This window comes from Streptomyces sp. WMMC1477 (assembly GCF_027460245.1).
Lineage (GTDB): Bacteria > Actinomycetota > Actinomycetes > Streptomycetales > Streptomycetaceae > Streptomyces.
Window position 1 is genome coordinate 4,610,001 of sequence record NZ_JAPZBD010000003.1, and the last position, 461,373, is coordinate 5,071,373.

Here is a 461,373-nt window from a genome sequence, read left to right on the forward strand (position 1 = left end):
TAGCGAGTTTCATGGCGGCCCGTACCCTAAACCGACTCAGGTGGTCTGGTAGAGAATACCGAGGCGTTCGGGTGAACTATGGTTAAGGAACTCGGCAAAATGCCCCCGTAACTTCGGGAGAAGGGGGGCCTCTTCTGGTGATCCCACGTGCTGGGTGAGCTGGGGGTGGCCGCAGAGACCAGCGAGAAGCGACTGTTTACTAAAAACACAGGTCCGTGCGAAGCCGTAAGGCGATGTATACGGACTGACGCCTGCCCGGTGCTGGAACGTTAAGGGGACCGGTTAGCTGCGTTTCGGCGTGGCGAAGCTGAGAACTTAAGCGCCAGTAAACGGCGGTGGTAACTATAACCATCCTAAGGTAGCGAAATTCCTTGTCGGGTAAGTTCCGACCTGCACGAATGGCGTAACGACTTCTTGACTGTCTCAACCATAGGCCCGGTGAAATTGCAGTACGAGTAAAGATGCTCGTTTCGCGCAGCAGGACGGAAAGACCCCGGGACCTTTACTATAGCTTGATATTGGTGTTCGGTTCGGCTTGTGTAGGATAGGTGGGAGACTGTGAAGTCATCACGCTAGTGGTGGTGGAGTCGTTGTTGAAATACCACTCTGGTCGTGCTGGATGTCTAACCTGGGTCCGTGATCCGGATCAGGGACAGTGTCTGGTGGGTAGTTTAACTGGGGCGGTTGCCTCCTAAAGAGTAACGGAGGCGCCCAAAGGTTCCCTCAGCCTGGTTGGTCATCAGGTGGTGAGTGTAAGTGCACAAGGGAGCTTGACTGTGAGACTGACGGGTCGAGCAGGGACGAAAGTCGGGACTAGTGATCCGGCGGTGGCTTGTGGAAGCGCCGTCGCTCAACGGATAAAAGGTACCCCGGGGATAACAGGCTGATCTTCCCCAAGAGTCCATATCGACGGGATGGTTTGGCACCTCGATGTCGGCTCGTCGCATCCTGGGGCTGGAGTCGGTCCCAAGGGTTGGGCTGTTCGCCCATTAAAGCGGTACGCGAGCTGGGTTTAGAACGTCGTGAGACAGTTCGGTCCCTATCCGCTGTGCGCGTAGGAGTCTTGAGAAGGGCTGTCCCTAGTACGAGAGGACCGGGACGGACGGACCTCTGGTGTGCCAGTTGTTCTGCCAAGGGCATGGCTGGTTGGCTACGTTCGGAAAGGATAACCGCTGAAAGCATCTAAGCGGGAAGCCTGCTTCGAGATGAGGGCTCCCTCCTCCTTTGAGAGGGTAAGGCTCCCGGTAGACGACCGGGTTGATAGGCCGGATATGGAAGCCCAGTGATGGGTGGAGTTGACCGGTACTAATAGGCCGAGGGCTTGTCCATAGTTGCTTGCGTCCACTGTGTAGGTTCTGAGACAACAACCGTGTGTTGGCCGGTTTGTTTGTTTCATGGTGTTTCGGTGGTTATAGCGTTAGGGGAACGCCCGGTCACATTCCGAACCCGGAAGCTAAGCCTTTCAGCGCCGATGGTACTGCATGCGGGAGCGTGTGGGAGAGTAGGACGCCGCCGAACAAATCGTGAGAGCCCGGGGTTCTGGATTTATCGTCCAGGACCCCGGGCTTTTTGTTGTCCGTCACCGGCCGTTCATGTCTCGTGGTGACCATCAGCACATGGGTACCTCAGTGGTGGCTGCGGCCGGAGTCAGAGCGGGCGACGAGGTGGTGCTGCCCTCCTACGGTGGGGAGTGGGCAGCCGCACTGGTGCGTTCGCAGGGCGCGGTCCCGGTCTTCGCGGATATCGACGCCGCCAGCTTCTGCCTCGATCCCGCGGCCGTCGCGGACGTGCTCTCCGAACGGACGACGGCGATACTGCCGGTCGCCCTGTTCGGGCAGACGCCCGATCTGGAAGGGCTGGAAGAGCTGGCGCGGCGTCATGACATCGCCGTCATCGACCCGCGCGAACTGCGGGACGAGGCTGGTCTCTCGGCCGGCGCCTCCCGGCGTCGTCAGCTCGCCGAGTATCTGAACGCGCGGCTCACCGGGGTGGTGACGCCGACGGCGTCCCCCGGGCGCGAGCATCTGTTCACCCGGTACGTGGTGCGGGTACAGGGCAACGGGCGTCCGGACCGCGACGCCTTCCGGCTCGCGCTGCGGTCACGGGGCATCCTGGGCGAGGTGCCGATACTGACCCCGGCGCACCGTATCGCGGGCTCCCGGAGTGAGGCGCGGCTTCCGGAGACGGAACGGGCCGCCGCGGAGTCGCTGGCGCTGCCCGTGCACGAGGGCCTCACACGACGGCAATTGCACAAGATGGTGTCGGCCTGCAACGCCCTCGGCGGCCTGCTGCCGGAGCCGGTGTGCTGAATACCGTCGGCCTGATCCGGCTGGTGTCCTCGCGGTGAGGCTCTTGCCCTCGTGTCGGGGAGTCACGGGGGCGGTCCGGAGCAGGCTTCACCGTCGGGTATGATCTAACCCGTCGACAGGCCCCAATAGCTCAGTCGGCAGAGCGTCTCCATGGTAAGGAGAAGGTCAACGGTTCGATTCCGTTTTGGGGCTCCACGAAGGAAAGGCCCCCGTCCTTGAGGCGGGGGCCTTTCGCCGTTGTGGCACAGGGCGGTCCGGGACCGGCTATTCGGGAACGCGCATCGCCAGAATGGCCATGTCGTCTGACGGGGCGTCGGAGGCGAAGCGCTCGACGGCCCGCATGACGCGTGCGGCGACGGCTCCGGCGGTCAGGCCCGTGCAGGTGGTGAGGCATTCGGCCAGCCCCTCGTCACCCAGCATGCGCGTGCCCTCGCGGCGTTCCGTGACGCCGTCGGTGACGCAGACGAGGACGTCGCCCGGGTCGAGCGTCAGTGTCTGCTCGTACAGCTCGAGGTCGTCCATGACGCCGAGCAGCGGCTGCGGTTCGGCGGCGGGCTCGACGCTGCCGTCCTGGCGCAGCCGCAGCGGAAGGGGGTGCCCGGCGCAGACGACCTTCAGGAGGGCGCCGCCCTCCTCCTGCGGCCACACCTCGCCGTAGAGCAGGGTGAGGAAGCGGCTGCGGGAACCCTCGTCGAGGATCGCGGCGTTGAGGCGCTCCAGGACGGCCGGACCGGTGAAGCCCTCGCGGGCGAGCAGCCGCAGGGCGTGCCGGGCCAGCCCGGTGACGGCGGCGGCCTGTGGACCGGTGCCGCACACGTCGCCGATGGCGAAGCCGTAGGCGCCGTCGCGGATGGGGAAGAGGTCGTAGAAGTCGCCCCCGACCTCGTTGCCCTCGCCGGCCGCGCGGTAGATGACCTCCACCTCGACGCCGGGGACCTGCGGCAGCTCCGGCGGGAGGAGGCTGCGCTGCAACGACTGGCTGATGGCGGTGCGCTCGGAGTAGAGCCGGGCGTTGTCGAGCGCCAGGGCCGCCCGGCGGGAGAGGTCCTCGGCCAGTTCGAGGATCTCCTGGCGGAACCGCTCGTCGGTGGGCTTGCCGAGGGTGAGCATGCCGATGACCCGGTTGCGGGCGACGAGCGGCATCACCACGGTCTCGCCGCCGACGGCCGAGGCGGTGGCGAGACCGGCACCGGGCGCCGGCATCTGCTCGTCGCCGAGGAGCAGGCTGCGCAGAGAGGTGCGCAGCGCGGTGGAGTGGGCCGCCTCGCCGGGGGCGCTCCAGCCGCGGGCGCCGGGGGAGAGGACGGGTTCGGGCGGTTCGACCTTGGACAGCAGGGCCTTGAGCCCGTCGATGAGGTCCTCGTCCTCGTGGAGGACGTAGGCGAGCTCGGGGTCGGAGGCGGGCTCCGCGATGGTGTAGACGGCGCACCAGGCGGCGAGGGTGGGCACGGTCATCTGCGCCATGAGCGCCAGCGTCTGGTCGCGGTCGAGGGTGCCGGCCAGCAGGTCGGAGGCCTCGACCAGGAAGGAGAGGGAGCCGCGGCGCAGGCGCTCCAGCTCGGTGAGCCGGGCGGACTCGACGGCGAGTGCGATGCGGTCGGCGGCGAACTGGAGACGCAGGGCCTCCTCGTTGGTGTAGCGGCCGGGGGTCTCGGCGGCGACGCCGAGCGAGCCGGTCAGCCGCCCCTCGACCTTCAGCGGGACGGTGACGACGGAGCGCATGCCGGTGCCGGTGAGCAGCGGTACCGCCCCGGGGACGGAGGTGAGGTCCTCGTGGACGGAGGGCATGCGGGCGCTGCCGTAGCGCCCGCTGCCGGCCTCGACGGGGACCCGGGCGAAGCGGTGCCGGGCCGAGGCGAGACCCGTGGAGGCGCGGACCTCCAGCTCGGTCTCGTCGTCGGTGGCGAGCAGCAGGTAGGCGGCGTCGCCGTCGAGCATGTCGCGGGCGCGCTCGACGGTGCGCTGGAGGAGGCCGTCGAGATCTTCGGGAGCGGGCGAGCCGATGAAGACCTCGAACGGGTCCGTGGCGCGCTCCCGGCTCTCGCCGCCGCCGCCGGCGTCGGAGGAGGACGCGGAGCGCGCCGGGCTCTGGAGGACGGCGCGCTCGTGGTCGCGTACGAGGAGGCAGACGGTGGACGGCTCGCCCTCGGCGTCCCGGATGCGCAGGTGCGAGGCGTAGACGGGTACGGTGCGGCCGTCCGCGCAGCGTAGCCCGTAGGTGCCCTCCCAGCGGGAGAGCAACAGGGCCTCGGCGATGCCGGTGCCGGTGCCGGGGGTGTGCGGCCAGGCGGCGTAGTCGGTCAGGTGCTTGCCGACGACCTGCTCGGCGGGGTAGCCGGACAGTTCCTCCGCGTCCTCGTTCCACACGGTGACGAGCCCCGCGCGGTCGATCTGGACGACGGCCACGCGGACCCGGGTGTCGGTGACGGGCAGTGCCTCGTCGGGAATCGCGGGGCCCGCGGTGCGGGTGCCCACGGGGCGTTCGGGGAGGGCGAGGCGGAACCAGACGCGCTTGTCGGAGGCGGTGTAGTCGACGCCCCAGCGGGTGGCGAGGGCGGCGCACAGCAGGAGGCCGCGGCCGCCTTCGCGGTCGGGCCCGGGCAGGGCCTGGGTGGCGTCGCGGATGGGCACCTCGCGCTCCGGGTAGCGGTCCACGACCTCGATCCGGACGCCGTCGTCCTCCCGGAGGCAGACGACCTCGGCGGAGGTGCCGGCGTGGACGACGGCGTTGGTGACCAGCTCGCTGGTGAGGACCACGGCGTCGTCCACGATGTCGGCCAGGCCCCAGCCCTGGAGGGTGTCGCGCACGAAGCCGCGGGCGGCCGCGACGGAGCGGCCCACCGGTTCGAAGGTGGCTGCGGCCCGTGCGGTGATCACTGCGCTCCCCATGGGTTTCTCGGTCCGGCTCGTCGGCTCTGCGCGCTTCTCGGGAGTCCGCTGGGCGCCCACGCGACCGGTTCGCCCCAGACCGGCGCTCTGCTTGTCCACCCCGGCGCCCTCTCCTTGCCCTTTTGCTGCCCGTCTCGCTGCGGCGGCGGGCCGTCCCGTCGCCTGAGCCAGGGTACTGACGTCGACCGGGCCCGCGGGCGCCGGTCGCAGGTGTTTCCCCCCTGCCGGTCATGTCACCGGCGTGTGCGATGCTGCCGAACTGTTATCGCCTCCTTCTGCCGAGGTGAAACACTGGGACGATTGGTTGAGTCAGCCAGGCGGAATGGTCGACCCTGCAGGAGGGACGCGGTGGACTCCAGCGGAGCGGCGCACAGCGGCGCCAGCACGCGACCGAAGGGCGGACGGGCCCGCAGGAGCGGAACCGTCGAAGTCGACAGGGCTTCGCTGGACCGGCTGCGCACGGCGCTCGTGGCGATGCGGGACGGCAACTTCCGCAAGCGCCTCACCGTCGCGGGTGACGGGCCGATGGCGGAGATCTCGGCCATCTTCAACGAGGTCGCGGACCGGAACCTGCACCTGGCGAACGAGATCTCACGGGTGCGCCGCGTCGTCGGACGGGAGGGGCGTCTCACCGAGCGGCTGGAGGCGGGGGCCTGCGAAGGGTCCTGGCTGACGGCCGTGGACGCCTCGAACGCGCTCGTGGAGGACCTGGTGCGACCGGTCTCCGAGGTCGGGCGGGTGCTCACCGCCGTCGCGGAGGGCGATCTCGGCCAGCGCATGGACCTGCGGGTGCAGGGGCCCGACGGTTCGCCGCCGCGGGCGCTGCGCGGGGAGTTCCTGAAGGTCGCCCGCACGGTGAACGGGCTGGTGGACCAGCTCTCGGTGTTCACCGACGAGGTGACGCGGGTGGCCAGCGAGGTGGGCACCGAGGGCAAGCTCGGCGGTCAGGCCAAGGTGCGGGGCATGTCCGGGTCCTGGAAGGACCTGACGGACTCCGTCAACACGATGGCCTCGCGGCTGACGGCGCAGGTGCGCGACATCGCGCTGGTGACGACGGCGGTCGCGAAGGGTGACCTGTCCCGCAAGGTGACGGTGCACGTCGCGGGCGAGATGCTGGAGCTGAAGAACACCGTCAACACGATGGTGGACCAGCTCTCCTCGTTCCAGTCCGAGGTGACGCGGGTGGCCCGCGAGGTGGGCACCGAGGGCGAGCTGGGCGGCCAGGCCCGGGTCGAGGGCGTCGGCGGCGTCTGGCAGGACCTGACGGACTCCGTGAACCTCATGGCGGGCAATCTGACCTCGCAGGTGCGGGAGATCGCCCGGGTGACGACGGCGGTGGCCAACGGCGACCTCTCGCAGAAGGTCACCGTGAACGCGCGGGGTGAGGTCGCGCAGCTCGCCGACACGATCAACACGATGACGGAGACGCTGCGGACGTTCGCCGACGAGGTGACGCGGGCCGCCGTCGAGGTGGGCACCGAGGGCATCCTGGGTGGTCAGGGCCAGGTGCCGGGTGCGGCGGGGACGTGGAAGGATCTGACGGACTCGGTCAACACCGCGTTCCGCAACCTCACCGCGCAGGTGCGGGACATCGCGCAGGTGACGACGGCGGTGGCGAACGGTGACCTGTCGCAGAAGGTCACCGTGGACGTGTCCGGCGAGATGCTGGAGCTGAAGAACACCGTCAACACGATGGTCGACCAGCTCTCCTCCTTCGGCGCCGAGGTGACCCGCGTGGCGCGGGAGATCGGCGTGGAGGGCTCCCTGGGTGGTCAGGCGCAGGTGCCGGGTGCGGCGGGGACGTGGAAGGATCTGACGGACTCGGTCAACACCGCGTTCCGCAACCTCACCGGCCAGGTGCGCAACATCGCGCAGGTGACGACGGCGGTGGCGAACGGTGACCTGTCGCAGAAGGTCACCGTGGACGTGTCCGGCGAGATGCTGGAGCTGAAGAACACCGTCAACACGATGGTCGACCAGCTCTCCTCCTTCGCCGACCAGGTCACCCGCATGTCCCGGGACGTGGGCACCGAGGGCCGGCTCGGCGGCCAGGCCCGGGTGGACGGCGTCTCGGGCACCTGGAAGGACCTGACGGACTCCGTCAACTCGATGGCCGGGAACCTGACCGACCAGGTGCGCCAGATCGCGCAGGTCACGACCGCCGTAGCGCGGGGTGACCTCTCGCAGAAGATCCAGGTGGACGCCCGCGGGGAGATCCTGGAGCTGAAGAACACCATCAACACCATGGTGGACCAGCTCTCGGCCTTCGCCGACCAGGTGACCCGGGTCGCCCTGGAGGTGGGCACCGAGGGCCGGCTGGGCGGTCAGGCGCAGGTGCCCGGCGTCGCGGGCGTGTGGCGGGACCTGACCGACTCGGTGAACGGCATGGCCGGGAACCTCACCTCGCAGGTGCGCAACATCTCGCAGGTCGCCACAGCCGTCGCGCGCGGTGATCTCTCGCAGAAGATCACCGTCGACGCCCGGGGCGAGATCCTGGAGCTGAAGACCACGATCAACACGATGGTGGACCAGCTGTCCTCGTTCGCCGAGCAGGTGACGCGCGTCGCGCGCGAGGTGGGTACCGAGGGCATCCTCGGCGGCCAGGCCGAGGTCAAGGGGCTCTCCGGCACCTGGAAGGACCTCACTCAGTCGGTGAACGGGATGGCGAACAACCTCACCTCCCAGGTCCGCAACATCGCCGAGGTGTCCACGGCAGTGGCCCAGGGCGACCTCTCGAAGAAGATCACCGTCGACGCGAAGGGCGAGATCCTGGAGCTGGTCACCACCGTGAACACGATGGTGGACCAGCTGTCCTCGTTCGCCGAGCAGGTGACGCGGGTGGCCCGCGAGGTGGGCACCGAGGGCAAGCTCGGCGGCCAGGCGCAGGTGCGGGGGGTCTCCGGGATCTGGAAGAACCTCACCGACAACGTGAACCTGATGGCGAACAACCTCACCGGCCAGGTGCGGAACATCTCCGAGGTGGCCACCTCCGTCGCCAACGGCGATCTGACGAAGAAGGTCACGGTGGAGGCGAGCGGCGAGGTCGCGCGGCTCGCCGACACGGTCAACACGATGGTGACGACGCTGTCCTCGTTCGCAGCCGAGGTGACGCGCGTGGCCCGTGAGGTGGGCACCGACGGCATCCTGGGTGGCCAGGCCCGGGTGCCCGGCGTCTCGGGCACCTGGAAGGACCTCACCGAGTCCGTGAACTCGATGGCGAACAACCTCACCGGCCAGGTGCGCAACATCGCCCAGGTCACGACGGCCATCGCCAAGGGCGACCTCACCAAGAAGATCGACATCGAGGCGCGGGGCGAGATCCTCGCCCTCAAGACGACGATCAACACGATGGTCGACCAGCTCTCGCTGTTCGCGGAGCAGGTGACGCGGGTGGCCCGCGAGGTGGGCACCGAGGGCATCCTCGGTGGTCAGGCCCGGGTCCGGGACGTCGCCGGCACGTGGAAGGACCTCACGGAGTCCGTGAACGAGATGGCCGGGAACCTGACGCGTCAGATCCGCGCCATCGCCGAGGTCGCCACCGCCGTGACCCGGGGCGACCACGGGGTGCGGATCGACGTGGACGCCGCCGGCGAGATCATGGAGCTCCAGGGCTACCTGAACGAGATGATCCGCAACCTGCGCGAGACCACGCTGGCCAACCGCGAGCAGGACTGGCTGAAGGGGAACCTGGCCCGGATCTCCGGGCTCATGCAGGGCCGCCGCGATCTGGACGACGTCGCGCAGCTGATCATGAGCGAGCTGGCCCCGGCCGTCTCGGCCCAGCACGGGGCGTTCTTCCTCGCGGTGCCCACGGGTCCGGCGACGGAGAAGGCGGGTGTCGGCGAGGGCGACGGCGAGTACGAACTGCGGCTCCTCGGTGCCTACGGCTACGCGCCCGGCTCGATGCCGATGTCCTTCGCGCCGGGGGAGTCGCTGGTGGGGACGGCGGCCGCCGAGAAGCGCACGATCATCATGGAGAACGTGCCGCCCGGCTATCTGAAGATCACCTCGGGGCTGGGCGAGGCGCCGGCCGCGGACGTGATCATCATGCCGGTGGTCTTCGAGGGACAGGTCCTCGGCGTGGTGGAGCTGGCGGCGTTCCAGCCCTTCACCCAGATCCAGAAGGACTTCCTCAGCCAGATCGTCGAGATGATCGCCACGAGCGTCAACACGATCAGCGTCAACACCAAGACGGAGGTCCTGCTCAAGCAGTCCCAGGAGCTCGCGGAGCAGCTCCAGGAGCGTTCCGGTGAGCTGGAGAGCCGCCAGAAGGCGCTGGAGAAGTCCAACGCCCAGCTGGAGGAGAAGGCCGAGCAGCTCGCGCAGACCAACCGGGCCGTGGAGATCAAGAACTCCGAGATCGAGCAGGCGCGGCAGGTGCTGGAAGAGCGGGCCGAGCAGCTCGCCGTCTCGATGCGCTACAAGTCGGAGTTCCTGGCGAACATGTCGCACGAACTGCGCACGCCGCTGAACTCGCTGCTGATCCTCGCCAAGCTGCTCGCGGACAACGGGGAGGGCAACCTCAACCCGAAGCAGGTCGAGTTCGCCGAGACGATCCACAGCGCCGGTTCGGACCTGCTGCAGCTGATCAACGACATCCTCGACCTGTCGAAGGTCGAGGCCGGCAAGATGGACGTCAGCCCGACGCGCATCGCGCTGGTGCAGCTCGTCGACTACGTCGAGGCGCACTTCCGGCCGCTGACCGCCGAGAAGAGCCTCGACTTCTCCGTGCGCGTCTCGCCGGAGCTGCCGCCCACCCTGCACACCGACGAGCAGCGGCTGCTGCAGGTGCTGCGGAACCTGCTGTCGAACGCGGTGAAGTTCACCGACACGGGCGCGGTGCAGCTGATGATCCGCCCCGCGCGCCACGACGTGCCCGTCGCCATCCGCCAGCAGATGCTGGAGCAGGGCGCGCTGCGGGACGCCGACGCCGAGCTGATCGCCTTCTCGGTCACCGACACCGGCATCGGGATCGCCCAGAGCAAGATGCGGGTGATCTTCGAGGCCTTCAAGCAGGCGGACGGCACGACGAGCCGCAAGTACGGCGGCACCGGGCTCGGGCTGTCGATCAGCCGGGAGATCGCACGGCTGCTCGGCGGCGAGATCGACGCCGTCAGTGAGCCGGGCCGCGGTTCGACGTTCACGTTGTACCTGCCGCTGCACCCCACCGAGCTGCCGCCGCCGCGGTTCGAGCAGCCCGACGGCGCGCCGCTGGCCCTGCCCGGGCTGCCGGAGCCCGGGCCCGTGGAGGCCGCGCCCGCGCCCGAGCCCGTCTCGCCGCGGCTGGTGCCCCCGGCCCTGCCCGGGCCGGCGAACGGCTGGGCGGACGGCCGGGCGGACGAGCTGCTGGGCGGGCGCTTCGCCGACGAGGCGGAGTCGGCCGGGGAGAGGGCCGCTCCGGAGGCGCCCGTGCGGGCCGCCGGTCCGGCGCCCGCCGAGCCGGTGGGCGAGGGCCTGGCCGAGCCGGAGCCGCCGCGCTACGGCATGCGCCGCGGCGCGAGCCCCCAGCCGGTGGACCCGAGCCGCTTCGAGGGGCGCAAGGTGCTCATCGTCGACGACGACGTGCGGAACGTGTTCGCCCTCACCAGCGTGCTGGAGCAGAACGGGCTGCAGGTGCTGTACGCGGAGAACGGCCGCGAGGGCATCGAGGTGCTGGAGCAGCACGACGACGTCGCACTGGTCCTGATGGACATCATGATGCCGGAGATGGACGGCTACGCCACGACGCAGGCGATCCGCCGGATGCCGCAGTTCGCCGGGCTGCCGATCATCGCGCTCACCGCGAAGGCGATGAAGGGCGACCGGGAGAAGAGCATCGGGGCGGGCGCGTCCGACCACGTGACCAAGCCGGTCGACCCGGACCACCTGCTCTCCGTCATGGACGAGTGGATGCGGGCAGGCTGATATGCGGCTCTTCGGAGCGGCCGTGTATGTTGACTGGCTGTGGCCGGTTCCGGAGGGAACTGCGGCATTCGGGAACCTCCTGGTCTCCTGGGGCGTTCCCGCTGTGTGCACAGTGACATCTCGGTGACAGGGTGTGGCGGACCGCGGGGTTTGGCTACCATGACCGGCACAAGGACGGGCGGCGCAAAGGAGTCGTCCCCAGGAGTGGCGCCCTCGGCGCTACCGGGGCGAGGAGGACGGGCCATGGTGCAGAAGGCCAAGATCCTCCTGGTCGATGACCGGCCGGAGAATCTGCTGGCGTTGGAGGCGATCCTCTCCGCGCTCGATCAGACGCTGGTCCGGGCATCGTCAGGGGAGGAAGCGCTCAAGGCATTGCTCACGGACGATTTCGCCGTGATCCTGCTGGATGTCCAGATGCCGGGCATGGACGGCTTCGAGACGGCAGCCCACATCAAGCGGCGAGAGCGCACGCGCGACATCCCGATCATCTTCCTCACGGCCATCAACCACGGCCCGCACCACACCTTCCGCGGCTACGCCGCCGGCGCCGTCGACTACATCTCCAAGCCCTTCGACCCGTGGGTGCTGCGGGCCAAGGTCTCGGTGTTCGTCGAGCTGTACATGAAGAACGTGCAGCTGCGGGAGCAGGCCGCGCTGCTGCGGCTCCAGTTGGAGAACGGCCAGGGGCCGGAGAACGCCAAGGAGACGGCGGCGGGCGTCCTCGCCGAGCTCTCGGCGCGGCTGGCCGCCGTCGAGGAGCAGGCGGAGGCGCTCTCCAAGCAGCTGGGTGACCACGCGGACGCCGGAGCCGTCGCCACGGCGGCCCACCTGGAGCGCAAACTGTCCGGGCTGCGCAGGGCACTTGACGCGCTGGAGCCGGGCTCGGAGGGCCATCCCGCCTCCGTGCCCACCCAGCAGTGAGCACAGCGTTCTCCTTCCGGCGCCGTTGATCCCGGCCCGGTCGCGTTCGGCGCGACGGGGCCGCGCGCGTCCCGGCCGGTGCGCGGACACCGGCCGCGTCGGCGCGCCGCGTCCGGCGCCGGGCGGGCGCCGTCGGGGACGAGGGAGGGGACGTGGGCGGGCTCGCCACGGACGCTGACCGCGCGTCAGCCGGGAGGCGCGGGCGGCGGACGGAGCCGAGGCACCCCCGCTCCCGCGCGAACCCCTGGTCCATCCGTGCCTCACCCGGCGTGCGGCGGTAACCTCGCCATCATGGCCTCACGTACGTCCGGCAGCCGGGCAGCAGCCGGCAAGGCGCCCGCGAAGAAGTCAGCGGCGAAGCCGCCGGCCAGACCGTCGGCGAACATGGCCACGGGGAAGAAGGCGCCGGCGAAGAAGGCCGCGGCCAAGAAGCCGCCGCCGAAGCCCGCGCCGTCCCCCACCGGCGGTATCTTCCGCCTGGTGCGCGCGGTCTGGCTGGGCGTCGCCCACGCCGTCGGCGCGCTCCTGCGGGGCATAGGGCGCGGGGCGAAGGGACTCGATCCGGCGCACCGCAAGGACGGGCTGGCGCTGCTGCTGCTGGGGCTGGCCATCGTCGTCGCCGCGGGGACGTGGTCGAACCTGCGGGGGCCCGTGGGGGATCTCATCACCATGCTGGTCACCGGCGCGTTCGGTCGGCTCGACCTGCTGCTGCCCGTCCTGCTCGGTGCCATGGCGGTCCGGCTCATCCGGCATCCCGAGGAGCAGGACGCCAACGGTCGCGTCGTCATCGGGCTCTCCGCGCTCGTCGCCGCCGTCCTGGGACTGGTGCACATCGCCTGTGGCGCCCCAGGCCGGGATGCGGGCGAGGAGGCGTTGCGGGACGCCGGAGGGCTGATCGGCTGGGCGGCGGCGCAGCCGCTGATCCTCAGCGTCACCGAGGTGCTGGCCGTTCCGCTGCTCGTGCTGCTGCTGGTGTTCGGTCTGCTCGTGGTCACCGCCACCCCGGTCAACGCCGTTCCGCAGCGGCTGCGTCAGGCGGGCGTGCGGCTGGGCATCGTGGCCGCCCCGGAGGAGGCCGAGGACGGCTTCGACGCGGCGGAGGACGAGGACGCGGGGGTGGCACCGCGCCGGCGCCGCGCGGACCTGCGCAAGGACGCCGGTCCGCTGGAGGCCGAGAAGGAGGCTCTGGACCGCCGCCGTGCCGCGCGCCGGCCGCGTCGCGGCGTCGGCGCGCTGGACGGGGGCGCGGCGGACGGCGGCGGCGCGGGTACGGGCTCGGGTTCGGTGGACCGGCCTCCGGCGATGCCCACCCGTCGCGACGGGCGGTCGCTGGACGCGGTCGATCTCGCCGCGGCGGCCGCTGCGGACCTGGACGGCGCGCTGCTGCACGGGGTTCAGCCGTCGCGGCTGCTGGCCGACATCAGCAGCACGGTGGCCGCCGAGCGGGACGAGGCGCGGGCGGCCGCCGCCGAGGACGCCCCGGGGGCGGGCGCTCCCGGGCGGGGGAGGGCGGCCGGGCAGACCCGGCCGGAGCCGCCCGGCGGCGTGCCGGACCTGACGAAGCCGGCCCCCGAGCGCACCGGCGACCTGCCGCCGCGGGCCGAGCAGCTGCAGCTCGCCGGGGACATCACTTATGCCCTGCCCTCGCTGGACCTGCTGGAGCGCGGGGGCCCCGGCCGCACGCGCAGCGCGGCCAACGACGCCGTCGTCGAGTCGCTGACGAAGGTGTTCTCCGAGTTCAAGGTCGACGCCGCCGTCACGGGCTTCACGCGCGGGCCCACCGTCACCCGCTACGAGGTCGAGCTCGGCCCGGCGGTGAAGGTGGAGAAGATCACCGCACTGACGAAGAACATCGCCTACGCGGTGGCCAGTCCGGACGTGCGGATCATCTCCCCGATCCCCGGCAAGTCCGCCGTGGGCATCGAGATCCCCAACAGCGACCGGGAGATGGTGAACTGCGGCGACGTGCTGCGCTCGGCCGAGGCCCAGGGTGATGACCACCCCATGGTCGTGGCGCTCGGCAAGGACGTGGAGGGCGGATACGTCAACGCGAACCTCGCGAAGATGCCGCACATCCTGATCGCGGGCGCCACCGGTTCCGGCAAGTCGTCGTGCATCAACTGCCTGATCACCTCGGTCATGGCGCGGGCGACGCCGGAGGACGTGAGGATGGTCCTGGTGGACCCCAAGCGCGTGGAGCTGACGGCCTATGAGGGCATCCCCCACCTGATCACCCCCATCATCACCAACCCCAAGAAGGCCGCGGAGGCCCTGCAGTGGGTGGTGCGCGAGATGGACCTGCGCTACGACGACCTGGCCGCCTACGGGTTCCGCCACATCGACGACTTCAACACGGCCGTGCGCGCCGGTTCGGTGACGGCGCCCGAGGGCAGCGAACGGGAACTGGCGGCCTACCCCTACCTGCTGGTCATCGTCGACGAGCTGGCCGACCTGATGATGGTGGCGCCGCGGGACGTCGAGGACGCCATCGTGCGGATCACCCAGCTGGCCCGGGCGGCGGGCATCCACCTCGTGCTGGCGACCCAGCGCCCGTCCGTCGACGTCGTCACCGGGCTCATCAAGGCCAACGTGCCCTCCCGGCTCGCGTTCGCCACCTCCTCGCTGGCCGACAGCCGGGTCATCCTCGACCAGGCGGGTGCGGAGAAGCTCATCGGCAAGGGCGACGCGCTGTACCTCCCCATGGGGCAGGGCAAACCCACCCGAATGCAGGGGGCCTTCGTCACGGAGGACGAGGTCCGCGCGGTCGTCGCGCACTGCAAGGAGCAGATGAGGCCGGTCTTCCGGGACGACGTGCTCGTCGGCCAGGGGAAGAAGAAGGAGATCGACGAGGAGATCGGCGACGACCTGGACCTGCTGTGCCAGGCCGCGGAGCTGGTGGTCTCCACGCAGTTCGGCTCCACCTCGATGCTCCAGCGCAAGCTGCGGGTCGGCTTCGCGAAGGCGGGCCGGCTGATGGACCTGATGGAGAGCCGCGACATCGTCGGCCCGAGCGAGGGCTCCAAGGCACGGGACGTGCTCGTCAAACCGGATGAACTCGATGGAGTGCTGGCACTCATTCGCGGGGACACTGATAGGTAACTCATTAAGACTAGGTCTCGTAACGAACACGCGGACAACCGTTTCCTCTGGGCATACGTCCAGTTAGGCGGGTAAGCGGAACATCACCCGTACCGCTGCGGCGCTGCGCGTCTCCGCCCCCGGGATGTTCGGCCATCCTGGGGGCGGAAGACGTCCGTCCGCCCCGTTGTCCGAACCTGTCACGACCCCCTTAGACTGAATCTCCAGCAGGTGGCTACACGCTCGAAAGGCGCCCCCGTGTCCATCGGCAACTCCCCCGAAGAGGACCGGCCTTCGGCCGCTCCGCACGAGGACCGGCCGCCCGTCGGCCGGGTCCTCCAGCAAGCCCGAGTCGAAGCGGGACTGACCGTCGAGGAGGTCAGTGCCGCCACCCGCGTGCGCGTTCCCATCGTGCAGGCGATCGAACAGGACGACTTCACCCGCTGTGGCGGCGACGTGTACGCGCGCGGGCACATCCGCTCGCTCGCCAGGGCCGTGGGTCTCGATCCACGGCCCGTCGTCGAGCAGTACGACGCAGAGCACGGCGGACGTCCCGCGGCCACACCCGCCGCACCGCTGTTCGAAGCCGAACGCATCCGGCCTGAGCGCCGCCGTCCGAACTGGACGGCGGCGATGGTCGCGGCGATCGTCGTGGTCATCGGGTTCGTCGGCTTCACTCTCGTCGGGGGTGAGGACAAGGGCACCCCCGTCGCCGAATCCAGTGATCAGCAGTCCGCCGAAGCGGAACCCAGTCCCTCCGCGACGGCCGAACCGGAACCGAAACCGTCCGACAGCGCCATCGCCGCGGCCCCGGCCGACAAGGTCACCGTGCGGCTCGTCGCCAAGGACGGCGACAGCTGGATCTCCGCGGAGGACCACACCGGGCGCCTCCTGCACGAGGGCGTGCTCACGGACGGCGACAGCAAGACCTTCACCGACGACGAGCAGATCGACCTCGTCCTCGGCAACGCCGGAGCCGTCGAGCTGTACGTCAACGGCAAGAAGGTCGAGCAGGTGGGCGAGGTCGGCCAGGTGCAGCGCGTCAGCTACACCAAGGGCGACCCGGCGCAGGGCTGAGCCGCACCGGCCTCCCGGCGCCCGGGGCGGCCCGACCCCGCCGCGGCCCCGGTCGTGTCCCGCGCTCGCGCAGGGCACGACCGGGACCACGGCCGGGACGAAGTAGGCTTGAGCCCATGCCCGAACGCCGTACCGTCGCCCTGGTCACACTTGGCTGCGCCCGTAACGAGGTGGACTCGGAGGAGCTCGCAGGCCGTCTGGCGGCCGACGGCTGGGACCTCGTCCACGACGCGGAGCAGGCCGATGTCGCCGTCGTCAACACCTGTGGGTTCGTCGAGGCCGCCAAGAAGGACTCCGTCGACGCCCTGCTCGAAGCCGGCGACCTGAAGGGCCGGGGACGCACCCAGGCCGTCGTCGCCGTGGGCTGCATGGCCGAGCGCTACGGCGCCGAACTCGCCGACGCGCTGCCCGAGGCCGACGGTGTGCTCGGCTTCGACGACTACGCCGACATCTCAGACCGCCTGCAGACCATCCTCTCCGGAGGCGTCCACGCCCCGCACACGCCCCGGGACCGGCGCAAGCTGCTGCCCGTCACGCCCGCCGAGCGGCAGGACAGCCGGGTCGCGCTGCCCGGTCACGGGGACGCTCTCGCGTCCGCGCCCGCCGATCTCCCGGACGGGCTCGCCCCGGCCTCCGGTCCGCGCGCGCCGCTGCGCCGTCGGCTCGACACCAGCCCCGTCGCCTCGGTGAAGCTCGCCTCCGGCTGCGACCGCCGCTGCTCGTTCTGCGCGATCCCCTCCTTCCGAGGCTCCTTCGTCTCCCGGCGCCCCGCCGACGTCCTCGGCGAGACCCGCTGGCTGGCGGAGCAGGGGGTCAGGGAGATCATGCTCGTCTCCGAGAACAACACCTCCTACGGCAAGGACCTCGGGGACATCCGCCTCCTGGAGACCCTGCTGCCCGAGCTGGCCGCCGTCGACGGCATCGAGCGCGTCCGCGTCAGCTATCTGCAGCCCGCCGAGCTGCGCCCCGGTCTCATCGACGTGCTCGCCGGCACCGACAAGGTGGCGCCGTACTTCGACCTCTCGTTCCAGCACGCTTCGCCCTCGGTGCTGCGTGCGATGCGCCGCTTCGGCGACACCGAGCGCTTCTGGGAGCTGCTGGAGACGATCCGGGCCAAGGCGCCCGAGGCCGGGGTGCGGTCGAACTTCATCGTCGGCTTCCCCGGCGAGAGCGAGGCCGACTTCGCCGAGCTGGAACGCTTCCTCTCCGGCGCCCGGCTGGACGCGATCGGCGTCTTCGGCTACTCGGACGAGGACGGCACCGAGGCCGCCGGCTACGCGGACAAGCTCGACCCCGACGTCGTCGCGGAGCGGCTCGCGCACCTGACGCCGCTGGCGGAGGAGCTGACCGCGCAGCGCGCCGAGGAGCGGCTCGGGCAGAGGCTGCACGTGCTCGTGGAGAGCGTCGACGGGGAGGACGGCGTCCTCGGCCGAGCCGCCCACCAAGCCCCCGAGACCGACGGCCAGGTGCGGCTCGTCGGGCCCGGCTGCGCCGGTCTCACCCCCGGACGTATGGTCGAAGCGAAGGCTGTGGCGGCCGAGGGTGTGGACCTGGTCGCCGAGCCGGAGACGGTCGAGGAGGCCCCATGACAGGCGTCCCGGCCTCCGCGGCCGACGGCGGACGGCTGGCGCAGCCCCGTCCGGCGTCGGCGCGGCAGGCGGGCGTGTGGAACATCGCCAACGTCCTGACCATGATCCGCCTGGCCCTCGTGCCCGGCTTCGTGGTGCTGATGCTGGTGGACGGCGGTCATGACCCGGGTTGGCGCTCGCTGGCCTGGGCGGCCTTCACCGTCGCCATGATCACGGATCTGTTCGACGGCGAGCTGGCCCGCCGGTACGACCTCGTCACCGACTTCGGCAAGATCGCCGACCCCATCGCCGACAAGGCGATCATGGGCGCCGCGCTGGTCTGCCTCTCGGCGCTCGGCGACCTGCCCTGGTGGGTCACCCTCGTGATCATCGGCAGGGAGCTGGGCATCACGCTCCTGCGCTTCTGGGTGATCCGCTACGGCGTCATCCCCGCCAGCCGGGGCGGCAAGCTCAAGACGCTCGCCCAGGGCGTCGCGGTCGGCATGTACATCCTCGTCCTGACCGGTCCGCTGGCCAGCCTGCGCTGGTGGATCATGGCTGCCGCCGTCGTCCTGACCGTCGGCAGCGCCGTGGAGTACGTGCTGCAGGCCGCCCGGCTGCGTCGGGCGGGGCTCGCGGAGGAGCGGGCCCGATGAGCCCCGCGGCGAGTGGCGCGGACAGCGGCTTTCTCGCCGCCGAGGCACTGAGGCTGCTCCGCGGCCGCGGGGAGACGGTCGGGGTCGCCGAGTCGCTGACCGGTGGGCTGGTGGCCGCCGCGCTCACCGCCGTCCCCGGTGCCTCCCGGAGTGTCCGCGGCTCGCTCACGGCGTATGCGACGGACGTCAAGCAGCGGCTGCTGGGCGTCGACGGCGAACTGCTCTCCGCCCGGGGAGCCGTCCACCCGGAGGTCGCCCGGCAGATGGCAGGTGGGGTTCGGGCGTTGCTGGGTACCCGCTGGGGCGTGGCCACCACTGGCGTCGCCGGACCGGAGCCGCAGGACGGACAACCGGTCGGGACGGTGTACGTCGCCGTCGCCGGACCCACGGGCCCGGTCACCGCCCGTCGCCTGGCTCTCACCGGAGACCGGACGCGTATCCGGGAGGAGAGCGTCCGAGCCGTTCTCCATCTGCTCTGCGGAGAACTACTGGAGAATGGCGGGGGACAGGATACGGAACAGAGCGGGGGTCAGGGATGTTTGCAGCCCTGAGTGAACACGACATCGCTCCCCGCACGCCCGCGGTTGTAGGCGGTACGGTGGGGCATGAAGGATTCAGGTCCACGGTCCGAGGAGGGAGCCACCGATGATTCTGCTCCGTCGCCTGCTGGGTGACGTGCTGCGTCGGCAGCGCCAGCGTCAGGGCCGTACCCTGCGCGAAGTCTCCGCATCCGCGCGCGTCTCACTCGGCTACCTGTCCGAGGTGGAGCGAGGGCAGAAGGAGGCTTCCTCCGAGCTGCTGTCGTCCATCTGCGATGCACTGGACGTACCGATGTCCGAACTGATGCGTGAGGTCAGCGACGAGCTGGCTCTGGCCGAGCTGGCCCAGTCGGCCGCCGGCGATGCGGTGCCGGCGCCGATGCGGCCCGTGCTCAACCCGGTGTCGGTCACCTCCGTCACCGGTCGCCCCGACGAACGGGTGACGATCAAGCGGCCCCAGGAGGCCGTGGACGTCGTCGCCGCGTAGCGCTCGACCCGTGCGGTAGGCAGACCTCCTGCCGCACGGCACTGACGCCAAAGACCCCGGGTGGGCTGCCTCGGCAGCCCACCCGGGGTCTTCGTGTGCGGCGGGACGGTTCTCAGTGCTGCTCGGCGAGCCACTCGTCGAACGTGGTGGGCGCGATGCGGGCGCCCTTCCCGGGCAGCAGCGCGTTGCCGGCGTTGGCGGTGTCGAAAACGCCTTCCCACGTCGGCACGAGGCGCACGTCGCGGCCCCGGGCCCGCAGGGTGCGCCGGGCCATGTCCACCAGGTCCTGCGCCTCCGGCCCCGCGACATCGGGGTAGCGGCCCTGCGGCGGTCCCACGGCGACCTCGATCAGCACCTCGGCGACGTCGCCGGGCGCGATCGGCTGCACGAGCAGGGGCGGGATGGTGGCGACGCCGTCCTGCTCCGTCCAGCCCGCCACCATCTCGGCGAAGTCGTGGAACTGCGTGACGGGGACGATCGTCCACGGCACCGGGCCCTCGGACAGGAGGCGCTCCTGCTCGCGCTTGCCCGCGTAGTGCGCGTTCTCGCTCTCGTTCCGCTGGATGCCGACGATGGACAGCAGTACGTGGTGCCGCACGCCCGCCCGTTCGGCGGCGGCCAGCAGGTTGCGGGTGGTGGTGCCGAAGTAGTCGACGGTCTCCTTCCGCTCACCGGCCGGTGCGTTGGTGACGTCGAGGACCACCTCGACCCCGGCCAGCGCCTCGTCCAGACCCTCGCCGCTCGTCAGGTCGACGCCGATCGAGCGGCTGACGCGCACGACCTCGTGGCCGCGCTGTTGCAGCAGAGCGACCGTGCGCGCCCCGATGTTGCCCGTGGCACCGGCGACTGCGATCCGCATGATGATCTCCCTTTCTCTGGCGTCGGCGAGAAACTATCACGGACAACGCGGGTCTGTAATATCTACGATTAGACTCGAAGGTGTGAAGCTGCCTGTGAGCACCGAATGGGTTCTGCACTGCGCCACCTCCCTGGCGCAGCTCGATCCGGGCGCCAGCGCGTCGACCACCCAGCTCGCGCAGTACTACGACCTGCCTGCGCCCTCGTTGGCCAAACAGCTCAAGGCGCTGGTCAAGGCCGGTGTGCTCAGCGCGACCACCGGCCCGCGCGGAGGCTTCCGGCTCGCCCGGCCCGCCGCCCAGATCACCCTGCTGGAGATCGTCGAAGCCGTGGACGGGGCGTCATCCCCGTTCGAGTGCCGTGAGATCCGCCGACGAGGCCGCGGGGGCCTGCCACCGGAGGAGTGCGGCCACGCCTGCCTCCTCGCCGCGAGGATGGCCGACGCCCACCGGGCCTGGCGCAGCAGCCTCGCCGGCGTCACCCTCGCCGACGTCCTCGCGGACCTGCCTCCGGCCGCGCCCGCCCGCACCCGCTCCCTGCTCACCGGCCCGGACGCTCTCTGACCCGCGGCCCGGCCCTCCCGGCTCAGGCCCACAAAGGCGCGTCCCCGTGGCCGGGCTGGCACCGAGGACACCAGTAGACGGGGCGGCTCGCGCCGTCCCGCCCGGCGGACTCCACGCGCCGCACCGGCGTCCCGCAGCGCAGACACGGGCGATGCCGCCGCCCGTACACCCACAGCTGCCGGCCCCGCCGTGCGTCCCCCGTCGTCACCCGCTCCGGCCGTGCCTTGTTCAGCTCCAGCAGCCGCCGGGCCAGCGCGACCAACCGCTCCAGCGAGGGCACCTCGCCCACCGGCGCCCACGGCGGCACCCGGGCCAGGAAGCACAGCTCCGAGCGGTACACGTTGCCGATACCGGCCAGATTGCGCTGATCCAGCAGTGCCTCCCCGATCTCCCGCCCCGGCTCGGCGCGCAGCCGGCGCAGCGCCTCCGCGCCGTCCCAGCCCGGCCCCAGCAGATCCGGCCCGAGATGCCCGACGACCTCACCCTCGGCCCGCGTCGGCAGCAGCGCCAGCACCGGCAGCCGGTAGCCGACCGCCACGGCCTCCGGAACGCCCAGCACCGCCCGGATCTGGTGGCCCGGGCCGCCGCTCCAGCGTTCCCCCGCACCGAACACCCGCCAGGAGCCGTCCATCCGCATATGCGAGTGCAGCGTCAGACCCCCGCCGAACCGCGTCAGCAGATGCTTGCCGCACGCCACCGTCTCCAGCACCTCACGGCCCGCCAGGTCAGCCGTCGCGAACGCCGGGACCCGCAGCTCGCCCCGGCTCAGCCGGGAGCCGGAGAGCGCCTCGTGCAGCCTCCGCGCCGTGCGCCAGACCGTGTCTCCTTCCGGCATGCCCTGCCCCTTCCGGTGACGCCCTACGGCCGCAGCCGCAGCCCGCGCGGGGTCGCGTGGAAACCCGCGGCCTCCAGGACGCGGCCCAGCGGAGACGTCAGCACCGCGGCACCGTTGGCCCGTTCGACGGTCAGCGAACCCAGCATCCCCGAACGGGCCGCCTCCGCCAGGGCCGACGTGGCCTCCTCCAGCGCCTGCCCCTCGCCCCAGGCCAGCATCGACCGCCCGCCGCGCTCCAGGTACAGCACGAGTTCCCCGTCCACCAGGACGACCAGCGCGCCCGCCTTGCGGCCCGGCTTGTGGCCCGCGCCCTCCGGCGACTCGGGCCACGGCAACGCCGCCCCGTAGGCGTTCGCCGGATCGGCCGCCGCCAGCACCACGGCTCGTCCCTCCCGCTCCCGCTCCCGCGCGGTGTGCACCGCCCGCAGCCGGTCCACCGCGCCGTCCATCGCGAACTGCGCGGCCCCGAGATGCTCGACGACATAGCCGCGCCGCGCCTGCCCGCTCTCCTCGAACGCGGACAGCACCCGGTAGGCCGCCGCGAAGCCGCCCGGCACGCCCTCCGCGGCGACCGCGCCCCGGGTGACGACCCCGTGCCGGTCCAGCAGGGTGCCCGCCATGGCGTGGGCGCGCAGCGTGGCCTCCTCCTCCCGGGGCGGCAGCAGCGACCATCGCCCGGCCACCGTGGGCGGCCCGTTCCTGGAGGCCGTCCGCACCCCCACTGAGCCGTACCGGCCGCGCGGCACCGGCCGCCGCGCCCGGTGCGCCGTGGAGCCGGCCGTGCGCCCCGAACCCAGCAGCGCGCGAAGCGGGGCCAGGCCGTCGTTCGTGAGCCGACCCGACCAGGCCAGCTCCCACACCGTCTCGGCCAGCAGCAGATCCGTCACCTCCGGGTCGACGGCCCGCACCTGCTCGGCGATCTGCCGGAAGAACAGGCCGTACCCGCCCGACAGAGCCTCCAGCACCGCCCGGTGGTGCGGCGTCAGCTCCAGCGGATGCGGCTCCGGCAGGAGCAGCGGCGCCGCGTCCGCCGGGTACAGCGCGACCCAGCCGTCCTTGCCGGGCAGCGCCCCCGCCCCGGCCCACAGCACCTCGCCCGTCGTCGTCAACTCGTCCAGCATCGCCGGGGTGTAGCCGGCCACCCTGCTCGGCAGCACCAGCCGCTCCAGCGCCGAGGCCGGCACGGCGGCGCCCTGCAACTGCTCCACCGCCCGCGCCAGCCCGTCGACACCGCGCAGCCCTCCGGCCCCGACGTGCTGCCACCGGGGCAGGAACGCCGCCAGAGCCGGGCCCGGGACCGGCTCCAGCTCCTGCCGAAGCGCCGCCAGCGAACGCCGCCGCAGCCGCCGCAGCACCGTGGGATCACACCACTCCTGACCGGCTCCCGCCGGATGGAACTCGCCCTGCAGCAGCCGGCCCTCGGCGGCCATCCGGTGCAGCGCGCCGTCGGCCACCGCCTGACCGAGGCCGAAGCGCGTGGCAGCCCGCGCCGTCGTGAACGGGCCGTGGGTGCGGGCGAACCGGGCCAGCAGATCGCCCAGGGGGTCGGGCACCGGCTCGGTGAACGCCTCCGGCACCCCCACCGGCAGGGCCACGCCCAGGGCGTCCCGCAGCCGGCCCGCGTCCTCGATCGCGGCCCAGCGCTCGCGGCCCGCGATCCGCACCGGGATCGCCCGCCGCGCCGCCGCCAGCTCCGCCGCCCAGCCGGGCTCGGCGCCGCGCTCGGCCAGCTCCGCCTCCGCGAGCGGCCCCAGCAGCCGCAGCGCGTCGGCCACCGCCTCGACGTCCTTGATCCTCCGGTCCTCGGTGCGCCACTGGAGTTCGGACTCCAGCTCGGCCACCACCTCCGCGTCCAGCAGCTCCCGCAGCTCGGCCCGCCCGAGCAGCTCCGCGAGCAGCCGGGAGTCCAGCGAGAGGGCCGCGGCCCGCCGCTCGGCCAGCGGGGTGTCACCCTCGTAGAGGAACTGCGCCACGTAGCCGAACAGCAGCGACCGCGCGAACGGCGAGGGCTCCGGCGTCGTGACCTCCACCAGCCGCACGCGGCGGGCCGCCACGTCCCCCATGAGTTCCGCCAGACCCGGCACGTCGAACACGTCCTGCAGGCACTCCCGGACGGCCTCCAGCACGATCGGGAACGAACCGAACTCGCTCGCCACCTGCAGGAGCTGCGAGGCCCGGCGCCGCTGCTGCCACAGCGGGGTGCGCCGGCCCGGATCGCGGCGCGGCAGGAGCAGCGCCCGCGCCGCGCACTCGCGGAACCGGGCGGCGAACAGCGCCGAACCGCCCACCTCGGCCGTGACGGTCTCCTCGACCTCACCCTGCCCGAACAGCACGTCCTGCGCACCGACGGGCGCCTGCTCGGCGTCGAACGCGCGATCCGGCTCCAGCGGGCCGTCCAGCGCGTCCAGCCCCAGCAGGTCGGCGTCCGGGAGCCGCAGCACGATCCCGTCGTCCGCGTGCATCACCTGGGCGTCCAGCCCGTACCGCTCGGTCAGCCGGGATCCCAGCGCCAGGGCCCAGGGCGCGTGCACCTGCGCCCCGAACGGAGAGTGCACGACGACCCGCCAGTCCCCCAGCTCGTCCCGGAAGCGCTCCACCACGATCGTGCGGTCGTCCGGAACATGGCCGCAGGCGGCCCGCTGCTCCGCCAGATAGGCCAGGAGGTTGCCCACCGCCAGTTCGTCCAGCCCCGCCGACGCCAGCCGCTCGCGTGCCGCGTCCTCCTCCAGCGCCCCGATCTCCCGGAGGAACGCCCCGAGCGCCCGCCCCAGCTCCAGCGGGCGGCCGAGCTGGTCGCCCTTCCAGAACGGCAGCCGCCCCGGCACCCCCGGGGCGGGGGAGACCAGCACCCGGTCCCGCGTGATGTCCTCGATGCGCCAGGACGTCGTGCCCAGCGTGAAGACGTCCCCCACCCGGGACTCGTACACCATCTCCTCGTCCAGCTCGCCGACCCGGCCACCGCCGCGCTTCGGATCGGCCCCGGCCAGGAAGACGCCGAACAGCCCGCGGTCCGGAATGGTGCCGCCCGAGGTGACGGCGAGCCGCTGCGCGCCGGGCCGGGCGGCGACCGTCTGCGCGACCCGGTCCCACACGAAGCGGGGGCGCAGCTCCGCGAAGGCGTCCGAGGGGTAGCGGCCCGCCAGCATGTCCAGCACGCCGTCGAACGCCGACTCCGGCAGCGCCGAGAAGGGCGCGGCCCGGCGCACGAGCGCCAGCAGCTCGCCCACGTCCCAGGTGTCCATCGCGGTGACGGACACGAGCTGCTGGGCCAGGACGTCCAGCGGGTTCGCCGGGACGCGCAGCGCCTCGATGGCCCCCTGCCGCATCCGCTCCGTCACCACCGCCGACTGCACGAGATCGCCGCGGTACTTGGGGAAGAAGACGCCCGCCGAGACCGCGCCCACCTGGTGCCCGGCCCGGCCCACCCGTTGCAGCCCGGAGGCCACCGAGGGCGGCGACTCGACCTGGACGACCAGATCCACCGCCCCCATATCGATCCCCAGCTCCAGACTGGAGGTGGCCACGACGGCCTGCAGCCGCCCGGCCTTCAGATCCTCCTCGACCTGCGCCCGCTGCTCCTTGGACACCGAACCGTGGTGGGCCCGCGCCAGCACCGGCGGCGCGCCCTCGGCGGCACCGGAACCGCCCATCAGCTCCGCCGGCGCGTGGTGCTCGGGTAGCGGCTCGCCCGTCACCCGCTCGTACGCGATCTCGTTCAGCCGGTTGCACAGCCGCTCGGCGAGCCTGCGGGAGTTGACGAACACGATCGTGGAGCGGTGCTCCTGCACCAGATCGCAGATCCGCTCCTCCACCGAGGGCCAGATGGAGGGCTTGGTGCCGGGGGCGTCCGGCTCGGAGACCGGCGAGCCGCCCAGCTCGCCCATGTCCTCCACCGGGACGACGACGCGCAGGGCGAACTCCTTCTCCGCCGGCGGCTGGACGATCTTCACCGGGCGCTGCGGGGAGAGGAACCGGGCGACCTCCTCCACGGGGCGTACCGTCGCGGACAGCCCGATGCGGCGGGCGGGCCGCTCCAGCAGGGCGTCCAGCCGCTCCAGCGAGAGTGCGAGATGGGCGCCGCGCTTGGTGCCCGCCACCGCGTGCACCTCGTCCAGGATCACCGTCTCCACGCCGCTCAGCGCCTCGCGCGTCTGCGAGGTGAGCATGAGGAACAGCGACTCCGGCGTCGTGATGAGGATGTCCGGCGGCCTCCGGGCGAGGGCGCGCCGCTCGGCCGCGGGGGTGTCCCCGGAACGGATCGCCACCCGCACCTCCGGCTCGGGCAGCCCGAGCCGCAGCGCCTCCTGCCGGATGCCCGTCAGTGGGCTGCGCAGGTTCCGCTCGACGTCGACCGCCAGCGCCTTGAGCGGCGACACGTACAGCACGCGGCAGCGCTTCAGCGGCTCGGCGGGCGGGGGCTGGGCCGCCAGCCGGTCCAGCGAGGCGAGGAAGGCGGCCAGCGTCTTCCCCGAGCCCGTCGGGGCGACGACCAGGGCGTCCGAGCCCTCTGCCAGGGCCTGCCACGCGCCCTCCTGAACGGCCGTGGGCGCGCGGAACGCCCCCGCGAACCACGCGCGCGTCGCGGGGGAGAAGCCGTCCAGGGCATCGGGGCCGGGCACGGCCGGGGAGTCACCCATGACCCCATCGTGCACCCGGGCACCGACAGCGGCCCCGCACGGCCGGGGTGCGGGCGCTCGGCTGACGCCGGGCGCCGCGGCCGGGACGCGGGGGCGCCGCCCGCGCGCACGCCGGCGTTCCGGGTGCGGCGAGCGCTGCGCGATAATGGGGGCATGCGGCTGACGGACTTCTGGGAGCGGATGGCGGCGCACTTCGGGTCGGCCTACGCGGACTCCTTCGCGCGGGACCACGTGATGTCGGAGCTGGGCGGACGCACGGTCCGCGAGGCGCTGGACGCGGGGTGGGCCGCGAAGGACGTCTGGCGCGGGGTGTGCGCGGCCATGGACGTCCCGGCCGAGCTGCGCTGAGGGCGGCGCGCCCCGCTTCCCGGGCCGCTCCGGGGCCGCTCCGGGGCTGGACGAATGCGGTCACAGCAGACTTCATGCCTGCCCTGGCCTGCGGGTTTGTCGTTATCCACAGCCATGACGGGGTCACTTGACACAAAAATCGAACATCGATTCCCATGGTGGTGGCAGAGGCGGTTCAGGCACGGCTCCGGCCCGGTCCGGGCCGGTTGTCAGTGGCAGCCGCTAGCGTCGTCGGATGTGAAGCGATCGAACCAGAAACCGGTGGCACCCATGGCAGGAACCGACCGCGAGAAGGCGCTCGACGCCGCGCTCGCGCAGATTGAACGGCAATTCGGCAAGGGCGCCGTGATGCGGCTCGGTGAGCGGCCGGACGAGCCCGTGGAGGTCATCCCCACCGGATCGACGGCGCTGGACGTCGCGCTCGGGGTCGGCGGTCTGCCGCGAGGCCGCGTCGTGGAGGTCTACGGCCCGGAGTCCAGCGGTAAGACGACGCTCACGCTGCACGCGGTGGCCAACGCGCAGAAGGCGGGCGGTACCGTCGCCTTCGTCGACGCCGAGCACGCGCTCGACCCGGAGTACGCCAAGAAGCTCGGGGTGGACGTGGATCAGCTGATCCTCTCCCAGCCGGACAACGGTGAGCAGGCGCTGGAGATCACCGACATGCTCATCAGGTCCGGCGCGCTGGACCTGATCGTGGTGGACTCCGTGGCCGCGCTCGTGCCCCGCGCCGAGATCGAGGGCGAGATGGGCGACTCCCACGTCGGCCTCCAGGCCCGGCTCATGAGCCAGGCGCTCCGCAAGATCACCGGTGCGCTGAGCCAGTCCAAGACGACGGCCATCTTCATCAACCAGCTCCGGGAGAAGGTCGGCGTCATGTTCGGCTCGCCCGAGACGACGACCGGTGGCCGGGCGCTGAAGTTCTACTCGTCGGTGCGGCTCGACATCCGGCGGATCGAGACCCTGAAGGACGGCACCGACGCCGTCGGCAACCGCACCCGGGTCAAGGTCGTGAAGAACAAGGTCGCACCGCCCTTCAAGCAGGCCGAGTTCGACATCCTCTACGGCGTGGGCATCAGCCGTGAGGGCGGCCTGATCGACATGGGCGTGGAGCACGGCTTCATCCGCAAGTCCGGTGCCTGGTACACCTACGAGGGCGACCAGCTCGGCCAGGGCAAGGAGAACGCCCGCAACTTCCTGCGGGACAACCCGGACCTGGCCAACGAGATCGAGAAGAAGATCAAGGAGAAGCTGGGCATCGGCCCGCGCACGCAGGAGGCCACGGGCGAACCCGGCGAGGACGCCGCGGCCGGCGGCGCCGCCGCGGCCGAGCCTGCCGCCAAGGCCGCCCCGGTGACGGCGGCCAAGGGGAAGGCCGCGAAGGCGGCCGGCAGCGCGGCCAAGAGCTAGCCCGGCCGCGCGATGACACGGCGGACGGAATGGCCGGAGCAAGCTCCGGCACCCCAGAACGGCGGTGCTGCCTCCTCGTCGAGGGCCGAGGGGGCAGCACCGTCCGAGCCCCGTGATCCGGTGGAGCGGGCGAGGGCGATCTGCCTGCGCCTGCTCACCGGTGCGCCCCGCACCCGCAGCCAGCTCGCGGACGCCCTGCACCGGCGGGGCATCCCCGAGGAGGCTGCCGAGGAGGCGCTCGCCCGCTTCGAGGAGGTGGGCCTCATCGACGACGCGAGTTTCGCCGACGCCTGGGTGGAGTCCCGCCACCACAGCCGCGGCCTCGCGCGCCGGGCCCTCGCCCGCGAGCTGCGCACCCGCGGTGTGGACTCCTCGGTCATCGACGGCGCGCTGGGCCGGCTCGACGCCGATCAGGAGGCGGAGACGGCACGTGCCCTCGTGGAGCGCAAGCTCCGCACGACGCGCGGCCTCGCCCTGGAGAAGCGGATACGCCGGCTCGCGGGCATGCTCGCCCGCAAGGGGTACGCCGAGGGGCTGGCGCTCCGCGTGGTGCGGCAGGCCCTGGCCGAGGAGGGCGAGGAGAGCGAGGCCGCCTGGGAGGAACACCTTCCCGACGTCTGACCCACCGCGACGGTACGCGCGGTCACGGCGCCGTCCGCGGCAGCGTCACGGTCACCCGCAGGCCCGTGGGGTCGCCCGGGGAGTACGCGATCGACGCGTCGCCCGCCGCCAGCAGGGCCCGCGCGATCGAGAGCCCCAGCCCGGAGCCGGAGACGTTCTGGTGGCGGCCGCTGCGCCAGAACCGGTCCCCGATGCGGGCGAGCTCGTCCTCCGTGAGCCCGGGCCCCTCGTCGGCCACCTCCACGGTGACGCGTTCCCCCGAGGCGGCCACCGTGACGGTGACCGCCTTCCCCTCCGGCGTGAACTTCACCGCGTTGTCCACCACGGCGTCCAGGGCGCTGGAAAGGGTGAGCGGATCGGCCCACGCCGTCACCGCGCCTGCCCCGGCCGTCCGCAGGGCCACCCCCGCCCGCTCCGCGACGGGACGCCAGGCGGCCACGCGTTCGGCGGTGAGCGCGGCGACGTCCGTCAGCCGCAGATCGGCCCGGCTGTGCTCCGCCGTGGCCAGCCCCAGCAGATCGTCCAGCACCCGCGCCAGCCGCTTCCCCTCCGTCTGCACCGAGGCGAAGTCCGCGCTGCCCTCCGGCAGCTCCAGCCCCAGGACCTCGATCCTCAGCAGCAGGGCCGACAGCGGGTTGCGCAGCTGGTGCGAGGCGTCGGCCACGAACGCCCGCTGCTGCTCCAGCACGTCCTCGACGTGGTCGGCCATCTCGTTGAACGCGTGCGCCAGCCGCCGCAGCTCCGGCGGCCCGCCCGCGGCGGCGACCCGGGAGGTGAGCCGCCCGGTGGCGATGTCGTGCGTCGCCTTGTCCAGGTCCCGCACGGGCCGCAGCACCCACCCGGCCAGCCGCACGGCAGCCCCGAGCGCCAGCAGCATCGCCGCCGCCTCCCCGGCGGCGAGCGGGATCCAGTCGCGCAGGATGCGTGAACGCAGCGGGCCGGTGGGGGAGTCGGTGAGGACGACGGCGACCACGTCACCGTCCCGGACGACGGGCGAGGCGACGGCGATCCGGTTCCGCTGCCAGGGCCACACCTGCGGGGGGTCGTGACTGCGGCGCCCCGCGAGCGCCTCGGCGAAGGCGTCGGCGCCCTCGCCGTGCTCCGGTACCCGCCAGCCCGCGGGGGAGGCCGCCATCGCCTGCCCGTCCCGGTAGAAGACGCCGGCGTCGATGCCGTACAGCTCGTGGTAGCGGGTGAGTTCGCTGGTGAGGGTGGACAGCCGTTCGTCGCGGAGGCCGTCGGCGATGCGGGCCTCGGCCGTCGGCTGCGACACCCGCTCGGGGCGAGCGGTGACGAACTGGGCCAGGGAGGCGAAGCGCGCGGTGTCGTCGATGCGGTCGACGACCAGCCGCTGCTGTTCGGCGGCGGCCATGCTGGCGGCCAGGGGGAACCCCAGGGCCAGGAGCACACCGGCCATCAGGACGATGAGCAGGGGCAGCAGTCGGGCGCGCACCGGCGGAAGGCTCCCCGCGTCAGCCGACCGGTGCGGACAGCCGGTAGCCGACGCCGCGAACCGTCTCGATCAGGGTCGACAGCCCCAGCTTCGAGCGCAGCGAGGCGACGTGGACCTCCAGCGTGCGCCCGGTGCCCTCCCAGCTCGTGCGCCACACCTCGCTGATGATCTGCTCCCGCCGGTAGACGACGCCGGGCCGCTGGGCCAGCAGCGCCAGCAGATCGAACTCCTTGCGGGTGAGGGCCACGACCTCGCCGTCGACGGTGACGCGGCGGCCGGCGGGTTCGATCAGCACCGGCCCGAACCGCAGCTGCGGAGGCGCGTCCGGTTCCCCGCCCCCGCCTCCGGCCCCGGAGGCGGGGGCGCCGGCCGCGCTCTCGCCCCCCGCCGTGCGGCGGCTGACGGCGTGGATGCGGGCGAGCAGCTCCCCGGTGTCGTACGGCTTGACGACGTAGTCGTCGGCTCCGAGGTTCAGCCCGTGGATACGGGAGCGCACGTCGGCCCGCGCCGTCACCATGATCACGGGGATGTCGGCCCGGTGCCGGATGCGCCCGCACACCTCGAAGCCGTCCTGGTCCGGCAGGCCGAGGTCCAGCAGGACGACGTCGAAGGGGGCGGAGTCCTCGCCGGGGAGGAGCCGTTCCAGCGCCTCGGCTCCGCAGCGCGCGTGGGCGGTGTGGATGCCGTGCCGGGCGAGGACGGCGGACAGCGCGGCGGCGACGTGTTCGTCGTCCTCCACCAGCAGCACCCGCATGGCGCCTCCCGTCCGTTCCGTCGTTCGTCCCGCGTCCGTCGTTCCTTCGCCCGCCGTCCCCGTGCGGGACGTCTTTCCGGGAGAGGGGTCCGGCGACGAGGGCCCTGCGCAGCATCCATGCCGACGCCGGTGGGGGACGTCAAGGCGGTTCCCCGCCGTCCCGGCCTTCCGTTATCCAGCCGGTACGCCACGACCTCGTGATCTTCACCCAGCGTGGCCGGAGGTGGCCGTATCGTTATGCTCAATTTCCGCTCAGATGTGATGACGGCGCTTCGTGATGGTCATTAAGGTCCCAGCAACCGATGAGGACGGAGCGAGTGACGCCGATGAGCGCAGTATCGGTGACGCAGGACGCCGGAGGCACGGCGGAGCCGGCGGAACCTCTGGTCGTACTGGACAACGTCAACAAGTATTTCGGTGCGCTGCATGTGCTCCAGGACATCGATCTGACCATCGCCCGGGGCGAAGTGGTCGTCGTGATCGGTCCCTCGGGATCCGGCAAGTCCACCCTGTGCCGCACCGTCAACCGGCTGGAGACGATCGACTCCGGGTCGATCACCATCGACGGCAGGCCGCTGCCGGACGAGGGCAGGGAGCTGGCGAGGCTGCGCTCGGACGTGGGCATGGTCTTCCAGTCCTTCAACCTCTTCGCGCACATGACGGTCCTGCAGAACGTCACGCTGGGCCAGCTCAAGGTGCGGCGTACGCCGAAGGCCGAGGCCGAGAAGCGGGCCCGCGCCCTGCTGGACCGCGTGGGGGTGGGCAACCAGGCGGACAAGTTCCCCGCGCAGCTCTCCGGCGGACAGCAGCAGCGGGTGGCCATCGCCCGGGCGCTGGCGATGGAGCCGAAGGTCATGCTCTTCGACGAGCCGACCTCCGCGCTGGACCCCGAGATGATCAACGAGGTGCTCGAGGTCATGCAGCAACTGGCCCGGGATGGGATGACGATGGTCGTCGTCACCCACGAGATGGGCTTCGCCCGGTCCGCGGCGAACCGGGTGGTCTTCATGGCCGACGGGCGGATCGTCGAGGAGGCGACGCCCGACCAGTTCTTCAGCAACCCGCGCAGTGACCGCGCCAAGGACTTCCTCTCGAAGATCCTGGCGCACTGACCGGGAGCCGCGAGGGACCGGGCGCGGCCACGGGGGCGGCCCCGCACCCCGCCTCCCCGCCTCCCCGCGTCCTCGCACCCGCCCGCCGCCGTACCGAGCCCCCGTACCGAGCCCCGGCACCGAGCCGCCGTATCGAGCTGTTGTATCGAGCTGTTGTACCGAGTCAACCAGCCAAGACCCCTCAAGGACGCATCATGAGACTTCGCAGGACCGCAGCCGCCACCGCCGTCGTCTTCGCCCTCACCGCCGCCGCCACGGCCTGCGGCAAGGAAGGCGACCCGAGCGACGACAACGGTGCGGACGCGCCCGAGCTGCCCACCTACACCGTCGCCGAGAACGTCGATGTCGACTCCGCGGTGCTCAAGGCCGCCCAGGACCGCGGCAAGCTGATCATCGGCTCCAAGGCCGACCAGCCCTTCCTCGGCTTCCAGGACCCGGCCACCAAGGAGTACGAGGGCTTCGACGTCGAGATCGCCAAGATGATCGCGGCGGACCTGGGCTTCGACCCCGAGAAGGAAGTCGAGTTCAAGACGATCGACTCCTCGATCCGGGAGACGGCCGTCTCCAAGGGCCAGGTAGACCTGATGATCGGCACCTACACGATCAACGACGAGCGCAAGAAGCAGATCGACTTCGCGGGCCCCTACTACCTGGCCGGCCAGGACCTCCTCGTGCGCAAGGACGAGGAGGAGATCAAGGGCCCGGACAGCATCAAGGGCAAGACGGTCTGCTCCATCAAGGGCTCGACCCCGCTGCGGAACATCACCGAGAACAAGGACGAGTACGGGGCCGACACGGTCGAGCTCGGCAAGTACACGGACTGCGTCAAGCAGCTGATCGACGGCCAGGTCGACGCCATCACGACCGACGACGCCATCCTCAAGGGCTACGCCGCCCAGCGGCCCGACGACCTGAAGGTCGTGGGCGAGACCTTCAGCGACGAGCCCTACGGCGTGGGCCTGAAGAAGGGCGAGGACGAGCTGCGCGCGGCCGTCAACGACGCCATCCAGGCGCACATCGACAACGGGGACTACAAGAAGGCGTACGAGGCGACGCTCGGCCAGTCCGGCTCCGCCTACGTGGAGCCGCCGGCGCTGGACCGGTACTGACACACCGGACCGCACCCCGCGGCGGTCGCTGAGCGCCGCGGGGTGCGGTCCGGACGCACCCGTCACCCGTACCGCCCGACTGCCTGCGCGGACACACGCGGAGAATTCATGAATGTACTGCTCGACCACTTCGCCTTGTTCCGCGAAGGGTTCCTCGGAACGGTGTCGCTGACCGTCACCAGCGCGCTGATAGCGCTGGTCCTGGGCATCGTCATCGCGGGTTGCCGGGTGTCCCCCGTGCCACCGCTGCGGGCGTTCGGCGCCGCCTGGGTGACGGTGCTGCGCAACACGCCGCTGCTGCTGCTGTTCCTCGTCGCCTTCTTCATCCTCCCGGAGGTCCTCTTCCCCGGGATGAGCCCGTACGTCCTCGCCATCCTGGCCCTGGGCTTCTACACCTCGTCCTTCGTGTGCGAGGCGGTCCGCTCCGGCATCAACACGGTGGCGGTCGGTCAGGCGGAGGCCGCGCGCAGTCTCGGACTGACGTTCCTGCAGACGCTGAGCCTCGTCGTACTCCCGCAGGCCACGCGGACCGTGCTGCCGCCCATGAGCAGCATCCTCATCGCGCTCACCAAGAACTCCGCCATCGCCGGCGCCTTCAGCAACACCGAACTGTTCGGTGTCCAGAAGGACCTGAGCGACATGGGATACAACATCATGACCGTGTTCTTCTGGGTCGCCGCCGCCTATCTGATCATCACGTTCTCGATCAGCGGCGTCTTCCGCGCTCTGGAGAGCAGGATGGGGGTCGCCCGATGAGTTCGGTCCTGTACGACACCCCGGGGCCACGGGCGAGGCGCCGCAACGCGATCCTGTCCGTCGTCGGCGGCGGAGCCATCCTCGGCCTGCTCGTCTTCAGCCTGGTGCGCATCGCCGACTCCGGCCAGCTGGCCCCCGAGATGTGGGAGATCTTCCAGTACTCGGGCATCATCGACGGCCTCGTCGACGGCCTGGTGAGCACGCTGCAGGCGTTCGTCCTGGCCGGGGTGCTCTCCCTCGTCCTCGCCGCCGTCCTGGCCGTCGCCCGGCTCTCGGACCACCTCCCGGTGCGGTGGTTCGCCATCGGTTTCATCGAGCTGTTCCGCGCCGTGCCGCTCCTGATCACCATCTTCGTGATCTGGGCGGGCTTCCTGACGGACCAGCCCATGTGGGCCCTCGTCCTCGGCCTCACGCTGTACAACGGGGCGGTGCAGGCCGAGGTGCTGCGCGCCGGCATCCTGGCCGTGCCCAAGGGCCAGGTCGAGGCCGCGTACGCGCTCGGCATGCGCAAGACGCAGGTCATGCTGACGGTGCAGATCCCCCAGGCCGTGCGGGCCATGCTCCCGGCGGTGATCAGCCAGCTCGTGGTGACCCTCAAGGACACCTCGCTCGGCTACATCATCGTCTACGAGGAGCTGCTCTACGCCGGCCGGCTCATCGCCAGCAACACGCTCATCAACGGCGACAACCCGTACGTCACCGTGATCATCGTCATGGGTTCCCTGTACATCGGCCTGTGCATGGCGCTGTCCGCCCTGGCCACCTGGATCGAGAAGCGCGGCCGACGGGCGCCGACCGGGGTGAAGATGGCGCACGCCGAAGCGGTCGAGACCGGCGAGCCCCTCAAGGACGGGAGCTGACCACCGGCCCGGACGGCGCCGCCGCCCGGGCCGGTCGGCCCCCGCACCGCGCGGGACGTCCGCACCGCACAGGACGCCGGTGCCTCGCGGGCCCGCGAGGCACCTCCCGTACGCCCGGCCGCCGTGCGGCCGTCACTTGACGGCTGCACGGGCAGTCGGTTGCATACCGTTGTGATCACGCACGACCTCCGGCTCCCTACGCCAACTTCCCTGTCCCCCAAGGGTTCTCACCGTCCGTCGGGGCGACGAAGCGAGGTGCGGTGGAGCCGGTGATCGTGGTCGGCGCCGGGCCCGTGGGGCTCGCGCTGGCCCTGGCACTCGCGCGGCACGACGTGCCGTCGGTGTTGCTGGAGTCGGGGGACGGCGAGATCGTCGCCCGGCCCGCCCGCACCTGCGTCCTGCGTCCGGACACCGCCGCGCTGGCCCAGCGGCTGGCCGGTGCCGCGGAACTGCCCGGCACGCACTGGCGGGTGTGGCGGACGATACGCCGCCGCCAGTGCGTCCACCAGGAGGACTTCGCGCCCGGCAGTGCGCCCTTCCACCTCCATCAGCACACGCTCACCGGGGCGCTGGTGGCCGCCGTGCGGCGCAGCGAGCTGGTGGACTTCGCGCCCGGGCGGCGGCTCACCGAACTCGAACAGCACGCCCACGGGGTCCGGGCCCGCACCGCGGGCGGCCTCGGCGTCACCTGGTCGGGCAGCTATCTGGTCGGCTGCGACGGCGCCCGGTCCACGGTCCGCAAGCTCCTCGGCGTCCGTTTCCCCGGCCGGACGTCCGTCGAGCGGCGGGCCGTCGCGGCCCTGCGCACCCCCCTGCCCTGGCCGGACGAGGCGCTGGTCCACCGCGAGCAGCCGGGGGGCGAGGAGGTGTGCGCGCGTTCCCTGCCCGGCGGCCTGTGGCGGCTGGACTGGCAGCTCCCGCCGCGGGGCGACCTGATCACCCCGCAGGACCTGCTGGGGCGCGTCGACGCGACGCTGGCCGGCTGGTCGGACGGGGCCGAGCCGGCCTACGAGCTGCTGGACACCGGCGTCCACACGGCCCATCAGCGGCTGGCGCGCCACTGGCGCTCCGGCCGCGTCTTCCTGGCGGGGGACGCGGCGCGGCTCCTGGGGGCGCTCGGCACCCAGAGCGTGGACGAGGGCCTGCGCGACGCCGACAACCTCGCCTGGAAGCTGGCCGTGGCCTGGCACGGAACGGGCGCCGGTGCCGGGGGCGCGTCCGGTGAGGGCTCTGCGGACACGGCGCTGGAGCTGCTGTTGGACAGCTATGAGGGGGAGCGGCGCCGTGCTTCCGTCGCCCGGCTCCGGGCGCTGGACCAGGCGGTGCCCCTGGTGCACGGCGTGAGCGGCCTGCGCGCGCTGCTGCCGGGCGGCCGGGGCCCGCTGGCACTCCTCACGGACGGGCATGTGGGCCGGGGCGCGCTGGGCGCCCCGGCCGACTACGCCGGCTCGCCGCTGACCTCCGCCCCGCTGCCCGGCCTCGGCGCGGGGGAGGCCGTGGGTGAGGTGGCGGCCGACGTCCCCGTCACCCCGCCGGGCGGAGAGCGCCAGCCCCTGCGGCAACGGCTCGGCCGCGGCCTGCTCGTGGTGCTCGTCGCGCCCGGCTCCGCCGTGTGGGAGAGCCGGCACTGGATGAACGCCGGCGTCATGCCCGCTCTCGCGGCGGCGGTGCGGGGACTCCCGCTGCGCGCGGAGCTGCTGGTGGCCGAGGCCTATCCGGGCGCCGACCCCCACACCGTCCTGCTCGTCCGTCCCGACGGCCATCTGGCCGCCGCGCTGCCGGGCGTCGACCCCGGAGCGCTCCACACCTGCACCGCCGCGCTGAGCGGTGCCGTTCCGTAGGGCTCAGGGTTCAGGGCCCGGGCGGTGCCGGTCAGGGCTTGACGGCGCGGTAGTAGCGCTCGGCGCCCTCGTGCAGCGGCAGCGGGTCCGTGTAGATGGCCGTGCGCAGATCGACCCGCTGTGCGGCGTGCACCTGGCTGCCGATGCGGTCGCGGCTGTTGATGAGCACACGCGTCACTCCGGCGGCGACCGCGGGATCCACCCGCCGGGCCGTCACCAGCAGGTTGGCCACGGCCACCGTCTCCACGCCCTGCCCGCGCTGCACGGCCGGGTAGGCGTCGGCGGGCATGACGGCCGCGCGGTAGTGCCGGGCGAGCGGGTCCTGCTCGTGCAGCGCGGGCACCAGCTCGCCGAGCGGGACGAGCCGGATGTCGGCGCGGGCCGCGAGGTCCTGGACGGCCGCGGTGGGCAGCCCGCCGCTCCAGAAGAACGCGTCCAGCCGGCGCTCCTCCAGCAGCCGAGGCATGGTGTCGATGCCCTCGTGGACGGGCGTGACGTCGTGGTCCGGGTCGAGCCCCGCGGCGCGCAGCATCCGGCGGGCGATGGGCCGTACCCCGGACTCCAGCTCCCCGACGCCGACCCTGAGCCCGGCGAGGTCGTCCGCCCCGCGCACGGGTGAGTCGGCGCGGACGACGAGCTGCACGTAGTCGTCGTACAGCCGGGCGCAGGCCCGCAGCCCGTCCGCGCCCTCGCCGTCGGCGGCCAGGTGGGCGGCCACCGCGTCGGCCTGCGCGATGGTGAAGTCGGCCTCGCCCGCGACCACGCGCCGGATGTTCTCCACCGACCCCTGGCTGGGGCGCAGCTCCATCTCCAGCTCCGGCAGCTCCGTGCGCACGCGCTGCCGGAGCAGCGAGCCGTAGCGCTCGTAGACGCCGGTGGGCACGCCGGTGGCGAAGGTGACCCGGCCCGCGGGCTCCGCGCCGCCGCCCGGCAGCAGCCACCAGGCGAGCAGGCTCAGGGCGACCAGGGCCGCCGCGGCGGCTCCCAGCGTCCTGCGGCGGCCGGAGCCGCCCCCGCGCACGGTGACCATGGGGGCGATCCTGCCATCCGTCCCGCACCTCCGGGAGGGGCCGGGCACCGGGGGAGCGCGGGCCGGGCCGGAACGCGTACCCTGGTCGACTGAGATGACTGCGAAGACTTATGAGCTGCGCACCTTCGGCTGCCAGATGAACGTCCACGACTCCGAGCGGATGGCCGGTCTGCTGGAGGACGCCGGATACGAACGGGCCCCCGAGGGCGGGGACGGCGCCGATGTCGTCGTCTTCAACACCTGTGCGGTGCGGGAGAACGCCGACAACCGGCTGTACGGGAACCTCGGCCAGCTCGCGCCGAAGAAGGCGGCCCGGCCCGGCATGCAGATCGCCGTGGGCGGCTGCCTGGCCCAGAAGGACCGGGACACCATCGTGAAGAAGGCGCCCTGGGTGGACGTCGTCTTCGGCACCCACAACGTCGGCAAGCTGCCCGTGCTGCTGGAGCGCGCCCGCGTCCAGCGGGAGGCGCAGATCGAGATCGCCGAGTCGCTGGAGGCGTTCCCCTCCACACTCCCCACGCGCCGCGAGTCCGCCTACGCGGCCTGGGTCTCGGTCTCCGTCGGCTGCAACAACACCTGCACCTTCTGCATTGTCCCGCAGCTGCGGGGCAAGGAGAAGGACCGCAGGACGGGCGACATCCTGGCCGAGATCGAGGCGCTGGTCGCCGAGGGGGTCATCGAGATCACCCTGCTCGGCCAGAACGTCAACGCCTACGGCAGCGACATCGGCGACCGGGAGGCGTTCTCCAAGCTGCTGCGCGTCTGCGGCGGCATCGAGGGGCTGGAGCGGGTCCGGTTCACCTCCCCGCACCCGAGGGACTTCACGGACGACGTCATCGCCGCCATGGCCGAGACGCCCAACGTCATGCCGCAGCTCCACATGCCGCTGCAGTCCGGCTCGTCCAAGGTGCTGAAGGACATGCGCCGCTCCTACCGGCAGGAGCGCTTCCTGAAGATCATCGAGAACGTGCGCGCCGCCATGCCGGACGCGGCCCTGTCCACCGACATCATCGTGGGCTTCCCCGGTGAGACGGAGGAGGACTTCCAGGAGACCCTGCACGTCGTGCGCGAGGCCCGCTTCGCCCAGGCCTTCACCTTCCAGTACTCCAAGCGCCCGGGAACCCCCGCCGCCGAGATGGACGGCCAGATTCCCAAGGAGGTCGTCCAGGAGCGCTACGAGCGGCTCGTGGCCCTTCAGGAGGAGATCTCCTGGGCCGAGAACAAGGCCCAGGTCGGTCGCAGGCTGGAGGTGCTCGTCGCCGAGGGAGAGGGTCGCAAGGACGACGTGACGCGGCGGCTGTCCGGCCGGGCGCCCGACAACCGGCTCGTGCACTTCACCCGCCCCGAGGAGCCGGTGCGCCCCGGCGACATGGTGAGCGTCGAGGTCACCTACGCCGCCCCGCACCACCTGCTGGCCGAGGGCCCCGCCCTCGCCGTGCGCCGCACCCGGGCCGGGAACGCCTGGGAGGCCCGCACCGGTGCCGCCGCGCCCACGGGCGGCGTCATGCTCGGCCTGCCGAAGGTGGGCGCCCCCGCTCCGCTGCCCGCGCAGGGCGACGGCTGCGGCGTCTGCTGAACGCCTGCTCGACGTCCGCCGAACGCACGCCGGTCCGCTCCGGGTTCCGCACGGTTCGCCACGACGAGCCGCTCCGTGTCGGGCAGCGGGGTGAACCGGGCGGTCGGCGCTAGGCTGCCGCCCATGCTTGCCGCTGCCGCCGTCTGCCCCTGTCCGCCGCTGCTCGTGCCCGAGGTCGCCGGGGGCGCGGCCCCCGAGATGGACGACGCGAGGGCCGCCTGCGCCGAGGCCGTGGAGGCCCTCGCCGCCGCCCGGCCCGAACGCCTCGTCGTCGTCGGCCCCGCCCAGCCCGCGGCCCGGGGCGAGTACCCCGCGGGCAGCCGTGGCTCCTTCCGCGGCTTCGGGGTGGATCTCGACGTCACCCTCGGTCGGGGCCCGGGCGGCGAACGCGCCCTGCCGCCCTCCCTCGCCGTCGCCGCCTGGCTGCTGGACCGCTACGGCTGGCGGGCCGCGCCGGTGACCGGCCGAGGGGTGGCCGAGACCCTCACGCCCGAGCGCTGCGCCGAGGCCGGCCGCACGCTGGCACCGGAGGGGGTGCGCGTGGCCCTGCTCGTGATGGGCGACGGAAGCGCCTGCCGCACGGTGAAGGCGCCCGGCTACTTCGACGAGCGGGCCGCCGCGTTCGACGCCGAGGCCGCCCGTGCCCTGGGTACCGGGGACGTCGACGCGCTGGCGGGCCTGGACGCCGAACTCGGCTACGAGCTCCAGGTGTCGGGCCGGGCCGGCTGGCAGGTCCTGGCCGCTGCCGCGGGCCGGAACCGGCTCTCGGGGAAGCTGCTGTACGACCGTGCGCCCTACGGCGTCGGCTACCTCGTCGCCCGCTGGTCCTGACCCGCCCGCCCCGGGCCGTCGGGCTCGGTCCGCCCGCCCCGGGCCCACACCCCGGACTCACGCCCCGGAGCCGCGGCCCGTGCCGCGTCGGCCCGGGCCGAGCCGGGGCGTGCCGAGGGTCCGGGGCGGACGGACGGCGGCCCTCAGGTGCCGGAGCCGGGTCGTCCTCCCGGCCCGCCCTGGCCGCGCCGCCGCTCCTCCTCGGCCAGCCGGTCCACGGCCTGCCTGGCCTTCTGGCTGCCCGTCCTCAGCTGGGTGCTGTACTTGCCCTTGGTCTTCTTGTCGGCCATCTGGGCAGCTCTGTCGACGGCCTGCCCCACCTTGCTCTCGTGCTTGACGAGCATTCCCTTGAGCTTGTTCAGCATGCTCACGCAATCCACCTTCCACGTGCGGTCACTCCTTGCGGACGGTAACGAACCGCCGCGCGCTCGTGTTCCGGGCACGGCCCGGGGAGCCGCCGGGCGGGGCGCCGCGGAGCGCCCACCGCCCGCGCGCACCGTCCGGTTTGCGAGACTGACGGGTGTGAACAGCCCCGCGAACCCCCCATCGTCACCCCGGGTCATCGCCGTCGTCGGTCCCACCGCGGCGGGCAAGTCCGATCTGGGCGTGGCACTCGCCCGTGAGTTGGGCGGCGAGGTCGTCAACGCCGACTCCATGCAGCTCTACCGCGGCATGGACATCGGTACGGCCAAGCTGACGACCGAGGAACGGCGCGGCGTTCCCCACCACCTCCTCGACATCTGGGACGTCACCGTCACCGCCAGCGTCGCCGAGTACCAGCGGCTCGCGCGCGCCGAGATCGAGCGGCTGCTCGCCCGCGGCCGCGTCCCGGTCCTCGTCGGCGGCTCCGGACTGTACGTGCGCGGGGCGCTGGACGCGCTGGAGTTCCCCGGCACCGACCCGGGGGTGCGCGCCCGGCTGGAGGCGGAGCTGGCCGAGCGGGGGCCGGGGGAACTGCACCGCCGGCTCGCCGCCGCCGACCCGCCCGCGGCCGCGGCCATCCTGCCCGGCAACGGCCGCCGGATCGTGCGGGCCCTGGAGGTCATCGAGATCACCGGCCGGCCCTTCACCGCACAGTTGCCGGAGCCCGGCGCCCGGCTGGACGTCTACGACACGTTCTACGTCGGCGTCGACGTCCCGCGGCCCGAGCTCGACGAACGGATCGCACGCCGGGTGGACGTCATGTGGGACCGGGGACTGGCCGAGGAGGTCCGCGCTCTGGAGGCCGCGGGGCTGCGCGAGGGGCGCACGGCCTCCCGGGCTCTCGGCTACCAGCAGCTCCTGGCGGCCTTCGCCGGCGAGTGCACGGAGGAGGAGGCCCGGGAGCAGACCGTCCGGGCCACGAAACGCTTCGCCAGGCGGCAGGACTCCTGGTTCCGGCGGGACGCGCGGGTGCACTGGCTGAGCGGGGCGGCCGGGCACCGCGACCGGCTGACCGGACACGCGCTGTCGCTGGTCGAACGAGCGGTCACAGCCTGATCACGTCCTGGCATCGGGACGTTCCAAGCGTCCGGAGCGGCGGTTCCGACGTGCCATCATCGACGCTCAGGCCGCTACGCCGTTGTCGTTGGGAGGGCACGTGGCGATGGATGCGGGCCCTCGCGGCGGTGACGACCCGGCCCGGGAGTCCGGTCGTACGACGCAGGTCCACGACGGGTTCCCAGAGGCGGACGAGCCCGCCTTCGCGGGCGTCGAGCCCTCGCTCGGCGCCGCGTCCCCCGAGTACCCGGCCGACCCCGCGAGCACCGTGGACCCCGTCGACGGGGAGACGGCCGAGGACGGCACGGCCCCGGAGGAGTCGTACGGCGAGCTCCGTCCGCCGCCTCGGCTGCGCCTGTGGCAGCTTGCCCCGATCGTGGGCCTCGCGGTCCTCGGCTCGCTGATGTTCTCCTTCCCCCTGGCCTTCGAGTTCGGTGACGGCGGCGCCGTCGTGGCCATGCTGGGGCTGCTGATCACCGGGTGCGCCGCGGGCTGGGGCCTGATGGCCGCCCGCCGCGTCGGCGCCACCCTGCCGGGCATGCCGCCGCGCGGCTCGGGCGAGCGCCCGGACTGGCGGGTGGTCGCCCTGTACGCGCTCGTCTGCCTCACCCTGACCGGCCTGGCCGTGTGGCGGGTGGCCCGGCTGCGCGGCTGACCGCACAGCACGGCACGGGACCGCCGCGGGACCCGGGACATCGTCGGCGCCGCGGGGAGCGGCCGCGAAACACGGCGGCACCTCCCGTACGATCGCCCCGTGAGCACCACAGCGCAGCCCGCCACCCCGCTGGTCTTCCTCAAGGGGCACGGCACCGAGAACGACTTCGTGATCATCCCCGACCCCGAGGGGCTCGTCGAGCTCTCCTCCGGCACCGTCGCCCGGCTGTGCGACCGGCGGGCCGGGATCGGCGGGGACGGCGTCCTCCACGTGGTCCGTTCCGCCGCGCACCCCGAGGCCGCGGAGCTGGCGGCCGAGGCCGAGTGGTTCATGGACTACCGCAACAGCGACGGCAGCATCGCGGAGATGTGCGGCAACGGCGTGCGGGTCTTCGCGGCCTACCTCCGCCGTGCCGGACTGGTCGGGGAGGATGCCTTCGCCGTGGCCACGCGGGCGGGCCTGCGGAGGGTCCGGGTGGCCGGGGACGGCCGGGTCACGGTCGGCATGGGCCGGGCCGCGCTGCCCGCCGACGAGGGCGGGCCCGTCACCGTGACGGTGGGGGCGCGGAGCTGGCCCGCGCGCAACGTCAACTTGGGCAACCCGCACGCCGTCGTCTTCGTCGACGCGCTCGCGGAGGCCGGGAACCTCCTCGACGCCCCGCTCGTCGCCCCGGCCGCCGCCTACCCGCAGGGCACCAACGTCGAGTTCGTCGTCGACCGCGGGCCGCGGCACGTGGCGATGCGGGTGCACGAGCGCGGCTCCGGGGAGACCCGCTCGTGCGGCACCGGCGCCTGCGCCGTCATGGTCGCGGCGGCCCGGCGGGACGGCGCGGACCCGGCCGTGGACGGCCGTCCGGTCACCTACACCGTGGATGTGCCCGGCGGGCGGCTGGAGATCACCGAGGAGGCGGACGGCGCGATCGAGATGACGGGGCCCGCCGCCATCGTCGCCGAGGGCATCGTCGAGCCCGGCTGGCTCGCCACGGGCTGAGCTCCGGGCTCGGAGCTCCGGCGGCCGAAGGCCGGACCGCGGGCTCGGGCTGTCCGAAGCCGGACGCCCGGGCGCGGGCTACCGGTGGTCGGCGCCCGGGCCGCAACTCCCCACGGAGCCAGCGCAGATCGCCCGATGGGGTGATCAGGCACCGGGTGGGCACCACCCGGACGGCGCGCCGTGATGGGGTCGGTAGCATCGAGCAACTGACGGTGCGACACCTTGCAGGGAGCTGTGGTGAGTGCGGTACGGGGCCTCAGAAAGCTCAGCCGGGCCGCGATGAGCGGTTCGGCCCCGCGAGGCCGCCTGCCGGACGCGCTGGAGCACGTCGCCCAGACGCACCGCTCCCACCACCCCGGGGCCGAGCTGGACGCGCTGCGCCGCGCGTACCTGCTGGCCGAGTCCTCGCACCGGGGCCAGATGCGCAAGAGCGGCGAGCCGTACATCACGCACCCGCTCGCCGTGACGCTCATCCTCGCCCAGCTCGGCGCCGGGACGACGACGCTGACGGCCTCCCTCCTGCACGACACCGTCGAGGACACCGACGTCACCCTCGACCAGGTGCGTGCCGAGTTCGGGTCCGAGGTGGCCTACCTCGTGGACGGCGTCACCAAGCTGGAGAAGGTCGACTACGGCGCCGCGGCCGAGCCGGAGACGTTCCGGAAGATGCTCGTGGCCACCGGCGACGACGTGCGGGTCATGGCCGTCAAACTCGCGGACCGGCTGCACAACATGCGCACGCTCGCCGTCATGCGGCCGGAGAAGCAGGCACGCATCGCCAGGGTCACGCGGGACGTGTTGATCCCGCTGGCCGAGCGGCTGGGCGTGCAGGCGCTCAAGACCGAGCTGGAGGACCTCGTCTTCCAGATCCTGCACCCCGGGGAGTACGTGCGGACCCAGGAGGTCATCCGGGCGCACGGCGCGGGGCCCGATCCGCTGGCCGCCGTCGCCGAGTCCGTGCGGGCCGTGCTCCGCGAGGCGCAGGTCTCGGCCGAGGTGCGGATCCGGCCGCGGCACGCGCTGTCCGTCCACCGGGCGGGGAAGAAGCGCGGGCCGCTGGGCCCGTGTGACTTCGGCCGGCTGCTGATCCTCGTCGCGGACGAGGCCGACTGCTATGCCGTCCTCGGTGAGCTGCACACCTGCTTCACCCCGGTGATCTCGGAGTTCAAGGACTTCATCGCGGTACCCAAGTTCAACCTCTACCAGTCGCTGCACACGGCGTTCGCGGACGCGGAGGGGCGGGTCGCCGAAGTCCTCATCCGCACCCACCGGATGCACCGGGTCGCCGAGGCCGGCGTCATCGCGCTCGGTGACCCGCATCCGCGGTCGGTGCCCCCCGGGCCGGAGAGCGGCACGCAGCCGGCCGGCGCGGCGGCCCCGGGCCCGGGCGACGGCGAGCGGGCGGACCCGACGCGCCCGGGCTGGCTCTCGCGGCTGCTGGAGTGGCAGAGCAACGCGCCGGACCCCGACACCTTCTGGGCCCACCTGCGCCAGGACCTCGCCCAGGACCGCGAGATCACCGTGTTCTGCAGTGGGGGAACGTTGCACCTCCCCGCGGGGGCCACCTGTCTCGACGCCGCCTACGCGCGCCACGGCGAGCGCGCCCACCACTGCGTGGGGGCCCGGGTGGACGGGCGGCTCACCACGCTCGGCACCGTGCTGCGCGACGGCGACGCCCTCCAGCTCCTGCTGGCTCCGGAGGGTACCTCCGGCCCCTCCTCCGACTGGCTCGACCACGTCAGGACGCCCGCCGCGCGGATCGCCGTCCGCCGCTGGCTCGACGCCCAGCCGGAGCCCTCGTCCGTTCCGGCGGAGGCCTCTCCCGCCGCGACGGACGACGGCGCTGACGACGCCGCGGGGGCTCCCGGCACGGCCGTACGCCCGGCCCCGGCATCCGGGGGAGCGCGCGCGGCCGTTGCCGTGGACCTGCCCGACCGGCCGGTGCGGCTGGCCCGATGCTGCACCCCGGTCCCGCCGGACCGCGTCACCGGCTTCACCGTCCGCGGCGGCGCGGTGACGGTCCATCGCGACACCTGCTCCGCGGTGGGGCGCATGACGGCCGCCGGCCGCGACCCCGTGGACGTCCGGTGGCAGAGCGGCAGCGGGGGCTACCGGGTCACGCTCCAGGCGGAGGCCTTCGGGCGGCCCCGGCTGCTGGCCGACCTCACGGAGGCCATCGCCGTGCAGGGCGCCGCCGTCGTCTCCGCCAGCGTCGAGCCGCCCAGGGAGCAGCGGGTGCGGCACCGGTACACCCTGCGGCTCGCGGACGCGAGCACGCTGCCCGCCCTCATGCGGGCGATGCGCGGGGTGCCGGGGGTGTACGACGTCGCCCGGGCCACTCGCCCGATGCTGTGAACGGCGGCGGGCGCATGCGGGCAGGCCCGTCCGTCGCGGTATGACCATCCCATCGGGTGGGTCGCCGATGCGCCCTCGCGGACGTCTCCCGCCCCGCTGGTACCTGGTGGACCATGACCACCGCCCGCGCCCGTTCCGCCCCCCGCCCGGCCCTGGCCGTCGCCGGCGCCGCCGTCTCCCTCGCCCTCCTCGCCGCCGCTCCGGCCCCCGAACCGCTCGGCATCGGCGACCGCCTGTTCCCCGCCCTCGGCAACCCCGGCTACGACGTCCTCCGCTACGACATCACCCTGCGCTACACCGGGGACAACACCCGGCCCCTGGAGGCCCGGACGCGCATCGCCGCACGCGTCACCGGCGAGCCGCTCGAGCGGCTGAACCTCGACTTCGCCAACGGCACCGTCCGCGAGGCCCGCGTCGACGGCGCCGAGGTCCCCTGGCTGGCGGCCGCCGAGGACATCGTCCTCAGCCCCGAGCGTCCGCTGCCCGAGGGGAAGGTCGTCGACATCGACATCCGCCACACCAGTCCCACGCGCGGCGCCAGGCCCAGCGGCTGGATCAGGACCGAGCGCGACGGCCTGGTCATGGCCAACCAGGCGGACGCGGCGCACCGCGTCTTCCCGTCCAACGACCACCCCTCGGACAAGGCCGGGTTCACCTTCCGCGTCACCACGCCCGCCGGGTTCACCGCCGTCGCCAGCGGGCGCCGCACCGCGCGGCGGGCGGACGAGGCCACCGTCACCCGCACCTTCCGCACCGCCCGGCCCATGGCCACGGAGCTCGCCCAGGTCGCCATCGGGCGCTCCCTCGTCCTGCGGCGCGAGGGGCCGGACGGGCTACCCCTGCGCGACGTGATCCCCGTCGGGCACCGCGCGGAGCTCGAACCCTGGCTGCGCAAGACCTCCGGCCATCTGCGCTGGATGCGCGAGCGCGTCGGCGACTACCCCTTCGCGACCTACGGGCTCCTCGTCGCCGAGGCCGATCTCGGCTTCGCGCTGGAGACGCAGACCCTGTCGCTGTTCTCCGTGGACTTCTTCACCGACCCCCGCCGCCCCGACTGGCACCGCGAGGCCGTCATGATCCACGAACTGGCCCACCACTGGTTCGGGAACAGCGTCAGCCCACGCCGGTGGAGCGACCTGTGGCTCAACGAGGGCCACGCGACCTGGTACGAGTGGCTCTACGCAGCCGAGCACGGCGGCCCCTCCCTGGAAGCGCTGGCGAAGCGGGCCTACCAGGCCTCCGACGCCTGGCGCCGGGACTACGGACCGCCCGCCCGGATCGACGTACCGGAGGACGACGACAAGCTGGGCATCTTCCGTCCCGTCGTCTACGAGGGCGGGGCCGTGGCGCTGTACGCGCTGCGGCAGGAGATCGGAGCGGAGAAGTTCGGCGAACTCCAGCGCGCCTGGGTGAGCCGCCACGCCCACGGCGTCGCCTCCACCGAGGACTTCGTGCGGCTCGCGAGCGAGGTCGCGGGCGAGGACCTGAGCGCGTTCCTGCGGGACTGGCTGTACGGGGAGCGCACACCGGCCATGCCCGGCCACCCGGACTGGCGCACCAAGCCGCGTCAGGGCTGACGCGGGCCGGGCCCCGGCCGGGCCCCGGCCGGGGCCCGGCCCGCGCCACGTCCGGGCCGGGCCCCGGCGCCCGGCCCGCCCCTCCGGCCCCGGGACCGGATATGCGCGTGACGCCGGGGGCCGGGCGTGTCACCATCGTCACCGAGCCCCGGCCAGGCGCCGGGAGCCGGACCGCGGGGAATGAACGCCACCCGGTGCGCGTTGTGCCTGGCGAGTCCGTTCCATCGACGTGAGGACACCCTTGACCTTCTCTTCTTCTCTTCCGCACCTCGGCCAGCGCAACGACTCGAACACGCGCCGTGCTGACGCCCTGATGGAGGAGGACGTCGCATGGAGCCACGAGAACGACGAGGAGCGTGACGGGCATCAGCTCGACCGCTCCGAGCGCGCGGCCCTGCGCCGCGTGGCCGGTCTGTCGACCGAGCTCCAGGACGTCACGGAGGTCGAGTACCGGCAGCTCCGCCTGGAGCGGGTCGTACTCGTCGGCGTGTGGACCTCCGGCACCGCCCAGGACGCGGAGAACTCCCTCGCTGAGCTGGCCGCGCTCGCCGAGACGGCCGGAGCCCAGGTGCTCGACGGTGTCGTCCAGCGCCGCGACAAGCCGGACCCGGCCACCTACATCGGCTCCGGCAAGGCCGAGGAGCTGCGCGACATCGTGCTGGAGTCGGGCGCGGACACCGTCGTGTGCGACGGTGAGCTCAGCCCCGGCCAGCTCATCCACCTGGAGGACGTCGTCAAGGTCAAGGTGGTCGACCGCACCGCCCTGATCCTCGACATCTTCGCCCAGCACGCCAAGTCCCGTGAGGGCAAGGCGCAGGTCTCGCTCGCGCAGATGCAGTACATGCTGCCGCGGCTGCGCGGCTGGGGTCAGTCGCTGTCCCGGCAGATGGGTGGTGGCGGCTCCGGCTCGTCCGGCGGCGGCATGGCCACCCGTGGTCCGGGTGAGACGAAGATCGAGACGGACCGCCGCCGCATCCGCGAGAAGATGGCCAAGCTGCGCCGCGAGATCGCCGAGATGAAGACCGGCCGCGACGTCAAGCGCCAGGAGCGCCGTCGCAACCAGGTGCCCTCGGTGGCGATCGCCGGGTACACCAACGCGGGCAAGTCCTCCCTGCTCAACCGCCTCACCGGGGCGGGTGTGCTGGTGGAGAACGCCCTGTTCGCGACCCTGGACCCGACGGTCCGGCGGGCGGAGACGCCCAGCGGCCGGCAGTACACCCTCTCGGACACCGTCGGCTTCGTCCGGCACCTCCCGCACCATCTCGTCGAGGCCTTCCGCTCCACGATGGAGGAGGTCGGCGACTCCGACCTGATCCTCCACGTGGTCGACGGCGCGCATCCCACCCCCGAGGAGCAGCTCGCGGCGGTGCGCGAGGTCTTCCGCGACGTCGGGGCTGTCGACGTCCCCGAGATCGTGGTGATCAACAAGGCGGACGTGGCCGACCCGCTCGTCGTCCAGCGGCTCCTGCGCGCCGAGCAGCACGCCATCGTCGTCTCCGCGCACTCCGGCGAGGGCGTGGCCGAGCTGCTCGAGCTGATCGACGAGGAGCTGCCCCGCCCGTCGGTCGAGCTGGAGGCCCTGGTGCCCTACACCGAGGGCGCGCTCGTCTCCCGGATCCACACCGAGGGCGAGCTGCTGTCGGAAGAGCACACGGAGTCCGGCACGCTGGTGACCGCGCGCGTCTACGAGGAGCTTGCCGCCGCCCTGCGCCCCTTCGTGCCCACCGGCCGCTGACCCCACGCCACGCAGCGCGCCCGCCGCGGAGCCCCGCGGCGGGTGCCGCGTGCCGCCCGGGCGGCGTCCGACGGACAGACGGTCACCAAGCTCGTTACCCGTGACATGCGTTTCGAGATGGCGGCCGGACCACCACCGTGCGGCTCCCGCTCCTGCGCGCCCCGCGCCACCCCGACCCCGAGACCGACCACGGCACCCACCGGCTGCGCTGCGCGCTCGTCCCGGGGCGGGCATCGGCGACGCCGTCCGGGAGGGCCATGCGATCATCACTCCCCGAGCGCACGGTCACCGGCTCCGGCGAACCCGTCGAGCCGCCGGTGTCGGTGAGCGACGAGGGCGTCGTCGAGACCGTCAAGCTCGCCGAGGACGGCAGTGGTGGCGTCGTCGCCCGGCTCTACGAGCCCCTCGGGATCCGGGCGTCCGTTTCGGCTGCGGCCCGGCTCACACCGTTCGGCCGCCCGCATCCGTCACGGACCCCGGGCCGGCAGCGCCGCGGCCGCGGCACCGACCAGACCGGCGTCCGTCCCCAGCCGTGCCGGCACCACCGCGATGCCGCGCTGGAACGACAGGGTGGCGTACCGGTCCAGCGAAGCCCGCAGCGGCCCGAACAGCAGCTCTCCGGAGCGCGCCACCCCGCCGCCGACCACGACGACGTTCAGCTCCACCAGCGCCGCGGTCGCCGCGACGGCGGCGGCGAGCGCCTGCCCCGCTCGCTCGAACACCGCGAGCGCGACCGGGTCCCCCGCCCGCGCCGCGGTCGCCACCGCGGCCGTCGACGCCGCACCCCCGGCGGGGCTCCAGCCCGCCCGTAGGGCGCGCCGGGTGATCGCCGTCCCGCTGGCGAGTGACTCCACGCAGCCGCGGCCGCCGCAGGCACAGGGCTCGCCGTCGAGTTCCACGCTGAGATGGCCGACGTGCCCGGCGTTGCCCGTCGGCCCCGCGTACGGGGCACCGTCCAGCACCAGCCCGCCGCCGACGCCCGTGGAGACCACCATGCACAGCGCGTTGGCATGGCCTCGGGCGGCGCCGTGCCGGTGCTCGGCGGCGGCGATGGCCACGCCGTCCCCGACGAGCGTCACCGGCAGCCCGGCCACCGCGGGATGACGCCGGACCCGGTCGACGAGCGGGAAGTCCCGCCAGCCGGGCATGTTGACGGGGCTGACGGTCCCGGCGGCGGCGTCCACCGGCCCCGCGCTGCCGATCCCTACCCGCCGCACCGCGCCCCAGTCGGGCGCCGCCGCCAGCTCGTCCAGCACCCCCGCGACCGTGGCCAGCACCGCGTCCGCGGGCGCCGTCGCGGGAGTGGGCCGCTGGGTGCGGAGGAGGAGCGCCCCGTCCCCGTCCACCAGCGCCCCGGCGATCTTCGTGCCGCCGATGTCCACGGCGGCGCACAGCCCGCCGGCCGCGCTCCTCTCGGGTGGCTCAGCCATGGCCGCTCCGCCACCTCCGGTGCCCGGTCCGCCTCTGACGACCGACAACGTTGTCAACTCGCGCGGTAGCCCGTCAACGGCGGCGCGTGCCCGATCCCGGCGGCCCGGGACGCCGGGGCCGTCCGGACCGCCCCGGGGGAGCGTCAGCCGGGCTCCGCCAGCTGCCGGCCGGCCCGGGCCCGCGCGTGGGCGACGGCGGGGGAGTGGACGAACTCCCAGGCCACGTCGGCGAGCCAGGCGGCCTCGGCGTCGACGCGGTCGCGCCGCGCCGGTATCGCCGGGGCGGTGGTGTCCCCCACCCGCTCGGCGGTGCGGTGCCTCCGCCGTCCCGTTCCCGCGCACGCCAGGGCGACGGCGAGGGCCGCCGCCTCGGTGGCGGCGGCCCGGCGCTCCTCGGGCACCGGATGCCGGCGGAGGGCCTCCGCGGTCCACTCGGCGGTGTCGGGGTGGACGTAGGGGCGCAGCGCCAGATAGCCGTCCCGGATCTCGATCACCCGGCGGTACCGGGCGAACTCCACGCCCCGCCGCCGGGGTACCAGCACCGCGCTCTCCGGCAGCACGGTCCACAGGGCCGACCACAGCGGCCGAAGGGCCCGGTGGTCGCGGTAGGCGCGCAGCCAGCGTGCCGGACGTTCGGTCAGCGGCCCCCAGCGCGCGGCCGTCGCGCCCAACCCGGCGAGTAGGAGGCAACACCCGCTGAGCAGCACCGAAACGGTGCTGTGCCCGACCGGCTGGGACCCCGTGCCCAGCATGTCGACGATCGCGGTCACCCCCCAGACGGCCCACAGCAGCCCGACCACCCCGCTGGCGACGAGCAACCGCAGCCCCGTGCGCAACGGACCGGACGACAGGCCGCGCGCGTGCTGCACGACGACGAGGACGAAGACGCACACGCACCACAGGCTGTACAGGGTGAACACGGTGTTGGCGGCCGCCACTGCGTACCGTCCGGAGCCGTGCGCGTACACGTGGCCGTCCGCCGCCCGCGGGCGGGCGGCCAGGAAGCACACCGCACACACCACCAGCGCGGTGACGGTGAACCGGCCGTGCCCGCGTCCCGTCCACCGCTCCTCCCGGGTGACCGTCGGCCCGGACAGCCGCAGCTTGAAGACGGTCAGAACCAGGAAGTACAGCGCCACCATCTTGAGCTCGCGGCCCAGCAGATGGGCCGGGGCGGTCAGCGAGGGGAAGGGGTCGGCGAGCCGGGCCAGGGCCTCGCCGGTGGGCGGGGCGAGGATCACCACGGCCGCTCCCATGGCGAACCCGAAGCAGCAGAGCAGCCGCGCGGCCGGCCCCGTCCTGCCCCTGCGGATCTGCCGGAGCTCGTAGCCGCTCACCCCGACGGCGAGGAGTGCCGGCAGGTAGGGCAGCGCCTCGCCCGGCCCCACGAGGGTCAGTTCCCGTCCGGCCGGCGGACGGGTTCTCCGATCAGGGCCGCCGCCCGGGAGCGCCCCTGGCCGGGCGGCGGGGACACGGCGTCGTTGCGCAGCGCCCGGTAGCGCAGCAGCGAGGCGAGGACCTCGGCCTCCTGCTCGTGCGGCTCGCCGTAGCAGGTGCGTCCGAGCACCTGCCGCACGAGCGTCGGCGGCAGGTGCGGGATCAGGACGCCGAGGGTCCCGGCGTCGGCGTCGGTCTGGCGGTCGTGGCCGAAGAGCAGGTGTGCCGCCTCGTGGAGCAGGATGTGTTCGCGGTGCAGCGCGGTGGTGTCCCGCGTGCAGAGGATGTAGTCGGTGCCGCTGGTGGTCGCCAGCAGCCCGCAGGGACCGGTGTGCGGGAGCGGGACGGGCAGGATCTCGATGGGCCGTCCGCGCCGCTCGGCCACGGACGCGATGAACGCGGTGGCGTCGAAGGGGCTGGGCAGAGGCAGGCTGTCCGCGATCCGGCCGGCCCGTCGCCATAAGCGCCTGTGCTGCCGAACGACGCGCACTCGATGCTCCTCTCAGCGCGGAGTTCCTCTCCGCGGCGGTGCGAGGATGAACGCGGAACGATAGGGAGAAGCTGTGACCACGCGGTGATCAGACCGTGTCGAGAAGTGAAAGTATACCGTCAGCCCGCACGGGTGACGAGTGATCACCACGGGCCGTTCACCCGCCCGCCCGGGGCGAGTTGGCCCCGATGCGGCCGGGCAGGCCGTCCTCCTGGCACCGGCGTCTCCACCCGCGTCGCGTCTCCGCCCGGCCCTCGCGCTACGGCCTCTCCGCGGCCCGCGCTCGTCCCCGCGCCGGCTTCGCGGCGCGGCCGGTCCCCTCCTCGTCCTCCCCGGCCCGGCCCGTGGCCCGCGCCTTCTCCTCCACCGTCTCGGCGGCCCGCAGGCGCCGCGCCGCCCGCAGCGCGGGGGGTACGGCGAGCGCGCTGACGGTCAGCTGGCCCAGGCCCAGGAGGAGCAGGGCCTCCCGCACCCCCGCCCACTGGCCCAGCATTCCGCCGGCCAGCGCTCCCAGGGCGTTGGCGCCCGCGACGAACACCTGGATCGCCGTCATCACCCGCCCCAGCTCGTCCTCGGCGGCGTCGAGCGTGAGGGCCGTGCCCATGCCCACGTTGGCGATGGCACCGAAGAAGACCGGCAACGAGACACCCAGTGCGGCGATGGCGGCGGCCAGCGGCAACGGGCCGAAGGCCAGCGGGAGCAGCAGGGTGGAGCCCGCCGCGAGGCTGAAGGTGACCACGGTGATCCGGCGTGCGTCGCTGCCGGGGCCCAGGAGGCGGCCCGCGAGAACCGAGCCCCCCAGCCCGGTGAGCCCGGACAGGGCGAAGACCAGCCCGTAGGCCGACGTGGGAAGCCCGACCTCCCGCAGGAGGAAGAGACCGGTGAGCGCCGTGAAGCCCGAGCTGCACAAAGCGGTGGAGACCAGGAAGACCGCCAGCGACCGTTGGTAGGCGTCGCCGAGGAAGAACCTCACCCCCGCCGCTCTCCGCTCCCGGCCCCGCTCCCGGGCCGCGGGCCTGGCCCGGGCGGCGTCCGGCGCCCGCATCGACACCAGGGCCAGGGCGCTGAGCAGATAGCTGACGGTGTCCACGGCCAGGGCCGCCTCGCCGCCGAACACGGCCACCGCCGGGCCCGCCAGCGACCGGCCGACCAGGGAGGCGCCGAACTTGCCGGACTGCAACCGGGCCCGGGCCGGACCGATCTGGTCCCGGTCGACCAGCTCGCGCAGGTGCACGAAGAACAGGGCACCCGACACCGTGCCGAGGAGCGCGCGCACCGCGCTCAGCGCGGCGAGCCACAGGAGGGAGACGGCGTCCACCACCAGGCCCAGGGCGACGACGCCCACCGCCGCCGCGGAGAGCAGGTCCATGATGACCAGCGCGCGGCGGGGGCGGGCGATCCGGTCCGCGAACGTGCCCAGGGGCAGGCCGAAGAGCAGCACGGGCAGGATTCCGGCGGCGGTGAGCAGGCCTGCCTCGGCCGCCGACACGTTCAACTGGACGACGGCGATGAGGGGGAAGGCGACCGCGGTGAAGTAGGAACCGAAGGCGGAGGTCGTCTGGCCCCACCAGTACAAGCTGACATCACGCCGCACGGCGGTCACTCCAGGACGTGTCGTACCGGTCATGCCGGTGTGGGCGCGGGCCGGGCGGCGAGCGCGTCCACGGTGAACAGGGCGTCGGGCTCGGGGTCGAGCAGATCGGACAGGAACAGCAGCACCCCGGCCGAGCCGCTGAACAGCTCCGCGCTGTAGCGCAGCGACTGGTCACCCAGCACCCGGACACCGGTGGGATGCGGGATCACGTACTTGAACAGGGCGCGCCCGACGCGTACGGCGGCGCGACGGCTCTCCTGGTCCCCGGTCAGCGCAGCGTGCTCGGCCAGCGCGAAGCCCCTGCCCGCCAGCCCCTGGTACAGGCCCGGCATGACGGTGAACGTGAGCCGCAGCGGGGCGAGCAGCCTGGGCAGTGCCTCGGCGAGCCGGTCGTCGTCCAGCACGCCCAGGTATCGGGTGACGGTGTGCACCATGCCGGCCGAGCCGCAGGAGAGGTAGGCCATCCTGCGGCTGTCGGACGCCGAGACGGGGAAGGTCAACGTCGGCGCGTCGGGGTCGCAGGCACGGTCGAGTTCGGCGTGCAGCAGCCGCACCCCGCGCGCGAGATGGCTCGTGTCCCCCGTGACGGCGGCCAGCTGCTGGAGCATCAGCGCGATGCCGCAGCGGCCGTGCAGGAGGCCCGTGGCGTCGTCTGGTCCGAGGTGCGGGCGCAGGAGGTCGTCCGGCGGCAGGCCGGCGGCGATCCCGAGCGCCCGGTCGAGATGGCGGGGGTCACCGGTGTGGCCGTGGACGGCCAGGTGGGCCATGGCCACACCGGCGGCGCCGCCGAACAGCGTGGCGCACTCGCGGGTGAGGGGGTGGCGGTCGGCACGGCCGAGTAGGTCGACGGCCTCGGTGAGCAGGCCGTGGTCGGCGAGTACGCGGGCGATGCCGGCGGTCCCGGCGTACAGGCCGGGGGGCAGGTCCTCGGCGGCCAGGGCGTCCTTGCGCAACCGTTCCAGCACGCCGTCGGGCGCGGGCCGGCCGGCGCGGCGCAGCGCGTGGAGCACGCCGGCCGCGCCGTAGGCGACGCACAGGGTGTTGAGCGCGTAACCCTCCATGATGGTGGGGAACATACGGGTCACGTGGTCGGCGTCGGCCATGGCGACGAGTGCGTCCGCGACGCCGTCCCGCAGGCCGGCGAGGTGCCGCTCGGGTTCGGTCGCTACCTCCTCGGGGCCGGGCAGCTCGGCGGTGCCCCGCGGCCGGTCGTAGCGGGTGGCGCGGTCCCACAGCGGCTTCGGCACCGGGGCGTAGCGGGACAGTTCGTGGTGCTGGTGGGCGAGGATGTGCGGGTTGCGCCGGGCCTCGTGCCGCAGGGGCCCGAGCAGGAGGTGGGCCAGGGCGGAGACGCCGTAGTCGTCCTTGACCGCGGGGTCGTCCACGGCCATGCCGGGCGGTGGTGTGTATCCGGGGGTGCCCACCGAGGACGGCGGCTCGTCGACGGAACGGGCGGCCCCGAAGTCGACGAGGCGGGCCTGGTCGTCCTCGTCCACGAGAACGTTCCCGGGGCTGACGTCACCGAAGAGGTAACCGACCGCGTGCAGACGCTCGATCGCCCGCTCGACCGCCGAGATGATCCGCAGGCACCGCTGGTAGTAGCGGCGCAGTTCCTCCCGGCGGACGGGGGGTGACAGCATCGGGTGGGCGGTGTTGAGCCAGCGCGACAGAGGGACACCCGGAACCAGCTCGGTCACCATGAAGTGGTGCTCCCAGACCTGGAAGTGGCCCCGGGGCTCGGGGGCCAGCCCCGGGGCGAGCGCGTGGAGGCGGCGCAGGGTCTCCCACTCGCGCCGCAGGTTCTCCGGCGCGGTACTGCCGTCGTCCAGGACTCCGCAGTGGGCCCGGGCCTCCTTGACGAACACCGTCCGTCCCGTGGACGTCTCCCGGCCCCGGTAGGTGCCCCCGGCGTTACTGAAGCGGATCGCCCCCTCGAAGGCGAAGCCGTTGAAGACCGGAGGCCCGTCGGCGCCCGCGTCGTCGGGGGCTGCCGTCCGCGCGCTTCCCGCATCGGCCGCCGCGGCCTGCCGGCCTGAACCGTTGCCTCGGTGCGTCACGAACGGGTCGGTGATGCCTTCGGGAAGGTGGAACTCCACTCCGCGGCGGTCTTCGACCAGTCGGCCGTGCCCGTCCCGGACCAGGGAGAAGGACGTGCCGTCCCCCCGCGTCCGGGGGCGGTGGACGAAGGCCCCGTACCGGTAGTGCACGGTGCGGGACGTTCCGAAGCGCCGGTCGGTGAGGATGAAGGGGCCTTCCTCACCGTCCAGCTCTTCGCTCAGTCGCTCCATCAGCCCGCGGGCCGTCGGCACGTCGGGCGGGTAGGCGGCGATGAACTTCCCGTTCTGGGCGCGGGAACCGTGAGGGTAGTGGGTACACAGGTGGAACAGCCGGCTGGCGAGGTGCTTGAAGGGGACCCCCTGGGCGAAGCACACCCGGGCCGTCGCGTCGAGCACCTCGGCGAGGCGGTCGGGCCGGGCCGACACGTGCACCTTCCAGCCGTCCTCGACGCCCCCGAGCCCGTCGCGGTGCCAGACGGTCCACAGCCCGGACGATCGGCTGCGCCACCCGTCGGGTATCCGGGCGGGCCGGAACGGCTCGCCCTGGTCCGTGCAGGTTTCCAGCGGCGCGTAGAACTCCGGGTCCGCGACGATGTACCCGGAGGGGTTCTTCCTCATCCTCGATCCACCCGTCCTGAAGAGAGATCACCGGCCGGCGCGGCCGGCCGGAGGTGCGCGCGTGTTCTCGGGGCCGGTGTGGCCGCCGCGGCGGCCACACCGGCATCCTGAGCGCTTCAGCAGAGGAGCAGGCTGACGTTGCTGTCGGCCGCGGGGTCCTCGATCTTCTCGCCCTCCATGCCCTGGAGGTTGCGGACCGAGTGGGCCTCCACCTCGGCCTCTTCCTCCTGCGGCGCGGCGGCCTGCGGCTCCTCGGGCTTCGGCTCGTTGACGTCCGGCATACCGGATCTCCCTTCCATCGGGGGTGACGGAGGCCGTGCCCGGCTTCCGTCCGTGCTCCGAAGCTAGGGCGGGGGGATTCGACAGCGGCTTGGCGACGGTATGGCCCCGGTATCCACGCCAGGCCAGGAGCGTGCGGAGGGCCCTTGACGGGCCGCGCTGCTGATATCGCGTCAAGTCCGTTGAGGCGACTGCTGGTTGATGACTGGCGCGGAGCCAGTCAATGTCCTAGGCTCACTGTGGGTATATGAGCTGAGATGAATGATCTTGTGAGGGTCATACGCTTCAGCAGGGAGACCAGCCCGCGCAAGGGGGAGGCCCTGATGGAAGGTCCGCACACCCAGCACCCCGCCGGACTGTGGTTCAGCATCCTCGGACCACTGACCGCCGACCACGACGGGAGGGCACTTCCGCTCGGACCGCTCAAGCAGCGCCAGGTCCTGGCGATGCTGCTCTGCCGAGCCAACCACCCCGTGTCCGTCGGCACGCTGACCGAGGCCCTCTGGGACGCCGCCCCGCCCCGCACCGCCCGCAAGAACCTCCAGGTCTACGTCTCGACCCTGCGGAGCATCCTGGCCGAGGCCGGGGCGGACGACCGGCTGAGCCACCGGAACGGCGGCTACCACCTCCGCGTCGGAGCCGACGAGCTGGACACGCTGCGTTTCACGGAGCTGGCCCGGGCCGGCCGGGAGGCCGCGGGCCAGGGCTCCTTCGCCACCGCCGCCCGCCTCCTGCGCGGCGCTCTCGACCTCTGGCAGAGCCCGCCGCTGGCGGAGCTCTCCTGCTCCCCGGTCCTCGCCGCGGAAGCCGAGCGGCTGGGCGCCCGTCACCTGCAGACGTACGAGGACTGGGCCGAGGCGGAGCTGCGGCTCGGCAACGCCGCCGAGGTGGCCGGCTCCGTCACCGAGCTGGCCGAGCGCCACCCGCTGCGGGAGCGCCTGATCGCCGCGCAGATGAACGCCCTGTACGCGAGCGGCCGGCAGAGTGAGGCGCTGGCGGTCTACGACGCGCTGCGGCAGCGTCTCGCCGCCGAACTCGGCCTGGAACCCAGCCCCCCGCTGGCCGCTCTCTACCGCTCCATCCTGGCCGGCGACCGGCCCGGTCCGGCCACGGACACCGTCGTACGCGGCAGGGCCCGCTGTCTGCTCCCGGGAGACCTGCCCGACTTCACCGGCCGCGAACGGCAGGCGGCCGAGCTGAGCGTGCTGCTGGCCGGAGGCCGGAACCGGCTGGTCGCGCTGACCGGGCCGGTCGGCATCGGCAAGACCACGCTGGCCGTCCGCGCCGCCCACCGCCTCGCCGCGCACTTCCCCGACGGCCGGCTGCTCGTGCGCCTGCGCGACGAGGAAGGGTGCCCGCGCCCGGCCGAGGACGTGCTCGCCGAGCTGACCCGGCTCGCCGGACTGCCCGCGCCCGCGCCGGACCGAGCGCAGGAGGCCGCGGCGGCGTGGCGTGAGTGGCTCACCCACCGCCGCGTCCTGCTGGTGCTCGACGACGCGCCCCGGGAAGCCGCCGTCCGGCCCCTGGTGCCGGACGGCGGGGCCGCCGCCGTGCTGGTGACGGCGCGCTCCCGGCTCGCCGGCCTGGCCGGAGCGCACCGCGTCGACGTGCCGCCGTTCAGCCGCGACGAGGCGCTGGAACTGCTCGGCCGCCTCATCGGCCCGGGCAGGGTCGCGGCGGACCCGGCGTCCGCCGAACACATCCTGGCCACGGCCGGCCGGGTGCCGCTGGCGGTCCGTGCCGCCGGCCTGAAGCTCGCCGTCCTGCGGCACCTGCCGCTGCGCGAGTTCGCCGGCCGGCTGACCGACCCCGGCTCGCTGCTCGACGAACTGACCGCCGGCGACGTGGGCGTCCGCAGCAGGGTGGCCCAGAGCTGGCGCGATCTGTCCGACGCCGACGGCGCGGTGCTGCGTCGCCTCGGCAGCCTGCCCGAGCCCGTGTTCACCCTCCACCAGGCCACCACGGCGCTGGAGTGCGACGGCGCGACGGCCCGCCGGAGGCTGGAGTCCCTGATCGACGCCGGGGTGCTCAGCGCGCCCGACCACGAGGTCACCTCGCACGCGGCCCTGTACGAACTGCCGCGTCTGACCCATGTGTACGCGGCCACGAGCTGCGCACATACCACTTCCGAACCGTCGGCCGCCCCCGGCTGAACCCGCGCGGGCCACGATCGGCGGGAGGGCACCGAGGGAGGGACCACCGTGGAACTCGCCGAGCTCATGGACCTGCGCCCGCAGCCCGCGGCCGGGCTGCTGATGATGCTCACGCGGCGCTGCCCCCTGCGGTGCGCCCACTGTTCGTCCGGCTCGACCATGACCGCCGCCGAGCCGGACGCGGCGAACCTGCTGCGGTTCACCGGCTCCTTCACCGCCGCCGACCACCCCGAGACGTTACTGCTGACCGGCGGTGAACCCCTGCTCCTGCCGGAACTGGCCACCGAGCTGGCCGGACTGGCCCGCGCGGCCGGCACCCGCACCGCACTGCTGACCGGGGCCTTCTTCGCCCGCGACGTCGGACGGACGTCCGGGGAGCCCGGGGCGCGGGGTGTGCTGCCGGACCGCATCCGGCGGGCGGTCGACGCGGTCGACCACTTCTCCGTGAGTCTGGACGCCTTCCACGAACGGGAGGTGCCCAGAGCGGGTGTCTTCCGGGTGGTGCGGGAGGTGCTCGACGCCGGGACCGCCGCCAGCTTCCACCTCCTCGGCACCGGTCCCGAGGACCCCTACCTCGCGGACGTGACCACCGCCGTGCGAGAGGAGTTCGGCGACCGCGTCCCCATGCTCGTCAACACCGTCCGCGCGGTGGGCCGCGCGGCCGCCGACGCCCGTCCGGCCGTCGGCGTGGCGCACGACCCCCTGCGCGCGCTGCCCTGCTCGATGGCCGCCTGGCCCGTGGTCGCCGACGACGGCGCCGTGGTCGCCTGCTGCAACCAGGACACCGTGGACCGCCGGCCGGTCCCCGCACACCTGCTGCTCGGCCACGCGGGGGAGGACGACTGGCCCACCGTGCGGCGGCGCACGACGAGCTCCCCCGTCCTGCGTGCGGTGCGGACCGTGGGGCCGACCCGGCTCCTCGCCCGTCACGGCGGCCCCGCGGCGCAGGCCACCCGGCACGCGGGCTACTGCGCCGGCTGCCGGGCCCTCGGCGAGCACCCCGAGGCCGTCGCGGGTGCCGAGCGCCTCGCCTCAGGGCCCGCCGGGGCCCTGCTCGACCAGCGGGCCGCGCGGCGGCAACGGGAGGCGGGGCCGGTGGCCTACGTGCGCCGCCACGGCTGCGCGCCCTACGCGGACCTGGTGGCGCTGCCCGGGACGGGCTCGTGACGGCCCCGGCGGCCCGGCCGCCGGCCGTCGGCCGGACGCTGCGCTCCCGGCTGCGGCTCACCGAACCGGCGCTGCACGCGGCGACCGGCAGGCTGTGGCACGGCCCCGGGCTGGCCCGCCGCTACCCCGAGTACCTGCGGCTGATGCACGGGGTCGTCCGGGCGTCGCTGCCGCTGATGAGCCGTGCCGCCGAACGCTGCTCGGCCCTCGGCCCGGACCCCGTCGCCGCCCCTCTCGCCCGCTACCTCGCCGCCCACATCGAGGAGGAGCGCGGCCACGACGACTGGCTGCTCGGCGATCTGGCGGCGCTGGGCGTCGATCCGGCGACGGCCGCGGCCCGGCCACCGCACCCGGCGGTGGCCGCACTCGCCGGGGCCCAGTACTACTGGATCGAACACCACCATCCGGTGACCCTGCTCGGCTACATCGCCGTCCTGGAGGGCAACGCACCGAGCCCCCTGCTCGCCGACCACGTGATCGAGGCCACCGGAGCACCCACCGCCGCACTGCGCACCGTCCGCGCCCACGCCGAGCTGGACGGCGGCCACACGGAGGCCCTGTACGCCCTGCTCGACCGCCTGGACCTGACCGGCGACCAGTCGGACGCCGTCGTCATGAGCGGCCTGTACACGGCCGAGGCGCTGGTCCGGCTCTTCGACACGCTCACCGGGACGCCCGGCCCCGGCGCCCTACGTCCCCGCTCCGCAGAACGTCCCGGGTTCGAAGGACTCTCAGGAGGTACACCATGACAGCGCACAGCGACCAGCCCGCTCCCGACGTGCTCACCGAGCTCCGGGCCCGGGGCTTCGACGCCGCCGGCCTCACCGCCGAGCAGCGGCAACTGCTCCGCGACCTCAGCCTCGACGAGCTCGCCGTGCTGCTGGACGCCAAGGCCAGCCTGGAGGGCGCCGACGACGAGGTCCAGGCGCACTGCGAGGTCGCGGGCGGGGCCCTCTTCTGACGGAACGGGGAACAGCAGTCATGCGATGTGGCTCGTGCGAGCAAACCCTTCCGGACGGCGCGCGGTTCTGTCCGCACTGCGGGAGCTCCTGCGCCCCTTCCGCGCCGCTGGAGGAGCGCAAGACGGTCACGGTCGTCTTCTGCGACCTGGTCGGCTCGACCGCCCTGTCCGGAGCCCTCGACCCGGAGACCCTGCGCACGGTCGTCCTGGACTACTTCGAGGCGATGCGCCGCTGCGTCGAGGAACGCGGCGGCACGGTCGAGAAGTTCGTCGGCGACGCCGTCATGGCCGTGTTCGGCGTGCCGGTGATCCACGAGGACGACGCGCGCCGCGCGCTGGCCGCGACCCTCGCCATGCTGGCCGCCGTCGAGGAGCTGAACACCCGGCTCCGGGCCACCCTCGGCGTGTGCCTGGTGGTCCGCATCGGCGTGAACACGGGCCCGGTGGTGGCCACCTCGGAGATCTCCACGCGGCAGAAGCTCGTCTCGGGCGAGACCGTCAACGTCGCGGCACGGCTGGAGCAGCACGCGCCCGAGGGGCAGATCCTCATCGGCGAGCTGACCCGGCTGGCCGCGGGCCCCGCGACCCGCGTCGAGCCCGTGGGCCCGCTGCGGGTCAAGGGCAAGGACGAGCCGGTCACGGCCTACCGGTTGCTGTCGGTCGAGGAGGACGATCCCGAGCTGGTGCGCCGCTTCGACGTGCCCTACGTCGGCCGCACCCGCGAGTTCGCCGAGCTCCGTCTCGCGCTGGACGGCGTGGCCGCGGACGAGGGCGCCCAACTGGTCACCGTCTACGGGGAGGCGGGGGTCGGCAAGACCCGGCTGGTGCACGAGTGGCGCACCCGGCTGGCGACCCCCGTCGCGTTCGGCGCCGGCCGCTGCCGCCCCTACGGCGACCACGGCAGTCTCGCCCCGCTGGCCGAGGCGGTCCGCCAGCTCCTGGACGGCCCCCTGCCGCCCCCGGGCAGCCCCGCCCGGGCCGAACTCGACGCCGCGACCGCCGTGCTCGCCCCCGGCCTGCTCCGCGACGGCACGCCGAGCCCGTCGGTGGAGGAGACCTGCGCCGCCCTCGTCGGCCTGCTGGAGGCGCTGGCCCGTGACCGCCCCGTCGTCCTGGCGGTGGACGACTGCCACTGGGCCGGTGAGCTGCTGCTCGACGTGCTGGACCGGCTGGTGGAGGAACTGGACCTGTCCGCCGTGCTGTTCCTGTGCGTCGCCCGCCTGGACCTGCTGGACCAGCGCCCCGGCTGGGGCAGTGGCCGGCCCCGGTCCCGCGCGGTCATGCTCACCGGGCTCTCGCCCACGGAGTCCGCGACGCTGGCCACCGCGCTGACCGAGGTCAGCGCCCACCGCTCGGGCGTGCTGGCCCGGATCCTCGATGCCGCCGGCGGCAACCCCTTCTTCCTGGAGCAGCTGCTCGCGGGCATCGACCTGCCCGCCCTGCGCACGGACGACGGGGCGTCGCTGCCGCCCTCCCTCCAAGCCCTGCTCGGCGCCCGCATCGACACCCTGGAGCCCGGCGAGCGGTCGACACTCGACCTCGCCGCGGTACTCGGCCGGGAGTTCACCGCCGAGGAACTCGACGGCCTGGCCACGGCCCTCCAGCCGGAGGGCGGCCGGCCGGCCCCCGCGAGCGCCCTGCCCGCACTCAGCCGGCGGCGGCTGGTCCGCCCCGTCCGGTCCGCGGGCCCGGCGGGGAGGCCGTTCCGCTTCAGCAGCGAACTCGTCCAGGAAGTCACCTACCGGTCGATGGCCAAGCGGGCCCGGGCCGAACGTCATGAGCGAGCCGCCGAGTTGCTGGCCGCCCACCGGGCCGGCGACGCCCGCGTGGCCGACCACCTGCGACGCGCCTACCTGTACCACGCCGAACTGGGCACCCGTGGCCCGCACACCGAGGCCCTGCGCCGACGCGCGGCCGAACTGCTTGTCCAGGCCGGGGGCAGGGCCCGGGCCCGGGCCGACCTCGCCCGCGCCGAGGTGCTGCTGAAGCGCGGGCTCGACCTCCTCACCCGGGGCGAGGCGGGCTGGGCCGGGGCGGCGCTGCGGCTCGCCGAGGTACGGCTGGCCACCGGTCGCTCCGGGGAGGGCATCGACCTGCTGCGCGCGGTGCTCGACGACCCCGACGACCCGGTCGACGCCGCCCACGCCCGCCTCGGGCTGGCCGTGGCCACCGCCGCACGGCCCGCCGAGGTCGTCACGGCGGCCCGGGAGACGCTGCCCGTCTTCGAGGCCGAAGGGAACGCACTGGGCCAGGCGAGGTCGCTCATCCGCGTCGCGCAGGACCTCCAGTTCCAGGGCCGGCACGCGCGGGCCACCGAGCAGCTCACCCGCGCGCTGGCGCACGCCGTGGACGCGAGGGCGGAGCCCGAACGGGCCCTCGCGCTGGGCGCGGTGGGGGTCTCGCTGTGGCGCGGCCCGCAGCCGGTGCCCGCGGCCGTGACCCACTGCCGCAACCTGCTCGACGAGCACGGCGGTCAACGCCCCGCCGCCCGGCTGACCCTGGGCTGCCCGCTGGCGGTCCTGCTCGCGCTGGGCGAGGAGTGGGCGGCGGCCCGCGCGCAGCTCGCGGAGATCCGGCAGCTCGCGGACGGCCTGGGGTACGCGGAGAGCGCCGTCGTCGTGCCGCTGTTCGCCGCCACCGTCGAGTCCCTGGACGGACGGTCCCAGGAGGCCCACGCCCTGCTCACGGAGGCGGCCGGGGCCGCCCGGCGGCTGGGGGCCGGCGCGCTGCTGGACGCGGCGACCCGTGCGACGGCGCGTCTGCTGCTGGACGAGGGCGACCCCACCGGGGCCGCGGGGCTCCTCGCGTGCTCCGAGCCGTCCGGTCCGCAGGGGCAGGCCGAGGCCGCCGATCTCGACGGACTGCGCGCCCGGCTCGCCGCCGCCGAGGGCCGGACCGGGGACGCCGCACGGATCGCCGACCGGGCCCGCGCCGCCGCCCGTCGGACCGACTCCCCGGTCGTGCGGGCGGTCGCCGCCACGGACCAGGCCCACGTCCACGCAGCCCGGGGGCGGGAGCACGACGCCGCCCGGGCGGCGGAGCTGGCCCGGCGGTACTTCCACGCCAAGGGGCACCTGCCGGGCGCCCGGCGCGCCGCCGGGATCCGCTCCCGTCACATCGAGAGGAAGGAGTGAGCCGCACAATGAACACGGCACATGCGAAGCCGGCGAGCCGGCTCACGTGGAACCTGCGGGGCAAGGGTCCCGACGAGGTTGCGGTGGCGGCCGACGGGGAACCGGTGACGCCTGCCTGGGCCTTCGGTGGTGCCGGCGGCCAGGGGGTGCGGGTGTGCGTGGTGGACTCGGGCGTCGAGGCCGGGCACCCGCTGGTCGGGCCGGTGGCCGGCTCCTGGGAGGTCGTGGACGCCGAGGACGGGCTCACGGTGCGGGAGAGCGCCGCCGGGGACGCCTGCGGTCACGGCACCGCGTGCGCCGGGATCATCCGCCGGGCCGCGCCCGGCTGCGAGCTGTACAGCGTCCGGGTCCTGGGCGAACGTTTCAACGGCACCGGGGACATGCTGCTGGCCGGCCTGCGCTGGGCGATCCGCCAGGGCTTCGACGTGATCAACCTGAGCCTGTCCACCACCCGTACGCGGTTCGCCGGTGAGCTGCACGCTCTCGCGGACGAGGCGTACTTCCGCCGGACGGTGATCGTCGCCTCCGCGCACAACACGCCCGTGGAGAGCTTCCCCTGGCGGTTCGCCGCGGTGATCTCCGTCGGCAGCCACCAGGAGAACGACCCGGAGCTGTTCCTCTACAACCCCACACCGCCGGTCGAGTTCTTCGCCCCCGGGCAGAACATCACGGTCGCCTGGCTGAACAGCACCACGATCCGCACCACCGGCAACAGCTTCGCCACCCCGTTCGTCACCGGCCTGTGTGCCAGGGTCCTCTCCAAACACCCCAGAATGACGACGTTCCAGCTCAAGAACGCCCTGTACCTGTCCGCCGCCAACGTGCGCATCGGCACCGGAGGTACGCCGTGACCGCAGCAACGCCGCCCGAGGCCACCGCCGACCCGCTGTCCCGTGAACTCCTCCAGTCGGTGGTGGAGGTGGCACGGGCCATCTTCGGAGCCCAGGCCAGCTCCCTCCTCCTGCACGACGAACAGGACGACGCACTGGTGTTCCAGGCCGTGTCCGGGGAGGGCGAGAACCACCTGGTGGGCCGCCGCTTCCCGACCGGCCGGGGCATCGCCGGCTGGGTGCTCTCCTCCGGCGAGGCCATGGTCGTCGACGACCTGGCCCGCAACGCGACGTTCGACCGGGAGCTCGCCGAGTCCACCGAGTTCGTCCCCGACACCATCATGGCCGCGCCACTGTGCCACGGGGACCGGGTGCTCGGCGTGCTGGAAGTGCTCGACCCGGTGCCCCAGTCGCGCTCCAGCCTGGGCGAGCTCGATCTGCTCGCCCTCTTCGCCCACCAGGCAGCCACCGCCCTGCGCGTCGTGCAGGAGCGCCGAGTCGGGGTCACTCACCCGGGTTGGGACCGCGCCGCCGCCCTCGACCTGGTGCACAGCCTCAAGGACTGCCTGGAGAGCGGCGCTCCGGCGTCGTGACGCCCGACCGTCCCGGCCCACCCTCCGGACGTATGCCGAGGGGTCAACTACTATGAACGTCAGGAGTGATGTCCAGTCACGTGAGTTGATCCGCCCTTCGCGGACGGGACGAGGGAGGCAGGCCGTGGCGGCTGGGGAAACCGAAGCTACGAGCCTGGCGGAGAAGATCGACGCGCTCTTCCGCGTCGTCTGCAGGCCCAACCGCGAGCAGTACAGCCACGAGGAGGTCGCCCGCGCCTGCCGGGAGGCCACCGGGGAGAGCTTCTCCGCCACCTATCTGTGGCAGCTGCGCACCGGGCGGCGCGACAACCCGACGAAGCGGCACCTGGAGGCCCTGGCGCAGTTCTTCCAGGTGCCGGTCGGATACTTCTTCGACGACGCCCAGGGCGCCGAGATCGCCCGGGAGCTGGAGTTCCTCGGAGCGCTGCGCGACGCGGGGGTGCGCAGTGTGGCCCTGCGCGTCGTCGGTCTCTCGCCCGAGGGCGTCGACACCATCAGCGACATGATCAACGTGATCGCCCGCCGCGAGCGCGGAGACACCCCGTCCGGCTGACGCGCGACCTGAGGCGATCAAGAACGGGGAACGTGGCGGAGCCCGCACCGACCTGTGCGCACTGCGGGCGCCGCGCCGCTGGTGCTGGTGGCGGCGCGGCTGACCTGGGTTCGGGCCCCGGCCGGAGTGACGGTGATCACGGTCTCCGCGGGGGAGGGTGTTGCGTAGGCTGGTGCCGTCAGCAAGTGGTCAGCGCGAGTCCTGGACGACCTGGGAATGCTGCCCGAACTCGGGACTCGTCGTAGGGCAGTGAAACCGCACTTGACCTGCTCAAACGCAGGCAGGGAGCCTAGATCCAGGAGTGCCTCGATGATGCGTACCATGTTCAAGTCCAAGATCCACCGTGCGACGGTCACGGAGGCGGATCTGCACTACGTGGGCTCCGTCACGGTCGACGCCGACCTGCTCGACGCCGCCGACCTCCTGCCCGGTGAGCTGGTTCACATCGTCGACATCACCAACGGCGCCCGCCTGGAGACGTACATCATCGAGGGGCAGCGTGGTTCCGGTGTGATCGGCATCAACGGAGCGGCGGCGCACCTCGTCCACCCCGGCGACCTCGTCATCCTGATCAGCTACGCGCAGCTGGACGACGCCGAGGCCCGCGCCTACCAGCCCCGCGTGGTGCACGTCGACGCCGACAACCGCATCGTCGAGCTGGGGGACGACCCCTCGGCTCCGGTGCCCGGCAGCGACACGGTGCGCAGCCCCTTCGCCCACGTCTGACGGACGCACCAGCCGGACGGGCCGGGCCCGGCACTCCGCGGAGGGTGCCGGGCCCGGCCCGTCTCGACGCGGGAGCCGCTCAGCTCTCGTCCGCGAACTTCCCACTGATGGCGTCGAACACGCCCTTGCCGGAGGCGCCGAGGTACGGCCCGGCGAGCCAGGTGGCCGGACGCGGCCCGATGGAGTTGACGGAGACCAGCTCCGCCGTGCCGTCGGCGCCGGCGATGTACATGCCGCCCCCGGAGGTGCCGCCGGTCATGGTGCAGCCGATCCGGTACATCGACGGCTGGCCCGGATCCACCTGGAGGCGTCCGGGACGGTCGGTGCAGGTGTACATGAGCGCACCGTCGTAGGGCGGCGCGGCCGGGTAGCCGTAGGAGCTGAGGCCGGCCAGCTCGTCGGGCGCGGGCGCGTCGAAGTTGATGCGCAGCGCGTTGCCGACGGTCTCTTCCAGGGACTTGCCCGAACCGTCCTCGGGCTCGACGTGCAGGACCGCGAAGTCCTGGGAGGCGCCCGCGTCGCCGCGCAGCGCGTCACCGCGCTGGATCCAGTAGTTCGTGGTCTGCGCCCAGTCGGCCCACCAGATCGTGTAGGGCGCCACCTCGTGCCGGGGCGCGCTCTTCAGCTGCGAGGGGGAGCGGCCCCGGTCGTTGTAGGACGGCACGAACATGATGTTGCGGAACCAGCCCGCGTTCCCGCCGCCGTGGACGCAGTGGCCGGCGGTGGCGACGAGGTTGGACTCGCCCGGGTTCTCCGGGTCCTTGACCACGGTGCCGGAGCAGACCATCGGCCCGTTCGGGGTGTCCATGAACACCTTGCCGACGGGGGCCGCGTGCCGGTGGTAGGGAAGGTCCACCTTCCGGGCCTCGACGGCGCGCGGCGCCGGGTCCGTGCCGCTGGTGGCGGAGGACGAGGCGAGGTCCTCCTCGGTGACCTCCTTGTGGTTGTCCTCGGCCTCGCGCATGCGGTCCGCGTCCCACAGCCCCTCGATGTAGGGGTTGACGAAGTCCTCGGCGTCGCGGAGCCAGTTCTCCTTGTCCCAGTCCTCCCAGCCGCCCTTCGTCCAGCCCTCCAGGTCCTTGAGGGAGTCGGGGAGCCCGTCCGGAAGCTCGTCGGGGAGGCCGAGGCCGAGGTCCTTGTTGCCGCCCTCGGCCGGTGCGGACGCGCTCGGCTTGGCGTCGGCGTTCTCCTCCGGTCCGCAGGCGGTGGCGGTCAGCGCGAGCGCGGCCAGCGCCGCCGCGGCGGGCAGGAAGGAGCGGCGGCGGGCCGTTCGTGCAGCTGACATGCGGAGTTCTCCTCGGAACTCGGAAGGTGCGCGGCGTGTGGACAGCACGGGGGCGGGCACGCGGGGTTCCGCGCACCCGCCCGTACGTGCTGAGGACCTGGCCTGCGGGAGGGCCGTCGGCACGGCCCTCCCGCCGCCGGTCACTTGCTCAGGGAGTCGAAGACGGCCTTGGCCTCGGCGCCGAGGCGCGGGCCGGCGAGCCAGGTCGCCGTGATCGGGCCGATCGAGGTCACCGAGTACAGCTCGTCCTCGCCGTCGGGGCCCGGCGCGAGCCAGCCGCCGCCGGAGGAGCCGCCGGTCATGGTGCAGCCGGCCCGGTACATCGTCGGCTGCGCAGTGTCGATCGTGAGCCGGCCGGGCGCACCCGTGCAGCCGTACATCGTGCTGCCGTCGTACGGCGGCGCGGCCGGGTAGCCGCGGACGGTCATCTCCGGCAGCGTGCTCACCTTGGGAAGGCTGAAGTTGACCTTCACCGCGTCACCGACGGTCTCCTCCAGGGAGGCCGTCGTCGACTCCTCCTCCGGGCTCACCTTCAGCACGGCGAAGTCCTGCTGGGCACCCGCGCCACCGCGCTCGGCGCCGGTGTTGCGCCAGTGGTCGGTCGTGGCGGCCTCCGCGGCCCACCAGATGCCGTGCGGCAGGACGTCCTCCCGTGGGGCGGACTCCAGTTCCTCGGCGGCCAGCCCGTTGTGGTTGAAGCCGGGCACGAAGATGACGTTGCGGAACCAGCCCTTGTCCTTGCCGCCGTGGACGCAGTGGCCGGCGGTGGCGACCAGGTTGGACGTGCCGGGGTTGGCCGGGTCCTGCACCACCGTCGCGGAGCAGACCATCTGGCCCTTCGGGGTGTCCATGAAGACCTTGCCGTGGGCCGGCGCCTGCTCGGTGTACGGCGTCTCCACCTCGACGGCCTGGACGACCGGCGGCGTCGGGTCGGTGACGCCCTCGTCCTCGCTCGAGCCCTCGCCGTCGCCGTCCGGCGTGCCGTCGATCTCGTCCTCGTCGACCTCGCGCTCCGGCTCCTCGGCGTCGTTCATCCGGTCCCGGTCCCAGAGGTCCTCGATGATCGGGTTGATGAAGTCCTTGGCGTCACCGAGCCAGCCGTCGGGCTCCCAGTTGTCCCACTCGCCTTCCTTCCAGCGCTTGAGGTCGTCGACGGTGAAGGGGAGATCCTTGGGGAGTCCGAGGTCGCGGGAGCCGCTGTCGGCGGAGGCCGAAGAGCTCGGCTTCGGGTCGTTCTCCGGGTTCTCTTCGGGACCACAGGCTGTGGCGGTCACCGACAGCGCGGCTACCGCGGCGACCGCGGCCAGCGCCGAGCGGCGCGGCGCGAACGTTCGCTTGGACGACATGGACGAACTCCCCCTGAACTGGATGGATCTGCGTGTTGCTTGTCATGAACCGCGCTGAAGCGAGGCGTCCCCCACTATGCCGGTGCCGCCTACGACGGCACGCGTCGGGTCCGCGGTTCCGCCCGCTCCCGCGGATATCCCGGACGGGGCCGTGATCGAAGGCCCCTCGCGTCGTTGGTCCTTGCGGACTGCGCAGCGGTTCCCCAGGCACAGGGAGGTTTTGTGAAGGCACGTGCCGGTTCCGAGGAGCTCCCGAACGGGGACGGCGGCCCGCCCCGCAGCGCGTCCCCACGACAGCTCGACGATCCCCCGGTGCCGCGTCAGACGCGACGCGCGCCGGCCGGGACCGCGACCTCGGCCGGCGCCTGCGCCGGGGGCCACGCCGTCCCTCGGGACCCCCCCGACGCCGACCCCCTGGACCACCCCGAGCCCCACCGGGCGGCCGACGCGGCCGGAGTGGAGAACCTGCTGCGCTGCTGGGTACGGGAGACGGGGCAGACCGCGCCGCCCGTCGGCCGCACGCTACGCGTTCCGCTCCGTGCGAGCGGTACCGCCCTGTGCGTACCGGTGCGCTACTGGTCGCCCTCCGGATGGCACCGTTTCGGGCCACCCGTCCTCGAACACGCACCAGCCGACGCCGCGCCGCTGGACGCGGTGACCCTGGCCGCCCTCCTCGCCCGCGAGGCCGCCCGCCAGACCGGAGCGGAGGCGGAGGGCACCGAACTCGTCGGACGCGTCGCCGACTCCGTCCGGCACACCGCGCGCTTCCTCGCCGCCCGCCGCGCGCACCCCGGTCCGGCGCCCGGCACGGGGCCGTTCCTCGCCGCCGAGCAGGACCTCGTTCTCGGCCACGCGGCACATCCGGCCCCCAAGAGCCGGGCGGGCCTCGCCGAGGACGAGACGGAACGGTATTCGCCGGAGCTGCGCGGCGCGTTCCCGCTGCACTGGTTCGCCGTCCACCACTCCGTGCTCGCCGCCGACTCGGCGTGGACCGAGCGCGGGCGGGTGGTTCCCGCCGCCGCCCTGGCCGCCCGCCTCGCGCCCGACCTGCGGCGCCCCGCCGGTACCGTCGTCCTGCCGCTGCACCCCTGGCAGGCCCGCGCTCTGCGGCACCGGCCCGCCGTGGCCGCCCTGCTCGACGCCGGCCTGCTGACGGACCTGGGCCCCGCCGGAGAACCCTGGTACCCGACATCGTCGGTGCGCACCGTGGCCCGGCCCGGCTCCGCGACGATGCTGAAGCTCTCCCTGGCCCTGCGCATCACCAACTCCCGCCGCGAAAACCTCCGGAAGGAGCTGCACCGCGGAGTCGAGGTCCACCGGCTGCTGCGCAGCGGGCTGGGCGAGCGCTGGCGGGCCGCCCACCCCGGATTCGACATCGTCCGCGACCCCGCCTGGCTCGCCGTCGACGGCCCGGACGGCGCGCCCGTGCCCGGACTGGACACGGTCTTCCGCCACAACCCGTTCGGCCCTGAGGACGACGCCGTGTGCGTGGCCTCCCTCACCTCCCCACGGCCCTGGCCCGGTATCGAGGGCCATCCCGTGCGCTCCCGGCTCGCCGACACGGTCCGGCGGCTGGCCGCGCGCACCGGGCGGCCCGTGTACGCCGTCGCCGTCGAGTGGTTCCTGCGCTACCTGGACACCGTCGTCGCCCCGGTGCTGTGGCTCGACGCCCACGCCGGGATCGCCCTCGAAGCCCACCAGCAGAACACCGTGGTCCTGCTCGACGGCGAGGGCTGGCCCTGCGGCGGCCGGTACCGCGACAACCAGGGCTACTACTTCCGCGCCTCCCACCGGGATGCCCTCGACGAACGGCTGCCCGACGTGGGGGAGGCCAGCGACTCCTTCGTCCCCGACGCCGTCACCGACGAACGCTTCGCCTACTACCTCGGCATCAACCACGTCCTCGGGCTGATCGGCGCGTTCGGCTCCCAGGCGGGCGTCGACGAGGAACTGCTGCTCACCGCCTTCCGCCGCTTCCTGGCCGCCCACGCCGAGTCCGGCGACGCCGGCACCCCCCGCTCGCCGCTCCCGCGACTCCTGCTCGACGCCCCCGCGCTGCGGTGCAAGGCCAACCTGCTCACCCGGCTGCACGGCCTGGACGAGCTCGTCGGCCCGGTGGACACCCAGTCCGTGTACGTCACCGTGCCGAACCCCCTGGCCCACGCCCTCGCCGGCCGCCCGCTCACCGCCCGGCCGCCGTCCTGACCCACCTGCCGGAAGGAACGACGCCGTGCCGTCCCCCGAACCCACCGTCACCGAGTCCGGCGACCGCGGTGACGACGACACCCTCGACCTCGAACTGCCGCCCGAGCTCCTCGCCACGGCACCCGGGACCGGCACGGCGCCCGCCGCGGGCTCCCGGTCCGCGTCGGAGCCCGCGTCGGAGCCCGCCTCGGGGCCCGTCACCGCGCCCGGCGAACTGATCGGTGCCGTCGACCGGTGGCCGCCGGTCGACGGGCCCTTCGGTACCTTCCAGCTCGTCCCCGTCCGCCCGGAGCGCGACCTGCCGCTCCTCGGTGCCTGGATGAACGATCCGGACGTCGCCGCCTACTGGGGCCTCGCGGGAGATCCGGACGCCACCGCCCGGCACCTGCGGGCGCAGCTGGAGGGCGACGGGCGCAGCGTCCCCTGCCTGGGCGTGCTCGACGGCACGCCCATGAGCTACTGGGAGCTCTACCGAGCCGATCTCGACCCGCTCGCCCGGCACTTCCCCACCCGCCCCCACGACACGGGCATCCGCCTGCTCATCGGCCCGGCGGAATACCGGGGGCGAGGGCTCGGCGCCGCGCTCCTGCGGGCGGTCGCCGAGCTCGTCCTCGGCCGCCGCCCGGCCTGCCGCCGGGTGCTCGCCGAGCCCGACGTCCGCAACGCCGCCTCCGTCGCCGCCTTCCTGCGGGCGGGCTTCCGGCTCGCCGCCGAGGTGGACCTGCCGGACAAGCGCGCGGCCCTCGTCGTCCGGGAGCGGCCCGGGCACCGGGCGCCCTGACCGCGCCCGGTTCGGGGGTGTCAGCGGCACGACGTAGGGTTACTGCCCTATGAGCGAAGCATCCGGCGGCCCCGCCCTCACCGAGCTCCTGCACGCCGCCGTCACCGCGGTCGGCGGCACCGAGCGGCCTGGCCAGGTGGCCATGGCCGAGGCGGTGGCGGACGCCGTCGGCGAGGGCACGCACCTGCTGATCCAGGCGGGTACGGGTACCGGCAAGTCCCTGGGCTACCTCGTGCCCGCCCTGGCGCAGGGCGAGGGGGTCCCCCCGGCCGGAGGCAGGGGGAGGGTGGTCGTCGCGACGGCGACGCTGGCCCTGCAGCGCCAGCTCGTCGAGCGCGACCTGCCGCGCACGGTCGAGGCGCTCCACCCCCTCCTGCGGCGGCGCCCCGAGTACGCCATGCTCAAGGGCCGGTCGAACTACGTGTGCCTGCACCGGCTGCACGAGGGCGTCCCCGCCGAGGAGGAGGACGGCCTCTTCGACCCGTTCGAGGCCGCGGCGCAGGCCTCACCGGGCGCGTCCGGCGCCACCAGCAAACTCGGCAAGGACCTGCTCCGCCTGCGGGACTGGGCGGACGAGACCGAGTCGGGGGACCGGGACGACCTCCGTCCCGGCGTCTCCGACCGGGCCTGGGCCCAGGTCTCCGTGTCCTCACGGGAGTGCCTCGGAGCCGCCAAGTGCGCCTACGGCGCCGAGTGCTTCGCCGAGGCGGCCCGTGAGCGCGCCAAGCTGGCCGACGTCATCGTCACGAACCACGCGCTGCTCGCCATCGACGCCATCGAGGGCGCCCCGGTGCTGCCCGGGCACGAGGTCCTCATCGTCGACGAGGCGCACGAGCTCGTCTCCCGCGTCACCGGCGTGGCCTCCGGGGAGCTGACGCCCGGCGGAGTCGCCCGCGCCGTGCGCCGGGCGGCGAAGCTCGTGGACGAGAAGGCGGCGGACCAGCTGCTGACGGCCTCCGAGGGGTTCGAGCGGCTCATGGAGCTGGCCCTGCCCGGACGGCTGGAGGAGATCCCCGAGGACCTCGGCTTCGCCCTCGCCGCCCTGCGGGACGCCGCGCGGAACTGCCTCACCGCGCTCGGCAACACCCGCGACCGCTCCGTGCAGGACGAGGACGCGGTGCGCAAGCAGGCCGTCGCCTCCCTGGAGAACGTGCACGCCGTCGCGGAGCGGGTGGCGCAGGGCTCCGAGTACGACGTCGTCTGGTACGAGCGGCACGAGCGCTACGGCGCCTCGCTGCGGGTGGCTCCGCTGTCCGTCTCGGGGCTGCTGCGGGAGAAGCTGTTCGAGGACCGCTCGGTGGTTCTCACCTCCGCGACGCTCAAGCTCGGCGGGGACTTCGACGGTGTGGGCGCCTCGCTGGGGCTGGCCCCCGAGGGACGGCACGAGCAGGACGCGGAGGCCCCCGCGTGGCGGGGCCTGGACGTGGGTTCTCCGTTCGACTACCGCAAGCAGGGCATCCTCTACGTCGCCCAGCACCTCTCCCCACCCGGCCGGGAGGGAAGCCGGAGCGACATGCTGGACGAGCTCGCCGAGTTGGTGGAGGCGGCGGGCGGGCGCACGCTCGGGCTGTTCTCCTCGATGCGGGGCGCGCAGGCGGCGGCCGAGGACCTGCGCGGCAGGCTCGACGTCCCGATCCTCCTCCAGGGGGAGGAGACGCTCGGGGAGCTGATCCGACGGTTCGCCGAGGACGCCCGCACCTGTCTGTTCGGCACGCTGTCGCTCTGGCAGGGCGTGGACGTGCCGGGCCCGAACTGCCAGCTCGTCGTGATGGACCGCATCCCTTTCCCGCGGCCCGACGACCCGCTCATGAGCGCCCGGCAGCGGGCGGTCGAGCAGGGCGGCGGCAACGGCTTCATGGCGGTCGCCGCCACCCACGCGGCACTGCTCATGGCCCAGGGCGCCGGCCGCCTGGTGCGCGCCACCGGGGACCGGGGCGTGGTCGCGGTGCTGGACCCGAGGCTGGCGAAGGCGCGGTACGGCGGCTTCCTGCGCGCCTCCATGCCGGACTTCTGGTACACCGCCGACCCCGGGCAGGTCCGGCGCTCGCTCTCCGCGATCGATGCGGCGGCCGGGGACCCCGGCTGACGGTCGCCTGCGCCGAGAGGCCGCGAGGAGGCCGGCGAGGGTCGACGGGGGCCGACGGGAGGTGCCGACGAGGGCCGACGGAAGGCTCGCGCAGTGCCTTCCCACGCTGTGGCCTATACACCGCAGAGCGTGATCACGGCAGGCAATCGGCGATATTTCACTCGAACGTGTGTTTGGCGCAACCTTTCGAAACCAACTACCGTTGTGCAGCAGGGAGAACAGTTCGAAAGGGGTGCCGACCACCGTGACCACCACCGCAGACAGCGCCATGATCACCGCTCGCGACGTCACCGACGGCGTCGACCAGCCCCGCCCGGGCGGCGACGCGGAGGGGCCCGCAGGGGCCACCGCGGCCGCCGGACGCGCGGCCTCCACGGCGGCGCGGGCGCTGCCGGGACGGCCACCCGGCATCCGGGCGGACAGCACGGGCCTCACCGACCGTCAGCGCCGCGTGATCGAGGTCATCAGGGACTCGGTCCAGCGCCGCGGCTACCCACCCTCCATGCGCGAGATCGGCCAGGCGGTGGGGCTCTCCAGCACCTCCTCCGTCGCCCACCAGCTCATGGCCCTGGAGCGCAAGGGGTTCCTGCGGCGTGACCCGCACCGGCCGCGCGCGTACGAGGTCCGCGGTTCCGACACACCGAGCACCCAGACCACGGACACCACCGGCAAGCCGGCCGCGTCCTACGTCCCCCTCGTGGGCCGCATCGCCGCCGGCGGCCCCATCCTCGCGGAGGAGTCCGTCGAGGACGTGTTCCCCCTGCCTCGCCAGCTCGTCGGCGACGGCGAGTTGTTCGTCCTCAAGGTCGTGGGAGACTCGATGATCGAGGCGGCGATCTGCGACGGCGACTGGGTCACGGTGCGCCGTCAGCCCGTGGCCGAGAACGGCGACATCGTGGCCGCCATGCTCGACGGCGAGGCCACCGTCAAGCGCTTCAAGCGGGAGGACGGCCACGTGTGGCTGCTCCCGCACAACGCCGCCTACCAGCCCATCGCCGGCGACGAGGCGACGATCCTCGGTAAGGTCGTCGCCGTCATGCGCCGCATCTGACGGCCCCGCGGTGGGCCGGTGCGCCCGGGGGCCCGCGTCGGCCCCCCGGCCCTCGCAGCCTGTCTCGGACGTCCGTCCTGGCCGCCTGTGCCGGCGCGTCGGCCCCTTCGTGTCTCCCGGCCGGCGCGCCGCGGGCGCCCGGGCCGCTTCGGTCCCTCTCCGGCGGATCTCGCCCGTCACTCTGCGTGTGCGGTGGACCGGCGCGGCTCGTCGGTCCCGGCTGAGGTAATCTCTCGCCGGTGCCTCTCGTGGCGGTGCCCCGGTATCCGGGTTCGCGCGAGCCCGGAGGCGTTCCCGAGTCGTCGGCAGGTGAGCCCGACGGCTTCCGCGCGGAGGCGAGACGCCCTTCCGCGTCCGTCTCCGTGCCACTGTGCGGTCCGCAACCCCCGCCCCGTGGCGGGCGGATACCCGTGTCCGGCCGGTGCGGCCTCTTCGGTCACCTCTCTCTTTGGGCACCACATCTAGTGGTTGTGTGAGACGCACCCCCAACAGGTTGTGTCCCGATGCGTCTTCGGCGAGCGGCATCGCCTATGCTGGTGTCCGTTCCGAGGGGGCCGATCCGATCCCCTCGGGGCGATATCGTCATGTCGCGTATCGAGGGTGAGGAAGGTGGTTCGCCATGCACTGCCCCTTCTGCAGGCACCCCGACAGCCGGGTCGTCGACAGCAGGACGGCGGACGACGGCACCGCGATCCGCCGTCGCCGTCAGTGCCCGCACTGCTCTCGTCGTTTCACGACGTTGGAGAACGCGTCACTGATGGTGATCAAACGGAGCGGCGTCACCGAGCCCTTCAGCCGGGACAAGGTGATCGCCGGGGTGCGCAAGGCCTGCCAGGGCAGGCCGGTCGGTGAGGACGCGCTCGCCCAGCTCGGCCAGCGGGTCGAGGAAGCGGCGCGCGCCACCGGGAGCGCCGAACTGTCCACCCATGACGTCGGCCTCGCCATACTCGGGCCCCTGCGGGAACTCGACGTGGTCGCCTACCTCCGCTTCGCGTCCGTCTACCGGGCGTTCGACACGCTGGAGGACTTCGAGGCCGCCATCGCCGAGCTCCGGCACTCCGTGCCGGAACAGGGCGCCGAGGGTGCGGCACCAGGTGCCGGAGCCCGGCCGGACGGACCGGCGCCGGTGGTCGCCGCCGACTGAGCGGCACTCACAGCCAGGACCTCACCGGATCCGCGCCGGTCGATGCGGGTCCGGCGGCAGACAGACATCGTGACCCGGAAGAAAACGGGCACATCGGGCGTTATGCCCTTACCAGGGAGGCGGGAATGACAGAGACGACGAGCGGCCCGGCACGAGGCTCACGAGCCAAGGCCGGTAAGCCGGAGAAGGCTGTGAAGTCCGGTCGCACGGCCGGGGGCCTGCGGGTCGAGCGCATCCACACCACCCCGGGGATCCACCCCTACGACGAGGTGGTCTGGGAGCGCCGTGACGTCGTCATGACCAACTGGCGGGACGGCTCCGTCAACTTCGAACAGCGGGGCGTGGAGTTCCCCGAGTTCTGGTCGGTCAACGCCGCCAACATCGTGACCAGCAAGTACTTCCGCGGCGCCGTGGGCACCCCGCAGCGCGAGACGAGCCTCAAGCAGCTCATCGACCGCGTCGTGAAGACCTACCGCGCGGCCGGCGAGGAGCACGGCTACTTCGCCTCGCCCGCCGACGCCGAGATCTTCGAGCACGAGCTGGCCTACGCCGTCCTGCACCAGATCTTCGCGTTCAACTCCCCGGTCTGGTTCAACGTCGGCACCAAGCAGCCGCAGCAGGTCTCGGCCTGCTTCATCCTCTCCGTCGACGACTCCATGGAGTCGATCCTCGACTGGTACAAGGAAGAGGGGATGATCTTCAAGGGCGGCTCCGGGGCCGGGCTGAACCTCTCCCGCATCCGCTCCTCCAAGGAACTGCTCTCCTCCGGTGGCAACGCCTCGGGCCCGGTGTCCTTCATGCGGGGCGCCGACGCCTCCGCCGGCACCATCAAGTCGGGCGGCGCCACCCGCCGGGCCGCCAAGATGGTCGTCCTGGACGTGGACCACCCGGACATCGAGGCCTTCATCGAGACCAAGGTGAAGGAGGAGGAGAAGATCCGCGCCCTGCGCGACGCGGGCTTCGACATGGACCTGGGCGGGGACGACATCACCTCCGTCCAGTACCAGAACGCCAACAACTCCGTCCGGGTCAACGACGCGTTCATGAAGGCCGTCGAGTCGGGCTCGAAGTTCGGCCTCCGTGCCCGGATGACCGGGGACGTCATCGAGGAGGTCGACGCCCGCGAGCTGTTCCGCAAGATGGCGGAGGCCGCCCACGTCTGCGCCGACCCGGGCATCCAGTACGACGACACCATCAACCACTGGCACACCTCCCCGGAGTCGGGCCGCATCAGCGCCTCGAACCCGTGCAGCGAGTACATGCACCTGGACAACTCCTCGTGCAACCTCGCTTCGCTGAACCTGATGAAGTTTCTGCGGGACGACGACGAGGGCAACCAGGCCTTCGACGCCGAGCGCTTCGCCAAGGTCGTCGAGCTGGTCATCACCGCGATGGACATCTCCATCTGCTTCGCCGACTTCCCGACCGAGAAGATCGGCGAGACCACCCGCGCCTTCCGCCAGCTGGGCATCGGCTACGCCAACCTCGGCGCCCTGCTGATGGCCACCGGTCACGCCTACGACTCGGACGGCGGTCGCGCACTCGCCGGTGCCATCACCTCCCTGATGACCGGCACCTCCTACCGGCGCTCCGCCGAACTGGCCGGCATCGTCGGCTCGTATGAGGGGTACGCCCGCAACTCCGCCGCGCACAACCGCGTCATGCAGCAGCACGCGGACGCCAACGACGTGGCCAAGCGCATGGACGACCTGGACACCCCCGTCTGGGCCGCCGCGACCGAGGCCTGGCAGGACGTCCTGCGCCTGGGCAAGAAGAACGGATTCCGCAACGCCCAGGCCAGCGTGCTCGCCCCGACGGGCACCATCGGCCTGATGATGGACTGCGACACGACCGGCGTCGAGCCGGACCTGGCGCTGGTGAAGTTCAAGAAGCTCGTCGGCGGCGGCTCCATGCAGATCGTCAACAACACCGTGCCGAAGGCCCTCAAGCGGCTCGGCTACCAGGACGAGCAGGTCGAGGCGATCGTCACCCACATCGCCGACCACGGCAACGTGATCGACGCCCCGGGCCTCAAGCCCGAGCACTACGAGGTCTTCGACTGCGCCATGGGCGAGCGGGCCATCTCGCCGATGGGCCACGTGCGGATGATGGCGGCAGCGCAGCCGTTCCTGTCCGGTGCCATCAGCAAGACGGTCAACATGCCGAGCAGCAGCACCGTCGAGGACGTGGAGGAGATCTACCTCCAGGGCTGGAAGCTGGGGACCAAGGCCCTGGCCGTCTACGTCGAGAACAGCAAGGTCGGTCAGCCCCTGTCGGCCAAGACGAAGGACGCCGACAAGGCGGAGGGCGGCCAGGACGCGGCGCCGGAGAAGATCGTCGAGTACCGGCCCGTGCGCCGTCGGCTTCCCAAGGGCCGTCCGGGCATCACGACCTCGTTCACCGTGGGCGGTGCCGAGGGCTACATGACGGCGAACTCCTACCCGGACGACGGCCTGGGCGAGGTCTTCCTCAAGATGTCCAAGCAGGGCTCGACCCTCGCGGGCATGATGGACGCCTTCTCCATCGCCGTGTCGGTCGGCCTCCAGTACGGCGTTCCCCTGGAGACCTACGTCTCGAAGTTCACCAACATGCGCTTCGAGCCGGCCGGGATGACCGACGACCCGGACGTGCGGATGGCCCAGTCCATCGTCGACTACATCTTCCGCCGCCTGGCGCTGGACTTCCTGCCCTTCGAGACGCGGTCCGCGCTGGGCATCCACTCGGCGGCGGAGCGTGAGCGGCACCTGGAGACGGGATCCTACGAGCCCGAGGAGGAGCTGGACGTCGAGAGCCTGGCGCAGTCCGCTCCCCGCCGCGTCGAGCAGCCGCAGCAGACACCGGAGCCGGAGGTCCAGGTGACCGGCCAGCCCCAGGCGCACAACTCCACGGAGCTGGCGGAGATGCGGCTCGGCCTGAACGCCGACGCACCCCTGTGCTTCTCCTGCGGCACCAAGATGCGCCGCGCGGGCAGCTGCTACCTCTGCGAGGGCTGCGGCTCCACCAGCGGCTGCAGCTGACGCGACGCACTCCGGCCCCGCGGTCGGGGAGAGGAGGCGGGGCCCCGGGCATCGGTCCGGGGCCCCGCCTCACGCGTGTCGCGGCCGAGGGCGTGACCGCGCGGTCGAGCGTGCCGGGCCAAGGGCGGGGCGCCCGGGGAATGAGGGTGCCCCGGCGCGCGTTGAAACGACCATGTGGCAAGCAGAGAAGCTCGACCTGGACGCGTACCTCTCCCGGATCAACCTTCCCGGCGCCACGCCGCGGCCCGACGCCGACACCCTGGGGGAACTGCATCGCGCCCACGCGGCATGGATTCCGTTCGAGAACCTGGAGATCATGCTCGGCCGTCCGGTGCCGCTGGACATGACGGCTCTCCAGGACAAGATGGTCGCCCGACGCCGCGGGGGTTACTGCTACGAGCAGAACTCCCTGTTCGCCGCCGTGCTCGAGCGAGTCGGTTTCTCGTTCACCGCGCACGCGGCCCGGGTGCGCATGGGCGATCGGGACAAGCTCCTGCCCGCCACCCACATGCTGCTCACCGTCGAGGCCGAGGGGGAACGCTGGGTGGCCGACGTCGGCTTCGGGGGCGACGGGCCCCACGCCCCCGTCCGGCTGCGGGAGGGCGTGGAGACGCGCCAGGGAGGCTGGACGTTCTCCGTGGCCCGGGAGGATGGTGGCGTCCGGGTGCTGCGCACCCTGCGTCCCGAGGGCTGGTTCGACCTGTACGCGTTCACCGAGGAGCCGGCGTATCCGCCGGACCAGTTCGTCGCCAACTACTACGTGTCCACGCATCCCGACAGCGTGTTCACCCAGCGGCCCATCGTGCAGCGACCCGACGCCCACCAGCGGATCACCTTCGTGGGGGACCGCCTCCGGGTGGCCGGTCCGGACGGCTCTTCCGAGGACCGTGAGGTGAGCCCGGACGAGCTGGGTCCCCTGTTGGAGCGTGAGTTCGGAATCGACCTCTCCGAGGAGGAGTTGGGGACGCTGCGTCAGCGGTATCGGACGATCAGCGGCTGAGATGCCCGTACGATGGCGCGGTGCTGGTCAAGTGGATGCGGTGCACCGTGGTCGATCGTCGTGGGTTCGAGCGCGGGCAGCGGAAGTGGGCAGGCCTCCTCGGGGAACCGGGGTTCCGGGGGCAGGGCGGAGGATGGAGCCGTACGCAGGACGCGGTCGTGCACCTCTTCGGCTTCTGGGAGAGCCGCGCCTTCTACGACTCCTTCATGGCCCGATCCCATGACCGGCTGCACGCGGCGCAGGTCGGCACCTACCGGGACCTGCGCACGCTGCTGTTCGAGTACCGCTTCGACGTGAAGACGGGCTTCAGTCCCGAGTTCACCGACACGGACCTCCTGCGGGTGGCGCACTGCACCGTGCGGGCCGAGCGCGTGGACCACTACGTGCTGATGCAGGAGAAGGTGTGGAACCCGGCCATGGCCGGGTCTCCGGGCATGGTCCGCGGCGTCTTCGCCCAGGCGCCGGACACCGAGGAGTTCCTGGTGCTGTCCATGTGGGACTCCGCCGCCGAGCACGGCAAGTACCGGGAAGAACGCATCGAGCGGCTGTCACTCCGGGCTCAGACCGGGGCCGACATCGCCGCCGTCGACGGGGACGTGATCGACCTCCAGCCCTCCTGGACGGTCTGAGCCTCGCCCCCGAACGCTCCACCCGCCGCTCACCCGTGCGGCCGACGCCGCCGCCCGGGGCCGTGCTCCGCGCGGCGGGGCGCTGCCCGGCGGGGAACGCGAGCTTAGGCTGTCCCTATGGCACGACCTCGGCGGATCGTTCTCCTCCGGCATGGCGAATCCGAGGGCAACGTCGACGACTCGGTGTACTCCCGTGTCCCCGACCATGCCCTGCGGCTGACGGACGAGGGATGGCGGCAGGCCGCGCAGGCCGGCGGGGAGCTGCTCGCGCTGTTCGGCGACGAACGGGTCTCGGCCTATGTCTCGCCCTACCGCCGCACGCACGAGACCTTCCGCGCCCTGCGCCTCGATCCCGCGAGGGTGCGGGTGCGCGAGGAGCCACGCCTGCGGGAACAGGACTGGGGAAACTGGCAGGACTGGGCGGACGTGCGTGCCCAGAAGGCGGCCAGGGACGCCTACGGCCACTTCTTCTACCGCTTCTCGCAGGGCGAGTCGGGCGCCGACGTCTACGACCGGGTGGGCGCCTTCCTGGAGAGCCTGTGGCGCAGCTTTGAGGCAGCGGACCATCCGCCGAACGTGCTCCTGGTGACCCACGGGCTGACGATGCGGCTGTTCTGCATGCGCTGGATGCACTGGAGCGTCGCCGAGTTCGAGTCCCTGTCGAATCCCGCCAACGGGGAGACTCGGGCCCTGATCCTCGGCCGGGACGACCGCTACCACCTCGACCGGCCCTTCGAGCGGTGGTGTGTACCCGACTCCTCCGAGCTGCTGTGACACCGCGCCCGGCAGCAGCGCGAACCCGGGGAGGCCGCGAGCCGGACGGCTAGAGTGCTCGCCATCATGACCGCTGACTCCGCCCGTCTCAGCCGTGCCCGGGCGAGCCTGCGCGGCCTGTCCGTCGGGGACGCCCTGGGCTCGCAGTTCTTCGTACCCGACAATTATCCGCTGCTCGCTCGCCGGGAGCCGCCCCCGGGCCCGTGGCAGTGGACGGACGACACGGAGATGGCCGCCTCCGTCGTGGCCGTCCTGCACGATCACGGGACCGTCGACCAGGATTCGCTGGCCTCCGCGTTCGCCGTCCACCACGACTTCGACCGCGGCTACGGGCCCGCGGTGAACCGGATGCTGCGGCTGATCCGGCAGGAGGGGGCGGGCTGGCGTGAGCTGGCCGCCGCCCTCTTCGACGGCCGGGGCTCGTGGGGGAACGGGGCGGCCATGCGTGTGGCCCCCATCGGAGCCTGGTTCGCCGAGGACCCTGCCCGGGCGGCGGCGGAAGCCGAGCGGAGCGCCTTCGTCACCCACCAGCACCGGGAGGCCGTGTGCGGGGCGATGGCCGTGGCTGCGGCCGCGGCTCTGCGCGCGCGGGCGGACCCCTGGGAGCGGGGGAGCGGGGCCGAGCTGCTGAGCGCCGTCGTCGACCTGGTGCCGCGCAGCGCGGTCGGCGCCGGGCTGCGGCGCGCCGTCGACCTGTTGGACTACGTGGACGTCAGCACCGTGGCGGCCGTCCTGGGCTGCGGACGGCGGACGAGCGCCCACGACACCGTGCCCTTCGCGCTGTGGGCCGTGGCCCGGCACGGCGGAAGTTTCACCGACGCGATCTGGACCACCGCCCAGGCCGGCGGCGACGTCGACACGACGTGTGCGATCGTGGGCGGGATCCTGGCCGCGTCCGCGCAGGTGCCTCCGCCCGCCGACTGGGCCGCGGCGACCGAGGACCTGCCCGAATGGACCCCGGGGGTGGCCGAGTAGGCTGGAGACGTGCCGTACGACCCACCTACCCATCGCGTCGAACGCTCGATCCGGGCGACGACGTCCGCCCGGATCATCGCCGGTGTCGACGAGGTGGGACGGGGTGCCTGGGCCGGTCCGGTCACCGTGTGCGCCGCCGTGACGGGGCTGCGCCGCCCGCCCGAGGGCCTCACCGACTCCAAGCTGATCACCCGGGATCGCCGGACCGAGCTGGCGGGGGTACTGAGCGGCTGGGTCACGGCACACGGCCTGGGCCACGCCTGGCCGGAGGAGATCGACGCCCTGGGGATGACGGCCGCCCTGCGGCTCGCCGCCGAGCGCGCACTGGGAGGGCTCCCGGAGCGCCCGGACGCGGTGATCCTCGACGGGGCGCACGACTACCTCGGGGCACCGTGGCAGGTCCGTACCGTGGTCAAGGGCGACCGCTCCTGTGTCCCGGTGGCCGCGGCCTCGGTGCTGGCCAAGGTCCAGCGGGACACGCTGATGGCCGAACTCGGCGAGGCGCATGCCGCGTTCGATTTCGGGGGCAACGCCGGCTACCCGGCTCCCGTGCACCGCGCGGCGCTCGAGGAGCTGGGGCCGACCCCGCACCACCGGCTCACCTGGGCGTACCTGGACGCGCTGCCCCGCTGGAAGCACCTCAGGAAACCCCATCCGCTCGCCTCCGTCCCCGGGCCGTCCACCGAGGACACCGAGATGGAACAGGCCGGACTGTTCTGACGCTTGCCACAGGGGCGCAGCGCCCCGCCCACACACCACCGCCCCACGTTTGATAGACAACATCCATGCCGCACAGCTCCGAGGAGCCTCAGATCCGCCCCAGCGTTCCCGGCCCCCGCACCTCTGCGGGCGCCGCCCGTGTACCCCAGCCGCCTCGCCCCGCCGTACCGGGGCCGCGCCCCGGACCCCGTCCCGGCCCGCCACGCGGTGCCGGCAGCCGCCCCGGCCCCGGCCCGTCGCGGGCCGCGCGCAGCGCGTCGCCGTCCTCCGGCACGGCGACGGCGACGCCAACCACCGTCCGCACCGCGCGGATCCGGCTGGAGGCCGCCACCCCCGACACCGCTGTCGCCATCGCGGACGACACCGTTGACGCCCTCCTCGACGACGGTCGCGCTCCCGCCGAGGTCCTGGTGCTGACGACGGGCGAACCCCATCCGTGGGCCGAACACGAGCTCTCGTTCGGCGAGGAGTCCTACTGGCGGCAGCAGACGGAGGGCGAGGACGTCTTCTACGCGCTCGCCTCCGCGGTCACCCGGACGACCTCCCGCCCCGTGGTCGTGGTCGCCGTCAACGGGGGCACGGACGCGGACGTCGCCGAGACGCTGCCCGCGGCCCTCGCCAAGGCCGGTACGGACCTCATCGTCTGCGGTGACCCGGAGCGGCTGCGCAGCCTGCTCTGAGCCTCACGCGGGGCACGGGTCAGGGGCTCCCACCCAGGCCCACGGCCGCCGGACGGCGCCCCTGACGGTCGTCCCCGTGGACGCGCCATCCGTGTGGGGTGAGGGTGATGTAGGCCCCGCAGCGCAGCCCGTGCAGGGTGCACGCGTCTCGCAGTCCCCACATCCACGCCCCGTCCTCCTCCGTCCAGCGGCCGTCCCCCGCGCGGCAGTAGAGCAACACCGCCGTGCGTATGGGGCGGCGCAGCCGCAGGTCGTGCGGTATGACGCGACGCAGCTGGTCCAGCAGGGCGTTGCGGAACTCCCAGCCGTCCGGCAGGCCGGTGCCTCTGCCGAACGAGGCGCTGGCCGCCACCCGCTCCCCAGGTCCCAGGACGGCGACGACCGCGGTGGGAGGCGTGGGCCGGTGCCGCGCGTGGAGCCCGGTGACGATCTCTCGCGGATTGCGCAGCAGAGGTATGCCGGACGCTGTCCACTCGGCCGGCTCCACGGTACGGGCCAAGCGGGAGGTGGGGTCGGTGGTCGGTGCCGATGCGGCGGCGACAGTCACGGCTCTCCCTTCTGTGCGCCCGGCGGAACGGTGCCGGCGGGCAGGGGCGCATGCCACGACGAGCACGGGGAACCTCGCGGTCCGTTATGGGAGTGAGGGTCAATTGTCGCTGGCGGGTTGACGTCCGGCAACGCACAAATCCGTCCAGTGACGGAATCTGATCGGTCAGCCTTGGACCGCCAGAACCAGTGGCATCACCCCCGGGGCACCCGCCTGCCGCAGCAGGCGGGCCACGACGGCGAGTGTCCAGCCGGTCTCGGTGTAGTCGTCCACGAGCAGCACCGGGCCGGGCGCCGCGGCCACCGAGCGCGCCAGTTCCTCGGGAACGTGCACGGTGTCGTGCAGAGCCCGGACGCGCTGCGCGCTGTTGGCGTGGGACGAAGGGCGCGTCGCGGCCCCCTCGGCCAGTCCGACCTCACCGAGCAGCGGTATGCGCCCGACGGAGGCGATCTGTTCACCGAGGGAGCGCACGAGCCGCGGCCTGGTGTGGGATGCCACCGTGACGACCGCGGCGGGCCGGATCGGGGCGCTCGGATCGCCCGAAGCCCAGCCGCCGGGGCCCCTGGCCCACTCGGCCAGCACCGTGACGACGGCGCGTGTCACCTCCTCGGGTACCGGGCCGTCCGGCGTCTGTGGCTCCAGTAGGCGCCGGAGCCGACTGCCCCAGCCCAGGTCCGTCAGCCGGGCCAGGGCACGGCCGGGGGAGGCCTGTTCACCGACCGGGATACGCCCCCGCAGGCCCACGCCCACGGCCGCGAGCCCCGTCGGCCACATGCGCCGCGGTTCGATCTCCACTCCTGGGCGATCGAGTTGTCCCCGGGCGGCGGCGAGGGACTCCGGGGCGGTCTCTTCGCTGAAGCGCGGCCCGGCGCAGTTGTCGCACCTGCCGCAGGGCTCGGCCTGCGGGTCGTCGAGCTGGCGCCGCAGGAACTCCAGCCGACACCCGTAGGTGGTGGCGTACTCGCGCATCGCCTGCTGTTCGGCCGCGCGCTGCCGGGCCACCCATGCGTAGCGCTCGGTCTCGTAGGCCCACGGCTGCCCCGTCGCCGTCCAGCCACCGCGAACCCGCCGTACCGCCCCGTCCACGTCGAGCACCTTGAGCATCATCTCCAGCCGGGACCGACGCAGTTCCACCCGGGGTTCCAGAGCGGGGAGCGAGAGGGGGCCGTCCGCGGCGGCCAGCACCTCCAGGGTGCGGCGGACCTGGTCCTCCGGCGGGAAGCTCAGCGAGGCGAAGTACTTCCAGATCGCCTCGTCCTCGGAGCCGGGGAGCAGAAGCACTTCCGCATGCTCCACACCGCGCCCCGCCCTGCCGACCTGCTGGTAGTAGGCGATCGGCGAGGACGGTGACCCGAGGTGCACCACGAACCCGAGATCCGGCTTGTCGAACCCCATACCCAGGGCAGAGGTCGCCACGAGCGCCTTGACGCGGTTGGCGAGCAGGTCGGCCTCGGCGGCCTCGCGGTCGGCGTTCTCCGTCCGCCCGGTGTACGAGACCACGCTGTGCCCCCGCTGCCTGAGGTAGGCGGCCACCTCCTCGGCCGCGGCGACGGTCAGCGTGTAGATGATGCCCGAGCCCGGCAGCTCGGCCAGATGACCGTCGAGCCAGGCCAGCCGCTGCGCCGGCTCCCGGAGCTGCAGCACCGACAGGCTGAGGGAGGCGCGGTCCAGCGAACCGCGCAGGACCAGTGCGCCCGCCTCCCCCGAGCCCGTCCCGAGCTGGTCGGCGACGTCGGCGGTGACCCGTGCGTTCGCCGTCGCCGTGGTGGCCAGCACGGGCACTCCGGGCCGCAGTTCGGCGAGCATGCTGCGCAGCCGCCGGTAGTCGGGACGGAAGTCGTGCCCCCAGTCCGAGATGCAGTGCGCCTCATCGACGACGAGCAGCCCCGTCGTGGCCGCGAGGTGGGGGAGTACCTGATCGCGGAAGTCCGGATTGTTGAGACGCTCGGGGCTGACGAGGAGCACGTCGACCTCCCCGGCCGACACGGCCTCACGGACCGTGTCCCACTCCTCGACGTTGGCCGAGTTGATGGTGTGCGCCCGGATGCCCGCCCGTTCGGCGGCCTCGACCTGGTTCCGCATGAGGGCCAGCAGGGGAGAGACGATCACCGTTGGCCCGTCGCCGCGTCGGCGCTGGAGCGCCGTTGCGACGAAGTAGACGGCGGACTTGCCCCACCCCGTGCGCTGGACGACGAGCACCCGCCGGTGGTCGGCGACGAGCGCCTCGACGGCCTTCCACTGGTCTTCGCGCAGGCGTGCCGCGCCGGTGGCGTCACCCACCAGGCGGGCTAGGACGGCGTCGGCGGCACTGCGCAGGTCGTTGGCGGTCATGGCGCCATGCAACCTGACACTGCCCCGCCGCGGCGAATCCGTGCTGTGGAAAAGGTGTCGTTCAGCATATGAGTCTGATGGTCGGCCCCTGGCTGTGGACGGCGTGCGTGGCCGATCCGCCACAGTCGAGACATGACACACAGTGATCGGAACATCACTCACCAGTCGTCCCCCAGTTCGCGGCCCGAACAGCAGATCACCCTCCGTGGCCCGGCCGAGCTGGCCGACGCCCTGCCCTACCTGCTCGGCTACCACCCCGACGACTCGATCGTCGTCGTGGCCGTGCACGGTGACCGCGGCCGGTTCGGCGGTCGAATCCGGCTGGGAATCCCCTCGGTTCCCGAGGAGTGGCCGGGCACGGCCCGTCAGGTGGCCGACTGCCTGCTCGCCGGTAGTGAGGCCCGCGGCCCACGGCCGAGCGGTGCCGTCCTCTACGTCTGCCAGGATCCGTCCGAGGAGGAGGAGCCGGCGGCCGTGATGGCCCGGCTCCGGCCGCTCGTACAGGAGTTGCGCACCGCGTGCGGCGCGTTGGACATGCCCGTCTACGAAGCGCTGTGCATCTCCGGTGGGCGCTTCTGGAGCTACTGCTGCCCGGACGCGCGCTGCTGTCCGCCCGAGGGTGTGGTTCTCGCACCGTCGGGCTCCTCCGCCATGGCCGCGGCCGCGGCCTACGCGGGCATCCAGGTTCGGGGCTCGCTCAAGGAACTGGCCGCGCGGTTCACGCCGCCGGACGCGGAGCCGGCCGGTGTTCAGGAGCGAGCGCTGGACGCCGCCGCCGCGGCCCTGCTTCCCCGCATGCTGGACGGCTCCGCCCAGGAGGGGGTTCGGGTGGAGACCCTGGAGCTCGCCGCCTGCGTTCTCGACCGATTCTCCATCTCCGCGGGTCCTGCCCGGCTCACGGCGGCCGAGGCGGACACCAGGGACGACGGGCGGATCTGTCCGCAGGAGGCGGCCTCGCTCGTCGTCGGTCTGCAGGACCGGGTCACCCGGGACCGGGCGGCGGAATGGATGGAGGGAGCGGACGCCGAAGCGGCGCTGCGGTTGTGGCGGGTGCTGAGCCGCCGCTGCGTCGGGGCGTACGCCGAATACGCGGCGGCGCCGCTCACCCTCGCCGGCTGGGTCGCCTGGTCTCTCGGAGACGAGACGAACGCCAGGGTGGCGCTCGGCGCGGCCCTGGAAGCGGATCCGGAGTGCGTCTTCGCTCGTCTGCTGCACTCGGCGTGCAACAACGGTCTGGATCCCGAACCGCTGCGGGCCACTCTCCGGGGCCAGCGGTCCGCCCGCGGGGGAGTCCGAGAGGGTGGTGGGTGACCGTGTGCGGTGGTGCGGAAGAGCCGTGCCGCGAGCCTCTGTTTATCGTCAGGCAGACGACTATGATCATGGCATGCCCTACGACCCGTCGGCCTATCCGCCGTTCGCCGTCACCGTCGATCTGGTCGTCCTCACCGTGCGGAAGCACGCGCTGTGTGCCCTCGCGGTCCGCCGAGGCGAGACCCCGTTCCAGGGGCAGTGGGCGCTGCCCGGCGGGTTCGTGCTGCCTGACGAGGACCTGGGAGCCGCCGCCGCGCGAGAGCTGGCGGAGGAGACCGGGCTCCGCGTGGAGGAGCCGGACGGGCACAGTGCGCACCTGGAGCAGCTCGCCACGTACGGCGATCCCGACCGCGATCCGCGCATGCGCGTGGTCAGTGTGGCTCATCTGGTCCTGGCTCCTGACCTGCCGGCGCCCGTGTCGGGCGGAGACGCGAACACGGCTCGCTGGACGCCGGTCGACAGACTGCTGGGCCCCCACGCGGGCCCCGGTGTGGCTTCCGGCGGTGGGCTGGCCTTCGACCACGGCCGGATTCTGGCCGATGGCGTGGAGCGTGCGCGCTCGAAGATCGAGTACTCCTCGCTCGCCACCGCCTTCTGCCCACCGGAGTTCACGGTGGGGGAGCTGCGGCGTGTCTACGAAGCGGTCTGGGGAGTCGCCCTCGACCCACGGAACTTCCATCGCAAGGTCACCGGCACGCCCGGATTCCTCGTGCCGACGGGAGGAACGACGACACGTCAGGGCGGCCGTCCCGCCCAGCTCTTCCGTGCCGGAGGCGCCACTCTGCTGAACCCGCCGATGCTGCGCCCGGAGGTCTGAGCGGCCCCGACACCCCGGTAGCCCGCCATGCTGACCGGAAAGTCGGATATGTCGCGTTATCGTGTTGAGCGTTGCTCGTGCGCTCAGCGGAGAAGCGATGATTCAGGCGATCGGACTCACCAGCGACCCCTGCCGCGGACGGCCGGCCGTCGTCGACGACCTGACCTTCGAGGCCAGGCCGGGGCGGATCACCACGCTGCTCGGACCCACGGGTGCGGGCAAGTCGACAGCCCTGCGGCTCATGCTTCAGCTGCAAGGGGGGCGCGGGGTGGCGCTCTTCCGCGGGCGTCCGTTGCACCAGGTGCGGCAGCCGGCCCACGAGGTCGGAGTTCTGCTCGGTGACGTCCCCGGTCACCCGGGGCGGACCGCGCGCGGACACCTCAGGATGCTCGCGGCGGTGGCGGGCGTTCCCGCGGACCGGGCGGACGAGCTGCTCGACGTCGTCGGGCTCAGCGGCCTCGCCGATCAGCGGCTCGCCGCCTTCTCCCTCGGGATGGACCGCCGGCTGGGGCTCGCGGCGGCACTCCTGGGCGACCCCCACACGCTGGTGCTGGACGATCCCGCGCAGGGGCTGACGGCCCGGGAGGTCGCCTGGCTCCACAACCTCCTGAGGGGCTATGCCGAGCAGGGCGGTCTGGTCCTGACCACGACACGAGACCCCAAGGAGGCCGCCCGGATCGCCGACCGCGTCGTCACCATCGAGGGTGGCCGGCTCCTGGCCGACCAGGAGGCGGACGACTTCGCCCGTACCCGGTTGCGACCGCGGGTGGTCGTCACCTCGCCGCACGCCCGGCGGCTGGCCGCCGTCCTCGTCCAGGAGGCACGGAGCGCGGCATGGGCGGGCGGCCTCACCGCTCAGCGCTCCGGCACCGCGCACCCGCGGCCCGCACCAGCGGCCCGGCCGCGTCCGGTCGCCTCCGCCGGGGACACCGGGACGGTGCAGCCGGTGGAGGTCGTCGAGGAGAGCGGCGGCAGGATCTCCGTCTACGGCAGCACCTGCGCCATGGTGGGAGAGATCGCCTACCGCCACGGCATCCTCGTCCACCAGCTCGCGGACGAGGTGGGCGACACCGGCAGCCGGGCCGCACCGCCCCTCGAACGCGCCGACGGCCGGAGGGGCGATCACCGCCCCGGTCACGGGGGTCACGCCGCGCCCCGAGGCACCGGTGCCGTCTGGGGCCGTGCGGCCACGGGTACGCAGGGAGCGGGCGCCTCGCCGCGGGTACCCACCGTGGCCCCGCCCGGCCCCTGCCGGCCGCTGCGCTACGAGTTGCGGCGGCTCAGCGGCATCCGCAGTACGTGGCTTCTCCTGGGCGGCACACTGCTGGCGGGCCTCATGGCGGCCCTGGTGCTCGGTCACCAGGCCGACGCGAGTGGCGGTCGGGTGCTCACCGGGTGGCCGGACATCCTGCCCCTGCCACCGCTGGCAGCCGCGGCGGGTCTGTTGGGGGCCCTGTCCTTCGGCCAGGAGTTCCGGTTTCCCGCGCTGGCCCCTGCCCAGGCCCCGGTGCCGCGCCGGCTGGGACTGCTCGGCGCCAAGCTCGCCGTGTCCTCGGCCGTCGCCCTGCTGTTCACCCTCGCCGCCGTCCTGGTCAACGCCACGGCGCTGACGGCGTGCTACGGCACCGGTTTCCTCGCCCTGCCCCCGCACTGGGCCCTGGACGTCGGGGCCACGGCCTGCCTCGCGGTCGGCTGCGCCTGGGCCGGGGTACTGGCCGCCGCCGTCTTCCGCTCGACGATCCTCGGGACCGCCGCCGTGGTCGCGGTGCCGCTGGCCCTCGCCCCCGCGGTGCGCCGTCTCCTCGCCGACGGGAACCTCGACACCGTCACCGCCCTCTCCCAGCGCCTGGAGCCGCTGATCCTCCTGCGCTGGCCGGGCGGCGCCGAGTCCTGGGCGCCCACTGCGGCCCGGCTGCTCTCCCAGCCGGTGAGCGGGGCGCTGGCCGTCTCGCTGGCCGCACTGTTCTTCGCCTACGCCTGCACCACCCTCTACGGAAGGGCCCGCTGAGAACCTCCCGGCGACGTGTCTGACCTGCACGGACCGCCTCCTGCGTCGGAGTGGCCCCGCGGCGTCAATCGCACAGGAGGCGACGATCACCCTTTCGTGTGCTTTTCACCAAAGCCCTCAAGCCCGTTGGATCGGCCGCCGACAAAGGATGCGTGACTACCCTTGCGCACTCCACGATGACGTCCTCCCGTCCCGCCGACCCGGCCCGCGGCGAGCTGGGGCGCTACTCCTACGCCGAATCCACCGGCGTACCGCGGGCGACCACCAGTGTTCCGGCCTGGGACGGCGGCGACGCCGACCTCGCCCGGGCCGGGCGGAGAGCGTCCGGCAGCCGCGGACGCGGCCTGCACGGCCAACTGGTCCAGCAGCTCGGCCAAATGATCGTCTCCGGGGACCTCGGTGCGGACCGCCCGCTCGTGCCCGAGGAGATCGGGCAGCGGTTCGAGGTCTCCCGCACCGTGGTCCGGGAGTCGCTGCGGGTGCTGGAGGCCAAGGGCCTCGTGAGCGCCAGGCCCAACGTCGGTACGCGGGTCCGTCCGGTGAGCGACTGGAACCTGCTCGATCCCGACATCATCGAGTGGCGGGCCTTCGGGCCCCAGCGGGACGACCAGCGGCGTGAGCTGCGTGAGCTGCGCTGGGCGATCGAACCGCTGGCCGCCAGGCTCGCGGTGGGGCACGGCCACGACGAGCTGCAGCAGCGTCTCGCGGACATGGTGGAGATCATGGGCCGGGCGCTCACCCAGGGCGACGCGCTGACGTTCTCCCGTGCCGACACCGAGTTCCACACCCTGCTGCTGCAGGCCGCGGGCAACCGGATGCTGGAACACCTCTCCGGCATCGTCTGCGCAGCCCTGCACGTCTCCGGCGGGCCCGCGACCGGCTGTGAGCGCCCGACGGAGGCCGCGGTCACCGAGCACCAGCGGATCGTGGACGCGCTCGACGCTGGGGAGCCCGTCGCGGCCGAGGCCGCGATGCGCCAGCTGCTGTCCGTCCACCCCGAGACGGCGGGTGCGGCTGCCGGGGACGGGCACATCGTCCCTCCGCCGCGCGAGCACTGAGGCCCCCGCGACGCCCATCGCGTCCCCTCGTCGCCGGATTCCCGCTGCGTGGAATCCGGCGACGCCTTTCTGTGCCGCCGGCACCCGTACGGGACCCGAGCCGTCGCTGACCGCGACCGCGTCCCGCTCCCGACGACTTGGGATATATGAGTCATACACTCTGGTACGTACACTTATGTCCTGTGACTCGCGACACGCGGATTGGGCGTAACGCTTCACGCGGACAGCGCGATGGTTCAAGAGGTAGTAGCCACAGCGGGAATACCGTGCGCTCGAATCGGCGTTGTGTTCCCACCCTGCACTGCTCGCCCGGGCAGCCGGTTCATCCCCGCCGGTGCCCCTCGGCTCGGCCCCCTGTGGGCGGGGTCGTAGCCGTTCCCATCGTTCCGAGAGGTTGTTCGTGTCGGCCAGCACATCCCGTACGCTCCCCGCGGAGATCGCCGAGTCCGAGTCTGTGATGGCGCTCATCGAGCGGGGAAAGACTGAGGGGCAGATCGCCGGCGACGACGTGCGTCGGGCCTTCGAGGCTGACCAGATTCCGCCAACCCAGTGGAAGAACGTTCTGCGCAGCCTCAACCAGATCCTCGACGAGGAGGGTGTGACGCTGATGGTGAGTGCCGCCGAGGCGCCCAAGCGCACCCGTAAGAGTGCCGCGGCGAAGGCACCGGCCCGGCGTGCCGCCGCCAAGCCGGCCGCTGCCAAGACCGCGGCCAAGAAGGCCGCCCCTGCCGCCGACCCCGTTCCGGCGGAGGCCGCGACCGCCGCGGTGGCGGATGCGGCCGAGGCTCCGGCCGCCGAGGCCAAGCCCGCCAAGAAGGCTGTGGCCAAGAAGACCGCTGCCAAGAAGACGACGGCGAAGAAGACGACGGCCAAGAAGGCCGCCGCCAAGAAGACGACCGCGAAGAAGTCCGTGGTCGACGAGCTGCTCGAGGGCGACGACGAGGTCGTCGAGGAGCCGGCGGCCAAGCGAGGCAAGGGCGACGAGGCGGCCCCCGAGGGCAAGGCCGAGGGCGAGACCGGAGAGGGCTTCGTCCTGTCCGACGAGGACGAGGACGACGCCCCGGCTCAGCAGGTCGCCGCGGCCGGTGCCACGGCCGACCCGGTGAAGGACTACCTCAAGCAGATCGGCAAGGTCCCGCTGCTCAACGCGGAGCAGGAGGTCGAGCTCGCCAAGCGCATCGAGGCGGGCCTCTTCGCCGAGGACAAGCTGGCGAACTCGGACAAGCTGGCGCCCAAGCTCAAGCGCGAGCTGGAGATCATCGCGGAGGACGGGCGCCGGGCCAAGAACCACCTGCTGGAGGCGAACCTCCGTCTCGTGGTCTCCCTGGCCAAGCGCTACACGGGTCGCGGCATGCTCTTCCTGGACCTGATCCAGGAGGGGAACCTCGGTCTGATCCGCGCGGTCGAGAAGTTCGACTACACCAAGGGCTACAAGTTCTCCACGTACGCGACGTGGTGGATCAGGCAGGCCATCACCCGTGCCATGGCCGACCAGGCTCGCACGATCCGTATCCCGGTCCACATGGTGGAGGTCATCAACAAGCTGGCCCGTGTCCAGCGCCAGATGCTCCAGGACCTGGGCCGCGAGCCCACTCCGGAGGAGCTGGCCAAGGAACTGGACATGACGCCGGAGAAGGTCGTCGAGGTCCAGAAGTACGGGCGGGAGCCGATCTCCCTGCACACGCCGCTGGGTGAGGACGGCGACAGCGAGTTCGGTGACCTGATCGAGGACTCCGAGGCGGTCGTCCCGGCCGACGCGGTGAGCTTCACGCTCCTCCAGGAGCAGCTGCACTCGGTCCTCGACACGCTCAGCGAACGTGAGGCGGGCGTCGTCTCCATGCGCTTCGGCCTCACCGACGGGCAGCCGAAGACCCTGGACGAGATCGGCAAGGTCTACGGCGTGACGCGTGAGCGCATCCGCCAGATCGAGTCGAAGACCATGTCCAAGCTCCGGCACCCGTCCCGCTCGCAGGTCCTGCGCGACTACCTGGACTGAGCCTGAACTCCCCGCAGCGCCCCCCGGACCGCTTCTTCGCGGCCCGGGGGGCGCTGTGCATGGCCAGCCGCCCCCGTGGGCCGCGGGGCGTCGTCCGCTGACCGTGTGTGCGAGGGGTTCCCGATCGGGCGAAACCGGAGGCTGGAAGGCCCTGTGTGACTTCCTGGCTGCGTAGAGTCAGGAAGCCGTATGAGGAATTTCCCGCGCCTGCTGCTCGGCGCCTTCACGCTCGCCCTGCCCCTCGGCCATGTCCTCGCGTCGGGGCCACCCTCGGCTTCGGCGGCTCCACGGGTCATCGGCGGCGACGCCGTCACCTCGGAGGACCATCCGTGGGTGGTCGCGGTGGCGAGCCGTCAGCAGTTCGGCCACGGGCGCTCAGGACAGTTCTGCGGGGGTGCGGTGGTCGACCCGGACACGGTCGTGACGGCCGCGCACTGCTTCAGCGAGGAGGTGCTGGGGGAGCGGCTCCCGCAGGTCGGGGACCTGCGGGTAGTCGCCGGGCGTACCGATCTGCGGACCGGTGCGGGCCGTGAGGTGGGCGTCACCGAGGTGTGGGTCAATCCCGAGTGGGACAGCCGGACGAACTCCGGTGACCTGGCCGTGCTCACCCTGGCCCGGCCGCTGCCCGCCGAGGCGGCGCTGCCGCTCGCCGAGAAGGGGGACGAGGCCTACGAGCCGGGAACGGCGGCCACGGTCTTCGGCTGGGGGGACGTGCGCGGGAACGGGATGTACGCCAGTCGGCTGCGGGCGGCATCCGTGCGCGTCCTTGCGGACACGCAGTGCGAGGAGGCGTATGCGAAGGGTGCGTCGGGCTCGTACCAGGCCGGGACGATGGTCTGTGCCGGGGTGCCCGAAGGCGGCCGGGACGCCTGTCAGGGGGACAGCGGAGGGCCGCTGGTGGCCGGCGGGCGCGTTGTGGGGCTGGTGTCGTGGGGGGTCGGCTGCGGCCGCGCAGGGCTGCCCGGTGTCTACACGCGGGTGGGTGCCCTGCGCGAGCTGATCGAGGAGCACCGCTGACGGGTGCGCGAGCCGGGGTACGGCCGAGGGGGAAGGCCTGGGCGCGCGACGGCGGGCGGCCGCCCCCTTTCGGGGGGACCGCCCGCCGTTTCCCGGCTCATCGGCCGGTGAAGCGCTCTCGTCCGCGGGGCCGGCCCCGAAAGGGCGGGGCCGACTCCGGCAGACCCGCAGGTCAGCGTTCGTCGTCGGACGCGTTCGCGGGAGTGGCGGTGAGCCGCTCCGTCTCGTCCTGTATCTCGGCGGCGATCTTCTTGAGTTCCGGCTCGAACTTGCGGCCGTGGTGCGCGCAGAACAGCAGCTCGCCACCGCTCACGAGCACGACGCGCAGGTATGCCTGGGCGCCGCAACGGTCGCAGCGGTCCGCCGCCGTCAGCGGGCTCGCGGGGGTCAGAACAGTAGTCACGTCGCCTCTTCTCTAGCTCGACGAGCTGTCGTACCAGGGTCAACATCCAACCAGTCCGAGAATGTTCCCGCCGGGAGCATCTCCTCGAAATTTCTCCTGCCGAGGGGTTGGCTGTCACCGGTTGGCGGCGAAAGAGCCGTATTGCGAAGGGTTACTGGTTGCTTGCGGGTCTCATGCCGTTCGTCCTGACGTCGGTTCCGGGAAACACCCGGCTCGTATCGGAGGACGTGCCCGGAGCCTAGATGGTTCATGCCTCAAAGGGAACGTGATGTACACGTCACCCGCTTGGGTTATCGAACGTGCATACGACTCTCCTCTAGCATAGGTTTATCCGTGGGTGGCTGCTCACCAGGGCTCCTATGCCTCGGTACCCTCTGTCCGGCAAGCAAGCCACCCCCAGTTGGATTCAGCGAGGAGCGAACCGCGTGACCGCCGAGACGTCTGTGCCGTCGTCCACAGCGCTGCTGACCGGAGCGGACCGGGACGGGTCCAACTACACCGCGCGGCACCTCCTCGTTCTCGAGGGCCTTGAGGCGGTGCGGAAACGACCCGGTATGTATATCGGCTCCACGGACAGCCGGGGGCTCATGCACTGTCTGTGGGAGATCATCGACAACTCGGTCGACGAGGCGCTCGGCGGCCACTGCGACCGGATCGACGTGGTCCTGCACGAGGACGGCTCCGTGGAGGTCCGGGACAACGGCCGCGGGATCCCGGTCGACGTGGAGCCGAAGACGGGTCTGTCCGGCGTCGAGGTCGTCATGACGAAGCTGCACGCCGGAGGCAAGTTCGGAGGCGGCTCGTACGCAGCCTCCGGCGGCCTGCACGGCGTCGGCGCCTCGGTGGTGAACGCGCTCTCGGCCCGTCTGGACGTCGAGGTCGACCGCGGCGGCAAAACGCACTCCATCAGCTTCCGCCGCGGCGTCCCCGGTATCTTCACCGAGTCCGGCCCCGAGGCCCCGTTCGACCCGTCCGGCGGGCTGCTCAAGGGCAAGAAGATCCCGAAGACCCGCACCGGTACCCGGGTGCGGTACTGGGCGGACCGCCAGATCTTCCTCAAGGACGCCCAGCTCTCGCTGGATACGCTGCACGCCCGCGCCCGCCAGACGGCCTTCCTCGTGCCCGGGCTGACGATCACCGTCCGGGACGAGCGGGGCACGGAGGACGGCTCGGCCGCCGCCGAGGAGGTCTTCCGCTACGACGGCGGCATCAGCGAGTTCTGCGAGTTCCTGGCGCAGGACAGGCCCCTCAACGACGTCATCCGCCTGGAGGGCCAGGGCACCTTCAAGGAGACGGTCCCGGTGCTCGACGACCGCGGGCACATGATGCCCAAGGAGGTCACCCGGGAGCTCGGCGTGGACGTCGCGCTGCGCTGGGGCACCGGCTACGACAGCACGGTCCGCTCGTTCGTCAACATCATCGCGACGCCCAAGGGCGGGACACACGTCGCCGGGTTCGAGCGCGCGGTCACCCGCACGGTCAACGAGGTGCTGCGTGCGACGAAGCTGCTGCGCGTGGCCGAGGACGACATCGTCAAGGACGACGCCCTGGAGGGGCTCACCGCGGTCGTCACCGTCCGCTTGGCCGAGCCGCAGTTCGAGGGCCAGACGAAGGAGGTGCTCGGCACCTCGGCGGCGTCCCGGATCGTGGGGCAGGTCGTCGCCAAGGAGCTGAAGGCGTTCCTGACCTCCACCAAGCGCGACGCCAAGCAGCAGGCCCGGACGGTGCTGGAGAAGGCCGTGGCCGCCGCCCGCACGCGCATCGCCGCACGGCAGCACAAGGAGGCGCAGCGCCGCAAGACGGCCCTGGAGTCCTCGGCCCTGCCCGCCAAGCTCGCGGACTGCCGCAGCGACGACGTGGACCGCAGCGAGCTGTTCATCGTCGAGGGCGACTCCGCGCTCGGTACGGCCAAGCTCGCCCGGAACTCGGAGTTCCAGGCCCTGCTGCCCATCCGGGGCAAGATCCTCAACGTCCAGAAGTCCTCCGTCTCCGACATGCTCAAGAACGCGGAGTGCGGGTCGATCATCCAGGTCATAGGGGCCGGGTCGGGACGGACGTTCGACATCGACCAGGCGCGCTACGGCAAGGTGATCTTCCTGGCCGACGCCGACGTCGACGGGGCGCACATCCGGTGTCTGCTGCTGACGCTCTTCCAGCGCTACATGCGGCCCATGGTCGAGCAGGGCCGGGTCTTCTCGGCGGTGCCGCCGCTCCACCGCATCGAGCTGATCAACCCGAGGAAGGGCCAGGAGAAGTACCGCTACACGTACTCGGACAACGAGCTGCGCCAGACGCTGCTGGAGCTTCAGAGCAAGAACATCCGGTTCAAGGATTCCATCCAGCGCTACAAGGGCCTGGGCGAGATGGACGCCGACCAGCTCGCGGAGACCACGATGGACCCGCGGCACCGGACGCTGCGCCGTATCAACATCGGCGATCTGGAGGCGGCGGAGAAGGCCTTCGACCTGCTCATGGGAAACGAGGTCGCGCCGCGCAAGGAGTTCATCACCACCTCGGCGGCCACCCTGGACCGCTCCCGGATCGACGTCTGAGCCGGACGCCGTCCCGCACCGGTCCGCCGGGGCGGGACGGCTCCGCGCCGAACGGTCGCGTCCCCGAGGCCCCGTGCCACGACCGTTCGAACATCACCTGAAAAGGTGAAGGTGACCGCAAGCCCCGCTTTTCTCGCCGTCCGTCTCGCCATCCTGGGTGCCCCGGGAAGCCCCCCGGGGGATCTGAGGAGACGTGCGGTGACACAGCAGGACGGTCCGGACGACGACGGCGGCGCGCTGCGGTACGAGGACGACCCGTGGTACGACGCGGTGGCCTCCGGCCTTCCCGGCTCGGCGGCCGAGCGGTCCGGGGCCGGGGGCGGGGCCGGGCGCAGGAACGCTCCGCCGGGTGGGGCCGTGCCGTGGAACGCCCAGCCGCTGCCGCCCAGCAGGCCGCACCCGTCGGCCGAGCGCGGCCTCCCGGCCGACCTGGGTCCACAGGACGCCGGCCCGGAAGGCCCGCAGGGCTCCCCAGGCGCCCGCGACGCCAGAGACGACCGAGGCGTCGTCCGAGGTGCCCGCGACGAGCGGCCACGCGACGACGAACTGGCGGCCGTGTACTTCGCCGTGCACCGCAGCGCGAAGTTCCAGGAGGTGCGGCGCCGGCACCGCCGGTTCGTCTTCCCCGCCGCCGTCGCGTTCCTTCTCTGGTATCTCGCGTACATCGTCACCGCCACCACCGCGCCCGGTCTCATGGCCACGCCCGTGGGCGGCGGCCCGGTCAACGTGGGCCTGCTCGCCGGGCTCGGGCAGTTCCTGAGCACCGCCCTGCTGGTGGGCGCGTACGCCTGGCACGCCCACTTCCGGCGGGACCGTACGGCGCTCGACCTGCGGTGGGAGACCCAGCAGCGCACCCGGGAGGCGGTGCGATGAGCTGGCACGACGACCGGCTCCCCGCGCTGGTCCTCTTCAGCGTCTTCGTCGCCGTCACGATCGCCATCACGACGTGGGCCGGACGTCGGCGCCAGGGGTCGCCGGAGGAGTTCTACGCGGGCGGACGGCTCTTCTCCCCTCTGGAGAACGGGTTCGCCATCGCCGGGGACTACATGTCGGCCGCCTCGTTCCTGGGCATCTCCGGGCTCATCGCCCTGTACGGGTACGACGGCATGGTCTACTCGGTGGGCTTCCTGGTGGCCTGGCTGGTCGTGCTGTTCTTCGTCGCCGAGCTGGTCCGCAACTGCGGCCGCTTCACGCTCGCCGACGTCCTCGTCTCCCGGCTGCGCGAACGCCCCGTCCGGGTGGCGTCCGGCACGGCCTCGGTGACCGTGTCGCTGCTGTATCTGGTGGCCCAGATGGTCGGGGCCGGCACGCTGGTCGCGCTGCTGCTGGGCGACACCGGCTCCCAGGTGCGCACCTGGACGGTCGTCGGCGTCGGGGCGCTCATGGTGGTCTACGTGGCGTTCGGCGGGATGCGCGGGACGACGTGGATCCAGATCGTGAAGGCCGTTCTCCTCATGGGCGGTGCCGTCACCCTGACCGCCCTCGTCCTGCTGCGCTTCGGCGGCGATCCGGCTTCCCTCCTTTCCGGAGCCGCCGAGCGCAGCGGGCACGGCGACGCGTTCCTCGCGCCCGGGCTGCTCTTCGGCGACAGCTGGACCTCGCGCGCGGACTTCGTGAGTCTCGCCTTCGCGCTCGTCCTCGGCACGGCCGGCCTGCCGCACATCCTCGCGCGCTTCTACACGGTTCCCACGGCCCGCGCGGCGCGCCGTTCGGTGCTGTGGGCCGTCGGCCTGATCGGCAGCTTCTACCTGATGACGATCGTCCTGGGGTTCGGCGCCGCCGCGCTGCTCGGCTCGGACGCGGTGCGGGCGGACAACGCCGCGGGCAACACGGCGGTGCCGCTCCTGGCCCGCTTCCTCGGGGGCGGGGCCGGGACGACGGGTGGCACGGTGCTGTTCGCCGTCGTCGCGGCGATCGCGTTCGCCACGATCCTCGCCGTCGTCGCCGGGATCACCCTCGCCTCGTCGGCGGCCATCGCCCATGACCTGTACGGTTCGCTGGCCCGTCGTCGGCGGCGCCGGACGAGCGAGGTGACGGTCGCGCGGCTGGCGGCCATCGGCATCGGCGCGCTCGCCATCGCGCTCGGACTGCTGGCCCGGAACCTCAATGTGGCGTTCCTGGTGGGCCTGGCGTTCGCCGTGGCCGCCTCGGCCAACCTCCCGGTGCTGCTCTACACGCTGTTCTGGCGGCGCTTCACCACGCGCGGTGCGCTGTGGGCGGTGTACGGCGGGCTGATTCCGGCGATCGCCCTGGTCGTGGTCTCGCCGGTGGTGTCGGGCAGCCCGGACGCGCTGTTCCCCGCGCGGGACTTCGCCTGGTTCCCGCTGCAGAATCCCGGACTCGTGTCCATCCCGCTGGGTTTCCTCGCGGGCTGGCTGGGCACGTTGGGCGGGCGGGAGCGTCCCGACCCCTTCCAGCACGCCGAGACCGAGGTCCGCGCGCTGACGGGTGCGGGTGCCGTCTGAGGACCGGGCTCAGCCCGCGGCGGTGACGGCGACGACCTGTGCGCGGGGCTGGGGCCCGGGGGCGGCCCCGCAGCTCGCGGGCACCGCGGGGCCCGGCTCCGTCACGCCGTCGACGCGCCAGGACCGGCCGTCGCGGTGGCGTACCACCAGTGACCACCGCGGCGCGTCGGCGGGCGGCTCGTCCAGGGTCAGTGCGTCGGGGTCCTCCTCGCCCGTCAGATCCCTGACGGCCAGCTCCGCGGCCTGTCCGGCGCGGCCCCAGGCCGAGCGGCCCCGGCACCGCTCGGTGACCACCCGGCCGTGTCGCACGGCGTCCAGGACGCCCTTGAGCGTGGTGGCGTCCGCCCGGCCGTAGGCGTAGCCGTACGGCAGCACCAGCAGGGTGGGGGAGAAGCGGTGGCCGCCGATGTGGGTGATCTCCCAGGTGTTCGCGTCCCCGGAGGCGGCCAGTTCCTCGGCCAGCGGGCGGCCGAGGAGCGCGCAGCAGCGGTCGCGCCGGCCGTTGGTGCACACCAGGGCCAGCGGGTCGCCGCGGTACGGTTCGCCGACGCCCCCGTGCTCCCCGCGGCCGAGCGCCGCGAAGTCGAGGGTGCTGAGGGACTCCGGTGTGTCGGTGACCCAGGTGCGGACCCAGGACGCGCCCGGCAGGGTGTGGGCCAGGTAGACGCGGCGCGGCGGCCGGGGAGACCGGTCCGCGTGCCGGCCGGGGCGGCGGATCAGCGCCACGCGCACGTCGGTGTCTTCGACGGCGGCGGTCAGGGCGCGGGCGGTGTCGCGGTCCAGGTGGCTGGCGTGGAGGGCGTCCGTGCCCCACGGGCCCGGCTGTTCGAGCAGCAGCCAGGTGCGGGCGGTCGCGGCGGTGGCCGCGAGGGGCTCGGCCCGGTTCCGGGAGGCGCTCGCGCATGTGGTCACGGAGGTGAGCCTAACCTCCGTTACGATCGACTGCCGTTTCACCCGAGGGCCGCCGCCGGCGGTGCCGCACGTCTGCGTGAGAAGGAGAAGGGGCACTGGTGGTCACACACCGTATTCCGGTCATCGTCCTCGCGGGTTTCCTCGGCTCCGGCAAGACGACGCTGCTGAACCATCTCCTGCGCAACCGCAGGGGCGTGCGCATCGGGGCGGTCGTCAACGACTTCGGGGCCATCGAGATCGACGCCATGACGGTCTCCGGGCAGGTGGACTCGATGGTCTCGCTCGGCGACGGCTGCCTGTGCTGTGCCGTCGACACCGAGGACCTGGACGAGGTGCTGGACGCCCTCGCCCGTCCCGCCGCCGGGATCGATCTCATCATCATCGAGGCGAGCGGACTGGCCGAGCCGCAGACCCTCATCCGCATGCTGCTGGCCAGCACCGACCAGCGCATCGTCTACGGCGGCCTGATCGAGGTCGTGGACGCCGCAGAGTTCGACGTGGTGCGCCGGCGCCATCCGGAGCTGGAGCGGCACGTCCGCGTGGCCGACCTGGTCGTCCTCAACAAGACGGACCGCGTGCCCGCCGGGGAACGTGACGCGCTGCTGCGGCGGCTGACCTCGCTGGCCGAGGGCACCCCCGTCGTCGCCGCGGCCCACGGCCGGATCGACCCCGGGCTGCTCTTCGACCGGGACGCCGCCCGGGACGGGGAGCCCGCCGTCCGCCAGCTCTCGTTCGAGGACCTCTACGAGGAGGAGGGGCCCGACGGGTGTGGGGACGGCCATGACGGGCACGAGCACCTGCACGACGCCTACGAGGCGCTGTCGTTCACCTGCGACGAACCGCTGAGCCCCCGCCGCCTGCTGGAGTTCCTGGACGAGCGCCCAGCCGGGCTGTACCGGATGAAAGGCCACGTCCTGCTCGGCGGGGACGAGCGGCAGCGGTGCTGGACGGTCCACGTGGTGGGCGGCTTCCTGCGCTTCGCCCCGCGGCCGTGGCCGCAGGGCGAGCCCCGGTCGACGCGGCTGGTGCTGATCGGCGCCGGGCTCGACGTCGACGCGCTGCGGAGCCGGCTGGAGGGATGTGCGGGGCCGGGACCGGACGAGAGGGGGCCGAGTGCCCTGTGGGGCGTCCTGCGGTACGTGGACGCACCGTCCGCGGAGGACGCGGCCACCCACGGCGAGCCGTACGCCTACGAGGACCCCGACATCGAGGACCCCGGTGTCGACGGTGTCGGGGACCCCGGCGCCCCGGAGCCGTACGGGGCGCGGGTCTGAGCGAGCCCGGCGGCGTCCGCCGGAGTGCGGGGCGGCCGGGCCCGGAGACGCCCCGGGCCCGGCCGCGCACCGGTCACACGGGGCCGCCGATGACGGCGACGGCGTCGGAGAGCGGCACGCCCGAGCCGTCCCGCCGCGGGTCGGTCTCGGGAAGCCGCGCGGGTGCCCCCGACCTCGTCGCCGCCCTGGCCGGGGAGGGGCCCGCCCAGGCCAGAGCCAGGCGCTCCTCGCCCTTGAGGAACCGCTGGCAGCGGACGCCGCCGGTGGCACGGCCCTTGCGCGGGTACTGGTCGAAGGGCGTGAGCTTGGCGGTGGCGAGGGTGTCGTCCAGCGTCCCCTGCGCGGCCGCGGCGGTGAAGACGACGGCCTCGGCTGCCGGGTCCACCGCGGTGAAGGAGATGACCTGCGCTCCCGCGCTCAGCTTGATGCCGGTCATGCCGCCCGCGGCCCGCCCCTGGGGCCGGACCTGGCTCGCCGGATACCGCAGCAACTGTGCCTCGTCGCTGACGAAGACGAGGTCCTCCTCGCCGGTGCGCAGTTCGACGGCGCCGACGATCCGGTCGCCCTCCCGGAGGGAGATGACCTCCAACTCCTCCTTGTTGGCCGGGTAGTCGGGCACGACGCGCTTGACCACGCCCTGCCGGGTGCCGAGCGCGATCCCGGGGGAGGACTCGTCCAGCGTGGTGAGGCACAGCAGCGACTCGCCGTCCTCCAGGGACAGGAACTCGGAGATCTCGGCCCCACCCGCCAGGCTGGGTGTGGCGGACGGCTCCGGGAGCTGCGGCAGGTCGACGACGGACAGCCGCAGCAGCCGGCCGGAGGAGGTCACGGCGCCGATCTCCCCGCGCGTCGTGGCCGGGACGGCGGAGACGATCACGTCGTGCTTGACGCGCTTCGCGCCCTGGCCGAAGACGGCGTCCACGGCGGCGGTACGGGCGAGCAGCCCGGTGGAGGAGAGCAGCACGCGGCACGGGTCGTCGGCGATCTCCAGCGGCACGGTGGCCACGGGCGTCCCGGTGGACTCCATCAGCACGGTGCGGCGCGGGGTGCCGTACTTCTTCGCGACGGCGCCGAGCTCGCTGGAGACGAGCTTGCGCAGCTCCGCGTCGGACTCCAGGATGCGGGTCAGCTCCTCGATCTCCCGGCCCAGGCGGTCCCGTTCGTCCTCCAGCTCCAGCCGGTCGAAGCGCGTCAGGCGGCGCAGCGGGGTGTCGAGGATGTACTGCGTCTGGACGTCGGAGAGGCCGAAGCGCGCCATGAGCGACTCCTTCGCCGCCGCCGCGTTGTCGCTGGACCGGATGATGCCGATGACCTCGTCGATGTCGACGAGCGCGACGAGCAGTCCTTCCACGAGGTGCAGCCGGTCCTGCCGCTTGCGGCGCCGGTAGGAGCTGCGGCGCCGCACGACCTCGAAGCGGTGGTCGACGTAGACCTCCAGCAGCTCCCTCAGGCCCAGGGTGAGCGGCTGGCCGTCGACGAGGGCCACGTTGTTGATGCCGAAGGACTCCTCCATCGGCGTCAGCTTGTAGAGCTGCTCGAGCACGGCCTCCGGGTGGAAGCCGTTCTTCACCTCGATGACGAGCCGCAGCCCGTGCTCGCGGTCGGTGAGGTCCTTGACGTCGGCGATGCCCTGGAGCTTCTTGGAGTTGACCAGGTCCTTGATCTTGGAGATGACCTTCTCCGGGCCGACGGTGAAGGGCAGTTCGGTGACGACGAGGCCTTTTCGCCGCGCCGTGACCTGCTCGATCTCGGCCGTGGCCCGGATCTTGAAGGTCCCGCGCCCCTTGGCGTAGGCGTCCTTGACGCCGCCCAGCCCCACGATCCGCCCTCCGGTGGGCAGATCCGGGCCGGGGACCAGCTTCATCAGGGTCTCGAGATCCGCACCGGGGTGCTTGATCAGGTGCCGGGCGGCGGCGATGATCTCGCCGAGGTTGTGCGGCGGCATGTTCGTGGCCATGCCGACGGCGATACCGGAGGCCCCGTTGACGAGCAGGTTCGGGTAGGCAGCCGGGAGGGCCACGGGCTCCTGCTCGCTGCCGTCGTAGTTCGGCGCGAAGTCGACCGTCTCCTCGTCGATCGACTCGACCATCAGCCCGGCCGCCGAGGCGCTGCGGCACTCCGTGTACCGCATGGCCGCGGGCGGGTCGTCGTTGCCGAGCGAGCCGAAGTTCCCGTGGCCGTCCACCAGGGGCAGCCGCATCGAGAACGGCTGAGCCATGCGGACGAGCGCGTCGTAGATGGCGCTGTCGCCGTGCGGGTGGAGTTTGCCCATCACCTCGCCGACGACGCGGGCGCACTTGACGTAGGACCGCTCGGGGCGCAGTCCCATTTCGTGCATCTGGTAGAGGATGCGCCGGTGGACGGGCTTGAGCCCGTCCCGAGCGTCGGGCAGGGCCCGCGAGTAGATGACCGAGTAGGCGTACTCCAGGAAGGAGCCCTGCATCTCGTCGACGACATCGATGTCGAGGATGCGCTCTTCGAAATCCTCCGGCGGCGGGGTCTTCGTGCTGCGGCGGGCCATCGCGGCGGCTGCTCCTTCGGATACGCGCGGTCGCGCCACCGGGTACGGGCTGGGTACGGCCGGGGCGCCGAAGCGGATGTGCTGGCACTGACGCGGACCATTGTGGACCCAGCCGCGGACAACCCGCCGTCCACCCCGCCCGGCCGGGAACTTCGCGCGGCCCCGCCGCGCTTGCATAGAGTGACAGGGCAGCCCGGGCCGGCCCCTCCGGCCGGCCCGGAAACGACAGCCGAACCGCCCCGTCCACCCGCCGCCCCGCAGACGAAGGGACACATCGCGCATGGCGTACACGGCCACGCCCCCGCCTCCCCAGGGAGTGCTCACAGCAACCGAACACCGGTTGGCCAACGGCCTGCGGGTGGTGCTCTCGGAGGACCACCTGACCCCCGTCGCCGCCGTCTGCCTCTGGTACGACGTCGGTTCCCGGCACGAGGTCACGGGCCGCACCGGGCTGGCCCACCTCTTCGAGCACCTGATGTTCCAGGGCTCCGCCCAGGTGCCGGGCAACGGGCACTTCGAACTGGTCCAGGGTGTCGGCGGCTCGCTGAACGGCACGACGAGCTTCGAGCGCACCAACTACTTCGAGACGATGCCCGCCCACCAACTGGAGCTGGCGCTGTGGCTGGAGGCGGACCGCATGGGTTCGCTGCTCGCCGCCCTGGACGACGAGTCCATGGAGAACCAGCGGGACGTCGTCAAGAACGAGCGCCGCCAGCGGTACGACAACGTGCCCTACGGCACGGCCTTCGAGACGCTGGTGGCCATGGCCTACCCCGAGGGCCACCCGTACCACCACACCCCGATCGGCTCCATGGCGGACCTGGACGCGGCCTCACTGGAGGACGCCCGCCGGTTCTTCCGCACGTACTACGCGCCCAACAACGCGGTGCTGTCCGTCGTCGGGGACATCGACCCGGAGCAGACGCTCGCCTGGGTCGAGAAGTACTTCGGCTCCATTCCCGGGCACGACGGCAAGCAGCCGCCCCGGGACGGCCGACTGCCCGACGTCATGGGGGAGGAGCCGCGGCGCACGCTCTACGAGGACGTCCCCTCCCGGGCGCTGCTGCACGCCTACCGGCTTCCGCACGACGGCACCCGCGAGGCGGACGCGATCGACCTGGCGTTGACGGCGCTGGGCGGCGGCGAGTCGTCCCGCCTCTACAACCGGCTGGTGCGCAGGGACCGGACGGCGGTGACGGCGGGCTTCGGCATGCTGCGGCTGGCCGGCGCCCCCTCGCTCGGCTGGCTGGACGTCAAGGCGTCGGGCGAGTCCACCGTCGCGGAGATCGAGGCGGCGGTCGACGAGGAACTGGTCCGGTTCGCCTCGGAGGGGCCGAGCCCCGAGGAGATGGAGCGAGCCCAGGCCCAGCTGGAGCGGGAGTGGCTGGACCGCCTGGCGACGGTGAGCGGCCGGGCGGACGAACTGTGCCGCTACGCCGTCCTCTTCGGTGATCCGCAGCTCGCCCTGACGGCGGTGCGGCGGGTCCTGGAGGTCACGCCGGAGGAGGTGCGGGAGGTGGCCGCCGCGCGGCTGGTGCCGGACAACCGGGCCGTGCTGGTCTACGAACCGACGTCGGGCCCGCAGCCGGAGGAGGCGGAGGAGGCCACCGAGGTCATCGCCGACGACGTGGCCGACGTGCACCACAACGCGCAGGAAGGGGCCGAGCAGTGAGCGACGCCACCCCCACCATGGAGTTCCACCCGCAGCCGCGCGGCGGCGAGGCCAAGCCCTGGGCCTTCCCGGCGCCCGAGCGTGCCACGCTGTCCAACGGGCTGACCGTGCTGCACTGCCACCGGCCCGGCCAGCAGGTCGTGGCGGTGGACGTGAACCTCGTCGCTCCGCTGGACGCCGAGCCCGAGGGGCTGGACGGCGTCGCGACGATCATGGCGCGTGCCCTGAGCGAGGGGACGGACAAGTACACGGCGGAGGAGTTCGCCGCCGAGCTGGAGCGCTGTGGCGCCACGCTCGACGCCTTCGCCGACCACCCCGGCATCCGGGTGTCCCTGGAGGTGCCCGCCTCCCGGCTGCCCAAGGCGCTGGGGCTGCTGGCCGACGCGCTGCGGGCCCCCGCCTTCCCGGACGGCGAGGTGGCCCGGCTCGTCGCCAACCGCCTGGACGAGATCCCGCACGAGCTGGCGAACCCGGCCCGTCGCGCCGCGATCGCCATGGCCGGGGAGCTGTTCCCGGCCGACGCGCGGATGTCCCGCCCGCGGCAGGGCACGGAGGAGACCGTCCGGCACATCGACGCCGCCGCCGTGCGCGCCTTCTACGAGGCACACGTGCGCCCGGCCGCCGCCACGGCCGTCGTCGTCGGCGACTTCACCGGGGTCGACCTCGCGGGGTCGCTGGCCGAGACGCTCGGCGCCTGGACGGGCTCCACCGCCGCGCCCGCCCCGATGGTGCCGGTGACCTCGGACGACACCGGCCGGGTGGTCATCGTCGACCGGCCGGGGGCCGTGCAGACGCAGCTGCTCATCGGCCGCACCGGGGCCGACCGGCACGACGCCGTCTGGCCCGCGCAGGTGCTGGGCGTGTACTGCCTGGGCGGTACGCTCACCTCGCGGCTGGACCGCGTGCTGCGCGAGGAGAAGGGCTACACCTACGGGGTCCGCGCCTACAGCCAGGTGCTCCGTTCCACGCCCGACGGCCGCGGCGCGGCCATGCTCGCGATCAGCGGTTCCGTGGCCACCGACGTGACCGGCCCCGCGCTGGCCGATCTGTGGACCGTGCTGCGGACGGTGGCGGCCGAGGGGCTGACGGACGAGGAGCGCGACACCGCCGTGCAGAACCTGGTCGGCGTGGCTCCGCTGCGGTACGAGACGGCGGCCGCCGTCGCCGGGACCCTGGCGGACCAGGTGGAGCAGTTCCTCCCGGACGACTTCCAGGCGCGGCTGTACGAGCGGCTGGCCGAGACGGGCACGGTGGAGGCCACCGCCGCGGCCGTGGCCGCGTTCCCGGTCGACCGCCTGGTCACCGTCCTGGTCGGGGACGCGGAGCAGATCGAGGCCCCGGTGCGTGAGCTGGGGATCGGGGAGGTCACCGTCGTGCGCGGCGAATAGCCCCGCGCGGAGCGGGTCCGGCCGGTCGGCACGGTCCCGTGGACGCCTCCCGCAGCCCCGGAGGGCCCGGCCCTCCGGGGCTGCGGGCTGTCCGGAGCCCCTTTCACGTGGCCCGGATCACCCCGATGACCTGGGCAATGTGGCATGTACGACAAAGTGCCGGATTTTCTTGGCCCGCCCGGGATGTCCGGTTTAACGTCGTCCCCGTTGCCCGTCAGAAGCGACCGCGGCCTGCGGCCGACGTGCAGCGCATCATCGCCGAGTCCCCGACGAGGGGGAGCCGGGGACCCACATGTCCTTGGGGTGAATCGGGCCTGTGTGCCCGTAGGAGACCTTCCTGCTCCGAACCCGTCAGCTAACCCGGTAGGCGAGAAGGAAGGAAAGGACCCACACTCTTGGCGTTCAACCGTGCCTCCGGCAAGCTGAACCGTTCCACCCGTTCCATCCGTCTCGGTACCGCCGCCGCGGCCGTCGCCGTCGGTGTGGCCGGCGTCGTCGCCGGGCCCGCCGCCGCGGCCGAGCACAAGAACACCTTCAGCGAGGCGCTCGCCATCGCTCCCTCGCTCGCCGGCCACGTGGCCGACCAGGCCGCCGCGCAGAAGAGCGCCGCGGCGGAGAAGGCCGAGGCCGAGAAGAAGGCCGCCGCGAAGAAGGCGGCGGAGAAGAAGGCCGCGGCCGAGCGCGAGGACGCCGAGCGCGCCAACCGCTCCAAGCCCCGCCCGAGCGTCGTGGCCCCCGTCACGGGCGGCGACGTGACGACGCCCTACAAGAGCGGCGGCCAGATGTGGTCGTCCGGCAAGCACAGCGGCATCGACTTCGCCGCCCGTACCGGCACCCCCGTCAAGTCGGTCGCCGCGGGTACGGTCGTCACCGCCGGCTGGGGCGGCGCCTACGGCAACAACATCGTCGTCAAGCACAACGACGGCACCTACACCCAGTACGGCCACCTGTCGGCCATCGGGGTCTCGGTCGGCCAGCAGGTCGGTGTCGGCCAGGAGATAGGCAAGGTCGGCTCGACCGGCAACTCCACCGGCCCACACCTGCACTTCGAGGCCCGTACCGCCCCGGGCTACGGTTCCGACATGGACCCGGTCGACTACCTGCGCGGCAAGGGTGTGCCGCTGTCCTGACGCGGCTCCTTCCCCACACTCCCGGACCCCCGGCCTCACGGCCGGGGGTCCGGCGTTTTTCCGTCGCATCTCAGCCGGGCATCGGAATTCTCGGAAGAGTGGAATACAGTTCGGTTCAGCGACGCTCATAACGTGGGGATAACGGCGGAGGTTGGGGTATGCGCATTTCCGCGCACATGGTGTGCACAGCGGTTCGCGACGACATCGTCAGCGGTGCGCTGCCGCCGGGTTCCCGGCTCACCGAGGAGCTGCTCGCCCGCCGCTACGGCGTTTCCCGGGTGCCGGTGCGCGAGGCCTTGCGCACGCTGGAATCGGAGGGCTTCGTCACCACCCGGCGGCACGCGGGGGCCTGTGTCGCCCAGCCGACCGAGCAGGAGGCGGCCGATCTGCTGGACATGCGGGCCCTGCTGGAACCGCTCGGCGCCGCACGGGCGGCGCACCGGCGGACCGGAGCGCACCTGAAGGTCCTGCGCGGCCTGGTGCGTCTCGGACGCCAGCGCACCGAGCGCGGGCAGCTCTCCGACCTGCGCGCTCTGGGGGACTGGTTCCACGAGACGCTGGCGCAGGCCAGCGGCAGCCCCGCGTTGGAGACGCTCCTGGTGCAGCTCCGCCGCAAGATCACCTGGATGTACGCCGTCGAGCAGGAGAACGCCCCCGGCGCGGTGGAGCGGGCCTCGGCCGTCTGGCGCGAGCACGGCGCGATCGTGGACGCTCTCGCCCGCCGGGACGCCGAGCGGGCCCGCGCGCTCGCCGCGGCGCACGTCGAGCGGGCCGGGGCGATACGCCGGGCCCAGCGCCCGGTGATGGTGAGGACAACGAAACCTGCCGTCAACACGGCGCGCGGCCCCGTTTAACAATTCCCGTATACAAAGGAATCGGGAATTGCTTCCCGTGGTGTGTGCTGCCGGAATTCCGGAGTCGCCCGCAGGGGTGTCCACTTTTCGGTGGTGCGACTCCGGCGCCAAAATGGGGCGGGCGGTTCCACGGCGTGCGGACAGGTTTTCCGCCTGCCCGTTCAGACCGTCTCGGGCAGCTCCTCCAGCCCCTCGGAGACGAGCTTCGCCAGCCGCTCCAGCACGGCGTCGGCGTCCTCGGCCGCGGAGGCGAGCACGACCTCCTCGCCGCCCTCGGCACCCAGACCGAGCACGGAGAGCAGGGAGGCGGCGTTCACCGGTGAGCTCTCGGCCTTGGCGATGGTGACGGGGACGCCGGCGGCCGTCGCCGCCCGGACGAAGATGGCGGCGGGTCGGGCGTGCAGGCCCTCAGCCCAGCCGATGGTGACGCGGCGCTCAGCCATGGTGTTGCCTTCCGGTCGTTGCCTGTCAGGACCACTTCTCACCCGCGGGATGCGTGTACCCCGCGGGTGAACATCGTGCACGGTGTGTTACGCATGCCGCACGCACCTCCCCGAACGGGGGTGGCCGCGCCGTAGGGTGGGGCGCATGCAGACGCCCACGGAGCGCGCGTACCCCACGCACTGGGAAGCCGATGTGGTGCTGCGCGACGGCGGCACGGCCCGCGTTCGCCCGATCACCGAGGAAGACGCCGAACGGCTGGTCAGCTTCTACGAGCAGGTCTCGGACCAGTCGAAGTACTACCGCTTCTTCGCCCCTTACCCCCGGCTGTCGGCGCGGGACGTCCGCCGCTTCACCCAGCACGACTACGTGGACCGGGTGGGCCTCGCGGCCATCGTGGGCGGTGAGTTCATCGCCACCGTGCGCTACGACCGCATCGACGAGTCGGGCCTGCCGGCTCCCGCCCCCGCCGACCGCGCCGAGGTCGCCTTCCTGGTGCAGGACGCCCATCAGGGCCGGGGCGTCGCCTCCGCTCTCCTGGAGCACATCGCCGCCTGCGCGCGGGAACGCGGCGTGCGGCGCTTCACCGCCGAGGTCCTGCCGGCCAACACCAAGATGGCCAAGGTCTTCACCGACGCCGGCTACTCGCAGCAGCGCACCTTCGAGGACGGCTCCGTCCGCCTCACCCTCGACCTGGAGCCCACCGAACGGTCGCTGGCCGTCATGCGCGCCCGGGAGCACCGGGCCGAGGCGCGTTCCGTGCAGCGGCTGCTGGCCCCCTCCTCCGTGGCCGTCATCGGGGTGCGCCGACGGGCCGGGGGCGCCGGGCGCGCCGTGCTGGACTCCCTGCGCAGCGCCGGGTTCCCCGGTGCGGTGTACGCCGTCAACGAGCGGTTGCCCGGGACCGCCGACGGCTCCGGGCGCCCGGCCGCGCTCGACGGGCTGCCCGCCGTCCCGGCCCACCGCTCCGTGCGGGACGTCCCCGGGCCGGTGGACCTGGCGGTCGTCGCCGTGCCCGCCGCCGAGGTGGACGCCGTCGTCACCGCCTGCGGCGAGCACGGGGTCCAGGGCATGGTGGTCCTCTCCGCCGACTTCACCCGGGCCGAGCAGCGCGAACTCGTCCGCAAGGCCCGCTCCTACGGCATGCGCATCATCGGGCCGAACGCCCTCGGGCTGATCAACACCGCGCCCGACGTCCTGCTCAACGCCACGCTCGCGGGGCGCACTCCGGAACGCGGCCGGATCGGGCTGTTCACCCAGTCCGGCGCCATCGGTATCGCCCTGCTCGAGGGACTGCACCGGCGCTGCACCGGGCTGTCGTCCTTCGTCTCGGCCGGCAACCGCGCCGACGTCTCCGGCAACGACGTCCTCCAGTACTGGGAGGACGACCCGGACACCGACGTCGTCCTCATGTACCTGGAGTCCTTCGGCAACCCCCGCAAGTTCACCCGGCTGGTGCGCCGCGTGGCCCCGCACAAGCCCGTCGTCGTCGTCCGCGGCGCGCGGCACAGCGGCAGCGCGCCCCCGGCCGGGCACGCCGTCCCGGAGATCCGCGCCTCCGACCGCACCGTGTCCACGCTGCTGCGCCAGTCGGGCGTGCTGCTCGTGGACACCGTCACCGAGCTCGTGGACACCGGCCTCCAGCTGGCCTTCCAGCCGCTTCCCGCGGGGCCGCGGATCGCCGTGCTGGGTAACGCCGAGTCGTTGTGCCTGCTCACCTACGACGCCTGCCTCGCCCGGGGCCTGCGCCCCGTCGACCCCGTCGACCTCACCGCCTCCGCCACCCCCGAGGACTTCCACCGCGCCCTCGGCGAGGCCCTGGCCGACCCGGGCACCGACGCCGTCGTCGTCACCGCCATCCCCTGGGTGGAGGGCCGCCGCGCCGAGGAACTGGCCGACGCGCTGCACCGGGCCGCCGCCGGGACCGGCAAACCCATCGCCGTCGTCCACCTGGCCATCGAGGGGCTGGACGCGGCGCTCGGCGCCCGCCGCATCCCCGCCTACCCCGCCCCGGAACGGGCCGTGCGGGCCCTCGCCGAGGCGGTCCACCACGCCCAGTGGCGGCGCGACGCCGAGCGGCCGGGCCGGGTCCCCGAGGAGGATCTGGACGAGGCCGGCGCCGCGGCGGTCGTGTCCCGCGCGCTGTACGGCACCCGGCCGCCCGAGCCATGCCAGGGAACAGGCCAGGAGCCGGGCCAGGAGGCCGGCCCCCGCAGCGTCGCCCTCGACGTCCCCGGCACCGCCGAGCTGCTGGCCTGCTACGGCATCACCGTCCTGCCCGCCCATCCGGCCCCCGACGCCGACGCGGCCGTGGCCGCCGCCGCCCGGACCGGCTTCCCCGTGGCCCTCAAGACGACCGCTCCCCACCTGCGCCACCGGGCCGACCTCGGCGGAGTCCGGCTCGACATCGTCTCCGAGTCCCAGTTGCGCCGCGTCTACGCCGAGTTCACCGAGGGCCTCGGAACCCCCGCCGAGCTGCGGCCCGTCGTCCAGGCGATGGTGCCGCGCGGTGTGGACACCGTCGTGCGGGCCGCCGTCGACTCCGCCATCGGCACCGTCCTCTCCTTCGGCCTCGCCGGACCGCCCTCCGAGCTGCTGGGCGACATGGCCCACCGCCTGGTGCCCGTCACCGACCGCGAGGCCGCCCACCTCGTCCGTTCCCTGCGTACCGCCCCCATGCTCTTCGGCTGGCGCGGAGCGGCCCCGGTGGACACCGCGGCTCTGGAGGACCTGCTGCTGCGCGTCTCCCGGCTCGTCGACGACCACCCGGAGATCGTCTCCGTGGAGCTGGAGCCCGTGGTCGTCGCGCCGCGCGGACTGGCGGTGCTCGGTGCCGCCGTCCGTCTCGCCCCGCCCCCCGTCACCACCGACCTCGGCCCCCGGCGGCTGTCGGCCTGGTGAGACACCGGCGATCACCGTCCGCCGCTCGGGGGCAGGGCCCCGCGGGCCTTAGGATGGGCGGCATGGCGAAGACCGGAACGACGACGCAGGGACTGCGGACGGCCATCGAGCGCAGCGGCTACTACCCGGCCCTGGTGGCCGAGGCAGTGGAGGCCGCCGTCGGCGGCGAGCCGGTCACCTCCTTCCTCGTCCACCAGGAGACGACGTTCGACGCCAACGAGGTGCGGCGCCACGTCACGGTCCTCGTCCTCACCGGCACCCGCTTCATCGTCAGCCACACCGACGAACAGGCCGCGGACGGCAACTCACCCGTGCCCTACGCCACCACCTCCACCGAGTCGGTGCACCTGGAGCGGATCTCCTCCGTCGTGCTGAGCCGCGTCGTGGCGAACCCGGAGTCCTACCGGCCCGGGACGCTGCCGCGCGAGGTCGTGCTGACCATCGGCTGGGGCGCGGTCAGCCGCATCGACCTGGAACCCGCCGCCTGCGCCGACCCCAACTGCGAGGCCGACCACGGCTACACCGGCTCCACCACCGCGGACGACCTCTCGCTGCGCGTCAGCGAGGCGGGGGACGGCCCCGACACCGTCCGCCAGGCACTCGCGTTCGCCCAGAGCCTGTCCGAGGCCACGGTGGCCGCGCGCTGATGGCCCAGCCCACCACCACGGACCCGGCCTCCGCCGAGCCCGCGCCGCTCGACCCGCGCACCGCGCCCGTCCCCCGCTACGGCACCGCCTCGCTTGCCGACGTCCTGCCCGCCGCCGCCTCGGGGCTCGGCGTCCCCGGGCTGCGCACCCGGCTCGCCCTCGAACCCGCCGACCGCGTCTGCGTGTTCCTCGTCGACGGCATGGGCTGGGACATCCTGCGCGCCCACCCCGCGTACGCCCCCTTCCTCACCTCGCTGCTGCCCAGCTCGGTGAACGGCACCGGAGCACCCATCACCTCCGGTTTCCCCTCCACCACCGCCACCTCCCTGGCCTCCGTGGGCACCGGACGGGTGCCGGGCGCGCACGGCCTGCCCGGCTACACGGTGCTCGACCCGGAGGCCGGCCAGCTCATGAACCAGCTGCGCTGGCAGCCGTGGACGGACCCCTTCCGGTGGCAGCCCTACCCGACGGTCTTCCAGCTCGCCGACGCCGCGGGCATCGAGACCAGCCAGGTCTCCGCGCCGCACTTCGAGCACACGCCGCTCACCAAGATCGCGCTGTCCGGCGGCACCTTCCTCGGGAAGCTCTCCGGAGAGGACCGCATGGACCTCGCCGCCCAGCGGCTCGCCGCGGCCGACCGCGCCCTCGTCTACACCTACTACGCCGACCTGGACGGCAACGGCCATCGGTACGGCGTCGACTCCGACGCGTGGCGCGGGCAACTGGCCTACGTGGACCGCCTCGCCCAGCGGCTGGCCGAGCAGCTCCCGCCGCGCAGCGTCCTCTACGTCACCGCCGACCACGGCATGGTGGACGTCCCGCCCGGCGACGCGTCGCGCTTCGACTTCGACGAGGACTGGGAGCTGGGCGCGGGCGTCGCCCTGCTCGGCGGCGAGGGCCGCGCCCGGCACCTGTACGCCGTACCCGGCGCCGCCGCCGACGTCCACACCGTCTGGCGCGAGGTGCTGGCGGACCAGGCGTGGGTGGCCACCCGGGACGAGGCCATCGAGCTGGGCTGGTTCGGCCCGCCGGGCCGGGGCGTGGACGAGCGCGTGTACGGCCGGATCGGGGACGTGGTCGTCGCGATGAGCGGTACCGCCGCCGTCGTCGCCACGCGCACGGAGCCGAAGGAGTCGGCGCTCATCGGCATGCACGGCTCGGTCACCTCCGCCGAGCAGCTCGTACCGCTGCTGGAGGTCCGTACCTGACCTCGGCCGCCGCCCCCACCCGGCCCTCGGCCCTCATCTTCGACCGTCTCCCCCACCACCCGACCCGAACGACGAAGGGGTACCGCACCCGCCATGCCCGAGCTGGTCTTCTTCAGCGGCACGATGGACTGCGGCAAGAGCACCCTCGCTTTGCAGATCCAGCACAACAGGTCCGCCCGAGGGCTCCAGGGCCTGATCTTCACCCGCAACGACCGCGCCGGTGCCGGGCAGCTCTCCTCACGGCTGGGGCTGGTCACCGACGCCGTCGAGGCGCACGCGGACCTCGACTTCCACGCCTGCCTCGTCCGGCACCTCACCGAGGGCGGGCGCGCCGACTACGTCATCGCCGACGAGGCCCAGTTCCTGACGCCCGGCCAGATCGACCAGCTGGCCCGGGTCGTGGACGACCTGGGCATCGACGTCTTCGCCTTCGGGATCACCACCGACTTCCGCACCCGCCTCTTCCCCGGCTCCCAGCGGCTGATCGAGCTGGCCGACCGGGTGGAGGTACTGCAGGTGGAGGCGCTGTGCTGGTGCGGCGCGCGGGCCACGCACAACGCCCGCACCGTCGGCGGTCGCATGGTCGTCGAGGGGGCGCAGGTCGTCGTCGGTGACGTCGCGGGGGGCGCCCCGCAGGCGCAGCCCGTCGACGTCGGCTACGAGGTGCTGTGCCGACGGCACCACCGCCGCCGCCTCACCGCGGCGGCGGCCCGCGCCGGTGCGCTCTCGCCCGACGTGCTCCCGGTCGACGAGGGCGCCCTGCCCGCACCGCGCCGCTGACCGCCCGCTCTGTGGCGTCCTGTCCGGGCGGTCACGGCGGGCGGCGGGCGGTGGAGGGCCCCGGAGCGGGTCAGTCCCGGATGTGGCGGGTGACGGCGTCCCGCGGGTCGAGCATTCTCACCACCGCGAAGCGCGCGCCCTCCGGGTCGGCCACGTGGGCCAGCCGTCCGTAGGGGGAGTCGCGGGGCTCGCGGACGATGTGGCCGCCCAGCTCCGTCACGCGCTGCGTGGCCTCGTCGGCGTCGGCCACCGCGAAGTACGTCGTCCAGTGCGGGCCCCGGTCGCGTGGGAGCGACCCGCCCACGCCGCGGATGCCGCCGATGGCCCGCCCGCCCAGATGGAGGGTCAGGTAGTCGATGTCCGTGGAGACCACCGGTTCGGTGTCGTAGCCGAAGACCCTCGAGTAGAAGGGGCTCACGACGAAGCTGCCGCGCGTGACCAGCTCGTTCCACACGGGCGTGCCGACCCGGCCGTCGGCCGGGACGCCGGTGTGCTCGCCTGCCTGCCAGACGCCGAAGGCGGCGCCGCACGGATCGGCGGCGATGGCCATGCGCCCCGCGTCACCGGAGTCCAGCGGGCCCACGCCGATCGTCCCACCGCAGTCCCGTACGAGGGCGCAGGTCGCGTCGGCGTCGTCGGTGGCCAGATACGGCAGCCAGGCCACCGGCAGGGAGCGCCGGTCGTGCATCTCGCCCAGCCCCGCGACCTGGCGGTCGCCGAAGTTGGCGTGGACACAGGGGCCGAGCTGGGCCGGGCCCTCCTGGAACTCCCAGCCGAACAGCTCGTGGTAGAACTTCTCGCTCGCGGTCAGGTCGTGCACCATCAGGCTCACCCAGCAGGGCGTGCCCGGGGTGAACCGAGCGGCTCCCTCGGTCATCGGCGTCGTCTCCTCCGGGCCGTCGTCGTTGCGGCCGTAGTCGTCCAGGGGTCGGTGTGCGTGTGCGGCGGGCGCGTCGCGTACGGCGCGGTGTCGTGCGTGCGGTGCGTAGTCATGCTCGCACTCTCCGGTGGGTCGTGTCCCGGTCCGCGCGGTGATTCCCCGGGACGAACCGCGTCACACGCGTCTCCCGGTGCCCCGCGGGACCGGCGCGTGCCCGCCCGCCCCTCGGGCGTGCGCGACAATGCGCCCATGACAGCCATCATCTCCGCAGCCGAACTCGCGAGCGCGTTGGCCGATGCCGGTCCGGACGACGCCCCCGTGCTGCTCGACGTCCGGTACGCGATGGGCGGGCCGACCGGCCGCCCGGTGTACGAGGCCGGCCATCTGCCCGGTGCCGTCTACGTCGATCTGGACACCGAGCTCGCCGGGCCGCCCGGCGCGGGCGGCCGCCATCCTCTGCCGGACCCCGCCGTGTTCGGCGCGGCGATGCGCAGGGCCGGGGTCGGTGCCACCCGGCCGGTGGTGGTCTACGACGGCGGCCAGGGCTGGGCGTCGGCGCGCGCCTGGTGGCTGCTGCGCTACACCGGGCACCCCGACGTCCGGGTGCTCGACGGCGGCCTCGCGGCCTGGGAGGGGCCGTTGACTTCGGAGGTTCCCGAGCCGAGCCCGGGTGACTTCGTTCCGCGGCCGGGAGGGATGCCACTCCTGGACGCCGACGAGGCCGCGGCGGTGGCCCGCCGCGGGCTGCTGCTGGACGCCCGCTCCGGCGAGCGCTATCGCGGGGAGACGGAGCCGATCGACCCGGTGGCCGGGCACATCCCCGGCGCGGTGTCGGCGCCCACCGCCGAGAACGTCACGGCCGCGGGCGGGTTCCGGCCCGTGGAGGAGCTCAAGGAGCGGTTCGCCGCGCTCGGGGCGCACGGGGACGCCGAGGTGGGTGTCTACTGCGGCTCCGGGGTCTCGGCCGCCCAGCAGGTGCTGGCACTGGACGCGGTCGGTGTCGTCGCCGGGCTGTACGCCGGCTCCTGGTCGCACTGGTGCGCCGATCCCGCGCGCCCGGTGGCCACCGGCCCGCAGCCCGGCTGACGGAATCCGCCGGGCTGAGCGGGAGCCCGCCCGGCGGCGCCGCCGGGCGGGCTACTCCTGCTTCTTGCGCCGGGTGCCGAAGACGATCTCGTCCCAGCTCGGGACCGCCGCCCGGCGGCCCGGCCGCACGCCGTCCGCCTCGGCCTGCCGGTCGGTGGTTCCGGTGAGCCGGTCCCGGTGGCTGGCCACCGAGCGTGGCATGAGCACGTCGGCGTAGGCCGCCCCCGCGCTCGCGGCGGGCGGCTCCACCGGCTCCTCAAGCTCGGCGGCGGGCTCGGCCGCCTCGTCTCCTGCGTCCTCGGTGGGCTGCTCGGGCACCACCATGTCGCCCCGGAAGCTGGGTACGGCCTCCAGCAGGCTGGTCAGCGAGTCCCGGTCCTCCCGCTCCCCGCGGGTCGCGGGCTCCGGGCGGGCGGCGTCCCTGCCGTCGTCCGAGCGGTCCCGGGGGAGCCGGGCGATGCGCGGCACGAACGGGAAGCTCGGCTCCGGCGGTTCGTCGCTCTCGCCCACGAGCGTCCGCGCCTCGTCGTCCATGCACTGCACCAGCCGGCGGGGCGGGTCGTAGCTCCAGCTCGCCGAGTGCAGTTCACCCGCGACCCGGTAGACGAGCAGCACCTCCCAGGTGCCGTCGTCCCGCCGCCAGGAGTCCCACCGCACGGTGTCCTTGTCCGCGCCGCGCACGAGCAGCCTCTCGGCGACGGCGTCACCGAGCTGGGGGCCGGTGTTCTCGCCGGGGCGGCGCACTGGCGTCTTGCGGGCCCGCTCGGCCATGAAGGCGCGCTCCGCCAGCACCGGGCCCTCGAACCGGCGCACCCGCTCCACGGGGATGCCGGCCAGCTGGGCCACTTCTTCGGCCGTGGCACCGGCCCGTATGCGGGCCTGGATGTCGCGGGGACGCAGATGGTTCTCGACCTCGATCTCGATCTGGCCGAGCCGGGCGCGGTCGTTGCGGACGGCGGCCCGCAGCCGCTCGTCGATCGGAAGGGTGTATTCCGTGTTGTCGGCAGCCTTGAGCACCAGCCGTGTGCCGTCGTTGCTGACGGCCACGACACGCAGTTCGGGCATGGGAACCTCCCGGATGGTGCCTGCCGACGTCACGTGCGTCGCTGCTCCCGCTAGACGAGTGTGGCCTGCCCGGGGTGCAGGCTGCCACAACCTTTGCCGACTTGCCCGGCGTGTCGGGCCCACGCTTCGATCGAACGGTGTGGCACGGTGACCGGTTGGCCACTCTGAGTGACCTGTTCGCTCACTCTCCGCCACATCGACCGGGCAGGGCCGAGGCCAGGGCCACGACACTACTCCATTAGGGCCATGTCGGGAGGACCGGCGCGCCGCCGAAGTTCCGGCGGGGTAAGGGAGTTGACCGGATCGTGTGGAATGGGTCCGGGATACGCCTCGCGCCCCGTTCTGTTCGGTTCCTTCCCGGTCTGTGGGATTTCACTGAAACGACGTCAGTTGTTCCGTGTGGCACCGTCACTCACCCGCGGGAGGAGCCGGGACGGCGAAGGGGGTGCCGGGGACCGCAGCCGACGGTCCGTCATCCGCCCAGGACACGCCGCAGGTAGGCGTTGTCGAAGAGCCGGTCCGGGTCCAGCCGGTCCCGCAGGGCGAGGAACTCGCCGAACCGGGGGTAGACGTCGGCGAGGTAAGCGGCGTCCCGGGTGTGCAGCTTGCCCCAGTGCGGTCGGCCACCGTGTGCCGTCATGATCCGCTCGGCGGCGGCGAAGTACGCGGAGTGCGGCATGCCGCGGTACATGTGCACCGCCAGGTACACCGATGCGCGGCCCTCGCTCGTGGAGAGGGTGATGTCGTCGGACGGCGCGGTGCGCACCTCGACCGGGAAGCTGATCCGCAGATCCGAACCGTCCACCAACGCGCGCAGTTCCCGCAGCGCCTCGACCGCCGCCGACCGGGGGAGCGCGTACTCCATCTCCACGAAGCGCACCCGGCGGGGGCTGGTGAAGACCTGGTACGGGATGTCGGTGTAACTGCGGGCGGACAACGCCCGGCTGGCCGTGCGGGCGATGAACGGCACCGTGGCGGGCACGGCCCTGCCGAGCGAACAGGCGGCCTGGAAGACACCGTTGGACAGCAGCTCGTCGTCCACCCAGCCCCGCACCCGCGGCAGCGGGCGGGCCGGGCCGCCCGAGCGGTTGTTGCGCTTGGTGCTGCAGTTCCCCGTGTGCGGGAACCAGTAGAACTCGAAGTGCTCGTTCTCCGCGACGAGCTGGTCGAACTCCTCCACCACCCGTTCGAAGGACATGGGTTCCTCGCGGGCGTGCAGCAGGAACAGCGGCTCGACCCGGAACGTCAGTTCCGTGATGACGCCGAGCGCCCCGAGTCCCAGCCGCGCGGCGGCGAAGACGTCGGCGTTCTCCTCCGCGGAGCAGCGCATGATCGAGCCGTCGGCCAGGACCATCTCCAGCCCGGCCAGTTGCGCCGCCAGGGACGCCGAGTCCCGCCCGGTGCCGTGGGTGCCGGTGCTCACCGCACCCGCGACCGTCTGCGCCATGATGTCGCCCATGTTGGCCAGCGTCAGGCCCTCACCGGCCAGCACCTCGTTGAGCTGCCGTATCGACGTGCCGGCGGCCACGCGCACCGTGCCGGCCGCGCGGTCGATGGCCCGGACGCCGCTGAGCCGCTCCGGGCGGATGAGCAGGCCGGTGGTCGCGGCCACGGCGGTGAACGAGTGACCGGAGCCCACCGCCTTCACCGGCAGCCCCTCCTCGGCGGCCCGGCGGACGGCGTCGGCGAGCGCTTCGGCGGTCGAGGGCGTGACGGTCCGCTGCGGCCGCGCGGAGGCGCAGCCCGCCCAGTTCCGCCAGGTGCCCCTCGGGCCTGCCGTGCTGTACAAGGTGCTCACTGTGCTCCCCTCCTGCCGCGGCGGTGGAGGGATCATACTCACGCCCGCCGGGTACCGCGCCGCCCGGTGCGGCGGGGGATGACGGGACGCCCGGCGGACCGTCACCGGGGCGAGCGCTCCACCGCGGGCGGCGTGCCCGGCCCCGCCCCCGTGGCGTCCTCGGCGGCCGGCCGCGCTCCGTCCCGCCGGGCGGGGGGCGGGACGAGCCGCCGGTGACCCAGCAGTGCGGTCAGTGCCGCCAGGACGCCCGCCACCGCGGGGACGGTGTAGGCCTGTCCGGCGCCGTAGGTGTCCACCGTACGCCCCGCGACGGCGGCGCCGAGCGCCATGCCGACGGCGATGCTGCTGCTCACCCAGGTCATGCCCTCGGTCAACTGGGCGCGCGGGACGAGCCGGTCGACGAGGGCCACGGAGGTCACCAGCGTCGGGGCGATGGCCAGCCCGGCCGCGAACAGCGTGACGGCGAGCATCGGCAGGCCGGTGACGAACTGGAGCGGCACCATGCTGAGCGCGACCGCACACACCCCCAGCAGCCACCGGCGGGCGGCCGCACCCGTCGGCCGCAGCATGCCGAACAGCGCTCCGGCGAGGCAGGAGCCCGCGGCGTACCCGGCCAGCAGCAGGCTGGCCGCCCCCCTGTGGCCCCGTTCCTCGGCGAAGGCGATGGTGACGACGTCGATGGCGCCGAAGATCGCGCCCACGCCCAGTAGCGTCGCGACGAGGACCCGCAGCCCGGGGGCGCGCAGCGCCGAGCCCCCGGCGGCGCCCGCGGCGGCCGGGACCACGGGCGGCTCGGTGGCCCGCTGGGAGGTCAGCCAGAACACGCCCGCGAGCAGGAAGCACGCGGCGGCGAGCGGGCCGGCCTGCGGGAACCACGCGGTGGACAGGCCGATGGACAGGATGGGGCCGAAGACGAAGCAGAGCTCGTCGACGATCGACTCCCAGGCGTAGGCCGCGTGCAGCTCGCGCGGACGCTCGCGGTACAGGGCGACCCAGCGCGAGCGCACCATCGAGCCCAGGCTCGGCACGCAGCCGGCGAAGGCCGCGCAGCAGAACAGGGTCCACGTCGGCCACTCCCAGACCGTGCCGGCCGTCAGCCCGGCCACGGCCGTGACGGTCATCAGCGCGGCGGGCCGCAGGACACGGCGCTGACCGCGCCGGTCCACCAGCCGGGACACCTGGGGTCCGATCGCCGCGGCCGAGAGCGCGACCGTCGCGGCCAGCGCGCCGGCCAGGCCGTAGGCGCCGGTCAGCACGGAGACCATGGTCACGATGCCGATGCCGAGCATCGCCACGGGCAGGCGGCCGAGCAGGCCGGCGGCGGAGAAGGTCCGAGTGCCGGGGGCGGTGAAGATCGCACGGTACGGACTCGGCACGGCGGCTCCACCTGAGAACGCGTAAGGGACGTTGACGCCAACACAGCTTACGGGGCGGGCCGTGATCCGTTCGCCCCGTCCCTGATGGCAGGATCGGTCCATGCCCGACGAACGACCCCAGCCCTACGACGCCCTGCTGCTCCTCTCCTTCGGCGGCCCGGAGGGAACCGAGGACGTGGTCCCGTTCCTGGAGAACGTCACCCGGGGGCGGGGCATCCCGAAAGAGCGTCTCGAGGAGGTCGGTCAGCACTACTTCCTCTTCGACGGCGTCTCGCCGATCAACGCCCAGAACCGCGAGTTGCTCGCCGCCCTGCGCGCGGACTTCGCCCGGCACGGGCTCGACCTCCCGGTGTACTGGGGCAACCGCAACTGGACGCCCTACCCGACGGACGCCCTGCGCGAGCTCGTCCGCGACGGGCACCGCCGGGTGCTCACCCTGACCACCAGCGCCTACGCCTCCTACTCCGGCTGCCGCCAGTACCGGGAGAACCTGGCCGACGCCCTCGCGGCCCTGGAGGCCGAGGGCCTGCCGCTGCCGCGCGTGGACAAGCTGCGCCACTACTTCAACCACCCCGGCTTCGTGCGGCCCATGACCGACGGCGTGCTGACGGCGCTCGCCGAACTGCCGGACGCTGTGCGGGACGGCGCCCACCTCGCGTTCACCACGCACTCCATCCCCACCGCCGCGGCCGACACCTCCGGGCCCGCCCCGGTCCACGGCGACGGCGGGGCCTACGTCGCCGAGCACCTGGACGTCGCACGGCAGATCGCGGACGCCGTCCGGGAGCACACCGGCGTGGAACGGCCCTGGGAGCTCGTCTACCAGTCCCGCAGCGGCGCCCCGCACATCCCGTGGCTGGAGCCGGACATCTGCGACCACCTGGAGGCCCGGCACGCCGCCGGCGCCCCGGCGGTGGTCATGGTGCCCATCGGCTTCGTCTCGGACCACATGGAGGTCCTCTACGACCTGGACACCGAGGCCAAGGCCGCGGCGCGCGAGCTGGGCCTGCCGGTCGTGCGCTCGGCCACCGTCGGGGCCGACCCGCGGTTCGTGGCCGGCGTGCGCGAGCTGGTGCTGGAACGCGCCGCGACCGAGCGGGGTGAGCACCCCGAGCGCTGCGCCCTCGGTGCGCTGGGCCCCTCCCACGACGTGTGCCCCGTCGGCTGCTGCCCGGCCCGCGCCCCCCGGCCCGCCGCGGCCGGGGCCGACAGCCCCTACGCGTGAGCCCGGCACCCCGCAGGCCCGACGAGCCGCACGAGCACCACGGACCCCACGAGGGAGACACGATGACCGAGCCGACCGGCCACGCGCTGTACGCGGAACTGCTGGACGTCGCACGCGAGGCCGCCCGCCGAGCCGGGGACCTCCTGCGCGACGGCCGCCCCGCCGACCTCGGCGTGGCCGCGACCAAGACCAGCCCCGTCGACGTCGTCACCGAGATGGACCTCGCCGCCGAGAAGCTGATCACCGGCTTCCTGGCCGAGCGGCGCCCCGACGACGGCCTCCTGGGCGAGGAGGGCACCAGCACGACGGGCAGCAGCGGGGTGCGGTGGATCATCGACCCCATCGACGGCACCGTCAACTACCTCTACGGCCGGGCCGACTGGGCTGTGTCGGTGGCCGCCGAACGGGAAGGGGAGACCCTCGTCGGCGTCGTCCACGCCCCGCAGCGCGGCGAGACCCACCACGCGGTGCTGGGGCAGGGAGCCCGCCGCGACGGGCGGCCCGTGCGCTGCCGTCCGGGCACCGCGCTGGACCAGGCGCTGATCGCCACGGGCTTCAACTACGTCCAGACCACCCGCGACGCCCAGGCGGCCGTCGTGCGCGCGCTGCTGCCGCGGGTACGCGACATCCGCCGCTCCGGTTCGGCCGCACTGGACCTGTGCGACGTGGCGAGCGGCCGGCTGGACGGGTACTACGAGCGCGGCACGAACCACTGGGACTACGCCGCCGGCGAACTGATCGCCCGCGAGGCGGGGGCGCTGACCGGCGGGCTGCCGGGCCGGGCCCCGGGCAGCGAGCTGCTGGTGGCGGCGACCCCGGAGGTCTTCCCCGTGCTCCAGCCGCTGCTGGCCGAGCTCGGGGCCGGACGGGGCTGACCTCGGGCCGGACACCCCGGCGCACACACCGGTGGCCCCGACCGGCTGTTCTCGGACGCCGGGCGGGGCCACGGGGATGATGCCGGGCGGGGTCAGCGGCGGGTCATACCGAGACCTCGACGCCGTGCTCGCTGGCCAGCCGGCGCAGGTCCTCCAGCTCCGACTGCTCGACCTCCGCCAGGTAGTCGTCGCCGGCCTCGCGAGCGCGGTGCAGGTCGTGTTCCGTGCTCCTTATGCGCTGCAGCAGCCCTGCGGTGAACGCGTCCATGGTGCGCCCCCTCGTCGTGGGTCGGCGGCACGGGGGTGTGCCGGGGGTGGACTTGATCACGGGATGGTCCCTGGGCGAGCGGAGCCGGGAACCGTCCGGCCGGGCCGGTACGGACCTCCGCAATGGCATGCCGCCTACGGGGCGTGATCGGGGATGTGCATCCTTCCTCCCCGTGTCGTTCCTCAGGGAAACCTCAGATCCCGTGATTCCCGGGAAAATCCTCCGCCATCCGCTGGAGGCGCCCCCTTACACCCGGTTTACCGGCGTTCGGGGCACGATGGACAGCGGGCCGCCCGTCCGGCGCCCACCACCCGTCGAGGAAAGGACCGCACCGTGCGCGTACTCGTCGTCGAGGACGAGCAACTGCTGGCCGATGCCGTGGCCACCGGGCTGCGACGAGAGGCCATGGCGGTGGACGTCGTCTACGACGGAGCCGCCGCGCTGGAGCGGATCGACCTCAACGACTACGACGTCGTCGTCCTCGACCGGGACCTGCCGCTCGTCCACGGGGACGACGTGTGCCGCAAGGTCGTCGAGCTGGGCCTGCCGACCCGCGTGCTCATGCTCACCGCCTCCGGGGACGTGAGCGACCGCGTCGAGGGCCTGGAGCTCGGCGCCGACGACTACCTGCCCAAGCCCTTCGCCTTCAGTGAGCTCACCGCCCGCGTCCGCGCCCTGGGGCGCCGCACCACCGCCGCGCTCCCGCCCGTCCTGGAACGCGCCGGCATCCGGCTCGATCCGAACCGCCGAGAGGTCTCCCGCGACGGCCGGCAGGTCCAGCTCGCCCCCAAGGAGTTCGCCGTGCTGGAAGTGCTGATGCGCGGCGAGGGGGCCGTCGTATCCGCCGAACAGCTCCTGGAGAAGGCCTGGGACGAGAACACCGATCCGTTCACCAACGTCGTCCGGGTCACCGTGATGACGCTGCGCCGCAAGCTCGGCGAACCGCCCGTCATCGTCACCGTGCCCGGCGCCGGCTACCGCATCTGAAGCCACCATGACCACACCGACCCAGCCCCCCGCACAGCCGCCCGCGACCCCGCCCCGGCCCACCTGGGACCCGCCGGCCGCGCCCGCCCCCTACCCGTGGCTACGCCCCACCATCCGCATCCGGCTCACCCTGCTGTACGGCGGGATGTTCCTGATCGCTGGCGTGACCCTGCTGCTGATCATCTACCTGCTGGCCGCCCAGGCCCTGCAGGACGGCGCGGCCATGCCCATCCGCATCATCCGCGGCGAGTTCGAGGCCACCACGGCCGGTTGCGACCTGCCCAGCCAGAGCCTCGGCAGCGAACTCAACGACGCCGTGGAGGCCTGCCTGGAGGAGCAGCGCAGACTGGCCCTGGACTCCCTGCTCAAGAACTCGCTGCTGGCCCTGCTGGGGCTCGCCGTCGCGGCCTTCGCCCTCGGCTACGTCATGGCCGGGCGCGTGCTGTCGCCGCTCGGCCGCATCACCCGCACCGCACGCCGGGTCGCGGGCTCCGACCTGCACCGGCGGATCGAGCTGGACGGACCGGACGACGAGCTGAAGGAGCTGGCCGACACCTTCGACGACATGCTCGACCGGCTCGACCGCGCCTTCACCGCACAGCAGCGCTTCGTCGCCAACGCCTCGCACGAGCTGCGCACCCCGCTGGCCATCAACCGGACGCTGCTGGAGGTCCAGCTCTCCGACCCGGGGGCTTCGGTCGAGGTGCAGCAGCTCGGCCGCACCCTGCTGGCCACCAACGAGCGCAGCGAGCAGCTGGTGGAGGGGCTGCTCCTGCTCGCGCGCAGCGAGAACGAGATCGTCGACCGCAAGCCGGTGGACCTGGCGGAGGTCGCCTCGCAGGCCGTGGAGCAGGTGCGCGCGGAGGCGGCGGCCCAGGGTGTCGAGCTGCGCGGTGTGCGGCAGCCCGCCTACCTGCAGGGGAACGGAGTGCTGCTGGAGCGCATCGCGCTGAACCTGGTGCAGAACGCCGTCCGCTACAACCTTCCCGAGGACGGGTGGGTCGCCGTGAGCACCGAGGCGCGCACCGGGCAGGCCGTGCTGACGGTGGAGAACACCGGACCGCAGGTTCCGGCCTACGAGGTCGACAACCTCTTCGAGCCTTTCCGCAGACTGCGCACCGAGCGCACCGGCAGCGACCGGGGGGTCGGGCTCGGGCTGTCGATCGTCCGCTCGGTCACCCGGGCGCACGGCGGCACGATCACCGCCACACCCCGCGAGGACGGGGGTCTGCTGATGCGCGTCGTGCTGCCCGTGTGACGTCGTGCCGCCGCGAGCTGTCCCCGGGGCGAAGGCCGGGTTGCGAAGTCGAGAGGAAGGGTGTTCGCTGTGAGCGCAATATCGCCCGCTTCATGATGTTCCGGGCGGTCGCGGAGCGCTTTGTGGCCGATTACACACGTCGGATTTCGGCCCAACGCGCTGCGTGTTCGACGAGCGGGTGGAAAACACCGCAAAATGAAGGTTTCCGCAGGGCTTGACTGCGGGAAGTACCCGGAACGGCCCGCGTGACGGGGCCCGTGGCCGCCGCTGTACCCTTCTCCGGCGCACGCCCTGGTCACCTCTTAGGGGGCCGGTTGGGTGTCGATCGAGTAACAGACCTTGATGTGAGGCAAAATCTCCGCCTCGGGTCGGGCACAAGACCGGCCCCTCACGCGTTACGTGCGCTGAGACGTCACAGAACCCAGAGGGGGAGAGAGCGACATGGCAACGGACTACGACACTCCACGTAAGACCGATGACGACCTCAACGAGGACAGCATCGAAGAACTGAAGGCCCGGCGGAACGACAAGTCGGCGTCCAACGTCGACGTCGACGAGTTCGAGCAGGCCGAGGGCCTGGAACTGCCCGGAGCCGACCTCTCCAACGAGGAGCTGGCGGTCCGGGTCATGCCCAAGCAGCAGGACGAGTTCACCTGCATGAGCTGCTTCCTGGTGCACCACCGTTCCCAGCTCGCGGCCGAGAAGAACGGACAGCCGATCTGCCGCGACTGCGCGGCCTGAGCCGGAGCACCCCTCCGTGCCCGGTGACGACGCACGTGATGCCGAGCGAGGCGGCCCAGAAGGCGAAGCCTCGCTCGCACCCCGCGGTGCCCGGCTCCAGCCGGTGCGCCGCCGTCTGGCGCGCCTGAAGCCGGAACGCTCCGCGGGCACCCGGCGCGCCACGTCCACCCCCGACGGTGAGGCCGACCCCGGCGCCGAGCACAGCCCCGGCGCCGAACCGGCCCTGCCGCACGAACGCGGCAGGATGCGCGCCTTCGCCGGAGCCGTCGCCGACAAGCTGATCGAGACCGCACCCCGTATCCCGGTCCGCAGCCTGGCGACGCTCCGTGCCCAGTTCCCCGGCAAGGGCCCCGAGGAGCTGGCCGACGCGCTGATCTCCGGGGCCACCAAGAGCTCGGCCACGGTCGGCGCCGGAGTCGGCGCGGCGGCCATGCTGCCGGTGCCCCCGGCCATGCCCACCGAGCTGGCCACCGAGATCGTCGGAGTCGCCTCGGTGGAGATCAAGCTGATCGCCGAGCTCCACGAGGTCTACGGGCAGCGGCCTCCCGGCGGGGCCGGCCGCCGTGCCGCGGCCTACCTCACGGCGTGGACGCACGAGCGGGGCATCGACCCCCTCAAGCCCGCCACCCTCAACGCGGCGCTCGGTCTCCAGCTCCGCCGCGAGCTGCGCCAGCGGCTGCTGAAGCGCACCCTGCGCAACCTCCCCACCCTCACCCCGTTCATGATCGGAGCGGCCGTGGGGGCCGCGATGAACCACCGCGAGACGCGGAAGCTCGCCGAGCGGATCCGGGAGGACCTGCGCGGCGGGCAGGTCTCGTGGGGCCGGATCCCGCCCGAGGCTCAGGCCGCCCCGGAAGACGTTCCGGAGGGCGCCCCGGAGCCGCCCAGCGCCGACACCAGCCGCTGAGGGCGGCGCGTCGAGACGTACACGTACGGCGTCGGGTCCTGCGGGTCGACGACCTCGACGCGTACCGCCGTCGGGATGTAGGCGCGCAGCACCATGAACGCCCGTGGGTCGGCCCGGTGGGTCCGCCAGGCGCGGGCCTCCTCCGGGCCCAGCGCGCTCGCGCGGCCGAGCGCGCTCAGCGGGATCCGCGCGCTCCCCGCCACCAGCGAGTCGGCCACGACCCGCACCCGCACCGAGCCGTAGGTGCTCAGCCCGACCGCCGCCAGCGCGGCCCCGCTCACCAGTGCCGCCAGCATGGGCACCGTGCCCAGCGGCAGCAGCACCAGCCCGAGCGTGAGCCCGGTCAGCGCCGGAACGGTCAGCCACCAGGAGCGGGGCGCGGTCAGTCGTTCGTCGTACGCCTGCATGCCCTCAGCTTGGCACGGCCACCGAGGACACCGGAGAGCGGCTGCACCGGCCCGTGCCGGGCGGCGGTAGGGTCTGCTGACGTGACTGCTCAGAGAACCTCGCTGACGCCGCCGGAGGACGCCCGCGCCCCCGTACGGCACCCGGACGCGCCCGCGCCCGGCGAACCGCTCGGCTCGCACTACGACCAGTGCTTCGGCTGCGGCGGCGGTCAGCCGCACGGACTGCACCTGGACGCCCGCGCCGGCGAGGGTGTGAACGTCACCGCCGAGTTCACCGTCAAGCCCGAGCACCAGGGCGCCCCCGGCCTCGCCCACGGCGGCGTGCTGGCCAGCGCGCTCGACGAGACGCTGGGCTCGCTCAACTGGCTCATGCACACCATCTCCGTCACCGGCCGGCTGGAGACCGACTTCCGGCTCCCCGTGCCCGTCGGCTCCGTCCTGCACCTGGACGCCGCGGTCACGGCCGTCCACGGGCGCAAGATCTTCTGCACGGCCACCGGGCGGATCGGCGGCCCCGAGGGGCCCGTGGCCGTCCGCGCCGACGGGTTGTTCATCGAGGTCAAGGTCGAGCACTTCGTCGACAACGGCCGCGAGGAGGAGATCCAGGCCGCGATGAGCGACCCGGACCAGGTCCGCCGGGCCCGCGCCTTCGAGGTCAACCCGTGAGCGCGGTCCGGCCCCCGGTGGACGTCCTCATCCGCCGCCTCGACCCCGAGGTCCCGCTGCCGGCCTACGCCCACCCCGGCGACGCGGGCACCGACCTGACCACCACCGAGGCGTGCGCGCTCGCCCCGGGAGAGCGCGCGGTACTGCCCACGGGCCTCGCCGTGGCCCTGCCCGACGGGTACGCCGCCTTCGTGCACCCGCGTTCCGGACTCGCCGCCCGGCTCGGCGTCTCCCTGGTGAACGCTCCCGGAACCGTCGACGCCGGGTACCGTGGAGAGATCAAGGTGATCGTGGTCAACCTGGATCCGCGCGAGACCGTGCGCTTCGAGCGGTTCGACCGCATCGCCCAACTCGTCGTCCAGCAGGTCGAGAAGGTGCGCTTCCACGAAGTGGAGGAGCTGCCGGGGTCGGTGCGGTCCGCCGCGGGCTTCGGCTCCACGGGCGGATTCAACACCAACGTTGCGGTCGACGGTACCGAGACCGCCGACCTGAAGGGACAGTGACGTGTTCGGTCGTCGCAAGCGCGCCGAGAAGCAGGAGAAGCTCCCGGCCGACATCGAAGCCGCCGCCGACGAGGCGGCAACCGATGACGCCGAGGACGCGGGGAACGACGACGCGGGCGGTGCCGCCCGCGTGAAGCTGCCCCCGGCCCCCCGGCCCGACGGCCCCTGGGACCTCTCCGAGGTCGGCAAGCCCGGCGAGGGCCGGGTGGACCTCGGAGGGCTGTTCGTCCCGGGCGTCGAGGGCATGGAACTGCGCGTCGAGGTCGCTGGTGACGCCATCGTCGCCGCGACGGTCGTGCTGCGGGACAGCGCCGTCCAGCTCCAGGCGTTCGCCGCGCCCAAGCGGGAGGGCATCTGGGACGAGATCCGCGAGGAGATCGCCGGCGGCATCACCAAGCAGGGCGGGGTCATCGACGAGGTCGAGGGCCCGCTCGGCTGGGAGCTGCGCGCCCAGGTGCCGGTCAAGCTGCCGGACGGCAAGGGCGGGGTGCAGGTCGTGCGCTTCATCGGCGTCGACGGCCCCCGCTGGTTCCTGCGCGGCGTGATCTCCGGCCAGGGCGCCGTGCAGCCGCAGGCGGCCGGGCTGCTGGAGCAGATCTTCCGGGACACCGTCGTCGTCCGCGGTGAGGCCCCCATGGCCCCCCGCGACCCGATCGTCCTCAAGCTGCCCCAGGACGCCGAGATGGTGCCCGACGGCATCCAGCAGGAGAACACCGACCAGGGCTCCCGCTTCGCCGGCGGCATCGACAAGCTGTCCCGCGGTCCGGAGATCACCGAGATCCGCTGAGCCGGCGGGTACGCCTTCCGGGCCCCGCCGCCACGGCGGGGCCCGGCGTCCGCCCACCCCCTCGGTGACGCTCCTCACCGGGCCTTCGGGACCGCCGGGGGCCGCGGGTAGGCTGGCCGCATGAGCGGCGTCAACGACTCCGAGAAGCGCGGAAACGGTCGGATACGGCGGTTCCTCGACCGCTTCGGCTCCGTCACCGAGGAGGTCCGGCGGTCCGAGGAGCGGGTCGTCTCCGCGGCGGAGCAGGCGGCACTGCGCGACTGCACGAGGATCTGCGACTGCGGCGACCGGCAGATCGTCAAGGTGACCGGAACGCTGCGTACCGTTACACTCCGGCCCCGGGCCGGGGTGCCCGCCCTGGAGGCCGAGCTGTTCGACGGCTCCGACTCGCTGGACGTCGTCTGGCTGGGTCGCCAGGCCATCGCGGGCATCGAACCGGGCCGTACGTTGATCGCCTCTGGACGCATCGCGATGAACCGCGGACGCCGGGTGCTGTTCAACCCGAAGTACGAGCTCCGACCCTGGGACAGGAGTAGCGGGTGACCCCACTGGACAAGCCGGCGGCGCACGAGGCGGCGGAACGGCACACGGCAGGTGCGACGGCACCTGATCCGGACATCACCAAGGCCGCCATGCTCGACGCCTTCGGCGGCGTCCGGGGCATGGTCGAGACGACCGTGCCCGGCCTGGTCTTCGTGCTCAGCTACACGATCAACCGGGACATCCACGTCTCGGCCATCGCCGCCCTGAGCCTGTCGGCCCTCATGGCCGTCCTGCGGCTGCTCGGCAAGAGCACGCTCAAGCACGCGTTCGGCGGGGTCTTCGGCGTCGCGTTCGGCGCCGTCTTCGCGATGATGTCGGGAGACGCGAAGAACTTCTACCTGCCCGGCATGCTCTACACGCTGGGCCTCGCGGTGGCCTACCTCGTCACCGCCGCGGCCGGGGTGCCGCTCCTGGGCATGATCCTCGGCCCCCTCTTCCGCGAGAACATGTCCTGGCGCACCCGGAACCCGGGCCGGAAGAAGGCCTACACCAAGGCCAGTTACGCCTGGGGCCTGGTGCTGCTGGGCAAGTCGGCGATCACCTTCCCCATTTACCTCTGGGGGGACGCCACCCAGCTCGGCTGGCTGCGCGTCGCCCTCGGTATCCCGCCGTTCCTGCTCTGCGTGTACCTGACCTGGATCTTCCTCGCCAAGGCCCCCGCGCCGATCGACGTCTTCGCCGAGATGGAGGCGGAGGAGGAGCGCGAGCGCGCGGCGGCCGCGGCGGCGGACGGCGAGACGCCCCGCTGAACCACCCGTGGCCCGTGCCCGGGCGCAAGCAGCCCCCTGTACCGGTGCCCGGGCGCTGCGCTCAGGCCTCTTCGCCCGCCGGGTCCCGGTGGACGGACAGCAGCTCTTCCAGCTCCCGCTCCCGCGCGGGCGCGGCCACGAACAGCAGCTCGTCCCCGGCCTCCAGGGCGTCCTCGGGCCGGGGCGTGAGCACCCGCGTCCCCCGGATGATCGTCACCAGAGTCGTGTCCTGCGGCCAGGCCACGTCCCCCACCCGGGTACCGGCCAGCGCTGCCTCGGGAGCGAGCGTCAACTCGACGAGGTTGGCGTCACCCTGGCTGAAGCGCAGCAGCCGCACCAGGTCGCCGACGCTGACGGCCTCCTCGACCAGCGCCGACATCAGCCGAGGGGTGGAGACGGCGACGTCCACGCCCCACGCCTCGTTGAACAGCCATTCGTTCTTCGGGTTGTTCACCCGCGCCACCACGCGCGGCACGCCGTACTCCGTCTTGCTGAGAAGCGACACCACCAGGTTGACCTTGTCGTCACCCGTCGCGGCGATCACGACGTTGCAGCGCTGGAGCGCCGCCTCATCCAGCGCGGAGATCTCGCAGGCGTCCGCCAGTAGCCACTCCGCGAGCGGAACCCGCTCCACGGCGATCGCACTGGGCGCCTTGTCGATGAGGAGCACCTCGTGCCCGTTCTCCAGCAGCTCGCCGGCGATGGACCGGCCCACCGCGCCCGCTCCCGCAATGGCGACTCTCACCGCTGCTCCCCTGACTCACCGGGACCGCGGTCGAAGACCGCCTCCACCTCACCGACCTGGTCGCTGCGCATCATCACGTGCACGAGGTCACCCTCCTGGAGCACCGCCTGCGGGTCGGGCAGCATGGCCTCGCCCAGCCGGGTGACGAAGGCGATCCGCACCCCCGACTCGGCCTCCAGCCGCGCCGCCGGATGGCCGAACCAGCTGGAGGAGACGTGCACCTCGGCGAGCTGCACTCCGCCCGTCGGGTCGATCCACAGCGGTTCGGCACCGGAGGGCAGCAGTCGCCGAAGCATCTGGTCGGCCGTCCACCGCACCGTGGCCACCGTCGGAATGCCGAGCCGCTGGTAGACCTCGGCGCGCCGCGGGTCGTAGATGCGGGCCGCCACGTTCTGCACGCCGAACATCTCGCGGGCCACCCGGGCGGCGATGATGTTGGAGTTGTCCCCGCTGCTGACGGCGGCGAACGCGCCCGCGTCCTCGATGCCCGCCTCGCGCAGGGTGTCCTGGTCGAAACCGACACCCGTGACCCGTCGGCCGCCGAAACCGGAGCCGAGCCTGCGGAACGCCGTGGGATCGCGGTCGATGACGGCGACCGTGTGACCCTGGTCCTCCAGGGTCCTGGAGAGCGCGGCACCCACTCGGCCGCACCCCATGATGACGATGTGCATGAGGCCGCTACCCCGCACCTTCCCCTACTGCGATCACCTGGGTGACCACCGTAACGCTACCCGCCGGGCACCCGGGCTCCGCCACCCAGGTCGGCTTCGGCGCCCGGCGCCCCCTTCCCGCCTTCCGCGGCCCGCGCGATGTTGCGCGCCATCCCGCCGAACACCAGCGCGTGGAACGGGCTCACCGCCCACCAGTAGAGCTGCCCCGCCAGACCGTGCGGGTGGAACACCGCCCGCTGCCGGTACCGCGTGCTACCGTCCTCGCCCCGCCCGACCTCCAGCTCCAGCCACGCCAGCCCCGGCAGCTTCATCTCGGCGCGCAGCCGCAGCAGTCGGCCCCGCGCCACCTCCTCCACCCGCCAGAAGTCCAGCGCGTCGCCCGCCCGCAGCCGTCCGGCGTCACGCCGGCCGCGGCGCAGACCCACGCCGCCGACCATCCGGTCCAGCAGACCCCGCGCCCCCCAGGCCAGCGGGAGGGAGTACCAGCCGTGCTCCCCGCCGATGCCCTCGATCACCCGCCACAGCGCCTCCGGGGAGGCGTGCACCGTCCGTTCACGCCGGTCGCTGTAGAGGCTGCCGCCCGCCCAGTCCGGGTCGGTGGGCAGCGGATCGCTCGGCGCCCCCGGCACCGAGGCCGAGGACCAGCGGGTGGCCACCTGGGCCTCCCGGATGCGCCGCAGCGCGAGTTTGAGCGACTCCTCGACGCCGATCAGCCCCTCGGCGGGCGGCGGCACGTAGCGCTGGATGTCCGCCTCCCGGCACACCACCTCGTGCCGCAGCGACTCCGTCAGCGGTTTCGCGATCGAGGCCGGGACCGGCGTCACCAGACCGATCCAGTGGCTGGACAGCCGCGGGGTGAGCACGGGCACCGGGACGATCACCCGGCGCGGCAGCCCGGCCACGGCCGCGTAGCGCTGCATCATCTCCCGGTACGTCAGGACGTCCGGGCCGCCGATGTCGAACGTCCGGCTCACCGTGGAGGGCAGCTCCGCGCAGCCGACCAGATACCGCAGCACGTCCCGCACGGCGATCGGCTGCAGCCTGGTACCCACCCAGCGCGGCGTCACCATCGCCGGCAGCCGCTCGGTCAGGTACCGCAGCATCTCGAACGACGCCGAGCCCGACCCCAGGATCACCGCGGCCCGCAGCACCGCCGTCGGCACCCCCGACTCGAGCAGGATGCGGCCCACCTCGGCCCGCGAGCGCAGATGCGGGGACAGCTGCTCCACCGGCACACCGGAGGGCGTCAGCCCGCCCAGGTACACCAGCCGGCGCACCCCGGCCTCCCGGCATGCCCGCCCGAAGATCCGGGCCGCCCGCGCGTCGGTCCGCTCGAAGTCCCGGCCACCGCCGAGAGCGTGGACCAGGTAGTACGCCACGTCCACGCCGTCCATGGCCGCCCGCACCGACTCCTCGTCGGTCACGTCCCCGCGGACCACCTCGACGTCCCCGGCCCACGGGTGGTCGCGCAGCTTCTCCGGGCTGCGGGCGAGGCAGCGCACGCGGTACCCCGCGGCCAGCAGCTCCGGCACGAGCCGGCCCCCCACGTAGCCGCTCGCCCCGGTCACCAGCACGCTCAGGCGATCATCGTCCATCCCCTCATGCTGGGCGGCCCCCGGGGACGTCGCAACAGGGCCTTCCGACTGGCACTAGACTGGACGGCTGGCCCTCTTTCGCCCTCTCGTTCCCCTGGAGCCTCCACCATCATGCCCACCGAAGCCTCCCAGGGGACCAGCCCCGCACCGCTGACCGGCCAGGAGTACGAGGTCGAGGTCGGCCCGGCCGCCCACGGCGGCCACTGCGTGGCCCGCACCGAGGAGGGCCGCGTGCTGTTCGTGCGCCACACGCTCCCCGGCGAGCGCGTGATCGCCCGCGTCACCGAGGGCCACGAGGAGTCCCGCTTCCTGCGCGCCGACGCCGTCCGCGTCATCAAGGCGTCCAAGGACCGCGTCGAGGCCCCCTGCCCGTTCTCCGGCCCCGGGCGCTGCGGCGGCTGCGACTGGCAGCACGTCAAGCCCGGCGCCCAGCGCCGCCTCAAGGCCGACGTCCTCGCCGAGCAGCTCTCCCGGCTCGCCGGGCTCACGCCCGAGGACGTCTCGTGGGACGGCACCGTCGAGCCCGTCCCCGGCGACAAGCTCCCCGCGGGCGAGGTCCCGGCCTGGCGCACCCGCGTCCAGTACGCCGTCGACGCCGAGGGGCACGCCGGGTTCCGCCGCCACCGCTCCCACGAGGTCGAGCCCGTCGACCGCTGCCTCATCGCGGCCGAGGGCGTGAGCGAGCTCGGCATCGAGCGCCGCACCTGGCCGCAGATCGCCTCGATCGACGCCGTCGCCGCCGCGGGCTCCACCGACCGCCAGGTCATCCTCACCCCCGAGCCCGGCGGCCGGCTGCCCCTCGTCGAGCTCGACCGCCCCGTCTCCGTCCTGCGCGCCGAGGAGCCCCACGGCCGCGGCGGCAACCGCGCCATCCACCGCGTCCACGGCCGCCCCTTCGTCCGGGAACGGGCCGACGGCCGCACCTGGCGGGTCGGTGCCGGCGGCTTCTGGCAGGTCCACCACGCCGCCGCCGACCTCCTCGTCGACGCCGTCATGCGCGGCCTCACCCCGCGCAAGGGCGAGACCGCCCTCGACCTCTACTGCGGCGCCGGCCTCTTCGCGGGCGCCCTGGCCGACCGCATCGGCCCCGAGGGCGCCGTGCTCGGCATCGAGTCCGGCAAGCGCGCCGTCGAGGACGCCCGCCACAACCTCGCCGACTTCGAGCGCGTCCGCGTCGAGCACGGCCGCGTCGACCGCGTCCTGCCCCGCACCGGCATCACCGAGGCCGACCTCGTCGTCCTCGACCCGCCCCGCTCCGGCGCCGGCCGCGAGACGGTCAAGCTCCTCACCGCGCTCGGCCCCCGCCGCATGGCCTACGTCGCCTGCGACCCCGCCGCCCTCGCCCGCGACCTCAAGTACTTCGCCGAGTCCGGCTACCGCGTCCGCTTCCTCCGCGCCTTCGACCTCTTCCCGATGACCCAGCACTTCGAGTGCGTGGCGATCCTGGAGCCGGTGAAGCAGGGCTCCTGACGGTCTGCCCGGATGCCTCGGCAGGAGCCCGGTGCAACGCCGGGTTGCGGGGTTTCCGGGCCCGGTCGCGCCCTGTGATCCGAAGGAGCCACAACAGAGCGTGCTGGTCGCGTGCGTCTCGGAGTAGCGAACTTCCTTCCGTCCTTCCGCGTGGCGACGGTGAACGGCCCGTTGAAGCCCGCGTTGCCCTCGCAGCCGAGCGGCGTGATCTGGATCTCGACGTTGCGCTGCCGACCGATCAGCAGGAGGTGCTCGAGCTGTCCCCGTACCACTGCGAATCCGCCGTAGCGGTGCCGCAAGACGGCCTCGTCCATCACGAAGCTCAGGAGCGGCCCCGGGCGGCGGCCGAAGATGTCCTGCCGGGCCAGGCGGGCCACGACCCGCCGGTCGATGGTCTCCTGGCCCGGGTCGGCCGCCGCATGGTGAGCAGAGCCCGCATGTACGCCTCGGTCTCACCCGGGCACGCAGCGGCCGTCAGGTCCTGTACCGGCGCAGCCACCCGGGGGACCGGCTGATCGGCTCTGACCGGCCGGGTGCCGCCCTTCCCTGACCGCGGCCCTCAGTACGGGCCCTCAGTGTCGGTCTCGCCCTCGCGCACCCGCTCCTCGATCGGCTCGCCGTCCGGGCCGAGGACGTACCACAGGCCGCCGAAGCCGTCGATGGCCTGACCGTTGACGTCGTCCGCGTCGCTGTCGGCCTGGTAGTAGTACAACGGGTGGTCGTTGTAGGTGACGCCGGTGGTGCCGTCGGTGCGTTCCAGCGTCCCCAGGAGGTCCGCGTCCACCTGGTCGCCGGCGATCGGGTCGCCCTCCGTGGTCAACGGGGGCCAGGCCTCGGCGCAGGCGTCGTAGCAGGTGGACTCGCCGGGGGAGTCCGCTTCGAACATGTACAGCGTGAACCCGTTCTCGCCCACCAGGATGTCTCCGTAGGCGCTGGACTCCACCCCGACGGTCGCGGGGCCGGTGGCGTCCCCGGCGCCCGGCGTCCCGCCGTCACCGTCGTCGTCCCCGCAGCCGCCCATCAGCAGCGCCGCGGACACCACGCCCGCCGCCACCAGTGCTCCGTGTCTCCGTCGCCGCATGTGCCTACCTCCGTGTCGGGTCTACCGGACGGCTGGGGTGTCCCGGGTACGCCCGGAGCCCGGCTCACTCTCGCGCAGCCGCCGGACGGCGCGGCGGAGGACACGTCAGGCCCCGGCTCACACCGTCCGGACGGCGGACACCGGTGCCGGGGGAGGGCGCTGGGGACAGGCGCGAAGCGGGCCCTCCCCCGAGCGCTCGTGGCGGCACGGTCACGGAGACCTCTGAGGCAGGGGACCGCCCCGATGTGCAAACTCCGCCGCCGGTAGCGTCGGACGGACGACAGAAGCTCCCGGCCAGGAAGCAGGCACCGTGAAGAACCTGAACGCACACGTCGAAGCCGTGCAGGCGGAGGTCGGCCGGCGCAACCCCGGGGAACCGGAGTTCCACCAGGCGGTGACCGAGGTGCTGGAGTCCCTCGCGCCCGCACTCGACCGGCACCCCGAGTACGTCGAAGCGGGGATCCTGGAACGGCTGTGCGAGCCCGAGCGGCAGCTCGTGTTCCGGGTTCCCTGGGTCGACGACCGGGGCGCCGTGCGCGTCAACCGGGGCTTCCGGGTGGAGTTCAACAGCGCGCTCGGCCCGTACAAGGGCGGTCTCCGGTTCCACCCGAGCGTCAACCTCGGCATCGTGAAGTTCCTCGGCTTCGAGCAGATCTTCAAGAACGCGCTGACCGGGATGGCGATCGGCGGTGGCAAGGGCGGCGCGGACTTCGACCCCAAGGGCCGCTCGGACGGCGAGATCATGCGGTTCTGCCAGTCCTTCATGACCGAACTCCACCGCCACCTGGGCGAGCACACCGACGTCCCCGCCGGAGACATCGGCGTGGGTGCGCGGGAGATCGGCTACCTCTTCGGACAGTACAAGCGGATCACCAACCGCTTCGAGGCCGGAGTGCTGACGGGCAAGCCGGTGGCCTGGGGCGGCTCGCACGCCCGGACCGAGGCCACGGGCTACGGCACGGTCTACTTCGCGCAGGAGATGCTCGCCACGCGGGGCGGCGGATTCGACGGCCGCCGCGTCGTGGTCTCCGGGTCCGGCAACGTGGCCGTGTACGCCGTGGAGAAGGTGCACGCCCTGGGCGGTCGCGTCGTGGCCTGCAGCGACTCCTCCGGGTACCTCGTCGACGAGGACGGCATCGACCTGGAGCTCCTGAAGGACGTCAAGGAGGTGCGCCGCGCCCGCCTGTCCGCGTACGCGGAGGCGAAGCCGACCGCGCGATTCTCGGCCAGCGGCACGGTGTACGACGTCCCATGTGAGGTCGCCCTGCCCTGCGCCACGCAGAACGAGCTGCGGCGCGCCGACGCTGTGGCCCTGGTCAAGAACGGGATCCTCGCCGTCGCCGAGGGGGCGAACATGCCCTGCACCCCCGAGGCGGTGGAGGTGTTCCGCGAGGCCGGCGTCCTCTTCGGCCCGGGGAAGGCCGTCAACGCGGGCGGCGTCGCCACCTCGGCCCTGGAGATGCAGCAGAACGCCGCCCGCGACAGCTGGTCCTTCGGGGAGACGGAGTCCCGGCTCGCCACCGTCATGCGGGCGGTCCACGGCCAGTGCCGCGCGACCGCCGAGGCCTACGGCGGCGCTCCCGACGACTACGTGCTCGGCGCCAACGTGGCCGGGTTCCTGAGGGTGGCGCAGGCCATGGCGGCCCAGGGCGTCGTCTGAGACCACTCCCGGCCGCCGGGGTGCGTCGGGTGAGCCCGGCCCTCGCCTCCGTCCGCCGGGTCCGGGGCCGGGGCACCGCGGGCGAGGTCACGCCGGAGTGCCGCCGTGTTGCCGCCACGTCGGTGGGCCACCACGCTGGAGGAGGGGGCGGGACGACCCCAGCACCTCCGTGGAGGTGAGCGTGCCATGGGCGAAGAGCGGCCCGACACCGATTGGATCCGGTGGTTCGAGGACCTCTCGGGCGAGGACGTCGCGTCCGTCGGCGGGAAGAACGCCTCTCTGGGCGAGATGACCGCCCGCCTCGGCGGCCAGGGAATCCGGGTGCCGGCCGGGTTCGCCACCGCCGCCTCCGCCTACCGCGCCTTCCTGGCCGCCGGGGACCTCGGCGAGCGGATCGCGGAGCAGATCGAGGCGCTGCACGAGGGCGCCGAGCTGTCACAGGTCGGTGGTGCCATCCGCCGGATGATCCTCGACGCGGAGCTGCCCGGTCGCCTGGTCGCCGCCGTGCGCGACGCCTACGGCAGCCTGGCCGGTCGGCTCGGCCGTCGGGACCCCGACGTCGCCGTGCGCAGCAGCGCGACGGCGGAGGATCTCCCGGAGGCCAGCTTCGCGGGCCAGCAGGAGACGTTCCTCAACATCACGGGTCAGGACGCGCTGCTCGACGCGTGTCGCCGCTGCTACGCCTCGCTGTTCACCGACCGGGCGATCAGCTACCGCGAGGACCAGGGATTCGACCACCTCAGGGTCGCCCTGTCCGTCGGGGTGCAGGAGATGGTCCGTTCCGACCTCGCAGGAGCCGGGGTGATGTTCTCCCTCGACACCGACAGCGGTTTCCCCCGCGTCGTGCTGGTCAACGCCGCTTTCGGCCTCGGCGAATCCGTCGTCGCGGGCACTGTCGACCCTGACGAGGACCTCGTCTTCAAGCCGCTGAGCGGGGACGAGCGGCTCTCGCCGGTGATCTCCCGGAAGACGGGCGGTAAGCAGTCGAAGGTCGTCTACAGCGAGGCCGGGGACCGTCCCACCGTCACGGTGGAGACGCCCGAGGCCGAGCGCGCCGCCCGCGTTCTCACCGACGACGAGGTCCTCCGCCTCGCCCGGTGGGCCGTGATCATCGAGAAGCACTACGGCCGCCCCATGGACATCGAGTGGGCCAAGGACGGCCGCACCGGTGAGCTCTCCGTCGTCCAGGCCCGCCCCGAGACCGTGCAGACCCGCAAAGAGGCGGCCTCCCTGCGCTCCTACCGGCTCAAGGAGAGCGGTGCCCCGCTCGTGAGCGGGCTGGCGATCGGCGACGCCATCGCGGCCGGCCGGGTGTGCAACCTGCGCAGTGCCGCCGAGATCGACCGCTTCGAGGACGGCGCGGTGCTCGTCACCGGTGTCACCGACCCGGACTGGGAACCGATCATGAAACGTGCGGCTGCCATCGTCACCGACCACGGGGGCCGCACCTCGCACGCCGCCATCGTGAGCCGCGAGCTGGGGGTGGCGGCGCTCGTCGGCACCGGGGACGCCGGGCGGGTGCTGAGGGACGGCCAGGAGGTCACGGTCTCCTGCGCCGAGGGTGAGGAGGGCCACGTCTACGACGGTTTCCTCGACTACGCGCAGCGCGACATCGACCTGTCGGACATCCCCGCCACCCGCACGGACGTCATGCTCAACATCGCCAACCCGTCCGCGGCCTTCCGCTGGTGGCGGTTGCCCGCCGACGGCATCGGGCTCGCCCGCATGGAGTTCGTCATCAACAACCACATCAAGATCCACCCCATGGCGCTGGCCCGCTACGACGAACTGCCGCCGGGCGACGCGAGGCGACGCATCGCCGAACTGACGCGTGGATACGAGGACAAGGCCGCGTACTTCGTGGAACGGCTGGCGTACGGCATCGCCCGGATCGCGGCCGCCTGGTGGCCGAAGCCGGTGATCGTGCGAATGAGCGACTTCAAGACCAACGAGTACGCCCGGCTCGTCGGCGGTGAGCCCTTCGAACCCGCCGAGGAGAATCCGATGCTGGGCTGGCGCGGTGCCAGCCGCTACTACAGCGAGGGATACCGGGACGGGTTCGCCCTCGAATGCCGGGCCCTGTGCCGCGTCAGGGACGTCATGGGCCTGACCAACACCGTCGTGATGATCCCCTTCTGCCGCACCCTCGGGGAAGCCGACGACGTCCTGGCCACCATGGCGGAACACGGCCTGGAACGGGGCCGCGGGGGTCTGGAGGTCTACGTCATGGCGGAGATCCCCTCCAACGTCATCCTCGCCGACGGCTTCTCCGAGCGCTTCGACGGCTTCTCCGTCGGCAGCAACGACCTCACGCAGCTCACCCTCGGGGTCGACCGCGACTCCGAGCGGCTGGCCCCGCTGTTCGACGAGCGCGACCCCGCCGTCGTCCGCAGCATCGAGCGGCTCGTCGAAACCGCCCACGCCCACCACCGCAAGACCGGCCTGTGCGGCCAGCGGCCAAGTGACGACCCGGACTTCGCGCGCATCCTGGTGGGTGCGGGCATCGACTCGGTCTCGGTCACCCCGGACAGCTTCCTGGCGGTCAAGGAGAACGTCGCGAAGGCGGAGAACGAACCGGGGCGGCCCACCGCCGGCTGAGGCTCGCGCGACGTCTCAGGGGCACCCGGAAGTGACCCTGACAGATGCGCGGCGGGTCCCGGAGCCTTCCCGGAGATGCGTGGATCTGTCGACCGGAGTTCCGGGTCGGCCGCGCTCACGCCACGCGGCGGGCTCTGACCCGGGTCGCGAGGCGGGCGGTCCGCCGGGCCCGGCGTGTCGCTCGGCTACCGGTCAGCCCGGCCGCTTCGCGGTCCTCCTCGGCGCGGCGCTCGAGCCTCCCGTCGTCCGGGCGCCTGGGCAGACCGCGCCCGTGTCCGTGGTTCGGGTCGCCTTCGACGTCCTTGTTCGACTTGTGGTGATGGGCCATCGCGCTTCTCCCTGCCTCGCCGGACGGTGGAGGGCTGCGGGCCATGCTCGGGCCTCCCCGCCAGGGAGCGGCGGGGCGACGCGGTCGGTCGCTGAACGGGTCCGGCGTACCGAAGGGCGAACCGCGCCATCGACATCTCAGCTCCAGGGGTGAGCGGGGATATCTACCACTGAAGCCCTGTCCGAGGAATGCCGCAAGCGGAGTGCGCGCCTGCGGCCGCCTGCCCGGATCCGAGCCGGAGACGCCCACGAACCCGGCCCTTCCGTCCCCTCCCGGCGCCCACGGCTCGCGCCGCCCGCCGGCCCGCCGCTCCGCGTGGGCTGAACGGGTGCGGCCAGGGCCCTCCGCCCCCGCACGAGCCCACCGGGGCGTCGGCTCACGCGCCGGGGCGGGGCGGCAGGCCCTCCAGGACTGCGGGAGTGTCGATGTGCCGCGCGGCCTCCAGCAGCGCGCGGGCGATCACCGGGCCCGGCTCCCGGGCGCCGGTCACGAGCCCGATCGGTGCCGTCCGCTCCGGCTCCACCAGCGGGACGGCCCGCATGCCGGGCGGAACCCCGAAGACGTGCAGCCCGGCGTAGGGCACGATGCTGGCCCACCGGTCGGTCCGGACGTGCGCGAACAGCGAGGGCACCGAGTCGGTCTCGACCCTCGGCGCCGCGCGCAGGCCGAGGCCCGTGAAGACCTCGTCCACGAGCTGCCGCCCCTGGAGGTTCGGGGCGAGCAGGCACAGCGGCAGCCGGGACGCCTCGGACCAGGCCGCGCTCGGCTGCCGGGCCAGCTCCTCGGCCATGCTCGTCAGCAGTGCGTAGCGCTCCTCGTAGAGGCGGAGGGTCCGGAAGCCCTCCGCCACATCTTCACGCAGATAGGTGATGCCGGCGTCGAGCTCGAAGCTCCGCAGCCGGCGCAGGACCTCCCCGGCCGGCAGGTCCGCCAGCACCTCCACGCTGACCGGAGCTGACGGAACAGCATCGCTAGCCCGCGGTGCCGAGGTCGATGCGGTCGGCGCCGGTGTAGACGTTCATCGAGTCGCCGCGCAGGAAACCGACGAGGGTGAGCCCGCTCTCCTGAGCGAGGTCGACGGCGAGGGAGGAGGGCGCGGAGACGGCCGCCAGCAGCGGGACGCCCGCCATCACGGCCTTCTGGACGAGCTCGAAGGAGGCCCGGCCGCTCACCATCAGCAGGGTCTGCCGCAGCGGCAGGAGCCCTTCCCGCACGGCGTGCCCGACGACCTTGTCGACGGCGTTGTGTCGGCCCACGTCCTCCCGCAGGCACAGCAGCTCGCCCTGGGCGGTGAAGAGCCCGGCCGCGTGCAGGCCGCCGGTCGTGTCGAACACCCGCTGGGCGGCCCGCAGCCGGTCGGGCAGGACCTCCAGCACCCCGGGCGACACGCGCAGCGGGTCCTCCGCGACCGTCCAGGCGGCCGAGGTGCGCACGGCGTCCAGGCTGGCCTTGCCGCACAGCCCGCAGGAGGAGGTGGTGTAGAAGTTCCGTTCCAGCGAGGCGTCCGGCGTGGGCACGCCGGGGGCCAGGGCGACGTCGACGACGTTGTACGTGTTGCCGCCGTCCGCCGTGGCCCCCGCGCAGTAGCGGATGGCTGCGACGTCCCCGGCGGTGTGGACGACGCCCTCGCTGACGAGGAAGCCGGCCGCGAGGTCGAAGTCGTCGCCGGGGGTACGCATGGTCACCGTGAGGGGGCGGCCGCCGACCCGGATCTCCATCGGCTCCTCGGCGGCCAGGGTGTCGGGGCGCTGCGAGGGAACCCCTTTGCGCAGGCGCAGCACCGGTCGTCGTACGGTCACTCGGCCCATCGTCGGCTCCTCGTCGTGTCGTTCGGCGCGCTGACGCGCGGCTCCGCCGTGCGGCCACGGGTATCGCTCCGGGCATCGGTACCCCCGGCCTGCCGGTCCCCGGCGGCCGGGGCGCGGGAACACCCGGCCGGCGGCGTTCCCGGGTGGGACGGATGCCGTCGGCTGTACGCGGCCGTGACCATCAGGCACAGCACTCCTATGGTGGCCATACTCTCCAGCTGCGTGGGGTACGAGACGGCGTCCGCGGTGATGGCGAGGAGCAGCGGCGTGAGGAAGCCGCCGGAGGCCGTGATCTGGTGGAGGGCCGCCGCCGAGGGCCGGAAGGACTGCGGTGCCAGGCGTTCCATCTCCCGCAGCCCCGAGGCGAGGGCGAGCCCGTACCCGGCTCCCAGGACGACCGCGGCCGTCACCACCAGGCCCGCGGAGCCGCGCCGCACGGCGAGGGCGCCGACGAGCAGCCCGGCGATCACCGTGGCCATGGCGACGAGGGTGGCCCGCCCGCCGCACGCGTGGTCGAGCCGGGCCGCCCACGGCTGGACGACGGCCACGGCGAACGTCAGCGGCCACCAGGCCGCTGAACAGCGGGGCGTGGCCGGGGACGTGGCCGGCCACCAGGGGTGGCAGCACGACGTAGGCCATGGTGGCGGCGCCGAAGACGGCGGGGGTAGCCGGAAGGACCACCCACCGGAACCGGGGGTGGCCCACCGCCGTCCGGAGCAGCCGGGCGGCGTGCGGGCGGCGTGCGGGCGGCGACGGTCGGCCGCCGGGGCGGCGCGGTCTCCGGCACACGGCCGACGGCGCCGAGCACGAGCAGGCAGGTGCCAGAGCGGCACTCGCCGCGGCGCCCAGGGCCAGCGCGCACCGCACCACGCGCCGTCGTCCGTGCCGGTCCGAGGCGGGACCACCGAGCAGGAGGCCGGGCACGAGGCCGAGCAGGTACGTGGAGAACATCGCGGTCAGCGAGACGGAGTGCCAGTGGGTCGACATCCGGTACACGCTGGTGAGCGGGGTGAACTGGTTGGCCCCCCACGCGGCGGTGGAGACGGCGCCGGCCGCCGGAATCCAACCGTGTGTGACGCGGGGCGTGGGCATGGCCGGGCCAACCTCTCTGGTCGTGGCGGGTGTTCGTCGTGCGGGTGGAGCGGAGGTCCCGGGGCGGGCGCCCGCATGGCCGTGCGGCCCGGGAGTCGCACGGCTTCGCGGTGACGCGGCTCCGAGGCCGCGGGGGCGTTGCCGCCGGGCCGGTGCGCTGAGCGTGGGGGCGACCGCCCGCCGGGGCGGTCACCGGAGTCGCCCGGCCGGTCGGGCCGCGTCCTGCGGAGCGCCTGAAGGGTGTCGGGCGGGGTCGGCAGCGGTGGCGACGGGTGAGGGGCCGGTCCGCGGGCGCGTGCCGCCTCCTCGCACGGAGTTCCGCGGTCGGGTGCCGCGCGCGAGGGTGCGAGCCGGGGAAAGCCGGGGGCGGGCCGGAGGCGAGCCCCGGGGAGCGGCCCCCGAGGGGCCCGGGCTCAGGGCCGTCCGGCGGCGGCTTCGTTCAGCCGGACCGGCGGCGGGGCTGGGCGAGAGGGCGCGGGAGCATTGCGAGAGCCGTCGCCCGTGGGGCCGGGCGGGGACACCGGCGGGTGTCGATCGGGTCCTCGAACGGGTCCTCGATGGTTCTGGAGAGGACGGCACTCGCCTGGCCCGTGCAGTCCGGCGCCACGGACACGCGACGCGTCACGCCTCCGCCCGTGCGACCCGGCCGCGATCACCGCGTGCGGGCGGTGGTGAGACGATGGCCGGGCTGACGCCTTGACGGCCCGGCCCCTCACACCGGCCGGACTCGGGCGTGCGCATACCACGAGGCCGTCCCCCGGCCTGCTCGAACGCGGCCCGCGGAGGTGCACTTCATGCCGACCCGCCAGACCAGGCTCATCCACGATCCCGACCCGTCGGCGTCCGCCGGGCGTTCGCGGGCCGTCCCGCGGCCGGCGCACGGCGCGGAGGCCGCGTCGTGACGTCGGCGGTCGTCGTCGGCGGCGGGCCCAACGGGCTCACCGCCGCCGCCCTCCTGGCGAAGGCCGGGCTGCGGGTCACCCTGCTGGAGGCCGCGGACGAGACCGGCGGCGGCACCCGCAGCCACGAGGCGATCCTGCCCGGGCTCCTGCACGACCACTGCTCGGCCATCCACCCCCTGGCCGTCACCTCCCCGGCGCTCCGCTCCCTCCGCCTGGAGCGTCACGGGCTGCGCTGGCGGCTGCCGGAGGTCGACTGCGTCCACCCGCTGGACGACGGGACGGCCGGAGTGCTGCTGCGCTCCGTGGAGGAGACCGCCTCCGGGCTCGGCCCCGACGGCCGCCGCTACCGCGCCCTCGTCGGTCCCTCGGTGCGGTGCTGGGACACCGTGGCCGAGGACGTGATGGGCCCGCTGCTGCGCATCCCCTCGCACCCTCTGCCGGTCGCGCGTTTCGGCCTGCCGACCGCCGTTCCGGCCGCCCTCCTCGCCCGCCTCTTCCGCACTCCCCGGGCGCGGGCCCTGTGGGCTGGAGTGGCCGCCCACGCCTTCCGGCCGCTGTCCGAACTGTTCAGCTCGGCGATCGGCCTCGGTATCCTCACCGCCGGCCACGCCGCCGGCTGGGCCGTGGCCGAGGGCGGGTCGCAGGCCATCGCCCGCGGTCTGGAGAGCGCGTTGCGGGAGCACGGCGGCGTGGTTCACACCGGTGAGCGCGTCACCGACGCCGCGCAGCTCCCGCCCGCCGACGTCACCCTCCTTGACCTGGACCCCGGACAGCTCGTCCGGCTCTATGGCGACCGGCTGCCGCGCCGGGTGCGCGCCGCGTACCGGCGCTTCCGCCGCGGACCCGGCGCGTTCAAGATCGACCTCGCCGTCGAGGGCGGCGTGCCCTGGACGGCCGAGGACGCCCGCCGCGCCGGGACCGTCCATCTCGGCGGCCCGCTGGCCGAGGTGGCCCGGGCGGAGAGGGAGGTGGTGGCCGGGCGGATGCCCGAGCGCCCCTTCGTCCTCGTCGGCCAGCAGTACCTGGCCGACCCCTCCCGGTCCGTGGGCGACGTGCACCCCGTCTGGGCGTACGCCCACGTGCCGCACGGATACGACGGGGACGCCACCGAGGCGATCCTGCAGCAGATCGAGCGGTTCGCCCCCGGCGCCCGGGACCGCGTCGTGGGCCTCCGCGTCACGCGTCCGGCCGACTTCGCGGCGGCCAACGCCAACTTCGGCGGCGGCGACATCCTCACCGGGGCCAAGACCGTCCCCCAGCTCCTCCTCGGCGCCCGGCCCGCCCTGGACCCGTACGGCACCGGTGTGCCCGGCGTGTTCCTCTGCTCGGCCGCGACGCCGCCCGGCCCCGGGGCCCACGGCATGTCCGGCGCGGGCGCGGTGGCCTCGGCGCTGCGCTACCTCGCCACCGTCTGAGGTCCGCGGTCACGCCCCGGTGCGCCGCCCGCCCGCCTCGGCGGGCGACGGTTGTGCGCGGTCACCCGTGTGCGGGACCGCCCCCGATGGACAGCACGACGGCGGTCGCGGGGCCCGCGGGCGTCGTGTAGCGGACCGCGTCGCCGGCCCGCCGGCCCAGCAGCGCACGCCCGAGGGGGCTGTCGACCGTCACCTCGGCCGGGTCCAGCGCTTCGGCGACGTCCCCGACCTGGAGGGTCTCCTCCGCCCCGTCCCCGAAGCGCAGCGTGACACTGCTGCCGACCGCGACGACGTCGGCCGGGGGCGGATCCGCCACGGACGCTTGGCGGATCCGCCCCTCCAGCTCAAAGATGCGCCGGTCCAGCCGGACGATGTCGGAGGCCCGCCGCAACTGGTCGGCCTCGTCCGCCCGGTCGCCCGCCGGATCCTCGCCGCGCAGCGTCGCCGCCACCTTCGCCCGCTCGTCCCGCAGGTCGTCGAGTTCCCGCCGGAACGCCCGAAGGGCGTCGGCACTCATGGGCTCGGGGCCACCGGTCATACCTGCTCCCGTGGGGTGCGGTCACTGGGGTTCCCTGGACACTCTCATTACCGCACTGTGCGCAGGGTCCGGCAAATCGCCATACGCCCCGCCCGGCTCGGATGCTGTTGGCCTGGGACGGGGACGGGGACGGGGGCGGGGCGGGGCGGCCGGGCCCGGGCTCAGGCTCAGGCTCCGGAGCGGCGACGCGAGAGGCGGGAGAGCAGGAAGCAGGCGGCCGTGAGCCCGACGGCGCTGACCCCGGCCAGCGTCTGCGGCAGGACGGTGCGCTGTTCGCCGGCCGGGGTGCCGCCGTGGCCGTGGTGGCTGACGGTGGAGTGGGGGAGGCCGTCCGCGATCTGCTGCTCCGTCGGGGCCTTCGGTGCCGACGCGGCCGAGGCGGCGGAGAACGTCACGTCCGAGCAGCTGTAGAAGGCCTCCGGGCTGTCACTGCGCTGCCAGATCTTGTAGAGCAGGTGACGGCCCGTCCGCTCGGGAAGGGTGCCACCGAACTCGTAGTAGCCGCTCGGCGCGCTCCGGGTGACGTCGGCCACGGCCACCGGCGTCGGATCCAGGTCCGACCATTTCAGCGGCTTGGTGGGGTCGTAGCCCTCCTTGGTGATGTAGACGGTCATCGTGCCCAGGTGGGGGGCCGTGACGCGGAACCGGAAGTCGGCGGCCCCGGCGGAGACGGGGGTGGCGGCCCAGTCGGTGCGGGCCCAGTCGAGCGCCTTGTACTTCTCCCGGCCCGCCGAGCAGAGCCTGCCGTCGGGAATCACCTCCTGGTGCCGCCCGTTGACGTTGGCGAGGTTGACCTCGTTCCAGTCGTAGAGGGGCTGCGTGCCGCTCTCCGCGATGAGGTCCTTGCACACCTGGGAGTCCGGGTGCTCGGGCCCCTCCGCGTAGCAGGCCGCCACGCGGCTGACCGGGTCGTACATGGTGCCGTGCGCGGAGGCCTGTTCCGCGGGCAGGAGGAGCAGCAGGGGGGTGGCGGCGGCGACGGCCGCCACCCCCGCCGTGGTGCGTGCGGACATGTGGGGGGTGTCCCTTCTCCAGTGCGGTGCTCAAGTCGGGTGCCACTCCTGAGCTTTGCATTGGCCTAGACCAAGGACAAGGGGCTGGTATGGACCTTCTTGCCGGGGTGTCTGACGGGCGAGGTTCTGCGGTGCTGACGCGTGGTCAGCGGGGGCGGTGAGGCCGTCGGGTCGGTGGGAGCGGGGCCGCCGGCCGCGCCTGCGGCGGTGTCAGTACAGCTCGACGATCGACGGCGGGACGACGATGTGGCGGGCCCGGTGCTCCCCGCCGATGCGGATCAGCGTGGCGGCCCGGGCGTCGTCGCGGCCGGCCGCCCCGGAGACCGCCTCGCGGTGACTCGCGCACGTGGCGCACGTGGGGCTCCACTCGGGGAGCTGGCCGAGATGCTCGGCGGCCATGTGCTCCGCGAGCGCGATCTGGGAGGAGACGATGCTGTCGAACGGATCGTGGTCCACGTGGGCTTGGCCGGTGAGGCGCAGTTCCTCCACCGTCTCGATGGCTCTCTTCATGAAGCGGTAGCGGTCCGCGCACTCCTGGCAGGCCCACATCCAGGCCGGGGGAAGGGGCCATTCGTCCTCGGGCCTGATCTGGTCGGCACTCATGCCGGTCACCGTAGCCGCCAACGGCGACACTCCGGGGCGAACCGGCCGAACTCGTCTGGATTCGCCGTCGCGTTGCCGGCTGCGACCGGCGGTCAGACCAGCTCGAGTCGGACGTCGGCCGCTCCGCGTGCCGTGCCGAGGACCGCCGACTCGGCCTCCAAGACCGCCCTCACGCCGCGGGAGAGCGTAGCGAAGGGATGCACCGTCACGTCCAGCCTGCGGCCCCGTGTCCTGGCCCGCCCGGTTCCGGCCACCTCGGCGCCGTTCCGGTGCCCCCGGCGAGCCGATCGCGCGCCATACCTCCTTCCGGTGGTCGGCGTCGGGCACGAGGAGCGCCCGGTTGCGGGGCCGCGGGAACGGATCGCCCGGGGGCAGCAGGCGGACGGTCTGGGACGGGCGTGCGGAGAGCGGCTCGTCGAGGCGCTCCGCGGGCAGGACGGCGGCGACCGTGGCGACGGCGACTTACGGGGTCGCCCTTCTGCAACGTGTTGTGGGCCGTCGTCGTGTGGATGATCGTCCGCCCGGCTCGACGACGGGGGTGTGACGGCAGGCGGAGGCCGCGCACGGCCCGGGCGCACGGGGCCCCGTCGGCCGCGCGACGAAAGGGCACGGTGACGAGCGCCACGTGCCCCGGCCTGCGACACGGGAGTGATCTCCGCGGGATCGGGCGGGTTTTTCCTACACTCGCGGAATGCGGATACCGAGTGATGCCCCGGAGGAGGAGTGGGAGGGCCTGGCCGAGGTCGTTCCGCTGCGCGGCGGCTATGAGTGGGGTTCCTGGGCCACCGTCCCGCAGTTGCCCGTGGCGGACGCCGGCGACGACGCACGGCTTCCGGCGGAGGACGCCGAAGCCGAGGTGGGCGGGCGGCAGTTCGTCGTCGTCCGGCTCCAGGTCTTCGCGGACGCGCGGGACGTCGCCGAGCACGTGATGGCGGGGGATCCCGTGCTGCTCGACCTCACTGCCGCGGAACAGGACGTGGCACGGCGCGTGCTGGACTTCGCCAGCGGTGTCGTGTTCGGGCTCGGAGGCGGGATGAACCGCATCAACGGCGACGTCTTCCTCGTCACGCCCCTGGGCACGGAGGTCGACGACGGCTGAGCCGGGGGCCGGGGCGGGCGGTCGGGCGTCGTGCGGACGGGGCGCGACCGCGAAGCCGCGCGATGGGTGGATCATGGACGTATGAGCACCGACGACGACCGCGGTCTCGCGGCGCGGCAGCGGCGGTTGGCCGCGTTCGCCGCCGCCCGGGACTGGGGGCAGTACCACAATCCGAAGAACCTGGCCGCGGCGTTGAGCGTCGAGGCGGGGGAGCTCGTGGAGATCTTCCAGTGGCTCACGCCCGAGCAGTCCGCCGCCGTCATGGACCGGCCGGAGCAGGCGGCGCGGGTGCGCGACGAAGTCGCCGACGTGCTGGCGTACTTGCTGCAATTCTGCGAGGTGCTGGGCGTAGACGCGCTGGAAGCCCTGGACGCCAAGATCGAACGGAACGAGGAACGCTTCCCTGCCCCGGGCGCCGACGGGGCAGCCGGCACACCGCTGAACGGGTGATGGAGTTGTCCCCAACCCGCCGGTAATCCACCGCTTTCAGGGGGCGCTGGACCGCCTGACGACCACCCGTCACCGTGAGTGCGTACGAGGCTTCGCCCAGTGAAGCCCAGAGGCTCTACACGGCTCACGGAGAGGGTAGATGGATGCGCTACGGCTCATCGGAATCAGCCGCTCGGCGCTCGCGCGCTGCGGGGACGGTACGCAGATCGTGGCGGAGGCCTGGCAGGCCCAGGCGCTTGCCCAGGCGGTGGGGCGTCTGCTGGCCGACAGCGGCCCGCCCCAGTCGCGGCCGGCCGCCGACGCGTTGGCCCGGGCGGGGGTCCGGCTGCGCTCCCTCCCCGGTGGCGCCGCCGAGGTCCGGGCGGTGCGGCTCACCGGGGTCCGCGAACCCCATCACGCCCTGGAGGAACTGGCCAAATTCCTGGCCGAGTTGTGTACCGTCCTGGTCGAAGTTGCGGCCGGCGCGGAGGAGGAATCCCTCTACTGGCACTGCCTGGAGGCTCTGGACGCGGCGGGGGAGGCCGCCGATCACGCGGTCTGTGTGCGCGGCAGCCTTCCCCGTGTTCCCCCGTAGGCCGGGGCGGCCGCACCGCTGGTGGCTGCCGGGGCCGCGTCGCCGTCCCGGCGGTGTTTGCACTCCAAGGCAGGATGGAGTGCATGGACCTTCGCATCTTCACCGAGCCCCAGCAGGGGGCGAGCTACGACACACTGCTGCGCATGGCCAAGGCCAGCGAGGAACTCGGCTTCGACGCCTTCTTCCGTTCGGACCACTACCTGGCGATGGGGGAGGCCGACGGCCTTCCGGGGCCGACGGACGCCTGGATCACCCTGGCCGGGCTGGCCCGCGAGACGAACCGCATCCGCCTGGGCACCCTGATGACGGCCGGCACGTTCCGGCTGCCGGGGGTTCTGGCGATCCAGGTGGCCCAGGTGGACGCCATGTCCGGCGGTCGTGTCGAGTTCGGGCTCGGGGCCGGCTGGTTCGAGGCCGAGCACACGGCGTACGGCATTCCGTTCCCGAAGGAGAAGTTCGGCAGGCTGGAGGAACAGCTCGCCATCGTCACCGGAATGTGGAAGACCCCGCCCGGCGAGACCTTCGACTTCGACGGGAGGTTCTACCGGCTCAGCGGCTGCCCCGCGCTGCCGAAGCCCGCCCAGGACCGGCTGCCGGTGTTGATCGGCGGGCACGGCGCCACCCGCACCCCGCGCATCGCCGCACGCTACGCCGACGAGTTCAACATCCCCTTCGCCTCCCTCGAGGAGAGCGCCCGCCAGTTCGGGCGGGTCCGCGCGGCGGCTGCCGAGCAGGGGCGCGCTCCCGAGGAGCTCGTGTACTCCAACGCCCTGGTCGCGTGTGTGGGCAAGGACGACGCGGAGGTCTCCCGCCGGGCCGCCGCCATCGGCCGCGAGGTGGCCGAGCTCAAGGAGAACGGGCTCGCCGGCTCCCCCGCCGAGGTGGTGGACAAGATCGGGCGATACGCGGAGACCGGCTCGCAGCGCATCTACCTCCAGATGCTCGACCTCGACGACCTGGAACACCTTGAGCTGATCTCCTCCCAGGTACAGGTGCAGCTCTCTTGACCCCGCCCCCTGCCCCGCTGGCCGAAGCGCTCGCCCGCACGACACTCGTCCTCGACGGCGGTCTGTCCAACCAGCTCGCCGCCCAGGGCTGCGACCTGGGCGACGCGCTGTGGTCGGCGCGGCTGCTGGCGGACGATCCCGGGCAGGTGCGCGCCGCGCACGCGGCCTATGTCGAAGCCGGGGCGCGGGTCCTCATCACGGCCAGCTACCAGGCGTCCTTCGCGGGCTTCGCGCGGCGCGGCCTCGGCCCGTCGGCCGCCGCCGGGCTCTTCGCCCGCAGCGTCGAGGTGGCGCGGGCGGCGGCGGGGGAGCAGGCGGTGTGGGTGGCGGGGTCCGTCGGGCCGTACGGTGCGGTGCTCGCCGACGGCAGCGAGTACCGGGGCCGGTACGGGCTCAGTACCCGGGAGCTGGTCCGCTTCCACCGGCCGCGCATCCAGGCCCTGGCGGCGGCCGGTCCGGACGTGCTGGCCCTGGAGACCGTGCCGGACGTGCGGGAGGCGGAGGCCCTGCTCCTGGCAGCGGAGGGCTGCGGAGTCCCGGTGTGGCTCAGCTACACGGTCCTGGGTGAGCGGACCCGGGGCGGGCAACTCCTGCCCGAGGCGTTCGCCGTGGCGGCCGGGGCCGACCAGGTGATCGCCGTCGGGGCCAACTGCTGCGCGCCCTCCGACGCGGGCTTCGCCGTCGCGGCGGCGGCCGAGGCCACCGGCAAGCCGGTCGTCGTCTACCCGAACAGCGGGGAGCGCTGGAGTGCGCAGGCCCGGGCGTGGCAGGGCGAGGTCGCCTACGACCCGCGGCAGGCGGTGCGCTGGCAGGCGGCGGGGGCCCGGCTGATCGGCGGCTGCTGCCGCGTCGGCCCGGGGCACATCGCCCAACTCGCCCGGCAGCTCGCCCCGTAGCCGCGGCCCGGCCGGCGTGGCGAGGGCGCACCCAGCCCGTCCCGGCGGTCGGGCAGGCCGGGGGCGTGATCCGGCCCCGGCGGCGCGGGGAAGGGAGGAAAGGTCGGCCGTTTCCTGGGCAGGGCGCCCCCGGCTCGGCAAGGATGAGTGCATGGGATTCCACGTCGATTCCGAGGCCGGGCGGCTGCGCCGCGTCATCCTGCACCGCCCCGGGCTCGAGCTCAAAAGGCTCACCCCGACCAACAAGGACGATCTCCTGTTCGACGACGTGCTGTGGGTCCGCCGGGCGCGGCAGGAGCACGACATGTTCGCGGACGTGCTGCGCGAGCGGGGCGTCGAGGTGCACCTGTTCGCCGACCTGCTCACCGAGAGCCTGGACCTCCCGCCCGCGCGGAGGCTGGTCCTGGACCGGGTCTTCGACGAGCGGGAGTTCGGTCCGCTCGCCACCGACCACCTGCGGGCCGCCTACGACGAGTTGTCCTCGGCCGAGCTGGCCCGCGTGCTGATCGGGGGTGAGACGAAGCGGGAGTTCCTGGAGCGGCACGTCGAGCCGATGTCCGTCCGCTTCCACGTCATGGACATGGACGACTTCCTGCTCAGCCCGCTGCCCAACCACCTCTTCGCCCGGGACACCTCGGCCTGGATCTACGACGGGGTGGCCATCAACGCCATGCGCTGGCGGGCCCGGCAGCGCGAGACGGCCCACTTCGAGGCCGTCTACCAGCACCACCCGCTCTTCGCCGGGTCCGACTTCCACTTCTGGTCGCGCGGCGAGAGCACCCACCCGTCCACGATCGAGGGGGGCGACGTCCTCGTGATCGGCAACGGCGCGGTGCTGGTCGGCATGAGCGAGCGCACCACCCCGCAGGCGGTGGAGATGCTGGCCAAGGTGCTCTTCGAGGCCGGTTCCGCGCGCACCATCGTGGCTCTGGACCTGCCGAAGGCCCGCTCGTTCATGCATCTGGACACCGTCATGACGATGATCGACGGGGACACGTTCACCCAGTACGCGGGGCTGGGCATGCTGCCCTCCTACACCATCGAACCGGCGGCGGACGGGGACGAGCTGAAGGTCACCGGGCACCCCCCGGAGCACATGCACCACGCCATCGCGGCGGCCCTGGGGCTGGACGCAATCCGGGTGCTCACCCCCGTGCAGGACGTGCGTTCGGCCGAGCGGGAGCAGTGGGACGACGGTTGTAACGTGCTCGCCGTGGAGCCCGGTGTGGTGATGGCCTACGAGCGCAACGTCACGACCAACACCCATCTGCGCAAGCAGGGCATCGAGGTGGTGGAGATCCCCGGAAGCGAGCTGGGCCGGGGGCGTGGCGGTCCGCGCTGCATGAGCTGCCCCGTGCAGCGCGATCCCGTCGGCTGAAGGCTCGGGGGCGGGCTGCATAGGGATGCAGGGATGCGTATATAATTTCGCCAATCCCTCGTTCGCGACCCAGGAGCCCTCCCATGGCGACAGACCTCGCCGGCCGCCACTTCCTCAAGGAGCTGGACTTCACCCCCGAGGAGTTCCGTGGCCTGATCCGGCTCGCCGCCGAGCTGAAGGCCGCCAAGAAGCTGGGCACCGAGGTGCAGCGGCTGCGCGGGCGGAACATCGCGCTGGTCTTCGAGAAGACCTCCACGCGCACCCGCTGCGCCTTCGAGGTCGCAGCGGCGGACCAGGGTGCCGCGACGACGTTTCTGGACCCCTCAGTCTCGCAGATGGGCCACAAGGAGTCGGTCCGGGACACGGCCCGCGTGCTCGGCCGGATGTTCGACGCCGTCCAGTACCGGGGCAGTGCGCAGGACACCGTCGAGGAGCTGGCCGCGTACGCGGGCGTCCCCGTCTACAACGGGCTCACCGACGACTGGCACCCGACCCAGATGCTCGCCGACGTGCTCACGATGACCGAGCACTGCGCCAAGCCGCTGACCGAGATCGCCTTCGCCTATCTCGGCGACGCCCGCTCGAACATGGGTAACTCCTACCTCGTCACCGCCGCCCTCCTCGGCATGGACGTGCGCATCGCCGCGCCCCGCGCGCTGTGGCCGCGGCAGGAGGTCGTCGACCGGGCCCGTGGGCTGGCGGCCGAGACCGGGGCCCGGGTCCTGCTGGACGAGGAGGTCGCCGACGCGGTGCACGGCGCCGACTTCGTCGCGACCGACGTGTGGGTCTCCATGGGGGAGCCCCGGGAGGTCTGGGACGAGCGCATCGCGCTGCTCACCCCCTACGCGGTCACGATGGAGGTGCTGCGCGCGACCGAGAACCCCGAAGTGCGGTTCCTGCACTGCCTGCCCGCCTTCCACGGCCTGGGCACCGCCCTCGGCCGGGAGATCCACGCGCGGCACGGGCTGGCCTCGCTGGAGGTGACGGACGAGGTGTTCGAGTCCGAGCACTCGCTCGTCTTCGACGAGGCCGAGAACCGGATGCACACCATCAAGGCCGTTCTCGTCGCCACGCTGCCCGAGCGCGCGGGGGTGCCCGGGGTCTGACGGCCGCGCCGTCGGTGGGGCGGGGCACTCGGGGGACCGCAGTGCGTATCGCGGACTCGTGACGGGAGTAAGAAACCGGTGATACTTTCGCTCGCATGAGCCCGTTCACCGGTTCCGCACGCAGCACCGACGACTGGCACCACATCGGCGTAGAACGGGACGACGGCGTCGTCACCGTGACCCTGAACCGCCCCGAGCGGCTCAACGCCCTCACCTTCGAGGCCTACGCCGACCTCCGCGACCTGCTGGCGGAGCTCTCCCGGGAGCGCTCCGCCCGCGCCCTCGTCCTCGGCGGCACCGGGCGGAGCTTCTGCTCCGGCGGCGACGTCGAGGAGATCATCGGGGCCACCCTGAGCTCCGACACCGCGGAGCTCCTCGACTTCAACCGGATGACGGGTCAGGTCGTCCGGGCCATCCGCGAGGCGCCCTTCCCCGTCGTCGCCGCGCTGCACGGCGCCGCCGCCGGGGCGGGTGCCGTCCTCGCGCTGGCCGCCGACTTCCGCGTCGCCGACCCGAGCACCCGCTTCTCCTTCCTCTTCACCCGCGTCGGCCTCTCCGGCGGGGACATGGGCGCCGCCTACCTCCTGCCCCGGGTGGTCGGGCTCGGCCACGCCACCCGCATCCTCATGCTCGGCGACGCCGTCACCGCCGACGAGGCCGAACGCATCGGGCTCGTCAGCCGGTCGGTCAAGGACGGCGAGGCCGACGAGGCGGCCCGCGCCCTCGCCCGCCGGCTGGCCGACGGCCCCGCCCTCGCCCACGCCCAGACCAAGGCCCTGCTGACCGCCGAGCTGGACCTGCCCCTGTCCGCCGCCGTCGAGATGGACGCCGCCACCCAGGCGCTGCTCATGCACAGCGACGACTACGCCGAGTTCCACGCCGCCTTCACCGGGAAGAGGGCCCCCGTATGGCAGGGCAGGTAGCACAGCCCGCGCGCCGCGTCGCCGTCATCGGCGGCGGACCCGGCGGCCTCTACGCCGCCGCGCTGCTCAAACGCCTCGACGCGGCCCGCCACATCACCGTCTACGAACGCAACGCCCCCGAGGACACCTTCGGCTTCGGCGTCGTCCTCTCCGACGAGACGCTCGGCGGCATCGAGCACGCCGACCCCGTCGTCTACGCGGCCCTGCGCGAGCGCTTCGTGCGCTGGGACGCCATCGACATCGTCCACCGCGGCCGCACCCTCACCTCCGGCGGGCACGGCTTCGCGGCGCTCGGCCGCCGCGACCTGCTCGCCGTCCTGCACGAGCGCTGCCGCGCGCTCGGCGTCGAGCTGCGCTTCCGCACCGAGGCCCCGCCCGCGGCGCGGCTCGCGGACGAACACGACCTCGTGGTCGCCGCCGACGGCGTGCACAGCACCACCCGCGAGGCGCACCGCACGGCCTTCGGCACCGACCTCACCCCCCACCGCTGCCGCTACGTATGGCTCGCCGCGGACTTCGCCTTCGACGCCTTCCGCTTCGAGATCAACGAGACGCCGCACGGCGTCATGCAGCTCCACGGCTACCCGTACGCCGCGGACGTGTCCACCGTCATCGTCGAGATGTGCGAGGAGGTGTGGCGTTCGGCCGGGTTCGACGAGCTGGACGAGCGGGACTCGGCCGAGCGCTGCGCCGAACTCTTCGCCGACGCCCTCGGCGGCCGGCCCCTGCGCGGCAACAACTCCCAGTGGACGGTCTTCCGCACCGTCGTCAACGAGCGCTGGCACCACGGGAACACCGTTCTGCTCGGCGACGCCGCCCACACCGCGCATTTCTCCATCGGCTCCGGTACCAAGCTCGCCGTCGAGGACGCCCTGGCGCTCGCCGCGTGCCTGCGCGAACAGCCCGGTGTGCCGCAGGCCCTGGCCGCGTACGAGGCCGAACGCCGGCCCGTCGTGCGATCGGTGCAGCGGGCGGCCCGCGCCAGCCTGGAGTGGTTCGAGGACCTGTCCCGCTACACCGGCCAGCCGCCCCGGCAGTTCGCGTTCAACCTGCTCACCCGCAGCCGCCGGGTCACCCACGACAACCTCCGGCTGCGCGACGCCGGATTCACCGAGAGCGTCGCCCGCGAGGCCGGTGTGCCGCCGGACACCCCGCCGATGTTCACCCCCTTCACGCTCGGCGGCGTCCGGCTGCGCAACCGCGTCGTCGTCTCGCCCATGGACATGTACTCCGCCCAGGACGGCGTCCCCGGCGACTTCCACCTCGTCCACCTGGGCGCCCGCGCCCTGGGCGGGGCCGCGCTGGTCATGACCGAGATGGTGTGCGTCGCTCCCGAGGCCCGGATCACCCCGCGCTGCGCCGGGCTGTGGAACGCGGCCCAGGAGGCCGGATGGCGGCGCGTCGTCGAGTTCGTGCGGGCCCAGTCGCCGACGGCCGCCATCGGCGTGCAGCTCGGCCACGCCGGCCGCAAGGGCTCGACCCGGGTGATGTGGGAGGGCATCGACCAGCCGCTTCCCGAGGGCAACTGGCCCCTCGTGGCCCCCTCGCCGATCCCGTACCTCGACGGCGTCAGCCAGCGGCCGCGCGAGCTGACGCGTGCCGATCTCGCCGGGATCCGCGAGGCGTTCGCCGCCGCGGCGCGCCGCGCGGCCCGTGCGGGCTTCGACGTCCTGGAGCTGCACTGCGCGCACGGCTACCTGCTGTCCGGGTTCCTCTCGCCGCTCACCAACCGCCGCACCGACGCCTACGGCGGTGACCTGACCGGGCGGCTGCGCTTTCCCCTGGAGGTCCTCGACGCCGTCCGGCAGGCGTGGCCGGAGGAGCGGGCGCTGACGGTCCGGATCTCCGCCACCGACTGGGCCGACGGCGGCAGCACCTCCGACGACGCCCTCGGCATCGCCGCCGCCTTCGCCAAACGGGGGGCCGACGCCATCGACGTCTCCACGGGTCAGGTGGTCTCCGACGAGCGTCCCGACTACGGCCGCTCCTACCAGGTGCCCTACGCCGACCGCATCCGCAACACCCTCGGCGTGCCGGTCATCGCCGTCGGCTCGATCTCCTCCTGGGACGACGTCAACTCCCTCGTCCTGGCCGGCCGCGCCGACCTGTGCGCCCTCGCCCGCCCCCACCTGTACGACCCGCACTGGACGCTGCACGCCGCCGCCGAGCAGGGCTACAGCGGCCCCGGCGCGCCCTGGCCCGCGCCCTACCGCGCGGGCAGCCGCAGGCCGCCGACGGGCCGCACCGATGCCCCCCGCCCCCGGCTCGCGCTGTGACCGGTGCGGTGTGCCGCAGGGTGCGGGTTCGCTGTGGCCGTCCGCGCGGTTCGCCGAGCCCCTTCCCGGGCGCGTCAGCTCGTGCCGTACCGCCTGCGCAGCTCCACCTTGCGGACCTTGCCGCTCACCGTCATCGGGAACTCGCTCAGCACCTCCAGCCGGCGCGGCACCTTGTAGTGCGCGAGCCGTTCCCGGCAGAACGCCGCGACCCCCTCCAGCGTCGGCGGGTCCCCCGGGTCCCGGGGGATCACGCAGGCCAGGATCTCCTCGCCGTACCGCTCGTCGGGCACGCCCACGACCTGCACGTCGGCGATCTGGGGGTGCGTGTGGAGGAACTCCTCGATCTCGCGGGGGTAGACGTTCTCCCCGCCCCTGATGATCATGTCCTTGATCCGGCCGACGATCTGGACGTAGCCGTCCTCCCGCATCACCGCGAGGTCCCCGGTGTGCATCCAGCGACCCGCGTCGACCGCCTCCGCCGTCTTCTCCGGCTCCTCCCAGTAGCCGAGCATGACGCTGTACCCGCGCGTGCACAGCTCGCCAGCCGTCCCGCGCGGCAGGGTCACGCCCGTCCCCGGGTCGACGACCTTGACCTCGATGTGGGGCAGCACCCGGCCGACGGTGCCGGTGCGGCGTTCGAGGTCGTCCTCGCGGCGCGTCTGGGTGGAGACGGGCGAGGTCTCCGTCATGCCGTAGGCGATCGAGACCTCCGCCATGTTCATCTCCGTCACCACCCGCTTCATCACCTCCACCGGGCACGGCGAGCCCGCCATGATCCCGGTGCGCAGCGAGGAGAGGTCGTAGGAGGCGAACCCGGGCAGGCCGAGCTCGGCGATGAACATCGTCGGGACGCCGTACAGCGCGGTGCAGCGCTCCTGCTCGACGGCGCGCAGGGTGGCGGCCGGCTCGAACGACGGGGCCGGGATCACCACACAGCCCCCGTGCGAGGTCGCCGCGAGGTTGGCCAGGACCATGCCGAAGCAGTGGTAGAACGGCACCGGGACGCAGACCCGGTCCCGCTCCGTGTATCCGATCATCTCGCCGACGAAGTAGCCGTTGTTGAGGATGTTGTGGTGCGAGAGGGTGGCGCCCTTGGGGAAGCCCGTCGTGCCCGAGGTGTACTGGATGTTGATGGGGTCGTCGCAGGACAGCTCGGCCTCCCGGGCCCGCAGCCGCTCCTCGCTCACCGCTCCCGCCTCGTCGAGCAGCTCGTCCCAGGAGACGTCGTCGAGGTAGTGCACGGACCGCAGCCGCGGGCAGGACGCGCGCACGGCCTCGACCATGGCGCGGTAGTCGCTCGTCTTGTGCGCCTGTGACGCGATCAGGAGCGAGACCCCGGACTGCTTGAGGACGTACTCCAGCTCCCGGGACCGGTAGGCCGGGTTGATGTTCACCAGGATCGCGCCGATCCGGCCCGTGGCGTACTGCGTGAGCACCCACTCCGCCCGGTTGACCGCCCAGATGCCGACCCGGTCGCCCTTGGCGACGCCGAAGCCCATCAGCCCGCGCGCCAGTTCCTCGACGGCGGCGCCGAACTCCGCGTACGTCCAGCGGGAGCCGCCCGGCACGTCGACCAGCGCCTCCCGCTCCGGCCAGGCGGCCACGGCCCGGTCCAGGTTGCGGCCGATGGTGTCGCCGAGCAGGGGCGCCGTGCCGGTGCCGTGTGCGTACGAGAGCGTCATCGCAGCTCCTCCTCCGCGTACTCGGCGTCCGACCCCTCGGCCGTCCGTTCCCGCAGCTCGATCCGGCGGATCTTCCCTGAGACCGTCTTCGGCAGCGCGCCGAACTCCAGCCGTCTGATGCGCTTGTACGGGGCGAGGACGGCGCGCGAGTGCGCGAACAGCAGCCTGGCCGTGTCCGCGTCCGGTTCCCAGCCCTCGGCCAGGACGACGTACGCCTTGGGCACGGCGAGCCGCAGCGGGTCCGGCGCGGGGACGACGGCGGCCTCCGCGACCGCCTCGTGCTCCAGCAGCGCGCTCTCCAGCTCGAAGGGGCTGATCTTGTAGTCGCTGGCCTTGAAGACGTCGTCGCTGCGGCCCACGTACGTGAGGTAGCCGTCCTCGTCGCGGGCCCCGATGTCACCGGTGCGGTAGAAGCCGTCCCTCATCGCCTCGGCGGTGCGCCGTTCGTCCCCGTGGTAGCCGGTCATCAGCCCCACGGGCCGCTCGGCGAGGTCGACGGCGATCTCGCCCTCGGCCGCCCCCGGCTCCCCGGTCACGGGATCGAGCAGCTCGATGCGGTAACCGGGGCTGGGACGTCCCATCGAGCCCGTCTTGAGCGGCTGGCCGGGGCTGTTGGCCACCTGGACGGCCGTCTCCGTCTGGCCGAAGCCGTCCCGGATCGTCACGCCCCACGCGCGGCGTACGGTCTCGATGACCTCGGGGTTGAGCGGCTCACCGGCCGCCACGACCTCGCGCGGCGGCCGCCGCAGGCTGCTCAGGTCCGCCTGGATCAGCATGCGCCACACGGTCGGCGGGGCGCAGAAGCTCGTGATCCCCTCCCGGTCCATCTCGGCCATCAGCCGGCCGGCGTCGAAGCGGCCGTAGTTGTGGATGAAGACGGTGGCCTCCGCGTTCCACGGTGCGAAGAGGTTGGACCAGGCGTGCTTGGCCCAGCCGGGCGAGGAGATGTTGAGGTGCACGTCACCGGGCCGCAGCCCGATCCAGTACATCGTCGCCAGATGGCCGACGGGGTAGGAGACGTGCGTGTGCTCGACGAGCTTGGGCCGCGAGGTCGTGCCGGAGGTGAAGTAGAGCAGCAGCGTCTCGTCGGCCCGGGTGGGCCCGTCCGGAGCGAAGGTCTCCGGGCCGTCGTACGCCTCCCCGTAGGCCAGCCAGCCCTCGCTCTGGCCGCCGACCACGATCCGCGTGTAGTCACCGGGGACGTCGTCGAACTTGACCGTGTCGCCGGGACGGGTGACGACGTGTCGTACCCGGCCGCGCTCGACCCGGTCGCGCAGGTCGGCCGGGCCCAGCAGCGGGGTCGCCGGGACGACGACGGCCCGCAGCTTCATCGCGGCGAGCGCCGTCTCCCACAGCTCGGTCTGGTTGCCGAGCATGACGAGGACGCGGTCTCCGGCCCGTACGCCCCGCGCGCGCAGCCAGTTGGCCGCCTGATTCGAGCGGGCCGCCAGCTCGGCGAACGACAGCCGCGCCCCCGGCCCGTCCTCCTCGACGATCCGCAGCGCCGTCCTGTCGTTGCCCTCCGCGATGACGTCGAACCAGTCCAGGGCCCAGTTGAAGTGCTCCGGTCTGGGCCACGCGAAACCCTTGTAGGCCCGTCCGTAGTCCTCCCGGTGCTCCAGCAGGAAGTCCCGGGCGGCCCGGAACTCCTCCGTGGCGCTGCCTGACGTCATGTGTCCTCCTCGTTGCGGGACCGGCCGCGTCCATCGTGTAATCGGTGACCCAGGTCTCACCACCCCCGTTCGGGGGTACTGTCCCCGGCCGGAGGAGTGCGACGTGAGCGGAGCCGACGACGCGGGCGCGATGCGGGCGGCGCTGCTGCGGCTGCGCCGGGACACGGGCCTGCCCGTCGCGTTCGGCGGCCTGCTGGGCGACGCCCCGCGGCTGCGCATCGAGGAGCTCACCGGCGCGGCGACCGGTGCGCTGCGCGGCCTCGCCATCACGCCCGGCAACGGCCTCGGCGGGAAGACGATGGCGCTCTCCCGGCCCTGCGCGGTGACGGACTATCCGGCGGCCCGGCACATCAGCCACGAGTACGACGCGGCGGTCGCGGCCGAGGGCCTGCGCTCCGTCGTCGCGGTGCCCGTCGTCGTCCGGCGCGGCGTGCGCGGCCTGCTCTACGGCGCGCTGCGCCGCCCGGCCGCGCTGGGCGACCGGGTCGTGGACGCCGTCGTCGCCGCCGCGCGGGACGTCGAGCACGCCCTCGTCGTGCGCGACGAGGCCGAACGGCTGCTGGGCCGCGCCGGGCGGCCGGAACCGCAGGACGACGTGGCCGGCCGTCCCGGGGCCTGGGAGACGGTGCGCGAGATCCACGGCGAACTGCGCGCCCTGGCCCCGCGGATCGACGATCCCGCACTGCGCGACGAACTGCTCGCCGCGTGCGGACGGCTGGCGGCGGCCGGACGTGAACGCCCGGCGGCGGCGGTCTCGCTGACGCCGCGCGAGCTGGACGTCCTCGGCTGCGTCGCCGCGGGCGCGACGAACCCGGCCGCGGCCCGGCGGCTGGGTCTGCGCCCGGAGACGGTGAAGGCGTATCTGCGGTCGGCGGCCCGCAAGCTGGGGGCGCACGGCCGGCTGGAAGCCGTGGTGGCGGCCCGCCGGTCGGGGCTGCTGCCGTGACGTGCCGGACGGTGCCGGGCACGCCGGGCGTCACCGGCCCCCTGCCCCGTCCCCGTCTTCGTCCTCGCCCCCGCCCTCGTCCCCGTCTTCGTCCTCGCCCTCGTCGAACCAGTGGTCGGACTCCTCGCGCAGGTTGGCCACCACCACGGCCACCGGCGGGATCAGCGCGGCCACCACGCTCATGCCGATGGCCAGGGGGACGGAGAACAGCCGCACGAACGCCCACGCGCTGACGAACAGCGCGAGGCACAGCGCCATCAGCGCGAAGTAACGGCGCTCCCGCTTCGGCTGCGAACCGGTCGGGGGGCGCCCGCCCGGGGATGCGCGTCCGGCCATGCCTCCAGGCTACGCCCGGCGCCCGCTCGGGGCACCGGCCGTGCGCGTCGTCACGCCGGGGGTGTCGCACGCCCCGTGAGCTGCTCGGCCACGAACCGGGCGCCCACGTCGCGCAGCCGCTCGTGCAGTTCCGCGAAGACGGCTGCCGAGCGCTCGCCGGGCCAGTCGGCGGGCAGCAGCGTGGGCGGCAGGCCCGGGTCGGCGTAGGGGAGCCGGCGCCAGGAGTCCAGGGCCGCCAGGTAGTCGCGGTACGCCTCCTCGGGCGAGGGCTCGTACGCCCGGGCGGCCCAGTCCACGAGGACGGACTCGTGCTCGTCCAGGAAGGCGCGGTGCAGCTCCGCCAGCGCCTCCAGGTCCCACCAGCGCGCGACGGTCTCCTCGGTGGGGCTGAAGCCCGCGTGCGTGCCCAGGAAGAGGTCGACGTAGCCGTCGAGGCCGAGACGTTCGACCGTGTGCCGGGTCTCCGCCAGCAGGTGGGCCGGAGCTATCCACACGCCGGGCGCCGCGTTGCCGAAGCCGAGCCGGGCGAGCCGGGAGCGCAGCAGGTGGCGCTTGGTGCGCTCGCTCTCCGGCACCGAGAAGACGGCCAGCAGCCAGCGCCCGTCCGGCTCCGGACGCCGGTAGATGCGCCGGTCCCCGTCCTCCAGCAGCTCCCGGGCGGCGGCCGACGGCGCGTAGCCGGCCGCCTTGCTGCGCGCGTCGGCGACGGTGAGCAGCCCGCGCCGCTTCAGCCGGGAGACGGCGGACCGCACGGCCGGGGCGTCGACGCCGAAGGGCGCCAGCAGGCGGATGAGCGCGGCGACGGGGACGCGGGCGTCCGCGGTCAGGTCGCGCCCGTAGGCGCCGTAGAACGTGAGGATCAGGGAACCGGGGGTGCGCTGCTCTGCCACGCCGTCACTCTAGAGGGCCAGCCGGTGGCCGTGGTTACCGACCGGTTTCCCCGCCCCCGCCCCCGCCCTCGCCCCCGGCCCCGGCCCCGGCGTCCGCGCCGTCCCCCGCGCCCGCCTCCCGCAGCCGGAAGCGCTGGAGCTTGCCCGTCGGCGTCCGCGGGAGTGCGGCGGTGAACACGAACGTCCGGGGGCACTTGTAGGGGGCCAGCTCGGCTCGGGCGAAGGCGCCCAGCTCCTCGGCCGTCTCCGGGGTGCGGGGGACCCCGTCCCGCAGGACGACGTGGGCGACCGCGATCTGGCCGCGCCGGGCGTCGGGCCGCCCCACGACGGCCGCCTCGGCGACGTCCGGGTGCCGCAGCAGCGCGTCCTCCACCTCCGGGCCCGCGATGTTGTAACCGGAGGAGACGATCATGTCGTCGGCGCGGGCGACGAAGCGGAAGTAGCCGTCCGGCTCCCGGACGTAGGTGTCACCCGTGAGGTTCCAGCCGCCCTGGACGTAGCCGCGCTGCCGGTCGTCGGCGAGGTAGCGGCAGCCCACCGGCCCGCGCACCGCCAGCAGGCCCGGCTCGCCGTCGGGCAGGGGCAGGCCGTCCGGCTGCTGGATGCGGGCCTCGAACCCGGGCACGGGCACGCCGGTCAGCCCGGGGCGGGCGTCGTCGTCGGCCGCGGAGATGAAGATGTGCAGCAGCTCGGTGGCGCCGATCCCGTTGATGAGCCGCAGCCCGGTGGCCCGCTCCCAGGCGCGCCACGTGGCCTCGGGGAGGTTCTCCCCGGCGGACACGCAGCGGCGCAGCGACGAGACGTCGTGTCCGTCGAGCCGCTCCAGCATCGCCCGGTAGCCGGTCGGGGCGGTGAACAGCACCGTGACGCGGTGCCGTGCGACCGCCTCCAGCATCTGCTCGGGGCCGCTCCACTGCGCCAGCAGCGCCGACGCGCCCGCCCGCAGCGGGAAGACGAGCAGCCCGCCCAGGCCGAAGGTGAAGCCGAGGGGCGGCGAGCCGGCGAAGACGTCCTCGGGCTCCGGCCGCAGGACGTGCGCGGAGAAGGTGTCGGCGACGGCCAGCACGTCGCGGTGGAAGTGCACGCAGCCCTTGGGGCGCCCCGTCGTGCCGGAGGTGAAGGCGATGAGCGCGACGTCGTCGGCCGCGGTGTCCACGGCACCGTAGGGGCCGTCGTGGCGCGCGGCCAGCCGCCCCAGCTCGTCGTCGTCACCGCCGAACGCCGTCACCCGCAGGCCGGGGACGTCGGCCTTGACCAGCTCGTCCAGCGCGCTCACGTCGCACAGCGCGTGCCGCACCCGCGCGAGCTCGCACACCGTGCGCAGCTCGCCGCGCCGCTGCGCGGCCAGCACGGTGACGGCGACGGCCCCCGCCTTCGTCACCGCCAGCCAGCAGGCAGCCATCCGGGGGGAGTTGGAGCCGCGCAGCAGCACGCGGTTGCCCGGCGCCACGCCGAGCTCGGCGGTGAGCACGTGCGCGATGCGGTCCACCTCCGCGCGCAGCTGCCTGTACGTCCAGCGCGGGCCGTCGGCGTCGTGCAGGGCTGCGCGGTCGGCGCCGAACCGTGCGATGCCCGCGTCCAGCAACTCGAACCCGCAGTTCAGCCGTTCGGGGTAGTGCGCGGTGGGGCCGCCCTCCAGCAGCAGCCGGGGCCACTGCTCCGGGGGCGGCAGATGGTCGCGGGCGAAGGTGTCGACGTGGGCGGACCGGCTCAGCTCCATGGCGGGTTCTCCCCTTGGGCGGCAACCGAAGAAGTTGGTGTTCCGGGCGTGCCGAGGTGTCGTTGAGCGTAGCGTGATGGTGACGACAGTCAACAGATCGCCATATCGGAGGCCGGCCGAATGCCGCAGTTCGCCCTGAACCCCGAACAGACCGCCTGGTGTGCCGAGTTGCGTGCCCTCGCCGCCGAGAAGCTGCGCCCCCTCGCCGAGAGCGGCGCCCCCGGTGCCGTCAACCGGCCCCTGCTCGCCGCCCTCGGTGAACTCGGGCTGCTGAAACACCTGTTCCCGGCCCAGGCCCTCGACCTGTGCCTCCTGCGCGAGTCCCTCGCCCACGGCTGCACCGAGGCGGAGACGGCCCTCGCCCTCCAGGGGCTCGGCGCCTGCCCCGTCGCGCTCGCCGGGACCGCCGCCCAGCGCGACCGCTGGCTCCCCAGGGTCACCGCCGGGCGGGCCGTCGCCGCCTTCGCCCTCTCCGAGCCCGGCGCCGGCTCCGACGCCGCCGCCCTCGCCCTCTCCGCCCGTCCCGACGGCGACGGCTGGCGGCTCACCGGCACCAAGACCTGGATCTCCAACGCCCCCGGCGCCGACTTCGCCACCGTCTTCGCCCGCACGGGCGAGGAGCCCGGAGCCCGCGGCGTCACCGCCTTCCTCGTGCCCGCCGACCGGCCCGGCCTCACGGTCACGCCCCTCGACATGCTCGCCCCGCACCCCATCGGCACCCTCGACTTCGACGGCGTCCCCGTCAGCCGCAAGGACCTGCTCGGCGACGTCGGAGGCGGCTTCGCGCTCGCCATGCGCACCCTCAACCTCTTCCGCCCCAGCGTCGGCGCCTTCGCCGTCGGCATGGCCCAGGCCGCCCTCGACGCCGCCCTCGACCACGCCGACGCCCGCCACGCCTTCGGCGGCCCCCTGCGCGCCCTCCAGTCCGTCAGCCACCAGCTCGCGGAGATGGCCACCCGCATCGAGGCCGCCCGGCTCCTCGTCTACAGCGCCGCCGCGGCCTACGACCGCGCGGAGCCCGACGTCGCCACCCGGTCCGCCATGGCCAAGCTCCTCGCCACCGAGACCGCCCAGTACGTCGTCGACGCCGCCGTCCAGATCCACGGTGCCGTCGCACTGCAACGCGGCCACCTGCTCGAACACCTCTACCGTGAGGTGCGCGCGCCCCGCATCTACGAGGGCGCCACCGAGGTCCAGCGCACGATCATCGCGAAGGAGCTGTACCGATGACCCTCGACCGCCTGAACCCCGACGCCCTCGCCCGCCCTTCCGGCTTCAGCCACGCCGTCGTCGCCACCGGCTCCCGCCTCGTCCTCCTCGCCGGCCAGACGGCCCTGGACGCCGACGGCCGCATCGTCCCCGGCGACCTCCCCGCCCAGTTCGAGCAGGCCCTCACCAACCTCCTCACCGCCCTCCACGCGGCCGGCGGCACCCCGGCCGAGCTCGCCCGCGTCACCGTCTACACCACGGACGTCCCCGCCTACCGCACCCACGCCGCCGAACTCGGCCGCCTCTGGCGCGAGCACGCGGGCCGCGACTACCCGGCCATGGCCCTCATCGGCGTCACCCGCCTGTGGGACGAGGAGGCCCTCGTCGAACTCGACGGCACCGCGATGCTGGAGTGAACCGTTCCGGGAACGGCGGGGACTCGGTCACCGAAGAGGGCTGAGCCATGGCCGTCGTGCCCGGTACCCGCTTGAGCCGTGCCTCGTGCGGCGCGCAGGGTCGCCGAGGTGCGGGCCCGGCTACGAGATCGAGCGGGCCGCTGTGAAGGATCCCCGCCGAAGCCGGAACGGTTCCGTCAGTGGTGCCCCCTACGGTGTGATCAGTGGGACCCGCCGGAAAGGCTGCGGGTCCGCCCTGGGGAGGGGACCTCCATGTCTGCTGCTGCCACCGTGTCGACCACCTACCTGGAGCTGTCGCAGGACGGCGGCGGCGCGCACAAGTTCTACGAAGTGACCGTCGACGGGATGACCGTGACGGTCCGCTACGGACGGATCGGAGCCGTGGGACAGACGCAGAGGACAACGTTCCCCACGGCGGAGAAGGCACGGGCCGCCGCCGCGAAGAAGGTCGGGGAGAAGGTCCGCAAGGGATACGCTCCGGCCGTCCCCGGACAGCGCGCTCCGCGTGCGGTGACCCGCCGTGAGGTCACCTCGGCCCCCTCCACCGCCCGCGCCGTCGCCCCCGTCCTGTGGCGGTTCCGGACCGGCTCCTCCGCCTTCGGCATCCACGTCGACGACGACCACTGCTGGGTCGGCAACCAGTCCGGCGACGTCTACACCCTGGACCACGACGGCGCCGTGCGCGCCCGCTTCAACCTGCCGGACGGCGTCAAGTGCCTCGTCGCCGACGACTTCTGGATCTACGCCGGCTGTGACGACGGCAAGGTCTACGACCTTTCCTCGAAGCTGCCCTTCGCCGCGTACGACATCGCGGCGGACGTCGACATCTTCTGGCTCGACATCCACGAGGGCGTTCTCAACGTCTCCGACCGTGACGGCCGGCTCACCGTCATCGACCACGAGGACGAGCACCAGTGGGCCCGCCGCAGCCAGGGCGAACACGCCTGGATGGTCCGCGCCGACGACCGCGCCGTGTACCACGGCCACTACCGCGGCGTCACCGCCTACGCACCCGACGGCGGCGGCGAACTCTGGCACACCCCCACCCGCGGCGGCGTGCTGTTCGGTTGGCAGGAGTCCGACGCCGTGTACGCCGGAACCGCCCACCGCGTGGTCCAGCGACTGTCGAAGACCACCGGCACGATCGAGGCCACCTACGCATGCGACAGCGCCGTGTACGCGTGCGCCACCTCGCCCGGCGGCCGGTTCGTCTTCGCCGGCGACGCAGCATCCTCCGTCTACTGCTTCGACCGGGACGGCACGCGCCTGTGGAAGCTCGGCACGGGCGGCGGCTCCGCCCTGTCCATGCAGTACCGCGACGACCGCCTCTACCTCGTCACCACCGACGGCTCCCTCGTCTGCATCGACGCGAGCGAGGCCGCCGTCACCGCCGCCCAGCAGGGCTCGGTCCCCGTCGCCCGCGACGTCAAGCTCGCGGCCGCCCTTCCCACCTACGCCCCCGCCACCGCCGTCGGCGCGGTGACCACCGTCACCCGGGCACCCGCCGGTGCGATCGTCGTCGAATGCGTCCAGCACCACGGCCGCCTCCGCGTCCACGTCGTCTCCGGAGGCTACGACCCGTCCTGGAACGTCCAGTTCCCCCGCGCCATACGCGAACCGGGAGCCCGCTACGTCGTGGACGCCCTGCACGCCGCCTCCGGCGGCTTCTATCGAGTGCGTGGTGAGATCCGCCGCCTTCTCTGAGCCTGACAGAGAACCTGCCTACAGGCAGGCCAGTTCGTCGCCCGTCACCGCTCCGCCCTCGGCCTCGTTGCGGGCGTACCGCACCGGACGCACGCCCTGATGGTCCGCGCCCAGGTACACCTGCAGGGTCGGCTCGCCCCGCGCCGGATAGTCCGTGGCCGGGTCGCCCGTCTCGACGAGCCGCAGACGGGCGGAGGGCAGCGCCGTGGCCAGAGCCCGGGCGGCGCGCTCGGCGGCGGGCCCGTGCTCGATCACGGTCCGCTCCGCCGGCCCGGCGGACAGGGGCGTGCCGGTGGTGGCGAACCCCGTAGCGCGCAACGCCCGGTCGGCCTCGGCCCCGGTGCCGTCACGCCCACTGGCGTCGTGCACCTGTACGGGGATGCTGCGCGGGTCCACCAGCACCGGGGCCGGGTCATCGTCGTCCCGGCCCGGCTCCCGTCCCGGGTCCGGGGCCTTCTCCTCGGCCCGGACCAGCGGCAGGTCGGCGCGGATCCGGCCGAACATCTTCACGGCCGCCGCGTCGTCCCACAGCAGGGTGGAGCCCCAGCCCGGCACCCGGTGGTCGAAGTCGCTGATCGGGACCGTGGCGAACTCCATGTCCCCCCGCCGGATGCCGTGGAGCCACCGGCCGAACTCCACCATCCGCGCCGGGCTCAGCCCCTGGTCGACCCGGGCCGCGGAGTGGGCGACCCCGGCCAGCTCCCGCAGCCGACGGGCATCGGAGAACGCCCCGCGCCCGGCCAGCCCCTCCACCAGACCGGCGACGAAGTGCTGCTGACGGCGCATCCGGCCCATGTCGCCCGGCACGCCCCAGCCGATCTTGCGGGCCCGCACGTAGCGCAGTCCGCGGCGCCCGTCCAGCGTGTGCGTTCCCCTGGACAGCGAAAGACCGGAGCCGCTGTCCCGCATCGGCCGGACGGTGCACACCGGGGCATCGCCGAAACCGTCCACGGCACGTTCGAACGAGCCGAAGTCCAGCTCCGCGTAATGGTCGATCCGCACCCCCGTGGCCCGCTCCAGGGAGCGCACGAGCAGCGGCGGCCCGCCGTGCTTGAGCGCCGCGTTGACCTTCCCCGAGTGCCGGACCCCGGCGTCCTCGTGGCCGCCCTGCCCGCCTGGCTCCCGGTGCGGTGCGAACGGCAGATAGGAGTCACGGGGAATGCTGACCACGCTGACCCGGTCGCGGCGGTCCGACAGATGCACCAGCATCATCACGTCGGCGCAGTCACAGCCCACGCCGCCCACATGCAGCCGGTTCTTCTCGGCCCTGGACAGGCCGTCGCGGGTGTCACTGCCGACCAGCAGGACGTTCAGCCCCCGGCCGGGCGCGGGGCGTTCGTGCTCCGCGATGCCGCCGAACACGTCGATCTGCTCGGCCCGCCCCACGCCCGGGGTGAGCAGGAACAGAGCGGACAGGGCGCCGCAGAGCGCGAGCAGTGACGCCCGGCGCACACGGCACACCAGCAATCGGGCAGGGCCGCCGGGACGGGCAGCGCGGTCAGGGGCGTACACCGGGCACCTCCGAGGTGAGCCTGCCCGTACGGTATGCCGCGCCGATCCCCGCCCCGACGAGCCACGCGTCGGCCGGTCGTGGGTTCCGCCCAGTGGCCCTACCCGCCTGTCGGACAGCCCACTCAACGTGTCGAGGAGTGCCGGCCGGGGTCCGCCGTCGATCGGCGGTGTGGTGGTCCCAGAGCTGTGGCCCTCAGAGGCGATCCGCGCGTCCTTCGCCGTCGGACGTGACGGCTGGGCTCGGTCCGTGGAGTTCGCCGCGCGCGGCTGAGCCGCCGTCGAGCAGTGGGGGAGAGACGCTGCGGGCCGCTCCCGCGACACGCACCCGTTCGTGTCGCGTTTCCGCCGGCCGTGCGGGGGTGCGATGGCCGAGACTCTCGTCGGCGGCCGGAACCGGTCGCGGCGAGACGGACGCGTGAAGCCGTCCGAGAGAAAGGCGCAACCATGCCCCTGCACCCCTCCCAGCGAGACCGAGCCTGCACGCTGCGCACGCTGGTCGACGACGGTCCGCTGCTCCTGCCCAACGCCTGGGACGCCGCGAGCGCCGCCGTGATCGCGGACGCCGGGGCGGCGGCCGTCGCCACGACGAGCGGGGGCGTGGCGTGGTCCCTGGGGCGTGGCGACGGGCACGGGCTGACCCGGGAGGAGATGGCCGAGGCGGTGCGGCGCGTCGTGGCCGCCGTGGACGTGCCGGTCACGGCTGACGTCGAGGGCGGCTACGGCCCGGCGCCCGAGGACGTCGCCGCGACCGTCTCCGCCGTGATCGCCGCCGGGGCCGTCGGCGTCAACGTGGAGGACTCCCGCGGGCCCGGGGAGCTGTTCACCGCACGGGAGCAGGGTGAGCGCATCCGGGCGGCCCGGGCGCGGGCCGAGCGGGACGGGTTGCCGGAACTCCTCGTCAACATCCGTACCGACGTCTACCTCTTCAGGGTGGGCGTGGCCGAGGAGCGGCTGGCCGACGTCCTCGCCCGGGCCGAGGTCTACGCCGAGGCCGGGGCCGACGGGTTGTTCGTGCCCGAGCTGCTGGACCTCGACGCGCTGGCCGCCCTCACCGAGCGCTCGCCTCTGCCCGTCAACGCCTTGGCGGTCCCGGGTGGGCCGGGCGTCAAGGAGCTGGCCGCGGTGGGCGTCCGCCGGATCAGCCTCGGCACGGGCGTGGCCCAGGCCGCCTACGCCGTGGCCCGCGAGGCCACGCGTGAACTGCTGGACACCGGCACGTACTCCGCCCTGGCGGGCGGCCTGGACTACGGCACGCTCGACGGCCTCGTCTCCGGATGAGGGCGGGGACCACACCCGCGTTGTGGTCCGGCTAGGCTTGCTTGAGGTGTTCCGACGACGGGTCCGGCCGGGCCCCGTCGCGCCACGCGTGCCGCATCCGGTGACCGGCCGGGGGCGCCGGCCCAGGAGTTGACGATGCCCCCAGCGCCGTTCACCGGCACGACGGCCCGCCGACGTCGGCGGGCCGCCCGGTGAGCGCGATACCGCGGGCTCACACCCTCGACCTGCATCTGGAGCTCGACCTGCGGCGGCGGCGCGGCCGCCGGGAGCAGCTCGCGGCGGCCCTGCGGCGGGCGGTCGAGTCCGGCCGTCTGCCGCCGGGGGCCCGCCTGCCCTCCACCCGCAGCGTCGCGGCCGAGTTCGGCATCGCCCGCGGGACCGTCGTCGCCGCCTACCAACTCCTCCTCGCCGAGGGCTACCTGGAGACCGTGCAGGGCTCGGGCACCCGGGTCGTCGGCACCGCACCCCCGGCCCCCCGGGCGGCCGCCCGGCCTGCTCTCACTCCCTCACCCGTGGCCCGCGGCGCGCGGCGGTACAGCTTCCAGCCCGGCATGCCCGACGTCACACTGTTCCCCCGCAACGCCTGGATCAAGTCGACGCAGCACGTGCTCACGACGGTTCCGGCCGAGGCCCTGGACTACGGCGACCCCCGGGGCCGCATCGAGCTGCGCCAGGCCCTGGCCGACTATCTGGCCCGGAGCCGGGGGGTGATCACGCAGCCCGAGCGGATCATCATCTGTCACGGCTTCACCCAGGCCCTCGGCCTCATCACGACCGTGCTGGCCGAGCACGGAGTGGACACGGTCTCCGTCGAGAACCCGTGCTACCCGCTGTTCCGCGACGTCATCCAGCTCGCCGGGCTCGACGTCCACACCGTCGACGTCGACGGGGACGGGCTCCTGCCGGCGGGACTCGCCGGCGGCGCAGCGGTCGTCACCCCGATCCACCAGTACCCCCTGGGCGTCAACCTGGCCACCGAGCGCCGCAGGGCGCTGGTCGGCTGGGCCAAGGACGTCGACGCGGTGATCGTGGAGGACGACTACGACAGCGAGTTCCAGTACGGGAAGCAGCGGGTGGGCACGCTGCAGCCCATGGCGCCCGACCGCGTCATCTACGCGGGGACCACCAGCAAGACGCTGGCCCCCGGCATCCGGCTGTCCTGGCTCGCGGTCCCTCCGGACTGGGTCGAACGGATCACCAGCGCCAAGCGGATCGCCGACCGGCACACCGCGGCCCTCACCCAGATGGTCATGGCGGACCTGCTGCTGTCGGGCGCCTACGACCGGCACATCCGGCAGTGCCGCGACCACTACCGCAGGCGGCGGGACCAGCTCAGCGGGGCGCTGGCCGAGCACGCCCCGACGGCCTGGCTGGCGGGCGAGAGCGCCGGGCTGCACGCCCTCGTCCGCTGGTCCCCGGAGGGGCCGGCGGAGCGCGATGTGGTGCGGGCGGCACGCAGCGAGTCCCTCACCGTCGTCGGGCTCGGTGGCTACTGGGGCACTCCCGGCCCGCACGCTCCCGGGCTCGTCCTCGGGTACGCCACGCCGCCGCGGCACGCGTTCGCCGGAGCCCTGGACGCGCTGAGCCGGGTCCTCGCCCGCTGCTTCGGCTGACCCGGGTGCCCCTGTGGGCCCGGCTCAGCGTCGGTCCCGCCCGCCGGGGTCCGGCTGGAGGAGGGCCCGGTCGACCAGGGTCCCCGCCGCGCCCACATAGCCCGCGGGGTCGCACAGGGCCTCGATCCGCTCCCGGCCCAGCGCCCGCGCCACCGCGGGGATCTCCGCGAGGATTTGGGCCAGCGGCGCCCCCGTGCGGGCGGAGCGCGCCGAGGCCTCCGTGAGCAGCCTCCTCGCCTCGGCCTTCCCGAGCCGGGGTGCCAGATGGGCGGTCACGCGCTCGGAGACGAGCTGACTTCCGGTCAGTTCCAGGTTGGCCGCCATGCGCTCCGGGTGCACGGCCAGCCCCTCGGTGAGCTCGACGGCCGTGTGGGCGGCGCCCCCGGTCAGCCGCAGGGCCTCGCGCAGCAGCTGCCACTCGGCGTGCCACGCCCCGCCGGACCTCTCGTCCTCGGCCATCAGGCACTGCGTCAGCCCCGTGCAGACGGCGGGTACCTGGAGTGCCGCGCTCCGGATCAGGGTGGCCAGGACCGGGTTCCGCTTGTGCGGCATCGCGGAGGACGCGCCCCGGCCCTCGCGCGCCTGCTCGGCCACCTCCCCGATCTCGGTGCGGGACAGCGTCTGCACGTCCAGGGCCAGCTTGCCGAGGGCCCCCGCGGTGAAGGCGAGGGCGGAGGCGAGGTCGGCGACCGGGGTGCGCAGAGCGTGCCAGGGGAGCGGTGGCCGGGCGAGCCCCGTCTCCGCGGCGAAGGCGTCCAGCAGCGCGTCGGCATAGCTCCCGGGTGCCACCGCGTCCGTGCCGCCCGTCTCTTCCGCGTCCACCCGGGCGTACTCCAGATACCCCGCCAGGGTGCCGGCGGCTCCGCCGAGCGAGAGGGGGAGCCCGTCGTCGAGGAGGCGGTCGACGCGGTCGTGCGCGTCGAGGAGGAGTTGTCGCCAGCCGGCCGCCTTGAGGCCGAAGGTGGTCGGAACCGCCTGGAGGGCCAGGGTCCGGCCCGCCATGGCCGTGTCGCGGTGCTCGCGGCCCATCCCCGCGAGCGCCTCGGCCGCCCGGCGCAGATCGGCCCGGATCAGCTCCAGCGCCCTCCTGGCGACCAGCATCGCTCCGGTGTCGAAGATGTCCTGGCTGGTCGAGCCGCGGTGGACGTACTCGGCCGCCGCCGGGTCGTCCGCCGCCACGGCACCCGTCAGCGCCCGCACCAGGGCGACCACCGGATTGGCCGTCTCCCGCGACTCCACGGCCAGTGCACGGACGTCGAAGCGCTCGGCGCGCGCGGCCGCGGTGATCGCCTTGGCGCAGGCGGCGGGCACAGTGCCGAGCGTGGCCTGCGCCCGGACCAGGGCGGCCTCGGCGTCCAGCATCGCCTGCAGCCAGGCGACGTCGGCGACGGCCGACTCGACCGGTGTGCCGGCGCGTACCGGGGAGAGGAGACCGGAGTCGGGCTGCCGGTCGTCGGGCGCGGTCATGAAGCCACCTCCACACGTGGGGACTCGGGCTGCCGGACCGCCGGGCCCAGCGTCAGGACGGTACGGGCGATGGCGTCGGCGTCACCCAGGCTGACGGAGTCGACGCCGGGGCGCGCCGCGGCCGCCGTCACCCAGTGCACCGACTCGGTCGGCACTCCGTGCGCGAAGCGCCTGGGGTGGGGCCGGCCGTGGGCGTCGACGAGACGGCTGGGGCGCGGCGTCACCGTCATCCCGCCCGTCTCATACCGGACTCCGCAGCCGCCGTCGACCCGGAACGGCGCGGCCTGCCCCTCGTCCCGCAGCCGGCGCATCAGGGGGTCGGCCGTGCGCCGCAGGTCGGGTTCGGGCAGCCGGGCCTCGATCAGCACGCGGGCCCTGACCGGCGGTGCCGGTATCCGCTCCGAGACGCAGACGAAGGCCGGGTCGCTCGCGTCCACCCGGATCGACGCTCCGGGGCCGGTCACCTGGAGCACCCCCGCCCGGATCAGGGCGATCATCTGCTCGATGCGGAAGGCCGGGGGACCGATCGACGTGAACGCGTTGAGCGGCGTGTACCAGCCGTCCAGTTCGTCGCGGTGGGAGTTCCCGTCCAGCCCGCCGTGGTCGACGGCGAGCCGTACCTCGTTGCGCAGGTCGCGCAGGACGTCCAGGGCCGCCTTGACCGGATCGCTGACGTTTCCGCCGCGTGCCTGCCGGACGTCCCGCTCCAGGTAGGCGATCAGCCAGGTGTGGAACGCCTCCCGGCCGGTGAACGCCGTCCCGGCGCAGGGGTGGGCGAGCCGTTCCCAGTCCCAGCGGCTGCCCTCCGGGATGCCGAAGGCGTCCAGCACCTCGGCCCGGTGCTCCGGCCGCTCGGCCGCCAGATACAGCTCGGTGAACGCCGCCCGGTCGGCCTCGCGGCCCCGCCGGGCCAGCAGCGTCCCGTAGTAGACGCTTTCGACCTCGCGGGATATCAGCGGCCACAGGTCGGTGCCGAAGTAGATCCGGTCGCCGTCCTCCGCCCGCCGACGGAGTCCGTCGATGCGCTCGGCGGTGAGCAGCCTCGGGAAGTAGCGCCCGTGCGCCCCCTTCTCGTTCTCGCCCCTGGCGTGGTAGGGAATGCCGCGCCGCGAGGTGGCACACAGCAGCGGTTCCAGCCCGGAGGGCTCGTAGACCAGGCTTCCGTCCCGCCGCGTGAACGTCCCGCCGCGGCCGCTGGTGAAGAGCGCCAGGTAGTCGAAGAAGTTCAGCCCCAGGCCGCGCAAGATGACGGTGTCCCGTGGCGTGACGGCGTCGAGTTCGACGTCGGCCGGGTTGGCCGGGGTGACGTAGTGGAGGCCGAGCCCGTGGGCCCTGGCGCTCAGTGCCCGCTCCTCGGAGCCGAGTTCGGCTCCGACGTGGCCCTGGGAGAGGACCACGGCGTCGAGCCCCGGGAGCAGCCGTCCGTTCTCCAGCCGGATGCTCTGCTCGGGCACCTCCTCGGTCCCGCCGGTGAGGGCCACGGCCCGGCTCCGGTGCGTGGTGATCTCCACGTGAGGCGGTGCGTCGCGGCACACGCGCCTGAACATCTCCCGCAGGTACGCGCCGAAGAACGCGCGCGTGGGGTAGTCGTCCGGGCCGAGCGACCCGGCTTCGGCCAGGGTCGGCGCGTCCTGCGGGCCGAGGCCGGTCGCGCCGGGGGCGCGCAGCTCCTCCGCCCAGGCGTACAGGCTGGGGCCGGGCTCGACCGGGCCCTCCATCGTCACGGTCAGATCGGTGAACACGGTGATCTGGGAGGCCACGGTGTTCATGAGCAGTTCGCGGGACTGGTCGGTGCGCCAGACGGCGCCGGCGCCCGCCGGCCACGGGTCCACGAGGTGGAGGTGGAGGCCCTGGACCGACGGGGTGTGGCGGGCGTTGGCGCACAGCCGTTCCAGCACGGCGAGGCCGCGCGGGCCGACTCCGACGACGGCGATCGACAAGGCTCGGGTGGCTGCCAAAACGTGCTCCTCACGGGAGAGGGAAGCAGGGCTGCCGATGAAGCTAGGTCACCCGGCCGGGCCTGAATGGTCCACTTCTGCGCGGCTCACATGGTCCACTCGCGTGCCGTGAGCCGCGGGCCGGGAAGCCCGGGCCGTTCGTCTCGCGGCGGTGCGCCACCCCGGGACTTGCCCGCGGGAGCCCCGATACTGGCGGCCATGATGCGTCTGAGGGTGGTGTGCGAGGCTGCTCAGACCGCCGCGGTGCGGGGGCTGCTCGACCGGGAGCCGGGGGTGGCCCACCTGACCGTCGCCGAGGGCGTCGGCAGGCGGCCCGTCGGCGACGTCGTCGAGGCGGTCGTCGCCCGCGAGATCGTCGAGGGCCTCCTGGACCGGTTGGCGGAGCTGGGGGTACAGCGCCGCGGCGAGGTGAGCCTGTGGCCCATCCACATGACGCTGTCGGACTCGGCCGACGCGATCGAGCGGGCCGCGCCCGGGGCCGACGCGAGCGCCGTCATCTGGGAGGAGCTCGTCGCGACCACCGGTGAGGAGAGCCGGCTCAACGGCGTCTACCTCGGGTTCCTGACGATCGCCTGCCTGCTGGCCGCGGTCGGCGTCATCACCGACTCCGCCATCACCCTGGTGGGCGCGATGGTCGTCAGCCCCGATTTCGGCCCTCTCGCCGCCCTCGCCGTCGCGGCTGCCGGACGGCGGCGACGGCTCGCACTCCGTGCCGCGCTCGCCCTCGGTCTCGGCTATCCCCTCGCGATGCTGATCACCGCCGCCCTCACCCTCCTCGCCCGCGGCGTGGGCCTGTTCGACCCCACCGACCTCTCCAACCTCGGCCAGGTGGCCTTCGTCTACCACGTCGGGCCGTACTCCGGCATCGTGGCCCTGCTCGCCGGAGCGGCCGGGATGCTCGCCCTCACCTCGGAGAAGGCGAGTGCTCTCGTCGGCGTCTTCATCTCCGTGACCACGGTGCCCGCCGCCGGGTTCGCCGTCCTGGCCGTCGTCACGGGAGACTGGGCGCGCTGCGGTCAGGCCGCGCTCCAACTCCTCGTCAACCTCACCGGCATCGCGGTGGCCGGTGCCGTCACGCTGCTGCTGCGGCGTCGGCACGCCCTCCCCGCCGCTCGCCTGGCAGGCCACCGGTTCCCCGGGGCGAAGCGGCACTGACCGGCGCGCCCCGGGGACGGCGCGGCGGGGCCGGAACGGAGCCGTGGCCCGCACGTGCGCGCCACCACGGCTCCCCGCCCTGTCGACACCACTGCTGGGCGCCGGAGCCGTAGCAGGGCTGGAGGTGACGTGCCGGGGCGCGACGAGCGAACAGTCAGAGGGCCGGTTCGTCAGGTCGTCAGACCGTCAGGACCTCGACGCCCTGCCCGGTGAGCTTCTCGACCAGCTCGCCCGGCGCCGCGCGGTCCGTGACCAGCACCGTGATCTCCGCGACCGAGCAGACCCGGGCGAACGCCCGCCGCCCCAGCTTCGTCGAGTCGGCGACGACGACCACCTTGCCGGCCCGCTCGGCCATCGCGCGGTTGGCGCTGGCCTCGCCCTCGTCGTGCGTGGCCGCACCGAACTCCGGGTCCACGGCGTCGACGCCGAGAATGGCGTAGTCCAGGGAGAGCCCGCTCAGCACCTCGGTGGCCAGCGGTCCGGTGAGCTCGTAGGAGTTGGGCCGGGCCACACCCCCGGTCACCACCGTCTTCACATAAGGGCGGACGGCCAGCTCGCCCGCGATGTTGATGGCGTTGGTGACGATCGTCAGGGCCGCGCCCGGGGCGTGGTCGGCCAGGTCGGCCCGGGTGGCGAACTCGCGGGCCACCTCCGAGGTCGTCGTCCCGCCGTTGAGCCCGACCACCGCGCCGGGCAGCACGAGCCCGGCCGCCGCCCGGGCGATCCGGTGCTTCTCGTCCGCCTTGCGGGCCGTCTTGTAGCGCAGCGGCAGGTCGTAGGCGACACCGCTGAGCACCGCGCCGCCGCGGGTGCGGGTGAGCAGCTGCTGGCGGGCCAGCTCCTCCATGTCCCGGCGGATCGTGGCCGGGGAGACGCCGAGCAGCTCGGCGGCCTCGCCGACCTCCAGCCGCCCGCGCTCGCCGAGCGCGTCGAGCAGGCGCGTCCAGCGCTCGTGCGCCGCCATGCGATCCTCCCGGAGCCGTCTCCGGGCGAGCGTATCGCGTGGAGATCACCGTGAGGCTCCGCACGTCTCCGCTCTGGCCCCGCCGCACGTGTCCGACCCGGCGTCGGCTCTCGGTGCGCGGGCGTCGTCCACCCTTTGCTCAGGCCCGGGCCGCCGACCTGGCGATGGCGCTCTGAGCTGCGCTTTCTCCGGTGGGGTGGAGGCGTGGTCGAGACGCGCACGGGAATTGTTCGATTTCCCGGTCGAATAGGGGAACGGGGGGTGGAACTCGAGTGGGGGAGTGGTGCCAAGTGGGCTCTTGACAACCCCAGAACCGCGACCTCACAGTGGGCGCTACGGACATGGGCAAGACTGCTCATCTGTTCTCTGCACTTCTCGTCAGACCCATTTTCCGCGTCTTTGCGGGCTCATTTGTCGTGCCGCGATTCCGTCGCGGCCCCCGAAGTGTTTTTCGCTGCCCGTGAACGTGTGGTTTTCCGTACCCGCGCAAGCACTGCGTGCCTGGAAGGAGCGCACGGCAGAGGTCGAACCGATAGATCCTGGAAAGGGTGAGTGCCAAGTGCTGCGAACCGCCATCGAGACGCCGCTTCACGTATTCGAGCATGAAGAGCATGAACCCTATCTTCAGGTCACCTGGCGTGACTCCGAGACCCCGGCACGCGGTTATGTCGTCATCGACCAATTGGTCACGGGCATCGCCACCGGCGGGCTCCGGATGCGTCCGGGGTGCACGGCCGGCGAGGTGGGGGCGCTCGCCCGGGAGATGACCCTGAAAATGGGCGCCTTCGGCGTCCACGTCGGCGGCGCCAAGGGAGGCATCGACTTCGACCCCGCGGACCCGCGCGCCACCGAGGTGCGGGAGCGGTTTCTCCAGGCGGCCCGGCCGTTGCTCGAACGCTTCTGGGTCACCGCGGGCGATCTCGGCACCCAGCAGGAAGAGCTCGACCGGAGCTTCGCGCGGGTCGGGCTCGGCGAGACCTCCTTCCACGCCGCCGTCGTCCGCGCCCCGGACGAGGGCGAGGTGCGCGACCGCGTCCGGCGAGCGTTCGCCGCCCGGACGGACGGGCTGAAGCTCTCCGAGCTGGTCGGCGGCTTCGGGGTCGCGGAGGCGGCCCTGGCGGCCCTGGAACAGCGGGGCGTTCCCGCCGCGACGGCCAGCGCGGTCGTGCAGGGCTTCGGCGCCATGGGCGGCTCCACGGCGCTCTATCTCGCACGGGCCGGGGTCCGGGTCGTCGGGATCACCGACGCGCGCGGTCTCGTCCTCAACACCTCGCGGGGTCTCGACGTGGAGCTCCTGCTGTCCGCGCGCAGCGCGGGCGGCGTCATCGACCGCTCGGTCCTGCGCGACGACGATCAGGAGCGTCCCGGTGAGGCGTGGCTGAACCAGGACGTCGACGTGCTCGTCCCGGCGGCCGTCTCCTACACGATCACCGCGGACAACTGCGAGGAGATCCGTGCCCGGCTCGTGGTGGAGGCGGCGAACGTGCCGACGACCCCCGAGGCCGAGCGGCGCCTGCTGGAGCGCGGGGTGACGGTGATCCCGGACTTCGTCGCCAACACGGGTGCCGCCGCGGGAGCCTGGTGGGTCATCCTCGGCGAGGTGGTCAGCCCCTCCGGCGCCTGCGGCCGTCTGTCGGCGCAGATCCGCCCGCTCGTCCAGAGCCTCGTGAACCGGGCCGATGCCATGGGGACGTCGGTGCGGCACGAGGCGGTGGTCTCCGCGAGGGAGAACTCCCGGCGGATGATCGCGGAGTACGGCGGAGCCGTGGCCTACCAGGAGCTGTTCTCCGACCCGTGGGAGAGCGGGCAGGACGCCGTGGGCGACACGGCGGGGCACCCCTCGGCGCAGCCGGGCCTTCCGGCGGACGCGCTCGGTCCTGAGCCGGTACGGCCCGTGCCCGTGCTGCTCGACGCGGCCCCGGAGCACGCCGGACGGTACGCCGATGCCGTGCCGGCCAGCGCACCGGGCGGTCACGTCCCCCTCCACGCCCCCACCGACCTCTCGTAGGGCCCACCCGACAGCAGCCTCTCCCCGGCCGGGCCAGCCGGAAGGCCCGGCCGGGGAGGCGCACGCCGGGGCGACCGGGCCCCAGCCCTCGCGGACACGCAGGCCCTCCCGGTGACCCGTGGCGTCCGCTCACAGGCTGTGCAGGCGGGCCGGTTCGGCCAGAGCGGCTCGGGCGCCGGCGAAGTCCGCGAGGCGGGCGGCGAGCGTGGCCACGGCCAGGCGGCGGGGGAGGGCCGCGGAGAACTTCAGCCCCGTGACGGCGCGGGGGTCGACGTCCGGCAGGACGAGGGGGGTGTCCGCGTCGACGGCGGCGCGGGCGGCCCGCCAGCGGGCGGCGGTCAGGTCCTCGCGCAGCCGTACGGAGGCGTCCGTCGGGCGCTGGACGGGGTCGGCGATGGAGGGGAAGGTCGCGCAGAGCGTCGCGTTGGCGCGGTGGCCCGCCCACGTCCACCAGCGGACGTCGGAGCCGTGCCGGGTGACGAGTGAGCCGCCCGGGTGGACGAGGTGCGGGGCGTCCTCCTCCCGCCACTCGGTGAGGACGGCGCCCGCCCGCCGGGTCACGGACACCGGCGGATCGGCGCCGAGCAGCACCTCGCGCATCGCCCGCGTCAGGGTGTACGACAGCCCCCGCACCGCGCCGCCCGTCCACCGGGCGACGCCGCCGCCGTCGACCGGTTCGACGAAGACGCGTTTGCGGGTCCAGTCGACGAAGGTCACCTGCCAGCTCCGCCCGGCGAGCAGCAGGCGCCGCGGGCCGGGCCGCTCGGCGGTCAGGACGCTGGGGTCGGTGCGCCCGATGTCCCGGCGCCCGGAGACGACGGTGAACTGGGGCGGCGCGGTGAAGGACGCCGTGAGCCCCATGAAGTGCCTCTGCCCGAAGCGGCGTTCCGCCTCCGGGCCGACGAAGAGCAGCCCGCCGTCCTCGCCGAGGAAGCCCTCAGCCACCAGGTGGCGCACGATCGGCGCCGCCGAGCGGTCGAAGGGGGCCAGCCCGTTCCACTGCTGCGGCCACACCCGGTCGCCGAGCGTGTGCTGCTGGAGGGCGACCGCGATGAGCTGCTGCGCGACCAGATGGCGCGGCTCGGGCGGCGCGGTGACCGGCTCCACCCAGCCGCGTCCCCACAGCACGAGCAGGGCCGCGGCCTGGAGGAGCGCGTCCTGGTCGGTGGTGAGGAAGAGGCAGTTGCGGGTGGTGCCCGAGCGCCTGCCGGTGCGGCCGATGCGCTGGAGGAAGGCCGAGACGGTGCTCGGCGCGTCGATCTGGATGACGCGGTCCAGATCGCCCACGTCGATGCCCAGCTCCAGCGTGGAGGTGGCGACGATGACGCAGTCCCGGGCCTCGGCGAACGCCTGCTCGGAGCGGTGCCGCTCCTCGGCCGAGAGGGAGGCGTGCGAGAGGAACACCGTGACCTCGCGTTCCCGCAGCGCCGCGCCGAGCTGCTCCACCCGGCTGCGCGACTCGCAGAACACGAGGCGCTTCTCGCCCCGGTGGAGGGAGGCGATCACCTTGGCGGCGTTCTCCAGCGAGCCGACGTAGTCCAGCTCGACGTCCCCCGGAGGCGGGTCTCCTGGGCCCGGTGCCGCCGGGATGCCGGGCGCGACGACGCGGCCCGCCCGTTTCCCGGCGCCGGATCCCTGCAACCAGGTGAGCAGCTCCTGCGGATTGCCGACGGTGGCGGAGAGCCCGACGCGCTGGACGGGACGTCCCACCACGCCCTGCAGACGCTCCAGCACGGCCAGCAGGTGCCAGCCCCGGTCGTCTCCGGCGAACGCGTGCACCTCGTCCACGACGACGGCACGGACGGAGCCGAGGAGAAGCGCGTGGTCGGTGGTGGCCCCGATGAGCATGGCCTCCAGCGACTCGGGGGTGGTCAGCAGGACGTCGGCCGGCTCGGCGCGCAGCCGCCGTCGCCGCGACTCCGTGGTGTCGCCGTGCCACAGCGCCGCCCGGCGGCCGAGCCACTGGGCGTAGGCGTCGATCCGGGGGGCGAGGTTGTTGAGCAGCGCCTTGAGCGGGCAGAGGTAGAGCACCGAGGTCCCGGTCCAGCGCCGCGCGGACATCGCGGACAGCAGCGGAAGGCAGGCGGCCTCGGTCTTGCCGCCCGCCGTCGGCGCGAGGAGCAGCGCGTCCTCCCCGTCCAGGAGCGGATCGATCGCGGCACGTTGCAGGGGGCGCAGGTCGGGCCAGCCCAGGGTGTTCACGACGTGGTGCAGCACCACCGGGTCGAGGCGTTCCACCGGGTCGGGCGCGGCCATCACACGTCCAGGTCGACGTCGTCCGCCGAGGTGGGCGCCGCGAGGTTCCGCTCGACGTCCGTCAGCTCCGTGGGCGTCACCGTCAGCTGGTAGTGCTGCCGTGGGTCGAAGTCCGGGAACTGGTCGACCCGGTCGAGGACGTCGCCGACGAGCTTCTTGAGGAACAGCCGGGGTGCGACACCGGTCCTGCCGCCCAGGGCGCCGCCGACCGCCCGTGCGAGGTCGGCCACGTAGACGTCGTCCACCCGGGCCACGACGCGGTCCGGTGCGTCGGCACCGGCCGCGTACAGGTCGCGGATGGTCACGCCGAGCGCGACGAGGGACTGCGGCGTGAACCCGGGCAGCCGCAGCTGCACGGCGCGCGGGTTGTCGAAGCGCGGGTCGGTGGTGAAGTCGGTGGCCAGGCGCTGTGCGAGCGGTGCGAGACGCTGCGCGCCCTGCTGGCCGTCGTAGAACGCCGGGGTGCCGGTGATCACCAGGTAGAGGCCGGGGAAACGCCCGGAGTGCACCTCGTCGATGAGCTGCCGCAGCGCGTTGAGGGCCTTGTCCCGGGCGTCGGACCGCACCCGCTGCAACGTCTCCACCTCGTCGAGGACGACGAACAGTCCGCGGTGGCCGGAGTCGCGCAGTACGGTCAGCAGCCCCTGGAGGAACCCGAACGCCCCGAAGTGGTCGAGGTCGCCCCGGACTCCGGCGGCCCGGCGGGCCGCGGCGGCCACGTGCGGCTGACCGCCGAGCCACGCCAGCACGGCCGCCGCGCCCGCCTCGTCCCCCTCCGCGAGCGCCGTCCGGTAGCCGCGCAGGGCCGCCGCGAACGAGGGGGCGTGCCGGGAGACCTCCGTGAGCCGGGCGGTCAGCAGCTTGTCGACCTCGCGGGGCAGGTCCTCCTCGCCGGCCCCGTCCGCCAGGGCGTCCTCCTCCAACGCGTAGAACCACGCGTCGACGACGGGCCGCAGCGCGCTGGGCGGGAAGCTGGCCGTCGTCAGCCGTTCGGTCAGCCGTCGGTAGACGGTCTCCAGCCGGTGCAGCGGCGTCTCGGTCTCCGAGACCTGCATCTCGGCGACGGCGAACCCGAGCCGCTTGGCCCGCTCACCCAGCCAGCGGGTGAAGAACGTCTTGCCGGAGCCGTACTCGCCGCGCACCGCCTTGAAGACCGACGCGCCCGACGCGACGGCGTCCAACTCCGCGTCGAGCGCGGAGGTGAACCGGTCCAGGCCGGTGGCCAGCAGGTCAAGACCCTGTTCGGGTACGGCTCCCCGGCGCAGGGCGTCGGTCACCGCGCGGCGCCGCGCCGCGCTGGCCGGGACCGGGCGGGAGGAATCAGCGGTACGCACGCGCACCAGTGTCCCATCGCCCGTGCCCGCCCCGTGCCGTCAGCCGAGCCCGGTCCGCGCGAAGGAGCGCGCACCGGCGGCTCACAGGTCGAACTGCAGGCGCAGCAGCCGGGTGTCCAGCCGCAGCGTTCGGCCGTCCGGCAGGATCTCCAGCACCTGCACGCCGTCGTGGTTGAGGAGCTGCCGCAGGACCGCGGCGAATCCGTCCGCCCGCGCCTGCGGGTAGCCGACGCGCTGCGCCACGGCCGTCGCGGGAAGCGTGCCGCCCGCGTCGAGCAGGGCCAGCAGGGCCTTCTCCACCTTGTCCACCGGAGGTCTGCGGGCGAGCAGGCCGACCTGCCCGGCGAACGCTTCCGACGCCAAGAGCGCGGCCACCAGTGCCTCGTGCGGCGGCGTGAGCGCCGGCGCCGACAGAGCGCGCCCTTCGTCCTCCGCCGGGATCGGTGCCACCTCGAAGAGCGAGTCGTGGGTCTGGGCCAGCTCCTCCTGAGCCCGCGTCGGCCGTTCCCGGGTGGGCCTCGGTGCCGCCGGGACCCGGGCCGGCGCCACCGCCGTGACGTCGCCGCCCGGCGTCGCGCCGTCGCGCGGCCACCACACCGGGCTCGGGTCGCCCAGCTCACGCCATCCCCGGGGCGGCTCGGCGTTGAAGGGCAGGAAGGCGAGGACCGGGATGCAGAACTCCGAGAGGGACGCGCCGCCGTGGTAGCCGGCCTTGCGTGCGGTGTAACGCGAGTCGGCGTCCCACAGGGCGACGATCGAGCCGCCCGCCTCCGGCCACACCACGCGCGGGCCGGAGAGTGCCACCTCCATGGCTCCGGGCGGACCGCCGGGAGCGCGGTGGCGCGCGGAGCCCGGCTCCGCGGCGTCCACCTTCGCACCGTGCCGGTCCACCACGTGTCCGTGGTCGCTGGTGAGCAGCACCGCCATGCCCTCGGCGGCGGCGACGTCCAGCAGCTCCAGCAGGGCCGGGACGTGCTCGGCGCGCCACGCGCCGTCGCCCAGCTTCTGCTCCTTGGCCAGCCGGTCGTCGATGGCGTTGAGCACCACGGCCACGTGGGTGCGGCCGTCGGCGAGCGCGTCGGCCAGGGCGGGCCCGAACGTCTCCCCGGCGCTGTCCGCGCGCAGGTCGTCCTTGTGGAAGACGGCTGCCGGGGCACCGTCCCACAGCGGCAACGCGGGGAACAGCCGTTTCTCGTCCGCCTGCGCGCCACGCGTCAGCGCCCCGGCGAACAGCGACGTCCGCGAGACCGCCGTGAGCGTCGGCAGGGCAGCCGCCATCGCCCGGCGCCGGGGCGGACCCTCGTCCACCGGGTCGTACTCGGCCCAGGAGGAGCGCAGCTCCTCACCCAGCTCATTCGCTATGGCCGCGCTCATGCCGTCCAGCACGACGAGGAGCACCCTCCGCCGGGGCGCGGAGCGGACCACCGGCCGCACCACCCGCTCCAGGAACGTCTCCACGGTCAGCATCGACCCGGGCGGGGTACCGGCAGCCGTCCAGGCGGCCAGCCGCCGGGCGAACTCCCGGTCGATCTGCTGACGCCGGGCCCGCACCCGCGCGGCGAGGGCGTCGTAGGCCGCCCGCAGCGCCGGATCCGGGTCGCCGCCCGCCTCGACGTGCTCCAGCGCGCGGTCCACCCAGCCGGTCTCCCGCACGTGCCGTTCCAGCGCGTCCGCCACCGTGGCGCACTCCGCGCCGGGGTCACCGGCCAGCCACCGGGTGAGGCGCTGGGCCATACGGACCCGCTCGATGCGCACCCGTGCCTGCTCGCCGCCCGCACGCCGGTGGGCGGCCAGCGCCCGCACCGCCTCCGTCAGCGGTTCGGGACGACCGTCGGCCAGGGCGTGCCCGACGGCGGTGAACCGGGCGTCCAGCCCCGCCGGAAGCAGCGGGCTCGCCGCCGTCGCCGCCTCCGCGCCGAGCTGCCGGGCGAGCCGCGCCGCCTGGTCCAGCACGATGTCGCTGAGGCGTCGCGCCTCGCGGGCGTCGTCCGCTCCGGCCGTCAGCCCGCCCTCGGCGTCGTCCGCGCCGCGCGCCGCCCGCCCCAGCAGGGTGCCGACGTACTCCTCGGCGGCGCGCCCGAGGGCCGAAGCCAGCTCGGCGACCTCGTCGTCGGTCCGCCGCTTCCCGTCCCGCTCGCCGAACCACTGCCCGGCCCGGCCGCGTGCCGTGTAGGTGGCCGCGTCCGGAGCGGCGTGGCACCACAGGGCCGCGCACAGCAGCCCGAAGGCGACGGCCTCGGAGCCGTGCTCCGCCTCGATCACGGCCAGCAGGGCGCGACCGGCCGGGCCGGCCTGCTCCTCCTCACCGAGGAACGCGACCAGGCCCTCACGCTCCGGTGCGCGCAGTTCGCGCAGCCGCTGCGCCCCGCTCGCCGTGAGGGACCAGCCCAGGAGCGTGTGCGGGTCGATCGAGTCGTCCCCGGAGCCCCGGCCCGGCCGCCCTGCCGCGGCCGTCGTCTCTCCGGGCCGCTCCGCGTACCGGCCGATGCGCAGCCGGCGCAGCGCCAGCGCGGACAGCGCGACCCGGCGCGAGAGCGTGCCGCCGGCCACGGTGGGCCAGCCACCCGGGGGCGCCGCGTCCAGCAGCGCCTCACCGGCCCAGTTGGCGTCCTTGAGCCGCAGGTCCAGGTGCGTCGCGCCGAAGGCGTCGCGCACGACGTCCCAGCTGTCGACGACCTCGACGCGCCGCTTGTGGGCCCTGGCCAGGACCGCCGGGTCCAGCTCGTTCTGTTCGCGGTCGGTGAGCACGACGAGCACGTGCGGCCCCGGCGACCGCTGCGCGAGGTGGTCCAGCACCAGCTCGTGGACGGCCAGCGGGGAGGGGGCGGCCGCGACCCGTGCGCTCCGCCCCTCGCCCCACGTCGGCCGGGCGGGCCCGTCCCACCGCGGCGCGGAGCGCAGCAGGACCACGCGGCGCCTGTCGTCACCCGTGAGGGAGGAGGCGAGCGCCGACTGGGACGTCAGGTACTGGGTGATCGTCGCGAGATTGAGCTGCACGGCGACGCCCGCGGTGGTGGAGTGCGTCATTCGACCACGCGCCAGGTGATCTCGACGGTGGCGCCCGGCTCCTGGGCCTCCAGCTCCCGCAGCTCGGCCCGCAACCGGGCGACGGCGCCGGACACGGTGGTCCGCCCGCCCCCGGAGCGCCGGGCCCGGCCCGTGGTGGCCGCGCCCTCGCCCGGCGGGGAGGTGTCGGAGACCGGCGGGTGGCTGCTGGCCGTGTCGAGCGGAATCTCCTCGGCCCGGCTCGGCGGTGCCGGGGGCGCGGAGGGCTGCGGTGCGGGGGGCGGAGCGGCCGCCGCCCGGTTGCGCTTGACGAGGTCCAGCACCTCGCGCTGGGTCTGCGTCAGCGCCGCCCCCAGGTCGTTGGTCCGCTGGTCGCTCTGCGCCCGGTTGCGCAGCGACTCCAGGAGCGCCGCTCCCTCCGGGCCCTCGGCGGTGGCGAGTTCGAGCGTCGTCCACGACGCCGCGTCCAGCGCCTGGGCGACCGCCCGCGCCTGTTTCACGGACGTGCCGAAGCGGTCCGGACCGACCTGCCCGAAGTCGAAGCCCGCCAGGGCCTCGACCGTCCGCTTCGCCCCGGCCGCGCCCTGTCCGGACGCCTGGCTGAGGGCCTTCAGCAGCTCCACCGACCGTCGTGCGATCGCCAGGCGGCCCGTCTCCACCGTCTCGTCGAGCCGCAGGAAGCCGGCGTGCGTCTCCAGCATGCGCACGAGGTCGTCGGCGGACTCCTGTGCTCCGCGCGCCTGTTCGGTGATCTGCCGGGCGAGATGGTTCACCATGCGTCCGCGCCGCAGCGTCGGAGCCTTCACGCCGAACAGCGTCTCGAAGCGGGCCCGTGCGCTCTCCCAGTCCTCCTCGGAGGGCAGCGGCTGGCTGCGCAGCGCGTCATGGTCCTTGATCTGGGCCAGTTCGGGGGCCGGGTCCAGCGGCATGCCGCCGCGCACCCAGACCCGGTCGTCCATCTCGGCGAAGGACGCGACGACGAGCCGGGCCAGGAAGTCCGGCAGGCCACGGGGCTCGGGGCGGTCCGTCCAGTCGGTGAGGGTGATGAGCGTCAGGTCGCCGGTGACGCCCTGGGAGCGGGCGAGCTGCCGGAAGTGGTCGGCCCAGTAGAGCGACAGCTCGAAGTACGCCTCCTTCTGCTGGCCCAGCCGCAGGGGCCCCGCGAGCCGCTGCATCAGCCTGCGGTCGGCCGCCGGGACCTCGGTGCGGTGGTCCCGGGCCTCGGCGGCGTCCCGCACGTGGGTGAACACCCGGCGGGCGTCGGCGGGCTTGACCGTCGTCCCCGTGCCGTCCGGGTCCAGTTCGGGGTGGCCGGGGAACTGGGCGGCCAGCAGCCTGCCCGCGATGTGCCGGACGCCGTCGTGGAGCGACTGCCCGAAGGACAGGGTGAGGTCGTCCACCGGGCGCAGCGCCTCCAGGTGGTCGCCGAACCCGAGCTCCACGTCCGACGGCTTCTTGTCGGCGAGGCCGTACGCCTGCTTGAACGCCGCCCTGACGTTCTTCAGCAGCGACTCCCGCTGCGTCTCCAGCAACCCCTTGGCCCGGGCCCGGTTGTCGGGGTTGAGGTGGCCCGCGTACTGGGTGTCGAACCGCTGCTCGTCGGCGAGGGCCTTGTCGATGACCACCAGCCGCCGGAAGTCCGCGTACCGCTGGGCCGACAGGTGGGTGGGCAGCCAGGCGACGGTCTGGGACGGCTCGCCCTGCCGCTCGCGCAGCGTCCGCATCCGCTGAACGTCGTCGACCGGTGAGAAGTTGCCCTCCTCGAACGGCAGGTCCACCACGATCCGCCAACGGCCCTCGACCTGTGGCATCAGATCGTGGTCGGCCAGCTCCTCGCGGTCCGCGACGTTGCCGAACACCACCTCGACGGTGCGCTGCGTGCCGCGCCACACGAAGGTCAGCTCGTCCGTCAAGGCGCCCGTGTCGACGCCCAGTTCCCGCACGAGCAGCCGCTTGCCGAGCGCGGCGCGGTTGGCGGGGTTGTCGTTGACGTTGGCGTTGGCGATCACCGAGTCCACGTCGATCCCCGACAGCTCCAGCCGCACGCCCGGGTTGGAGCCGGTGCCGGTCTCCTTGATCTCGGGGAAGCGCCCCGCCCACTCGGCGACCTTGTTCTTCAGGATGCCGTACTCGCGCCCGGGGATGGGGGCCACGACCGAGCCGTAGTTCAGCGCGGACAGCCGCCGGATGGTGAGGTCGGACAGCGCGGGGACGCTCGGCGCGAGCGCGGACAGCAACAGCGTGCCGATGATCCGGTTGTCGCCGGTGAACGTCGTCAGCCGCCCGCGCAGGTCGTCGTCGGCCACGCTGTCCGGACGGTGCGCGAACTGCTCCACGTCCTCCTCGGAGAGGTTGTACGTGGCCAGCAGGTACGGGCGCAGTTTGGTCCGGTACAGCTTGTCGGCGGCCTCGAAGACGACCTTCAGACTGTCCGAGAACGGCTTGTCGCCGCCGGCCGTGATGAGCGGGTACAGGTCCCCGACCGGGATCAGGTCGCCGAGCCGCAGGTGGTCCCGGTGGTCGGCCAGGAGCTGGCCCATCAGCTTCATGCCGGTGCGGTTGCGCTGGAGCGCCGAGGAGACGTGGACGAGGGTGTCCATGAACGCCGGTGAGAACGGGTACGTCAACCGGAAGCTGTCCTCGTCCGCGCCGACGCCGTCCGCCGTGCGTCCGGAGCCCAGCAGCGTGTCCCACACCTCCTGGCGGACCTTGCGGGTCTTGGCGAACTCCGCCTCGACCAGCGCCGCGGCCTCGGCGTCCTTCGCACGCAGCAGCCGGGCGTGCGCGATCTGCGGCAGGTTGCGGTCCTCCAGCGTGATCTTGTCGAACCGGCCCTGGGCCAGGTTCAGCGTGTCCTGGATGGACGCCTCCGCCGCGCCGGACACCTCCTCGCCGACCAGCTCGCGCAGATCCCGCTGGCGGGCGATGAACGACACCACCGGGATCGCCCGGCGCGCGTCGCCGCCCTCCACGAAGTTCGTGATCTTGCTGGCCTCGCGGGCGACGAACTTCTGGTCGTGGATGAGCGTGGCCAGCCACAGGATCAGCTCGTCCAGGAACAGGATCAGCCCGTCGTAGCCCAGCGACTCGGCGTGCTCCGCGATGACCGACAGCCCCGCGTCCAGCGAGACGAACCCGTGCTCGTCCTCGGCCGCCCCCCGGGCGAAGCCGGTGAGCAGGTTGGCGCCCGCGTCCTGCACCAGCCGCGCGCGCAGCTCGGCCGGCGTGGCGGGGCTGACCAGGTTGAGCGCCTGGCCGGAGTCGTGCACCTCCTCGGCGGCCAGCGCCGTGTCCAGCAGCTCGGGCGTCCACGCGAACGACTCGCCCCACTCGTCGTCCTCGTCCCCGCCCGATCCGTCCGCCGAGGCCAGCCCCGCGATCACCGCCTCGTCGCCCATACGCGCCCGCAGGCCCCGGATGTCCTGGAACAGCGCGTCCGTCCGGTACACCTGCGGGGTCGGCGCGTCCGGGTGCAGCTTCTTCACGTGGCTGACGTAGCCCCCCAGCACCCGCTGCTCCAGCGCCTTGGCGCCCAGCATGTGGTAGGGCACGAGCAGGAACCGCTTGCCGTCGGTGCCCAGCCACTCGTGCTTGGTCAGCACCGGGTCGAAGGCGGTGCGGGACCGCGCCGCCGGGCCGCCGCTGAGCAACGCGTGCAGCACGGCCATGAAGTGCGACTTACCCGAACCGAACGAGCCGTGCAGGTACGCGGCCTTCGACGTCCGTCCGTCCACGGCGGCCTTGATCAGCCCGAGGGCCTCGTCGAAGTTCTCCAGCAGCCGCTCGGTGACCACGTAGTCCCGCAGCGCGTGCTCGGCCCCCTCGGCCGTCGTCGCCTCCGAGAGCCGGAGGACGAAGTCCGAGGTGGAGATGGACTCCCTGATGTCGATGACATCCCGGAGCAGGGGCCGCTGCTGTGCCATGCCGGGTCTCGCCCTCCCTCTCGACGCGGACGCGCCCACCGCGCCGCGCCGACCGTCGCTGCCGTACCGGTCCGCCGTGCTCGGGACATTCTCCGCCACGCGCGACCCACCCCGTGCGGTGGTGCGCCGACCCGATCACGCCCGCCCAGCATGTCACCCACCGCCGACAAGGGATACGCCGAAGGTGAGCGGCCAGCGGGATCACCCCGTCGGGGACGCGCGGGCGCGGGGACTCGCCACGCCTCCCCGACGGCAGAGTGCGCAGTCGCGGGGCGGTCAGCGGAACGGGCGGCGGCTGCGGGCGTTCAGTTCCGCCACGTGAGCGCGCAGCCGCTCGCCCGAATCCAGGGGGACGAGGGCGTCGGGCTCGGCGTCCCATTCCAGCCCGCCCAGCAGCGGGCGCAGTTGCACGTACGGACCCTCGTACGCCATGACCACGCCCACGCGGTCGGATCCGGTGTCCCGCACCGCGGTGCCCACGTCGGGCGGCTCGGTCGCCGTCACCGCTCGGCCCCCCTCGCGATGGTCTCGGCCAGCAGGTGCGCGACGGGGGCCGAGCAGACGCCGAGATGGATGAGCGCGTACCGCGCCCCGCCCTCGGCCTCGTCGGCCCACGGGGTGCGGATCTCCATGGCCGGAAGCTGGATGCCCGCGCGCCGGAGGGCGTCCGCCAGGGCGTACTGTGCGGTCAGGGCCTCCTGGACCTTGGCCCGTCGGGCGGCGGTCTCGCTGTCGGGGCGTGGTGTCGTCGTCATGCCGTGCCTCTTCCTGTTCCCTGCCTGGTCTCGTCGCCGCGCCGGAGCCGGCCTCTCAACGGAGAACACGCTGCGTAGCGCCTGCATGACGAGAATGGCGTCCGAGAGCGGCCGACTCCGCGTCCCGTGAGGTGACTGCCCCAGGCCAGGGCACTCGTTCCACACGTTCCACGAGCGGCGCCGCGGCCACGACGGCGGCGAGAGCGACGGCACCTGCCGGAGTGGTGCACGAGGAACCAGAGCTCACCGGCGTCCCCGACACCCTCCTCCCCCTCATCCAGGCCTGTCTGGCCAAGGACCCGTCCGCCCGGCCGTCTCTCGACGCGCTCCGCGTCCGGGAAGAGACGCAGTACCACTCCCTCGGGCCGTGGCGGCCGGCTGCCGTCCTGGCCCGGCCGGGGCAGGACGCGGCACGACTCCTCGAACACGAAGACCCGCGTACCCGGGTGGCCTTTGATGCCGCCTCGGCCCCGACGCCCTCACCATCCCACGCGGTCGTAACCGAGCCGGCCCGCCCTCGCACCGCACCCGTCACCGCCCCCGACGAGCCGGAGCACTCGGGCAGCCTCCCGCGAAGAGACGGGACGCGACGGCGCCGTAGGCCTGCTCGGCTGATCGTCGGGGCGGCGATCGTGGGCGCCGGGCTGTTGTGGGGCGTTGGCTATCTCTGGAGTACGACGTGGTGAGGGGGGTGCGGGGAAGCGCTCAGATCGAGCGGCACTCGAACGCGTCCCGCCGCTGACGTGCGCGTCTCGGTAGCGTGGTCGGGACGCCTCTACCGCCGCGCCCGTGCCACCCGGCAGAAGCCGTGGAACGCGGTCGCCACCTGGATCGCGCGCACCCCGGGTTGTGGTCGTTCGGGGTTCGGCGGTCGGTTGGAGGTGGGTCGCGCTCCGCTCCGAGTGCCAGGAGGGGTCCCAAGCGCCGCCGAACCGCTCGAACGACCAGCTCATCCCCTGATGAACTCGATGATCTGCGGGGCGATCTTCCTCGGGGCCATGACGACGGCGCCATGGTTGAGTCCGGGCAGAGTGCGGTGGTCGGCCTGCGGCAGCACCTCGGTGAGTGCGAGGGCGGCGCGCTGGAACGCGGCCGGGCTCCTGCCGCCGGTCAGCACGCGGGTGGGCACGGCCACCCCTTTCCACTCCTCGGTATCGAGCGGCTTGCCCTGCTGGGTATCGCCCATGACCGCGATGTCGTAGGGCAGGGTGCCAGCCAGCCTGGTGAGGTTCGCCCACGTCTTCGGCATGAGTTTCATGAAGAACACGGCGATGCCGGGCATGCCCTGCACCCTGGTCATGAAGTACTTGACCGCGTCGCTGTGCCGGCCCTCCGCAAGCATCCCGGTGATCTGCCGCGCCAGATCCTCGGGCGGCCCGTCGTCGCCCTCCGCGACCACGAACGGCGGCTCATACAGAGCCAGGCGGTCGACGTCGACTCCGGCAGCGGCCGCGCGCAGGGCGAGGACCGCTCCGGAGGACGAGCCGAACAGCGACGCCGAACCGCCGACGTGTTCGACCAACGCGGCGATGTCCTCGATCTCGCGGTCGGGGGCGTAAGCACTGGCGTCACCGCTGGCACCCCGTCCCCGCCGGTCGTAGTTGATCACCGTGAAGTGCTCGGCGAGGAGAGCCGCGAGTTTGGTCGTGTCCGAGCGGTCGGCCAGTGCCGAGGCCACCAGGACGACGGCCGGACCGCGGCCCGACTGCTCGAATGCGATCTCGGTGCCGTCTGCGGAGACGACACGGGCCTCGGCTCCGGCCGACTGCCCTCGCGCTGTTGCCATGTCGATCTCTCCGGTTCACGTTGGGGGCGTACCGTTGTGGTGCGCGTTACTGCCGAATAAGACCCCCGCAGCGCGGAAAACTCATCGGTGCGCCAGGCGCTCGATGCCGAAGCCCTCACACCCCGGCGAGGACGAACCCCGCACGCAGAGATCGTGGACGGGACGCTCGTGCCCACCTATGGCCACACCATCGCCGAGCGGTCCAGGAACCGTCACCGTCGCCGACGGCTGTCCGGACCAACACGTCGGACCGCTGCCCGATGCCGCAGTTCTTCGAGCGTCGGGGCCGATGCGCGGACAAGCCGCTGCCGAACCGGTCAACAGCCCAGCCGGGCAGCGCAGAAGCAAGGGGGCCGGTTGCCAGACCTACATGCCGCGTGGGGCCGGGGTTCCGGACGCGGCCGTCTCCTCAGCTCCGGGCGTGGTGGTGCACTCTCGGTCAGGTGCAGCGACTCTTTCTGCTGGTATCTGATGGTTTGCCTGCGAAGACTCGGTGCCGCGAACTACGGTTCGTAACAGGTTCATTACGAGCTTGGCCGCCAGGGGAGGGCTGGGACGTGAGCGGGCGGGATGGTTCCACGCCGTTCCACGCTTGTTCCACACCTTCCACGGGCGGGACCAACGGCCAGCACGGAGGGGAACACCGATGCCGCAACGTCGCGTCGTCACGGGCCGGAGCCAGGAGCCACGCCAGCGTTTCGCCGAGGAGCTGCGGAGACTGCGGTCGCAGAAGGGCATCACCCTGCGGCAGCTCGGTGAGCGGATGGGCTGGGACTGGTCGCTGTTCGGCAAGATGGAGAAGGGCGACACCATCGGCAGCCCCGAGGTCGCCGAGGCGCTGGACGACTTCTACGGCACCCCCGGCCTGCTCCTCGCCATGTGGGAGCTGGCCGCCGGCGACAAGACGCAGTTCCGCGAGCAGTACCGGCGGTACATGACGCTGGAGGCCGAAGCGGTCAGCCTGTGGCACTTCGCGGTGAGCGTCCTGCCGGGGCTGGTGCAGACGCCGGAGTACGCGCGCGAGGTGCTGTCCGCTGGCGGCTTGAAGGGCCCTGAGCTTGACCAACAGGTCGAGGCTCGGATGAGTCGACGCGAACTGCTGGAGGGTGAGGACGCCCCGCCGTTCCGCACGATCCTGTCGGAGGCGGTCCTGCGGACGCCGTTGGAGGACCCAGGGGCGTGGCGGCAACAGCTTGAGTACGTCGCGCAGGTGGCAGAGCGGCCGAACGTGACGATGCAGGTATTGCCACTGAAGTCGGGCCTTCACGGACTCACCAACGCGACGGTGATGTTCCTGCGGCTCATGGACGCTCGCACTGTGGCCTACACCGAGCACGGCTACGGCGGTGACTTGATCGAGGCGAACGGGCCAGTCGAGCGCTTGCATCGTGCATACGATGCAATGCGCGACTTGGCGATGTCCCCGGTCGAGTCGCAGAAGTTCGTCCTGGCCATGTTGGAGGCAGCACCGTGCGACCCATCGACCTGAGCACCATTACTTGGCGCAAGAGCAGCTACAGCAACCAGGATGGAGGCGAGTGTGTCGAGGTATCGGACGATCTCTCCGCCGTTGTCCCGGTGCGTGACAGCAAGACGCCGCGTGGCCCCGTGCTCGTTTTCCCGGAAGGCGGCTGGACGTCGTTCGTCGGAGCGGTGAAGAGCGGACGGCTCACGGCCTGAACCACGCGCACGCAACGGCTCCTGCGATATGCCGATCGCAGGAGCCGTTGACGTTGCGTGCGGGGCTACTTCTTCGCCGCGCGACGGCCTCTTGTCGCGGCGGGAGGACGCCAGGCGCGCAGGTCGTCGTCGGTGAGGCCGTGCTCGCCCTGCACCATCTGCCGGTCACCCCGGAAGAACGCGGCGGGGGAGGAGCCGAAGGCCGCGTCGAACTCGTTGTGCCACTGGTCCAGCCAGGGCTGGAGCTCCAGCAGTCCGGCGAGGAAGGGGGTCAGCTCCTCGGTGGTGAGCGCTTCGTGCGTGGCGATGTAGGTGTCGAGGGCGTACGCCTGCTCCTGGTGGTCCCACCCGGCCCAGCCGTAGAGCTGCGGCGTCGCGACGTTGGCCTGCCCGTAGGAGATGAACCGCTCCTTGGGCACGTCCAGCTTGCCGCGCGCCCGCCAGTAGGAGGGCCGCAGGAAGTCGGCGGAGGTGTACTTCGGCGGGACGGGGATGGTGTCGCGGATCTTCCGCTTGGCCTGCTCGTCCGGGGCGGCGTCCTCCTGCCGCTGGAGGTCCCACACGTGCTCCCAGTCGGCCCGCTTCTTGAGCCCGGACGGCTTGTACCGCAACGCGGCGAGGAACGGCACGTGCTCGTCGCTCATCAACTCGGCGACGACGGCGGGCAGCTCCTTGCGCGGTGCGTAGATCTTCGCCACGGACACGAAGTCCTCGTCCCGCGACAACGCATCGGTCAACCGACTCAACGTGACCAGCGCAGGCATGCCGTTCTCATCGAACCAGTGCTCCCGCGCCTCAGTCTGGTCCAACAGCCAGGCGCGCAGCGCCTTCTCCTGAAGTGAGTCCCACCCTTCAGTAGCCCACCGCCGCTTGTACTCCGGCCGCTCGATCATCCCGATTGCTCGTGACGACTCGATGGCATCAATCCGCTTTTGCACCACCTCGCGATACGCGGCTGGCCAATGCTGCGGGATCTCAGTGATGGGCGTAGAACCATGCCGCTTGAACCACTCGTCACTGGCTTCTCCGGCAGCCACGCGCCGAGCAAGTACGATCTCGAACGCACGTTCCCCAAGCGTGATGGAAGGAATCTCGGGCGACTCAGGATCTTCGGAGGTGCGAAGGTCCTCGGAGTGCAGGTCGTAGATAGAATAAACTTGCCAGTCCAATTCCTCCTGCAATGCGATCATCCGCGCACGCAGAGAGTGCCACAGGGGTCTGGAGTCATGGAGAGTCTTGGTTGAAGGCGTGGCGTGTTTAGCAAGTTCTGTGGGACTGGTGGTGGCGACCTGCTGCGCAAGATTTTCTAGGGTAATAGCAAAACGCGTGGGGTATTCTTTGGGTAGGGGGAAGTCCTGAACCCTAGTCCCGGTGAATTCATAGAAACGTTCCCAGGGTTGCGATTTGTAACCCTCGTTGACTCCTTGGCTACCCTTGTCGTGACTCACCGTTTTGAGCCAGAATCCCGCTGCGGAGCTATTTAGCAGCCCAAGTAGCCGCAGATGATCCTCCTCGGTTGCTCCCTCCCGCAACTTGATCACCGGCGCCGTACGGGTGAACGCACTTCCATTGCGATCCAAAATGACATGATTGTGTGTTGCGACGAAAGCGAAATTGAGGGACCACGGGTGTGTACCGTCATCCTTGGGTAGCTGGTGCCACTCCCACCAGGGCCGGTTTCCCTCGAAGTAGGTACGCCCAGAGAAAGTTGAGCGATTTCCCAGTTCGGTGCGATTCTGCCAAAGGATGCGCCCAATGTTCGGCATATTCGCGAGTGGCGCCGTTGAGTGTGACGAATCGTATGGGTGGATGACCCAGTCTCCGGTCGCGAGGTTGAAGTCGCGAACCTCATCACCAGCTCCTATAGGCTTCGTGTAGTTCTTCTCGGCTCCGCGCCTCTTGAGTACTCTAAGTGGCATCGTGAAGGCATCGTCTGCGTGAGTGTCGCCGTAGAAGCCGATTCTGAAAGTGTGGGATTTGAGCCGGTTTACACTGAGGGAAGATGTGGCCTCGATCAGCTCCAAACCGCCATCGATCAAAATCCATGGCTTCTTACTGAAGTAGCGGGTTCGGTCCAAGTCGTCGACCGAGACCCACGGACTCACGGACCCCGGCTTGTCGATCTGCTTCACGATCGACTGCCAGACCAACCCGTCTTCGCCGCTTTGCGGCGTCTCAGGCTCCCCCTGAATACTTCGGACCGTGCGTACTCTCGTAGGTCGGGCACCACCAGAGCGGCGGTTGCCGACGAGGATGACCGTAGGCGTACCGTGTCCTGGAATATAGGCGCCGGAAGTGTCGATGACCTCCGTCAGTGCTACGTCATCCCGGAAGAAAGACTCGATCAGCTTCGTTCCGAACTCGCGCTTCATGAAGGAGTTCGCAGTGATCTGGCCTACCATGCCGTAGCCGCTGCCCTCGGCGTCGCCTCGGCAGGCGAGTTCGAAGAACCGTTGTGCGAACGGGACCGACAACGCGTACGTGCCGCCGCAGGCGTCGTAGAGCTCCCGGTACAGCGCGTTGAGCTTCTTGTCCTTCACCGTGATGTACGGCGGGTTCCCCACCACCACGTGGTACCGGCCCGGCTCCAGGATGCCGGGGTGTTCGTGGATGTCCTCCGGGGCGTACGTGAAGTCGGCCAGTTCGTCCCCGCTTCCGCCGAGGAGGTCCGCCTCGGCGAACAGGGCGTCCTGCCGGTGCTTGATCAGGGAGTCGCCCACGGCCACGTGCATCGGCCACTCGTACCGGTTGGCCTCCGCCATCGTCCGGACGCCGCTCGCCGCCATCGCGGCCACCAGCAGCCGGAAGCGCGCGATGGCCACGGCGAAGGGGTTGATGTCCACGCCGTGGACGGAGTCCAGCGCCGCCCGCACGCGCTCGTGGACGTCACGACCGGGCTGGCCCTCGCCCCACAGCCGCAGCAGACGCCGGAACGCGCCCAGCACGAAGTGTCCCGACCCGCAGGTGGGGTCGATCATCTTCAGGCCCTCGTAGCCGAACTCGCGGACCGCCGGGTCCATGGTCCGGTCGAGGATGAACTCCTCCACGAACTCCGGGGTCTGGAGCAGCGCGTACGTCTTCCGGGCGGCCTCGCTCAGGTCCTGGTAGAGGTCGCCCAGGAAGCGGGTGTCCCAGCCCTCGGTCCCGTCCTCGTTGAGCCGGTCCGTGAAGTCGTGGACGAGGACACCCGACTCGTCGCGCTCGCGCCAGAAGTCCACCAGGTCCCGCGCGCCGTCGTGGGACAGCGGGATCTGGTAGAGCGGGTTGTGGCGGCGGTCGAAGAGGAGACGTCCGGCCTGCCCCGCGCCCAGCTCGTCGAAGGCGTGCTCCAGCCAGCCCCGGTACGTCGGGTCGTCGGACGTGGCGACGTAGTCCTCGAAGCGGGCCAGCGCCACGTCGAGGCGGTCCGTCTCCGGAGCCGTCAGGTACGGCTCCGGGATCAGCTCGTTGTCCTCGCAGAAGCGGACGAAGACCGTGCCGAGGACCCAGGCCACCGCGACCTGTGTGACGCGCTCGTCCAGCCAGGAGTTCCACGTCGCCGCCGTGCGGCCCAGCTTGCGCGCCTGGTCGTACTCCGCACGAAGCTTCGCACCCACCTCGGCAAGCGACTTCACCTGCTGCCCGAGATCCGCCTCGACCGCCTTGACCTGCTTCTTCAGGTCCTCCAGCAACGCCTTGCGGTCGATCACGTGGCCACTCCCTCGGTTCCCTCGGCCTCGACACCCTGCTCGCCGGACCGGTGGGCGTTGTTCACCCACGCGTCCGGAAGTTCGATCCACTCGCCCAGCCCGGCCTGGTACGCCACCGCGACCTGGCCCAGCTTCGGCTCCCGCGCCGGGTCGGGCTGCGGCACCAGCAGCCACAGCCCGCGACCGCCCTGCCGGGCCGCCTCCGCCAGCCGGTCCAGCACGCCCATCGCGTCGTAGCGCGCGAACGCCGCCGCCTCCGTCAGCAGGACCGGGCCGGTGCCGGTGCCGGCCGCGCTCCCGGCGTTCCCGCCACCGCCGGTCAGTAGCGCGCGCACCTGCGGCTCCACCGCGCCCCAGGCCGTGCGCGCGTACTCGGCGAACTTCGCCGCGCCGCGCGAGCCGGGCTCGGCGGCGTCCGCCTTGAGCAGGGTCTCCCACGTCGGCTTGGTGCCCGGCGGCACGAGCCCGTGCAGCGCCGTGAGGAACAGCTCGGTGACGGAGACGGCCTGCGCGTTCGTCCGGTCCGCGCGGGCGAGCTGCCGGGCCGCCGCGTGGAAGCTGTCCTGGTGGACGGTGAGCACCCGGTAGCCGTCGCGGCGCGCGGAGGCCGTCAGCCGTTCCTCCGCGCGCACCGCGCCCGCCACCGACGGGTCGTCGGCGTACCGCGTCACCGCGCCGACGCCCGTGGAGCGGCGCCAGGCGCCCGTCGTCAGGTAGCTGGACGCGGCGTCCGTCCGGGCGGGCAGGTAGCGCGAGGTGTTCAAGCCCTCGCGCGTGGCCAGTTTCAGGTCGAAGCCGGCCTCGCGCAGCGCCTTGGTGAGCGGGCCGCCGGTCGGCAGCTCGCGGGTCGTGCCGCCGCGCGGGTCGGGGACGACGAGCTCGGGGAAGCGGGCCCGTACCCGCTCGTGGATCTCGCCCGCGGTCACGCCGGGCTGCCGCTCCTCCGGGACGCCGGGGTTCAGCCGGACCAACCCGGCCTGCGTGAGGCGCAGGGCGCGCACCAGCGGCAGGTCGCGCGGGTAGATCTCCAGCCGGGGGGTGGCCGCCGCGTTGGCGGAGCCCGCCGCCGCCAGCTCGACCAAGCGGCGTTCGTCCCACTCCACCGCGCCGGGCGGCGGGGTGAGCGCGCCCAGCTCGCCGAGCACCGTCGTCGCCGTCGGCAGGGTGTCCAGGCGGGCGAGCCGGTCGGCCGTCCGGCCCAGCCGCGTCGCGTAGTCCAGCAGCGCGGGGGCCGTCGGGGTGTCGGGGGCGTCGTCCTCGCGGACGTCCAGCGCGAGCAGGCCCGCGCTGAGCTCCTCCTGCGTCGCCCTGCGGTTGGCCTGGTGCTGGAACTCCGCCTCTGCGGGCTCCAGTTGCTCCACCTCCACCACGGCGCGGACGGCGGCCAGGGCCAGCGCGCGGCGCTGCCCGCGCTCGGCGAGCTGCGTGCCGCGCCGCACGGCCAGCGCGTCCGCGATCTCGACGGCGGAGGCGACCCGGCCCATCCCCACGAGCAGGTCGATGATCTCCTCGCGCAGGGCCCGCACGGCGGGATGCTTCTTCCAGCGCTTGCGCTCCTCCTTGAGGAGCTGCGGGATGCGCCCCGCGGACAGGCCCACCGCGTCGGCGACGTCCTTCTGCTTGGGCCAGACGCCGATGCCGGGCAGCTCCCCGTGCTCGTCGGGCAGCCGCAGCAGGAGGCGGACCGTCTCCACCTTGTTGTGGTTGGAGCGGTTGTTGTTCAGCGCGGGGACGAGGACGGTGGCCAGCGTGTCGAGACTGACCGAGCGCAGCGCCTTGCCGCTCAGCCCGCCGGCGCCCTCGCGCGTCACGACCGATCCGAGGACGGCGGACTCCGCCCGGGTGAGCTGTTCCAGCTCCTCCTGCGCCTCCGCCCGGCCGCGCGGCGTCAGCGGTGAGACCGGGGCCTCGCGCAGCCGCTCGCCCCACTCGCGCTGGCGGCGCTGCACCTCGCCGCGCGTCTTGGCGCCCAGGCCCGGTGCGTTGAGCAGCTTGCGGCGGCTGTAGTCGAGGAGCTCGCCGACGGTGGTGATGTTCAGGCCGTAGAGGAAGGACTCGGCGGCGGGGGAGAGGCCGGAGGCCGACAGGTGCGTGTCCCGGGTGACGACGGCGGCGAGTCGTTCGCGCTCCTGCTCGGCGGTGAGCGGCTCGGCGTCCGCGATGGCGGCCGGGTGCCCGGCCGCCCGCTCGGCTCCCGGGGCGGCGTCGGCGGCTCCGGCGGGGCTCGGAGCGGCCCCGGCCCCGGCGGTGTTCCCCGGCGCGGCTGCCCCGCTGGCCGTCGCCTCCGGGCGGCGTGAACGGTGGCTGGAGGGCACCGTCTGCGAGGCGTCCAGGAAGACGCGCTTCCACGCGTCCCGCATCGGCTTCAGCTCGGGGAAGCGCTGGGCGGCGTCCCGGTGCAGGGCCTTGCGGAAGAAGGCGAGCAGCCCGTCGCGCACCGGGGACTCGAAGGCGTCGGCGGCGATGACCGGGTGCGGGAACTCCTCGGCGTCCGTCATCCTCGGGGGCACCGAGCCGTCGCCCCACCGGGGCAGTTCGCCCGAGGCCATCTCGTGCAGGGTCACGGCGACGGCGTAGCGCTCGGCGTGCGAGTCGTAGGCGGTGCGGGTCAGGGTGCCGATGAACGGATCGAGATAGCCCTCGGTGCCCGCCTCGTAGTCCTTCGCCGGGTAGCCGGCCAGCGAGAAGTCGATGAGGACCAGTTCGCGGGTGCGGTTGGGGCGGATGCGGACGGCGATGTTGTCCGGCTTGATGTCGCGGTGCCAGACGCTCTCGCCCTCCAGGAAGTCGACCGCGCCGAACAGGTAGTCGCCGTAGGCTTCGAGCTGGTCCAGCCGGAGGCGGCCCCCTTCGCGCAGCTGCCGGGCGACCGTCTCCTCGCGGCGCCGCGTGCGGGTGCCGGACGCCGCGGGCCGCTCGCCCGCGACGTCGTCCTCGCGCTCGTCACCCACGTACTCCAGGGCCAGGGCGGTGCGACCCGCGATCCGCAGGGGCTCACTCTCGACGAGCCGGATGATCCGCGAGTCCGGCCTCAGCCGGTTCATCATCCCGGCCTCGCGGGCCAGCACCTCGCCCCGGCTGTCGGACAGGGCGACCTTCAGCACCGCCAGCGTCCGGCCGCCGCGCGCCGCGGCCTGGAGATCGCGCACGAGGAAGGCGCGGCTGGTCGATCCCGTGCCCAGGCGGCGGCGGACCTCCCAGCGCCCGGCCAGGACGTCCCCGGCGACGGCCTCCAGCGGGTCCTTCTCCGAGGCGCCGGCCGCGACCGCTGCGGCGCCGGTCTCGCCGGCCTCCGGCGCGGGAGTCGAGGCCGGTGCGGTGAGACCGTCCTCGACGCACTCCAGCATGTCCAGGAACTCGTCCACGGTGGAGAGCCGCTGCTCGGGGCGGTACGCCGTGGCCGCCTGCACCAGGTCGTCGATGTCCTCGGACAGGCCGTCGACGACCGCGCTGGGACGCAGACCCTCGCCCGCCTCCAGCCGCGCCAGCAGCTCGGCCTGGCTCGCGGCCGGTGCCGTGCCGGTGGCCAGGAGATAGGTGAGGACGCCGAGCCCGTACACGTCCAGGGACACCGGGTCGGCCTTGAGCGCCGTCAACTCGGGCGCCAGATACGGGTCGGAGCCCTCGGAGAGGTGGGTGACGGACAGCGCCGTCGGCGCCAGCCGCGTCCCTCCCCGCGCCGAGCCGGGCGCCGAGCCGCCGTCGGTGCCGCTGCGCTGGGTGGCGATGTGCCAGTCGGAGATCTGCAGGCGCGGGGCGAGCCAGGCGGCCTCCTCGCCGATCGCCGCGCTCCGGCGGCCCCGGTTGCGGGGGATGACGTGCACCGAGCGGGCGGCCAGGCCCCGGTGGTGGATACGGCTGGAGTGGGCGGAGCGCACCGTCTCGGCGAGCTGCCGCACGAGCGCCATCCGGGTCAGGATGTCCAGCTTGTCCCCGTACTGGAGCAGGTACTCGTCCAGGCGCAGCGTCTGCGGGTGGTAGTCGAAGATCAGCGCCGGGCCCGCCGAGTGGCCGGACGGGTCGTACTGCCGTAGCTGGACGACGCCGGGGTGGCGGAAGCGGCGCAGCACCGCCGCCTCCCGCCGGGCGGCGTTGTCCACCGACTGCCGCAGCGACGCGTCGGCCCCCCGCTCGCGCAGGTAGATCCGCACCCGGGCGGGCTCGGGCAGCTCGCTGTGCTGCGCGAGGTAGTCGGCCCACGTCGGCCCGGAGTCGAACGACTTCCGCTCCAGCTTGTACGGGCCGACCTTGTACTCGGCGTCGCTCTTGCGGATGCCGACGCGCTCCAGCGCCCCCTTGACCTCCCGCGAGACGGTCACCGTCACGCGGCGACGCTCGTCACGCGGCGGCTGCTTCAGCATCCGCACGAGCTGGGCGACGGTGTGGACGCCGTGCTGCTCGTGCGGGGGCAGGCGGATGCGCAGGCTGTCGTCGGTGAAGCACACGGCCTCGGCGACCCACACCCGCCGACCGGCGCTGCCGAGCAGGGCGGCCAGCTCCTTGGCCTTCTTGTTGACCAGGTGCAGCGGGTTGCCGTGCGGCTCGCGGCGCCCGCCCGGCCTGGTCTGCACCCAGGTGCCGTTCTCGCTGGTGACCGAGCCGTGCCAGTGCTTGAGCTCGATCATCCACACCCCGGCCGGCGCGACGACGAGCAGATCCACCTCACGCACGTGCCCGGTGTTCGCGGTGAACGTGAAGTTCGACCAGGCCCGCCAGGGGTCGGCGTCCGGCAACTGCTCGCGGACGGCCTCCAGGCCACGGCGCTCGTGGTCGAACTCGGACTCGGTGACCGTCGTCCACCGGCCTTCCCGCATGCGCAACTCCCCGCCTACGTCCCAGGTACTCCGGGCCCGCCCGCCCCGGCCTCCGCACGCTCCCGCGCAACGCCGACGAACCTGGCGAAATCCTAGTCCCGCGCGGTGACAGGGGACGGCGAGGGTGTCGGGAGCGTGACGGAGCGGTTACGTGGCCGACGCCGCCCGCGGTGGGTGGCCGACGGCGGACGTGCGTCGGGCGGCGGGAGTCCACCGGCGGGCGGTCAGCCGAGCAGCTGCGCCGCCGGCTTCGCGGCGTCGCCGGGCCGGTGTGGGCCCGTCGGTGGGGTCTCGTAGCATCCTTCGTATGACGGAGGGGGAGCCCGGCAGACGGGTGATCGACGGCCGCTTCGCGCTGGAGGCGCGCCTCGGCGGTGGCGGCATGGGCATGGTGTGGCGGGCGCGGGACCTCGTGCTGGACCGGGCTGTGGCACTGAAGGAGGTCCGGCCGCCCGACCCGGAGCTGGCCGAGTTCGACCCCCAGGCCGCCGCCACGCTGCGGGCCCGGGTGCTGCGGGAGGCACGGGCGCTGGCCCGCGTCGACCATCCCGGCGTGGTGACCATCCACCACGTCGTGGACGGCGGCGAACACCCCTACCCGTGGCTCGTCATGGAGCTGGTGACGGGCGGTTCGCTGGCCGACCGGCTCGCGCGCGGCCCGATGGCGCCCCGCGACGCCGCCCGGCTGGGCCGGGAACTGCTCGCCGCGCTGCGGGCCGCCCACGAGGCGGGCATCGAGCACCGCGACGTCAAGCCCGCGAACGTCCTGCTGCGGCCCGACGGGCGTCCGGTCCTCACCGACTTCGGCATCGCGGCCGTCCGGGAGGCGACGGCGCTCACGGCCACCGGCTCCGTCATCGGGACCCCCGACTACATGGCACCGGAGCGCATCTCGGGCCAGACCGGCGGCCCGGGGGCGGATCTGTGGTCGCTGGCGATGATGCTCTACGTGGCTGTGGAGGGCCGCCACCCGCTGCGCAAGGACAGCACCCTCGCCACGCTGGCCGCCGTCCTCAACGAGGAGCTGCCGCCGCCGGCGCAGGCCGGTCCGCTCACGGCCGTGCTGACGGCGGCGCTGCGCAAGGACCCGGCCGCCCGGCCCTCCGCCGCGGCCCTGGACGCCCTGCTCGCGGCGGTCGAGGGCGGCCACCCCGTCCCGCAGTCCGAGCCCGCCGACGCCCCGCCGTCCGTCGGTGAGGCCGTCACCTCCTACCGCGTCAGCCCGCCCTCCGCTCCGACCGGACCGGTGGAGCCGCCCCGGGACGCCGTCCCGAAGCGCCCCGTACGCCGGGGTCGCCGCATCGCGCTGGCCGCCTCGGTCGCCGCGGCCGTGCTGACGGGCGTCCTCGTGGCCACCGTCCTGCCGTGGGGCGGCGACGGCGACGGGGACGGTGACGGCGACCCGGCGGCGAAGCCGTCCCGCACGGCCGCGGAGCCGCGCACCCCCGAGCCCACCGCGACACCCGCCCGGAACCCGGAGACCGAGGGGCCGGACCGCCCCGCCGAGGAGCCGCCGACGGACCTGCTCACCCCGGACGGCATCCGCACCGCCGTGGAGGCGCTCAGGGAGGCAACGGGCACGGACCGCATGAGCTCCTTCACCGTCCACCAGACGCACGTCTCGGCCAACGTCATGGTCGACGGCAGCGACAGCCGGTACGACAGCTGGAGCTATCGCCCCGAGCGCGGGGCGGAGAAGGGCATCATCCAGGGTTCGGTCGGCGCGCTGGAGAGCCCGTTCAGCATCGACGACCTCGACTGGGACGCCCTCCCCTCCCTGCTCCGGCGGGCCGACAAGGAGCTCAACGTCGAGGACGTCACCTCGCGCTACCTCGTCGTGCGCGCCCCCGACCCGACGTTCGACACCCCACTGGGCATGGCCGTCTACCTGTCGAACGACTACCGCCAGGTCGGCTTCCTGGAGGCGGACCCGAACGGCGAGGTCACCCGCGTCGTCCCCAACGAGGGCGACTGACCCGGGGCGGCCGCCGTCACCCGGCCGACGCGGCCCGAAAGCGCCCAGGTCGGCGTCGACCGCGGGCGCCCCGTACCCCACGCGCGGTGGTGCCCGCGCTCGCGACCGCCGACGCCACCTTGCGTTCCGCCCTCCCTCGCCGAAGACTTCGGGACGGAGCCGCACTCCCGCCGCGCGTCCCGAGCGCACGGGGGCCGGTCTTCGGCAGTCCCCGTACGAGGACAGGGGGGAAGCGCATGGCGGTCACGGGCGAACTCAGGCGGCGCAGGGCCACCTTGGAGCACGCGTGGTCGCGGCTCGTGCCCGCACTGGGCGAGGCCGGGCCGCCGTCCGACGTCCCCCAGGCGCTGCGCCGGGAGGTGACCGAGTCCTGGGCCCGCTCGCTCGGCAGTGTCGACCCGCGGCAGACCAGCGCTCCCGTGGCGGAGGACGGCGCCGTGCACCACCGCTGGGCGAGCTCGCCGCTGCGCGCCCCGGTGCGCGCCCTCGCCGCCGAACTGCGCGGGGTCGCCGACGATGCCGGTTTCGTCAGCGCCGTCACCGATGAGAGCGGCACCATCCTGTGGACCTGCGGCGGCACGACCATGCGCCGCCGTGCCGAGCGCGTCAACTTCGCGCCCGGTGGTCGCTGGGACGAGGCGGCCATGGGCACCAACGCGCTCTCCCTGGCCCTGCGTACCGGACGTCCGAGCAGCGTCTTCTCCGCCGAGCACCTGGTGACCGCCCTGCACGGCTGGGTCTGCTATTGCGCGCCCATCCACGGGCCCGACGGCCGCGTCCTGGGCGTGCTGGACCTCTCCACCACCTGGGACCGTTCGCATCCGCTGGCCATGTCCACCGTCCGCGGCCTCACTTCCCGCATCGAGGCCGGACTGCGCGACGCGGGCGTGAACGAGGCCGACGTCCGCCGGAAGCCGGACCCGGTGCGGCTGACCTGCCTCGGGGCCGGGTACGCCGACCGGGGAGGGAGCCGGCTGGCGCTGCCGCCCCGCCAGGTGGAGATCCTCACCCTGCTGGCGCTGGAACCCGACGGGTTCTCGCCCCAACGGCTGCGCACGGCACTCTACGGCGACCGTCCGGTGACGGCCTCCACCTTCAAGGCCGAGATGTCCCACCTGCGCCGCACACTCGGCGGCGCGGTCGCCACCCGGCACTACGCGCTGACGGTTCCCGTGCGCTGCGACGCGGTGGAGGTGCTGCGTGCCCTGGAGCGCGGCGACACCGATACCGCCCTGCGGCGTTACCGGGGGCCGCTGCTTCCCGGCTCGGAGGCGCCGGGCGTCCTGGAGTGGCGCAGCCATCTCGACGTCGCCGTGCGCGAGGCGGTGCTGGCCAGCGTCCGTGCCGAGCACGCGCTGCGGCACGGGGAACGGTCCCCGGACGACGTGGCCGTGCACGAGCACGCACTCGCCCTGCTCGCCCGCGACGACGTCCGCCGGGGCCTCGTCCTCGGCCGCCTCCACCGCGCCCTGCGGCACTGACCCGAACAGGCCCCGAGGGCGGAGAGCGCCAACCTCCCGCCAACCTCGAACCGGGAGGGTGGGCCCGGGCGGACGGTGACGGTGCCGTCCGCCCGCCGAGGCACCAGACCATCCACCACCCCGCTCACCGAGGAGAGCCGCCATGGTGTACGCGCAGCCGGGCCGTGAGGGCAGCGTCGTCAGTTTCGCCCCGCGCTATGACAACTTCATCGGCGGCGACTGGGCCGCTCCCGCCGAAGGCCGCTACTTCGCGAACCCCTCCCCGGTCACGGGAGAGGACTTCTGCGAGGTGGCCCGCTCCTCCGCCGCCGACGTCGAGGCCGCGCTGGACGCCGCCCACGCGGCCGCCGACGCCTGGGGCACCACGTCCCCCGCCGAGCGCGCCCGTGTGCTGAACCGGATCGCGGACCGGATCGAGGAGAATCTGGAGAAGCTCGCGGTCGCCGAGACCTGGGAGAACGGCAAGCCCGTCCGGGAGACGCTCGCCGCGGACCTGCCGCTGGCCGTCGACCACTTCCGCTACTTCGCCGGGGCCGTGCGCGCCCAGGAGGGCAGCATCGGCGAGATCGACGCCGACACCGTCGCCTACCACTTCCACGAACCGCTGGGCGTCGTCGGCCAGATCATCCCGTGGAACTTCCCCATCCTCATGGCCGCGTGGAAGCTCGCGCCCGCCCTGGCCGCCGGGAACTGCGTGGTGATCAAGCCGGCCGAGCAGACGCCGGTCAGCCTGCTGCTCGTCGTCGAGCTGATCGCGGACCTCCTGCCCCCGGGCGTCGTCAACGTCGTCAACGGCTTCGGGGTCGAGGCGGGCAAGCCGCTGGCGTCCAGCCCCCGCATCGCCAAGATCGCCTTCACCGGCGAGACCACGACCGGTCGGCTGATCATGCAGTACGCCAGCGAGAACATCATCCCCGTCACGCTGGAGCTGGGCGGCAAGAGCCCGAACATCTTCCTGCCGGACGTCCTGGCCGCCGACGACGAGTTCCTGGACAAGGCGGTCGAGGGTTTCGTGATGTTCGCGCTCAATCAGGGCGAGGTGTGCACGTGCCCCTCACGCGCCCTGATCCACTCCTCGATCTACGACGCGTTCATGGAGCGCTGCATCGAACGCACGCGGGCCATCACGGCGGGCGATCCCCTGGACCCGGCGACCATGATCGGTGCCCAGGCCAGCAACGACCAGTACGAGAAGATTCTGTCCTACATCGACATCGGCACCCAGGAGGGGGCCGAGATCCTCACCGGCGGCGGCGCGCGTACCGTGCCGGGCCTGGAGGGCGGCTTCTACGTCGAGCCGACCATCTTCCGCGGGACCAACGACATGCGCGTCTTCCAGGAGGAGATCTTCGGTCCGGTGGTCTCCGTGACCACCTTCGACTCGGTGGACGAGGCCGTGAAGATCGCCAATGACACCCTCTACGGGCTCGGCGCCGGGGTGTGGAGCCGCGATGCGAACGACGCCTACCGGCTCGGCCGGGCGATCAGGGCGGGCCGGGTGTGGACCAACTGCTACCACGCCTATCCGGCGCACGCGGCGTTCGGCGGCTACAAGAGCTCGGGCATCGGCCGCGAGAACCACAAGATGATGCTCGACCACTACCAGCAGACCAAGAACCTCCTGGTCAGCTACGCCCCGCAGAAGCTCGGATTCTTCTGATGCCTGCCGTTCCCGGCACCGAGCGGGTCCGCCGCGTGGAGCTGAGCCACGCCGCGGCCGACCTCCTGCGCCGGCTCGAGTCACTGCACGGCCCGCTGATGTTCCACCAGTCCGGTGGCTGCTGCGACGGCAGTTCGCCCATGTGCTATCCGCGCGGCGAGTTCCGTGTGGGCGGTGCGGACGTCCTGCTCGGACGCGTTCAGGGCGACACGCCCTTCTGGATGAGTGCGGAGCAGTACGACCGCTGGCGGCACACCCATCTGACCGTGGACATCGTCCCCGGACGGGGGAGCGGATTCTCCCTGGAGGCACCCGAAGGGGTCCGGTTCCTGCTCCGTTCCCGGCTGCTGACGGACCGGGAGCTGGCCCGGGCCGAGGCCGAACCCCCGCTCCCCACGGGAGCGGACCTCCCCGGCTGAGCCACGCGGTGGCGGCGGCCCGCCGACGTCCGGCGCCCGCCGCCACCGTCGGCCACCGAGTCGCACCGTCGAGGGCCACGTCCCCGGTCGGTCCGGGGCCGACGTCCAGCGCTTCTCCGCCCCGCTCGGTGCGCGCGAACTCGGGCTGGGCGGTACCGGCGCCGACGCGGGGCCTCACAGGGTCGGGGACGGGCGACTTGACGTCACCCAGGCTCTCTCAGGGGTCCGCCGGCCGGCCGACGCCCGGGCGTCGCGCCACGTCGGGCCCGGGTGCCCTCGACTCCGGGACGAGCGCTTCTGGACCGTCCGGTCGTACGATCATCCGGGGGAACGTCCCCAGTTGCACGGCTGGTTCGACGGTGAGAGCCCGGGGAGGGGTTCGACGACATGGTCCTCGGTACTGACGGGCCAACGCAGGTCCACTCGACGGATGTGGCGTACCCGGGTGGTGTGGCGGAGCAGTTCGAGGTGCGCCGGGTGCCGGTGGCCTCGCTCCGCCCCCCGGCCGACGCGCTCCGCGAGGAGGCGGAGAGCGCCGAACACGTTCGACTGCTGGCGGGCTCCGACGCGGAGTTACCCTCCATCGTGGTCCACCGGGCCACGATGCGTGTCATCGACGGGATGCACCGGCTGCGCGCCGCCGAACTGCGCGGGGAGAAGGAGATCTCCGCGCGGTTCTTCGACGGGTCGGCGCAGGACGCCTTCGTCTTCGCGGTACGGGCCAACGTGTGGCACGGCCTGCCGCTCTCGTTGTCCGAACGCACCGCGGCGGCGGGGCGCATACTCCGCTCGCACCCGCAGTGGTCGAACCGCGCGATCGCCGCGGCCACCGGCCTGTCCGCCAAGACCGTGGGGGCGCAGCGCCGCAGGCTCGGCGGGGCGGGCTCCGACACCACCAGCCGGATCGGCAGAGACGGCAGGACGCGTCCGGTCAGCAGCGCGGAGGGCCGCCGGATCGCCGGCCGGCTGATCCTCGAGTCCCCCGAGGCCTCGCTCCGCGTCATCGCGAGACAGGCGGGCATCTCGCCGGGCACGGTGCGCGACGTCCGGGCCCGGCTGAGCCGGGGCGAGGACGTCGTACCGCCCCGGCAGAGGGCCCGGGGAGACTCGGCGGCCTCCCAGGACCCCGGCCCCGCGCCGGCCTGCCCGCCGGCCGCCGGGGCGGCCGCCGACGTCGGAGCGGGCCCGCTCGAACAGGAGCCGTCCGAGATCTTCCGCAGCCTGTGCCGCGACCCGTCACTGCGGATGTCGGAGCACGGCCGGCAGCTGCTGCGCATGGTGGAGCCGCATGTGCTCGACCCCCACCTCTGGGACCGCGTCGCCGAGTCGGTTCCGCCGCACCGCGCGCAGATCGTCTCCGCGCTGGCGACGCAGTGCGCGGAACGCTGGCAGCGACTCGCCTCGCGGGTCAAGGCCGACGACGTCCCCTCGGTCGTCTGATGCGCGCGGGTGGCCGCGCGGCGCGGATCCACGTCCCGCACGCTCACGACCCCCGGCTCCCCCCGGCGGCACCGGAGCCCACCGCGGCCGCGCCGGTGGGCTCCGGCGGGCCCGAACTCGTATCCGCCCAGGAGTGCAACGTGCTGGTCTCGCGTCTGTCCGAGGTCGCCCGGGGCAGGGCGTTCCTCCTCCAGTGCGGCGACTACACGGGTCCCACCGCGGGCAGGTCCGCCGATCCCCTCCGGGACAAGCTGGAGACACTCCTCCAGATGTCCGTGGTGCTGGCCCACGCCGCGTCGGTTCCCGTCGTCGTCACCGGCGGCCTCGGGCACCGGCCCGAGACGTCGGCCGCCACGCTGAACCTCATCCGCGCCTTCGCCCGCAGCGCCCAGGCCGGGCTGCACCAGGCCCACCTGCGGAACCTGGAGTTCCTCGCCCGTTCTCCCACGGGCGGTCGCCACGTCCGCACGGGCGCGGAGATCGACCGGGCCATGCGCTTCATGCGGGCCTACGGCGCGGATCCGCGCGGCACGGGCGCCGTGGAGTTCTTCACCGGGGGCGAGGGCCCGCCCCTCCCGGACGGGGCGGTGCCGACGTGTGCCCACCCCGCCACCGGGCGCGCGTACGCCGCGAGCGGTCACCTCCAGTGGGTCGGGCAGCGCGCCGGCCACCTGGACGGTGCGCACGTGGCACGGTGCGCACGCCTCGGCAACCCGGTGGCGGTGACGCTGGGCCCCTCGGTGACCGCCGACGAGACGCTGTCCTGCGTCGACCGCCTCAACCCCGAGGGGGAGCCCGGCCGTCTGACGCTCGTGGTGGGGATGGGCACCGACCGCGTCCGCGACCTGCTGCCGGTTCTGGTGGAGAAGGTGACGGGGAACGCCGCGCCGGTGGCCTGGGTCTGCGACCCGGTGCACGGCAACCTCTTCGAGACCCCCGACGGCCGCCGGACCTGCCGGTTCGACGATCTCGTCGACGAGCTGAGCGGCTTCTTCGCCGTACACCGTGAGCTCGGCACGCGTGGGGGCGGTGTGCGGGTGGAGTTCACCGGAGACGACAGCGCCGGGTGCCCGGGTGGGGACCACGTGCTCCGCGCCGGGGACCCCGACCGGCGCGGAGCGGTGGCGCGGGCACCGCGTCTGAACCGGCGGCAGGCTCTGGAACTCGCCTTCCTCCTGGGGGAGATGCTCCGGACCTGAACCGGCGTGGTGCGGTGGCCGAGCTCAGCGGGCCCGGCCCACCCCGTCGGACTCCCGTGGCTGTGCAACCGGGGAGATGTCCTCCTTGGACGGCGCGCCCCTTCGGCGCAGGCCCCGGCAGGAGAGCATCGCCAGCAGCACCACGGCGACGGTGCCGAGCATCGCAAGACGCAGCCCCTCACCGAGCCCCTGGGTGAAGACGTCGTCGACCAGCCGCTCGAACGCCCGGGCCGTCCCGTCCGGGAGCCCGCCGGTGCCGGCGCCGTCCGGTCCCGAGCCCAGTTCCTCCAGGCCCGCGGTGGCCATGTCGTCGACCGTCTCGGTGAACGTCCGCTGGGCCTCGGGGGGCAACTCCCCGACCCGCTCCCGCCCGTGGTCGACGACCCGCTCGGCGTACAGCATCTGGAGGAGCACGCCGAAGACGGCGCTGCCCAGCACGTTGCCCACCTGACGCGTCGTGTTGTAGACGCCGGACGCCGCGCCCGCCAGCGACCGGTCGAGCTGGCCCAGCGCGAGGTTGGACATGGGGGAGAACACGAAGCCCAGCCCGACACCGCAGACCAGCATGGGAAGCAGCAGCAGCCACGGTGAGGTCCCCGGATCGGCGGTGTACGCGGTGGCCGCCAGCCCGGTCGCGTACACCCCCAGCCCGGCCAGCAGCAGGGTCTTGCTGTTCGCGATGGTGGAGCGTCTGCCGACGAGGACACCGACCACGCCGAAGGCCGCCGACAGCGGTGCGGTGGTCAGCCCGGCACGCAGGGGGGACAGGTCCAGGGCCGTCTGGAGGTACAGCATCAGCAGGAGCAGGCTCCCGGCCATGGCGAACGTGACCAGCGCGACCACCGCGTTCGACCACACGAAGTCGCGGTGCGCGAGCAGCGCCCCCGGGATCAGCGGATGGCGGCTGCGGCGCTGCTGCCATGCGAAGGCCAGCAGCAGCACGACGGCGAGAGCGAGGACGGCGGGGATGCTGAGCGGGCCGGAGATCGTGCCCCAGTCGTAGCGTTCTCCCTCCAGAAGCCCGAAGGCCAGCGCGAACAGGCCCGCGGAGACCAGGGCCGTGCCGGGCAGGTCGAGGCCGGTGCGCCGACCCGCCCGCTGTCCGGGCACCAGGGCGATCACCAGGCACATGCAGGTCAGGCCGATGGGCACGTTGATGAAGAACAGCCACTCCCAGCCGTACCGCGTGACGACGAAGCCGCCCAGCAGCGGACCGGTGATCGTGGCGAGCCCCGCGACTCCGCTCCACATCCCGTAAGCGGCGCCGCGCCGCTCCCTCGGAAACAGCAGCGCGATGAACGCGGTCGTCTGCGGGGTGAGCAGCGCGGCCCCCAGACCCTGCACGGACCGGGCGGCGACGAGCGAGGCCACGTCGTCGGAGAGTCCGCACCAGGCGGAGGCCGCCGTGAACAGGAGCAGGCCCACGAGGTACACACGCTTCTGGCCGAGCAGGTCCCCGAGCCGGCCGGAGGCGACCAGCAGGGCCGCGTAGACCAGGACGTAGGCGTTGACGACCCAGAGCACGTCGCCGAGTCCGGCGTCCAGATCGTCCATCAGGACGGGTACGGCGATGTTCACGATCGTCGTGTCGACCATGATCATGAAGAAGCCCAGGCACAGTGCGCCGAGCGCTGCCCATGGATTTCGACGGCCGCTCAACACACTCTCCCTCACAGCTACAACCCCGGTGCACACAGGGTGAGTTGACCGTACCGTGCGTCGCCCCCTCCCCGGGAAGGTACCGCAGCGACCCGGGGACTGTTCGACTGTGCACGGACTCTGCTTGACCACACTTGACCCACAGTTACCCGGCTGTTTCCCTTTTCCCTCGCATCTCTTCAGGTCCCGTTTCCGCGGACGACTTGAATCCCCGTGGAGAGAAGGGAGGGACAACGTGACCGAACTCGACGAGGCGGCCCCCGCGTCCGAGGGGGTGGACGACGTTTCCTCCGTCCCTCGGAGTGCGGCCGACGGTTCCCCTCCCGTCGATTCCTTCAACCCGGCGGACCCGGCCCTGCACGCGGATCCGTATCCGGCCTATCGCACGCTCCGCGACAGATACCCGGTGATGCGTGGTCCGCTCGGTGTGTTCCTCGTCAGCCGGTACGAGGACTGCGAGACGCTGCTCCGCGACCGCCGCATGGGCAAGGACTTCGCCAACTCGAAGTTCTTCCAGCAGATCATGGGGGATGCGGGGGACGAGCCGCCGCCCTTCCTGGGGCTGGGGCTGGACGACTGGGACGCCAAGCTGTTCATGCTGACGGACCCACCCGAGCACACGCGGCTGCGCGCACTGGTCTCCCAGGCGTTCACCCCGGCCACGGTCACGGCGCTCAACGACGCCGTGACCGGCATCGTTGACGACCTGCTGAGCGGTGTGCCCGACCGGTTCGACCTGATGGAGCGACTGGCCGCCCCCATGCCCATCCGGGTGCTCAGCACGATGCTGGCCATCCCCGCCGAGGACGAGCACCGGTTCACCGCCTGGTCGGCTGAGATCGCCGGACTGCTCGACCTGGACGTCGCGCTGCCCCCCGAGGCCGCCGAGGCCCGCCGCACGGCCGTCGCCGAGTGCACCGGGTACTTCGTCGAGCTCGCGCAGCGGCGCGGGGACAGCCGGGACGACGACCTGATCTCCCGGTTGGTCCGCGCCCGGGACGAGGAGGGCGCCCTGACCACCCAGGAGATCGCCGCCACCTGTGTCCTCCTCGTCGTGGCCGCGCAGGAGACCTTCTCCAATCTGCTGGGCAACGCCGTCATCCTCCTCTCCCGGCATCCGGAGGTCTTCTCGCGCCTCGCCGAGGAGCCGGCCGTCATGGACCGCGTCCTGGAGGAGATCCTGAGGCTGGAGCCTCCCGCCCACCAGGTCGGCCGTATCGCCCTGGAGCGGATCGAACTTCACGGGCAGGTGATCGAGCCCGGTGACGCCGTGATCCTGCTCGTCGCCTCGGCGAACCGCGACGAACGGGTCATCTCCGACCCCGACGTGTTCGACATCGACCGTGAGGACCGCACGCACCTGTCCTTCGGCAGGGGCATCCACTACTGTCTGGGCGCTCCACTGGCCACGATGATGGCCAAGGAGGCGTTCATCGGCCTGACCAAGCGGTTCTCCTCCGTGAGGAGGACGGAGGAGACCGTCACCTACAAGCCCGGCATGGGGCTGCGCGGGCCGGCCGCGCTTCCGGTGGCCGTGCGGAAGCGGGGCCCTCAGTGAGCGCGCCCGACGCCGACACGGCGCGCATACCCAGGCCGTCCGCGGGCCGAGCCGTCCTGCTCATGCTGCGCAGCTGCAGCATCCGCTTCACCGCCTACTACTGGGTGGGCTTCTCCGTCGGGCTGGCGGTCAACGACCGGCTCAACGTCATGTGGGGCCTGTTCGGGGCGGTGGTCTGGCTCGCGTACTGCGTGGGAACCGAGTCGGTCAACCGGATCGCCGACCGGGAGGCGGACGTGGTCAACCGGCCGGAACGCACGGCGCTGATCGAGGAGTTCGGCTGGTCCAGGCTCACCACGGTCGCCGTCGGCGCCTGGACCCTCTATGCGCTGACGGGCGTGGCGATGGTCTGGGCGGAGCCGGGCTTCTGGCTCCCGGTGCTGCTCCTGGCGAACTTCGCCGTCGCCGTCGGCTACTCCCTCGGGCCCGCCTTCAAGCGGCACCGGGTGCTCTCGCTGCTCGCGCTGACCTGCCCCCTGTTCCTGCCCCTGCTGACCGGGTGGGCCGTGCACGGCGGAACCGACACCCTGCTCTCGCCGGTGCTGCCCGCCGTCACGGTGCTGGTGACCTTCAGCCTGGGCCTGTCCGGGATCAAGGACATCACCGACGTGGAGGGGGACAAGCGGCTCGACTACTCCAGTCTGTGGCTTCTGCTGATCAGGTTCCGCCGCGGTGCCGCCGTCTACACGCTGATCGGTACCCCCTTCCTGCTGCTGGCGCTGTTCACCGCGCTGGACGCCCTGCCCGCCGCCGCGTGGACGATCGTCCCCCTCGTGGTGCTCTCGGCCCTCGTGGTCTCGGCCGCGTCCCGCGCCACGGTGCCGGCGGACCGTGCGGCGGCCCGCGAGGTCATGCACCAGTACACCTTCTACTTCCTCGCGCTCGTCCTGGTGGTGTCCGACCCCGCGCCGGCCACGATCGCCGCGGTCGTCACGAGCGCCGCCTACTGGGCCGTGGCCTCTCGGTCCCTGCACTGGTCGGGTGGCCTGAGCGCCGAGCACATGCGCCGGTGGATCCGCCTGCTCGGCGCACCCCCGATTGCCAAGGAGCCTTCATGAACGAGAACGAGATCCGGGCCGCGGTCAGCGAGGTCATCGCCGACGTCCTGACCCTGCCGCGGGACGGCGTGACACCGCAGGCCCACTTCTACGACGACCTCGGTGGCGACTCCATGCAGAAGCTGGAGGTGATCGCACACCTCGAGGCCCGGTTCAACATCCGCTTCACCGATGAGGAGGCCGCGGCCGGAGACACCGTCGAGGCCCTCTCCCTGCAGGTGGTCCGCCATGCTTCGTGACGCCCGGGGCCACCACCGGGTCGTGGTGACGGGCCTGGGTCTGGTGTCCCCGCTGGGGTCGGACGTCGACTCCTTCTGGAAGGACGTCACGTCGGGGGTGGTGGCCACCGGTCCGGTCACCCGGTTCGGGACCGAGGGATACCCCACCCACCTCGCCTGCGAGGTGTCCGACCCGTCGCTGACGGAACCGGGCGCACCCGGCGATACGCGCGTGCCCCGGTCCGTGCGCTACACCCGTCACGCCGTGGACGCGGCGCTGCGGGACGCCGGACTGTGCGGGCACGACGCCCGGCTGCGCACCGGCATCGTGCTGGGGACGGTGATGGGCACTCGCCCGCACCTCGAGGAGCTGCGCCGTCAGGGCACACCGATCGAGGGCGAACCGTCCTGGGACGCGCCGCAGTCGCTGGCCCGGGAGCCGGCACACCGCCACGGCCTCCGCGGTCCGCGGCACGTGGTCGCGGCCGGGTGCGCGGCGGGCAACACGGCCATCGCGATGGCCGCCGACCACATCCGCTCCGGTGAGGCCGACGCCATGGTGGCCGGGGGCGTGGACGAGCTGTCGGAGACGGTCTTCCAGCTCTTCACCACCCTGCGGGCGCTGGCACCCGACCAGGTGCGGCCCTTCGACCGCAACCGGCGTGGCATGCTGCCGTCCGAGGCCGCGGGCTGCCTGGTGCTGGAGTCGCTGGAACACGCGACGGCGCGCGGGGCCGACATCCTCGCCGAGCTGCCCGGCTACGCGGTGGCCGCGGACGCACACCACATGACGGCCCCGCACCCGCAGGGCGTGGGCATGATGCGCTGCATGGAGGCAAGTCTCGCCCAGGCGGGGCTCGCACCACGCGACGTCGACTACGTGAGCGCGCACGGTACCGGCACTCCCGCCAACGACTCGCTCGAAGCCGACTGCATCGGCCGCTTCTTCGCCTCCGACCGCGGCAGGCCCGCGGTGTCCTCGATCAAGGGGATGCTCGGCCACGCGCAGGGCGGCGCGAGCGCGCTGGAGGCGATCGTCTGCGTCCTGGCACTTCGGCACGGCCGGGTGCCCGGGAACCCCACGCTGCTCGATCCCGACGACAGCTGTGCCGGCCTGGACGTGATCAGAGGCCCGGCGCGGGACATGCCCGTCCACGTGACCCTCAGCAACGCCTTCGGATTCGGCGGCAGTACCTCCGCGGTCGTCCTCACCACGTTCACCGGTTGAGAACCGGTTGAGACCCGGTTGAGACCCGAGCCCTCGCGACCGCCCCGTCCCACAGCCCAGAGGAATGATTGTGCGTTCACGGAATGCCGCGCAGCACTCGACAGGCGTCGTCGTCACATCCGTCGGAGCGGTGACGGCCTCCGGAACATCGGTGGCCGAGCTCATGGACGACCTCCACCGTGGGAGGCGGCGGGTCACCACCCGGCGCATTCCGCTGGTCGCCACCCCGGTCCCCGCCGCCCTGCGCGCCGAGGGGAGCACGGACCGCGAGGTCCGCGCCGCCCATGTCAGCGCACCGCTGGACCTCGCCGGGGTGGTGGACGGCAGGACCGATCGAACCCTCGGCCGGGACAGCCGCCTCCTGCTGTACGCCACGCACACCACGGGGAGCGGTCTCGCTCCCCACACCGACCGGGTCGGCGTCGTCGTGGGGACCCTCGGGTCCGGCCGCAACGAGTATCTGGCCATCCACAACGGGACGGGGGCGGGGCCGGGCGCCGTCAATCCGGTCTGGGGGCCCCAGGCGGCGTACAACGCACCCGCGGCTCAGCTGTCCGTCCACCTGGGGGCGCGCGGCCCCAACCTGACGCTCTCCTGCGGGGTCACAGCCGGTCTGGAAGCGCTCGTGACCGGTGCCCGGCAGCTGAACGGGTCCGGCTGCGAGGCCGTCGTGGCCGCGGGCCTGGACACCTTGTCGGCGGCCGTCCCGCCCACGTCGGCGCCGGGGGAACCGCCGCACGGCGAAGCGGCGGCCGTCGCCGTTCTGGAGCCCGCGGCGAAGGCCGCCGACCGGGCGGTGGCCCGGGTCCTGGGAACCGGTCAGGCCACCGCCGCGCTCACCGACTCCGACACCGAGGCCACGGTGGGGGAAGCGCTCGCCGAGGCCGCGGCGGAGGCGGCCCGTCGGGCCCTGGGGCAGGCCGGCCGCCACCGCGACGAGGTGGGGGTGGCGGTCACCACCTCCGGCGGCGATACCGAGCGGGCAGCCGAGCACGCGGGTCTCGGCGCTGTCTTCGGGGCCCGCCTGCCGGTGTGCGACGCCACGTGGACCACCGGCCGGACCGGAGGTGCCGACGGCATGCTGGCCGTCGTCGTCGCGGCGGAGGTCCTCGCCCGCGGCGTCGTCCCGCCCCCGCCCGGCGGGCCCCCGCCGCGCACCCCGGTTCCGGCCGCCGGCCCGCTCGCGCTCTGCCTGGGCGTGGACCGTGGAGGCAAGGCCACCGCCGTCCTCCTGGGCGGCCCGAGCCCAGAGGAGGACACGGCATGAACGAGCACGCCAAGCCGACCAACGCTGCCTGGTGGTATCTCGACCGGCATGTGGACGAGGACACCGCCGACGCCCTGTGCCTGATCAGCGAAGAGGGCGAACTGACCTACCGTGGGCTGGCCGAGCGGGTCCGCCGTGCGGCCCGGGTCCTGACCGAGGCGTCCGTGGGCCCGGGCGACCGGGTGGTGACCGTCCTGCGCGACAGCGCCACCGCCGTGGTCTGCGTTCTCGCGGCCATGCGGGCGGGAGCCGTCCCCGTACCCGTCAGCCCGCTGCTCACCGCGGACGAGCAGGTGTACGTGATCGAGGACTCCGGTGCCCGTGCCGTCGTCCTCGAACGCCCGGACACCGAGGTGGCACTGCGCCTCGCCGACGGGGCCCCCCACGTCGCGCTGTTCAGCCACGGGCCGGGCGGCGGACGGGTCAAGGGCCTGGTCGAGGAGATGGAACGGGCCGCGCCGCTGGAGGCGGTGGTCGACCGTGCGCCGGAGGACCCCGCCCTCATCCAGTACACCTCGGGCAGCACCGGTCGGCCCAAGGGCGTGGTCCACCTGCACCGGGGGCTGCTCGCCTTCCCGCAGGGCCTGGGGAAGCACCTGGGCATCACCCGGGAGGACCGCGTCCTGTCCAGCGCCAAGCTTCCCTTCGGCTACGGCTTCGGCAACTCCGTCCTGCTGCCGTTCTCCGTCGGAGCGAGCGCGGTCCTCTTCGCCGGCCGCGCCGAGCCGCATGCCGTCGCCGACCTCCTGCGCCGCACCAGGCCCACGCTGCTGTTCGCGGTGCCGACGCTGTACGCGGCGCTGCTGTCCATGCCGCAGGCGTCCCGGCGGCTGGAGCTCTCCACGGTGCGGATGGCGGTGTCGGCCGGTGAACACCTCGGCCCGCAGCTCGCCAACCGGCTGCTGGAGACCCTCGGTCTGCGCGTGGTCAACGGGCTGGGCTCCACCGAGTGCCTGCACATCTTCATGGCCACTGACCCGGCGGTGTTCACCCCCGGGGCCACCGGTCTACCGGTGCCCGGTTTCGAGGCGGAGGTCTGCGACGACGAGGGCCGCAGGCTGCCCCCCGGCGGTATGGGGCATCTGCGGGTGCGCGGGCCCAGCGTCGCGGACCGCTACTGGAACCGTCCCGACCTCAGCGCGCGGACCTTCCGCGACGGCTGGGTCTACACCGGCGACACGATGGCGGAGGACCCCGCCCAGGGCTGGCTCTACCTCGGCCGGTCCGACAGCATCCTCAACATCGGCGGAATGAAGATCGTCCCGTCGGAGGTGGAGGACAGGATCCTCGCGGTTCCGGGGGTGGACGCCTGCGCGGTCGTCGGAGTCCCCGACGACGACGACATCACGCGCATCATCGCCTACGTCGTCCCGGACGCCGAGGCCGACGACACGCTGAAGGGCACGGTCCTCGCGGAGTTGCGGCGGACCCTGCCGCCCTTCAAACGCCCCCGCGTCCTGCGCGTGGTGGACGCCCTGCCCACGACGTCCACCGGCAAGACGGCGCGGTTCCTCATCCGCCAGCGCGAACTGGAACGGCGATGAGGTCGGGCCCCGAACGCGTCGTTCTGCGGGCGGGAAGCGGTCCCGCGCTGGTCTGCCTGCCCTTCGCGGGCGGTTCCGCACGGTCGTTCGTCCGGCTGGCCCGCTGCGCCCCCGAGGGCTGGCGGGTCGTCGGGGTGCAACCGCCGGTCCGCCGTGGGGCGTACGGGATGGAACTGGAGGAGCTGGCCCGCTTCTACCTCGGCCTGTTGGCCGAGGACCTGGGGGGTCCCGCCCTGGTGCTGGGGCACAGCCTGGGCGCCGCGGTGGCCAACCGCCTGGCAGCGCTGGCGCCCGGCCATCTCCTCGACGACACGCAGTTCGTGCTGTCGGCGCCGCCGGCCCCCGGGGACTCCTCGCGCGAACTGCTGCGGCTGGACGACCGCGCGCTGCTGGCCGAGGCGACGCGCCGCGGCATCCTCCCCCGGCTCGACGTTCCCGAGGACCTCGCGGTGCGGCTCCTTCTTCCCGACCTCCGGGCAGACCTGTCCGTGCTGGGCCGACAGGGGTGGAAGCCGGAGCCGGTGGACGCTCCGCTGCATCTCCTCGGGGGGAGCGAGGACACCGCGTGCCCGCCCGGTTCCCTGTCCGTTCTGCGGGACATGCTGGCTCCGCGATCGACTCACGTGATCGAGGGGGCACATCTGTTCGTCGTCGATCAGCCGGAGCGCACCATGCGCGCGCTGTGTGCCGTCGGTGGCCACGCGGAGGGGTCCGGCCCCTGACCGACCACGCGCCGCCGGCGGCGGAGCCCGCGCGTCGACTGTGCGTCGGCTGTGCGGGCAAGCGCTGGTTGGCCAGGCCCGCATCTCGGTACGGTGAACGCACGACGTGGTGTCAATGTGCTGGATATGAAGGCGGGTTGACCACTGGCGGCAGTCCGTGCCGCTCGGAGGCGCGGGGACGGGGCCCGTGCGCGGTCCGGCCCGCTTCGGGGGAGACGCCATGTCCGACCTGACTGATATGCCTGATGAGGAGACCGAGTGAGTAACGAGTCACAAGCGGCGCCGCTCATGGTTCCGCTCGACGACCCCAGGGCCTTGGACCGGGCCGAGGTCGGTGCCAAGGCCGCGGTCCTGGCGCGGATGAAGCGGGCGGGCTTCCCCGTGCCCGACGGCTGCGTCTTCACCGCGGCCGCCATGTCCCGTCAGGTGGCCACTCTGGAGACGCTCGGCGCCCAGGCGGTCCGCGACGGTGAACTCGACTCCGCGCTCCGCGACACGGTCCGGGAGGTCGCCGCCCGCCTTGAGGGACCGCTCGCCGTGCGCTCGTCCGGTATCGACGAGGACGGCGCCCACGCCTCGCACGCCGGCCAGTACACCACCGTCCTGAACGTCGAGGGGCGGCAGGCGCTCGGCGAGGCCCTGCGCTCCTGCTGGGCCTCCGCCTTCTCCGCGGCCGTGCGCGAGTACCGCTCGGCCAGCGGTGCCGAGGGCGAGTCCCCGCTCGCGGTCTTCGTCCAGCGCATGGTGCCCGCCCGGACCGCCGGCGTGGCCTTCACCGCGAACCCGGTCACCGGCGCCCGCGACGAGGTGCTGGTCAGCGCCGTCCCCGGGATCGGTGAGCAGCTCGTCTCCGGCGAGGTGTCGCCGGACGAATGGGTCGTCCCGGCGGGCGGCGCCGGCGAGCCCGTCAACACCGACGGCAGGCACGGGGCCCTCACCGCGGAAGGAGCCCGGGAGGTCGCCGACCTGGCCGAGCGGGTGGCCGAGGTCATGGGCGGCCCCACCGACATCGAGTGGGCCCACGACGGTGAGCGGCTCCACCTGCTGCAGGCCCGGCCGATCACCGCCATCGCCGACGCCGTCCCCGCCGCGGTGCCCATCACCGTCGACCCGCCGCAGGGCTTCTGGGCCAAGGACACCACCCACGCCCCGGTGCCGCTGCTGCCCATGACCCGCGAGCTGCTCGACTACAACAACGCGGTGCTGGAGGACGTCTGTGCCGAGTTCGGGCTGCTGATCAAGGGGCAGGCCTTCCGTACGATCGGCGGCTGGCGCTACACGGGCACGGTCCCGCTGCCCCCCGCCGAGATCCCGGCACGCATGGGCGTCTGCGCCGAAGCCCTGCGCAACGACCGCGCCGGGCAGGCGATCACCACCTGGCTGGAGAGCGAGCGTCCCGGTTTCGCCGAGCGGATCGCCGCCCTGCGCGAGGTCGACGTGGCGCGGCTGTCCGACGCGGAGCTGGCCGAGCACGTGTCCACGCTGCGCACCCTGCACCGGGACGGAACCGAGGTCCACTTCCGGCTGCTCGGTGCGGTGTCCATCGCTCTCGGACGGTTCGGCCTCTATCTCACCGGTGGGCTGGGCTGGGACCAGAGCCGCGTCTTCGAGCTGCTGGCCGGCCTGTCCACCGAGTCCACCGGACCCGGCCTGGCGATGGCGGAACTCGCCCGGAAGGCGGCGGCGCGGCTGGAGGGCTCGCCCGGTCTCACCGAACTGCGTGCCCTCCTGGAGGAGGACCCCGAGTTCGCCGGGGCCTTCGAGTCCTACCGGAGCGAGTACGGCTGCCGCGCCCTCCAGTACGAGCTGGCCAACCCGGCGCTCGGCGAGCGGCCCGAGCTGATCCTGTCACTGCTGCGGGACCAGATCGTCCAGGACAAGGACCTCGGCCGAACGGGTACCTCGGCCGCCGAGACCCGCGGGGAGGCGGTGGCCAAGGCCCGGGCCGAACTGGCCGGACGCGATGAGGCCGACCGGTTCGGCAAGCTGCTGAAGGGCGCCGAGCTCGCCTACCCCGTGCGCGAGGACAACGAGTACTGGACCGTCAGCGCGCCCAACGCCCTTCTGCGCTGGACCATGCTGGAGGTGGCCCGGCGCCTGGTGACACGCGGCCTGCTCGACGCGACCGAGCACGTCTTCTTCCTGGAGGTCGAGGAGGCGCGGCGAGCGCTGGAGCAGGACACCGACGTCAGGGACCGGGTGACCGAGCGACGCGGTGAGCACCGCTGGGCCCTGGAGAACCCGGGCCCGGCCAGCTACGGCGAGCGCCCCGGACCGCCGCCTCCCATGGACCAGCTGCCCGCCGAGGTCCGCGAGACGATGGGCGCCTTCCAGTGGACGATGCAGCACCTGGCGGGCACCCCGACGGCTCCGGCCGAGAGCGGCAGCGGGAGGATCGGCGGCGTGCCGGGTGCGGCCGGCCGGTACACCGGCGTCGTCAGGGTCGTTCTGAGCGAGGACGAGTTCGACAAGATCCGGGCCGGGGACGTCCTCGTCTGCCCCATCACCTCGCCGGTCTGGTCGGTGGTCTTCCCCAGCATCGGCGCCCTGGTGACGGACACCGGCGGAGCCCTGTCGCACGCCGCGATCATCGCCCGTGAGTACGGCATCCCGGCGGCCCTCGCCACGGGCAACGGAACCGAGCTGCTGACCGACGGGATGCTCGTGACCGTGGACGGCACGACGGGCTCCGTGGAGATCCACGAGCGGTAGCCGCACCGACGGGAGTGCCCCCGCCGTCCTTGGGCGGGTGCACTCCCGTGTCCGGTCCGGCCGCCGGGCCGTGCCCGCGGCCGGGGCCTCACTCCAGCAGCCGGTCGCGCAGCTTGCCCAGCGTCGCGGAGTCCACGTTCAGGCCATCCCGGGCGAAGGCCCACAGCGAGCCGTAGGTGTCGATCGCGGCGTCCGCGGAGGCCTCCAGGTAGGCCGCGTCCACCTCCAGAAGCGGCTCGACGAGCTGCGGGTTCTCCATGCCGGCCGCCTCGAGCTGGGCCAGGACGGAGGCCTTCCAGTCCGCGAGTTCGGTGTTGGAGCGCAGATAGTCGGCGATGACGTCATCCCGGGAGACGCCGAGGAGTCCCTGGACGATCGCCGTCATCACCCCGGTGCGGTCCCTCCCGCCGGTGCAGTGGACGAGGGTGGCGCCGTCACCGTTCGCGATCTCGTGCAGGGCCGTGGCGAACTGGGCGCGCTTGCCCGGGTCCGTCACGAAGTCCCGGCTCGAGTCGATCATCATCTGTCGGGCCTTGCCGTCTCCCAGCAGCGCTTCCTGCTCCTCGGGTGTCATCGCGAGGAGGTCGGCGAAGGACTGGAGTTCGCCGCCCGCCTCGACGGGGAGCGGGAGGTAGGCGACCGCGGGCGGCAGCCGGTCCGGGTGCTCGGCGCGCTGCGCCTCGGTGCGGAAGTCGATGACCGACGTCAGGCCGAGGTCCGACAGGGTCCGCAGCCCGTCGTCGGTGACCTCGTCCAGCTGCCCGGACCGGTAGAGGACGCCCTGCCGGAGGCGCTTGCCGTCGCGTGTGGGCAGCCCGCCGGCGTCGCGAAAGTTCAGCACGCCGTCGACGACGACCGTCTCACCCTGAGCCGCGACCTGGCCCGTCACCGTCGAAGCCGGCGCCGCCGCGGCCCCGGCCGTGGCGGGCACGGCCACCACGGCGGTCACGGCCAGTGCCGTGGTGACGGTGGCCGCCCGCAGTATTCGCGCTATGCCGGAATGATTCATGGACGCTCCTGGGATTTTCCGCATACCCGTCGTTACGGCCGGCGGGAGGTTTCCGCGGCCGTGTTCTGTGTGTGGGGGGAGTGCCGAGTCGGCAGTCGGCCAAGAATACGGGGCTCCCGCGTGTGAACCCCGGTGAACAACCGGGGAATTCCCGTGGTTGCACAACCGGGTGCCGCGTCGGCGATGTCGGTGGAGCCTGCACAGTATCGGCAGCGTCGAGCATGTCGCCTACGCTTTTCTCCGGGCCCCGGCACCAGAACACCTCAGGAGTCCCTGAGCGAAGAGGGGTTTGTGGAAGGGAGTTCCATGGGATCTCAGCAGCCGCGTGTCGTTCTGGCGGAGCCGAGGAGGCTCGGCGAGCTGGGCTTCCCCGACGTCGAAGTGGACCGGGGGGTCACCGAGGACGTCGTCTTCTCCCTGCCCGCGCGGCTCGCCGACCCGGTGACCCACCGCGTTCCCAGCACCCCCCTGGCCGAGGAGGCACAGTGACCACATCCGCCGACGTCGTGCCGGGCGCCACCCCCCGGCCGGGGGCCGCATCGCTCCAGGAGACCCGCACGGGTGTGCTGCGCGAGGTGGAGCTGGCCATCGAAGCGCTACTGGCCGCTGAACGCGACAGGTGGGAGACCGGCGCACCACGGGCGCTCGTCCTGATCGACGGGATCGGCGACCTGGTCGCGGCGGGCGGCAAGCGGCTGCGCCCGGCGTTCTGCGTCTCGGGGTATCTCGCCGCCGGCGGCGACGCGGACGAGCCCGCGCTCGCCCGGCTCGCCGCCGGGCTGGAGCTGCTGCACGTGTCGGCCCTCCTGCACGACGACGTCCTCGACTCCTCCGACCGGCGCCGTGGCAGGCCCACGCTGCACGTGGCCCAGGCCGACGCGCATCGTGCGGCGGGCTGGCGGGGAGGACCGGAACGCTTCGGGGAGAACGCCGCGATACTCGCCGGTGACCTCGCCCTCGTCTACGCCGACCAGCTCGTCGGCGGCGCCCCGCCCCCCGTGCTCGACGAATGGGCCCGCATGCGATCGGAGATGATGGTCGGCCAGTTCCTCGACGTGTCCCTGGCGGCGGAGTACGACGCCGACCCGGAGGCGTCCCGCCGGATCGCCGTCTGCAAGTCGGGGCACTACTCCATCCACCGGCCCCTGAGCATCGGCGCGCTCCTCGCGGGCAGGTCGGACCTCTCCGCGTCCTTCGAGGAGTACGGGCGCGCGCTGGGCGAGGCTTTCCAGCTGCGCGACGACCTCATCGACGCCTTCGGCGACGGCGAGGTGACCGGCAAGCCGGCCGGGCTGGACTTCGAGCAGCACAAGATGACCCTGTTGCTGGCCCTGGCCGTCCAGCGCGACGAGCGCGTCCGCGCCCTGGTACTTCCGCGCGGCGGCGGCGTCGGCCGGGCGGAGGCCGTCGAACTGCGCGCACTGCTGACCGAGAGCGGGGTCCGGGCCGAGGTCGAGGACCGCGTCGACCGTCTCGTGACCCGCGCGGTGTCCGCGTTGCGGGACGCGCCGCTGTCGGATGCCTGGAGAGACGAACTGGCCTCCATGGCGCATCAGGTGGCCTACCGAGACCGTTGAAGGGCCCGCCCGCGACCGCCCGCCCCCCGATCCGGCAGCAGGTGGGCAACGACGGAAGGCGTGCCCATGCCACACCTCGGAACACCGAACGGGCCCGAGGACCTCCGGGAACTGAGCCCGGCCGGGGCGCGGCGCCTCGCCGCCGAGATCCGCGCTCTCCTGGTGGAGAAGGTCTCCCGCAGCGGGGGCATCTGGGCCCCGACCTGGGCGTCGTCGAGCTGTCCATCGCCCTGCACCGGGGCATCGTGCACGGCCACCTTCGTCCTCGACCAGGCCGGAGTGACCGGAAAGCGACGGTGCGTCGCACAACGGCATGTGGTACCCCTGTCGCTGCTCCAGCTCGTGCCCGGCCTGCGCGTCGCGGCGCCCCGTGACGTACAGCGCCCCGTGACGCACCGCGCCCCGTGACGCTCAGGGCGCCTCTGACACACAGAAAGAGGAAACATGTCGGTCCCTCTCGGAATGCCCCAGGCTCCGGCCCCGGTGCTCGCGCCGCGCCGTCCCACCCGCCAGTTGCGCGTGGGCACCGTCGGCGTGGGCAGCCAGTCCCCGGTCGCCGTGCAATCCATGACCACCACGGTGACCGCCGACGTGAACGCCACGCTCCAGCAGATCGCCGAACTGACCGCGGCAGGCTGCGACATCGTGCGGGTGGCCTGCCCGTCCCAGGACGACGCGGACGCCCTGCCCGACATCGCGCGGAAGTCGGGCGTCCCGGTGATCGCTGACATCCACTTCCAGCCACGCTACGTCTTCGCCGCGATCGAGGCGGGCTGTGCCGGGGTGCGCGTGAACCCCGGCAACATCAAGAGGTTCGACGACAAGGTCGGGGACATCGCCCGCGCCGCCAAGGACCACGGCACGCCGATCCGGATCGGCGTCAACGCCGGGTCACTCGACGCCCGGCTGCTCGCCAAGCACGGCAAGGCGACCCCGGAAGCCCTGGTCGAGTCCGCCCTGTGGGAGGCGGGTCTCTTCGCCGAGCACGACTTCCACGACATCAAGATCTCGGTCAAGCACAACGACCCCGTCGTCATGGTGCGGGCCTACGAACTCCTCGCCGAATCCTGCGACTACCCCCTGCACCTCGGGGTCACCGAGGCAGGGCCCGCCTTCCAGGGCACCGTGAAGTCCGCGGTGGCCTTCGGCGCCCTGCTGCGGCAGGGCATCGGCGACACCATCCGGGTGTCGCTGTCGGCTCCCCCGGTGGAAGAGGTCAAGGTCGGTACCCAGATCCTCCAGGCACTGAACCTGCGGCCGCGCCGGCTGGACATCGTCTCCTGTCCCTCGTGCGGCCGTGCCCAGGTGGACGTCTACAAGCTCGCGGCCGAGGTCAGCGCCGGCCTTGAGGGTATGGAGGTACCGCTGCGGGTGGCGGTCATGGGCTGCGTCGTCAACGGGCCGGGCGAGGCGCGGGAGGCGGACCTCGGCGTCGCGTCGGGCAACGGCAAGGGCCAGATCTTCGTGAAGGGCGAGGTCATCAAGACCGTCCCCGAGTCGAAGATCGTGGAGACGCTCATCGAAGAGGCCCTGCGCATCGCCGGGGAGAACGAACGGGGAGGCGGAACGCCGGAGGTCGTCACCGTCGGCGCCTGAGGCGCCGGGCCACCGGGGGTGGCGGGGAGCCCGGGGAGCGGGCGCCCGCCGCCCCCGCGCCTCGCACCGTTCACGGTCGGCGGAGCACCGCCGAAGTCAGCGCGGACACCGCGTTGTCGATGATCCGGCGACCCGCGTCCTCCCCGGTGCTCATGATCGACTCCGGGTGGAACTGAACCGCCGACCACGGTCGAGTGCGGTGTTCCACGGCCATCGCGACCCCGTCGTCCGTGACCGCCGTCACCCTCAACGCCTCGGGGACGGCGTCCGCGGGTGCGTAGAGCGAGTGGTAGCGGCCGACCTCGAACCGGCTGGGCAGCCCGGCCAGCAGCCGGCTGTCCGGCGCGGTGACGTTGACCGCCGACGCCTTCCCGTGCACCGGCTCCGCGAGCACGGCCAGGGTGCCGCCGAGGTACTCGACGAGTCCCTGCAGCCCCAGACAGACGCCGAACACCGCGAGGCCGCAGCGCTCCGCCTCCGCCATCGTCTCCGCGACCCCGAACTCCCGGGGGTGGCCGGGGCCGGGCGAGAGAACCACCAGGTCCGGCCGCTGTCGGGCCAGTACCGGCAGGTGGTTGCCGCTCCGGAAGGTGGTGACGTGAGCGCCCGTCTGCCGCAGATGGTCGGCCAGACAGTGCGCGAAGGAGTCACGGTGGTCCACCATCAGCACCCGCAGCCCGGCCCCCGGGCCCGGCTCCCGCACGGTGACCGCCGGCGGCCTTCCCCGCGTCGGCTCGTCCAGGACCTCCAGGAGCGCCCCGGCCTTCAGCTCCGTCTCGGCCTCCTCGGCCTCCGGCGAGGAGTCGTGGAGCAGGGTCGCACCGGCCCGGACCGTGGCCACACCGTGTGTGATGTGCATCGTGCGCAGTGTCAGCACCGAGTCCACCGTGCCGTCGAAGCCCAGTCGGCCCACGGCGCCGCCGTACCAGCGCCGGGGCGAGCGCTCCTGCCGCTCGATGAATTCCACCGCGGCCAGTTTCGGCGCGCCGGTGACGGTGACCGCCCACAGGTGCGCCAGAAAGCCGTCGAGGGCGTCCCGGTCCGGGCGCAGGACGCCTCTCACCCGGTCCACCGTGTGGATGAGGGCCGAATACTTCTCGATGCGCCGCCGTTCCACGACGCGCACCGAGCCCGGCACGCAGACACGTGACTTGTCGTTGCGGTCCACGTCCGTGCACATGGTCAGTTCGGACTCGTCCTTGACGGAGGCCAGGAGTTCCCGGATGCGCGCGGCGTCCTCCATGGCGTCCCGGCCGCGCGTGATGGTGCCGCTGATCGGCGCGGACTCCACCACCTGCCGCTCGTCTGCCGCAGTCTCCTCCCGGCGTACCCGCACGAACATCTCCGGTGACGCTCCGACCAGGTACTCCTGCTCTCCCAGGTTCATCAGCAGGCTGTGCGGGGCGGGATTGTGTGCCCGCAGCCGCCGGAACACGTCCGCCGGCGTGCTCGTGCAGGCCCGTCTGAAGACCTGGCTGGGCACCACCTCGAAGAGGTCGCCGGAACGGAACAGCGGCTTGGCGTTGGCCACGATCTGCGCGTACTCGCCGGGGAGGTGGTCACGCAGGCTCTTCGGGACGCCGGGGACGAAGGGGGCCGCGGGGGTCTCCCGGGGCAGCCCCGCGGTTTCCGCGCCCCGGAAGACGAACTCGTAGTGGTGGACCGTCGCCTGGTCGCGGGTGAGATCGAGTTCCCAGACCGTGTCGGGGAGGTGCAGGACCAGATCCCGGTCCTCCGGCGCGCGCTGCTGTCTCCAGTCGACGGGGTCCATCTGGAAGATGAGGTCGTAGCCGAACGCGCCGTACAGCCCCAGGAGCGAGTCGCCGGGGACCGCCAAGGCGCGCAGTATCGCGCGGAGCGCGTTGAAGACCCCGGAGTGCCGGGTGCGCTCCTCCTCGGCGAAGACCGCCCACGCGGCGTCCGTCCGGACGGTGAGCACGTCATCGGCGCGGGTCACCCGCTCACGCTCCCGTTCCAGGGCCGCGTGCAGCGCGGGGACCAGCACCCGTCCACGGTCGTTGAGGGCGCGCACCGTCATCTCCACGCTGCGCAACGACACTTCGACCGGCGGGTCGACGTAGCCGACGATCCGCTCTTCGCCGAGGAAGCGCAGCATGCCGCGACGCCGGTCGAGCAGGTCCTCCAGCCGGGCGCGCGCCTCCCGGGCGCTGCCCGCGTCCCGCGCCGAACGCGTGATCTCCACCCCGCAGGGGGTGGACGCTCCCCGGCGGCCGGTCACGGCCGCCGGGACGTTGACGGTGTCCTGCAATGCCATGAGACCTCACCTCTGCTCAGCTCGGCCCGCCATGCGATCACCGAAGGCTCAAGGCGATGTCGAAGAAGAACAGATCCGGGTCCCGGAGGCGCCCGGTGCGGCGGGTACGGTCAGTTCGCCTGACGTTCCGCGCCATGGCCCGCAGACGTCCCGTGGCGTCCGGCGGCATGCGGCCGAGGATGCCGCCCAGTTCGTGTCGGCGCGGTCCGGAGCTGATGGAGGCCCGCTGGCCTGCGTACTCCGCGTCGGATCACGTCGCCGCGAGCGGCGACGCTTCGCCCGCTGTCACGTATCGTTGCGCCCAGGACCTTGCGTCGTTCACCCTCAGGGGGTAGGAAACGAGGGCACGGTCGGGCAGGACTTGCGGGCCGTGCGGGGAACAGACTCAACAAGTGTGCAGCGGTTGTGCACGGCATGTGGTGTTGATAGGGGTTTCACAGTGTTTGTGACGGGGAAGATCTTGCGGTTCGACGAGGTCCGCGGGTACGGGTTCATCGCTCCCGATGAGGGGCACGAGGACGTGTTCATGCACGCCAACGACTTGCTGTCCGAGAAGTATCTCTATCAGCCGGGTGGCCGGGTGGAGTTCTTCGTCGAAGAGGGTGAGAAGGGGCCGAAAGCCTCCGAGATCCGACTCATCACGCCGGGTGCGGTGGCCGAGTCGGCACCCTCGGTGCGCCGCCACGTCGAGGAGGCGGCACCCGCGTCCGGTTCGGCGCAGTACGCTCAGGACGAGCCGACCTGTGACGTCCTGTCCTCCTCCGAGTTCCGCGCCGAGGTCACCGAAATCCTCATCGGTGCGGACGAAGCCCTGACGGCCGCGCAGATCGAGCGCATCCGCACGTCCTTGGGTCAATCGGCCGTGGCTCACGGATGGGTGGATACTTCCGTGAGTTGAGAGCTCGCTGCCCCACGGCGCCCGTTGTGCGTCTCTTCGGCTCCGCAGCCCGTCCCGACGTGACGGGCTGCGGAGCCGAAGCCGTTTCGCCCCTCTCCCGCCCCGGCCAGGTCCCGCCCCCGTCGTCGCGCGCTCTGGACTGACCGTGCGCGTACGGCGTGGCGTGGTGTAGCGCCGGGAAGGCGGCGCTCGGACCGCCTCGACGGCGCTCACCCCAGTGGCCGTCAACTTGACGTAATTTCGGCCCTGTTCGGCCTTCCAGGTTCCGATACGGATGTATAGCATCCAAGTCATGCATGAAGGATCCGATTGGCACGACCGGCCAGTTGAGGATTTGACCAGCCGCGCCAGAATCAGAGACGCGGCCTTGGCGCAGTTCGCCGAGCATGGCAGCAAGGGCGCGACGATCAAGAGCATCGCGGCGGCCGCCGGGGTCTCCCCGGGACTGCTCCAGCACCACTTCGGCTCCAAGAAGGCACTCCAGGAAGCGTGCGACGCCTACGTGATGGCGGCCTTCGACGGGCTGGACCGGTTCGGGCTGAACGGTGGCGAGATCACCAAGCCCGATTTCGTGGAGGAGCTCCTGGCCAAGAGTTCACTGGTCATCCGCTACATCGCCCGGGCCATGGTCGAGGGCTCCCCCCTCGCCGCCGCCTTGTTCGACAACGGTGCCGCCGTGGCCGAGGAGTTCCTCGTCGGCATCGCGCCCGACCGGTTCCCCGCCGGGTCGGCCGAGGCCGGAGACGCCGGCGCCGTCATGGCCGCGATGCACTTCGCCACGATCGTGCTGCACGACCACCTGGGACGCCGGATGGGCGACGACGTCTTGGCTCCGCAGCACTCCCACCGCATCGGCGTGGCCATGCTCGACATCTACGCGGCCATGGCCGAGTTCGCCGCGTCGAGCGCGGGAGACGGCATTCGCAGCGCGGTGGACAGCCACGAGAGGCGCACCAACCAGTCATACCCCCCCACGACGGACGGAAGAGATGATGAGTGAGGCGATCCGCATCGAGGGTCTCGTCAAGGCCTTCGGCAAGACCCGAGCACTCGACGGCCTGGACATGAGCGTGGGAGCCGGTGAGGTTCACGGCTTCCTCGGGCCGAACGGTGCCGGGAAGACGACGACCCTGAGGGTCATGCTGGGCCTGATGAAGGCGGAAGCCGGAACCGTCCGGCTACTGGGCGAGGATCCCTGGGAGAAGGCCGTCGAGCTGCACCGCCGCCTGGCGTACGTGCCCGGCGACGTCACCCTGTGGCCCAACCTCACCGGCGGTGAGGTCATCGACCTGCTCGGCCGGCTGCGCGGCAGCGGAGACCAGCAGCGCCGCAAGGAAGCGCTGATCGAGCGCTTCCAGCTGGACCCGAGCAAGAAGTCCCGCACGTATTCCAAGGGCAACAGGCAGAAGGTCGTGCTCATCGCGACCTTCGCCTCCGATGTCGAACTGCTGCTCCTGGACGAGCCGACCACCGGACTCGACCCGCTGATGGACGCCGCCTTCCGCGAGTGCGTCCTGGAGGAGAAGGCGAAGGGTCGCACCGTCCTTCTCTCCAGCCACATCCTCTCCGAGGTGGAGGCCCTGTGTGACCGGGTGAGCATCATCCGGGCCGGCAAGGTCGTCGAGTCCGGATCGCTCACCGAACTGCGGCACCTCACCAGGGTCTCGGTCACCGCGCGGCTCGCCTCCCCGTCCGTCGGCCTGGTCGACCGGCCGGGCGTGCACGATCTCGTCACGGAAGGGGACCGGGTGAGCCTCCAGGTCGACTCCGAGCACATCGGCGACGTCGTCACGCACCTCGGCACCCTCGGTCTGCGGGAGATCACCACCCAGCCGCCGACGCTGGAGCAGCTCTTCATCCGGCACTACCGGACCACCGGGACCGGCGCCACCGCCGGGACGGACGAGGCCGGGGCGGTCGCCCGATGAGCGCCCCGACCGCCACCCTGCCGCAGCAGACGAAGCCGAAGACGGCGACGGCCGGCCCCCTGTCCGGAGTGCCACAGCTCATCCGCCTCATCCTGCGCCGCGACCGGGTCTGGCTGCCGCTGTGGCTGCTGATGACCCTCGGCACCGTTACCAGCAGGGCCAACGCCAGAGAGACCACGTTCCCCGACGCCCAGGCTGTGCAGGACCGGTACAACGAGGTCATGCACGACGTCCCCATGTTCAAGCTCTTCCAGGGGCCGGCGTACGCGATGGACATCAACGCCCTGGTGGCCCAGGAGGCGATCGGCGGCGCCACCTTGATGGCCGCGCTTGGTGCGGTGATCTTCATCGTGCGGCACACCCGGACCGAGGAGCAGACGGGCCGCAGCGAACTGGTGGGCTCCACGGCGGTCGGCCGCCACGCCCCGCTCGCCGCGATCCTCATCGTCGTGCTCGGTTCCGGTGTCCTCCTGGCCGTCTTTTCCGCCGCGGGTATGGCGGGCAGCGGCATGCCCGGCGCCGGCTCCCTGGCTTTCGGGCTGGTGGTCATGGGCGCGGTGTGGATCGCGGCGGCCATCGCGGCCGTCGCGGCGCAGGTGACGGAGAACGCGCGGGCCGCCTCGATCGGCGGGTTCGCCGTCTTCTTCGGACTGCACTTCGCCCGGGGCGCCTCCGACATGGGCGACGGGGTCGTGGAGGGGCTGGGCTGGCTGGTCCCCAACGCGTGGCTCCAGCGCTCGCGTCCCTTCGCGGACGAGCGCTGGTGGCCGTTCCTGCTGGTGCTGCTACTCGTCGCCGTCCTGCTGTGGACGGCCGTTCGCCTCGCCGCGAGCCGCGACCTCGGCGGCGGTGTGACGGCCGTGCGCCCCGGGCCGGTGACCGCCGCCCCCGGGCTGAACAGCGCCGGCGCGCTGACCTGGCGGCTGCACCGGGGCATGGCCCTCGTGTGGCTGGTGGCGATCGTCGCCGTCAGCCTGCCCACCGGGTTCATCGGCGCGGACGCCATGGAGGAGTACGCCGACAGCGAGAAGTTCCGCGAGTGGGCGGACGCCATGGCGGCGAACAACACCGGCGAGGCGTTCTTCGCCTACATCGCCTTCACCATGTGCTTCCCCATCACCATCTACGCCCTCATGACGCTGCTGCGGCTCAGCGGTGAGGAGTCCGGCGGTCACGCCGAACTGCTGCTGAGCTTCCCGGTCAGCCGTACGCGGTGGGCTACCGGGCACCTGCTCGTGGCCCTGGTGGTGCCCGCTGTCCTGCTGCTCGCCGTCGGCCTGTCCTTCGGCATCGGGAGCGACGACCTCGGCGACATGATGAGTACCACCACCAGCCTGATCCCCGCGGTGTGGGTGATGGTGGGTATCGCCATGGCGGCCTACGGCTGGCTCGGCCGTACCGGTGCGATCGTCGGATGGGGCGCGCTCGTGGTCGCCGTGGCCGTCGAGTTCGGCCAGCACGTGGGTATGCCGGAGTGGACGTTCAAGGCGTTCTCTCCCTTCGCACACGTGGTGCCGTTCTACGGCCCCCCGAGCGCGCTGGCGCTCGGCACCCTCACGCTCCTCGCGGCCGCGCTCGTCGCGTTGGGGCTGGCCGGCATGGGCCGCCGTAACCTGCCCTCCTGACGGGGCGGGGCTCACGGCGAGGCGGCAGTCCGCCGCCGTGCCGCACCTCGGCGGCCCCGTCGCCGCTCGGAAACCCCGCCACGGCCCGGCCAGCTCCGTCGCGACGACGGAACAGGACCGCCCCGCCGCCGCCCCGCCGGGCGTTGGCGGGGCGGTTTCGTCGTCCCGGGCACGAAGCCGGAACGAGATCTGGGATGCGGCCTCCTCACGAGGCAACGGATTTCTTCATTACGTTCGAGTGAGGGTCAAGTCAACCCCTAGGAGGGGTGGGCGGCCCCCTGAGTCAGGCCTCCAAAACCTGTCGAGCCCCTGTGTAACCCCTGAATGTGTCCACGTCATGTCACGGGTGACGCTCAACGCCTAGGGTCCTCAGCCGTAGAGGGTGTGACGACGGAGGAGCCCAGCCGCCATGTCGAATGATCCCGGTACCAACGAGAATACGCTGCGTGATTATCTTAAGTGGGCTTCCGCGGAACTCTACGAAACCCGCCAGCGGCTTCAGGAAGTCGAGGATTCCGCGCGCGAACCGATCGCCGTCGTCGGGATGTCCTGCCGCTTCCCGGGCGGCGTGACCTCTCCCGAGGACCTGTGGGAGCTCGTCAGGGATGGGCGCGACGCCATCACCCCCTTCCCCGAAAATCGTGGCTGGGACCTGGAGGGCCTCTTCGACACCGACCCGGATCGCTCCGGAACGTCGTACGTGAACGAAGGCGGATTCCTCCACGACGCCGACCAGTTCGACGCGGAGTTCTTCGAGATCTCGCCGCGCGAGGCGCTCGCCATGGACCCGCAGCAGCGGCTCGTCCTCGAACTCTCCTGGGAAGTCCTCGAACGTGCGGGCATCGACCCCGGCAGGCTGAAGGGCAGCAAGACCGGCACCTTCATGGGGTTCAACCTCGTCGACCACGGCTCCACTCTCCCCAAGGTCCCCGACGAGCTCGAAGGCCATTTCTCCACGGGCAGTTCGGCCAGCGTGCTCTCCGGTCGCATCGCCTACACCCTCGGCCTCGAAGGCCCCGCCGTCTCCGTCGACACGGCCTGCTCCTCCTCCCTGGTGGCCCTGCATCTGGCGGTGCAGGCGCTGCGCAACGGCGACTGTTCCCTCGCTCTGGTCGGCGGGGTCACGATCATGTCCAGCCCGGGTGAGTTCGTCACCTTCAGCCGTCAGCGTGGGCTCGCGCGCGACGGCCGGAGCAAGGCGTTCTCCGCCGGAGCCGACGGCCTCGCCATGTCCGAGGGTGTGGGGATGTTGTTGGTGGAGCGGTTGTCGGATGCGCGGCGGCGTGGGCATCGGGTGTTGGCGGTGGTGCGGGGGAGTGCGACGAATCAGGATGGTGCGTCGAATGGTTTGACGGCGCCGAATGGTCCGTCGCAGCAGCGGGTGATTCGTCAGGCGTTGGCGAGTGCGCGGTTGTCGGCTGGGGATGTGGATGTGGTGGAGGCGCATGGGACGGGTACGTCGTTGGGTGATCCGATTGAGGCGCAGGCGTTGTTGGCGACGTATGGGCAGGAGCGGGGTGAGGGTCGGGGTCCGTTGTGGTTGGGGTCGGTGAAGTCGAATATTGGTCATGCGCAGGCGGCTGCGGGTGTGGCGGGTGTGATCAAGATGGTGATGGCGATGCGTCATGGTCGGCTTCCCAGGACGCTGCATGTGGATGAGCCTTCGGAGCACATTGACTGGTCGTCGGGTGCGGTGGAGTTGTTGTCGGAGTCTGTGGCGTGGGAGGTGGAGGGTGGTCCGCGTCGGGCGGGTGTGTCGTCGTTCGGTATCAGTGGGACGAATGCGCATGTGATTTTGGAGGAGGCTCCGCTGGAGGAGTCTGTGGAGTCTGGGGATGGGGCTGTGGTGGGGTCGGGTGGTGTGGTGCCGTTGGTGGTGTCGGGGCGTTCGGTTGGGGGGTTGGTGGCTCAGGCGGGTCGTTTGGGTGAGTGGTTGGGGTCGGGTGGTGGGGTTGGGGTGTCGTTGGTGGGTGTGGGTCGTTCGTTGGCGTTGGGGCGTGCGGGGTTGGAGCATCGGGCGGTGGTGTTGGCTGGTGATCGTGGTGGGGCGGTTGCGGGGTTGGGTGCGGTGGCGGCTGGTGAGCCGGCGGCGGGTGTGGTGTCGGGTGTGGTGGTGCCGGGTCGTGTGGTGATGGTGTTTCCGGGTCAGGGTTCGCAGTGGGTGGGGATGGGGCGTGAGCTGCTGTCTTCCAGTGAGGTGTTTGCGGGTGTGGTGGCGGAGTGTGAGGAGGCGTTGGCGCCGTTGGTGGAGTGGTCGTTGACGCACGTGCTGCGTGAGGGTGATGAGGAGTTTCTCGGCCGGGTGGATGTGATCCAGCCGGTGTTGTTCGCGGTGATGGTGGGGTTGGCGCGGTTGTGGGAGTCGGTGGGTGTGGTGCCGGATGTGGTGGTGGGGCATTCGCAGGGTGAGATCGCTGCTGCCCATATCGCGGGTGGGCTGTCGCTGAAGGATGCGGTGCGGGTGGTGGCGTTGCGTTCGCAGGCGTTGGTGTCGCTTGCGGGTGGTGGGGCGATGGCGCAGGTGGCGTTGGGTGAGGAGGCGGCGTCGGAGCTGGTTTCGGCGTGGGAGGGCCGGGTGGGTGTGGCGGCGGTCAATGGTCCGGCGTCGACGGTGGTCTCCGGTGAGGTGGGTGCGGTGGAGGAGGTTTTGGCCCGGTGCGAGGAGGAGGGGGTGTGGGCGCGTCGGATCGAGGTGGACTATGCCTCGCATTCGCCGCAGGTGGAGGAGATCGGGCCGGGACTTGAGGAGGCGCTTGCGGGGATCAGGCCGGTGTCTTCGTCGTCGGTGGCGTTCTTCTCGACGGTGTCGGGTGACGTGGTGGACACCGCGACGCTGGACGCGGGGTATTGGGTGCGGAATCTGCGGCGCCCGGTGCGGTTCGCCCCGGCGGTGGAGGAGCTGGCGCGCTCTGGGGCGGGGGTGTTCATCGAGGTCAGTCCTCACCCGGTCCTCACCGGTGGTGTCGCGGATACCTTGTCGGAGAATGGGGCCGAAGTGGCAGCGGTGGTGGAGACGTTGCGCCGGGATCGGGGTGGTTGGACGCAGTTCCTCACCAGCGCCGCCCAGGCGCACGCTTTCGGGGTGGAGCTGGACTGGGACGCGCTCTTCCCGACCAACGGCACGCACCGGCACGTCGACCTGCCCACCTACGCGTTCCAGCACCAGCGCTACTGGCTGGAGCCCGCACCGGGCCACGTGGCCGGTGACGTGCGCGGCCTGGGACAGCGTTCGGCCGACCATCCGCTGCTGGGCTCGGCGGTGGGGATCGCGGCCAGTGACGAGTGGCTGATGACGGGGCGCCTGTCGCTGACCACGCACCCGTGGTTGGCCGACCACACGGTGCGCGGCACCACGCTGGCCCCGGGCGCCGCCCTCCTGGAAATCCTGATCCGTGCCGGTGACGAGGTCGGCTGCTCGCTGGTCGAGGAGGTGACCACCCAGGCGCCACTGGTGCTCTCCGGAAAGGACGGGGTGCAGCTTCAGGTGCGGGTTGGACCGGCCGGGGACGGTGGGCGTCGCGAGGCCACGATCCATGCCCGGGACGACGACGGGGACGGCGAACGCCCCTGGACCTGCCACGCGACCGGCGTCCTCCTGCCCTCGGAGGCCACGACCACCGTGTGGTCCGCCGAGGAGTGGGACGCCACCGCATGGCCGCCCAAGGACGCGCGGCCCGTCGGGCTGGACGACTTCTACGAACGGCTGTCCGAGGCCGACTACCAGTACGGCCCGGTCTTCCGCGGCCTGCGCGCGGCCTGGCGCGGCGCGGACGGCGCGTACCTCGCCGAGGTCGCCCTGCCGGAGTCCGAGCACGAGGACGCGACCCGCTTCGGCATCCACCCCGCGCTGCTTGACGCGACCCTGCACGTCGGCGCCTTCGACGACGTCGAGCGCGGTTCGCGTGAGGTCTGGCTGCCCTTCTCCTACCGCGGTGTGCGGTTGCTGGCCTCCGGCGCGACGACTCTGCGGGTACGGGTGACCGGCTCCGTGCGGGACGGCATGCGCATCCAGACCGCCGACAGTACCGGCCGCCCCGTCGCCGTCGTCGGCTCCCTCGACTCGCGGCGGATCGACGACGGCGGGCTGAAGGCCACGCAGGAACAGGCCGTCGACGACTCGCTGCTGGCGCTGCGCTGGACCGAGCTGCCGCTGGGCGAGTACGCCGGGCGTCCCCACCGCTCCTGGGCTCTGCTCGGGGACGAGGACGAGCCCGCCACCGCCGCCCTGCTCGCGGCGATCGCCGAGCAGCCCGGGACCGAGGCCGCCGTCTTCGCGGACCTCGACGCGCTGGGCCGGTTCCTCGGCCAGGACGCCGCCGTCACCCCGGACGCCGTGGTGTGGTGCCTGCCCGCACCGGCCGTCGGGGCCACGGCGGAGGACGTCCACATCCGGGTGGGCGCCGTGCTGACCCGCGTGCAGGCCTGGCTGGACGACCCACGTCTGTCCGCCTCCCGGCTGGTCGTGGTCAGCCACGGAGCGGTCGCGACGAGCCCCGGCCAGGACGTCAGCGACCTCGCGCAGGCTGCTGCCCTCGGTTTGCTGCGCGCGGCCCAGGCGGAGAACCCGGACCGCATCACGCTGGTGGACCTGGAGCCGGACGAGTCCGCCTACGCGCTGCTCCCCGGTACGGTCGCAGCCGCCGTCGACGGCGGTGAACCGCAGGCGGCCGTCCGCGCGGAGACGGCCCTCGTGCCCCGGCTGGGTCACGCCGACACCCGCATGGTGCCCGAGCGGGACGTGCGCGCCTGGCGGCTGGACAACGTCGGGGACCGCGGCTCGTTCGACGACCTCGCCCTCGTGCACGCCCCCCGCTCCGAGCGGCCCCTGGACGAGGGCCTCATCCGCGTGGCGGTGCGTGCGGCCGGGATCAACTTCCACGACGTCTTCATCGCGCTCGGGCTCTACCCCGGCGAGGCCATGCTCGACGGCATGGGCGGGGACATCGCCGGCGTCGTCACCGAGGTCGGCCCCGGGGTGGAGACCCTGGCCGTCGGCGACCACGTCATGGGCCTGGGCGAGGGCGGCTTCGCCCGGCAGGCCGTCACGCACCACAAGATGGTCGTCAAGATCCCCGAGGGCTGGACCTTCGAGCGTGCGGCGTCCCTCACGACGGTCTTCGTCGCCACCTACTACGGGCTCCGGGACGTCGTCGGTCTGCGGCCGGGGCAGTCCGTACTCGTCCACGCGGCGGCCGGCGGCATGGGGATGGCCGCCACACAGATCGCCCAGCACCTCGGCGCGACGGTCTTCGCCACGGCGAGCCCGGCCAAGTGGGAGACGGTGCAGCGCAACGGGGTGCCTCTGGAACGCGTCAGCTCCTCACGCGACCTGGACTTCGAGCAGAAGTTCATGGACGCCACCGGCGGCGCCGGCGTGGACGTCGTCCTCAACTGCCTGACCGGCGACTTCGTCGACGCCTCGCTGCGCATGCTGCCCCGCGGCGGCCACTTCCTGGAGATGGGCAAGGCGGACATGCGCGAGCCGGAGGTCGTCGGCCGCGACCACCCCGGCGTCACGTACCGCCTGTTCGACCTCTTCGACGCGGGCCTGGCCCGGATCGGGGAGATCCTGGCGGAGCTCGTCGACCTGATCGCACGCGGGGCGATCACGCCGCCGCCGGTGCGCGTCTGGGACGTCAGGCAGGCCGGCGAAGCCTTCGACTTCATGAAGCAGGCCCGCCACACCGGCAAGATCGTCCTGCGCATCCCGCCGGAGGTCGAACCCTCGGGCACGGTCGTGGTCACCGGAGGCACGGGCACCCTCGGCGCGCTGGTCGCCCGCCACCTGGTGACCGCCCACGGCGTGGGCAGCCTCGTCCTGGCCAGCCGCCAGGGGCCCGAGGCACCCGGCGCCGCGGAGCTGCGGCAGGAGCTGGAGGGGCTCGGCGTTCGGGTCCGCGTCCTCGCCTGCGACGTCGCCGACCGCGACCAGGTGGTGCGCCTGCTCGGGGAAGTACCCGAGGAGCACCCGCTCACCGGTGTCGTGCACACCGCCGGTGTCCTCGACGACGGTCTGATCGGTGACCTCACCCCCCAGCGGGTGAGCGAGGTGCTGCGCGCCAAGGCCGACGGTGCCTGGCATCTGCACGACCTGACCCGTCACCTGCCGCTGGGCATGTTCGCGATGTTCTCCTCGGCGGCCGGTGTGCTGGGCGGTCCGGGACAGGGCAACTACGCCGCCGCGAACGCCTTCCTGGACGCGCTGGCCCAGCACCGCCGCGCGCTCGGGCTGGCGGGCACCTCGCTGGCCTGGGGCCTCTGGGAACGTACCAGCGGGCTGACCGGCAAGCTCGACGAGCACGACCGGGTCCGTGTCGGCCGGGCCGGCATGGTGCCCATGCCGGCGGAGTACGCGCTGGAGCTCTTCGACACCGCCTGCCTCACCCATGATCCGTTCCTGGCGCCCATGCGCGTCGACCCCGGGGCCCTGCGCAGCCAGGCCGACGCCGGAACGTTGCTGCCGCCCCTGCGCGGCCTGGTGCGCAACCCGGCCCGGCGGGCCGTCGGTGCCGAGGGCCGCAGCGAGGGCGCCTCCTTCGCCCGGACGCTGGCGCCCCTGTCGGAGGAGAAGCGGCAGGAGACGGTCCTGAACCTGCTGCGCACGCACATCGTGGCCGTGCTCGGGCACTCCTCGCCCGGCCTGATCGACGCCAAGCGGGCGTTCCAGGACCTGGGCTTCGACTCGCTGACCGCGGTGGAGCTGCGCAACCGCCTCAACGCCGCCACCGGGCTGCGCCTGCCCGCGACGCTGATCTTCGACTACCCCACGCCGGAGGCGCTGGCGGGCTTCGTCTGCTCCGAGGCCATGGGCGACCAGGAGGTGGTGCTCGGCGCGACGTCCACCGCCGTCTCCGACGATCCCATCGTCATCGTCGGCATGGCCTGCCGCTACCCCGGCGGGAGCGACAGCCCCGAGAAGCTGTGGCAACTCGTGGCCGAAGGCCGAGACGCGGTCGGGGAGTTCCCCCTCAACCGCGGCTGGGACGTGGAGGGAACCTACGACCCGGACCCGGAGGTGGGCGGGAAGATCTACACCCGCGAGGGCGGATTCCTCTACGAAGCCGGTGAGTTCGACGCGGCGATGTTCGGCATCAGCCCGCGGGAGGCACTGGCGATGGACCCGCAGCAGCGGCTGCTGCTGGAGACCGCCTGGGAGAGCATGGAACGGGCGCACATCGTGCCCGCGGACCTCAAGGGCAGCAGGACCGGTGTCTTCGTCGGCGCCTCCTCACCCGGATACGGCGTCGGCACCGAGGTGATCGGCGGCTTCCAGATGACCGGCACCACCAGCGCCGTCATCTCCGGCCGCCTCGCCTACACCTTCGGCCTGGAAGGGCCTGCCCTGACCGTCGACACGGCCTGCTCCTCGTCGCTGGTGGCGCTGCACCTGGCCGTGCAGGCGCTGCGCAACGACGAGTGCTCCCTGGCCCTGGTCGGCGGAGCCCTCGTCATGGGCAGCATCGAAGGGTTCGTGGAGTTCTGCTGGCAGCGGGCGCTGGCGCCGGACGGGCGCTGCAAGGCGTTCTCCGCCGCCGGGGACGGGTTCGGCGTCGGCGAGGGCGCCGGCGTGCTCCTGGTGGAGCGGCTCTCGGACGCGGTGCGCAACGGCCACGAGGTGCTCGCGGTGGTGCGCGGCACCGCGGTCAACCAGGACGGGGCGTCCAACGGCCTGGCCGCACCCAACGGGCCGGCCCAGCGCAAGGTCATCCGGCAGGCGTTGGCGAACGCGCGGCTGTCTCCGGGCGAGGTCGACGCGGTGGAGGCGCACGGCACGGGCACGTCGCTGGGCGACCCGATCGAGGCCCACGCTCTGCTGGCCACCTACGGCCAGGGCCGTGAGGAGGGCCGGCCGCTGCGACTGGGATCGATCAAGTCCAACATCGGGCACGTCGGTACCGGCGCGGGCATCGCCAGCGTGATCAAGATGGTCATGGCGATGCGCCACGGCGTCCTCCCGAAGACGCTGCACGTGGAAGAGCCCTCCCCGCGCATCGACTGGTCCTCCGGCGCGGTGGAACTGCTGACCGAGCCCGTGGCCTGGGATCGGGACGACCACCCGCGCAGGGCCGGCGTATCCGGCTTCGGCATCAGCGGCACCAATGCCCACGTCATTCTGGAGGAAGCCCCCGAACAGAACCCGCGCCGCGAGCCGGCGGCACCCGACAGGCCCGCCCTCGCCGCGGACGTGGTCCCCCTGGTGCTGTCCGCCCGCTCAGCAGACGCCCTGGCCGGACAGGCGGGCCGGCTGAGGGAGTTCCTGAACGGCGAGGCCGGGACCGCCGCCGCGCTGGCCGACGTGGGCCGGTCCCTGGCGGCCACCCGGGCCGGGCTGGAGCACCGCGCGGTGGTGCTGGCCGCCGATCACGAGCAGGCGACCGCGGGGCTCGCCGCCCTCGCCGCTGGCCGCGGCGCTCCGGGGGTGGTCTCCGGCGCGCCGTCACCGGGCCGGGTGGTGATGGTCTTCCCGGGCCAGGGTTCCCAGTGGTTCGGCATGGCGCGCGAACTGCTGGCCCGTAGCGAGGTCTTCGCCCAGACCCTCGCGGCGTGCGACAAGGAACTGGTGCTGTTCGCCGACTGGTCCCTGACGCACGTGCTGCGCGAGGGCGATGAGGAGTTTCTCGGCCGGGTGGATGTGATCCAGCCGGTGTTGTTCGCGGTGATGGTGGGGTTGGCGCGGTTGTGGGAGTCGGTGGGTGTGGTGCCGGATGTGGTGGTGGGGCATTCGCAGGGTGAGATCGCTGCTGCCCATATCGCGGGTGGGCTGTCGCTGAAGGATGCGGTGCGGGTGGTGGCGTTGCGTTCGCAGGCGTTGGTGTCGCTTGCGGGTGGTGGGGCGATGGCGCAGGTGGCGTTGGGTGAGGAGGCGGCGTCGGAGCTGGTTTCGGCGTGGGAGGGCCGGGTGGGTGTGGCGGCGGTCAATGGTCCGGCGTCGACGGTGGTCTCCGGTGAGGTGGGTGCGGTGGAGGAGGTTTTGGCCCGGTGCGAGGAGGAGGGGGTGTGGGCGCGTCGGATCGAGGTGGACTATGCCTCGCATTCGCCGCAGGTGGAGGAGATCGGTGCGGGTCTTGAGGAGGCGCTTGCGGGGGTCAGGCCGGTGTCCTCGTCGTCGGTGGCGTTCTTCTCGACGGTGTCGGGTGACGTGGTGGACACCGCGACGCTGGACGCGGGGTATTGGGTGCGGAATCTGCGGCGCCCGGTGCGGTTCGCCCCGGCGGTGGAGGAGCTGGCGCGCTCTGGGGCGGGGGTGTTCATCGAGGCCAGTCCTCACCCGGTCCTCACCGGCGGTATCACCGACACGCTCCAGGCATCGGGCACCGACGCGCCGGCCGGCTGCCCCGCCGTCGTCGAGACGCTGCGCCGGGACCACGGCGGCCTGCGCCAGTTCCTCACCAGCGCCGCCCAGGCCCACACCCACGGGGTCGGCCTGGACTGGGACGCGGTCCTCCCCGCGGCCGACGCCGCGGGCGGCACCCGGCGCCACGTCGACCTGCCCACCTATGCCTTCCAGCACCAGTGGTACTGGCTCCGGCCGCTTGAGGAGACGCCGGACGAGGCAGGCACCGGCCCGGCCGACTCCGCGTTCTGGGAAGCCGTCGAAGGCGGCGACGTGGACTCCCTGGCCGCCGCCCTGGACGTGCGCGACGCACGCGTGCACTCCTCCCTGGGCGAGGTCGTCCCCGCCCTGTCCTCCTGGTGGCGGCAGCGACGCGAGTTGTCCGTGCTCGACTCCTGGCGCTACCGCATCACCTGGACACCGGTCCCTTCGCGAACCACCACCGCGCCGACCGGCACCTGGCTCGTGGTCAGCCCCGAGCACGACGACGCCGACGGCGGCCTCGGCGCCTCGTGCGCCCACGCCCTGACCGAGGCCGGGGCCACCGTCGCGCACCTGCGCACGGACCCGGCCGCCTCCCGCGAGGAACTCCGCACCGCGCTGCGCGACACCTGCCCCGACCACGTCGCCGGAGTGGTCTCGCTCCTCGGCCTGGACGAGCGCCACCACCCCGGCGGCGGCGGGCTCAGCTCCGGCGTCCACGGCACGGTCACGCTGCTCCAGGCGCTGACGGAGGCCGAGGTGGCGGGCCCGCTGTGGTGCCTGACCCGCGGAGCCGTCGAGGTGCCGGGGGCGGACGAGGACGCCCCCACGCCCGAACAGGCACAGGTGTGGGCCCTCGGACGAGTCGCGGCGCTGGAACACTTCCGCCTGTGGGGCGGCGTCATCGACCTGCCCTCCGGGCCCGACGAACGCTCCTGGCGTCAGGTGGCCGCCCTCCTGGCCGACCGGGAGCATGGCGAGGACCAGATCGCCGTCCGCGCCCAGGGGGCCCTGGGCCGCCGCATGCGCCGAGCCCCCCTCGACGGCACCCCCGCGAGGCGCTGGCAGCCCACCGGCACCGTGCTGATCACCGGCGGCACGGGCGCCATCGGCGGCCACCTGGCCCGCTGGGCGGCCGAGTCCGGCGCCCCCCACGTGCTGCTGCTCAGCCGCAGCGGCGTGGACGCCCCGGGAGCCGACGACCTGCGCGCCGAACTCACCGCGACGGGAACACGGGTGACCGTCGCCGCCTGCGACATCACCGACGCCGCCGCCTGCGCCGCGGCGATCGAGGACGCCACCGTCGACCAGCCGCCGGTCCGCACCGTCATCCATGCCGCGGGCGCCATCCGTCCCGCGTTCCTCACCGACCTCACGACGGAGGACCTGCACGCCAACGCCCACGCCAAGGTGGTCGGCGCCCGCGTCCTGGACGAACTCTTCGGCGAGGACGCGGACCTGGACGCCTTCGTGCTGTTCTCTTCCAACGCCGCCGTCTGGGGCAACGCGGGGCACGGCGCCTACGCGGCGGCGAACGCCCACCTCGACGCCCTCGCGCGGGCTCGCCGGGCCCGCGGCCTGACGGCCACCTCCGTCGCCTGGGGCGCGTGGGACGCCGGCGGCATGCTCGACGCCCACGACTCCGAGGAGAACCTGCGCCGCCGCGGCGTGCTGGCCATGCCCAGCGCACTGGCCCTCGCCGCCCTGCGCACGGCACTCGACCACGACGAGACCACCGTCGCCGTCGCCGACATCGACTGGGAACGCTTCGCGCCGAGCTTCACCTCGGTGCGGCCCAGCCCGCTGCTGGCCGAACTCCCCGAGGTCCGCCGGATCGCCGAGGCGTCCGAGGCGTCCCAACCCCAGGACGCCACCTCCACCGCCGCCTTCGCGCAGCGCCTCGAAGGACTCACCGAAGGGGCACGCAACCGGCTGCTGCTCGACCTCGTCCGTTCCCACGCCGCCGAGGTCCTCGGCCACCGCTCCGCCGACGAGGTCGCCGCCGACCGCGCCTTCCGCGACCTCGGCTTCGACTCCCTGACGGCCGTGCAACTGCGCAACGCCCTCACCGCCGCCACCGGGCTGCGCCTGCCCGCCACCCTCGTCTTCGACTACCCCACGCCGCAGGCCCTCGTCCGGCACCTGGCCACGGAGATCCTCCAGAGCCCGCCGCAGGGCGAGTCCGCGTCCGTGAGCGCCGCGGAAGGCCCCGGCGCGACCGCGGACGAGCCGATCGCGATCGTCGGCATGGCCTGCCACTACCCCGGCGGCGTGCGTTCCCCCGAGGACCTGTGGCGGCTCGTCGCGGAGGGCACGGACGCGGTCGGCGGCTTCCCCACCGACCGCGGCTGGGACCTGGCCGCGCTCTACGACCCCGACCCCGAGCGTGCGGGCACCAGCAACGTGCGCCAAGGAGGCTTCCTGCGCGACGTCGCCGACTTCGACGCCGACTTCTTCGGCATCAGCCCGCGCGAGGCCCTGGCCATGGACCCCCAGCAACGGCTCATGCTGGAGACCTCCTGGGAGGCCCTGGAGCGGGCCGGCATCGCGCCGCCCTCCCTGGCCGGTACCGCCACCGGCGTCTACGTCGGGGCGCTGACCGCCGACTACTTCTCCCGCCTGGACCGGCTCCCCGAGGAGCTGGAGGGGTACATGGGCACCGGCATGGCCGGCAGCGTCGTCTCCGGCCGGGTGGCCTACAGCCTCGGCCTGGAGGGTCCGGCCGTCACCGTCGACACGGCGTGCTCCTCCTCGCTGGTGGCGCTGCACATGGCGGCCCAGGGGCTGCGCAACGGCGAGTGCTCCCTCGCCCTGGCCGGCGGTGTCACCGTGATGTCCAGCCCCGCCGGGTTCGTGGAGTTCTCCCGGCAGGGCGTGCTCTCCGTCGACGGGCGCTGCAAGGCGTTCTCGGCGGCAGCGGACGGCTTCGGCGCCTCCGAGGGCGTTGGCGTACTCGTGCTGGAGCGCCTGTCGGACGCCGTCCGCCACGGCCACCAGGTCCTCGCCCTCGTCCCGGGGAGCGCGGTCAACCAGGACGGTGCCTCCAACGGCCTGTCCGCGCCCAACGGCCCCTCCCAGCAGCGGGTGATCCGCAAGGCGCTGGCCGGTGCACGCCTGGCCCCACAGGAGGTCGACGCCGTCGAAGCGCACGGAACCGGCACCTCGCTGGGCGACCCGATCGAGGCCCAGGCGCTCCTGGCCACCTACGGACAAGGCCGCGGGCACGGCAGCCCGCTGTGGCTCGGCTCGATCAAGTCCAACATCGGGCACGCCGCGGCCGCCGCCGGTGTCGCGGGCGTCATCAAGATGGTCATGGCGATGAGGCACGGCCTGCTCCCCAGGACGCTCCACGCCGAGGAGCCGTCCGCGCACATCGACTGGTCCTCCGGCTCGGTCGAACTGCTCAACGAGCCTGTGGAGTGGAAGGCGGACGGCCGGCCGCGCCGCGCCGGCGTCTCCTCCTTCGGCATCAGCGGCACCAACGCCCACGTCATCCTGGAGCAGGCACCCCTCCAGCAGCCACAGCACGAGGAGCAGGGCCCCGAGCCCGCCGACGAGCAGGGGCAGGACCGTGCCGCGGAGCGTGCTCGCACGGCCTTCGGCGCGGTGCCGTTGCCGATCTCCGCCCGCTCGGCCGAGGCGCTGGCCGGACAGGCCGAGCGGCTGCGGCAGTTCCTCCTGGCCGGTTCACCCGAGCAGACACCCCTCGCCGACCTCGGCTGGTCGCTGGCGACCACCCGGGCGGAGCTGGAACACCGCGGCGTCGTCCTCGCCCGCTCCCACGACGAGGCGCTCGGCGGACTGGCCGACCTCGCCCGGGGCGAGCGGTCCGACCGGGCCGTCGCCGGGCCGGGACCGGCCCCGGGTGACCGGCGGGTGGTCATGGTCTTCCCCGGCCAGGGCTCCCAGTGGGCCGGCATGGCCAAGGAACTCCTGGATACCTCCGCGGTGTTCACCCGCGCGATCGAGGACTGCGAGGACGCGCTGGCCCCGCACGTGGACTGGTCCCTCACCCAGGTGCTGCGCGACGGCGACGAGGAGAAACTCGCCCGAGTGGACGTGGTGCAGCCCGTGCTGTTCGCGGTGATGGTGGCGCTGGCCCGGCTGTGGGAGTCCGTCGGTGTCCGCCCGGACGCCGTCGTCGGCCACTCCCAGGGCGAGATCGCGGCCGCGCACGTCGCCGGGGCCCTGTCGCTGGAGGACGCCGCCCGGGTGGTCGCGCTGCGCAGTCTGGCCCTGGTGGAGCTGGCCGGCGAGGGCGCCATGGCCTCGCTCGCCCTCGGCCGCGAGGAGACCCGGGCCCTGGTGGACTCCGCCGACGCGGAGCTGTCGGTGGCCGCCGTCAACGGACCGGCCTCCACCGTCGTGTCCGGCGCGCCCGCAGCCGTCCACGACCTGCTCGGCCGCCTGGCTGCGGACGGGGTGTGGGCCCGGGCCGTCCCCGTGGACTACGCCTCCCACAGCCCCCACGTCGAGCGGCTGCGCGACCGGCTGCGGGCGGACCTCGCGCCGATCAAGCCCGTCACCGGCGAGCTGGCCTTCTTCTCCACCGTCACGGGCACCGAGATCGACACCGCCGGCCTGGACGCCGACTACTGGTACCGCAACCTGCGGAACACCGTCGAGTTCAGCCCCGTCGTCGAGGCGCTGGCCGACCAGGGGTTCGGGGCCTTCGTCGAGGCCAGCGCCCACCCGGTGCTCACGGCCGCGATCGAGGACACCGTGCCCGCCTCCTGCGCCGTGGTCGGCACGCTGCGCCGCGACGACGGCGGACCCGACCGGTTCCTCTCCAGCGTCGCCGAGGCCCACACCGGGGGTGTCGCCGTCGCCTGGGAGGAGGTCCTCACCGCGCCCGGCCGCCGCCGGGTGGACCTGCCCACCTACGCCTTCCAGCGGCGCCGCTACTGGCTGGAGGCCCCGGCCACGCCGGACACCGCCACCGACCCCGAGTCCGCCCGGTTCTGGCAGGCCGTCGAGGACGGCGACCTGGACTCGCTCGCGGCGACTCTGGAGCTGAACGGCGACGGGGAGACCCACACCTCCCTCCAGGCGCTCGTCCCCGCCCTCGCCGCCTGGCGCAGGCGGCGCAGGGAACGCACCGCCCTGGACTCCTGGCGCTACCGCGTCGCGTGGGAGCCGCTGCGGGCCGACGCCGGACCGGCCGCCCCCGTCCTGCCGGGCGTCTGGCTCCTGGTGGCGCCCGAGGACGGAACGGCCGGCGACCTCGTGGAGCAGGCGGCCCGCGTGCTGGCCGAGGCCGGCGCCGACGTCGTCCCCCTGCGCACCCCGCAGGGCCCCGCACGTGGCGCCCTGGCCGACGCGGTCGACGGGGCGCTGGCCGCGCACGGGCACGGGACGGCCGACCTGGCCGGCGCGCTGAGCCTGCTCGGGCTCGACGGACGCGCCCACCCCGAGGCCCCGGCGGTCACCCGCGGCCTCGCCGACACCACCGCGCTCTTCCAGGCGTTGCTGGACGTCGGCACCGAGGCCCCGATGTGGGCGATCACCCGTGCGGCGGTCGGCGTGGACGACACCGACGCGGCCCCCGACGCCGCCCAGGCGGGGATCTGGGGACTCGGCCGGGTGGCGGCGCTGGAGCACCCGAGGCTGTGGGGTGGTCTGATCGACCTCCCCCCGGTCGAGCACGACACCGAGGCGATCGCCTTGCTCCCGACGGCACTGACCGCCGCGGGCGAGGACCAGATGGCGCTGCGGGACGGCGGCGTCCTCACCCGGCGCATGACGCGGGCCCCGCTGGCCCCGGCCGGTGCCGCCCGCCCGTGGCAGCCGCGCGGGACGACGCTGGTCACCGACGGCACCGGCGCGCTCGGCTCCCGGGCCGCCCGCTGGCTCGCGGAACAGGGTGCCGAACACCTGGCCCTGGTCAGCGCCGAAGGCCCCGAGGCACGCGGCAGCGCCGAACTCGTCCGGGAACTCACCGCACGCGGCGCCGAGTGCACCGTCCACGCCTGCGACATCACCGACTCCCGAGCGCTGGCCGACCTGACCGGCCTGCTGCGCTCCCGGGGCAGGAAGATCCGCAACGTGGTCCACACCGCGACCGACGTCGAGCTGAGCCCCGTCTCGGAGGCGGTGCCCGAGCACCTCGGACTCAACGCCCGTCTGAAGGTCGCCGGAGCCCGCGCCCTGGACCGGGAGTTCGACGGCGCGGACGGCGGGGAGCTGGACGCGTTCGTCCTGTTCTCCTCCGTCGCCGCCCTGTGGGGCAGCGCCGAACACGCCGCCTTCGCCGCCGCCAACGCCCAGGTGGAGGCAGTAGCCGAGGCCCGCAGGAGGCGCGGACAGTCGGCCACGGCCATCGCCTGGGGCATGTGGGACGTGGCCCCGGACGACGGTGGGGACGAGGACGGGCAGGCCCCGCAGCTTGCCGAGGCCCTCGCCCGCCAGGGGCTCCCCCTGCTCGACCCGGACCAGGCCCTGCCCGCCGTGCGGGACGCGGTCGAGCACGGGGAAACCGTGATCGCGATCGCCGACATCGACTGGCGGCGGTTCGTCCCCGTGTTCACCGCGGCACGTACGAGCACCCTGGTCGACGGGGTGCCCGAGGCGCGGACAGCAGCCGAGGCCGACGCCGCACAGGCTCAGGAGGCGGAACTCGCCGCGCGCACCGCTCTCGTCGAACGGCTCACCGGCATGACCGCGGGCGAGGCCGACCAGCTCCTGCGCGAGCTGGTGTGCGGCAACGTGGCGGCGGTGCTCGGTCACGGTTCTGCGGGGGCGGTCAACCCCGAACGTGCCTTCAGCGACGTCGGGTTCACCTCGCTCACCTCGGTCGAGCTGCGCAACCGGCTCAACGCGGCCACCGGGCTGCGACTCCCGGCGACCCTCGTCTTCGACCACCCGACCCCCGCGGTCCTCGCCGACCATCTCATGCAGGAACTGGTACCACGCGAGGACACGGAACTGTCGATCCTCGGGGAGCTGGACAGACTCCAGTCGTCGTTGGCGCGCGTGTCGAGGACCGACAGTCGTGACGCCATCACCCAGCGCCTGGAGGCGATCCTCGCCACCTGGCGCCACGAGGGCCTGGCGGGCGACGGGGCCGACGTCGCCACCACGATGCGCACGGCGACGGCCGAAGAAGTCATCGACTTCATTGACAGCGAGCTCGGCCTGTGAAGCGCGGCCAGCGATCGGACGACCACTCGGGGATGGCGAACGTCAGATGGTGAACGAAGAGAAGCTGGTCGACTACCTGAAGCGGGTCACGACCGAACTGCACACCACTCGGCAGGAGTTGCGCGAGGCGCGGGAGAAGGACCAGGAGCCCGTGGCCATCGTGGCCATGGCCTGCCGCTACCCCGGGGGCGCCAACTCGCCCGAGGCCCTGTGGGACGTCGTCGCCCAGGGCCGGGACACCGTCACGGAGTTCCCCCGCGACCGGGGCTGGGACGTGGAGGGCATCTACGACCCGGACCCCGACGCGGAGGGCAAGTCCTACACCCGGCACGGCGCGTTCGTACACGACGCCGCCAACTTCGACGCGGACCTGTTCGGCATCAGCCCGCGCGAGGCGCTGGCCATGGACCCCCAGCAACGCATGGTCCTGGAGACCGCCTACGAGGCGTTCGAACGACTCGGTCTCACCCCGCGGCAGCTCAAGGGCAGCTCCACCGGCGTGTTCGTCGGCTCAACGTTCTCCGGCTACTACGACCCCTCCCAGAAGCTTCCCGCCGGGATCGAGGGCTATTCCCTGGCCGGCAGCCTGACCAGCGTCGTGTCCGGCCGCGTCTCCTACACCTTCGGCCTTGAGGGCCCCGCGGTGACCGTGGACACCGCCTGCTCCTCCTCGCTGGTCGCCCTGCACCTCGCGGTGCGTTCGGTGCGCAGCGGGGAGTGCGACCTGGCGCTGGCCGGCGGGGTGAGCCTCATGGCCAGCCCCGTCGGGTTCATCCAGTTCAGCCGCCAGCGCGGGCTCGCCGTGGACGGCCGGTGCAAGGCGTTCGCCGCGGCGGCCGACGGTATCGGCTGGTCCGAGGGCGCGGGCGTGGTGCTGGTGGAGCGCCTGTCGGACGCGGTGCGCAACGGTCACCAGGTACTGGCGGTGGTGCGGGGCAGCGCGGTGAACCAGGACGGCGCCTCCAACGGCCTCTCCGCCCCGAACGGCCCCTCGCAGCAACGCGTCATACGGGCGGCGTTGGCGAACGCGCGACTGTCGCCGGGCGAGGTCGACGCGGTGGAGGCACACGGCACGGGCACCACGCTGGGCGACCCGATCGAGGCGCAGGCGCTGCTGGCCACCTACGGCAGGGACCGTGCGGAGGCCGCACCGCTGCGGCTGGGCTCCATCAAGTCGAACATCGGCCACTCGGGCCCGTCGGCCGGTGTGGCGGGTGTGATCAAGATGGTCATGGCCATGCGCCACGGCCGACTCCCCCAGACCCTGCACGTGGACGAGCCGTCCCCGGCCATCGACTGGTCTGCGGGTGCGGTGGAGCTGCTCACTGAGCCGATGCCCTGGAAGCGCATCGGGCACCCGCGCCGGGCGGGAGTGTCGGGCTTCGGCATCAGCGGCACCAACGTGCATGTGATTGTGGAGGAGGCTCCGCTGGAGGAGTCTGTGGAGTCTGTGGATGCGGCTGTGGTGGGGTCGGGTGGTGTGGTGCCGTTGGTGGTGTCGGGGCGTTCGGTTGGGGGGTTGGTGGCTCAGGCGGGTCGTTTGGGTGAGTGGTTGGGGTCGGGTGGTGGGGTTGGGGTGTCGTTGGTGGGTGTGGGTCGTTCGTTGGCGTTGGGGCGTGCGGGGTTGGAGCATCGGGCGGTGGTGTTGGCTGGTGATCGTGGTGGGGCGGTTGCGGGGTTGGGTGCGGTGGCGGCTGGTGAGCCGGCGGCGGGTGTGGTGTCGGGTGTGGTGGTGCCGGGTCGTGTGGTGATGGTGTTTCCGGGTCAGGGTTCGCAGTGGGTGGGGATGGGGCGTGAGCTGCTGTCTTCCAGTGAGGTGTTTGCGGGTGTGGTGGCGGAGTGTGAGGAGGCGTTGGCGCCGTTGGTGGAGTGGTCGTTGACGGAGGTGCTGCGTGAGGGTGGTGAGGAGTTTCTCGGCCGGGTGGATGTGGTGCAGCCGGTGTTGTTCGCGGTGATGGTGGGGTTGGCGCGGTTGTGGGAGTCGGTGGGTGTGGTGCCGGATGTGGTGGTGGGGCATTCGCAGGGTGAGATCGCTGCTGCTCATATCGCGGGTGGGTTGTCGTTGGAGGATGCGGTGCGGGTGGTGGCGTTGCGTTCGCGGGCGTTGGTGTCGTTGGCGGGTGGTGGGGCGATGGCGCAGGTGGCGTTGGGTGAGGAGGCGGCGTCGGAGCTGGTTTCGGCGTGGGAGGGCCGGGTGGGTGTGGCGGCGGTCAATGGTCCGGCGTCGACGGTGGTGTCCGGTGAGGTGGGTGCGGTGGAGGAGGTTTTGGCCCGGTGCGAGGAGGAGGGGGTGTGGGCGCGTCGGATCGGGGTGGACTATGCCTCGCATTCGCCGCAGGTGGAGGAGATCGGTGCGGGTCTTGAGGAGGCGCTTGCGGGGGTCAGGCCGGTGTCCTCGTCGTCGGTGGCGTTCTTCTCGACGGTGTCGGGTGGGGTGGTGGACACCGCGACGCTGGACGCGGGGTATTGGGTGCGGAATCTGCGGCGCCCGGTGCGGTTCGCCCCGGCGGTGGAGGAGCTGGCGCGTTCTGGGACGGGGGTGTTCATCGAGGTCAGTCCTCACCCGGTCCTCACCGGCGGTATCACCGACACGCTCCAGGCGTCCGGCGCGGGTGGAGGGGCCGAGGTGGCAGCGGTGGTGGAGACGTTGCGCCGGGATCGGGGTGGTTGGACGCAGTTCCTCACCAGCGCCGCCCAGGCGCACGCTTTCGGGGTGGAGCTGGACTGGGACGCGCTCTTCCCGACCAACGGCACGCACCGGCACGTCGACCTGCCCACCTACGCGTTCCAGCACCAGCGCTACTGGCTGGAACCGGTGGTCACCGACACCTTTGGGCCCTCCCCGGCCTCGGTCAACGGCGATCCGGTGGACGCCGTCTTCTGGGAGGCGGTCGAGGGGCAGGACCTGGACGCGCTCGCCGCCACCCTGGAACTGGGCGAGAGCGGGCAGGCGTCGCTCGGCAGTGTCCTGCCCGCCCTGTCCTCCTGGCGCCGCAAGCACCGCGAGGAGTCCGTGCTGGAGTCCTGGCGCTACGACGTCGCCTGGGCGCCCGCCACCAGCCGGGGGAGCGGGACCCTCTCCGGCCGCTGGCTGCTCGTCGTGCCCGACGGGGGAGTGGACGAGGCCCTCGTGTCGGCCTGCGAACGCGCGCTGGCCGGGGCCGGCGCTGACGTCGTCGCGGTGCGTGCCGTGGCGGGCGCCGGTCGCGAACGCCTCGCACTACCCCTCGCCGAGGCTGCTCAGGGCGAGGCCGCCGGCATCGTCTCGCTCCTCGGCCTCGACGAGCGGTCGGACGACCGTGCCGGCGGCGTCGCCCTGGGACTGTCCGGGACGGTGGCCCTCCTCCAAGGCCTCGCCGACGCCGGGATCGAGGAGGGACCGCTGTGGTCCCTGACCCGCGGCGCCGTCGCCACGGACGCGGGCGACCCCGCCCCCAGCCCGGTGCAGGCGCAGATCTGGGGCGTCGGTCGGGTAGCGGCGCTGGAGATGCCCCGGCTGTGGCGGGGCCTGATCGACCTTCCGCACGACATCGGCGACGAGGACGGCACCTGGCAGCGCCTCCCCGAGCTGCTGACCGCCCCCGAGGAGGACCAGATCGCCCTGCGGGCCGGTGGTCCGGTGGCCCGACGCATGGTGCGCGCACCGCTGGGCCGTGCCGTGCCGGCGCGCCACTGGCAGCCCCGAGACACCCTGATGATCATCGGCGCCACGGGCGTGCTCGGCGCGCAACTGGCGCGCTGGGCCGTGCGCGAGGGCGCCGAGAACCTGCTGCTGGTGAGCCGCCGCGGCATCGAGGCGCCCGGCGCGGAGGACCTCAAGGCCGAACTCGACGCGCAGGGCGTGCGCACCACGTTCGCCGCCTGCGACATCACCGACCGGCAGGCCATGGCCGAGCTGGTCGAGGGTGCGCGCGCCGCCATGCCGCCGATCCGGACCGTCGTCCACTCCGTCACCCAGGCCGGGCTCGACCCGCTGGCCGACATCACACTGGACCAACTGCACGACACCGCGAAGGTCGTCGGCGCCGACGTCCTCGACGAACTGTTCGACGACGACTCCCTCGACGCGTTCGTGCTGTTCTCCTCCATCGCAGCCTTCTGGGGCAGCGGGGACCACGCGGCCTACGCCGCCGCCAACGCCCACCTCGACGCGCTCGCCGCCCGGCGCCGCGGCCGCGGCCTGCCGGCGACCTCGGTCGCCTGGGGGGTGTGGAACGCCTTCAACGAGTCGGACGACACCAAGACCGCGGTGCGTTCGGTGCTCTACGACCGCGCCAATCGGCAGGGCCTGCCCCTGCTGGACGCCGGGACCGCCTTGTCCGGGCTGCGTCAGGTCCTCGACCACGACGAGACGTTCGTCGCGATCTCGGCCATCGACTGGGACCGCTTCGCGCCCCTGTTCACCTCCGCCCGCCCCAGTTGGTTCCTGGCCGACCTCCCCGACGCCCGCGCGGCGCTGGCAGCCGAGGACGAGCAGGCTCAGCGGGCGGCGGCGGAGGAGGACGAGGAGGCCCACACCCTGCGGAGCCAGTTGTCCGCCAGTTCCCGGGAGGAGCGCAGCCGCTTCGTCCTGGACCTGGTGCGAGCCCAGGTGGCCGTCGTCCTCGGCCACGCGACCGCGGAGGCGGTGGAGTCCGGCAGGGCGTTCCGGGACATGGGCTTCGACTCGCTGACCGGCGTCGACCTGCGTAACCGGCTCACCGCCGAGACGGGCCTGCAGCTGCCGGCCACGCTCGTCTTCGACTACCCCACCCCCCGGGGCCTGGCCGACTTCCTGACCCAGGAGCTGACGGGCGGGGCGGCGCCCGCCGACGAGGTCAGGAGCACGGCCGCCGCCACGGCGGACGAGCCGATCGCCATCGTGGCCATGTCCTGCCGCTACCCCGGAGGCGCCGAATCGCCGGACGAGCTGTGGGAGCTGATCGCCTCCGGGACGGACGCGATATCAGGCTTCCCCACCGACCGCGGCTGGGACCTGGAGCGCCGGGTCGCCCAGGAGGGGGACGCCGAACGCAAGCAGGGCACCAGCTACGTGCGCGACGGCGGTTTCCTGCGCGGCATGGCCGACTTCGACCCCGCGCTCTTCGGTATCTCCCCGCGCGAGGCCCTGACGATGGACCCGCAGCAGCGGCTCGTCCTGGAGTCGGTCTGGGAGCTGTTCGAGCGGGCCGGCATCGACCCGAGGTCCGTCAAGGGCTCGCAGACCGGCACGTTTATCGGATGCAGCTGGTCCGAGTACTGCTCGGGCGAACGCAACAGGACCCAGGAAGGCATCGAGGGATACCTGGTCACGGGGGGCACCCCGAGCGTGATCTCCGGCCGCGCCGCGTACACCTTCGGCCTGGAGGGGCCGGCGATCTCCGTCGACACCGCGTGTTCCTCGTCGCTGGTGGCGCTCCACCTCGCGGCCCAGGGGCTGCGCAACGGCGAATGCTCGATGGCGGTCGCCGGAGGGGTCGCCGTGCAGATCGAGATCGGCGCCTTCGTGAGCTTCAGCAGCCAGGGCGCGCTCGCCGCGGACGGCCGGTGCAAGGCCTTCTCCGCTGACGCCGACGGCATGGGCCTGTCCGAGGGCGTCGGCCTTGTCCTGCTGGAGCGGCTGTCCGACGCCCGCCGCAACGGGCACGAGGTGCTGGCCGTCATCCGGGGCAGCGCCATGAACCAGGACGGCGCCTCCAACGGCCTGTCGGCGCCCAACGGACCGTCCCAGCAGCGGGTCACCCGGCAGGCGCTGGCCAACGCCCGTCTGGACCCGGCCGACGTCGACGCGGTGGAGGCGCACGGCACCGGCACCTCCCTGGGCGACCCGATCGAGGCGCAGGCCCTGCTGGCCACCTACGGACAAGGCCGTCCCGAGGGGCGGCCGCTGTGGCTGGGCTCGGTCAAGTCCAACATCGGGCACACCGCCGCCGCCGCGGGCGTCGCGGGTGTCATCAAGATGGTGATGGCGATGCGTCACGGGCTGCTGCCTCGCACGTTGCACGCCGAGAAGCCCTCGGAGCACATCGACTGGTCCTCCGGCGCGGTCGAGCTGCTGACCGAGGCCCGGCCCTGGCCCGAGCTCGACAGGCCGCGCCGCGTCGGCGTCTCCTCGTTCGGCATCAGCGGGACCAACGCGCACCTGATCCTGGAACAGGCCCCGCCCGAGGACGCCGACAGCGCGCCGGAGCCGGCCGCCGGCGACGCGACCGGCGCGGCCCTCCAGGACACCAGGGGCGCTTCGGCCGACGGCGCCGGGGACACCGACGTCCCGCCCGGGCCGGTCGCCGCCTGCGGCGTGGTGCCGCTGGTGCTCTCCGGGAAGTCCGCGGGAGCCCTGGCAGGCCAGGCGGCACGGTTGCGTGACTTCCTCGGCCGACAGGCGACGGCCGAGACGGCCGGGGGAAACGAAGGGGGCAGGGAGCCCCTGGCGGACGTGGGCTGGTCGGCGGCCACCACGCGTGCGGCCCTGGAACACCGCGGCGTCGTCCTGGCCCGCTCCTCGCAGGAGGCCCGCGCGAGGCTGGAGAAGCTGGCCGCGGGCCAGGCGGCGCCGGGCGTCGTCACCGGCCTCGCCGCGTCCGGCGGTGACCGGCGCGTGATCATGGTGTTCCCCGGCCAGGGCTCTCAGTGGCTGGGCATGGCACGGGAGCTGCTGGACACCTCCGAGGTCTTCGCGGAGGCCTTGTCGGCCTGCGCGGAGGCTCTGGCGCCGCACGTCGACTGGTCGCTGACCGAGGTGCTGCGGCACGGCGGAGCGGAGGAGATGGAACGGGTGGACGTCGTCCAGCCGGTGCTGTTCGCCGTGATGGTCGCCCTGGCACGGCTGTGGGAGTCGGCCGGCGTGCACCCGGACGCGGTGGTGGGCCACTCCCAGGGCGAGATCGCCGCGGCGCACGTCGCCGGCGGACTGTCGCTGGCCGATGCCGCCCGGATCGTGGCCCTGCGCAGCCGGACCCTGGTCGAGCTGTCCGGCCTGGGGGCCATGGCCTCCGTCGCCCTCGGCCGCGACCGCACCGAGGCCCTGATCGCGCCGTGGCGTGACCAGCTGTCCGTGGCCGCCGTCAACAGCCCGCAGTCCACCCTGGTCTCCGGCGGGCGGGAAGCCGTCGCGGAGTTCACCGCGCTGTGCGAGAAGGAAGGCGTCTGGGCGCGCCGCGTGCCCGTCGACTACGCCTCCCACAGCGTCCACGTCGAGCGTGTGCACGACCGGCTCCTGACCGAACTGGCCGACCTCGAGCCGCGCACGGGAAACACCGCGTTCTGGTCCACGGTCACCGGCGACGCGGTGGACACCGCCACCCTCGACGCCGGCTACTGGTATCGCAACCTGCGCGAGACCGTCAGCTTCGCACCGGTCGTCACCGCCCTGGCCGGCCAGGGCGACGCGCTGTTCATCGAGGTCGCCCCGCACGCCGTGCTCACCGCGGCCCTCCAGGACTGCGTCGAGGCGGCGGGATCGCGGGGCGCCCTTCGCGGTGCGGCCGCCGTGGTCTCCACGCTGCGCCGAGACGACGGCGGCCCGGAGCGGTTCCTCACCAGCCTGGCCGAGGCGTGGGCCAACGACGCCCCCGTGGACTGGGCGGCCGTCTTCGCCGGGACCTCACCCCGCCGCACCCCTCTGCCGACGTACGCGTTCCAGCACCAGCGGTACTGGCTCGACGGCGCCCCGCCCGCCGGGGACGGCCGCGTCACCGGCGCCGGCCTGACCGCCGCCGACCACCCGCTGCTGAGCGCTCGTCTGCATCTGGCCGGAGGCGATGAGTGCCTGCTGACGGGGCAGTTGTCCCTCGCGGCCCAGCCGTGGCTGGCCGATCACACGGTGGCCGGCGCCGCGGTGGTGCCCGCGTCCGCCCTGCTGGAGCTGGCCGTGCGCGCCGGTGACGAGAGCGGCTGCGGCCTGGTCGAGCAGCTGACCCTGCAGGCGCCCCTGGTGCTGCCCCCACGCGGCGCCCTCGACCTCCAGGTGCGCGTCGCCGCACCCGACGCCGACGGCCGCCGGGCGCTGGACGTCCACTCCCGCGGCCCGCACACCTCGGGAAACGACACAGGTCACGAGCCGGGCGCAGGAGGCTGCTGGGTCCGCCACGCCACCGGCACGCTCTGCCCCGCCGCCCCGCCCACCGCCCCGCCCGCCGCGCAGGACCCGTGGCCCCCGCGCGACGCCGAACCGGTCGCCCTGGCGTCCTTCTACGCCGATTCCGCAGACCGCGCACACACCCTCGGCCCCGCCTTCCAGGCGCTGCGCGCGGTCTGGCGGCACGGCGCGGACGTCCTGGCCGAGGTCGAGCTGCCGGAGGAGTGGCAGCGGGACGCCGACCGCTTCGGCATCCACCCCGTGCTCCTGGACGCCGCCCACCAGGCCGCGTCGGCCGCCGCCGGCGACGCGTCCGGGCCAGGCCGGCCGGTCTGGCCCGCCGCCTACGGCGGGGCACGGCTGGAGGCGACCGGCGCCACCCGGCTGCGGGTGCGGATCACCCCGGCCGGTCCGGGGCACCCCGAGGACGCGGTGCGACTCGAACTGTCCGACGCCGAAGGGCTCGCGGTGGCCGAGGTGGCCGCGCTCACCACGCGGCCGGTGGACGCCGACCAGATCGTCGCGTCGCTCACCACGACCGGTGAACTCCCGCTCGTGCCGCGGTGGATTCCTCTCGACGGTGCCGCCGGAGCGCTCGCGGGCGAGGCCGGCGCCCCCGGCACACCGCGACCGGCGGGAGCCGCCCGGTGGACGGTGCTCGGCACCGGCCCCACGGCCGAAGCGGTCCACGAGGCGATCGCCGTGGCCGACGGCGTCACCGCCGACCGGTACGACGACCCCGCGGCGTGGACGAGGGCGACCGCGGACACCGAGACCCAGGACCGTGGCACCGACGCCGCGAGCGACGTCGTCGTGTGGGTGTGCCCGCCGGCCGCCGACCCCGAGGACGCCGGGGCCGTGCGCGCCGCCCTGACCGACGTCCTCGGCACCGCGCAGACCTGGCTCGCCGACGCACGCTGGCAGGACCGCCGCCTGGTGGCCCTCACCCAGCACGCCGTCACCACCGGTGACACCGACCCGCTCACCGACCCCGCGCAGGCCGCCGCCCTCGGGCTGCTGCGCGCCGTCCAGGCCGAAGGCGGCGACCGGCTGCTCCTGGCCGACGCCGACGGGCAGGCGGCCACCTACGCGGCCCTCCCCGCCCTCGTAGCCGCCGCCCACGAGGCGGGTGAGACGCAGCTCGCGCTGCGCGGCGGCAAGGGTCTCGTACCGCGCCTGGCCCACCTCGACCCGCCCGCCGGGCGGTCCCGGCCGGCCGAGCACGGCACCGTCCTGGTCACCGGCGGTACCGGCCGCATGGGCGCGCACGTGGCCCGTCACCTGGTCACCGCGCACGGCGTCCGGCACCTGCTGCTGCTCGGCCGCCGCGGCCCCGCCGCCCCGGGCGCGGCGGAGTTGCGTGCCGAGCTGGAGAGGGGCGGCGCGCAGGTGGAGATCGTCGCCTGCGACGCGGCCGACCCGCAGGACCTGGCGCGGGCGCTGGAGACCGTCCCGGCCGACCGGCCGCTGACCGGTGTCGTGCACGCCGCGGGCGCGCCCGACGAGGTCATGGTCGCCTCGCTGACCCCCGACCGGCTCGCCGCCGCGCTGCGCTCCAAGGTCGATGTGGCGCTCAACCTCCACCGGGCGACCCAGGACGCGCCGCTGGCGATGTTCGTCCTCTTCTCGCACGTCTCGGCCGTCCTCGGCGGACCCGCACAGGGCAACACCGCCGTGGCCAACGCCTACCTCGACGCCCTCGCCCAGCGCCGGACCGCGGCCGGCCTGCCCGGCCTCTCGCTCGCCTGGGGCCCGTGGGAGCGCGAGGACGCCTTGGAGCGCGCCGACCGCGCCAGGATGGCCCGGGGCGGCCTCGTCCCGCTCCCCGCCGCCCACGGACTGCAGCTCCTGGACGGTGCCCTCACGGCCGGCCGGGCGCTCCAGGTGCCGGTGCGCATCGACACGGCCCGGCTGCGGGCCGAGGCCGACTCCGGCCTGCTGCCCCCGCCCTGGCGCGCCCTGGTGGGCGGCCCCAACCGCCGCAGCGTCCGCTCCGCGGACGCCGAGGAACCGGGCGCCGCGCTGCGGCAGCGCCTGGCCGCCCTGCCCGCGAGGAGGCAACTCGAAGCGCTGGTGGACCTCGTCTGCGGCCACGCCGCCGTCGCGCTGGGACACGAGTCGGCCGACCAGGTGGAACCCGGGCAGGCGTTCCAGGACATCGGCTTCGACTCGCTCATCGCCGTCGACCTGCGCAACCGGCTCGTGGCCGCTACCGCGCTGCGCCTGCCCGCCACCCTCACCTTCGACTTCCCCACCCCCGGCGACCTCGCTGTCCACCTGCGCGAACTGCTCGCCCCCGACTCCGCCCCCGGCGAGACCGGCGACGGTGAGGAGCCGGGGGAGGCCCGGATCCGTCAGGCCATCGCCGCCGTCCCTGTCGAGCAGCTCCGGCAGGCAGGCGTCCTCGGCACGCTGCTGCGGCTGGCCGGGCTCGCCGAGGAGGAGGACGCCCGGCGGGAGGCTCCGGTGGAGGAGATGAGCGTGGACGACCTCGTCCAGGCGGCGCTCGACGACAACCAGTCCTGATCCACCCCCATCCGTCGGAGAGCACATGGCCAAGTCACTGGACGAGATCGTCGAAGCACTGCGGTCCTCGGTGGCCGAGAACCGCCGGCTGCGCCAGGAGAACAGCAACCTGGCGGCCGTCCTCCACGGAGGCGTCGCGATCGTCGGCATGGGGTGCCGGTTTCCCGGGGGAGCCACCTCCCCCGCCGGCCTGTGGGACCTGGTGCGCGAGGGGCGGGACGCGATCACCCCCTTCCCCACAGACCGAGGCTGGGACCTGGACGCGCTCTACGACCCCGAGCCCGGCCGGGTCGGCAGGATCTGCGTCAAGGAGGGCGGCTTCGTCGAGACCATGGCCGACTTCGACCCCGCGGTCTTCGGCATCAGCCCCCGCGAGGCCCTGGCCATGGACCCGCAGCAGCGCATGCTGCTGGAGACCTGCTGGGAGACCCTGGAGGACGCGGGCATCGACCCGCTCTCCCTCAAGGGCACCCCCACCGGCGTCTTCGTCGGGGCCCTCGGCTCCGGCTACGGCTTCGGTGCCGAACTGCCCGAAGGCATGGAGAGCCATGTCATGACCGGAAGCGCCGGCAGCGTCATCTCCGGGCGGGTCGCCTACTCCCTGGGTCTGGAGGGGCCCACCCTCACCCTGGACACCGCCTGCTCCTCCTCGCTGGTGGCGATCCACCTGGCGGTGCGGGCGCTGCGCAACGGCGAGTGCACCCTCGCGCTGGCCGGGGGCGTCGTCGCCACGCTGCACCCGGGGATCTTCGTCGGCTACAGCCAGCAGGGCGCGCTCGCCCCAGACGGCCGCTGCAAGGCGTTCTCCGCCGACGCCGACGGCTTCAGCTTCGGCGAGGGCGCCGGCACGCTGCTGCTGGAGCGGCTGCCGGACGCCGTGCGCAACGGCCACGAGGTGCTCGCGGTGATTCGAGGCACGGCCGTCAACCAGGACGGGGCCTCCAACGGCCTGGCCGCGCCCAACGGCCCCGCGCAGCAACGGGTGATCCGCCAGGCCCTGGCCAACGCCCGCCTGACGGCTGCGGACGTGGACGCCGTCGAGGCCCACGGGACGGGCACCAGCCTCGGCGACCCCATCGAGGCGCAGGCGCTGCTGGCCACCTACGGTCGCGAGCATCCGCAGGACCGGCCGCTGTGGCTGGGGTCCGTCAAGTCCAACATCGGGCACACCCAGGCCGCCGCGGGGGCCGCGGGCGTGATCAAGATGGTGATGGCGCTGCGCCACGGCCTGCTGCCCCGTACCCTGCACGTGGCCGAGCCCTCCCCCGCGGTGGACTGGTCCGCCGGTGCGGTGGAACTGCTCACCGAGCCGGTGCCGTGGCCCGAGTCGGACCGTCCGCGCCGCGCGGCGGTCTCCTCCTTCGGCATCAGCGGCACCAACGCGCACGTCATCCTCGAACAGGCCGCTGCCGGGCCCGCCCTCGCCGGGCCCCCGACGCCGTCCGCCGACGACGGGACGGTGGAGCTGAGGCAGCCGCCGAACGGGGCCGGGCCCGGCCCCGTCACCGTGCCCTGGGTCCTCTCCGGCCGCTCACCTCAGGCCCTCGCCGCGCAGGCCGCCCGTCTTCGCGACCACCTCCGCGCCCACCCCCAGGCCCGTCCAGTCGACGTCGGCTGGACGCTCGCCACCGCCCGCGCCGTCTTCGAGCACCGCGGCGTGGTCCTGGCCCGCGACACCGAGCAGGCCCTCGCCGGGCTCGACGCCCTCGCCACCGGCGAGCCCGCGGCGCAGGTGGTCCGCGATGTCGCCCGGCCGGGCCGGACCGCGCTCCTCTTCCCCGGCGGCGGAGTCCAACGCCCGCGCATGGGCGCCCAACTCCACGCTCGCCACCCCGCCTTCGCGCGGACCTTCGACGCTGCCTGCGCCCTCCTCGACGCCGAACTCCACGACGCCGGGCACACCGAACACCGCGTCAAGGACGTCATCCTGGCCGAGCCGGGCGATCCGCGGGCGGCCCTGCTGGACGAGACGCTGTTCACCCAGCCCGCCCTGTTCGCCTTCGAGGCCGCTCTGCTGGAACTGCTGCGCCGGTGGGGCGTCGAGCCCGACGCCTTCGTGGGCCACTCCGGCGGCGAGATCAGCGCCGCCTACGCGGCCGGGGTGCTCTCGCTGCCGGACGCCTGCCGCATGGCCGCCGCCCGCGGCCGGCTCATGCAGCAACTGCCCGAGCGCGGAGCCATGGTCGCCGTCCAGGCCGGCGAGGCCGCCCTGGACGGCGTACTGGACGACCACGTGGCGGTCGCGGCCGTCAACACCCCCGACGTCACGGTCATCTCCGGCAGCGCCGGACCCGTCGAACGTGCCGCCGCCGCCCTCGCCGCCCGCGGCCTGAAGACCAGCCCCATCCGCGTCTCGCACGCCTCCCACGCCCCCCTGGTCGAGCCGATGCTGGCCGCGTTCGAGGAAGCCGTCCACGGTCTCGACTACACCGAGCCACACACCACCGTCGTCTCCACCGTCACCGGGCGGCCCGTCGGCCCGGAGGAGATGACCACCCCCGGCTACTGGGTGCGCAACCTCCGCTCCACCGTCCGCTTCGCCGACGCGCTCGCCTGGCTGGACTCCCACCGCTTCGGCCTCTACATCGAGGCCGGGCCCCGCGGCACCCTCACCGCCATGGCCCGCGACGCCATCGGGGACCCCACCGCCACTCTCGTGCCGTGCGGACGCACCAACCAGGACGAGGAACAGGCCCTGCTGACCGCTCTGGCCCAGATCCACGCCCGTGGCCGGCCCGTCCACTGGCACAACCTGTTCAGCGGAACCGGCGCCCGCCGCGTCCCCCTGCCCACCTACGCGTTCCAGCGCCGGCGTTACTGGCTCGACCACGGCACCGCGCCTGTCGGCGGGGAACGCCCGGTGCCGCTCCCGCCCGGCGCCGAGGGGACCGGAGCAAACGGGGGGATCGAAGAGAACGCAGCCCCGCCCGCCCCCACTCTGCGGCAGCGCGTGGCGGGCCTGGCGGGCGCCGAAGCTCACGCAGTGCTGCTCGACGCCGTCCGCGCCCACGCCGCGGACGTCCTCGGCCACGCCACGACCGACGACGTCGAACCCGACCGCCCCTTCCTGGAGGCCGGGTTCGATTCCCTGACCAGCGCGGAGTTCCGTAACCGCCTGAGCACCCTCACCGGCGTGACTCTGCCGGGCACCGCCGTGTTCGACCACCCCACCCCCACCCTCCTCGCGGAGTTCGTGGGCGAGCGGATCCGCTCCGCCACGCCCGCCGCCCCCGCCGCGGCGGCTCCCTCGGATTCCTTGAGCACCCTTTTCCTGCGTGCCTGCGAGGAGGGCCAGCTGGCGGAGATCCACGAACTGACCGAACGACTGGCCGCGTTCCGGCCCGCCTTCCACGCCACCGGCCACCTCGGAGACGGAGACGGAGACGGAGACGGAGACGGAGACGGAGACGAGCGCGCCCCGTCCGAGGAGGCCGTTCGGCTGCCGCGCGGCGTGCGGCTCTGCGCGGGGGAGGCCAGGCCCCAGCTCATCTGCCTGCCGTCGTTCGTGTGGAAGCCGAGCCCGCACCAGTACACCCGCCTGGCCTCCCATTTCCGCGGACAGCGGGCCGTCGCCGCCGTCGACCTCGTCGGCTTCCGCTCCGGCGACCCGCTGCCCTCCTCCCTCGACGCCCTCACGGAGGTCATGGCGCGAGCCGTCCTGCGCCAAGCCGCCGACGCTCCCTTCGTCGTGGCGGGGCACTCCTCGGGCGGCTCCCTCGCCGCCGCCGTCACCCGCCGGCTCGAGGAGGCCGGAACCCCTCCCGACGGGCTTGTCCTGCTCGACGCCCACTGGTGGGGTGACCGCACCGGACTGGGATCGGACGACGCCCTCCTGGCCGTCGCCAGCAACCTCATCGACACCGACGGCCAGGTCTCCTCGCTGGAAGAGGACTGGGGCGACGCCTGGGTCACCGCACGCGCCCGCTACTTCTCCTTCGACTTCCGGCCCGGCCCGCTCACCACACCCACGCTGCTGCTCAGAGCCACCGAGCCGCTGCCCGGAACCACGCCAGACGGCGACTGGCGCGCCGCCTGGAAGCTGCCCCACACCGCCGTCGACGTCCCCGGGGACCACTTCTCCATGCTCGACGCCACCCACACCGAAGCCTCCGCCCGGGCCGTCGAGAACTGGCTCGCCGACACCGCCCGGGACCGAGCGCCCCAAGGAGCGTGCGATCGATGAACAGCCCCACCCACGGACTCGTGCTGGGCGGCGGCCACGCGGGTATGCTCGCGGCGACCGCGCTGGCCCGCCACCTGGACACCGTCACAGTCGTCGAGCGGGACCACTACCCCGAGGGCCCCGGCCACCGCAAGGGCGCGCCCCAGGCCCACCACGGCCACCTCTTCGTCGCCGGCGGGGTGGAGGCCGTCGAGTCCCTCCTGCCCGGGACCGTCGAGCGGCTGATGGCCGAGGGGGCCCACCGCATGGGCCTGCCCGAGGACTCGATCACACTCAACGCCTACGGATGGCAACACCGTTTCCCCGCCAGCCACTTCATGATCACCTGTGGCCGGGAGCTGTTGGACTGGGTCATCCGCGAACAGGCCCTGCGTAACGACCGCATCACCGTCGTGCAGGGCAGCGACGCCGGCGAACTGACCGGCGACGCCGACCGCGTCACCGGCGCCGTCATCACCGACGCACAAGGCCGCGAACGACACGTCGCGGCCGACGTCGTCGTCGACGCCCGCGGCCGCGGCTCCCGGCTCAAGCAGTGGTTCGCCGCCCAGGGACGCGAGGTCGAGGAAGAGGTGCTCGATCTCAAACTCCGCTACGTCACTCGCGTCTTCGCGCCCCCGCCGAGGACGATGAAGGAGTTCCACGCCGTCTTCAACCTCTTCTCCGACCCCACCGTGCCGGGCCCCGTCAGCAACGCCGTCATGCTCCCCATCGAAGGCGACCGCTGGATGCTGACCGCCTCGGGTGTCCGCGGCGGCGAACCACCCACCGACGACGAGGGCTTCCTCGCCCACCTGCGCCGCCTCGCTCACCCCCTCCTCGCCGACCTGATCGACCTGGCCGAGCCCCTCACCCACGCCCAGACCACCCGTACCACCTCCAACCGCCGCACCTACTACGAACGGCTCGACCCCTGGCCCGAGGGGCTCATCGTGGTCGGTGACGCGCTCGCCGCGTTCAACCCCATCTACGGGCACGGACTGAGCGCCGCCGCACTCGGCGTCGTCGCCATGGACCGCTCCCTGGACGACACCGGCACCGGCGACGGCGCCGCCCGCCAGGCCGTGCGGGCGGTCGGCGCCGTCGCCGACGAACCCTGGCAGTGGGCCACCGCGCAGGACATCCAGTACATGGACCTGGAGGAGGACGAGGCCAACCACCTGCGCAGCCAGATGGGCGCCTTCGTCAAGATGATGATGGACGCCGGACCCGTCCAGCCCGTGGTCAGCGCCGCCCTGCTCAACGTCCACACCCTCTCCGCTCCGCAGAGCACCCTCCAGGCGCCGCACGTCATCGCCGCCGTGCGGCGCGGCGCACGGCGCCCCGTACTCACCGGACCGCCCCTCACCGACGCCGAACGCGCCTTCCTCGCCTCCCACACCAAGAACGGCACCGCCCCCGGACCGGGCGGAGCCTGAACGGCCGACCGCCCCTCCCACACGCACAGAGCCCCCCGGAAACCGGACAGCGACGTCCCGGTGAGCGGGCCACCGACACCCCGGGAAACCGGACACCTCCCGAAAACCCGACCATCCGAGAAAGTGGATCGCCGTGCAGCTCAACCTCGCCGCCAAGACGGCCGTCGTCACCGGTGCCAGCCGAGGCATCGGACTCGCCACCACCCGGTTGCTGATCGAGGAGGGCGCGCGCGTCGTCGGCGCCGCCCGCACCATCACGCCCGAGCTCAAGGAGACCGGTGCCCACACGGTCTCGGCCGACCTCAGCACCGAGGAGGGCGCCACCGCCCTCATGGACAACGCCCTTGCCGAACTGGGCGGCGTCGACCTGCTGGTGAACAACGTCGGCGGCTCCAGCGACCAGCCCGCCGGCTTCCTCGACACCCCCGACAGCGAATGGACCCGCCTGTTCGACCTCAACATCCGCAGCACCGTGCGCATCACCCGCGCGGCCCTGCCCAGCCTCGTCGAACGCGGCGGTGCCATCGTCAACGTCTCCTCCATCGCCGCCCTGCGCCCCGGCCCGGTACCCGTCGCCTATGGCGCCACCAAGGCCGCCCTCAACGCCCTGGGCAAGTCCCTGGCCGAGGAGTTCGGCCCGCAGGGCGTGCGCGTCAACACCGTCTCACCCGGCATCGTGCGGACCTCCATCTGGGAGGACCCCGACGGGCCGATCGGCAGGAAGCTTGCCGAGGCGGGCATGGACCACGCCGAGTTCCTCGCGAAGGTGCCCGAGCAGTTCGGCATCACCACCGGCCGACTCGCCGAGGCCGAGGAGGTGGCCGCCCTGATCGCCTTCCTGCTCTCGGACGTCGCCCGCAACGTAACCGGCGCCAACTACGTCATCGACGGAGGCGCCATCAAGACCGTCTGACCGGACGTCCGACGACAGGAGGCGGGGGGGTGGAAGCATCGGCTTCCACCCCCCGCCTCCGTCGTGGGCCGGCGCTCTCGGATCAGCCCCGTTCGCCGAGCCGGACCGGCAGGCGGACCAGACGCCGCAGACCCGGGTGCGGGATCCAGGGAAGCTCCTCGGCCGGAACCGCGAGACTCAGGCCCGGAAAGCGGTCCAGCAGCGCCTTGAAGGCGATCTCCGCCTCATTCAGCCCCAGCGCCGCACCGATGCAGTAGTGCACGCCATGACCGAAGGACAGGTGCTCGGCCTGCTGGCCACGGAACCGGGCGACGTCCAGGCGGTCGGGGTCCGCGAACTTCCGCGGGTCACGGTTCGCACTCACCAGCACCCCGGAGACCTGGTCGCCCACCTGGAAACGGTGGCCGCCCAACTCCAGCTCCTCGGAGACGTACCGCATCCGCGTCCGCAGAGGCGGGCTGCACCAGCGCTGGAACTCGTGGACGGCGTCCGCGATCAACGAGGGGTCCTCACGCAGCAGTGCCATCTGGTCCGGGTGCGTCAGCAGCCCCACCGTGCCGTTCGCCACCAGGTGCGCCGTGTTCTCGTGACTGCCGGTGACCAGTGCCATCACCATGCCGACCGTCTCCACGTCGGTCAGCCGCTCCCCGTTCTCGTTGGGGGCGTGGATCATCGTGCTGATCAGGTCGTCGGCCGGCTCCTTGCGGCGCCGCTCGATGAGCCCGTGGAGGTACTCGATGGCCGGGTAGGCCGCCGCTGGCAGGGCCTTCGGATCGTGGGACATCAGGCCGTGCGCCCACTCCCGCCAGACCGGCCGGTCCTCCAACGGTACGCCGACCAGCTCGCAGATCATGCCCACCGGCATCGGCTGCGCCCAGTGCTCGACCAGGTCCACCACGCCGTCCTCGTCGGCATGGCCGGGCAGCGCGTCCAGCGACTCGTTGATCATCTCTTCCATGCGCGGCCGCATCGCGCGCACCCGCGCCGGGGCCAGCGCGTGGAAGACGGCCTTACGCAGCCGGGTGTGCCGCGGCGGGTCCCGGTCGGCCATCATGTCGCAGATGTAGGGGTAGAGGTCCTCGTTGATCCCCGCCTGCTTCATCAGCTCCTGGAGGGAGGGGGGAGCCAGCCCGTCGGGAACGTTGTCCGTGTCGTGGACGAACCGCGGGTCCCGCAGGAAGGCCCGCACGTCCTCGTAACGGGTCACCAGCCACAGCGGGCTGCCGTCGGGAAGCCGTACCCGCACCACGGGCGCCTGCTCGCGCAGGCGGCCGTACCCCACGTACGGGTCGTTGATGATCTCCGGAGCCATGAAGGACAAGTCCCCGGAAGGATCCTCCCCGGCCGCCGTCTGCTTGTCCGCATCTGCCGGTATGGTCATCGCTTTTCCCCTGACGATATGGGTGCGTCCCGGTCGACGAACGCGACGTCGGTCTGCCCCCAGAACGCCTTCACGTCCTCGATCAGCCCGGCGGAGTTCAGGCGGCAGACGCTCACAGCATTTATCTTCAGGCGCTTTCCGCCGGGATCCTCTGGATTATCGATGTGAATCTGCACGGGAATCGCGATGTGCCGACCGTCCTGAGAGGCGGTGATCTCACCGGGAATCTCGTGGACATTTCCCTTGATGGCGTCCGAAAGATGCTTTCGCAACGCGGTCTTCCCCTGGACCGGGGGCGACCCCACGGGGTCCTCGAAACGGACGTCGTCGGCGAAGACCTTGAGCAGTCTCCCGATGTCCCCCGCGTTGATGCACCGGACGTACTCCAAGGCGACGGCCTTGCGCTCCAGTTCGTCGAGCACGGACCTTTCCCTCTCCTCGGTACCCTCTCCGCATGCTCTCTGTCTGACGCGACGCCAGTTCACGTCTGCACGTCGAAGCGTGTGCACGGTCATCGACGGGTACTACTACGGAGAGTCGCCGCCCGATGCTATGTGTGTATCCCCCGTCGGGGTAACCCCAGAATCTCCCCCGTCGCCCCCTATTTTTGCGCGTGGCGAGGGGTGGGGTAGGGGTGGGGTAGGGGTGCCGGCAAGCGTCTTCCTCCTCTTAGGGTTCACCAGACCCTTCTTGCCTCGGATCCTCAGAGGAAATGGGAGAAAAGTGGCTGACCAGCGGTACGAGCTTCCGGTTGCCGGCGAGGAAGCGGAAGCAATCGCCATCGTGGGCATGTCCTGCCGTCTCCCCCAGGCGCCGGGGATCGAAGCGCTCTGGCAGTTGCTTCGCGACGGCAGGGACGCCATCACCGAGGTCCCCGAAGGGCGGTGGCCCGAAGACGCCTTCCCCGACGCCGACCTCAACGAGGCCGAACGGCGGGGCATCCGCCACGGCGGCTTCCTCGACGCCGTGGACGGGTTCGACGCAGCCTTCTTCGGCATATCCCCGCGCGAGGCGTCGGTCATGGACCCCCAACAGCGCCTCATGCTCGAACTGGCCTGGGAGGCCCTGGAGGACGCCGGGGCCACACCGCAGACGCTCGCCGAAGGGCGCACCGGCGTGTTCGTCGGCGCCGCCTCCAGCGACTACGCCGTGCTGCTGGACCGTCTGGGCCCCGGCGCGCGGACCTCCCACGCCAACGCGGGCACGCAGCACAGCATCATCGCCAACCGCGTCTCCTACTTCCTCGGTCTCCACGGCCCGAGCCTCGCGGTCGACACCGGCCAGTCCTCCTCCCTGGTCGCCGTGCACATGGCCTGCGAGAGCCTGCGCCACGGTGAGGCCTCCGTGGCACTCGCCGGCGGCGTCAACCTCAACCTGCTGCCCGACACCACGCTCGCGGTGGCACGCTTCGGGGCCCTGTCCCCGGACGGCCGCTGCCACACCTTCGACGCACGTGCCAACGGGTACGTCCGCGGCGAAGGCGGCGGCCTCGTCGTCCTCAAGCCGCTCAGCCGCGCGCTCGCCGACGGCGACCGCGTGTACTGCGTCATCCGCGGCAGTGCCGTCAACAACGACGGCGGTGGCCGAAGCCTGACGGTACCCAGCGGCACCGCGCAGGAAGAGGTCATCCGCCTCGCGTGCGACCGCGCCGGTGTCCTGCCCGGCCACCTGGACTACGTGGAGCTGCACGGCACCGGGACCCGCGTCGGCGACCCGGTCGAGGCCGCCGCCCTCGGCGCGGTCGCCGGCACCGGCGCGGGCCGGGACGCCGACACCCCCCTGGTCGTCGGCTCCGCCAAGACCAACGTCGGCCACCTGGAGGCCGCGGCCGGCGTCGTCGGACTCATGAAGACGGCGCTGTGCCTCAGCCACGGCGAACTGGTCCGCACCCTCAACTTCGAGCACCCTCACCCCGAGATCCCCCTCACGGACCTGCGACTGCGGATGTCGCTGGAGAACACCGACTGGGCGGGGCCGTCCGTCGCCGGTGTCAGCTCCTTCGGGATGGGCGGCACGAACTGCCACGTGGTCCTCGCCAGCGCCCCCGAGTCGGAGCAGGCGGACGTGGACGAGCAGGGCATCGGTGCCGGTGACGATGGTGTGGTGGGGCTGGGTGGTGTGGTGCCGTTGGTGGTGTCGGGGCGTTCGGTTGGGGGGTTGGTGGCTCAGGCGGGTCGTTTGGGTGAGTGGTTGGGGTCGGGTGGTGGGGTTGGGGTGTCGTTGGTGGGTGTGGGTCGTTCGTTGGCGTTGGGGCGTGCGGGGTTGGAGCATCGGGCGGTGGTGTTGGCTGGTGATCGTGGTGGGGCGGTTGCGGGGTTGGGTGCGGTGGCGGCTGGTGAGCCGGCGGCGGGTGTGGTGTCGGGTGTGGTGGTGCCGGGTGGTGTGGGGTGGGTGTTTTCGGGTCAGGGTGCTCAGCGTTTGGGTATGGGGCGTGAGTTGGCGGGGGAGTTTGGGGTGTTTGCGGAGGTGTTTGGTGAGGTGTGTGGGTTGTTGGATGTGGAGTTGGGGGGTGTGGTGCCGTTTGGTGTGCGGGATGTGGTGTGGGCGCGGGAGGGGAGTGTGGAGGCTGGTTGGTTGGGTGAGACGGTGTATACGCAGGCGGGTTTGTTTGCGTTTGAGGTGGCGTTGGCGCGGTTGTGGGAGTCGTGGGGTGTGGTGCCGTCGGTGGTGGCGGGGCATTCGGTGGGGGAGGTGGTGGCGGCGCATGTGGCGGGGGTGTTGTCGTTGGAGGATGCGGTGCGGGTGGTGGCGGCTCGGGGTCGGTTGATGCAGGGGTTGGAGCCGGGTGTGATGGTGTCGGTGGGGGCTTCGGTGGGGTGGGTGGAGGAGGCTGTTGGGCGTTGGTGTGGTGGGGGGTTGGGGGATGTGGGTGTGTGGGTGGCGGGGGTGAATGGTGTGGCGTCGACGGTGGTGGCGGGTGTGCCGGGTGTGGTGGAGGGGTTGGTGGAGTGGTTGGAGGGTGAGGGTGGTGGGGTGCGGTGTCGGCGTTTGGAGGTGTCGCGGGCGTTTCATACGCCGTTGGTGGAGCCGATGTTGGGTGAGTTTGCTGAGGCGATTGGGGGTGTTGTGCATTGTGGTGGGGGTGTTCCGGTGGTTTCTGGTGTGTCGGGTGAGGTGATGGATGGTGATGCGTGGGGTGTGGGGTATTGGGTGGAGCAGGCGCGGGCGGCGGTGCGGTTTGATCGGGTGGCGGAGTATGTGGGTGGGTGTGGGTTGGGGAAGGTTGTGGAGGTGGGGCCGCGGGGTGTGTTGTCGGGGTTGTTGCGTGAGGTGGTGTCTGAGGGGTCGTCGGTGGAGGTGGTGGCGAGTTGTCGGTCGGGGCAGGGTGAGGTGTTGTCGGTGTTGACGGCGTTGGCGCGGGTTTATGTCACGGGGACCACTCCTGACTGGGGGCAGGTGTTTCCTGTGGGGGAGGGGCAACGGCGTCACCGGCATGTGGATCTGCCGACGTACGCGTTCCAGCACCAGCGCTACTGGCTGGATGAGGAAGCGGCGGAACCGAGGAGCCTGACGACGTACGCTCCTGCTCCGCAGCCGGAGGACGCCCGCACCCCCGAGCCGGAGCACTCCGCCCGGCGGCGCGAGGAACTAGTGGGCCTTCCGGAGGCCGAACAACTCCGTCACGCACTGGACTGGGTCGCCACGTGCGCCGCACACGTACTCGGAAGCCAGACGTCCGATCCCGTCGAGCCCTCGCGCACCTGGCGCGACCTCGGCTTCGACTCGTTGATGTCGGTGGAACTGCGCACGAGCCTGGCCACCTTCACGGGGCTTCCCCTCTCCGCCACCCTCTTGTTCGACCACCCGACCCCGGCGGACCTGGCCGAGCACCTGCGGTCCCGGACGCTCGGTGTCGTCGACCGCCAGAAGGAGTCGCAGACCTCTGTCGCCTCGGTGGACGAGCCGATCGCCATCGTCTCCATGGCGTGCCGCTATCCCGGAGGGATCAGCTCCCCGGAAGACCTGTGGCAGCTCGTCAGCGAAGGAGGCGACGCGGTCTCGGCCTTCCCCGAGGACCGTGGCTGGGAACTGGACCGCCTGTACGACGCCGACCCCGACAGCTCCGGCACGACCTACACACGTCAGGGCGGATTCCTCCGCGACGCCGCCGCTTTCGACCCCGAGCTCTTCGGCATCAGCCCGCGCGAGGCACTGGCCATGGACCCCCAGCAGCGACTGCTCCTGGAGACGGCCTGGGAGACCTTCGAGCGTGCCGGAATCGATCCCACGTCGCTGAGGGGCACGCCCGCAGGCGTGTTCGTCGGATCGGTGGAGCAGGACTACGGTGCCCGGCTGCACGAGGGGGCGGAGGAGTCCGAAGGATTCGTCCTCACGGGCCGCACGAACAGTGTCGCTTCCGGTCGCGTGGCTTATGCCTTCGGCCTGGAAGGTGCCGCGGTGACGGTGGACACGGCGTGTTCGTCGTCGTTGGTGGCGTTGCATCTGGCGGTGCAGGCGTTGCGCAATGGTGAGTGCTCGATGGCGCTGGCCGGCGGCGTCACCGTCATGGCCACCCCGGGAATGTTCGTGGAGTTCAGTCGTCAGCGGGGGTTGGCGCCGGATGGGCGGTGCAAGGCGTTCTCGGCGTCCGCGGACGGGACCGGGTGGTCCGAGGGTGTGGGGATGTTGTTGGTGGAGCGGTTGTCGGATGCGCGGCGTCGTGGGCATCGGGTGTTGGCGGTGGTGCGGGGGAGTGCGACGAATCAGGATGGTGCGTCGAATGGTTTGACGGCGCCGAATGGTCCGTCGCAGCAGCGGGTGATTCGTCAGGCGTTGGCGAGTGCGGGGTTGTCGGCTGGGGATGTGGATGTGGTGGAGGCGCATGGGACGGGTACGTCGTTGGGTGATCCGATTGAGGCGCAGGCGTTGTTGGCGACGTATGGGCAGGAGCGGGGTGAGGGTCGGGGTCCGTTGTGGTTGGGGTCGGTGAAGTCGAATATTGGTCATGCGCAGGCGGCTGCGGGTGTGGCGGGTGTGATCAAGATGGTGATGGCGATGCGTCATGGTCGGCTTCCCAGGACGCTGCATGTGGATGAGCCTTCGGAGCACATTGACTGGTCGTCGGGTGCGGTGGAGTTGTTGTCGGAGTCTGTGGCGTGGGAGGTGGAGGGTGGTCCGCGTCGGGCGGGTGTGTCGTCGTTCGGTATCAGTGGGACGAATGCGCATGTGATTTTGGAGGAGGCTCCGCTGGAGGAGTCTGTGGAGTCTGGGGATGGGGCTGTGGTGGGGTCGGGTGGTGTGGTGCCGTTGGTGGTGTCGGGGCGTTCGGTTGGGGGGTTGGTGGCTCAGGCGGGTCGTTTGGGTGAGTGGTTGGGGTCGGGTGGTGGGGTTGGGGTGTCGTTGGTGGGTGTGGGTCGTTCGTTGGCGTTGGGGCGTGCGGGGTTGGAGCATCGGGCGGTGGTGTTGGCTGGTGATCGTGGTGGGGCGGTTGCGGGGTTGGGTGCGGTGGCGGCTGGTGAGCCGGCGGCGGGTGTGGTGTCGGGTGTGGTGGTGCCGGGTCGTGTGGTGATGGTGTTTCCGGGTCAGGGTTCGCAGTGGGTGGGGATGGGGCGTGAGCTGCTGTCTTCCAGTGAGGTGTTTGCGGGTGTGGTGGCGGAGTGTGAGGAGGCGTTGGCGCCGTTGGTGGAGTGGTCGTTGACGCACGTGCTGCGTGAGGGTGATGAGGAGTTTCTCGGCCGGGTGGATGTGATCCAGCCGGTGTTGTTCGCGGTGATGGTGGGGTTGGCGCGGTTGTGGGAGTCGGTGGGTGTGGTGCCGGATGTGGTGGTGGGGCATTCGCAGGGTGAGATCGCTGCTGCCCATATCGCGGGTGGGCTGTCGCTGAAGGATGCGGTGCGGGTGGTGGCGCTGCGTTCGCAGGCGTTGGTGTCGCTTGCGGGTGGTGGGGCGATGGCGCAGGTGGCGTTGGGTGAGGAGGCGGCGTCGGAGCTGGTTTCGGCGTGGGAGGGCCGGGTGGGTGTGGCGGCGGTCAATGGTCCGGCGTCGACGGTGGTCTCCGGTGAGGTGGGTGCGGTGGAGGAGGTTCTGGCCCGGTGCGAGGAGGAGGGGGTGTGGGCGCGTCGGATCGAGGTGGACTATGCCTCGCATTCGCCGCAGGTGGAGGAGATCGGGCCGGGACTTGAGGAGGCGCTTGCGGGGATCAGGCCGGTGTCTTCGTCGTCGGTGGCGTTCTTCTCGACGGTGTCGGGTGACGTGGTGGACACCGCGACGCTGGACGCGGGGTATTGGGTGCGGAATCTGCGGCGCCCGGTGCGGTTCGCCCCGGCGGTGGAGGAGCTGGCGCGCTCTGGGGCGGGGGTGTTCATCGAGGTCAGTCCTCACCCGGTCCTCACCGGTGGTGTCGCGGATACCTTGTCGGAGAATGGGGCCGAGGTGGCAGCGGTGGTGGAGACGCTGCGTCGGGGCCACGGCGGCCTGCGCCAGTTCCTCACCGGTGCTGCCCAGGCGCACGCTTTCGGGGTGGAGCTGGACTGGGATGCTGTTCTTCCGGGGTCTGGTGACGCGGTCCGCGAGCACGTCGACCTGCCGACCTACGCCTTCCAGCATCAGCGCTACTGGCTGGAGCCCGCACCGGTCCTCCGGGGTGGCCCCGGCCCTCTGGAAGGGCAGTTCTGGGATGCCGTCGAGCGCCATGACGTCGGCAGTGCGGCCGCAGCCCTGGACCTTGATGATCCTGAGGCGAGTTCCTCATTGGCGGCCCTACTCCCCGCGCTCTCGGAGTGGCGCCGCCAGCAGCGCTCCCCGAGCCGGGTCGGGTCGGCGACGGTCGGCGCGGTGGTTCAGGCGGGGGAAGCCCAGCCCTCTCGGCGAAGCCTGCGTGCGGAGTTGGAAGGACACTCCGAGCAGGAGCAGCTCCGTGCCGTGCTCAGGCTGGTGCGCACGCACGCGGCCGCCATTCTCGGGCACGACGCACCCGACAACCTCGACCCCTCGGCCTCCTTCCGGGATCTGGGCTTCGAGTCCATGACGGCGGTGAGGCTGCGGAACAACCTGGTCGACAGGACAGGGCTCGACCTTCCCAAGACCTTGCTGTACGACTTCCCTTCTCCGATGACGCTCGCGCGTCACCTCCGGAGCGAGGCACTCGGGCTGACGGACGCCGCCGACGCGGGACGGGTCCAGGTCAGCGGTGCAGTCGATGAGCCCATCGCGATCGTCTCGATGGCCTGCCGGTTCCCCGGTGGCATCGGCTCCCCGGAGGACCTGTGGCGGACGGTCGTGCGGGAGGAGCACGCTGTCTCCGAGTTCCCGGAAGACCGCGGGTGGGACCTGGGCGCCCTTTACGATCCGGCGTCCGAGCGGCCGGCCACCTCCTACACGCGGTACGGCTCGTTCCTCCACGACGCGGCGAACTTCGACGCCGGATTGTTCGGGGTCAGTCCCCGTGAGGCGCTGGCGATGGACCCGCAGCAGCGGTTGATCATGGAGAGCGCCTGGGAGACGTTCGAACGCGCGGGCATCCCGGCCGATTCACTGTCCGGAAGCTCTACAGGCGTCTTCATCGGCACACTTGGTCAGGAGTACGGCTCCCGCCTGCACGAGGTACCCGAGGAGTTCGAAGGGTTCCTGCTGACCGGCAACTCCGCGAGCATCACCTCCGGCCGTGTCGCGTACACCTTCGGCCTGGAAGGCCCCGCGGTGACGGTGGACACGGCATGTTCGTCGTCGTTGGTGGCGTTGCACCTGGCGGTGCAGGCGTTGCGCAACGGTGAGTGCTCGATGGCGCTGGCCGGCGGCGTCACCGTCATGGCCACACCCGGCACCTTCGTGGAGTTCTGCCGGCAGAACGCCCTGTCCGTGGACGGACGGTGCAAGTCCTTCTCCGCTGCCGCCGATGGCTTCGGGGTGGGCGAGGGTGTGGGGATGTTGTTGGTGGAGCGGTTGTCGGATGCGCGGCGGCGTGGGCATCGGGTGTTGGCGGTGGTGCGGGGGAGTGCGACGAATCAGGATGGTGCGTCGAATGGTTTGACGGCGCCGAATGGTCCGTCGCAGCAGCGGGTGATTCGTCAGGCGTTGGCGAGTGCGGGGTTGTCGGCTGGGGATGTGGATGTGGTGGAGGCGCATGGGACGGGTACGTCGTTGGGTGATCCGATTGAGGCGCAGGCGTTGTTGGCGACGTATGGGCAGGAGCGGGGTGAGGGTCGGGGTCCGTTGTGGTTGGGGTCGGTGAAGTCGAACATTGGTCATGCGCAGGCGGCCGCGGGCGTGGCGGGTGTGATCAAGATGGTCATGGCCATGCGCCACGGTTGGCTCCCCAAGACCCTCCACGTGGATGAGCCGTCACCGGCGATCGACTGGTCGTCGGGTGCGGTGGAGTTGTTGTCGGAGTCTGTGGCGTGGGAGGTGGAGGGTGGTCCGCGTCGGGCGGGTGTGTCGTCGTTCGGCATGAGTGGGACGAATGCGCATGTGATTTTGGAGGAGGCTCCGCTGGAGGAGTCTGTGGAGTCTGGGGATGGGGCTGTGGTGGGGTCGGGTGGTGTGGTGCCGTTGGTGGTGTCGGGGCGTTCGGTTGGGGGGTTGGTGGCTCAGGCGGGTCGTTTGGGTGAGTGGTTGGGGTCGGGTGGTGGGGTTGGGGTGTCGTTGGTGGGTGTGGGTCGTTCGTTGGCGTTGGGGCGTGCGGGGTTGGAGCATCGGGCGGTGGTGTTGGCTGGTGATCGTGGTGGGGCGGTTGCGGGGTTGGGTGCGGTGGCGGCTGGTGAGCCGGCGGCGGGTGTGGTGTCGGGTGTGGTGGCAGCGGGGGGAGAGCCCCGTGTGGTGATGGTGTTTCCGGGTCAGGGTTCGCAGTGGGTGGGGATGGGGCGTGAGCTGTTGCGTGAGAGTGAGGTGTTTGCGGGTGTGGTGGCGGAGTGTGAGGAGGTGTTGGCGCCGTTGGTGGAGTGGTCGTTGACGGAGGTGTTGCGTGAGGGTGGTGAGGATGTTCTGGGTCGGGTGGATGTGGTGCAGCCGGTGTTGTTCGTGGTGATGGTGGGGTTGGCGCGGTTGTGGGAGTCGGTGGGTGTGGTGCCGGATGTGGTGGTGGGGCATTCGCAGGGTGAGATCGCTGCTGCCCATATCGCGGGTGGGTTGTCGTTGGAGGATGCGGTGCGGGTGGTGGCGTTGCGTTCGCGGGCGTTGGTGTCGCTTGCGGGTGGTGGGGCGATGGCGCAGGTGGCGTTGGGTGAGGAGGCGGCGTCGGAGCTGGTTTCGGTGTGGGAGGGCCGGGTGGGTGTGGCGGCGGTCAATGGTCCGGCGTCGACGGTGGTCTCCGGTGAGGTGGGTGCGGTGGAGGAGGTTTTGGCCCGGTGCGAGGAGGAGGGGGTGTGGGCGCGTCGGATCGGGGTGGACTATGCCTCGCATTCGCCGCAGGTGGAGGAGATCGGTGCGGGTCTTGAGGAGGCGCTTGCGGGGGTCAGGCCGGTGTCCTCGTCGTCGGTGGCGTTCTTCTCGACGGTGTCGGGTGGGGTGGTGGATACCGCGTCGTTGGATGCGGGGTATTGGGTGCGGAATCTGCGGCGGCCGGTGCGGTTTGCTCCGGCGGTGGAGGAGTTGGCGCGTTCTGGGGCGGGGGTGTTCATCGAGGTCAGTCCTCACCCGGTCCTCACCGGTGGTATCACCGACACGCTCCAGGCGTCCGGCGCGGGTGGAGGGGCCGAGGTGGCAGCGGTGGTGGAGACGTTGCGTCGGGATCGGGGTGGTTGGACGCAGTTCCTCACCAGCGCCGCCCAGGCGCACGCTTTCGGGGTGGGGTTGGACTGGGATGCTGTTCTTCCGGGGTCTGGTGACGCGGTCCGCGAGCACGTCGACCTGCCGACCTACGCCTTCCAGCACCAGCGCTACTGGCTGGACGCCGGACGGCACCGCGGTGCAGGGGATCTGCGGGGCCTGGGCCTGCGAGACGCCAACCATCCCTTCCTGGGCGCCGCGGTGCGCATCGCCGACAGCGACGAGTGGCTGCTCACGGGCCGGTTGTCGCTTGCGACGCAAGCGTGGCTGGGCGACCACGTCGTGGCCGGAACTGTGGTCGTCCCGGGTACCGCCCTTCTGGACATGGTGATTCGTGCAGGTGACGAGGTCGGCTCCGACACGGTGGAAGAGCTGACGCTCCAGGCGCCTCTGGTGCTGCCCGAGGACGAGGCTGTGCAGCTCCAGGTCCGACTCGGCGCCGCGGGTGAGGACGGACGTCGGGAGGCGATGGTCTTCTCCCGGCGCGATGACCGTGACAACGGTATGGAACACGGTTGGACGTGTCATGCCGAGGCGGTGCTGTGTGCTGCCGGTGTGGGTGAGGTGGTGGAGGGGTTGGGTGTGTGGCCTCCGGTGGGTGGGGTGTCGGTGGGGTTGGAGGGGTTCTATGAGGGTCTTGCGGGGCGGGGGTATGTGTATGGTCCGGCGTTTCAGGGGTTGCGTGGGGCGTGGCGTGGTGCGGGGGGTGAGGTGTTTGCCGAGGTGGTGTTGCCTGAGGGGCTGCGTGAGGAGGCGGGGCGGTTCGGGATGCACCCTGCACTGCTGGACGCGGTGATGCAGACGTCGTTGCTGGATGTGGCCGCGGGTGAGGGTGAGGGGACGCGGTTGGTGTTCGCGTTCCGTGGTGTGCGGTTGTTGGCGTCGGGTGCGGTGGGTGTGCGGGCGCGGTTGAGGGGTGTGGGTGGGGATGAGGTGGGGGTGTTGGTGGTGGATGAGGCGGGTGAGCCGGTTGCGGTGATCGAGTCGATGGTGGCCCGGTTGGTGGATGACGGGCAGTTGCGTGCGGCGGTGCCGGCTGGGGAGGACTCGTTGTTCGCGATGGAGTGGGAGGAGTTGTCCGGCGTCGCTCTGGAGGCGGCGGGGGGTTCCGAGGGTGGTGGGGATGAGAGCTCGTGGTTGGTGGTGGGTTCGGATGTGTTGGCGGAGCGGTGTGGTTTGACGGGTGTGGGTGTGGAGCGGGTTGTGGGTGTGGGGGAGTGGGTTGATGGTGTGGTGTCGGGTGGGGTGGGGGTTGGGTCGGTGGTGTGGTGTGTTGGGGGTGGTGTGGGGTTTGGGGGGTTGGGTGATGTGCCGGGTGGGGTGGCTGGTGTGGTGGTGGAGGGTTTGGGTGTGGTGCAGGGGTGGTTGTCGGGTGGGGGTGGGGGGCGTTTGGTTGTGGTGACGTGTGGTGGTGTTGGGGTTGAGGGTGGGGTGGTGGATCCGGGTCAGGCTGCGGTGGTGGGTTTGGTGCGTTCGGTGCAGGCGGAGCATCCGGGTCGGGTGGTGTTGGTTGATGTGGATCCGGGTGTGGGGTCTGTGGGTGTGGTGGATGTGCGGGGTTTGGTGGCTGGTTTGGTGGGTGTGGGGGAGTGGTTGGTGGCGGTGCGGGGTGGGAGGGTGTTGGTGCCGCGTTTGGTGGGGGGTGTGGTTGGTGGTGGTGTGGTGGTTCCGGATGGTGGTGTGTGGCGGTTGGAGCCGGTGGGTGGTCGGGGTTCGTTGGAGGATGTGGGTGTGGTTGAGGTGGGTGTGGTTGAGGTGGGTGTGGGGTTGGTGCGGGTGGAGGTGCGGGCTGCGGGGGTGAATTTTCGTGATGTGTTGATTGCGTTGGGGCGGTATCCGGGTGCGGCGGTGATGGGTGCGGAGTTTGCTGGTGTGGTGGTTGAGGTGGGTGCTGGGGTGGTGGGTGTGTCGGTGGGTGATGCGGTGATGGGTTTGTGTGAGGGGGGTTTTGGGGCTGAGGTGGTGGTGGATTATCGGATGGTGGTGGGGATGCCGTCGGGGTGGTCTTTTGAGGTGGCGGCGTCGGTGCCGACGGTGTTTTTGACGGCGTGGTATGGGTTGGTGGATTTGGCGGGGGTGGAGCGGGGTGAGTCGTTGTTGGTGCATGCGGCTGCGGGTGGGGTGGGTTTGGCGGCGTTGCAGTTGGCGCGTTATTGGGGTGTGGAGGTGTTTGCGACGGCGAGTGAGGCGAAGTGGTCGGTGGTGCGTGGGCAGGGTGTGGCTGCGGAGCGGATTGCTTCTTCGCGGGAGGTGGGGTTTGAGGGGGTGATTGCGGAGGCGTCTGGTGGGCGTGGTGTGGATGTGGTGCTGAATAGTTTGACGGGTCCGTTTGTGGATGCGTCGTTGCGTTTGTTGGCTGAGGGTGGTCGTTTTGTGGAGATGGGTAAGACGGATGTTCGTGATGCGGGGGAGGTTGCGGCGGAGTTTCCGGGGCGTTCGTATCGGGCGTTTGATGTGCGGGAGGCGGGTCCGGATCGGATTCAGGAGATGTTGGTTGAGGTGGTGGGGTTGATGGAGGCGGGGGTGTTGGAGCCGTTGCTGTTGCGGGTGTGGGATGTGCGGCGGGTGCGTGAGGCGTTGCGGTTTATGGGTCAGGGGCGTCATGTGGGGAAGATGGTGGTGTCGGTTCCGCGGCGGTTGGATCGGAATGGGACGGTGTTGATTACTGGTGGTACGGGGACGTTGGGTGCTTTGGTGGCTCGGCATTTGGTGGGTGTGCATGGGCAGGCGAGTGTGGTGTTGGTGTCGCGGCGGGGGTTGGAGGCGCCGGGTGCTGGGGAGTTGCGTGCTGAGTTGGTGGGTATGGGGGCGCGGGTGGAGGTGGTGGCGTGTGATGTTGCTGAGGCTGAGGGGGTTGCTCGGGCTTTGGCTGCTGTTCCTGTTGGTCATTCGTTGACGGGTGTGGTGCATGCGGCGGGTGTGTTGGATGACGGGTTGGTGGGGGATTTGACGGAGGAGCGTGTGCGGGGGGTGTTGCGGGCGAAGGTGGATGGTGCGTGGCGGCTTCATGAGGCGACGTGTGGGTTGCCGGGGGTGGCTGGGTTTGTGTTGTTTTCTTCGATGGCGGGTTTGTTGGGTGGTCCGGGGCAGGGGAATTATGCGGCGGCGAATTCGTTTTTGGATGCGCTTGCTGAGTTCCGTCGTGGGCGGGGGTTGCCGGCTGTTTCTGTGGCGTGGGGTTTGTGGGAGGACGATAGTGCGTTGACGGGGGGTATGGCCGAGGCGGATCGGGCGCGGTTGGCGCGGCGTGGGTTCGCGCCGATGCCCGCCGCCCACGCACTCCAACTCCTCGACAGGGCATGGTTCGACCTTGGACATCCGGTCGTTGCCGCGGCCAAGCTCGTGCCGGCTCGCCTGGCGGCGGAAGCGGAAGCCGGTGCACTGCCGCCGGCGTTGCGCGGCCTTGTTGCCTCACCCAGCCGCGTCACTCGTCGTCAGATCCAGGACGGAACTCCCGACAACGGCCCGTCATGGGCGTCGCGCTTGGCCGATCTCCCCGAAGAGCGGCAGTTGGATGTGTTGGTGGAGTTGGTGTGTTCGCATGCGGCGGTGGTGTTGGGGCATGGGAGTGCTGCGGGGGTGGAGGCTGATCGGGCGTTTCGGGATGCGGGTTTTGATTCGTTGACTGCGGTGGAGTTGCGGAACCGGTTGGGTGCTGCGGTGGGTTTGCGGTTGCCGGCGACGTTGGTGTTCGACTATCCGACGCCGTTGGTGTTGGCGTCTTATCTGCGGGGGGAGTTGGTTGGTTCTGTTGGTGGGTTGGCGGTGCGGGGTGAGGATGCTGTGGTTCCGGTGGTGGGGGATGTGGTGGATGATCCGGTGGTGATTGTGGGTATGGCGTGTCGTTTTCCTGGTGGGGTGGGTTCGCCGGAGGATTTGTGGCGTTTGGTGGATGAGGGTGGGGATGCGATTGGTGATTTCCCGTTGGATCGGGGGTGGGATCTGGAGGGGCTTTTCGATGCTGATCCGGATCGGGAGGGGTGTAGTTATACGCGGCGTGGTGGGTTTGTTGAGGGTGTTGCGGGGTTTGATGCGGGGTTCTTCGGGATATCGCCGCGTGAGGCGTTGGCGATGGATCCGCAGCAGCGGTTGTTGTTGGAGGTGGCGTGGGAGTCCTTGGAACGTGCGGGTATCGATCCGACTTCGCTCAAGGGCACCCGTACCGGCGTCTTCATGGGCACCATCGATTCGAACTACGCAGCCGAGAACGGTGCGTTGCCTCGAGGTATCGAAGGCTTCGTAAGCGCCGGGAACGCGGCGAGCGTCGTGTCGGGTCGGGTGGCCTACGCGTTGGGGCTGGAGGGGCCGGCGATGTCGGTGGACACGGCGTGTTCGTCGTCGTTGGTGGCGTTGCATTTGGCGGTGCAGGCGTTGCGCAATGGTGAGTGCTCGATGGCGCTGGCCGGTGGCGTGATGGTCATGCCGACCCCCGGGGTGTTCATCGGCTTCAGTCGCCAGCGGGCACTGGCCGCGGATGGGCGGTGCAAGGCGTTCTCGGCGTCCGCGGACGGCTTCGGTCCCTCGGAGGGGGCTGGTGTATTGCTGGTGGAGCGGTTGTCGGATGCGCGGCGTCGTGGGCATCGGGTGTTGGCGGTGGTGCGGGGGAGTGCGACGAATCAGGATGGTGCGTCGAATGGTTTGACGGCGCCGAATGGTCCGTCGCAGCAGCGGGTGATTCGTCAGGCGTTGGCGAGTGCGGGGTTGTCGGCTGGGGATGTGGATGTGGTGGAGGCGCATGGGACGGGTACGTCGTTGGGTGATCCGATTGAGGCGCAGGCGTTGTTGGCGACGTATGGGCAGGAGCGGGGTGAGGGTCGGGGTCCGTTGTGGTTGGGGTCGGTGAAGTCGAATATTGGTCATGCGCAGGCGGCTGCGGGTGTGGCGGGTGTGATCAAGATGGTGATGGCGATGCGTCATGGTCGGCTTCCCAGGACGCTGCATGTGAATGAGCCTTCGGAGCACATTGACTGGTCGTCGGGTGCGGTGGAGTTGTTGTCGGAGTCTGTGGCGTGGGAGGTGGAGGGTGGTCCGCGTCGGGCGGGTGTGTCGTCGTTCGGTATCAGTGGGACGAATGCGCATGTGATTTTGGAGGAGGCTCCTGGGGGGCAGGAGGTTGTGGAGGGTGAGGAGGGTGTGGGCGCCGATGGTGCCGGTGACGATGGTGTGGTGGGGCTGGGTGGTGTGGTGCCGTTGGTGGTGTCGGGGCGTTCGGTTGGGGGGTTGGTGGCTCAGGCGGGTCGTTTGGGTGAGTGGTTGGGGTCGGGTGGTGGGGTTGGGGTGTCGTTGGTGGGTGTGGGTCGTTCGTTGGCGTTGGGGCGTGCGGGGTTGGAGCATCGGGCGGTGGTGTTGGCTGGTGATCGTGGTGGGGCGGTTGCGGGGTTGGGTGCGGTGGCGGCTGGTGAGTCGGGGGTGGGTGTGGTGTCGGGTGTGGTGGTGTCGGGTGGTGTGGGGTGGGTGTTTTCGGGTCAGGGTGCTCAGCGTTTGGGTATGGGGCGTGAGTTGGCGGGGGAGTTTGGGGTGTTTGCGGAGGTGTTTGGTGAGGTGTGTGGGTTGTTGGATGTGGAGTTGGGGGGTGTGGTGCCGTTTGGTGTGCGGGATGTGGTGTGGGCGCGGGAGGGGAGTGTGGAGGCTGGTTGGTTGGGTGAGACGGTGTATACGCAGGCGGGTTTGTTTGCGTTTGAGGTGGCGTTGGCGCGGTTGTGGGAGTCGTGGGGTGTGGTGCCGTCGGTGGTGGCGGGGCATTCGGTGGGGGAGGTGGTGGCGGCGCATGTGGCGGGGGTGTTGTCGTTGGAGGATGCGGTGCGGGTGGTGGCGGCTCGGGGTCGGTTGATGCAGGGGTTGGAGCCGGGTGTGATGGTGTCGGTGGGGGCTTCGGTGGGGTGGGTGGAGGAGGCTGTTGGGCGTTGGTGTGGTGGGGGGTTGGGGGATGTGGGTGTGTGGGTGGCGGGGGTGAATGGTGTGGCGTCGACGGTGGTGGCGGGTGTGCCGGGTGTGGTGGAGGGGTTGGTGGAGTGGTTGGAGGGTGAGGGTGGTGGGGTGCGGTGTCGGCGTTTGGAGGTGTCGCGGGCGTTTCATACGCCGTTGGTGGAGCCGATGTTGGGTGAGTTTGCTGAGGCGATTGGGGGTGTTGTGCATTGTGGTGGGGGTGTTCCGGTGGTTTCTGGTGTGTCGGGTGAGGTGATGGATGGTGATGCGTGGGGTGTGGGGTATTGGGTGGAGCAGGCGCGGGCGGCGGTGCGGTTTGATCGGGTGGCGGAGTATGTGGGTGGGTGTGGGTTGGGGAAGGTTGTGGAGGTGGGGCCGCGGGGTGTGTTGTCGGGGTTGTTGCGTGAGGTGGTGTCTGAGGGGTCGTCGGTGGAGGTGGTGGCGAGTTGTCGGTCGGGGCAGGGTGAGGTGTTGTCGGTGTTGACGGCGTTGGCGCGGGTTTATGTCACGGGGACCACTCCTGACTGGGGGCAGGTGTTTCCTGTGGGGGAGGGGCAACGGCGTCACCGGCATGTGGATCTGCCGACGTACGCGTTCCAGCACCAGCGCTACTGGCTGGCTCCCCGGTCGGTCGGCGGTGGCGATGCGCGGGGCCTGGGTCTGGACGGTGCCGATCACGGTGTGCTCGGGGCCGCCGTCGAGGTGGCCGACAGCGACGAATGGCTCCTGACCGGACGGCTGTCCCTGTCGGCACACCCCTGGCTGGCAGACCACGTCATGGCCGGTGTGAGGCTCGTTCCGGGAGCCGCCTGGGTGGACGCGGCGGTGCGTGCCGGGGACCAGGTCGGCTGCGGGCGCGTCGAAGAGCTGATGGTGTCGGCTCCGCTGGCGGTACCGGAGCGTGGCGGCCTCAAGGTGCAGGTGCGCGTCGGAGCCGCTGGCCCGGACGGACGACGGGAGTTCACCGTTCACGCGCGGCACGACGGCGACGACCTCGCGCCGGAGGTCCGCACCGCCGCCGGGGCACCGGATGGAAGCGGACCGGGGAGTGGCTGGCAGCGCCACGCCACGGGGACGCTGGCGCCCACGGCGCAGCCCCGGCCGGAACAACGGGCGGACGCGGCCCTGGACGGTGGGGAGCTTGCGCTCTGGCCGCCGGCCCAGGCCGAGCCGGTGCCGCTCGACGACTTCTACGCGGACCTGGAGAGCGCGGGCTACGTCTACGGCCCGGCGTTCCAGGGACTGACCGCGGCGTGGCGCGGGACGGACGGGGAACTCTTCGCCGAGGTCGCTCTGCCGGAGGAGTTCCACCAGGACGCCGAGCGCTTCGGCGTGCACCCCGCGTTGCTGGACTCCGCGGTCCACGCGTACTTCCTGCGTCGGCATGACGACGGCAGCACCCGGCTCCCCTTCGCCTATCGCAACGTCGATCTGCACGCCACCGGCGCCACCGCCCTGCGCGTGCGCATCACCACCCCGGGCGAGGACACCGTTCGCGTGTGGATCGCGGACGCCGCCGGGCAGTCCGTCGCCACGGTCGAGTCCCTCACGACCCGCCCCGTCGACGCGGAGCAACTTCGAACCTCGTCCCGTGTGGACGACGACGCGCTCCTGACGCTCGACTGGGTGCTCCTCGGCCAGGAGTCGTCCAGCGACGCGGCTGCCTCGGGTGCCACCGCGGGCTGGGCGTGCGTCGGAGTCCCCGGGGACGGGGGCGACGGCCCTGCCGAACCCGGCGTTGCCCTGCCAGACGTCACGCGTTTCGCGGAGCTGGGAGCCCTGGGACAGGCTGTGCAGGACGGTATGCCGGTGCCCGGAGTGGTGCTGGCCCGGCCGCCCGCGGACCTCGGCGGTGATGCCGACCGTACGGCCCACGGGGTGCACGACGCGGTGCTCGCGACCTTGGACCTCCTGCAGCGCTGGCTGTCCGACGTCCGGTGGGAAACCTCGCAGCTCGTCGTCGTCACCCGCGGAGCTGTCTCCGCCCACGGGGAGCCCGTCGACCTGGCCCAGGCCGCGGTGTCGGGTCTGGTCCGTTCCGCGCAGGCGGAGAACCCCGGCCGCTTCCTGCTCGTGGACTGCGGCAGCGAGGCAGACGAGGCCGCCCACTTGGCCGCGGCCGTCTTCGCGGCGCGACAGGCGGACGAACCGCAGGTCATGGTCCGCGACGGTGTGCTGAAGGCGCCGAGGCTCACCCGTGCCGGCGCCGGCCAGGACGCCTCCGCCGGTGCGCGGCCGGTCTCCCGCCCCGCCGGCACCACGGGCGACGGGACGGTGCTGATCACCGGAGCCACCGGTGATCTCGGCTCCCTGCTCGCGCGTCACCTGGTCACCGAGCACGGCGTCACCCGTCTGGTGCTGACGAGCCGCCGGGGCCCGGAGGCCCCCGGCGCCGCCGAGCTTCGCGCGGAGCTGGAAGCCGCGGGCGCGACGGTGGCTGTCGTGGCGTGCGACGCCGCAGACCGGGACGCGCTGGCGGCTGTGCTGGAGCAGATTCCGGACTCGGCCCCTCTGACGGGCGTGGTACACGTGGCCGGTGTCGTCGACGACGGGGTGGTGGCGTCCCTGACTCCGCAGCAGACACACCGTGTGCTCAGGGCGAAGGTCGACGCTGCGCTGAACCTGGACGAACTCACCCGCGACGCGGACCTGTCGATGTTCGTCCTGTACTCCTCCGCTTCCGGCCTCCTCGGCAACGCGGGGCAGGGGAACTACGCCGCGGCCAACTCCGTCCTCGACGCCCTGGCCCAGCGCCGCCGAGCCGTCGGCCGCCCGGCCACCTCCCTGGCCTGGGGCCTGTGGGAGCAGGCCGGAGGCATCAGCGACCACCTCGGACAGGTCGATCTCGCCCGCCTCTCCAGACTCGGCATCCGCCCCCTGCCCGCCACGGAGGGGCTGGAACTCTTCGACGTCTGTCGCGCCCGGGACGAGGCCCTGTTCGTGCCGATGCGCATCGACCGTGCCCAACTGCGCAAGCAGGCACCGTCCGAACTGCTGCCGCCGATGCGGGGCCTCGTACCGACGAACACGGCCGCCCGCCGCACGGCGCGGGGGCATGGCCACGGGGCCGACACGTCCTCGTTCACGGAGCGACTCGCCGGTCTGTCCCCCGAGGAACAGCGGCAGGCGGCACTGAGCACGGTCCGCGAGCACGTCGCCGCGGTTCTGGGACATGCCTCCGCCGACGAGGTCTTGGTGGAGAAGCCGTTCCGGGACCTCGGCTTCGACTCACTCATCGCGGTGGAGCTGCGCAACCAGGTGAACAACGCCCTGGGTACGAAGCTTTCCGCCACGGCCGTCTTCGACTACCCCACACCCGCCGCACTCGCCGAGCACCTGCTCGCCGAAGCGCTCGGCGAGCAGGTTCAGGCCACCGCCTCGGCCACCGCCACTCAGACCTGGAACGACGACGACGCCATCGCGATCGTGGGTATGGCGTGCCGCTACCCGGGTGGCGTGAGCTCCCCGGAGGACCTGTGGGACCTGGTCCGCGACGGTCGGGACGGCATCTCCGGGTTTCCCACGAACCGCGGCTGGGACCTGGAACGTCTCTACAGCCCGGACGCAGACCGTCCCGGGACCTCCTACACCCGCGAGGGCGGGTTCCTCCACGACGCGGACGCGTTCGACGCCGAGTTCTTCGACATCTCGCCGCGCGAGGCACTGTCGATGGACCCCCAGCAGCGCATCATCCTCGAGGCCTCCTGGGAGACCTTGGAGCGTGCGGGTATCGACCCGGCCTCGCTGAAGGGGACCCCGACCGGCGTCTTCGTCGGGCTGATGTACCACGACTACGCGCCGGCCCTGGACCTGATGCCCGAAGAGGCCGAGGGGTACGTGGGGATCGGCACCACCGGGAGTGTCCTGTCCGGTCGCATCGCCTACCAGCTCGGGCTGGAGGGTCCCGCGGTGACGGTGGACACGGCGTGTTCGTCGTCGCTCGTCTCTCTGCATTTGGCGGTGCAGGCGTTGCGCAATGGTGAGTGCTCGATGGCGCTGGCCGGCGGCGTCACCGTCATGGCTACCCCCGCCACCTTCGTGGAGTTCAGTCGTCAGCGGGGGTTGGCGCCGGATGGGCGGTGCAAGGCGTTCTCGGCGTCCGCGGACGGGACCGGGTGGTCCGAGGGTGTGGGGATGTTGTTGGTGGAGCGGTTGTCGGATGCGCGGCGTCGTGGGCATCGGGTGTTGGCGGTGGTGCGGGGGAGTGCGACGAATCAGGATGGTGCGTCGAATGGTTTGACGGCGCCGAATGGTCCGTCGCAGCAGCGGGTGATTCGTCAGGCGTTGGCGAGTGCGGGGTTGTCGGCTGGGGATGTGGATGTGGTGGAGGCGCATGGGACGGGTACGTCGTTGGGTGATCCGATTGAGGCGCAGGCGTTGTTGGCGACGTATGGGCAGGAGCGGGGTGAGGGTCGGGGTCCGTTGTGGTTGGGGTCGGTGAAGTCGAATATTGGTCATGCGCAGGCGGCTGCGGGTGTGGCGGGTGTGATCAAGATGGTGATGGCGATGCGTCATGGTCGGCTTCCCAGGACGCTGCATGTGGATGAGCCTTCGGAGCACATTGACTGGTCGTCGGGTGCGGTGGAGTTGTTGTCGGAGTCTGTGGCGTGGGAGGTGGAGGGTGGTCCGCGTCGGGCGGGTGTGTCGTCGTTCGGTATCAGTGGGACGAATGCGCATGTGATTTTGGAGGAGGCTCCGCTGGAGGAGTCTGTGGAGTCTGGGGATGGGGCTGTGGTGGGGCTGGGTGGTGTGGTGCCGTTGGTGGTGTCGGGGCGTTCGGTTGGGGGGTTGGTGGCTCAGGCGGGTCGTTTGGGTGAGTGGTTGGGGTCGGGTGGTGGGGTTGGGGTGTCGTTGGTGGGTGTGGGTCGTTCGTTGGCGTTGGGGCGTGCGGGGTTGGAGCATCGGGCGGTGGTGTTGGCTGGTGATCGTGGTGGGGCGGTTGCGGGGTTGGGTGCGGTGGCGGCTGGTGAGCCGGGGGTGGGTGTGGTGTCGGGTGTGGTGGTGCCGGGTGGTGTGGGGTGGGTGTTTTCGGGTCAGGGTGCTCAGCGTTTGGGTATGGGGCGTGAGTTGGCGGGGGAGTTTGGGGTGTTTGCGGAGGTGTTTGGTGAGGTGTGTGGGTTGTTGGATGTGGAGTTGGGGGGTGTGGTGCCGTTTGGTGTGCGGGATGTGGTGTGGGCGCGGGAGGGGAGTGTGGAGGCTGGTTGGTTGGGTGAGACGGTGTATACGCAGGCGGGTTTGTTTGCGTTTGAGGTGGCGTTGGCGCGGTTGTGGGAGTCGTGGGGTGTGGTGCCGTCGGTGGTGGCGGGGCATTCGGTGGGGGAGGTGGTGGCGGCGCATGTGGCGGGGGTGTTGTCGTTGGAGGATGCGGTGCGGGTGGTGGCGGCTCGGGGTCGGTTGATGCAGGGGTTGGAGCCGGGTGTGATGGTGTCGGTGGGGGCTTCGGTGGGGTGGGTGGAGGAGGCTGTTGGGCGTTGGTGTGGTGGGGGGTTGGGGGATGTGGGTGTGTGGGTGGCGGGGGTGAATGGTGTGGCGTCGACGGTGGTGGCGGGTGTGCCGGGTGTGGTGGAGGGGTTGGTGGAGTGGTTGGAGGGTGAGGGTGGTGGGGTGCGGTGTCGGCGTTTGGAGGTGTCGCGGGCGTTTCATACGCCGTTGGTGGAGCCGATGTTGGGTGAGTTTGCTGAGGCGATTGGGGGTGTTGTGCATTGTGGTGGGGGTGTTCCGGTGGTTTCTGGTGTGTCGGGTGAGGTGATGGATGGTGATGCGTGGGGTGTGGGGTATTGGGTGGAGCAGGCGCGGGCGGCGGTGCGGTTTGATCGGGTGGCGGAGTATGTGGGTGGGTGTGGGTTGGGGAAGGTTGTGGAGGTGGGGCCGCGGGGTGTGTTGTCGGGGTTGTTGCGTGAGGTGGTGTCTGAGGGGTCGTCGGTGGAGGTGGTGGCGAGTTGTCGGTCGGGGCAGGGTGAGGTGTTGTCGGTGTTGACGGCGTTGGCGCGGGTTTATGTCACGGGGACCACTCCTGACTGGGGGGCTTTGCTGCCGCGGGCGTCGGCGGTGGATCTGCCGACGTACGCGTTCCAGCACCAGCGCTACTGGCTGGCTCCCCGGTCGGTCGGCGGTGGCGATGCGCGGGGCCTGGGTCTGGACGGTGCCGATCACGGTGTGCTCGGGGCCGCCGTCGAGGTGGCCGACAGCGACGAATGGCTCCTGACCGGACGGCTGTCCCTGTCGGCACACCCCTGGCTGGCAGACCACGCGGTGGGGGACCGCGTGGTGGTGCCCGGGGCCCTCATTGCCGAGCTGGCGATCCGAGCCGGGGACGAGGTCGGTTGCGACGTGGTCGAGGAGCTGACCCTGTCCGCACCCCTCGTGTTGCCGGTGGACGGCGGCGTCCGCCTTCAGGTGCGGGTGGGGGCGGCTGACCCGGACGAGCGGCGCGAGGTCACCGTCCACTCGTGTGCGGATGAGAGCTCCGATCGTTCCTGGAAGCGTCATGCGTCCGGTCACCTGGCCACACGCGGAGGACAGCAGGGGGCCGACGACGTTTCGGTGCGCGAGATGACGGTGTGGCCGCCGGTCGGGGCCGAGGAGCTGGACGCCGACGGTGTCTACGATCTCTTCGCCCGCGCGGGCTACGGCTACGGCCCGGCGTTCCAGGGGCTGCGCAAGGCGTGGCGCGGCCAGAAGGGCGAGTTGTACGGCGACGTGGTGCTCCCGACGGAACGGCACCAGGAGAGCGCAGGCTTCTGCATCCATCCCGCTCTGCTCGACGCCGCACTGCACGTGGGCGCCCTCCAGGAACTGGCCGCCGGCTCGCAGGAGACCTGGCTGCCGTTCGAGTACCGCGACGTCCGCCTGCTGGCGAGCGGGGCGACGGCCCTGCGGGTGTGCCTGACCGGCGAGAGCCGGAGCGCTGTGCGCGTCGAGATGGCCGACGCGTCGGGTCAGCCTGTCGCCGTCATCGATTCGCTCGTCTCACGGCGGGAAGAGAGCGGAGGTCCCTCCCCCGCCCATGACGTGACGGACAACTCGTTGTTCGCGATGGAGTGGGAGGAGTTGTCCGGCGTCGCTCTGGAGGCGGCGGGGGGTTCCGAGGGTGGTGGGGATGAGAGCTCGTGGTTGGTGGTGGGTTCGGATGTGTTGGCGGAGCGGTGTGGTTTGACGGGTGTGGGTGTGGAGCGGGTTGTGGGTGTGGGGGAGTGGGTTGATGGTGTGGTGTCGGGTGGGGTGGGGGTTGGGTCGGTGGTGTGGTGTGTTGGGGGTGGTGTGGGGTTTGGGGGGTTGGGTGATGTGCCGGGTGGGGTGGCTGGTGTGGTGGTGGAGGGTTTGGGTGTGGTGCAGGGGTGGTTGTCGGGTGGGGGTGGGGGGCGTTTGGTTGTGGTGACGTGTGGTGGTGTTGGGGTTGAGGGTGGGGTGGTGGATCCGGGTCAGGCTGCGGTGGTGGGTTTGGTGCGTTCGGTGCAGGCGGAGCATCCGGGTCGGGTGGTGTTGGTTGATGTGGATCCGGGTGTGGGGTCTGTGGGTGTGGTGGATGTGCGGGGTTTGGTGGCTGGTTTGGTGGGTGTGGGGGAGTGGTTGGTGGCGGTGCGGGGTGGGAGGGTGTTGGTGCCGCGTTTGGTGGGGGGTGTGGTTGGTGGTGGTGTGGTGGTTCCGGATGGTGGTGTGTGGCGGTTGGAGCCGGTGGGTGGTCGGGGTTCGTTGGAGGACGTGGCCGCGGTCGACGCCGGCGCGTGGGTCGGGGTCGGTGAGTGGGACGACGCTGGCGAGGTGTTGGGCGCGGGATTGGTGCGGGTGGAGGTGCGGGCTGCGGGGGTGAATTTCCGTGATGTGTTGATTGCGTTGGGGCGGTATCCGGGTGCGGCGGTGATGGGCGGGGAGTTCGCCGGAGTGGTGGTTGAGGTGGGTGCCGGGGTGGTGGGTGTGTCGGTGGGTGACGCGGTGATGGGTCTGTGTGAGGGCGGCTTCGCGGCCGAGCTGGTGGTGGATTATCGGATGGTGGTGGGGATGCCGTCGGGGTGGTCTTTTGAGGTGGCGGCGTCGGTGCCGACGGTGTTTTTGACGGCGTGGTATGGGTTGGTGGATTTGGCGGGGGTTGAGCGGGGTGAGTCGTTGTTGGTGCATGCGGCTGCGGGTGGGGTGGGTTTGGCGGCGTTGCAGTTGGCGCGTTATTGGGGTGTGGAGGCGTTTGCGACGGCGAGTGAGGCGAAGTGGTCGGTGGTGCGTGGGCAGGGTGTGGCTGCGGAGCGGATTGCTTCTTCGCGGGAGGTGGGGTTTGAGGGGGTGATTGCGGAGGCGTCTGGTGGGCGTGGTGTGGATGTGGTGCTGAATAGTTTGACGGGTCCGTTTGTGGATGCGTCGTTGCGTTTGTTGGCTGAGGGTGGTCGTTTTGTGGAGATGGGTAAGACGGATGTTCGTGATGCGGGGGAGGTTGCGGCGGAGTTTCCGGGGCGTTCGTATCGGGCGTTTGATGTGCGGGAGGCGGGTCCGGATCGGATTCAGGAGATGTTGGTTGAGGTGGTGGGGTTGATGGAGGCGGGGGTGTTGGAGCCGTTGCCGTTGCGGGTGTGGGATGTGCGGCGGGTGCGTGAGGCGTTGCGGTTTATGGGTCAGGGGCGTCATGTGGGGAAGATGGTGGTGTCGGTTCCGCGGCGGGTCGAACGTGACGGCACTGTCCTGATCACCGGGGGCACGGGCACCCTGGGGGCCCTGGCCGCCCGGCATTTGGTGGGTGTGCACGGCCAGGCGAGCGTGGTGCTGGCGTCGAGGCGTGGGGAGCAGGCACCCGGCGCCAGCCAACTCCGTTGCGAACTAGAGGATATGGGGGCGCGGGTGACGGTGGTCGCCTGCGACATCGCCGACCCCGAGGGCGTCGCCCGGGCCCTGGACGCCGTCCCCGCCGACCACCCCTTGACCGGTGTCATCCACACCGCCGGCGTATCCGACGACGGACTGGTCGAGGACCTCACGGAAGAACGTGTACGCGGCGTGCTGCGCGCGAAGGTGGACGGGGCCTGGCACCTCCACCAGGCCACCCGTGACCTGCCGGGAGTGAACCTCTTCGCCCTCTACTCCTCCGCGACCGGCATCCTGGGCAACGCCGGGCAGGCGAACTACGCGGCAGCCAACACGTTCCTCGACGCGCTCGCCGAACACCGCAGGGCCGAGGGACTGCCGGCCGTCTCCATCGCGTGGGGACTGTGGGAAGAGGACAGCGCCCTCAGCGGACACTTGGCCGAGGCGGATCGGGCGCGGTTGGCGCGGCGTGGGTTCGCGCCGATGCCCGCCGCCCACGCACTCCAACTCCTCGACGCAGCGGTGGAGTCCGGGTGGCCGGTGGTGATGGCCGCGACAGTGGACACCGCCCGGTTGCGGGCGGCGAACACCACCGAGGCGGACCTGCGGGCGCTGCCGGCCCCGATGCGCAGTCTGCTGCCCTCCACCACCTCCCGCACCACCCGCCGCCTCGCCCACAGCGACGACCAGCAGGAGACCGAGAGCCTCCGCAGCCGCCTGACCCGCCTCACCGACGAGCAACAGCGGGAAACCGTCCTCGACGTGGTGCGTTCGCACGTGGCTTTCGTGCTCGGGCACAAGAACCCCGCGAGCATCGACGTCCACCGGGGCTTCATGGAACTGGGCTTCGACTCCCTGACGGCGGTGGAGCTGCGGAACCGTCTGAACGCCGCCACGGAACTGCGCCTCACCGCAGGCCTCGTGTTCGACTACCCGACGGCGCACGCCCTCGCAGGGGCCCTTCTCGCCCAGCTCCGGCCGGAGACCTCGAGCGACACCCCGCCGATCATGGGCGAGCTGGACCGCCTCGAGCATTTTCTGGTCTCCCTGGACGCGGACCATGAGGCACGGGACAAGGTCGCGGAGCGCCTCCAGGCGATGCTCTGGAAGTTCGACCAGTCCGCAAGCCCGGTGAAGGAGGAGGAGTCCGCAGCGGTCGACCTGGACGCGGCCTCGGACGACGAGATGTTCAACCTGATCGACAGGGAGTTCGGTCTCGACTGATGAATCGACACCCTGATTGGTTCGCGTCACGCGTGTGGGAGGCATGGCCAGGTGACTGACAACGAAGAGAGGCTTCGCGAGTACCTCAAGCGGGTCACCGGGAACCTGCGTGAGGCGCGGCAGCAGATCAAACACATGGAGGCCAGGCGTTCCGAGCCCATCGCCATCGTGGGCATGGGCTGCCGTCTCCCCGGGAGCGCCCACTCGCCCGAGTCGCTGTGGCGCGTGGTCTCCGAAGGCCGCGACGTGGTCTCGGCGTTCCCGGAAGACCGCGGGTGGGACGTCGAGGGCATCTACCACCCCGACCCGGATGTCGAAGGGACGACGTACACGCGGCAGGGCGGGTTCGTCGAGGACGCGACCGCGTTCGACGCCGAGTTGTTCAGGATCTCACCGCGTGAGGCCGTGGCGATGGATCCTCAGCAGCGGCTGCTGCTGGAGACCGCGTGGGAGACCTTCGAGCGCGCGGGCCTCGACCCGACAGCGGTGCGCGGAAGCAACACCGGGGTGTTCATCGGCTCCGGAAGCCCCGGGTACATCTCGGGCGCCACACCGCTCCCCGAGGGCATCGAGGGCTACACCCTCACCGGGAACCTCACCAGCGTGGTGTCTGGTCGGCTCGCCTACACCTTCGGCCTGGAAGGGCCCGCGGTCACGGTGGACACGGCGTGTTCGTCATCACTGGTGGCCCTGCACCTGGCGGTCCAGGCGCTGCGCAACGGTGAGTGCTCGATGGCACTGACCGGGGGCGTGACGGTGCTGCCCGATCCCTGGACGTTCATCGACTTCAGCCGTCAGCGGGCACTGGCCGCGGACGGGCGGTGCAAGGCGTTCTCAGCGGCCGCCGACGGGTTCGGTCCGGCGGAGGGGGCGGGCCTGCTGCTGGTGGAGCGGTTGTCGGACGCGGTGCGCAACGGTCACGAGGTGCTGGCGGTGGTGCGCGGTTCGGCGGTGAACCAGGACGGCGCCAGCAGTGGGCTGAGCGCGCCGAACGGCCCGTCCCAGCAGCGCGTCATCCGGCAGGCGCTGGCGAACGCCCGGCTGTCGGCCGGGGAGGTGGACGTGGTCGAGGCGCACGGCACCGGGACGCCCCTCGGCGACCCGATCGAGGCAGACGCCCTGTTGGCGACCTACGGCGAAGACCGGGACCCGACGAAGCCGTTGTGGTTGGGGTCGGTGAAGTCGAACATCGGTCATGCGCAGGCGGCCGCGGGTGTGGCGGGTGTGATCAAGATGGTCATGGCCATGCGCCACGGCCGGCTTCCCCAGACCCTGCACGTGGACGAACCCTCCCCGCACATCGACTGGTCGACGGGGAGGCTGCGACTCCTCACGGAGGCGGTGACGTGGGAGCGCGACGAAAGCCCCCGTCGGGCGGCCGTCTCCGGTTTCGGTATCAGTGGGACGAATGCGCATGTGATTTTGGAGGAGGCTCCTGGGGGGCAGGAGGTTGTGGAGGGTGAGGAGGGTGTGGGCGCCGATGGTGCCGGTGACGATGGTGTGGTGGGGCTGGGTGGTGTGGTGCCGTTGGTGGTGTCGGGGCGTTCGGTTGGGGGGTTGGTGGCTCAGGCGGGTCGTTTGGGTGAGTGGTTGGGGTCGGGTGGTGGGGTTGGGGTGTCGTTGGTGGGTGTGGGTCGTTCGTTGGCGTTGGGGCGTGCGGGGTTGGAGCATCGGGCGGTGGTGTTGGCTGGTGATCGTGGTGGGGCGGTTGCGGGGTTGGGTGCGGTGGCGGCTGGTGAGTCGGCGGCGGGTGTGGTGTCGGGTGTGGTGGTGCCGGGTCGTGTGGTGATGGTGTTTCCGGGTCAGGGTTCGCAGTGGGTGGGGATGGGGCGTGAGCTGCTGTCTTCCAGTGAGGTGTTTGCGGGTGTGGTGGCGGAGTGTGAGGAGGTGTTGGCGCCGTTGGTGGAGTGGTCGTTGACGGAGGTGTTGCGTGAGGGTGGTGAGGATGTTCTGGGTCGGGTGGATGTGGTGCAGCCGGTGTTGTTCGTGGTGATGGTGGGGTTGGCGCGGTTGTGGGAGTCGGTGGGTGTGGTGCCGGATGTGGTGGTGGGGCATTCGCAGGGTGAGATCGCTGCTGCTCATATCGCGGGTGGGTTGTCGTTGGAGGATGCGGTGCGGGTGGTGGCGTTGCGTTCGCGGGCGTTGGTGTCGTTGGCGGGTGGTGGGGCGATGGCGCAGGTGGCGTTGGGTGAGGAGGCGGTGTTGGAGCTGGTTTCGGCGTGGGAGGGCCGGGTGGGTGTGGCGGCGGTCAATGGTCCGGCGTCGACGGTGGTCTCCGGTGAGGTGGGTGCGGTGGAGGAGGTTTTGGCCCGGTGCGAGGAGGAGGGGGTGTGGGCGCGTCGGATCGGGGTGGACTATGCCTCGCATTCGCCGCAGGTGGAGGAGATCGGTGCGGGTCTTGAGGAGGCGCTTGCGGGGATCAGGCCGGTGTCCTCGTCGTCGGTGGCGTTCTTCTCGACGGTGTCGGGTGGGGTGGTGGACACCGCGACGCTGGACGCGGGGTATTGGGTGCGGAATCTGCGGCGGCCGGTGCGGTTCGCCCCGGCGGTGGAGGAGCTGGCGCGCTCTGGGGCGGGGGTGTTCATCGAGGTCAGTCCTCATCCCGTGCTCACCGGTGGTATCACCGACACGCTCCAGGCGTCGGGCACCGACGCGCCGGCCGGCTGCCCCGCCGTCGTCGAGACGCTGCGCCGGGACCACGGCGGCCTGCGCCAGTTCCTCACCAGCGCCGCCCAGGCGCACGCTTTCGGGGTGGGGTTGGACTGGGATGCTGTTCTTCCGGGGTCTGGTGACGGGGTCCGCGAGCATGTCGATCTGCCGACGTATGCGTTTCAGCGGCGGCGGTTCTGGTTGGAGGGTGTGCGGCGGGGTGGTGTGGGTGATGTGGGTGAGGTGGGTCTGGGGGCGGTGGGTCATCCGTTGTTGGGTGCGGCGGTGGGGGTGGCTGGTCGTGATGAGTGGTTGTTGACGGGGCGGTTGTCGTTGGGGGCGTTGCCTTGGTTGGCTGATCATGCGGTGCATGGGGTGGTGTTGTTGCCGGGGGCGGCGTTGGTGGATCTGGTGGTGCGTGCGGGTGATGAGGTGGGCTGTGAGGTGGTGGAGGAGTTGACGCTCCAGGCGCCGTTGGTGCTGTCGGGGGAGGGTGCGGTGCAGCTTCAGGTGCGGGTGGGTGCGGCTGACGACGGCGGTCGGCGTGAAGTCACCGTGCACTCCCGTCCGGCCCACGACACCGACACCGACCACACCTGGACCTGCCACGCGACTGCCCTCCTGCACGCCGCCGACCCCCGTGGCGCCACAGTGTGGCCCGACGACGAGAGGACGCCCGATCTGGCCGAGTGGCCCCCTGCCGGGGCCCGGCGGATCGACGCCGACGGTGACCCGAGCGGTGCGGTCGACGGCGGCGTCTACGGGCGCATGGCCCGGGCGGGGTACGAGTACGGCCCGGCGTTCCAGGGCCTGACCGCCGTCTGGCGTGGCGGGGACCAGGACCTCTACGCGGAGGTGTCCCTCCCCGCCGAACTGCATCAGGAGGCCGGAGGGTTCGGCATCCACCCCGCTCTGCTGGACGCCGCGCTGCATGCTGTGGTGATCGAGGACCTGGGGCAACGGGCGGACGCGGTGTGGTTGCCGTTCGCCTTCCACGGCGTACGCCTGCTCGCTTCGGGGGCCACCGCCCTGCGCGTCCACCTGAGGCGGTCCGGTGAGGGACAGGTCTGTGTTCGGCTGGCAGACGCCGACGGTCAGCCGGTGGCGGTGGTCCGGTCTCTGGTGTCCCGGCCCGCCGCGCCGGAGGCCCTGCGGGACGCCACGGCTCTCGCGGACGACTCGCTGTTCGCGGTGCGGTGGAACCCCTTGCTGCTGGAACCGGCCGACCCGGAAGCCGCGTCCCCCGCCCTCGCGGTGCTTGGCACGAGGCAGCCACGTACCGGGGCCGACTTCCCCGCAGACCTCGATGGCCTGGCTGAGGCGGTCGACGGCGGGGCACCGCTGCCCGGCACGCTGGTGTGGCTGATGCCCTGCTCGGAGGAGCACGGGGGCACGGGGCCGAGGCCGCTCCCGGACGCGGAACAGGTGCACGACACCGTCTGCCAGGTCCTCGACCAGGCGCGCCGGTGGCTGTCGGACGACAGGTTCTCCGACGCGCAGCTCGTCGTGGTGACCCGCGGTGCTCAGATCGTCCACGACGGTGCGGACGTCCTGCCCGACGCGGCCCAGGCCGCTGGGCTGGGTGCGCTCCGGTCAGCCGTGTCCGAGAACCCGGGACGTTTCCTGCTCGTTGACCTGGACGCCGGGGCCGCCGTGGACGGCGGCGCACCCGCGGACGCCGATGTGGTCTCCGCGCTGCACCGGGTGGTGGCGGCGGCACGGGCGGCGGGTGAGTCGCAGGTCGCGATGCGGGGCGGCTCGGCGTTCGTCCCGCGGCTGGTGCGGGCCCCCTCCGGTGCCCGGGCCGCTGCCCCCACCGACTCGGCTCCCCCCGGTATGCCCACCTCCCCTCCCCGCGCGATCGGGGACGGAACGGTGCTCGTCACCGGAGGCACGGGCGCCCTCGGCGCCCTCCTCGCGCACCACCTGGTGGCCGAGCACGGGGTGCGGAACCTGCTGCTCGTCAGCAGACGCGGCATCGATGCGCCGGGCGCCCCCGCTCTGCGGGACCGGTTGCGGAAGCGCGGGGCCACCGTCGACATTGTGGCGTGCGACGCCGCCGACCATGATGGGCTGGGTGCCGTCCTGCGTGGCCTCCCCGCGTCCGCGCCGCTCACGGGCGTCGTGCACGCGGCCGGTGCCGTGGAGGACGGCCTCGTCGGCGCGATGGACGGGGATCGGGTGCGGCACGTGCTGCGGCCGAAGGTTGACGCCGCGCTCAACCTCCACCACCTCACTCGCGGTACGGGCCTGCGGACGTTCGTGCTGTTCTCGTCGGCCGCCGGGGTTGTCGGGAACGCCGGTCAGAGCAACTACGCCGCGGCCAACGCCTTCCTCGACGCCCTGGTACGTCCCCTGCGGGCGCAGGGAACCCGCGCGGTGTCCCTCGGCTGGGGCATCTGGGAGGAGCCGGAAAGCGCGCTGGTCAGGAAGGCGGGCGAGGACACCGAGAGCCGACTGGCGCACCGCGGTTTCCTGACGTTGCCCACCGAGGTCGCCCTGCGCCACTTCGACGCGGCGATCAGGGGCGAGGAGGACGGCGACGGCACCTCGGAGGAGCTGCTGGTACCGGTCCGCCTGAACCTCCCCGGCCTGAGGGAGGAGGCCGCCGCCGGCGTGCTCTCGCCCCTCTTCCGGGATCTGGTCCGGCAGCCGGTGCGCAGGGGGCGCGCCGCGGGCGCCCCCACGGGCGACACCGCGGGCTCCGCCCTCCCGGCCGAGCTGGCCGCGTTGCCGGAAGCGGAACGCGGGTCGCTGATGCTGAGCGTGGTCCGCACCCACGTGGCCTCCGTACTCGGCCATGCCTCGCCTGAGGCCGTGGAACCGAGCAGAGGCCTGGTGGACATGGGGATCGACTCCCTCGCCGCCGTCCAGCTTCGCAACCGCCTCAGCGCCGTGACGGGGTTGAGGCTCCCCGCCACTCTGGCCTTCGACCGTCCCACGTCCTCCGCGCTCGCCGCGCACCTCCTCGGGGAACTCGGACTACTGAAAGAAGCCTCCGGGGAGGACGGGTGCCGTCAGGCCGACGAGGCCCTGAGGACCGCGGAACGGGAACTCGCGGACTGCTCCCCGGACGACGCCACGCGGGAGCAGTGGGCGCAGATGCTCAGGGACATGCTGCGCGCGGTGGAGAAGAGTGGCGGGCGGGGTTCGGACAGCGGTGACGCGTACGACGTGGCCGCTGCGACGAACGAGGAAATGTTCGAGCTGATCGACAAGGAGCTGGGATCACTCTGACGCAGGCGTGTGCAGGGTGGTCTCCGGCTTCCCAGAGGGGTAGACAACGATGACCAGCGAGGAAAAGAAGCTCCGGGAATATCTCAACCGCGTCGTTGTCGATCTGCGGGACACGCGTCAACGCCTGGCTGAGCGTGAGGCCAAGAGCCAGGAGCCCATCGCGATCGTCGGCATGGCATGCCGCTTTCCCGGCGGCGTGACGTCCCCGGAGGACCTGTGGCGTCTGGTCGAGTCCGCGGGGGACGCCATCTCGGACTTCCCCGACGACCGTGGCTGGGACCTGCAGAACCTCTACGACCCGGACCCCGACGCGGAGGGCAAGACCTACGTCCTCAAGGGCGGGTTCCTGGAGAACGTCGCCGACTTCGACGCCGAGTTCTTCGGCATATCGCCGCGGGAGGCCCTCGGCACGGACCCCCAGCAGCGGCTGCTGCTGGAGGTCGCCTGGGAGGCGTTCGAACGAGCCGGCATCGACCCCCGCTCACAGCGCGGCAGCACCACCGGTGTCTTCGCCGGAGCCATGTACCACGACTACGCGAAGCTGCTCGAAGACGGCGGGAACAAGTTCGAGGGCTTCCTGGGCACAGGTGCTGTCGCCAGCGTGGTCTCGGGCCGACTGGCCTACACCTTCGGTCTCGAGGGCCCCGCTGTCACCGTCGACACGGCGTGTTCGTCGTCGCTCGTGGCGTTGCACCTGGCGGCGCAGGCGCTGCGCAACGGCGAATGCCCGATGGCCCTCGTCGGCGGCACGACGGTGATGCCCACGCCAGGAGTCTTCGTCGGCTTCAGCCGCCAGCGTGGACTGGCTCCGGACGGACGCTGCAAGTCGTTCTCTGCCGCCGCCGACGGAGCGGGATGGTCGGAAGGCGTGGGCATGCTGCTGGTGGAGCGGCTGTCCGACGCGGTGCGCAACGGTCACGAGGTACTGGCCGTGGTCCGCGGCTCCGCCGTCAACCAGGACGGGGCGAGCAGCGGCTTCAGCGTCCCGAATGGTCCGTCGCAGCAGCGGGTGATTCGTCAGGCGTTGGCGAGTGCGCGGTTGTCGGCTGGGGATGTGGATGTGGTGGAGGCGCATGGGACGGGTACGTCGTTGGGTGATCCGATTGAGGCGCAGGCGTTGTTGGCGACGTATGGGCAGGAGCGGGGTGAGGGTCGGGGTCCGTTGTGGTTGGGGTCGGTGAAGTCGAATATTGGTCATGCGCAGGCGGCTGCGGGTGTGGCGGGTGTGATCAAGATGGTGATGGCGATGCGTCATGGTCGGCTTCCCAGGACGCTGCATGTGGACGAACCCTCTCAGCACATTGACTGGTCGTCGGGTGCGGTGGAGTTGTTGTCGGAGTCTGTGGCGTGGGAGGTGGAGGGTGGTCCGCGTCGGGCGGGTGTGTCGTCGTTCGGTATCAGTGGGACGAATGCGCATGTGATTTTGGAGGAGGCTCCGCTGGAGGAGTCTGTGGAGTCTGGGGATGGGGCTGTGGTGGGGTCGGGTGGTGTGGTGCCGTTGGTGGTGTCGGGGCGTTCGGTTGGGGGGTTGGTGGCTCAGGCGGGTCGTTTGGGTGAGTGGTTGGGGTCGGGTGGTGGGGTTGGGGTGTCGTTGGTGGGTGTGGGTCGTTCGTTGGCGTTGGGGCGTGCGGGGTTGGAGCATCGGGCGGTGGTGTTGGCTGGTGATCGTGGTGGGGCGGTTGCGGGGTTGGGTGCGGTGGCGGCTGGTGAGCCGGCGGCGGGTGTGGTGTCGGGTGTGGTGGTGCCGGGTCGTGTGGTGATGGTGTTTCCGGGTCAGGGTTCGCAGTGGGTGGGGATGGGGCGTGAGCTGTTGCGTGAGAGTGAGGTGTTTGCGGGTGTGGTGGCGGAGTGTGAGGAGGTGTTGGCGCCGTTGGTGGAGTGGTCGTTGACGGAGGTGTTGCGTGAGGGTGATGAGGATGTTCTGGGTCGGGTGGATGTGGTGCAGCCGGTGTTGTTCGTGGTGATGGTGGGGTTGGCGCGGTTGTGGGAGTCGGTGGGTGTGGTGCCGGATGTGGTGGTGGGGCATTCGCAGGGTGAGATCGCTGCTGCTCATATCGCGGGTGGGTTGTCGTTGGAGGATGCGGTGCGGGTGGTGGCGTTGCGTTCGCGGGCGTTGGTGTCGTTGGCGGGTGGTGGGGCGATGGCGCAGGTGGCGTTGGGTGAGGAGGCGGTGTTGGAGCTGGTTTCGGCGTGGGAGGGCCGGGTGGGTGTGGCGGCGGTCAATGGTCCGGCGTCGACGGTGGTCTCCGGTGAGGTGGGTGCGGTGGAGGAGGTTTTGGCCCGGTGCGAGGAGGAGGGGGTGTGGGCGCGTCGGATCGGGGTGGACTATGCCTCGCATTCGCCGCAGGTGGAGGAGATCGGTGCGGGTCTTGAGGAGGCGCTTGCGGGGGTCAGGCCGGTGTCCTCGTCGTCGGTGGCGTTCTTCTCGACGGTGTCGGGTGGGGTGGTGGATACCGCGTCGTTGGATGCGGGGTATTGGGTGCGGAATCTGCGGCGGCCGGTGCGGTTCGCTCCGGCGGTGGAGGAGTTGGCGCGTTCTGGGGCGGGGGTGTTCATCGAGGTCAGTCCTCATCCCGTGCTCACCGGTGGTATCACCGACACGCTCCAGGCGTCCGGCGCGGGTGGAGGGGCCGAGGTGGCAGCGGTGGTGGAGACGTTGCGCCGGGATCGGGGTGGTTGGACGCAGTTCCTCACCAGCGCCGCCCAGGCGCACGCTTTCGGGGTGGGGTTGGACTGGGATGCTGTTCTTCCGGGGTCTGGTGACGGGGTCCGCGAGCATGTCGATCTGCCGACGTATGCGTTTCAGCGGCGGCGGTTCTGGTTGGAGGGTGTGCGGCGGGGTGGTGTGGGTGATGTGGGTGAGGTGGGTCTGGGGGCGGTGGGTCATCCGTTGTTGGGTGCGGCGGTGGGGGTGGCTGGTCGTGATGAGTGGTTGTTGACGGGGCGGTTGTCGTTGGGGGCGTTGCCTTGGTTGGCTGATCATGCGGTGCATGGGGTGGTGTTGTTGCCGGGGGCGGCGTTGGTGGATCTGGTGGTGCGTGCGGGTGATGAGGTGGGCTGTGAGGTGGTGGAGGAGTTGACGCTCCAGGCGCCGTTGGTGCTGTCGGGTGAGGGTGCGGTGCAGCTTCAGGTGCGGGTGGGTGCGGCTGACGACGGCGGTCGGCGTGAAGTCACCGTGCACTCCCGTCCGGCCCACGACACCGACACCGACCACACCTGGACCTGCCACGCGGTGGGGGCGTTGGGTATTGCTGACGTGGGTGACGTGGTGGAGGGGTTGGGTGTGTGGCCTCCGGTGGGTGGGGTGTCGGTGGGGTTGGAGGGGTTCTATGAGGGTCTTGCGGGGCGGGGGTATGTGTATGGTCCGGCGTTTCAGGGGTTGCGTGGGGCGTGGCGTGGTGCGGGGGGTGAGGTGTTTGCCGAGGTGGTGTTGCCTGAGGGGCTGCGTGAGGAGGCGGGGCGGTTCGGGATGCACCCTGCACTGCTGGACGCGGTGTTGCAGACGTCGCTCCTGGGACTGGGTGAGGGTGAGGGGACGCGGTTGGTGTTCGCGTTCCGTGGTGTGCGGTTGTTGGCGTCGGGTGCGGTGGGTGTGCGGGCGCGGTTGAGGGGTGTGGGTGGGGATGAGGTGGGGGTGTTGGTGGTGGATGAGGCGGGTGAGCCGGTTGCGGTGATCGAGTCGATGGTGGCCCGGTTGGTGGATGACGGGCAGTTGCGTGCGGCGGTGCCGGCTGGGGAGGACTCGTTGTTCGCGATGGAGTGGGAGGAGTTGCGGGGTGTGGAGGTGTGTGCCGGGGATGGTGTGGACGCGGAGTCGGCTTCGGGTTCGTGGTTGGTGGTGGGTTCGGATGTGTTGGCGGAGCGGTGTGGTTTGACGGGTGTGGGTGTGGAGCGGGTTGTGGGTGTGGGGGAGTGGGTTGATGGTGTGGTGTCGGGTGGGGTGGGGGTTGGGTCGGTGGTGTGGTGTGTTGGGGGTGGTGTGGGGTTTGGGGGGTTGGGTGATGTGCCGGGTGGGGTGGCTGGTGTGGTGGTGGAGGGTTTGGGTGTGGTGCAGGGGTGGTTGTCGGGTGGGGGTGGGGGGCGTTTGGTTGTGGTGACGTGTGGTGGTGTTGGGGTTGAGGGTGGGGTGGTGGATCCGGGTCAGGCTGCGGTGGTGGGTTTGGTGCGTTCGGTGCAGGCGGAGCATCCGGGTCGGGTGGTGTTGGTTGATGTGGATCCGGGTGTGGGGTCTGTGGGTGTGGTGGATGTGCGGGGTTTGGTGGCTGGTTTGGTGGGTGTGGGGGAGTGGTTGGTGGCGGTGCGGGGTGGGAGGGTGTTGGTGCCGCGTTTGGTGGGGGGTGTGGTTGGTGGTGGTGTGGTGGTTCCGGATGGTGGTGTGTGGCGGTTGGAGCCGGTGGGTGGTCGGGGTTCGTTGGAGGATGTGGGTGTGGTTGAGGTGGGTGTGGTTGAGGTGGGTGTGGGGTTGGTGCGGGTGGAGGTGCGGGCTGCGGGGGTGAATTTTCGTGATGTGTTGATTGCGTTGGGGCGGTATCCGGGTGCGGCGGTGATGGGTGCGGAGTTTGCTGGTGTGGTGGTTGAGGTGGGTGCTGGGGTGGTGGGTGTGTCGGTGGGTGATGCGGTGATGGGTTTGTGTGAGGGGGGTTTTGGGGCTGAGGTGGTGGTGGATTATCGGATGGTGGTGGGGATGCCGTCGGGGTGGTCTTTTGAGGTGGCGGCGTCGGTGCCGACGGTGTTTTTGACGGCGTGGTATGGGTTGGTGGATTTGGCGGGGGTGGAGCGGGGTGAGTCGTTGTTGGTGCATGCGGCTGCGGGTGGGGTGGGTTTGGCGGCGTTGCAGTTGGCGCGTTATTGGGGTGTGGAGGTGTTTGCGACGGCGAGTGAGGCGAAGTGGTCGGTGGTGCGTGGGCAGGGTGTGGCTGCGGAGCGGATTGCTTCTTCGCGGGAGGTGGGGTTTGAGGGGGTGATTGCGGAGGCGTCTGGTGGGCGTGGTGTGGATGTGGTGCTGAATAGTTTGACGGGTCCGTTTGTGGATGCGTCGTTGCGTTTGTTGGCTGAGGGTGGTCGTTTTGTGGAGATGGGTAAGACGGATGTTCGTGATGCGGGGGAGGTTGCGGCGGAGTTTCCGGGGCGTTCGTATCGGGCGTTTGATGTGCGGGAGGCGGGTCCGGATCGGATTCAGGAGATGTTGGTTGAGGTGGTGGGGTTGATGGAGGCGGGGGTGTTGGAGCCGTTGCTGTTGCGGGTGTGGGATGTGCGGCGGGTGCGTGAGGCGTTGCGGTTTATGGGTCAGGGGCGTCATGTGGGGAAGATGGTGGTGTCGGTTCCGCGGCGGTTGGATCGGAATGGGACGGTGTTGATTACTGGTGGTACGGGGACGTTGGGTGCTTTGGTGGCTCGGCATTTGGTGGGTGTGCATGGGCAGGCGAGTGTGGTGTTGGTGTCGCGGCGGGGGTTGGAGGCGCCGGGTGCTGGGGAGTTGCGTGCTGAGTTGGTGGGTATGGGGGCGCGGGTGGAGGTGGTGGCGTGTGATGTTGCTGAGGCTGAGGGGGTTGCTCGGGCTTTGGCTGCTGTTCCTGTTGGTCATTCGTTGACGGGTGTGGTGCATGCGGCGGGTGTGTTGGATGACGGGTTGGTGGGGGATTTGACGGAGGAGCGTGTGCGGGGGGTGTTGCGGGCGAAGGTGGATGGTGCGTGGCGGCTTCATGAGGCGACGTGTGGGTTGCCGGGGGTGGCTGGGTTTGTGTTGTTTTCTTCGATGGCGGGTTTGTTGGGTGGTCCGGGGCAGGGGAATTATGCGGCGGCGAATTCGTTTTTGGATGCGCTTGCTGAGTTCCGTCGTGGGCGGGGGTTGCCGGCTGTTTCTGTGGCGTGGGGTTTGTGGGAGGACGATAGTGCGTTGACGGGGGGTATGGCCGAGGCGGATCGGGCGCGGTTGGCGCGGCGTGGGTTCGCGCCGATGCCCGCCGCCCACGCACTCCAACTCCTCGACGCAGCGGTGGAGTCCGGGTGGCCGGTGGTGATGGCCGCGACAGTGGACACCGCCCGGTTGCGGGCGGCGAACACCACCGAGGCGGACCTGCGGGCGCTGCCGGCCCCGATGCGCAGTCTGCTGCCCTCCACCACCTCCCGCACCACCCGCCGCCTCGCCCACAGCGACGACCAGCAGGAGACCGAGAGCCTCCGCAGCCGCCTGACCCAACTCGAAGAAACGCAACAGTTGGATGTGTTGGTGGAGTTGGTGTGTTCGCATGCGGCGGTGGTGTTGGGGCATGGGAGTGCTGCGGGGGTGGAGGCTGATCGGGCGTTTCGGGATGCGGGTTTTGATTCGTTGACTGCGGTGGAGTTGCGGAACCGGTTGGGTGCTGCGGTGGGTTTGCGGTTGCCGGCGACGTTGGTGTTCGACTATCCGACGCCGTTGGTGTTGGCGTCTTATCTGCGGGGGGAGTTGGTTGGTTCTGTTGGTGGGTTGGCGGTGCGGGGTGAGGATGCTGTGGTTCCGGTGGTGGGGGATGTGGTGGATGATCCGGTGGTGATTGTGGGTATGGCGTGTCGTTTTCCTGGTGGGGTGGGTTCGCCGGAGGATTTGTGGCGTTTGGTGGATGAGGGTGGGGATGCGATTGGTGATTTCCCGTTGGATCGGGGGTGGGATCTGGAGGGGCTTTTCGATGCTGATCCGGATCGGGAGGGGTGTAGTTATACGCGGCGTGGTGGGTTTGTTGAGGGTGTTGCGGGGTTTGATGCGGGGTTCTTCGGGATATCGCCGCGTGAGGCGTTGGCGATGGATCCGCAGCAGCGGTTGTTGTTGGAGGTGGCGTGGGAGTCCTTGGAGCGTGCGGGTATCGATCCGACTTCGCTCAAGGGCACCCGTACCGGCGTCTTCATGGGCACTGCGGGCTCCGGGTACGCCGTCGGAGTCGGCGAACTCCCAGAGGGGGTCGAGGGGTACTCGATCACCGGTAAAACCGCCAGCGTCGTGTCGGGTCGGGTGGCCTACGCGTTGGGGCTGGAGGGGCCGGCGATGTCGGTGGACACGGCGTGTTCGTCGTCGCTCGTCTCTCTGCATTTGGCGGTGCAGGCGTTGCGCAATGGTGAGTGCTCGATGGCGCTGGCCGGCGGCGTCACCGTCATGGCGTCACCCGACGTCTTCGTGGGCTTCAGTCGCCAGCGGGCACTGGCCGCGGATGGGCGGTGCAAGGCGTTCTCGGCGTCCGCGGACGGCTTCGGTCCCTCGGAGGGGGCTGGTGTATTGCTGGTGGAGCGGTTGTCGGATGCGCGGCGTCGTGGGCATCGGGTGTTGGCGGTGGTGCGGGGGAGTGCGACGAATCAGGATGGTGCGTCGAATGGTTTGACGGCGCCGAATGGTCCGTCGCAGCAGCGGGTGATTCGTCAGGCGTTGGCGAGTGCGGGGTTGTCGGCTGGGGATGTGGATGTGGTGGAGGCGCATGGGACGGGTACGTCGTTGGGTGATCCGATTGAGGCGCAGGCGTTGTTGGCGACGTATGGGCAGGAGCGGGGTGAGGGTCGGGGTCCGTTGTGGTTGGGGTCGGTGAAGTCGAATATTGGTCATGCGCAGGCGGCTGCGGGTGTGGCGGGTGTGATCAAGATGGTGATGGCGATGCGTCATGGTCGGCTTCCCAGGACGCTGCATGTGAATGAGCCTTCGGAGCACATTGACTGGTCGTCGGGTGCGGTGGAGTTGTTGTCGGAGTCTGTGGCGTGGGAGGTGGAGGGTGGTCCGCGTCGGGCGGGTGTGTCGTCGTTCGGTATCAGTGGGACGAATGCGCATGTGATTTTGGAGGAGGCTCCTGGGGGGCAGGAGGTTGTGGAGGGTGAGGAGGGTGTGGGCGCCGATGGTGCCGGTGACGATGGTGTGGTGGGGCTGGGTGGTGTGGTGCCGTTGGTGGTGTCGGGGCGTTCGGTTGGGGGGTTGGTGGCTCAGGCGGGTCGTTTGGGTGAGTGGTTGGGGTCGGGTGGTGGGGTTGGGGTGTCGTTGGTGGGTGTGGGTCGTTCGTTGGCGTTGGGGCGTGCGGGGTTGGAGCATCGGGCGGTGGTGTTGGCTGGTGATCGTGGTGGGGCGGTTGCGGGGTTGGGTGCGGTGGCGGCTGGTGAGTCGGGGGTGGGTGTGGTGTCGGGTGTGGTGGTGTCGGGTGGTGTGGGGTGGGTGTTTTCGGGTCAGGGTGCTCAGCGTTTGGGTATGGGGCGTGAGTTGGCGGGGGAGTTTGGGGTGTTTGCGGAGGTGTTTGGTGAGGTGTGTGGGTTGTTGGATGTGGAGTTGGGGGGTGTGGTGCCGTTTGGTGTGCGGGATGTGGTGTGGGCGCGGGAGGGGAGTGTGGAGGCTGGTTGGTTGGGTGAGACGGTGTATACGCAGGCGGGTTTGTTTGCGTTTGAGGTGGCGTTGGCGCGGTTGTGGGAGTCGTGGGGTGTGGTGCCGTCGGTGGTGGCGGGGCATTCGGTGGGGGAGGTGGTGGCGGCGCATGTGGCGGGGGTGTTGTCGTTGGAGGATGCGGTGCGGGTGGTGGCGGCTCGGGGTCGGTTGATGCAGGGGTTGGAGCCGGGTGTGATGGTGTCGGTGGGGGCTTCGGTGGGGTGGGTGGAGGAGGCTGTTGGGCGTTGGTGTGGTGGGGGGTTGGGGGATGTGGGTGTGTGGGTGGCGGGGGTGAATGGTGTGGCGTCGACGGTGGTGGCGGGTGTGCCGGGTGTGGTGGAGGGGTTGGTGGAGTGGTTGGAGGGTGAGGGTGGTGGGGTGCGGTGTCGGCGTTTGGAGGTGTCGCGGGCGTTTCATACGCCGTTGGTGGAGCCGATGTTGGGTGAGTTTGCTGAGGCGATTGGGGGTGTTGTGCATTGTGGTGGGGGTGTTCCGGTGGTTTCTGGTGTGTCGGGTGAGGTGATGGATGGTGATGCGTGGGGTGTGGGGTATTGGGTGGAGCAGGCGCGGGCGGCGGTGCGGTTTGATCGGGTGGCGGAGTATGTGGGTGGGTGTGGGTTGGGGAAGGTTGTGGAGGTGGGGCCGCGGGGTGTGTTGTCGGGGTTGTTGCGTGAGGTGGTGTCTGAGGGGTCGTCGGTGGAGGTGGTGGCGAGTTGTCGGTCGGGGCAGGGTGAGGTGTTGTCGGTGTTGACGGCGTTGGCGCGGGTTTATGTCACGGGGACCACTCCTGACTGGGGGGCTTTGCTGCCGCGGGCGTCGGCGGCGGATCTGCCGACGTACGCGTTCCAGCACCAGCGCTACTGGCTGGAGGGTGATGCCCGTGGCGCGCTCTCGGAGGCGCCGGTCGACGCTGCGGAAGGCGCCTTCTGGGACGCCGTCGACGACCAGGACGTCGCATCACTGGCCACGACGCTGGGGTGGGATGCCGAGAATGTGCCGTCCTCGCTGGCCGAGGTCGTCCCGGCGCTCTCGGAGTGGCGGCGCCGCCGACGCGAGCACGCGCTCCTGGACGGCTGGCGCTACCGCGTGACGTGGACGCCTGTAGGCGAAGCGGGCACGGCGGAACTGGCTTCCACGTGGGTGCTGTTGGTCCCTGCTAGCGGCGCCGACGAGGAGCTGGTCGAGGGCTGCCGGGCGGCCGTAACGGCTGCGGGCGGGCGCTTCCACCGTCTGGACGTTCCCGACACCGTCGTTGCGGACCGAGCGGCGTTCGCCGAGCTGCTGTCCTCGGAGTTCGCTTCGGCAGGGGAGCCGGGGGCCACTCTTTCCTTGCTGGGTATGGACGAGCGGCCGCACCCGGATGGGTTGTCCTACGGTCTCGCGGCCACCGTGACATTGGTCCAGGCCCTGGCCACGATCGCAGCAGACGCAGACGCAGACGCAGACGCAGACGCAGACGCAGACGCAGACGCAGACGGGAACGGCGAAGCGAGCGGCAGCGGGGGCGGCAAGCGGGCACCCGGCGGTCCGCTGTGGTGTGTCACCCGGGGTGCTGTGCTGACGGGGAACGACGACCCCGCGCTCGACGAGGTGCAGGCACAGCTCTGGGGGCTCGGTCGTGTCGCAGCGCTGGAGCACCCCCGGTTCTGGGGCGGGCTGCTCGACCTGCCGGACCGGGCGGACCGGGCGGACGAGCTTGCCTGGCAGCAGGCGGTCTCGGCCGTCGCCGCCGGAGGTGACCGCGACAGCGTGCGGGAGGACCAGATCGCGGTGCGGGCGCAGGGCGTCCGGGCCCGGAGGCTGGAACGGGCACCGTCCGTGCCGGACGCACCGACGCGGTCGTGGTCCCCTCGCGACACCGTACTGATCACCGGGGGCACGGGTGCGCTGGGCGCCCGGGTGGCTCGCTGGGCGGCCGACGAGGGCGCGGCGCGCCTGTTGTTGCTGAGCAGGCAGGGCAGCGACGCACCGGGTTGCGACGAGCTGGTGGCCGATCTGGAGACGCGGGGTGTTCAGGTCACGGTAGTGGCGTGCGACGTGACCGACGGCCGGGCGCTGCGCGACGTTGTCGCCGAGGCGCGGGTCTCGGGCCCCCCGATCCGTTCGGTCTTCCACGCTGCCGGGTCGGGGCGGCCGGCCTTCCTCGTCGACACCGATCTCGACGAGGTCGCCGAGGTGGTGGCGGCGAAGGTGACGGGCGCGCGCCATTTGGACGAGTTGTTCGCCGACACGCCCGACACGCCCGACGCGCCCGACGCGCCCGACGCGCTGGGCATGCCGGATGCCTCAGGAGCTGCGGGCGAGCAGGCGCTCGACGCGTTCGTCGTCTTCTCCTCCGTGGCGGGTACGTGGGGCAGCGGCGGTCAGGGGGCCTACGCGGCGGCCAACGCCGCGCTCGACGCCCTGGTCCTGGCGCGCCGTGCCCGGGGGCTGGCGGGGACGTCGATCGCCTGGGGGCCGTGGGCCGAGGGAGGCATGGCGGCCTCCGACGACGTGCGGCGACGGCTGCGCGGTCAGGGACTCGGCGCGCTGCCGCCCGAGTCGGCCATGACGGTGCTCCGCCAGGTGCTCGACGAGGACGAGGCGTACATGGCCGTCGCCGACGTCGACTGGCCGCGTTTCCACGAGCTGTTCACGCTGGCCGGGCCGAGCGCGCTGTTCAGCGGGCTGCCGGAGGTGAGGGAGGCTGCCGCGGCGCGGGCGTCGGGTGCCTCCGGGGCGGCGGCGGAGGCGCGACTGCGGCAGCAGATCGCGGGGCTGCCGCGGGGCGAGGCTGAGCGCCATGTCCTGGCCGTGGTGCGTGGTGAGGCGGCAGCCGTCCTCGGCCATGCGGACCCGGAGGCCGTGGAGCCGTATCGGGCCTTCACGGACCTGGGCTTCGACTCGCTGACGGCCATGGAACTGCGGGCCACGCTGGCCACGGCCACCGGGCTTTCCCTGCCGGCCACGCTGGTGTTCGACCATCCCACGCCGCAGACGCTCGCCCGCTTCCTCCTCAGCAAGGTCTCCGACGTGACGGACCGGGCGCCGGCACGGGCGGCGGCTGCTTCCGGGCCGAGGCCGGCGGACGAGCCGGTCGCGATCATCGGCATGGCGTGCCGCTACCCCGGCGGCGTGACCTCCCCCGAGGACCTGTGGAGGCTGGTGTCCGAGGGCGGTGACGCGATCTCGGGCTTCCCCGTCGACCGGGGCTGGGACCTGGCGGAGCTCTACGACCCGGACCCTGACCACGAGGGCACGAGCTACACCCGTTACGGCGGCTTCCTGCCGGACGTGGGTGAGTTCGACGCGGACTTCTTCGGCATCAGCCCCCGCGAGGCGCTGGCGATGGACCCGCAGCAGCGGCTGCTTCTGGAGACCGCCTGGGAAGCGCTGGAGCGCGCCCGCATCAGTCCTGCGAGGCTGGCAGGCAGCCAGACCGGGGTGTTCGTCGGCGCTTCACCGTCCGGCTACGGCCTGGGGGCTGAGAGCACCGAGGGCCACGCACTGGCCGGTACCGCCGGAGGTGTCGTCTCCGGCCGCGTGTCCTATGCCCTGGGCCTGGAGGGGCCGGCCGTCACGGTGGACACCGCCTGCTCCTCCTCGCTGGTGGCGCTGCACCTGGCGGCACAGGCGCTGCGAGGCGGCGAGTGCTCGCTCGCGCTGGCGGGTGGGGTGATGGTCATGCCGAGCCCCGCCGGGTTCATCGAGTTCAGCCGGCAGCGCGGTCTGGCGGTCGATGGCCGGTGCAAGGCGTTCTCCGCGGACGCCGACGGCACCGGGTGGGCCGAAGGGGTGGGCGTCCTCGCGCTGGAGCGGTTGTCCGACGCCGTGCGCAACGGCCACCAGGTGCTCGCGGTGGTGCGGGGCAGCGCGGTCAACCAGGACGGCGCCTCCAACGGCCTCACCGCGCCGAACGGCCCCTCGCAGCAGCGGGTCATCCGCCAGGCCCTGGCCCACGCCGGCCGGACGGTGGCCGACATCGACATGGTCGAGGCGCACGGGACCGGCACCACCCTGGGCGATCCGATCGAGGCACACGCGCTGCTCGACACCTATGGTCAAGGGCGCCCGGAGGGCGCCCCGTTGTGGCTCGGCTCGGTCAAGTCGAACATCGGCCACGCCGCCGCGGCCGCCGGCGTGGCCGGAGTCATCAAGACCGTGATGGCGATCCGGCACGGCGTCATGCCGAAGACACTGCACGTGGAAGAGCCCTCGCCGCACATCGACTGGTCTTCCGGCGCGGTACGGCTGCTGACCGAGCCGGTCGAGTGGCAGACCGGTGGTCGGCCGCGCGGAGCCGGCGTCTCGTCGTTCGGCATGAGCGGCACCAACGTGCACGTGATCCTCGAGGAGGCGCCGGTGGCCGGTGAGCGTGGCGAACCGGAAACCGGGGACGCCGCGCGCCCGGACGGGCAGGAGGGCGCGGGAGGCTCGTCCGTCGAGCCGGAGCGTGGTCTGCTGACAACCGGTGACCCTGTGCCCTGGGCGTTGTCGGGCCGCAGCGCTGCGGCCTTGGCCGCGCAGGCGCGGCGCCTGCACGACGTGGTCGCGGGTGATACGACGACGCCACTGACGGACGTCGGCTGGTCACTGGTGACCACGCGGGCCGCTCACGAGCACCGCGGCGTCGTGCTCGCCCGCGACCGGAAGGGCATGCTCGCCGCTCTCGAAGCGTTGGCCGTCGGAGAGGAGCGGCCCGACGTCGTACGCGGTCGTGCCCGCTCCGACTGCCGTGTGGTGATGGTCTTCCCGGGTCAGGGTTCGCAGTGGGCGGGGATGGGGCGTGAGCTGCTGTCTTCCAGTGAGGTGTTTGCGGGTGTGGTGGCGGAGTGTGAGGAGGCGTTGGCGCCGTTGGTGGAGTGGTCTCTGACGCACGTGCTGCGTGAGGGCGATGAGGAGTTTCTCGGCCGGGTGGATGTGATCCAGCCGGTGTTGTTCGCAGTGATGGTGGGGTTGGCGCGGTTGTGGGAGTCGGTGGGTGTGGTGCCGGATGTGGTGGTGGGGCATTCGCAGGGTGAGATCGCTGCTGCCCATATCGCGGGTGGGTTGTCGTTGGAGGATGCGGTGCGGGTGGTGGCGTTGCGTTCGCAGGCGTTGGTGTCGCTTGCGGGTGGTGGGGCGATGGCGCAGGTGGCGTTGGGTGAGGAGGCGGCGTCGGAGCTGGTTTCGGCGTGGGGGGGCCGGGTGGGTGTGGCGGCGGTCAATGGTCCGGCGTCGACGGTGGTCTCCGGTGAGGTGGGTGCGGTGGAGGAGGTTTTGGCCCGGTGTGAGGGGGAGGGGGTGTGGGCGCGTCGGATCGGGGTGGACTATGCCTCGCATTCGCCGCAGGTGGAGGAGATCGGTGCGGGTCTTGAGGAGGCGCTTGCGGGGATCAGGCCGGTGTCCTCGTCGTCGGTGGCGTTCTTCTCGACGGTGTCGGGTGGGGTGGTGGACACCGCGACGCTGGACGCGGGGTATTGGGTGCGGAATCTGCGGCGGCCGGTGCGGTTCGCCCCGGCGGTGGAGGAGCTGGCGCGCTCTGGGGCGGGGGTGTTCATCGAGGCCAGTCCTCACCCCGTGCTGCTCGCCGGGATCGAGGACGTGCTGGCGGCCCGTAGCGGGACGGCGGACGGCGTGGCACCCGTCGCGCTGGGGACGCTGCGGCGTGACGATGGCGGCGTCGGGCGGTACGTGACCAGCGTGGCCGAGGCCCACGCGGCCGGCGTGCCGGTGGACTGGGCCCGGGTCTTCGGGAGCGCCTCCCGCCGTCAGGTGACGCTGCCGACCTACGCCTTCCAGCGGCGGCGCTTCTGGCTCGAACCCGCCGCCCCGGGTGCCGGCCGTGCCCTGACCGGGGTGGTGGCGGCCGGTGCCGAGGGCGCAGCCGAGGACGCGGTGGCTGCCGACTTCTGGCGCGCGGTGGAAGCGGGCGACCTGGAGTCGCTGGCCGCCGAACTCGACGCGGCGGGCCAGGTGGACCGCTCGGCGCTGGCGGAGGTGCTGCCGTCTCTGTCGGCCTGGCGTCGACGGCGTGGTGAGGACGCGCTGGTGGAGTCCCACTGCTACCGGGAGACCTGGCTCCGCCTGCCCGCCGCGCCGGCCACGCTGTCCGGTGTCTGGCTGGTGGTGGCGCCGCACCCGGGCACCGTCGCGGGCGTCGACGAGGACCTGGTTGCGGCTTGCGAGGACGGCCTGCGGGCCCGCGGTGCCCGGCCGGTCCGCGTGGAGGTGGAGACCGGCGGGTTCGGGCCCGGGCACGCCGCGTGGGCGAAACAGCTCAGGGCTGCCGTCGACGGCCCGGTGTCCGGCGTCGTGTCGCTGCTGGGGCTCGACGAACGGTCGCACCCCGGGGCGGAACACGTGACGACGGGGCTCATGGGCACGGTGACGCTGGTCCGTGCGCTGGACGAGTCCGACGCGGACGGGCCCGTGTGGACCCTCACCCGGGGCGCGGTCGCCGTGGGCGAGTCCGACGGCGGGGCGGGGGCGCCCTCGGCCGCCCAGGCCCCGCTGTGGGCCTTGGGACGGGTCGCCGCCCTGGAACATCCCGGGCTGTGGGGCGGGTTGATCGACCTGCCCGAGACCTTGGACGAGGGCGCGTGGGAGCGGGCGACCGCCGTGCTGGCCGCCCGCGACGAGGACCAGGTGGCGGTGCGCGGCGACGGTACGTGGGGACGGCGGGTGGAACGCGCCCGGCCCCGTGCCCGCAGCGGCGGCGCCACCTGGCAGCCGGACGGGACGGCCCTGGTGACCGGTGGGACCGAGCCGTTCGGCGCCGCGGTGGCCCGTCTGCTGGTCGACGAGGGGGTACGGCACCTGCTGCTCCTGAGCGCCGAGGGACCGGCCGCCCCGGGTGCGGAGGACCTCCTGAGAGAGCTGCGGGAGGACGGGGCCACCGTGACGGTGGCCGCCTGCGACGTCGCCGACCGACGGGCCCTGGCCGACGCGGTGGCGGAGGCCGAGCGATCCGGACCCGCCGTCCGGACGGTGGTCCACACCTCCACCGAACTGGAGCTGGGGACGTTGACCGGGGTCGACGCCGCCCACCTCGACGCGAACGGCCGCACCAAGGTCCTGGGGGCCCAGAACCTCGACGAGGTCTTCCACGACGTCCCGCTCCACGCGTTCGTGCTGTTCTCCTCGATCTCGGCGTTCTGGGGCAGCCGCGACCACGCCGCCTACGCGGCGGCCAACGCCTCCCTCGACGCACTCGCTTCCCGGCGCCGCGCACGGGGGCTGGCCGCCACCTCGATCGCCTGGGCGGTGTGGGACCTCCTCGATGGCCGGGCCGACGGCGTGAGCCGGGAGGAGGCGGATCAGGCGGCCGACATGCTCGGCGCCCTGGAACGGCAGGGGCTGCCGCCGCTGCTGCCCGCCTCGGCGCTGACCGTGCTGCGACACCTGCTCGACCAGGACGAGGCCTGCCTGGCCGTCGCGGACGTCGCCTGGGAGCGCTTTGCGCCGGTGTTCACCTCCGTACGGCGCAGCGCGTTCCTCGACCACCTCCCCGAGGCACGCCGCGTGGTGGAGGCGGCGGGTGCGGAACAGGAGCCGGACGCGGAGACCGCCGACGCCCTGCGGGAGAGGCTCGCGGAACTGACCGAGTCCGCGCGCCGGCAGGCGCTGCTCGACCTGATCGGCACCCACGTCGCGGCGGTACTGGGACAGGACGCCTCGGCGGTCCTCGACCAGGGCAGGTCCTTCCGCGACCTGGGCTTCGACTCACTGACCGGGGTGCGGTTCCGCGGTCGGCTCGGCGCGGCAACCGGCCTCAAGCTGCCGGCGACGCTGGTCTTCGACCACCCGAACGCGGGAGCCCTGGTCGAACGCCTTCTCCACGAGCTGTTCGCTGACGAGGAGGTGGACCTCGTCGTCGTGCAGCGCGAGCTGGACCGCTTCGGGGAGCTGATCGCACGGGCCGCCGAGGCGGGCCTGCGGGACAGGACCGTCGCTTCCCGGCTCCAGGAGATGGTCGACCTGTGGAAGGGCACTGGTACGGCCGGGAAGGAGGGCAGGTCGGCGGCCGAACGGCTGGAGTCGGCGAGCGACGACGAGATGTTCGCCTTCATCCGTGACCAGTTGGGCAAGTCCTGAACCCGGCCGTGGCACCGTCCGCGCAGGACGGTGCCACGGCCGGGGACCACCGGTACGTCGAGCCGTGAGGACGTCCTCGGCGTACCGGCCCCAGGTGTCTTCAGCTCCGACACCCACCGCCGAGCTGCGTTCTCGCCACCCGAGGCGTTGCCCCCGGTGCAGGGGGGCGAGAAGCCTTCTGAAATCCCCCCTCGTGAGTTCGGACACTCGATGGCCAGGCCGCGAGGGCAGGTTGGTGTCCCCGTCTGGTCTCGGCCGGGGTGAGGTGGCCGAAGGCCTTGAGCTTGCGCGGGCGAAGCCGGTTGCGGAAGGTCTCGATGAAGCTGAAGAGCCCGTCGCGGGTGATCCGGTCGGGCCGGCTCCGGGCGCCGGCCTTCCCCTGGAGCGGAGCCCGTGGATCCTGGCCCGTAGCCCCCCCCGCAGGTCCGAGGAGCCGGAGAAGTCCAAAGACGCCGCCGGGCCCCTCCCCGATCCGCGGAGCAGCGGTCGGAGAGGGGCCCGGCGGCGTACGGGGGTCAGATGTCGCGGAAGGTCTCGATCTGGGCGCCGACGGAGTTGAGGCGGGCGGCGAGGTCCTCGTAGCCGCGGTTGATGACGTAGACGTTGCGCAGGACGGACGTGCCCTCGGCGGCCATCATGGCGAGGAGGACGACGACGGCGGGGCGCAGGGCGGGCGGGCACATCATCTCGGCGGCGCGCCAGCGGGTGGGGCCTTCGACGAGGAGCCGGTGGGGGTCGAGGAGCTGGAGCCGGCCGCCGAGGCGGCTGAGGTCGGTGAGGTAGATGGCCCGGTTGTCGTAGACCCAGTCGTGGATGAGGGTCGAGCCGTTCGCGCTGGCGGCGATGGCCGCGAAGAACGGCACGTTGTCGATGTTGAGGCCGGGGAACGGCATAGGGTGGATCTTGTCGATGGGCGCCTCCAGCTTGGAGGGGCGCACGGTGAGGTCCACCAGGCGGGTGCGGCCGTTGTCGGCCCGGTACTCGGGGCCGCGGTCGTGGTCGAGGCCCATCTCCTCCAGCACGGCCAGCTCGACGTCCAGGAACTCGGCCGGCACCCGGCGCACGGTCAGCTCGGAGCCGGTGACGACGGCGGCGGTGAGCAGGCTCATGGCCTCGACCGGGTCCTCGGAGGGGGAGTAGTCGACGTCGACGTCGATCTCGGGGACGCCGTGCACGGTGAGCGTGGTGGTGCCGACCCCCTCGACGGTGACGCCGAGCTGTTCCAGGAAGAAGCACAGGTCCTGGACCATGTAGTTGGACGAGGCGTTGCGGATGACCGTGGTGCCGTCGTGCCGGGCGGCGGCCAGCAGCGCGTTCTCGGTCACGGTGTCGCCGCGCTCGGTCAGGGTGATGGGGCGCTGCGGGGCGGCGGAGCGGTCGACGACGGCGTGGTACATGCCCTCGGTGGCGGTGATGGAGAGTCCGAACCGGCGCAGGGCCTGCATGTGCGGCTCGACGGAGCGGGTGCCGAGGTCGCAGCCGCCCGCGTAGGGGATGCGGAAGCGGTCCACGCGGTGCAGCAGGGGGCCGAGGAACATGATGATCGAGCGGGTGCGGCGGCCCGCCTCCTCGTCCATGGCGTCGAGGTCGAGCTCGGCCGGGGGCGCGATCTCCAGGTCGAGGCCCTCGTTGATCCACCGGGTGCGGACGCCGATCGAACCCAGGACCTCCAGCAGCCGGAAGACCTCCTCGATGCGCGCGACCCGCCGCAGGACGGTGCGGCCGGAGTTGAGCAGGGAGGCGCACAGGAGGGCGACGCAGGCGTTCTTGCTGGTCTTGACGTCGATCGCCCCGGACAGGCGGCGTCCGCCGACGACCCGCAGATGCATGGGGCCGGAGAAGCCGAGCGACACGATCTCGCTGTCGAGTGCCTCACCGATCCGGGCGATCATATCAAGGCTGATGTTCTGGTGCCCGCGCTCGATGCGGTTGACCGCGCTCTGGCTGGTGTGCAGGGCCTCCGCGAGATGCGCCTGGGACCAGCCGCGGTGCTGTCGGGCGTCCCTGATGAGCCGTCCGATCCGGACGAGGTAGTCATCGGTCATGCGTATGAGGTTATCTCATATATGAGATAAAGGCGCGCCGCGTGTGTCGCAAGAGTTCGTGTACCCGCGCCCGGCGCGGTGAATCGGGGTGACGGAAACGCGTGCGGCGCCGGGTCGGGCATGACCCGGCGCGGGGCGATGTACTAGAGTTATCTCGACATCGAGATATCTGACTGGGGATGCGTTGTCGTCAGTCTGCCGCCAGCTTGCTTAGGTCAACCTAAGTTAGGGGAGCCTCAGCGATCGGGCAAGGGCCCGGGCGCGGCAGCATTGCGGCGGTACCGCGCGAATTCATGCACTGAAGGAGACTGTCGTGTCGGCGAACACCTTCGACGCTCGCAGCACGCTGCAGGTGGGCGACGAGTCGTACGAGATCTTCCGGCTGGACAAGGTCGAGGGCTCCGCACGCCTTCCCTACAGCCTGAAGGTGCTGCTGGAGAACCTCCTGCGCACCGAGGACGGCGCGAACATCACCGCCGACCACATCCGGGCCCTGGGCGGCTGGGACTCCCAGGCCCAGCCGAGCCGGGAGATCCAGTTCACCCCGGCCCGCGTCATCATGCAGGACTTCACCGGCGTGCCCTGCGTCGTGGACCTCGCCACGATGCGTGAGGCCGTCAAGGAGCTGGGCGGCGACCCGGCGCGCATCAACCCGCTGGCCCCGGCCGAGCTGGTCATCGACCACTCGGTCATCGCCGACAAGTTCGGCACCCCCGACTCCTTCGTGCAGAACGTGGAGCTGGAGTACGGCCGCAACAAGGAGCGCTACCAGTTCCTGCGCTGGGGCCAGACCGCGTTCGACGAGTTCAAGGTCGTCCCGCCGGGCACCGGCATCGTCCACCAGGTGAACATCGAGCACCTGGCCCGCACCGTGATGGTGCGCAACGGCCAGGCCTACCCCGACACGCTGGTGGGCACCGACTCGCACACCACCATGGTCAACGGCCTGGGCGTGCTCGGCTGGGGCGTCGGCGGCATCGAGGCGGAGGCCGCCATGCTCGGCCAGCCGGTGTCGATGCTGATCCCGCGCGTGGTGGGCTTCAAGCTCACCGGCGAGCTGCCCACCGGCACCACCGCCACCGACCTGGTGCTCACCATCACCGAGATGCTCCGCGAGCACGGTGTCGTCGGCAAGTTCGTCGAGTTCTACGGCGAGGGCGTCGCCTCCATCCCGCTCGCCAACCGCGCCACCATCGGCAACATGTCGCCCGAGTTCGGCTCCACCGCGGCGATGTTCCCGATCGACGGTGAGACGATCAACTACCTGCGCCTGACCGGCCGGGACGAGCAGCAGCTCGCCCTCGTCGAGGCCTACGCCAAGGAGCAGGGCCTGTGGCTGGACCCGGCCGCCGAGCCGGACTTCTCCGAGAAGCTGGAGCTCGACCTCTCCACGGTCGTGCCGTCCATCGCCGGCCCCAAGCGCCCGCAGGACCGCATCGCGCTGTCCGGCGCCAAGCAGCAGTTCCGCGCCGACCTGCCGACGTACGCGAGCGGGGAGCCCGTCGCCAGCACCACCGCGGCCTCCCCGGTGGACGAGGCGAGCGACGAGTCGTTCCCGGCCAGCGACGCCCCGGCCTACGGCAGCGGGGAGAACGGCGCCGGCAAGCCGCAGCACACCGCCGCGGGCAACGCGGCGGGCCGCATCAGCAAGCCCGTCCAGGTCACCGGCGCCGACGGCGTCACCTACGAGCTGGACCACGGCGCCGTCACCGTCGCCGCCATCACCTCCTGCACCAACACCTCCAACCCCTCCGTCATGGTCGGCGCGGCGCTGCTGGCGAAGAAGGCGGTAGAGCGCGGTCTGACCCGCAAGCCGTGGGTGAAGACGACGCTGGCGCCCGGCTCCAAGGTCGTCATGGACTACTACGACCGCGCGGGCCTGACCCCGTACCTCGACAAGATGGGCTTCAACCTCGTCGGGTACGGCTGCACGACCTGCATCGGCAACTCGGGCCCGCTGCCCGAGGAGGTCTCGCAGGCCGTCAACGACAACGACCTCGCCGTCGTCTCGGTCCTCTCCGGCAACCGGAACTTCGAGGGCCGCATCAACCCCGACGTCAAGATGAACTACCTGGCGTCGCCCCCGCTGGTCGTGGCCTACGCCATCGCCGGTTCGATGGACATCGACATCACCACCGAGCCGCTGGCCACCGACGCCGAGGGCAAGCCGGTCTTCCTGAAGGACATCTGGCCCAGCGAGGCGGAGGTCGAGGAGGTCGTCGCCTCCGCGATCGGCCAGGAGATGTTCGGCCGCAGCTACTCCGACGTCTTCGCGGGCGACTCCCAGTGGCAGTCGCTGCCCGTCCCGACGGGGGACACCTTCGAGTGGGACGCCGAGTCCACCTACGTCCGCAAGCCCCCGTACTTCGAGGGCATGGGCATGGAGCCGGCCCCGGTCACCGACATCTCCGGCGCCCGGGTGCTCGCCAAGCTCGGTGACTCCGTCACCACCGACCACATCTCCCCGGCCGGTGCCATCAAGGCCGACACCCCGGCCGGGCAGTACCTCACCGAGCACGGTGTGGCGCGTCGCGACTTCAACAGCTACGGCTCGCGCCGCGGCAACCACGAGGTCATGATCCGCGGCACGTTCGCCAACATCCGCCTGCGCAACCAGATCGCGCCGGGCACCGAGGGCGGCTACACGCGCGACTTCACCCGGGCCGCCGAGGGTGACGGAGGGGCGCCGGTGTCGTTCATCTACGACGCCAGCCAGAACTACCAGGCCGCGGGCATCCCGCTCGTCGTCCTGGCGGGCAAGGAGTACGGCTCCGGCTCCTCGCGCGACTGGGCGGCCAAGGGCACCGCGCTGCTGGGCGTGCGCGCCGTCATCGCCGAGTCCTACGAGCGCATCCACCGCTCGAACCTCATCGGCATGGGCGTCCTGCCGCTCCAGTTCCCCGAGGGTCAGGGCGCCGAGTCCCTGGGCCTGACCGGTGAGGAGGCCTTCTCGATCTCCGGGATCACCGCGCTCAACGACGATGGCATCCCCGAGACGGTCAAGGTGACCACGGACAGCGGGGTCGAGTTCGACGCCAAGGTCCGCATCGACACCCCCGGCGAGGCGGACTACTACCGCAACGGCGGCATCATGCAGTACGTGCTGCGCTCGCTGATCCGCAAGTGACGCGAGTGATCCGCGCGTAGGGCACGTCCGGCGGCCGCCCCGGCGGTGCGCCGGCGTGTCCGGACGGCCACCCGGCGCCGCACCCCGCACCAGCGCGGGGTGCGGCGCCGTCGTCGTGTCACCGGGAGGTCTCGGGGTGAACAAGCCCCGGAGAAAGAAGCGGACAACTGTGCACTCGATCTTGCCCTGGCGGCGGCGAGTGGACTATACCTGTCGGCACCCGGACGTCCGAGCACCTCACGGCGCGCCCCGGTAGTACGACCCTGGCTTCGACCACCCCGCGGTGTAGGGCACTTCGCCGGTAGCGCTTCCGAGAGTCCGGTACACCGCCTGAGTCCTTAGGAAGGCGAGGACTTGAGCATGGGACCTACCGACGTCAATCGCAGAGACCTCATCAGGCGCGCCACCGCCCTCGGGCTGCTCGCCACCCCCGCGCTGGGCGCCCTCACCTCGTGCGCCTCCGGTGGGGGCAGTGACACCGAGAAGGTCGCCGACGGCAAGAAGACCGCCGACAACCCGCTGGGTGTCAACAAGGACGCCGGGCTGGAGGTCGTCATCTTCAACGGCGGCTACGGCGAGCAGTACGCCAAGGACGCCCACACCGTCTACGAGCGCAGCTACGGCAAGGTCAAGCACGACGCCACCCAGAAGATCCGCACCAAGCTCCAGCCGCGCATCATCAAGGGCGACCCGCCGGACGTCATCAACAACTCCGGCGCGGAGCAGATGGACATCGCCAGCCTCATCGCCGAGGGCCAGGCCGAGCCGCTGGACGCGCTGCTCGACGCGCCCACGCTCGACGACCCGGACAAGAAGGTGCGGGACGTCCTGTTGCCCGGCACCATCACCAAGGGCCAGTTCGGCGGCGAGGAGATGTACCAGCTCAACTACTCCTTCACCGTCTACGGCACCTGGTACTCGCAGACGCAGCTCGACCGGCTGGAGGTCGAGTACCCGAAGACGTGGGACCAGATGCTCGCGGTCTGCGCCAAGGCGAAGAAGGAGGGCATAGCCGGCTGGACGTACGCGGGCAAGCACCCCTACTACTTCGCCTTCACCATGTACCCGTTCATCGCCAAGATCGGCGGTGCGGACGTGCTGAAGAGCATCGACAACCTGGAGCCGAACGCCTGGAAGCACGACGCCGTCCGCAAGGCGTTCGAGGCCTACCACGAGCTGTACGCCAAGGGCTACATCCTGGAGGGCACGCCCGGCATCGACCACATCCAGTCCCAGACCCAGTGGAACAAGGGCAAGGCCCTCTTCATCCCCAACGGCTCCTGGGTGGAGAACGAGGCGAAGAAGACCACCCCGGCGGACTTCGAGATGAAGGTCGCCCCGCCCACCGGGCTCGACTCCTCCGACGCCATGCCGTTCGAGACGCTGTGGGCCGAGGCCAGCGAGCCGTTCATGGTCCCCTCCCGGGCCGCGAACGTCCCCGGCGGCATGGAGTGGCTGCGGATCATGCTGGGCAAGGAGTCCACCACCAACTTCACCAAGCTGGTCTCCGCCCTCACCTGCGTGCAGGGCGCGGCGGACGGCATGGACCTCCAGTCCGGCCTCGCCTCGGCGAGCCAGGCGCTCGCGGCAGCCGGGGACAACGTCGTCGCGCCGCGCATCCACGACTGGTACCTGGAACTGCACAAGGACAAGGTCGGCGGTGCCATCGCCGCCATGATGGCCGGCGACCTCACCCCGGCCGAGGCCGTCGACCGCTGCCAGAAGGCCGCCGACGAGACGGCGAAGGACGACTCCGTCAAGAAGTACACGCGAGCGTGATACGCCGGGGCGCGCCCCGGCCGACGGAGTGAGGACACGCCGGAGGGCGGCGCGTCAGGAAGCGGGAGGGTCATGCCGAACGAGGCCAGGGGCGCGACGGACCTGTCGGGCCCGCCCGGTGTGCCCGGCACACCGGGCGGGCCGGACGGGCCCGACGACGGGCCCGACGAGCTGGACGGGCCGCGCGAGCCCGACGGTCCGGACGGGCCGAAGGGCCCCCAGCCGCTCCGGGCCGGACGGAGCCCGGAACGGCTGCGGGCCGCGGACGTGCCGCTGTTCGTGGCGGCGTTCCTCCTGCCGCCCCGGCTCACGCCGACCCGGGTCAAGCACGACCGCCGCTACCGCACGATCGACCGCTACCGGTTCGTGTGCGGTTTCCTCGCGCTGCCGCTGCTGGTCTACACCGTCTTCGTCGTCTCGCCGTTCATCCAGGCGTTCTACTACTCGCTCACCGACTGGACGGGCTACAGCGCCGAGTTCACCTTCGTCGGCCTGGAGAACTACGAACGGCTGCTGGACGACTCCGACTTCTGGGACTCGCTGCTCAACAGCCTGACCCTGCTGGTCGTCGCGCCGGTGGCCACGCTCGCACTCGGTCTGTTCTTCGCCTACATGCTGCAGGCCGGGGGCAGGCGGGGCCGCGGCGAGGCCGTCTCCGGAGTGCGGGGCGCGGGCTTCTACAAGATCGTCTACTTCTTCCCGCAGGTCATCTCGGTGGCGATCATCGGTGTCGTCTGGGCCGCGGTGTACGACCCGATCACCGGGCCGCTGAACGAGTTCTTCCGCGCGGTGGGGCTCGACGGGCTCGCCCAGAACTGGCTGGCGGACCCGGACCTGGCCCTGTGGTCGGTCGTCTTCGTCCTGTGCTGGAGCTTCATCGGCTTCTACGTCGTGCTGTTCTCCGCCGCGATGGGCTCCATCCCCAGGGAGATCTACGAGGCGGCGCTGCTGGACGGTGCCGGGCGCACCGTCACGTTCTTCCGCGTGACGCTGCCCCTGATCCGCGACAGCGTGCAGACCGGGTGGATCTACATGGGCATCCAGGCGCTGGACGCGTTCGCCATCGTGCACATCATGACGATCAACAAGGGCGGGCCCGGCAACTCCACCCTGGTCACGCCGGTGTACCTGTACAAGAAGGCGTTCGACTCCGGGCAGGCCGGCTACGCCACCGCCGTCGGCGTCGTCCTGCTGCTGGTCACCATGGCCTTCGCGGGGATCATGATGCTGCTCGGCCGCCGTGAGCGGATCGAGTACTGAGACAAGCGGGGATGAGGTACCGATGAGCGCCATCCGCACCGACCGGCCCGCCGGGGACGACGCCCCGGCGGACACGCCGCCCGCCTCCGGCGGTCCGGCGCCCGGCGCCGACCGGAAGGCGAGGGACGGGGCGACGCTGAACGTCTTCTCCGGCGCCTTCCTGGTCCTGTGGGCCGTCATGGCCGCGGGGCCGCTGCTGTGGGTCATGGTCAACTCGCTGCGGGACTCGGCGAAGATCCAGGGGCAGCCCTTCGGCTGGCCCACCGACCTCAGCTTCGAGAACTTCGCCAACGCCTGGTCGGACGCGAACATCGGCCAGTTCACGCTGAACTCGGTCATCGTCCTGGCGGGTTCGCTGCCGGGCACGATGCTGCTGGGCTCCATGGCCGCCTACGTGATCGCCCGCTTCGGCTTCTTCGGCAACCGGGCCGTCTACCTGCTCTTCGCCGGCGGGATGATGTTCCCGATCATTCTCGCCGTCGTCCCGCTGTTCTTCGTCATGGACACCATGGGGCTGCTGGACACCCGGGCCGGCCTGATCCTGGTGTACATCGCCTACTCGTTGCCGTTCACGACGTTCTTCATGACGGCCTTCTTCCGGACGCTGCCCGGCAGTGTCGCCGAGGCGGCCATGATCGACGGCGCCTCGCACAGCCGTACGTTCTTCCAGATCATGCTGCCGATGGCCAAGCCCGGGCTGATCAGCATCGGGATCTTCAACTTCCTGGGCCAGTGGAACCAGTTCTTCCTGCCGCTCGCCCTGAACTCCGAGAGCCGGGACGAGGCCCTGCTCACCCAGGGGCTCGCGGAGCTCTCCGTCAGCCAGGGCTACGAGGGCGACTGGGGGGCGCTGTTCGCCGGACTGACGATCGCCATGCTGCCCATTCTCGTCGTGTACATGGTCTTCCAGCGGCAGGTGCAGGAGGGACTGACGGCGGGCGCGGTCAAGTAGCGCCCGCTGCCCGCCGCCGCGCGTCACGCCCGGTCACCGCCGCACTCCTGTCGGACACGCCACATCTGAGCGCACACCCCGCTCAAGGGGTTGACGTGGGTCGGCCGCACACGATCCCCTTAGAGTTCATGTGTTGGAGACGGGCGCGTCGGCATGACCGGGTGCCGCGGCGGCGTGCCGGGGGCGGCCCCGGCCAGGCGGGAGTGGAACAGTAGTGGAGACACCGGGGTCGCAGTCCTCGCTGCACCGCGCCAACCTCGAACGGGTGATCCGCGCCGTGCGCATGGCGGGGTCCCTGACCCAGGCCGAGATCGCCCGCACCACGGGTCTCTCCGCGGCCACGGTCTCCAACATCGTCAGGGAACTGAAGGACGGCGGCATCGTCGAGGTGACGCCGACCTCCGCCGGCGGCCGGCGGGCCCGCAGCGTCTCCCTGTCCGGGAGCGCCGGGATCGTCGTCGGCGTGGACTTCGGTCACTCCCACCTGCGGGTCGCCATCGGCAACCTCGCCCACAAGGTGCTCGTCGAGGACTCCGAGCCGATCGACGTGGACGCCTCCGCGGCCCAGGGGCTCGACCACGCGGAGGCCCTGGTGGGCCGCCTCCTCGCGCGGGCCGGCAGCAGCACCGGGAAGGTCATCGGTGTGGGGCTCGGCGTGCCCGGGCCGATCGACGTCGAAACCGGCGTGCTCGGCTCGACGGCGATCCTGCCCGGCTGGTCGGGCACGAATCCCAGGGACGACCTGGCCGCGCGGCTCGGCGTGCCCGTGCACGTGGACAACGACGCCAACCTCGGCGCGCTGGGCGAGCTGGTCTGGGGCGCCGGGCAGGGCGTGGCGGACCTGGCCTACATCAAGGTGGCCAGCGGCGTCGGCGCGGGCCTGGTCATCGGCGGCCGGGTCTACCGGGGCCCGGGCGGCACGGCCGGGGAGATCGGGCACATCACGCTCGACGAGTCGGGGCCGGTGTGCCGCTGCGGCAACCGCGGCTGCCTGGAGACGTTCACCGCCGCCCGGTACGTGCTGCCGCTGCTCACCCCCAGCCACGGCCCGGAGCTGACCATGCCGCGCGTGGTGAGCCTGGCCCGGGACGGGGACCCCGGCTGCCGCCGCGTCATCGGCGACATAGGGCGGTACATCGGCAGCGGCGTCGCCAACCTGACGAACCTCCTCAACCCGAGCCGCGTCGTGCTCGGCGGCGACCTGGCCGACGCCGGTGACCTGGTGCTCGATCCCATCCGGGACTCGGTCTCGCGGTACGCGATCCCGAGTGCCGCCAGCCGGCTGTCGGTGGTGCCCGGAACCCTCGGCGGCCGCGCCGAGGTCCTGGGCGCCCTCGCCCTCGTCCTGGGCGAGATGGGCGACGCGCCCCTGCTGCGGCCCCTGGACGAACCGGTGCCGGCCAGCGCCTGAGGGCCCGCGAGCGCCCGGGGCCCCGCGAGCGTCGGGGTCTCGACCGGCTCGCCGTTCACCTTGTTCAGGCGCATCCGCCTTCGGCCGCCCCGATCGATTCACTTCTTGACGGCTCCCTCCGGGGTGCCCGGCATATGCCGCGGAGCGGCGGCACACACCGATCGCGGTCCTCCAGGGTGGCTGCCCGGCGCGCGCGACGGGCTCCGCGGCGTGGGCCGGACACCGGCCGCAGACGCCCGCTTCGGCGCGCGTGGTTCTCCACACCCCCACCGCGCCGCAGGGGCGCGACGGTGCGCCGACTAGAATCGGGCGATCGGTGTTCAGGCCCACTAGCCCGACGTAGCTTGACAGCAAGGAGGCTCAGTGCCAAAGGTGCCGCGCGAACCGCGTCGACCCGGCGCACCAGGGAGCACACCCCCGACCGGCGGGCCGCTGCTGCCCAGGATCGGGGGCCCGCGTGACCTCGACGGACTCGCCCCGGAGGAGCTGGACGCGCTCGCCGCCGAGATCCGCACGTTCCTCGTCGAGTCCGTCGCCAAGACCGGAGGCCACCTCGGCCCGAACCTGGGCGTGGTGGAGCTGACCATCGCCCTGCACCGGGTCTTCGACTCCCCCCGCGACCGGGTGCTCTTCGACACCGGTCACCAGTCCTACGTCCACAAGCTGCTCACCGGGCGGCAGGACTTCTCCCGGCTGCGGGCCAAGGGCGGCCTCTCCGGCTACCCCTCGCAGGCCGAGTCCCCGCACGATGTCATCGAGAACAGTCACGCCTCCACCGTCCTCGGCTGGGCGGACGGCATCGCCAAGGCCAACGAGCTGCGCGGCACCGGCCACCACGTGGCCGCCGTCATCGGCGACGGCGCCCTCACGGGCGGCATGGCCTGGGAGGCGCTCAACAACATCGCCGCCGCCAAGGACCGCCCGCTCGTCATCGTCGTCAACGACAACGAGCGCTCCTACGCGCCCACCATCGGCGGTCTCGCGAGCCACCTCGCCACCCTGCGCACCACCGACGGTTACGAGCGCTTCCTCGCCCGGGGCAAGGAGATGCTCAACCGCACCCCCGTCGTCGGCAAGCCGCTGTACGAGACGCTGCACGGAGCGAAGAAGGGCCTGAAGGACGTCATCGCCCCCCAGGGCCTCTTCGAGGACCTCGGGCTCAAGTACCTCGGTCCGATCGACGGCCACGACCTCGAGGCCGTGGAGACGGCGCTGCTGAAGGCCAAACGGTTCGGCGGCCCGGTCATCGTCCACTGCCTGACGGAGAAGGGCCGCGGCTACCAGCCCGCGCGCCAGGACGAGGCCGACCAGTTCCACGCCGTCGGCGTCATCCACCCCGACACCGGGCTGCCCGTATCCGCCTCGGGAGCGGACTGGACGTCCGTCTTCGCCGACGAGATGGTCAAGCTCGGCCACGAGCGCTCGGACATCGTGGCCATCACCGCCGCGATGATGCGCCCGACCGGCCTGCACCGGTTCGCCGAGGCGTTCCCCGACCGGGTGTTCGACGTCGGCATCGCGGAGCAGCACGGTGCCGTCTCCGCCGCCGGGCTGGCCCACGGCGGGCTGCACCCCGTCTTCGCCGTCTACGCGACGTTCCTCAACCGGGCGTTCGACCAGGTGCTCATGGACGTGGCCCTGCACAAGCTGGGTGTCACCTTCGTCCTGGACCGGGCCGGCGTCACCGGCACGGACGGCGCCTCCCACAACGGCATGTGGGACATGTCCATCCTCCAGGTGGTGCCCGGTCTGCGGATCGCCGCGCCGCGGGACGCCGAACAGGTGCGCGCCCAGCTGCGCGAGGCCGTCGAGGTGAAGGACGCCCCGACCGTCGTGCGCTACTCCAAGGGCGCCGTCGGGCCCGCCGTCCCCGCGGTCGGCACGGTCGGCGGCATGGACCTGCTGCGCGAGGCGGACACCGACGCCCCCGACGTGCTGCTGGTCTCGGTCGGCGCGCTTGCCCCCATGTGCCTGGAGACCGCCGGGCTGCTGGACCGTCAGGGCATCTCGGCCACCGTCGTCGACCCCCGCTGGGTCAAGCCTGTGGACGAGGCGCTCGCACCGCTCGCCGCACGGCACCGCGTCGTCGTCACCGTCGAGGACAACTCCCGCTCGGGCGGCGTCGGCTCGGCCGTCGCCCAGGCGCTCCGCGACGCGGGCGTGGACGTCCCCCTGCGGGACTTCGGCATCCCACCGCGCTTCCTCGACCACGCCTCCCGCAAGGAGGTGCTCGCCGACATCGGCCTGACGGCTCCCGACATCGCCCGTCAGGTCACCGGCCTCGTCGCCACGCTGGACGGCCGGTACGAGGACGACGAGCCCGCGGCCGACCGCGAACGCGAGCCCGCCACGGACTGACGCCGGGCCGACGCGCCGTCCCCGGCCCCCCACACCGCCTGCGGGCGTTGGCGGGGGGCCGGATAGGTTGTAGCGCATGCCCACCGCCCAGCCGCCGGGGCCGCCCCGCAGCACGCGTACCGTCGAGCCGCCCGGCGCGCTGCGGGCGCCCCGCCCCCGGCAGCCCGAGCCGGACGGCCCCCTCGCCGCCACCCGGTCCGCCGCCCCACGACTGGCGCCCGCACCGGCGATCGCACCGGCGTCCGCGCGCGCCCCCGAACGGCGGTTCTGGCTCCCGCTGGTGCCCGTGCTGCTCGTGCTCGCGTCGGTCACCCGGCTGCCGTCCTTCCAGCGCCCGGTGTGGAACCCGGACGAGGGGTTCGTGGCGACCCAGGCCCGCATGCTCGCCGCCGGGGGCACGCTCTACGACACCGTGGTGGACCGCAAGCCGCCGCTGCTTCCCTGGCTCTACCAGGGCACCTTCGCGCTGTTCGGCGACGAGTCCCTGTGGCCGCTGCGGGTGCTGGCCATCCTCGCCGTCGCGGCGACCGCCGTCTGCGTCGCCGGGCTCGCCCGCGGCCGGTGGGGGCCGCGCGCGGGCGGGGCGGCCGGGGTGCTGTGCGTCCTCGCCTCGGTGGCGCTGAACCCGGAGGACACCCAGGCGGCCACCTTCGAGGTCTTCATGCTGCCGTTCACCGCAGCCGCCCTGTGGGCGGCCGACCGGCGCCGGTGGGCTCTGGCCGGGCTGGCCGTGGCCGGGGCCGTCCTGGTCAAACAGACGGGCGGGGCGGTGCTGCTGCCGGTGCTCTATCTCGCCTGGAGCTCGGCGGACCGCGGCCGGGACCGTCGCGGCGCCCTCGTGCGGACGTTCGGGGGCCTGCTGCTGCCGCTGTTGACCGTGGCGCTGTGCAACGGGGTGTACCGGACCGTCTTCTGGACGGTCACCGGTTCCGGCTCCTACGCCAGCTTCACCGGCTCCGAACTGCACGTCCTGGGGCGCGGCCTGGCCAACACCGGGCTCTTCGCCGCCGGGGCGGCCGGGCTGGTGCTGCCGGTGGCCGTTGTGCTGCGCCGCCGCCTGGCCCACCGTCAGGTGCTCACCACCGACCTGTGGCTGTGGCTTGCCGCCTCGGTCGTCGGTGTCCTCACCGGCTTCCACTTCTTCGGCCACTACTACCTCCAGCTCGTGCCCCCGCTCGCGGTGCTCGCCGCGGGCGCCCTGGGCCTGCTGACCGCCGACTGGCTGCGGCTCACCGCCGTCGTCTCGGCCATGCTGTGCACCGTCTTCGTGGCCTGGGGGAGCCACGCGGGACGGGCGGAGTTCGATCACGTGCGCCGGGTGGCGGACGCGGTGCGGGCCCGCACCGTGCCGCAGGACGAGGTGCTGGTGTGGGGCATGCACCCGGAGACGTACTGGATGGCGGACCGCATGCCCGCCTCCCGCTATCTGACGGCCGGGCTGCTCACCAACTACAGCGGCGGACGCAACGGCCCGCGGGTCGGCCAGGAGTACGGGATGAGCGGCTCCTGGCCCACGCTGATGCGGGAGCTGAACGAGGACCCGCCGGCGCTCATCGTGGACGACTCCCGCGGCAAGCCGTACCGGCCCGCCCGGATGCCGCACCTGCGGCAGTTCCTCGACGCCCACTACGAGCCGGTGGCCGAGGTGGACGGTGCGGTGTTCTACGGCAGAGCGGCACGGGAGCGCTGAGCCCGCACCGGGCGGGTCGTCAGGGGCGCACCGCCCGGGGGCCGACGGTCTCCGCGCCCCGGTCGGTGACGCGGCGGCGCAGCTCGCGGTCGGCCGTCACCACGACACAGCGGCGCCCGGCGCCCTCGTCGGCGACGAGCGCGACCATCGCGTCGTCCCCGCTGCCCGCCGCCGCGACGACGCGGACCCCGGCCACGGACTCCACGCCGCGGGCCGCGCCCTCGACGACGAGCACCAGCTCCAGCGGAGCCGGCACCCCCGCGACCGGGCCGTCCGCCACCGCGGCGGCCAGCCGGTCGCGCAGCCGCTCGGCGGCGCCGCGGCGGTCGCGCCACCAGCCGTCGGGCACGGACCCGACGACGTTGGCGGCGTCGACGATCACCAGGGGGATCGGGGAGGCCATCGGCGGCCTATCGGGCCGCCTCGGGGTGGTGCAGGCACCAGCCCTCCCAGGCCGAGGTGACCATGTCCCGCACGTCGTGCCGGGCCCGCCAGTCCAGCAGTTCGGCGGCGCGGTCGGCGGAGGCGACGATGCGCGGCGGGTCGCCCGGGCGCCGCGGGGCGATCTCCGGGGTGAAGGTGCGGCCGGTCACCTCCGCGATGAGGTCGACCATCTCCCGCACCGAGGCGCCCTCGCCCCGGCCGATGTTGACGGTGACGTCGTCGCCCGCCTTCGTCTGCCCGGAGGCCAGCGCACGGGCCGCGGCCAGGTGCGCGTCGGCGAGGTCGGCGACGTGGATGTAGTCCCGCACGCAGGTGCCGTCGGGGGTGGGGTAGTCGTCGCCGAAGATCTGCGGCGCGCTGCCCTCGGTGAGCTTCTCGAAGACCATGGGAACGAGGTTGAACACCCCGGTGTCGGCGAGCTGCGGCGTGGCCGCCCCGGCGACGTTGAAGTAGCGCAGGCACGCCGTGCGCAGCCCGTGGGCCCGGCCCGTGGCGCGCACGAGCCACTCGCCGGCGAGCTTGGTCTCGCCGTAGGGGCTCATCGGCGCGCAGGGGGTGTCCTCGGTGACCAGCGCGACGTCGGGCATGCCGTAGACGGCGGCGGAGGAGGAGAACACGAACCGCTCCACCCCGCCGGCCACCGCGGCCTCCAGCAGCACCTGCAGCCCGTGCACGTTCTCCCGGTAGTAGCGCAGCGGCACGGCGACGGACTCGCCGACCTGCTTCTTCGCCGCGAGGTGCACGATGCCGGTGACGGCGTGCTCGGCGATCGTCCGGTCCAGCAGCGTGCGGTCGAGGGTGGAACCGACCACCAGCGGGACGCCCTCCGGCACCCGCTCCCGGACCCCGGTCGACAGGTCGTCCAGGACGACGACCCGCTCACCGGCCTGCGCCATGGTGTGGACGACGTGCGCTCCGATGTACCCGGCCCCGCCGGTGATGAGATACGTCATCCCGGCATTCTAGGCAGCTCCCGGAAGCGGCCTTTGAGGTGGTCGGACGCCCGGTCGGACGCCTGAGCGGGGCCGGTGGGAGGCCCGTTCGGACACCCGTCGCACGCCTGGCCGGGCGGCGGCCCGCACCGGCGCCGCACCTCGTGAGGGCTCGGGAAGCGCCGGACGCACGGCGGCGGGAACGCGGACGGCGCCCGTCCCGCGGGAACCGCGGGACGGGCGCCGTGGGGCGGGGCCGTGGCCTGCGCACGGCCCCGCCGGGTGTCACTGCGGGACGCTGGCCACGCCGGGGGCGTGGAACGTCGCGCCGCGCACACGCTCGCTGACGCCGGCCCGGTCCAGGTACGGCGTGATGCCGCCCAGGTGGAAGGGCCAGCCGGCGCCGGTGATCAGGCACAGGTCGACGTCCTGGGCCTCGGCCACCACGCCCTCCTTGAGCATGATGTCGATCTCCTCGGCGATGGCGTCCAGCGCCCGGTCGCGCACCTGCTCCTCGGTGAGGACGGTGTCGCCGGTCTCGAAGAGCTCGGCCACCTCGGGGTCGAGGTCCGTCGTGCCGGGCCGGTACAGCCCGCGCTTGCCGGCCTTGACGATCCGGTCCAGGTTCTCCGAGACGGCGAACCGGTCCGGGAACGCGGCGTGCAGGGTGCCCGCGACGTGGTGCGCCACGGCGGGGCCGACCAGCTCCAGCAGGACGATCGGCGACATCGGCAGGCCCAGCGGGGCCAGCGCGCGGTCGGCGACCTCCACCGGCGTGCCCTCGTCGATCGCGCCGAGCACCGAGCCCATGAAGCGGGTCAGGATGCGGTTGACGACGAACGCGGGCGCGTCCTTGACCAGCACGGCGGTCTTCTTGAGCTGCTTGGCCACGGTGAACGCGGTGGCCAGCGAGGCGTCGTCGGTCTGCTCGGCCCGGACGATCTCCAACAGCGGGAGGACCGCGACGGGGTTGAAGAAGTGGAAGCCGACCACGCGCTCGGGGTGCTTGAGCTTGGAGGCCATCTCCGTCACCGACAGGGACGAGGTGTTGGTGGCCAGGATGGCGTGTTCCGGCACCACGGCCTCGACCTCGGCGAAGACCTTCTGCTTGACGCCCATCTCCTCGAAGACGGCCTCGATGACGAAGTCCGCGTCGCCGAAGGCGGCCGCCTTGTCCAGGGAACCGGTGACCAGCGCCTTGAGGCGGTTGGCCTTGTCCTGGTTCACCCGGCCCTTGAGGAGGAGCTTGTCGATCTCCTCGTGGACGTAACCGACGCCCTTGTCCACACGCTCCTGGTCGATGTCGGTCAGGACGACCGGCACCTCCAGGCGGCGGGCGAACAGCAGCGCGAGCTGCGAGGCCATCAGACCCGCGCCCACGACGCCGACCTTGGTCACCGGGCGGGCCAGCGACTTGTCGGGCGCACCGGCGGGGCGCTTGGCGCGCTTCTGCACCAGGTTGAAGGAGTAGATGCCGCTGCGCAGCTCGCCGCCCATGATGAGGTCGGCCAGGGCCGCGTCCTCGGCGTCGAAACCGGCCTGGCGGTCGCCGTCCTTGGCGGCGGCGATGATGTCCAGCGCCCGGTAGGCGGCCGGAGCGGCGCCGTGCACCTTGGAGTCGGCGAACGCGCGGCCGGCGGCCACGGCCTGGTCCCAGGCTTCGCCGCGGTCGATCTCGGCCCGCTCGACGGTCAGTTCGCCGGAGAGGACGGCGGCCGTCCAGTGCAGCGACTGCTCCAGGAAGTCGGCGCCCTCGAAGATGGCGTCGGCGATGCCCAGCTCGTGCACCTGGGCGCCGCGCAGCTGCTTGTTCTGGTTGAGCGAGTTCTCGATGACGACCTTGACCGCGCGCTCGGGACCGATCAGGTTCGGCAGCAGGACGCAGCCGCCCCAGCCGGGGACGAGGCCGAGGAAGACCTCGGGCAGCGAGAACGCGGGGACGGCCTTCGAGACCGTGCGGTAGGTGCAGTGCAGGCCGACCTCGACGCCGCCGCCCATCGCGGCGCCGTTGTAGTAGGCGAACGAGGGCACGCCCAGGTCGGACAGCCGCTTGAAGACCTCGTGCCCGCCCCTGCCGATGGCCTCGGCGTCGGTGCGCTCCTTGAGCACCTCCACGCCCTTGAGGTCGGCGCCGACGGCGAAGATGAACGGCTTGCCGGTCAGGCCCACGCCGACGATGTCGCCCTGGGCGGCCTCCGCCCGCACCTGGTCGATCGCGGCGTCCAGGTTGGCCAGCGACTGCGGGCCGAAGGTGGTCGGCTTGGTGTGGTCGAAGCCGTTGTCCAGCGTGATGAGTGCGAACCGGCCGGCACCGCCGGGCAGGTCCAGGTGGCGCACGTGCGCCTGGGTCACGACCTCGTCGGGGAAGACGTCCGCCGCGCCCTTGAGCAGCTCCTGCGTGGTGGTCACTTGCCAGCCCCTTCGAAGTGCGGGTTCTCCCAGATCACGGTGCCGCCCATGCCGAAGCCGACGCACATGGTCGTCAGGCCGTAGCGGACGTGCGGCTGCTCCTCGAACTGGCGGGCCAGCTGGGTCATCAGCCGGACGCCGGAGGAGGCCAGCGGGTGGCCGAAGGCGATCGCGCCACCGTACTGGTTGACGCGCGGGTCGTCGTCGGCGATGCCGAAGTGGTCCAGGAAGGCCAGGACCTGGACGGCGAAGGCCTCGTTGACCTCGAACAGGCCGATGTCACCGATGGACAGCCCCGCCTGGGCGAGGGCGCGCTCGGTGGACGGCACCGGGCCGATGCCCATGACCTCGGGCTCCACACCGGCGAAGGAGTAGGAGACCAGGCGCATCTTGACCGGCAGGCCCAGCTCGCGGGCCACGTCCTCGGCGGCGATCAGCGAGGCGGTGGCGCCGTCGTTGAGGCCGGCGGCGTTGCCCGGAGTGACCCGGCCGTGGGCGCGGAAGGGGGTCTTGAGACCGGCGAGGCTCTCCAGGGTGGTGCCCGGGCGCATCGGCTCGTCCGCGGTGGCCAGGCCCCAGCCCGTCTCACCGCCCTCCGGGCTGGTGCGGCGGATGGCGATCGGCACCAGGTCGGACTGGATGCTGCCGTTGGCGTAGGCCTTGGCCGCCTTCTCCTGGCTGGCCACGGCGAAGGCGTCCGCGCGGCCCTTGGTCAGGTGCGGGTAGCGGTCGTGCAGGTTCTCCGCCGTCATGCCCATGAACATCGCCGACTGGTCGACGAGCTTCTCGGAGACGAAGCGCGGGTTCGGGTCGACGCCCTCGCCCATCGGGTGGCGGCCCATGTGCTCGACGCCACCGGCGACGGCGATGTCGTAGGCGCCGAAGGCGACGGAGCCGGCGGTGGTGGTGACGGCGGTCATCGCACCGGCGCACATCCGGTCGATGGAGTAGCCGGGGACGGTCTGCGGGAGGCCCGCGAGGATTCCGGCGGTGCGGCCCAGGGTCAGGCCCTGGTCACCGATCTGGGTGGTCGCGGCGAGGGCCACCTCGTCGATGCGCTCCGGGGGCAGGTCCGGGTTGCGGCGCAGCAGCTCACGGATGCACTTGACGACCAGGTCGTCGGCGCGCGTCTCGTGGTAGATGCCCTTCGGTCCCGCCTTGCCGAACGGGGTGCGGACGCCGTCGACGAAGACGACGTCCCTAGCGGTACGAGGCACGTTGGCTCTCCTCCTGCAGGGTGCGGCCGGGGTTGTCCGGGGGTCGTACCCCGGGGGGTGCCGCCGCCGCGCGGCGCGCTTCCCGCGCCCCATGCTACTAGTCGGTAACCGGCAGGCAAGGGGGTGCCCTGCCCGTGCGTTGCGGTTCCGGTCACACCGGGCACGCCGCCCGCCCCGTGGGGGCGCGGGAGCGTGCCCGGTGTGACCAACGACGCACCCGCGGGCCGCGAGGTGCGGACCGGGGCAGCTCCTGTCCGGTGCCGGAGCTGCGCCGGCCTGCCCCGCGCCGGCGCGCAGATCTCCCCAGCGCGCGGGAGGGGTGCGGGGGTCAGGCGTCGGCGGAGGCCGACAGTGCCGCGGTCAGGAGAGGCAGGGTCTGTTCGATCTGCCAGGGCCGGGCCCCGTGTCCGCGCAGCGCGGCGGCGATGGCCTCGGGTCCCCGGTCGGCGGGCGGTTCCCAGCACAGCCGCCGGACGGTGTCCGGGGTGATCAGGTTCTCCTGGGGGAGGTTCAGCCGCTCCGCGTGGGCGGTCACCGCGGCCCGGGCGGCGGCGAGCCGGGCGGCGGCGGCCGGGTCCTTGTCGGCCCAGGCCCGCGGCGGAGGCGGACCGCTCGGGGTCTGGCCGGGCTGCGGCAGCGCCGAATCGGGCAGGGCGCGGGCGCGGTCCACGGCGCTCTGCCAGTGCTGGAGCTGCTTGCGGCCGGTGCGGTTCCCGAACCCCGAAAGCCGTGCCAGGGCCTCCACGGTCTCCGGCACGGCGAGCGCGGCCTCCACGATGGCCGCGTCCGGCAGCACCTTGCCCGGCGAGACGTCCCGACGGCGGGCCACCCGGTCCCGCGCCTGCCACAGCTCCCGGACGACGGCGAGCTGGCGTCGTCTGCGCACCTTGTGCATGCCCGAGGTGCGGCGCCAGGGGTCCTTGCGGGGTGGCGGCGGGGGAGCGGAGGCGATGGCGTCGAACTCCTGGCGGGCCCACTCCAGCTTGCCCTGCCGGTCCAGCTCCTTCTCCAGGGCGTCGCGCAGCTCGACGAGCAGCTCCACGTCGAGCGCCGCGTAGCGCAGCCACGGCTCGGGCAGCGGGCGGGTGGACCAGTCGACGGCGGAGTGCCCCTTCTCCAGGGTGTAGCCGAGGACGCTCTCGACCATGGCGCCCAGCCCGACGCGGGGGAAACCGGCGAGCCGGCCCGCCAGCTCGGTGTCGAAGAGGGTACGGGGGAGCATGCCTATTTCCCGCAGGCAGGGCAGATCCTGGGTGGCGGCGTGCAGCACCCACTCGATGCCGTCCAGTGCCTCGGCCAGGGCCGACAGGTCCGGGCACGCGACCGGGTCCACCAGTGCCGTCCCGGCCCCGGCCCGGCGCAGCTGGATGAGGTAGGCGCGCTGCCCGTAGCGGTAGCCCGAGGCCCGCTCGGCGTCGACGGCGACGGGCCCGCTGCCCGCCGTGAAGGCGGAGACCACCACCGCGAGCGCGTCCGCGTCCGCGGTGACCGGTGGGATGCCGTCCCCGGGTTCCAGTAGCGGCACCGGGGCCGGTGCGGAGTCCTGGGAGGGGGGCTGAGCTGCGCTGCCTGCTGCGGTCTCCTGTGCGTCGGTCACGTGACAAGGGTATCCGTGACGCCGTTCTTGGCTCGGTTCGCCTCCGGGCGCTCTCGCCCGGTGTCGACGCTCTCCCCCGGCCAACGGCCCCAGTTCACGTTGGGAGGTGCCCCCAGGAGCTCGCTCTGTGGCTCACTCGCCTGGTCGGAGGTGCACGGGGCGGTCCTTCGGCAGGCTCGTGTGCCCGGGGCGCACGAGCCGCGCCCTGCGGCTCACCCGCCCGGACGCACACGCGCCGCGCCCGCCGGGCGGAACGTTCCGCCGGCGGGCGCGGGGTGGGTGTCGCGGTGCGGCGGCGGTCCGCTCGCCCCGCTCGGGTCAGTGGATGATGCCCGTGCGCAGGGCGACGGCGACCATGCCCGCCCGGTCGCCGGTGCCGAGCTTGCGCGCGATGCGGGCCAGGTGGCTCTTCACGGTGAGCGCGGACAGGCCCATCGAGACGCCGATGGCCTTGTTCGACTGGCCCTCCGCCACCAGCCGCAGCACCTCCACCTCGCGGCCGGAGAGCTCGCGCTGCCCGCCGCCCGAGCCGGGGGTGCCGTGCGGGCGCCGGTGCAGTCGGGCCGCGGCGGCCCCGATGGCGGCGGCGCCGGGCCGGGTGTGCATGTTGAGGTTGTTGCGCGTGCCGGTGACGACGTAGCCCTTCACGCCGCCGGCGAGCGCGTTGCGGACGGCCCCGATGTCGTCGGCGGCCGAGAGCGCCAGCCCGTTGGGCCAGCCCGCTGCGCGGGTCTCGGAGAGCAGGGACAGGCCGGAGCCGTCGGGCAGGTGGACCTCCGCCACGCAGATGTCCCGGGGGTTGCTGACGCGGGGGCGGGCCTCGGCGACGGACGACGCCTCGATCACGTCCCGCACCCCGAGGGCCCACAGGTGGCGGGTGACGGTGGAGCGTACGCGGGGGTCGGCCACGACGACCATGGCCGTGGGCTTGTTCGGGCGGTAGGCGACCAGGCTGGTGGGGTGGTCGAGGAGAACAGACACCGAGCCTCCTGGGGAGTGGAGTGTGACGGCAGCCGACTCGAAGCGGTAAGCCGGGGGGCGATCCCTGGGGAAGGGTCATGAAGTGCTTCGGCAGTCGGCCCGGTCTCCTTGAGGGAAAGATCACGAACGAGTGAGTATAAATCGCTCAATTCGGACATGGGGTCGAGTGGCTGACGGCGGCTCGGCGGCCTGTTCTCGCAGGTCGAGCCGGGGTGGGGCGCGTCAGGGGAGGCCCTGCCCCCGCCCGGCCTCGGGGCGCCCTACCGCGACCGCGGTCCGCGGCGCTGGGGGAGCGAGACGACCCCCGGGGCGCCCGGTGGCTGGGGCGCCTCCGCGTCCTCCGCCTCCTCCGGCGGCAGGCCCGCGCACTGGCACAACAGGTCGCACCAGGCCTGCAGATGGGCCGCCACGTCGGGAACTCCCAGCGGGGCCAGCGGAGTCCAGGACGCGCGCAGTTCGATCTCGGCCTCCGGCGGACGTCCGGCGAGCTCGCCGAAGTAGCACGAGCCGGCGCGCGTCACCGTGCCTCCCGGCTGCCGCACCGGCAGACCCCGGGCCTCCAGAGCCCCAATCAGCCAGGACCACGTCACCTCGGGCAGCAGCGGGTCGGCGGCCATCTCCGACTCCAGCTCGGCCCGCGTCAGCGTCACCACCCGGAAGGTGCCCTGCCACCCCTCCTGCCCGCCCGGATCGTGCAGCAGGACGAACCGGCCGTCCGCCAGCTCCTCGCCGTCCACGATCACCGACGCCCCCAGGGCGTGCGCGTGGGGCGCCAGCCTCCGTGGGGCCGGCAGGGGTTCGAGCCGCACGGCCTGCCGAACGCGGGCCCCCGTGAGAGCGGCGGCGACCCGCTGGAAGACCGCCGATCCCGAATCGCCGTCGTCCGGCCCCTCCACCTGGTGTTCTCTCGCCGCAGCCATGGCCCGAAGATTAGGCGCAGAGTGACCGGGAGCCGCGTAGGGACACCCGGTGGTTTACGGCCAAGTCCGACCGTGGGCGTAGCCCGTGGGAGACTGCCCGGTGTGAGTTCCGTTGACCGCCCGCAGGGCCCGCCGACCAAGACGTACGACTCCGCGTTCCTCAGGGCCTGCCGCCGTGAGCCCGTGCCGCACACGCCGGTGTGGTTCATGCGGCAGGCGGGGCGCTCGCTGCCCGAGTACCGCAGGGTCCGTGAGGGCATCGCGATGCTCGACTCGTGCATGCGGCCCGACCTGGTCACCGAGATCACCCTCCAGCCGGTCCGCCGCCACCGGGTGGACGCCGCCATCTTCTTCAGCGACATCGTCGTGCCGCTCAAGGCGATCGGCGTCGACCTCGACATCAAGCCCGGCGTCGGCCCCGTCGTCGCCCGCCCGATCCGCAGCCGCGCCGACCTCGGCCAGCTGCGCCCCCTGGAGCCCGGCGACGTCACCTACGTCACCGAGGCCGTGGGCATGCTCACCGAGGAGCTGGGCGCCACGCCGCTGATCGGTTTCGCGGGTGCGCCGTTCACGCTGGCCAGCTACCTCGTCGAGGGCGGGCCCTCGCGGAACCACGAGCACACCAAGGCGCTCATGTACGGCGACCCCGAGCTGTGGGCCGAGCTGCTGGACCGGCTCGCCGGCATCACCTCCGCCTTCCTGCGCGTCCAGCTCGACGCGGGCGCGAGTGCCGTGCAGCTCTTCGACTCCTGGGCCGGTGCCCTGGCCCCGGCCGACTACCGCAGCCGGGTCATGCCCGCCTCGGCCAAGGTCTTCGACGCCGTCTCCGGCTACGGCGTCCCGCGCATCCACTTCGGCGTCGGGACCGGGGAACTGCTCGGGCTCATGGGCGAGGCCGGGGCTGACGTCGTCGGAGCCGACTGGCGGGTGCCGTTGGACGAGGCCGCGCGCCGGATCGGCCCCGGCAGGGCCGTCCAGGGCAACCTCGACCCGGCCGTGCTCTTCGCCCCGCGCGAAGCCGTCGAGACGCAGGCGCAGGCGGTGCTCGACGCGGCCCGCGAGCTGCCCGGCCACGTCTTCAACCTCGGCCACGGCGTGCTCCCGGACACCGACCCGGACGCGCTGACCCGGCTCGTTTCCTACGTGCACGAGCACACCGCGCGCTGACGGGAGGGCCGGGCGGCATGCGCATCCTCGTCATCGGCGGCGGCATCGCCGGGCTCACCGCGGCCCACCGGCTGCTCACCCGGGCGGGCCTCCCGCCCACCGCGCCCGGCAATGCCCCCGAGGTCACCGTGCTGGAGGCCTCGCGGCGGCTCGGCGGAAAGCTGCTCCCCGGCGAGATCGCCGGGGTCGAGGTGGACCTGGGCGCCGAGTCCATGCTGGCCCGTCGGCCCGAGGCCGTGGAGCTGGCCCGCGCCGTCGGGCTCGGCCCGCGGCTGCAGCCCCCGGCCGTGGCGGGCGGCGCCCTGTGGACCCGCGGTGCGGTGCGCCCCATGCCGCGCGGCCACCTGATGGGCGTGCCCGCGGCCCCCGACGCGCTCGCGGGGGTGCTCTCCCCGGAGGGCCTCGCCCGCGTCGCCGAGGACGCCGAGCTGCCCCGCACCGAGATCGGGGAGGACGTCACGGTGGGCGGCTACGTCGCCGCCCGGCTGGGCCGGGAGGTCGTGGACCGGCTGGTGGCTCCGCTGCTCGGCGGCGTCTACGCCGGCGACGCCTACCGGATCTCCCTGCGGGCCGCCCTCCCGAAGCTCTTCGACGCGGCGCGCGACGAGCGCTCCCTGCTGGCCGCCGTCCGCGCCGTGCAGTCCGCCGCGGCGGCCGAGGCCACCGCGTCCGGGCCCGTCTTCATGGGCATCGAGGGAGGAGTCGGGCGCCTGCCGCTCGCCGTCGCCGACGCGGTGCGCGCCGCGGGTGGCCGAATCTCGACGGGCGTGGCCGCCCGGGAGCTGCTCCGCGCCCCCGGGGGATGGACGGTCACCACCGACGACGGTGTCCACCAGGCCGACGCCGTGGTGCTCGCGGTACCCGCCCCGGTCGCGGCGCGGCTGCTGCGCCGGGAGGCACCGGAGGCCGCCGAAGCGCTCACCGGCGTCGCCTACGCCTCCCTCGCCCTGTGCACCCTGGCCTTCCGCCGCTCCGACCTCGGCACGCCGCCGCCCGAGGGCAGCGGCTTCCTGGTGCCCTCGGTGGACGGGCACACGATCAAGGCGGCCACGTTCGCCTCGAACAAGTGGTCGTGGATCGCCGCGCAGGACCCGGAGCTGTTCGTGCTGCGGACCTCGCTCGGCCGCTTCGGCGAGGACGCCGTCCTCGGCCTGGACGACGCGGAGCTGGTGGCCGCCTCACGGGCGGACCTGCGCGCGTCGGTCGGGCTGACGGCGCCCCCCGTCGCCGGACGGGTCACCCGCTGGACGGACGGCCTGCCCCAGTACGCGGTGGGCCACGTCGACCGGGTGGCCCGGGTGCGGGAGGCCGTCGAGGCCCTGCCGGGGCTGGCCGTGTGCGGGGCCGTCTACGACGGCGTCGGCATCCCCGCGTGCGTCGCCTCCGCCCACCGGGCCGCCGACCGGACCCTGGCGCGGGCCGCCGTGGCGCGGGAGCGAGAATGAGGACATGACTGACGCACCTCACAAGACACCGAACGCGGGCAAGAAGGCCAAGGACCTCAACGAGGTCATCCGCTACACCCTGTGGTCCGTCTTCAGGCTGAAGGACGTCCTCCCGGAGGACCGCGCCGGCTACGCGGACGAGGTCGAGGAGCTGTTCGCGCAGCTCGCCGCCAAGGACGTCACCGTGCGCGGCACCTACGACGTCTCCGGGCTGCGGGCCGACGCGGACGTCATGATCTGGTGGCACGCCGAGACGGCCGACGCGCTCCAGGACGCCTACAACCGCTTCCGCCGCACCCGCCTGGGCCGCGCCCTCGAACCCGTCTGGTCGAACATGGCGCTGCACCGGCCCGCCGAGTTCAACCGCTCGCACATCCCGGCCTTCCTGGCCGACGAGGAGGCGCGCGACTACGTCAGCGTGTACCCGTTCGTGCGCTCCTACGACTGGTACCTGCTGCCGGACGAGGACCGCCGCCGGATGCTCGCCGACCACGGCAAGATGGCGCGCGGCTTCCCGGACGTCCGGGCCAACACCGTCGCCTCCTTCTCGCTCGGCGACTACGAGTGGATCCTCGCCTTCGAGGCCGACGAGCTGCACCGGATCGTGGACCTCATGCGCCACCTGCGGGCCTCCGAGGCCCGGCGTCACGTGCGCGAGGAGGTCCCCTTCTTCACCGGCCGCCGCAAGCCCCTCGTCGAGCTGGTGGCCGGGCTGGCCTGAGCCCGGCCGGGCGGAGTCCCCCGCGCCCGCAGGGGCGCGGGGCACTGCGCCGTCGGCCACCGCGACCGCAGACCGCGACACGGGGGAGGGGCGGCCCCGGTCCGGGCCGGCTCAGCCCGAGACGAGCGGTTTGGCGTCGCGGGCCAGCGCGGTGAGGCGGGAGATGGCACGGAAGTACTTCTTCCGGTAGCCACCGCCCAGCATCTCCAGGCTGAACAGCTCGTCGAACGGCAGCCCCGAGGCGATCACCGGCACCTCGCGGTCGTACAGCCGGTCCGCCAGGACGACGAGCCGCAGCGCCGTGGCCTGGTCCGGGACGGGCGTCACGCCGGTCAGGCACACGGCCGACACGCTGTCGCAGAGCGCGCCGTAGCGGCTGGGGTGGACCTGGGCGAGGTGGCCGAGCAGGGTGGGGAAGGCGTCCAGGCTCGCGCCGGGCGTGCGGTAGGCCGTCCGGGTGACCTCGTCGTCGCTGAACGGCTCGGGGGCCTCGGGCAGCCCGCGGTGCCGGTAGTCCTCGCCGTCGATCCGCTGGGGGCGGAAGTGCGCGGCGAGCCCCTGGATCTCGCGCAGGAAGTCGGCGGCGGCGAACCGGCCCTCGCCCAGCTTCCCGGGCAGCGTGTTGGAGGTGGCCGCGAGGGCCACGCCCTCCTCGACCAGCCGGCTGAGGAGTGTCGAGACCAGGACGGTGTCGCCCGGGTCGTCGAGCTCGAACTCGTCGATGCACAGCAGCCGGTGGGACGAGAGCGTCTTCACCGTCTGCTGGAAGCCGAGGGCGCCCACGAGGTTCGTCAGCTCCACGAAGGTGCCGAAGGCCTTCCGCTCGGCGGGGGCGGGCGTGGCGTGCCACAGCGAGGCCAGAAGGTGCGTCTTGCCGACGCCGTAGCCGCCGTCGAGGTACACCCCGCGCGGACCGGTGGGCCGCGCGGCCTTCCCCCGGCGGAACCAACGGCCCGCCCGGCTTCGCCCGCCCGTCGCCGTCGCGCCGCCCAGGGAGTCGGCGAAGCCGCTCAGCACCTCGACGGCCTCGGCCTGGCTGGGCTGGCCGGGGTCCGGTATGTAGGTGTCGAAGCGCACCGAGTCGAAGCGCGGCGGCGGCACCAGCTCGGCGACGAGCTGTTCGGCGGGCACCCTCGGGTGCCGCTCGCACAGCGCGGCCGGCGTGTCGTCGGCGGTCGTCTGCGGCGCTATCGCGGTCGATGAGGAGGCGGTGAAGGTCGGCACGTATACCACTCTACGGCGCTCAGGGCGCTCCGCCGCACGTCAGTGGCCCGTGCCACACTGCGGCTATGCGACGCCTGTTCCCCCTGTCATCCGAGGCCGGTTCCGATCCGGACCCGACCGCCGACCGCGCGTGGACGCTGGACGAGCTGGCCGACGCCTACGGCTACCCCGGGGCCGCCGACCGTCCCCGGCACGGCCCCGAGTCCGCCGGGACGAGCTGGCTGCGGGGCAACATGGTGGCCTCGCTGGACGGCGCGGCCCACCACGACGGGCGTTCCCAGCCGCTGTCCAGCGACACGGACATGCGGATCTTCGGCGTGCTGCGCGGGCTGGCCGACGCGATCGTCGTGGGCGCCGAGACGGTGCGCAAGGAGGGCTACCGTCCGGCCCGGGCGCGCAAGGCCTTCGCCGAGCGCCGGAAGGCCGCCGGGCAGACGCCCGCGCCCGCCGTCGTGGTGCTCAGCGCCGGCCTCGAGCTGGACTTCGAGGCGCCCCTGTTCTCCGCGCCGCTGACGCCGACGCTGATCGTGACCGGCTCCGGTGCCCCCGTGGAGCGGGTCGAGGCCGCGCAGCACGCCGGCGTGCGGGTGCTGTTCGCCGGCGAGGGCGTCGGCGCCGACCCGGCGCGCGTGCCGGGCGTCCTGGCCGAGGAGGGCCACACCCGGCTGCTCACCGAGGGCGGCCCCTGGATCCTGGGCGAGTTCGCCGCGGCGGGCGTGCTGGACGAGCTGTGCCTCACGGTCTCGCCCCGGATCACGGCCGGGGACGCGCCCCGCATCATGCGCGGCGGCGTCTTCCCCGTACCGGTGGACTTCGGCCTGGAGTCGGTGCTGGAGGAGGCCGGGTTCCTCTTCACGCGCTACCGTCGGCGGTGACACGAGTCGGAATGACGCGTTCCGCTTTGCTCTCGCCGGGCAGACTCTCCCCAGTGCAGGATCGTTAGTCCTACGGGCCCGCACGGGCCGTGGAGAAGAAGGGCACCCGCCGTGTTCACGACCGTACTCATGATCGAGAAGCCGCTGGTGTCGACCGACGTGGAGCTCGTCACCACCCTCCACGGCGAGGAGGAGGTCTCCTTCGTCGTCCTGATGCAGCCGCGCGGGCGGCAGGACCGGCTGCTGCGCGCCCTGGACGACGTCGCCCTGGGCGAGCTTGAGCAGGCGGTCCACGAGGCCGACGAGCCGGAGGGGAGCGAGGCCACCCCACCCGCCCGGCTGGCCCTCGAACACTCACTCAAGGCCCTGCGGGACAGCGGCGCCGAGGCCGGTGGCCAGGTCATCGAGAAGCATCCCCTCCACGTCCTCACCTCCGTGGTCGCCGAGTCGAACGCGGACGAGGTCATCGTCCTGACCGCCCCGCACCTGGTGGAGGAGTTCTTCCACCGCGACTGGGCCTCCCGCGCCCGGCACAAGGTCGGCGTCCCCGTCCTCCGGCTCTTCGCCCACGCGGAGTGACGGGCTGACCGCGAGCCGCCGCTGCCAAGGGGCGGTGGCCGCCGTGGCATGCGGTGACGGCCCCTACCGCGGAGCACGAAGCGTCACGAGAGGTGCGAGAATCGTCGGACGGCGCCGGGCCCGCGAGCCGGCGCCCCGCACAACGCAAAGAGGGAGAACCGCATGGCATCGGGCGCCCCGTCCGGCCTGGACAAGCCGCACTTCATCGGCATCGGCGGAGCCGGGATGTCGGGCATCGCGAAGATCCTAGCCCAGCGCGGAGCGCGGGTATCGGGCAGCGACGCCAAGGAGAGCGCTACCGTGCAGGCTCTGCGCGGCCTCGGCGCCACGGTGTACCTCGGCCACGCCGCTGAGCAACTGGCACCCGACACCTCGGTCGTCGTCGTCTCCTCCGCCATTCGGAAGGACAATCCCGAGCTGGTCGCCGCGACGGCGCGCGGCATCCCCGTGCTGCACCGTTCCGATGCCCTCGCCTCCCTCACGGACGGGCTGCGTACTGTCGCTGTCGCCGGAACTCACGGCAAGACGACGACGACGTCCATGCTCGCCGTCTCCCTGTGCAGCCTCGGTCTCGATCCCTCCTACGCGATCGGCGGCGATCTCGACGGGCCCGGCAGCAACGCCCACCACGGCACCGGGGGGATCTTCGTCGCCGAGGCCGACGAGAGCGACCGCAGTTTCCACGCCTACGCCCCGGACGTGGCGATCATCCTCAACGTGGAGCTCGACCACCACGCCAACTACGCCTCGATGGAGGAAGTCCACGCCTCCTTCGAGACCTTCGTCGAACGCGTCCGCGAGGGCGGCACGCTGGTGATCTCCGCCGACCACGAGGGCGCGCGCGAGCTGACCGCCCGGCTGGCCGCGGCAGGCCGCGGGCCCGCCGTGACCACCTACGGTGAGTCGCCCGACGCGGACGTGCGCATCCTCGACGTCACCGCCCGCGGCCTGGCCAGTGAGGTCACCGTCCTCCTCGACGGTGAGCGGCTCACGTTCACCGTCTCGGTGCCCGGCCGCCACTACGCGCACAACGCCGTCGCCGCGCTGGCCGCCGGTGTGGCCGCGGGCGTCCCGGCCGCCGGTCTGGCCGAGGCCCTCGGCTCCTACACCGGCGTCGGCCGGCGCCTCCAGCGGCTCGGTGAGGCCGGGGGCGTCCAGGTCATCGACTCCTACGCGCACCACCCCAGTGAAATGACCGCCGACCTGGAAGCCTTGCGGGCCGCCGTGCCCGACGGCCGGGTCCTGGTGGTCTTCCAGCCGCATCTGTTCAGCCGCACCCGGGAGCTGGGCGCCCAGATGGGCGCCGCCCTCGCCCTCGCCGACGCCTCCCTGGTGCTCGACATCTACCCCGCCCGCGAGGATCCGGTGCCCGGCGTCACCAGCGAGCTGATCGTGGACGCCGCGCGGGCCCTGCGCGCCGACGTCACCGCTCTGCCCGGCCGGGAGGCCGGCCGCGCCGCCGTCCCGGAGGCCGTGGCGGGAATGGCCAAGCCCGGCGATCTCGTTACGACGATGGGTGCCGGTGACGTGACGGAGCTGGGACCGCAGATCCTCACCCGCCTGGAGACCGGAGGAGAGCGCTGATGGGCTACGACATCGAGAAGCCGGACGAGCAGTGGCGCGCCGAGCTGAGCGACGAGGAGTACCGCGTCCTGCGGCAGGCCGGCACCGAGCCCGCCTTCCAGGGCGAGTACACCGACACCACCACCGAGGGCGTCTACTCCTGCCGGGCCTGCGGCGCCGAGCTGTTCCGTTCCGACACCAAGTTCGCCTCCCACTGCGGCTGGCCGTCCTTCTACGACCCGGCCGAGTCCTCCGCCGTCGAGCTCGTCGACGACTTCTCCTTCGGCATGACCCGCACCGAGGTGCGCTGTGCCCGCTGCGGGTCCCACCTCGGGCATGTCTTCACCGGTGAGGGCTACCCGACCCCGACCGACCAGCGGTACTGCATCAACTCCATCTCCCTGCGCCTGGAGTCCAAGGAGGCCTGAGCGATGCCGGGCTGACGGGCGGGCATCGCCCCGCGGGCCGGGACGCACGTTCGACACCGCGGGCCGTTCCGGGCACCGTACGGCCGTGCGGGCCACGTGCCCCGGGCGGCTTCGCCGCCTTGACGGGGCGCGGGGGGCGGAAAAGAATTCGAGACGTGACGATGCGTCCACCGCGCTTGGGCACCCCGGTGCCCACCGCGACGTACCGCTTGCAGCTCCAGCCCGCCTACCCCTTCGCCGCCGCCGCCCGCGACGTCCCGGCCATCGCCTCGCTGGGCGCCTCCCACCTCCACCTGAGCCCCGTGCTGGAGGCCGTGCCCGGCTCCACCCACGGCTACGACATCACCGACCACACCCGCGTCCGGGCGGAGCTGGGCGGGGAGGCCGGGCTGCGGGCGCTGTCCCGCACGGCGCGGGAACACGGGCTCGGGCTCGTCCTCGACATCGTGCCGAACCACATGGCCGTACCAGCCCCCGCCGCGCTCAACGCGCCGCTGTGGTCCGTGCTCGCGGACGGGCCCTCCTCGCCCTACGCGCACTGGTTCGACATCGACTGGGAGGCGGGCGACGGCCGCGTGCTCCTGCCCGTGCTGGGCGGGCGGCTGGGCGAGGAACTGGCGGCGCTCCGGGTCGAGGACGGAGTCCTGCACTACGCCGAGCACCGCTTCCCCGTCCGCGTCGGCACCGAGTCCCTCCCGCTGCCCGAGCTGCTGGACGCCCAGCACTACCGGCTCGCCTGGTGGCGGCTGGCCCGCACCGAGCTGAACTACCGCCGGTTCTTCTCGGTCTCCGAGCTCATCGGCGTCCGGGTGGAGGAACCGGACGTCTTCGAGGCCACCCACGAACGCGTCCTGGCCCTGCTGGCGGAGGGGGTCGTCGACGGGCTGCGGGTGGATCACCCCGACGGCCTGGCCGACCCGGGCGCCTACCTGCGGCGTCTCCACACGCGCACCGGTGGGGCGTGGACGGTCGTGGAGAAGATCCTCGGCCCCGACGAGCGGCTGTCCGTCAACTGGCCCGTCGCCGGGACGACCGGCTATGACGCCCTGCGCCACATCGACGCCGTCTTCGTGGACCCGGACGGCGCGGCCCGGCTCACCGACCTCTACCGAGATTTCACCCAGGTGGCCGACGACCTCGGCGGGGACTGGGCCGCCACCGTCCGCCGCGCGGCCCACGAGGTGATCGGCCACGAGCTGGACGCCGAGGTGCGCCGCCTCGTCCGCACCGCCCGCGCAGCCCTGGCCCGCGCCGACGGGCAGCGCCGCGGCGACCACGCCGACTGGACGCTCGCCCAGGCGCTCCGCGAGCTGCTCGTCCGCCTGCCCGTCTACCGGCTCTACCGGCCGCCGGACGACGACCCCGTGCTCGGCGACGCGTTCCTCACCGACATCGCCCCCGAGGCCCGGGCGACGTTCACCGTCCCCGAGGAGGCCGCCACCGTCGACGTCGTGAGCCGGCTCATCCTGCGGGACGAGGAGCTGGCCACGCGGTTCGCGCAGGTCTCGGGGGCGCTGCGGGCGAAGTCCGTCGAGGACACCGCGTTCTACCGCTACCTGCCGCTGCTCTCCGCCGCGGAGGTCGGCGGCGAGCCCGGCGAACCGGCCCTGCCGCCCGCCGCGTTCCACGCCTACTGCGCGTACCTCCAGCGCGAGCGGCCCGACACCGGCACCGTCCTGTCCACCCACGACACCAAGCGCAGCGCCGACGTGCGCGCCGCCCTCGCGACGCTCAGCGAGGACCCGGCCGGCTGGGGCGTCCTGCTGCGCCAGGTCACGGAGGAGGTCGCGGGCACCGGGGGCGCGGCTCTCGACCGGCACACCGCGTGGCTCGTCTGGCAGACGGCCCACGGGCTCGGCACACCCGACCGCGAGCGGCTGCTCGGCGCGCTGCTCAAGGCCGTCCGGGAGGCGGGCCTGCACACCACCTGGACGGAGCCCGACGCGGACTACGAGGCGGCGGTGGAGCGGTACCTCGACGCCGGCCCCTGCGGTGCGGGCCGGGCCGCACTGGCCGCCTACGCCGAGGCCACGCGGCCCCAGGCGCGCGTCACCGCCCTCGGCATGACCCTGTTGCACCTCACCATGCCCGGCGTCCCGGACCTCTACCAGGGCACCGAACGCACCTACCGCGCTCTGGTGGACCCCGACAACCGCAGGCCCCCGGTCTTCCCGGCACCGGAGTCCGAGCCGGACGACGAGAAGCTCCGGCTCACCCAGGCCGCTCTGCGGCTGCGCGCACGCCACCCGCACTGGTTCGGCGCGGGCGCCCGCTACGCGCCCCTCACCGCGCACGGACCGGCCGCGGAACACTGCCTGGCCTTCGGCCGCGGTCCCGGTGACGGCGGCGACGCGGGCGCCGACTCCCTCACCGTGGTCACCGTCGTCACCCGGCTGAGCCGTCGGCTCGCCGAGGCGGGCGGCTGGCGGGGCACGGTGCTCCCGCTGCCTCCGGGGCGCTGGCGCGACCTGCTCTCCACGCGCCCGTACGACGAGGGGCGGGCGGACCTCGCGTCACTCCTGGCCGAGGCCCCGGTGGCGCTGCTCGTACGGGAGTGAGGCCGCCCGGGGCCGAGGCCGCCCGGGCGCCGACGCCCACGCGGCCCGGGGCGAGTGAGGCGGCGTCAGGGCGCCGTGAGCCGGAAGCCCACCCGCCCGAAGCGCACATGGTCGCCGGGGCCCACCACCACCGAACCCGTCACCCGGCGGCCGTTGACCCACGTGCCGTTCGACGAGCCGAGGTCCCGCAGCGACCAGCCGACCCCCGTGTGCCGCAGCTGAGCGTGGGCGCGGGAGACGGTGTGGTCGTTCAGCCGCAGCACCGAGCCCGGCGCCCGTCCGATCGACAGCGGATACGGCCCGGGCCCCGGCAGCAGCAGTTCGGGCAGCCGCTCGTGGAGCCACGCCCGCCGCATCCGCGCCGGGAACGCCGACATCGAGCCGAGGAGCCGCTCCAGCAGCCCGGCCCGCGGGCGGCGCGTATTCAGATCGTGCAGGACGGCGTACAGTTCGCCCGGATGCCGGGCATGCAGCACCAGATCCATGCGGCGCTCGAACGTGCGGTGCGAGACGCGTCCGTCCGCGGCGCTCTCCCGCAGGACGGCCAGCGCCTGATCCCGTTCCGCGTCGGTCAGCCGCGGGGGCTGAGCTGCGAACCCGTACGTCGTCATAGCCGTTGATTGTCCGTCGTGGGCGGGCCCGTGTCCAGGTCGGCCCCGCCCGAGCCCCGGCGCCGGGGCCGTCCCATGGCGCGCGGGCCGCCCGGCCGCGACCATGGTGTCCATGCTCTTCGAGGTATGGGCACCACACGCCGAACAGGTCCGGCTGCGCCTCGCCCCGGGCCCGGGGGCCGCCGCGCCGGCCGACCGCCCGATGGAGCGGGACCCGGCCCGCCCCGGCTGGTGGCGGACGTCCGCGCCCGCCGCCTCCGGGACCCGTTACGGCTTCGTGCTGGACGACGGCCCCGTCCGCCCCGATCCGCGCTCGCGCCGTCAGCCCGAGGGGCCCGAGGGGCTCAGCGCCGTCCTCGGCGCCGAGCGGCCCGAGCCGGCCGACTCCTGGCCCGGCAGGGAGCTGAACGGGGCCGTGCTCTACGAGCTGCACGTCGGCACCTTCACCCCCGAGGGCACTCTCGACGCCGCCGCCGGCCGTCTGGACCACCTCGCGCGGCTCGGCGTCACCCACGTACAGCTCATGCCGCTGAGCCCGTTCCCCGGCCGGCACGGCTGGGGGTACGACGGGGTGGCGCCCTGGGCCGTCCACGAGCCCTACGGCGGCCCCGAGGGCCTGCACCGTTTCGTCGCCGCCGCCCACCGGCACGGGCTGGGCGTCGTCCTCGACGTCGTCCACAACCACCTCGGACCCTCCGGCAACCAGCTGCCCGCCTTCGGGCCGTACTTCACCGACCGGCACCACACGCCCTGGGGCGCCGCCGTCAACCTGGACGCCCCCGGCTCCGACGAGGTCCGCGCCTACTTCATCGGCAGCGCCCTGGCCTTCCTGCGGGACTACCGGCTCGACGGGCTGCGCCTGGACGCCGTCCACGCCCTCGCCGACACCCGCGCCGAACACTTCCTCGCCCAGCTCTCCGCCGCCGTGGACGCCCTCTCCGCCGAACTCGGCCGTCCCCTCTTCCTGATCGCCGAGTCCGACCGCAACGACCCGCGCACCACGTCGCCCCGCCCCGAGGGCGGCCTCGGTCTGCACGCCCAGTGGAACGACGACTTCCACCACGCCCTGCACACCGCGCTCACCGCCGAGGCCCAGGGCTACTACGCCGACTTCGCCCGCGACCCGGTGAGCGCCCTCGTCAAGACGCTCACCGGTGCCTTCTTCCACGACGGCACCTACTCCGGCTTCCGTGGGCGCGGCCACGGGGCGCCCGTGGACACCGCCGCACCCGCCCACCGCTTCGTCGGCTACGCCCAGACCCACGACCAGATCGGCAACCGAGCCCTCGGCGACCGCCTCTCCGCCACGCTCTCGCCCGGACGCGCCGCCTGCGCCGCCGCGCTGGTCCTGTGCGGTCCCTTCACGCCCATGCTCTTCATGGGGGAGGAGTGGGGCGCCCGCACCCCCTGGCAGTACTTCACCGACCACCCCGACCCGGAGCTGGCCGAGGCCGTCCGCACGGGCCGGCGCCGGGAGTTCGCCGCGCACGGCTGGGCGGCCGACGACGTCCCCGACCCCCAGGACCCGGCCACCCGCGACCGATCCTGCCTGGACTGGGCGGAGCCCGCCGAGCCGGAGCACGCCCGGCTGCTCGACTGGCACCGCCGGCTCGTCGCCGTCCGCCGCGCGCACCTCGACCCCGGCCTGCGCCTGCGCGACGTCACCGCCGAGGCGGGCGGGACGGCGGACGGCGCCCGTTGGCTGACGTTGCGCCACAGTGGTCTCCTGGTCGCCGTCAACCTCGGCGATGTCCCCGCCGAGGTGCCCGCGCTCGCCGAGGGCGAGCCGCTGGCGGCCACTCAGCGTGCCACCGGCACCACGCTGCCCCCCGAGGCCGCCGTCGTCCTGAAGACGTGACGGGCCCCGGGGACGTGACCGGCCGGGCCCGCCGGACGGCCGTCACGCGGGCCGCTGCAGCACCACCAGGCTGCGGTCGGTGACCGTCACGACCTCGCCGCCGGCCACGTTCGGACCGACCCACGGCGGGTGGCCCTCCTCCCGGGCGGTGTCGACGATCGTGCGCCACTGCCGGCCGTGATCCGCCGGCACGGTGAAGTCCAGCTTCTCGTTGTGCGCGTTGAACATGATGATGAACGAGTCGTCGTGCACCGACTCGCCGCGCGGACCCGGCTCGGAGATCGCGTGCCCGCCCAGGAACACGGTCAGCGCCCGGGCGTGGGCCTCCTGCCAGTCCTGCTGGGCCATCTCCTCACCTTCGGGGGTGAACCACGCGATGTCCGACAGCTCGTCGTGCGTGCCCTCCACCGGGCGGCCGTGGAAGAACCGCCGCCGCCGGAAGACCGGGTGGTCCCGCCGCAGCCACACCATCGCCCGCACGAACTCGCACATCGGGTGCTCCTCGCCCGGCCCGGGCCAGTGCACCCAGGACAACTCGCCGTCCTGGCAGTACGCGTTGTTGTTGCCGCGCTGCGTGCGGGCGAACTCGTCCCCGTGGCTGAGCATCGGCACGCCCTGGGACAGCATCAGCGTCGCCGCGAAGTTGCGCATCTGGCGGCGACGCAGGGCGAGCACGCCCGGCTCCTGCGTCTCGCCCTCGGCACCGCAGTTCCACGAGCGGTTGTGGCTCTCGCCGTCCCGGTTGTTCTCGCCGTTGGCGTCGTTGTGCTTCTCGTTGTACGAGACGAGGTCGTGCAGGGTGAAGCCGTCGTGGCACGTGACGAAGTTGATCGAGGCCAGCGGACGCCGGCCGTCGTCCTGGTAGAGGTCGGAGGAACCCGTCAGGCGGTAGCCGAACTCCGCGAGCGTGCGCGGCTCGCCCCGCCACAGATCGCGCACGGTGTCGCGGTAGCGGCCGTTCCACTCCGTCCACAGCGGCGGGAAGTTCCCCACCTGGTAGCCGCCCTCGCCGACGTCCCACGGTTCCGCGATGAGCTTGACCTGGCTGACCACCGGGTCCTGCTGCACCAGGTCGAAGAACGAGGACAGCCGGTCCACCTCGTGGAACTGCCGGGCCAGGGTGGCCGCCAGGTCGAAGCGGAACCCGTCGACGTGCATCTCCGTCACCCAGTAGCGCAGCGAGTCCATGATGAGCTGGAGCACGTGCGGGCTGCGCATGAGCAGCGAGTTGCCGGTGCCGGTGGTGTCCATGTAGTACCGCGGGTCGTCCGCCAGCCGGTAGTAGGACGTGTTGTCCAGGCCGCGGAAGGACAGCGTCGGCCCCAGGTGGTTTCCCTCGGCGGTGTGGTTGTAGACGACGTCCAGGATGACCTCGATGCCCGCCGCGTGCAGGGCCCGGACCATCTGCTTGAACTCCAGCACCTGCTGGCCCCGGTCGCCCCACGAGGCGTAGGCGTTGTGCGGGGCGAAGAACCCGATCGTGTTGTAGCCCCAGTAGTTCGTCAGCCCCGCGTCCGCCAGCCGGTGGTCCGTCACGAACTGGTGGACCGGCATCAGCTCCAGCGCGGTGACACCCAGGCGGGTGAGATGCTCGACGATCGCCGGGTGGCCCAGAGCCGCATACGTCCCCCGCAGCTCCTCCGGCAGGTCCGGGTGCAGCATCGTCAGACCCTTGGCATGGGCCTCGTAGATCACGGTGCGGTGGTACTCCGTCCGCGGCAGCCGGTCGTCCCCCCAGTCGAAGTAGGGGTTCACCACGACCGAGGCCATCGTGTGCGGCGCCGAGTCCAGGTCGTTGCGCCGCTCCGGCTGGCCGAAGTGGTACCCGTACACCGCCTCGTCCCAGTCGATGCTGCCGCTCATCGCCTTGGCGTACGGGTCCAGCAGGAGCTTCGCGCTGTTGCACCGCTGCCCGCGCTCCGGCTCGTACGGCCCGTGCACCCGGAAGCCGTACCGCTGACCGGGCATGATCCCGGGCAGGTACGCGTGCCGCACGAATGCGTCCGACTCCCGCAGCTCGACGGCCGTCTCCGAGCCGTCCTCGTGCAGCAGGCACAGCTCGACGCGGTCGGCCGCCTCCGAGTAGACGGCGAAGTTCGTCCCCGCACCGTCGTACGTGGCACCCAGCGGATACGCCTGCCCCGGCCAGATCTGCATGGGCCCTCTTCCCTGTCTGCCCTGTCCGTTTCTGCCGCACTGCCCGGCCTGCGCCGTTCAGCGCGTGGTGAACACCGCGTGCACGAGCCGTCACACAAGGGACTATCTTCCCCCGGCGGGGCGGCGAGGCAAAGGAAGTTGGCGGGAGACGGTGCTGCCGCGTCCCGGATCCGCAGTAGGCTCCCCTGATCGAACCATGGGGGCGGAAGGCGGTGCACAGGTGAGTTCGGGAGGGCTGGAGCTCCCACCGGGCGGCGGCAACCCAGGGGAGAGCGCCGCCGACATCCCCGAGCCACGGGCCGGGACGGTCTCCCTGGCCCAGCCGGTGGAGATCGGCGCCGGCCTCTCCTGGTCCGCGGCCACCTGGGCCGACGTGCACACCCGGGCGCAGCGCGCCGGCCGCGCGTACGTCTGGCTCAACCTGGTCGAGCAGCGGCTCCGGGCCGTCGTCGCCGCCGTCCTGCGCCCCGTCTACGAGCCCGTGCACGGCGAGGAATGGGTCGTCGCCGCGGCCGGCCCGGCCGGGCAGGAGTGGGTCCAGCGCGCCGTCGCGGTACGCGAGGTCAGCCGCCGCAAGGGCTACGTGCTCGACCCGGCCGACGACAACCTGCTCTCCTTCCTCACCCTGCCGCAGCTGCGGGAGCTGATGGTCCAGCACTGGCCCTGCTACGAGCCGTACTTCGCCGGGCGCCGCGAGCTGGAGCTGGCCCTGGACGAGCTGGAGCTCGCCCGCAGCGCCGTCTCCCGCAACCGCGCCCTGTCCCCGGCCGTGCTGGCCCAGACGGAACGCACCTCGCAGCGCATCCTCACCCTGCTGGGCGCCGACGCCGCCTTAGCCGGGCGCCTCCCGGTGGACGCGGTCGAGGAGCTCGTCGGCGACCGCTTCGCCGATGTCGTCGGCGTCCACCCCGACCGCGTCCGCCTCCAGCGCAGCCTGCCCGCCGAGGACCTCTTCGGCGGCGCCCGGCGCATCGACGCCATCGGCATCGGCCTCAACCTGCTGGTGCAGAACTACTCCGGGCGCCGCCTCGTCCGCCTCGCCGACACCGGCTGCCGCGTCCGGCTCCTGTTCCTCAACCCGGCCAGCAGCGCCGTCCGCCGCCGTGAGCGGGAGCTCGGGCTCAAGCGCGGCGAGCTGAGCCGCGCGGTGGAGATGAACATCCTGCACATGCGACGGGTCCGCTCGCGCGTACGGGACGCCGCGGCCTTCCGGATCCACGTCTTCGACGAGACGCCGCGCTTCACCGCCTACCTGGTCGACGGCGACGAGCCGGACGGCCTCGCCGTCGTCCAGCCCTACCTGCGCCGAGCCCGCGGCATGGAGTCGCCCGTCCTCGTCCTCCGCGGGGGCGGCCGCACCCTGGTCCAGGACCCTTCGCCGGGCTCCCCGGAGGACGACGGCCTGTTCTCGACCTACCGCGAGGAGTTCGAGTCCACCTGGACGGACGCCCGCCCGGTGTCGTGACGTCCCCCGGCATACCGGGCATAACGGCTTGATATCGATGCGGTGGGAGCCGTGTGTGACATTCCCCTCGCCGTCGCCATGGCCAGGGTGTTTTGCCCTTTTTGTTCCATTTGCCTGATTGAGGGCCGCCCGAGTCCGCTCGGTGACGTGACGGGTCGAGAACGAGCGCAACTGTTCACTCGTAAGATTGGTCTTCGTTCCACGAGCGTCACCGTTTGGGCTCCTGGAATCCTCGACGTCGACCAGCAGGAGCAGCGATGCCGACAGACGTGACGTGCCCGGGTCGGGCGTGCTCATGCTCTGCCGCACGCCGCCGGTGCAGCCGGGGCGCTGGTGGGGTGTTCGACGGCGTGTCGCGTGGTAGTGCCCCTGATGCAGGGTGCGGTGGCCGCATCTCACAACGGCGGAGCCAGGAAAGGTATGGAGATGAATAGTCGTGTTCGGTTGAAGCGGACTGCGGTGCAGTTGCTTCCCGCTCCGACGCGGAAGGCCCTGGCCCGGCAGCGTGACCGGCTCGTGGCCCGCGGGGCGGAACGTGCGCGCAGGGAGCGCGCCGCCGGGCAGCGCCGTGAGCTCTTGGCCGCCGATGCGACGGTACGGGAGGTCACGATCGACGACGTCACGTACCTCGGTCGCATCGTTGACCGGTTCACGGCACGTGAGGCCGCCGCGCACAACCTTAATCTCGTACTCGCCGCCGTCGAGAAGGCCGGTATCGAGTACTTCCTGGTTCCGAGCTCCACCGTGAATCGGCACATCGTGGGCGTGCGCCGGGACGACCGCAGGGACCTTCTCGCGGCGCTGCGCGAGCTGTACCGCGACACGCCGCTGTGTGCGGCCCCCGCCACGGCGGTCGGCGTGCCCGAGGGCACCGCGATGTACCTGGACGGGGCGCTCCCCGCCGACCTGAAGGCTTCCGGCACCATCCGCTTCGGGGAGGTGTTGCTCGGGCCTCGGGGGCAGGTCCTCGCCGACCTCTCGTTCGGCTGCGACGTTGAGTTCTGGAAGGACGGCGCCAGGTTCCTGGAGCAGGAGAACGTCACCCGGCGCAGCTACCGCATCAAGATGCAGTTCCCGGCCGAGGTCGTAGCGGACTCCCTCGTCTCGCCCCGGCGCAACGAGGTGTCCGAGGTGCTGCCCACCGAGGCGCAGAGGCCCACCACGGTGCCCGTCCAGGGACGCCGTGTGCGAACCTTCGAGGACTTCGCCAAGCCGCGGCTCAGCACGATCGATTTCCCCATCGACGTCGTCTACACGTGGGTTGACGGAGACGACCCGGAGATGCGCGCCAAGCGCAATCTCCACCGCGGGCTCAGTGCCGTCGACATCGGCGCCAAAGAGGTCGGGGCTTCGCGCTACACCAGCCACGATGAGCTCAAGTACTCACTGCGTTCACTGCAGATGTACGGAGAGTTCGTCCGTCACGTCTACATCGTCACCGACGGTCAGACGCCTTCTTGGCTCGATATCAACGCCCGTGGCGTGACGGTTGTCGACCACAAGGAGATCTTCGCGGATCCGGACGCCCTGCCGGTCTTCAATTCGCACGCCATCGGTACCCAGCTCCACCACATCGAGGGGCTGTCGGAGCACTATCTCTACTTCAACGACGACGTGCTCCTCGGGCGCCCGGTCGACCCGCGACTGTTCTTCCACTCCAACGGCATAGCCCGGCTGCCTTTCTCTCCCGCGCAGTTCGGCCTCGGAGCCCCGCACGCTCTGGACCCCGCCCCGAACTCCGCGGGGAAGAACGTGCGGAAGCTGCTGCTCGATTCGCACGGCCGGTTCATCACGAACAAGTTCAAACACACGCCACACCCCCAGCGCCGCTCCGTCATGCGGGAGCTGGAGGAGCGGTTCGCCGAGGAGATCGACCGCACCAGTCGCTCCCGCTTCCGGTCGACGGACGACATCGCCATGGGCGCGACCTTGCACCACCACTTCGCCTACCTGACCGGCCGCGCGGTGCCGGGGGAGTTCAACTACCGATACGTGGACATCGGCAGACCGGACGCCGAGGAGCGCCTCGTCGAGCTGGAGACGACCCGCGGGTTCGACTTCTTCTGCCTGAACGACGTGGACGTTCCAGAGGAGTCGCGAGAGAGGGTCCAGGTCCGGCTGCACGCGTTCCTGGAGTCGTACTTCCCCTTCCCCAGCACGTTCGAGCGCACCTCCTCCTGAGCGCGTTCGGGCAGGCCCCCACCGCTTCACATGATCCGACCCACGACCCACGGAGTTTGCTGATCACATGGGCATACCCCCTCTCGCCGAAGTCAGGCGCCTCACGGAGAAGAAGCGCGACGCCTGGTGGACGGTGCTCCTCGTAGACCCTGTGGCCACACCATTGGTGCGGTGGACGGCGATGTGGACGCGGTTCACCCCGAACCAGATCACCTGGGCGGCCTTGTTTCTCGGTCTGGGCGCAGCGGCTTGCTTCGCCCAGGGGGACTGGCTGTGGCTCGTCGTGGGCGCGGGCCTGTACCACCTGAGCTTCGTCCTCGACTGCATGGACGGCAAGCTGGCCCGGCTCACCGGGCAGGGCACCGAGTTCGGAGGCTGGCTGGACTACGTGTTCGACCGGGTCCGGGTGCTTGCCTGCGCGGTGTGTCTCATGGGAGGCCAGTACACCCGTACCGGCGAGGTCGCCTACGTGTGGATGGCGCTGGTCGTGGTCTTCCTCGACATGCTGCGTTACATCGACGCGCTGCAGATATTCAAGGTCCGCCATAACATGCGGAAGAAGATCCTGGCACGGGTCGAGGCCACTGACGCCCAGGGCGGGGCCGTCGCGAGCGGCGGCGCCAAGCCCACGGCGTTCATGGAGGACCTGCTGCGGGAGAATCCCAACGCGGAGGCCGACGAGGCCAATGCGGACGTCGGGCAGGAAGCCTCTCCCGACAAGCCCAAGGTCGTCGACCTACACCGGGAGTTCAAGGGGCGTTTCCCCTGGTACGCGCGGCTGCGTGACTTCCTGTTGCGGCATCGCATCCGCACGCACGTGATCAGTGGCATCGAGTTCCAGATGGCTGTCTTCATCGTGGCTCCTCTGGTGGATGCCGTCATCCCGGTGACCGTCGCCGCAGGCTCCATGCTGCTGCTGTTCGAGCTGGCGATCATCTACAAGCTCCTGCTCTCGACGCGTGACTTCGCACGAACACTCGACGCACTGGGCCCGGCCCCGGTGAGCATTCCCGCCCAGTCCGGGCGCGCCGCCGCCGACAGCTCGGCCGGTGCCGCAGCGGGCCGGTGAAGTCCTCGCAGGCATCCGTGGTCGCCCCGACCCGGCCGGGGCGACCACGGATGATCAGAGCCTGAGCCTGCGCTTCGGCGTGCGCCGGCCGTACCCTCAGGCGAGGACGTCCCGGCTGAGAAGTCCCTGGTGAGCCGCACGAGGCCCCGAAAGGGGGCGACGCCGTGCAGGTCACGACAGTGACCGAGCCTGGCGATGATCGTCTGTGTCTGCCTGCCTGACGCGCGGTGCCAACCACGACCGGGTGGCCGGGGCGCGATGCTCTGCGGGTGTTCATCAGGTTCCGGGGCGACTGTTCGGGCTGCCCAGGCGGACCCGAACACCCACCGGGGGCTCCGCCGCGACATCGCGATGAACACGGATTCGCCCTCGTCGGCTACCGCCCCGTCGCGCTACTCCGGCGGGCTTCGCCGTGCGCACGCCCACGCCCGGTCTCGGACGTTTGGAGGGCGGGGCGGACCAGCGGGGCTTCATGTGCCCACATCGCCCTCGTGTCCCGCGACAGCCAGCCTCCGGCGGTCCGTGGGGTGCTCGGAGTATGGGGCAGGGCTGGCAGTGATCTCGCCCCACTGCCTTGTTCGCGTCCGTCGCCACGGCAACGCGAACGCTCTCGGAGCACCTCCCGGTCTACCTCGGGCGGCCGGGAGGTTTGGCGGACGTATCTGTCGGATGCTGTGCGTGACATGTGACGTGCCGAGTCACATCCTCTTATCTGCCGTCCCCTATGGGGAGACATGGTGTGATGCGTGCGGAGCCCCACGCCACTCCGCGCGCGTTCACTAGCTGCGCGCCGCGTTCCGGGAGCAGTTCTGCGAGTTCGACGACGGCCGGGCGGCCGAGCGCGTCGTCCGCCGCGTCTTCCTCGGCGAGGACACCGACTCCGCCCTGCCGGTCGTCCCCCTCCAGGAGCGCGGGCACGTACCCACCCCCGCCGAGGTGTTCGCCCCCGCCGAGCGGGTCTGACCGATGCCGGGCGCCCGAGCGTCCCCGGTAGGACAGAGCCGGGCCGGTGGCGAGGAGAAGCTCTCGCCACCGGCCCGGCTCTCGGGTTCTTCGGGGCCCGAGCGGGTCTGACCGGTCAGCTCGCCGCCTTCTCCAGCGCCTCGGCCTCCTTCTCCGGGCTGAGGCCGGTGGTGGCTCGGGGGTGGGTGTGGGCGGGGGCGTCGAGGGTGGCCCAGGTGTCGGCGACGGTGTCGAGCAGGGGGCGCGGGCGCAGGCCCGCGGCGAGGGCCCGGCTGACGTCGGAGCGGTGCATGGCGTCGTGCAGCTCGCCCGGCGGGGCCCAGACGGGGAGCTCGGTCCAGGGCTCGATGCCGGCCGCCAGGATGGTCTCCGGGGCCGTCCAGCGCAGCTCGGCGGCCGAGCCGGTGGCCTGGACGCAGGCGTCGAGGAGGGTGCCCATCGTGGCGTCCCCGGAGCGGCCGACGGTGTCGTAGGCGCCGCCGAGCCCCGAGGTGGCGCCGTCCAGGGCGAAGACGGCCAGGTCGCGGGCGTCGACGTACTGGAGGGGTAGGTCGCGCGGGCCGGGGGCGAGGACGGGGCCGCCGCGGGCGATGCGGCGCAGCCACCACGGCAGCCGGCCGACGTCCTCGCGGGGGCCGAGGATCAGCCCGGCGCGCAGCAGGAGTGCGCGGTCGCCGAAGGCGTCGAGGACGGCGAGTTCGCCGCCGCGCTTGTTGTGGGCGTAGTCGGTGGCCTCGGCGTCGGGGGAGGCGTCGACGACGGGGGTGTCCTCGTCGGCGCCGGCGGGGGCGGGCCAGGTGTAGACGGAGCGGCTGGAGACGTAGGCGTAGTGGCCGCAGGAGGGGGCGAGGAGCCGGGCGCTGTCGCGGACGGCTCGGGGCGCGTCGGTCCAGGTGTCGACGACGACGTCCCAGGTGCCGCCGGCGAGCGCCGTCAGCCCGTCGGGGCGGGTGCGGTCGCCGAGGAGGGAGCGCACGCCCTCGGGGGCGGGGGTGTTGCCCCGGTTGAGGACCGTCACGTCCCAGCCGCGCGCCACGCCCTCTTCCGCCACGGCCCGTCCCACGAAGTGTGTGCCGCCCAGCACGAGAAGGTTCGTCATGGCGCAACTGTGCAGGGGGCGGTCGTCACCCGGAAGCGTTGATCTCCGTCAGCGGAATCGCCGAGAGCGCAACCGCGGCCGTGTGGTGACGGCGGGTCAGGCGACGGCGAGGGCGGGGCGGCTGGCGCGGGCCTCGCGGTAGCGGCGCAGCAGGAGGTCGGCCAGCTCTGGGGCGTCGCCGAGGACGGGGGCCACGGCGTCGGCGCCCGCCTCGGCGGCGCCCGCGGCGATGCGGTCGGGCAGGAAGCCGGGGGCGATGACGTAGGGGGCCACGGCCACCCGGCGGACGCCGTCGGCGCGCAGGGCGCGGACGGCGTCCGCGGTGCGGGGGAGGGATGCGGAGGCGAACGCAGGCCGCACGGCGCACCAACCGGTGGTACGCCGCCACTCCCGCGCGATTTCTGCGATCACTGCGATCGCCTCCGGGTCAGAGGAGCCCGCCGACGCGAGGACGATGCCGGTGGTGGCGGCGTGGGACGGGTGCACTCCCGCCTGCCCGAGCCGCCGCTCCAGGGCGGTGGTCAGCAGGCCGTGCGGGCCGAGGACGTCGGCCTGGGTGACGCGCAGCCGCGGCAGCCGGGCCGCGGTCTCCCGCAGGACGGCGGGGATGTCGCTCTTGGCGTGGAAGGCGCGGGTGAGGAGCAGCGGCAGGGCGACGACGTCCCGCACCCCGTCGGCGTCGAGGCGGTGCAGGGCCTGGGGCACCGAGGGGGCGTCGAAGTCGAGGTGGCCGACGTCGACGCGCAGCCCGGGGCACTGCCGGCGGACCCGTTCGCACAGCGCCGCGACGGTGGCGGCGTGCCGCGGGTCGCGGCTGCCGTGGGCGATGACGAGGAGGGCGGGGGCGGGCATGAGCGGGTCCGTTTCCGTCGGGTGGCCGGTTTTCGTCAGCGGCCGGTCAGGCCGCGGGCGTGCAGGACGCGGCGTTCGAGCGGGGAGAAGAGCAGGGACTCGACGGCGACACCGACGGCGAGGATGAGCGTGACGGCGGCCAGCACCGCGCTCATGGACTCCGCGGTGTTGCCGTCGGCGAGCATCCGGCCGATGCCGGGCAGGGGCGTGGCGGTGATGAGCTCGGCGGTCATGAGGGCGCGCCAGCCGAAGGTCCAGCCCTGGCGCAGGGCGCCGATGAGGCCGGGCAGGGCGGCGGGCAGGAGGATGTGCAGGGCGCCGCGCGGCCCTTGGGCGCCCATGGACCGCCCGGCCCGCAGGAGCAGAGGCGGCACCTGGTCGATGCCGGCCGCGACGCCGACCGCGATGGAGGGCACCGCGCCGAGCAGGACGACGGTGTAGACGGCGCCCTCGGAGGGGCCGAGGGCGATGACCGCGACGGGGACCAGGGCGGCGGCCGGCAGCGACTGGACGGCCGAGAGGACGGGGCCGAACACCGTGCGCAGCGGCGTGAACCGGGTGAGCAGGACGCCGAGGGGCACCCCGATGGCGGCCGAGGCGGCGAAGCCGACGAGGCAGCGCAGCACGCTGTGCCCGAGGGAGGGCAGCAGGGTGCCGTCGGCGAGGGAGTCGCCCAGGGAGGCGGCGACCGCGGCGGGCGCGGGCAGCTCGGCGGACCAGTCGAGCCAGTACACCAGCTGCCACAGCCCGAGCACGAGGGCGACGGCGAGGAGCGGCGGGGCGGCCTTGGCCAGGACGCGGCGCGAGGTGTCGGCGGGCTGGCTCTCCAGGGCGTCGAGCCCGGAGGCCATCTCGACGGCGTCCTCCGTCTCCGGGCCCGGGTCGCGCCCGGAGGGCGGCGTACTCACCGCGTCAGTGACGGGCATGGCGCACGATCTCCCGGTGCAGGTGGCAGGTGATCTCGCGGGCGAGCGAGGTGACGCCGTTGTCCTCGATGCGCCGCGGGTAGGGCAGGTCGACGTCCCAGGAGCGGGCGACGCGCCCGGGGCGCGAGGAGAGCAGGACGACTCGCTGTCCGAGCCGCACGGCCTCGCGGACGTTGTGCGTGACGAACAGGACGGTCAGCTTGCGCTCGGACCACACACGGGTCAGCTCCTCGTGGAGCAGGTCGCGGGTGATGGCGTCCAGCGCGGCGAAGGGTTCGTCCATGAGCAGGACCTCGCTGCCCTGGGCCAGCGAGCGGGCCAGGGCGACGCGCTGCCGCATGCCGCCGGAGAGCTGGTGCACGCGCTTGCCGTAGGCGTCGGGGAGCCGTACGAGCCGCAGCAGCTCCCGGGCCTGTTCCCGGCGCTCGCCCTTGGGGACGCCGGCGAGCCTGAGGGCCAGCTCGATGTTGCGCCCGGCGCTCAGCCACGGGAACAGCGCGTGGTCCTGGAACATCAGGGCGGGCCGCCCGAAGGGCACCTGGGCGGTGCCGGACGTCGGCTGGTCGAGCCCGGCGACGAGGTTGAGCAGCGTGGACTTGCCGCAGCCCGAGGCGCCCAGCAGGCAGACGAACTCGCCCGGCGCGGCCTCCAGCTGGATGTCGTCCAGCACGAGCTGCTGCGCGCCCCGGCGGCCGAACGCCTTGGAGACGTGGTCGAGCCGTACGGCGTAGGGCGCGGGGGCGTGCGCCTCGGCGGCCTGGGCGGGGGCCGGGGTGGCGAGTTTCGTGGGCACTGGGTGTCCTCTCGTCGTTCGCCACCTTCGGCGGGCGGCTACGGCAGGTCAGACCGGACGTACGGGGCGGGCGCGGCGGATGCCGGTCGTGCGGGGTGCGGGACGGGCGTCACGGGCGGCATCGCCCCATGCCGCCCTGGCCGCTGCCGAGGGGACCGCTGCCGACGCGCACTCCGCGCCGGTCGAACGTCGCGAACGGCGTCGCACCGGCCGCCCGGAGGGAGAGGGGGGTCATGTCAGAAGTCCCAGCCCTCGTCGTCGGCGGCGGCCGGAGCGGCGTCGGCGGCGGCCTCGGCGAACGCGTCACCGGCCATGCCGGCGGTGAGCGTGGTGCCGTCGGCCGGGTCGACGAGCAGGAAGGAACCGGTGCGCCGGGAGTCGGCGTAGGCGTCCACGGCCAGCGGCTCGGCGGTGCGCAGGACGACGCGGCCGATGTCGTTGGCGGCGAGGGTGCCGGGTTCGGGGTGCTGGGAGAGGTCGTCGAGCGTGAGCCGCGAGGGGATCTGCTTGACGATGGCCTTGACGGTGCGCGTGGTGTGCTTGAGCAGGACGCGCTGGCCCGCGCTGAGCGGGGTGTCGTGCAGGTGGCACACGGTCGCGGTGAGGTCCTGGCCGGGGGTGACGACCGCGTCCGCGGGGGCGATGAGGTCGCCGCGCGAGACGTCCAGGTCGTCGGAGAGCCGCAGGGTGACGGACTGCGGCGCCCAGGCGACGTCGACGGGCTCGCCGAGCGCGTCGATGCCCTCGATCGTCGACGTCCGGCCCGAGGGCAGGACGGTGACGGGCTGGCCCACGCGCAGCACGCCGGAGGCGATCTGCCCGGCGTAGCCGCGGTAGTCGGGCAGCTCGGGGGTCTGCGGCCGGATCACGTACTGGACGGGGAAGCGGGCGACGTCGTCGGACGGGTCGTGGGTGACGGGGACCGTCTCCAGGTGCTCCAGCACGGTGGGCCCCGCGTACCAGTCCATGTGCGCGGAGGCCGTCACGACGTTGTCGCCGACCAGGGCGGAGATGGGGATGGCGGTGACCTCCGGGACGCCGAGGGAGGCCGCGTAGGCGGTGAACTCCTCGGCGATGGCGGCGAAGAGCGACTCCTCGTAGCCGACGAGGTCCATCTTGTTGACGGCCAGCACGACGTGCGGGACGCGCAGCAGGGCGGCGACGGCGGCGTGCCGGCGGGTCTGCTCGACGACGCCGTTGCGGGCGTCCACCAGCACCACGGCCAGCTCGGCGGTGGAGGCGCCGGTGACCATGTTGCGGGTGTACTGCACGTGCCCGGGGGTGTCGGCGAGGATGAACCGCCGCCGGGGCGTGGCGAAGTAGCGGTAGGCGACGTCGATCGTGATGCCCTGCTCCCGCTCGGCGCGCAGGCCGTCGGTCAGCAGGGCCAGGTCGGGGGCCTCCTGGCCGCGGCTGCGGGAGGCGTGCTCGACGGCCTCCAGCTGGTCGGCCAGGACCGACTTGGAGTCGTGCAGCAGCCGTCCGACGAGGGTGGACTTGCCGTCGTCCACGCTGCCGGCGGTGGCGAAGCGCAGCAGCGAGGTGGCCGACGTTTCGGAGACCTCGGCGGCCGGTGTCGTGCTCGGCTGGCTCATCAGAAGTACCCCTCGCGCTTGCGGTCTTCCATCGCGGCCTCGGACAGTTTGTCGTCGGCCCGCGTCGCGCCCCGCTCGGTGAGCCGGGAGGCGGCGATCTCGGTGATGACCTTCTCGATCGTGTCGGCGCCGGAGTCGACGGCGCCGGTGCAGGACATGTCGCCGACCGTGCGGTAGCGCACCCGGCGCTTCTCGACGGTCTCGCCCTCCCTGGGGCCGCCCCACTCGCCGGGGGCCAGCCACATGCCGCCGCGGGCGAAGACCTCGCGCTCGTGGGCGTAGTAGATCTGCGGCAGCTCGATGTTCTCGCGCGCGATGTACTGCCACACGTCCAGTTCGGTCCAGTTGGACAGCGGGAAGACGCGCACGTGCTCGCCCGGCGCGTGCCGGCCGTTGTAGAGCTGCCACAGCTCGGGGCGCTGGCGGCGCGGGTCCCAGCCGCCGAACTCGTCCCGCAGGGAGAAGACGCGCTCCTTGGCGCGGGCCTTCTCCTCGTCCCGCCGGCCGCCGCCGAAGACGGCGTCGAAGCGGTGGTCCTCGATGGCGCGCAGCAGCGGCACCGTCTGGAGCGGGTTGCGGGTGCCGTCGGGGCGCTCGCGCAGTTCGCCGCGGTCGATGAACTCCTGCACGGAGGCGACGTGCAGCCGCAGCCCGTGCCGGGCGACGGTGCGGTCGCGGTAGTCGATGACCTCGGGGAAGTTGTGCCCGGTGTCCACGTGCAGCAGCGCGAACGGCACCGGCGCCGGCGTGAACGCCTTGAGCGCGAGGTGCAGCATCACGATGGAGTCCTTGCCCCCGGAGAACAGGATCACCGGGCGCTCGAACTCCCCGGCCACCTCCCGGAAGATGTGCACGGCCTCGGACTCCAGCGCGTCCAGGTGGGACAGCGCGTAGGGGCTGTCGGTGGCCTCGCCGGTCTCGGTCGCGGTCGTCATGCCAGTCCCTTCTGAAGCAGCAGCGTGTGCAGCGTGGCGGCGGACTCCTCGACGCTCTGCTCGTGCGCCTCGATCCGCAGGTCCGGCGCGGCCGGGGCCTCGTAGGGGTCGTCGACGCCGGTCAGCCCGGTCAGCCGTCCGGCCGCCTGCTGGGCGTACAGGCCCTTCACGTCCCGCTCCGAGCACACCTCGACCGGCGTGGCCACGTGCACCTCGACGTACGGCGTGCCCTCGCGCCCGTGCCGCTTGCGCACCGACTCCCGGCTGTCCGCGTACGGCGCGATGACCGGCACCAGCACGGTGACCCCGTGCGAGGCCAGCAGCTCGGCGACGAAGCCGATGCGCTGGACGTTGGTGTGGCGGTCCTCCCGGGAGAAGCCGAGCCCGGCGGAGAGGAACTCGCGGATCTCGTCCCCGTCGAGCACCTCCGTACGCTGCCCGGTCTCCTCCAGCCGCGCGGCCAGGGCGCGGGCGATCGTCGTCTTGCCCGCGCTGGGCAGCCCGGTCAGCCAGACCGTGGCGCCGCGGCGTCCTGCGTCACTCATCGTCTCCGCTTCCTGCCGTCCTTCACCCGTCAGCCGCCCCATCAGCCGTGCAGCCCGCACTCGGTCTTGCCGGAACCCGCCCAGCGGCCCGCCCGCGCGTCCTCGCCCGCCGCGACCCGCCGGGTGCAGGGGGCGCAGCCGACGGAGGCGTAGCCGTCGCTCAGCAGCGGGTTGGTCAGGACGCCGTGCTCGGCGACGTAGGCGTCCACGTCCGCCTGCGTCCAGCGGGCGATGGGCGAGACCTTGACCTTCCGCCGCTTCTCGTCCCAGCCGACGACGGGGGTGTTCGCCCGGGTGGGGGACTCGTCCCGGCGCAGGCCCGTCGCCCACGCCTGGTAGCCCGTCAGCCCCTCCTGGAGCGGGGCCACCTTGCGCAGGGCGCAGCACCGGTCCGGGTCGCGGTCGTGCAGCCGGGGGCCGTACTCGGCGTCCTGCTCGGCGACCGTCTGCCGCGGGGTGAGGGTGATGACGTTGACGTCCATCACCGCCTCCACCGCGTCGCGGGTGCCGACGGTCTCGGGGAAGTGGTAGCCGGTGTCGAGGAAGACGACGTCGACGCCCGGGAACACCCGCGAGGCGAGGTGGGCCACGACGGCGTCCTCCATGGAGGACGTCACGCAGAAGCGCTCGCCGAAGGTGTCGGCGGCCCAGCGCAGGATCTCCCGCGCCGGTGCCTCCTCCAGCTCCCGCCCGGCCCGTTCGGCCAGCTCCCGCAGCTCGCTGGCGGTCTCGGCGGCGGTGGTCATGCGGTTCCCCCTTCGTCGTCTCCGGTGCGCTCGGCACCGCGTGCGAAGCCCCGGGCGAGCAGGCCGAGGAAGGAGAGCCTGAAGGCCCGGTTGCAGGCGCCGCACTCCCAGGCGCCGTGCCCCTCCTCGGACGGCCGCAGGTCCTCGTCCCCGCAGTACGGGCAGTAGAACGGGGCGGCGCGCTCGCTCACTTCAGCGACCCTTCGTCAGCGCGGGCCACCCACTGGGAGAACCGCTCGCCCTCGGTGCGCTGTTCCGTGAAGGCCCGCACGACCCGCTCGACGTAGTCCGGCAGCCCGGCGGCGGTGACCTTCAGGCCGCGCACCTTGCGGCCGAAGCCGGGCTCCAGGCCCAGCGAGCCGCCCAGGTGCACCTGGTAGCCCTCGACCTGGTTGCCGTCCTCGTCCAGGACGAGCTGCCCCTTGAGGCCGATGTCCGCGACCTGGATGCGGGCGCAGGAGTTGGGGCAGCCGTTGATGTTGATGGTGAGCGGCTCGTCGAAGTCGGGCAGCCGCCGCTCCAGCTCCTCGATGAGGCTCTGGCCGCGGCCCTTGGTCTCGACGATGGCGAGCTTGCAGAACTCGATGCCGGTGCAGGCCATGGTGCCGCGCCGGAACGGGGACGGCTTCGTCGTCAGGTCGAGCGCCGCGAGGGCGTCCTGGAGCGGCCGCACCTGCTCCTCGGGCACGTCGAGAATGATCATCTTCTGCTCGGCCGTGGTGCGGACGCGCTGGGAGCCGTGTGCCTCGGCGAGTTCGGCGATCTTGGTGAGGGTCGTACCGTCCACCCGGCCGACACGGGGCGCGAAGCCGACGTAGAAGCGGCCGTCCTTCTGCCGGTGCACGCCCACGTGGTCGCGCCAGCGCTCGACGGGGGCCTGCGGCGCGGGGCCGTCGGCCAGCTTCCGCTTCAGGTACTCGTCCTCCAGGATCTGACGGAACTTTTCCGGGCCCCAGTCGGCGACGAGGAACTTGATGCGGGCCCGGGTGCGCAGCCGCCGGTACCCGTAGTCGCGGAAGATGCCGATGATGCCCTCGAAGACGTCGGCGACCTCCTCCAGCGGTGTCCAGGCACCCAGCCGCACCCCGATCTTGGGGTTGGTGGACAGCCCGCCGCCGACCCAGACGTCGAAGCCGGGGCCGAGCTCGGGGTGTTCGACGCCGACGAAGGCGACGTCGTTGATCTCGTGCGCGACGTCCAGCAGGGGCGAGCCGGAGATCGCGGACTTGAACTTGCGCGGGAGGTTGGAGTACGCGGGGTTGCCCACGACGCGGCGGTGGACCTCGTCGATCGCCGGGGTGCCGTCGATGATCTCGTCGGCCGCGATCCCGGCCACGGGGGAGCCGAGGATCACGCGCGGGGTGTCGCCGCAGGCCTCCGTCGTGGAGAGCCCCACGGCCTCCAGCCGACGCCAGATCTCCGGCATGTCCTCGATGCGGATCCAGTGGTACTGGATGTTCTGCCGGTCGGTGATGTCTGCGGTGCCGCGCGCGAACTCCTCGGAGATCCCGCCGACGACGCGGAGCTGCTCGGTGCTCAGGCGGCCGCCGTCGATCCGCACGCGCAGCATGAAGTACGCGTCGTCCAGCTCCTCCGGCTCCAGGACGGCCGTCTTGCCGCCGTCGATGCCGGGCTTGCGCTGGGTGTACAGGCCCCACCAGCGCATGCGCCCGCGCAGGTCGGCACCGTCGATGGAGTCGAAGCCGCGGTGGGCGTAGATCGTCTCAATGCGTGTCCGCACATTGAGACCGTCGTCGTCCTTCTTGGTCTGCTCGTTGGCGTTGAGCGGGGTGAAGTGTCCCTTGGCCCACTGGCCTTCGCCACGGTGGCGGCCGGGCTTGCGGCGCGTCGGGGCGGCGGCTTGCTGGGGCTTGTCGGCCATGGTGGCGGGTCCTTCGGGCTGACGGGGTGGATGCGGCAGGGGGCGGCGCCCGCGCGTGCGGGCGGGCGGTGGCCGTGGCACACGGCGGTGCACCCGCGCTGGCGTCCCCGGCCCGAGGTCGGGGAGGGGGAGGTCAGGGGGTGGCACGTGCCCGCGTCGGCGGGGGCGGCGTGCGGTGCGGCGTTGCTTTCAGTGCGCTCGGTGCTGTGACTGTCAGCCCGCCGGACAGATGGCGCTGGACATGCGACCGAGGTCGACGTGACGTCGACTCACCAAGACGATTCCAGCTCTGGACATGGACGGAAGACTCGCACGCGCTCTTGGACCCAGTCCACCGTTATCCATTATGCGGACATGCGTGTCTCGTTGGATGGAATGCTGTGGTGGGCGTCACATCGCGGCTCCGGGTGGGCTGCGGCCTGGTCGATCTTCCCGGTGGGCGCCTTTGGCCCGGACTCGGCGCACGGGGCCGAGGACGCGGGCGACCCAGGTGCCGCCCCCGCCGGGCGGGTGCCGGGCCTGCGGCCCCCAGGCACCCTATCCGGATCGCGGGACCGATGTCCGAAACCTGGACGGGGGCTCGGCTGGCAGGATGGCCACGCCCACTCTGACCCGGCTCCGCGGAGGTCGTTTCCTTTGCCCGTACCGATCCGGAGTGCCGACGCCGGGCAGCCGCCGGGCGCCGCGCGCTCGCCCCGCGCTCCCGTCGCCGTGCTGGGCGAGTGCGTGGCCGACGCCTTCGTCACCGCGGCCGACCCCGAGGGCCTCGGGCTCCGGGTGCAGCCCGGCGGCGGACCGGCCAACACCGCGGCCGCCCTGGCCCGGCTCGGCACCCCCACCCGCTTCCTCGGCCGACTGTCGGCGGACGTCTTCGGCCGGCTGTTCCGCACCAGGCTGACCGATGCGGGGGTGGACCTCGACGCCGTCGTCGAGGCGGCCCAACCCAGCACGCTCGCCGTCGCCGACGTGGACGACCGGGGCCGGGCCGACTACTCCTTCCACGCCCAGGGCACCGCCGACTGGCAGTGGACGGACGCCGAGCTGGCCCGAGCCGTGCGCGCACCCCTGGCCTGCCTGCACACCGGCTCCCTCGCGCTCGTCCGCGCGCCCGGGGACGCCGCGGTGGAGCGGCTGGCGGCCGCCGTCCGGGCACGGGCGACCGTCTCCCTCGACCCCAACGTGCGCCCGTTGCTGGTGGAGCCCGCGCGCTACCGGGAACGGCTGGCCCGCTGGTGCGCGGTCACGGACGTGCTGCGGCTCTCCGACGAGGACCTGGCGCATCTGCTGCCCGGGACGCCGCTGCCGGGGGCGGCGGAGACCCTGCACACCTGGGGCGCCCGGCTCGTCGTCGTCACCCTGGGGGAGCGGGGAGCGTACGCGTCACTCGACGGCCGGGGCGTGCGCGTGGCCGCCCCGGCGGTCGCCGTCGTCGACACCGTCGGGGCCGGGGACGCGTTCATGGCCGGGTTCCTGCACTCCCTGTACGGCGCCGGGGCGCTCGGCGGGCGGCTGGACGCGCTGGACGAGGCGGCCGTGCGCTCCGCGCTGGCCCGGGGCGTCGAGGTCGCGGCGGCCGTGTGCACGGTCCGCGGCGCCGACCTGCCCCGCACCGGCCCGGCGTGAGCCCCGCCCGACCGGAGGTGAGCCCCAGCCGTCCGGAGGTGAGCCCTACGCGACCGGCCGCGCCCGCTCCACGACGGCGGCCAGGTCCAGCGTGCCGGGGAGGGTGCCGAAGGCGTGGCCCCAGTCCGCGCCCAGCCGGGAGGCGCAGAACGCGTCGGCCACCTCGGCCGGGGCGTGCCGCACCAGCAGCGCGCCCTGGAGGACGAGGGCCATGCGCTCGACCAGGCGACGGGCGCGGCCTTCGATGCCCTCCAGGTCGGCCAGCTCCACCAGGAGGTCCTTGACGGCCGCGTCGAGCCGGTGGTCGGCGCCCCGGGCCGCGCCCACCTCGCCGAGGAAGGCGTCCAGTGCGCCCGGCTCGCGCTGCAGGGCGCGCAGGACGTCGAGCGCCTGGACGTTGCCGGACCCCTCCCAGATGGAGTTGAGCGGGGCCTCCCGCAGCAGCCGCGGCATCCCCGACTCCTCCACGTAGCCGTTGCCGCCGAGACACTCCAGGGCCTCCCCGACGGTCGGGGTGCAGCGCTTGGTCACCCAGTACTTGGCAGCCGGTACGGCCAGCCGCAGCAGCAGCCGCTCGCCCTCGTCCTCCGGAGCGGCGTCGCAGGCGGCGGCCAGTCGCAGCGCGAGCGCCGTCGCCGCCTCGGACTCCACCGCGAGGTCGGCCAGGACGTTGCGCATCAGCGGCTTGTCCACGAGCAGCCCGCCGAAGGCCTCGCGGTGCGCCGTGTGGTGGACGGCCTGGGCCACCGCCTGCCGCATCAGCCCGGCCGAGCCGAGCACGCAGTCCAGCCGGGTGGCCGCGACCATCTCGATGATCGTGGCCACCCCCCGGCCCTCCTCGCCCACGCGGTGCGCCCAGGTGGTGCCGTCGAACTCCACCTCGCCGGAGGCGTTGGAGCGGTTGCCGAGCTTGTCCTTGAGCCGCTGGACGCGGAACGTGTTGCGGCTGCCGTCCGCCAGAACGCGCGGCACCAGGAAGCAGGTGAGTCCCGCCTCCGCCTGGGCCAGCACCAGGAACACGTCGGACATGGGGGCGGAGCAGAACCACTTGTGGCCCCTCAGCGCGTAGGTGCCGTCCTCGGCCAGGGGCGCGGCCCAGGTCGTGTTGGCCCGGACGTCGGACCCGCCCTGCTTCTCCGTCATGCCCATCCCGGCCAGCGCGCCCCGCTTGGCGGCGGGCGCCCGCAGCCCGGGCTCGTACACGTGCGAGGTCAGCAGCGGCTCCCACTGTGCCGCGAGCCGCGGCTCGGCCCGCAGCGCCGGGACCGCCGCGTGCGTCATCGACACCGGGCAGCCGTGGCCGGCCTCGACCTGGGACCACACCAGGAAGCCGGCCGCCCGTCGCAGGTGCCCGTCGGGCCGGGACCAGGCGTCGGTCAGCCCCGCCGACACCGCCCGGTCCAGCAGGTGGTGCCAGGCGGGGTGGAAGTCGACCTCGTCGATCCGGTGCCCGTAGCGGTCGTGGGTGCGCAGCCGCGGCGCGCACTCGTTCGCCTGCACCCCCCACTCCTGGGCCTCGGCCGAGCCCGCGGCCCGGCCCAGCGCGGACAGCTCCGCCCGGACCTCCCCGGCGCGCTCGGGGGCGACCTGCCGGTCGACGGCCTCGGCGAGCGCGGCGTCGGCGGCGAACACGTCGTAATCCACCAGCGGCGGGGGCTGGTTGGTGACCGAGTGCGTGGCGTGCGGCGTCTCAGCAGGCATGGCGACACCTTAGGCCTCCCCGCCGGACCCGTCACCCGTGCGGGTTCCCCGCCGGTAGCCGGATACGTTGGGCGGGTGCGAGCAGCAGAACCATCCCCCCGACGGCGCTCCGCCCGGCGCGTGCGCATGAGCGGCCTCTACCGCGACGTCCCCAAGCGGAGGCTCGCCTGGCTGCTGCTGAAGGACACCGTCAACTCGTGCATGGAGTACCGCATCCTCGGGCTCGCGGCCGAGGCGGCGTTCTTCACGCTGCTGTCGCTCCCGCCGCTGCTGCTCGGCCTCATCGGGCTGCTCGGCTACCTGGACGCGTGGATCGGCACGGACACCATCGACAGCGTCCGCAGCAACATCCTCGACGCCTCGGCCACCGTCCTGTCCGACCGGGGCGTGAACGACATCGCGGCCCCGCTCATCGACGACGTCATCCGGGGCGGGCGGCCCGACATCATCTCGGTCGGCTTCGCGCTCGCGCTGTGGTCGGGCTCCCGTGCCGTGAACGTCTTCATCGACACCATCACGGTCATGTACGGGCTCGACGGCCACCGGGGGATCGTCAAGACCCGGCTGCTGGCCTTCCTCCTCTTCCTCGTCGCCCTGCTCATCGGGGCCGTCGCGCTGCCGCTGATGGTGGTGGGCCCGGACGCCGCCATCGGCTGGCTGCCCCAGGCCGAGTGGGTCGTGAGGATCTTCTACTGGCCCACGGTCCTGCTGCTGTCCGTCGCCTTCCTCACCACGCTCTTCCACGTCTCCGTCCCGGTCCGCTCGCCGTGGCGCGAGGACATTCCCGGGGCGCTCGTGGCCCTGCTCATGTGGGTGGGCGGCTCCTTCCTGCTGCGGATCTACCTCACGAGCACGGTCGAGGGGCCGACGATCTACGGCTCGCTGGCCGCGCCCGTCGCCGTGCTGCTGTGGATCTTCGTCTCGGCCTTCGCCGTGCTGGTCGGCGCCGCCGTCAACGCCGCCCTCGACCGGGTGTGGCCCTCGGTCGCCACCGCCGCCGCCCGCCGGGCCCGGGACCGGCGGCGGGAGCAGGAGGCCGCCGCCCTGGTCGCGGCCGCCGAGGCCCGCCGCAACCGCGCGGGCGCCGGGGGGAGCGACGAGGACGAGACGGACGACGACGCCGGGTACGACGACCCGTACGCTCACGGGAGCGGCGCACCCGGCGCGGGGCGCGGCGCCGAGCCGGAGCCCCCGGGGCCGGCCGAGTTCCCCGAACGCTGGGCCCGCTTCCTGCCGCCGGAGGACGTCCGCTCCCGCATCAAGGGCCCCCGGCGCTGACGGTCTCGCCCCGCCGCCCCCGCCCGCTCGAAGAATCGGGCGAAAAGTGACAAAGTGAAGGAGATCGCCTTCCGGTCGGGGGTGCGGTATGGACATGCGTGATTCGGCTCCCGGGGCGCCCGCCGGGCCCGAGGGCTGGCCTGCGGACACGCGCACCACCCTCGCCCTCAACCTCACCGGAACCTTCGACTGGGACCTGGACACCGGCAGCCTGCACCTGGACGACGGCGGCCTCGCGGTGTTCGACCTGCGGCCGGACGAGTTCGACGGCCGGCCGGCCAAGCTGATCGACCGGCTGCCGCGCAGCGAGTGGTCGCGGCTGGACGCCATGGTCACCCAGGCCATGAAGGACGGCCGCTCCCGCTTCGGGCTCTACTTCCGCATCCGCTGCCGGGACGGCACCCTGCGCTGGACGCACTCCCAGGGCCGCCTCCTGCGCGACCCCTGGGGCCGGGCCCACCGGATCATCGGCATCGTCCGCGACGCCACCGACGAGCTCACCGGCGCCACCGGCGGCGACGCCCCCGACACCGAGCGGCACCGCGAGGCCAGCGTCGTCGAGGAGACGACCGCCGCCCTCGCCAACGCCCGCAGCGTGCGCGACGTCATCGACGTGCTGGAGAGCGCCCGCGGCGTGGGCCGGCTCGGCGCGGTGAGCCTGATGATGGGTTTCGTCGAGGGCAACCACCTGCGCCAGATCGCCGAGGGACGCACCACCAGCCTCGTGCCGGAGCTGGAGTTCACCCGGCTGGACGCCGACTTCCCGATGAGCGAGGTCGTCCGCACGATGACCCCGCGCTTCTTCGTCTCCCAGCAGGAGTTCGCGGCCCGCTACCCCAGGCTGTGGCCCTACATCGCCCCGCTCAACGCCTCCGCCGCCGCGTATCTTCCGCTGATCGCCCAGGGGCGCGCGATCGGCGCCATCGGGCTGCTGTTCCGGGACAAGTACAGCTTCACCCCCGGCGAGGAGACCCTGTTCACCGCGCTGACCAGCACCATCGCGCAGAGCCTGCAGCGGGCGATGCTCTACGAGCAGGAGATGGAGCTCGCCGAGAGCCTCCAGCGCTTCATGCTGCCGCACACCATCCCCTCGGTGCCGGGCCTGCGGACGGAGGTCAGCTACCGCCCGGCCCGCCAGGGGCGGGACATCGGCGGCGACTGGTACGACGTCATCCCGCTGCCGGGCGGCCGCATCGCCGCCGTCATCGGCGACGTCCAGGGCCACGACACGCACGCCGCCGCGGTCATGGGCCAGCTGCGCATCGTGCTGCGGGCCTACGCCGCCGAGGGGCACGCGGCCTCGACGGTGCTCGCCCGCGCCTCCACGTTCCTGCACGACCTCGACACCGACCGCTTCGCCACCTGCCTGTACGCCGAGGCGGATCCGGCGACCGGCTGGCTGCGGCTCGTGCGGGCCGGGCACCTCGACCCGCTGCTGCTGGGCACCGACGGCCGGTGCCGGGTGCTGCCGGTCGCGGGTGCCCTCCCGCTCGGCCTGCCCCACCTGGGCCCGTCGGACTTCCCGGTCACTTCGCTGGAGCTGGCCGTGGGGGAGACGCTGGTGATGTTCACCGACGGGCTGGTGGAGCAGCCGCGCGTGGACCTCGACGACGGGATCCGCGAGCTCGTCGACGCCGTCGGGCGCGGCCCCGAGGACCTGCGCCTCCTGGCCGACTGGGTGTGCGAACAGCCCGGCGGCCGCTCCGGGGCGGACGACCTCGCCCTCGTCCTGCTGCGCCGCGAGACCGCTGCCGTGCCGCAGCCCGGCCGCCGCCTGCACCGGCGGGTCGCCGCCGGGGACCTCAAGGCCGTCGCGGGCTTGCGGCGTCTGGCCCGCTCCGCCGTCCGCTCCTGGAACGCCGACTCCTGCGCGGACGCCGTCGAACTGGTCACCCAGGAACTGACCGTCAACGCGCTCCGGCACACCACCGGCGACGCCCTCGTGACGTTCCTGCTGCTGGACGGCGGCGACCGGCGGGTCCGGGTCGAGGTCGAGGACGGCTCCACCGACCCGCCCGAGCTGAGCGCGGACGAGGACATCGGGCTCACCGGCCGCGGCATGCTCCTCGTCGACCGCCTCGCCGACGTGTGGGGCGTGGAGACGCGGGGGAGCGGCAAGGCGGTGTGGGCCGAGTTCGTCGCCCCGACCCGCTACGGCGAACCCGAGGGCTGCGAGTCCTCGCGGTAATTCACTGGCACCGCCGCCCCGCGCTCCCTAGGCTGCTGCCCGTCACGCCGGGACCCCGGTGTGGAGACGCCGCCACCGCGTCCGGGCCGAGGCCCGGGGTGCCGGGCACGGAGCCGTCGAGGCCACGGGCGAGCCCGGGCTCCGGGGCCCCCGCGTCCGCCGTGGCAGAAGACAGGAGGTGAGGCCGATGACCGTCGTCGTCGCCGCGGTGCGGAGGAACCGCCCGCAGATCGCCCGTACCACCACTCCTGTTCCCGTGGTCTCCGGCTGACGCCGCACAGCGCCGCACGCCGGGGAGCACCTTTCGAAGGGTTTCACCGCGTTGAGGCCGCACACGCCTGCTCACGTCTCCACCACCAACACCACCACCTCCGCCGGTTCCGGGTCCGGTTCTGACGCCCCGGTGCCCCAGGCGGGCTCCGCGCTCGTCCGCTACGGCTGGGACGAGGCCACCGCCCTCGCCTTCGCCCCCTTCGGCCGGGACGGCTGCGTCCCCGGCCGCATCGTCCGGGTGGACCGCGGCGGCCGCTGCGTCGCCGTGACGGCCGACGGCACGCTGCGTGCCGAGAGCCACCCGGTGGCCGGCGCCGACCCGACCGCCATGCCCTGCACCGGCGACTGGGCGGCCCTCGCCGAGGGCCCCACCGGGCCGCAGGTGCGCGCCCTGCTCCCGCGCCGCTCCGCCTTCCTGCGCTCCACCTCGTCCAAGCGCTCCGACGGCCAGGTGCTGGCCGCCAACGTGGACGTGGCGGCCATCGTCGTCTCCCTCGCCGTCGAACTCGACCTCGGACGCCTGGAGCGCTTCGTCTCCCTGGCCTGGTCCAGCGGTGCCGAGCCGCTGCTCGTGCTCACCAAGGCCGACGTGGTGCCCGAGCCGGGCCCGCTGTCCGCCGACGCCGCGTCGGTGGCCCCCGGCGTGGACGTCCTGACCGTCAGCTCCGTCACCGGGGCCGGGATCGAGGAGCTCGCCCGGCGGCTGCACGGGCGCACCGGAGTGCTGCTCGGCCTGTCGGGGGCGGGCAAATCGACCCTGGTCAACACCCTGACCGGGCGCCAGGCGAGCGCCGTCCAGGCCGCCCGCGACCGGGACGGCAAGGGCCGCCACACCACCACCCACCGCGAACTGTTCCCCCTGCCGGACGGGGGCGTCCTCATCGACACCCCCGGGCTGCGGGGCGTGGGCCTGTGGGAGGCCGACGCCGGGGTCCAGCAGGCGTTCTCCGACGTCGAGGAGCTCGCCGCCGCCTGCCGCTTCCCCGACTGCGGGCACCGCACCGAGCCCGGCTGCGCGGTGCGGGCCGCGCTGGCGGACGGCTCCCTGCCGCACCGGCGGTGGGACAGCTATCTGAAGCTGCGCCGGGAGAACGAGCGGCTGGCGGCCCGAACGGACGCCCGGCTGCGCGCCGAGCGGAAGAAGATGTTCAAGGAACGCGCCGCGTTCGGCCGGCACCAGGCTGAGCGCAAGCGCGGACGCCGCGGCTGACGAGGCGTCCGCCGCTCTTCCCGGGGCCCGGCCCCGGGAAGAGCGGCGAAGAGCGGGGCGCACGTCCCTGGCCGGGCGGCGGAGCGCGGCATAGGATCGCCTCATGTTCCGACGACATTGATCCTCCCGCGGTCCCTCGGGCATCTCCAGCACCTCCACGTCCTCCCTGGCGCGGCGGCTCTACGCCTACGCGGGGCTGGAGGACTTCGTCGTGCTGTATCCCCTCTACGCGGTGCTCTTCGCCGACACGGGGCTCTCGGCGGCGCAGATCTCGTCGCTGTTCATCCTCTGGTCCGTGGCCGGTTTCGTGCTCGACGTCCCCACGGGCGTCCTGGCCGACCTGCTGCCCCGGCGGGCGCTGCTGGTCGTGGCGCCGCTGGCGAACGGTGTCGGCTTCGCCCTGTGGACGTTCCTGCCCTCCTACCCCGCCTTCGCCGCGGGTTTCGTGCTGTGGGGCGCCGGGGCGGCCCTGCGCTCGGGCACGTACCAGGCGCTCGCGCACACCGAGCTGGCCCGGTACGGCGCCGCCCACGCTTACGAGCGCGTCATCGGCCGCAGCCGGGCGGCGGGCGTCACGGCGCAGCTCCTCGCCGCCGCGCTCGCCGCACCCGTCCACGCCGCGGGTGGCTACCGGGCGCTCGGCGCCGTCAGCGTGGCGGCGATGCTCCTGTGCGCCGCCGTGGGCCGGACGCTGCCCGCATCCCGGCCCCCGGCCCCGGAGGAGGGCGAGGAGGTGCCCGGCTTCACGACCGTGCTGCGCGGCGGGCTGCGCGCCCTGCGGCACACCCCGCGGGCCCGGCGCGCCGCGCTGCTCTTCGCCGTCGTCACCGGGTTCGCCGCGCTGGACGAGTACGTTCCGCTGCTCGTCGACGCCACCGGGGCCGGGCCTGCCGCCCTGCCGCTCCTCGTCGGTCTGGTCACGGCCGGAGCGGCCGCCGGCGGCTGGCTGGCCGGGCGCGGCCCGCGCGGCGCCGCCGGGCCGCTGGCCCTGGGCGCGCTCTGCCTCGCGGCGGGCTCGCTGGCCGGCAGCCCGCTCGGCCTGCTCGGGGTCGCCGTCGCCTTCGGCGTCTTCGAGTGGGCCACGGCCCTCACCGACGCCCGGCTCCAGGCCGCCGTCCCGGACGCCTCCCGGGCGACGGTCACCTCGCTCGCCGGGTTCGGCTCGGAGCTGTGCGCTGTGCTGGTCTTCGCCGGGTACGCCGTCGGCGCGCAGGCCCTCGGCCCCGGCCCGGTCTTCGCCGTCTGCGCCCTGCCGTACCTGCTGGCGTCCGTGTCCGAATTCCGCCAGTCGCGCCGTCGCCGCGCCCGCACACTGGAGGAGTGATGGATGACGAGAGCAGGTACGAGGCCGTCCGCAGCAGGGACGGCCGGTTCGACGGCGTGTTCTTCACCGCCGTGCGCACGACCGGCATCTACTGCCGGCCGAGCTGTCCGGCCGTCACCCCGAAGCGGCGGAACGTCGCCTTCCACCCCTCCGCCGCCTCGGCGCAGGCCGCGGGCTACCGGGCCTGCCGCCGGTGCCGCCCCGACACCGTGCCCGGCTCGGCGGAGTGGAACGTCCGCGCCGACGCCGTGGGCCGCGCGATGCGCATGATCGCCGACGGCGTCGTGGACCGCGAGGGCGTCGGCGGGCTGGCCGCCCGGCTCGGCTACAGCAGCCGCCAGGTCCAGCGGCAGCTCACCGCGGAGCTCGGCGCCGGGCCGATCGCGCTCGCCCGCGCCCAGCGGGCGCACGCCGCCCGCACCCTCCTGCAGACCACCGGCCTGCCGGTGACGGAGATCGCCTTCGCCGCGGGTTTCGCCAGCGTGCGCCAGTTCAACGACACGGTCCGCGCCGCCTACGGCACCACGCCGACCGGGCTGCGCGGCACGCCGCCCGCCGCGCGCGAGGGCGACGGCGTGAGCCTGCGGCTGGCCTTCCGCGGGCCCTACGACGCCGCCGGGGTCTTCGGCTTCCTCGGCCTGCGCGCCGTCCCGGGCGTCGAGGAGATGACCGGCGAGCCCGGAAACCGCCGCTACCGCCGCACCCTCGCCCTGCCGCACGCACACGCCGTCGCGGAGGTCGGCGAACGCGGCGGCCCGAACTGGCTGCCCTGCCGGCTGCACCTGGCCGACCTGCGCGACCTCACGACCGCCGTCCAGCGGCTGCGGCGGCTGTTCGACCTGGACGCCGACCCCTACGCCGTCGCCGAGCGGCTGGGCGCCGACCCGCTGCTCGGCCGCTGGGCCGCCGCCCGGCCCGGGCTGCGGTCCCCGGGCGCGGCGGACGGCGGCGAGCTGGCCGCACGCGCCGTCCTCGGCCAGCAGGTCACCGTCCAGGCGGCACGCACGCTGGCCGGACGGCTCGTCGAGACGTACGGCAAGCCGCTGCCCGCCCCGGACGGCACCCTCACCCGGCTCTTCCCGCGCCCCGAGACCCTCGCCGGCGCCGAACTCGCGGAACTCGGCATGCCGGGAGCCCGGCGCACCGCCCTGCGCACGGTGATGACGGCGCTCGCCGAGGGCTCCGTGCGGCTCGACCCGGGCGCCGACCGGGAGGACGCCGAGCGGGCCCTCCTCGCGTTGCGGGGCATCGGGCCGTGGACGGCGTCCTACATCCGGATGCGGGCCCTCGGCGATCCCGACGTCTTCCTCACCGGGGACGCCGGGGTGCGGCACGGTCTGGCCCGGCTGGCCGGCGCCGTCGACCCGGCCGCCTGGCGCCCCTGGCGCTCGTACGCCGTCCACCACCTGTGGGCGGGGCCGGCCCTCGGCGGCCCCGGCGACGCCCGACCGCGCCCCTCGCGGTCCCGCTGATCACTCGCAGGGGTGAAGCGTCGCCCGTATCGCCGGTACGAAGAAACCGAGTTGGCCGGGGAACGGCCGTGGCGGGGTGGGCCGCGGGCCTCGGCGCGGCGACACTGGCGGGATGACGCACGACTGGTGGAGCCGGCTCTACGCGGACGACACGCCCGACGCGGGCGGCACCGACGTGGCCGACAGCCTGGACGACCGGTTCGCCGAGGCCGCCCGCACCCTGGGCGCCCCCGGACTGCCCCACCGCCGACAGCCCGCCGAAGCCGGGCCCCCGGACGCCGGGCCTCCCGAGACGCCCCGGGGCGCCGAGCCCACGGAAAGCGGACCCCCGGGCGCCGAGAGCTCCGACGTCCCGCCCTCCGACGTCCCGCCGCCCGGCGCCGGGGAGCCCGGGCACGAGCCGGACGCGGAGCCCACCGGGGCCCGGCCGTTCGACCGGGCACGGGCCGGGGACGGGCCGGGCCGGTACGCCGCGTACGTCGGGGACCGCCCGCCGACCTACGACCCGGAGCCGACGGCCTGGCCGCAGGCCCACGCCGGGCATCTCGACGGGCTGGTGCCCGACACGGAGCTGGACGGCGCCAGCTACGGCGCGCTCACGGTCCGCGCCGCCTCCCTGCGCGGCGACTCCGCCCGGTTCCGCGGCCGGGCCCGGCACGACGCGCTGCTCACCGCGCGGTTCGGAGCGGGCGATGACGCGTTGCTGCTGCTCGCCGTGGCCGGCAGCGGGCGCACCGCGCAGGCGGGGCCGCAGGCCGCGCGGGACGCCTGCCAGGGCATCGCCCTCGCGGTCGGCCGCAACCACGCCCGGCTGGTGGACGACATCCGGGCGGGGCGGCGCGGTGCCCTGAAGCCGGGGCTTGGCCGGCTGACCGGCCGGAGCCTGGGCCTGCTGGGCTCCCGCGCCCTCGAACGGGGCCTGGACCCCGGTGAGTACACGGCCTGGCTGCGCTGCCTCCTGCTGCCGGTGGACCCGCGCTGCCGCACCCGGGTCTTCTTCGGCGCCGGTCCGGGCGGGCTGTTCCGGCTGCGCGACGGCCGCTGGGACGACATCGATCCCGGGGAGTCGGGAGGCGCGGGGGAGACGCCGGACTCGGGCGTGCCTCTCTTCCGCTTCCGGGCCGATACCGCCCGACCCGGGGACACCCTGCTGCTGTGCAGCCCGGGGATGGCCGAACCGCTGGACGGCGAACCGGACTTCGGGCGGGAGCTGGCCGCCCGCTGGGCGGCCCGCCCAGCGCCGGGGCTGGCCGCCTTCCTGAGCGACGTCCAGCTCAGGGTGAGGGGGCACGCGGACGACCGCACGGCCGTCGCCGTCTGGGAGGGCTGACCGCCTCCGGCGGCCGCGCCTCGGCGCCGGTCAGCCGAACTGGCGCTCGATGGCGGCGAGTTTCTCCTCCAGCGAGTCCAGACGCGGCTTGGCCTGGCCGATGTCCGCGCTGTCCGGGCCGAGCGACTCGGGGCCGTCGTCCTCGGTCGGGGCGCCCGGCTCCCCTCGAACACCCGCGGCGCCCGGGACCGTCCCCGCCTCCGCGACCGGCTGCAGTGCGGGCCGGGCCCGCACCGGGGGCTCCACCTCGACGGCGACCTCCACGTCCCCGGGCACGCCGCCCTGTCCCGGCACCCAGCCGCGCGGCCGCCGGGAGATCGCCTTCAGCCTGGCCCGCTCCAGCTTGTTCTGCTCCCGGCGGCGAGTCCGTTCGCGCTCCCTGACGCGCCGGTCCTCGCGGACCTCGTCCACCGCCTCGTCCAGCGTGCGCACGCCCTCCAGCAGCATCAACGACCAGGCCTTGTAGGTCTCGCGGGGTGCCCGCAGCCAGCGGACGGCCCGGATCTGCGGCAGCGGGCGGGGCACGAGACCCCGCTCGCGCAGCGCGGCCTTGCGGGTCTGCTTGAGCGCCCGGTCGAAGAGGATCGCCGCCGAGATGGACATTCCGGCGAAGAAGTGCGGGGCGCCGGCGTGGGCCGCGCCGCGCGGGGCGTGCACCCAGTTGAACCAGGCCGCGGCCCCGGCGAAGATCCACACCAGCAGCCGGGAGCCGAGGGACGCGTCGCCGTGGCTGGCCTCGCGGACGGCGATGAGGGCCGAGAACATCGCGGCGCCGTCCAGGCCGAAGGGGACGAGGTACTCCCAGCCGCCGCTCAGGTTGAGGTTCTGCCGGCCGAAGCCGACGAGGCCGTGGAACGAGAGGGCGGCGGCCACTCCCGCGCAGCAGAAGAGGAGCAGGTAGGAGGCGGTGGCGTAGACGGTCTCCTTGCGGCGGCGGCGCTCCTCGGTCCGCTCCCAGGTGTCGCCCTGAGCGGAGTCCTCCGCGGGTTTGCGGCCGCGTGCCATCAGGATGACGGCCCCCAGCAGGCCGGCGAGCATGACGGCCCCCGCCACCGCCCAGTTCAGCGATCCGTCCGTGAGTTCCATTCGGTGCCCCTATCCGGCCGTCGGCCGTGGCCGCGGCGCTCCGGGAGTCCCGGACGCCGGGTGCCGCTTTCGCGCAGCATCCTGGCCCAGCGGGCGGGGCGCTCAAGGGCTTTTCGGGCAAGTGACCGCCAACGAGCGTCCCCGGTGGTGTGATTCGGACGATCGGGTCGAACGGATCAGCCGGATGCGGTCAGGCGCTCGATTCGTTCGGCGTCGGACGTGCGGGGGCAGGTCACACACGTCTCCCGCGGGCGCAGGGTGTAGAAGAGGCAGCAGCTCGCCCGGTCCCGGGTGGGCAGCCGGGTGCCGTCGGGGGCGGTCAGCTCGCGGAACCCGGCGCCGCACGGGTAGGGCGCCGCGGCGCCCGGCAGCAACGTTTCAGCGGCCTCGATGGCGCGCTGCTCCTCGCCCATGAGCTTGCCGGTGTACCACAGACCCTCGGTGATCTCGTCCGCCGCGGCCCCCCACAGGGCCCGGGGGCCGCGGCGCATGTGCGGCCGGAACCCCTCCAGGACCGGAGCCAGGTGCTCAGCCACGGCCGCGCGCACGGCCTGCCGCAGCGCTTCCTCGTCCGCCACGGGGCGGGCCGTGGGCAGCGCGGCGGCGGGGTCGTCCGCCAGGCAGCTGAAGGCGGGAGCCGCCACCGCGAGCCGTCCCGTCGCCCGGTGGAAGGCGACGCCGCCGGGCGGCAGGTGCGGGACGCGGCGCAGCAGGAACCACGGCATCGTGATCAGCAGCGTGGCGGGCCACGCGTAGCGGTGCAGCCCGAAGGAGGCGACGACGTCGGGCCGGGCGGTGCCGCCGTAGTCCCTGCGGATCTGTTCCTCGTCCCACGCCAGGAACGAGCGCAGAGCGGCGCCTCCCGCGGCCAGTTCCGCGCTGCCCGCCCAGCCGTCACCGGTCGGGAGGCGCCCGTCCGGCACCTCGGTGATCCGCACCCCCGGCAGCAGCTCGCCGAGACGGGCGTAGGCGGCGGCGAGCGGCGCCTCCGGGACGGTGGCGGAGTGCGCTGGAGCGAGGCTGGTGGCGGCCATGCGGCGGTTCCCATTCCACGGTCGTTGGCAGGTAAGCCTTACCTTACTCGATCTCCGCAAGGTTTGATGGCCGCCACTCTCGGCCTATCGTGCTCTTCGGACAGCGCGGCGGACAGGAGCGGGCGAATGGCACGGACCCGGACGGAGTCGGACACCGGCGCGGAGCCGTGGGCCGGTACGGCCGCCCCGGACACCACGACCACCCGAGGACCGGGCCCCGCTCGGGCCCCCGGCGCCGGCGGCACGGCGGTGTCCGGCGTCCCGGCCCAGCCCTCCCCGTCCACCGGGTTCCCGCCCGGCCCGGTCCGCGCGAAAGGCGGGGGTGGCGCGGCAGACGGCTCGCCGGGGGCCGCCGTCCGGGGGGAACACGACCACGCGGAACCGCCGGTGCCGCGCGTCCCGCGCCGGCACTCCGTGCGCGGGCAGGTGCTCGCCGCCCTGCGCGAGGCCCTGCTGGACGGCGACCTGGTACCGGGGCGGATCTATTCGGCGCCGGTGCTGGCGGAGCGCTTCGGCGTCTCGCCCACGCCGGTCCGTGAGGCCATGCAGCAGCTCGCGGCGGAGGGCGCGGTGGAGACGGTCCCCAACCGCGGCTTCCGGGTCGCCGAGTGCTCGGTCCGGGACATCGCTGAACTCTCGGAGGTCCGGGCGCTGCTGGAGATCCCCTCACTGCTGCGCCTCGCCCGTACCCTGCCCGCCGAGCGCTGGCGGTCGCTGCGGCCCCTGGCCCAGGCCACCGTCGCGCTCGCCGCCCGGGGTGAGCGGGCCGCCTACCTGGAGGCCGACCGCGACTTCCACCGGGCCCTGCTGGAGCTGACCGGAAACCGGCACCTGGTCCGGGTGACCGAGGAGGTCCGCCGTCGAAGCCGACGGGCCCCGCGGCCGACGGGTGATCTGCTGACGGCGGCCGGCGAGCACGTCGCCCTCGTCGACGCCCTCGCCGCTCGTGACCTCGTCGCCGTCGAGGAGCTGCTGCGCGGCCACGGGCCCCACTGACCCGCCCCGGCGGCCGGCCCGCCGCCGGAGCCGGGTCCGGACCGGGCGAGACGCCTCAGGCCGCTGCCAGCCGTTCCGCCAGCCAGGTGGGCACGCCGCCCAGCAGGTGGAACAGCCGCTGCGCCTCGGCCCGCAGTCGCCCCGCCTCGGGCTCCGGGTGGACGTCGGCCAGTGCCGCCAGCGCGGGCGCCATCCCCACGAGGTAGCCCAGCTGCTCCCGCAGCCGCAGGGATTCGGTGAAACCGTGGCGCGCCTCGGTCAGTTCGCCGCCGCGCAGGGCGAGTCCGGCCAGGTGGCGCCAGGTGAAGGAGCACAGCAGGGTGTCGCCGTGCGCGGTCGCTCCCGCGTGGGCGCGCCGGTAGGCCGCTTTCGCGGCCTGCGGGGTGTCGCCCAGGTGCTCGGCCAGCAGCCCGCGGCGGAAGTCCAGCAGCGCCCGCGTCGGTGCGGTCGGCGGCAGGAGGGCGGCTGCCCGGCCGAGCGCGGAGCGCGCCTCGTCGGCCCGGTCGCGCACCCCCAGAACCGTGGCGGCGTAGGCCAGCTGGCCGCGCTCGCAGGCGGCGGCGCCGCGCAGCGAGTCCTCGACGGCGAGGGCCTCGGCGGCCCGCAGCGCCTCCTCGGCCTCCGCCCAGCCGGCGGCGGTGAACATGCACCGCTCCGCCAGGAGAGCGGCGCGGCGTACGGCGGCCGCCGCGTTCGTCCTGGCGTGCGGTGTGAGGAGGGCCGCCGCGTCCTCCCAGCATCCTCGCGACCGCAGCCGCCACACGGCGCGGTCCAGTGGGTCGTCGCTCTCGCCGTGGTCCACGTGTACCGAACGTGACATGGCGGAGTCCGCCACAGTGCCCTCCCCAAGCGCGTCATCGAGCCGGATGGTGCGGTCGACCCCGGACGTACCGCGTGAGCCCGGTGATCGAATCTCAGCACGGAAGCGGCACTCAGCCAAGGGTCTGGTGTGAACCGTTTCACAATCTTGGACGTCGGTGGGTCGCGCCTCGCGTCCGGCTGGTGCCCCGCTCGACCGTCGGCCGCCGCCCGGGGCACGCCCGCACGTCACCTCCGGCCGCGCCCGGGCCGGCGGCGCACGTCGTCCCCGGTGCCCGCCGGACTCCGGCTGGTCCGTAACCGAGAGTTGAGTTCCCCGCATGGAGCCCGTTCGTGTCCCGGCTCTGGTGCAGGGCATCCTCACTGTGACAGGATGCGCGTCGGGGCTTCGGCTTAACTGGGCGTGATCCACGGGGGGATGAGCGGCATGAGCACGGAAGAGGAGCCGCCGGGAGGCGCGATCGGCGGCTCGCTGGCGGAACGTCTCGGATACCTGTTCGCGAACATGCATCCGCCGGGGTGTCCGTACACCAACGCCCATGTCGTGGAGGCCATCAGCGGTCACCCGGAGGAGTACGGCGGAGTCCGGCTCACCGAGCAGTATCTGTCGATGCTGCGCAACGGCCGTCGCGCCAACCCCAGCCCGGATGTGCTCCGGGCGCTGGCGAAGTTCTTCGGCGTCCCCGGGGGCTACCTGCTGGGAGACCTGTCGGACACGCAGCGCGGGCGGGTGGAGGAAGAGGTCCGCTTCCTCGCGGCGATGCGCGACCGGCGGGTGCGGACGATCGCGCTCCGCGCGGTCGGACTGCCCCCCGAGGTGCAGGACAGTCTGACCGCGATTATCGGCCAGTTTCGGCAGCAGATGAATTTGCCGGAGGAACCCTCGGAGCCCGGCGGCCGCCCCCCAAGCGGCCGCCGCGAGACCGGGGGGTGAGGCGGGAGGGCGGATCTCCCCTGGACAGGGTGGCCCCGTACGGGGGTCTGGGCCGCCTGCGACAAGGGCGGCGCCGAGCGGCAGGCCGGTTCGGCGCCGCCCTCTTCGACGGGTTGCCTGCCCACCTCCCGTCTCCGGGTGGGCACGTCGCTGGGAGTCGGGTGATGCGGGGGACCGGGGGTGGCTTGATATCGCTCACCCGGCGCCGTTCGGCCGCGAACCGAACAGGCTTGTGCTGCGCAATCCTTCGCTGATGCGGTACAAAGGTCCTGTGCCCGCCCGGTGTGCATCCCCCGTCGCACCGGGCGGGCCTTCTCGTGCCGTCAGTGGCCGACGGTGTCGTGTCCGGTGCCGCCGTCCTGGACGACGGCCAGCCGGCCTCCTTCGTCCAGGGGCGTCGGCAGGTGCAGGGTCCCGTTCCGGTGGCCGTCCACGCCGTCGAAGAGGTGCACCTCGCCGTGTCCGCCCCGGCTGACCGCCACCAGGTCGGAGCCGGGTGAGGCCGCGACCGCGCGCCGCTGCACGCCGTCCCAGGGTGTGCCGCCCCGCCGCGGCGCGCCCGACATCGCGGGCAGCGGGATCCGTGCGGTCACTCTGGGCCGCTCGGTGCCGCGGCTGACGAGGACCAGCTCGTCCCCGTCGGGATGGACGCGGGTGAAGGCAGCGGACGTCCGGGAGAGCGCCATGCGGAAGGCCAGTCCCGGACCGAGCTCGACGTGCGCGGTGCGGCCGGTGTCCACGGCGTGGCACCAGGCCGTGTTCGTCCACTCCGGCCAGTGCGCCGGATCGGCCGGGCCGCCGCGCAGACAGGTCCACAGCCTGCGGTGCGTCATGTCGAACCGCAGGAACCAGCCCCGCCCTTCGGCCCCCCAGGGCAGCGGCTCCTCCGCCGTGAGGCCCCGGGCGTCGAGCCGCGCCCGGTGAACGCCTTCCCCGGACGCGGTGAACACCCGGCCGTGGCGGGGGTCGTGGGCGTCGCCGTGGGCGTCCGCCGGAAGGGGAAGGGTCGCCTCGGCGGTGATCCGGGGGCAGCCGGGCCCGGCGTGCAGGAGGTCCGTGTGGCCGTGGACGGCGAACGCGCCGGGTTCCCGGTGACGCAGCACGACGGCCGCTTCGCCGTCCCGGCGTGCCACGAGCGTGACTCCGGGTTCGCCCACCCGGCTCCGGACGCGCGTGGACCGCGCGTCCGGCAGGTCCACGACGGTCAACAGGTCGCTCCACGGCCTCTCGTGTGATCCGAGGCCCGTGGTCACGGCGAGCCGTCGGCCCGTCACGTCGGACGCCAGGTGCTCGGCCGGTGTCGCCACGGGGATGACCGCCTCCTCCAGGGCTCTGCCGGTGCGGGCGGCGGCCGCGTCGAGGACGACGAGGGCTCCGCCGAGGTCGTCGACGAACGCGACCCGGCCGCGGGGGAGATGGAGGAAGCCGGCGTGCTCGCTCACATGGCGGCCGGTCAGGGCGGCCAGCTCGGTGCGGTTGGGGACGTCGAACACGCTCACCCGCCCCGCCACGTGGTCCGCGACGAGGAGCAGCGGGTCGGTCGTCGGCATGGGGCCTCCAGGGGCGGGTGCTGGTTTTTGAAAACGATAATCATGTATATCCTGCGGATGCGAGGACCCCCGGGGCGGGCCTCCGTCCGCATCCCCAGCACCGAAACCGACGCCCCGGACGACGAGAACGGAAGCCCCCATGCCGCGCCCATCGATCCGCACCCGCAGACTGCGACTGGCCGCCGCCGCGGCGGCCCTCACCGCGTTCCTCGCCGGCTGCGGCACGCCCACCGAGACCGACGAGGCCGCGCCGGGCGGCGAGGAGAAGGCCGCGCCGACGACGGTCGACGTGGAACCCATCACCCCCGCGCGGAAGATCACCGACAGCCGGGGCGTCACCGTCGCCACCGACGCCGAACCGCGGCGCGTGGTCTGTCTGGTGGCCCTGTGCGACGACATGCTCGTCGAGCTGGGCATGACCCCCGTCGCCACCAACAACGCCCTGCTCGCGCACCCCGAGTTCCTCGGCGAGCGGAAGGCCGCCGACGTCCCCGTCATACCCGGGGGCTTCCTCGCCCCCGAGGTGGAGGCGATCCTCTCCCACGAGCCGGACCTCGTCATCGGCCTGGAGGACACCCACGGCAAGCTCGCCCCCGCCCTCGAGGGCGCCACCACCTTCTGGCCCGTCCAGCCGGAGGCGTGGCAGGACAGCGTCGGCTATCTGCGCGACCTCGCCGCCCTCACCGGGCGAACCACGCAGGGCGAGCGAGCCGAGAAGACCTTCCGCACCAAGCTCGCCGCCGCCGAACGCGCGCCCGGCGACAAGACCGCGCTCATCATCTACGGCAGCGACGAGAACTTCGGCGTCGCCACCCCCGGTACCGACGTCGCCGCCGGGCTCTTCCCGAAGATCGCCCGGTACCCCTTCGCGTCCCGTGGCGTGGAGGGCAGTTACAGCCTGGAGGAGATCCTCGCCAAGGACGTGGACGTGCTCTTCGTGGAGACGTTGTCCTTCGGGTCCGCCGGCGACGACACCGGCAAGCTCTCCGAGACGCTCGCCGGGAACCCGCTGTGGGGCGAGATCCCCGCCGTGCGGAACGGCGACGTGCACGAGGTCGACTCCGAGGTGTGGGCCAAGGGCCGCGGAACCCGCTCCCTCGGTCTCGTCCTGGACGAGGCCACCGCCGCACTGCGGTGACCAGCCTCCGTCCCCGTCCCCGTCCCCGTCTCCGCCTCCCGCTGACGCTCGCCGGCCTGCTCGCCGCCGCCGCGCTCGCCACCCTGTGCCTGGGCACCCCCGTCGTGCCGCCGGGCGAACTGCCCGGCGCGCTGGCCGGCCTCGGGGGCGGGGAACACGCCGGACTCGCCGGGGTCGTCGTCGCGGAACTGCGGCTGCCCCGGCTGGTGCTGGCGGTCCTGGCCGGTGCCTGCCTCGGGGCGGCCGGGCTCGTCCTCCAGGAGGCCCTGCGCAACCAGCTCGCGGTCCCCGAGATGCTGGGCGTCTCCTCCGGGGCTGCGCTCGGGGTGGCGGCCCCGCTGGTCCTCACCCTGAGCCTCCCGGCCGTCGTCGAGCCGCTGCCGGCGCTCGGCGGCGCCGTGTGCGGCGGGATTCTCACCCTGCTGGCCGCCGGGTTCGGACGCAGCCCCTCGGCGGTGCTGCTCACCGGTGCGGCCGTGTCGGCGGCGTTCCAGGCGGCGCTGCTGGTGCTGATGGTCATGGCCGACCAGCTCGACCTCCAGCTCATCTACCGCTACCTGCTCGGCTCGCTGTCCGCCCGCACCTGGGCCGACGTCGCCGGGCTGTGGCCCTGGCTGCTCGTCGCGCTGCCCGCGCTCGTGCTGTGCGCACCGGTGCTGTCGGTCCTGCGGCTGGGGGACGACGACGCCGAGGCGCTCGGCCTCCGCGTCCGGCGCGCCCGGCTCGCCGCGCTCGCGGTGGCGATCGTGCTCATCGCGCCCGTCGTCGCGGTCTGCGGGCCGGTCGCGTGGGTGGGCTTCCTCGCCCCGCAGCTCGCCCGGCGGCTGCTGCCCGGCGGGGACGCCGTCCGCTGGCTGCCCTGGTCCGCCGGGTGGGGCGCGGCCGTCGTGGCGCTCGCCGACGTCCCGGCCCGGCTGGCGCTCGCCCCGGTGGAGACGCCCGTCGGCGCCTGGACGGCCCTGCTCGGCGTCCCGGTGGGCGTCGCGCTCCTGCGGGCCGCCCGCTCGCCGGACGTCGGCCGGGAGGTGGCGCCGTGAGAGCGCGGAACGCGCGCCGGCTGGCCGCACTGGCCGTGCTGGCGGTGCTCGCCGCCGGTGCGGACCTGCTGGCCGGGCGCTCGCTGGACGCGGTGACCGTCCTCGACGTGCTGGGCGGCGGGGGAGACCCCACCGCACGCCATGTCGTCCTGCGACTGCGCCTGCCGAGGCTGCTGGTCGCGCTCGGCGCCGGGGCGGCGCTCGGTGTGGCCGGCCTCGTCCTCCAGTCGGCCCTGCGCAATCCACTCGCCGGTCCCGAGGTCACCGGTGTGACTCCCGGCGCCGTCCTGGGTGCCGTCACGGCGACCGGGCTCGGCTTCGCCGGCTGGGAGTCCCCGGCCGCCGTCTGCGCCGCCGCGACCGCGGGCGGTTTCACCGGTGCCGGGCTGTTGTGGCTCCTGGCCGGGCGGCAGCGCTCCGACCCGGCCGGGACGGCCGTCTACGGCGTCCTCGTCTCGGCCGTGCTGGGCGGGCTCACCGCCATGGTGCTGCTCGTCGCCCCCGGCGAACTCGGAAGCGTCGTCCAGTGGCTGGTCGGCAGCACCGAGGGCCGGGTGTGGGCGCACTGGCACCTGCTGTGGCCGTGGGCCCTGTGCTGGGGCGTCGCCGCCTGGCTCCTGGCCGCGCCGCTGACGCTGCTCCGGCTCGGCGAGGAGCCGGCCGCCGCGGCGGGGCTCGCCACCGGGCGGGCCCGCGCGCTCGCGCTGCTGTGCGCGGTCGCGCTGACGGCCGGCGCGGTGGCGTCGGTGGGCGCGCTCGGCTTCGTCGGGCTGCTCGTGCCCCACCTGGCCGTGGCGGTGTTCGGCGCCGATCTGCGCCACGCCCTCCCCGGTGCGGCTCTGCTGGGCGCCGTGGTGGTGTGCGGCGCGGACGCGCTCGCGCAGCACCTCTCCCGGTGGCTCGCCTCCGGGCTCGACGCGGACCGGCTGACGCTGCCGGTGGGCGCCCTCACCACCTGTCTGGGTGCCGTGCTGCTGCTGGTGGTGGTGCGCCGCGCCCCGGGCCGCACCTTCTGAGCCGCCGCCCCAGAACCTCCGAGACCCCTCCGATACCCCTTCGAGAACCCCGAGGACGTGGACGATGGACGTGACCGAGCCGCCCGGCATCACCGTGGACGGCGTCTCCTTCGGCTATCCGGGGCGTCCGGTCCTGCGGGGCGTCGACCTGCGGGTGGCCCCCGGTGACCTCGTGGCGCTCATCGGGCTCAACGGCTGCGGCAAGTCGACGCTGCTGCGGCTGGCCGCCGGGCTCGCTCGGCCCGACCGGGGGCGGGTGCTGCTCGGCGACGTCGACCTGGCGCGGCTCGGCCGCCGGGCCGCCGCCCGGAGGGTGGCGCTGCTGCACCAGTCCGCGCCGCCCGTACCGGGCATGACGGTGCGGCAGTTGGTACGCCAGGGGCGCTACGCGCAGCGCGGGGCGCTGGGGATGCTGCGCGAGGGCGAGGACGCCGTCGTGCGCCGGGCGCTCGCGGACGCCGGGGTCGAGCGCTGGGCCGAGCGGCCCGTCGACGCGCTGTCCGGCGGTGAACGGCAGCGCGTACGTCTGGCGATGGCGCTCGCCCAGGACACCCGGGTGCTGCTTCTCGACGAGCCCACGACCTATCTGGACCTGCGGCACCAGCTGGAGGTGCTGCAGACCGTCGTGCGACTGCGGGCGGAGCGCGGGCTGACGGTGGTGATGGTGCTCCACGACCTGGGCCACGCGGCCCGGTTCGCGCAGCGTGTCGTCGCACTGCGGGACGGGCGGGTGGTCGCGGACGGGGCACCGGAGGACGTCGTGACGCCCGGGCTGCTCGCAGAGGTGCTGGGCGTCTCCGGCCGGGTGGGCCGGGACCCCGAGGGCGGCTGGCCGGTGTGTTACCCAGATCACCCTCTACCGCATAGCATCTGATAATCATTTTCATCTATTCTCGTGGTGGCGCTCATCGGGCGTCGCTTCCAACCGCCGATCTTCCAGGAGGAGTTCATGGAGCAGCAGGAGAAGGTCTTCGCCCCCATCGCCGACCCGGGCCAGCTCGCCCACGCCTCGGCCACCCACTCCAACGCCCTCGTCGAGAACCCCTTCGACGACAACGAGGAGTGAGCGACCGCTAGTCCAGGCGGGCCCGGCCTCTCCGGCCGGGCCCGCCCCACATCACCGACCAAGGAGCACCCCATGACCGGCAGCCGACTCGCCCCCGGAGCGGAGGTCGTCGCCGTACCGGACGGCGGGCTGGCGCTGCGCACCCCGGACGGCGACTTCCTGCGTGTCAGCACCGGGAAGGCGGAGCCCCTTCGGCTCCTGGCCCGCCTCTCCGGCCGCGGGCACGACGCCGCCCCGTCCACGGAGGGCCCGGTCCAGGGGGACGCCGACTCAGACGACGCCGACTCAGACGACGCCGACCCGGGGGACGCAGACCCGGGGGACGCAGACCCGCACCTCGGGCGTCTCCTGGGGGCCTTCGCGGACGCCGGATACCTGGCCGACGCCCCCGGACTCCCCGACGCCGCCACGGCGGAACCCAGCCGGCCCGCGGGCCTCGGCGCGGTGTGGCTGCTCGGCGCTCCCGCGCTCACCGTCCCGCTCGCCGTGTGCCTCGCCGCCGCGGGCGCCCGGCCCCGCACCGTCGAGCCCCCGGACCTCGGGCCGTTGACCGCCGCTCCCGCCCCCGGCACCGCCGACCGCTCCGCCGCCGACCGCCCCGTCGCCGTCGTCTGGTGCCTGGACGAGCCGGTGCCCCCGGGTCTGTGGGACGCGGCCGACACCCTGCCGGCGCACGGGATCGCCTGGCTGCGCTGCCACCGCGAGGGGTACCAGCTCTGGGTCGAGCCCCTCGCCGCGGGCCCGGCCGACGTGACCTCCTCCCATCTGAGGGCCCGCCGCCTGGCCGCCACCCCCGCCCACCGCGAACTGGCCGCCTACTGGGCCGGACACCGCACCACCGGCGCCCCCGTCACCCTCACCCCGGCCGCCGCCACCCTCGCCGCCGCCCTCCTCGCCGCCGACCTCACGGCCTGGGCCACCGGCGCCCCCTCCGCACTCGGCACCCTGCCCGTCACCCGTCGGCTGCGCCGCGTGGACCTGCGCGATCTGACCGTCACCCCGCACGCCGTGCTGCCGGTACCGCCGGTCGCCCCGCCGCTCCGGGCCACCCCGTGAGCCCCTCCCCACGTCCGGTGCGGATACCCGCCCCGGACGGCACCACCCTCGCCACCGACCTCTGCCTGCCCGACGGGCCCGGCCCGCACCCCGCGGTGCTGATCCGCACCCCCTACGACCGCCGTTCCCACCAGGAGGAGTTGGCCGGCTGGGCCCGCCACGGCTTCGCCGCCCTCGCCCAGGACGTGCGCGGACGCCACGGCTCCGGCGGCGTCTGGCGGCCGTACCGGCACGAGCGGGCCGACGGCGCGGGCACCGTCCGGTGGGTCCGCGCCCAGCCCTGGAGCGACGGCCGCGTCCTCGCCTCCGGGGCCTCGTACGCCGCTCACTGCGCCCTGAGCCTGACGAGCGCCGAGGGCGCGGCCCGGCCGGACGCCGTCCTCGCCGCCGTGCCGGCCCTGGGCGCGGCCGAGACCGCCCGGGAGGCCACCGGCCCGGAGCGGCTCGCGGCCCGGGCCGGCTGGTGGGCGGCCCACGGGGACCGGCCGGACAGCGACCCCTACGCCCTCGCCACCGCGCTGGCCACCGACCCCGTCCTGCTGGACCGCCTCCCCGTCGCCGACCTGCCCCGGTGGCTCGGCCGCCCGCTGCCCTCCTGGCCCGGCCTGTGGCGTGCCGCCCGGCGGGAGCTAGTCCCGGGACGGGAGCCGTGCGCGACCGTCCCGCTGCTCGCCGTCGGCGGCACCCACGACCCCTTCCTCGCCGACACGGTGAGACTGTGGCGCCGGTGGGGCGGAGCACCGGCGCGGCTGCTGCTCGGCCCCTGGGGGCACGCGCTCACCGCGGCCCCGGGCCCCGACGCCCACCAGGCCCACCGTGTCCCGCTCGGCCCGCTCTACGCACGCTGGGCCCGCCGCGCCCTCGACGGGCGGCTCGGAACGGCACCGCGCGCTGCCGTCGCGCTGGGCGGCAGCCCGCTGTGGCTCCCGGCCGGCGCGCTCCCGGGCCCGGGAGCGGAAGCGCCCGACGCGGCCGTCCTCGCCTTCGGACGGCCCGGCGGCCTCGGTGTGCTGACCGGCACCCGGTTCACCGCCGACCCGGCGCGCCCCGTGCGCTCCGACGAGCTGACCGTGCCCCGCTGCCCCGGCCGCCCCCACGACCGCTGCCTGCTCGTGGGGGCCCCGCTGCCCCGGCCGCTGGACCTGCTCGGCGAGGCCGCCGTCCGGCTGCGGGCCACCGCCGACACCCCGGCCGCCGACTGGGTCGCACGGCTCGTCGCCCTCGACCCGTCCGGCACCGCCGAGCACCTCGCCACCGGCGTCGTGCGGCGCGCCGACGCCCCGGACCGGTCCGCCGACCTCACCGTGCCGCTCGGCCCTCTCGCCCGCCGCCTCGCGGCCGGGACCCGGCTCCGGCTGGAGATCGCGGGCCACCACTTCCCCGCCCACGCCCGCAACCCGCACACCGGAGAGGACCCGGTCGGGGCGACCGTGCTGTTCCCCTCCCGGCGGTCCGTGACCGCCGGACACAGCGCCCTGCTGCTGCCCGTCGGCCGCCCCCGCCACCTCACCGACGCCGTCGACCCCGCCGAGGAGATCTGCCGTTGACCCCGCCCACTTCGCCGCCCGCACTGCCGCTCGACGCCCTGGTGGACCCGGTGTGCGGGGTCGTCCGCTCCGTGGCGCCGGCCGAACCGCCCGCCGGCGCCCCGCCGCGCTACACCGCCATGACCGCCGAGGTGAGCGACGCCCGGCGGCTCGGCGCCTGGCCGGCCGACCGGGTCGCGCTCGGCACGACGTTCGACGATCCCGAGGGCGCCCGCGTCGCGGCCGTCGCGGAGGCCGTCGAACGGTACTGCGGCAACCGGGTGCCGCCGCCCGGCCATCCCCGCGCGCCGCGCTCGGCCACCGCCGCCGAGCTGACCGCCGCCGGCCTGCGGGTCTACGGGCCCGACGCCGCGCCCCGCCACGCCCCCTGGCAGTACGCGCGGGAGGGCTTCCCCTACCGCCCCCTGCGCGCCGGCACCCGGGCGCTGTGGACGCGGGCCCGGGAGCACACCCCGGACGGCGACACCCTGGAGTGCTGGGCGCCGGTCTCGCTCACCCACCTCAACTGGCGCCAGGGGGAGCTGCGTTCGCACCCCCGCGTCCACCACCTCAACTACGCGGGCATCGCTACCGGACAGGGCCTGGACGACGCCGTCGAGCGCGGGCTGCTGGAGATCGTGGAGCGCGACGCGCTGGAGCTGTGGTGGCATCTGGACGGCCCGACGCGCGGCATCGACCCCGCGAGCGTGCCCGGTCTCACCGAGCAGCTCGCCGGCTGCGGCCTGCGGCTGTGGCTCGCCGAGATGCCCTCCGAGTTCGCCCCCTGCGTCGCCGCCCTCGTCCACGACCCGGAACGCGGCCTGTACGCGGCCGGGTTCGCCTGCCGGTACGACCCGGCGGAGGCGGCCCGCAAGGCCGTGCTGGAGGCCGTGCACACCTGGGTGTTCACCCAGGGCCTCACCACTCCGGACGGCTGGGTCTTCCGGGCGGTGGACGCCGGGTTGCAGGCTCGTGGCCTCTACCTCGACCACCGCGCCGACGCGCGCTATCTCGACGTCTGCGGGCCGCAGTTCGCCGCCGTACGCGACCTCGGCGCCCACGTGCAGGTCTGGCTCGACCCGCGCATGGCCACCGAGGCCCGGCGCCTCACGGAGCCCGCGCTCGGCACGGTGCCGGTCGACGCCGTGCCGGCCGGCGGCCGGGAACGGCTGTGGCGGCGCCTGCACGAGGGCGGGCACCGGGTCGTCACCGCCGACCTCACCACCGAGGACGTCGCGGAGACCCCGCTGCGGGTGGCCCGGGTCCTCGTCTCCGGCCTGGTGCCCAACGCCCCGGCCGCCTTCGCCTACCTGGGCTGCCCGCGGTTCGCCGAGGCCGCGCTCCTGCGGGGCTGGCGTGACACGGCGCCCGCCGCCCCGGCCGACTTCACCCTGGCGCCGCCGCCGCACATGTGAGCCTGCCGGACATGACCACTCCGCCTTCTCCCGATGCCCCCGATGCCCTTGACGCCCCGCACGGCCCCGACCGTTCCACGGGCTCCCACGGCCCCGAAGCCCACGACGCGGCGGGGGAACCGGACCTGCCCGCCGAGCTGGCCCGGGCCCGCGGCGCCGAGGAGCCGGGCCCCGACACCCCGCCCGGGCCGCCCGTGCCGAGCTGGCCGGGGCCGGCGCTGCGCGTGGGCGAGGCGCGCCCCGGTGAGGTGGACCTCGGCCGGATCCTGCGGTTCGCGCTCGCCGCGTCCGACGCGGGCGGCCGGCTGCGTCCGGCGTCCTCCGCGGGCGGCTGCCACCCGGTCGACGTCCGCCTCACCGTGGGGGCCGACGCGCCGCTCCCGGCCGGGCGGTACGGCTACGACCCGCTGCGACACCGTCTGCACCCCCTCGGCGCCCCGCCCACGCCGGCGCCCCCGGGCGTCCGGCTGGAGCTGAGCGTGACGCTCGCGCGCACCCGCTCCCACTACGGGCACCGCGCCTGGCCGCTCGCTCTCCTCGACACCGGCCACGCCGTCGCCGCCCTGTGGCTCGCCAGCCAGGCGCTCGGCGCGCCCGCCCCCGAGCTCGACGTCGACGGGCGTGCGCCCGACCCGCTGGCGGTCGTCCGGCTGCCGCCCCCGGGCGCACCGCGCGCCGAGTACCCCCGGCCCGTCCCCGGGACGCGGCAGTTGCTGGCGCGGCGTAGCCCGCGGCCCCCGCTGACCGGAGCGCCGGTCGAGACGGCCCTCGCCGCCGTGCTGGCCACCGTGGAGCGGGCCGCGGCGGGCGCCCTCGACTGGTGCGCGGCGGTCGGCGGCCCCGAGCCGGGCCTCCTCGCCCTCGCCACCGACGGGCGGCTGCGCCGTCTGGCCACCGGAGAGGCCCGCCCGACGCTGGCCGCCTGGGCCGCCCGGCAGGGCTGGCTCGCCGAGAGCGGGGCCGTGCTCGTCGGGTACGGCTGCCCGGACGACGCCGACGCCGCCCACATCCGCCGGGCCCATCTGCGGGCCGGGTACGCCGTCGGGCTCGCCCAGTCCGTCGCCGGAAGCCACGGCCTGGGCGCCCGTCCGGTCGGCTCCTGGCAGAACGCCGACCTCGGCGCCGCACTCGGCGGCCCGCCGGGCCGCCAGTGGGTCGTCCACGGCCTCGCCCTCGGCGCCCCGGCCGCCGACGGCCCGTCAGCCGCCCCCGGTGCCCGGCCCGCCCCCGGTGGTGCCCCACCCCCTCGACCGCAGGAGCCGCCACGATGCTGATACACCCCGAGCTGCGGGCCGCCGCCCGCACCGGGCGGGGGCCGCTGCTCGCCGCCACCGCTCTGCTGGCCGCCGTCGCCGCGACCCACCTCGCCCAGGCCGGCCTGCTCGCCCTCGTGCTCGCCGCCGTCGCCCGGGGCCGCACCGGCGCGCTGCCCCCGCTGCTGCTCGCGGTGGGCGGCGTCGCGGCCCTCCGCTCCTGGCTCGTGTGGTGGCAGCGGCGCACCGCCGCCCGCGCCGGGGCGCTGGTGCGCGTCCGGCTGCGCGACGCGCTGGTCGTCCGGCTGGCCGCGCTGGGTCCGGCCCACCTCGTCGGAGCCCGGGCCGGGGCCGTGCGCACCACGCTCGTCGACGGCGTGGAGGGCGTGGACGCCTACGTCTCCCGCTACCTGCCGCAGCTGCTGGTCACCTGCGCCACCCCGCCGCTGCTGCTCGCCACCGTCGCCCTCGTCCACCCGGCCGTGCTGCTCACCCTCCTCCCCGCGCTGCTCCTCGCGCTCCTCGGGCCCCGGGCCTGGGACCGGCTGCTCGCCCGCCGCGGCGCCGAACACTGGGACACCTACGAGGCGTTGGGCGCCGACTACCTGGAGGCGCTCCAGGGCATGCCGACGCTGCGCGCCGCCGGGGCCGTCGGCAGGACCCGCGCCCGGCTCGAGCGCCGCTCGGCCGCCCTGCACCGCAGCACCGTCGCCCACCTGCGGGTGTCGCTCGTGGACACGGCGCTCACCGACCTCGCGGTGCAGGGCGGCACCGTCGCCGCCGCCCTGCTGGCCTGCTGGTCCGCGGCCACCGGCCAGACCACGGCCACCGGCACCTATCTGCTGCTGCTTCTGACCGGTGAGTGCTTCCGCCCGGTGCGCGACCTGGCCCGCGAGTGGCACGCCGGTTACCTCGGCGCCTCGGCCGCCGAGGGACTGGCCGCACTGCGCACGGCCGAGCCCGAGGTCGCCGACGCCGGAACGTCCCGCCCCGCCTGGCCGCGGCCGCCCGCCGTGCGCTTCGAGGACGTCCGCTTCCGCTACCCCGGTGCCGCCCGGCCCGCGCTCGACGGCGTCACCTTCACCGCCGAGGCGGGCCGCACCACCGCCGTCGTCGGCCCCTCCGGTGCGGGCAAGACCACGCTGCTCGCCCTGCTCCTGCGGCAGCGCGAGCCCGGGTGCGGCCGGGTGCTGGTGGACGGGCAGGACGTCGCCGGCCTGGCCCTGGACGCGCTGCGCCGCGGCATCGCCGTCGTCTCCCAGGACACCTACCTCTTCCACGCCACCGTCGCCGAGAACCTCCGGCTGGCCGCCCCCGAGGCCGACGACGCCGCCCTGCACGCGGCGGCCCGCGCCGCCGGGGTCTATGACGAACTCGCCGCCCTGCCGCAGGGCTACGCCACCCTCGTCGGCGAGCGCGGCGAGGGCCTCTCCGGCGGGCAGCGCCAACGCCTGGCCCTGGCAAGGGCGTTGCTGGCCGACGCTCCCGTTCTCGTGCTGGACGAGGCGACCAGCGCCGTCGACGAGCACCGTGAGGCGCACGTCGTCCGGGAGCTGCTCGACGCCGCCCGGGGACGCACCTGCCTGGTCGTCGCCCATCGCCTCGCCTCCGTCCGGCACGCCGACCGCATCGTCGTCCTGGACGCGGGCCGGGTGGAGGCCGCCGGCGACCACGCCACGCTCCTGCGCGCCTCTCCGGTGTACGCCGGACTGGTCGCGGCCGGACGCACCGAGGAGAGGGGACTCGCCGCATGACGACCGCCGCACCCGACACCGCGCACGCCGAGTCCTCCCGGGGGGTGCTGCGGGCCCTCCTGCCCGCCCTGCGCGCCCACCGCGCCACGGCCGTGCGCACCGCCGTCGCGGCCGTGGCCGAACACGCCTTCCTGGCCGCGCTGGTGACGCTCGCCGCCCACACCGTCGGGGCCGCGCTGACCGAGCAGGCCCCGCCCGTGCCGTGGACCGTCGCCCTGCTGCTCGCGCTCGTGGCCGGCCGCGCGCTGGCCACCTGGCGGGAGATGGACCTCTCCCACGATCTCGCCTACCGGGTGCTCGCGGTCCTGCGGGTGCGGGTCTTCGACGGACTCGCCCGCAGCGCGCCCGCCCGCGTCGCCGGGCGGCGCAGCGGAGACCTGGCCGCGACCGCGATGGCCGATGTGGAGGCCCTGGAGTTCTTCTACGCCCACACCACCGCCCAACTGCTGGCCTCCGCAGTGGTGTCCACCGTGGCCGGGGCCGTACTGGCAGTCGTCGAACCCTGGCTGCTGGCCATCGTGCTGCCCGCGGCGCTCCTCCTCCCGGCCGGTGCGCTGCTGGAGGGCCGGGCCCGGGCCGCCCGGGGGGCCCGCACCAGGGCCGCGGCGGCCCGGCTCTCGGCCGACGCGGTGGACACCGTCGACGGGCTCCGCGAACTGCTGGCCTTCGGCGCGCTGCCCCAGCGCCGCGCCCTGCTCGCCGACCGGGGCGCGCAGCTCGGGCGGGCGCAGCGCGCGGAGGCCGGCTGGGAGGCGCTGGCCTCCGCGCTCCGGGACGCCCTCGTCGTCACCGCCGTGCTCGGCGTCGTCGCGGTGACCGCGCACGCCGTCACCGCCGGGCGGCTCTCCGGCCCCTGGGCCCCGGCCACCCTGGCCCTGGCGCTGGCCGCGCTGGCGCCGGTGGCCGAGTCCGCCCAGGCGCTGGCCCGTGCCGCCGCCCTGCGCCCGGCCGCCCAGCGGGTCCGGGCCGCGGTGCTGGCCGCGCCCTCGGCCCCGCCCCCGGCGGACCCGGTTCCGCTGCCGCCCGGGCCGCTGGGCCTGCGGCTGCGCGGCGTGCGCTTCGGCTACGGCGGCCCCCTCGTGCTGGACGGGCTCGACCTGACGGTCCCGCCCGGCCGCACCCTCGCCCTGGTGGGGGCCTCCGGGGCGGGCAAGACCACCTGCGCGCAGCTGCTGGCCCGTTTCTGGGACCCGGACGCCGGACGGCTGGAGCTCGTACCCCGGACGGGTGCGCCGGCCGACCTTCGGACGGTGGCGGACGCCGAACTGCGCCGCGCCGTCGCCCTCGTGGGGCAGGACGCGCCGCTCTTCCACGGCACCCTGGCCGACAACCTCCGCCTGGCCGCACCGGAGGCGGACGACGCCGAGCTGGCCCGGGTCGCCGCGCTGTGCGGCGTCGACCGGATCGCGGCCGGGCTGCCCGACGGCATGGCCGGGCTCGTGGGGGAGCGGGGCGCGACGCTCTCCGGCGGGCAGCGCTCGCGGGTGGCCCTGGCCCGGGCCCTGCTGGTCCGTCCCCGGGTGCTGGTGCTGGACGAGTCCACCGCCCAGCTCGACACCGCGAGCGAGGCCCGGCTCGCCGAGGCGCTGGCCGAGGGGGCCGCCGAGCGGGCGACGGTGGTCATCGCCCACCGTCCGGCCACGATCCGTCGCGCCGACCGCGTCGCGGTGCTCGACGGCGGCCGCATCGTGGAGGAGGGCACCTGGGCCGAGCTGACCGCCCGCCCCGGAGTCCTGTGCCGGCTGCTGGACCGCGGCCCCCTGACCGGCCCGGCAGGGGGTGGCGTCAGCTGATCCGCAGCGCCAGGAAGAAGTCCAGCTTGTCCTCCAGCCGCGACAGGTCGCGGCCGGTGAGCTGCTCGATGCGCCCTACCCGGTAGCGCAGGGTGTTGACGTGCAGATGCAGCTTGGCGGCGCACCGCGTCCAGGAGCCGTCGCTCTCCAGGAACGCCTCCAGGGTGTCGACCAGCTCGGCGCGGTGCCGGCGGTCGTAGTCGCGCAGCGGGTCCAGCAGGCGGGCGGTGAACGCGCGGCGGACGTCGTCGGGGACGAACGGCAGCAGCAGGACGTGCGAGGCCAGTTCCTCGTGACCGGCCGCGCACACCCGGCCCGGCCGGGCCGCGGCGACGCGGCGGGCGTGCCGGGCCTCCTCCAGTGCCCCGCGCAGGCCTTCGGCGGAGGTCACGGCGGCGCTGACGCCGAGGGTGAGCCGCCCGTCGTCGGCGAGGCCGCGCTCCAGGGGCTCCCGCACGGAGGCCAGCAGCGTGTGCGCCCGCAGACCGGGCGCGGCGGACTCCCCGCCCTCGGCGGCCTCGGCGGCGTGGGTGACGCCGCCGGTGACCTGCTCCGAGCCCTCGCCGGTCAGCGGCACGAGGGCCACGGCTTCCTCGCCGGTGTGGGCGACGGCGATCCGGTCGGCCGGGTCGGGGCCGGGGGTGCGGGGATCGACGAGCGCCTCCTCCAGCAGGGCCTGGGCCACCGGGCCACCGGGCACGTCGCCGCCCGCCCACTCCACGGAGGCGACCACGACCTGCCACTTGGGGGCGGTGCCGAGGCCCGGCAGCAGGACGGGCGCCGCCACCCGGAGCCGGGCGGCGATCTCGGCGGGCGGGGCGCCCGACTGCACCAGCTCCAGCACGTCCTGGGCGAGCCGACGGCGCACCGTGCGGGCGGCGTCCCGCCGGTCCCGCTCGACGGCGATGAGCTGGGTGACGCCCTGGAGCAGGTCGAGCCGCTGTTCGGGCCACTCCCCGGCGTCGGCCTCGACGGCCAGCAGCCAGTCCGAGAGCACCGTGGCCCGCAGGTCGCGGCCGTCGCCGCGCACGGGGAACAGGGAGTACGACGTGTCCCCGACCGTCGTCCGGTAGGGACCGCGGCGCCCGCCGCGCAGGGCCGCGAGGTGCTCACCGGCGAGCTGGGCCCGCACCGCGGCCGGAAGGGCGGCGGCCTGGGAGCCCGGGCCGGCCCCGGCGATCTGGCGCCCGGTGGGCGTGAGCACCCAGGCGCGCAGGTCCAGATCCGAGCCCAGCAGGTCGAGCACCACGTCCGGGCCGCCGCCGCCCGGGCCCGGCGACATCAGCCGCCGGTGCCGCTCGACGACGGCGGCGAGGTCCCCGGCGCGTTCCCCCGAGACCTGCCGGACCACGTGCTCGGTGATCGTCGCGAACGCGACGTCCTCGTCCACGGAGAACAGGGGCAGCCGGTGCCGGTCGCAGGCAGCCACCAGGTCCTCGGGCACCTGCCCCATCTCGGCCTCGCCGGCCGCCAGCCCGGCCACGCCCGCGGCCGCGAGGATCCGCACGAACGCGTCGGAGTCCTCCGGCCCCCGGCGCCACGCCAGCCCCGTGAGCACCAGCTCCCCGCCCGACAGATAGCGGCTCGGATCGCGCAGGTCCGTCGTCATGACGCCGCGGACCTGCCGGTCCAGCTCCTGGGTTCCGCCCAGCAGGCGCAGCCCGAGCGAAGCCGTCTCCAGCAGTGCGCGCAGCCGCATGTGTTGCTCACCGTTCCGTAGCGTGGTGCCGATGTGACCGTCCGAACGGGGTGTAAGGCCCACGTCGCAGGAGCGACCCCGTCATTCGTTCGAATCTACAAGACCACGGCGTCCACCGGCTAATCGCTTCATGCATTCGGTGACTGCACCGCCGCGATGGGGCGGCTGTCTACTGGGTCACACCTGATGAACGACAGATGAACGAGCCCATGGCAAGGGTGCCTCTGTGGCCACGGTGCCCTCAGCTCTCAGTAGCCGCGATCCGAGAAGAGACGATTCATGGACTTCCTGCGCCCCGCCAGTTGGGAGGAGGCGCTCGCCGCCAAGGCTGAGCACCCCACGGCTGTGCCCATCGCGGGCGGCACCGATGTCATGGTCGAGATCAACTTCGACCACCGTCGACCCGGGTACCTGCTGGACCTGAACCGCGTCTCCGAGCTCCACGCGTGGGAGGTCGGTGAGGAGAACGTGCGCCTGGGGGCGTCGGTTCCCTACAGTCAGATCATCGAGAACCTGCGCGCCGAGCTGCCCGGGCTGGCCCTGGCCGGGCGCACCGTCGGCTCACCGCAGATCCGCAACCGCGGCAGCGTCGGCGGCAACCTGGGCGCGGCCTCTCCGGCAGGCGACTCGCACCCGGCCCTGCTGGCCGCGGGCGCCGAGGTCGAGGCCGAGTCGGTGCGCGGGACCCGCTTCATCCCGGTGGAGGAGTTCTACACCGGAGTCAAGCGCAACGCGCTCGCCGCCGACGAGCTGATCAAGACGATCCACATCAAGAAGGCCACAGGACCGCAGCAGTTCTCCAAGGTCGGCACGCGCAACGCCATGGTCATCGCCGTGTGCGCGTTCGGGATCGCCCTCCACCCCGACACGCACACCGTCCGGACCGGCATCGGCTCCGCCGCCCCCACCCCGCTGCGCGCCACCGCCGCCGAGGAGTTCCTGAACGCGGCCCTGGTCGACGGCGGCTTCTGGGAGAGCGGCAAGACGATCACCCCGTCCGTGGCCCGGGAGTTCGCGGAGCTCGCCTCCGGGGCCTGCAACCCCATCGACGACGTGCGCGGCAGCGCCAGGTACCGGCGGCACGCCGTGGGCGTCATGGCCCGCCGCACCCTCGGCTGGATCTGGGACGAGTACCGCTCCGGGGGCCGTGGCACCCGTACCACCGAAGGAGGCGCACAGTGCGCGTGAACTTCCGAGTCAACGGCCGGCCGCAGGAGGCCGACGACGTCTGGGAGGGCGAGAGCCTCCTGTACGTGCTGCGCGAGCGCCTGGGCCTGCCCGGCTCCAAGAACGCCTGCGAGCAGGGCGAGTGCGGCTCGTGCACCGTCCGCCTGGACGGCGTGCCCGTGTGCGCCTGCCTGGTCGCCGCCGGCCAGGTCCAGGACCGGGACGTCGTCACCGTCGAGGGCCTGGCGGACTACGCCCGGGACCGCGCCGCGGGCTGTGCGACCGGCGCCTGCGGCGGGACGGAGCCGGACCGGGCCAAGCCGGGGGCACCCCCGGACGAAGTCCGGGGGAGGAGCGCCCGTCCCGAGAAGGGCCCGGGCGACTCCCAGACCGGCGAGAACGCCGAGCTGTCCACGATCCAGCAGGCCTTCATCGACGCCGGGGCCGTGCAGTGCGGCTTCTGCACCCCGGGCCTGCTGGTCGCCGCCGACGAGCTGATCGAGCGCAACCCGCAGCCCAGCGACGCCGACATCCGCGAGGCGCTGTCCGGCAACCTGTGCCGCTGCACCGGTTACGAGAAGATCCTCGACGCCGTCCGGCTCGCCGCCGCCCGGGGCGAGTCCGAGACCGCCGGAGCCGGAGGCTGACATGGCCGGAGTGACCCGCGCCCCGACGAGCCTGACCCAGGGCAGCGCCACCAAGGGCGGCGTCGGCGAGTCCACGCTGCGTCCCGACGGCACGCTGAAGGTCACCGGCGAGTTCGCCTACTCCTCGGACCTGTGGCGCGAGGACATGCTGTGGGGCCACACGCTGCGCAGCCCGCACGCCCACGCGGAGATCCGCTCGATCGACACCTCCGAGGCCCTCGCCCAGCCCGGCGTCCACGCCGTCATGACCTATGACGACCTCCCGGCCGAGGTGAAGCGGTACGGCCTGGAGTACCGGGACACCCCGGTACTCGCCGACGGCCGGGTCCGGCACCACGGCGAGCCGGTGGCCATCGTGGCCGCCGACCACCCGGAGACGGCCCGCCGCGCGGCCGGGAAGATCAGGGTGGACTACGCCCCGCTGCCGGTCGTCCACGACGAGGCGACCGCCCTCGCCGAGGACGCCCCCCTCGTGCACCCCCACCGCGACGACGAGCACGCCGCGCACGTCCCGCACCCCAACATCGTCCACCGCCAGCCCATCGTGCGCGGCGACGTCGCGGCGGCGCGGGCCCGCGCCCACGTGGTCGTCACCGGCGCCTACGAGATCGGCATGCAGGACCAGGCCTTCCTCGGCCCGGAGTCCGGCCTCGCGGTGCCCGCCGAGGACGGCGGCGTGGACCTGTACGTCGCCACCCAGTGGCTGCACACCGACCTGCGCCAGATCGCCCCGGTCCTCGGCCTGCCCGAGGACAAGGTCCGGATGACGCTCTCCGGCGTCGGCGGCGCCTTCGGTGGCCGCGAGGACCTGTCCATGCAGATCCACGGCTGCCTGCTCGCCCTGCGCACCGGCAGGCCGGTCAAGATCGTCTACGACCGGTTCGAGTCGTTCTTCGGGCATGTGCACCGCCACCCGGCGACGCTGCGCTACGAGCACGGCGCCACCCGGGACGGCCGGCTCACCCACATGACGTGCCGCATCGTGCTGGACGGCGGGGCCTACGCCTCCGCTTCCCCGGCCGTCGTGGGCAACGCCTCCTCGCTGTCGGTCGGCCCTTACGCGGTCGACGACGTCGAGATCGAGGCCCTCGCGCTCTACACCAACAACCCGCCCTGCGGCGCGATGCGCGGCTTCGGCGCGGTCCAGGCGTGCTTCGCCTACGAGAGCCAGATGGACAAGCTCGCCGCCGAGCTGGGCATGGACCCGGTGGAGTTCCGCCGGCTCAACGCCATGAGCCAGGGCACGCTCATGCCCACCGGCCAGGAGGTCGACTCCCCGGCTCCGGTCGCCGAGCTGCTGCGCCGCGTCAAGGCCATGCCGCTGCCGCCGGAGCGGCAGTGGGAGAGCGGCGGCACCCACGGCACCGGCGTCGACGTGCGGGCCCTGCCCGGCGGGCTGTCGAACACCACGCACGGCGAGGGCGTCCGGCGGGGCGTCGGCTACGCGGTCGGCATCAAGAACGTCGGCTTCTCCGAGGGCTTCGACGACTACTCCACGGCGCGGGTGCGCCTGTCCGTGGTGGGCGGCGAGCCGGTCGCCATGGTGCGCACCGCGATGGCCGAGGTCGGCCAGGGCGGTGTCACCGTGCACGCGCAGATCGCCCGCACCGAGCTGGGCGTCGCCCAGGTGACCATCCACCCGGCCGACACCGGGGTCGGCTCCGCGGGCTCCACCTCCGCCTCCCGGCAGACGTACGTCACCGGCGGAGCGGTCAGGCACGCCTGCGAGGCCGTGCGGGAGGAGGTCCTGGAGCTGGGCCGCGCCAAGCTGGGCACCTACCACCCGGCGTGGGCGAGCGCGGAGCTGCTCCTGGAGGGCGGCAAGGTCGTCACCGACGGCGGCGAGGTGCTCGCGAGCATCGCGGACGTCCTGGAGGACGAGGTCGTCGAACGGGAACTGGAGTGGCGTCACCGGCCCACCGAGCCCTTCGACCTGAAGACCGGCCAGGGCAGGGGCCACGTCCAGTACTCCTTCGCCGCGCACCGCGCGGTGGTCGAGGTGGACGCCGAGCTGGGCCTGGTCAAGGTCGTCGAGCTGGCCTGCGCCCAGGACGTCGGCAAGGCGCTCAACCCGCAGTCGGTCGTGGGCCAGATCCAGGGCGGCACCGTCCAGGGTCTGGGCCTGGCCGTCATGGAGGAGGTTCTCGTCGGCACCGACGGCCGCGTCCGCAACCCCTCCTTCACCGATTACCTCATTCCGACCATCCTGGACACCCCCGCCATCCCGGTGGATGTCCTGGAGCTGGCCGACCCGAACGCGCCGTACGGACTGCGCGGAGTCGGGGAGGCCCCCACGCTGTCGTCCACCCCCGCGGTGGTGTCGGCGATCCGTGCGGCCACCGGCCTGGCGCTGGAGCGGGTACCCGTCCGCCCCGAGCACCTGACGGGAACCTGACGGAACCGCAGGAAGTGAGGCGCAGGGCCGGACCGAGCACCACCGGCCCTGCGTCCCCCGCTCAGAAAGCCCCCCACATGAGCACCACCCCGTTCGTCTCGGGCCGTCCCCCGCGTCGTGCATCCCAAATCCCGTCCGGCAGCAAGGGCCGGAGGGTGCCCCTATGAACCTTGGGAGTAGGCACACATGGCACAGTCGCAAGTCGAGCCGATGACCGCGGCGGAAGACGCGGGCAACGGCTCACGTCCCCCCGCGGGCAGAGGCTGGCTCGACCGGTACTTTCACATCACCACCCGTGGTTCCACCATCGGGCGGGAGGTGCGTGGCGGCATCACCACCTTCATGGCGATGGCGTACATCCTCCTGCTCAACCCGTTGCTGCTCAGCGTCCCGGACGTCGACGGCAACACCCTGAACCCGGCCGCGGTGGTCACCGCGACGGCGTTCGCGGCGGGGTTGTCCACCCTGCTCATGGGCATCATCGGCAAGGTGCCCCTCGCCCTGGCCGCCGGGCTCAGCGTCTCCGGCGTGCTGGCCACGCAGGTCGTGCCGGGCATGACCTGGCCACAGGCCATGGGCATGTGCGTGATCTACGGCGTCGTGATCATGTTGTTGGTGATCACGGGGCTCCGGGAAAAGATCATGAACGCGATCCCGATGGGCCTCAAGCACGCCATCACCATCGGCATCGGCATGTTCGTCGCGATGATCGGGCTGGAGAAGGCCGGCTTCGTCGGCCGCGGGGGCGAGGGCGGGCCTCCGGTCACCCTGGGCGTCGACGGCGCCCTGTCGGGCTGGCCGGTGTTCGCCTTCTGCCTCACGGTGATCGCGATCTTCATGCTGATGGCGCGCAACATCCCCGGAGCCATCCTCATCGGCATCGGCATCGGCACCGTCTTCGCCCTGGTGGTCACCGCGGTCCTCGACCTCGGTGACGCGGAGTGGGGCCTGGCCACCCCGGAGCTCACCGGTTCCATCGTGTCCAGCCCCGACTTCAGCCTCTTCGGCCAGGTCGAGTTCGGCGGCTTCGCCGAGCTGGGCGCGGCCACCGTCGCCACGGTCGTCTTCACCCTGGTGCTCGCCGCGTTCTTCGACGCGATGGCCACCATCATCGCCGTGGGCCAGGAGGCCAAGCTCGCCGACGCGAAGGGCCGCATGCCCGGGCTCAACAAGGCGTTGCTCGTCGACGGCGCCGGCGGCGCGATCGGTGGCGGGGTCAGCGCGTCGGGCCAGACCGTCTTCATCGAGTCGGCCTCGGGCGTCGGCGAGGGTGCCAGGACGGGCCTGTCGGCCACCGTCACCGGTCTGATCTTCGGCCTGATGCTGCTGTTCACGCCGCTCGCCGAGATCGTCCCCGGCCAGGTGGCCGCCGCCGCCCTCGTGGTCATCGGCGCCATGATGATGCAGAACGCCCGCCACGTGGACTGGAAGGACCGCGCGGTCGCCATCCCCGTCTTTCTGACGGTCGTTCTGATGCCGTTCACCTTCTCCATCGTCAATGGCGTGGGTGCGGGCATCATCGCCTACTGTGCGATCAAGCTCGCTCAGGGCAAGTGGCGCGAGCCCGGTGTGTTCATGTGGATCCTCGCCGCGGTGTTCGTCTACAACTTCGCGTTCGTGGGGCACTGACGGGCCGGTCCGCGCGGCACCCGTCCGCCACGCACCGGACCAGACAAGGAGACCGCCATGCTGGACATTGCCGACGAGCTGAACCGGTGGTGTGAGCAGGGACGCGACTTCGCCGTCGCCACCGTCGTGGCCACCCATGGCAGCTCCCCGCGCCAGCCGGGTGCCGCCATGGCGGTCGACGGCGGCGGAACCGTGATCGGTTCGGTCTCCGGAGGGTGCGTGGAGGGCGCGGTGTACGAGCTGTGCCAGACCGCTCTGACGACGGGCGAGTCCGTCGTCGAGCGGTTCGGCTACAGCGACGAGGACGCCTTCGCAGTGGGGCTGACCTGCGGCGGGGTCATCGACATCCTCGTCACCCCGATCCGGGCGGCGACGGACCGGGCGGCCGGCGGCATGGATGAGCCCGCCGTCCGTCCGGCCGTCGCCCCCGCCCTGGCCGCCGCCGCGCGTGGAGACGCGGCGGCGGTCGTCCGGGTGGTGGCCGGCCCGGCCGGCCTCCTCGGCCGGCTGCTGTACGTCCGCCCGGACGGCACCCACGCGGGTGCGCTGAACCGCCCCGCGGACGTCACCGAACCCACCGCGCTGGAACGTTCCGCCGTGGCCGAGGCGCTCGGCCACCTCGCCATCGGCCGCACCGCCACGGTGGAGATCGGCGAGGACGGCAGCCGCTGCGGCGAGCCCGTCACCCTGCTCGTGGAGTCCAGCGTGCCGCCCCCGCGCATGCTGGTCTTCGGCGCCATCGACTTCGCCTCCGCCCTCGTGCGGATCGGCAAGTTCCTCGGCCACCACGTCACGCTGTGCGACGCCCGCCCCGTCTTCGCCACCGCCCGGCGCTTCCCCGAGGCCGACGAGATCGTCGTCGACTGGCCGCACCGCTACCTCGACACCCAGCGGCTGGACGGCCGGGCCGTGCTGTGCGTGCTGACGCACGACGCCAAGTTCGACGTGCCGCTGCTGGAGCGCGCCCTGCGGCTGCCGGTCGCCTACGTCGGGGCGATGGGCTCCCGGCGCACCCACGAGTCCCGGCTCGCCAAGCTGCGCGACGTGGGGCTGGGGGAGGAGGAGCTCGCCCGGCTGCGCTCCCCGATCGGCCTCGACCTCGGCGGGCGCACGCCGGAGGAGACGGCCCTGTCGATCGCGGCCGAGATCGTGGCGGCCCGCCACGGCGCCTCCGGCGCCCCCCTGACCGGCGGCGGCATACCCATCCACGGACACCGCGTACCGGCCCCCGCGCCCGGGGCCTGACCCGGGCTCACCCCGCCGCGCCTCCCGGGCCGTTGCCCGTCTCGCCGAGGCCGTGGGCCAGCAGGGCGGTGTGCAGGGAGGTGCGCGTCTCCGGATCGGCGAGGTCGGCCCCGAGGATCCGCTCGATGCGCGCGATGCGGTCGTACAGCACCGGACGGGAGACGTGCAGGGCCGCGGCCGCCGCCGTCTTGTCGCCGGTGACCAGCAGGGTGCGCAGCACCTCCAGCAGCGCGGTCCCGTGCTCCGCGTCGTGGCGCAGCAGCGGGTCCAGCTCCCGTTGGACGAACCGGGCGAGCCGGTCGTCGTCGGACAGCAGGTGCAGCAGGCCGCGCAGATGGACGTCCGCCAGCCGGTGGAACGGCCGCGCGGGGTCCACGGGGCGCAGCGAGGCGGCCACGTGGTGGGCCTCGGCCAGCGAACGGCCCGCGTCCCGCGGACGGTGGACGGTCTCGCCGACGGCGAGCGTCGCCTCGCCCGGCGCCCCGAGGTCCGCCGCGACGCCGGTGAGCAGGGCGTCGAGGTCGGTGCCCGCCGGGGCGGCGAGCAGGGCGATCACGTCGTCCGGGTCCGTGCCGACGAGCGCGGGCACCCCGCGCTCCCGCAGCGCGGCGGCGAGGGCCGCGGCCAGCGCGGTGAGGGCGTCGGCGGCGACGAAGGTGCGCCGCTCCCGCTGGAGCACCGGGCGGGCGGCGAGACCCGACAGGGCCCGCCCGGCCAGCGGGACGCCGGCCTCGGCGCAGCGGCTCAGCAGCTCCTCGTCGACCCGCCGGTCCCGCAGCGCCGTGAGCAGGACGTGGTGGGCCTGCCGTTCCACGCTGTCCCGGTGCCGCGCGTGCAGCCGGTGCAGCGCGAGCGCGGTCGCGGCCCGCTCGATCAGGACGAGGTGCCGGTGCGGCGGCGCCTGCGGGGTGACGACGACGAGCCGCCCCCAGTCGTCGCCGCGCGAGCCGACGACCGTCACCAGCCAGCCGGCCCGCTGGTCGTATCCGGTGCGCTCGGCCGGGCGCACCCGCCGGGAGCGCCGCTCCCAGTCGCGCAGGAGCTCGGGGCCGGGGCGGCCGCCGGTGGCGTAGCCGAGCACCTGGTGCCGGAACGACTCCAGCACGACGGGGCAACCCGAGATCCGGGCCGCCTCCGCCAGGATGTCGGCCGGCCCGGCCTCGGCGATGCTGAGCGCGGTGAAGGCGTCGTGGATCTGGCCGGCCGCGCGCAGCTCCACCACCTGCGCGTCCACGATCCGTTCGGCGACTGCCTGAGTGACTGTCACGAAGCGGACCTCCCGGCGCAGGGCGACCAGCGGCAGACCGAGGTGCTCGCAGGCGGCCACCAGCGCCCGCGGCAGCCGGGACGACCAGCGGCGGCCGAGCTCGACGACGAGCCCGACGGCGCCGACCTCGCTGAGGGCCCGCACGTAGCGCTCCAGCCCGGGGCCGTCGGCGGGCAGGGCGATGCCCGTCGTGAGCACGAGCTCGCCGCCGCGGAGCAGGGACGCGATGTCCGCCAGCTCGGCCGAGTGCACCCAGCGCACCGTCCGTCCAAGCGCCTGCCCGGCGGCGACCACCTGCGGATCGCCCTGGCGCAGCTCCGGCAGCGTCAGCACCTCGGCGACGGTCGGCAGCACGCGGTCACCCCCTGCACGGCGTGATCCCTTCACGGTGTCGGAAAAGCATCACACATCCGACGGTTCGTAGCTACGCGCGGGCGGTGGCGGGCCGGTGCAATGGGCCCCATGAACGACACCGACAAGCGCATCACCCATTGGTTCGGCGGCGCCGCGTGGACGGGGACCGCGGCCCGCACGGGGGAGGTCTTCGACCCGGCCACCGGGGCCGTGAGCGGGCACGTGGACCTCGCCGACGCCGCGACCGTGGACGCGGCCGTCACCGCGGCCCGGACGGCCTTCACCACCTGGCGCCGCACGTCCCTGGCCCGGCGGGTCGCGGTGCTCTTCGAGTTCCGCCGGCTGCTGGCCGAGCGGACCGGAGAGCTGGCCGCGGCGATCACCGCCGAGCACGGCAAGGTGCTCGACGACGCGGCGGGCGAGGTGCAGCGCGGGCTGGAGGTCGTGGAGTTCGCCTGCGGCATCCCGCACCTGCTCAAGGGCGGCCACACGATGGGCGCCGCCACCCGCGTCGACGTCCACTCGCTGCGGCAGCCGGTCGGCGTGACGGCGATCGTCTCGCCCTTCAACTTCCCGGCGATGGTGCCGCTGTGGTTCGCCCCCGTCTCCATCGCCTGCGGCAACACGGTGGTGCTCAAGCCGAGTGAGAAGGTTCCCTCGGCGGCGCTCCTGCTGGCCGAGCTGTGGCGCGAGGCGGGCCTGCCCGACGGCGTCTTCAACGTCGTGCACGGCGACCGGGAGGCCGTCGACGCGCTGCTCACCCACGCGGACGTGGCGGCCGTGTCCTTCGTCGGCTCCACCCCCGTCGCCCGGTACGTCTACGAGCGGGCGACGGCCCACGGCAAGCGGGTCCAGGCGCTCGGCGGGGCGAAGAACCACATGGTCGTCCTGCCCGACGCCGACCTGGACCTCGCCGCGGACGCCGCCGTCAACGCCGGGTTCGGCTCGGCGGGCGAACGGTGCATGGCCATCAGCGCCCTGGTGGCGGTGGAGCCGGTCGCGGACGAGCTGGTCGCCAGGATCACCGAGCGGATCGCCGGGCTCAAGGTCGGCGACGGGCGGCGGGGCTGCGACATGGGCCCGCTCGTCACCGCCGCCCACCGGGACCGCGTCGCGGGCTACGTCGCGGCCGGCCTCGACGCCGGGGCGGAGCTCGTCGTGGACGGCCGCGAGCGGCCCGTCGACGGGGACGCCGCCGGGTTCTGGCTCGGGCCCACCCTCTTCGACCGGGTGACGCCGGAGATGAGCGTCTACACCGACGAGATCTTCGGCCCCGTCCTGTCCGTGCTCCGGGCCGGCTCGTACGACGCCGCCCTCGACCTGGTCAACTCCAGCCCCTACGGCAACGGCACCGCCCTGTTCACCAACGACGGGGGCGCGGCGCGCCGGTTCGAGGAGGAGGTCGAGGTCGGCATGGTCGGGATCAACGTGCCCATCCCGGTGCCCGTCTCCTTCTACTCCTTCGGCGGCTGGAAGGCCTCGCTGTTCGGCGACGCGCACGCCTACGGACCCGACGGCGTGCACTTCTTCACCCGCACCAAGACCGTCACCAGCCGCTGGCCCGACCCGCAGAGCCGCGGGATCGACCTCGGCTTTCCGCGCAACGACTGAGCCTCGGGAGACCCCGTGACCACCCGGCACGACACCCTTCGGCAGACCGCCGCCCGCCACCTCATGCTGCACTTCTCCCCGCAGCGCCTCGACGACCTGCTCGTCCTGGAACGCGGCGAGGGGCCCTACGTCTTCGACACCCGCGGCAGGCGCTACATCGACGCCCTGTCCAGCCTCTTCTGCTCCCAGCTCGGCTACTCCTACGGCCGGGAGATGGCCGAGGCCGCGACGAAGCAGCTCACCACGCTCGCCTTCAACACCAACTGGGGCACCGCCCACCCGGCCGCCATCGAGCTCGCCGAGCGGCTCACCGGCCTGGCCCCTGAGGGCCTGACCCGCGCCTTCTTCACCAGTGGCGGCTCGGAGTCCGTCGAGGCCGCCTGGAAGCTGGTACGCGAGTACCACCTGGCGAACGGTCAGCCGCGGCGCACGAAGGCCGTCGCCCGCCACACCGCCTACCACGGGGTGACCCTCGGAGCGCTGTCCTTCACCGGCGTGCCACGGTTCAAGGAGCCCTTCGGGCCCGCGCCGATCGACGTCGTCCACGTGGCGAACACCAACGCGTTCCGCGCCCCCGACGGCGACGACCCCGACGCCTTCCGCGACCGGCTGCTGGCCGAGACGGAGGAGGCCGTCCGCGCCGCGGGCCCCGACGAGGTGGCGCTGATCATCGCCGAGCCGGTGCAGAACGCGGGCGGCTGCCTCACCGCGCCGCCCGGCTACTGGCGCGGCCTGCGCGAACTGGCCGACCGCTACGGCGCCCTGCTCATGGCCGACGAGGTGATCACCGGCTGCGGCCGACTGGGCGAGTGGTTCGGCGTGACGCGCGAGGGCGTCGTCCCCGACCTGGTGAGCCTCGCCAAGGGGCTGACCGCGGCCTACGCCCCGATGGGCGCCGTCGTCGCGGCCGAACGCGTCGTCGCCCCGCTGATCGAGGGCGGCCGGCCGCTGCGGCACGGCATCACCTTCGGTGGCCATCCGCTCTCGGCCGCGATCGCGCTGCGCACCATCGAGATCTTCGAGCGCGACGGGGTGCTCGCCAACGTCCGCGCGCTCGCGCCCCATCTGCACGACCGGCTCCGCGGGCTGCTGTCCCTGCCGATCGTCGGCGACGTGCGCGGTGCCGGGTTCTTCTGGGCGGTCGAGCTCGTGAGGGGCGAGGGCGGCGCCCGCTTCGACGCGGCCGAACGGGAGCGGCTCCTGCGGGGCTTTTTGCCCCCGCGGCTGCTGGAGGCGGGCCTCATCGCCCGGGCGGACGACCGGGGCGACAGCGTGCTGCAGATCGCGCCACCGCTCGTCAGCGACCGCGCGCTGCTCGACCGGATCGTGGACGGTCTCGCCGACGTCCTCGGCGACGCCGGCCGGCACATGGGCCTGTCCGGCTGACACCAGGCCGCCCGGCCCGTCAGCCGCTGCCGTTCCCGCCCGAGCCGGTGCGCTGGGCGGGCATCGGCCTCATCCAGTGGTCGCTGGCCAGGGCCGACGCGCACGGCGGCCCGCGGGCGGCCGCCGTGCGCCGGGCCGAGGAACGGCGAGAAGCGGGAGCAGGTGTCGATGACCCCGCCCCAGCGGTGAACCTGTGGCTGCGGGCCCTGGACCGGATGGGCCTGGGCTTCGACAGCTGACGGCCGCGAGTCCGGCGGGCGACGGCGGTGGCCGGGTGGCCACCCGCCGGTCCGTCATCCCGGTCCGGGGACGGGCTGGTCAGCCGATCCGGGCGGCGCGGTCACCGGTGTCCACGGGTGCCGTGGAGGCGTCGCCCGCCTCGGCCGCCCGGCGCACCTGGTCCGCGGTGAGCGCGTAGCCGGTGTCCGGATCGCTGACGGACCGCGCGAACACCATTCCGTAGACCCGGCCGTCCGGAGCGAGGAGCGGGCCCCCGGAGTTACCGGGCCGGACCGTGCCGCGCAGGGGGAAGACTTCGCGGGTGACGACGCTGCCGCCGTAGATGTCCTGTCCGCGCGCGGTCACCTCCCCGGCCACCGTGGCCGCGCGCAGGTCCAGTCCGCCGTTCTCCGGGTAGCCGGCCACCACGGCCGGATCGCCGCGCGAACCCTCCGCGGTGAACTCCAGCGCGGGCGCCGTCAGCTCGGGCACTCGCAGGACGGCGACGTCGATCTCGGGGTCGAAGTGGACGACGGTGGCCCGCAGGGCCGGGCCCACCCCGCCGACCCGCACGGTGGGCCGGTCCACCCCGGCCACGACGTGCGCGTTGGTCATCACCCGGCGTTCGGAGTAGACGAAACCGCTGCCCTCCTGCCCCTGCCGCCGCCCGTCCACGAGGGCCACGCCCTCCACCTTGACCGAGCTGCGCTGCGCGGCGACGGTGGCCGCGTCGGTGACGGCGTCACCGGTCGGCTCGGGCACACCGGTGACCGGCTCGCTCTCGAAGGGGTTGAACACCTGCGGGAACCCGGCGGTGGTGAGCGCTTCGGTGGCCCGGCTGAACCAGGTGGGGGCCTGCTGGGGCATCCGGTCGTCCACGGCGCGCAGGACCGCCGAGCCGCGGATGGACTGGCTGACGTCCGGCGAGGGGGAGGCGACGAGCGCGCTGGCGGCGACCCAGCCCACGAGCAGGACGGCCACCGCGTTCGCGAGGGCGCCCCCGGCGCCGTCCAGCCAGCGCACCGGACGCCAGTGCAGGACATCGCGCAGTTCCCAGCCGAGCCGGGACGCGAGCAGGTGACCGGCCCCGGCGGGCAGCAGCACCGTCAGCACCGCCGTCGCCGTCGCCGCGCCACTGCCCTCCTGGACGAGTCCGAGGGTGAAGGGGAGCAGCCACACGCCCACGACGGCGCCGCCCAGGAAGCCGGCCAACGCCACCAGGGCCGTGACCAGGCCCCGCCGGTAGCCGGCCGCGGCGAAGGAGACCACGGCCAGCAGCAGCACCACGTCGAGCAGGTTCATCGGCGCTCCTCCTCCGTGGCCCGCCCCCGAGGGCCGGGGCTTGCCCCACTGCCTCCGGTACAACGCCTCGCCGCCGTGCCCCGTTCCCGGACGGCCGCGGGGGTCTGCCGCGGCGGTCCGGTGGCGGCGGCCTCAGCGCACCTGGACGTCGGTGAGCACGGCCCGGTGGTCGGTGCCGGGCAGGTCGAGGAACCGCGCCCCGACCGGGGTGAGCCGCTCGCTCAGCAGGACGTGGTCGATCTGGACGCCCAGCAGCGGCGCGGTGGCCGCGGGCCAGGTCGGTGTCCGGGAGTGGCCGAGGCCCCGGGCGGCGTCCCGCAGTCCGGTGTCGAGGACGGCCCGGAAGGCGGCGTGGTCCTGCGAGGCGTTGAAGTCGCCGGCGACGATGGTGCGGGCGGTGCCCCGGCGCTCGGCGGCGCGCCGCACGGCCTCCAGGTCCCGCTTCCAGGCGTCCATGGAGCCGAGCCGCGGCGGCATGGGGTGGACGACGTGGATCCGTACGGGCACGCCCGCCACGTCCGCCACGGCGCTGGGCATCGACAGCTGGCCGGGGATCTGCCCCACCTCGCTGAGCGGGTAGACGCTGAGCAGGGCCGAGCCCTCGGCCGGTTCGCTCCCGCGGATGACGCGGTGAGGGTAGGCCCGCCGCAGCCCGGGGGCGTCCAGGGCCTCGGCGCAGCGCCGGTCGCACTCCTGGACGGAGACGAGGTGCGGTCGCTCCCGGCGCAGGACGTCGAGCAGGCCGGCGGTGGCGTTGCCGAACTCGAGGTTGGCGCTCAGGACCCGGATCTGTGCCCGCGGTTCGCCGGGGGGCGTCGCGACCGTCGGGCCGTAGGGCTGGAGGAACCAGGCGGTCGTGCCCAGGACGGCCAGCGCCCAGCCGCTCAGCAGCGGGCGGCGGGCCAGGACGGCGACGGCGAGGGCGATCCAGCCGGGGACGAGGAACCACGGCAGGAAGGCGAGGAGCTGGGGAAGGGGCATGGGCCCGTCCCAGTCCAGGGCGCGGGCGCCCAGGCCGGCGCTGGGCGGCAGCAACAGCAGCGCGGCGAGCCCGGCGACCGGGCGGAGGCGCCGCCGTCCGCGCCGGGGAGCGGACGGCGGCACGCACTCGGTCGCGGGCATGGGTTGGGGCTTGGGAACCAGCCTGGCGTTTGTCGGCTGGTCATATTCTTGTGTCCGCACATCCCCGATCGTGCACCATCACCGGCGGTAGACGGCGGAACTCACCCGTGTGCCATGTCCGGCATGCCGTTCAGCATGTCGCCCCACCCTCCCTGGATCATCGTCTGGAAGGCCCATGTCCCCTCGCTGCGGACGAGGATGTCGGCGTACGTCATCTCCTGGCCCGGCTCGTCCTCGCCCGCCACGGTCATCGTCGACCGGGTGAACACGACGACGAGCGCGGGGCTGAGGAAGACGGGTGTGCGTTCGGAGGTGAAGGTGAGTGCGCCGCCGCCGGCCGCCTCGCCCATCACCCGCGTCATCGTCGCGGTGAACTGCTCCCGGTCCCACTGGCCGGTCCAGGCGTTGCCGGAGGAGTCGTCGCTGACCAGGTTGAGAGGGAAGACGGCCGCGTCGCCCATGGCGGCGACGTCGCCCTCGCCGCTGGCCGTGTCGTACGCGGCGAACCACGCCTCCAGGCTGGCGCGCTCCTCCGCGGTGGGGGAGTGGCCGGTGAGGCGGGCGTTGAGGTCGTAGTGGAACGTCATGCTGGCTCCCCCTGAAGGTAGTCAAATTTGATGACTTTCCCAGAATGTACAGCCCGGAGACGCTATTGGTCAAACTTGATTACAGGTCTCTCGGGAAAGACCGAGGAGCCCGGCTCGTGCTGAGCCCGGGCCCCTCGGCCTGCTGTCCCCGGCCGTCAGGTGAGCGGGGAGATCGCGGTGGGCGCGTGGCCCGGCTCGGTGGCGAGCTCCTCGAACTCGTTCACCTTGTCGATGTCGTTGCCGCTCATGGAGATGTTGGTGACCCGCTCCAGGATGGCCTCGACGACGACCGGCACCCGGTGCTCGGCGGCCAGCTTCTTCGCCTGCTCGAGGGCGGCGCCCAGCTCGGCCGGGTCGGTGACGCGGATGGCCTTGCAGCCCAGGCCCTCGGCGACCTTGACGTGGTCCACGCCGTAGACGCCGATCTCCGGCGAGTTGATGTTCTCGAACTCCAGGTTGACCTGGAAGTCGATCTCGAACATCCGCTGGGCCTGGCGGATCAGCCCCAGGTAGGAGTTGTTCACCAGCACGTGGACGTAGGGGATCTTGTGCTGGGCGCCGACCGCCAGCTCCTCGATCATGAACTGGAAGTCGTAGTCGCCGGAGAGGGCGACGACCTGGGCGTCCGGGTCGGCGGTGGCGACGCCGAGGGCCGCCGGAACGGTCCAGCCCAGCGGGCCGGCCTGGCCGCAGTTGATCCAGTGCCGCGGCTTGTAGACGTGCAGCATCTGGGCACCGGCGATCTGCGACAGGCCGATGGTCGTGACGTAGCGGGTGTCCGGCCCGAAGGCGCGGTTCATCTCCTCGTAGACGCGCTGCGGCTTCATCGGGATGGTGTCGAAGTGCGTACGCCGCTGGAGCGTGGCCTTCTTCTCCTGCGCGGAGGCCGCCCAGGCGCTGCGGTCCGGCAGCTTCCCGGCCGCCTTCAGCTCGCGGGCGACCTCGACGAACAGCTCCAGCGCGGGCTTGGCGTCGGAGACGATGCCGTAGTCGGGGGCGAACACCCGGCCGATCTGCGTCGGCTCGATGTCGACGTGGACGAAGGTGCGGTCCTTGGTGTACACGTCCAGGCCGCCGGTGTGGCGGTTGGCCCAGCGGTTGCCGATGCCCAGGACGAAGTCCGACTCCAGGAACGTCGCGTTGCCGTAGCGGTGCGAGGTCTGCAGGCCGACCATGCCGGCGTTGAGCTCGTGGTCGTCGGGGATGGTGCCCCAGCCCATGAGGGTCGGGATGACCGGGATGCCGGTCAGCTCGGCGAACTCGACCAGCAGGTCGGAGGCGTCGGCGTTGATGATGCCGCCGCCCGCGACGATCAGCGGGCGCTCGGACTCGCCCAGCATGCGGATCGCCTTCTCGGCCTGCCTGCGGGTCGCGGCGGGCTTGTGCACCGGCAGCGGCTCGTAGGTCTCGGGGTCGAACTCGATCTCCGCGAGCTGCACGTCCAGCGGCAGGTCGACGAGGACCGGGCCGGGACGGCCGGAACGCATGAGGTGGAACGCCTGCTGGAGGGCGCCGGGCACCTGGGCGGGCTCCAGGACGGTCATCGCCATCTTGGTGACCGGCTTGGCGATGGACTGGATGTCCACGGCCTGGAAGTCCTCCTTGTGCAGCCGGGCGGTGGGCGCCTGGCCGGTGATGCACAGGATCGGGATCGAGTCGCCGATCGCGGAGTACAGGCCGGTGATCATGTCGGTGCCGGCCGGGCCCGAGGTGCCGATGCACACCCCGATGTTCCCGGGCTTCGTACGGGTGTAGCCCTCGGCCATGTGCGAGGCGCCCTCGACGTGCCGGGCGAGCTTGTGCTCGATGCCGCCGCTGGCGCGCAGCGCGGCGTAGAGCGGGTTGATCGCCGCGCCCGGCACACCGAAGGCGGTGTCGATGCCTTCACGCTTGAGGATTTCAACGGCCGCGCGGGCGGCGGTCATACGAGGCATTGATGCTCCTGGGTCGACCGTGCATGAATTTTCCGTATTACGGAATACACGTTCTGAATTATGGAAAGCAATGTACGGCGGGCTTCAACAAACCGTCAACCCCGGATCGGTGCGACGGCAGGGGAGCGCGTGAGGGGGAGGGGAGAGGCGGACGGCGATGGTGTGCCGCTGGGGCGCGGGCCGTGCGCACAGGACGACCCGACGGTCCCGCGACGCGGCCTACGCGGGCCACGGGGCCGTGCACGGGCTCGGGTTCACGCCCCGCGCCGGAGTGCGGGATCGGGGACCGGGCGGTGCGGGCTCGGGCTCAGGCGCGGGTGGAGACCAGCGCCTCCGCCGCGTCGTTGACCGGCTGCGGAGTGCCCGTCAGATCGAGGACGAACAGGGGGACGCCGATCGCGTCGGCGCGGGTGGACGCCTCCTGCTCGTACCCGGCGAGGGCGAAGCAGACGGCCCTCGCGGAGCCGTGCATCCCCGTCAGCCACACCGTCTCCACGGAGGACGCGTCGATCGGCATCGTCGACGGGTCGACGTGGGCGACGACGCCACGTCCGCGCAGGTCCACGCCGGACGCGGGAGGCGTGTGCGCCATCACGATGTCGGTGAAGCCGAGCCAGCGCAGGTACTGCGCGGCGGCCAGCACCGCGTCGCGTGCGGTGCGGATGGTCACGGGGGTGAAGACGGGCTGATCGGCCGGAGGACCCCCGACCGGTCCACCGACCGACTCCGACCCGTCGGTGGACCCCGTCCGGTCCACCGGCAGGACGAGCAGAGCACCGCAGGGGCAGCACACCTCCGGCTGCGGCCAGTCGTCGCTGCGCCCGCAGGCGCCGCAGGGAACGGCCACCCAGGAACCCGCCCAGGTGCGCCGCCTGATCCGCGTCGGGGTGCCGTCGGGCGCGAGGGACAGCACCACCGCGGCGCCGCAGGGGCACGGGTAGCTGGGCGGAACGTAGCGGTGCTCACGCCGGCAGACGGGGCACCGTACCGACCTGTTCTCGCTCATGTCCGCCATCGGTCCATGGTCCCCGAAACGGCCGGGCCCCGCAGGCGAACGCGGGGCCCGGTGGGGAAGTGGAGCGCCCGGGGGCGCGAGGCTGGGCGCGACAGGACGTTCGCGCTCCCGGGCGGGCTTCAAGGGCACTCGACGGGCGTCGAGTTGTGTCCCGCACCGCCGGCCACCCCTCGTCCACGGGCCGGCGGTACGGGACTGCGCTCAGGCTGACCTCCCAATCAGCCTTCGCGCAGCTCGCGCACGGCTTCCTCGACGCGCTTGCCGTAGTCCGGGTCGGCGGCGTGGAAGTGGGCGAGGTTCTTCTCCACGACGTCGTCGCGGGTCACCTGGGACAGACCGCCGGCGATGTTCGCCACCAGGCGGCCCCTCTCCTCCTCCGACATCAGCCGGTAGAGCTCACCGGCCTGGAAGAAGTCGTCGTCCTTGGCGTGCGGCGGGGTGGCGTGGGTGCCGGTGTGGCCCACCACGGCGAACGGGGCCGCCAGCGGCTGACCGGTCTCCACCGGGCCGCCGTAGGAGTTGGGCTCGTAGTTCTTCGCGTCCCGGCCGTGGGCGTTGGTGGCCATGAAACCGTCCCGCCCGTAGTTCTCGGCCGTCGTCGCCTTCGGCGCGTTGACCGGGAGCTGGGTGTGGTTGACGCCCAGGCGGTACCGGTGCGCGTCGGCGTAGGCGAACAGCCGGCCCTGCAGCATCTTGTCCGGCGAGGGGCCGATGCCGGGCACGAAGTTGTTCGGCGAGAACGCGGACTGCTCGACCTCGGCGAAGACGTTGTCCGGGTTGCGGTCCAGGACGAGCCGGCCCACCCGCTGCAGCGGGTAGTCGGAGTGCGGCCACACCTTGGTGAGGTCGAACGGGTTGAACCGGTACTCCGTGGCCTCGGCGGCCGGCATCACCTGCACGTACAGCGTCCAGGACGGGTGCACGCCCCGCTCGATGGCCTGGAGCAGGTCCGTCTGGTGGCTGTTCGGGTCCTGCCCGGCCAGCTCGGCGCCCTGCTCACTGCTCAGGCAGCGGATGCCCTGGTTCGTCTTGAAGTGGTACTTGACGAAGAAGGCCTCGCCCTCGGCGTTGGTCCACTGGTAGGTGTGGGAGCCGTAGCCGTTCATGTGGCGGTAGGAGGCCGGGATGCCGCGGTCGCCCATGAGCCAGGTGACCTGGTGGGTGGCCTCGGGGGCGTGGGCCCAGAAGTCCCAGACGTTGTCCGGCTCCTGCTTGCCCGTGAAGGGGTCGCGCTTCTGCGAGTGGATGAAGTCGGGGAACTTCAGCGGGTCCTTGATGAAGAAGACCGGGGTGTTGTTGCCGACGAGGTCGTAGTTGCCCTCCTCGGTGTAGAACTTCACGGCGAAGCCGCGGGGGTCGCGCACGGCGTCGGCGCCGCCGAGGCTGTCCGCCACGGTGGAGAAGCGGAGGAAGACCTCCGTGCGCTTGCCGATGGTGTCCAGGAACGCGGCCCGCGTGAAGCCGGTGATGTCGTCGGTGACCTCGAAGTGGCCGTAGGCGCCGGAGCCGCGGGCGTGCACGACCCGCTCCGGGATGCGCTCACGGTTGAAGCGGGCGAGCTTCTCCAGGAGGTGCTGGTCCTGCAGGAGGATCGGACCGCCGACGCCGGCGGTGGCGGAGTTCTGGTTGTCGGCGACCGGGGCGCCGGACTCGGTCGTCAGCGTGGGCTTGGACATCGTGACCTTCCGTACGTGAGCGCGGAAGGGGACTTCCGCGGATGTGGAGCGTAAGGACGGCTGCGGCAGCACGTCAACAGTTTGTTGAAATCCGGGTGGCGGCGCCTGGGCGCGACAGGACAGGTTGTCAGCGCCGCCACCCGGAGGCTGGGGGTCCGCTCGGGCGGGACTCAGGCGGCCTGGCCGCCCGAGAGCCGCTCGACGGCGCGCAGGAGCGCGGAGTGGTCCAGTCCGCCGTCGCCCTGGGCGCGCAGCGAGGCGACGAGCTGGGCGACGACCGCGCCGACGGGCAGGGCGGCGCCGACGCTGCGGGCCGCGTCCGTGACGATGCCCATGTCCTTGTGGTGGAGGTCGATGCGGAAGCCCGGCTTGAAGTCGCGGTTCTTGAAGTTGTCCTTCTTGCGCGACAGCACCGTGGAGCCGGCGAGGCCGCCGTTGAGGACCTCCAGGGCGGCGTCCAGGTCCACGCCGGACTTCTCCAGGAAGACGACGGCCTCCGCGCAGGCCTGGATGTTGACGGCGACGATGAGCTGGTTGGCCGCCTTCACCGTCTGGCCGGCGCCGTGCGGGCCGCACAGGATGATGGTCTTGCCCAGCGCCTCGAGGATCGGCTTGGCCGCGTCGAAGACGTCCTGCTCGCCGCCGACCATGATGGACAGGACGGCCTCGACGGCGCCCGCCTCACCGCCGGAGACGGGGGCGTCGAGCACCTTCAGGCCCTTGTCCGCCGCCGCGGCGGCCTCGGCCACCGCGATGGAGGTCTGCGGGGTGATGGAGGACATGTCGATGATCGTGGCGCCCTGCCTGGCGTTCGCGATCACGCCGTCCTCGCCGAGGACGACGGCCTTCACGTGCGGGTCGGCGGGCACCATCGTGATGACCACGTCGGCGTCCTCGACGGCCTCGGCGATCGAGCCGGCGGCGGTGCCGCCGTTGGCCGCGAGCCGGTCCAGCTTCTCCTGCTCGAGGGTGAAGCCGGTGACGGGGTAGCCGGCCTTGATCAGGTTCTCGGCCATCGGCGAGCCCATGATGCCCAGGCCGACCCAGGCGATCTTCGGAAGGTTGCTGCTCATGTGTTCGGTGCCTTTCGGTGCCGTGCGGGAGGGGAAGCGGGGGAAGGGCGGTGCTCAGCTCGCGGGGGCGGGGCGCAGCGGGGCGGGCAGCCACTCGAAACTGCCGGCGCTCGGCGCGTCGCCGGGCTTGTACTCCAGGCCGACCCAGCCGCTGTACCCGGCCTTCCTCAGGCGGTCCAGCAGATCGGTGAAGTCCAGGTCGCCGGTGCCGGGGGCGCCGCGTCCCGGGTTGTCGGCGATCTGCACGTGGCCGGTGACGGCGGTGTACTTCTCGATCACCTCGGCCAGGTCCTCGCCGTTCATCGACAGGTGGTAGAGGTCCATCAGGAACGTGGCGTTCCCCAGCCCCGTCGCGGCGTTGACCTTCTCCACGACCTCGACCGCGGCCGGTGCGCTCACCAGCGGGTACTTCGGCGACTCGGGCTGGTTCAGCGCCTCGACCAGGAGGACCGCCCCGACCCGGTCGGCCGCGCGGGCGGCGGTCGTCAGGTTCTCCAGGGCCAGCTCGTCCTGGGCGGCCGGGTCGACGCCGTCCACCCGGTTGCCGTAGAGGGCGTTGAGCGCCCTGCAGCCGACGGAGGCCGCGAAGTCGGCGGCGACGTCGATGTTCGCCCGGAACTTCTCCGACTCCTCGCCGGGCACCGAGAGGGCACCGCGGTCGGGGCCGGGGAGCTGCCCGGCGTAGAAGTTCAGCCCCGTGAGCTGCACTCCCGCGTCGTTGAGCGCGTCGCGCAGGGCGTCCAGTTCGGCCTGCTCCGGCGTCGGCGTGTCGATCCACGGCCACCACAGCTCCACCGCGGTGAAGCCCGCGGCCGCGGCGGCGGCCGGCCGCTCGAGCAGCGGGAACTCGGTGAACAGGATCGACAGGTTCACTGTGAAGCGTGTGTCCGTGTAACCCATGAGGGGTGACCCGACTCCTTCCCTGTGCCTTCCGTATTGCGGAAGTCAGTTTCTATCTGATGGAAGATTGCAGTCGGCTTCGCGTCGCTGTCAAGTGGGCGTCCGAAATGTGCCGATGGTGGCCACGAGGCGGCGCGGTACGTTGAGCCGGTGCGATTGAAAGTGGAATTCACGACAGAGCCGTTCGATCTGGACGAGGCTCCGGAGCACGCGGTGGTGGCACGCGAGATCGTGCAGCGCGCCGGTCTGGACGCCGTCGACGTCGGCCCGTTCGGCAATACGGCCGAAGGAGCCGCGGACGAGGTGCTCGCCGTGGTGAACGAGATGCTACGCCGAACCCTCGCCTCCGGGGCGACCCGTGTGTCCTTGCAGGTGAATTTGGTCGAATCCGACGACCGGGAGCCGGGTGACGCATGAGTAGCTTGGGCGAACACCCATTCACCGCGGCGGTCAAGCCGCTGGTCGACGCGATGGGCGGCGAGATCATCGGCGTCGACGACGCCACCGAGGCCGACGTCGTCCTGGCCTGGGAGGGTGAGGACGTCCTGGCCGTCCGGCTGCCCCACCTCTCCGAGTCCCTCGACCACATCCTGGCCGGGCTCGAACGCGCTCAGGGCAAGCCGCTGAGTGAGCTGGACCGGAAGTCGAAGCAGCGCGTGGTGCGGCTGCTGGAGTCGCGCGGCGCGTTCTCCGTGCGCCACGGGGTGGAGACCGTCGCCACCGCCCTCGGGGTCAGCCGGTTCACGGTCTACAACTACCTGAACCGGGAAGCCGGCAAGTAGCCCCGTTCCCCGCGCCCCGCGTCCCTCCGAGGGGTGCGGGGCGCGGCGCGACCGGACGCGACGTGGTCGCGGGCTGTGACGCGCCGAGCGGGCGGCCCCTGCCCGGAGGGGGCAGGGGTGGAGCCTCCCGGTTTCGGGAAGGGGTGGGGCAGGGGAGCACTGTCCACACCCGCCAGGCGCCCGGGCTCCGGGGGTGGAACCCCGGGAAGGCCCAGGTCACGGCCCGGTCGGCGGTGTGGAGTGAAACCCCGCAGAAAAAGTTCAACAAAGTGTTGACGGGAGGTTTCCCGGCGGCTTAGCTATTGCGCAGCCCACCCGCACCACGGCCAGAGAGGCTCCCGTGACTTCGAGTACGGCACCGGGGCTGACCCGGTTCAACACCGCCGAGGAGGGCGACGCCCGCGCGGCGCTCCACGAGGTCTGCGCCTCGACGACCTGGGTCGGCAAGCTGCTCGCCCAGCGCCCGTACGCCGACGCGGCCGCCCTGTTCACCGCCAGCGACGCCGCCATGGCCGAGCTGAACGCGGCGGACCTGGCCGAGGCGATGGCCGGCCACCCGCCCATCGGCCGGCCGAAGCCCGGCGACCCGACCTCCTCGCGCGAGCAGCGCGGGATGTCCGGGGCCTCCGAGGAGCTCAAGGCGGAGATGCTCGAACTCAACCTGGCCTACCAGGACAAGTTCGGCCACGTCTTCCTGATCTGCGCCACCGGGCTGACCGGTGAGGAGATGCGCGACGCGGTACGCGCCCGGATCGACAACACGCCGGAACGGGAGCGGGAGAACGTCCGCACCGAACTGGTGAAGATCAACCGCATCCGGCTGACCCGTCTCGCACAAGGAGGCTGACCATGAGCACCACGACGACCGCGTCGGTGTCCACGCACATCCTGGACACCAGCGTCGGACGGCCAGCCGGCGAAGTCGCCGTCCAGCTGTCCGTCCGCAGCGGCGCCGACGGCGTATGGGCCGCGCACGGCGCGTCGAAGACCGACGACGACGGGCGCTGCAAGGACCTTCCGGCCCTGCCGGAGGGCACGACCCACGTACGGCTCCACTTCGAGGTCGAGCCGTACTTCTCGACCAGGCAAGCCGAGGAACAGCAGGACGCCCCCCGCGTAAGGGACAGCGGTGTCTTCTTCCCCGAGGTGGCGATCGTCTTCGCCGTGACCCCGGGCGAGCACTACCACGTACCGCTGCTGCTCAACCCGTTCGGCTACTCCGTGTACCGAGGGAGCTGACACCCGACATGACTGCTCATTCCCGCCCCGCGCGTCCTGTGATGCTCGGCCAGAACCAGTACGGCAAGGCCGAGAACCGCGTCGTCAAGATCACCCGCGACGGCGACACCCACCACATCAAGGACCTCAACGTCTCCGTCGCCCTCTCCGGCGACATGGAAGACGTCCACTACTCCGGCTCCAACGCCAACTGCCTGCCGACGGACACCACCAAGAACACGGTGTTCGCCTTCGCCAAGGAACACGGCATCGAGTCGGCCGAACAGTTCGGCATCCATCTGGCCCGGCACTTCGTCGAGTCGCAGCCGGCCATCCACCGGGCGCGCATCCGCATCGAGGAGTACGCCTGGGACCGGATCGAGACGTCCGACTCCGGCCAGCGCTTCATCGGGGCCGAGGAGGTGCGCCACTCCTTCGTCCGCAAGGGCCAGGAGACCCGCACCGCGCAGGTGACCTACGACGGCGAGCGCTTCGAGGTCCTCTCCGGCCTCAAGGACCTCACCGTCATGAACTCCACCAACTCGGAGTTCTGGGGCTATGTGAAGGACAAGTACACCACCCTCAAGGAGGCGTACGACCGGATCCTGGCCACCGAGGTCGCCGGCTGGTGGCGGCACAACTGGACCGGTGACGACCAGCGCATGCCCAACTGGGAGCGCAGCTACGCCCAGGTCAAGCGGCACATGCTCGACGCCTTCGTGGAGACGTACAGCCTCTCGCTGCAGCAGACGCTGTACCAGATGGGCGCCCGCGTCCTGAACAGCCGCGGCGAGATCGACGAGATCCGCTTCTCGCTCCCGAACAAGCACCACTTCCTGGTGGACCTGGAGCCCTTCGGCCTCAAGAACGACAACGAGGTCTACTACGCGGCCGACCGCCCGTACGGCCTCATCGAGGCCACCGTCCTGCGCGACGGGGCCGAGCCGCGCATCCCGGTCGACATGACCAACCTGTAAGCAGCCCGCACCGGCCGCCCCACCCGGGCGGCCACTCGGGCCCCCTGACGCAGCGCCGGCGTCATCGATCCTGGGGGAGAGCGGGGGCATTCTGCGCAGAATGACAGACCCCGGACCCGGTCGGCACCCCGCTCGACCCCCGGGCCCGGACCTCCGGACGGAAGCACGAGGACATCCCATGGCTGGGACCGCACCAGAGCGCATCGTCATCGAGAACTGCGCCATCGCCACCGTGGACGCCGACGACACCGAGTACGCGGCCGGACACGTCGTCGTCACCGGCAACGTCATCGAGTCGGTGGGCGCCGGCGCCGCCCCCGCGGGCCTGGAGAACGTCGTCCGCCGGATCGACGGCTCCGGGCACCTGGCCACCCCCGGCCTCGTCAACACCCACCACCACTTCTACCAGTGGCTCACCCGCGGCCTCGCCCAGGACGCCAACCTCTTCGACTGGCTCGTCGCCCTCTACCCGACCTGGGCGCGGATCGACGAGGAGATGGTCCACTCGGCCGCCCAGGGCTCCCTGGCCATGATGGCCCGCGGCGGTGTCACCACCGCCATGGACCACCACTACGTCTTCCCGCGCGGCAGCGGCGACCTCCTCGGCGCCGGGATCCGCGCCGCCGCCGAGCTGGGCGTCCGCTTCACCGCCGCCCGCGGCTCCATGGACCGCGGCGCGTCGGACGGCGGCCTCCCTCCGGACTTCGCGGTCGAGACCCTCGACGGCATCCTGGAGGCCACCGAGGCCGCCGTCGACACCCACCACGACGGCTCCTTCGGCTCCATGCTCCACATCGCGGTGGCGCCCTGCTCGCCCTTCTCCGTCTCCACCGAGCTCATGCGCGAGGGCGCCGAGCTCGCCCGGCGCAAGGGCGTGCGGCTGCACACCCACGGCTCGGAGACGGTGGAGGAGGAGAAGTTCTGCCACGAGCTGTTCGGCATGGGCCCCACCGACTACTTCGAGTCCACCGGCTGGCTCGGTGACGACGTGTGGATGGCGCACTGCGTCCACATGAACGACTCCGACATCGCGGCCTTCGCCCGCACCGGCACCGGGGTGGCCCACTGCCCCTCCTCCAACGCCCGGCTGGCCGCCGGCATCGCCCGGGTGCCGGACATGCTGGCGGCCGGGGTGCCCGTCGGCCTCGGCGTGGACGGCACGGCCTCCAACGAGTCCGGCGAACTCCACACCGAGCTGCGCAACGCCCTGCTCATCAACCGCCTCGGCGCCCACCGGGAGCGCGCGCTCAACGCCCGGCAGGCGCTGCGGCTGGGCACCTACGGCGGCGCCCGGGTACTCGGCCGCACGGCCGAGATCGGCTCGCTGGAGGCCGGCAAGCTCGCCGACCTGGTGCTCTGGAAGCTGGACGGCCTCGGCCACTCCACCATCGCCGACCCCGTCGCCGCCCTCGTCCTCGGCGCCGCGGCGCCGATCACGCTGTCGCTGATCAACGGCAGGGCCGTCGTCGAGGACGGCCGGCTCACCACCGCCGACGAGGACGCCATCGCCCGCGGCACCCGGGACCAGGCCCGCCGCCTGGCCCGGATCGCGGCCGACGCGTCCTGACCGACGCACCACCCGCGTCCCCGTCCAGGGGCACGCACCACCGACTCCGGCCGGGAGGGACGGCTCCCGGCCGGTGGTTCAGGGTCCGAGCGGGGCCCTGAACGAACGGCCGGGGCGGGAGCGCGCCTACGGTACGCGCTCCCGCCCCGGTACCCCCGCCACGTTCCGTCGCCACCTCCCACACCCAGTTCCATCCACGCCTCCCGGAAAACCTCGCGCCGCTTCCCCGGCGGCGCAGAAAGCAGCAGGAGGACCGCGTGTCCGCTAGGCCCGGTACCGGTATTCGGAACGACGACAGTCAGGAGAAGGACAGCGAAAACGCGGACGGGGCGAGGCATCCCGTCGACGAGGTACTGCCACCCCTCAAGATGATCACCAGCGGGCTCCAGCACGTGGCCGCCATGTACGCCGGTGTCGTCGCCGTACCGCTCGTCATCGGCGCCGCCGCCCGGCTCGGCCCCGCCGACACCACGCTGCTCATGGCGGCCAGCCTGTTCACCGCGGGGATCGCCACACTTCTCCAGACCCTCGGCATCTGGAAGATCGGCGCCAGACTCCCGTTCGTCAACGGCGTCTCCTTCGGCGGGGTCGCGGCGATGACCGCCATCATCGCCGCCGAGGGCGGGGAGTCGGGGCTGCCCGTCATCTTCGGCTCGGTCATCGTCGCCGGGCTGCTCGCCTTCGTCGTCAGCAGCTGGTTCTGCAAACTCGTGCGGTTCTTCCCGCCCGTCGTCACCGGCAGCGTCATCACCCTGATCGGCCTGTCCCTGATGCCGGTCGCGTTCGGCTGGATAGCCGACGGCGACGGCGGCGCGGACGGCGCCCCCGCGGGCAACATCGGCCTGGCCGCCGTCGCCCTCGTCATCACTCTGGCCGTGCGCCGCTACGCCCGCGGATTCCTCCAGTCCATCGCCATCCTCCTCGGCCTGGTCAGCGGCACGCTGATCGCCGTCCCGCTCGGCATGGCGGACTTCTCCGGCCTCGGCGACGCCGGCCTCGTCGGCTTCCCCACGCCCTTCCACTTCGGCGCACCGCAGTTCTCACTCCCGGCCATCGTCTCGATGTGCGTCGTGATGCTGGTGATCATGATGGAGTCGACGGCCGACATGATCGCCCTGGGCCGCATCGTCGACAAGCCGGTCGACGAGAGGGTCATCGCGGCCGGACTGCGCGCCGACGCCCTCGGCAGCGCCGTCGCCCCCGTCTTCAACGGCTTCGCCGCCAGCGCCTTCGCCCAGAACGTGGGCCTGGTGGCCATGTCCAAGGTGCGCAGCCGCTACGTCGTCGCCGTGGGCGGCGGCATCCTCGTGCTGCTCGGCCTGTGCCCGGTGGCCGCGGCGCTCGTCTCCGCCGTGCCGCTGCCCGTGCTCGGCGGCGTGGGCCTGGTGCTGTTCGGCACCATCGCGGTGAGCGGCATCCAGACCCTCGTGCAGGCGGGGCTGGACAAGGGGGAGAACGCGCTCATCGTCGCCGTCACCCTCGGCGTCGGGCTGGCGCCCGAGATGGCGCACGGCTTCTACGAGCGCTTCCCCGACAGCGCCACGACCATCCTGGACTCGGGCATCAGCACCGGATGCATCCTCGCCGTCCTGCTGAACCTGCTGTTCAACCACGTGGGCGCCCGAAAGCAGCCCGCGCCCCCGGTGGACGACGGCGCCGCCGTGCCGCGGCAGGCCACGGCCCCCTCGCTGCACTGACGCCCTCCAGAGGGCGGGCTGTGCCCGGCCCGCCCCACCCCGGAACCGGCGTCCCCTCCCCTCCGGGACGCCGGTCGGTGCGGGCGGGGCGGGCCGCGGGGACTGCCCCGCCCCGCGCTTCGGAGGGCGCGCAGGGCTGTGCTCGCCGGCCCCGCACCTCCGGCACAGGCCCCCGGGGCGGGGCGCGCTACGCGCCGCAGGAGCGCAGGAACCGGCGGGTGCGCCGGGCGACCGGCAGCGGACGGTCGGGCGGACACGGGTACATGTCCTGCTCCACGATGGCGAACAGATCGACGTCCAGGCGCTGCGCGGCCAGCAGAACCGGCTCCAGCGGCGGTTGGCCCAGCGGCGGTTCGCACATCACCCCCTGCCGCACCGCGGGGCCGAACGGGGTGCCCCGGGCCACCACGTCGGCCAGCACCACCGGATCGACCTGCTTGAGGTGCAGATAGCCGACGCGCTCCCCGTAGGTCCGGATGAGCCGCACGCTGTCCCCGCCGCAGTAGGCGTAGTGCCCGGTGTCCAGGCACAGGCCCACCAGGGCCGGGTCGGTCGCGTCGAGGAAGCGGGCGACGTTCTCCTCGGAGTCGATGTGGGTGTCCGCGTGCGGATGGACGACGACCTCGAGCCCGAACTCCTCGCGCACCCGCCGGGCCAGCCGCTCGGTGCCCGAGGTCAGCTCCCGGAACTGCCCGGGCGTCAGCTCGGGCGGCTCGACCGGCTCCGCCGTCCGGTCGTCCCGCCAGAACGCCGGGATGGCCACCAGGTGCCGGGCGCCCATCGCGCGCGTGAGGGCCGCGACCCGGGAGACGTGGGCCCACGTCTCCTCCCACACGCCGGGGCCGCGGTGCAGGGCGGTGAAGACCGTGCCCGCCGAGACCCGCAGCCCCCGCCGCTCCGTCTCGGCCCGCAGCCTGGCCGGGTCGGTGGGCAGGTAGCCGTAGGGACCCAGCTCGATCCAGTCGTAGCCGGCCTCCGCCACCTCGTCCAGAAACCGCTCCCAGGGCACCTGGTGCTCGTCCTCGGGGAACCACACACCCCAGGAGTCGGGTGCCGAACCGATCCGCAGCCGGTCCAGGGCGGGGCGGGTGCGGGGTGTCATCGTGGTGGGGTAGTGGTCATCGCTGCTGTCGCTGTTTCCGCTCTCGACGTCTCGGCGCATACCGGCATGGTGCGTGCCGCCGCCCGGCGGCGTCGACCGACCCCCGAGAAGGAGCCCCGCATGCCCCGGCCGCTGGACGTCATCACGATGGGCCGTATCGGTGTCGACCTGTACCCCCTCCAGACGGGTGTCCCCCTGCCCCGCGTCGAGTCCTTCGGGAAGTTCCTCGGTGGCTCGGCCACCAACGTCGCCGTGGCCGCCGCCCGGCTGGGCCGTTCGGCAGCCGTCATCACCCGTACGGGCCAGGATCCCTTCGGGGACTACTGCCACCAGGCCCTGCGGGACTTCGGCGTCGACGACCGGTGGGTCAGGCCCGTGCCCGCCTACCCGACCCCCGTCACGTTCTGCGAGATCTTCCCGCCCGACGACTTCCCCCTCTATTTCTACCGCTGGCCCAAGGCCCCCGACCTGGAGATCCACGCCGACGAGCTGGACCTGGACGCCATCACCGTCAGCCGCGTGTTCTGGACGACCGGCACCGGCCTGAGCGCCGAACCGAGCCGCACCGCGACCCTGCACGCGCTGGAGGCCCGCGCCCGGCGCGGCGTCACCGTCCTCGACCTCGACTGGCGGCCGGTGTTCTGGCCCGACGGGGACGCCGAGGCCGCCCGTCCCCGCTACCGGGACGCCCTCGCCCTCGCCACCGTGGCCGTCGGCAACCTGGCCGAGTGCGAGGTCGCCACCGGGCGGAGCGAACCCGCCGACTGCGCCAAGGCACTGCTGGACGCGGGCGCCGAACTCGCCGTCGTCAAGCAGGGACCGCACGGTGTGCTGGCCGTCCACCGCGACGGCACCGAGGCCGAGATCCCGCCCCACCCCGTCGAGGTCGTCAACGGCCTCGGCGCCGGGGACGCCTTCGGCGGCGCCCTGTGCCACGGCCTCCTCGCGGGCTGGGACCTGAAGCGGGTGCTGCGCTACGCCAACGCCGCCGGCGCCCTCGTCGCCTCCCGGCTGGCCTGCTCCGCAGCCATGCCCACGCCGGACGAGGTCGAGGAGCTGCTCGCGTCGTGACCCCGGCTCCCGGGCCGCCGCGCGGCGCTGCGCGGTAGAACGGAATGAAACGGGGAGGCTGATGCCCATGAGCGACATCGGAGTGCACCTGAGCGCGGGCCGCGCCGCACGCGGCCCCTACGCGCTCGACATCGACCCGCGCACCGCGGGCTGGGCCCACAGCTCCCTGCGCGTCATCGAGCTGCCCCCGGGCGGCACGCACACCTACGCCACCGGCGACAGTGAGTGGATCGTCCTGCCGCTGAGCGGCTCCTGCACCGTCAGCGCCGAGGGGCTGACGTTCGGACTCGACGGCCGCGCTAGCGTGTTCGACGGCGTCACCGACTTCGCCTACGTGCCCAGGGACAGCGAGGTGACGGTGGCCAGCGCCGGCGGCGGACGGTTCGCGCTGCCGGGAGCCCGCTGCGCCGCCCGGCTCCCGGCCCGCCGCACCCCCGCCGCCGCGGTCCCCGTCGAACTGCGCGGCGCCGGCCGGTGCTCCCGGCAGGTCAACAACTTCGCCGCCGCCGACGTCTTCGCGGCCGACCGGCTCATCGCCGTCGAGGTCCTCACCCCGGGCGGCAACTGGTCCTCCTACCCGCCGCACAAGCACGACGTCCACGAACCCGGGCGGGAGTCGCGGCTGGAGGAGGTCTACTACTTCGAGATCGCGCCGCACGAGGGCACCGCGGGCCTGGGCTACCAGCGCGTGTCGCCGTCCGGGCACGGCCGCGGCACCGACGTCCTGGCCGAGGTCCGCAGCGGGGACGCCGTACTCGTCCCGGACGGCTGGCACGGTCCGTCCATCGCCGCCCCCGGCCACACCATGTACTACCTCAACGTCATGGCGGGCCCGGACGAGGAGCGCGCCTGGCTCATCCGCGACCACCCCGACCACGCCTGGATCCGCGACACCTGGAGCGGCGCCGAGGTGGACGCGCGGCTGCCGTTCTACGGGGAGGCACGATGACCCTGACCCGCAGGCTCACCGTCGCCCAGGCCCTCGTCCGCTTCCTCGCCGCCCAGCACACCGAGCGGGACGGCGTGCGGCACCGGCTCGTGGGCGCCACCTGGGGCATCTTCGGCCACGGCAACGTCGCCGGGATCGGCCAGGCGCTCCTGGAGCACCGGCGCGCCATGCCGTTCCTCCAGGGCCGCAACGAACAGGCCATGGTGCACGCCGCCGTCGGCCACGCGCGGCACAGCGCCCGGCTGCGCACCCAGGCCGTGACGACGTCCATCGGCCCCGGCGCGACCAACCTCGTCACCGGCGCCGCGCTCGCCACCGTCAACCGGCTGCCCGTCCTCCTGCTGCCCGGCGACACGTTCGCCACCCGCGTCGCCGACCCGGTGCTCCAGCAGCTCGAAGTCCCCTACGCCGGCGAGGTGTCCGTCAACGACACGCTGCGCCCCGTCTCCCGCTACTTCGACCGGATCGCCCGCCCCGAGGCGCTGATCCCCGCCGCGCTCCAGGCCGTGCGGGTGCTCGCCGACCCCGTCGAGACCGGCGCCGTCACGCTCGCCCTCCCGCAGGACGTCCAGGCCGAGGCGTTCGACTGGCCGGTGGACTTCCTCGTCGAGCGGGTCTGGCCCGTGCGCCGCCCGCCGCCGGAGCCGGAGGCGCTGGCCGAGGCAGCCCGCGCCGTCCGGCGCGCCCGCCGGCCGCTGCTCGTCGCGGGCGGCGGCGTCCACCACAGCGAGGCCGAGGACGCCCTGCGGGCCTTCGCGGACGCCACCGGCATCCCCGTCGCCTGCACCCAGTCCGGCAAGGGCTCGCTGCGCCACGACCACCCCGCCGACGTCGGCGGCATCGGCCACACCGGCACCGCGACCGCCGACGACCTCGCCCGCACGGCCGATCTCGTCCTCGGCGTCGGCACCCGCCTCACCGACTTCACCACCGCCTCCGGCACCCTCTTCGCCCATCCCGAGGTCCGCTTCGTGGGCCTCAACATCGCCCCGTCCGACGCCCACAAGCAGGCGGCCACCGCGCTCGTCGCCGACGCCCGGGCCGGGCTCGACGCCCTCCGGCAGGCCCTGGCCGGCCACCGGGTCGAGCCGGGCTACGCCGACGAGTACCGCGAGGCCAAGGCACGGTGGGAGCGCCGCGTCGACGCCGCCTACGCCGCCGCCGACGCCGCCGCGCGCCCCACCCAGAGCCAGGTCCTCGGCGCGCTCGACGCCGTCGTCGACGACACCGACGTCATCGTGGCCGCCTCGGGCTCGCTCCCCGGCGACCTGCACAAGCTCTGGCGGGCCCGCTCGCCCCGCCAGTACCACCTGGAGTACGGCTACTCCTGCATGGGCTACGAGATCCCCGGCGCCCTCGGCGTGCGGCTGGCCGCACCCGGCGCCCCGGTGTGGGCCCTCGTCGGCGACGGCGCCTACCTGATGATGCCCACCGAGCTTGTCACCGCCGTCCAGGAGGGGCTGAACATCAACCTGCTGCTGGTCCAGAACCACGGTTACGCCTCCATCGGCGGGCTGTCGGAGGCCACCGGTGCCGAGCGGTTCGGCACCGACTACCGCTACCGGGACGCCGAGGGCGGCTACACCGGCGACCCGCTGCCGGTGGACCTCGCCGCCAACGCGGCCTCCCTCGGCCTCGACGTGATCCGCGCGGGCACCGTGGCCGACCTGCGCGCCGCGCTCGCCGAGGCCCGCGCCTCCACCCGCCCCACCTGCGTCCACGTGGAGACCGACCCGCGCTCCACCGCGCCAGGGGCCCAGGCGTGGTGGGACGTGCCGGTGGCCGCCGTCGCCACCCGGGAGGCGGCGCTGCGCGCGCGGGCCGACTACCTCGGTGAGGCCGCCGCCCGCCGCCCCCACCTGTGACCGTTCCGCCGCGACCGGGAAGGCTGGACGCCATGCGCATCGGACTCATCGGAACGGGCCGGATCGGTGCCCTCCACGCCCACAACCTCAGCGAACTGCCCGGCGTCACCGAGCTGCTGCTCGTCGACGCGGAGCACGGCCGCGCGGCGGCCGTCGCGGCGGAGACCGGAGCGAAGGTCCTGCCCTCGTCCGCCGAGCTGTTCGCCGCGCGGCCGGACGCCGTCGTGATCGCCTCGGCCACGGCCTCCCACCCCGGGCTGATCACGCGCGCGGCGCGGGCGGGGGTGCCGGCGTTCTGTGAGAAGCCCGTCGCCGCCGACCTGCCCGGCACCCGGGCGGCGCTGGCCGAGGTGGCGCGGGCGGGAACCGTCCTGCAGATCGGATTCATGCGGCGCTTCGACGCCGGGTACGCGGCCGCGCGCGAGGCCGTGCGCGCGGGGCGGCTCGGCCGGCTGCACACCGTGCGCACGCTCACCGCCGACCCGGCCCCGCCCCCGGCCGGGTACCTCCCGCTTTCCGGCGGCATCTTCCGGGACTGCCTCGTGCACGACTTCGACGCCCTGCGCTGGGTGACGGGGCGTGAGGTCGTCTCGGTGTACGCGACGGGCTCGGACGCCGGGCCGCCGATGTTCCGTCAGGCGGACGACGTCGACACCGCGGCAGCCCTGCTCACCCTGGACGACGGCACCCTGGTGACGGCCACCGGCACGCGGATGAACGGCGCCGGGTACGACGTGCGGATGGAGCTCGCGGGGGAGCGCGACCAGATCGCCGTCGGGCTCGGCCCGCGGACCCCGCTCGGCTCGGCGGAGCCGGACGCCGCGCCGCGCCGGGCGGTGTTCTGGCAGGGCTTCCTGGACCGGTTCGCTCCCGCCTTCCGGGCCGAGCTGGCCGCGTTCCTGGACGTCGTGCGGGGGCGGCGGGACAACCCCTGCGAGGGCGCCGAGGCCCTGCGCGCCCTGCGGGTCGCGGAGGCCTGCGAGGCCTCCCGCCGCTCGGGGCGCCCCATCGCCCCGTAGCCCCCGCGCGGCGGACGGCCCCCGGCCCGGCCGGGGGCCGTCCGCCGTCAGCGTCGGGGGCTCAGCGCAGGAGCTCGTACGCGGGCAGGGTGAGGAAGTCGGCGTAGTCCCGGTCCAGGGACACCCGGAGCAGCAGGTCGTGGGCCTGCTGCCACTGGCCGGAGGCGAAGGCCTCCTCGCCGGCCTCCGCCCGGACGGCGGCCAGCTCCCGGGCGGCGACCTCGCGCACCAGCTCGGCCGTCGCCCGCTGTCCGTTCTCGAAGACGACGCCCGCGTCGACCCACTGCCAGATCTGCGAGCGGGAGATCTCCGCCGTGGCGGCGTCCTCCATCAGGCCGAAGATCGCCACGGCACCCAGGCCGCGCAGCCACGCCTCGATGTAGCGGATGCCGACCTGGACGGCGTCGACGAGCCCCTGGTACGTCGGCCGGGCGTCCAGCGAGTCGATGGCGATGAGGTCGGCGGCCGAGACCCGGACGTCCTCGCGCATCCGGTCCTTCTGGTTCGGACGGTCGCCGAGGACGGCGTCGAACGAGGCCCGCGCGACGGGCACCAGGTCCGGGTGGGCGACCCAGGAGCCGTCGAAGCCGTCCCCGGCCTCGCGCTCCTTGTCGTTGCGCACCTTCGACAGTGCCCGCTCGTTGGCCTCGGGGTCCCGGCGGTTGGGGATGAAGGCCGCCATGCCGCCGATGGCGTGGGCGCCGCGCTTGTGGCAGGTGCGCACGAGCAGTTCGGTGTACGCGCGCATGAACGGGGCCGTCATCGTCACGGCGTTGCGGTCGGGCAGGACGAACTTCTCCCCGCCGTCACGGAAGTTCTTGACGATGGAGAACAGGTAGTCCCAGCGGCCCGCGTTGAGCCCGGAGGCGTGCTCCCGCAGCTCGTAGAGGATCTCCTCCATCTCGTAGGCCGCGGTGATCGTCTCGATCAGGACGGTGGCGCGCACCGTGCCCCGCGGGATGCCGACGTAACTCTGGGCGAAGACGAAGATGTCGTTCCACAGCCGCGCCTCCAGGTGCGACTCGGTCTTCGGCAGGTAGAAGTAGGGCCCCTTGCCGAGGTCCAGCAGCCGCTGGGCGTTGTGGAAGAAGTACAGCCCGAAGTCGACCAGGGCGCCGGGGACGGCCCGGCCGCGCACCTGGAGGTGGCGCTCGTCCAGGTGCCAGCCGCGGGGCCGCATGACGACGGTGGCCAGCTCCTCGGCCGGACGCAGCGCGTAGGACTTGCCGCGGGCGTCGGTGAAGTCGATGCGGCGCTCGTAGGCGTCGATCAGGTTGGCCTGGCCGTCGACGACGTTGGCCCAGGTGGGGGCGGAGGCGTCCTCGAAGTCGGCGAGCCAGACCCGGGCGCCGGAGTTGAGCGCGTTGATGGTCATCTTCCGGTCGGTCGGACCGGTGATCTCGACCCTGCGGTCCTCGAGCGCTGCCGGGGCCGGGGCGACCTGCCAGTCGCCGTCCCGGACGTGCGCGGTCTCGGGCAGGAAGTCCAGGGTGCTGGTCCGGGCGATCTCCGCCCGGCGCTCGGCCCGGCGGGCCAGCAGCTCGTCACGACGGGCGGTGAACCGCTCGTGCAGTTCGGCGACGAACGCCAGCGCGGCCTCGGTGAGCACCTCGTCCTGCCGGGCCGGGGCCCGGTCGGGGTCGACATCGACGATGGCCAGCGGTGACGGCGCTGGTGCGGACATGGGCTGTCACTCCTCTTGGGTCTCCGAACGACCCTGCCACGCTGCCCCTGGGGACGGTAAGGGGCCGGTGCCTGGGACCGCCGGACTTCCGTGCTCGTGGTACGCGCATGCGGCACCGGGTGCCACACACCTTCGGAAGTGGAGAGTAGTTTCCTCATGGTGGAACTTCAATAGTTTGTTGACATCAAGATGGACGACGTCGAGAAGACCGAGGTCGAGATACCGTCGCCGAGGCGGTGACGCCGTCGGGTACCGGCAGACTGCCCGCCCAGCCCAGCAGGAATCCGGCGGGGATCGCGAGCAGAGCCGTGGAGCGCAGCCCGGTCCGCAGCCTCCAGACCCCCGGGACCGGCTGCTGCTCGCCCTCGGTGAGCTGGCCGCCCCCCACCTCCGGACCGCCTGACCACGCGGCTCACCGCGTCCGTCGGCCTGATCCGCCGAACCCGCCCCAGGCGAGGCGGTGCAGGTCTGCGGGGGTGTCGATGTCCGCCTGGTCGGCCACGTCGGCGCACTCGACCAGGGCGAGCCGCGCCGCGTGCTCGCGCAGGTAGCCGCGCGCGCCCCGGTCGCCCCGCGCGTCGGCCGCCACGCCCGCCCAGTGGGCCGAGCCGAGGAGCACCGGGTGGCCCCGCCGCCCCCCGTACGCCGCCGCCGCGAGCGAGGCGGGCCCCGCGCACGCCTCCCGGACCCGGGCGACCGCCCGCGCCCCCACGTCCGGCTGGTCAACCAGCGCGACGACGACGCCCTCCGCCCCGGTCGCGTCCCCGGCGAGCGCGCGCAGGCCGGCCCGCAGCGAGGAGCCCATGCCCTCCTCCCACTCCGGGTTGTCGAGCACCACGCAGCCCTCCAGCCGGGCCGTCTCCCGCACCCGGCCCCGGCCGGCGCCCAGGACCACGTACACCGGGGCGCAGCCGCCCTCCCACAGCACCCGCACCGCGTGCTCCACCAGCGGCCGCCCCCGGTGGGGCAGCAGCGCCTTCGGCCGGCCGCCGAGCCGCCGCCCACCGCCCGCCGCCAGCAGCAGCCCGGCGACGCGGCCCGTGCCGCTCTCCCTGTCGGTTCGCTCCTCCATGCTCCTGACCCTACGGAGCGTCTGCGCGTCCGTCCGCCGTCCCGCTCGCACCATGAGACGCATGACGGCGACCCCCACCGCACCGAGTCCCACCGCACCGTCCCCGGACACCAACCCCGCAGACCCGGGCTTCTGGCAGCTTCCGCAGAGCCGGCAGCGCGAGGCGTTCGCCCGGCTCCGGCGGCTGGACGCGCCCGTCCACTGCCCCGGCCCCTCGGGCGGGGGCTTCTACGCACTCGTCAGGCACGCGGACGTCGTCGAGGCCAGCCGCAGCCCCCGCCTGTTCGCCAGCGCCCCCGGCGTCACCACCCCCGAACCCGCCCGCTGGGTCCGCGCACTGTTCGGCGAGTCGATGGTCAACCTGGACGACCCCGAGCACGCCCGGCTGCGCCGCACCGTCTCGCGGGCTTTCACCCCGCGCGTCCTGGCCGCGGCGGAGGCCGACATCCGCGCCCTGTCCGCGCGCATCGTCGACGACATGATCGCCGAGCGCCCCGACGACTTCGTCACCGCCGTCGCCTCCCGGCTGCCGTTCGAGGTCATCTGCAACATGATGGGCGTGCCCGAGCGCTACCGCCCGGAGATCCTCGCCCGCGTCAACCACGCCTCGGAGCACATCGGCGTCGCCCGCACCCGGCTGCGGGTTCCCGGAAAGGGGCTGCGCGCGCTCGCCCGCATGCAGCGCATGATCGCCGCCCTGGCCCGGGACCGGCGCCGCCACCCCGCCGACGACCTCGTCACGGCGCTCGTCCACGCCGACGTCGACGGGCGGGCCCTCGGCGTACGCCAGCTCGGCGCGTTCTTCTCCCTGCTCATGGTCGCCGGGGTGGAGACGACCCGCAACGCCCTCGCCCACGGCCTCGCCCTGCTCACCGAGCACCCGGAGCAACGAGCGCTGCTCGCCGCCGACGTCGACGGCCGGATCGAGGGCGCCGTCGAGGAGATCGTGCGCCACTCCACCCCCATCATCCAGTTCCGCCGCACCGTCGCCGCCCCCTGCCGGCTGGGCGGCCGGGACTTCCGGCCCGGGGAGAAGGTCGTCCTCTTCTTCGCCTCCGCCAACCGGGACGAGGCGGTCTTCGACGACCCCGACGCCTTCGACATCACCCGCAGCCCCAATCCCCACCTCGGCTACGGCGGCGGGGGCCCGCACTACTGCCTGGGCGCCCACCTGGCCAAGCGGGAGATGGCCGCCCTCTTCAGCGAACTCCTCACCCGCACCCCGGACATCCGGGCCACCGCGCCGCCCGTCCTCGCGCCCTCCAGCTTCGACAACCGCGTCCGCGCCCTGCCGTTCGCCGTCGGCCGGCGGTCCTTGAAGGGCGCGGTGAGCGCGCGTACACAGGAGGGGACATCGACGGGGAACGACGAGGAGGACCGGTGACGGAGCGAGCGGTGAGTCCGGCGGCGGCCACGTTCGACGCGATCGGCATCGAGTACGAGCGGGCCTTCGGCCATCTCCCGGAGCTTCGGGCGGCGGTGGAGTGGCTCGTCGAGCGGCTGCCCGGGGGCGCCGCGGTGCTGGACGTCGGCAGCGGCACCGGCCGCCCGGCGGCCGAGCTGCTGGCCGCGGCCGGGTGCCGGGTCACCGGCATCGACGTGTCCGCGACGATGGTCGAGCTGGCCCGCGCCCAGGTGCCCGCGGCCCGCTTCGAGCAGCGGGACGTGCGCGACCACCGGGCCGAGCCCGGCAGCCTCGACGCGGTGTGTGCCTTCTTCCCCTTCCTCCAGATGGCCCGCGCCGACATCGATGCGTCACTCGCCCGCATCGCCGGCTGGCTGGCCCCCGGCGGCTACTTCGTCACGGCCACCGTCCCCGGGGACGTCGAAGGCCTCGACATCGTCTTCATGGGCCGCCCGGTCTCCGTCACCAGCTACCCCACGCACGAGTACCTGCGGCGGCTGGAGCACGCGGGACTGGAGGTCCTCCACCACGCCGAGACGTCCTTCCGGCCCGCGGCCGAGAACGCTGTCCCCGAGGACCACCTGTTCTGCTTCGCCCGCCGCCCGGCGCTCTGACACCGGCCGACGCGCCGACGGGAAAGGGAGAGGGCCCGAAGATGACGGCTCACGAGGACGGAGGACGCGGCGCCCTGACGCGGCGTGGCGCCCTGTCCGCGCTGGGCACCGCCGTGCTGGCGGGCGCCCTGCCAGGCCGCTCGGCAGCCGCCGACGCGGTTCCGGCCGCCGGGTGGTGGCCCGACGGCCGGATGGTGTCCACGTTCGGGGTCGCCGTCGACGCGCCGCGTCTGCGGCTCCTGACCGCCTACCAGGACCCGGGGCTCGGCACGCGGGAGCAGCGAGGAGATCCGGGGGCGGCAGTCCGGCCTCGGGATCTTCGACCTCGTCACCGGGAAGGTGCGGCACCGGGTCGACCTGAGCGCGGTGCCCGGCGGCGCGTCCGGCCCCCACGGCGCGAACGACGTGCCGCTGGACGTGTGGGGGAGCGCCTACGTCACCGACTCGCCCGCCGCCGAGCTCGACCTGCGCCGGATGCCGGACTGACCGGGTCGAGCGGCGCGCGCCGCTCGACCCCGGGAGACGGCCCCGATGGCCGGTCTCCCAACGCACCGATCGCTGGCGGGATTTCGCTTTGCGTATGGACTTATGAGCGGAGAGTGGCGTTTACTGGGTCACCCGCTTCCCGCGTACCACCACCGCGGGGGCCCAGTCCAGCCTGTTTCCGCCTGGGGGCACAGACGTTGCGAGGCGATCGGATGGAACCGGCAGCGGTGCGGCAGCGCGAGCAGCACCCCGTCGAGACCGTCGCGGCGGCGGCGGACCCACGTGCCGCGGCCCTGCGGTCAGCCGTGGTGCGGGCGCGCCGCGCGCTGGCGGCACACTCGGGGCGGCTGGCCGACCGGGAGGTGGCCGACGAGCAGCTGGCCCGGCTGGAGGCCATGGCCGCGGAGGGCGCCGTGGACGTGCCCGCGCTGCGGCAGGGACTGCTCCAGGTCGTCGGGGTGCTCGGTTCGCTCAGCGCGCTGGCCGATGCCGTCCGGGAGCTGCGCGAGGCCGTCCTCCTGTTCGGCGAGCCGGTGCGGCGGCGCTGAGGCTCAGCCGCCGTTGCCGTTGACGGGCGCGGTGCTGGCCAGCGCGTCCGAGAGCTCCCGGGCCACCTCCTGGAGCAGCGGCACGATCGTGGTGGTCGCCGTGTCGGTGACCCGGCCCGCGGGGCCGGAGATGGAGATCGCGGCGCAGGTGGGGGAGTCCGGAACGGGGACGGCGATGCAGCGGACGCCGATCTCCTGCTCGTTGTCGTCGAGGGCGTAGCCGCGCTTGCGGGTCAGCTCCAGGGCCTCGAGGAAATCCTCGGGGGTCGTGATGGTGCGCTCGGTGGCGGCGGGCATGCCGGTGCGGCCGAGCAGCGCGCGCACGTCCTCGGGCCCGTGGCTGACGAGGAGGGCCTTGCCCACGCCCGTCGAGTGCGGCAGGACGCGGCGGCCGACCTCGGTGAACATGCGCATGGAGTGCCGCGAGGGGACCTGGGCGACGTACACCACCTCGTCGCCGTCCAGGAGGGCCATGTTCGCCGTCTCGCCGGTCTCCTCCACGAGGCGGGCGAGGTAGGGCCGGGCCCAGGTGCCCAGCAGCCGGGACGCGCTCTCACCGAGCCGGATGAGCCGGGGGCCGAGGGCATAGCGGCGGTTGGGCTGCTGCCGGACGTAGCCGCAGGCGACCAGGGTCCGCATGAGGCGGTGGATGGTCGGCAGGGGCAGGCCGCTGCTGCCGGACAGCTCGCTCAGCCCGACCTCGCCCCCGGCGTCGGCCATCCGCTCCAGCAGGTCGAAGGCACGTTCGAGGGACTGGACGCCCCCGGTGGCCGCGGGGGCGGAAGTGGTCTTGCGCTCGGACGGCGGCACGTCGCGTTTCCTTTCGGCCGGATGGGGCGCATGCTACCGGGCGCGGTGGCTCCCGCGCCGAGCGGCGGCGGGGCATGCCACATGCGGTTATCGCCGATCAAGAGGGGTTTGTCCGGGTGTCGCGCGGGGGCGGGGCCGGTCGTCGCGGGGTCCGCACTGGCTGGAGGTACGTTCCGTGATGCGATAATGGTTATCCATTTTATGGAAAACTCCAAGTTGCCTTCCGGGGTGACCGTGAGACCCGAACGGCCCTTGACTCCACTCCTCCGGAAGTGAAGACTTCAACAGAAAGTTGAAAAACCACGAAGGAGAGCCGGTTGGCCGCCACCCCGCCCCATGCTGACCTCGTCCTGCGCTCGACGCGCGTCGTCACCCCCGGCACGACGGGGCCCGCGGCCGTCGCCGTCGCCGACGGCCGGATCGCCGCCGTGCTCCCGCACGACGCACCGCCACCGGCCGGTGCCACGGTCGTCGACCTCGGCGACGACATGCTGCTCCCCGGACTCGTGGACACCCACGTCCACGTCAACGACCCCGGGCGCACCGAGTGGGAGGGGTTCTGGACGGCCACCCAGGCCGCCGCGGCCGGCGGCATCACCACCCTGCTCGACATGCCGCTGAACAGCCTGCCGCCCACCACCACCGCGGCCAACCTCGCGGTCAAGCAGGACGTGGCCCGGCCCAAGGCGCACGTCGACACCGGCTTCTGGGGCGGCGCGATCCCCGGCAACGTCAAGGAGCTGCGCCCCCTGCACGAGGCGGGCGTCTTCGGCTTCAAGTGCTTCCTGTCCCCCTCCGGCGTGGAGGAGTTCCCCGAGCTCGACCCCGCCGGGCTGGAGGCCGCCCTCACCGAGATCGCGGCCTTCGACGGCCTGCTCATCGTGCACGCCGAGGACCCGGGCCACCTCGGCAGTGCCCCGCAGCCGCACGGCCCGCGCTACGCCGACTTCCTCGCCTCCCGCCCCCGCGCCGCCGAGAACGACGCCATCGCGCTGCTCGTCGACCTCGCCCGCAAGCTCGACGCACGGGTGCACGTGCTGCACCTGTCGTCCTCCGACGCGCTGCCGATGATCGCCGCCGCCAAGCGGGACGGCGTGCGGGTCACCGTCGAGACCTGCCCGCACTTCCTCACCCTCACCGCCGAGGAGGTGCCCGACGGCGCCACCGAGTTCAAGTGCTGCCCGCCCATCCGCGAGCGGGAGAACCAGGACGCGCTGTGGGCCGGTCTGGCCGACGGCACGATCGACTGCGTCGTCTCCGACCACTCGCCCTGCACCGCCGACCTCAAGGTCGCCGACTTCGGCCAGGCCTGGGGCGGCATCTCCTCCCTCCAGCTCGGCCTGCCGGCCGTGTGGACGGAGGCCCGCAGGCGCGGCCACCGGGCCGAGGACGTCGTCCGCTGGATGTCCAGCGCCCCCGCCGCCCTCGCCGGGCTGGACCGCACCAAAGGCGGCATCGTCCCCGGACGGGACGCCGACTTCGCCGTCCTGGCGCCCGACGAGACCTTCACCGTGGACCCGGCCGAACTCCACCACCGTAACCAGGTCACCGCCTACGCGGGCAGGACGCTGTCCGGCGTCGTCCGGTCCACCTGGCTGCGCGGCGAGCAGATCACCGACCACGGCCGCACCATCGCCAAGACCGGCCGACTCATCGAGAGGACCTCCGCATGACCGCCCTGCCCCGCTTCACCGGTGACGCGAACCCCTACGGCGGCGGCGACCCGTACGCGGACTACCGCACCGCGGACTTCCCCTTCACCCAGTACGCCGACCTCGCCGACCGCCGCCTGGGCGCCGGCGTCATCGCCGCCAACGACGAGTTCTTCGCCCAGCGCGAGAACCTGCTGATACCCAGTCGCGCCGAGTTCGACCCCGAGCACTTCGGCCACAAGGGCAAGGTCATGGACGGCTGGGAGACCCGCCGCCGCCGCGGCACCGACGCCGGGACCCCGCACCCCGCCGAGGACGACCACGACTGGGCCCTCATCCGCCTCGGCGCCCCCGGCGTGATCCGCGGCATCGTCGTGGACACCGCGCACTTCCGCGGCAACTACCCGCAGTCGGTCTCCATCGAGGCCACCTCCGCACCGCTGTCCGCGTCCCCCGCTGACCTCCGGGCCGCCGACGTGAAGTGGACCACCCTTATCCCGCGCACCCCCATCGGCGGCCACGCCGCCAACGGCTTCGCCGTCGACGTCCAGCAGCGCTTCACGCACCTGCGCGTCAACCAGCACCCCGACGGCGGCATCGCCCGGCTGCGCGTACACGGCGAGGTCGTCCCCGACCCCGCGTGGCTCGCGGCCCTCGGCTCCTTCGACGTCGTCGCGCTGGAGAACGGCGGCGCCGTGCTGGACGCGTCCGACCGCTTCTACTCCCCGGCCACCAACACCATCAACCCGGGCCGCTCCCAGAAGATGGACGACGGCTGGGAGACCCGCCGCCGCCGCGACCAGGGCAACGACTGGATCAGCTACGCCCTCGCCGGCCAGGCCACCATCCGTGCCGTCGAGATCGACACCGCCTACCTCAAGGGCAACTCGGCCGGCTGGGCCGCACTCGTCGGCAAGGACGGTGAGGACGGCGAGTGGGTCGAGCTGCTCCCGCGCACCCGGCTGCAGCCGGACACCGTCCACCGGTTCCTGCTCACCGACGCCCCGGCGGCCACCCACGTCCGACTGGACATCTTCCCCGACGGCGGCATCTCCCGGCTGCGTCTCTTCGGCTCCCTGACGGCGGCGGGCACCGAGGCCCTCACGGCCCGCTTCCGCCAGCTCGGCGGCTGACCGGGGGCACGACCACGGCCCGCGCGCGGCTCCGGCGCGCGGGCCCGCCCGCCCCGCCCCGCGGCCCCTGTCCGATACTGGTGCGGCCCGGACGGCCGCGGCGGCGCACCTCGACCGGCTCCGCCGCTCGCCCGGCCAGGACCGAAGGGGTGAGGCACAATCGAGCTGATGAGTACGTACCGTGACCGCACGTCCTCCCACGGCTCGGCCCGGGCCACCGTGCTCCGCACCGTCGCCGCCCGCGGCACGTCCGGCGCCCGGGAGCGGCGCTCGCACCTGTCCGCGCCCCGCGTGCCCACGGTGGGCATCGACATCGGCGGCACCAAGGTGATGGCCGGGGTGGTGGACGCCGAGGGCACCATCGTGGAGAAGGTGCGCACCGAGACGCCGGACAAGTCCAAGAGCCCCAAGGTCGTCGAGGACGTCATCACCGAGCTGGTGCTCGACCTCTCCGACCGGCACGACGTGCACGCCGTCGGCATCGGCGCCGCGGGCTGGGTCGACGCCGACCGCTCGCGCGTGCTCTTCGCCCCGCACCTGGCGTGGCGGGACGAACCGCTGCGCGAGGCCCTCCAGGCCCGGCTGGCGGTGCCGGTCATGGTCGACAACGACGCCAACACCGCCGCCTGGGGAGAGTGGCGCTTCGGCGCGGGCCGGGGTGAGGACCACCTCGTCATGATCACGCTCGGCACCGGCATCGGCGGCGCCATACTGGAGGACGGCCGGGTCAAGCGCGGCAAGTACGGGGTCGCCGGCGAGTTCGGCCACATGCAGGTCGTCCCGTCCGGTCACCGCTGCCCCTGCGGCAACCGCGGCTGCTGGGAGCAGTACAGCTCGGGCAACGCCCTGGTCCGCGAGGCCCGGGAGCTGGCCGCCGCCGACTCCCCGGTCGCCCAGACCATCCTCGACCGCGTCGACGGCCGCACCGCCGACATCACCGGGCCGCTCGTCACCGACCTGGCCCGCGAGGGCGACCCGATGTGCGTCGAGCTCTTCCAGGACATCGGCCGCTGGCTCGGCATCGGGCTCGCCAACCTGGCCGCGGCCCTCGACCCGTCCTGCTTCGTCGTCGGCGGCGGCGTCAGCGCGGCCGGTGACCTGCTGATCGACCCGGCCCGCGAGGCCTTCCACCGTCATCTGACCGGCCGGGGGTACCGCCCCGAGGCCCGGATCGCGCGAGCCGAGCTCGGGCCCGAGGCCGGACTCGTGGGGGCCGCCGACCTCGCCCGGCTCGTCGCCCGGCGCTTCCGCCGTGCCACGCGGCGGCGGCTGGAACGGTACGAGCGCTACGAGCGGGCCGCCGCCCAGCTCGGGCTGACCCCGCGCGGTCGGGAGGTGAGCCGGTGACCGCCGTCCTCGACGACACCCGTCCCGAGCACCCCGGGCAGCCGGGGCCGCCCGGCCGGCCGGCCCCGCCCCGGCGGCCGCGCCGCTGGCTCGCCGGCCTGGTGGTCGTGCTCCTCGTCGCCGTCTCCACGGCCTACATGGCGCTCTCCGCCTACCAGAGCCGCGACAGCGGCAAGGACAAGCAGGCCGTCGCCGCCGCGACCGGGCTGGAGTGGCGCTGGCCGCGCAAGGTGACCCGGCGTGTCTTCGACGTGCCCATTCCCCGCGGCTCGACCTACGTCGGCTACTACGAGCAGAACGCCTGGGAGACCAGCACCCTCTACGTCCAGTTCCGCACCTCGCCGGAGGACCTGGAGTGGTTCCTCGGCGAGCTGGGCACCAGCAGCGCCCGCCTGAGCCCGGGCGCGGAGGCCGTCTCGGCGCGCCAGTCGGACGTCGTCGACTGGGAGCTGGACCGCACGGGCCACGAATACGCCGGCACCACCGTGGACCTGCCCGGCCTGCGGCCCGAGGTGGCCGTGACCGTCGACCGCACCCGCCCGGACCGCCCCCAGGTCTACGTCGTCTCCACCGCCTCCTTCTGACGGCGGACACCGCCCGCGGCGCGCACCGGCAGGCCCGCTGCCGAAGGTGTTGCCGACCAGCGGCCGGGGCATGGCGGGAGCTCAACGTCTGCGGCGGAATTCCCCGGACGCGCCTCCGCGACGAAACCGAGGTCTTTCCCGGTCTGGTCACCGGCGCCCTCGAACGCGGCGGACCGGGCATCCGGCCGGGAGGCGGCCCCGGAACCGGCCGACGCACCGCGCCTACCGGTCGCGGGCCGTCTGCGGCCTGCTCCGGTTGGCTGCTTCGAGTGGCCGGTCCGTCCGGCGGGCGCTGTGATGGACAAGCCGGTACATTCCGAGGAAAGCGAGCCATCTGTGATCGTCAAGAAGCTGCATGATTCCGGTATCCGGGCGGAGCACGCGTACGCCGCGGGCTTCGTCTCCATTGGGCTGTCCGTCCTGACGTGGTGCACCTCGCTGAGCGTGGAGAAGAAGGGCGAGGAGCGCGCTGACCGGTGGGGGATCTTCGTCGGTGAGTGGGCGCCGACCTTCTTCGGGCTGGGGCTGGCCCTGTCCACCTACGAGAAGTGACTTTCCGCCGCCCCACCGGGCCGCGCGGGCGGGGAGAAGTGCGGCCCCGCCCGCGCGGCCCGGTGCCGATCCCGTCCTCTCACCGGCCCGGTGCCGTCAGCACCCGCCCGCGGAGGACCGCGCTGAACGGCTCCGCCGCCACCAAGTGAAGGCGAGCGTGACGACGAGTACCAGCACCAGGAAGACGTTTCGACGCTCCCTCTTGCGCGTGGGGGCGGAGCGCCGGGAGCCGTCGCCCCCCGGGCGGTTGCTCGGATCGGACCGGGGCGGTGCCGCTGCCTTCGTGTCGGTGCCGGCGATCTCCTCCGCGATGTACTCCCAGACGCGCTCCGGAGGGGCGACCGGGAGGTCCGGCTCCTCGACGCGGCGCGCGGTGCCGACCACCCGGGTCATGCGGTCCAGCTCCGCCGAGCAGCGTTCGCATGAGGCGATGTGCCGCAGGGCCGCGCCGTCGTCGTGGTGCGGAACGTCGTTTCCCAGCGCCAGTTCCACCAGGTGCGCGGACTCGATATGGGTCACCGCTGCCTCCTGCTCCTGTGCTCGGTCGCTGCCCGTACCGGTACCGGATCGTGCTCGGGCACGGACGAGCCGGGTCGTTCAGCCCGCGAGGGGCTCCGCGGTGACCACCAGGTTGGCCTGGTAGCCGCCCTGGTCGGGGACGAACGGAGGCGCACACGTGACGAGCGTCAGGACCGGCGGCCCGGTCCGGCGGAACGTGGAGTCCGGGAGTTCGTCCTTCGGCACCGTCGAGCGGGCGGTGACGCGGTAGCGGGCCGGCTCGGCACCCTGGCGGCCCACCTCGATCTCGTCGCCGGGTTCCACGTCGTAGAGCGCGGCGAACTCGCCGAGGTCTCCGGTCTCGCTGTCCACGTGTCCGACGAGTACGGCCGAGCCGTGGGGGCCTCCGGGTGCCGGACCGAAGCGGTACCAGCCCGCGACGGCCGGATCGTCGGGGACGGCCACGCCGCCGGTCCCGTCGACGCCCACCGGCTCGATGCGGGCGTCCAGGTCGACGTCCGGGACCTCGATCCGGTCGGGCGCGTTCCGGCGGAGGGCGTTCGAACCGGTGGGCGGTCTCGTCGCCTCGCCCGACGGTGGCGCAGCGGATTCCACGACCCGCGCGGGAGCGTCGGGGCCGAAGTCGGGCGGCGCCCCGGCGGGTTCCGAGGAAACCGTCTCCAGCACGGCGACCGCCGCGAGAGCGGCGGTCGCCAGCGAGGAGAGGACGATGAGCCGTCGGGTCCGGTCAGCCACGCCGGCCCGCGGTCCGGCGGATCACCAGGGCGCCGGCCAGCGCGACCATGCCGCTCGCGGCCGCCCACGCCAGCCACTGGTCCGAGGAGTTCGTTCCGGCGGCGGCGCCGCTGCCGCTGCCCGCGTCCACACCGTTGGGTGCGGACTCCATGCCCTTGAGCGTCTGTGTCGCGAGCGCGAGGTTCTCGTCCTCCGCGCTGCCCCAGGCGTAGACGATGTTGTTGGCGCCTTCCTCCAGGTTCAGGTCCGCCGGACCGATCGCCACGGTGTCGGTACCAGCCAGCGTCACGTCGGCCGACACCGTGCCGGCGTCGACCACGGCCGTGTCCTCCTTCGGGTTCTCCAGCCCCTTGAACACGGGCTGCTGGTCCGCCCGGACGTCCACGGCCGGCGCGGCGGCGACGTGGCGCACGGTCAGCCGTGCCTTGCCGGCGTCGACCTCGGAGACGTCGTTGACGAAGGCCGTGAGCTGGGGCTCGCCCTCGGCGGAGAGGTGGGCCGCGATCGTGGCGTTCGCGCCTGCCGGGACCTCTATCTCCTTCTCGATGGCCGGAGTGCCGTCGGGGCCCTGGCCGGCCTCGAAGACCTGGATGTCGTAGGTACCGGCGTCCAGGGACTGGGGTTCGGTCACCGTGCCGGGCTCGAAGTCGCCCAGCAGTTCGTTCCCGTTGGCGTACACGTCCACGGTCAGACCGGGAACGCCGTGGAAGACGGAGACCATGGCGGAGTCGTCGGCGTCGGAGGCCGCCATCGCGGGTGCGGTGACGGAGAGGGCCAGGACGCAGGCTCCGGCGGAGGCGCCGAAGACGAGGGGAATACGCGAGGTCATGAGAGTGATCCCTTCGTAGCGAGACGCCCGGTGTGCCGTCTCGTGACTGTCTTGTCTCTGTTTCGTTCGAGTGCGCCGCCGCGGATGCGGGCGGTGGGCTGTTTTCGTCGCGTCCTACGGGACGTTGCCGTCGGCGCGACCCTGTTCGATCCCCTCGCGCAGCCGCAGGAGGCCGCGGCGGGCGTGGCTCTTGACCGTGCCCAGCGGCACGCCTGTGCGGCGGGAGATCTGCGCCTGGGTGAGGTCCTCGTAGAAAGCCATGCAGAGGACCCGGCGCTGGGGTTCTGGCAGATGGGAGAGCTCGTTGACGAGGAGTACCCGGTCGAGGCTTTCATCCGTGGGTGCCATGTCCTGGGGGTGACCACCGGCCTCGTGCGTCACCTTGTCGACCAGATTAAGCCGTTTCGTCCGGGCCGCAAGTGCATCGACGATCTTGCGCCGTGTGATGCCGACGAGCCAGCCACCGAGTGGGCCGCGCTCCGGGCGGTAGCCGTGCCGCCCGCGCCAGGCGCCGAGGAACACCTGCTGGGTGACGTCCTCGGCCTCGTGGGAGTCTCCGAGTGAGCGGGTGGCCATGGTGTGCACGAGCGCACCCCAGCGCCGGTACACGGCCTCGAAGGCATCCTCGTCGGAGGCCCGCAGGCCCCGGGCGAGTTCCTCGTCGGACCGCGGGTCCTGTGCGGCCGGGGAGCGGGTGCTCCCGGGCCGGGCGTGCGGGGGGCGGGTGTGCGTGGTCATGACCTGCTCCTCTTGCCGTGAGCCCCGTCGACGGGGGCAACCCGCGCGGTGGGTCCGGTCGGCGCGCGGGCTGTTGCCGGCGACGCGGTCCCAATCTGGCCAAGACAAACGACGCACACAACATGCATCGTTTGTGCGTCGTAATATGGATGCATGCGAAGCGAGAGGGATATCGGGGGAGAGGCGGATGAGCGTCTCGCGGGCACGCTGACCACCGGGGAGGTGGCACGGCGGCTGGGCGTGGCGCCGACCACCGTCCGTTCGTGGGACCGCCGCTACGGGCTCGGCCCCCAGGAGCACACCGGCGGCCGCCACCGCCGCTGGGCGGCGGGGGACGTCGCGCGCCTGGAGCGGATGTGCGCCCTGACGGCGACCGGCATGGCGCCGGCCGAGGCCGCGCGTCTGGCCCTCAGCGACACGGGCGTGCGGCCGCCGCGCGAGGCCGTCGCCACCCCGGTGCGCCCGGCGGCCCGACGGCGCGGGCGGGCGGGCTCCGGCATGCGGCTGGGCGACGTCCGCCACGAGTGCAAGGGCGTCGCACGCGCGGCCCTGCGCCTCGACGCCTCCGCCCTCGACGCGCTCCTGAGCGAGACCATCGCGGCGCACGGCCTGATCGCGGCCTGGACGGAGGTCATCATGCCCGCGCTGCAGGCCGTCGGCCGCAAGTGGGAGAGCTCCGGGGAGAGGTACGTCGAGGTCGAGCACTTCCTGTCCTGGCACGTCTCGGGCGCACTGCGGCGCCACGCCCCGCCCGTGGCCGCCGACCGGCCCGGCGCGACCACGGTGCTGGCCTGCGTGCCCGCGGAACACCACACGCTGCCCCTGGAGGTGCTGGCCGCCGCCCTGGCCGAACGGGGCCTCCCGGTCCGCATGTTCGGCGGCGCCCTGCCCGTCGAGTCGCTGGTGGCCGCCGTGCGCAGGACGGGGCCGGCCGCGGTGGGGCTGTGGGCGCAGTCCCGGACCACGGCCAGCCGGCCGCTCGCCCAGCACGTGTCGGCCCTCGAGTGGGGGGTCCGCGGCGCGCGCAGGAGGCCGGTCGTCCTGACGCTCGGTCCCGGCTGGGCCGGGCAGACCACCTCGGGTCTGCCGCATCCGGCCGGGCTGGCGGAGGCCGTCCGGACGGTGGAGGCGGCCGTGAACCGATGAGCGGTCGATCCGTTCGGGCCCGGGCCGTGGTGGCGCCTGGCATCACCGGACGCGACGTGCTCGGGTGGACGCCGTGCGCGTTCGGCGCCCTCGTGCCGAAGAGAGCCGGAGGAGGAAGAACATGACCCGTCATCCCCGTGGTGCCGTGGACACGATCGTCGTCGGAGCGGGCCTCGCGGGCCTGGCCTGCGCCCTGGACCTGTGCCGCGCCGGACGGCGGGTGACGCTGCTGGAGGCGTCCGACGCGGTCGGCGGCCGGATGCGCACCGACCGGCGGGACGGGTTCCTGCTGGACCGCGGGTTCCAGGTGGTGAACACCTCGTACCCCCAGCTGCAGCGGCGCCTCAACCTGCGCGGTCTGCGGCTGAGGCCGTTCACCCCGGGCTTCGTGGCGCACACCTCGGCGGGACCCGTCCGCCTGACGGACCCCACGCGGCGGCCGTCGGCGCTGGGGGAGCTGGTGCCCGGCCGGGCGCTGCCCGCCCGGGACCTGGCCGCCATGACCGCACTGACCGCGCGGGACGCTCTCGCGCCCGTCCGCCTCCTCAAGCGGGGCGCGGACCGGTCCACCGCGGACGCCCTCGCCCGCGCCGGGGTGTCGGCGCGGACGGTCACCGAGATCCTGCGGCCCTTTCTGTCGGGGGTGTTCCTGGAGGACCGGCTGGAGACGTCCGCCCGGTTCTTCCACCTGGTCTGGCGGAGCATGGTCCGGGGGACGCTCTGTCTGCCCGCCGACGGCGTCGGCGCCGTGCCCACCCGGCTCGCGCAAGGCCTGCCGGACGACGTCCTCCGGCTGGAGGCGCCCGTCGCCGCCGTCACCGCCGCGGGCGTGCTGCTGGAGGACGGCTCCGAACTGCCGGCCGCCACCGTCGTCGTGGCGACGGACGCTGCCGCCGCCGCCCGCCTGCTGCCGGGCCTGACCGTGCCGGACGGCCGGACGGTCACCACCTACTACCACGCCGCCGAACGCACCCCGCTGGCCGAGCCGACCCTGGTGGTGGACGGCTCCGGAGAGGTGCTGAACACCTGCGTGCTGACCGAGGCGGCCTCCACCTACGCACCGCCGGGCACCGCGCTGATCTCCACGTCCGTGCTCGGCGAGGACCGGCCCGGCGCGGCCGTGGCCGTGCTGCGGCGCCTGGCCGAGCTGTACGGCACGGACACGAGCGGCTGGCGTCGGGTCGCCGTCCGCACGGTCCGGGGCGCCCTGCCGGCGATGCGGCCCCCCTGGCCGCTGAGCCGCACGACACGGCTGTCCGCGGCCAGATACGTGTGCGGGGACCACCGGGCGACCGGTTCCGTGCAGGGCGCGCTGGCCTCGGGCACCCGGGCCGCCCGGGAGGTTCTCGCCGACCTGGCCCGCGCATGACGGCCGGTCTGATGGCGCGTGCCGCATCCAGCGGGCGCCGACACCCGGAAGAGGGGGTGAGAGGAAAGGCCTCGACCAACCCCTGCCTTCGGGAGTGCGATGTGAAACTCGACGGCGCGCGCGTGCTGGTGGTCGGCGCGACCGGTACGCTCGGCGGCGCCCTCGCCGCCGAACTGGCCGGCCGGGGCGCCCGGCTGACGCTCGCCGGACGCGACCCGGCGCGCCTCGTGCGCGCCGCCGGTGCGTATCCGGGGACTCCGGCCGTCGTCTTCGACGCCTACGACCCCGAGTCCTGTGCCCGCGCCGTGCACGGCGCGGCGGCCGGGATGGGCGGGCTCGACGCGGTCGTCACGGCCTTCGGAGCGGTCGCGTTCGGCCCGGCGAACGAGGTCGGTGACGAGATCGCGGAGCACCTGATGGCGGTCAACGTCCTGGCCCCCGTTGCCTTCTTCCGTGCCGCGCTCACCGTCATGGAGCCCGGCTCCACGATCGCCGCCCTCACCGGCGTGGTCGCGGAGCGCCCGCAGCCGAGGATGGCCGACTACAGCGCCTCCAAGGCCGCGCTGAGCGCCTGGCTGGGAGCCGTGCGCCGCGAGGCCCGAGCGCACGGCATCCACGTCCTGGACATCCGTCCCGGGCACCTGGACACGGGCTTCGCCGACCGGGCCGTCGCGGGCACGGCCCCGCCGATGCCTCCCGGGGGCGACCCGCTGCGGGTCGTCGCCGCCGTGGCCGACGCGATGGAGGCGGACGCCGAACTCCTGCGCAGCGCCGCGGACGGGACCCCCGTCGTCGAACGGCGCGCCCGGTGAGCCGGTCCTCCCGCCCCCGCGACCCCGCGTCCGAGGTGGTCATCGTCGGCGGCGGCGCGGCCGGGCTCAGTCTCGCCCACCGGCTGACGGAACCCGGTTCCCCCACCTTCACCCTCGTCGAGGCACCGGACGGCCCACGGCGTCCCCCCGAGCGGACCTGGTGCTACTGGGACCGCGGGAACGGCCAGTTCGAGCAGGCGGTCACCGCCTCCTGGCACCGTCTGCGCGTCCACGGCACCGACGGCCGCCCGGTCGTCGTGGACCCGTCGCCGCTGGGTTACCGGATGCTCCGCTCCACCGACGTCGAACGGCTGGTGCACGCCCGAGTGGCCGGCACCCCCGGCGCCCGCGTCCTGCGCGCGACCGCGGACACGGTGCGCAACACCGCCGACGGCGCGGAGGTCCGGTGCACGACGCCGGACGGCCGGACGCTGACACTCCGCGCCCGCCACGTCTTCGACTCCCGCCCGCGCCCCACGCCCCCACCGGCCCGGACGCGGCTGCTGCAGCACTTCCGGGGCTGGTTCGTGCGCACCGAGGACGAGCCCTTCGACCCCGCGGTCGCCGACCTGATGGACTTCCGGGTTCCGCAGCCGCCCCACGGACTCGCCTTCGGCTACGTCCTCCCCCTCGCGCCGAACCGAGCCCTCGTCGAGTACACGGAGTTCTCCCGGAGCCCGCTGAGCACGAGCGCGTACGAGGTGGCGCTGGCCCACTACTGCCGCGACGTCCTGGGGCTCGGCGCCGTCACCGTGGAGTCGGCGGAGCAGGGTGTCATCCCCATGACCGACGCGCGCTTCGCCCGCCGGGCCGGCCCCGCCGTCTTCAGGATCGGGACCGCGGGCGGCGCCACCCGCCCGTCGACCGGCTACACCTTCGCCGCCGTGCAGCGGCAGGCCCGGGCCGTCGCCACCGCCCTGCGCGCGGGCCGTGCAAGCGCGTTCCCGCCCCACGGCAGGCGCGCACTGGCCATGGACGCCGTGCTGCTGCGCGCCCTGGACACCGGTCGCCTCGACGGCCCCGACTTCTTCACCCGCCTGTTCCGCCGCGTCCCCGCCGAACGCCTGCTGCGCTTCCTCGACGGCGACACGTCCCCGTGGGAGGAGTGGGGTATCGGCCTGCGGACCCCGGTGGGCCCTATGCTCCGGACCGTCGTCGAACTCCCCTTCCTCCCGCACCGCCGCCACACCGCCCCGCGAACCGCCCCCCGAACCGGAGACGACCACCGATGACGCTGCTGCGCGACCACGAACTGGCCCGCGCCTTCGACCACGCCGCGCCCACCTACGACCGCCTCACGGCGCTCAACCCCGGCTACCGCTCCGACCTCCTCCGCTCGGCACGCCGGCTGCGCCTGCCCCGGGACGGCGCCGGGGCGCACGTGCTGGACCTGGGCTGCGGGACCGGAGCCTCCACCCGGGCGCTCCTGCGGGCGGCACCGCGCGCGCGGATCACGGCCGTCGACGCCTCGCCGGGCATGCTGCGGCGGGCGCTGGAGAAACCGTGGCCGGCCACGGTGCGCTTCCGGCACCTGCGCGCCGAGGAGGCGTCGACGGGCGGTGACGGACCGTACGACGCGGTGTTCGCCGCGTACCTGTTCCGCAACGTCACCGACCCCGACGACGTGCTGCGGACGGCCCGGTGCCTGTTGCGGCCGGGCGGCCGACTCGCCGTCCACGAGTACAGCCTCAGCGGCTCCGCGCCGCACCGGGCGCTGTGGACGGCCGTCTGCCGCGGCGCGATCATCCCCGCGGGCACGCTCGGCGGCGACGGCGCGCTCTACCGCCACCTGTGGCGCAGCGTCCTCGACTTCGACACCGTGCCCGCCTTCTGCGCGCGGCTGGCGGAGGCGGGGTTCACCGGTGTGCGCGCCGTTCCCGTCGCCGGGTGGCAGACCGGCATCGTGCACACCTTCCTCGCCCGCAACGGGGCTCCGGAAGCGGGGGCGGACCGGTGAGCGCCTTCCCGCGGGCGGCCCGGCGGGGCCGCGACCGCCGAGCCGAGATCATCAGGCCCGCCGCCGGCCGGGACCGCTTCGCCCCCGAGAACGCCCCGGGCGTCGCCGTGGTCGGCGGGGGCATCGCCGGGCTGGCGGCGGCCACCCTGCTGGCGGAGCGCGGGGCCCGCGTCACCCTCTACGAGAGCCAGAGCACGCTCGGCGGCCGTCTCGCGGGATGGCCCACCCGCCTCGCGGACGGCTCCGAGGCGACCATGAGCCGCGGCTTCCACGCCTTCTTCCGCCAGTACTACAACCTGCGCGGCCTGCTGCGGCGGACCGACCCCGGGCTCGACCGGCTCCGGCCGCTGCCCGACTACCCGCTCCGGCACAGCGGCGGGCTCACCGACAGCTTCGCGAGCGTTCCGCGCACCCCACCGCTGAGCGCGCTCGGATTCGTCGCCCTGAGTCCCACCTTCGGCTGGCGCGACCTGGCAGCCATGGACCCCCGGGCCGCGCTCCCCCTCCTCGACGTGCGCGTACCCGAGGTCTACGAGCGCTTCGACGGCATGAGCGCGACGGCGTTCCTGGAGCGCGTCCGCTTCCCCGAGGCCGCTCACCACCTGGCCTTCGAGGTGTTCTCGCGCAGCTTCTTCGCCGATCCCCGCGAACTGTCCGCCGCGGAACTGCTGCTGATGTTCCACATCTACTTCCTCGGCTCCGCCGAGGGGCTGCTCTTCGACGTGCCCACCGAGCCCTTCCCGCAGGCCCTGTGGGAGCCGCTCGGGGCCTACCTCCGGCGTCTCGGCGCCGACCTGCGCACCGGCACCCCGGTGCGCGGCCTCCACCTCGGCGACGGCGGGGGAGCGGAGGTGCTGACCGACGGCGGT

Annotated in this window: 307 protein-coding genes, 1 tRNA gene, 2 rRNA genes, 4 pseudogenes and 1 riboswitch (2 of these 315 running past the window's edge); of the genes and pseudogenes, 207 read left to right on the forward strand and 107 right to left on the reverse strand. The window is 73.0% G+C overall.

Annotation, left to right across the window (positions count from 1 at the left end; all coding sequences use genetic code 11):
- The 4 genes from O7609_RS20610 to O7609_RS20625 form a co-directional block, all read left to right on the forward strand.
- Nucleotides 1-1,329 (forward strand): 23S ribosomal RNA (locus tag O7609_RS20610); it begins 1,798 nt to the left of the window's first position.
- 72 nt (nt 1,330-1,401) lie between these two features.
- Nucleotides 1,402-1,518 (forward strand): 5S ribosomal RNA (gene rrf, locus O7609_RS20615).
- 98 nt (nt 1,519-1,616) lie between these two features.
- Nucleotides 1,617-2,309, forward strand: a complete 693-nt coding sequence (locus O7609_RS20620; RefSeq protein ID WP_269735523.1) for a DegT/DnrJ/EryC1/StrS family aminotransferase — start codon at nt 1,617-1,619, stop codon at nt 2,307-2,309.
- Nucleotides 2,310-2,428: 119 nt separating this feature from the next.
- Nucleotides 2,429-2,504, forward strand: a tRNA-Thr gene (locus O7609_RS20625).
- A gap of 69 nt (nt 2,505-2,573) precedes the next feature.
- On the opposite strand, the gene O7609_RS20630 is transcribed toward O7609_RS20625, so the two are convergent.
- Nucleotides 2,574-5,198, reverse strand: a complete 2,625-nt coding sequence (locus tag O7609_RS20630; protein WP_332328071.1) for a SpoIIE family protein phosphatase — start codon at nt 5,196-5,198, stop codon at nt 2,574-2,576.
- A 474-nt stretch (nt 5,199-5,672) separates the two neighbouring features.
- On the opposite strand from O7609_RS20630, the gene O7609_RS20635 reads away from it, so the two are divergent.
- The 8 genes from O7609_RS20635 (at nt 5,673) to O7609_RS20670 (ending at nt 19,428) form a co-directional block, all read left to right on the forward strand.
- A complete protein-coding gene (locus O7609_RS20635; protein ID WP_269737176.1) occupies nt 5,673-11,102 on the forward strand; it encodes a HAMP domain-containing protein in 5,430 nt (1,809 codons plus the stop codon).
- 243 nt (nt 11,103-11,345) lie between these two features.
- Complete coding sequence (locus O7609_RS20640) at nt 11,346-12,023, forward strand: response regulator (RefSeq protein WP_269735522.1); 678 nt, start codon at nt 11,346-11,348, stop codon at nt 12,021-12,023.
- A gap of 291 nt (nt 12,024-12,314) precedes the next feature.
- Nucleotides 12,315-15,122, forward strand: a complete 2,808-nt coding sequence (locus O7609_RS20645) for a DNA translocase FtsK (protein ID WP_269735521.1) — start codon at nt 12,315-12,317, stop codon at nt 15,120-15,122.
- Nucleotides 15,123-15,359: 237 nt separating this feature from the next.
- On the forward strand, nt 15,360-16,178 hold the full coding sequence (locus tag O7609_RS20650) for a helix-turn-helix domain-containing protein (RefSeq protein WP_269735520.1): 819 nt from the start codon (nt 15,360-15,362) through the stop codon (nt 16,176-16,178).
- A 116-nt stretch (nt 16,179-16,294) separates the two neighbouring features.
- Nucleotides 16,295-17,767: a 30S ribosomal protein S12 methylthiotransferase RimO gene (rimO, locus tag O7609_RS20655; RefSeq protein ID WP_269735519.1), complete on the forward strand. Its 1,473-nt coding sequence runs from the start codon at nt 16,295-16,297 to the stop codon at nt 17,765-17,767.
- A complete protein-coding gene (gene pgsA / locus O7609_RS20660; RefSeq protein ID WP_269735518.1) occupies nt 17,764-18,402 on the forward strand; it encodes a CDP-diacylglycerol--glycerol-3-phosphate 3-phosphatidyltransferase in 639 nt (212 codons plus the stop codon). Before rimO ends, pgsA begins: the two co-directional genes overlap by 4 nt.
- The gene (locus tag O7609_RS20665; protein ID WP_269735517.1) at nt 18,399-18,953 is read left to right on the forward strand and encodes a CinA family protein; all 555 of its coding nucleotides are present in this window, start codon (nt 18,399-18,401) and stop codon (nt 18,951-18,953) included. Before pgsA ends, O7609_RS20665 begins: the two co-directional genes overlap by 4 nt.
- A gap of 94 nt (nt 18,954-19,047) precedes the next feature.
- Complete coding sequence (locus O7609_RS20670) at nt 19,048-19,428, forward strand: helix-turn-helix domain-containing protein (protein ID WP_191209893.1); 381 nt, start codon at nt 19,048-19,050, stop codon at nt 19,426-19,428.
- 112 nt (nt 19,429-19,540) lie between these two features.
- Here O7609_RS20670 and O7609_RS20675 read toward each other — a convergent pair whose 3' ends face one another.
- Nucleotides 19,541-20,287 (reverse strand): SDR family oxidoreductase, encoded by a 747-nt coding sequence (locus tag O7609_RS20675; RefSeq protein WP_269735516.1) that lies wholly within the window; start codon nt 20,285-20,287, stop codon nt 19,541-19,543.
- 94 nt (nt 20,288-20,381) lie between these two features.
- Between O7609_RS20675 and O7609_RS20680 the strand changes: the two genes are divergently transcribed.
- Nucleotides 20,382-20,849 carry an RrF2 family transcriptional regulator gene (locus O7609_RS20680; RefSeq protein WP_269744017.1) on the forward strand — a complete coding sequence of 156 codons (468 nt, stop codon included), beginning with the start codon at nt 20,382-20,384 and terminating at the stop codon, nt 20,847-20,849.
- Between the two features lie 22 nt (nt 20,850-20,871).
- On the opposite strand, the gene O7609_RS20685 is transcribed toward O7609_RS20680, so the two are convergent.
- Nucleotides 20,872-21,684 carry an Fpg/Nei family DNA glycosylase gene (locus O7609_RS20685; protein WP_269735514.1) on the reverse strand — a complete coding sequence of 271 codons (813 nt, stop codon included), beginning with the start codon at nt 21,682-21,684 and terminating at the stop codon, nt 20,872-20,874.
- Between the two features lie 23 nt (nt 21,685-21,707).
- The gene (locus O7609_RS20690) at nt 21,708-26,321 is read right to left on the reverse strand and encodes an ATP-dependent helicase (RefSeq protein WP_269744018.1); all 4,614 of its coding nucleotides are present in this window, start codon (nt 26,319-26,321) and stop codon (nt 21,708-21,710) included.
- Between the two features lie 153 nt (nt 26,322-26,474).
- On the opposite strand from O7609_RS20690, the gene O7609_RS20695 reads away from it, so the two are divergent.
- The 3 genes from O7609_RS20695 (at nt 26,475) to recX (ending at nt 28,697) form a co-directional block, all read left to right on the forward strand.
- Nucleotides 26,475-26,669 (forward strand): DUF3046 domain-containing protein, encoded by a 195-nt coding sequence (locus O7609_RS20695; RefSeq protein ID WP_219088111.1) that lies wholly within the window; start codon nt 26,475-26,477, stop codon nt 26,667-26,669.
- Nucleotides 26,670-26,939: 270 nt separating this feature from the next.
- Nucleotides 26,940-28,076 carry a recombinase RecA gene (gene recA, locus O7609_RS20700; RefSeq protein ID WP_269744019.1) on the forward strand — a complete coding sequence of 379 codons (1,137 nt, stop codon included), beginning with the start codon at nt 26,940-26,942 and terminating at the stop codon, nt 28,074-28,076.
- A gap of 12 nt (nt 28,077-28,088) precedes the next feature.
- Nucleotides 28,089-28,697: a recombination regulator RecX gene (gene recX, locus O7609_RS20705; RefSeq protein WP_269744020.1), complete on the forward strand. Its 609-nt coding sequence runs from the start codon at nt 28,089-28,091 to the stop codon at nt 28,695-28,697.
- A gap of 22 nt (nt 28,698-28,719) precedes the next feature.
- On the opposite strand, the gene O7609_RS20710 is transcribed toward recX, so the two are convergent.
- Complete coding sequence (locus O7609_RS20710; RefSeq protein ID WP_269735510.1) at nt 28,720-30,150, reverse strand: sensor histidine kinase; 1,431 nt, start codon at nt 30,148-30,150, stop codon at nt 28,720-28,722.
- A gap of 19 nt (nt 30,151-30,169) precedes the next feature.
- Nucleotides 30,170-30,904, reverse strand: a complete 735-nt coding sequence (locus tag O7609_RS20715) for a response regulator transcription factor (RefSeq protein WP_269735509.1) — start codon at nt 30,902-30,904, stop codon at nt 30,170-30,172.
- Between the two features lie 326 nt (nt 30,905-31,230).
- Here O7609_RS20715 and O7609_RS20720 point away from each other — a divergent pair, with 326 nt between their 5' ends.
- The 5 genes from O7609_RS20720 to O7609_RS20740 all read left to right on the forward strand — a co-directional run bounded on the left by O7609_RS20720 (nt 31,231) and on the right by O7609_RS20740 (nt 36,582).
- Complete coding sequence (locus O7609_RS20720) at nt 31,231-32,016, forward strand: amino acid ABC transporter ATP-binding protein (RefSeq protein ID WP_269735508.1); 786 nt, start codon at nt 31,231-31,233, stop codon at nt 32,014-32,016.
- A 194-nt stretch (nt 32,017-32,210) separates the two neighbouring features.
- The gene (locus O7609_RS20725) at nt 32,211-33,125 is read left to right on the forward strand and encodes a glutamate ABC transporter substrate-binding protein (RefSeq protein ID WP_269735507.1); all 915 of its coding nucleotides are present in this window, start codon (nt 32,211-32,213) and stop codon (nt 33,123-33,125) included.
- Nucleotides 33,126-33,233: 108 nt separating this feature from the next.
- Nucleotides 33,234-33,881 (forward strand): amino acid ABC transporter permease, encoded by a 648-nt coding sequence (locus tag O7609_RS20730; RefSeq protein ID WP_269735506.1) that lies wholly within the window; start codon nt 33,234-33,236, stop codon nt 33,879-33,881.
- Nucleotides 33,878-34,741 (forward strand): amino acid ABC transporter permease, encoded by an 864-nt coding sequence (locus tag O7609_RS20735; protein ID WP_269735505.1) that lies wholly within the window; start codon nt 33,878-33,880, stop codon nt 34,739-34,741. Before O7609_RS20730 ends, O7609_RS20735 begins: the two co-directional genes overlap by 4 nt.
- Nucleotides 34,742-35,001: 260 nt before the next feature.
- Nucleotides 35,002-36,582 carry an FAD-dependent monooxygenase gene (locus tag O7609_RS20740; RefSeq protein WP_269735504.1) on the forward strand — a complete coding sequence of 527 codons (1,581 nt, stop codon included), beginning with the start codon at nt 35,002-35,004 and terminating at the stop codon, nt 36,580-36,582.
- 31 nt (nt 36,583-36,613) lie between these two features.
- On the opposite strand, the gene O7609_RS20745 is transcribed toward O7609_RS20740, so the two are convergent.
- A complete protein-coding gene (locus O7609_RS20745; RefSeq protein WP_269735503.1) occupies nt 36,614-37,612 on the reverse strand; it encodes a TAXI family TRAP transporter solute-binding subunit in 999 nt (332 codons plus the stop codon).
- A gap of 94 nt (nt 37,613-37,706) precedes the next feature.
- On the opposite strand from O7609_RS20745, the gene miaB reads away from it, so the two are divergent.
- Both miaB and O7609_RS20755 read left to right on the forward strand, forming a co-directional pair.
- Nucleotides 37,707-39,188: a tRNA (N6-isopentenyl adenosine(37)-C2)-methylthiotransferase MiaB gene (miaB, locus tag O7609_RS20750; protein ID WP_269735502.1), complete on the forward strand. Its 1,482-nt coding sequence runs from the start codon at nt 37,707-37,709 to the stop codon at nt 39,186-39,188.
- Between the two features lie 123 nt (nt 39,189-39,311).
- Nucleotides 39,312-40,019 (forward strand): class III extradiol dioxygenase subunit B-like domain-containing protein, encoded by a 708-nt coding sequence (locus O7609_RS20755; protein ID WP_269735501.1) that lies wholly within the window; start codon nt 39,312-39,314, stop codon nt 40,017-40,019.
- A gap of 143 nt (nt 40,020-40,162) precedes the next feature.
- Here the strand turns inward: O7609_RS20755 and O7609_RS20760 are convergent, their stop codons facing one another.
- A complete protein-coding gene (locus O7609_RS20760; RefSeq protein WP_269744387.1) occupies nt 40,163-40,384 on the reverse strand; it encodes an antitoxin in 222 nt (73 codons plus the stop codon).
- Between the two features lie 157 nt (nt 40,385-40,541).
- Here O7609_RS20760 and miaA point away from each other — a divergent pair, with 157 nt between their 5' ends.
- The 6 genes from miaA (at nt 40,542) to hflX (ending at nt 48,810) form a co-directional block, all read left to right on the forward strand.
- Nucleotides 40,542-41,498, forward strand: coding sequence for a tRNA (adenosine(37)-N6)-dimethylallyltransferase MiaA (gene miaA, locus O7609_RS20765; protein ID WP_269735500.1), 957 nt, complete (start codon nt 40,542-40,544; stop codon nt 41,496-41,498).
- 100 nt (nt 41,499-41,598) lie between these two features.
- Nucleotides 41,599-42,153, forward strand: a complete 555-nt coding sequence (locus O7609_RS20770; protein WP_443072182.1) for a hypothetical protein — start codon at nt 41,599-41,601, stop codon at nt 42,151-42,153.
- 99 nt (nt 42,154-42,252) lie between these two features.
- A complete protein-coding gene (gene dapF / locus O7609_RS20775; RefSeq protein WP_269744021.1) occupies nt 42,253-43,143 on the forward strand; it encodes a diaminopimelate epimerase in 891 nt (296 codons plus the stop codon).
- 279 nt (nt 43,144-43,422) lie between these two features.
- Nucleotides 43,423-45,498, forward strand: a complete 2,076-nt coding sequence (locus tag O7609_RS20780) for a RelA/SpoT family protein (protein ID WP_269744388.1) — start codon at nt 43,423-43,425, stop codon at nt 45,496-45,498.
- A gap of 113 nt (nt 45,499-45,611) precedes the next feature.
- Nucleotides 45,612-47,075, forward strand: a complete 1,464-nt coding sequence (locus tag O7609_RS20785; RefSeq protein WP_269744022.1) for a M1 family metallopeptidase — start codon at nt 45,612-45,614, stop codon at nt 47,073-47,075.
- A 241-nt stretch (nt 47,076-47,316) separates the two neighbouring features.
- Nucleotides 47,317-48,810 carry a GTPase HflX gene (gene hflX / locus O7609_RS20790; protein WP_269744023.1) on the forward strand — a complete coding sequence of 498 codons (1,494 nt, stop codon included), beginning with the start codon at nt 47,317-47,319 and terminating at the stop codon, nt 48,808-48,810.
- A gap of 467 nt (nt 48,811-49,277) precedes the next feature.
- Here the strand turns inward: hflX and O7609_RS20800 are convergent, their stop codons facing one another.
- The 6 genes from O7609_RS20800 to O7609_RS20825 all read right to left on the reverse strand — a co-directional run bounded on the left by O7609_RS20800 (nt 49,278) and on the right by O7609_RS20825 (nt 56,717).
- Nucleotides 49,278-50,240, reverse strand: a complete 963-nt coding sequence (locus O7609_RS20800; RefSeq protein ID WP_269744024.1) for an ROK family protein — start codon at nt 50,238-50,240, stop codon at nt 49,278-49,280.
- A 143-nt stretch (nt 50,241-50,383) separates the two neighbouring features.
- Nucleotides 50,384-51,628, reverse strand: coding sequence for an MAB_1171c family putative transporter (locus O7609_RS20805; protein ID WP_269744025.1), 1,245 nt, complete (start codon nt 51,626-51,628; stop codon nt 50,384-50,386).
- Between the two features lie 5 nt (nt 51,629-51,633).
- A complete protein-coding gene (locus tag O7609_RS20810; protein ID WP_269735492.1) occupies nt 51,634-52,167 on the reverse strand; it encodes a ParH-like protein in 534 nt (177 codons plus the stop codon).
- Between the two features lie 259 nt (nt 52,168-52,426).
- Nucleotides 52,427-53,761: an MFS transporter gene (locus O7609_RS20815; protein WP_269735491.1), complete on the reverse strand. Its 1,335-nt coding sequence runs from the start codon at nt 53,759-53,761 to the stop codon at nt 52,427-52,429.
- Between the two features lie 29 nt (nt 53,762-53,790).
- A complete protein-coding gene (gene lanKC, locus O7609_RS20820) occupies nt 53,791-56,436 on the reverse strand; it encodes a class III lanthionine synthetase LanKC (protein WP_269744026.1) in 2,646 nt (881 codons plus the stop codon).
- A 116-nt stretch (nt 56,437-56,552) separates the two neighbouring features.
- Complete coding sequence (locus O7609_RS20825) at nt 56,553-56,717, reverse strand: hypothetical protein (protein ID WP_269735489.1); 165 nt, start codon at nt 56,715-56,717, stop codon at nt 56,553-56,555.
- 321 nt (nt 56,718-57,038) lie between these two features.
- Here O7609_RS20825 and O7609_RS20830 point away from each other — a divergent pair, with 321 nt between their 5' ends.
- The 9 genes from O7609_RS20830 (at nt 57,039) to panD (ending at nt 66,832) form a co-directional block, all read left to right on the forward strand.
- A complete protein-coding gene (locus O7609_RS20830; RefSeq protein WP_269735488.1) occupies nt 57,039-58,868 on the forward strand; it encodes an AfsR/SARP family transcriptional regulator in 1,830 nt (609 codons plus the stop codon).
- Nucleotides 58,869-58,916: 48 nt separating this feature from the next.
- Nucleotides 58,917-60,035, forward strand: a complete 1,119-nt coding sequence (locus tag O7609_RS20835) for a radical SAM protein (protein ID WP_269735487.1) — start codon at nt 58,917-58,919, stop codon at nt 60,033-60,035.
- Nucleotides 60,032-60,784, forward strand: coding sequence for an iron-containing redox enzyme family protein (locus tag O7609_RS20840; RefSeq protein WP_269735486.1), 753 nt, complete (start codon nt 60,032-60,034; stop codon nt 60,782-60,784). Before O7609_RS20835 ends, O7609_RS20840 begins: the two co-directional genes overlap by 4 nt.
- On the forward strand, nt 60,781-60,996 hold the full coding sequence (locus tag O7609_RS20845; protein ID WP_269735485.1) for an aroma-sacti cluster domain-containing protein: 216 nt from the start codon (nt 60,781-60,783) through the stop codon (nt 60,994-60,996). Before O7609_RS20840 ends, O7609_RS20845 begins: the two co-directional genes overlap by 4 nt.
- 20 nt (nt 60,997-61,016) lie before the next feature.
- Nucleotides 61,017-64,130, forward strand: coding sequence for an adenylate/guanylate cyclase domain-containing protein (locus tag O7609_RS20850; protein WP_269744027.1), 3,114 nt, complete (start codon nt 61,017-61,019; stop codon nt 64,128-64,130).
- Nucleotides 64,131-64,138: 8 nt separating this feature from the next.
- On the forward strand, nt 64,139-64,981 hold the full coding sequence (locus O7609_RS20855; protein ID WP_269735483.1) for a S8 family peptidase: 843 nt from the start codon (nt 64,139-64,141) through the stop codon (nt 64,979-64,981).
- The gene (locus tag O7609_RS20860) at nt 64,978-65,553 is read left to right on the forward strand and encodes a GAF domain-containing protein (protein WP_269744028.1); all 576 of its coding nucleotides are present in this window, start codon (nt 64,978-64,980) and stop codon (nt 65,551-65,553) included. Before O7609_RS20855 ends, O7609_RS20860 begins: the two co-directional genes overlap by 4 nt.
- Nucleotides 65,554-65,677: 124 nt before the next feature.
- Nucleotides 65,678-66,106 (forward strand): helix-turn-helix domain-containing protein, encoded by a 429-nt coding sequence (locus O7609_RS20865; RefSeq protein WP_269735481.1) that lies wholly within the window; start codon nt 65,678-65,680, stop codon nt 66,104-66,106.
- A 309-nt stretch (nt 66,107-66,415) separates the two neighbouring features.
- Nucleotides 66,416-66,832 carry an aspartate 1-decarboxylase gene (gene panD, locus O7609_RS20870; RefSeq protein ID WP_269735480.1) on the forward strand — a complete coding sequence of 139 codons (417 nt, stop codon included), beginning with the start codon at nt 66,416-66,418 and terminating at the stop codon, nt 66,830-66,832.
- Between the two features lie 79 nt (nt 66,833-66,911).
- Here the strand turns inward: panD and O7609_RS20875 are convergent, their stop codons facing one another.
- Complete coding sequence (locus tag O7609_RS20875) at nt 66,912-68,117, reverse strand: trypsin-like serine peptidase (protein ID WP_269735479.1); 1,206 nt, start codon at nt 68,115-68,117, stop codon at nt 66,912-66,914.
- 140 nt (nt 68,118-68,257) lie between these two features.
- Complete coding sequence (locus O7609_RS20880; protein ID WP_269744029.1) at nt 68,258-69,463, reverse strand: trypsin-like serine peptidase; 1,206 nt, start codon at nt 69,461-69,463, stop codon at nt 68,258-68,260.
- Nucleotides 69,464-69,685: 222 nt separating this feature from the next.
- Between O7609_RS20880 and O7609_RS20885 the strand changes: the two genes are divergently transcribed.
- The 12 genes from O7609_RS20885 (at nt 69,686) to O7609_RS20940 (ending at nt 84,525) form a co-directional block, all read left to right on the forward strand.
- Nucleotides 69,686-71,668, forward strand: a complete 1,983-nt coding sequence (locus O7609_RS20885) for an IucA/IucC family protein (protein WP_269744030.1) — start codon at nt 69,686-69,688, stop codon at nt 71,666-71,668.
- A 25-nt stretch (nt 71,669-71,693) separates the two neighbouring features.
- Nucleotides 71,694-72,449, forward strand: coding sequence for a GNAT family N-acetyltransferase (locus O7609_RS20890; protein ID WP_269744031.1), 756 nt, complete (start codon nt 71,694-71,696; stop codon nt 72,447-72,449).
- A 49-nt stretch (nt 72,450-72,498) separates the two neighbouring features.
- Entirely contained in the window at nt 72,499-74,535 is a 2,037-nt protein-coding gene (locus tag O7609_RS20895; protein WP_269735475.1) for an ATP-dependent DNA helicase, read from the forward strand.
- A gap of 244 nt (nt 74,536-74,779) precedes the next feature.
- The gene (gene lexA / locus O7609_RS20900) at nt 74,780-75,586 is read left to right on the forward strand and encodes a transcriptional repressor LexA (protein WP_269735474.1); all 807 of its coding nucleotides are present in this window, start codon (nt 74,780-74,782) and stop codon (nt 75,584-75,586) included.
- A gap of 619 nt (nt 75,587-76,205) precedes the next feature.
- The gene (gene nrdR, locus O7609_RS20905) at nt 76,206-76,730 is read left to right on the forward strand and encodes a transcriptional regulator NrdR (RefSeq protein ID WP_269735473.1); all 525 of its coding nucleotides are present in this window, start codon (nt 76,206-76,208) and stop codon (nt 76,728-76,730) included.
- 125 nt (nt 76,731-76,855) lie between these two features.
- Nucleotides 76,856-79,747, forward strand: a complete 2,892-nt coding sequence (locus O7609_RS20910; RefSeq protein ID WP_269735472.1) for a vitamin B12-dependent ribonucleotide reductase — start codon at nt 76,856-76,858, stop codon at nt 79,745-79,747.
- A gap of 172 nt (nt 79,748-79,919) precedes the next feature.
- Nucleotides 79,920-80,747, forward strand: coding sequence for an arylamine N-acetyltransferase family protein (locus tag O7609_RS20915; RefSeq protein ID WP_269744032.1), 828 nt, complete (start codon nt 79,920-79,922; stop codon nt 80,745-80,747).
- Nucleotides 80,748-80,767: 20 nt separating this feature from the next.
- Entirely contained in the window at nt 80,768-81,376 is a 609-nt protein-coding gene (locus O7609_RS20920) for a YdbC family protein (RefSeq protein ID WP_269735470.1), read from the forward strand.
- Nucleotides 81,377-81,493: 117 nt separating this feature from the next.
- Nucleotides 81,494-82,150, forward strand: coding sequence for a histidine phosphatase family protein (locus O7609_RS20925; protein ID WP_269735469.1), 657 nt, complete (start codon nt 81,494-81,496; stop codon nt 82,148-82,150).
- Nucleotides 82,151-82,216: 66 nt separating this feature from the next.
- Complete coding sequence (locus tag O7609_RS20930) at nt 82,217-83,125, forward strand: ADP-ribosylglycohydrolase family protein (RefSeq protein WP_269735468.1); 909 nt, start codon at nt 82,217-82,219, stop codon at nt 83,123-83,125.
- A gap of 9 nt (nt 83,126-83,134) precedes the next feature.
- Entirely contained in the window at nt 83,135-83,845 is a 711-nt protein-coding gene (locus tag O7609_RS20935) for a ribonuclease HII (protein ID WP_269744033.1), read from the forward strand.
- Between the two features lie 65 nt (nt 83,846-83,910).
- A complete protein-coding gene (locus O7609_RS20940) occupies nt 83,911-84,525 on the forward strand; it encodes a hypothetical protein (protein ID WP_269744034.1) in 615 nt (204 codons plus the stop codon).
- Nucleotides 84,526-84,544: 19 nt separating this feature from the next.
- Here the strand turns inward: O7609_RS20940 and O7609_RS20945 are convergent, their stop codons facing one another.
- Nucleotides 84,545-85,072, reverse strand: coding sequence for a hypothetical protein (locus O7609_RS20945; protein ID WP_269744035.1), 528 nt, complete (start codon nt 85,070-85,072; stop codon nt 84,545-84,547).
- 165 nt (nt 85,073-85,237) lie between these two features.
- Complete coding sequence (locus O7609_RS20950) at nt 85,238-87,403, reverse strand: RecQ family ATP-dependent DNA helicase (RefSeq protein ID WP_269744036.1); 2,166 nt, start codon at nt 87,401-87,403, stop codon at nt 85,238-85,240.
- 132 nt (nt 87,404-87,535) lie between these two features.
- Between O7609_RS20950 and O7609_RS20955 the strand changes: the two genes are divergently transcribed.
- The 6 genes from O7609_RS20955 (at nt 87,536) to O7609_RS20980 (ending at nt 95,610) form a co-directional block, all read left to right on the forward strand.
- Nucleotides 87,536-88,714 (forward strand): DUF4192 domain-containing protein, encoded by a 1,179-nt coding sequence (locus tag O7609_RS20955; protein WP_269735463.1) that lies wholly within the window; start codon nt 87,536-87,538, stop codon nt 88,712-88,714.
- A gap of 73 nt (nt 88,715-88,787) precedes the next feature.
- Complete coding sequence (locus O7609_RS20960) at nt 88,788-89,531, forward strand: NUDIX hydrolase (protein ID WP_269735462.1); 744 nt, start codon at nt 88,788-88,790, stop codon at nt 89,529-89,531.
- 97 nt (nt 89,532-89,628) lie between these two features.
- On the forward strand, nt 89,629-91,539 hold the full coding sequence (locus O7609_RS20965; protein WP_269744037.1) for an ATP-binding cassette domain-containing protein: 1,911 nt from the start codon (nt 89,629-89,631) through the stop codon (nt 91,537-91,539).
- Nucleotides 91,540-91,637: 98 nt separating this feature from the next.
- Entirely contained in the window at nt 91,638-92,597 is a 960-nt protein-coding gene (locus O7609_RS20970) for a FadR/GntR family transcriptional regulator (RefSeq protein ID WP_269735460.1), read from the forward strand.
- 400 nt (nt 92,598-92,997) lie between these two features.
- Nucleotides 92,998-94,593 (forward strand): RNA polymerase sigma factor, encoded by a 1,596-nt coding sequence (locus O7609_RS20975; RefSeq protein WP_269735459.1) that lies wholly within the window; start codon nt 92,998-93,000, stop codon nt 94,591-94,593.
- A gap of 189 nt (nt 94,594-94,782) precedes the next feature.
- The gene (locus tag O7609_RS20980; protein ID WP_269735458.1) at nt 94,783-95,610 is read left to right on the forward strand and encodes a S1 family peptidase; all 828 of its coding nucleotides are present in this window, start codon (nt 94,783-94,785) and stop codon (nt 95,608-95,610) included.
- Nucleotides 95,611-95,782: 172 nt separating this feature from the next.
- Here the strand turns inward: O7609_RS20980 and O7609_RS20985 are convergent, their stop codons facing one another.
- The gene (locus O7609_RS20985; RefSeq protein ID WP_191209959.1) at nt 95,783-96,013 is read right to left on the reverse strand and encodes a DUF7455 domain-containing protein; all 231 of its coding nucleotides are present in this window, start codon (nt 96,011-96,013) and stop codon (nt 95,783-95,785) included.
- Between the two features lie 425 nt (nt 96,014-96,438).
- Between O7609_RS20985 and O7609_RS20990 the strand changes: the two genes are divergently transcribed.
- The 3 genes from O7609_RS20990 to O7609_RS21000 all read left to right on the forward strand — a co-directional run bounded on the left by O7609_RS20990 (nt 96,439) and on the right by O7609_RS21000 (nt 101,030).
- Nucleotides 96,439-98,565 carry a DNA gyrase/topoisomerase IV subunit B gene (locus O7609_RS20990; RefSeq protein ID WP_269735457.1) on the forward strand — a complete coding sequence of 709 codons (2,127 nt, stop codon included), beginning with the start codon at nt 96,439-96,441 and terminating at the stop codon, nt 98,563-98,565.
- Between the two features lie 198 nt (nt 98,566-98,763).
- Nucleotides 98,764-99,438 carry a DUF485 domain-containing protein gene (locus O7609_RS20995; protein ID WP_443072184.1) on the forward strand — a complete coding sequence of 225 codons (675 nt, stop codon included), beginning with the start codon at nt 98,764-98,766 and terminating at the stop codon, nt 99,436-99,438.
- Complete coding sequence (locus O7609_RS21000) at nt 99,435-101,030, forward strand: solute symporter family protein (protein WP_269744038.1); 1,596 nt, start codon at nt 99,435-99,437, stop codon at nt 101,028-101,030. Before O7609_RS20995 ends, O7609_RS21000 begins: the two co-directional genes overlap by 4 nt.
- Before the next feature lie 9 nt (nt 101,031-101,039).
- Here O7609_RS21000 and O7609_RS21005 read toward each other — a convergent pair whose 3' ends face one another.
- Nucleotides 101,040-101,942: a sucrase ferredoxin gene (locus O7609_RS21005; protein WP_269735454.1), complete on the reverse strand. Its 903-nt coding sequence runs from the start codon at nt 101,940-101,942 to the stop codon at nt 101,040-101,042.
- A 98-nt stretch (nt 101,943-102,040) separates the two neighbouring features.
- Here O7609_RS21005 and O7609_RS21010 point away from each other — a divergent pair, with 98 nt between their 5' ends.
- Nucleotides 102,041-103,216, forward strand: a complete 1,176-nt coding sequence (locus O7609_RS21010) for a CobW family GTP-binding protein (RefSeq protein ID WP_269735453.1) — start codon at nt 102,041-102,043, stop codon at nt 103,214-103,216.
- Between the two features lie 73 nt (nt 103,217-103,289).
- On the opposite strand, the gene O7609_RS21015 is transcribed toward O7609_RS21010, so the two are convergent.
- Nucleotides 103,290-105,737: a DNA gyrase/topoisomerase IV subunit A gene (locus O7609_RS21015; protein ID WP_269735452.1), complete on the reverse strand. Its 2,448-nt coding sequence runs from the start codon at nt 105,735-105,737 to the stop codon at nt 103,290-103,292.
- Between the two features lie 280 nt (nt 105,738-106,017).
- Here O7609_RS21015 and O7609_RS21020 point away from each other — a divergent pair, with 280 nt between their 5' ends.
- The 4 genes from O7609_RS21020 to O7609_RS21035 all read left to right on the forward strand — a co-directional run bounded on the left by O7609_RS21020 (nt 106,018) and on the right by O7609_RS21035 (nt 110,781).
- On the forward strand, nt 106,018-107,409 hold the full coding sequence (locus O7609_RS21020) for a M16 family metallopeptidase (RefSeq protein WP_269735451.1): 1,392 nt from the start codon (nt 106,018-106,020) through the stop codon (nt 107,407-107,409).
- Nucleotides 107,406-108,797 (forward strand): M16 family metallopeptidase, encoded by a 1,392-nt coding sequence (locus tag O7609_RS21025; protein ID WP_269735450.1) that lies wholly within the window; start codon nt 107,406-107,408, stop codon nt 108,795-108,797. Before O7609_RS21020 ends, O7609_RS21025 begins: the two co-directional genes overlap by 4 nt.
- Nucleotides 108,798-109,043: 246 nt before the next feature.
- Nucleotides 109,044-109,182, forward strand: a riboswitch (cyclic di-AMP (ydaO/yuaA leader).
- Nucleotides 109,183-109,192: 10 nt separating this feature from the next.
- Nucleotides 109,193-109,927, forward strand: coding sequence for a M23 family metallopeptidase (locus O7609_RS21030; protein ID WP_269744039.1), 735 nt, complete (start codon nt 109,193-109,195; stop codon nt 109,925-109,927).
- Between the two features lie 158 nt (nt 109,928-110,085).
- Nucleotides 110,086-110,781, forward strand: a complete 696-nt coding sequence (locus O7609_RS21035; protein WP_269735449.1) for a GntR family transcriptional regulator — start codon at nt 110,086-110,088, stop codon at nt 110,779-110,781.
- 161 nt (nt 110,782-110,942) lie between these two features.
- On the opposite strand, the gene O7609_RS21040 is transcribed toward O7609_RS21035, so the two are convergent.
- On the reverse strand, nt 110,943-111,224 hold the full coding sequence (locus O7609_RS21040; RefSeq protein ID WP_269735448.1) for an HPr family phosphocarrier protein: 282 nt from the start codon (nt 111,222-111,224) through the stop codon (nt 110,943-110,945).
- A 145-nt stretch (nt 111,225-111,369) separates the two neighbouring features.
- Between O7609_RS21040 and O7609_RS21045 the strand changes: the two genes are divergently transcribed.
- The 4 genes from O7609_RS21045 (at nt 111,370) to O7609_RS21060 (ending at nt 116,758) form a co-directional block, all read left to right on the forward strand.
- On the forward strand, nt 111,370-114,123 hold the full coding sequence (locus O7609_RS21045) for a bifunctional acetate--CoA ligase family protein/GNAT family N-acetyltransferase (protein ID WP_269744040.1): 2,754 nt from the start codon (nt 111,370-111,372) through the stop codon (nt 114,121-114,123).
- A gap of 62 nt (nt 114,124-114,185) precedes the next feature.
- Nucleotides 114,186-114,770 carry a DUF5998 family protein gene (locus O7609_RS21050; protein ID WP_269735446.1) on the forward strand — a complete coding sequence of 195 codons (585 nt, stop codon included), beginning with the start codon at nt 114,186-114,188 and terminating at the stop codon, nt 114,768-114,770.
- A complete protein-coding gene (locus tag O7609_RS21055; RefSeq protein ID WP_269735445.1) occupies nt 114,770-115,978 on the forward strand; it encodes an alkaline phosphatase family protein in 1,209 nt (402 codons plus the stop codon). The genes O7609_RS21050 and O7609_RS21055 overlap by 1 nt, the downstream gene beginning before the upstream one ends.
- 93 nt (nt 115,979-116,071) lie before the next feature.
- Nucleotides 116,072-116,758 carry a thymidine kinase gene (locus O7609_RS21060; protein ID WP_269735444.1) on the forward strand — a complete coding sequence of 229 codons (687 nt, stop codon included), beginning with the start codon at nt 116,072-116,074 and terminating at the stop codon, nt 116,756-116,758.
- Between the two features lie 70 nt (nt 116,759-116,828).
- On the opposite strand, the gene O7609_RS21065 is transcribed toward O7609_RS21060, so the two are convergent.
- The gene (locus O7609_RS21065; protein ID WP_269744041.1) at nt 116,829-117,635 is read right to left on the reverse strand and encodes a VOC family protein; all 807 of its coding nucleotides are present in this window, start codon (nt 117,633-117,635) and stop codon (nt 116,829-116,831) included.
- Between the two features lie 252 nt (nt 117,636-117,887).
- On the opposite strand from O7609_RS21065, the gene O7609_RS21070 reads away from it, so the two are divergent.
- Nucleotides 117,888-118,724, forward strand: a complete 837-nt coding sequence (locus O7609_RS21070; RefSeq protein WP_269744042.1) for a sulfurtransferase — start codon at nt 117,888-117,890, stop codon at nt 118,722-118,724.
- Between the two features lie 51 nt (nt 118,725-118,775).
- Here the strand turns inward: O7609_RS21070 and sepH are convergent, their stop codons facing one another.
- The 3 genes from sepH to O7609_RS21085 form a co-directional block, all read right to left on the reverse strand.
- Entirely contained in the window at nt 118,776-119,822 is a 1,047-nt protein-coding gene (sepH, locus tag O7609_RS21075; RefSeq protein ID WP_269735441.1) for a septation protein SepH, read from the reverse strand.
- A 439-nt stretch (nt 119,823-120,261) separates the two neighbouring features.
- Nucleotides 120,262-121,623 (reverse strand): D-arabinono-1,4-lactone oxidase, encoded by a 1,362-nt coding sequence (locus tag O7609_RS21080; protein ID WP_269737173.1) that lies wholly within the window; start codon nt 121,621-121,623, stop codon nt 120,262-120,264.
- 65 nt (nt 121,624-121,688) lie between these two features.
- Nucleotides 121,689-122,963 (reverse strand): MFS transporter, encoded by a 1,275-nt coding sequence (locus O7609_RS21085; protein ID WP_269744043.1) that lies wholly within the window; start codon nt 122,961-122,963, stop codon nt 121,689-121,691.
- A 100-nt stretch (nt 122,964-123,063) separates the two neighbouring features.
- Between O7609_RS21085 and O7609_RS21090 the strand changes: the two genes are divergently transcribed.
- Nucleotides 123,064-124,188 (forward strand): ferrochelatase, encoded by a 1,125-nt coding sequence (locus O7609_RS21090; RefSeq protein WP_269744044.1) that lies wholly within the window; start codon nt 123,064-123,066, stop codon nt 124,186-124,188.
- A 62-nt stretch (nt 124,189-124,250) separates the two neighbouring features.
- Nucleotides 124,251-125,063 carry an inositol monophosphatase family protein gene (locus tag O7609_RS21095; RefSeq protein WP_269735439.1) on the forward strand — a complete coding sequence of 271 codons (813 nt, stop codon included), beginning with the start codon at nt 124,251-124,253 and terminating at the stop codon, nt 125,061-125,063.
- 103 nt (nt 125,064-125,166) lie between these two features.
- Here the strand turns inward: O7609_RS21095 and O7609_RS21100 are convergent, their stop codons facing one another.
- Nucleotides 125,167-125,331, reverse strand: coding sequence for a hypothetical protein (locus tag O7609_RS21100; protein WP_269735438.1), 165 nt, complete (start codon nt 125,329-125,331; stop codon nt 125,167-125,169).
- Nucleotides 125,332-125,664: 333 nt separating this feature from the next.
- On the opposite strand from O7609_RS21100, the gene O7609_RS21105 reads away from it, so the two are divergent.
- From O7609_RS21105 to O7609_RS21120, 4 genes are all read left to right on the forward strand, one after another.
- Entirely contained in the window at nt 125,665-126,318 is a 654-nt protein-coding gene (locus O7609_RS21105; protein ID WP_269735437.1) for a response regulator transcription factor, read from the forward strand.
- A gap of 7 nt (nt 126,319-126,325) precedes the next feature.
- The gene (locus tag O7609_RS21110) at nt 126,326-127,576 is read left to right on the forward strand and encodes a sensor histidine kinase (protein WP_269735436.1); all 1,251 of its coding nucleotides are present in this window, start codon (nt 126,326-126,328) and stop codon (nt 127,574-127,576) included.
- Between the two features lie 441 nt (nt 127,577-128,017).
- On the forward strand, nt 128,018-128,317 hold the full coding sequence (locus tag O7609_RS21115; protein WP_219088192.1) for a DUF4193 domain-containing protein: 300 nt from the start codon (nt 128,018-128,020) through the stop codon (nt 128,315-128,317).
- Between the two features lie 103 nt (nt 128,318-128,420).
- A complete protein-coding gene (locus O7609_RS21120) occupies nt 128,421-129,224 on the forward strand; it encodes a hypothetical protein (RefSeq protein WP_269744045.1) in 804 nt (267 codons plus the stop codon).
- On the opposite strand, the gene O7609_RS21125 is transcribed toward O7609_RS21120, so the two are convergent.
- Nucleotides 129,158-129,631 carry a DUF3093 domain-containing protein gene (locus tag O7609_RS21125; protein WP_269735435.1) on the reverse strand — a complete coding sequence of 158 codons (474 nt, stop codon included), beginning with the start codon at nt 129,629-129,631 and terminating at the stop codon, nt 129,158-129,160. The genes O7609_RS21120 and O7609_RS21125 overlap by 67 nt on opposite strands.
- An 81-nt stretch (nt 129,632-129,712) precedes the next feature.
- Between O7609_RS21125 and O7609_RS21130 the strand changes: the two genes are divergently transcribed.
- The 5 genes from O7609_RS21130 (at nt 129,713) to O7609_RS21150 (ending at nt 132,879) form a co-directional block, all read left to right on the forward strand.
- Nucleotides 129,713-130,297: a PaaI family thioesterase gene (locus O7609_RS21130; RefSeq protein ID WP_269735434.1), complete on the forward strand. Its 585-nt coding sequence runs from the start codon at nt 129,713-129,715 to the stop codon at nt 130,295-130,297.
- Complete coding sequence (gene dut, locus O7609_RS21135; RefSeq protein ID WP_269735433.1) at nt 130,294-130,800, forward strand: dUTP diphosphatase; 507 nt, start codon at nt 130,294-130,296, stop codon at nt 130,798-130,800. The genes O7609_RS21130 and dut overlap by 4 nt, the downstream gene beginning before the upstream one ends.
- A 1-nt stretch (nt 130,801) precedes the next feature.
- Entirely contained in the window at nt 130,802-131,587 is a 786-nt protein-coding gene (locus O7609_RS21140) for a DUF3710 domain-containing protein (protein WP_269735432.1), read from the forward strand.
- A gap of 120 nt (nt 131,588-131,707) precedes the next feature.
- On the forward strand, nt 131,708-132,130 hold the full coding sequence (locus O7609_RS21145; protein ID WP_269744046.1) for an OB-fold nucleic acid binding domain-containing protein: 423 nt from the start codon (nt 131,708-131,710) through the stop codon (nt 132,128-132,130).
- A complete protein-coding gene (locus O7609_RS21150; protein WP_443072185.1) occupies nt 132,127-132,879 on the forward strand; it encodes a DUF3159 domain-containing protein in 753 nt (250 codons plus the stop codon). The genes O7609_RS21145 and O7609_RS21150 overlap by 4 nt, the downstream gene beginning before the upstream one ends.
- A gap of 61 nt (nt 132,880-132,940) precedes the next feature.
- On the opposite strand, the gene O7609_RS21155 is transcribed toward O7609_RS21150, so the two are convergent.
- The 3 genes from O7609_RS21155 to O7609_RS21165 are packed head-to-tail and all read right to left on the reverse strand — an operon-like array spanning nt 132,941 to nt 135,890.
- Nucleotides 132,941-133,624: a potassium channel family protein gene (locus O7609_RS21155; protein WP_219088198.1), complete on the reverse strand. Its 684-nt coding sequence runs from the start codon at nt 133,622-133,624 to the stop codon at nt 132,941-132,943.
- A complete protein-coding gene (locus O7609_RS21160; RefSeq protein WP_269735430.1) occupies nt 133,621-134,295 on the reverse strand; it encodes a potassium channel family protein in 675 nt (224 codons plus the stop codon). The genes O7609_RS21155 and O7609_RS21160 overlap by 4 nt, the downstream gene beginning before the upstream one ends.
- Nucleotides 134,296-134,351: 56 nt before the next feature.
- Entirely contained in the window at nt 134,352-135,890 is a 1,539-nt protein-coding gene (locus tag O7609_RS21165; protein WP_269735429.1) for an SDR family oxidoreductase, read from the reverse strand.
- A gap of 111 nt (nt 135,891-136,001) precedes the next feature.
- Between O7609_RS21165 and O7609_RS21170 the strand changes: the two genes are divergently transcribed.
- Nucleotides 136,002-137,360, forward strand: a complete 1,359-nt coding sequence (locus tag O7609_RS21170; protein ID WP_269735428.1) for a class I SAM-dependent RNA methyltransferase — start codon at nt 136,002-136,004, stop codon at nt 137,358-137,360.
- Nucleotides 137,361-137,456: 96 nt separating this feature from the next.
- On the opposite strand, the pseudogene O7609_RS24775 reads toward O7609_RS21170, so the two are convergent.
- Nucleotides 137,457-137,814, reverse strand: a pseudogene (locus O7609_RS24775) (DUF5753 domain-containing protein); the annotation flags it as partial.
- Nucleotides 137,815-137,919: 105 nt separating this feature from the next.
- Nucleotides 137,920-138,441, reverse strand: a complete 522-nt coding sequence (locus O7609_RS21180) for a COG4315 family predicted lipoprotein (protein WP_269735427.1) — start codon at nt 138,439-138,441, stop codon at nt 137,920-137,922.
- Between the two features lie 310 nt (nt 138,442-138,751).
- On the opposite strand from O7609_RS21180, the gene gdhA reads away from it, so the two are divergent.
- Together gdhA and ppsA are read left to right on the forward strand one after the other, a co-directional pair.
- Nucleotides 138,752-140,101: an NADP-specific glutamate dehydrogenase gene (gdhA, locus tag O7609_RS21185; RefSeq protein ID WP_269735426.1), complete on the forward strand. Its 1,350-nt coding sequence runs from the start codon at nt 138,752-138,754 to the stop codon at nt 140,099-140,101.
- 186 nt (nt 140,102-140,287) lie between these two features.
- On the forward strand, nt 140,288-142,699 hold the full coding sequence (gene ppsA / locus O7609_RS21190) for a phosphoenolpyruvate synthase (RefSeq protein ID WP_269744047.1): 2,412 nt from the start codon (nt 140,288-140,290) through the stop codon (nt 142,697-142,699).
- A 704-nt stretch (nt 142,700-143,403) separates the two neighbouring features.
- Here the strand turns inward: ppsA and O7609_RS21200 are convergent.
- From O7609_RS21200 to O7609_RS21210, 3 genes are read right to left on the reverse strand one after another with little or no spacing between them, the layout of a single operon-like run.
- Nucleotides 143,404-143,970, reverse strand: a complete 567-nt coding sequence (locus O7609_RS21200) for a LysR family transcriptional regulator substrate-binding protein (RefSeq protein WP_269744049.1) — start codon at nt 143,968-143,970, stop codon at nt 143,404-143,406.
- 28 nt (nt 143,971-143,998) lie between these two features.
- Nucleotides 143,999-144,835, reverse strand: a complete 837-nt coding sequence (gene fdhD, locus O7609_RS21205; RefSeq protein ID WP_269735422.1) for a formate dehydrogenase accessory sulfurtransferase FdhD — start codon at nt 144,833-144,835, stop codon at nt 143,999-144,001.
- Nucleotides 144,823-145,383, reverse strand: a complete 561-nt coding sequence (locus tag O7609_RS21210) for a hypothetical protein (RefSeq protein WP_269744050.1) — start codon at nt 145,381-145,383, stop codon at nt 144,823-144,825. Before O7609_RS21210 ends, fdhD begins: the two co-directional genes overlap by 13 nt.
- A 1,442-nt stretch (nt 145,384-146,825) precedes the next feature.
- On the opposite strand from O7609_RS21210, the gene O7609_RS21215 reads away from it, so the two are divergent.
- The gene (locus O7609_RS21215; protein ID WP_269735420.1) at nt 146,826-148,244 is read left to right on the forward strand and encodes a phytoene desaturase family protein; all 1,419 of its coding nucleotides are present in this window, start codon (nt 146,826-146,828) and stop codon (nt 148,242-148,244) included.
- Nucleotides 148,245-148,305: 61 nt separating this feature from the next.
- Here O7609_RS21215 and O7609_RS21220 read toward each other — a convergent pair whose 3' ends face one another.
- From O7609_RS21220 to O7609_RS21230, 3 genes are all read right to left on the reverse strand, one after another.
- A complete protein-coding gene (locus O7609_RS21220) occupies nt 148,306-148,782 on the reverse strand; it encodes a GreA/GreB family elongation factor (RefSeq protein WP_269735419.1) in 477 nt (158 codons plus the stop codon).
- A 167-nt stretch (nt 148,783-148,949) separates the two neighbouring features.
- Nucleotides 148,950-149,795, reverse strand: coding sequence for a lytic polysaccharide monooxygenase auxiliary activity family 9 protein (locus tag O7609_RS21225; protein WP_269735418.1), 846 nt, complete (start codon nt 149,793-149,795; stop codon nt 148,950-148,952).
- 210 nt (nt 149,796-150,005) lie between these two features.
- Nucleotides 150,006-150,398: a hypothetical protein gene (locus O7609_RS21230; RefSeq protein WP_269735417.1), complete on the reverse strand. Its 393-nt coding sequence runs from the start codon at nt 150,396-150,398 to the stop codon at nt 150,006-150,008.
- A gap of 691 nt (nt 150,399-151,089) precedes the next feature.
- On the opposite strand from O7609_RS21230, the gene O7609_RS21235 reads away from it, so the two are divergent.
- The 9 genes from O7609_RS21235 to O7609_RS21275 all read left to right on the forward strand — a co-directional run bounded on the left by O7609_RS21235 (nt 151,090) and on the right by O7609_RS21275 (nt 160,107).
- The gene (locus O7609_RS21235) at nt 151,090-151,497 is read left to right on the forward strand and encodes a cell division protein SepF (RefSeq protein ID WP_269735416.1); all 408 of its coding nucleotides are present in this window, start codon (nt 151,090-151,092) and stop codon (nt 151,495-151,497) included.
- A gap of 81 nt (nt 151,498-151,578) precedes the next feature.
- Nucleotides 151,579-151,947 (forward strand): nucleotide pyrophosphohydrolase, encoded by a 369-nt coding sequence (locus O7609_RS21240; protein WP_269735415.1) that lies wholly within the window; start codon nt 151,579-151,581, stop codon nt 151,945-151,947.
- 139 nt (nt 151,948-152,086) lie between these two features.
- Entirely contained in the window at nt 152,087-152,521 is a 435-nt protein-coding gene (locus O7609_RS21245; RefSeq protein WP_269735414.1) for a DUF6099 family protein, read from the forward strand.
- 83 nt (nt 152,522-152,604) lie between these two features.
- Nucleotides 152,605-153,528, forward strand: coding sequence for an LLM class F420-dependent oxidoreductase (locus O7609_RS21250; protein WP_269735413.1), 924 nt, complete (start codon nt 152,605-152,607; stop codon nt 153,526-153,528).
- Nucleotides 153,525-154,424 carry a homocysteine S-methyltransferase gene (gene mmuM / locus O7609_RS21255; RefSeq protein WP_269735412.1) on the forward strand — a complete coding sequence of 300 codons (900 nt, stop codon included), beginning with the start codon at nt 153,525-153,527 and terminating at the stop codon, nt 154,422-154,424. The genes O7609_RS21250 and mmuM overlap by 4 nt, the downstream gene beginning before the upstream one ends.
- A 151-nt stretch (nt 154,425-154,575) precedes the next feature.
- On the forward strand, nt 154,576-155,802 hold the full coding sequence (locus O7609_RS21260) for an arginine deiminase (protein WP_269735411.1): 1,227 nt from the start codon (nt 154,576-154,578) through the stop codon (nt 155,800-155,802).
- 83 nt (nt 155,803-155,885) lie between these two features.
- Nucleotides 155,886-156,908 (forward strand): ornithine carbamoyltransferase, encoded by a 1,023-nt coding sequence (gene argF, locus O7609_RS21265; RefSeq protein WP_269735410.1) that lies wholly within the window; start codon nt 155,886-155,888, stop codon nt 156,906-156,908.
- Nucleotides 156,909-157,003: 95 nt separating this feature from the next.
- Nucleotides 157,004-157,831, forward strand: a complete 828-nt coding sequence (locus O7609_RS21270; RefSeq protein WP_269735409.1) for an enoyl-CoA hydratase family protein — start codon at nt 157,004-157,006, stop codon at nt 157,829-157,831.
- Nucleotides 157,816-160,107 carry a bifunctional salicylyl-CoA 5-hydroxylase/oxidoreductase gene (locus tag O7609_RS21275; protein WP_269735408.1) on the forward strand — a complete coding sequence of 764 codons (2,292 nt, stop codon included), beginning with the start codon at nt 157,816-157,818 and terminating at the stop codon, nt 160,105-160,107. The genes O7609_RS21270 and O7609_RS21275 overlap by 16 nt, the downstream gene beginning before the upstream one ends.
- Nucleotides 160,108-160,181: 74 nt before the next feature.
- Here O7609_RS21275 and O7609_RS21280 read toward each other — a convergent pair whose 3' ends face one another.
- Together O7609_RS21280 and O7609_RS21285 are read right to left on the reverse strand one after the other, a co-directional pair.
- The gene (locus tag O7609_RS21280; RefSeq protein ID WP_269735407.1) at nt 160,182-161,789 is read right to left on the reverse strand and encodes an AMP-binding protein; all 1,608 of its coding nucleotides are present in this window, start codon (nt 161,787-161,789) and stop codon (nt 160,182-160,184) included.
- Nucleotides 161,786-163,462: an AMP-binding protein gene (locus tag O7609_RS21285; protein ID WP_269735406.1), complete on the reverse strand. Its 1,677-nt coding sequence runs from the start codon at nt 163,460-163,462 to the stop codon at nt 161,786-161,788. Before O7609_RS21285 ends, O7609_RS21280 begins: the two co-directional genes overlap by 4 nt.
- Nucleotides 163,463-163,592: 130 nt before the next feature.
- Here O7609_RS21285 and O7609_RS21290 point away from each other — a divergent pair, with 130 nt between their 5' ends.
- Complete coding sequence (locus O7609_RS21290; RefSeq protein WP_269737170.1) at nt 163,593-164,408, forward strand: helix-turn-helix domain-containing protein; 816 nt, start codon at nt 163,593-163,595, stop codon at nt 164,406-164,408.
- A gap of 30 nt (nt 164,409-164,438) precedes the next feature.
- On the opposite strand, the gene O7609_RS21295 is transcribed toward O7609_RS21290, so the two are convergent.
- The 3 genes from O7609_RS21295 to O7609_RS21305 are packed head-to-tail and all read right to left on the reverse strand — an operon-like array spanning nt 164,439 to nt 167,354.
- A complete protein-coding gene (locus O7609_RS21295) occupies nt 164,439-164,744 on the reverse strand; it encodes a DUF3099 domain-containing protein (protein WP_269735405.1) in 306 nt (101 codons plus the stop codon).
- 50 nt (nt 164,745-164,794) lie between these two features.
- A complete protein-coding gene (locus O7609_RS21300) occupies nt 164,795-165,634 on the reverse strand; it encodes a PaaX family transcriptional regulator (protein ID WP_269735404.1) in 840 nt (279 codons plus the stop codon).
- 34 nt (nt 165,635-165,668) lie between these two features.
- Nucleotides 165,669-167,354, reverse strand: coding sequence for an AMP-binding protein (locus O7609_RS21305; RefSeq protein ID WP_269744051.1), 1,686 nt, complete (start codon nt 167,352-167,354; stop codon nt 165,669-165,671).
- Between the two features lie 120 nt (nt 167,355-167,474).
- Here O7609_RS21305 and O7609_RS21310 point away from each other — a divergent pair, with 120 nt between their 5' ends.
- The 3 genes from O7609_RS21310 to O7609_RS21320 all read left to right on the forward strand — a co-directional run bounded on the left by O7609_RS21310 (nt 167,475) and on the right by O7609_RS21320 (nt 170,683).
- Nucleotides 167,475-168,584 carry an acyl-CoA dehydrogenase family protein gene (locus O7609_RS21310; protein WP_269735402.1) on the forward strand — a complete coding sequence of 370 codons (1,110 nt, stop codon included), beginning with the start codon at nt 167,475-167,477 and terminating at the stop codon, nt 168,582-168,584.
- Nucleotides 168,581-168,979 carry a RidA family protein gene (locus tag O7609_RS21315; RefSeq protein WP_269735401.1) on the forward strand — a complete coding sequence of 133 codons (399 nt, stop codon included), beginning with the start codon at nt 168,581-168,583 and terminating at the stop codon, nt 168,977-168,979. The genes O7609_RS21310 and O7609_RS21315 overlap by 4 nt, the downstream gene beginning before the upstream one ends.
- 252 nt (nt 168,980-169,231) lie before the next feature.
- Nucleotides 169,232-170,683, forward strand: a complete 1,452-nt coding sequence (locus O7609_RS21320; RefSeq protein ID WP_269735400.1) for a WGR domain-containing protein — start codon at nt 169,232-169,234, stop codon at nt 170,681-170,683.
- Nucleotides 170,684-170,701: 18 nt separating this feature from the next.
- On the opposite strand, the gene O7609_RS21325 is transcribed toward O7609_RS21320, so the two are convergent.
- Nucleotides 170,702-172,135, reverse strand: coding sequence for an LCP family protein (locus O7609_RS21325; RefSeq protein WP_269735399.1), 1,434 nt, complete (start codon nt 172,133-172,135; stop codon nt 170,702-170,704).
- 504 nt (nt 172,136-172,639) lie between these two features.
- Here O7609_RS21325 and O7609_RS21330 point away from each other — a divergent pair.
- Both O7609_RS21330 and pdxR read left to right on the forward strand, forming a co-directional pair.
- Entirely contained in the window at nt 172,640-173,473 is an 834-nt protein-coding gene (locus tag O7609_RS21330) for an isocitrate lyase/PEP mutase family protein (protein WP_269744052.1), read from the forward strand.
- Nucleotides 173,474-173,664: 191 nt separating this feature from the next.
- A complete protein-coding gene (gene pdxR / locus O7609_RS21335) occupies nt 173,665-175,086 on the forward strand; it encodes a MocR-like pyridoxine biosynthesis transcription factor PdxR (RefSeq protein WP_269744053.1) in 1,422 nt (473 codons plus the stop codon).
- A gap of 24 nt (nt 175,087-175,110) precedes the next feature.
- Here the strand turns inward: pdxR and O7609_RS21340 are convergent, their stop codons facing one another.
- Both O7609_RS21340 and O7609_RS21345 read right to left on the reverse strand, forming a co-directional pair.
- Complete coding sequence (locus O7609_RS21340) at nt 175,111-176,553, reverse strand: class-II fumarase/aspartase family protein (RefSeq protein ID WP_269735396.1); 1,443 nt, start codon at nt 176,551-176,553, stop codon at nt 175,111-175,113.
- Complete coding sequence (locus O7609_RS21345) at nt 176,550-178,511, reverse strand: FAD/NAD(P)-binding protein (protein WP_269735395.1); 1,962 nt, start codon at nt 178,509-178,511, stop codon at nt 176,550-176,552. The genes O7609_RS21340 and O7609_RS21345 overlap by 4 nt, the downstream gene beginning before the upstream one ends.
- 198 nt (nt 178,512-178,709) lie before the next feature.
- On the opposite strand from O7609_RS21345, the gene O7609_RS21350 reads away from it, so the two are divergent.
- Complete coding sequence (locus O7609_RS21350; protein WP_269735394.1) at nt 178,710-179,666, forward strand: DUF389 domain-containing protein; 957 nt, start codon at nt 178,710-178,712, stop codon at nt 179,664-179,666.
- A 178-nt stretch (nt 179,667-179,844) separates the two neighbouring features.
- Here O7609_RS21350 and O7609_RS21355 read toward each other — a convergent pair whose 3' ends face one another.
- The gene (locus O7609_RS21355) at nt 179,845-180,630 is read right to left on the reverse strand and encodes a DeoR/GlpR family DNA-binding transcription regulator (protein ID WP_269744054.1); all 786 of its coding nucleotides are present in this window, start codon (nt 180,628-180,630) and stop codon (nt 179,845-179,847) included.
- Nucleotides 180,631-181,189: 559 nt separating this feature from the next.
- Here O7609_RS21355 and O7609_RS21360 point away from each other — a divergent pair.
- Complete coding sequence (locus O7609_RS21360) at nt 181,190-182,638, forward strand: Glu/Leu/Phe/Val dehydrogenase dimerization domain-containing protein (RefSeq protein ID WP_269735392.1); 1,449 nt, start codon at nt 181,190-181,192, stop codon at nt 182,636-182,638.
- Between the two features lie 129 nt (nt 182,639-182,767).
- Here O7609_RS21360 and O7609_RS21365 read toward each other — a convergent pair whose 3' ends face one another.
- The 7 genes from O7609_RS21365 to O7609_RS21395 all read right to left on the reverse strand — a co-directional run bounded on the left by O7609_RS21365 (nt 182,768) and on the right by O7609_RS21395 (nt 195,698).
- Entirely contained in the window at nt 182,768-184,894 is a 2,127-nt protein-coding gene (locus O7609_RS21365) for a DEAD/DEAH box helicase (protein ID WP_269735391.1), read from the reverse strand.
- On the reverse strand, nt 184,894-186,228 hold the full coding sequence (gene brxD, locus O7609_RS21370; protein ID WP_269744055.1) for a BREX system ATP-binding protein BrxD: 1,335 nt from the start codon (nt 186,226-186,228) through the stop codon (nt 184,894-184,896). The genes O7609_RS21365 and brxD overlap by 1 nt, the downstream gene beginning before the upstream one ends.
- 81 nt (nt 186,229-186,309) lie before the next feature.
- Nucleotides 186,310-189,255, reverse strand: coding sequence for a BREX-2 system phosphatase PglZ (gene pglZ, locus O7609_RS21375; RefSeq protein WP_269744056.1), 2,946 nt, complete (start codon nt 189,253-189,255; stop codon nt 186,310-186,312).
- A complete protein-coding gene (gene pglY / locus O7609_RS21380) occupies nt 189,252-193,157 on the reverse strand; it encodes a BREX-2 system ATPase PglY (protein ID WP_269744057.1) in 3,906 nt (1,301 codons plus the stop codon). Before pglY ends, pglZ begins: the two co-directional genes overlap by 4 nt.
- Before the next feature lie 276 nt (nt 193,158-193,433).
- Nucleotides 193,434-193,661 carry a hypothetical protein gene (locus O7609_RS21385; protein ID WP_269744058.1) on the reverse strand — a complete coding sequence of 76 codons (228 nt, stop codon included), beginning with the start codon at nt 193,659-193,661 and terminating at the stop codon, nt 193,434-193,436.
- A complete protein-coding gene (locus O7609_RS21390) occupies nt 193,658-193,912 on the reverse strand; it encodes a hypothetical protein (protein ID WP_269735386.1) in 255 nt (84 codons plus the stop codon). The genes O7609_RS21385 and O7609_RS21390 overlap by 4 nt, the downstream gene beginning before the upstream one ends.
- Nucleotides 193,913-194,861: 949 nt before the next feature.
- Nucleotides 194,862-195,698 (reverse strand): alpha/beta fold hydrolase, encoded by an 837-nt coding sequence (locus tag O7609_RS21395; RefSeq protein ID WP_269735385.1) that lies wholly within the window; start codon nt 195,696-195,698, stop codon nt 194,862-194,864.
- 646 nt (nt 195,699-196,344) lie between these two features.
- Between O7609_RS21395 and O7609_RS21400 the strand changes: the two genes are divergently transcribed.
- Together O7609_RS21400 and O7609_RS21405 are read left to right on the forward strand one after the other, a co-directional pair.
- Nucleotides 196,345-197,187 carry a helix-turn-helix domain-containing protein gene (locus O7609_RS21400; protein WP_269744059.1) on the forward strand — a complete coding sequence of 281 codons (843 nt, stop codon included), beginning with the start codon at nt 196,345-196,347 and terminating at the stop codon, nt 197,185-197,187.
- Complete coding sequence (locus O7609_RS21405) at nt 197,169-197,378, forward strand: DUF397 domain-containing protein (RefSeq protein ID WP_269744060.1); 210 nt, start codon at nt 197,169-197,171, stop codon at nt 197,376-197,378. Before O7609_RS21400 ends, O7609_RS21405 begins: the two co-directional genes overlap by 19 nt.
- A gap of 65 nt (nt 197,379-197,443) precedes the next feature.
- Here the strand turns inward: O7609_RS21405 and pglX are convergent, their stop codons facing one another.
- Nucleotides 197,444-201,067: a BREX-2 system adenine-specific DNA-methyltransferase PglX gene (pglX, locus tag O7609_RS21410; protein WP_269744061.1), complete on the reverse strand. Its 3,624-nt coding sequence runs from the start codon at nt 201,065-201,067 to the stop codon at nt 197,444-197,446.
- Nucleotides 201,064-205,881 (reverse strand): BREX system serine/threonine kinase PglW, encoded by a 4,818-nt coding sequence (gene pglW, locus O7609_RS21415; protein ID WP_269744062.1) that lies wholly within the window; start codon nt 205,879-205,881, stop codon nt 201,064-201,066. Before pglW ends, pglX begins: the two co-directional genes overlap by 4 nt.
- A gap of 307 nt (nt 205,882-206,188) precedes the next feature.
- Between pglW and O7609_RS21420 the strand changes: the two genes are divergently transcribed.
- The 6 genes from O7609_RS21420 to O7609_RS21445 all read left to right on the forward strand — a co-directional run bounded on the left by O7609_RS21420 (nt 206,189) and on the right by O7609_RS21445 (nt 214,055).
- Entirely contained in the window at nt 206,189-207,856 is a 1,668-nt protein-coding gene (locus tag O7609_RS21420) for a serine/threonine-protein kinase (protein WP_269735380.1), read from the forward strand.
- A 236-nt stretch (nt 207,857-208,092) separates the two neighbouring features.
- Nucleotides 208,093-209,337: a GAF domain-containing protein gene (locus tag O7609_RS21425; protein ID WP_269744063.1), complete on the forward strand. Its 1,245-nt coding sequence runs from the start codon at nt 208,093-208,095 to the stop codon at nt 209,335-209,337.
- Nucleotides 209,338-209,479: 142 nt separating this feature from the next.
- Nucleotides 209,480-210,997, forward strand: coding sequence for an acetaldehyde dehydrogenase ExaC (exaC, locus tag O7609_RS21430; protein WP_269735378.1), 1,518 nt, complete (start codon nt 209,480-209,482; stop codon nt 210,995-210,997).
- A complete protein-coding gene (locus tag O7609_RS21435) occupies nt 210,997-211,416 on the forward strand; it encodes a DUF779 domain-containing protein (protein WP_269735377.1) in 420 nt (139 codons plus the stop codon). The genes exaC and O7609_RS21435 overlap by 1 nt, the downstream gene beginning before the upstream one ends.
- A 387-nt stretch (nt 211,417-211,803) precedes the next feature.
- Nucleotides 211,804-212,856: a ParB/RepB/Spo0J family partition protein gene (locus tag O7609_RS21440; protein ID WP_269744064.1), complete on the forward strand. Its 1,053-nt coding sequence runs from the start codon at nt 211,804-211,806 to the stop codon at nt 212,854-212,856.
- Complete coding sequence (locus O7609_RS21445; RefSeq protein WP_269744065.1) at nt 212,856-214,055, forward strand: 3-deoxy-7-phosphoheptulonate synthase; 1,200 nt, start codon at nt 212,856-212,858, stop codon at nt 214,053-214,055. Before O7609_RS21440 ends, O7609_RS21445 begins: the two co-directional genes overlap by 1 nt.
- Nucleotides 214,056-214,079: 24 nt before the next feature.
- Here the strand turns inward: O7609_RS21445 and O7609_RS21450 are convergent, their stop codons facing one another.
- Nucleotides 214,080-215,714, reverse strand: coding sequence for an MFS transporter (locus tag O7609_RS21450; protein ID WP_269744066.1), 1,635 nt, complete (start codon nt 215,712-215,714; stop codon nt 214,080-214,082).
- A gap of 235 nt (nt 215,715-215,949) precedes the next feature.
- Here O7609_RS21450 and O7609_RS21455 point away from each other — a divergent pair, with 235 nt between their 5' ends.
- The 8 genes from O7609_RS21455 to O7609_RS21490 all read left to right on the forward strand — a co-directional run bounded on the left by O7609_RS21455 (nt 215,950) and on the right by O7609_RS21490 (nt 226,021).
- Nucleotides 215,950-217,272, forward strand: a complete 1,323-nt coding sequence (locus O7609_RS21455) for a cytochrome P450 (protein WP_269735373.1) — start codon at nt 215,950-215,952, stop codon at nt 217,270-217,272.
- On the forward strand, nt 217,269-218,330 hold the full coding sequence (locus O7609_RS21460) for a UbiA family prenyltransferase (RefSeq protein WP_269735372.1): 1,062 nt from the start codon (nt 217,269-217,271) through the stop codon (nt 218,328-218,330). Before O7609_RS21455 ends, O7609_RS21460 begins: the two co-directional genes overlap by 4 nt.
- The gene (locus tag O7609_RS21465; RefSeq protein WP_269735371.1) at nt 218,327-218,569 is read left to right on the forward strand and encodes an acyl carrier protein; all 243 of its coding nucleotides are present in this window, start codon (nt 218,327-218,329) and stop codon (nt 218,567-218,569) included. Before O7609_RS21460 ends, O7609_RS21465 begins: the two co-directional genes overlap by 4 nt.
- Nucleotides 218,559-219,776, forward strand: coding sequence for a beta-ketoacyl-[acyl-carrier-protein] synthase family protein (locus O7609_RS21470; protein WP_269735370.1), 1,218 nt, complete (start codon nt 218,559-218,561; stop codon nt 219,774-219,776). Before O7609_RS21465 ends, O7609_RS21470 begins: the two co-directional genes overlap by 11 nt.
- Before the next feature lie 64 nt (nt 219,777-219,840).
- Nucleotides 219,841-221,043, forward strand: coding sequence for a beta-ketoacyl synthase N-terminal-like domain-containing protein (locus tag O7609_RS21475; protein WP_269735369.1), 1,203 nt, complete (start codon nt 219,841-219,843; stop codon nt 221,041-221,043).
- Nucleotides 221,040-222,587 (forward strand): benzoate-CoA ligase family protein, encoded by a 1,548-nt coding sequence (locus O7609_RS21480; RefSeq protein ID WP_269744067.1) that lies wholly within the window; start codon nt 221,040-221,042, stop codon nt 222,585-222,587. The genes O7609_RS21475 and O7609_RS21480 overlap by 4 nt, the downstream gene beginning before the upstream one ends.
- Nucleotides 222,584-223,309, forward strand: a complete 726-nt coding sequence (locus O7609_RS21485; RefSeq protein WP_269735367.1) for a thioesterase II family protein — start codon at nt 222,584-222,586, stop codon at nt 223,307-223,309. The genes O7609_RS21480 and O7609_RS21485 overlap by 4 nt, the downstream gene beginning before the upstream one ends.
- Nucleotides 223,310-223,567: 258 nt before the next feature.
- On the forward strand, nt 223,568-226,021 hold the full coding sequence (locus tag O7609_RS21490; protein ID WP_269735366.1) for a PEP/pyruvate-binding domain-containing protein: 2,454 nt from the start codon (nt 223,568-223,570) through the stop codon (nt 226,019-226,021).
- A gap of 88 nt (nt 226,022-226,109) precedes the next feature.
- Here O7609_RS21490 and O7609_RS21495 read toward each other — a convergent pair whose 3' ends face one another.
- The gene (locus O7609_RS21495; RefSeq protein ID WP_269744068.1) at nt 226,110-227,030 is read right to left on the reverse strand and encodes a tyrosine-protein phosphatase; all 921 of its coding nucleotides are present in this window, start codon (nt 227,028-227,030) and stop codon (nt 226,110-226,112) included.
- 306 nt (nt 227,031-227,336) lie between these two features.
- Here O7609_RS21495 and O7609_RS21500 point away from each other — a divergent pair, with 306 nt between their 5' ends.
- The 4 genes from O7609_RS21500 (at nt 227,337) to ispG (ending at nt 230,203) form a co-directional block, all read left to right on the forward strand.
- The gene (locus O7609_RS21500; protein WP_269735364.1) at nt 227,337-227,519 is read left to right on the forward strand and encodes a hypothetical protein; all 183 of its coding nucleotides are present in this window, start codon (nt 227,337-227,339) and stop codon (nt 227,517-227,519) included.
- Nucleotides 227,516-228,607, forward strand: coding sequence for a polyprenyl synthetase family protein (locus O7609_RS21505; protein WP_269735363.1), 1,092 nt, complete (start codon nt 227,516-227,518; stop codon nt 228,605-228,607). Before O7609_RS21500 ends, O7609_RS21505 begins: the two co-directional genes overlap by 4 nt.
- 66 nt (nt 228,608-228,673) lie before the next feature.
- Nucleotides 228,674-229,015 (forward strand): hypothetical protein, encoded by a 342-nt coding sequence (locus O7609_RS21510; RefSeq protein ID WP_269737309.1) that lies wholly within the window; start codon nt 228,674-228,676, stop codon nt 229,013-229,015.
- Nucleotides 229,016-229,051: 36 nt separating this feature from the next.
- Entirely contained in the window at nt 229,052-230,203 is a 1,152-nt protein-coding gene (ispG, locus tag O7609_RS21515) for a flavodoxin-dependent (E)-4-hydroxy-3-methylbut-2-enyl-diphosphate synthase (protein WP_269735362.1), read from the forward strand.
- A gap of 70 nt (nt 230,204-230,273) precedes the next feature.
- Here the strand turns inward: ispG and O7609_RS21520 are convergent, their stop codons facing one another.
- Complete coding sequence (locus O7609_RS21520; RefSeq protein WP_269744069.1) at nt 230,274-232,478, reverse strand: anthranilate synthase component I; 2,205 nt, start codon at nt 232,476-232,478, stop codon at nt 230,274-230,276.
- A gap of 439 nt (nt 232,479-232,917) precedes the next feature.
- Between O7609_RS21520 and O7609_RS21525 the strand changes: the two genes are divergently transcribed.
- From O7609_RS21525 to O7609_RS21570, 9 genes are all read left to right on the forward strand, one after another.
- Nucleotides 232,918-233,376, forward strand: coding sequence for a cold-shock protein (locus O7609_RS21525; protein WP_269744070.1), 459 nt, complete (start codon nt 232,918-232,920; stop codon nt 233,374-233,376).
- Nucleotides 233,377-233,668: 292 nt separating this feature from the next.
- Nucleotides 233,669-234,376 (forward strand): TetR/AcrR family transcriptional regulator, encoded by a 708-nt coding sequence (locus O7609_RS21530; protein WP_269735359.1) that lies wholly within the window; start codon nt 233,669-233,671, stop codon nt 234,374-234,376.
- On the forward strand, nt 234,369-235,304 hold the full coding sequence (locus tag O7609_RS21535; protein WP_269735358.1) for an ABC transporter ATP-binding protein: 936 nt from the start codon (nt 234,369-234,371) through the stop codon (nt 235,302-235,304). The genes O7609_RS21530 and O7609_RS21535 overlap by 8 nt, the downstream gene beginning before the upstream one ends.
- Entirely contained in the window at nt 235,301-236,929 is a 1,629-nt protein-coding gene (locus tag O7609_RS21540) for an ABC transporter permease (protein ID WP_269735357.1), read from the forward strand. The genes O7609_RS21535 and O7609_RS21540 overlap by 4 nt, the downstream gene beginning before the upstream one ends.
- A 442-nt stretch (nt 236,930-237,371) precedes the next feature.
- The gene (locus O7609_RS21550) at nt 237,372-253,385 is read left to right on the forward strand and encodes a type I polyketide synthase (protein ID WP_443072270.1); all 16,014 of its coding nucleotides are present in this window, start codon (nt 237,372-237,374) and stop codon (nt 253,383-253,385) included.
- Nucleotides 253,386-253,431: 46 nt separating this feature from the next.
- Nucleotides 253,432-263,967, forward strand: coding sequence for a type I polyketide synthase (locus O7609_RS21555; protein ID WP_443072188.1), 10,536 nt, complete (start codon nt 253,432-253,434; stop codon nt 263,965-263,967).
- Between the two features lie 70 nt (nt 263,968-264,037).
- Nucleotides 264,038-268,150 carry a type I polyketide synthase gene (locus O7609_RS21560; RefSeq protein WP_443072271.1) on the forward strand — a complete coding sequence of 1,371 codons (4,113 nt, stop codon included), beginning with the start codon at nt 264,038-264,040 and terminating at the stop codon, nt 268,148-268,150.
- Nucleotides 268,147-269,568, forward strand: coding sequence for an FAD-dependent oxidoreductase (locus O7609_RS21565; RefSeq protein WP_269744073.1), 1,422 nt, complete (start codon nt 268,147-268,149; stop codon nt 269,566-269,568). Before O7609_RS21560 ends, O7609_RS21565 begins: the two co-directional genes overlap by 4 nt.
- Before the next feature lie 133 nt (nt 269,569-269,701).
- Nucleotides 269,702-270,481, forward strand: a complete 780-nt coding sequence (locus tag O7609_RS21570) for an oxidoreductase (RefSeq protein ID WP_269735352.1) — start codon at nt 269,702-269,704, stop codon at nt 270,479-270,481.
- Between the two features lie 82 nt (nt 270,482-270,563).
- Here the strand turns inward: O7609_RS21570 and O7609_RS21575 are convergent, their stop codons facing one another.
- Nucleotides 270,564-271,862: a cytochrome P450 family protein gene (locus O7609_RS21575; protein WP_269744074.1), complete on the reverse strand. Its 1,299-nt coding sequence runs from the start codon at nt 271,860-271,862 to the stop codon at nt 270,564-270,566.
- Entirely contained in the window at nt 271,859-272,284 is a 426-nt protein-coding gene (locus O7609_RS21580) for a nuclear transport factor 2 family protein (protein ID WP_269735350.1), read from the reverse strand. Before O7609_RS21580 ends, O7609_RS21575 begins: the two co-directional genes overlap by 4 nt.
- Before the next feature lie 301 nt (nt 272,285-272,585).
- Between O7609_RS21580 and O7609_RS21585 the strand changes: the two genes are divergently transcribed.
- The 3 genes and pseudogenes from O7609_RS21585 (at nt 272,586) to O7609_RS21595 (ending at nt 319,806) form a co-directional block, all read left to right on the forward strand.
- Nucleotides 272,586-297,500 carry a type I polyketide synthase gene (locus tag O7609_RS21585; protein WP_269744075.1) on the forward strand — a complete coding sequence of 8,305 codons (24,915 nt, stop codon included), beginning with the start codon at nt 272,586-272,588 and terminating at the stop codon, nt 297,498-297,500.
- 72 nt (nt 297,501-297,572) lie between these two features.
- Nucleotides 297,573-303,386: pseudogene (locus O7609_RS21590) on the forward strand (SDR family NAD(P)-dependent oxidoreductase); the annotation flags it as partial.
- A 49-nt stretch (nt 303,387-303,435) separates the two neighbouring features.
- The gene (locus O7609_RS21595; protein WP_269744077.1) at nt 303,436-319,806 is read left to right on the forward strand and encodes a type I polyketide synthase; all 16,371 of its coding nucleotides are present in this window, start codon (nt 303,436-303,438) and stop codon (nt 319,804-319,806) included.
- A gap of 515 nt (nt 319,807-320,321) precedes the next feature.
- On the opposite strand, the gene O7609_RS21600 is transcribed toward O7609_RS21595, so the two are convergent.
- Nucleotides 320,322-321,851, reverse strand: coding sequence for a UDP-N-acetylglucosamine 1-carboxyvinyltransferase (locus O7609_RS21600; protein ID WP_269735346.1), 1,530 nt, complete (start codon nt 321,849-321,851; stop codon nt 320,322-320,324).
- Nucleotides 321,852-322,164: 313 nt separating this feature from the next.
- On the opposite strand from O7609_RS21600, the gene O7609_RS21605 reads away from it, so the two are divergent.
- The 7 genes from O7609_RS21605 to O7609_RS21635 all read left to right on the forward strand — a co-directional run bounded on the left by O7609_RS21605 (nt 322,165) and on the right by O7609_RS21635 (nt 334,428).
- A complete protein-coding gene (locus O7609_RS21605; protein WP_269744078.1) occupies nt 322,165-324,978 on the forward strand; it encodes an aconitate hydratase in 2,814 nt (937 codons plus the stop codon).
- Between the two features lie 360 nt (nt 324,979-325,338).
- Complete coding sequence (ngcE, locus tag O7609_RS21610) at nt 325,339-326,757, forward strand: N-acetylglucosamine/diacetylchitobiose ABC transporter substrate-binding protein (protein ID WP_269735344.1); 1,419 nt, start codon at nt 325,339-325,341, stop codon at nt 326,755-326,757.
- 294 nt (nt 326,758-327,051) lie between these two features.
- Complete coding sequence (locus O7609_RS21615; RefSeq protein ID WP_269737169.1) at nt 327,052-328,017, forward strand: carbohydrate ABC transporter permease; 966 nt, start codon at nt 327,052-327,054, stop codon at nt 328,015-328,017.
- A 22-nt stretch (nt 328,018-328,039) separates the two neighbouring features.
- Nucleotides 328,040-328,969 carry a carbohydrate ABC transporter permease gene (locus tag O7609_RS21620; protein ID WP_269735343.1) on the forward strand — a complete coding sequence of 310 codons (930 nt, stop codon included), beginning with the start codon at nt 328,040-328,042 and terminating at the stop codon, nt 328,967-328,969.
- Between the two features lie 214 nt (nt 328,970-329,183).
- Complete coding sequence (locus tag O7609_RS21625; protein ID WP_269735342.1) at nt 329,184-330,380, forward strand: ROK family transcriptional regulator; 1,197 nt, start codon at nt 329,184-329,186, stop codon at nt 330,378-330,380.
- A 372-nt stretch (nt 330,381-330,752) separates the two neighbouring features.
- Entirely contained in the window at nt 330,753-332,738 is a 1,986-nt protein-coding gene (dxs, locus tag O7609_RS21630) for a 1-deoxy-D-xylulose-5-phosphate synthase (RefSeq protein WP_269737168.1), read from the forward strand.
- 76 nt (nt 332,739-332,814) lie between these two features.
- Nucleotides 332,815-334,428, forward strand: a complete 1,614-nt coding sequence (locus O7609_RS21635; protein ID WP_269735341.1) for an ArnT family glycosyltransferase — start codon at nt 332,815-332,817, stop codon at nt 334,426-334,428.
- 19 nt (nt 334,429-334,447) lie between these two features.
- Here O7609_RS21635 and O7609_RS21640 read toward each other — a convergent pair whose 3' ends face one another.
- The 7 genes from O7609_RS21640 to O7609_RS21670 form a co-directional block, all read right to left on the reverse strand.
- Nucleotides 334,448-334,831 (reverse strand): NTP pyrophosphohydrolase, encoded by a 384-nt coding sequence (locus tag O7609_RS21640; RefSeq protein ID WP_269735340.1) that lies wholly within the window; start codon nt 334,829-334,831, stop codon nt 334,448-334,450.
- A gap of 7 nt (nt 334,832-334,838) precedes the next feature.
- A complete protein-coding gene (gene galE, locus O7609_RS21645; RefSeq protein WP_269735339.1) occupies nt 334,839-335,825 on the reverse strand; it encodes a UDP-glucose 4-epimerase GalE in 987 nt (328 codons plus the stop codon).
- A gap of 264 nt (nt 335,826-336,089) precedes the next feature.
- On the reverse strand, nt 336,090-338,213 hold the full coding sequence (locus O7609_RS21650; protein ID WP_269735338.1) for a 3-hydroxyacyl-CoA dehydrogenase NAD-binding domain-containing protein: 2,124 nt from the start codon (nt 338,211-338,213) through the stop codon (nt 336,090-336,092).
- Nucleotides 338,210-339,430, reverse strand: a complete 1,221-nt coding sequence (locus O7609_RS21655) for a thiolase family protein (RefSeq protein WP_269735337.1) — start codon at nt 339,428-339,430, stop codon at nt 338,210-338,212. The genes O7609_RS21650 and O7609_RS21655 overlap by 4 nt, the downstream gene beginning before the upstream one ends.
- Before the next feature lie 328 nt (nt 339,431-339,758).
- Nucleotides 339,759-341,027: a ribonuclease D gene (locus O7609_RS21660; protein ID WP_269735336.1), complete on the reverse strand. Its 1,269-nt coding sequence runs from the start codon at nt 341,025-341,027 to the stop codon at nt 339,759-339,761.
- A 318-nt stretch (nt 341,028-341,345) separates the two neighbouring features.
- Complete coding sequence (locus tag O7609_RS21665) at nt 341,346-342,008, reverse strand: helix-turn-helix transcriptional regulator (protein ID WP_269735335.1); 663 nt, start codon at nt 342,006-342,008, stop codon at nt 341,346-341,348.
- Between the two features lie 260 nt (nt 342,009-342,268).
- On the reverse strand, nt 342,269-342,928 hold the full coding sequence (locus O7609_RS21670; RefSeq protein WP_269735334.1) for a DUF3000 domain-containing protein: 660 nt from the start codon (nt 342,926-342,928) through the stop codon (nt 342,269-342,271).
- 102 nt (nt 342,929-343,030) lie between these two features.
- On the opposite strand from O7609_RS21670, the gene hemE reads away from it, so the two are divergent.
- From hemE to hemQ, 3 genes are read left to right on the forward strand one after another with little or no spacing between them, the layout of a single operon-like run.
- On the forward strand, nt 343,031-344,095 hold the full coding sequence (gene hemE, locus O7609_RS21675) for a uroporphyrinogen decarboxylase (protein ID WP_269735333.1): 1,065 nt from the start codon (nt 343,031-343,033) through the stop codon (nt 344,093-344,095).
- 17 nt (nt 344,096-344,112) lie between these two features.
- Nucleotides 344,113-345,540, forward strand: coding sequence for a protoporphyrinogen oxidase (gene hemG / locus O7609_RS21680; protein ID WP_269735332.1), 1,428 nt, complete (start codon nt 344,113-344,115; stop codon nt 345,538-345,540).
- A gap of 4 nt (nt 345,541-345,544) precedes the next feature.
- Nucleotides 345,545-346,261: a hydrogen peroxide-dependent heme synthase gene (gene hemQ, locus O7609_RS21685; RefSeq protein ID WP_269735331.1), complete on the forward strand. Its 717-nt coding sequence runs from the start codon at nt 345,545-345,547 to the stop codon at nt 346,259-346,261.
- A gap of 111 nt (nt 346,262-346,372) precedes the next feature.
- Here hemQ and zapE read toward each other — a convergent pair whose 3' ends face one another.
- Nucleotides 346,373-347,452 carry a cell division protein ZapE gene (gene zapE, locus O7609_RS21690; protein WP_269737167.1) on the reverse strand — a complete coding sequence of 360 codons (1,080 nt, stop codon included), beginning with the start codon at nt 347,450-347,452 and terminating at the stop codon, nt 346,373-346,375.
- A gap of 98 nt (nt 347,453-347,550) precedes the next feature.
- Between zapE and O7609_RS21695 the strand changes: the two genes are divergently transcribed.
- From O7609_RS21695 to treY, 5 genes are all read left to right on the forward strand, one after another.
- Nucleotides 347,551-348,360: a pyrimidine reductase family protein gene (locus O7609_RS21695; protein WP_269735330.1), complete on the forward strand. Its 810-nt coding sequence runs from the start codon at nt 347,551-347,553 to the stop codon at nt 348,358-348,360.
- 111 nt (nt 348,361-348,471) lie between these two features.
- Nucleotides 348,472-348,939, forward strand: a complete 468-nt coding sequence (locus tag O7609_RS21700; RefSeq protein WP_269735329.1) for an indole-3-glycerol phosphate synthase — start codon at nt 348,472-348,474, stop codon at nt 348,937-348,939.
- Between the two features lie 162 nt (nt 348,940-349,101).
- The gene (gene murC, locus O7609_RS21705; RefSeq protein WP_269735328.1) at nt 349,102-350,523 is read left to right on the forward strand and encodes a UDP-N-acetylmuramate--L-alanine ligase; all 1,422 of its coding nucleotides are present in this window, start codon (nt 349,102-349,104) and stop codon (nt 350,521-350,523) included.
- Entirely contained in the window at nt 350,523-350,930 is a 408-nt protein-coding gene (gene msrB / locus O7609_RS21710; RefSeq protein WP_269744079.1) for a peptide-methionine (R)-S-oxide reductase MsrB, read from the forward strand. The genes murC and msrB overlap by 1 nt, the downstream gene beginning before the upstream one ends.
- A 161-nt stretch (nt 350,931-351,091) precedes the next feature.
- A complete protein-coding gene (treY, locus tag O7609_RS21715) occupies nt 351,092-353,488 on the forward strand; it encodes a malto-oligosyltrehalose synthase (protein ID WP_269737166.1) in 2,397 nt (798 codons plus the stop codon).
- A gap of 65 nt (nt 353,489-353,553) precedes the next feature.
- Here treY and O7609_RS21720 read toward each other — a convergent pair whose 3' ends face one another.
- Nucleotides 353,554-354,099 (reverse strand): DUF1707 and FHA domain-containing protein, encoded by a 546-nt coding sequence (locus O7609_RS21720; protein WP_269735324.1) that lies wholly within the window; start codon nt 354,097-354,099, stop codon nt 353,554-353,556.
- 112 nt (nt 354,100-354,211) lie between these two features.
- On the opposite strand from O7609_RS21720, the gene treZ reads away from it, so the two are divergent.
- The gene (gene treZ, locus O7609_RS21725; RefSeq protein ID WP_269735323.1) at nt 354,212-355,957 is read left to right on the forward strand and encodes a malto-oligosyltrehalose trehalohydrolase; all 1,746 of its coding nucleotides are present in this window, start codon (nt 354,212-354,214) and stop codon (nt 355,955-355,957) included.
- A 42-nt stretch (nt 355,958-355,999) separates the two neighbouring features.
- On the opposite strand, the gene glgX is transcribed toward treZ, so the two are convergent.
- Nucleotides 356,000-358,114: a glycogen debranching protein GlgX gene (glgX, locus tag O7609_RS21730; RefSeq protein WP_269735322.1), complete on the reverse strand. Its 2,115-nt coding sequence runs from the start codon at nt 358,112-358,114 to the stop codon at nt 356,000-356,002.
- 220 nt (nt 358,115-358,334) lie between these two features.
- Between glgX and O7609_RS21735 the strand changes: the two genes are divergently transcribed.
- The 4 genes and pseudogenes from O7609_RS21735 to O7609_RS21750 form a co-directional block, all read left to right on the forward strand.
- A complete protein-coding gene (locus tag O7609_RS21735) occupies nt 358,335-359,579 on the forward strand; it encodes an SAV2148 family HEPN domain-containing protein (RefSeq protein WP_269735321.1) in 1,245 nt (414 codons plus the stop codon).
- A 426-nt stretch (nt 359,580-360,005) separates the two neighbouring features.
- Nucleotides 360,006-361,760: a stealth family protein gene (locus O7609_RS21740; protein ID WP_269735320.1), complete on the forward strand. Its 1,755-nt coding sequence runs from the start codon at nt 360,006-360,008 to the stop codon at nt 361,758-361,760.
- Nucleotides 361,761-361,827: 67 nt separating this feature from the next.
- Entirely contained in the window at nt 361,828-362,829 is a 1,002-nt protein-coding gene (locus tag O7609_RS21745) for a CDP-alcohol phosphatidyltransferase family protein (RefSeq protein ID WP_269735319.1), read from the forward strand.
- A 786-nt stretch (nt 362,830-363,615) separates the two neighbouring features.
- A pseudogene (locus O7609_RS21750) lies at nt 363,616-363,792 on the forward strand (CDP-glycerol glycerophosphotransferase family protein); the annotation flags it as partial.
- A 115-nt stretch (nt 363,793-363,907) separates the two neighbouring features.
- Here the strand turns inward: O7609_RS21750 and O7609_RS21755 are convergent.
- The 11 genes from O7609_RS21755 to O7609_RS24630 all read right to left on the reverse strand — a co-directional run bounded on the left by O7609_RS21755 (nt 363,908) and on the right by O7609_RS24630 (nt 373,510).
- A complete protein-coding gene (locus O7609_RS21755; RefSeq protein ID WP_269744080.1) occupies nt 363,908-364,891 on the reverse strand; it encodes an NAD-dependent epimerase/dehydratase family protein in 984 nt (327 codons plus the stop codon).
- Nucleotides 364,892-364,987: 96 nt separating this feature from the next.
- Complete coding sequence (locus O7609_RS21760; protein WP_269735317.1) at nt 364,988-365,743, reverse strand: sirohydrochlorin chelatase; 756 nt, start codon at nt 365,741-365,743, stop codon at nt 364,988-364,990.
- Between the two features lie 35 nt (nt 365,744-365,778).
- Nucleotides 365,779-366,669: an ABC transporter permease gene (locus tag O7609_RS21765; protein ID WP_269735316.1), complete on the reverse strand. Its 891-nt coding sequence runs from the start codon at nt 366,667-366,669 to the stop codon at nt 365,779-365,781.
- Nucleotides 366,656-367,462 carry an ABC transporter ATP-binding protein gene (locus O7609_RS21770; protein ID WP_269735315.1) on the reverse strand — a complete coding sequence of 269 codons (807 nt, stop codon included), beginning with the start codon at nt 367,460-367,462 and terminating at the stop codon, nt 366,656-366,658. The genes O7609_RS21765 and O7609_RS21770 overlap by 14 nt, the downstream gene beginning before the upstream one ends.
- A 236-nt stretch (nt 367,463-367,698) precedes the next feature.
- Entirely contained in the window at nt 367,699-369,057 is a 1,359-nt protein-coding gene (locus tag O7609_RS21775) for a sulfate adenylyltransferase subunit 1 (protein ID WP_269735314.1), read from the reverse strand.
- Nucleotides 369,057-369,992 carry a sulfate adenylyltransferase subunit CysD gene (gene cysD, locus O7609_RS21780; RefSeq protein ID WP_269735313.1) on the reverse strand — a complete coding sequence of 312 codons (936 nt, stop codon included), beginning with the start codon at nt 369,990-369,992 and terminating at the stop codon, nt 369,057-369,059. Before cysD ends, O7609_RS21775 begins: the two co-directional genes overlap by 1 nt.
- Nucleotides 369,989-370,537: an adenylyl-sulfate kinase gene (cysC, locus tag O7609_RS21785; RefSeq protein ID WP_269735312.1), complete on the reverse strand. Its 549-nt coding sequence runs from the start codon at nt 370,535-370,537 to the stop codon at nt 369,989-369,991. The genes cysD and cysC overlap by 4 nt, the downstream gene beginning before the upstream one ends.
- A gap of 41 nt (nt 370,538-370,578) precedes the next feature.
- Nucleotides 370,579-371,283 carry a phosphoadenylyl-sulfate reductase gene (locus O7609_RS21790; protein ID WP_269735311.1) on the reverse strand — a complete coding sequence of 235 codons (705 nt, stop codon included), beginning with the start codon at nt 371,281-371,283 and terminating at the stop codon, nt 370,579-370,581.
- Complete coding sequence (locus O7609_RS21795) at nt 371,280-371,474, reverse strand: hypothetical protein (protein ID WP_269735310.1); 195 nt, start codon at nt 371,472-371,474, stop codon at nt 371,280-371,282. The genes O7609_RS21790 and O7609_RS21795 overlap by 4 nt, the downstream gene beginning before the upstream one ends.
- Nucleotides 371,471-373,165, reverse strand: coding sequence for a nitrite/sulfite reductase (locus O7609_RS21800; RefSeq protein ID WP_269735309.1), 1,695 nt, complete (start codon nt 373,163-373,165; stop codon nt 371,471-371,473). The genes O7609_RS21795 and O7609_RS21800 overlap by 4 nt, the downstream gene beginning before the upstream one ends.
- Before the next feature lie 213 nt (nt 373,166-373,378).
- A complete protein-coding gene (locus O7609_RS24630) occupies nt 373,379-373,510 on the reverse strand; it encodes a putative leader peptide (RefSeq protein WP_332330053.1) in 132 nt (43 codons plus the stop codon).
- A gap of 303 nt (nt 373,511-373,813) precedes the next feature.
- Between O7609_RS24630 and O7609_RS21805 the strand changes: the two genes are divergently transcribed.
- Nucleotides 373,814-374,788 (forward strand): carbohydrate kinase family protein, encoded by a 975-nt coding sequence (locus O7609_RS21805; protein ID WP_269737165.1) that lies wholly within the window; start codon nt 373,814-373,816, stop codon nt 374,786-374,788.
- Nucleotides 374,789-374,833: 45 nt separating this feature from the next.
- Here the strand turns inward: O7609_RS21805 and O7609_RS21810 are convergent, their stop codons facing one another.
- A complete protein-coding gene (locus tag O7609_RS21810) occupies nt 374,834-376,489 on the reverse strand; it encodes an acyl-CoA dehydrogenase family protein (RefSeq protein ID WP_269735308.1) in 1,656 nt (551 codons plus the stop codon).
- Nucleotides 376,490-376,615: 126 nt separating this feature from the next.
- Between O7609_RS21810 and O7609_RS21815 the strand changes: the two genes are divergently transcribed.
- From O7609_RS21815 to O7609_RS21840, 6 genes are all read left to right on the forward strand, one after another.
- A complete protein-coding gene (locus O7609_RS21815; RefSeq protein ID WP_269735307.1) occupies nt 376,616-377,767 on the forward strand; it encodes a YihY/virulence factor BrkB family protein in 1,152 nt (383 codons plus the stop codon).
- Between the two features lie 94 nt (nt 377,768-377,861).
- Nucleotides 377,862-379,955 (forward strand): SpoIIE family protein phosphatase, encoded by a 2,094-nt coding sequence (locus tag O7609_RS21820; protein WP_269744081.1) that lies wholly within the window; start codon nt 377,862-377,864, stop codon nt 379,953-379,955.
- Nucleotides 379,956-380,277: 322 nt separating this feature from the next.
- The gene (rsgA, locus tag O7609_RS21825; protein ID WP_443072190.1) at nt 380,278-381,438 is read left to right on the forward strand and encodes a ribosome small subunit-dependent GTPase A; all 1,161 of its coding nucleotides are present in this window, start codon (nt 380,278-380,280) and stop codon (nt 381,436-381,438) included.
- A gap of 211 nt (nt 381,439-381,649) precedes the next feature.
- The gene (locus tag O7609_RS21830) at nt 381,650-382,762 is read left to right on the forward strand and encodes an MFS transporter (RefSeq protein WP_269744082.1); all 1,113 of its coding nucleotides are present in this window, start codon (nt 381,650-381,652) and stop codon (nt 382,760-382,762) included.
- Nucleotides 382,762-384,234: an AlkA N-terminal domain-containing protein gene (locus O7609_RS21835; protein WP_269735304.1), complete on the forward strand. Its 1,473-nt coding sequence runs from the start codon at nt 382,762-382,764 to the stop codon at nt 384,232-384,234. The genes O7609_RS21830 and O7609_RS21835 overlap by 1 nt, the downstream gene beginning before the upstream one ends.
- A gap of 112 nt (nt 384,235-384,346) precedes the next feature.
- Nucleotides 384,347-385,564 (forward strand): protein phosphatase 2C domain-containing protein, encoded by a 1,218-nt coding sequence (locus O7609_RS21840; protein ID WP_269744083.1) that lies wholly within the window; start codon nt 384,347-384,349, stop codon nt 385,562-385,564.
- A 30-nt stretch (nt 385,565-385,594) separates the two neighbouring features.
- Here the strand turns inward: O7609_RS21840 and O7609_RS21845 are convergent, their stop codons facing one another.
- Together O7609_RS21845 and O7609_RS21850 are read right to left on the reverse strand one after the other, a co-directional pair.
- On the reverse strand, nt 385,595-386,650 hold the full coding sequence (locus O7609_RS21845; protein WP_269735302.1) for a DUF2637 domain-containing protein: 1,056 nt from the start codon (nt 386,648-386,650) through the stop codon (nt 385,595-385,597).
- A 176-nt stretch (nt 386,651-386,826) separates the two neighbouring features.
- On the reverse strand, nt 386,827-387,684 hold the full coding sequence (locus O7609_RS21850) for a (2Fe-2S)-binding protein (RefSeq protein WP_269744084.1): 858 nt from the start codon (nt 387,682-387,684) through the stop codon (nt 386,827-386,829).
- A gap of 126 nt (nt 387,685-387,810) precedes the next feature.
- Here O7609_RS21850 and O7609_RS21855 point away from each other — a divergent pair, with 126 nt between their 5' ends.
- The gene (locus O7609_RS21855; RefSeq protein WP_269735300.1) at nt 387,811-388,680 is read left to right on the forward strand and encodes a GntR family transcriptional regulator; all 870 of its coding nucleotides are present in this window, start codon (nt 387,811-387,813) and stop codon (nt 388,678-388,680) included.
- Nucleotides 388,681-388,735: 55 nt separating this feature from the next.
- Here the strand turns inward: O7609_RS21855 and O7609_RS21860 are convergent, their stop codons facing one another.
- Entirely contained in the window at nt 388,736-389,500 is a 765-nt protein-coding gene (locus tag O7609_RS21860; RefSeq protein WP_269735299.1) for a hypothetical protein, read from the reverse strand.
- A 426-nt stretch (nt 389,501-389,926) separates the two neighbouring features.
- Here O7609_RS21860 and O7609_RS21865 point away from each other — a divergent pair, with 426 nt between their 5' ends.
- Nucleotides 389,927-390,433 (forward strand): helix-turn-helix domain-containing protein, encoded by a 507-nt coding sequence (locus tag O7609_RS21865; RefSeq protein WP_269737163.1) that lies wholly within the window; start codon nt 389,927-389,929, stop codon nt 390,431-390,433.
- Nucleotides 390,434-390,756: 323 nt separating this feature from the next.
- Here O7609_RS21865 and O7609_RS21870 read toward each other — a convergent pair whose 3' ends face one another.
- Nucleotides 390,757-391,983 (reverse strand): hypothetical protein, encoded by a 1,227-nt coding sequence (locus tag O7609_RS21870; protein WP_269735298.1) that lies wholly within the window; start codon nt 391,981-391,983, stop codon nt 390,757-390,759.
- Nucleotides 391,984-392,122: 139 nt separating this feature from the next.
- On the opposite strand from O7609_RS21870, the gene O7609_RS21875 reads away from it, so the two are divergent.
- From O7609_RS21875 to O7609_RS21925, 11 genes are all read left to right on the forward strand, one after another.
- Complete coding sequence (locus tag O7609_RS21875; RefSeq protein ID WP_269735297.1) at nt 392,123-393,121, forward strand: ABC transporter substrate-binding protein; 999 nt, start codon at nt 392,123-392,125, stop codon at nt 393,119-393,121.
- A gap of 41 nt (nt 393,122-393,162) precedes the next feature.
- On the forward strand, nt 393,163-394,158 hold the full coding sequence (locus O7609_RS21880) for a FecCD family ABC transporter permease (RefSeq protein WP_269737162.1): 996 nt from the start codon (nt 393,163-393,165) through the stop codon (nt 394,156-394,158).
- Entirely contained in the window at nt 394,155-395,174 is a 1,020-nt protein-coding gene (locus O7609_RS21885; protein ID WP_269735296.1) for a FecCD family ABC transporter permease, read from the forward strand. Before O7609_RS21880 ends, O7609_RS21885 begins: the two co-directional genes overlap by 4 nt.
- A gap of 64 nt (nt 395,175-395,238) precedes the next feature.
- Entirely contained in the window at nt 395,239-396,048 is an 810-nt protein-coding gene (locus O7609_RS21890) for an ABC transporter ATP-binding protein (RefSeq protein ID WP_269735295.1), read from the forward strand.
- A gap of 75 nt (nt 396,049-396,123) precedes the next feature.
- Nucleotides 396,124-396,240, forward strand: a complete 117-nt coding sequence (amiA, locus tag O7609_RS21895; RefSeq protein ID WP_269737161.1) for a streptamidine family RiPP — start codon at nt 396,124-396,126, stop codon at nt 396,238-396,240.
- 72 nt (nt 396,241-396,312) lie between these two features.
- On the forward strand, nt 396,313-397,296 hold the full coding sequence (locus O7609_RS21900; protein WP_269744085.1) for a hypothetical protein: 984 nt from the start codon (nt 396,313-396,315) through the stop codon (nt 397,294-397,296).
- A gap of 17 nt (nt 397,297-397,313) precedes the next feature.
- Entirely contained in the window at nt 397,314-398,843 is a 1,530-nt protein-coding gene (locus tag O7609_RS21905; RefSeq protein ID WP_332330054.1) for a CocE/NonD family hydrolase, read from the forward strand.
- A complete protein-coding gene (locus O7609_RS21910) occupies nt 398,840-400,237 on the forward strand; it encodes a YcaO-like family protein (RefSeq protein WP_269744087.1) in 1,398 nt (465 codons plus the stop codon). The genes O7609_RS21905 and O7609_RS21910 overlap by 4 nt, the downstream gene beginning before the upstream one ends.
- A gap of 11 nt (nt 400,238-400,248) precedes the next feature.
- Nucleotides 400,249-401,511 carry a SagB/ThcOx family dehydrogenase gene (locus tag O7609_RS21915; protein ID WP_269744088.1) on the forward strand — a complete coding sequence of 421 codons (1,263 nt, stop codon included), beginning with the start codon at nt 400,249-400,251 and terminating at the stop codon, nt 401,509-401,511.
- Nucleotides 401,505-403,244 carry an ABC transporter ATP-binding protein/permease gene (locus O7609_RS21920; protein ID WP_269744089.1) on the forward strand — a complete coding sequence of 580 codons (1,740 nt, stop codon included), beginning with the start codon at nt 401,505-401,507 and terminating at the stop codon, nt 403,242-403,244. Before O7609_RS21915 ends, O7609_RS21920 begins: the two co-directional genes overlap by 7 nt.
- Nucleotides 403,241-405,037, forward strand: coding sequence for an ABC transporter ATP-binding protein (locus tag O7609_RS21925; protein ID WP_269744090.1), 1,797 nt, complete (start codon nt 403,241-403,243; stop codon nt 405,035-405,037). The genes O7609_RS21920 and O7609_RS21925 overlap by 4 nt, the downstream gene beginning before the upstream one ends.
- On the opposite strand, the gene O7609_RS21930 is transcribed toward O7609_RS21925, so the two are convergent.
- A complete protein-coding gene (locus tag O7609_RS21930) occupies nt 405,030-406,736 on the reverse strand; it encodes a PucR family transcriptional regulator (RefSeq protein WP_269735288.1) in 1,707 nt (568 codons plus the stop codon). The genes O7609_RS21925 and O7609_RS21930 overlap by 8 nt on opposite strands.
- A 279-nt stretch (nt 406,737-407,015) precedes the next feature.
- On the opposite strand from O7609_RS21930, the gene O7609_RS21935 reads away from it, so the two are divergent.
- The 5 genes from O7609_RS21935 to O7609_RS21955 all read left to right on the forward strand — a co-directional run bounded on the left by O7609_RS21935 (nt 407,016) and on the right by O7609_RS21955 (nt 413,819).
- The gene (locus O7609_RS21935; RefSeq protein WP_269744091.1) at nt 407,016-407,924 is read left to right on the forward strand and encodes an FAD binding domain-containing protein; all 909 of its coding nucleotides are present in this window, start codon (nt 407,016-407,018) and stop codon (nt 407,922-407,924) included.
- Nucleotides 407,915-408,550 carry a (2Fe-2S)-binding protein gene (locus O7609_RS21940; protein WP_269735286.1) on the forward strand — a complete coding sequence of 212 codons (636 nt, stop codon included), beginning with the start codon at nt 407,915-407,917 and terminating at the stop codon, nt 408,548-408,550. Before O7609_RS21935 ends, O7609_RS21940 begins: the two co-directional genes overlap by 10 nt.
- Before the next feature lies 1 nt (nt 408,551).
- Nucleotides 408,552-410,945, forward strand: a complete 2,394-nt coding sequence (pucD, locus tag O7609_RS21945; RefSeq protein WP_269744092.1) for a xanthine dehydrogenase subunit D — start codon at nt 408,552-408,554, stop codon at nt 410,943-410,945.
- Nucleotides 410,946-411,131: 186 nt separating this feature from the next.
- On the forward strand, nt 411,132-412,574 hold the full coding sequence (locus tag O7609_RS21950) for an NCS2 family permease (protein WP_269735284.1): 1,443 nt from the start codon (nt 411,132-411,134) through the stop codon (nt 412,572-412,574).
- A 57-nt stretch (nt 412,575-412,631) separates the two neighbouring features.
- Nucleotides 412,632-413,819, forward strand: coding sequence for an XdhC family protein (locus tag O7609_RS21955; RefSeq protein ID WP_269744093.1), 1,188 nt, complete (start codon nt 412,632-412,634; stop codon nt 413,817-413,819).
- Between the two features lie 7 nt (nt 413,820-413,826).
- On the opposite strand, the gene O7609_RS21960 is transcribed toward O7609_RS21955, so the two are convergent.
- The gene (locus O7609_RS21960; RefSeq protein ID WP_269735281.1) at nt 413,827-415,440 is read right to left on the reverse strand and encodes a PucR family transcriptional regulator; all 1,614 of its coding nucleotides are present in this window, start codon (nt 415,438-415,440) and stop codon (nt 413,827-413,829) included.
- A gap of 108 nt (nt 415,441-415,548) precedes the next feature.
- On the opposite strand from O7609_RS21960, the gene O7609_RS21965 reads away from it, so the two are divergent.
- The 3 genes and pseudogenes from O7609_RS21965 to O7609_RS21975 all read left to right on the forward strand — a co-directional run.
- Nucleotides 415,549-417,051 (forward strand): CoA-acylating methylmalonate-semialdehyde dehydrogenase, encoded by a 1,503-nt coding sequence (locus O7609_RS21965; RefSeq protein WP_269735280.1) that lies wholly within the window; start codon nt 415,549-415,551, stop codon nt 417,049-417,051.
- A gap of 15 nt (nt 417,052-417,066) precedes the next feature.
- Complete coding sequence (locus tag O7609_RS21970) at nt 417,067-418,437, forward strand: aminotransferase class III-fold pyridoxal phosphate-dependent enzyme (RefSeq protein ID WP_269735279.1); 1,371 nt, start codon at nt 417,067-417,069, stop codon at nt 418,435-418,437.
- Nucleotides 418,438-418,457: 20 nt separating this feature from the next.
- Nucleotides 418,458-418,676: pseudogene (locus O7609_RS21975) on the forward strand (hypothetical protein); the annotation flags it as partial.
- 79 nt (nt 418,677-418,755) lie between these two features.
- On the opposite strand, the gene O7609_RS21980 reads toward O7609_RS21975, so the two are convergent.
- The 8 genes from O7609_RS21980 to O7609_RS22015 all read right to left on the reverse strand — a co-directional run bounded on the left by O7609_RS21980 (nt 418,756) and on the right by O7609_RS22015 (nt 428,265).
- Complete coding sequence (locus tag O7609_RS21980; protein WP_269735278.1) at nt 418,756-419,958, reverse strand: MarP family serine protease; 1,203 nt, start codon at nt 419,956-419,958, stop codon at nt 418,756-418,758.
- 132 nt (nt 419,959-420,090) lie between these two features.
- Nucleotides 420,091-421,080 (reverse strand): endonuclease/exonuclease/phosphatase family protein, encoded by a 990-nt coding sequence (locus O7609_RS21985; RefSeq protein WP_269735276.1) that lies wholly within the window; start codon nt 421,078-421,080, stop codon nt 420,091-420,093.
- 101 nt (nt 421,081-421,181) lie between these two features.
- Complete coding sequence (locus O7609_RS21990) at nt 421,182-421,667, reverse strand: nuclear transport factor 2 family protein (protein ID WP_269744094.1); 486 nt, start codon at nt 421,665-421,667, stop codon at nt 421,182-421,184.
- Nucleotides 421,668-421,822: 155 nt separating this feature from the next.
- Nucleotides 421,823-423,601 (reverse strand): glyoxylate carboligase, encoded by a 1,779-nt coding sequence (gcl, locus tag O7609_RS21995; RefSeq protein WP_269744095.1) that lies wholly within the window; start codon nt 423,599-423,601, stop codon nt 421,823-421,825.
- A gap of 307 nt (nt 423,602-423,908) precedes the next feature.
- Complete coding sequence (locus O7609_RS22000) at nt 423,909-424,607, reverse strand: hypothetical protein (RefSeq protein WP_269735273.1); 699 nt, start codon at nt 424,605-424,607, stop codon at nt 423,909-423,911.
- Nucleotides 424,608-424,834: 227 nt separating this feature from the next.
- Entirely contained in the window at nt 424,835-426,292 is a 1,458-nt protein-coding gene (locus O7609_RS22005) for a catalase (protein ID WP_269735272.1), read from the reverse strand.
- 170 nt (nt 426,293-426,462) lie between these two features.
- Nucleotides 426,463-427,365 carry a 2-hydroxy-3-oxopropionate reductase gene (locus O7609_RS22010; RefSeq protein ID WP_269735271.1) on the reverse strand — a complete coding sequence of 301 codons (903 nt, stop codon included), beginning with the start codon at nt 427,363-427,365 and terminating at the stop codon, nt 426,463-426,465.
- A gap of 54 nt (nt 427,366-427,419) precedes the next feature.
- On the reverse strand, nt 427,420-428,265 hold the full coding sequence (locus tag O7609_RS22015; protein WP_269735270.1) for a TIM barrel protein: 846 nt from the start codon (nt 428,263-428,265) through the stop codon (nt 427,420-427,422).
- A 150-nt stretch (nt 428,266-428,415) separates the two neighbouring features.
- On the opposite strand from O7609_RS22015, the gene O7609_RS22020 reads away from it, so the two are divergent.
- From O7609_RS22020 to O7609_RS22050, 7 genes are all read left to right on the forward strand, one after another.
- Nucleotides 428,416-428,682 (forward strand): thiamine-binding protein, encoded by a 267-nt coding sequence (locus tag O7609_RS22020; RefSeq protein WP_269735269.1) that lies wholly within the window; start codon nt 428,416-428,418, stop codon nt 428,680-428,682.
- Nucleotides 428,679-429,047, forward strand: a complete 369-nt coding sequence (locus O7609_RS22025; protein WP_269735268.1) for a helix-turn-helix domain-containing protein — start codon at nt 428,679-428,681, stop codon at nt 429,045-429,047. Before O7609_RS22020 ends, O7609_RS22025 begins: the two co-directional genes overlap by 4 nt.
- Nucleotides 429,048-429,387: 340 nt before the next feature.
- Nucleotides 429,388-429,894, forward strand: a complete 507-nt coding sequence (uraD, locus tag O7609_RS22030) for a 2-oxo-4-hydroxy-4-carboxy-5-ureidoimidazoline decarboxylase (RefSeq protein ID WP_269735267.1) — start codon at nt 429,388-429,390, stop codon at nt 429,892-429,894.
- A gap of 2 nt (nt 429,895-429,896) precedes the next feature.
- The gene (gene uraH, locus O7609_RS22035; protein WP_269744096.1) at nt 429,897-430,286 is read left to right on the forward strand and encodes a hydroxyisourate hydrolase; all 390 of its coding nucleotides are present in this window, start codon (nt 429,897-429,899) and stop codon (nt 430,284-430,286) included.
- 8 nt (nt 430,287-430,294) lie between these two features.
- Nucleotides 430,295-431,242, forward strand: a complete 948-nt coding sequence (gene pucL, locus O7609_RS22040; RefSeq protein ID WP_269735265.1) for a factor-independent urate hydroxylase — start codon at nt 430,295-430,297, stop codon at nt 431,240-431,242.
- A 178-nt stretch (nt 431,243-431,420) separates the two neighbouring features.
- A complete protein-coding gene (locus tag O7609_RS22045) occupies nt 431,421-432,809 on the forward strand; it encodes an 8-oxoguanine deaminase (RefSeq protein WP_269735264.1) in 1,389 nt (462 codons plus the stop codon).
- Nucleotides 432,810-433,177: 368 nt separating this feature from the next.
- Nucleotides 433,178-434,506 (forward strand): nucleobase:cation symporter-2 family protein, encoded by a 1,329-nt coding sequence (locus O7609_RS22050; protein ID WP_269737160.1) that lies wholly within the window; start codon nt 433,178-433,180, stop codon nt 434,504-434,506.
- A gap of 187 nt (nt 434,507-434,693) precedes the next feature.
- Here O7609_RS22050 and O7609_RS22055 read toward each other — a convergent pair whose 3' ends face one another.
- Complete coding sequence (locus tag O7609_RS22055; RefSeq protein ID WP_269737159.1) at nt 434,694-435,608, reverse strand: sugar phosphate isomerase/epimerase family protein; 915 nt, start codon at nt 435,606-435,608, stop codon at nt 434,694-434,696.
- Between the two features lie 120 nt (nt 435,609-435,728).
- Between O7609_RS22055 and iolC the strand changes: the two genes are divergently transcribed.
- The 4 genes from iolC to O7609_RS22075 all read left to right on the forward strand — a co-directional run bounded on the left by iolC (nt 435,729) and on the right by O7609_RS22075 (nt 440,512).
- Complete coding sequence (gene iolC, locus O7609_RS22060; RefSeq protein WP_269735263.1) at nt 435,729-436,679, forward strand: 5-dehydro-2-deoxygluconokinase; 951 nt, start codon at nt 435,729-435,731, stop codon at nt 436,677-436,679.
- A 67-nt stretch (nt 436,680-436,746) separates the two neighbouring features.
- The gene (gene iolB / locus O7609_RS22065) at nt 436,747-437,628 is read left to right on the forward strand and encodes a 5-deoxy-glucuronate isomerase (RefSeq protein ID WP_443072192.1); all 882 of its coding nucleotides are present in this window, start codon (nt 436,747-436,749) and stop codon (nt 437,626-437,628) included.
- Complete coding sequence (iolD, locus tag O7609_RS22070) at nt 437,625-439,493, forward strand: 3D-(3,5/4)-trihydroxycyclohexane-1,2-dione acylhydrolase (decyclizing) (protein ID WP_269744097.1); 1,869 nt, start codon at nt 437,625-437,627, stop codon at nt 439,491-439,493. Before iolB ends, iolD begins: the two co-directional genes overlap by 4 nt.
- 32 nt (nt 439,494-439,525) lie before the next feature.
- Nucleotides 439,526-440,512 carry a Gfo/Idh/MocA family protein gene (locus tag O7609_RS22075; protein ID WP_269735260.1) on the forward strand — a complete coding sequence of 329 codons (987 nt, stop codon included), beginning with the start codon at nt 439,526-439,528 and terminating at the stop codon, nt 440,510-440,512.
- A gap of 61 nt (nt 440,513-440,573) precedes the next feature.
- Here O7609_RS22075 and aceB read toward each other — a convergent pair whose 3' ends face one another.
- Nucleotides 440,574-442,196, reverse strand: coding sequence for a malate synthase A (gene aceB, locus O7609_RS22080; RefSeq protein WP_269744098.1), 1,623 nt, complete (start codon nt 442,194-442,196; stop codon nt 440,574-440,576).
- A gap of 412 nt (nt 442,197-442,608) precedes the next feature.
- Nucleotides 442,609-443,268 carry a nucleotidyltransferase family protein gene (locus O7609_RS22085; RefSeq protein ID WP_269735258.1) on the reverse strand — a complete coding sequence of 220 codons (660 nt, stop codon included), beginning with the start codon at nt 443,266-443,268 and terminating at the stop codon, nt 442,609-442,611.
- Nucleotides 443,269-443,329: 61 nt separating this feature from the next.
- Here O7609_RS22085 and O7609_RS22090 point away from each other — a divergent pair, with 61 nt between their 5' ends.
- The 4 genes from O7609_RS22090 to O7609_RS22105 all read left to right on the forward strand — a co-directional run bounded on the left by O7609_RS22090 (nt 443,330) and on the right by O7609_RS22105 (nt 446,321).
- Nucleotides 443,330-444,652: a cytochrome P450 gene (locus O7609_RS22090; protein WP_269744099.1), complete on the forward strand. Its 1,323-nt coding sequence runs from the start codon at nt 443,330-443,332 to the stop codon at nt 444,650-444,652.
- Nucleotides 444,649-445,287 carry a class I SAM-dependent methyltransferase gene (locus O7609_RS22095; RefSeq protein ID WP_269735256.1) on the forward strand — a complete coding sequence of 213 codons (639 nt, stop codon included), beginning with the start codon at nt 444,649-444,651 and terminating at the stop codon, nt 445,285-445,287. The genes O7609_RS22090 and O7609_RS22095 overlap by 4 nt, the downstream gene beginning before the upstream one ends.
- A 339-nt stretch (nt 445,288-445,626) precedes the next feature.
- Nucleotides 445,627-445,773, forward strand: a complete 147-nt coding sequence (locus O7609_RS22100) for a hypothetical protein (RefSeq protein WP_269735255.1) — start codon at nt 445,627-445,629, stop codon at nt 445,771-445,773.
- Between the two features lie 212 nt (nt 445,774-445,985).
- Entirely contained in the window at nt 445,986-446,321 is a 336-nt protein-coding gene (locus tag O7609_RS22105) for a DUF5955 family protein (RefSeq protein ID WP_269744100.1), read from the forward strand.
- Nucleotides 446,322-446,324: 3 nt separating this feature from the next.
- On the opposite strand, the gene O7609_RS22110 is transcribed toward O7609_RS22105, so the two are convergent.
- Nucleotides 446,325-447,131 (reverse strand): IclR family transcriptional regulator, encoded by an 807-nt coding sequence (locus O7609_RS22110; protein WP_269744101.1) that lies wholly within the window; start codon nt 447,129-447,131, stop codon nt 446,325-446,327.
- 317 nt (nt 447,132-447,448) lie between these two features.
- On the opposite strand from O7609_RS22110, the gene allB reads away from it, so the two are divergent.
- The 5 genes from allB (at nt 447,449) to O7609_RS22135 (ending at nt 452,399) form a co-directional block, all read left to right on the forward strand.
- Complete coding sequence (allB, locus tag O7609_RS22115) at nt 447,449-448,804, forward strand: allantoinase AllB (protein WP_269744102.1); 1,356 nt, start codon at nt 447,449-447,451, stop codon at nt 448,802-448,804.
- Complete coding sequence (gene alc / locus O7609_RS22120; protein ID WP_269744103.1) at nt 448,801-449,916, forward strand: allantoicase; 1,116 nt, start codon at nt 448,801-448,803, stop codon at nt 449,914-449,916. The genes allB and alc overlap by 4 nt, the downstream gene beginning before the upstream one ends.
- Nucleotides 449,917-450,084: 168 nt before the next feature.
- Nucleotides 450,085-451,263, forward strand: coding sequence for an ROK family glucokinase (locus tag O7609_RS22125; protein ID WP_269735250.1), 1,179 nt, complete (start codon nt 450,085-450,087; stop codon nt 451,261-451,263).
- Nucleotides 451,260-451,847, forward strand: a complete 588-nt coding sequence (locus tag O7609_RS22130) for a hypothetical protein (protein WP_269735249.1) — start codon at nt 451,260-451,262, stop codon at nt 451,845-451,847. Before O7609_RS22125 ends, O7609_RS22130 begins: the two co-directional genes overlap by 4 nt.
- 336 nt (nt 451,848-452,183) lie before the next feature.
- Complete coding sequence (locus O7609_RS22135; RefSeq protein WP_269735248.1) at nt 452,184-452,399, forward strand: hypothetical protein; 216 nt, start codon at nt 452,184-452,186, stop codon at nt 452,397-452,399.
- A gap of 96 nt (nt 452,400-452,495) precedes the next feature.
- On the opposite strand, the gene O7609_RS22140 is transcribed toward O7609_RS22135, so the two are convergent.
- The 4 genes from O7609_RS22140 to O7609_RS22155 form a co-directional block, all read right to left on the reverse strand.
- Nucleotides 452,496-452,918 (reverse strand): hypothetical protein, encoded by a 423-nt coding sequence (locus tag O7609_RS22140; RefSeq protein ID WP_269744104.1) that lies wholly within the window; start codon nt 452,916-452,918, stop codon nt 452,496-452,498.
- A gap of 78 nt (nt 452,919-452,996) precedes the next feature.
- Nucleotides 452,997-453,653 (reverse strand): class F sortase, encoded by a 657-nt coding sequence (locus O7609_RS22145; RefSeq protein ID WP_269735246.1) that lies wholly within the window; start codon nt 453,651-453,653, stop codon nt 452,997-452,999.
- A complete protein-coding gene (locus tag O7609_RS22150; protein WP_269744105.1) occupies nt 453,646-454,482 on the reverse strand; it encodes a DUF4397 domain-containing protein in 837 nt (278 codons plus the stop codon). The genes O7609_RS22145 and O7609_RS22150 overlap by 8 nt, the downstream gene beginning before the upstream one ends.
- 114 nt (nt 454,483-454,596) lie before the next feature.
- Nucleotides 454,597-455,220 (reverse strand): sigma-70 family RNA polymerase sigma factor, encoded by a 624-nt coding sequence (locus O7609_RS22155; RefSeq protein ID WP_269735244.1) that lies wholly within the window; start codon nt 455,218-455,220, stop codon nt 454,597-454,599.
- Between the two features lie 153 nt (nt 455,221-455,373).
- Between O7609_RS22155 and O7609_RS22160 the strand changes: the two genes are divergently transcribed.
- The 6 genes from O7609_RS22160 to O7609_RS22185 all read left to right on the forward strand — a co-directional run.
- Complete coding sequence (locus O7609_RS22160) at nt 455,374-456,366, forward strand: MerR family transcriptional regulator (protein WP_269744106.1); 993 nt, start codon at nt 455,374-455,376, stop codon at nt 456,364-456,366.
- 121 nt (nt 456,367-456,487) lie between these two features.
- A complete protein-coding gene (locus O7609_RS22165; protein WP_269735242.1) occupies nt 456,488-457,735 on the forward strand; it encodes an NAD(P)/FAD-dependent oxidoreductase in 1,248 nt (415 codons plus the stop codon).
- A 101-nt stretch (nt 457,736-457,836) separates the two neighbouring features.
- Entirely contained in the window at nt 457,837-458,547 is a 711-nt protein-coding gene (locus O7609_RS22170; protein ID WP_269744107.1) for an SDR family NAD(P)-dependent oxidoreductase, read from the forward strand.
- Nucleotides 458,544-459,779: a lycopene cyclase family protein gene (locus tag O7609_RS22175; protein ID WP_269735240.1), complete on the forward strand. Its 1,236-nt coding sequence runs from the start codon at nt 458,544-458,546 to the stop codon at nt 459,777-459,779. Before O7609_RS22170 ends, O7609_RS22175 begins: the two co-directional genes overlap by 4 nt.
- Nucleotides 459,776-460,504, forward strand: a complete 729-nt coding sequence (locus O7609_RS22180) for a methyltransferase domain-containing protein (RefSeq protein ID WP_269735239.1) — start codon at nt 459,776-459,778, stop codon at nt 460,502-460,504. Before O7609_RS22175 ends, O7609_RS22180 begins: the two co-directional genes overlap by 4 nt.
- A protein-coding gene (locus O7609_RS22185; RefSeq protein WP_269744109.1) for an FAD-dependent oxidoreductase crosses the window boundary here: on the forward strand, nt 460,501-461,373 show its 5' portion. The gene runs 714 nt beyond the window's last position; the window shows 873 of its 1,587 coding nt (coding positions 1-873); its start codon is at nt 460,501-460,503; the stop codon falls past the right edge of the window. The genes O7609_RS22180 and O7609_RS22185 overlap by 4 nt, the downstream gene beginning before the upstream one ends.

Coding starts and splice junctions, on each gene's coding strand:
- O7609_RS20620 (WP_269735523.1), top strand. CDS start 1,617: ATGGGTACCTCAGTGGTGGCTGCGGCCGGAGTCAGAGCGGGCGACGAG.
- O7609_RS20630 (WP_332328071.1), bottom strand. CDS start 5,198: ATGGGGAGCGCAGTGATCACCGCACGGGCCGCAGCCACCTTCGAACCG.
- O7609_RS20635 (WP_269737176.1), top strand. CDS start 5,673: ATGCGGGACGGCAACTTCCGCAAGCGCCTCACCGTCGCGGGTGACGGG.
- O7609_RS20640 (WP_269735522.1), top strand. CDS start 11,346: ATGGTGCAGAAGGCCAAGATCCTCCTGGTCGATGACCGGCCGGAGAAT.
- O7609_RS20645 (WP_269735521.1), top strand. CDS start 12,315: ATGGCCTCACGTACGTCCGGCAGCCGGGCAGCAGCCGGCAAGGCGCCC.
- rimO (WP_269735519.1), top strand. CDS start 16,295: ATGCCCGAACGCCGTACCGTCGCCCTGGTCACACTTGGCTGCGCCCGT.
- pgsA (WP_269735518.1), top strand. CDS start 17,764: ATGACAGGCGTCCCGGCCTCCGCGGCCGACGGCGGACGGCTGGCGCAG.
- O7609_RS20665 (WP_269735517.1), top strand. CDS start 18,399: ATGAGCCCCGCGGCGAGTGGCGCGGACAGCGGCTTTCTCGCCGCCGAG.
- O7609_RS20670 (WP_191209893.1), top strand. CDS start 19,048: ATGATTCTGCTCCGTCGCCTGCTGGGTGACGTGCTGCGTCGGCAGCGC.
- O7609_RS20675 (WP_269735516.1), bottom strand. CDS start 20,287: ATGCGGATCGCAGTCGCCGGTGCCACGGGCAACATCGGGGCGCGCACG.
- O7609_RS20685 (WP_269735514.1), bottom strand. CDS start 21,684: ATGCCGGAAGGAGACACGGTCTGGCGCACGGCGCGGAGGCTGCACGAG.
- O7609_RS20690 (WP_269744018.1), bottom strand. CDS start 26,321: ATGGGTGACTCCCCGGCCGTGCCCGGCCCCGATGCCCTGGACGGCTTC.
- O7609_RS20695 (WP_219088111.1), top strand. CDS start 26,475: ATGCGGCTGACGGACTTCTGGGAGCGGATGGCGGCGCACTTCGGGTCG.
- recA (WP_269744019.1), top strand. CDS start 26,940: ATGGCAGGAACCGACCGCGAGAAGGCGCTCGACGCCGCGCTCGCGCAG.
- recX (WP_269744020.1), top strand. CDS start 28,089: ATGACACGGCGGACGGAATGGCCGGAGCAAGCTCCGGCACCCCAGAAC.
- O7609_RS20715 (WP_269735509.1), bottom strand. CDS start 30,904: ATGCGGGTGCTGCTGGTGGAGGACGACGAACACGTCGCCGCCGCGCTG.
- O7609_RS20720 (WP_269735508.1), top strand. CDS start 31,231: ATGAGCGCAGTATCGGTGACGCAGGACGCCGGAGGCACGGCGGAGCCG.
- O7609_RS20725 (WP_269735507.1), top strand. CDS start 32,211: ATGAGACTTCGCAGGACCGCAGCCGCCACCGCCGTCGTCTTCGCCCTC.
- O7609_RS20730 (WP_269735506.1), top strand. CDS start 33,234: ATGAATGTACTGCTCGACCACTTCGCCTTGTTCCGCGAAGGGTTCCTC.
- O7609_RS20735 (WP_269735505.1), top strand. CDS start 33,878: ATGAGTTCGGTCCTGTACGACACCCCGGGGCCACGGGCGAGGCGCCGC.
- O7609_RS20745 (WP_269735503.1), bottom strand. CDS start 37,612: ATGGTCACCGTGCGCGGGGGCGGCTCCGGCCGCCGCAGGACGCTGGGA.
- miaB (WP_269735502.1), top strand. CDS start 37,707: ATGACTGCGAAGACTTATGAGCTGCGCACCTTCGGCTGCCAGATGAAC.
- O7609_RS20755 (WP_269735501.1), top strand. CDS start 39,312: ATGCTTGCCGCTGCCGCCGTCTGCCCCTGTCCGCCGCTGCTCGTGCCC.
- O7609_RS20760 (WP_269744387.1), bottom strand. CDS start 40,384: ATGCTGAACAAGCTCAAGGGAATGCTCGTCAAGCACGAGAGCAAGGTG.
- O7609_RS20780 (WP_269744388.1), top strand. CDS start 43,423: ATGAGCGGTTCGGCCCCGCGAGGCCGCCTGCCGGACGCGCTGGAGCAC.
- O7609_RS20785 (WP_269744022.1), top strand. CDS start 45,612: ATGACCACCGCCCGCGCCCGTTCCGCCCCCCGCCCGGCCCTGGCCGTC.
- O7609_RS20800 (WP_269744024.1), bottom strand. CDS start 50,240: ATGGCTGAGCCACCCGAGAGGAGCGCGGCCGGCGGGCTGTGCGCCGCC.
- lanKC (WP_269744026.1), bottom strand. CDS start 56,436: ATGAGGAAGAACCCCTCCGGGTACATCGTCGCGGACCCGGAGTTCTAC.
- O7609_RS20825 (WP_269735489.1), bottom strand. CDS start 56,717: ATGCCGGACGTCAACGAGCCGAAGCCCGAGGAGCCGCAGGCCGCCGCG.
- O7609_RS20830 (WP_269735488.1), top strand. CDS start 57,039: ATGGAAGGTCCGCACACCCAGCACCCCGCCGGACTGTGGTTCAGCATC.
- O7609_RS20845 (WP_269735485.1), top strand. CDS start 60,781: ATGACAGCGCACAGCGACCAGCCCGCTCCCGACGTGCTCACCGAGCTC.
- O7609_RS20850 (WP_269744027.1), top strand. CDS start 61,017: ATGCGATGTGGCTCGTGCGAGCAAACCCTTCCGGACGGCGCGCGGTTC.
- O7609_RS20855 (WP_269735483.1), top strand. CDS start 64,139: ATGAACACGGCACATGCGAAGCCGGCGAGCCGGCTCACGTGGAACCTG.
- panD (WP_269735480.1), top strand. CDS start 66,416: ATGATGCGTACCATGTTCAAGTCCAAGATCCACCGTGCGACGGTCACG.
- O7609_RS20875 (WP_269735479.1), bottom strand. CDS start 68,117: ATGTCAGCTGCACGAACGGCCCGCCGCCGCTCCTTCCTGCCCGCCGCG.
- O7609_RS20880 (WP_269744029.1), bottom strand. CDS start 69,463: ATGTCGTCCAAGCGAACGTTCGCGCCGCGCCGCTCGGCGCTGGCCGCG.
- O7609_RS20895 (WP_269735475.1), top strand. CDS start 72,499: ATGAGCGAAGCATCCGGCGGCCCCGCCCTCACCGAGCTCCTGCACGCC.
- nrdR (WP_269735473.1), top strand. CDS start 76,206: ATGCACTGCCCCTTCTGCAGGCACCCCGACAGCCGGGTCGTCGACAGC.
- O7609_RS20910 (WP_269735472.1), top strand. CDS start 76,856: ATGACAGAGACGACGAGCGGCCCGGCACGAGGCTCACGAGCCAAGGCC.
- O7609_RS20915 (WP_269744032.1), top strand. CDS start 79,920: ATGTGGCAAGCAGAGAAGCTCGACCTGGACGCGTACCTCTCCCGGATC.
- O7609_RS20925 (WP_269735469.1), top strand. CDS start 81,494: ATGGCACGACCTCGGCGGATCGTTCTCCTCCGGCATGGCGAATCCGAG.
- O7609_RS20930 (WP_269735468.1), top strand. CDS start 82,217: ATGACCGCTGACTCCGCCCGTCTCAGCCGTGCCCGGGCGAGCCTGCGC.
- O7609_RS20940 (WP_269744034.1), top strand. CDS start 83,911: ATGCCGCACAGCTCCGAGGAGCCTCAGATCCGCCCCAGCGTTCCCGGC.
- O7609_RS20950 (WP_269744036.1), bottom strand. CDS start 87,403: ATGACCGCCAACGACCTGCGCAGTGCCGCCGACGCCGTCCTAGCCCGC.
- O7609_RS20955 (WP_269735463.1), top strand. CDS start 87,536: ATGACACACAGTGATCGGAACATCACTCACCAGTCGTCCCCCAGTTCG.
- O7609_RS20960 (WP_269735462.1), top strand. CDS start 88,788: ATGCCCTACGACCCGTCGGCCTATCCGCCGTTCGCCGTCACCGTCGAT.
- O7609_RS20965 (WP_269744037.1), top strand. CDS start 89,629: ATGATTCAGGCGATCGGACTCACCAGCGACCCCTGCCGCGGACGGCCG.
- O7609_RS20980 (WP_269735458.1), top strand. CDS start 94,783: ATGAGGAATTTCCCGCGCCTGCTGCTCGGCGCCTTCACGCTCGCCCTG.
- O7609_RS21000 (WP_269744038.1), top strand. CDS start 99,435: ATGAGCTGGCACGACGACCGGCTCCCCGCGCTGGTCCTCTTCAGCGTC.
- O7609_RS21015 (WP_269735452.1), bottom strand. CDS start 105,737: ATGGCCCGCCGCAGCACGAAGACCCCGCCGCCGGAGGATTTCGAAGAG.
- O7609_RS21020 (WP_269735451.1), top strand. CDS start 106,018: ATGGCGTACACGGCCACGCCCCCGCCTCCCCAGGGAGTGCTCACAGCA.
- O7609_RS21035 (WP_269735449.1), top strand. CDS start 110,086: ATGCGCATTTCCGCGCACATGGTGTGCACAGCGGTTCGCGACGACATC.
- O7609_RS21040 (WP_269735448.1), bottom strand. CDS start 111,224: ATGGCTGAGCGCCGCGTCACCATCGGCTGGGCTGAGGGCCTGCACGCC.
- O7609_RS21045 (WP_269744040.1), top strand. CDS start 111,370: ATGCAGACGCCCACGGAGCGCGCGTACCCCACGCACTGGGAAGCCGAT.
- O7609_RS21050 (WP_269735446.1), top strand. CDS start 114,186: ATGGCGAAGACCGGAACGACGACGCAGGGACTGCGGACGGCCATCGAG.
- O7609_RS21055 (WP_269735445.1), top strand. CDS start 114,770: ATGGCCCAGCCCACCACCACGGACCCGGCCTCCGCCGAGCCCGCGCCG.
- O7609_RS21060 (WP_269735444.1), top strand. CDS start 116,072: ATGCCCGAGCTGGTCTTCTTCAGCGGCACGATGGACTGCGGCAAGAGC.
- O7609_RS21065 (WP_269744041.1), bottom strand. CDS start 117,635: ATGACCGAGGGAGCCGCTCGGTTCACCCCGGGCACGCCCTGCTGGGTG.
- O7609_RS21070 (WP_269744042.1), top strand. CDS start 117,888: ATGACAGCCATCATCTCCGCAGCCGAACTCGCGAGCGCGTTGGCCGAT.
- O7609_RS21080 (WP_269737173.1), bottom strand. CDS start 121,623: ATGATCCCTCCACCGCCGCGGCAGGAGGGGAGCACAGTGAGCACCTTG.
- O7609_RS21090 (WP_269744044.1), top strand. CDS start 123,064: ATGCCCGACGAACGACCCCAGCCCTACGACGCCCTGCTGCTCCTCTCC.
- O7609_RS21095 (WP_269735439.1), top strand. CDS start 124,251: ATGACCGAGCCGACCGGCCACGCGCTGTACGCGGAACTGCTGGACGTC.
- O7609_RS21100 (WP_269735438.1), bottom strand. CDS start 125,331: ATGGACGCGTTCACCGCAGGGCTGCTGCAGCGCATAAGGAGCACGGAA.
- O7609_RS21110 (WP_269735436.1), top strand. CDS start 126,326: ATGACCACACCGACCCAGCCCCCCGCACAGCCGCCCGCGACCCCGCCC.
- O7609_RS21115 (WP_219088192.1), top strand. CDS start 128,018: ATGGCAACGGACTACGACACTCCACGTAAGACCGATGACGACCTCAAC.
- O7609_RS21125 (WP_269735435.1), bottom strand. CDS start 129,631: ATGCAGGCGTACGACGAACGACTGACCGCGCCCCGCTCCTGGTGGCTG.
- O7609_RS21145 (WP_269744046.1), top strand. CDS start 131,708: ATGAGCGGCGTCAACGACTCCGAGAAGCGCGGAAACGGTCGGATACGG.
- O7609_RS21160 (WP_269735430.1), bottom strand. CDS start 134,295: ATGCACATCGTCATCATGGGGTGCGGCCGAGTGGGTGCCGCGCTCTCC.
- O7609_RS21165 (WP_269735429.1), bottom strand. CDS start 135,890: ATGGACGATGATCGCCTGAGCGTGCTGGTGACCGGGGCGAGCGGCTAC.
- O7609_RS21170 (WP_269735428.1), top strand. CDS start 136,002: ATGCCCACCGAAGCCTCCCAGGGGACCAGCCCCGCACCGCTGACCGGC.
- O7609_RS21180 (WP_269735427.1), bottom strand. CDS start 138,441: ATGCGGCGACGGAGACACGGAGCACTGGTGGCGGCGGGCGTGGTGTCC.
- ppsA (WP_269744047.1), top strand. CDS start 140,288: ATGGGCGAAGAGCGGCCCGACACCGATTGGATCCGGTGGTTCGAGGAC.
- fdhD (WP_269735422.1), bottom strand. CDS start 144,835: ATGGGCCGAGTGACCGTACGACGACCGGTGCTGCGCCTGCGCAAAGGG.
- O7609_RS21220 (WP_269735419.1), bottom strand. CDS start 148,782: ATGACCGGTGGCCCCGAGCCCATGAGTGCCGACGCCCTTCGGGCGTTC.
- O7609_RS21225 (WP_269735418.1), bottom strand. CDS start 149,795: ATGTCCGCACGCACCACGGCGGGGGTGGCGGCCGTCGCCGCCGCCACC.
- O7609_RS21230 (WP_269735417.1), bottom strand. CDS start 150,398: ATGAGTGCCGACCAGATCAGGCCCGAGGACGAATGGCCCCTTCCCCCG.
- O7609_RS21235 (WP_269735416.1), top strand. CDS start 151,090: ATGCGGATACCGAGTGATGCCCCGGAGGAGGAGTGGGAGGGCCTGGCC.
- O7609_RS21240 (WP_269735415.1), top strand. CDS start 151,579: ATGAGCACCGACGACGACCGCGGTCTCGCGGCGCGGCAGCGGCGGTTG.
- O7609_RS21245 (WP_269735414.1), top strand. CDS start 152,087: ATGGATGCGCTACGGCTCATCGGAATCAGCCGCTCGGCGCTCGCGCGC.
- O7609_RS21250 (WP_269735413.1), top strand. CDS start 152,605: ATGGACCTTCGCATCTTCACCGAGCCCCAGCAGGGGGCGAGCTACGAC.
- O7609_RS21260 (WP_269735411.1), top strand. CDS start 154,576: ATGGGATTCCACGTCGATTCCGAGGCCGGGCGGCTGCGCCGCGTCATC.
- argF (WP_269735410.1), top strand. CDS start 155,886: ATGGCGACAGACCTCGCCGGCCGCCACTTCCTCAAGGAGCTGGACTTC.
- O7609_RS21270 (WP_269735409.1), top strand. CDS start 157,004: ATGAGCCCGTTCACCGGTTCCGCACGCAGCACCGACGACTGGCACCAC.
- O7609_RS21275 (WP_269735408.1), top strand. CDS start 157,816: ATGGCAGGGCAGGTAGCACAGCCCGCGCGCCGCGTCGCCGTCATCGGC.
- O7609_RS21280 (WP_269735407.1), bottom strand. CDS start 161,789: ATGACGCTCTCGTACGCACACGGCACCGGCACGGCGCCCCTGCTCGGC.
- O7609_RS21285 (WP_269735406.1), bottom strand. CDS start 163,462: ATGACGTCAGGCAGCGCCACGGAGGAGTTCCGGGCCGCCCGGGACTTC.
- O7609_RS21290 (WP_269737170.1), top strand. CDS start 163,593: ATGCGGGCGGCGCTGCTGCGGCTGCGCCGGGACACGGGCCTGCCCGTC.
- O7609_RS21295 (WP_269735405.1), bottom strand. CDS start 164,744: ATGGCCGGACGCGCATCCCCGGGCGGGCGCCCCCCGACCGGTTCGCAG.
- O7609_RS21305 (WP_269744051.1), bottom strand. CDS start 167,354: ATGGAGCTGAGCCGGTCCGCCCACGTCGACACCTTCGCCCGCGACCAT.
- O7609_RS21310 (WP_269735402.1), top strand. CDS start 167,475: ATGCCGCAGTTCGCCCTGAACCCCGAACAGACCGCCTGGTGTGCCGAG.
- O7609_RS21315 (WP_269735401.1), top strand. CDS start 168,581: ATGACCCTCGACCGCCTGAACCCCGACGCCCTCGCCCGCCCTTCCGGC.
- O7609_RS21320 (WP_269735400.1), top strand. CDS start 169,232: ATGTCTGCTGCTGCCACCGTGTCGACCACCTACCTGGAGCTGTCGCAG.
- O7609_RS21330 (WP_269744052.1), top strand. CDS start 172,640: ATGCCCCTGCACCCCTCCCAGCGAGACCGAGCCTGCACGCTGCGCACG.
- O7609_RS21340 (WP_269735396.1), bottom strand. CDS start 176,553: ATGACCGCGCCCGACGACCGGCAGCCCGACTCCGGTCTCCTCTCCCCG.
- O7609_RS21350 (WP_269735394.1), top strand. CDS start 178,710: ATGATGCGTCTGAGGGTGGTGTGCGAGGCTGCTCAGACCGCCGCGGTG.
- O7609_RS21355 (WP_269744054.1), bottom strand. CDS start 180,630: ATGGCGGCGCACGAGCGCTGGACGCGCCTGCTCGACGCGCTCGGCGAG.
- O7609_RS21365 (WP_269735391.1), bottom strand. CDS start 184,894: ATGGCCGCGCCCGACCCGGTGGAACGCCTCGACCCGGTGGTGCTGCAC.
- pglZ (WP_269744056.1), bottom strand. CDS start 189,255: ATGACGCACTCCACCACCGCGGGCGTCGCCGTGCAGCTCAATCTCGCG.
- pglY (WP_269744057.1), bottom strand. CDS start 193,157: ATGGCACAGCAGCGGCCCCTGCTCCGGGATGTCATCGACATCAGGGAG.
- O7609_RS21390 (WP_269735386.1), bottom strand. CDS start 193,912: ATGACGACGACACCACGCCCCGACAGCGAGACCGCCGCCCGACGGGCC.
- O7609_RS21395 (WP_269735385.1), bottom strand. CDS start 195,698: ATGGCAACAGCGCGAGGGCAGTCGGCCGGAGCCGAGGCCCGTGTCGTC.
- O7609_RS21400 (WP_269744059.1), top strand. CDS start 196,345: ATGCCGCAACGTCGCGTCGTCACGGGCCGGAGCCAGGAGCCACGCCAG.
- pglW (WP_269744062.1), bottom strand. CDS start 205,881: ATGCGGGAAGGCCGGTGGACGACGGTCACCGAGTCCGAGTTCGACCAC.
- O7609_RS21420 (WP_269735380.1), top strand. CDS start 206,189: ATGACGGAGGGGGAGCCCGGCAGACGGGTGATCGACGGCCGCTTCGCG.
- O7609_RS21425 (WP_269744063.1), top strand. CDS start 208,093: ATGGCGGTCACGGGCGAACTCAGGCGGCGCAGGGCCACCTTGGAGCAC.
- exaC (WP_269735378.1), top strand. CDS start 209,480: ATGGTGTACGCGCAGCCGGGCCGTGAGGGCAGCGTCGTCAGTTTCGCC.
- O7609_RS21435 (WP_269735377.1), top strand. CDS start 210,997: ATGCCTGCCGTTCCCGGCACCGAGCGGGTCCGCCGCGTGGAGCTGAGC.
- O7609_RS21440 (WP_269744064.1), top strand. CDS start 211,804: ATGGTCCTCGGTACTGACGGGCCAACGCAGGTCCACTCGACGGATGTG.
- O7609_RS21445 (WP_269744065.1), top strand. CDS start 212,856: ATGCGCGCGGGTGGCCGCGCGGCGCGGATCCACGTCCCGCACGCTCAC.
- O7609_RS21465 (WP_269735371.1), top strand. CDS start 218,327: ATGAACGAGAACGAGATCCGGGCCGCGGTCAGCGAGGTCATCGCCGAC.
- O7609_RS21470 (WP_269735370.1), top strand. CDS start 218,559: ATGCTTCGTGACGCCCGGGGCCACCACCGGGTCGTGGTGACGGGCCTG.
- O7609_RS21475 (WP_269735369.1), top strand. CDS start 219,841: ATGATTGTGCGTTCACGGAATGCCGCGCAGCACTCGACAGGCGTCGTC.
- O7609_RS21480 (WP_269744067.1), top strand. CDS start 221,040: ATGAACGAGCACGCCAAGCCGACCAACGCTGCCTGGTGGTATCTCGAC.
- O7609_RS21485 (WP_269735367.1), top strand. CDS start 222,584: ATGAGGTCGGGCCCCGAACGCGTCGTTCTGCGGGCGGGAAGCGGTCCC.
- O7609_RS21495 (WP_269744068.1), bottom strand. CDS start 227,030: ATGAATCATTCCGGCATAGCGCGAATACTGCGGGCGGCCACCGTCACC.
- O7609_RS21500 (WP_269735364.1), top strand. CDS start 227,337: ATGGGATCTCAGCAGCCGCGTGTCGTTCTGGCGGAGCCGAGGAGGCTC.
- O7609_RS21510 (WP_269737309.1), top strand. CDS start 228,674: ATGCCACACCTCGGAACACCGAACGGGCCCGAGGACCTCCGGGAACTG.
- ispG (WP_269735362.1), top strand. CDS start 229,052: ATGTCGGTCCCTCTCGGAATGCCCCAGGCTCCGGCCCCGGTGCTCGCG.
- O7609_RS21520 (WP_269744069.1), bottom strand. CDS start 232,478: ATGGCATTGCAGGACACCGTCAACGTCCCGGCGGCCGTGACCGGCCGC.
- O7609_RS21530 (WP_269735359.1), top strand. CDS start 233,669: ATGCATGAAGGATCCGATTGGCACGACCGGCCAGTTGAGGATTTGACC.
- O7609_RS21535 (WP_269735358.1), top strand. CDS start 234,369: ATGAGTGAGGCGATCCGCATCGAGGGTCTCGTCAAGGCCTTCGGCAAG.
- O7609_RS21540 (WP_269735357.1), top strand. CDS start 235,301: ATGAGCGCCCCGACCGCCACCCTGCCGCAGCAGACGAAGCCGAAGACG.
- O7609_RS21555 (WP_443072188.1), top strand. CDS start 253,432: ATGGTGAACGAAGAGAAGCTGGTCGACTACCTGAAGCGGGTCACGACC.
- O7609_RS21565 (WP_269744073.1), top strand. CDS start 268,147: ATGAACAGCCCCACCCACGGACTCGTGCTGGGCGGCGGCCACGCGGGT.
- O7609_RS21575 (WP_269744074.1), bottom strand. CDS start 271,862: ATGACCATACCGGCAGATGCGGACAAGCAGACGGCGGCCGGGGAGGAT.
- O7609_RS21595 (WP_269744077.1), top strand. CDS start 303,436: ATGACCAGCGAGGAAAAGAAGCTCCGGGAATATCTCAACCGCGTCGTT.
- O7609_RS21600 (WP_269735346.1), bottom strand. CDS start 321,851: ATGACCGATGACTACCTCGTCCGGATCGGACGGCTCATCAGGGACGCC.
- ngcE (WP_269735344.1), top strand. CDS start 325,339: ATGGGACCTACCGACGTCAATCGCAGAGACCTCATCAGGCGCGCCACC.
- O7609_RS21620 (WP_269735343.1), top strand. CDS start 328,040: ATGAGCGCCATCCGCACCGACCGGCCCGCCGGGGACGACGCCCCGGCG.
- O7609_RS21635 (WP_269735341.1), top strand. CDS start 332,815: ATGCCCACCGCCCAGCCGCCGGGGCCGCCCCGCAGCACGCGTACCGTC.
- O7609_RS21640 (WP_269735340.1), bottom strand. CDS start 334,831: ATGGCCTCCCCGATCCCCCTGGTGATCGTCGACGCCGCCAACGTCGTC.
- galE (WP_269735339.1), bottom strand. CDS start 335,825: ATGACGTATCTCATCACCGGCGGGGCCGGGTACATCGGAGCGCACGTC.
- O7609_RS21670 (WP_269735334.1), bottom strand. CDS start 342,928: ATGGCTGCGGCGAGAGAACACCAGGTGGAGGGGCCGGACGACGGCGAT.
- hemG (WP_269735332.1), top strand. CDS start 344,113: ATGCGCATCCTCGTCATCGGCGGCGGCATCGCCGGGCTCACCGCGGCC.
- hemQ (WP_269735331.1), top strand. CDS start 345,545: ATGACTGACGCACCTCACAAGACACCGAACGCGGGCAAGAAGGCCAAG.
- O7609_RS21695 (WP_269735330.1), top strand. CDS start 347,551: ATGCGACGCCTGTTCCCCCTGTCATCCGAGGCCGGTTCCGATCCGGAC.
- murC (WP_269735328.1), top strand. CDS start 349,102: ATGGCATCGGGCGCCCCGTCCGGCCTGGACAAGCCGCACTTCATCGGC.
- msrB (WP_269744079.1), top strand. CDS start 350,523: ATGGGCTACGACATCGAGAAGCCGGACGAGCAGTGGCGCGCCGAGCTG.
- treY (WP_269737166.1), top strand. CDS start 351,092: ATGCGTCCACCGCGCTTGGGCACCCCGGTGCCCACCGCGACGTACCGC.
- O7609_RS21720 (WP_269735324.1), bottom strand. CDS start 354,099: ATGACGACGTACGGGTTCGCAGCTCAGCCCCCGCGGCTGACCGACGCG.
- treZ (WP_269735323.1), top strand. CDS start 354,212: ATGCTCTTCGAGGTATGGGCACCACACGCCGAACAGGTCCGGCTGCGC.
- glgX (WP_269735322.1), bottom strand. CDS start 358,114: ATGCAGATCTGGCCGGGGCAGGCGTATCCGCTGGGTGCCACGTACGAC.
- O7609_RS21740 (WP_269735320.1), top strand. CDS start 360,006: ATGAATAGTCGTGTTCGGTTGAAGCGGACTGCGGTGCAGTTGCTTCCC.
- O7609_RS21745 (WP_269735319.1), top strand. CDS start 361,828: ATGGGCATACCCCCTCTCGCCGAAGTCAGGCGCCTCACGGAGAAGAAG.
- O7609_RS21755 (WP_269744080.1), bottom strand. CDS start 364,891: ATGACGAACCTTCTCGTGCTGGGCGGCACACACTTCGTGGGACGGGCC.
- O7609_RS21760 (WP_269735317.1), bottom strand. CDS start 365,743: ATGCCCGCCCCCGCCCTCCTCGTCATCGCCCACGGCAGCCGCGACCCG.
- O7609_RS21765 (WP_269735316.1), bottom strand. CDS start 366,669: ATGCCCGTCACTGACGCGGTGAGTACGCCGCCCTCCGGGCGCGACCCG.
- O7609_RS21775 (WP_269735314.1), bottom strand. CDS start 369,057: ATGAGCCAGCCGAGCACGACACCGGCCGCCGAGGTCTCCGAAACGTCG.
- cysD (WP_269735313.1), bottom strand. CDS start 369,992: ATGACGACCGCGACCGAGACCGGCGAGGCCACCGACAGCCCCTACGCG.
- cysC (WP_269735312.1), bottom strand. CDS start 370,537: ATGAGTGACGCAGGACGCCGCGGCGCCACGGTCTGGCTGACCGGGCTG.
- O7609_RS21790 (WP_269735311.1), bottom strand. CDS start 371,283: ATGACCACCGCCGCCGAGACCGCCAGCGAGCTGCGGGAGCTGGCCGAA.
- O7609_RS21800 (WP_269735309.1), bottom strand. CDS start 373,165: ATGGCCGACAAGCCCCAGCAAGCCGCCGCCCCGACGCGCCGCAAGCCC.
- O7609_RS24630 (WP_332330053.1), bottom strand. CDS start 373,510: ATGGATAACGGTGGACTGGGTCCAAGAGCGCGTGCGAGTCTTCCGTCC.
- O7609_RS21810 (WP_269735308.1), bottom strand. CDS start 376,489: ATGCCTGCTGAGACGCCGCACGCCACGCACTCGGTCACCAACCAGCCC.
- O7609_RS21815 (WP_269735307.1), top strand. CDS start 376,616: ATGAGCGGCCTCTACCGCGACGTCCCCAAGCGGAGGCTCGCCTGGCTG.
- O7609_RS21820 (WP_269744081.1), top strand. CDS start 377,862: ATGCGTGATTCGGCTCCCGGGGCGCCCGCCGGGCCCGAGGGCTGGCCT.
- O7609_RS21835 (WP_269735304.1), top strand. CDS start 382,762: ATGGATGACGAGAGCAGGTACGAGGCCGTCCGCAGCAGGGACGGCCGG.
- O7609_RS21840 (WP_269744083.1), top strand. CDS start 384,347: ATGACGCACGACTGGTGGAGCCGGCTCTACGCGGACGACACGCCCGAC.
- O7609_RS21845 (WP_269735302.1), bottom strand. CDS start 386,650: ATGGAACTCACGGACGGATCGCTGAACTGGGCGGTGGCGGGGGCCGTC.
- O7609_RS21850 (WP_269744084.1), bottom strand. CDS start 387,684: ATGGCCGCCACCAGCCTCGCTCCAGCGCACTCCGCCACCGTCCCGGAG.
- O7609_RS21855 (WP_269735300.1), top strand. CDS start 387,811: ATGGCACGGACCCGGACGGAGTCGGACACCGGCGCGGAGCCGTGGGCC.
- O7609_RS21860 (WP_269735299.1), bottom strand. CDS start 389,500: ATGTCACGTTCGGTACACGTGGACCACGGCGAGAGCGACGACCCACTG.
- O7609_RS21865 (WP_269737163.1), top strand. CDS start 389,927: ATGAGCACGGAAGAGGAGCCGCCGGGAGGCGCGATCGGCGGCTCGCTG.
- O7609_RS21870 (WP_269735298.1), bottom strand. CDS start 391,983: ATGCCGACGACCGACCCGCTGCTCCTCGTCGCGGACCACGTGGCGGGG.
- O7609_RS21875 (WP_269735297.1), top strand. CDS start 392,123: ATGCCGCGCCCATCGATCCGCACCCGCAGACTGCGACTGGCCGCCGCC.
- O7609_RS21890 (WP_269735295.1), top strand. CDS start 395,239: ATGGACGTGACCGAGCCGCCCGGCATCACCGTGGACGGCGTCTCCTTC.
- amiA (WP_269737161.1), top strand. CDS start 396,124: ATGGAGCAGCAGGAGAAGGTCTTCGCCCCCATCGCCGACCCGGGCCAG.
- O7609_RS21900 (WP_269744085.1), top strand. CDS start 396,313: ATGACCGGCAGCCGACTCGCCCCCGGAGCGGAGGTCGTCGCCGTACCG.
- O7609_RS21915 (WP_269744088.1), top strand. CDS start 400,249: ATGACCACTCCGCCTTCTCCCGATGCCCCCGATGCCCTTGACGCCCCG.
- O7609_RS21920 (WP_269744089.1), top strand. CDS start 401,505: ATGCTGATACACCCCGAGCTGCGGGCCGCCGCCCGCACCGGGCGGGGG.
- O7609_RS21925 (WP_269744090.1), top strand. CDS start 403,241: ATGACGACCGCCGCACCCGACACCGCGCACGCCGAGTCCTCCCGGGGG.
- O7609_RS21930 (WP_269735288.1), bottom strand. CDS start 406,736: ATGCGGCTGCGCGCACTGCTGGAGACGGCTTCGCTCGGGCTGCGCCTG.
- O7609_RS21935 (WP_269744091.1), top strand. CDS start 407,016: ATGGACTTCCTGCGCCCCGCCAGTTGGGAGGAGGCGCTCGCCGCCAAG.
- pucD (WP_269744092.1), top strand. CDS start 408,552: ATGGCCGGAGTGACCCGCGCCCCGACGAGCCTGACCCAGGGCAGCGCC.
- O7609_RS21950 (WP_269735284.1), top strand. CDS start 411,132: ATGGCACAGTCGCAAGTCGAGCCGATGACCGCGGCGGAAGACGCGGGC.
- O7609_RS21955 (WP_269744093.1), top strand. CDS start 412,632: ATGCTGGACATTGCCGACGAGCTGAACCGGTGGTGTGAGCAGGGACGC.
- O7609_RS21965 (WP_269735280.1), top strand. CDS start 415,549: ATGAACGACACCGACAAGCGCATCACCCATTGGTTCGGCGGCGCCGCG.
- O7609_RS21980 (WP_269735278.1), bottom strand. CDS start 419,958: ATGAACCTGCTCGACGTGGTGCTGCTGCTGGCCGTGGTCTCCTTCGCC.
- O7609_RS21985 (WP_269735276.1), bottom strand. CDS start 421,080: ATGCCCGCGACCGAGTGCGTGCCGCCGTCCGCTCCCCGGCGCGGACGG.
- O7609_RS21990 (WP_269744094.1), bottom strand. CDS start 421,667: ATGACGTTCCACTACGACCTCAACGCCCGCCTCACCGGCCACTCCCCC.
- gcl (WP_269744095.1), bottom strand. CDS start 423,601: ATGCCTCGTATGACCGCCGCCCGCGCGGCCGTTGAAATCCTCAAGCGT.
- O7609_RS22000 (WP_269735273.1), bottom strand. CDS start 424,607: ATGAGCGAGAACAGGTCGGTACGGTGCCCCGTCTGCCGGCGTGAGCAC.
- O7609_RS22005 (WP_269735272.1), bottom strand. CDS start 426,292: ATGTCCAAGCCCACGCTGACGACCGAGTCCGGCGCCCCGGTCGCCGAC.
- O7609_RS22010 (WP_269735271.1), bottom strand. CDS start 427,365: ATGAGCAGCAACCTTCCGAAGATCGCCTGGGTCGGCCTGGGCATCATG.
- O7609_RS22015 (WP_269735270.1), bottom strand. CDS start 428,265: ATGGGTTACACGGACACACGCTTCACAGTGAACCTGTCGATCCTGTTC.
- O7609_RS22025 (WP_269735268.1), top strand. CDS start 428,679: ATGAGTAGCTTGGGCGAACACCCATTCACCGCGGCGGTCAAGCCGCTG.
- uraH (WP_269744096.1), top strand. CDS start 429,897: ATGAGCACCACGACGACCGCGTCGGTGTCCACGCACATCCTGGACACC.
- pucL (WP_269735265.1), top strand. CDS start 430,295: ATGACTGCTCATTCCCGCCCCGCGCGTCCTGTGATGCTCGGCCAGAAC.
- O7609_RS22045 (WP_269735264.1), top strand. CDS start 431,421: ATGGCTGGGACCGCACCAGAGCGCATCGTCATCGAGAACTGCGCCATC.
- O7609_RS22050 (WP_269737160.1), top strand. CDS start 433,178: ATGATCACCAGCGGGCTCCAGCACGTGGCCGCCATGTACGCCGGTGTC.
- O7609_RS22055 (WP_269737159.1), bottom strand. CDS start 435,608: ATGACACCCCGCACCCGCCCCGCCCTGGACCGGCTGCGGATCGGTTCG.
- iolC (WP_269735263.1), top strand. CDS start 435,729: ATGCCCCGGCCGCTGGACGTCATCACGATGGGCCGTATCGGTGTCGAC.
- iolB (WP_443072192.1), top strand. CDS start 436,747: ATGAGCGACATCGGAGTGCACCTGAGCGCGGGCCGCGCCGCACGCGGC.
- iolD (WP_269744097.1), top strand. CDS start 437,625: ATGACCCTGACCCGCAGGCTCACCGTCGCCCAGGCCCTCGTCCGCTTC.
- O7609_RS22075 (WP_269735260.1), top strand. CDS start 439,526: ATGCGCATCGGACTCATCGGAACGGGCCGGATCGGTGCCCTCCACGCC.
- aceB (WP_269744098.1), bottom strand. CDS start 442,196: ATGTCCGCACCAGCGCCGTCACCGCTGGCCATCGTCGATGTCGACCCC.
- O7609_RS22085 (WP_269735258.1), bottom strand. CDS start 443,268: ATGGAGGAGCGAACCGACAGGGAGAGCGGCACGGGCCGCGTCGCCGGG.
- O7609_RS22090 (WP_269744099.1), top strand. CDS start 443,330: ATGACGGCGACCCCCACCGCACCGAGTCCCACCGCACCGTCCCCGGAC.
- O7609_RS22105 (WP_269744100.1), top strand. CDS start 445,986: ATGGAACCGGCAGCGGTGCGGCAGCGCGAGCAGCACCCCGTCGAGACC.
- alc (WP_269744103.1), top strand. CDS start 448,801: ATGACCGCCCTGCCCCGCTTCACCGGTGACGCGAACCCCTACGGCGGC.
- O7609_RS22125 (WP_269735250.1), top strand. CDS start 450,085: ATGAGTACGTACCGTGACCGCACGTCCTCCCACGGCTCGGCCCGGGCC.
- O7609_RS22150 (WP_269744105.1), bottom strand. CDS start 454,482: ATGACCTCGCGTATTCCCCTCGTCTTCGGCGCCTCCGCCGGAGCCTGC.
- O7609_RS22155 (WP_269735244.1), bottom strand. CDS start 455,220: ATGACCACGCACACCCGCCCCCCGCACGCCCGGCCCGGGAGCACCCGC.
- O7609_RS22160 (WP_269744106.1), top strand. CDS start 455,374: ATGCGAAGCGAGAGGGATATCGGGGGAGAGGCGGATGAGCGTCTCGCG.
- O7609_RS22165 (WP_269735242.1), top strand. CDS start 456,488: ATGACCCGTCATCCCCGTGGTGCCGTGGACACGATCGTCGTCGGAGCG.
- O7609_RS22180 (WP_269735239.1), top strand. CDS start 459,776: ATGACGCTGCTGCGCGACCACGAACTGGCCCGCGCCTTCGACCACGCC.